Genomic DNA, 461,373 nt, shown 5'->3' with positions numbered 1-461,373 from the left:
TGTGAAAGTGTTGGATTAGGTGGATTCATAGGAGTTTCTCCAAAATAAGAGATCCCTGGATTATTTTTTCCTGTTTCTTTATTAAAAAGCCCTGTCCCCTCTCCATATGGCATAGACGCGTGACCACAACAACGTAATTTTGGTTTTTCACCTTCTTTGAGTGTTATCTTAGGGAGTTTACCTTGTTCTTTAAGTTTAGGAATATCATAAACTATCCCATTATGAACATGTCCCCAATACCAAGCATCTGGAATACGTCCATCTAATGCATTAACAACTACCTGTTCCCATAATGATCCTTCATTAGATTTTGAATCTGTTAAAGCTGAACCATCATATTCTATTGGATTGTGGTGTGTCAATACCATAAATTGCTTTCCTGCTGCTCTTGCAGTTTGTTCTTTGTCTTGAAGAAATTGGACTTGATCTTGACCTCCATGTTTATTAAAAATCGCACCATCCATATACAAAAAGCTTTCATCATAGAAAGCAGAATCCAGTCCTACAATAACCCAATCTCCTATCTCTAAAGAAAAATAAGTACTTCCTTTTTGAAGTTCAAATTTGGAATTATGAATCGTTTCTTTATACAACCCATTGGCACCATCATACATCTCATGATTACTATTCATTGTGAAAAGCTTACCATTAAAATGAGATGGTAACATACCTAAAAGATTTTTACGTTCTTCTCTTCTTGTCCCCGCATAATACACATCCCCTAAGTGGATGATATAATCAGGTACTTTATCAAGAGCCATAATGCCATCAATAACTAGTTGTGCGGGGCATTCATGTACCTGACCGTCTTTATAAGTTCCTGTACCCCAATCCCCAATAATAGCTACTCTTGCTCCATCAGGAGAACTACTATTAAATGTTGTAATACATGGTTGCTTTATAAAATCATGAACCCCTTTAGGATGAAGGTATTTATACCATACATAATATACGAGGACTACAGTCCACATAGGGTCCAATTGGCAATATTTAGCAAAAGCATATAACGTTCCGTCACCCGCGACATAACCGTCCCAGATTGGGTGTGATTCTATGCTACCCTCTTTAATAGTACTTTGAGGTAGTCCAAAATCTCGTAATATTGTTGTTAACTTTTTAGGAATACTATAATTCAACATATAAAGAGATAACATGTTCTCCATATTATGAGAATATGTTCCTGTTTTATAATTATCACTTGTAAAGAAAGTTTCGCATTCTTTTAAATAGTTCCAGAAATCAGAAATATTTGTTCCGCTTGCTAAGCTTTTCTGTCCTTGTTCCCCTGTTAATTTTGAGATAAGGTCCTCAAAAACTTCATCATGTTGGTCGTCATAAAGTGTAGCGTCCATAAGTATTGATTTTTAGATCCCTAAATATCAATAATCTAAAAGAAAAAATTATAGGTGTAAATACGTGATTTAAGAAATAGAATTCTATTTTAAAATTGTATAAAATAAATATGTAAAAGAAAAGCGAACCGAAGTCCGCTAAATCTATAATTTGAATATGATTCTTTTAATAACAAATATAACATGCTCCCCATTCCCATGAGTGCCCAAAAAAGTTGCATTGCGCTTGTGTATAATTTGTTATCCTTCCTCCTGTACCTCCACATATGTTAGGTATAAAAGGTCCTAAACCTCCAGTAGTCGCTTGTAATTCAGATGTGCTTAAAACGACACCTAAACTTGAAATAGTTTTTAACATAATACATTGATTTTATGGTTAATATCACTCTCAAGTTAATTAAAATAATTGATAATCAATATGTTACGTGTTTACCGTACATGTAGTTATTACTATAATCACATGGCATTAGAACATTCCTAAAAAATCAATGATTCCTTTAGCGAGTTAGTATGTAGCTAGGTGTAGCTTTCGCGAAAGCGTAATACCACTTTTACTCTCCTCGTGATCAAACGTAATCATACCATTGATAGTCACTTCCTTTAAAACACCTGGAGAAAACTGACGATCACCAATATAAAATTTTGGTAACACAAGGTCATCTGTGTAGGTTTCTTTAAGATAGGCTCTAAAAACATACCAGTCTGGATCTGATTCTTTAATAAAAGGATGTAATTGAGGGTAAAATAGTTGGCGCTCAATACGTAAATTACGATTTGCGTCTACAGCATAGGATACAATTCCTGCAACTTTCGTACCCGCCATCTCTATATTATCTGAGTGTGGAAGTACGTTATTCTCTATACTCCAATGTATTGTATTCTTTTCTCCAAGTTGCCAACGAGTATCTTCTTGAGCTGTGACAGTTAGTACACATAAAAAGAATAGCGCATAAAGGGATGTTTTCATTTATCTAGAAATCTGTATTAATATATCAAATCAAATGAGCATACACCTATTTGATAGGTTGAAAGTAAAGATATGCTTCTTGTCTACCAAAAAATGACAAATTATACTTTTATCTTAGCTAAATAAAGTAGTTTGGAATGGTAGTAACTCAAGATGTTCTATTTCTATTTGAAAAAATAAAATTATTGATCTTTACATACATCTATGTATAGTAGATTTGTTTACTTTTTAAAGTATTCATTAAAACACAAATTAGTATGCCATTAAAGTTATTTAAAGAGTTTAAAGAGTTTGCTGTAAAAGGAAATATGATGGACATTGCCATCGGTGTGATTATAGGTGCTGCATTTAATAAAGTAATAGACGTCCTTGTAAAAGAAGTATTACTCCCTCCACTTTCTTTATTAACCGATGCTGTGAATTTTGAAGATAAAAAATGGATTTTACGCGATGAGGTTATTCAGAATGACGTTGTTACCACATCTGGTGTTGCCATAAGTTATGGTAAACTTATAGAAGTAACTGTCGATTTTTTAATTATAGGATTCACAGTCTTCATCATTGTCAAGTTAATGAATAAGTTAAAAAACAGAGCGCAAGACACAGATGATCTGGAAGTTAAAACCCCAAAAGACATAGAACTTCTTAATAAAATCAGTACTTTATTAGAGCAACAAAACGAATTAATGAATTCTAAAAAACAGGAGAAATAGTGCCTTCATTTTTGTACTTTTAAATCAAAAATTGCACTTGTAAAACAAAACTCATGATTTCTAAACATTTTATTACTCCACGTTGTCTATTTTTATGCACTTCCCTTCTATTTTTAGGTATTTCTTGCAAAACAGATACTACTAAAAAAGAAACTGAAAAACCAGAAGTTGTAGCTACCGTAAACCCAACAGAAACTGCGCTTAAAAGTTCGCTTACACTCTATGCCTCCTTTGATAAAGGACCCAATGCCGATTTTGCACTAGGTGATGCACAGTTATATTCTGTCCCATCTCGTAAAGCAAGAGATTCTGCTCAAGTTGGAATACATAAACCTGGCGTCTCCATAGCAAAAGGAGAAGGTCGTTATGGGGATGGACTTCTATATACAGAAGATAGTAAAGGTTATATATACTATCCAAGTAAGAATAACATTGTATACAATACAGAAAATTGGGGAGGCGCTATCTCTTTTTGGTTAAGTCTTGATCCTGCAACAGACCTTGATCCTGGGTATTGCGACCCTATTCAAATTACAGATGTAAGCTACAATGATGCCGCGATATGGGTAGATTTTACCAAGGAAAATCCGCGAGATTTTAGATTAGGTGTTATAGGAGATCGCGATAGCTGGAATCCTACACCGGAAGGCCCTGATAATGAAAATCCTAATTTTATAGCACAATTGCGTCCTGTGTCAAATCCTCCATTTGCAAAAGGGACGTGGACACATATCCTAATTAATTTTACAAATCTGAATACAGATCAAGGGAAGGCAGCTTTCTATATGAATGGAGAATTAAAAGGTATTAGAAAAGAGATTAAAGATCCGTTTACGTGGGATTTAGAAAAATCAAATATTTATTTAGGGCTAGGATATATCGGTCTTATGGATGAGCTATCCATCTATAATAAGCATTTGTCACAAGAAGAGATAACGACCTTATATACACTAGAAAACGGTGTGCACGATTTATTAGATTAATTTTCTAAGTACGCTTTCGCGAAAGCGTACTCCTACAGTATCAATATTATTAAACCATACCGCCATGCGATTAAAATATGCTTTTCTATGTCTCACTTTTCTAACGATTGTTTCCTGTAAAACAGAACCTGAAAAGACTGAAGAACAAAAACGTTGGGAATCTCACGTAGCCAATACGACAATTATAAGAGATGATTTTGGAGTACCCCATATCTATGGTAAAACGGATGCAGATGCTGTGTTTGGGCTACTATATGCTCAGAGTGAAGATGATTTTAATCGTGTAGAGCAAAACTATATTTGGGCAACAGGTCGTCTTGCCGAGGTTGATGGCAAAGAAGCTATTTATAGCGATGTCCGAGCTCGTTTATTTATGACGCAAGAAGAAGCCATTGCAAACTATGAACGTAGCCCTGAATGGCTTAAAAAACTTTGTATTGCTTTTGCCGATGGTATTAACTATTACTTAAAAATGCATCCAGAAGTGACGCCTAGACTACTTACTCATTTTGAACCTTGGATGCCCATGTATTTTAGTGAAGGATCTATAGGTGGTGATATAGAACGCGTTTCTACTAGAAAGCTAGAAGCAATGTATGGCTCAGGTATGGAAGTTCCACTAGAAACAGAGCTTGCTATACAAAGGGAACAGGAAATGCAGGAACCACAAGGGTCTAATGGTATTGCCATTTCGGGAGCATTGACACAATCTGGAAACCCATTATTACTTATTAATCCTCATACTTCGTTTTATTTTAGAGGTGAAGTACATGTGGTGAGTGAAGAAGGGCTCAATGCATATGGCGCCGTGACTTGGGGGCAGTTTTTTGTCTATCAAGGTTTTAATGAAAAAACAGGATGGATGCATACTTCTACGTATACAGATGTTATTGATGAATTTGTAGAAACGATAGAAAAAGATGTAAATGGAAAATTAGTGTATCGATATGGAGATGAGCATAGGCCTGTTATGCAATACGATATGACAATACCCTATAAAGATGGTGATGTAATGAAGGAAGTTATACTTCCAGCCTATCGTACGCATCACGGTCCTATTACTCAAATAAAAGATGGCAAATGGGTGGCTTCTGCTCTTATGTGGGAACCAGTAAAAGCCCTAGAGCAATCATATATTCGTAGCAAACAAGATGGGTATAAAGGGTTTAGAGAAATGATGGATATCCGTACCAACTCTTCAAATAATACCGTGTATGCAGATGCCGAAGGAAATATTGCATACTTTCATGGAAATTACATTCCAAAACGTGATGAATCCTTTGATTATACAAAACCAGTAGATGGAAGTAATCCAAAAACTGATTGGCAAGGATTACATACTGTAGATGAAGCTATCCAACTTTTAAATCCTGAAAACGGATGGTTACAAAACTGTAATTCGACGCCATTCACAGCCGCATTAGAATACAGTCCTAAAAAGGAAGATTACCCAGGATATATGTCTATAGATAGGGAGAATTTTAGAGGAGTACACGCGATCGATCTTTTAAAGAAAGGAGAAAACTATACCCTAGATAGCCTTATAGAGTTAGGGTATGATTCTTATTTACCTGGATTTGCCGTTTTGATTCCTGGACTTGTAGAAGCTTATGATAAGAACAAGGGCTCTAAAGAAATGGGGGTTATTATAGACGAACTTAAAAACTGGGATTATCGAACCTCAAAAGAGTCTAAGGCAATGACACTTGCTCATTATTATGGTACCGAATATCTTAAGACAGGAAAACGTCCTAAAAACAGCCTAACACCTATGCAACTCCTCGCCTATTTTGGTCAGGAATCTCCGCTAGAAGAACGTATAGCGATATTTCAAAAAGTGATTGACCGTTTAGAGGGTGATTTTGGAACAGCGCTTATTGCATGGGGAGAAGTTCATCGTTTCCAACGTATTAATGGTGACATCAAACAGCCATTTAATGATGACTTACCTAGTACAGCCGTGGGTCTTGCTTCTGGTCGTTGGGGTGCGCTAGCTGCTTATGGGGAGCGTTATACCAACAATACAAAGAAAATGTATGGTACTCGAGGTAATAGTTTTGTAGCTGTGGTAGAGTTTGGTGATAAAGTAAAAGCAAAAACAAGTCTTGCAGGAGGGCAAAGTGGTGATCCAGATTCTCCGCATTTTGATGATCAAATACAACCGTATGTAGATGCACAATTTAAAGAAGTAGCCTACTATAAAGAGGATGTATTAAAGCGTGCTAAAAAAACATATCATCCAGGAGAGGAGTAACAGCTCATTATCTTCCTCTTCGTATTAACGAGAAGTGACCTCTAAAGGTACGTCCGTCTGTAAAGGTAACTAGATACCAATACCCGTTTGATGGTAGAAGGTTGCCTTGATAAACACCATCCCAACCAGTATCCATACGTTGTCTTGAAAATAACACTTTCCCGAAACGATCAAAGATGATAAACTGCTCTGTGGGATTCAATGTGTTATTGGCGCCATCTACCTTCCAAGTATCATGGATTCCATCTCCATTTGGCGTAAAGAATTTTGGAAAACCTATAACCGCAACTTCCTCACTTACAATACCACATCCATTTCTATCGCGTACATATACTGTATGAAATCCTGGTGTTACATTAGTAAACTCGGGTAATTCTACAAAAGGGCCAAAAATAGAATCAAGCGCATAATCATAATCTCCTTCGCCAGAAACAGCTATCGTAATCGTATTATTTTGCACGCCATCTGTTACAATGACTTCATCTATTGTCGCAATGTTAGAGGGTTGCACTGTAATACTTCGTGTAGCAGTACAGCCTGTCGAAGCGGTTACAGTTACAGTATATACTCCCACCTCATTGATATTTAAAAAGGGGGTTATTGTTCCTATAGATGCGCCATTAAATTGCCAGCTATAACTAAACCCATTTGTATTTCCTTGCACATCACTATCGATCTGTATTGTGTTTGGAAAGTCATTGAGACAATACATTAATGATTCGTTTTCGCCTACTTCTGGAGTCCGTAAGACTTCTAGATCGACAGTGGCAATCGCATAACAATTGGTATTGCTAGTGACTCTTACAAAAAGAGTTTGTGCATTCACGCTCGTATTTGTAAAAGAAGATGGAAGACTATTGGTCTCCGTAAGAGCGTCATTCATCGATTCATAATACTGTACAATAGCGTCTGTAGCTAATTGGTTATTAAAAGAAGCAGTGATACTATTTAAATCAAAACTAGAAAATCCATCTATAGTGTCATCATCATCACACGTACTTACAGCATCTATCTGTAATGTAGTCACTGTTGTCACAATAGAGATAGTTACAGTGGCTATATTAAAACATCCAGCTTGGTTTTCTACTCTAGCATACACCGTTTCTCCAGAACTCTGATAGGCAGAAGCTGTGGTTATTGGAGATACATCAAGCATTGCATTAGACATCGTAGTAAAAAAGTCTGTTATAATAAGAGAGGTATCATTTCCAGTGACATCATCGGTACTATTAAAAAGATTAAATAGTACAATCCCATCTTGATTAACATCACACTGTTCCAGTATAGCATCAAAAACTGTAGGCGTCGCTCCTACTTCAATGATGACTTCTCCAAAAGCTTCACATCCATTTTGTAAAGTAATGATGACTTCATACAACCCAGCTTGATCCACCATGAGTGTTGGATTTGTTTCTCCAGCAAGTAGCGTTTGATCTCTAAACCACATATAATCGGTTGCAGTAAGCTCTGTAGCATCTAGAAGGATCGTATCGTTCTCACAAAGTGCATTCCCTGTGCTTAATAATCTATTAGGCCCTAAATCTGTAGAAAGTTGAAAACTTCCAGCTTCTAAAAACACGGCAGAGTCAAATCTAAAGTTCTGTTCATCGGCGATGACAAGTTTTACCTGATACACCGTATTTGGAAGAATTTCTGCAGTTGCCTCGATCACCTTTGTTTGTCCGTTAAAGTTTATAGGAACATTTGCTCCATTAAAACTCTCAAAGAAAAATTCGTTTTGAGCTTGACATCCATTAGGTATTTCTGGATGTACTGTCGTTACTTTTACTGGTGTTTGTGTATCAGGAACAACTGCTATGTTCTCATATTGTTGCTCACCTAAAGGGCGAATTAGAAAACCAAAAAGATCTGAAAATTGACACGTATTTGGGTTCCCTTCTTGATATTCTTCTGAAGCAAAAATATACCTAAAACTTACTTCTGATGCCGAAGAAGTAAACTCAAACTCAAGTATAGTTGCATTTGTGGTATTGGGTTCGTTTAAGATCGTTTCTAAATCTATATCTCCTATCCATCCAGGTGCATCATCATCACTTAGATTTGTATTAGGGCCTTGAGTGTTTTGTAATCTACCCGTACTTAATACGATTCCTTCTTCAAAAGGGAATGTCGTCCCTGTAGCATCAAAATATCCGTAACTCTCGTCATTCCCACCAAAATCACCACCCACAACGTTTGTAACTGTAATATTATCAATACAATTACTATTAATAAGAACATCTTCTATTAATTCTTGAGGAGTAAAACTCTGACTATCTACTTGGATACTTTGTCCGTAGATAAAAAGAGGAGTTAGAAAAAGGAAATATAAAATTAAGTGTTTCATTCTTTATAATAGCCTTGCAAAAATACATAATCAATGGTATGATATAATGCTTCAATTTATATTTAATGTTAAAATAAAGATTAGTTGCATATGTTATACGCTTTCGCGAAAGCGAAATAGAAACAATTCCCTATGATTCCTACAACTAATACATCTGATAATCTACTTAATTGAAAATATATGCCAGCGTTATAAAGGTTATCAACTTTATCTCAAATAAATCGTTTAGGGTGGTATATTGCAGGATATCTAAACATAGTACCTCTTGCACCCAAACAATCTCCATAGCGCATTATACGACTTTACAGCATTACAGGAATGTACTCCAGAATTAAGTGAATACGTTTTTGTAAATAAACATCAAGTAAAAACAATTGATTTTTCTGATGCAGCAGCAGTAATCGCATTAAACAAAGCATTACTTTGTCATCATTATAACATCAAAAGATGGAATCTACCTGAAGATGCTCTCTGCCCTCCTATTCCTGGTCGTGTAGATTATATACATCACTTAGCAGATCTTATATTAAACAAGAAAGTGGTTCATGGGCTTGACATAGGTGTTGGAGCAAATTGTATTTATCCTATCCTTGGGTCTCAAATTTATAAATGGAATATGGTTGGGGCAGATATTAGTGAAGATTCTGTTATCATGGCTAGACAAAATGCAACAGGAACGGTAACCGATATTGATATAAGACATCAAACGGATCCTGCATATCTATTTAAAAATATAATACAAGAAGGAGAATACTTTGATTTTACGATGTGTAACCCACCATTCTATAGTTCGGAGAAAGAGGCTCTAAAAGCTAATATGAATAAGAACAAAAACTTACAGCTCAAAACAACTGCAACTCGTAATTTTGGTGGACTAGCAAATGAATTATGGTGTAATGGCGGAGAGGCATTGTTTATAAAGAGAATGATTAAACAAAGTGTCCCTTTTAAGAAGCAAGTAGGTGTTTTTACAACATTAGTATCTAGAAATGAACACCTCCCAAAACTAATTAAACTACTTACTAAACTTAAAGCTTCACATGCTATTATAGAGATGCAGCTAGGAAATAAGAAAAGTCGAATTCTAACTTGGAAATTTAATTCCTAGAATTGATATACAAATAGCAATGTAATTTGATAGCTATATATGAATAATTTAATATACTAATTTTGTGAACCAACATTAATTAAATATATTTATATCAAGCATTTACAAACTATATTATAAGATAATATTTGATTCCAAAAACATTAAATAGCGCTCTTTTTAAAACAAATAACTATGTACTCGATGCACTAGATGCAAACTATTATGACAATGTACGTTTTGCTGTATTTAATAGAGATCAACATACGTGTCATTATTGTAAGTTCAAGGCATCTAAATTTCAAAAAATAGTAGCTATCAATGGAGCGGTTACAGATTTTGATAGTTTAATTACTACATGTATTTTTTGTCAGCAATGCTTTTCTTTAAATAGTATTAAAGACATGGGATCTGGCATTTTAATTTGGCTTCCAGAATTTGACCAAATAGAACTTAATCAATTAGCACGAATTTTATATGTAAATAGTGATTACTCTAATGATATAGGAGAAAAAGCAACATATATTATTAATCAATTTCATGAACGAAGTCAAGAATGTAAGTCTGTTATTGGTACTAATAATATTGACGATTTGGTTAAATTAATATCTGAAAAAAGTGACGATACTAATTTTCAAAAACAGCTTGAAAATGTTAGAATTTTTCCGTTAAATAGAAGAATAAAAAAAGAAGGTCCTATAGAATATAATGTATTTCCAAAAATAGTATCATACTGGAAAAAAATATTTCTCGATGTCGATGATACTACAATTCACAACGAGTTATTATTAAGAGTCGAAAGTCTATTTTTTACAGAAGACGGCTTTGCTAATTATCTTGATAACAAGACAATAAAAAATGAAGAGGGTCTAGACAAAAATGAAACTAATAATTCTGAATCATCAACTCACGCTAATTTAGCTGGGAAACTACTTGTTGATGCTGCTAGTTTTTTTATGACTTTAGGAAAAGAAAATGAAGAAATTAAAACAGAAATGATTGAAAATTCTAGTGTTTTTAAACACATGGCAGCTCTAATAGTGAATCAACCTAATGGTATCATTAATGGTAAATCCCATGCTGAGTTAGCGTCAAAATTACTAGAAGATGCAGCAACTTTCTTTGAAACTTTGGCTAAAGAAAATAAGCCCATTAGAGATCAAATGCTAGAAAATGCTAGTGTTTTTAAACAAATTGCCAAATTAGTATTACTTGATCCTAATAGTATATTAGCATAAATTAAGGGGTATACTTATTTATTAAATAGGTTGTTCAATCTTTACAGGAAGATCAGCTGCAACTGGTTCATCATCTACCATACTTACAACTCCAGACTCGTGTATTTTAAATTGAGCCTCAAACAATGCACTTGAATAATAAATCAACACTTTGGTAGCATATTCATTATTTACATCTTTTTCAGAGATTACCTTTTCATAGATTAGATTACTAATAATTTTATTTACATTCTCATTTTCAGGTAAAAACGGATCATTTAAGTCATCTAAAACATAAAAAGGTCCTTCGTCACCTCTAACGAAAAAACAAAAGAATTTTAAATAGTCCATTGCATTTGACGAATCCAACTGAATAGGAATTTCTGAATTCAAAGCATGTATTGCTGGTGATGTCCCATCCAGACGATGTAGCATCTTCCCATCTTGTAAAATAAAATACATATTTAGATTTTTAGTTTTCCAATGGTTATCTGACAATTTTATTAATAAGGCATTTTTGTACCATGATAAGCAGGTGAAATGTACACTAGTCGTATCTAAAATATCAAAGGTATAATCGAGATTATCTATGTTTAATTTTGCATCTAAAAATTCAATTAAGTTTGTATTTCCTTTAAACCAAGTATAATTTGATATGTTTCCTCTGGAAATCATCAATGCAATTTTATGCTTTTCGGGCAAATACGTTGAACTAATTGATTCATCTAAATGTTTATCGTATTTGGAGTCATCAATTTGATCAGTGAGATTTATACCATTAGTCGCTTTTTGTGAATTTATATTTTTAATGAATGAACTTGTATTTGATACTTCTATAGTATTTGACGTAGTCAGTACTTGTTTCTCTTTAATCTCTGGGAGATGCTCCCCTTCTGCTATTAATTTTTCTCTAAATATTCTTTCGGCATTATTCATGATTTTTATTTTCCCCTGATAAATATCGATCAATTTTTTTCTCTCTGACTCATTTAATCTATCGAAACAGGAGGTAGAATCAAATAAATAATTAGCAATATGAAACTGTCTATTTTTAACTGCTAAATACAATAAATTATTTTCAAAAAGAGTATCACGATCTATATCTGCCCCAGAATCAATTAATACTTTGATTATATCTAATTGTCCTGTTTGGACAGCTGCTTGAAGCGGGGTAAAATCGTTGGATTTTAGTTTAGATGGCTCAACAAAAGCGCCTTTATTAATCAATAGTGTTATTATATCTAAGTGGCCGTGATATGCTGCATAATGAATTGGTGTCCAACCTGATTTATCCTTTTCATTAAGTAAATCATTTTCAATATTTTCTAATAATGATGTTGCTATTTCTAAATTTCCAGAAAAACTGACGTAATGCAAAGGTGTAAGTCCATTTATATCCTTATACGTAAGATCATTCTCTTTTGAATTCATTAGAATTTCAAATGATACAAGATCATCATTCTCTATTGTTTTTTGCAACAAAGACACTTCATTTTTATTTACCTGTAGTATGATACTATTATCTTTTTCAAGTAAGAGATTTAATTTCTTATGAGCTTTTTTATTTATAATAGAAAAAGCTACCGACTCTCCTTTTAAATCCTTACGATTGATATTGATATTATTATTAAGTAAATAGACAAACTGATCATAACTACCATTTTTTGCTATATAACCAATAAGTGATTGTTTATTAGTTTTACAACTATTGATATTAATTTTTTTATTTATAAATAAGTTGGCAATCTCAAATTGTTCAAGTTCTATTGCTAAAAAGAATGCAGAATTTCCATTATGATTTTCTTTCAACATAATTGCATCCCCATCCTTAATATTCTCTAGTAATAACTTTGTCATTAGCACATCGTCATTTACTACAGCAAGATGAAGGCAGGTTTCGCCATCAGAAGTTAAAGCATCTATTGCTGCTCCTGAATTTAATAGTAACTCAGTTATATCTTTATATCTATAGAAAATCGATAAATGTAGTGCTGTCCACCCTTTATTAATCCAATGTTCATCATGCTCATTAAAATCTTTTTCCCAAGGATTTAAACGTAACTTTTCTTTTTCCTCTTCATTTTCAACCTCTACCTCATTGTTAGTATTTGCAATTGGTACATTAATGTTGACTCCATGAGCGATTAACAATTTTAATATACTAGTATGCCCTTTATAAGTCGCGTACTGAAAAGGGTATAAACCATTGTCAATACTAAAATCAGTCTTTGCTCCATACTTTAATAATATCTCTACAACGTGACTGTATTTACCTCTTATGGCTAAGAAAAGTGAGCGATAAATAATATTTGTATACTGATTAATGTAGTCACTATTTTTTTTAAGAAGTAACTTAACAATTTCTACATGTCCATGGCTGGAGGCTTCTATTAGTGGAGTATAGCTGGTTTGATTTTTTCTTTCAATAAGATCACAATTGTCGAGAATATATTTTACGATATCAATATGCCCTATTCTAGCAGCTAGCATTAATGTTGAGATATCACCTGCACCTACAACATTTACAGTATCCATGAAATTACTATATAACTTCACAAGTTCTGTATGTCCACGAGTGGCTGCTGCTTGTACAGGATACCATCCATCAACATCTTTGGTATTAGCATCTACACCATTTTCTAATAGAATCTTAGTCATGGCATATCTGTTTAAAAACGCAGCAACAAATAGTGACGACCTTTTTTTAAGAGGTTCAATAAGCTCAATTAATGTATCATCAGATTGTATCCACTTTTTAACAAGGTCAATAGCATTACTAGATACGGCTGCCTGAAAATGAAATGGTTCTGATTTCTCTAAACCATTAATTTTTTCTCTAGGAGAATTAAGGAAATTTAAAACCTCAATAAGAAATTCTCTTAGTTGAATATTTAAAGGTTCAGCTTTTTGATGGTGTGTTGTAGGTGCTAAAAGACTAGACCAAGCATATAAAACTTCAGGAGCTTTTATTATGATCTTTTCTTTATACTTATTTATAACTTCATGCTCATTATTTGTGTTCTTATTAAGTTCCCATTCCTTTAAAATACTTATACCATGTATTTCTTCTGTTAAACATTCAACATACTTTAGTCTATTAACCTCTTTTAATTTCCATTCTTTGGCTTCTTTCCAATATTCTAATACAGATTCGTGAACAAGTCTAATAGTATTCTTGCCCTTATTAATAGATATTAATCGATTTTTAATTAAGTTTTTGACTAAAATTTGGGTACCTAGATCTTCTGGTATTGTAATCGTTGCTAGGTCTAATTGATTTTTTTTACTAGATACATACTTTACTAATCTTCTTAAAAGATTAGTAAGTGTCTCCCCTTCAACAAATGCTGGACCAGCATTCCTTTTGGTTCTAGTAATGGCTTTTTCTCCTTGCTCATTAATAATATTTGAAAGATTAACAAGATCTCCATATTTTTCATCAGTGAGATAACGTAGTCCTTCTGATTCATTTTGGTAAGTCTCTGTAAGTTTTTGGTCTTTAGACTTATAAAGCCCATCTGTTAATATTTTATTCCGCTTAATTTTCTTACCATCATTTTGAGTCCATCGTTCATATATCTTTGTAATCGACAGTGACAAATGCGGCAGTATTTCAGTATGGAAATCATGACCTCCAGAAGCTATTAATTCTTCAATAGAGTTGTCTAATTTATTTTCTAAACTCACATGAACTTTTAAATTGACATTTTCAAATGACTTTTTGAAAATTGTAATAGCTCTTGCACTTGGAAAAAAGATTTCTTTCTTCATGTCATACCTTACTTCGGTATCCCATCTTTTTAACTCATCAGAAGAATTTTCTAATTGATTTACACGAGTGGATGGTATGGTATAAATTGTAGCAACAAATCCTGTTTTACAAGCTGTTAAGATAAAATCAAGAAATGATTTCCATAATAAACGCCCTTCATCTGTTTCTAAAATTTCTAATAACTCTTCAAATTGGTCAAGCCCAAAAACAATCTTAAATTTATTATGTCCCTTTAGATTTTTATTTAAAGTTAGTAACCAATGCTTTAGAGTATCAATCGCATTTTGTGCTACTAGTGATTGGTCAAGTTTTTCTAAAAGATGTTTCTTAAGTTTTGTTTTAGTTATGAGCTCTAATCGTAGATGTAATAAGTTAAAAAATTCAATCAATGGATTTTTAGATTCAGTCAACTTTTCATCAGTTACTAGTTCTAATGGTCTAATCACATAATGAATCCAATTTTTATCAGATTTTAAGATTCCACCAATAATTCCTGCACGCATCAAAGAAGATTTACCAGAACCACTAACACCAGATATTTGTAAAAGTGCTGGGCCATCTTTGTTGATTAGCCTTTTTTCTATATTCTTAATGAAAGTATTAATAGTTTCATCTCTTCCGAAAAATATATTATGATCTTCAACATCATAATATTCTAAATGCTTAAATGGATTTTTATATGAACTAAATAGTTGTGGTTTATTTGATATAACACCAACTGTTTCATCTAGAAAATGCTCATCTTGGTCATTTTTGGATGTTTGGTTTGTAGATTCACCAAGAAGTTTTTGATCTTGCTCATCACTTGGTAAATTAATTGTTTGAGAATTTTTAAATCCATCAACTATAAATTTTAAATCTTTAGTTATGTCAATTAATTTTTCATTAACATTACTGTCATGAGATTTCCTTTCTACATGTCGTTTTTGATCAATTAACTCCTTAATATAAATAAAAGCGTTAGTGTGACTGGCTAGATGAAATTTAAATCTTTCTGCAAATATTTCTAATTCCTCATACTTAATTAACTCAGAGTCACTAAAATTTTGGGCAACTAATTGAGGATTATTAAAATGATTTTTGAGTTGTCTTCTTATAGATTCCCGAGTATTCTTATTTGGAGACCACTCAATTAATGTTATTTCAAAGGCATCTTCTATTTGCTTTTTAATATTAGCTTTTGGCTTAATAGCACCATATATAATACTGGATGCTAAATTCAAAATTATGGTAGCAAAGAATGGTTCCAATTACTATTTTTATTTTGATTAAATATAATTAATTTAAATGAAAAATATTATAAACAACTGGATATTAGGTAGAATAAGTATAGTTCTATATTATATATAACCATAATATTATAATTTTTAAAAATCATACTATCATAGGTTTCATTTCACATTGTTTTTTAAATTAAAAGATGTATACTTCGACTTGGACGTATTTTAATTATTTATGATAAACGCTACTCATCATCATTACAAACTTTATAAACCTTACGGTTATATAAGCCAGATGCTTAGTAATGATGAACGGCAAGCTCGTAAAAAAAAGTTTTTGAGTTCATTATACAATTTCCCGAAAGGGATCATGGCCATAGGCAGACTTGATGAAAAATCTGAAGGATTGCTTTTAGTCACGACCGATGGTAAATTAAGTGATACGATTAATAGATCAGGAATAGAGAAAGAATACTATGCACAAGTTGATGGGGCAATAACGACAGAAGCCATAGATATTTTATGCAAAGGTGTAGAAATTGGTTTTAATGGAAAAAAATATACCACAAAGCCATGTATAGTCTCACAGTTAACTACATCACCTAATCTACCAGATCGTTCAAAAAAACTTAGAGATGATCGTCACGGTCCTACTACGTGGATACGGGTTATTCTTAAAGAAGGCAAATTTAGACAAGTCCGTAAAATGACATCTGCTGTAGGTTTTCCTACACTTAGGCTTGTAAGGGTACGCATAGGAAATTTAAAATTAGAAACATTGCAACCCGCTGAGGTAGAAGTGGTATCTGAGTCTATCATTCATTCACAAGTTCTCACAACTAATTCTTTGTAATGGTCTCATTATCTATTACTGAGATCTGACCTCTATATCGAATTGCATCTCTTTTAGTACTACTTACAAAAATAGATGCGCTACCAGAGCTATAGACTGTCAAGCTAATATCATATTGTTCTGAAGAACTATTTGCCTTAAACGTAATTACAGAAGAACGTTTATCATCATTATGAACTATTTTATACGATGAGATTTTTCCTTTATGTTTTATTCCTGCTGGTTGATTAAAACCTCCAGAGATTCTAACTACTCCAAAATAAGGTAAATGCATATCTATCTCATTTGTAGTCTTAAAAGTAATATACCCAGGATTGTTTACTAAGTTTACCTGTGTTCCACTGCGAGGATACATCCATACTGCATCAAAAAAATAGGCTCCGCCATCTAGCAATAGTTTTGTCTCTTCATATGCTTTAATAGCTTTTTCGAGTTTGAGTGCTTTACGTTCTGACCGTGTCTGCGACCAAGATACTTGAGTAAAAGAAAAAAGAAATAAGAATACTAGGATACCAGTTCTCATAATAATAACAATTAATAGTTCTTTTGTATATAATCAAAAACCATTCCTTAGTCTTAAGAATCACATACTACTTATAATTTATAGCTACAATATACGATTTGTGAATTTTCACAAGTTGTGTACTCCCTAATGACTCTTTTATATGTTTTAATGTATTATATGCAATAATCATATTACTATAAGATGGACTGCAACATAGTTTTTAATCCTTCGATATAACAAATCTCATAATACTATACCTTTTTTAATTATTCTTCCCATCCGTTTATACGAATAGGAAGTCCTTGGAGGGATGAATACATGACTTAACAATGGCATCCTTGCCACTTATTGGATTCTAGGATCTCCTATACTAGTAACAGTATGGACAGGAGTTGTGATCTTGATTTATACGCTTTCGCGAAAGCATATATACACACTTTTAAAATAAAACTGTAACACTTTAGTTTAAACACAGTCTCTATAATAAATCAACAACAAACATCAATCATAAAATTAACAGTCATGAGATCTAAGTCAATCATCGTTTTTATCCTAGCTATCTTTATTGGAACAAATGCAATCGCTCAACTGCGAGTAAAGCTATCCAGCGATATAATAACAAAGTCATTTGATTTTTCAAACTACACTAAACTTGACGTAGCTAGTGACTTTAAAGTGAATGTTAACTTATCACAAGGAAATGAAGACATTACAGTAAAAGCAAATAGTAATTTAATGCAGTACGTAACTGTGTATAAAGAGGGAAATACATTATTTTTAAGACTTAATAAAAATACGTGGTTTAAAGGAAAAATGGTTCTCGATGTAGCTATATCTACAGCCATGATTACAGATTATACTGCCTCATCTGATGCTGTTGTAATGCTCCAAACACCACTTACCACAGATACGGCACGTATAGACTGTAAAGGAGATGCTATTTTTGAAGGTGTACTCAATGTAGATACTTTAATCGTTCGTGCAAAATCTGATGCACAAGTTAAAGTATCAGGTTCTGCAAAAACAATGAAAGCAGATTTAAAATCAGATAGTGAGTTTAAAAACAAAGACTTTACAGTAAACGACCTAACAATTTCTTTAAATGGAGATAGTCAAGCTATTGTTACAGTAACTAATACGCTGAATGCTACAGCAAATGGAGATAGTGAGTTACGCTATGCTGGTAATCCTTCAAAAGTACAACAGAGATCTAGAGGGGATTCTGATATCACAGCGATAAAGTAAAACATTTCAAAATCATAGAGAAAGCCTTGTAATCAAACAATTACAAGGCTTTTTTTTATATAACAATATATCATTACTCACCAGCTGTAAGCACATACTGAAGAAACTCAATGCCCATTTGTTCTCCAAAGCTAGAGTTTGTAAATAACACAGCGCCCCATTTACTATCTGGAGTAAAGAAGAATAAAGAGGTAAATTCTTGATCATTATTCCCTCCGTGTCCGTATACATTTCCAAAAGGAAAAGCCCCTATATAGAACCCTAGAGTTACATGAGAAATTCCCATCGCTTTATTGGGATTATCATCGGGTAATTCGGTTTGTTTCTTAAATAACTCTTCATAGCCTTTACTAGATAATCCTTCTTTATTCATCCAAGCAATCATAAGTTTTGCCCAATCTTTTGCTTCAGAATTAACACCATAAGCTGCTCCAAATTCATTATCTCCTTGATTACTTACCGGAAGCCAAGCACCATTTTTAAATGCCTGTGCCTTATTCTTTTGATTCTTGCGATTAGGAATATAACGAGTTACTTCAAGACCAAGTGGTTTTGCAACTTGTTTATGAAATCTCTTTTGTAATCCTACAGCATCGGTTTTTAATAGTTTTTGAAGTACTAAAGCTAAGTATTGATAGCCTTCTCCAGAATATTGGAACTGAGTTCCTGGATCAAAATCAATGGTAAGACCTGTCCTTCCGTCTTGATCACGCCAATTTGGAAATCCAGTTTTATGCGACAAAACCATACGTGCGGTGATCATCTTATAACGTTCATCATGGGCAATGTCTTCATATGGTAAATATGTATATAAAGGCGTATCTAAGTCTAGAACCCCTTTCTCTACAAGTTGCATCACAAAAAATGAGAAAAGAGGTTTTGATAATGAGGCACCTTCAAAAATAGTTTTTGTGGTCATAGGCGTATCTGGAGCGCTATAACCTTTTACTGTATGATATACGACCTTCCCATCATTGATGATTGCTAGGGAGATTCCAGGTGTATTTGTAGTTTCCATTTGCGTATCAAAAAAGGCATTGATGGAAGCGGTAGAAATTGTTGTACCAACGGGCGTTTTAACAACCTGTGCTTGTGTAGAAAAGCTTACAAGCAATAGGATGGTACATTTAATAAGGATGTGCATGTCTGTTGTTTTTTGATTAATACGCTGTAAAAATCAATAAGTAGGCACATATATAAAAGTAGAAAAAGATGAACTGGGTTTAAATTAAGACGAAGGAGTTTTGTACATATACAAACACGCTATCGATCTAACCAGATTCTAAAGTTTGCAGTCGTACCAGAGCTAGTCATTACTTTTTCTTTGACTCCCTGTACATTAAGTAATAATCTATTCTTAAAATGATTCTCCATCTCAAGAATGTAATTGAGTTGTACCAACTGACTTCTATTAATTCGGAAGAATTTTGAAGGATCTAGTGTTGCATATATACTTCCTATATTTTGTGAGTATAAGTGCGTTTTTCCTTCACAATCTATGAGTTTACAAAAATCACCTTCGGCTACTACTACTGCAATTTTTTCAGTTTCTAATAAGTGAATTCCTTTTTTACTTTTAATCACAAATCTTTTTTTATAAACACTTGATATACTTTTTATTTCGTCTTTTATCTCACTAAAAACTTTAACATCAGGAACGTTATTCTTTTCAGTATTAAACAGTGTTTTATATTTCAGAAATGCTTGTGTAATATCTTCTTGATTATAAGGTTTTAAAATATATGCAATACCGTTACTTTTAAACGCTTTAAAAAGATATTCATCATATGCCGAACAGAAAATAATAGGAGTCTTTATGGTCACATTTTCAAAAATTTCAAACGAGACACCATCTAATAATTGAATATCAGAAATGATGAGATCATACGTATGAGTTTCTAAAAAATGAGTAGCTTCTGTAATTGACCTTGCCCAGTCATAGGTGAAGTCATCATTAAAATGATGATTCATATGTGCCCTTAATTTCTCAAAGGCAGGGATTTCGTCTTCTATGATAAGGAGGTACATTATAAGGTGTTTGTTAAGTTTACAAGCGGTAAGCGTACTTCAAAGTGAGTAGCAGTTTCAACAATAGAAATTGTCTTATCTAGTAATAACTCGTAACGCTCTTTTAAGTTTTTAAGTCCTGTGCCTAGGGATTCGACAGTGTTCTTGGTGGTAGCACTTTTAGAATTGGTAAGCACTACAGCTGTTTCAGTGATTTTAAGGACTGTATTCACAGGAGATCCGTCTATAATTTTATTATGCTTTACTACATTTTCTATAATGGTTTGAAGTGCTCCTGATGGGATATACGCTTTCGCGAAAGCGTACTCCTCCTCCACCTCAAAGGTATACGCATTTCCAAATCGAGTCTTAATTAAATAGAAATAATCGTTTGCCATAGCAAGTTCTTCTGTGAGTGTAACAATATCATCCTCTCTAGTTGTTATAAGGTATCGATATAATGATGATAAACGAGCGATATACTCTTTTGCCATTTTTGGGTCTGAATCTATAAGAGCATCGACCGTATTTAGGTTATTAAATAAAAAATGCGGACTTAACTGCGATCGTAATAGCTTGAGTTCATTATCTTTTTGTTGTGCAGTTACTGTAGCTAATGATGCTTGATTCTCAAAATACTTCTTAATCATAATTACTAGAAAAGGCATAGCAAGATCTGAAGAAGAATAATAAAAACTGTGTATGATTATATAACCAACCGATGGCAAATCACTCCAAGTACGGCCAGAACCTAGGTAATCACGTAGCAAATCAATAAACCCTGTAAGGATAAGCGCTCCAATGCTTAGGAGTATAAATAATGCATACTGTTGTCTTTCTACAAAAAACTTTTGTGCGATCCAACGTATCATAAATAAAGCTGCAAGCGTTTTAAGTATGATAATAGGGACATCAAATACAATTTGACCTAATGAATAGTTTTCTGTGTAAAATTTCAAAACCAACCATATCAACATTAACACAGAGAAAATGACAATAAGTTTGTAGTCAGATTTATTAAACTTGAGTGAAATCATACTATAAAAGTAAAGTAATGTTTTTCACTTTTATGCATATCAATATGTGTAAAACGATGAATCGGGTTAAAAAAACGTTTAAAGATCTTACGTATGGTAATTCCGATATTAATTTCTAGTATCAAAAACACCCGTATACCATATTTCAATACCGTCTTCGCTTTTAATTTTTAATTTAGGTTTTTTATCATAGCTGATCACTGTTGTAAAGGAATAACGAACATTATTTACTAAACCTTGATAGGTAGCTGTCATTGTTTGTTCTTTATCAGATGCTATAACATTATAGTTTTTTATATCAAAATCTTTAAATAATCGTATTCTTTCTCCTATAGCTTTATACCAAACGATTTCATCAAGTTCGCCTTCATTGCCTCTAACATATAAAATTCCAGCAGCAAAATCACTCACTTTTATATTTGAAGATACTATCTTGCGAATTGCAAAGCCAAATTGCCCAATCTCCATCGCTTTTTTAGAAGCTTCAAATTTGGATTTCTTTTTTTCGAGTTTTATTTCTTTTTTGGATTTCTTTTTTTCTTGAGCTATACTTGAGTTTACAAGAAAAATTGCTACACATAATAAGAGTATATATTTTTTCATAATAGAAGATAAGTTACCTATGATAAGCAATTAAAAATAGATGATTTATAGATGAAAAAAGTAATTACCGATAAATTTACACTAATCGTTATTGTCTTATAAGTAATAAGTATACAGAAAACACTAAAACGAAAGCTTAGCCACAATCTCTTCATTGTCTGCCTTAACAAGTCTAATAATTTGCGTTTCTTTTGTTTCCTTATTGGTTCCAAAATATTTAAATACCGTTACTTTCATAAAAGTTGGTGTCTCTACTTTTTGATAACGAGATCCATAGTACTTTACTTTTATATAATAATCCCCTTTGACAGCATTTTGCACAGTATATTCCTCTGGTCCAAAACCTTGTGTCATATCTTGAGACATCTTCCCTCCTATTGCTGTTCTATTATGACTGTAATAACATTCTTCTAGATTTGGATCGATTATATGCAAATCAATATCAGTATCATTATGATTCCAATCTACGACAACACGTATATCCATTGGACTTGCATCTTTATAATGCGTAGGAATACTGTCTAGTTTTAAATCATTTTTATATTCTCCAATAAGATGCTTTATTTCATTTTCTGAAATAGTTTTTACGCCTTCAAAAATACGTCGCTGATTGTTTTTATAAATACTTCCGTCTACTATAGACATTAATAAATCTAGTGCTTCTTGACATTTTCCTATGTTTTCATAGGCAAGCGCAAGATCTCTATAGGATTGAGAATCTTCTGGTCGTAATTCTAAAATACGTTGAAAAACAAAAGCAGCAATTTCATGAGCATCTTCTAACTGCATTTGATATCCAAATACTTTAAGAAGCTCGTAATTATCTCCATCTATCTCTGGAATATTAGATACAATACGCCTTGCATATACTTGATGATTAAAAGAATCTTTAAAGAAGTTGGCTACATCTATAAAATAAGCAGGGACATCTTTATAAGAGATTCGTTGGATCAAATAGTATTCATACGCCTTTTCTACATTTTTAATCTCTCTTAATTCTTTGAGATATGGAGTGGTAATACGTCTATCTTTTACAATTAGTTTTCCGCTATACTTTGTATATCTTGGAGTTACATCTACTGGTGTGGTAGGAGTTTGACCATTATCTGGAATCGTTACTGTTATAGGTAAATTATAGATAACACTTACTTTTTTTCCATCTTGCATTCCTGGTTTCATTTTAGGAAGCAATTGTATGACACGTGTTGCTTCATCTTCCAGTGCTTGATTAGGTGCTCTAACTCTTATGTTTTTTACAGCTCCTTTTTTATTTATTTCAAATTGCACATAAATACGTGCTATGCCTGGAAGTAATTCTTGTTCATTTGCATACACAGACTCTCTAAAATTTTCTCGTACAAAACTCCCAATCTTCTCTTTGACACATTCTTTCTTGGAAATAACATCTTCACACCCAGGATACATAGGTGGTTCTCCTATAGTAGCAAAAGGAACAGCTCCATTAGACAAAGCCAAATCTAGCGCCGAACTTTCTACTTCTCTATAGCCATGATCAACATCTTCATCATCTATACCTAGTCCATCATATCTAGCTGCATTAGGAGAAGCAGAAAATTGATATGAAATACTTTCTTCAACCATTTCCTCTACCTCAACTATTTCTATAGTCTCTGGAATAGGCGGTGGAGCTAAATTATTCATTTCGCTATTTCTAAATGTAGATGATCTTTCTGCTCTTGCAGACTCAACAGCCCGTCTTAGCATTTTTTTACGTTCTGACTCTTTATCCTTAGAGGCTTCCACTTGTGCAAGAATACGATTATACGCTTCTAGTAATTCTGCTGGAGGTGTAATTTTGTAACGCACATAGTCCATGACATCATCTAGTACTATTAAAGAAGTATAATCTGTCACTAGTTGGTATGAGGTTCCTAAGGTCGTTATTGCCTCTTTATTATCCTTTGAATCTTCAGCAAGTACATCTAACTTCTTTTTTGCCCATAGTCGTTTTATGATATCGCTTTTCGCGAAAGCGTCATCAACCTCAATAGAAATTTCTTTTGAAACCTTATTATTATACCCAAATTGCAAGGTGATACGATCACCACTGTTCACTCCTTTTGCCGCAATAGAAAAATCATTGCTAACTACTTGAGGTGTTTTAGGATAGATTTCTGCCGTTTTATTTGAAGTTGTATACCCTAAAAATTTAAAAGATTGTTCTGAGAGTACTTTTAGCGCTTCATTTGTTGTTGTCGTTGTGAGATCTATATATCCTCCTTGCGTATCATTTGCAAGTTTTCGTAACGCTGGGTGATTTGATTTTACAACACTATTGATTGTAAAAGCAGGTACACTACTGTACATATCTAGTTCGCTAAGCGTATACATCCCATCTGTAGACAACAATGTTACTCCACTACGCACAGACCTTGATGATAGGATAGAATAATCGGTTCCTCCGTCATAAGTCGTATTTTCTAAGATATGTTGTAATGTGTCCCAATTCCCATTTTTAATCACAAATGACTTTTCTATCTGGATCGTATTGCTATAGGTAACTAGATGAACTTTTACAGAACCTAATTGTTTAAAATAAGTATTAAGTAGTGCTATTTCTTTATCAAGATCTCGTTCTTTCATACTAAGAGATGTATCCCAAAATAAAGTAACTTCATCTGGCTGTATACGTTGTCTCTTTTCTATATCAATAGCGGTATACATATATACATATTCTTGATCTCGTAACTGTTTTGCCTTTGTCTCTATTGGGATCTGTATACGTATGGATGTATTAGGCGTAAAATGCTCTTTATGTAATGTGCTTTTATAATTACGTTGCCAAGGCGTAAATCCAAGCCCTTTTATAGCACCTTTTTCTATAACAGGCTTTGTCGCCTGATCTAATACAGTAATTGATAAGTCAAAATTTTCTAACTCGTTTTGAAAAGCTAATGGTAAATCGTAATAATGTTTTCCTTCTGTAAGTTTTAGTTCTTGCTCATATGCAAGTACAATACGTTTATGGCCTTTTGCAGGGATAGGGTAAATACGTGCTTTATAGTTATTACCCGTTCCTTTTTCTAGTAATGCAGGATCTACTCTTCTTCGCACTACAGCTTCAAAAGCAATACGTCCTAATTCTTTATCTACTACGACAGCTTCTCTTAACTTCCCATTAATATCTAGTGCAAAACGAGAAACAGAAAACCCATCCCCTAATGGAAAATCAAGCTCTCCTTCTAGAATGGAAGTAGTTGGGTTGTAAAACAACATGTCATAAGTGGTCGTTGCAATATTTCCAGTAACAACAACATCAACCTTTAAAGAAGAGAGTCCTAAGGGTTTATTATCGACTTTGACAACAGGGATTTTTTGGGCATACGAAATCGTACAAAGGCATATGAGCCATAACAAAACAGCGTTTTTCATAATTGATGGTTTTAAAAATGAAGTCTTGGAAGGTTGATTGCGATTAAATCAAGTATTATGCCAATTCATTTTTGATCTATTCTGGTAGGGTATATAACGTAGGTTTTGTAATTCCTATTTCTTTAAAATGTTCTTTATTCATTTCAAAGTGAGATAATGTAGCATCATTCAGGTATTCTTCAAGGGTTTCCATTCCCAATAATGCTCTGCGTTCGTTTACATTCGCACGGTCTTCTAAATCTTTAATATACGCTTGTCCCAGTTCATTAAAATCACGCTGTGTCCCATATAACTGAGGTCTTCCTGTATTTACACGCACACGATCCGTAAGTAATCCAACATGAGCTGGATTTGCATTGGTTACTTCTACTTGTTTTTTCAAGAGTTTTAAAACGTGTTCCTGCCATACAGGGTCAAAATCTGAATGTTGTACCATCACCCAAAAGTTAGACTCACCTTCTTCTCCCACCCTATTATATCCTAGATATCCTATAGAGTCAACTATCTTTTTAAGAAATTTTTGATGTGATCTATTCACACTATCACGAAGTATCATCCAGGTATCCCAATCTCCTTCATGTTTTCCTTGCGGAATTCCCGCATACAATTGATCCACTTCGGTCATTTTACTAAGCCTTGTGGCTAATTCTTTATCAAAAGCGACAACTTCTTTAGGTGTTGGTGTATGTTTAGCTTCTTTACAAGCAGCTAGACATATAAATCCAATAAGTAGTAATAACGGTCTCATAAACTCTTATTTTGTAGCTACGGCCCATTTTGTCTTAAAGTTACTAGTTTCCATTTTTTCAAGCTGTTCTTCTATTTGTGTATCAGTCATACCTGCATCTTTCATAAACGAAATGGTATTCTCATCTCGTAACATTTTTTGTCTAAGAACTCCTGTAGTGCCTACAATGGCAACCCAACCATGAGGCTTATTATTTACAAGAAACATGGATGGATCTAGATTTAGCTCTGGTTGAACCGCAGAGGATCCTTGTCCATAAATAGATGGGATTTGTGCAAATACATGACCTTGATGTATCGAAATAAAACCAGCGTCAGACCAATGCTCTAATACATACGTACTTTCATCTGTTGGATTGAGCAATTCCATTTCCCAGCCTACACGTATTGGGTTTCCGTTTCGTACAAGTTGTATCAATGTTTCTAGATCTCCTGAACTACGATTTCCATCTTTATCTGCTTCATAAATAACGGTATATGCACTTTGAATGTCACTCTTTAATGTTTTAGTTTCTTGAGCTTCAATGTTATTAAAGCACAATGCTAGCATAAAATAGATAATTTTTCTCATGATTGGTGGTTTAGTTATCACGAAAATATCTAACTCTCCCAGAGCGTCTTGCCAATGTTATGATAAATATGTCTCAAGGATTTGTTAAATGGATTTCTTCCACTTTTAATCTATACCCCTTTAGTCATTCACATATGTAGTTAAAAGATAGATAAACACTTAACATTTCTTTCACGCAAGTGTATGTGCATTTTAACTACTTTTATCTTAAAACCAACAACATGAGAAAGACACTATTAACTATGGCATTAGGGCTGTTGCTAACACCTCTATTTGCTAGCACTTCGAACACAGATGGGTTTATCACAGGAAATCCTGAAATAAGTTCTATAAACGCTATGACATTTGGCCCAGAAGGGATTCTCTTTATTGGAGATAGTAATGGCGCACAAATTGTGGCTATAGACATGAGTACTGCTTCAAAAGCTAACAATGAAAAATTACGTATTCCTGATATAGAATTATTACTAAGCGAACTTCTAGGATCCGATAGCGATCAAATACAAATTATAGATATGGTTGTAAATCCTGCCAATGAAAACATATATATTGGCGCACAACATAGTTCTGGAAAATCACTACTCTTTTTGGTCAATAATAATTCATTAGAAATGGTACCGTTACATTCGGTTTCTTATACAAAGACAGCTGTTTCTAATGTAGTTGCTTCAGATGCAAAAGACAGACGCGGAAGACCTTTACGTAAATGGACAATCTCTGATCTAAAGTATGACAATGGACAAGTTATGTTATCTGGCCTGAGTAATGCCGAATTTGCATCTACTTTTAGATCTATTCCGTTTCCTTTTACTCAAAAACAAAATGAAAGCTCACTAGAGATCTATCACGCAGCACATGGTCAATATGAGACTGCCTCGCCCATTAAAGCGTTTACAACAACTCAAATTAATAATAAGCCGCACCTTATCGCGAGTTACACCTGTACTCCGCTTGTTATATTCCCAATAAGTGAATTAAAACCAGGAGCACATACTAAAGGTCGCACCGTAGCCGAATTAGGAAACTGGAACACACCGCTAGATATTATAGAAATGGAAAAAGAAGGCGCTCGTTATATCTTAATGGCAAATACAAATAGAGCTTTAATGAAAATTAAAGTAGCAGATATTGAGTCTTTTGGAGATTCATTAACAACTCCTGTAAGCGAACGTGCAGATACAGCTGGTGTTGATTTTATTAATTTACCATTTGTAAATGTGCAACAATTAGATAAGCTTAATGATACTGAATTTGTATTTATTCAGCGAGAAGCATCAGGAAAGTTAGCATTAAAAACGAGTAATAATCGCTGGTTATAATAGGGCTTTTTATAGATGTACATCACTTTTGTAAAAAGAATCACATTTAGTATACTACTTTTAATAAAAACCTTGGAGATGACTGCTCAATCTCCAAGGTTTTCTTTTACAAGTGATGCCATTATATTAGAAATATCTGAAAATAAAAAAGCGCCAATTTTTAAAGTATATAAGGGGTTATACACTTCTGAAGGTCAAATTTATGGAAAGAAGGCAATACTAGGAAGCTTTACTCAAAACACAACAAACGTTCATTTTATTCCGTTACTTCCTTTTCAAAAAAATAGCAATTATACGATTGTTTACAAGAACCAATTGTATTCATTCATCATACCGCTTGCCCCTTCTTACAATCATTTACAGGTTGAAACTTTGTATCCCAATACAACGGTAGTACCATCCAACTTTTTAAAATGGTACATACGATTCTCAAAACCAGTAAACCCTTCAAAAATATACGAACATATTCACCTTATAAATAATCATACAAATACAGAAGTAAATAGAGCCTTACTACCTCTTGAAACTCCATTACTATCTAATGACGGCACACTACTTACCTTATGGATCGAACCTGGACGACAAAAAAGAGATCTCGGTCCCAATAAACGGCTAGGTGAAGTGCTTATACCAGAAACATCGTATACCTTGATCATTGATAAAGATCTAAAAGATCATCAAGGAATTCCTATGAAAATGGAGTATAAACATGCATTTACTGTGAGTACATCAGATAGAGTAAAACCAACAATTACTTCTTGGAAACTACACCTTCCCTCATCAAAAACAAAAGAAGAATTACACATAGATTTTCAAGAGTTATTGGATTTTGGTAGTCTACAAAACACCATAAGCATTATAGATGGATCTGGAAATATTATTGCCGGAGAATTCACAATAAAAACAAATCAAAAAAATGCATATTTCAAACCTTTAAGTAATTGGAAAAAAGGAAATTATACTATTTTATATAAACCAATTATTGAAGATATTTCTGGTAATAATTTGGAACGTTTATTTGATAGAGATATTACTATAAAAGCAACTCCTCCATTACTAAAACACTCTTTTATTATAAAATAAGGTACTTCTATTTTTGCAGTTCTTTATCAAGCCATTGTACATAATCTATTGCAGCTTGAAGTATATCATTATCACCTCCATTGGTATCATTAACTACGATGGTGCAATTATATACTGGAAAATGTATATAAACTGTTCCCCAAAAGCCAGAATGAAGATACCCTACGATTCCTGATTTTCTTCCTATGATACTATCTATACCTAATCGGTATTCTGGTAGTGATTTTCCTTGTTTTGTAAATTCTTTAGTAAGTAACATTACTTCTAGTGTCCCTTCTTTCTCAAATACTTGATTATTAAAGAGTGCCTGTATAAAAACGCCTACATCTCTGGTTGTAGAAGCAAGTCCGCCACCGCCATATAAATCTACAGAATTATCCCAAGTAGATGCATCAACATCTCCCATATATCGTTTTACGTGTGGCAATAACCCTGCAGGCTCTTCTTCAAGACTCTCTAACCAAGTAGATGACATGCCGAGTTCTTCAAATTTTAAAAGAATACGAAGACCTTCGGCGAGGCCTGTATTCATTAGTTTTTCTATAGTTTCTCCTAAAAGAATATACCCAGTATCACTATAATGATATGTAGTTCCAGGAAGACCTTGTGGCTTTCCATGATCCATTGCAAATTGCAATTGCTCGGTGCGAGTCCATCGCCTTGAGGGATCTTTACTCGCCTCTGCTATATAGTCTGGACCACCTTCGGCATAATCAAAAAGCCCACTCGTATGCATCATACACTGTCGTAACGTGATCTTTTCAGGGGTATATCCACCATTTTTTAAAATAGAGATATGCTCTTTTGAAATATAGTTGGTAATCGGATCATCTATAGACAAGAGTCCTTTTTCGCGTAAGCGTAATACAGCAACAGCAACAAACGTCTTTGTAAGACTTGCAATACGAAAAGGTTGTGTAGCTTGTAATGGAGTATCTTTTTCTACACTATCAAATCCAGCAGCTCCCGAAAAATCAAAGTCTAGTTTTGGAGAAAGCACTGTTAAGGATACCCCTACTGTAGTCGCATCAGGTCGTGACACTTCTTTTTGCAACATGCTTGTAAAATTTACAGCTGGATCACTGTGGTAGTTAACAGCTGTTTTCTTTGTAGAGACACAGCTTACAAAGAAAAACAGGCAACATATGATTGTATATTTAATACTCATTATAATTGTTTTTTGCAAAGATTACGCTTTCGCGAAAGCTACCATTGTAAAAATTCGTCAAGAATATTGAGGTCGCACTTGAATAAAGGCTGGCGTTTGTAATAATTGCGCAGGTGTAAATGAAGTGTATCGCTTTATTTCTTTAATAAAATGACTTTGATCATAGTATCCATATGTGTGGACATAATGTTGCCAGTCTGCATTTTGAGTAATATACAACTCTCGTACTGCTTGTTTATACCGTTGTAAAGATTGATATCGCTTAGGTGTTAAACCAGCATCTCTTTTAAAATGTCGCTCTAACGTAGAATATGAATACTTAGTTACATCCATAATTGTTTTCAAATCACAGGTAGGGCTTATTTCTTGTGCCATTTCTATCATAAACCCTTCACGCTCTTTTTTATAATGTGTGATAAACCATTGATCTAATTGATCTGCTATTTCTGTAGATGATATTGTTTTTAGGTATGTTCTAAAGCTTTCCATCTTAGTTCCAAAAATATCATCTGTAAAAGCGATAGAATCTTTCATTAAATCATCAGAACTAACATCTAAGAATGGTTTTAACGAAGAAAGCCCTCTAGATTTAAACTTTATAATAATGCAAGAAGTAAGATGTGTTAAGTCCATCACTACTTCTTTATGTATAAAACTAAAGAGCTGACTCTTATCAGATCGATAGCGTTTACCCATATAATCTATGGTATAGTATCCTCCTAAAACAATAAGCATATCGGGCGTTATCCCTGGATATGCGTACATATGACTGTTACCATATGACAATTGTGCTATATCCTGTACAATCCAATAGTGATCGATATGACGTTGTAACTCTGGGATTTTAGGTTCAAAAAGCATGAAGATGATTTAGTATACTATGATAGACGCAGTTTACACGATTTTGTGACAACATATTAGGTAATAATTAAAAAGTAATTTCCCATACAATTATTCTATCAAGCCATTTTTTATGCCAATCTAAAAAGTTTTTATTTTCAGCATAATGAGCTCTAAAATAAGATGGAAGCAAAATATTATACCTCTCTTCAATCATCGTAACTTCAACTTCAGTTGCTGGCTTAGATAAGAAGTAATTATGCGCTTTTGCTTCAAACATCAGATAATCTGAATCTTTCTTTCTTGCTTGAAACAATTTATCCTTAATTCTATGAATTTGTTTTTCGAAATTCATTTAGACTGGTGTTATATTTTAGCTTGGTAAGTATATAAATCAAAATATCTCCCTTCTAAAGCAATGAGTTCTTCGTGAGTTCCTTGCTCTGCGATACGTCCTGATTCTATCACCAGAATTTGATCTGCTTTTTTAATCGTACTCAAACGGTGTGCAATAACAATGGTGGTTCGGTCTTTTACAAGCTCTGCAAGTGATTTTTGGATCAAAGCTTCGCTTTCTGTGTCTAGATTTGAAGTCGCCTCATCTAGAATAATAATCTTAGGATTAGCTAGAATAGCTCTAGCAATGGCTATACGTTGTCGTTGTCCTCCAGAAAGTTTAACTCCTCTTTCCCCTATTAATGTATCAAGACCATCATCAAAACGATCTGTAAACTCATCTACATACCCAGCTTTTACAGCACGTTGTAATTGCTCCTCACTCGCATCAGGTCTAGGAAATAAAATATTTTCTCGTATGGTTCCCTCAAATAAGAACTCGTCTTGTAAAACAACACCTAAATGCTTTCTAAAGCTACTTAGCCTTACTTTAGATATATCTTGACCATCTATAGAAATGGTTCCAGAATCTGAATTTAAAAATGTAGCACTAAGACCCGCAATCGTAGACTTCCCAGAGCCTGAACTTCCTACAAGTGCAATTACAGAACCTGCAGATGCTTCAAAACTCACATTGTGAATCACTTCTTTACCTTCTTCATAAGCAAAAGAAACATTGTCAAAAACTAGATTTCCTTTAAAATCATCTAGTACTACAGTACGGTCACCTAGTTCATCCTCCGGAGTCATATTCATAAGTTCCTCGGTACGATCTAATCCAGCCAGAGCCTCTGTGAGTTGACTCCCTATATTACTCATCTGTACAATAGGTGCTATCATAAAACCTAGCAGAAGTGTAAATAATAAAAAGTCACCTGTTGTCATTTCGCTTTGAATCATATAGTATCCGCCTATTCCCATAATTCCTACAGAAGCAAGCCCTAATAAAAAGGTAGAAGAACTTGTCATAAGCGCAGTAGCCGTTAAACTCTTTTTTACATTTTGGAACAAAAGATCAACGCCCTTTTCAAAGGATTTATTTTCTTGATCTTCGGCATTAAACCCTTTTATCACTCGAACACCAGCAAGCGTTTCTGTTAGTCTTCCCTTTACCTCTGCATTAATTTTTCCTCTATTTCTAAAAATAGGACGGATGTACTTAAATGCTTTCAATGCTACAAAACCAAATATAGCTACAGGAAGAAATACAAATAATGTCATCCAAGCATTGATTTGAATAAGGTAAACCAACGATATTACAGCCGTAATAGTACCACCTACCAATTGAACCAATCCTGTACCTATAAGATTACGTACACCCTCTACATCACTCATAATACGAGATACCAAAGCTCCAGATTTTGTATTATCAAAAAAACTAATAGGTAATGACAATACTTTTTTCTGCACCTGCGCTCGTAATTCTGATATCACATATTGTGCTTGTACGCTCAAAATACGTGTAAGTAAAAAGGAAGTGATTGCTTGTATTAATAATGCAAAACCTACAATCCATAAAAGTCCATATAATCCTTCCATATCTTTATTGGGAACGACATCATCTAATAATTCTTTAGACATTAGTGGCAATACAAATCCGGCTAATCTCCCTATTGTAATTAGAATCAATCCAATAAAAACCAACTTACGGCGTGGCCAAATAATAGTTTTAAAGGCTTTGCCCATTGTAACCTTAGGTTTCTTTTTGGTATCTGTATCTTTTGGTGTGGTATGTTGGAATTCTCTCATGAGGGTGGCTACGTATTAAACACTATTCAAAGATACTTGAAATTGATGTGTATATGCTCTTAAAAAGAGAGGCATCTCCTATTCGTTTTATGAATACAAAACTAATAAGCAACCAAAAAGTTGCATATTAATTTATTTATTGTAATTTAGCAACTCATTAGTTGCATTAATCAAAAAACAATACTCATGAAAGACATCATTTCAAAAGAACAGTTATTTAACCATCCCATCCAGAAAGTGTGGGATGCTATTACAGATCAAGATCAGATCTCAACTTGGTTTATTCCTGCCGTTTTTAAAGCAGAAAAAGGAAGCCAATACACCTTTAACGCATCAGGAGGCGAATGTTCACCAATAAGCGGCGAAATACTCGAAGCAACTCCATATACGCTTATATATTCGTGGATTGTAGCAGAAAACCCTAAGAATACTATTGTAAAATGGGTATTAGAAGAAGTAGATGGCGGCACAAAACTATATTTAGAGCATTCAGGAATTTCAAATTATGAGGGGGAAACTGCTGTCGAGATGTTTGGAAGTTTTAATGGCGGTTGGGACAACTGTTTAAAAGGACTTACCGGTTATTTAAAAGACATCGTACATGCAGGATAATGTCACAAAAATATTAAAAGCGATTTCTGACCCCACAAGGCGTGAATTATTTCACGCCTTAGTGATCGCTGCTACTGCATTGCCTATCACTCAGGTCTCTGCTCAATTTAATATGACTAGACAAGGGGTTACAAAACATCTTAAAACATTAGAAAATGCAGGCTTGATTTGTATAGAAACCTCAGGACGAGAACGCTTTTGTAAGGCAGAAACAAAACCATTACAGGAAGTAAAAGATTGGTTAAGTTTCTATGAGCAATTCTGGGATACAAAACTAGATCAACTAGGTGCATTTTTGGATCAGAAAGGATAGCAAACGTATTATATATCTTTGGTAAGTTTATACACAATGTTTGTAGGAACAATGTCGTCTTTTATATCTGTAAGAGAAAAAGTGCGTTGTTCTAATAACCTTCTAGAAGGTTTGTTTTCTCTATGTGTATGAGCTACGATCATATGTAGATCTAAGGTATTAAAGCCAAAATCTACTACCCTTTCTAGTGCTTCCCCCATAAATCCTTTCCCTTGATATTCTGGGTGAAGGTCATACCCTACTTCAGCAGTTTTTCTGTCTTCAGAAAAGTGCCATAATGATATCGCTCCTATGTATTGTTCGGGGAATTCTTTTAATGCAAGCACCCAATAAATAGCTGTGCTAGTATCTCTATCTTTTAAGCGATCCTTAATAAATACATCTATATCTGCCAGCGTTTTTGGTGCTTCCCTAAATATGTATTTATTAAGTGCTGGATCAGTACGCATAAAGAATAATGTCTCTCTATCTACAGTAGCTGGAGCTCTTAATAACATTCTTTCTGTACGTAGAGATTCGTATGAACTAAAACTTATTTCTTGCATAAAAGTAAAATAAGACACAATATAGAGAACTTACAGTAGATAACTTTTTACTTTTGTAGAATATAGACGCATTCTTATGAAAAAAACAAGTCACTGGTTGTATGATCTTTTAATAAGCAAAGGGCTTTCTGATACGATGGCTATGTATATCAATGTTATTGCATTGTGCATTTTACTTGTACTCGCTCTATTAATTGTAGATATGCTTTCGCGAAAAATATTACGCAAAGTTTCTAGTGCCATTGCAGTTGCTTCTAAAACTCGTCTCGATGATTTATTTATAGATAATAGAGTCCCAAGACGTGTAGGTCATTTAATTCCTTTTACGATTGCTTATCTAACGGTTCCTTATATATTTCAAGACTTCCCTGAAATACAGAAAGTAGCCATTATATTCTTACAGTTACTCGCTATCGTACTAATCTTACGTATAGCACGTGCTTTTCTCAATTCGCTAAAAAGTTATTTTAAGACCAAACCCAGATTAAAAGATAAACCTATAGACAGCTATATCCAAGTGTTTATGATTTTTGCTTGGTTTGTCGGAGTTTTTTTAGCATTAGCGGTAATTACAAAAATCAACATATTAACATTTCTCGCTGGTTTAGGAACGATCTCCGCTGTAATCATCTTAGTTTTTAGAGATACAATACTAGGTTTTGTAGCCAGTATACAAGTTGCAACAAATGATATTGTACGTATAGGTGATTGGATTACTTTTGAAAAATATGGCGCCGATGGAGATGTGGTTGAAATCAACCTTGCAACAGTGAAGGTTCAGAATTTTGACAAAACCATTACGACCATTCCAACCTATGCTCTTATATCAGATAGTTTTAAGAACTGGAGAGGAATGAATGACTCAGATGGAAGGCGTATCAAAAGAGCTTTGTACATCAAGCAAGACAGCATAAAATTTTTAACTCCTGAAGACATTCAAAAACTCAAGAAAATAACACTTATATCTCAGTACATAACACATCAACAAGAAAAAATAGAATCATCAAATGCATCATTAGGAATTGTAGATGATGTTATTAATGGGCGTAACCTTACTAATATTGGGGTTTTTAGAAAATACATGGAAACCTATGTAGAACATCATACTGCTATTAATAAAGATATGATGATTATGACACGTCAACTAGCACCTACATCTCAAGGGATTCCGCTAGAGGTGTATTGTTTTAGTAGTGATAAAAGATGGCAGAATTATGAATACATAATGGCCGATATTTTTGACCATTTCTTAGCTTCTATATCTTATTTTGACTTAACGCTTTTTGAATTACCAAGCACTGGTGTTTATATCGCTGAAAAATAATATACATTATTCACAATCTACAGAAAGTGTAATCCCATCTAGTGTTTTCCAGATAGTATGATTATATTCTTTTGGAGAGAATGTAAAAAGTACTGTATATTTCTCTTTTTCAGAACAATAGTCAGAAACAGCCTTTATATTAAGCTCTTGGATATCTTTTGAAAAGAAGGCATCAAAAATCTTCGCTTTCCCTACAAAAGAATTGTTTTCATCGCTATCTTTTACAAAAACGACATTTGCTTTTGGGAGATCTGTCAGTCCGTTTCCTTTGCCTACTAATTCCATAAGGCCATTAAAGTATGCTTCTATGTCGTCTTCTATAACATCTGCAGTAATTTTAGGGTCTTCATTTAGATACCACAAGAATGTATACGTCCAAAACTCTTCGCTATCAGGATTTGACCATCCTTTTGCAAATCGTACTTCCTCCACTCCATTATACTCTAAAGATGGTGCAAAAGCAATGGGAAACTCCAAACGTTCACTTCGCCATGGTTCATCTATAGTAAGAAGTAATTCTTCGTTTTGAGCATAACTAGTATGTATTGTAAAAAGAATAGAAAAAATAAAGAGGAATTTCATAAATATGAGTTGGATATTGATGGTATACGCTTTCGCGAAAGCGTAAAAAATAGAACGTAAAGGGATTATTAATCTTTTACAATAATAACAGTAGCTTTTACACCTGTAGCAAGGTTCCAGGTATTTGAAGAGATTACTTGTCTATTATCATCATACATTACAAATTGAGCAGTATTAGGTCCTGAGGTACCTTGATTTAATGCAGTAATATCTATTTTATTAAACCCTTTTTTAAGGTCTATATAAAATCCTTGGAAATCACCAGATAAGTGAATATTAGGGTGTATGATCGTATCGTTTACAGCAACACTTACTCTATCTCCGTCTACATATTCATGATCTCTATACAAGAAACGGACAAACTTTGAACCACTATTAAATTCACCAAAAAATTGATCATTATAATACTCAGGTTTTAATCCTGCATCATTCGAAAAGTTGTTCTTATTATTTAATTTATTCTCTAAATCGGTATAATCTTTCTTAGCAAATTGCTCTCCTTCCATAAATCGCACTTCACGTTTTTTGTTTCCTCCTTCGGGTTTTCCTAAACGTACTTTACTCTTTACAGATAAGGTCTCTGAAGAAATGCTAGAAGAAGCATTCTCTGGAGATACTAAGATGGGTTTTTCTGTTTTATTATTTTGAGTACCATCTATCTTAATAGATTTACGAGGTGCATCTATTTGTCCATATCCCATAGATGAACATAATACTACCAATAATAGTAATGTATTTTTAAAATAAGATATAGGTTGTGTAGTTTTCAAAATATTTTTTTGATAGGTAAATATAATAAATGCGTATTAATAATCATTCGCACTTAACATATGCATTAACAAGTTTTATACCAAATATGGTTACAAATACGATATTGATATAATCTTTAGGTCGTATAACTAACGAACTCTTAACAGTTCTCTTTAAAATAAAAAAGAGATAACAGACGTTATGCTAGCATCAATCAAATCGAACATTTATGAAACTCAATGCTTTTTACACCCTATTATGTCTTGTATTCCTTACCATTTCTTGTAGTACTCGTGATGATGATGGTAATTCTTCAAGCGGTATAGAATGTCTTAATCTAGGGACACAAGAATTAACTTTAAATATTGAAGATGCTTTTACAACGCTTCCTTCAAAAGTGTCTGTCTTCTTTAGAGTAACAGATAATGAAGGAAATGGAGTGCCTGGTTTAAATCCATCAAATTTTAGAATTTTTGAACAAGGTCGTAATGATGCATGTTTTAATGAAATCTCAAGTTCTGAGTCTTCGGCAGAAATATCTCCAAATTCTCAAATTTTTATAAATAATACAATTTTAGTCTTGGATTTAAGTAATAGCGTCTTAAGTGCCAATTTGCAAGAATTAAAAGATGCATCTATTAGTTTTATAACAAATGTAGTACCATCTATACCTACAAACTCCTTTCAAATGGGGATATACTGGTTTGACGGAGAAGATGTATTACACGAATTACAATCACCTACATCTAGTGCAACTGTATTAGAAGACGCGATTAATAGCATCACTACTGATATAAGTAATGATCCGTCTACAGATTTATTTGGCGCTGTTATAAAATCTACGCAAGTAGCCGAAGATTTAATAACAAATGCAACAGCTCAGGATGTTTTTGGAGCAGCATCTATTGTCATATTTACAGATGGTACAGATCAAGCAGCTCGTTTTACACAACAAGAAGCGCAAGCAGCTGTAAATAATGCTAGTGAGAATATATCATTCTTTACTATTGGTCTTGGCGATGAGATAGATGAAAATACACTATCTCAGATCGGAACTTCAGGAAGTGTATTTGCTACCGATAGCTCTGAGTTAGAAACCGTCTTTAATCAAGTGTCAAATAATGTTGCAAATCAAGCCAATAGCTTTTACTTATTTGAATATTGTAGCCCAAAGCGTGATGGTAGCGGTATGAATAATCTAGTGATACAAGCCCTATCAAATGATAGAACGGGTGTTGTCGAAGCCTCTTTTGACGCAACTGGCTTTGGTAGTGGATGTCAATAAACACACTCTTGATTGTGTATTTTGTCGAAAATTAATCGCATTTCATCAGTTTTGTTTTTAAAAAAAGTATTTTCATCAAATCTAAAAGATAACATCTGTAGATTTATAGTATGCTAGTTGCTCAGTCTAATTTAAAATATGAACTCGAAGATGTTTACATCTTATCTACGGGTATATTCTATTTTTTTGAGGATTTTATCATCTCTGAAATTAATGAAGGGATACATTTTGACTGGGACGCAGCTCAAGACATTATAGAGCTTGCATTAAATCATTATGGAAGCGGTTCAAGAATATCATACATCTCAAATAGAATACACTCTTACTCTATAGAAGCAAAAGACTGGTTGAAGTTTTTTAAATCTAGACATACGCTTAGATCATTTGCTGTGGTTACATATTCAAAAAGTGGACTTATCAATGTTATGATGGAAAAAATCTTCTTTCAATCAAAAATCAAAACATTTGAAAATTTGTATGATGCTACAGAATGGGTAACTAAAAATAAACCGACCATAAGAACTGAATCAATGGTATGTTAATTATTTACTATTCTTATAAATCGTAACTGACTGCACAGAACAGTTTAATAACATGTAGTTTGTCGAATTAATTACACACTTTAACTATTCCTTACCTACACTCTTACAAAATATAACTTACACAAATTGGATAGTTGTATTTTTCTTATATGAAAATACAAGACCAAAAATTGTTATCACAATTTGAGGAATTATACATTCTTCAATGCGGTAAGTTTTATTTCTACAAAGATTTTATTGTCTCCGAAATTAATGAAGGAGAGTATATTACTTGGGAAAGTGCAAAAGAGCTTATTGATTTAGCATTAGGTCATTACGGTAAAGAAATACAAGTTTCATTGATTTCTAATAGATACAATACCTATGAAATTAATTATGAAGATTGGGAAACGTTTTATAAGGAAGGTTTTCAATTGAAAGCATTAGCAATTGTGACCTACGACAAAAGCGGATTAATGAATTTTATGATCGAAAAGAAAAAGTTTCGACATAAGATTCGTAATTTTTATTCATTAGATAATGCCATAAAATGGATTAGTTCCTTAGAATGAGTTGGAATAACTAATCTAAAAGTGGAGAATGATAGTAATCTACACTTTTTATGGCTAAACGTTTCTGATGTGCTTTAAGACGCTTTTGGTACGATTCCCAACTTCTATTTTTCTCCTGAGTCCAACCTAACTCTGCATGTCCTATAAGTCTTGGGAAAACTAAAAATTCAATCGCATCCATATTTACAACTGTTTCTGTCCATAATGGAGATTCAATTCCTAGTATTTGTGAAGTAGGCACATCTTTAAGTAATCCTTTTGGACTCCATATATAGGCACTATCTATAGGAGAAAGGCCTGCCCATGTGAGTCCAATCTTAGTATCTTTAGTATACTTCATATCTAGATATGTCCTTGGTGCTGGTGATAATACAACTTTTGCTCCTTGTTTTGCTCCTAGTGTCGCTATTTCTGCATTTGTCCAATGTTGTATAATGGTCTCATCAGAAATTCCTGCACTTTGAATATCCTCCCAACCCATCACATTTTTTCCATACTTTTTTACAATAGCTTGCGCCTTAGTTAAAAACAAATTGTAATCTTCTTTTGACGTTACATGTGATTCATCACCACCCAAATGAATGTAATCTCCATAAGTAAGTGCTGAGATCTCTCGTATAACATCATCAAGAAATGTATAAGTAATTTCTTTATCAACGCAAAGCGTACTAAAACCGACTTTCGTTCCTGTATAAAGTTCTCTAGCAACTCCATCACAATTAAGTTCTGGGTATGATGCTAAAGCTGCATTTGTATGTCCTGGTATATCTATTTCTGGAATGATGGTGATATGATGCAGTTTTGCATAAGCTACAATATCACGATATTGTTCTTGAGTATAAAAACCACCTTTACCACCTCCTACGGCACTACTCCCCCCTATTTGGGTAAGCTTTGGCCAAGATTTAATCTCTATACGCCATCCTTGATCATCAGTAAGGTGTAAGTGTAATTTATTAATCTTATAACTAGTCAATAAATCAATATATCTTTTTACATCGTCTACACTAAAAAAATGTCTTGCTACATCTAGCATTGCACCTCTATACTCAAATGCTGGGGCATCATTTATAGTTATTCCTGGAACTGCCCATACAACATTAGGGGTTATAGTTTTTGATGCAATCTCGTCTGGTAATAATTGAAAAAGAGTTTGTAATCCCATATACAATCCATCACCACTCTTTGCTTTTACAACAATACGGTCTCTAGTAACTTGAAGAAGATATCCTTCCTGAGAACTAATCCCTTTCATATTCTTATCTAATACAAAATGAATACTATTCTCATCCAGTGTATTTTCATTTTTAGTCTCTAGTGTTAATCCACTTGCTTGCTGTAAACGATTAAAAAACTGTAGTGCTATTGCCTTACTTTCATTTAGAGTCCCTGCATAAATAGTTGTCGTTTCATCTATAAGAAAACCTTGATCAGAAGTAGATAGTTCTTGAGGGTATGGAAGCAACGCTCTTTCAGAAATAGCTACAAAAACTTCTGGTTTTTCTGGTGCACATCCTATAAAGATGCAAAATATTAATATTCCAAAAACTAATATGTTTTTATTCATAGTAAAAGGTATTATCAAGTATCAATCTAATCTATAATAACCACATTTAAGGTAAGCCCCTTCTGGAAAACCTATAGGGTGGTCACTGTCGTGAAATGTTTTTTCTATATGCTTAAACCCTCGTTGTGCTTTTACAATTCCTTGTTCCGAAATATCAAAAAATTGCTGTGCTGTAATTCTAGATGAGCATGATGCCAACACAAGAATTCCTTGTCTAGAAACTAGTTGTGCTCCTAGAACAGCAAGTCTACTATAACTATGCTTTGCACTATTAATTTCCTTAGCACTTTTTGCAAAACTAGGTGGGTCTATAATTACAATATCAAATTTTTCTTTAGCATCTATAAGCTGTTGTAAACCTAAGAATGCATCTATAGCCATTGTTTTATGAACTCCTGTATTTGGGTTAAGTTGACCATTTTGTACTGCAACCTCTAAAGCTTGCGCACTTATATCAAGGCTTATTACTTCTGTAGCTCCCCCAGCCAGTGCATGCACTGAAAAACCTCCTGCATAGCTAAATACATCAAGAATCTTTTTTCCTCGTGACAGTTCTCCTACACGTTTTCTATTATGCCTATGATCAAGAAAATATCCAGTTTTATGACCGTGTATTACATTTGCCGAAAACCGAATTCCATGTTCTTTAAAATAAACAACTTCACTAGAAAGCACACCCGTTATTACTTGTCCATCAGTAATCCCAAAAGCATTTGATCGTTGCAAATTACGACTCAATCGCATCACCAACGTTTTGCATCCTGATACCTGCAAAAGCTCAGGCAATATCATTTCTAAGTATGGGAACCAAATAGCAGTGTATAATTTTACAACAAGAACATCTTTATATACATCTGCTATAAAACCAGGAAATCCATCATTTTCTCCAAAGATGAAACGATAACTATCTGTATCTGTTTTAAGTAGACTACTACGTTTAGAAAAAGCAAGTTTAATTTTTTCTTTAAAAAATGGAACTCCTAATGTTACAGGAGAGGCGCTCAGTACTTTAATACGGATAGGAGAATCCAAATCATATAATCCAATAGCAAATACTTTATCTTTACGTTGATCAAAAAGGATGACTATGTCCCCTGTTTTTCCATCTTTGTTTTGCTTGGCAATACTATCTTCAAAAACCCACGGATGTCCTTGTTTTACAAGTTTTTCAGCTTTAAGTTTTAATTTAACAGCAAGACGCTGTGTAGTAATGTTTGGAAATTTGATCATCAAAGTACCCTGTCTATCTTATATCGCAAAATAAAGAAATACAATTACTTTTTTATAAATTTATGCATATAATCATTTCCATCTTCAAATATAACTTGAACAAAGTAAACTCCCATTTTTAGAGAAGACACATCTATTGAATAATTTTGATCTATATCACTAGTTTCAAAAATACTTGTGCCCAGTAATGAAAATACATTTATTTTTTTAATAATTAATTCCTTAGAATTAATATGTAATACATCTTCTACTGGGTTAGGATAAATTTTAGTAGTTCTTTTTGTAAGTTCATCTACAGAAAGAAAATAATTGCCGTGTACAGCAATATTACCTTCGGGAGTAACTATAGTTAGCGTTTTATTACCATTTGATTCACTAATTATTTCATAATTAAACTCTCTTTCAAAACCAAGTAATATGGTCCCGAGATATTTGTTTTCGAGTTCACAATCAGAAAAACAATCGCCTAGAGTAACCCCGCCTTCTTGAACTACAAAACTATTTTCATTAAATATGGTTGGCGGAGAAAATTCAGCAAAATAATTAAATCCATTAACGGTTGCAAAAACATCAAACTCATTTGAAGAATTATTAAATACAATACTTGGATAGGGAGCATTTAAAATGGTCGTCGTTTCTCCATCAATAACCATATAATGTAATATCCACTCATTATTTAGCAAATCTTCTTCTTGAGAAAACCCAATCAAAGACACTAGTAACAATAATATAAAGAAGATGTTTTTTTTCATAAACGTATATTCATAAAGATAATAAATTATACTTGAAACATGCTGATTTCTATTATTTTAACTTAATGAGTACTTCGATTATAATAACATTACTTATTTGAATACATTTAATAATTTAAATGTATTCAAAGTAAATTTCAGGTTTAATCTTCAATCATCTATCGCTTATAATTATATTAATATACGCTTTCGCGAAAGCGTATACACCTTCTTTATCATTTTTTGTACATTAACCCTATGAGAGCAGCTATTTTTTTATTGAGTATTACCTTTTGTATGACCCCAATTTTTTCTCAAGAATCACCACTGGTAAACATTGAAACATATGGGGGGACATATGCATACGATGTAAAATATGCAACTGATGATAATTTTTTAAAAACAACCGTATATGATTGTGTACAATGTTTACTTCTTCCTGAAATAGCAGAAGCTATTGCAGCAGCAAATCATGATTTTTGTGAGCTAGGGTATAAAATTCAGTTTTATGATTGTTATAGACCGCTTTCTGTACAAAAGAAGATGTGGGCTATCTATCCTAATCCATCTTATGTAGGAAATCCATATAAGAGTGGTTCTATACACAATAGAGGTGCTGCCATAGATATGACTATTGTAAAGCTAGACGGTACGGTCCTAGATATGGGAAGTGATTATGATCATTTTGGAAAAGAGGCACATATGGATCATCCACATAGTGATACAGTAAAAGCTAATCGAAAAATACTATGGGATGTTATGAAAAAAAATGGTTTCTCTCCTATTCGTACTGAGTGGTGGCATTTTAATTATGAAGCAAAAAATTATGGATTAAAAGTCCTTGATATTGATTTTGACTGTGAAGAATAATGCATAAAAAAGCTCTTTAACCCAAAAAGTTAAAGAGCTTTTTTAAATATAGTTTTATTATATATTACTTAGGATCTAATAAAGCGTCAATTCTAGCAATAACATCTTGGTAATGATACTTAGTAATCTTTGTAATGTTCCCATTTCTAGCGCTTCTAAGGATAGAACGTAATGTTGTAAGTTCTCCTCTTACTAAGGATTTAATATCAGATGTGCTTGTATTATATATAAATGTACTTTCAAAATTTGATCTTCTTGGTCTTCTCTTAGGTCCTTCATCTGTCATTAGAAATTCCATCCTAGCTAAATAGGATTTTTGTAGATTCCTTCTATAAATATCTACACTTTGTCCTCTAGAAGCTTCTGACCATAATCCTTTACGTAATTCTGAAAGCATATCATAAGCACTATAATATTCTTCATTAACAGTTTCTGCATCTATTAGTCTTCCTATACGATCAAAACTTAAAAGTCCGTTGAGATAACGTGATTGCACATTACGCATGCGTTCAAAATATCCAGCATGATCTATATTTTGTAAAATGGACTTATCTGCAAGCCAATCTTGGGTTTTAAATAAGTTATCTTGTAACCACACCATAGATGCTTTTTGAGCATTTTTATCTAAATGTGTATATACAATTCCCTCTTGGTCTGGATTTTTTAAATTTTCATATACCCCTCCAATATTTGTCACTACATGACCTACGTATCTACTATATACACCTAATAGTTCTCCATAGAGTTCTTCTAGATCTTGATAATTGTTTGTTTGATCAGAAGTCCATTCTGGAAGGTGTTGTGCTACGTATTTTAAATTTTTAATTCCATAGGTACTAGCTTTGATAGGATCATCACCTATCCCTTCGGTTTGTGATTGCGGATCAAAACGACTTGATTGACGTCCAAATTTAAATATAGGATCATTTGCTTTTTCTAAAATCCACTGATTTAAAATTCTTGTCTCTCCTTCTGGAGAAGTTGCATTAGGAATCCATCGATACCCCCAATTTGTAGCATAGTGATCATAAGGTCCCATTTGACGGACAAATCGTATGTTTTGATCTCCAGGTTGTGCGATGTAATTATATCTAGCATAATCCATTAAACTTGATGCAATACCGTTTTTTTGAGTAAAATTACCATCACGATATGACTCTACATCATAAGCATAACTTGCTGCCATATTATGAGGGAATCCTAAGGCATGCCCAACTTCATGAGCAATTACCATACGCATCATCTCTCCTATTTCTTCGTCTGGAGTATTTAACGTACGAGCACTAGGGTTTGCGGCTCCTGTTTCTAATAAATATCGATTTCTATAACTGCGTAAATGATTATGATACCATATAATGTCACTTTCTATAATTTCTCCACTTCGAGGATCAGATACACTTGGTCCTACAGCATTACGGGTTGTACTTGCTACATATCGTACTACAGAATATCTAATATCTTCAGGGCTAAACTCTGGGTCTTCTTCAAATGTAGGAGCATCCTTTGCTATAATAGCATTTTTAAAACCAGCAGTTTCAAAAGGCTTTTGCCAATCTTCAATTCCTTGTTTTATATATTTCTGTAAATTTTCTGGTGTTCCAGGGTCTAGATAATAAACAATAGGCTTTATAGGCTCTACAAGTTCTCCTCTTGCATATGCTTCTGGGTCTTTTGGTTCTAATTTCCAACGACGTATATATGTTTTCTCATCAGCCTTTAAAGCATCACTACCATAATCAAATTGACTTACTGTAAAGAAACCAACTCTTGAATCGGCTATTCTAGGTTGCATCGGTTCTTCAGGTAAAAGAATCATAGATTGATTCATTTGAAGACTTATAGATTCTGCACTACGTTCTGAAGGAGGCTCGGCAGCATCATATGTAAAATCTTGTTTTACTTCTATATTTAAAGGAAAACTTTTAACACTATTAATAAAACTACGAGAAGCATCTAATCTTTTTACTTTGTATTGTTTACGTAAAAATGAAGGTAATCCACTTATTGCTTTTACATCGGTTCCAAAAAGTTTAGACACATCTATAACTACCGATGTAGAATCTTCATTAAATGCCTTTATATCAAATGCATATAAGGTAGGCTCATAATTGTTAACTCGTACAGAATTACTAATTGCTTTGGTACTATCTGCTATGTTTCTAAATGATTTTATTTTAAGTAAAATCTTATTTTGGTAACGTTGCCAATGTACAACTTGTTCATTTGTTTTTGTACCTGCATTAAAAAAACCTCCTCCTAAACCATTAGGGATTTGAGCAATACGACTTACCCATAACATATCCTTTTCTAATAAAGAAAAGGGGATTTCATATAAGTATGATTTTTTAACACGATGAACCTGGAAAAGACCACTATCAGTTACTGCTTCTTTGGTAACTACTTCTTTATACTCTTTAATCGCATCTTTGTCCTTTTTCTTTTCAGGTTTTGCGACTACTTCTGGTGTTCCCTTTTTCTTCTTCTTTCTTTTTTGAGCATGCATGTTTCCTGTAAAACAAAATGCTAATAACAAGGATAGTACTAAAATTCTTCTCATTGAATTAGTGATTGATATAATGGTATTAAGTATCCTCCAAAATAAGAATAACAAAATACTTTACACTAACTTACTTCAATATTAACATTTCAATATTTATTTTAAAGCTATAACTAGTTCGAAAATAAATATTGTGAGTCCTTAATGTACTCGTTTAATTCCTTAATGGTATGCTTTCGCGAAAGCGTACTATGAACAGATAGAATTTTATTGTTTTGTAAATTTAAATCGATACAATACTGGAATTCCTGGCATATTTCCATTATTATCTAATGTTCCATCCCATCCTTCAAATCCTATATCAATATCTAAAAAGAATACAGTATCATCATCCAAGTCAATCATTCCAAAACTAGTATCATTAGGTCCTGATAAAATATGAGGTGCAGATTCTCTACAGAATAGATTTACTGATTGGTAAATTTTTGGATACACATTCTCTCCAGCTATTGTAAATTCTAGTCCTTCACCAACAATGCCTGTTGTTCTAGTATTAGGAAGATTACCTGCAGCTATTGAAACAATACCTTGGTTTGAAATATTAAAATCAAATTGATTAGCACCATTTGTTACTTCATAAGAATAAATACCCGTAAATAAATCATTTGGAATAACCTCTAATACATTAATCTCATATCGAAGTGGAGATTTAAAAAAACAAGCATCTGTAAGTATAGATGCACTATTATTTACTGTACTAAATGTACGACCATCTGTAAGGTGAATCTCCATACGTAAACCAAATTGGTCACCTGGTTCAATAAGCAGTGTATTTATAGAAAGTGCGTTTATTGCTTCTTGATAAGTCACACGAACGGTCGTTCGAGGCAAAGCATGTGGGCCAATTTCAAATTCACTAGATGGAATATCTCTTAGCATAATTTCTTGTATACTATTATCATTACCTCCATCTGTATGGTCTCTAAATTCTACATATAATCTAACAAAATCAAGAAGAGCTCCTTCTTCAAGGTCTTGTTCTTCTATTTCGACTTCAAAAGCGCTTTCAAAATCATTGTGTATAAAGTCTTTACTTACCTTATTAATATTACGCAATACAGCTCCACGCTCTATTCCTTCAAAAACAACGTCTATTGCTTTATCATCACTACTACAGGAAATTGCAACAAGTAAGATGAACAGGTATATATATCGAGATAACTTCATAAAATTTATATTTAAAAATTATTGTTTAGAAAACTTAAATGTATATAATGTAGGAATGCCTACTGCCGTATTATCATCTTCTAGTGTCCCATCCCATCCTTCGAATCCTACATCGAGATCTAGAAAAAATAAGGAGTCATCATTTAGATCAATCATTCCAAAATTAGTATCATTAGGTCCTGATAAAATATGAGGACCAGACTCTATACAAAAAAGATTAACCGATTGATAAATTTTGGGGTACACATTATTCCCAGCTACTGTAAATTCTAGTCCTTCACCTATGATACTAGTTTTTCTAACATTAGGAAGATCTCCTACGGTTATTGAAACAATACCTTGATTTGAAATAGCAGCATTAGAACTATTCGTATCTGTGATTACTTCATAAGAGTATATGCCTGTAAATAAATCATCTGAAATAACTTCTATTACATTAATTTCATAACGAAGTGGAGATTTAAAAAAGCAAGCGTCTGTGAGAATGGATGCAGTAGTGTCCATAGTATCAAAAGTACGATCATCTGTAAGATGAATTTCCATACGCAAACTAAATTGATCACCTGGCTCAATAAGCAGTGTGTTTATAGAAAGAGCATCTACTACATCTTGATAAGTGACACGAACGGTTGTTCGAGGCAAAGCATCTGGTCCAATTACAAATTCACTAGATGGAATATCTCTTAGCATAATTTCTTGTACACTATTATCATTACTACCACTTGTGTGATCCCTAAACGCTACATATAAACGAACAAAATCAAGAAGAGCCCCATCTTCAAGGTCTTGTTCTTCTATTTCTATATCAAAAGCGCTTTCAAAATTATTGTGTATAAAGTCTTTACTTACCTTATTAATATTGCGCAATACAGCCCCCCTTTCTGTCTCCTCTACTAAAGCATCTATAGCCTTATCATCATTACTGCAAGAAATTATAGAAAAAAATAGTAGCATATATGCAATCCTATGTAGTTTCATATAACACATACTTTTTAGATTACTGTTTAGAAAAACGAATTTTAGATGGAACATTTTCAAAATTACACTTCGCATCAAAACCTTCAAAAGCCTCTAGAAAGTATAACTCAAAAACAGAATCATCATTAGGATCTATAGTAGCAGGAATTACATCTGGACCAATAAGAACTCTATCTGACACATCATCAAGTGTGCATCCAAATCTAATCTTCTGATATCTAGTAACCACGGTTATATCACATACTACACTAAATTCAATTTCTATAACGGTTCCAGAAGATCCATTTACTTCAAAAACTCTAACATTATTAGAATGTCCGTTTGTTACAGTTACCAAACCATCTTCTCCAAAAGTAGGTCCAAAAAAACCATCCTGAATACTTGTAAATTGATATATTCCAGTAAATTGGTCTGATAAAATTGGTTCTACTATATTGATCAAATATGTAAATGGTGATTTAAAGAAACCACTAGTATTTACAACAGTTCCTCCAGAATTGGTAATGTTAAAGGTTAATCCATCTGATAAATTGAGATCTAAATCCAAACGAAATTGATCCTTACAAGCCGTTTGATCAATACTTAGTCCTGTTGCACTTAATAATTCTGCAAACGTATAATCTAGTGTTATACCTGGTAATCCAAGTCCATTTGAGGTAAAACTTGACGCTGGTATTGTTTCTAACAAAACTCTTGATGTAGTTATTGAGTTTCCAGCTGGAGTATTATCTATAAATGAAACAAAAACATCTACTGTATTTAGTAATCCTCCTTCTTCTATATCTTGTTCTTCTAGATTAATACTAAAAATACTTTCTGGATCATTTACTACAAACTCACCATTATTAAAATTTAGCGTTCGTAAGATTGCTCCTCTATCTACTTCTTCTAGGACAGTTTCAATAGCTTTATCTTCTTCATTACAGGAAATACATAGAATAACACTCAGGAGTATAAAAGTAATTTTTTTCATAGGATATAGGTTTAGTTAGCTAATTGTATTTTAATAGATTTAGTTTTCAAAAACATTATCTATAGACAACTCGTAAAATAAGAACCGTCATTAGTTTTGTATTATATATTTTCTTTATATGCTTTCGCGAAAGCGTACTATTGTTTAGAAAACCTATACGTAACCGTAATAGGTTCATCTGATAAATCCCCTCCTACCCAACCATCATACCCAATGACAAAGTCAGCTTCAAAAACAGAATCATCTTGAAGATTTAAAAGTCCAAAACTATTTTCTTGAGGGCCCCAAAAAACTACATTAAAAGGAGGAGTACATAGAAACCTATATTCCTCTTGATAAATATCTGGTATTATAAAATCACCAGCAACCACAAAATCTAAAACCTGAGAACGTCTTTGGTTAGCATAATCTCCATTAGTAATGGTAGTAACCCCAGATCCACCTATTAATCCACTATTTGATGAAGCAATAACTTCATAACTGTATATCCCTGTAAATAAAGCATCTTCAATAGGGTTAATTACATTGATTTGATAATAAAATGGAGAGTTTTCACAATGTTTAGAAAATATATTAGGACTTCTATTTGCATATCCTATAACCCTTTCATCCTTTAAGTGCATATCTGGACGAATAAAAAATTGATCACCAAGGGAGACATCATTTATAGTAAGTCCAAGCGCGTCAAGTGCTTCCTGAAAACTATAATTTAATAATGTGTGAGGTCTATCAAACTCTCCGATATAAAATTCTGATCTCGGTATATCCTGTAAAATAACTTCATTTCTACTATTAACTCCATTTGAAGTATTACTCTTAAAACTAATATAAACTCTTATAAAATCGAAAAATTCACCTCTTTCTTGGTCATTTGCCATTACCTCTACAGAAAATGTACTTTCTAAGTCTGTAATTACAAAATTGTCATTGCCTAATTCTGTGTTTATAAGTAAAGCTCCATTAGGTGCATTGAAAAGAATATCTATAGGCTTTTCATCTGAACTACAACTTACGTATGTGAACAGTATAATCGATAATATGATAACTATTTTTTTCATGTTTTTTTTTAATTAGTGTATACCTAATTATCTGTAATTATATAAAAGGTTGCTTCTTAAATGAAAAATACTTTTTTATAAAGTGGTCGCATTTTATTGCTTTGAAAATCGATATCTTGACGGAGCAGTTCCAAAGCCACAATTACCATCAAAACCTAAATATCCTTCTACAAACCACAACTCAAATACGGTATCATCATTGGAATTTGCCATACCATTTACGGTATCTGGCCCTAGCAATGCAGGAGCCGAATTTTGTATACAATAGCCCTCTGGAGAAGAGAGTTGATTCTTCCCCATAACAATTTGATCATCTACTACGGTAAATTCCCAACGTCTAGGTAGTTCTATACTTACATGATGCAAGGCATGACGCGCTCTAAACTCTCTTGTGTTTTCAGAATGCCCTTTTATGACTTCTACAATACTACCATTTGGAAATGGTTGACCATTAATATCTACAAATGTTTGTCCGAAAGGGCTATCAAGTATAGATTCCATAAGATACATCCCTGTAAATAAGTCTTCAGGGATAGGTTCTATAATATTAATAGTATAACAAAATGGAGAGCTAAAAAATGTATTAAATGCAAGAATAATAGAGCTCGCATTTGTGGCATTAAAAACACGGCCATCTGTAAGTTTTAAATCTAAACTTATTAAAAACTGATCCTTAACAGATATCTCTGCTGCTGTTAGACCCGTAATAGTTAAGAGTTCTTCAAATGTATATTCTAATGAAGTTCTAGGTAATCCTTCTAGTGTAGGACCAGTTACCCATTCATCAGCTGGAATGGTTTGTACTAAAGTATTAGACGTTGAGTTATTTCCATTTGTGGGTGTATTATCTCTAAATTGAACTAAAACGTCTAATGTCTCTAACAGACCGCCATCTTCAATATCCATTTCTTCTACTTCAATACTAAATGTGCTTTGTGTATTACTAATATCAAAATCAGCATTATGTATAGCTACTGTACGTATAACTGCCCCTCGTTCTACCTCTTCTGTAACAACTTCAATTGCTTTTTCATCATTACTACAAGAAAATAACCCCACAAAAAAGAGGTATAAAAAGTATTTATTTTTCATTCGATTGGTTGTTTCATTAAAAGTATACTTATATAAAACAATAAGCGTATATGCCGATAATAATTAACTTGCAATCAAGTGAATATTACTCCTTTTATTGTTTTGAAAATCTAACTTCAGATGGAGTCAATGGCCAATTACAAAAACCATCATTTCCTTCAAAAGCTTCTAGAAATCGTAAATTAAAAACAGTGTCATCATTAGGGTTTGCTGTATTATTTAAATTGATATCTGGTCCTAATAAAACATGAACATCTCCTTCTACTTCAGAACTACATACAATAGATGATCTAACATATCTCGTTAAAATAATTTGATCACAAGCAATTGTGAATTCTACTTCAGAACGCACCAATACTCCTCCAGTAACAGTTTGCTGTTGGTCTCTAAAAATCTCAAAACTACGCGCATTTGGTCTTGAAGTACTTATCTCTAGAATAGCAGGAGTAATAATTGTAGGTCCACCAAATCCATCTTCTATACTAGTATAACTATAGTTACCAGTAAATGACTCATCATCTATACCATCTACAACATAGATATCATAGGTAAATGGGGAACTCAAAGCGCCTGCAAAACTTATAATAGGCCCAATACTATTAGCATGGGTAAAACTTCTATTGTCAGTCAAATTGAGTTGTAAATCAATTATAAATCTATCTGTGCAGGTAACTTGTGAAGTACTAAACCCAAAAGCATCTAATAATTCTTGAGTAGTCACCGTAACATCAGTAATAGGTAATCCATTAATCCCTTCTGTAAAATCTTGATCTGTTAATACTCTAAAGTTTTGAGCACTTCTTGAATCATCACCATTCTCGGGAGTGTTATCTACAAAAGATATAAAAACCTCAACATCAGAAAATAACGATGTCTCCTGACCATCTTGATACTCTAGAGTAAATTGTATAGAACGTTGAAGAGCAGAAGTATCAAAAGTTAAATTTTCTACAGATTGTGTTCTTAATATAGCTCCTACTTGTGCTTGTTCAAAAACAATGTCTACTGCTTTTTCGTCATCATTACAAGAAATAAACCCCAACAATAAGAGAAGAACTAAATATATATTTTTCATAGCGCAAATTCTTTTCTTAGAAATATAACCAAATAAGATAACAAAAACAGAGGCACATACTTTAAACACATGCCAAAACTTCCTCTTCTTTTACTGCTTTGAAAGTTTAATTCTTGAAGGTGCTGTCCCAAAACCACAATTGCCATCAAATCCTAAATACCCTTCTACAAACCATAATTCAAAAACAGTATCATCATTTGGATCTATTGTAGCATTTACACTATCTGGACCTAATAAAATGGCTGGATCTATACCGCAAAACCCTATTTTACTAGATAGCAAATCTTTACTAAAAACAGTTTCATCACACACAATCGTAAATCGAAAAATACGCGGAAACTCTTCTTCTATAGATAGTCGATGACGTAAACGCATCTCACGTACATTAGTAGAGTGTCCTTTATAAACTTCTACAAGTTGAGTCTCTCCAAAGGTTTCTCCCAAAGGCCCGTCTAGCACGCTTTCTAATAAGTAAGTCCCTGTAAATAAGTCTTCAGGTATAGGCTCTATAACATTAATCGTATAACAAAAAGGAGAACTCCAAAAATCATCTGCTGCAAGAATTTTAGAACTCGACTGCCCTGTTGTAAATGATCTCCCATCGGTTAATTTCTGATTGATTCTTACCTCAAATTGATCTTTACAAGACATATCTGCCATAGTTAGACCAAACACACTTAAAGCTTCTTCAAAAGAAACACTAAGAGGACTTACTGGTTTTCCAAATTGTCCTATCTCAAAAACATCTCTTTCTAATGTCTTTAATAAAACCTCATTAGATGGTAATGCTCCATCTTTCTTATAGGTAAGGTAAACTTCTATAGCATCTAGCAATGATCCATTTTGTTCATCATGTGCCTCAAGTTCTACTCTAAAAATATCAGAAGGATTATTAATAGAGAAATCTGCATTTACCGTTTCTGTAGTACGAACATATGCACCAATCTCTCTTCCTTCGGTTGCTACTTCAATTGTTTTTTCATCATTAGAGCACGATACAATAAGTGCAGAAATAAACAGATACAGTATACAAGTGCGTGGTTGGTTATATAACATAATTATTGTTTTGAAAATTTTACAATGGCTTCATGAGATCCAAAACCGCATCCACCATCAAAACCTAAATATCCTTCTAATACATGCATTGTAAAAACAGTATCGTCAGAAGAATTAGCAAGCCCATTGGTCTCTGATGGTCCAAGAAGAATTATCGGATCTCGAGAAGTACAAGCAGAACGGTAACTACTGAATTGATTTTTTTGAAAAATAATCTCGTCGCAAGCAACAGTAAATTCAAACGTTCTAAAACGTTCTCCTCCTCTATGCCCATTTGCATAAAAACCATCAAATACACGAGTATTGGTGCTATGCCCTTTTCTTATTTCAAACAAAGCAATAATTGCAGAAAAGTCTTCTTCTAGCTCTGTAAATACAGGAACATCTAATCGCGCACTATTGACAAGACTCTCCATATCATATACCCCTGTAAAAACATCTTCTGCTATAGGTTCGACTACATTAATCGTATAACAAAAAGGAGAACTAAAAAATGTATCAAATGCTATAATATTAGAACTACTATCACCAAAAGAAAAAGAACGTCCATCTGTTAATTTAAGATCTAATCTTACAAGAAATTGATCTTTACAAGCTATTAAGCTCTCTGCAACGCCCGTTGCATCTATTGCTTCTTGATATGAGATACTAAGATTTGTAGTAGGAAAACCATTAGCTCCTATAGTAAAATCAGATTTTGTAAAAGTTTTATGTAAGACCTCTTGTGTTGAGGCATTTCCCGAAGTAAGTGTATTATCTAGGAATCGAATATACACATCGACTTCTTCAAGTAAATTCCCATCTTCTAAATCTTGTTCTTCTATATCAACATTAAATGTAGACGTAAGATCTCCTGGATGGAACTCTGCATAATTTACGGCAAGTGTACGTATGACTGCTCCGTGTTCAATATCATTTAAGACAATTTCTATTGGTTTCTCGTCAGAGGAGCAATTAACACACAGAAAAGCGATTATTAATAAGTATAAGTGTTTCATTGGTTGGTTTTAGATATGACCAATGTAAAAACTACTCTTTTATAAATCGTTGCAACCGATAAAGGTTACCTTTTTATAAATTAATCCCCGTTAGAAGGTAACCTGTCTTTCACATACTCAATTTCTGACTTACCGTGTGGTTTTGCTTTCCCATCTTCATCAAGTCCTACCATAACAATACGTTCTATAGTAATAATAACTTCTCGAGTCATTTTATTACGTACCTCGCAACGTAATGTTAATGAAGCCGTTCCAAACTTTGCGACTTCCAGTCCAATCTCTATAATGTCCCCTTTTTTTGCGCTTGCGCGAAAATCAATCTCACTCATATACTTTGTAACTGTACGGGGGTTTTCCAATTGAATAATCGCATACAAAGCTGCCTCTTCATCTATCCATTCTAAAAGACGTCCACCAAAAAGAGTTCCATTAGGGTTTAAGTCTTCTGGTTTGATCCATTTTCTAGTATGAAAATTCATAGTATTACTTTTAAGTTTGATACAAATTTAATCTACTATTGATCAGTAACACCTACAATACCATATCAAATTCTTATAGTGTTATATACGCTTTCGCGAAAGCGGACTTATACAAGATACCAAAGTACTGTAGAAACGACTAATCCGACCAATGCTATTAACGTAGTCATGACCGTCCAAGAACGAAATGTCTCCTTTTCTGTTAATCCAAGGTATTGTTTTACAAGCCAAAAGCCGCTATCATTTACATGAGAAAACACTGTCGCCCCAGAAGCAATAGCAATCACCAAAACAGCAAGCTGTGGAGCACTTGTATCCGAAAGACCTAATAAAGGAGCTGTAATCCCTGCTGCCGTAATCATAGCCACCGTAGCCGATCCCTGTAATACTCTCACAATAGCTGCTACTACAAATCCAAAAACAACGGGAGGAAAAAAGTCTCCACTTAATGCTTCGGCTATCATTTTACCCGCACCGGTATCTATAAGTATTTGTTTGAAAGCACCACCAGCTCCTGTGAGTAGTATAATAACCCCAGCTGGATATAATGACTTTGTAGAGATATCTAGTAATTGTTGTTTGGTAAATCCTTTCTGAATACCTAAAAAATACCAAGCAACCATATTTGCAATAATAAGTGCTACAAAAGGATGTCCCAATAACCCAGCAGTATACGTAACCCATTCTGGAAGTGTTCCTTCTCCAAAAAGCGGACTCCCAAGTACTGTATTACACACAATTAAGAAAATAGGAATTGCTATAATAAGTAAAATCGTCCCCGCCGAAGGAGCATTTTCAGGAATATCTGTCGTCGTTACCATATCTTCTGGAGTCAGGATATGCATTGTTTTTGACAATCGTTTTGCAAGTAATGGTCCAGCAATAATAGCAGCTGGTAATCCAGCTAAAAACCCAAAAATGATAACATATCCTAGATCTGCACCAAGAATATCGGCTACAGCTATAGGTCCTGGCGTAGGAGGAATAAAAGTATGTGTAATAGCAAGTCCTGCTAATAACGGAATTGCATATAAGAGTAACGATTTTCCTGTTTGTTTTTGCAAGGCATAGATTAACGGTACTAGAATAATAAAGGCTACATCAAAAAACACGGGAATCGCTACAAAGAATCCAGTAAGCATCACTGCCCAAGGTGCTCTTTGTACTCCAAATAGTTTTAACATAGATTGTGCTAATTGCTGCGCACCTCCAGATCGTTCTAAAATAGCTCCAAATAATGCCCCTAGCCCTACCACAGTAGCAACAAAACCGAGAGTTCCTCCCATACCATTCTTAACACTCTCCAAGATTATTTTAGGCTCCATTCCAGCGATAACACCCACAACAATACAGGTAATTAATAAAGCAATAAACGCTTGAAGTTTTAACCGAAGGATTAAAAACAATAAGACGCTTATCCCTATGAATACTGCTGCTAGTAACTGTATGTCCATCGTAAATATCTAAAATTAGTTATAAGAAATTTACTCCCAAATAGTATGAAAGCTTCCTTCTTTATCTTTTCGTTCATAGGTATGTGCACCAAAAAAATCACGCTGTGCTTGTATCATATTTGCTGCCGAATTTCCTTGAACAAGGGCATTAAAATAATTGATTGCAGCATTAAAAACGGGTATTGCAGCACCAGCTCCCACAGCTTGTTGCACCAATAGTTTTAATGTTGTTTGTCCTTTTACTATTTGTGGTATTACACTTTCGTGAAATAATATATTGTCATCAAAATCTTTTAATACATAAATCAATTGCTCCATCAGTTTAGAACGTATAATACATCCGTTGGTCCAGATACGAGCAATCTCAGAAAGATGTAAATTCCAATCATAATGAGAAGATGCTTTACGCAAGGTCTCAAATCCTATAGCATGATTGATAACTCTTGCCGTTTGATATGCTTGTCTTATCGTTTCTATATTTAACTCTATAATCTTTTTATGTTGGGTTTTATATAATTTCTCTCCTTTAAGACGTTGGTCTTTCTCTGATGATATAATCCTTGCAAGTACCGCTTGGGCAATCGTATCAAAGGGAGCACCTATTTCTAGTGCTGCAGTTGTGCTCCAACTACCGGTACCCTTTTGTTTTGCCTTATCTAAAATCAGATCTATGAGTGGTTGCCCATCTTCTGTTTTACGAACAATTTTTGAAGATATCTCCAGTAAATAACTATTCTCGCTTCCTGAATTCCAAGTATCAAAAATAGTTGCTATTTCTTCTAAAGAAAGATTGCAATATGAACGCATGATATCATATATTTCGGCTATAAGCTGCATCTCTGCATATTCTATTCCGTTATGAATCATTTTTACAAAGTGTCCAGAACCTCCTGACCCCACTTTTGCACAGCAGGCATTTCCTTTACGATCTCGTGCAGCAATGGCTTCTAAAAAAGAGCCTACTTCTGTGTATCCTATATCTGTCCCTCCAGGCATAATGGAAGGTCCTTTAAGTGCTCCTTCTTCCCCACCAGAAACTCCTACTCCAAGAAAATGAATTCCTTTTTCTTTTAATTCTTTTACGCGACGTTCTGTATCTATATAATGACTATTCCCTCCATCCATAATCACATCTCCATCAGACAGGTGTGGTAGTAATGCTTCTACAACAGCATCGACTGCTGGGCCAGCATTGACCATCAAAAATATTTTTCGCGGAAGCGTAAGAGAAGTAACAAATGTTTCGATATTGTCAAACCCTTTACAATTTTTTAACTCTGGAAATGTATTTACAAAATCTGCAGCAACATTTTCTTCTATACCTTCAACGTGTCTATTATACACTGATAAACGTATATCATGATTTGCAAAATTTCGCGAAAGCGACTTCCCCATAACTCCAAGTCCTATAAGTCCTAATTGAGGTTTATTCTCTTCTTTAATTGCGTTCATAATTGACTGTAATATCATCTCTTCACTTTGCAAAGCATCGCAAATAATACCTTTTTGAGGCACTTCTAAAGTATCATATTGAGATTGTAATAAGGTAGGATTAAAAAAATGTGCAGCACGAGCAGATAATCGTTCTTGTACGGCATCAAAACTAGCCGAAAGGTAAATGAGTTCTACTTTTGTATGATCTACTAATAATCGTAAACGATATGCTTCTTTAAGTGCAGAACAAGCAAGTACAGCTCCTGTGACTTCCCATTGTGTGTAGTTAGACACAATCGTATCTAGCCATGGCCATCTATCATCATCTTGTAAAGCAATACCAGATGCCATTTTATCTTTATTTGCTTTTGGATGAAAGTCATCTGCATCATAAAAAGGAATATCTAGATGTCTTGCTAAGGCCTTTCCTATAGTAGTTTTTCCAACTCCCGAAACTCCCATAATAATATAGATCATAGGCTTAAAATAAAGTCGGTGTATTAGGTGAAGGTTTTGATAAAGTCTCAGGAATTTTTAAGTCTAATTGTAATGCCTTGTTGAGTTTCTTTATAAAATAAGCAGATAATAAAGGGGATTCTAACTCTACATTCTGATGAATAAAGAAATGTATATTAGTTAATCCTTGATCTATCCATTTTTGAAGCCTAACAATCCAGTCATCTAAGCGTGTATAATCACTTTCATGATTTGCACCTACAAATCGTATAAAGGCTTCATTATTTGTTAATCGCATATGCATAATGTCACGTCTACCAGCCGTGTCCACAAGTACATTTGTCATATTATTTTCTTCAAGCAAATGATATAAACGATCTGCAGTTTGTGGATCATTAAACCAATCTGTATGTCTAAACTCTAATGCAATAGGGACATGGGAAGGCCAATGATTTACAAAATTATCTACGCGATCAAAATTTTTAGGTTGGAAGTTATTATGCATTTGTAAAAAAATAGTACCTAACTTTTCTTTTAATGCTAATGTATGATCAAGGTATTCTGGTATGAATTGTTCTGAGTCTATAAGGCGTTTTAAATGACTTATATTATTTGTGATTTTTGGAAAAAATTTGAATCCATTTGGCGTTTTATCATACCACTTCTCATATTGTGCCTTTGGAAACAATCTATAAAAGGTTGCATTGAGCTCTATACAATTAAACTGACTGGAATAATACCCTAATTCATCTTTAGTCCCACGAGGGTAAAAGTTTTTTAAATCTTGCTTATTCCATTTGGCACACCCTACATATACTTGTAAAGGAGAGCTTTCTTTAGAACTCCGTAAGACTCTTTCTGTATCTATATGATCTTGAGGTAACTCAAAATCTATTGCTGAGGGATCATCAACTTTTCCAAATTTCATATCATGCTATTCTTAAATTATAAAGATAAAAGAATAGGACTTTAAACATAAAATTATAACAGGAAATCTACGATAACGTTAGCGTAAAAATTTTCCAAGATTATATAATAACATCAGATATAGAAATACGATTTCATAAAAATCAAAAAAATATACAAAAAGATGTAACAAAAACAGCACTATATAGTCTTATGGCTAGACATCAAACTTTAATTACACAAATTATACTTTTATGAAAACGATTAAACTATTAGTTGCTGTTCTATTTTTTGCAGTTGCTATCCCTACGCAAGCACAAACTGCAGAAGAAATTGTTGCAAACTATTTTGAGAATACCGGTGGTGAAGAAGCATGGGGCAATTTAGAAGGACTGCAAATAAATGCTGTAGTAAATCAAGGAATAGAAATTCCTGTTACTATTATTGAGATGAAAGATGGTCGTCAAATGATCAAAATAAACTTACAAGGTCAAGAAATTACACAATTAGCTTTTGACGGTGAAGTAGCTTGGACGACAAATTTCCAAACACAACAAGCAGAAAAAGTAGATTCTGAATCTACAGAGAACTTTAAAATATTAGCAGGAAAAAGCTTCCCTACACCATTCTTAGACTATAAAACAAGAGGACACAAAATCGAACTTTTAGGAGAAGAAATCATTGATGGAACAAATACATTTAAGGTTCAGATTACTATGGACCCTGTAAAAATTGACGGAGAGATGGTAGAAAATAAAGCTACTTATTACTTTGAGACTGAAAACTTTGTTCCAATTCAAACATCAACAGAAGTACAACAAGGGCCTACAAAAGGACAAATCTCAAAAGATACGTATAGTGATTATACAGAAGTATTAGGAGAAGGACAGGAAGAAGGAGAAGGATTATACTTTGCATTTGCAAGAACTGTTTTTGGAGGACAAGCTATTGAAATTAAAAGTATAGAGCTGAACCCAAAAGTAACAGACGAAATGTTTGCTTTTCCAACACAGGAATAATATATAAAGATATATAAAACCTCAGTCGTAAAGATTGAGGTTTTTTTATTTCGCTTTAAGCGAAAAGGATAACCAAAATTAATCAATCAGAATTCTCATGAAAACTAAAAACATTTTTTTAGGATGCCTCTTTGCATCCTTTACTTTCCTAGGAAGTGCCCAAGAGATCGTTCTTAAGGGAAAAGAATTATTTGGAGATATTACTGCCAGACAGATTGGACCAGCTCTTATGAGTGGTCGTATCATCGATATGGAAGTACATCCAACTAATGCTCAAATTATATATACTGGTACTGCTGGTGGTGGTGTATGGAAGTCTAATGACGGAGGAGCTACCTATGCTCCTATTTTTGAAGAACATATCCAATCTATAGGACAAGTTGCTATAGATCCAAATGATCCAGATAAAACCATTTGGGTTGGAACTGGAGAAATCTGGACACGTAACTCTGTTTCTATAGGTGATGGTTTATACCGATCTAAAGATGGAGGTGTCAACTGGGATAAAATGGGATTTGATAAATCAGAACGTATTTCTGGTATCGAAATACACCCAGAAAATAGTGATGTTGTCTATGTAGCCGTTTTAGGAGCTTTGTGGAGTGATAGTACAGAACGTGGAATCTATAAAACTACAGACGGAGGAAAGACTTGGAATAACATCTTATATATAGATGAAAAAACAGGAGCTGCCGATTTTATGATGGATCCAAATAACCCAGATGTATTATATGCATCTATGTGGGACCACAGACGTACTGCATGGGATTTTAACTCAGGAGGTACTGGTAGTGGACTTCACAAATCTACAGATGGAGGAAAAACATGGAATAAAATACATAATGGATTTCCAGAAGGAATGTTAGGTCGTATTGGTATTGCTGTTGCACCATCTGACTCTAATCGTATATATGCTGTTATAGAATCAGAAAAGGACAAAGGGTTATACCGCTCTACCGATGCAGGTGCCAATTGGGAAAAAACAAATGGTGATTTTGCATTGACAGTACGCCCATTTTACTTCTCTAGAATTGTAGTAGATCCAAAAGATCCAGATGTAGTAGTAAAAGGTGGTTTAAGTGGTTCTATCTCTAAAGATGGAGGAGAAACTTTTGTTGCCTTAGGTAATATGCACTCAGATATCCACGATATCGTTTTTGATATTAATAATTCTGATATGATGCACGTAGGTACCGATGGAGGAATTTACCGTTCTTGGAATCAAGGGACAACTATGGAAATTGTAAGTAACTTACCATTATCTCAGTTTTATCATATAAGTGTAGATGATGCCGAGCCTTATAGAATTTACGGAGGTTTACAAGACAATGGTTCTTGGTATGGTCCTTCTTCTTCTCCTGGAGGTATAGAAGCTCGTGATTGGGTACGTGTAGGTGTAGGTGATGGTTTTAGAGTATTAAAACACCCTACAAAAGAAGTATTATATTCTGAAATGCAAGGTGCAGACAATGTATGGCGTTATGATATGGAACGTAACTATACAAAAAATGTAAAGCCACTTGCTGTAACTGGATATGATGATTTACGTTTTAATTGGAATGCTCCAATGACCGTAAGTGCACACCAACCAGATCGTTTTTATATGGGAAGTCAATATGTACACGTAAGTGAAGATATGGGAGATACTTGGAATATTATCTCACCAGACTTAACTACAAATGATCCAGCAAAACAACCTACAAAATCTGGAGGATTGTCTAATGATACTTCTGGAGCAGAGAAGCATACAACTATCTTTACGATAGCTGAATCTCCTATGGATGAAAAAGTATTATGGGTAGGAACAGATGATGGTAATGTGCAAATAACTAGAGATGGTGGAAAAAATTGGTCTAATGTAACAGCAAATATTACGGGGCTTCCTGCAAATACGTGGGTATATCATATTGAAGCAAGTGTACACGGAAAAGGAACAGCATATGCTGTGTTTGATGGACATGCGCGTGGTGATATGAAACCATATGTATATAAAACAAAAGATTATGGAGTTACTTGGACGAGTATTGTAACAGATGATATTCCTTTATTTGCTCGTAACATTCAGGAAGATTATGAAAATGAAGATCTTCTCTTTTTAGGAGCAGAAGACGGATTATATATTACTGTAAACGGTGGAAAAAATTGGTCTCATTTTACCAACAATTTTCCCCACACAGCCATTCACTTTCTTGATCTTCAAAAGAAGACAAATGATTTGGTCGCTGGTACGCACGGACGTGGTGTGATCATCCTTGATGATATTAGTACATTACGACAAGTGACGCAAGATGTATTAACAAAAAAAGTACATTTCTTTGATACCAAGACCGGTACTATGGTAGAAGAAGGTGGTTTTGGTGGAGGAAGTACAGAACTTGAATTTGTAGGAAGAAACCCTGGTACATCTTTACAGTTAAAGTACTATTTAAAGAAACGTCATACGTTTGGGAAAATGTCATTAGAAATACAAGATATGGACGGTAATAAAGTTTCTACTCTATCTCCTGGAAAATCTAAAGGAATTAATATTGTAAACTGGAATTACACATCTAAAGCCCCTAAAAATGCAGCTGGTAAAACATTAAGCTTTGGAGCATTCCAACCATTAAGAGCAAAAGCAGGTACTTATAAAGCTGTTATGAAAAAAGGGAAAGACACGTATGAAACTACGTTTACAATACAGAACGATCCTAAATCTTTTATTACAGCAAAAGAGCGTGAAGCACAATATACGACAGCTACTAGCCTATTTAATATACAAGAAGACCTTGCATATATGGTGTATAAAATGGATGGTATGATTACAAGTGGAGAAAAAGCAATAGAAGCAAATCCAAAAGCAAAAAAGGTAGCACAACCACTTATTGACGAGCTTAACGCATTAAAGAACACATTAGTTATTACTTCTGGTGATAATTATGTAGACTCTGCACCGCCTCAACTTAGAGAAAAATTAGGAACATTATACAGTGATGTTGCTGCAAATTTTGAAGCACCAAGTCAAGCACAATTAGAGAACTTCAAACTACTTTCTGATCGATTTGCTAAAGCAAAAGTTGATTTAGAAAAGATTACAAGTAAGCGTTTATCTAAGTTTACAAAGTATATGGATAAAGCTGGTTTACCAGCAATGGACTTAAAAAGTAAAGAAGACTTTTTAAAGTAAGATTATATGCTACATCATTCATAAAATAGAGTGATTCGCACATAAAAATGCCTTGATGCTCGCGTCAAGGCATTTTTTTATGCATTGTATCAAAAAGAAAATGACTTCCAATAAAATACACTTGTTCAAAGATGTGAATGATCTTATGTGCGCTTTCGCGAAAGCGTACTCATATTTTATATCTTTACCATATGCACACTAAAAAAATATATACTGCCCTTGAAATGGCAATATGGACTCGTTTTGAGACCTTTTTATTCATAGTAATTATCACTGCTTGGGTGGCTGCACATTATTTCTTAGAGATCACTTGGTTAAAAATACCTTGGACTCCACTTGCACTTATAGGTACTGCAGTCGCATTTGTTATAGGATTCCAAAACAATGCAGCATATGGAAGAATTTGGGAAGCTCGCAAAATTTGGGGTGGTATCGTAAATACTTCTAGAACATTAGGAATGTATCTTCAAGATATGATTACAAATGAGCATGCGCAAGTACCTATTAAAGAAGAAGAACTACAAAAAGAAATCAAAACACTCACCTATAGACACATTGCATGGATGACCGCTTTGCGTCACGCAATGCGAATGCCAAAACCATGGGAAACAACTTCAAATCATAGAACAAATAAAGAATGGGATATACTTCCTCCCGAAAAAGAATCAACATTAGATAAAGACATTCTTCCGTATATATCTGAATCGGATATGGCATACATCATGAGTAAAAACAATAAGCAAACTGCCTTATTATATTTACAATCTCATCACCTAAAAGCCCTTAAAGGAAAAGGGATTATCTGGGAGTTTTCATTCTTAGAATTAGAAGGTATTATGCAAGAACTTTTTAATTTACAAGGGAAAAGTGAACGTATTAAGAATTTCCCGTACCCGAGGCAATTTGCAACACTTAATCATTTTTTTATGTGGATTTTTGTTCTCTTATTACCACTCGCTCTTGTTCCTCAATTTGCAGAGATTGGGCAAGAAATTATGGGAAAAAGTCCGTTTATTGGAAAATTATTTGTTTGGTTATCTATTCCTTTTTATGTGATTGTAGCTTGGGTTTTTCATACAATGGAAAGAATAGGAAGAACTGGTGAGAATCCTTTTGAAGGAACTGCAAATGATGTTCCTATCTCAACGATAGCAAGGGGAATTGAAATTGACTTACGCCAAAATCTAGGAGAATCTTTAGAAGATATCCCTGAGCAATTTCCTGTAAAGAATCATACCCAGTTCTAAGTAAGTCATTGTTAAGAATTAACTTGCCAGTAATTGGTCTAATGTCTTACGTACACTATCGCTATTCCAATCGGCTGCGCCTTGTTCTTTGATAACGATTTTTCCTGTTTTATCGATGATATAATTGGTAGGGATACTTCGTTCAAAAAGTTGTTCTGGCGTTTGCATTTGTGGTAATACGGCTGGAATATTAAGTTGTTTTCGCTCTAAGAAACGGCGTACTATATCAGGTTGCTCTTGCGTTATCAATATAAAATCTACTTTATTACCATAGTCTGCATATAGTTTTTCTATGCTTGGTAATTCGGCAATACATGGAGGACACCAAGTAGCCCAATAACTTATAAAGGTTACTTTTCCTTGTCCAATTTTTGCGTTACGAGATAGTCCATCTATAGAAGTTACTTGGTATGTAAAAGGTTCTAGCTGGGTTTGGTTTGCTTTCGCGAAAGCGGAAGGAGAAAATAGCTGAACTTTTAGGCTATTTACTGCTACTTGAATAGGTTTTCTAGTCTGTGGGATAATGAGTAAAGCAATGAGCACTAAAAACAAGATGTTTTTAATAGTTAGTTTTTTCCTTTTCATGATTAATTCATTGTTAAGCTAGTACAAGATACGTATTAATCAATTTGCTTCATACGGATCTCTTTCCCATTAAAATCAAGGATATCTACTGCTTTTAATTCATTTAAAATTGTATTAAGTGTAGGTCTAGATGTTCCTATTAATGTGGCTATATCTTTTTGCGTATATGGGTGATTTATAACGGTATCTCCAGTTTCTGGACAACAATGCCCATAATCATCCTCAAGCTCTTTTATAAATTCTATAACGCGTGTTTTGGTGTCTTTAAATAGCAATACTTCAAGACGTCGTTCTAGTTTTTTGAAACGCAGTCCTAAAAACTTATACACCTTAAGGCTAAAGGATTCATTATCTCTCATTAAATTTTGCATAGTCTCAACAGGAACAGGACAAATAGAGGTATTATGATCTATAGATTGTGCAAACTCATTACAGTTTTCTACACCTAGAATGGCTTTTTCCCCAAAGAGTTCTCCCTTGGTTAAAATAGCTTTAATGACTTCTTCACCATTCTCGCCATAATAGCCAAGCTTTACTTTTCCTTTTTCAATAAGGTATACTTTATTTGCCGTGTCTTCTTCTAAGTAGATGTAATCTCTCTTCTTATATTGAGAGAAGGTATGAGATTTTTTAAAGCGTTTGAATTTATGAGGGCAAAGAATCCCAAATACATTTATATCTTCAAGAAACCAAATTTTAGTCATGTGGAGGGAGTAGTTTCAAAATAGGTCGTAACTTTAGGTATATTCTTACAAAAAAAGCTACCCGTTTGGGTAGCTTTTTTATTGTAAACTATATAATTTGAATTAGGCTGCCCCGTTTTCTCTTTTGATTAAGTTTAACGCACTTCCTTCATTATACCAATCAATTTGAGATTGATTATACGTATGATTTACTTTAATAGTATTTTTTGTTCCATCCGCATGAACGATCTCTATCGTTAATGGCTTTTCTGGAGCAAACTCATTAAGATCTACAAAGTTAAAAGTATCATCTTCTTGAATTAAATCATAATCTGCTTCATTTGCAAACGTTAATCCTAGCATACCTTGTTTCTTAAGGTTTGTCTCATGGATACGTGCAAAACTCTTAACGATTACCGCTGCAACTCCTAAGTGACGTGGTTCCATCGCTGCATGTTCTCTTGAAGACCCTTCTCCATAATTATGATCTCCTACAACAATTGTATGGATTCCAGCAGCTTTATAAGCACGTTGTGTATCTGGCACACCTCCATACTCTCCGTCCAGTTGGCTCTTTACAAAGTTGGTCTTTTTATTATATGCATTTACAGCTCCAATAAGACAGTTATTTGAAATATTATCTAAATGCCCTCTAAAACGTAGCCAAGGTCCTGCCATAGAAATATGATCAGTAGTACATTTTCCAAAAGCTTTAATTAATAATTTTGCTCCATTAATCTCATTTCCGATAGGTGTAAATGGTGTTAATAGTTCTAAACGCTCACTGGTAGGGTTTACAGTAATAACAACGCTACTTCCATCCTCTACTGGTGCAATAAATCCATTGTCTTTTACATCGAATCCTTTTGGTGGTAATTCCCATCCAGTAGGCTCCTCAAACATCACTTCTTGTCCTTCTTCATTGATTAAAGAATCTGTAAGAGGGTTAAAGTCTAGACGTCCTGCTATAGCGATAGCTGCAGTAAGTTCTGGAGAGGCTACAAATGCATGAGTATTTGGATTTCCGTCTGCACGTTTTGCAAAGTTTCTATTAAAAGAGTGTACGATGCTATTTTTTGGTGCATTTTTAGGGTCACTATAACGAGCCCATTGACCGATACAAGGTCCGCAAGCATTGGTAAAGATTCTCGCATCTAAGTTTTCAAAAACTTGTAAGATACCATCTCTCTCTGCTGTATAACGTACTTGCTCAGATCCAGGATTAATTCCTAATTCTGCATTCATTTTAATTCCTTTATCTAATGCTTGTTGTGCAATAGACGATGCTCTGGATAAATCTTCATAAGAAGAGTTTGTACAAGATCCTATAAGCCCCCACTCTACTTGTAATGGCCAATCATTTTTTTGTGCTCTATCTGTCATTGCTGTTCCCACAGATGTAGATATGTCTGGGGTAAATGGTCCATTGAGTAATGGGCCTAATTCAGAAAGATTAATTTCGATTACTTGATCAAAATATTGTTCTGGATTTGCGTACACCTCTGCATCGGCAGTAAGGTGTTCTTTTACTTGGTTTGCAGCATCTGCAACATCTGCTCTCTCGGTCGCTCTTAAATAACGCTCCATAGATTCATCATATCCAAAAGTAGATGTTGTTGCACCTATTTCTGCTCCCATATTACAGATTGTTCCTTTACCAGTACAAGACATTGCCGTAGCTCCAGGTCCGAAGTACTCTACAACCGCTCCAGTTCCTCCTTTTGCAGTAAGGATTTCTGCTACTCTAAGAATAACATCTTTTGGTGCTGTCCATCCACTTAGTTTTCCTGTAAGTTTTACTCCGATAAGTTTTGGAAATTTAAGTTCCCAAGCCATTCCAGCCATCACATCTACAGCATCTGCTCCTCCTACTCCTATTGCGATCATTCCTAGACCACCTGCATTTACAGTATGTGAATCTGTACCGATCATCATTCCTCCTGGGAATGCATAGTTTTCTAAAACTACTTGGTGAATAATACCTGCTCCTGGTTTCCAGAAACCGATTCCGTATTTGTTTGATACTGACTCTAAAAAGTCAAAAACTTCTTTACTTACATCATTAGCACGTAATAAATCTTTACCAGCTCCTTCTTTTGCTTGAATTAAGTGATCACAATGTACTGTTGTAGGTACAGCAACTTTGTGTTTACCTGCTTGCATGAATTGTAACAACGCCATTTGTGCTGTAGCATCTTGACAAGCGATTCTATCTGGTGCAAAATCTACATAATCTTCACCTCTTTCAAATGGTTTTGAAGGGGTTCCTTCCCATAAGTGAGAGTATAAAATCTTTTCAGAAAGGGTTAATGGTCTTCCTACAAGATCACGAGCTGTATCTACACGCTCTGCCATTCTTGCGTAGACTCCCTTGATCATTTCTATATCAAATGCCATATGCTTTGGTGTTATTAGGTTATTTATGGGTTAATAATGTGTGTCTCAATCTCGCGAATTTACAAAATCACAGTGAGAAAGGCAACAGTCAATCTGTCGATAAAGAGATCAAAAACTTATAGCGAAAACAATAAAAATCTCATTAAAAAAAAATCATAATGACAAAAAAAGAGGTCTCAAATTATCGATTATATAAAATTATACAATTTGAGCAGGTCTTACACACAAATAACTTGGACATTTTTCGCTTTCGCGAAAGTAAAATAATGTTAAAAATACGTCAGATTACGATATCGTTATAGGAGAATTATGATATATACGCTTTTGCGAAATCAAAAAAAGCAACCTCTTATTTTAAGTAAGGTGTTGCTTTTGATTCTTTATGACTCTGTATTTTTTTCGCGAAAGCGAGAATACTAGAATAAACTTTTAATAATATCTTCTATACTTAATCCTTCAGCTTCTGCTTTGTAATTTTTAATAAGTCTATGACGTAAAATACCAGTAGCTACCACTTTTACATCTTCGATATCTGGAGAAAATTTTCCATGTACAGCTGCGTGGGTTTTTGCTCCTAAAATTAAATTTTGAGAGGCTCTAGGTCCTGCTCCCCAATCTACGTAATCATTTATGATTTGCGCTGCAGATTCTGTTTTAGGCCTTGTTTTACTTACTAATTGAACGGCATATTCTATCACATTATCTGCTACAGGTATACGACGAATTAATTGTTGAAAATCTATAATCTCTTGTTGAGAAAATAAAGGATTTACTGTTGGTTTATTATCTGTAGTCGTCGCTTTTACGACATCTACTTCTTCTTGAAAAGAGGGGTAATCTAAATTTATGGCAAACATAAATCTATCCAACTGTGCTTCTGGTAAAGGATAGGTTCCTTCTTGTTCTATAGGGTTTTGTGTTGCGAGTACAAAATAAGGTAGGCTTAATGGATATCTAGTACCAGCTACTGTCACAATACGTTCTTGCATTGCTTCTAGAAGTGCTGCTTGAGTTTTAGGAGGTGTACGGTTAATCTCATCTGCCAAGATGATATTAGAGAATACGGGTCCTTTTATAAATTTAAACTTACGCGACTCATCTAAAATCTCAGAACCTAAAATATCACTAGGCATTAGGTCTGGCGTAAACTGAATACGTTTAAAATCTAATCCAAGAGCCGTTGCAATGGTATTTACCATCAATGTTTTTGCAAGACCAGGAACACCTATTAATAAGGCGTGTCCACCTGAAAATATAGATAAAAGAATTTCTTCTATTACTTTATCTTGTCCTACAATTACTTTTGCAATTTCGGCTTTAAGTTGTTTATGTTTTTCTACTAATTGATTTATAGCAGCTACGTCTGACATATTTTTTTATTTTTTCAACCAGTTACTTACATATTCACAGTCACGGTTTGAACCATTTACTTTTATGTATGTTTCCTCTATCTTTTCTTTTTGCCATATTGAGATTGCTTTAATTTGCTTTTCTCTTAAGGCAAGATCTTTAATTTTAATGTAATCTTTAGAGTAGTCGGCTTTATGCTCTTCTAATCTATTTTTTACGGTCATAATTTTAAAACGAGTCTTTCCGGTACGGCTAGGATCATTAAAGACTAATGAAACTTCGCCATCTTTTAAATCATTTACTTTGGTATACAATGTAGGATCTAACTTATTAAGTTCAAAACGCTTGTCTAACGTTACTGGATTAACTAAGACACCTCCGTCATATTTTGTTTCCTTTTCGTCTGAAAATTCACGAGCAGCCTCATCAAAGGTAAGTTCGCCATCTTCAATACGTTTTTTAATACGCTCTATTTTGTCTTTTGCTTCTTCTTCTTGTGCTCTTGATACTTCAGGAATCAATAATATATGTCTGATTTCTAATTTATCACCTCTAATTTTTTCTAAAGTTGCAATATGGAAGCCATATTCAGTTTCAAAAGGCTCACTTACTTCTCCTTCTTGTAGTCCAAAAACAATGTCTCTAAATTCTTTTACAAGAGGTGTTTTTCTATCAATAGTCATCAGTCCACCATCTCCACGAGAAGCTCCATCATCTGTATAGAGTACTGCTTTTGTTGCAAAACTACTTCCATTATCAAGGATATCTGATCTAAACCCTTTAAGACGATCTATAATCTTTTGGCGTTCTTCTTCTGTAGCTTCTGGTTCTACTACAATTTGTGCGATTTCTAACTCTACTCCAAATGTAGGTAGTTCGTCTTCTGGGATACTCTCATAGAATGATTTTATCTCATCTGGTGTTACGTCTACATTAGAAATAATTTTCTCATTCATACTTTCTGAAAGACGTATATCTCTACGAATAGCAAATAACTCAGCCCTTAATTCTGGCTCATTATCTTTTTTATAGTACTCAACTACTTTTTGTCTAGATCCTAATTGTTGAGCAAAACGATCAATAATCTGATCTACTTCTGAATTTATTTGTACATCATTTATTACAATACTATCTTGTATTGCATGATGTGCTAGTAATTTATCTTCTAGTAGTTTACCCATTATCTGACAAGGAGTAATCTCTGCTGTAGATTGTCCTTGACTTTTTATATCAAAAAGGAATTTATCAATATCACTTTCTAATATAAGATAGTCACCTACAACTCCGGCAACACCGTCTACCTTAAATTTGGTAAATGATTTTGTAATACTATCTTGTCCAAATACTGGCTGACACAATAAAATTGCAACTACTATTTTAATTGTAAATTTCAAACTTGTTGTTTTTAATGGCATCATCTTTAATCTCCTTTTCAAGTTGTTTTGTAAGCGTTAACTTTCGTTTATTTCTAATAATTTGATCTATTGTAGGTCGTATGTATGTTAAGGGTGCAATCTCATTACGAGAAAGGGTTTCCTTGACAGCGATCAAATATAATCCTAATGAATCTCGTAGCTGTAAGAAATTGGTTTTTTTTAACAATTTATCGGCATTTGTTGCATTAATAGGTTGAATACCTTCTTGTACAACACTTCTTTTTACCCAAGTAGAATCATTTAAAAAATAATTTTTAAACTGTAATCGTATAGAATCTAATACTATTTTATCTTCTTGTTCAAACGCTATAAATAATTTTTCAACAGGTTTACTATCATTATAATCTGGACCTAAATGAATATATCTAAGTTTAATAAGTTCTTCATTAAGTCTGAAGTTTTGTTTATTTTCATCATAAAACTGTTGTGCTTCTTGGTCAGATACAATACTATCCAATCGTTGTTGGATCAATCTATCTTTATATAGTTTTATGTATAAATCTGTACGATAATCTTGTACTAGCTTTTCAAATTTTTCTTGTTCCTCTTTAGAAACATTAAGTAATGCTCCATCCAAAAGTAATTGATTGGTAGCCCAATCATTAATATAACTGTTTGCAACAGTAGCACTATCTATAGAAAACTCCGTATTATCAAATATTTTTTTAATATCACTTTTATAAAGGTAGGATTCATTTACTCTAGCAACAACATCTTGATCTGATGTTGTTTTATTAAAAAAATCGCATGAAGTTGTAGTTACGCAAATAACAAATATCCATATGTATTTTTGCAAACTCATTATTTTAAGGTGTTAATAAAACGATTCAAGACTGTTTCATTAACGCGTATATCTGCTTTTTCTTTTAGACCTTGTAACCAGTTATGTTCAATTTCTTTTTGAAAATCATTAATTACAATTCCTTTTGTTTCTTCTAAGGTCTTTAATTGTGATGGAATTACCTCTGTAACGTTATACAGTACATAATCATTGTTATAATCATATACTTTGCTTATTCCTTTTGATGGTTTAAAATCACTTACAATATATGTTGTATCTGTAACTGCTACTTTTCTATTTGTAAAGAGAACATGTACTTTTTGATCTGTATTTATTGTCTTTTCAATCTCTTCTCTAGTTTTTCCTTTTTGTAACAGTTTTTTGATTCTTGAAAGTGTTCCTTTTTTTGAAGCTGTAATCATCATCATATTTACAGTTTCAGGTACTCTATATACCTCTTTATGTTCTTGGAAATATTTTTTAAGACCAACAGTGTCTGTTTTTGCTACATTCCATACTTTAGTTTCTAGGAGTTCAAAAAGTAATAAGCCTTCTCTATACTCTCTCATCAATGCATTAAATTCTGGGTCGGCTTCTTCTAAATGATCTTCATGATATTGTTTGATCATTTTATTTGTCCAAATAAACGTTTGATCTTTTACAAATGCATCTTTAGTTGCATACCCACTGGTTCTTTGAAACCTTTCTAAGTACTCTCCTAGGCTTTTATAAGAAAATACTGTATCCTTTATTTTAAAGGCTACTTCATTTTCTTCATTTTTTTGTGGAGTGTATTTCCATTTTTTGGTAGAAAAATCGGCATCAGGAATACGAGATATAAAATACGCTTGAAGGTTACTATTTTCTTTAACATTATAATAGGTACGCAATTTTGATTGTAAAGTATCTGATATTTGTTTGGATCTATTATCCCTCTTTACTTTTTCTTCTAAAGCATTACGTTCTTCTTCATAAGAACCTATAGGGTACTTTTTAATAAGTTTTGCTATATGCCATCCAAATTCAGATTTAAATGGCTTTGTATAATCATTCTGATTTTTGATGTTAAATACTTTATTTTCAAAAATCTTACTACTTAATTGTCCAGATTCAAAACGATCTAAAATGCCACCTTTTACAGCAGATCTTTTATCATCACTATGAGTTTGAGCTAATTTTTCAAAAGATGTTCCTTGTTCTAGTAAAGCATAAATCTCTTGAATACGCTTTTCTGGGTTTAATGTGGTGTCAGTTTGTTTTAGCGCAAGCATAATATGAGCTACTTGTATAGCTCCCCTAGCTTGGCGCTTATCTGTAGTTTGTACAATATGGTATCCAAATCTTGTTTTAAAAGGTTTTGATACTTGACCAGGTATTGTTAAAAACGCTGCAGATTCAAATGCATATACCATTTTAAATGCTTTAAACCAACCTAATTCTCCCCCATTAGAAGCAGCAGATGGATCTTCACTATACGTTTTTGCAATTTTTTGAAAATCTTCCCCAGCTTCTATACGATCACGAGCTTGAATTATTTTAGTATATGCTTTTAATGTATCAGACGGACTTGCATCTGGAGTAACTTTTACAAGGATATGACGGGCTTTTACTTCTGTAGTTGTGCGATCATATGCTTCCTTTACAAGAGATTCTGTAACCTCTACATCTGTCAAATAATTCTTAATCAGTTGTGTTCTATAACCACTTAATTCCTTAATATATGCTGGTTTCTTGTGAAGATCAAGTGCATAAGCTTCTTGAACTTTAAGTTTATACTCTTTGAATAATTCTAGATAAGATCTAGGATCTTTTTGAGAATCATCTTGAACTAGGCTTATATTCTTAAGATAGACTGCTTTAAACTCATCAACAGTAACATCTTGCCCATTGATTATCAAAAGAACATCAGTAGTCTCTTGTGCGTGACATAGCGAAAAACTTGCGAGTAATAGAAAAACATGTAGGTACTTTATCATAACGTGTATAAGAGGTTTGCAAAAATAACAAATCTATAATGCTACGCAAGGTTGATACTACCTTAACTTTCTATCATTCATACTAAAAAATACTTGCTGAGTATTTTTTCTGTATTTTACAGATAAATTATAATACAATGCCCCGTTATCAATTTTTCAAAAAATTACGTTTAAGTTCCTTTAGATCCAAAGCGATTTTTTCTTTCTTAGCTTTCCTTGGGTCATTAACGGTATGGATTGGTTCTTATTTCTATATACATAGAAAAGATACTGCCGCCGAAAAAATATCTATCTCAATTCTAGACGTATCAAAACAATTTAATGCTAGCGTAAACAACTATAATACATTTATTTACACCGATTATAGAGATCCCGATTTCTATAATAAGTCAGAAGCTACTTCTTTATATCTATACCTTTCTAACCTTCGCTCTATGCCTGAGCAATTAAAAAAGATGGAGCTGGAAGCGTCAGATGTACGGATTCCAATTGCCTTAGATTCAATAATCAATCATTTTAAAGAATTGCGGAGAGAAGTTCTTACGCTCGTTACCAAAATGGAACGTAGAGGATATAAAAATTTTGGTATAGAAGGTAGAATGCAAGAAAAGGCACAATTATTAACAACACATCCTTCTATTGATAAGATTTCAATATTAGAACTTCGCACGCTTGAAAAAGATTTTTTACTACGGGGAGATATTCAATATTTTAATGATTTTAACTACCTATCAAATCAATTACTTGAAAATAACACATTAAAAGACAGTACGCGCATCCTCCTAAGAGGGTATCTAGAGGACTTCCGTAGCTTCGTTGCTCTTAATAATGAAATAGGGCATTATTCTGAAGTGGGGTTGCACAAGAAGATTAAATCAATACACAGCATCATACATAAAGATTTATCGGATATCAGTACGGTTACAAATAAAGAGATTGAATCTAAAAAAATAACACAATTTATTACAACATCTATTATAAGTGTTCTATTGGCATTTATACTTGTATTACTTATCCTCTTTTTATCAAAAAATCTAACAAAAGGAGTAAAAACACTAAACGAAAATATAACTCAATTTATAAGTAGTGATTTTGAAGATAGTCAAGAGATACACTATGATCATACAATTTTAGAAATAGAATCTTTATTTGCGAGTTATCAAAAACTAAAAGAAACACTTATTCAGAATATAAAAGATCTAGAAATAACTGCAAAAATAGCAACAGATAATGCCAATTATAAGACGCAGTTTCTATCAAAAATGAGTCATGAAATGCGTACACCTCTTAATGGTATCCAAGGAATGTTACAGCTTTTAAAATCTGAAACATTAGAAGAAGAGCAAGGTGATCAAATTAAAATTGCAGAACGGTCTGCAGGACAGTTATCAGACCTAATTGCGATGATTCTAGATCACTCAAAATTAGAAACCGGCACACTCCGTATAGAAGAGAAGTCAGTAAATCTTGAAGATGATATTGCATTGCTCATGCGTATTTTTGAGTATCAAGCAAAAGACAAAAATTTAGATTTTGAATATATCAATCAAGGGAATACAACTTATAAAGTATATATAGATACGCTTCGTATACAACAGATACTCATTAACTTAATGAAAAATGCCATTAAGTTTACCCAAGTAGGAAAAATTACAATCTTAGTAGAAGAAGGTCTTATTACTGATGAAAAACAACACCTGCGTTTTATAGTATCTGACACAGGTATAGGTATGGATGAAAATGACTTTGAAAGATTGCTAGAATCTTTTGAACAAGCAGACAATTCTAAAAACAGAAAATTTGATGGCGCTGGTCTAGGATTATCACTATCAAATCGTCTATTAGAATTAATGGGGAGCAAACTACAGGTAGAAAGCAAACTTGGTGTAGGTACTACATTTTATTTTGATCTTGCCCTTAGAAAAGCTGAGTATAAAATTAGAACTGATGTTACAAAAAAAATAGATGTTGCTATCTCAAATAATCCAGAGAATACACATGCTTTAATTGTAGAGGATAATTTGATTAATCAAAAAGTAATCGAAAAACTATTATCAAAATTAAATATCACCTGTGATCTTGCCATCAATGGAAAAATAGGTGTTGAATTATTTAAAAAGAATACCTATGACCTCATCTTAATGGATATAAACATGCCAATTATGGATGGTATAGAAGCGACTCGATTAATAAAATCCTTAGACAAATATACTATTCAGAAACCACCGGTGATAGCTGTTACAACTGGCACTAGTAAGCAAGACGATGCTTCCTTTATCAAAAATAACGGATTAGATGAATTTTTAGGAAAACCTATAGATTTTGATACGTTAAAATCTATAATACAAAAATATAGATAAGAAGCTATTACATATTTCTTCTATACTGTCCTCCTACTTCAAATAACGCGCTTGTGATTTGTCCTAATGAGCATACTTTTGTAGCTTCCATAAGGTGCTCAAAAATATTTTCATTTTCTATCGCTGCATCTTGAATCTTTGAAAGTTCAGCATCAATCTTATCTGCTTTCTCTTTTTGTAAATGTTCAAGCATCGTGATTTGATATTGTTTTTCTTCTTCTGTAGCTCTAATTACTTCGGCTGGTCGTACGGTAGGACTTCCTTTACTACTTAAGAATGTATTTACACCTATGATCGGGAATTCACCTGTATGTTTAAGCGTTTCATAATACAAACTTTCTTCTTGAATCTTACTACGTTGATACATGGTTTCCATAGCGCCTAGAACACCACCACGTTCTGTAATACGATCAAATTCTAAAAGCACTGCTTCTTCTACAAGATCTGTAAGCTCTTCTGTGATAAATGACCCTTGGATTGGGTTTTCATTTTTAGCAAGGCCTAATTCTTTATTGATAATAAGTTGGATTGCCATGGCACGACGCACGCTTTCTTCTGTAGGCGTTGTAATAGCTTCGTCATAGGCATTTGTATGCAATGAATTACAGTTATCGTATATGGCATATAGTGCCTGTAATGTCGTACGAATATCATTAAAGTCTATCTCTTGTGCATGCAAACTACGTCCAGATGTCTGGATATGGTATTTAAGCATTTGTGCACGAGAATTTGCATGGTATTTATTCTTCATGGCCTTTGCCCAGATCTTTCTAGCAACACGTCCTATGACAGCGTATTCTGGATCAATTCCATTTGAGAAAAAGAAAGAAAGGTTGGGTCCAAATTTATTGATATCCATCCCACGACTTAAATAATACTCTACATATGTAAATCCGTTAGCAAGTGTTAATGCTAATTGTGTAATTGGATTTGCTCCTGCTTCGGCAATATGATATCCAGAAATCGATACTGAATAGAAATTACGTACTTTTTGTTCTATAAAATACTCTTGTACATCTCCCATTAATCGCAGTGCAAACTCCGTAGAAAAGATACACGTATTTTGTGCTTGATCTTCCTTAAGAATATCTGCTTGAACTGTTCCTCTTACTTGTGCAAGGGTCTCTGCTTTAATCGTAGCATACACATCTGCTGGTAATACTTGATCTCCAGTAGCTCCAAGAAGCATTAATCCTAATCCATCATTACCTTCTGGTAAATCTCCTTGATAACTTGGTCTCGTCTTCCCTTTATAAATAGCATCAATTTTTGCCTGAACTTCTGCCTCTAAATTGTGTTCTTTTATATATTTCTCGCAATTTTGATCTATTGCAGCATTCATAAAAAATCCTAATAACATAGGAGCTGGCCCATTAATGGTCATACTCACAGAAGTCATAGGATGACTTAAATCAAAACCAGAATATAACTTCTTTGCGTCATCAAGACAACAAATACTTACTCCTGCATTTCCAATCTTTCCATAGATATCTGGACGATGTCCTGGATCATTTCCGTAAAGGGTTACACTATCAAAAGCAGTACTTAAGCGCTTAGCTGGCATACCTAAACTCACATAGTGAAAACGTTTATTGGTACGCTCTGGTCCTCCTTCTCCTGCAAACATACGTGTAGGATCTTCTCCAGTACGTTTAAAAGGATAAAGTCCTGCTGTGTATGGGAATTCTCCAGGTACATTTTCTTGTAATACCCAACTTAAAACATCTCCCCAAGCACTGTATTTTGGCAATGCAACTTTAGGGATTTGTGTGTGTGATAAAGACTCGGTATGTGTCTCTATTTTAATTTCCTTGTCTCTTACTTTAAACGTATAAACAGGGTTTTTGTAACGATTTACTTTCTCATCCCAACCAGTAATTACTTCCCAATTATAAGGATCCAAATCTAGTTTTACACGGTCAAACTGAGCTACTAATAATTTAACTAAGTCTGCATCATTTTCGAGCGAACTATTATCAATATCCAATCCTGATTTATCAAGCGCAGGTTTTGAGTCTACAATACTCTCTATGGTTTTATAAATTCCATAAAGACGTTGTGCTGTTTCTTGTTGCGCTTTCGCGAAAGCGTCATATCCCCTATTACTTTCTGCAATCTCACTTAGATAACGTGTACGAGCTGGAGGAATTACAAAAATCTTCTCGCTCATCTCTTTACTAATCTCAAAGGTAGATTCAAGATTTGCATCGTTTACCTCGTTTACCTTCTCCATAATCTTCTTATAGAGGGTATTCATTCCAGGGTCATTAAATTGTGAAGCGATCGTTCCATAGACAGGAAGATCATCTTGGTGCGTATCCCATAAATTATGGTTACGCATATATTGTTTTTTTACATCGCGTAATGCATCTAGAGAACCTCGCTTGTCAAATTTATTGATCGCCACAAGGTCTGCAAAATCAAGCATGTCGATTTTTTCTAGTTGTGTGGCTGCTCCAAATTCAGGAGTCATTACATATAAAGACGTATCTGAGTGTTCTAGAATTTCTGTATCCGATTGTCCAATACCAGAGGTTTCAAGAATAATAAGATCATACTCAGCTGCTTTTAGTACCTCAATAGCTTCGGATACATATTTTGAAAGTGCTAGATTACTCTGACGTGTTGCCAAAGAACGCATATATACTCTTGGTGAGTTAATCGCATTCATACGTATACGGTCTCCCAATAAGGCTCCTCCTGTTTTACGTTTTGAAGGGTCTACAGAGATCAATCCTATTGTCTTTTTTGGAAAATCAACAAGAAAACGACGTACAAGCTCATCTACCAATGATGATTTTCCTGATCCACCTGTTCCTGTAATTCCAAGTACTGGTGTTAATGAAGTTTTATTTTTCTCGTGTATAATTTCTAGAGTTTCGGCAGCAACTTCTGGGAAGTTCTCTGCAGCAGAAATCACTCTTGCAATGGATCTTGAATCCTTTTTTGTCAAATGGTCTATTTCGCCATTTAGTGCATCACCTATTGGAAAATCAGATTGCTGTACAAGGTCATTAATCATTCCTTGTAATCCTAACTCACGACCATCATCTGGAGAATAGATACGAGTAATCCCATAATCCATGAGCTCTTTAATCTCTTCTGGAAGGATTACTCCTCCTCCTCCTCCGAAGATTTTGATATGTCCTCCTCCTTTTTCTTGAAGAAGGTCATACATGTATTTAAAATACTCATTGTGACCTCCTTGATATGATGTTAATGCAATAGCATTTGCATCTTCTTGAATCGCGGTATTTACCACTTCTTCTACACTTCGATCATGGCCTAAATGGATTACCTCTACTCCTGTACTCTGTATAATACGACGCATAATGTTTATGGCGGCATCATGCCCGTCAAAAAGAGAGGCTGCAGTAACGATACGAACTTTGTATTTTGGAGTATATGGTGTAGCTTGTTTCATCTTCAAAAAAAGGGTGTTTTAAGGATGCAAATTTACGTAATATTCAATAAAAACGGGTATTTATTTATAATCATATAATATACAGCTACAATCCAAAAATCTCTCCTTGTCTTGCAAACCGATATCCTTCTTTCTCTAGTGCTAGACGTTTTACATCCTGTTTGTCTAATGCAGGGTTAGAATGATTAAAGTGTATGAAAATTACTTTTGACTTTATAGCGGCATCTTCCTCTTTAAAAAGTGCTACTGTTTCGTCTATAAATGGATGCGGAACTTCACTCATAGGTCTTGGGATTTCTCCTTCAGAAAAGAAAGTAGCATCCAGGAATGCATAATCAACTTTCTTAACCTCTTCTATAATCGATGTCGTCCATTTGGACCATTTGTTAATGTCTGGAATAAATAATGCTGTTTTTTCTGGTCCTTCGATACGATATCCTACTGTTTCTGAATACTCATCTCTATGTGGCACAAGGAATGGAGTAATCTTTAGCTTTCGCGAAAGCGTAATACTACTATCTGCAAGCATAGGAACTATTTTTATATTTTCTATGCCTACCAATTGGCTCCAAGGACCATTTGTAGAAAGAAAGGTATTCATCTTGGGCATTGCATATACAGGAATAGCATCTGCTCCCATAGCTTCTCGTCCAAAATGCATGAGCCCTGTATAATGACCTATATGCGCATGTGTGAGAAAGACTCCGTCTATAATCGTATTTGTTATAAGTTCTTTATGGAGCATATCCAATTGCTCAGGCATATCGGGAGTTGCATCAAAAAGGTACTTCTTCTTCTGTTCTGTATCAATAAGACCTAAGCTTACCACCAGTTCTTTTTTACGGTCACCATTTGCTACGTCATTATATTCTTGTGAATTATTGATATGTGGCATCCCACCATCTTGAGCAATTCCCAAAACTTTTAGGTACACATCTGTATTTGGAATCGGTTCTAATTGTTTTTCTGGTTTTATATTGGTTTGCGTGCATCCAAAAAACAAAAGCAATACGGGTATTATCAAAATTCTTAAATTCATATCTTTACCAAAATATTCAAAGATACCCAAATGAAAAAATTTATCATCCTTTGCCTAGCCATTAGTTTAAGCTCTTGTGCAGAGTTGCAACAAGTCGTTAATAGTCTTCCTCAAGATGGTGGGAGTGTACTCTCACAAGCTCAAATAGGGAATGGACTTAAAGAAGCCTTACAGTTTGGAATAGACAAACAAGTATCAAAATTAACAGCAAAAGATGGTTTTTATAAGAATCAACTTACTAAAATATTACTTCCTGAAGAACTTAGAAAAGTAGACAAAACATTAAGAGACATTGGTTTAAGCAGTCTTGCAGATGAAGGTCTTAAGGTACTAAATAGAGCTGCTGAAGATGCCGTAAAAGAAGCAACTCCTATATTTATAAATGCAGTAACAGAAATCACTTTTGCAGACGCAAAAAACATATTACTAGGTAGTAATGATGCCGCTACACAATACTTGACTTCAAAAACACAACAAGCCTTATATGCTAAGTTTAATCCTGTGATTAAAAACTCTTTTGGAAAAGTAGGCGCCGATCAGATTTGGGAAAATCTAATTACTCGTTACAATAACATTCCGCTTACAAATAATGTAAATCCTGATCTTACAGATTATGTGACACAAGAAGCATTAAAAGGAGTGTATAAAATGATTGCTGTAGAAGAAAAGGAAATACGCTCAAAATATTCTTCGAGAACTACCGATTTATTAAGGCGTGTTTTTGCGCTACAAGATTAAATTATAAAGTATCATTGTTAATAAACAAAAGCCATATTGTAAAGACAATATGGCTTTTTTCGTGTAACTACTTATCTATAAGTTATATAAAAAAATGATTTTAAAAAAGATAGTTATAATGTACAAGTATATAATTATAAACTTTTAAACATCTAAATATCAATTTTTTACGTAAATTTAATATAACCCAAAGTATTAATTTTTTACACAAACCAATCATGACCACCCCTTCAAAACATATGAGGCTTAAGGAGTATTTGGAGCGAAAACACAAACGACTTACAGAAGAGGCATACAATGTAAAATATACCGATTCAAGCTTAAGTGATGTTCTTACATATGAGGCATTACAACTTGATCAGAAATTAAAATTTTTACAGTTCTAATTCCTTTCTCAAATCTGAGAAATAATCAAACGCCCCAAGTAATCTACTGCCGTACCAAGAGAAATATTCTCCATCTACAAGGACGACTTTTGCTTGTGTATAAGACGCTACTTCTTTCATGTGCTTTTGAGCAAAAGGAAAAGGTTCTGATGATAAAAAGACATAGTCTACATTTGTAAGCTGTTCTAGCTGGACTTCTGGATAACGTCCATCCATACTCTCAAATATATTTTTAAAACGACATTGGTCAAGTAAGTATGTAATAAAGGTATCATTACCAGCAACCATCCATGGGTCTTTCCAAATAAAATAGGCTACCTTTTTATAAGGTATTTCAGCAATTAACGTAGTAAAGTTGTGATACTTCTTCTGAATATTTGTAATTAATATATCAGTACGGTTTGTAATGTCAAAAATAGCTCCATACATATCAATAAGCGAAAGCGAATCTTCTAGATTTTTAATATCTGATACGTGTACAGGAGCAATAGCTTCCATATCTTTTACAATCTGTTCTGTATTTTCTTCCTTATTACACAAGATAATATCTGGCTTTACTGCCATTACTTTATCTATATGCACCTGTTTGGTCCCTCCTACTACATGCTTCTCTTTTATAAGACCTACTGGATGTACACAAAACTTAGTAAGTCCAACAATATGATCTCGTAATCCTAGGTCTACTAGTAGTTCTGTTTGACTAGGAACTAAAGACACAATACGTATAGGTACTTTAGAAAATTGAAGTACTCTTTCTAATTGATCTTTATATTCCATATGAGAAAATTAAAATGCAGCTTGTAGAATTTCTTGCATAGCTTTTTGCATGTCTTTTGCTGCACCACGTGCTGCAGAAGCAAAATCTTCTCCTTGAGATTTATAGATAATTCCTCTTGAAGAGTTTACCAGAAGGCCAACGTCTTTGGTCATTCCATATGTACATACCTCTGATAAGCTGCCACCTTGTGCACCAACACCAGGTACTAAAAGAAATGCTTCAGGAATAATAGCGCGTATATCTGTCAAGTATGTAGCTTTTGTAGCTCCTACAACATACATCAAACGATCACTATTTTTGTATGTTTTAGAAGTCTCTAGTACTTTCTTATACAACTCTGTACCATCTACTAATTGTGTCTGAAAATCAAAAGCACCTTTATTAGACGTAAGTGCCAATACAATAGTATGCTTATCTTCAAAATCAAGAAAAGGTTCTACAGAATCACGTCCCATATATGGAGCTATGGTCACTGAATCAAAATTAAGTGATTCAAAAAATGCTTTTGCATATCGAGTCGATGTATTTCCAATATCACCTCGTTTTGCATCAGCAATGGTAAACTGTTCTGGATAGTTGTCATTAAGATAATGAATGGTCTTTTCTAAAGATTTCCATCCTTTTATCCCATAAGCTTCATAAAAAGCAATATTAGGTTTATATCCTACACATAGATCATGAGTTGCATCTATAATCGCCTTGTTAAAAGCAAAAATAGGATCCTCTTCTTCTAGTAAATGTTTAGGAATTTTATCTAGATCAGTATCTAATCCTACAACAAGAAAGGATTGTTTCTTACGAATTTGAGTAATCAGTTCTTGAGTTGTCATTATTATAATTCTCCTTCGTTTGCTTTTAATTTTTCTGTATTAGAAACGAGTTGTAACTCATCTAATATTTTCTGAATATCTCCATTTACAATATTTTGAAGATCATACAGGGTTAATCCTATGCGGTGATCTGTCACACGTCCTTGCGAGTAATTATACGTTCTAATTTTTGCACTACGATCTCCACTACTTACTTGAGAGTTACGCTTTGCAGCATCTTCTTCTTGTTTTTTTGCAAGTTCTTGATCGTATAAACGAGAACGAAGTACCTTAAAAGCCTTTTCTTTATTCTTATGCTGTGACTTTTGATCTTGACACTGTGCCACTAATCCTGTTGGGATGTGTGTTAAACGTACTGCTGAGTAAGTAGTGTTTACAGATTGTCCTCCAGGTCCTGAAGAACAGAAAAAGTCCACACGTACATCTTTAGGTTCTATTTGCACATCAAACTCTTCGGCTTCTGGAAGTACCATCACCGTAGCTGCACTGGTATGTACACGGCCTTGAGTTTCTGTTTGAGGCACACGTTGTACACGATGTACTCCTGCTTCAAATTTTAAGATTCCATATACATCTTCTCCAGTAACTTCAAACTGAATTTCCTTAAATCCTCCCGAAGTCCCTTCTGAGTAATCTACAGTACTATGATTCCAGCCTTGTCTACTATCTATATACTTTGTATACATTCTGTATAAATCACCAGCAAAAATACTCGCTTCATCTCCTCCTGTTCCTGCACGTATTTCTACAACGACATTCTTAGCGTCTTCTGGATCTTTAGGAATAAGCATCATTCTGATTTTCTCTTCAAGCTCTGGAATTGCTGTTTTTGCTTCATCCATTTGCATCTTGGCCATTTCTACCATTTCTGCATCGCTCCCATCTGCAAGAATCTCTTCTGCCTCTGTAAGATTATCAGTATACTCTATATATTTTACACGCTCATCCATAAGCGCTCTTAAATCTTTATACTCTTTATTAAGTTGTACATACCGTTTTTGATCTGTAATAATATCTGGTTGAATGATCAAGTCACTCACCTCGTCAAAACGTTGTTTTACTATCTGTAATTTTTCTAACATAATTGCCTTCTGCTTGAGGCGAATTTACGATTTTCAATTGATATTTTCTTTGCGTATCATTGCTTTTGTTAACAATAGATTGTTTGTTTTCTATTTTAGAATTCTAAACATTTACAAAATTACATTTTCTATAAAAACACAAGATAAAATAGCATTTGGAGGTGGATGTCACTGGTGTACTGAAGCAGTCTTTCAAACAATAAAAGGTGTACTTCGTGTCGAGCAAGGATTTATTACTTCAAAAGCGCCTTATGATTCATTCTCAGAAGGGGTTATTGTTCATTATGATACCACAATAATAAGCCTTGAACAACTTCTTGAGGTACATCTTCATACACATAAAGCAACAAGTAATCACAGTTTTAGAACCAAATACAGATCGGCTATGTATTGGTTTAAGGAGGAGCAAGAGTCCGCTTTCGCGAAAGCGATACCCACCCTACAACCTCAATTTCCAGAGCCTATTATTACCAAAGCACTCCCCTTGGTTACATTTAAACTGAATGATGAATCTTTTTTAGATTATTTTAAAAGAAATCCTGATGCTCCTTTTTGTACAAGATACATTCATCCTAAGTTAGAAAAACTGCAAAAGAAGTATACCTCTTGGGTGAAAATTTAAAATGTCCATCTAGAACCCAAATCAATTTTATGCAATTCACTATATTGTAAATCAAATATTTACAATATATTTCATAAATATACAATATGAAGCTTATACCGAAAGAAGTTGCTATAAAAGAGATAATGATTGATCAATATAATCCAAGATTTGTAAATGCAAAAAAAGTTAGTCAACAAGAACTAATAGAGTTTATGCTAGAGTCTAGATCTTCTAAAGAATTATTGCGGAGTTTACAAGAAGATATCAAATGGGTAAACAGAATTGTTATTCAAAAAATTGAAACACACGAAAAATCTGATCAAATAAACAAAAAAGATGATCATCAATATGTAACAATTGAAGGAAACACTAGGCTTGCATGTTTGAAATCTGGAAAAATAAATGATTATCTAGATGAAACTAAAATTCCTATTTTATTAGCTCATAAAGAAGACGGTGAATCAATTGAAAGTTTTAATAAGCAAGTTAGAATAACACAAGGAATAGCTAACGTTACTGTTGTTAAAGAGTGGAAACCAATATCAAAAGCTAAACATTTATCAATTTTATATGAAGACATTAAGGGTACAAAAAAACCTGCTGAACTTTATAAACAAATCTCTAATGAATTAGGAATAGGAGTTAAAGAAGTTAGAGATTCAATTATCAGGTATAGAATTTATTGTAAAATATCGGAAATTTCAGAAACAATAGCTGAAGCAAACTGGGGGTATCTAGAAGCTTTTGATAAAAATATTCTCACTAGATCTTCAATAGGATTAGCAAGTGACACTAATGAGTTTTTAGATATTGAAAATACTGAAGAAAATTATTCTGAAATACTTGCAAATATCCCGGACTTGATTAATAATGCTATACGTAGTGGTATAAACACTAAGTTATTTAGAGATATAATGCATGAAATAATAAAAGAAAATGATACATCAGAAAAACTAAATGATATCATAAATGATTTATTAAGTGATGAAAATGATATAACGCTTATATCTAAAAAGAAAAAAACAGAAGTTTCAGATAAAGACTATTGGAATAAAGAGTTAGATGAAATTTTAAATAAAGTTTCTAATTTCCCCAATATGGCTGAATGGGCATCTGAATTATCAGGTAAACTAAAGTCTATAAAGTCCAAAATAAAGAAGCATATTAATGTCCTTGAATCATAGTGAAAATAAAAAAGATTAAATCCATTGTTAATTTAATAATAACTTGTTCTTGGAATGGAAAGAAGCGCATTGACGATTTGATAATAGAGGATATTTTATATAGTTCAAAATTAAGTGTTGATGAAGATGTTTTAATAAATGAGTTGGGAGACCCTAGAACTAGTTCTTATAATAAGTTGATAAGAGAAATTCAGAGTACTATTTCCTATAACAATACTTTTAGTAAAATTGAAATTTTTGAGGAATATGATGGATTCTACATTCAAAAGCGACATAATAATACTATAATTGATAAAAAATATGATGAAGTAATTAGTTTTATTAATAGCTTTAATAATGAAAAAAAGAATAAAGGTGTTATTTATGAAAAATTTTGCAAACTTTTTCTTGAAGATTTAGGGATAAGCTGCGAATCTACTGCTATTTCAAATGATAAAGGCATTGATATAAAAGGGAGTTACAAAACTAATTTTAAGGATGATATTACTAATTTAATATTTAATGAAGAAATATATTTACTTGTTCAAGTAAAATATTTTGCAACAGCTATTGATACCCCTGTAATTAGAAAATTAGTTGGAGATTCTTTATTTATTAGATTTGATGAACTAGAATATTTAGATATAAAACACAATGCTATTCACCTTATAGTTTTTAGTCACAATGGATTTACAAATCCGGCAAAGAAATTTGCAGATAAAAATAAAGTTCGTGTTTTTGATTCAGTACAAATTGCGCATATTATTTCAGATAAACCTGAGAAGGATTGGAAATGTTTAAAATTTATTTTTTAGGATTCATAAACAATCGTTTTCTTTGAACAGTTAACTTTTCTCCATTAACAAATTCAAACTCAATATCCTTATTCTCCTTCTTCAACTGACCTTGATATTTATTAAGAGAACAAAAGTCTGTAAATACTTTACCGTTTATCGCTTTAATTTGATCACCTCGTCGTACTCCGCGTTTCCATGCTTCACTTCCTTCTCGGATAAGAAACACAACCATTTTTCCATCTTTGATAACCGCAGCACAATCATAACTCCAAGAGTCATCCTTAATAGAACTATCAGAAACATATAGCTCGTCGTTTTTTAAACTTAAAAACAAGCGTTTATCTTTCCATAGGCTATTCCCAATTTTTGTCGTTTGTTTCCCATAATCTACCGCTGGTGTAATAGTAACCTCTCCTGATTTTATTTCTGGAAGTAATACTGTTGTAGATTCTGTCTTTGTTAATGTTCCATTAAAATCGTAAAAACCACTATAAAACTTGGTTTTTGGATATTCATCTAGATGAATAAATCGATACTGACTCTTCTTGACATCAGAATCTCGAGCGCCCGTATCCAATAAAAACTGGATTTTCTTACCATTCATTTCCATAAAAACTGATGGTCGGGTATTTTTATAATCAAAATCCAAGGCATGCATTTCTTTTACTTCGTCTGGATAAAAATCAGAAGGGGACATAATAAGTATCTTCTTTTTAAAATCGATTGTCCAATTAAAATGTTGGGTGATATCAACCCCTAACACACCATCTATATTATAACAAGAAAAGATGTCACTGTCGTTTGTTCGTAAGATTCTATGTTTTTTAATCTCTCTACTACCTAGATTAATTATACCACTTTTGTAATAACGTAATTTGGTTTTAGAGCCATTAGACGAGGTAAGATTTATTTTCTTTGAGGTAGATTTTAATTCGTCTTTTGCCCAAGAGAAAGCGAGTGTAACTTGAGCTCCTGTATCAAACGCAAATTGTTTTTCTACACCATTAAATGTCATGGGAATGATGATGATTCCTAAATCATTTCTAAAAGGAATGGTGTCTTGAACTACGGTAGACTGTTGTGCTTGAAGCGTTAGAGAAATACAACATAAGATCAGAAAGATGATTGCTTTTTTCATAGGTGTTTTGATAGTCTACAGTTAATAGACCAGAAAATGATGTAAGTGTTACAATGAGTCATTTACAAAATAAAGAAAATAAGAATACCATTTTTATGGTCTTCATGCTATTAGGCTCTATTATACTAGTAATATGCATATTACATTTATGAATATATATGTTAAAATACATTGCCTATGAAATAAATTGTAAGAATATTCTTATATTTAAGATATTACTAACTTTCAAATACTACAAATATGTTTACAAAAATTAAAAGAATCAAAGGAGTCAAGTCATTAAGTAAGGTTGAACAAAAAGCAATAACTGGAGGATTTTGGGGTGGTTGTGAACAAGGAATATGTGGAGATGATAATGATTGTGCTTGCGGTGTTTGTCAATTTTTCACCGAAACACCCTTCCCAGTAGGCACATGTCTTTTTTAATTTGTAATTCAAATAGGTCGTATTCACATGTCTAATAACTATCTAAAATTACATTATGTGAATCTTTCTAATTAGGCTAACTATTATTAAATAAAAAATCCTTTAAAGCTAATTTTAAAGGATTTTTTATTTTTAGACATTATATGATTTCCTATTATATAGAAAATAAATTAGTACTCAAACTCCCCTTTATCACTTGTTATGGTAAGTTTCTTCCCTTCATCACTCGCTTCTACTCTTCCCACAATCTGAGCAGGTACATCAAAAGACTCAGAAATAGCTATCAACTCCTTCGCAATCGTTTCATTACAATAAATCTCCATACGGTGTCCCATATTAAAGACTTGATACATTTCTTTCCAATCAGTACCGCTTTCTTTTTGAATAAGGTCAAATAAAGGTGGAACATCAAAAAGGTTGTCTTTGATAATATGTAAATCTTCTACAAAGTGTAGAATCTTCGTTTGTGCGCCTCCACTACAATGCACCATTCCGTGGATATCGGTAGCATCGTACTTAGAGAGTATTGTTTTTATAATTGGCGCATACGTTCGTGTAGGAGAAAGTACGAGTTTCCCTGCATTAACAGGGCTATTTTCAACAGTGTCTGTTAATTTTTTTGATCCGCTATATACAAGATCACTTGGTACAGCAGCATCAAAGCTTTCTGGGAATTTTTGAGCTAAATAATTATCAAATACATCGTGTCTTGCCGATGTTAAACCATTACTTCCCATCCCTCCATTATACTCTGTTTCATAGGTTGCTTGTCCAAAAGAGGCAAGCCCTACAATCACATCACCAGGTTTGATATTTGCATTATCTATCACATCACTACGCTTCATACGTGCCGTTACAGTAGAGTCTACAATAATAGTACGAACAAGATCACCTACATCTGCCGTCTCTCCTCCTGTAGAGTGTATCGTTACTCCAAAAGATTTTAGATCCTCGAGTAATTCTTCGGTTCCATTAATAATCGCCGAAATTACCTCACCTGGAATTACATTTTTATTTCGTCCTATGGTAGATGAAAGCATGATCCTATCGGTAGCTCCTACACAAAGTAAGTCGTCTACATTCATAATCAAAGCATCTTGTGCAATTCCTTTCCAAACAGATAGATCACCTGTTTCTTTCCAATACATATATGCTAACGCCGATTTTGTTCCAGCTCCATCTGCATGCATAACTAAACAATAATCATCATCTCCCGTCAAGGAATCTGGTACAATTTTACAGAAGGCTTTAGGAAATAATCCTTTGTCTACGTTTTTAATCGCATTGTGTACATCTTCTTTTCCAGCAGATACGCCTCGTAGCGCATAACGTTTTGAAATATCTTGGCTCATAGGTTGTTTTCGAAGTAGCAAAAATAAGTATAATTCGTAGATTTTTGAGGTATACGCTTTCGCGAAAGCGTATAAAGTTATACATAATGAATGAAATTTCTTACTCCATTATCACAACACCACGTGTTATGAATAGATTATCGATTATTACATCTAAAAACAAATTATAAAACTATCTTTTTATGTACTTTGTAGTACTTGATATCTCCCCCATAAGTACAGACAAAAGCAAATCATTTGAAACTAACTTGTTTAATCAAAATAGTAACGATACTATTTTTAGTATTTATTACGGGAAATATATACAGCCAATCCAATAGTGATGTATTAGGTCATGGGTTTGATATACGATATATAGACCCACTAGATTGGGGTAATTCTTCAAAGGGAAAAGCGATTATACAAGGGGCAGCTATACGCACTACAAACAAACAACATTTTCCTGAAAACTACTTATTTGTTACAAACTCTCAAGAATTTGAAACAAAAGTCTTAGAAACAGATACTGTAAACTATCCTTATATAGCACACAATAGCAAAGCACATTATAAATTGTATGATACTCCAGAAAGTACTGCTGTGCTTATGGTATATACCAAAAAGAAAATTGGGACAGAGACTGCATTACTTCCAACAAAAAATATCCAACTGGATAGTGCATTTATAGAAGATTTTAATAGACTAGGGCGCGATATCACTCCCAATGGTTTTATTGCTAGATACGGAACCCATATTGCTCAAGAAGTAGCCTATGGAGGTGTATTTATATTACAAAACTCTATTGCAAAAAATGATTTTATTTACTCTCCATATGATAAAGATGATTTTAAAGAAAAAGTAATCGCAGATATTACTCAAAAGCAATTAGACTTGGAGGATAACGATCCTTATATAAATGCAAAAAAAGGAAGGTCTTATAGTATAGGTGGTGATGCAAATAAGACTTGGTTTACTTCATGGGAGCAAACAGTGTCTCAAAAAACACAATACCCTATTGAAGTAAGAATGACTCCTACGGTAGAAATTTTACGATCATTGCCTTTACCAAACGTAGAAAATAAATCTGAAAAGATTCAACTACTTGATAGTATCACAGCTATTGCAATTCAAAGTGCGCGTAAGCTAGTAAGTAAAAAAGAAGATAATTCCTTTTTTAAAAAATACTCGCTTAGATTCAAACAAGAAATCACAAGTTTTGTAAAAAAGAGTATGGGTCCTGTAAAAACAGATGGTAATGATTATACGGGTGATATCTTTTTTGGAGGTTTTTCTAAAGACGAAGCGCTCTTACATACAAAACCACTTATAGAACAAGGAGGACTACGCTTAGAAACACTTATTACTGATGAAGTCGTCACCCTAGATAAGAATGTGATTGTTACAATCAAACCCGAAGATATTACCTATGGATATATGAGTGTCTGGGATGATACGAAGAAGTTATTCAAAAGTAAGGATCGTAAAAGATTACGAGTAGCAGGTTCTGAAGAAGCAAAAACGTATTATAAAGATGCTCTTTTAAACAGAGTTCAAAAAACAATAACCCTTACCTCTGTAGATGATCATATATATGAGGTTGTATATACTATGGAACTTGTAAGAGAAACCGATCTTCTCAAAAACACAAATACACAATACAATTACGTCATAGATTCTGAATTGGTTGCTGCTGCTACGACAGGAAATATGAAAAGGCTCGAAGAACTTTTTTTAAGGAATGCAAATTTGAGTTCGCAAGGTCTCATAGAAGCGATTATCGTAAACAAACAACCTACAACTATTCTTAACTACATTTTAGATCAAGGAGTTGTAGCGACTACAAGAGATCTTGATATTTTATTTGAACGAGATAATTTTAATCCAGAATATGCGCTTATACTTTTAGAAAGGGGTGCTATTCCAAAAAATAACATGATTTATAAGGCGGTTGCTTATAAAACCGCTCCTGTCATTTATGCTCTTTTTAGAGAGGGCGCGCAACCTCGTAATAATGATCTTGCATTTGCATTACGACTACGCTACTACCCTACTGTAAAAGCGTTAATGAATGAAGAATACGATGTTTTTGAAGCTGGCAAAGACGAATTATTACTCGCTATAGAAAATGATGATACAGAACTAGCTTCACAATTTATAGCTATGGGTGCCACAGCAGATGCCTCTATGTTATCAAAAGCAACAGAAACAGATAATATTCAACTCAAAAATGCCATCATCTCTGTTACAGAAGCAACTAACGAATCCCTAGAAGTAGCAGCTTCAATAAATGATACTTCTCTTTTTGAATACTTTATCGATAAAGAGGCAAAAATCAATACCAATACAGCAGTCAATGTAGCTATTGACAATGAGAATATAGCAATCCTAGATATGGGATTAAAAAATGGAGGAGAACCATCAAAAGCTTTAGAATATGCTATAGAGAAAGACAACAAACCCGCTATTGAAGTTGCTTTAAAAAATAAAGCGATCCCAGAGCCTGCATTTTCATATGCTATAAAAAGAGAAGATATTCAACTCTTTAATGACGTACTTACGACATATGGAGGATCGTACGAGGTAGCATTACAAGAATCTGTAAAAGATGACAACTTAGAATTCACAAAATTGGTGTTATCAAAAAAGACAGAGATAGCTACTACAAATAGTGTTGTTCCAATTGCCATAGAAAATGAAAACTTAGAAATGGTGACACTATTAATTAATAACGATGGAGATCCAAGTGAGGGCATAGAAACTGCTGTAAGAGTAGAAAACATACCTATTGTACAATATTTAATATCTAAAGGAGCAGAAACAATAGACCCAAAATTAATTGAAAATGCTGTAAAAGGAGAAAATCTTGAATTATCAAAAGTACTTATAGAAGAAGGAAATGCAGATGTAAATAATGCCATTGAAGTAGCTGCCGAAACAGCAAACATTGATATTACATCTTATTTACTTGACAAAGGAGCAACCGCGGATGAGGCTCTTAAGAATGCCATGGAAACAAAAAATGAAGAGATCATTCTTATGCTTCTTGAAAAGAGCACTTCTATAGATAAGAAATCTTTATCCATAGCTACAAGAAAAGGAAATTTAAATGTTGTAAAATACCTTTCGGAGAAAAAAGAGTTTGATGTACAAGAAGGATTGCTTGATGCTATTTATTATAAGCAAGATGATATATTAGACTATCTAATAGTATCAGGCGCAAAACCCTCTACTGAATTGTTAAGGAATGCTATTTCTGTAAACTATATCTATGGTATACAAAAGCTTATTAATGAAGGTGTAGACGTAAATCACATCTATGATACTAATGAAACTCCCCTACTCTTATGCATACAAGAAATAAGTGCTATAGATCTACACATTATTGATTTCCTAATTAAGCAAGGGGCATCTATAAATGCTACTAATAGTTATGGAGAAACCGCGCTACATTTAGCGATACAAAGTGGTGTTGAGTATATAAAAGTCATAGAACTTCTAATAGACAATAACGCCGATCTAAAAGCAAAAACATTGAAAGAGTCTACTCCTTTAGAATACGCTACGGATAAAGAAATAAAATCTCTTATAAAAAAACGCCTCAGAAGATAAAAGGGGAACAATATCTTACAATCAAATCAATTACTAAAAAAGTATATACCCTTTAGATATATAAAACACTAAGGCTTCTTATTAATAAAGAAGCCTTAGTGTTATTTTAAAATGTGTGCATGATAGTATTTTACTCCCAATCTGGCATTTCAGATGCCGTAAATAATTGATCATCATCTGGGTTGTTACCTCCTAATTCAAATAAAAATATAGACGGTATCGCACCAGTATTACTATCAACTCTTGTAAAAATAATATCACCTTCTGAAGGGGAAAATCTAGGGTCTAAATCATTCTCGCCTGTTACTACATCTGTTGCAAGCATTTGACTTACATCGTTTACAACATCATACATAAACATTCTACTAGAAAAAATTCTGTATTGTGAATTCTCAGATCCAGATGTGTCTCTAGAATAAAGAATACTGTCACCATTTGCACTTATTTGTGCTCCTCCAGCAGCACCAGGAAATCCTTCTAAAACGACAGTTTCTTCAAGGCCCGTAGATACTCGTATGGTAAAAATCCTAGCATCATATCCGGTAACATTATTTGTTTTTAAAAGTATTACATCTTCATTAAATTCTTGGATATCTACTTCAGAAATAAATGAGCCGTCAGTGGTTTGAAAAATAGATGTTAATCCAGTCCCATCTGAATTGATACTATATAATGTATTAAAAAAAGGGTAGATAATACGATCACCATTAGGTGACCAAGTAAAGTCAAGTTCATCCTGTCTAAATCCAGATACTGGTATCGTAGAAGTAACCTGTTGTACATTTTCACCTGTTAAATCCATCGTAAAAATATGCGTATCACCTCCTACAGTTCTTAAGAAAGCAATACGCTGAGCTTCATTGTTTCTTCTAGGTCTAAAACTATTAGTTGCACTATCCGTAAGTTGAAATAGGTTAACATCTACTTGAGAATTACCCTCATCATCTGCTCCTGCCCCTGAGAATATAACACTATTACCTCCTTCTTTCTTCACAAAAAGGAAAGGGTTTGAGGGAAAAGATAATGTTGAAAATTCACTTATTATAGATGAAACAGGGCTATTTACACCATCATCTACGGTAACTTGCCAAAAATATGTTGCCCCTAAATTAAGATCAGATACAGTAAATGTAGTATCCTGTTCGACAGTAAAGTTTTGAATTTCATTTGTAAATGCATTTCTCAGTTCTAAATCATAGGTAAGTGATTCTGAATTTGAAATTGAACTATTCCATACAAACTCTACTTCTGTTTCTATATCATCAGTCCCATCAATTGGAGATACTAATACTGGTGCAGAAGGAGGGTCATTTACTTCAGAAGATCTATCCAGTTCAAATGCTACTGTTGCTATTTCATCAGAAATAACAGCTGCACCTTCAAAAGCAGTATCAAACCCTTCTAATTCTGCCATCACAGAATAATTATCTATGGTAATATTCAATAGTGAAAAGGAACCATTTTCATCTGTAAAAACTGTACTAGAAGATGGATTTGTCGTTATTTTAACATTAAACAATGGCATATTATCTTCACTTGAGATAACAGTACCCGTTAAACCTCCTGTTTGCTCTTCATCAATTGTATCTTCGCTACAACTTACTATAAAAACAAATACTAGTAGTATACTAAACCTATATATAAAATTATTTATCTTCATTATTAATATCTTCTATAGTTTCGTCTTTGGACTTATTTTTCCAATTGAAATTATAATTAACACCTATACCAAAATTAAAGTAAAAGTCATCTCTTTTTCCATTGACTCTGAAATCTAATTCATCACTTAATACAACATTATGTTCTGCAAAAAGTTTAATTCCCACTCTTGGATTCAATTTGTATTGAACTCCAGCTCCGTATTGTAATTTAAAAAATGCTCTTCCAATTAATGTTTGTTCATCAACTACCTCTCTAACATCTACAACGACGCCAGGTCCTGCAAAAATAAAAGGAGCAAAATCATCTTCTGGTAATAAATTAAAAACACCATTTAAACCTACGCTTGCAAATATATTTGAATATTGTTCACCATTGTTTAATTCAAAAATAGCTCCGTCAATTCCAAAATCAAAAAATCGATTGATGTTATGTTGATAGGTCGCAGCCCCATAAAATCCGAGTTTTTTGGTAGCAAAATCACCATCTATAAGATTAGCCCCTCCGGATAAGGTTAAAGAATGTTTATAATCCCTATCCACAAAAAGTCTATTATATAAAGCTTTTGATTCTTCAAATTCTTTTTCTTCTAAGTAATCAGCTACAAGTTGATCATTCACAGCTTTTCCTTCTTTAGCGCTCCATAATTGATCCTGAACACCTTCAATAATAAGATCATGAACTGCTCTTTCTATAGCATCTTTTACAGCAATTTGTACAGGCTCACTTTGAGTAATTCCAGTTTCCACTTCTAATAAGCGTTGGAATTTTACAAATCTAAAAAAGTTACCACTTAAAGATTGAGATAATATTGTTTTAGAAACATATATAGTTTTTAAAATCTCACCACTAGTTGTAGAAACAGCTCTTAAGTATACTGTAATCCTATCTTGTCTATATTGAGAAGAAGCACCAAGTCCAAAATATCTTGCACCTACTCCTCCAGTAACAATGTTAGTATCATAAGATATAATACCTCCTTCTAATATAAGTCCTGCGTAAAGTAAAGGAGGAAGTGGTGGAGTATTCGGATCTAAATTCTTAATATATTCTTGTTTCGTATTCCTTATAATATTACGCTCTGTTGTAAGGTTACTAAGGTTCTCTCTCTCAATAGGCTTAAACCATCCAGAATCTTCTAAGGCCTTTATTAAAATTGTAGTACTTCCCTGAGTAACAGCAGTACTAAAAGTACTTCCATTTTCAACAGGCTTGAACTGACCCGTTTGATCACTAAAATTATATACTGCTACTTCTAACTTTTGAGCAGCATCCGGAAGATCTAATAGTTTGTTAGTTGATTTAGAAAATTCGCCTACTCGTGAAGGCTCTTGAAATAATGGTTGATTAAAATAAGACCCGCAGGAATTAAATATAACTAACGAGAATGCTAAAATTAGCTTTTTAAAATGACGCATATTATAATACTAAGCACTTACTTAATTAGGAACTATGACTTGTGTTTCTTCTCCGTTTGTAGTATCCAAGATATTTATAACAAGTCCTTCTGAACTTTCAAATACTTCAACTGCCAACGTGCCAAATGTAAACGTACCAGGTTCTGTCAAATCCCCGATAGAATCTAATTGCTGTTGAGTTAAAGTTCGTGATATTTGGCTTAAAATTTGATTGTTTAAATTATTCCCAAACCTCTCTAAATCAGATAATTGATCTGTTGAATTTTGAGGAGCAGTAAATCCATTTTGTGCTTGAGCAGAGCTTAATAACTGTTGATAGTTAAATGTATCTCCTCCAAAAAAAGGATTAATAGGCTTATACACAAATTGTTGTGCACTTAAGGAAGTCATAACAAAGGAAATAAGTAAGGTAATGACTGTAGTTTTCATATTAATAACGTATAAATTGTTCATTCTGCTGTTCTAATCTATTGATGTAAGATAACACTCTTTGAAGAGATATTCTAACCATATTGGTAAGAAATTCTTTTCTTGGTTGTGCAAAAAATTGCCAAACCAATCTTCCTTCAATTTCAACGGTTATCAGTGTATTTCTTCTTCTTCCCGGAACTTCTTTTATTAGAATATTTCTTGGAGATCGTATCTGCCTGTTAAAATACTCACTATAAAACATCCTAAAAAAATCACGCCCCGATTTTGTTAAGGTTTTTTGTATAACCAATCCGTCTATTTCATAACCATCTTGAGCTACTGCTTCATCTCTTGATGCTGATTTTGGAGTGGTCTTATCTAAATTTATATTTGTTTTACCTCCTTGTTCAAGAACAATTCTGTCTTTTCCAATAGGCTTATTATCTTTATCATATATTAGTAATACTAATATAATTTTATCATCAACACTATAATTTACGGTAAGTGAAGAAAGTACTTTTTTTTCATCTCCTTTTAAAAAGAATAGATCCGATTGATTTGTTTTAACAACATTACTATCTTTATCTGTCCTAAAAACAGAATAGTCATATTTTAGATTATAATCTGTTGGGGTTTTATTACTAGCAGCTGCGTGAAAAGTGTAAAACTCACTATTACGTTCGATTAATATTTTTGCCTGAATTTCTTTATTAAAAAACTGACTGTAACTTATCGCTGTATTAACAAGAAAGATTATTATAAATACAATTACCCTCTTCAATACGTTAGCATATGTATAACTAATCAATCTCATAGAACAAGCATATCATTAAAGGCATTCAGTAATTACTGAAAACTTCGTATAATAATTGTAGGAGAAGCTTCTGTTTGTACAAATCGTAACGACCTAGTTATTGAATTTGTCCCGAAACGTTCAAATGTTAAATTATTACCATCTTGAATTAAATCCAAAGAAACATCAGCTGTAGGATTATTTACAAAATCTCGTATCAAATTAAAATCACCTTGTTGAGTTATAGTGGCAATAGCTGTATTTGCTCTATAATCTAAAGCTGTAAAATTTGAATTTCCTCTTTGAGTTAGCTGAATTTCACTTGATGAAGTATTTGAATTAATAGAAGCGATGTTTAGTTCTCCTATCTGAGCTAGAAAAATACTATTCCCAGTTATTTGCTGGTTTCTTGGATTAACAGATGTATCAAAACCAAGATTCAAAAGTATTTGAGAACTAATAGTTTCATTTGTTAATGAAGATGTATCACCACTCACGTCTTGATCTTCAGAATCATCTTCAAACGTTTGACCTAAAACAGTCATATTCCAAAACAACATAACCGCAAGTCCTAGTAGTATATATTTATATTTTCCCATCGCTCTAATTTAAAATAAAAAAAACGTACTCACTATTATTTCATAGTGAATTTTAACCATTTGCCTAAACCTATTAAATTCATTTTTTATCAAAATGAATTTAATACAGATGTAAATTGATACTATGTATAATAATAAATAGCAGGTATAAATAATAGTTTCATACCTGCTATTCTAAATATTTTTTAGTCTTCGTATAACGGAGCTAATGAAAATGTTCCAACAGAATGTGGAGCAGTTACACTCCATGGACTTACATGAATGAATCCATTTTGATTACCATTTCCTGTTGGTCCTTCTTGAAGGATATCTGCTTGATTTCCTCCTACTCCCGGAGCAAACACACCTTCGTTTTGACGAATCGTGTAACTCTGCCCAGATCTTTGTGTAAGAAGCGCTGCGTTGTCTTGACCATGTTGTAATGTCTGACCGTAGTTAGCAGTACCCTCTTGGAAAGTGTTTGAGTTGTTATGAACTCCTCCTTGAGATGTTACTGCTGTGTTGTCAGTTCCCCATTGATCTTGTAAAGATCCATGACTAGAACCACTTTGATTTACAGAAGCAGCATTCCCGTTCCCCATTTGAATTTGTTTAGATACATTATCATTACCACCTCCAAAAAGATTTTGACTAACAAAAGCTGAGTTATTATCACCTGTTTGCATCTGCCCTGCATTATTAGATCCTTCTCCAGTACTTGTCTGACCTATGAAAGCATCATTTCCATCTCCAGATTGATTCTGAAAAGCTACACCATCTTCAGAAGGTCCAAAATTAGAACCATCAAAAATGTTTACTTCACTATCAAAATTATTTACTAATACCGCGTTATTAAATGAAGGTGTAGATACTGAGATAGTACTACTAGCCTGACCCTGATTTATTTGGCCTCTATTACCAACAGATCCATTTGCGCTTTGAATTTGTTCAGCTTTATTACGAGCACCTACCTGAGTAGTTAACGCTACATTACGAGCATCACTTCCTGCAGCATTATCTTGATCTACACGAGATTCATTATCCTCCCCAGATTGGTTTACAATCGCAAATTGCCCCTGACTATCTTCTGGGCCTGCGTTTTGACCTATCTCAGAAATGTTTCCTGTACCATTTTGTACTGTAGAAGCATCACTATTATCATAGGTTTGTAAAGTATAAGCAGAGTTATCTTGACCATCTTGCTCTATCGCAGCGTCATTGTTTTCTGCATTATCTCCAGTTCCTTGCATAATATGAGCTCTGTTTCCTAAAGATTCCTCTCCTCCATCATTGTTTTGATCAATCATCGAGTTATTAAAATCTCCTTCTTGAACTGAAGTTGCTTGGTTATTATAACCCGTTTGCTCTACTTCTGCAAGGTTTAACTGGCCACTTAAGGCTTCATTTCCATTAACATCTCCAGTTTGCATAACCCTTGCTAAGTTACCAACACCATCTTGATTAGTTAATGCAGATTGCTCAGTTCCGGCTTGACGTACTTGAACTGCATTATTAGATCCATTCTGAATAGACTCTCCTGTATTTGCTCCTGCTGCCGATCCTGGGATTTGTGCAACCTGAACTGCTTTACGAGCGCCAGTATCTTGAGCCATTGCAACAGTTGCAATAGCCAAAGCAAAAACGCTTACTATTAATTTTTTCATGATTTTGATATATAATTGGTTAATAAATACATTTTATAAAAATTAATCTTCATACAAAGGATTTAAAATAAACGCCCCTACAGTATGCGGCGCTGTAACACCCTGTGGATTTACGTGTATAAAAGAGTTTTGACTCCCTGTTCCAAAAGGTCCTTCTTGAAGAATATCTGCTTGATTCCCTCCTGTACCTGCTCCAAATACACCTTCGTTTTGACGAATCGTATAACTTTGACCATCACGTTGAGTTATTAATGACACATTGTTTCTTCCGTGTTGAACAGTTTGCGCATAACTTCCATCTCCTTCTTGGAATACATTTAAACTATTATGATTTCCTCTTTGAGTAGAGATTGAAGTATTATCTGCCCCCCACTGACTCTGAAGTGCCATATGATTATTTCCATTTTGCACTAAACCAACCGAGTTACTAGATCCAGATTGCTCTTGTCTACCAATATTACCACTTCCGTTCGCACTTCCAAATGCATTTTGAATCATTGTTGCTGCATTATTCTCTCCATCTTGGATTTGAGCACCATTGTTAGAATCATTTGTAGAAGCATACTGCCCTAGGAACGCTTGATTTCCACCACCAGTTTGGTGTTGAAAAGCAACGCCATTATCGGAATCTCCAATATTATTACTTCCTCCAGTTATTGATGAATCAAAACTAACAGTGTCAAAGTAAATTTGCTCAGATAAAGGAATTTGAAATAATTGATTCCCTGGGCCTTGGCTAATTTGAGCTAGATTTCCAGAAGATCCATCTGCATTTTGTATTTGTTCTGCTTTATTATTATTTCCTGCTTGTGTGGTATAAGCAACATTACGAGCATCACTAGCTCCAATATTATCTTGAGAAACACGAGATTCATTATCTTCTCCACTTTGCGAAACAATTGCAAATTGCCCTTGACTATCTTCTGGTCCTGCATTTTGATTAATTTCAGAAGTATTTCCTACCCCATTTTGAATAGTCCAAGCATCACTGTTATCATACGTTTGTAATGTATAAGCAGAGTTATCTTGACCATCTTGCTCTATAGCAGCATCATTATTCTCTGCTTGATTTGCAGTCCCCTGCATAATTTGAGCTCTATTTCCTAATGATTCTTCCCCGCCATCATTATTCTGTCTCGTATATGCATTATTAAAATCTCCTTGTTGAACGGTAGTAGATTCGTTATTAGATCCATCCTGATCTACTTCAGCTAAGTTTAACTGACCACTTAAGGATTGATTACCGTTAACATTACCAGTTTGCATGAGCCTAGCTAAGTTGCTATCTCCGTTTTGATTTGTTAATGCTGATTGCTCTGTACCAGCTTGACGTACTTGAACTGCATTGTTTGTTCCGTTCTGAATAGATTCCCCTGTATTTGCTCCTACTGCAGATCCAGGAATCTGTGCTACTTGCACTGCCTTCTGAGCCCCTGTGTCTTGTGCATAAGCAGAAATGCTAAATGCCAACACGACAGCGCTAATTAATATTTTTTTCATAATAAAAAGGTTTAGTTAATTAAAATATTTGAATGGCTAATAAATACTATTATAAAAAACACACTATCACCTATATAAGGAATTATGTGTTGTCTATTAATTGTTAAAAGTTAAATCAGAAAAATTGTGTTTTGAGGGAGAATTTAAAATACACAACTGATTTATAGTCATCAATGAAGCTTCTAAGACAAACGTTATCTATTAATTAAGATTTTCCTACATAAACCACTGAAAATCAGATTTGAAAATATTTTATTTAAAATAATAAATGTCATTTTTAAATCGTAAAATCTGATTTTCAGTTTTATAGTTTATGATACTTATAAGCTACTTGTAGTTTCAATACTAACTATGCATTAATATATTATACTAGATACTATATTAATAACTAGATTAGTCTTCGTATAAAGGAGCTAAAGTAAACCCTTCAACATTATGAGGTGCTGTTACACCTGCTGGGTTGAAATGAGTAAATCCTCTTTGTACACCAGTTCCAAGTGGTCCTTCTTGAAGAATATCCGCTTGATTACCTCCATTTTCTCCAAATTGATTTTGGTTTTGGAAGATGCTATAACTCTGACCATCTCTCTGAGTAAGGAAAGCTACGTTGAAATTACCGTGTTGTAATGTTCTTCCGTAACTACCATTTCCTTCTTGTAAGACATCTGAATAATTATGAGTACCTCTTTGAGCAGATACTATTGTATTATCGTTTCCTTCTTGAGTATGTACGGCAACATGTTCTCTATCATTTTGAACAACTGTTGCTGCATTATTATTTCCAACTTGTGTTTGGCTTGATACATTATCATAACCAGCATCTGGTGTAAGGTTTTGAATTGATTGAGCTATGTTACCATCTCCATTTTGAGATTGTGCAGCATTATTACCATCTCCAAACTGAACAATTACAGCATCATTCTCACCGCCAGTTTGCGTTTGAAACGCAACACCATTAGTAGCCGTTAGACCAGCTCCATCGTCATCACCAGCAAGAGAAGTATCAAAATCACTTACAGTATCATATAAGTCAACCTGACCTGTTGAATACGTTGGAAGAACTCCAGTAAATCCTTGTAAAATACCAGCAGTATTACCTCCAGCACTACCTGAAGAAACTTGAATTTGCTCAGCAGCATTTCCTTCACCTCCTTGACGAGTAAAAGCTGTATTACGGTCTTGGTCACCATCTGCTCCTGATTGATTTATACGAGACTCATTATTTTCACCGAGTTGATCTACAATTGCAAAATGTCCATCACTATCTTCTGGACCAGCATTTTGACTAATTTCAGAAGTATTCCCTACTCCATTTTGAATCGTCCACGCATCACTATTATCATAAGTCTGCAATGTATATGCAGAGTTATCTTGACCATCTTGCTCTATAGCAGCGTCATTATTCTCTGCTTGATTAGCAGTCCCTTGCATAATTTGAGCTCTATTCCCTACTGATTCTTCACCAGCGTCATTATTCTGCTTCGTATATGCATTGTTAAAATCTCCTTGCTGTACCGTTGTAGATTCGTTATTAAATCCATCCTGATCTACTTCAGCTAAGTTTAATTGACCGCTTAAGGCTTGATTACCATTAACGTTACCAGTTTGCATGAGTCGAGCCAAGTTACGATCCCCATTTTGATTTGTTAATGCAGATTGTTCTGTACCAGCTTGGCGGACTTGAACAGCATTGTTTGTCCCATTTTGAATGGATTCCCCCGTGTTTGCACCTGCTGCAGAACCTGGAATTTGTGCTACTTGCACAGCTTTTTGAGCTCCTGTGTCTTGTGCATAAACTGCAACACTAAATGTTAGTACAACAGCACTTACTAATAATTTTTTCATGATTTGTTTTTAATTAAATATTTTTTTTAACTGCTGTTAAGTCCTTTAAATGTGACACTCGTATCCTTATTGCATAGAATATCCATGACAACAAAAGTATTTTGTGCTAAAATTAAAAATGAAATGAGGTATGTATTTATGGGGGAGAAATGCTAAATACGATACTAATTTATATAAATATGATTAGCTCACAAATAGGATTCACAACTTTTCGATCAAAGGAACAGTACGTTTTTTAGTATAAATGATTAAAAAGCTACTAAACACTAGCGTTAACCTTCATGAAAAAATATATCTTGTTTTTTTATGACAGAAATGCTTGTATTCTTTTTCCTACACAGCATTACGTGTTACACTCAATTTAAAAAACAAAAGTAATAAAGAAGTATTCGAATAATAATTTAAAATCTTAGAAAAAAGACATTAACAGACTGTATATCAGGTAAAGATATCATTTAAAATTAAATAACACCTGTTAGTTTTACGATAATTTAAGAAAGATTTAAAAATACAAATATATTAACAAGGTAACGTCTAATTAATAAATAATAACTCTCTATATTTTGGTAATGGCCATAATTCATCTTCTATAAGTAATTCCAATTTATCACAGTGACGTCTTATTTTATTTATATACGGTAACACCTTCTTACAATACGACTTAGATTTAAGGACTAACTTCATTTGATTTGCCTTTTTACGAGCTTCAGTCATATCAGTTATATATTCATGTAACGCATCTATATGTGCCGAGATCTCTTTAATAATAGTCATCTGTTCTTTTGCTAATAACAAATAATCATCTCCATAAATATCTTTTAACCCTTTTACATTTGTAATAAGAACGTTTTGGTATCTCAATGCGGTAGGGATAATATGATTACGAGCAACATCACCCAAGACTCTGCTTTCTATTTGTATCCTTTTTATATACTCTTCAATTTCTATTTCATAACGGGCCTGTATTTCTACAGCATTCATAATACCTAGAGACTCAAACAAAGCAATTGCTCTAGACGAAATCTTCTCTTCTAAAGCATCTGGTGTATTTCTATTATGACTTAATCCCCTCTTTTTTGCTTCTTTCTCCCAAGTTTCTCCGTAACCATCTCCCTCAAAGCGAATATGTTTACTCTCTTTTATATACTCTCTAAGTGTATTAAAAATAGCATCATCCTTCTTCATAGAACTCTCATTAATAAGTATGTCTACTTCTTTTTTAAATGATTTTAATTGATTTGCGACGATAGCATTAAGGACTGTCATAGGATGCGCACAGTTTGCAGTTGCCCCTACAGCTCTAAACTCAAATTTATTCCCCGTAAATGCAAAAGGAGACGTTCTATTGCGATCTGTATTATCCAATAATATTTCAGGAATCTTACCTACAACATTAAGTTTTAAATCTGTCTTTTCTTGTGGAGACAATTTACCATCAGTCACTTTTTCTAATTCATCAAGCACTTGCGTTAATTGCGATCCTATAAATACAGAGAGAATCCCTGGAGGTGCTTCATTTGCACCAAGTCTATGATCATTACCAGCACTCGCTATAGAAGCTCTTAACAATTCTTCGTACACTTGTACCGCTTTTATTGTATTAATAAAGAATGTAAGAAATTGCAAATTCTTCATAGGTGTACTCCCTGGACTCAATAAATTAACACCTGTATCTGTAGCCAGTGACCAATTATTATGTTTTCCGCTTCCATTAACACCTTCAAACGGTTTTTCATGAAATAACACTTTAAAATAGTGACGTTCTGCCACTTTCTCCATAATATCCATAAGTAGAGAATTATGATCTACAGCTAGATTTGCTTCTTCAAAAATGGGTGCTATCTCAAATTGATTAGGAGCTACTTCATTATGTCGTGTTTTAATAGGAATACCCAATACCAAACATTCTTGTTCTAAATCTTTTAAATAAGTAAGTACTCGCGTAGGAATAGATCCAAAATAATGATCATCTAATTGTTGTCCTTTTGCCGAGGCATGACCTAATAATGTTCTTCCTGTTAATGTAATATCAGGTCGTGCTGCTGCCAATGCACTATCGATAAGAAAGAATTCTTGCTCCCATCCTAATGTTGCCTGTACTTTACTTACATTCTTATCAAAATAACGAGCTACATCTGTAGCTGCCGTATCAATCTCTTGAAGCGCTTTGAGTAAAGGAGTCTTATAATCTAATGCTTCTCCAGTATATGCGACAAAAACAGTAGGTATACATAATGTTGTATCATAAATAAATGCTGGAGATGTAGGGTCCCAAGCAGTATATCCTCTAGCTTCAAATGTATTACGTATTCCTCCATTTGGAAAACTAGAAGCATCCGGTTCTTGTTGTACAAGTTGAGCTCCATCAAATTTTTCGATGACATGTCCATCGGTTGTAATTTCAAAAAAAGCATCATGCTTCTCAGCTGTAGCACCTGTAAGAGGCTGAAACCAATGCGTATAATGAGTTGCCCCTTTATCCAACGCCCAAGTCTTCATACCTGTAGCAACTGCATCTGCAGTAATACGATCTATTTTATGTCCTTTATCTATGGCATGTACTACATTCTCAAAAGCAGATTTTGGAAGGTGTTGACGCATTGACTGTTCTCCAAATACATTCATATTATATGAAGAAGAACGACGACCTTCTTCTTTTGGAATATCTACAGAACGATGTTGTACATCATGTAACGCTTGAAATCGAAGTATTGGCATAACTATTATTGTTTTAAAGATAAACTACATCTTATTATGCAAATATACGATATTTACTAAAAAAGAGCATTTTTATAAAAGACCCCCTAATTTTTAGGGGGTGTTAATAAATAATATATAATTTTTAATAAATACCCCCATTTTAAATATGCATCTTGAATCAAAAATGTATATTTGCATCGTAATTTAAAAACAAATACGCCGTTATGAGCAAGTCCAAATTAGAGTATATCTGGTTAGATGGTTACAAACCAACTCAAAACATGAGAAGTAAAACTAAAGTAGTAAATGACTTTAGTGGTAAATTAGAAGATTGTCCAATCTGGTCTTTTGACGGATCTTCTACAAAACAAGCATCTGGCGGAGCATCAGATTGCTTATTAAAACCTGTAGCTATTTATCCTGATCCTCAACGTAATGATGGATTTCTTGTCATGACAGAAGTTCTTAATGCAGACGGTACAGCACACGAGTCAAACCATAGAGCAAACATAGATGATGACGATAACGATTTCTGGTTTGGATTTGAGCAAGAGTATTTTATTATGGATACTGCAACTCAATTACCTTTAGGTTTTCCTGTAGGTGGATATCCTGGACCTCAAGGAATGTATTACTGTTCTGTAGGTGGTAGAAATACACACGGACGCGATTTTGTAGAAGAGCACGCAGATCTTTGTATTGCTGCTGGTCTTAATTTTGAAGGAATTAACCAAGAAGTTGCTTCTGGACAATGGGAATTTCAATTATTTGCAAAAGGTGCAAAAATTGCTGGAGATGAAATTTGGATAGCTCGATATCTTTTAGATCGTCTTACAGAACAATACGGCTGGTATATAGAATATCACCCAAAACCAGTAAAAGGAGATTGGAATGGATCTGGAATGCATGCCAACTTCTCAAACACAACATTACGTACTTGTGGTTCACAAGAAACGTATGAAAAAATATGTGAAGCCTTCCGCCCAGTTACAGCAGAGCACATCGCTGTATATGGAGCTTATAACGACCAACGTTTAACAGGTCTTCACGAGACGGCATCTATTCATGATTTCAGTTACGGAGTATCAGATCGTGGAGCTTCTATTCGTATTCCTATTATCACTGTAGAGCACGGATGGAAAGGATGGTTAGAAGATCGTCGTCCTGCTTCAAACGGAGATCCATATAAAATTGCAGGCCGTATCATAAAAACGGTAAAAAGTGCAAATGTTTAATTGTTAGTTAACCATTATAAAAGCCTCATCGGTATAACTACTGACGAGGCTTTTTTTTATGTTTATGTATACGCTTTCGCGAAAGCGTATAAAGGACAATAACTCTTTAAGATCAAGTTGCTTCTTCAAAATGAGTTCCCACTTCTCTAAAAACAACTCTTCCATTGTTCTATTATTAGGGACATTAAATCTAAATAATCAAACACCCTTAATCAATCATTTATTTTTAAGAATGCAATTTTTAAAAATAAAATGCACACTACTATAAAAACGTAAGCCCTATAAAGACGATATATGCAACAAATAGTAATAATCCTTTATACCTAGAAAACTGTAAACGTTTAGGGACAAAAGCAAGTGGCAAAAGAATAGCTGCAAAACCAATCATCCAGAAGATATTAGTAGATAGTATAGCGTCATCTACAACAGAAATAGGTTTAACTATAGCTGTAAGTCCTAGTACAGAAGCAATATTAAAAATATTAGACCCAATCAGGTTTCCTAATGAAATAGCTTTCTCTTTTTTAAGCGCAGCTATAACAGAGGCTGCCAGTTCTGGCACACTAGTCCCTATAGCAATTACTGTTACAGAGATCACATAATCACTCACTCCTACTGCTTCTGCAAGTTGTGTAGCTCCCTTAACAAGCCACTCTGAACCAAAATACAAAGCAGTTCCTCCAATAGCCAACCATACAACTATTTTAAAATACGAGCTCTGAGCAAGTCCATCATCCACTCCATCTCCATCTACTTCCTTCTTTTTACGAGCTCTTCGTATAAGCACAAAAAGATAAATCACAAGGCAAGTTACAAGCCCAATGCCTTCTATTTGTGTAAGTTGCTTATCATTACTTAGCAAGAAATATAACGCAAAAGAAAATAACAACATCACTGGCCAATTAAATCGGTAAAAATCACGATCTACAGCCAAAGAAGAAATAATAGCAGTGATTCCTAATACCAATCCAATATTTGCAATATTAGACCCTATAACATTACCAAGAGCGATATCAGACAATCCATCATAAGCAGCTTGTAAACTTACTAGTAATTCTGGCGCAGAAGTAGCAAAAGAAACCACTGTAAGACCAATGACCATTTTTGACAACTTAAGCTTAAAAGATAATCCTACTGAAGAGCGTACCAAAAACTCACCTCCTACGACCAATAATAACAATCCAATAAGGACATAAAATATACTCATACAATAAATTTGGTGACGAAGATAATAAATAGAGAAGTCATCTTGTCTTTTTTTATAGAAGCAAAAAAATAATCAATGAATTCACGACAATAGGTATGACAATATAGACAAGGGAACACTTTTTGCTTTGTCTATTACATATAAAACAGTACATTAGTTATTCATATGGAACTGACCCAAGAGTACATAGAAGCCGAGAAGAAAGAACTGACTCGCCAGTATAAAAAATTACTGCGTATAAGCTATCAAACATTAACTGCTGAGGATAAAAAGATGATCCGAAAAGCTTTTGATATTGCAGTAGATGCGCATAAAGACCAACGTCGTAAATCAGGCGAGGCATATATTTTTCATCCACTAGCTGTAGCACAAATTGTTGCAAGTGAGATAGGACTAGATGCTACCTCTATTGCCTCTGCTCTATTGCATGATGTTGTTGAAGATACTGACTACACACTAGCCGATATCGAACGTATTTTTGGAGAAACTGTAGCGCGTATTGTAGATGGGCTTACTAAAATTTCTAACCTTAAGAAAGATAGAGATGTCTCTTTACAGGCAGAGAATTTTAGGAAAATGCTATTAACCATTAATGAAGACCCAAGAGTAATTATCATTAAAATCGCAGATCGTTTGCATAACATGCAAACGATGGATGCTATGAGACCTGATAAACAGGTAAAAATATCAAGTGAGACATTATATATATATGCACCTCTAGCTCACAGAATGGGGCTTTATAACATCAAAACAGAATTAGAAGATTTAAGTCTTAAATACACAGAAGCAGATGTGTATAAGGATATTAAAGACAAAATAAAAGAAAGTAAAGAAGAGCAAGATAAATACATTCGTGATTTTAAAAAAGTAATAGATGACTCTCTAACCCTTGAAGGACTTGATTACGAGATCAAAGGGCGTCCAAAATCTATCTATAGCATACGTCGTAAAATCATGAATCAAGGTATAAACTTTGAAGAGATTTACGACAAATTTGCCATTAGAATTATATACAAAAGTGATGTTGCTAATGAGAAGTTTTTGGCTTGGAAAATATACTCTATTGTTACAGATCACTTTAGACCTAATCCAACGCGATTAAGAGATTGGATTTCCTCTCCTAAATCTACTGGATATGAAGCACTTCACATCACAGTAATGGGACTTAAAGGAAGATGGGTAGAAGTTCAAATCAGATCTGAACGTATGAATGAAATTGCAGAGAAAGGATATGCAGCTCATTTTAAATACAAGCAAGGTGATGATGGTGATCATGGTCTGGACGAATGGATCAACAAACTACAAGAAGCTTTAGAAAATCCTGACACAAATGCAGTTGATTTTGTAGAGAACTTTAAACTTAACTTGTATAATAAAGAAATCTTTGTATTTACGCCACAAGGAGAACTTAAATCATTACCAAAAGGAGCAACTCCTTTAGATTTTGCATTTAGCGTACATACAGAAGTAGGATTGCATACTAGAGGCGCTAGAGTAAATGGAAAGCTAGTCCCACTAAGCCATGAACTAAAAAGTGGTGATCAAGTAGAAATCATAACATCAGATCAAGCAAAACCAACAAATAACTGGCTTGACTATGCTACTACTGCGAGAGCAAGAGCAAAAATAAAATCTTCATTAAAAGACGAGAAAAAAGAAACCGCTTCTGAAGGGAAAGTAGTGCTTTCGCGAAAGCTAAAATCTCAAAAAATTCAACTCAATGAAAGAACAATTAATGAACTTGTTTCTTATTTCAAATTAAATACAAGTTTAGATCTTTTTTACAGAGTAGGAATAGGAACCATTGATAATAAAATGATCAAAGAGTTTGCTACTCAACGTAGTAATGCGTTTGTAAGCTTTTTTAAAAATAAAATTAGAAAACCTAATGCCTTAGAAGATGTAGACAGAGATGAGATTACAAATAAATATGACGACCTTGTTTTTGGTCCTGATGAACAACAACTAGACTATAAATTTTCCGTTTGCTGTAATCCTATTCCTGGCGATCCAGTATTTGGATTCACTACAATTAACGAAGGAATAAAAGTTCATAAAAACAATTGTCCAAATGCCATATCATTGCGTAGTAAATATGCCTATCGTATAATTCCTGCAAAATGGATAGATTCTAGTGCAGAAGGTCACAAAGTAGATATTAGACTTACTGGTATTGATGCATTTGGTCTCGTAAATGAAGTTACCAAAGAGATTTCAGACCATATGCATGTAAATATCAAAGGAATAAGCTTTACTACAAACGGAGGTATCTTTAACGGAAATATCACTGTAATTGTTCAAAATAAAGAGCACCTTAAAAAGTTAATGGAGAATCTTAAAAAAATCAATGGAATAGACAAAGTCACTCGCGTATAATTCCGTAACTTTACATCTTTAATAGCACTATGAGTGTAAATACTACAATAAATAAAGATCAAGAAGTTGTAAAGAACGTTTTTACAGCATATCTAGAAGAGAAAGGACATCGTAAAACCCCTGAGCGCTTTGCTATACTTCAGGAAATATATAATAACGATGAGCACTTTGATATAGAGTCTCTCTATATTAACATGAAAAATAAAAATTATCGTGTAAGTCGTGCTACCCTATACAATACAATAGAACTTTTATTAGAATGTGGTCTGGTACGAAAACATCAGTTTGGAAACACACAGGCTCAATATGAAAAATCATATTTTGATAAACAACACGATCACGTGATTTTATCAAGCGGTGAAGTCATAGAGTTTTGCGACCCACGTATACAAGCAATTAAAAAAACAATAGAAGAAGTTTTTGATATCACGATAGACAAACACTCTCTTTATTTTTACGGAAAGAAAAACACCTCTAACTAACAATATACGAATGGCAGTAGACTTACTACTAGGCCTCCAATGGGGCGACGAAGGAAAAGGAAAAATCGTAGACGTACTTACAAAAAATTACAACATCATAGCTAGATTCCAAGGAGGTCCAAATGCTGGACATACTTTAGAATTTGATGGTATCAAACACGTTTTAAGAACAATTCCATCTGGTATTTTTCATAAAACAGCGATGAATGTCATAGGAAACGGTGTTGTAATAGACCCTGTTGTTTTTGTAAAAGAATTGGAAGGACTAGATCAATTTGATATTGATTATAAAAAAACATTAATCATATCACGTAAAGCGCATTTAATACTCCCTACACATAGACTATTAGACGCTGCTAGTGAAGCAAGCAAAGGGAAAGCCAAAATAGGATCTACCCTAAAAGGTATTGGACCTACCTATATGGACAAAACAGGTAGAAATGGTATACGAGTAGGAGATCTAGAACTGGCAAATTGGAAAACAAAATATCGTAACCTAGCTGACAAGCATGAGGCTATGATTTCATTTTATGATGTAGATATACAGTATGATCTACAAGAAATGGAAGTTGAGTTTTTTGATGCTATCACAAGACTTAAAGAACTTACTTTTATAGATAGTGAAGAGTACCTAAATCAAGCTGTAAAAGAAGGTAAGACAATTCTAGCAGAAGGAGCACAAGGATCCTTATTAGACATAGATTTTGGAACGTATCCTTTTGTCACATCTTCAAATACTACTGCTGCCGGAGCATGTACAGGCTTAGGTATTGCGCCAAATAGAATTGGTGAAGTATTTGGAATTTTCAAAGCCTACACTACCCGTGTAGGGTCAGGGCCATTCCCTACTGAATTATTTGATGAAGTAGGTGCCGAAATGGCTGAAGTAGGCCGTGAGTTTGGAGCCGTAACAGGTCGTCCTCGTCGTTGTGGATGGTTAGATTTAGTTGCACTAAAATATACGTGTGAAGTAAATGGAGTTACACAACTTAACATGATGAAAGGTGATGTCCTTTCTGGATTTAGTACTTTAAAAGTATGTACCGCATACAAATACAAAGGAGAGACAATCACACATCTACCATACAACATAGAACCAGAAAACGTAACACCTATATATTCTGAATTCCCTTGTTGGAAAGAAGATTTAACAAAAATGAGAGACGTTAGTCAGTTTCCAAAAGAATTAAATGACTATATCGCCTTTTTAGAAAAAGAACTAGAAATTCCTATCAAAATTGTTTCTGTAGGACCAGATCGCACACAAACAATTGCAAGATAATATCAAACTCTAGTAATAAAGTTAGAACCCGCAACATAAAATGATTGCGGGTTTTTTATATAAAAACGTCTTTTGACACTTCATTAACGCTTTCAGAAGTCAATTTGCTTATTTTTGCTACACATGCAAACTATTAAATACATACTCTCCGTTGTCTTGGTTTTTTCCGCTTTCGCGAAAGCGTATACACAAGAACGCAAAGAGATTAATATAACATCTGATGTTTCTCGTATAAACGAAGCAGAATATCCAGGTGCTTTTATCATGAATAAAACGACCAATCAAGTCTATATTATTCATGAAGGAATCGAAATGTGGTGCGACCTCGCTTTTCACTACAAAGAAGAAAACTTTGTAAAAGCATTAGGTAATGTTAAAATAAAGCAAGGAGATTCTGTCTCTATGCGTAGTCATTATGCAGAATATAATGGAGATACCAAATTTGCATTTGCAGCTGGTAATGTATGGCTTAAAAAAGATACTACCGTTGTAACCACAGATACTATGTATTTTGATCGTATTAAGCAGCAATCTTATTATCGGACTGGAGGTGTTGTGACTTCACCTAACAGCGAGATTACAAGTCGTATAGGTCGTTATTACTTAGAAGAAGATAAAATTTCCTTTATAAGCAATGTTGTCGTTACAAATCCAGAGTATGTAATAAACAGTGAGCAACTTGACTTTTATAGTGAGACTGAACACGCATATTTATATGGACCAACTACAATCACTAGCGAAGCCTCAAAAGTTTATTGCGAACGAGGGTTTTATGACACTAAAAACGATTATGGATATTTTGTAAAAAACTCACGTATAGATTACGACAATAGACAGGTCTATGGAGATAGTCTCTATTTTGACAGGACAACAAACTTTGCCAGTGCTACAAATAACATTCGCGTAAAAGACACCTTAAATAAAAGCCTTATCAAAGGGCATTATGCCGAAGTATACAGAGATAAAGATTCTGTATTCATAACTCAAAGAGCTGTTGCTATTACTGAGCAAGAAGGAGACTCTATCTATGTACACGGTGATAAATTAATTGTCACTGGGAAACCAGAAAATAGAATTGTACGAGGGTATTACAATGTCCGCATGTTTAAAAGCGATATGAGCGGAAAATGCGACTCCATACATATCAATCAGAAGACAGGACTTACGCAAATGATACGAAGGCCAGTTTTATGGAATGAAGCAAATCAGATTACAGGAGATAGTATTCATCTTGTTAATAATGTAGTTACAGAGAAACTAGATTCGCTTAAGGTATTTGATAATTCATTTATCGTCCAGAAAGATTCAATAAGTGGATATAATCAAGTAAAGGGGCAAAAGTTATATGGTTTTTTTAATAAGGAAAATCAGCTAGACTCTGTTAATATTTTAAATAATGCAGAGAGTATCGTTTATATGCGTCAAGAAAATGGAGAGCTACAGGGTATTGACAAAAGTAAATCGGCATCTATTACTATTCTTTTTCGAGACAAAGTGATAGATGAAACCATAAAGCATAAAAAAATTAGTGGTAATATTTGGCCAGAATCTCAATTTTTACAACAGCAACAAACTTTTGACGGTTTTGAATGGCGTGGTGAAGAGCGTTTGTTAAGCAAAGAAGATATTTTTAGAGGAGAACCACCTTTTATACTAACAAAAATACAAGGAATCCCTTTACCAATAATAGATAGTGACTTTTTTGAAGAAGATGAAGACGGAGAACGAAAGATCCCTAGCGCTTCTACATTGATTAATAATGAGCTATCAAATCGAGAAGAAGACAAACCTAAAGTAGGTACTGAAGAAGAAGACGAAGCTGCAAAAAAGAAAAGAGAATATTTAATTAATAGAAATAAGGCAACTTCTTCTTCTAAAGAAGATAAAACTCCAAAAACTTTAAACCCTCTTAAAAAGAAAAAAGGAGGAGGATAATTTTCTAGATACATTATAATGAAGTCTGACTTTCTAAAATACCAAGCACAAACTACACCTCATCCGTTAAGCTTTGAAGTAGACTATGCTAATGGAAGTTATATTTATGATAAAAACGGAAAAAAATACTTAGATTTTGTAGCAGGAGTATCTGCGTGTAGTTTAGGACATCAACATCCTAGAGTAAAAGAAGCAGTACAACAACAACTAGATAGGTACCTCCACGTGATGGTATATGGAGAATATGTACAAGAAATTCCAGTACTCTTATCAAAATTACTTGCCACTCACCTACCCGAACCTTTAGATACCACCTATTTAGTAAATAGTGGCACTGAAGCTATAGATGGAGCTATAAAACTTGCTAGAAGGGTTACAGGTCGTACAGAGATTATTGCTGCTAAGAATGCTTATCACGGGAATTCATATGGAGCATTAAGCTTAATGAGCATGGAGGAACGAATCGCCCCTTTTAGACCCGTTATAGGTGATATATCATTTATAGAATTTAATTCTGATCAATATCTCGAGCGTATTACAAACAAAACCGCAGCCGTTGTTCTAGAAACTATACAAGGTGGCGCTGGTTTTATAGTACCACAGAACAATTTTCTAAAAAAAGTAAAAAAACACTGTCTGACAGTAGGAGCTTTATTAATTCTTGATGAAATCCAACCTGGCTTTGGACGTACAGGAAAACTTTTTGGATTTGAGCATTATGATGTCATTCCAGATATTGTTGTTATGGGCAAAGGAATGGGAGGTGGTATGCCTATAGGAGCTTTTACCGCTTCACAAGAGCACATGCACTTGCTATCAAATAATCCAAAACTAGGACATATTACAACATTTGGAGGACATCCTGTGATTGCAGCTGCAGCATTTGCTACTTTAAAAGAACTTACAGAAACTTCGTTAATAGAAGATACTCTTAAAAAAGAAAAGCTCATCAGAAGTTTATTAGTACATCCATTAATTAAGGAAGTAAGAGGTAAAGGACTTATGCTTGCTCTTTTAATGCCAACTTCAGAAATCACATCTGAAGTAATTTTAAAATGTCAAGAAGAAGGATTGATATTGTTTTGGTTATTATTTGAAGAGAAAGCTATTCGTATTACTCCGCCTCTTACCATATCTAATGAAGAAATACGAGAAGGTTGCTTATTACTATTAAAAATACTAGATACTATACAAGTATAATAATACAAACTCCCCATGTAAAGAATAAAAAAAGGCGTTTCAATTAAGAAACGCCTTTTCATTTGGTGGTTATGAAGTATAAACAATCTTAGTTGTTTATTAAACGGAATTCAGTTCTTCTGTTTACAGAATGCTGACGCTCTGTACAAGAAACACCATCTGCACATCTGTTTTTAAGCTTACGCTCTCCAAATCCATTTGCTACAAGTAAACTATTATTAATCCCTTTAGAAATTAAGTAATTAGTTACTGCTTGAGCACGACGCTCAGAAAGATCTTGGTTAGATGAGTTATTACCTCTAGAATCAGTATGTGAAGCAATTTCTAATTTTACTCCAGGATTCTGAGCTAATAATGGTAATAAACGAGTATCAATAATGTTCTTAGCTGTAGAAGTAAGAGTTGCACTGTTTAAATTCCAATTAATTGGAAGTGCTTGGTACTCAACAAGAGCACATTCTACTTCTCTCCAAGTAGTTAATCCTCCTTTTTGCTTAAGAACTTCTTTAGATACTGTAGTGTAAGTAGCTGGCACAACTTCTTCTGTTGTAGATGCTTCTTTTACAAGTACTGTTTTTGTAATTGTAGAAAATTCAGCTGGAATTTCTTCCTCTACTACACGTGCTGTTTGATCAACAACTCTTTTAGTATATGTAGCATCGGCAGATCTACCAGGAGTAGATTGTACAGCTGCATCTGCAGCTAACGTACGGATAGATACCGTTTGATATTCTGCTGGGTATCCTTTATAACACCAGTAACGACAATCGTCTGGGTTACTAGAAGCACAATCAGGAGCTGGAGCACCTAATTCCCACTGCGCATATGCAGATTTAGTTTCGATAGTTTCAGATCCATTAGAAAAAGAAGCAGGAACAATTCTTAAAGAAGAAGCTGTTGTGCTTTTTACATATGATACTGTCTCTGTTTTATATGTAGCTGGAATCACCTTAAGACGCTTAGAAGCTTCTTTAACCATAACTCTTTCTGTTTGCGTCTCATATTGAGCAGGAACTACTTTTAATACTTTATAAGCTGGCGTCTTTTGAACTTGCACAGTTTGATTCTCATAAATATCAGGAGTAGTACAGCGTACATAACATTTTCCTGGTTCTGGGTTTGATGGTAAGTCTTGAGCTTGTACAGAAGCAAGAGTAAGACCAAAAACAGAACATAATAATAAAATTTTCTTCATAATAATTGATAGTTTAAAGTTAATGTGTTGGAAATCATACTTAAAAGTACAAAAATATATGTTTCGTATTAACATGTCCTTTAACATAATTTAAGAAACCTTTAACACGGCTAAAAAACACAAAAACATCGTTAAACAACACAATCAATGTGAATTTTAACTAGTAAAATTACATTTTGCATCAAACTATCAAGAAAAAAAATTATTCATACCCCTTCAAAAACATCAAAAAAGACTCATGTTGTTCTTTAGAATAGTCTAAGTGAGTTACTATTCTTAATTTACCTTGCCCCATATCACTTATACTTATTTGATTGTCAGATAATTGATTTACAAACTGTTGTTTTAAAGGGCTATCGTTTAGCTTGAAAATCACGATATTAGTATCTACAGGAGATACATAGTCAACAAAGCTTAATTGTTCTAATTGTAATCCTAATTCTTTTGCTCTCTGATGATCTATACTCATCCTATCCATATGATGATCTAAAGCATAAATACCAGCGGCTGCCATATATCCTACCTGACGCATGCCACCTCCAAGTATTTTACGTACTCGTATTGCTTTATCCATAAATTGTTGCTTTCCTACTAATACAGATCCCATAGGCGCACCTAGTCCCTTTGACAAACAAACCGAAATCGTATCAAAAACATGCCCATACTCTTTTGGGTTTTCATTATTTGCTACCATTGCATTCCAAAGGCGAGCCCCATCTAAATGAAAACCTAAATTATGATGATCACATACTGCTTTAATTTTATGAATTTCTTCAAAATCATAACAAGCCCCCCCACCTTTATTCGTTGTATTTTCAAGACAGACTAATGTTGTGAGCGGACTATGATAAAAATCAGGTGGATTAATTGCTTCCTCTACTTGAGAAGCTGTAATCATTCCTCTATCTCCTGTTAATAGTTTACAAGAAACACCACTATTAAAAGAGACTCCTCCTCCTTCATAATTATATACATGAGCATAAGCATCTGCTATCAATTGTTCTCCTGGATGCGTATGAATCTTTATTGCTGCTTGATTTGTCATACTTCCGGTTGGAAAATACAAAGCGCTGTCCATTCCAAACATATCTGCAATACGTCGTTCTAATTCGTTTACAGATGGATCTTCTTTATATACATCATCTCCTACATCTGCCTTCATCATAAAATCCAGCATTTCTGGTGTTGGTTTTGTAAGCGTGTCTGATCGTAAATCTATTTTCATATAAGTGAAGTAAAAGGTATTTTAAATGTTTATGTATTATAGTATATATCGCTTGCTATTAAAAACATCCTATTGGAGAGCCATCTGGGATTTTTGGAGAAGGTAATGCCTTAAACATTTCAGGCTTATTTAATGCTTTTTCAATTTGATCATTGATATTTATGTCGTGTATATCAGAACTATTTAAAGATGACTTTACAACAGATCGTAATACATATTTAGTCGTTGCTTTAGTCTGAGCAATTGATTTTGGATGCACATAAAGGTTAATAAGGTGTTTTATTACATTATAGTTAATTGTATTTTGAACTTCTTTTTGATATGCATTTTTCTCTTTATTTTTTAAAGTTCCTTCAACTAATTCTTCCAACATTTCTTGCAATCCAAGTTGTTTTGTATCTAACGCTTTTTGCTGTACTAAACGATTAGCTCGTTCAGGATGTAATAACAAAGCAAGTGTCATATCACTTGCAGTTGCTGCAGCTCCTAAAGCATCAAAAGCAACGCCTGTATTACTTTTAAAACTCTCTCTAGAACGATTATAACCGTGAGCCCTAGGTGGAAATAACGCAAGCTTATTTTTTGGTATAGCAAGCTCATCTGCTGTAAGCGTTTGAAGTACTGTAGCAAGAGCCTTCTCTTGTTGTTTTACATCTAATACTTCAGAGACTTTGAGATACTCGTCTCCTTTTACAGCATAGTTATAATCTAGACCGCCTATCATTTTTACAGTAGCCTCTGTTTGATAACGATGATAGAAATATAAAGGAACAAAAACATCCTCAAGCACAGAATATGGTTCATTTGTACGTATGTTATCAATAGAGAAGTTAGCGATTGCTTGTTTACGTAATGCTAATAAATTTTCTAACTCTTCATTTGCATTTGTTCCATTATCCCAAAGATGTGCTTTATAATGCGCTCCTCCTTGCGCTCTAGCATCACTATCTGTTATATAACGAAGCCCATTCTTTTCTGCAGTTTCAAGAATAGAATTAAGGTATCTCTTCTCTTCTATACCAGTTGGTACAATTCCATAACTATAAGCAACTGTAACTTTATCCCATTCACCAATGCCAGTCGCATATGCATTTGAGAAGTCTACTTCCCCATTACGTAAACTCAATGTAGGATGTGGATAATCCATAACACTAGCTCTTTCATTAGGACTAGCGGCAAAATTATGTGCAAACCCGATAGTATGTCCTACTTCATGAGCGCTCAATTGTCGTATACGTGCGAGTGCCATATTAAGCATAGGTTGATAATTATCATCTCTTTGCGCAAAAGGCTTATTCATAAGGGCTTGTGCAATTAAGAAATCTTGTCGTATTCTCAAACTTCCTAAACTTACATGTCCTTTTATGATCTCACCTGTTCGTGGATCTGTAACACTAGCTCCATAACTCCATCCTCTTGTACTACGATGAACCCATTGTATTACATTATATCTTAAATCCATCGGGTCTGCATCAGCAGGTAGAATTTTAACCTGAAACGCATCTTTAAAACCTATAGATTCATAAGCCTGATTCCACCATTGTGCACCTTCTAATAATGCAGAACGTATAGGCTCTGGTGTCCCTGGATCTAAATAATAAATAATAGGTTCTACAGCCTCACTTATCGTTGCTTCAGGATTTTTTTTCTCTAATCGATGTCTATTTGCATATCGCTTACGAATAGGTTCTTGTACTGGTGTTGCATAGTCCAAAAATGTAGTCGATATATTTCCTGCTCTAGGATCAAAAACTCTAGGCGTATATCCATCATCTGGTAATTCTACAAAAGAATAATGTTGTATTACAGATACAGAAGAAGCATCTGGAGCAACTGTTCTAAGTTTTTGTCCTGTAGGTTGCCCTTTAAAGGTTAATAACGCTTCAAATTCTGTGTTTTTAGGAAAACTCTTGGTACGCTCCATAGATAAAGCACTACGACTAATATCTATTTTATAAGCACCTTCTTTTTGAAATTTTAATCGATTTGCAACACCATGAGAATCTTGCATTAAAAATGGCGTAAAGTCAATAACATAAGTATTCCCTTTTGTTTCTAGAATAGGAAATCCATAAAGTACAGAAGTAGCAAAAGCTTCCTCTATAGAAGCACGCTCTAACACATTTGCGGTATTTGCTCTATAATTTTGATTAGGTTGTACAAGCAATAATTTATTACCTGCTTTTTTAAAATACACAATCGCAGACCCTCCTAATTGCCCTCTATCAAGACCTATATCATTAGATCCCAACCCTGTACGCAATGAGTGTACATAGAGAAACTTATTATCTATCTTATCTACTTCAACGTATAATTTATCTACACTTTCATCATAATGAGTTTTAAAATATCCCTCTTGAGTTTTCAATCCCGTTTTAGAATCTAGAAATTGAGCCTGTACTATTGAAACTAAAAAAAGTGCCGTAATTGATAAAATTGTAGTTTTTCTCATATCTCCTATTTTGTAGAGAACTAATATAGGGGTTTGTACGCTTTCGCGAAAGCGAAAAAAGAAAATATCCCTCTTGATTTTAGAGTATTTATCATACCAACCTCAGACTATTAAAAGTTCTTGATTTTCAAGGGTAATTATTATAATAAAAATAAAAGCAACTTGATAATTGAATAGTATTTACATAAATAACTGCTTTGAAATAGTAACTATTTCAAAGCAGTTATTTATGTTTCTATTTTAGAATTATAAAAACAGTATGTTTTAATAATTCTTAATTGCGAGGGATAATTACCAATCCTAGTAATTGATCTGCCACAGCAATATGAGTAGCATCTGCGGCAACTCCAGAAGGTGTATTAAGATTCCCCAGAGATTCTATTACATTTCCAGAATCAGGGTCGATAACATCTACTTGATCATTTGTTACTCCTACGACAAATAAAGATTCACCATCTGTTCCTATATTGATAGGATCGTATGGCAATGAGAATGGTGATAATAAGTTTCCACTTGCTACATCCACAACTTCTATTCCTTGTGCTGCAAAATGTGCTACATAAAGACGTCCATCTAGAAATTCACTTTCAACCGGGAAATTTGCAGGACCAAATGGAGCTCCAAAAGGTCCAGGGAATGATCCTTGAGTTAGCACAGTTCTAGCTGGAGTACTTTGCAATTCTGCAGCACCATTAAAAACGACTGGCTGAATCGCCCAGTTAGCAACATTCCCTATATCTTCACTATAAAAAGCAGTTACCTCTCCTGCCCCAGTTATTGCAACATGTACATCTGGTGCTCCAGTTTCTTGATCGACAATTGGAATACCATTTGTCGTAAGTTCTAAATAAGGTGCTTCAAAAGAATATCTAAAAACTCGCGTATTGAGAACCCCGCCAGAAATTACTAAACTACAACCTGCCGCAGAAATTCCAGAAAAAGGACCGCCATCTGCAGTTCCTGTAGCTACTTGTAGCGGAGCCATAGGATCTTCTAGTGTAAACATGCGTACAGTAGCTCCCGATTGTGTAAAAATAGCACCTCTTGAATCAGCAGTTATATCATCGGCTGCAGAAGATAACATAGTTACAGCTCCTGTAGCTAACTCTGCAATTTGAATTTGTGTATCACAAGCTGCATATGCATACCCATCTACAATAACAACATTGGTACATCCATCTGCTCCTCGTATAAGTTCCTTTATAACTATTTGATTTTGGGAATCGTCATTTTGATCTTGAGACGACGTGTCTATTGTTGTATTAGACAGAAGTAGTTCTTCATCTGCAGTATCAGAAGTACAAGAAATAACAAATGTTGTAATAACAAGAAGAAAAATGTAGGATTTACTTTTAAGAGACATACTATTGTTTTATAAATTAATTATCAAGTTTGATATGTCGTTTATATTTATAAAAATTACACAGTATGAATAATTTATCGCATCCTAATACTATTCACACTTATAAAATTGCAATAAGAAAACGTATCATTTATAGTATCGTATCTTAAATATTATCATTATCAATAAGGCCATTTTAAATTGATAATATACCACTCATAAAATGCTATTTACACTTTACATATTAAATAATGTATATATTAATTACTAGTATGTATGGCTTTCTTTTAAAAAGAACTTATTTTTGAAACCTACTTAACAACCATTATGATCACAACCGAACAATTAAAATCACTCCAAGAGCGTGTAGAAAGCTTAAGGAGATATCTTTGACATCGATCGTAAGCAGATTGAAATTTCTAACGAAGAAGAAAAAACATTTGACCCTAATTTTTGGAATAACGCAAAAGAAGCAGAGATCTTCATGAAGGCTCTTCGATCTAAGAAAAAGTGGGTACAAGGATACACAACTGCAAAAGCACAAACCGATGACCTTGAAGTACTTTTTGAGTTTGCAAAAGAAGGAGATGCTACCGAAGAAGAAGTACAGCTTCAATATGATAAAACAATAGAACACCTAGAAGAGATAGAATTTCGTAATATGCTATCTGAAGAGGGAGATGAAATGAGTGCCGTATTACAGATTACTGCTGGTGCCGGTGGTACAGAAAGCTGTGATTGGGCTAGTATGCTTATGCGTATGTATCTTATGTGGTCAGAACGACAAGGGTATAAAGTAAAAGAACTTAACTTTCAAGAAGGAGATGTAGCAGGAATAAAAACAGTTACCATAGAAATAGATGGAGAGTTTGCTTTTGGATGGTTAAAAGGAGAAAATGGCGTACACCGTTTAGTACGTATATCACCATTTGATAGCAATGCAAAGCGTCACACATCTTTTGCTTCTATATATGTATACCCACTTGTAGATGACAGTATAGAAATAGATATAAACCCTGCAGATTATGAAATTGTAACTGCCAGATCATCTGGTGCTGGAGGACAAAATGTAAATAAAGTAGAGACCAAAGTACAATTAACCCACTTCCCTAGTGGAATAAAAATTTCATGTTCAGATAGTAGATCACAACATGATAATAGAGCCACAGCATTACAAATGCTACGCTCCCAACTATACGAAATAGAACTTCGTAAACGAATGGAAGCACGTCAAGATATAGAAGCAAGTAAGAAAAAAATAGAATGGGGCTCACAAATTAGATCCTACGTATTAGATGATAGACGTGTAAAAGATCATCGCACTAATTATGAGTATAGACAACCAGAGAAAGTACTAGATGGAGAAATCGATGCATTTTTAAAGAGTTATCTTATGATGATGGGGCAAGAAGAAGAAAGTGATCAACTATAACTATTTAAAAATAAGATTTCCGCTTTCGCGAAAAGCAAATTAAAATGAAAAAAATAACAACTGTCATATTTGATTTAGGAGGTGTCCTTATAGATTGGAGTCCAGAATATGTTTATCTCAAAGAATTTAGAGGAGATCGCGCAAAAATGGATTGGTTTTTAGAACACATTTGTGCCTGGGACTGGAATGTCAATCAAGACGCTGGATATCCTATTGCAAAAGCAACAGAAGAGCGCATAGCATTATTTCCAGAATACAAAGAATTAATTACCATGTATTATGGTCGTTGGGAAGAAATGCTTGGATACGCACATAAAGACACTCTCACTATTCTTAAAAAATTAATAGACAATCCTGATTACCGCATACTAGCACTCACCAATTGGAGTGGAGAAACTTGGCCAAAAGCTATTGCAAAATTCCCTTGGTTACAATGGTTTGAAGGAATTCTAGTTTCAGGAGATGAGCAAATGCGTAAACCATTTTCAGAAATATACAATCTTATGCTTAATCGATATAGTATCAAGGCAGAAGAAGCTGTTTTTATAGACGACAGTCTTGCAAACATACACGGTTGTGAAGCCGTTGGAATAAAAGGAATTCACTTTAAAAATGCAGAAATATTAGAAATACAGCTTAGAACATTAGGAATTGAGTTATAAAAATTAAAAATTGCGCTCTTGTTTTAAATTAAATAGCAAAGCCAAAGCTAATCAAAATATGATCAGAATATACCACCACCCAAAATGCTCAAAAAGTAGAGAAGGACTAGCCATTCTTGAAGCATCTGGAAAAAAATTTCTAGTAGTAAAATACATAGAAGATCCTTTATCTACAAGTGCATTAGAGCGACTTATAGGTCTCTTAGATATCAAACCAATTGAACTTGTAAGAACAGATGAAACTATCTGGAAAGAAAGCTACAAAGGCAAAGAATTATCAGATAATGAGATCATAAAGGCATTATCTATACATCCAAGATTAATGCAAAGACCCATCGTTGTTAATGGAAAAAAGGCAATTATTGGCCGTCCACCTTTGAATATTAAATCTATTTTGTAAATTAGACACCGTAAATTAAATTCTATCTAAAATAAATATTACTAATATTATGAAAAAAATAATCGCAATAATTGCTCTTTGTTTTTTAGGATTAGGAGTAGCACAGGCGCAAGTTTCGACAAAAGCACCTTCTGCTAAATCTGCCTTACAATCAGGAGCTATTGAAATGCTTACTCAGAAACTTAATCTTTCTCCACAACAAGTTGCTTCTGTAACTAAAATAATGGGAGTATTTGCTCAATCTAGAAAGACAATTTCTGAATCTACAGGAATGACAGCTGCTGCAAAAGCTGAAAAACTTAAAAAAGTAAATGATAGAGAAGATTTAAATATGAAAAACATACTTAATGAAACTCAATATGCAAAGTTTACTGAGCTATCTGGAGAACTACGTAAAGGATAAGCTTTTTAAAACTATAATATTTTAACGCTAGCTTAACAGCTAGCGTTTTTTTTATGTCATAATTTCGACAAAAATATTATAGAAAGTGAAGTCATTTATTAATCTTATAATCGTGTTATTTATAACACAGATTATACATGCACAACAACCTCAAGGAAAAGAAATCACGCTAACAGGAAAAGTACAAGACAAAGAAGGAGCTATTCCTTTAGAGTATGCTACTATTACGTTAATAAATAAACGTAATCCAAAAGCAATTAACGGAGGTATCACTACTATAGATGGCACTTTCTCTATTACGACACTAGCTGGAGAATACGATATTAAAATAGAGTATATCTCATTTCAACCTGTGGTTTTAAAATCTCAAAAATTATTTAAAGACACTTCGCTAGGTACAATTAACTTAGAAATAGACGCTGCCACACTAGAGGAAGTAACCGTCATTGCCGAAAAAACAACTGTCGAGTATAAATTAGATAAACAAATTTATAATATAGGTAAAGATCTTACAGTAAGAGGAGCCTCTGTCTCTGATGTGTTAGACAATGTTCCATCTGTAACCGTAGATGTAGAAGGCAATGTAGCATTAAGAGGTAATAGTGATGTGCGTATTCTTATTAATGGAAAACCATCAGGTCTTATAGGCCTTAGTGGTACAGATGCTTTGAGACAGCTTCCTGCAGAATCTATAGAACGCGTAGAGGTAATCACCTCTCCTTCTGCACGATATGATGCAGAAGGAAGCGCTGGAATCCTTAATATTATTCTTAGACGTAGTAAATTACAAGGTTTAAATGGAGCCGTTACTGCAAACATAGGCAACTTTGATACTAGAGGTATTTCTGGAAATGTTAACTATAGAACTGGAGATTTTAATATTTTCGCTACAGGTGGTTATAACATCAGAGGTTCTGAGGGTAACACTTTTACTAGTCGAATCGAAGAAGATGGTTCTTTAATTGAAGATAGAGAATTTAGTAGAGAACGTGGTGGACTAACTGCAAACTTTGGTGTTGAGTACTATATAGATGACAATACGAGTATTACAGCTTCTGCTGTAGTTAGAGACAGTGACAATGAGAATAAATCCCTAAACAATATCACACAAACCTCTGGAGATAATGTCTTTTTATCACAACGTTTTGCTCCAGAAACAGAAGAAGATCTAACTTCACAATTCAGTTTAAATTTTGATAAAAAATGGGAAAATGACGGAAATCTTTCTATAGAATTTCAATACGAAAATTCAAAAGAAACAGAATTTGTAGATATTAGAAATAGTTCACTAAATACAGGTATTCCTACTGAGTTAGAAACTAATGAAACAATAGAAGATCAAAAACGTTTTTTTGCACAAGTAGATTTCGTACAACCATTAGGCGATAATGCTCGTTTTGAAGCAGGTTACCGAGGGAATATAAGAGATTTAGATACTGATTTTATTGTATTTGACAATATCATTGATGAAGATAATGTAAATGGAGAATTGCTGTTAAATTCAGATCTTACCAATAGTTTAATCTTCAAAGAAAACATTCATGCGCTATACACACAATACGGAAGTAAAATAAATAAGTTTAATTTCTTATTAGGTTTACGTATGGAGTATACTGATATTGAAATTGACCAGCAGACAGTTAGTGATTTTAATAGTAGAGATTTTACTAATTTCTTCCCTACGGTAAATTTAAATTATGAGTTAAATAAAAAGGAAACTGTTAGTCTTGGATACAATAGACGTATCAGAAGGCCTCGTGGTTTCTTTTTAAACCCATTCCCTTCTAGAACAAGTGCCACCACATTTTTTCAAGGAAATCCGAACCTTAATCCAAGTTTATCAAATGGTGTTGATCTAGGATATCTTAATAAAATAAGTAAATCACTTACACTTAATGGTTCTATATTCTTCAGACGCACCGAAGACACTTTCCAATTTGTTTTCTTAGAGACAGGAGAAACAACTATAGTAAATGGTGAAGAAGAAGCTGTTTTAACGAGAACACCTGTTAATCTCTCAAGGAATGATAGAATTGGAGCAGAAGCAACACTCACTTACTCACCCACAAAAAAGTGGAGAATAAATGCAAATGTAAATGTGTTTAACTCTGAAACTTCTGGTGAATTTGAGGGTATTGATTTTGGGGCTAGTAACTTTACGTGGACCGCTAGACTTAATAATAAGTATACACTACCGTGGCGTATTGATTGGCAAACACGTATTAATTACCGTGGTCCATCCGTAAATGCTCAGAGTGAAAATGAAGGAATCTTTTCTGCAGACTTTGCTTTTAGTAAAGATTTATTCAAAGAAAGGGCTTCTTTAGCACTTAACATCAGAGATGTTTTTAATTCTCGAGTTCGTAGATCTACAGTAAACTTTCCTTTTCCTGGAGAAAGTGAGTTTCAATTTAGAGAACGTTCTATCAATTTATCATTTACCTATCGTTTTAATCAAAAGAAAAAACGTCAACGCTCAGGTGGATTTAGCGGTGGTGAAGAAGATTTTGAAGGGTAATCTATACATTTAGAACTAAAAATCATTAAATATGGACTTAAGAATTGCACATATACATTTAGCAAATAAATGGGTGAGAATAGATGGAATTAGTCCAGATCTAAAAAAAGTGCTATCAGGTTTTAAAGGAGATAACTTATTTGGTTATATGTATATTGATCATACAGCTGGCCTTACACTTGAAGCAGTCAAATTGTTTACTCTTGAAAATGAAGAAATAATCTATCAAGAATCTCCACCTGATAAACAAACTAGAGTTATAAGTCGCTTAGATGCTGTTATTACTTCTTCAGAAATTCGCATTTTACCAGAAGAAAAGATTGAAACTCTTCAATTAGAATTACCATTCCCTTTAGATTCTTATAAAAGAGACGATCTTGAAGATTTTAGAAAGGAAGAAGCGTTTCATGAATTTAGAGGGGAAGGATTCCCTGATGACATACAAGTTTTATTTCCTCCTACGGAAAAACTAAAACCAGAATTAGTTTGGGGTAGAGTTGAGAAATATGAAAATAATAAAATCACATTTCAGCTCCTCAACCAGCCACATCAAAACTTTGGGTTAAACATACATAATACAGCGACAGCAACAGTACAAAATATAGAAAACAAGACCTATGTCGTTTGTAAATTAGATTTAGAAAGACCCCCTTCTACACAATTAAAAGAAAAGAAGTGGTGGAAATTCTGGTAACAATTAGTACTATTTTTTCTCAACAAATAGAATAAATAAAAACTTTTGCAGTTTAAAAAACTACATTAGATTTACAACTTCAACTATTTTATATAAAACGCACCCATTGCTAGCTATATTAAAAAAAGAAATCAATTCATTTTTTGCTTCCCCAATAGGGTATTTAGTGATTGGATTATTTCTAACAGTAACTGGTTTATTTCTTTGGATTTTTGATGGGGAATTTAATATTCCCAATTCAGGATTTGCAGATCTTGCTCCCTTTTTTCAGTTAGCTCCTTGGATTTTTACATTTTTAATTCCAGCTATTACTATGCGTAGTTTTAGTGATGAGCAAAAATCCGGAACATTAGAGTTATTATTAACAAAGCCTATCTCCACTTTACAACTTGTATTAGGAAAATACTTTGGAGCGTGTGTTCTTATCATTATAGCCATCATCCCAACGTTAATATATATTATTGCCATACATCAACTAGGAAACCCGGTAGGTAATCTTGATGTAGGAGTTACTATAGGATCTTATATAGGATTATGCATGCTTGCAGCTTGTTTTACCGCGATGGGTATTTTTGCCTCTACTTTATCAGATAATCAGATTGTGGCATTTATCATCGCAGTACTTTTCTCTTTTGTATTCTATTTTGGATTTGAAGGTCTCGCTAGTTACTTAACTGGCAGTTCTAGTACGTTTGTTTCAAACCTAGGAATGCAAGCTCATTATGATAGTATAAGTAGAGGAGTTATAGATACTAGAGATATTATCTATTTTATAAGTCTTATTGCATTTTTTATATATCTAACCAAAAGTAAATTACAAAAGACGAGATAGTCCACTTTCGTGAAAATTTTAAAAAACATACCAGCGCTTGTTATTGCCATTATAGGATTGATCCTTATCAATTACCTTGGTTCATTTTTCCATAAGCGTTATGATCTCACGCAAGACAAACGTTATACATTGAGTGATCCTGCAAAAGCAATCATAGATCAAGTCAAGAGCCCTTTAGTCGTAGATGTGTTCTTAGAAGGTGAATTTCCTGCAGAGTTTAAAAAACTTCAAAACGAAACTAAATATTTACTAGAAGAAATCTCAAATTACAATTCTAATGTATCATTTGTCATTTCTGACCCTACAAAAGATGCTGAAGATCCAAATGTAGTATACCAGCAATTTGCTAGTTTTGGGATGACTCCCCTACCGTTTAAAGTAAAACGTAATGGCAAAGAAGCCTCTCAAACTATTTTACCTTGGGCTACAGCAAATCATAACGGCAAAGCAGTTCCTATATCTCTTATCAAAAATATAGCAGGTGCATCTCCAGAAAAATTTGTGTATGCCTCTATACAGAATTTAGAATATACCTTTATAGATGGCTTTAATCGTCTACTAAATGCAAAAACCAAACGTATTGCTGTTCTTAAGGATAATGGTGAATTACCAGATGCAAAGATTGCAGATATGTTTCAGAAATTAGGAGAGACCTATAGTATTGCTCCTTTTCCTATGGATGCAGTTGCTAGTGATCCAGAAAAAACGCTTCAAGCTTTACAAAATACGTTTGACCTTGTTGTTGTAGCAAAACCAACCAAAGCATTTACTGACGCTCAAAAATTTGTCTTAGATCAATATATTCTCAATGGTGGTAATTCTTTATGGCTTATTGATGCAGTAGCCATGGAAAATGATAGTTTACGTAATAACGATGGTAGAACCCTCTCCTTTCCTAGAAATTTAAATCTTAACGATTTCTTTTTTAAATATGGGGTCCGTATCAATCCTGTTCTTGTAAAAGATTTATATTCGGCACCTATAAGTCTTGCATCAGGAGATGGCAGTCAGACCAAATACCAAGAACTTCCTTGGTTTTATCAACCCGTTACTCCTTCATTCAACACACATCCTATTAATACAAATATTGAACGACCAATATTATTTAGATATGCAAACCAAATAGAGGTACTTAACAATACCTCTTCTGTTACAAAAACTGTATTACTCACCTCTAGTATCCTTACAAAACTAGAAGGAGTGCCTAAAGAGATCTCACTAGATGAAATTGCTATAGAGCCCAATGAGGCAGATTATCAGGCTGGACCACAACCTCTAGCGGTATTACTTGAAGGAAATTTTGAATCTGCATTTAAAAATCGAGTACAGCCCTTTAAAATGGATAAAGTACGCTTTCGCGAAAGCGCAACAAATCCTGCAAAAATGGTCATCATAGCAGACGGAGACCTTATATCAAATGATCTCGACCCTAAAGGAAATCCATTAGAATTAGGTTTTGATTATTTTACAAGAAAACAATACGGAAATAAAGAGTTCTTACTTAATACTGTCAATTATCTCCTAGATGACAATGGGCTTATTAACATCCGAAGTAAAGAGATTGCATTACCATTTCTAGATACTCCCAAAGTAGCCGAAACAATTAACAAGTGGCAAGCCTTAACCATAGGGCTTCCTCTGGTTTTACTATCCCTTTTTGGAATCATATTTTATGCACTTCGCAAACGTAAATATGCGAGATAGCTGTTGATAAGTTTCTTTTATATACCGTAGCATTTAAAATATATTTGTAGGTAGCTATTTCTGTTTGGAAATAGAATATCCAATAACTCAAATTTTGCAATAGCAAATCCAATATCTACTATGAAATTTATAGTCTCTAGTTCATACTTACTCAAACAATTACAAGTTTTAGGAGGTGTTATCAATAATAGTAACACACTCCCTATATTAGATAATTTCCTTTTTGAATTAGATGGAAACTCACTGACCGTTTCTGCATCAGATTTAGAAACAACAATGATGGCAAAGCTAGAAGTTGAGTCTGAAGACAACGGCACTATTGCCCTTCCAGCTAGATTACTCCTAGATACATTAAAAACATTTCCTGAGCAACCGCTTACATTTACACAAGAAGAAAATAATACTGTAGAGATAAGCTCTAACCATGGTAAATATGCACTTGCATATGCAGATGGAGCCGAATTTCCTAACGCGGTTTCTCTAGAAGATCCAAGTATTGTAAAAATACCGAGTAATGTACTCGCAACTGCTATAAGCAATACCATATTTGCAAGTGGCAATGATGATTTACGTCCCGTAATGAGTGGTGTCTTTTTTCAATTTGCAACCGATGGACTTACATTTGTAGCAACAGACGCTCATAAACTTGTAAAGTATAGCCGCACAGATGTAACAGCTTCTCAAACAGCAGAATTTATTATGCCTAAAAAACCTCTTAATTTATTAAAGAGCATTTTAGGGTCAAACGATGAAGAAATCACTGTTGCATACAACGATTCAAATGCTAGGTACACTTTTGAGAATGTAGAATTAATCTGTCGTCTTATCGATGGAAAATATCCTAACTACGAGGCTGTAATTCCTAAAGAAAATCCAAATAGATTGACAATAGATCGTAATCAATTTTTAAACTCAGTACGTCGTGTTTCTATTTTCTCAAATAAAACGACCCATCAAATCCGTTTAAAAATCGCAGGAGCAGAACTTAATATCTCTGCAGAAGATATCGATTATAGTAATAAAGCAGAAGAACGTCTTACTTGCGATTACCAAGGAGATGATATGCAAATTGGTTTTAACTCACGTTTCTTAACAGAAATGCTCAATAATATGAATGCCAACGATGTTTCTTTAGAAATGTCGTTACCTAACAGAGCAGGTATCCTAACTCCTATAGACGGCTTAGACGAAGGAGAAAGTGTTACCATGCTGGTAATGCCAGTAATGCTCAATAACTAGATTAAGTGTTAATTACTAAAAAGAGCGACCTCCTTGCGGAGTCGCTCTTTTTTTTGGTAATTATCTAACTCTAAATATCCCATTAATTTTAAGTATTTTAGCGCTACAAAAAACTATGTTAATGAAACACCTTTTTTTTATCCTCTGTTGTGCAACTGTCATTCTATCATGTAAAGAATCAAAAAAGACAGTTTCTGACCCCCAAAAACCTGTTTATATAGATATCACATCTCTAGAAGGTGACGACAACAAAGTACTTCCTAAGTATCTTGAAACCATTACTGAAGACGAACTTAAAGAAATGCTTTATGTATATGCAAGTGATGAAATGGAAGGAAGAGATACTGGGGAACCTGGACAGAAAAAAGCAGTAGAGTATTTACGTAATTATTATAAAGAAAATAATATTGCTTCTGGAACCCCAGATGGGAACTATTTTCAAAAAGTTCCTAAAGATTTTTTTAGAAGCAACAGTGTATTTAATGACTCAGAAAATGTACTTGCCTTTATTAAAGGCTCTGAAAAACCGGAAGAGGTACTTGTAATTTCTGCTCACTTAGACCACGTAGGGAAAGATTCAAAAGGAAACATCTATAATGGTGCAGATGATGATGGCTCTGGTACTATTGCATTATTAGAAATAGCAGACGCCTTCCAACAAGCAATCAAAGATGGATACCCGCCTAAACGCTCTATTCTTTTTCTTCATGTAACTGGAGAGGAAAAAGGACTGTATGGATCAAAATATTATGCAGAAAATCCTGTATATCCACTAGCAAATACTATTGCAGATCTTAATATAGATATGATAGGTCGTAATGACTTTGAGCACCCTAATGATAATGATTATGTATACCTTATTGGTTCTGATAAATTAAGTACCGATTTACATAATATATCTGCAGCGGTAAATATGAAGTATTTCAACATGAATCTAGACTATCGTTACAATGCTGAAAATGAACCTAACCGTTTTTACTATCGTTCTGATCATTATAACTTCGCAAAGCACAATGTACCAATCATCTTTTATTTTAATGGAGTACATGAAGACTATCATAAGATTACCGACACACCTGATAAAATCAATTACCCATTGTACCAAAGACGTGTAAAACTTGTGTTTGCTACTGCTTGGGAACTTGTAAACCGTAAAGATCGTCCCGTAGTTGATAAAGCGGTTCCAAGACCGTAAAAATACTTACCATCCATATATAAAAAAGCTTCGTAAAAATTTACGAAGCTTTTTTTATAAAACTATTGGTAATATGATCATATTGATTATCTTTGCAATCGCTAATTAAAATGGTGGTTGTAGCTCAGTTGGTTAGAGCATTGGTTTGTGGTACCAAGGGTCGTGGGTTCGAGCCCCATCTTCCACCCAAATAGCAAAAGCTTCTCAGAAATGAGAAGCTTTTTTTGTTAATAGCAATCTATAATTTGCTAGATAAATGAGAATAACACTAAGAATCACAAAACTTTACCTATTCTTTTTTATCTATTTCTTATACAACCCCTCAAAAACCTTTCAATTTTTATATTTTCGCTATTATAATTCAAGGCTCTATGCATAAAAGAATTCTAGTACTATTTGTACTATTTCTTATTTACTCCTCTATAAAGGCTCAAGAAGCTCCAAAAAAGCCTTTTGATATAGATATTAATTACTTCTATGGAAATACTTTAAACCATAGTAAAGATATAGCACACCTTATTACAGAGCATCCTAAAGGGCTTATCCTGAGCTATAATCGTAAAACATACGGGTTAAACGAATGGGAACGCAGGTATAATTACCCAGATTGGGGATTTTCATTTGTATATCAAGATTTTGGTAATGAAATTGTAGGAAAGAACTATGGTGTATATGGACATTACAATTTTTATTTCCTAAAAAGAAAATTAATGTTCAGAATAGGCCAAGGAATTGCTTACAACACAAATCCATTTGATATAAACTCTAATAAGAAAAATAATGCCTTTGGATCACAACTTTTAAGCGCGACTTACCTCCTATTAAATTATAAACAACAATTATTTGATCAATTACATATACAAGGTGGGTTTACAATTACTCATTTTTCTAATGGAAATGTAAGAGCTCCAAATTCCAGCCTTAATACTCTTGCTGCAAACATAGGACTCACATATACTCTAAAAGATCAAGAAATACCAGATTATATCCCATATAAAAAGACAAAGTATTCAGAACCTATAAAATTTAATTTTGTACTACGTGGTGGAGCTAATGAAAGTGATAGATTAGGACTAGGGCAACACCCATTTTTTATAGCATCCATATTTGCAGATAAACGCATCTCAAATAAAAGCACATTACAAATTGGAGTAGATGCTTTTTTTGCTAGATTTTTAAAAGAACAAATCGAATTTGAAGCTATTGCATTCCCTCAATTAGGAACACAAGGCGATGAAGACTGGAAACGTATAGGCTTATTTATAGGTCATGAGCTTCGTCTTGGCCGCATTGCATTTGTCAGTCAGTTAGGATACTATGTGTATTACCCTTATGATTTTGAAGGACGTATCTATGAACGCATAGGACTTAAACGCTATTTCGGGAAGCATTTTTTTGGAACCGTATCTGTAAAAGCACATGGAGCTAAGGCAGAAGCTGTTGAATTTGGAATAGGATATCGATTATGAAACATTATCTATCTATATATATGAAGACGTTTTTTTTGCTTTCGCGAAAGCATATCATTGCAACACTTTTATTAACTACAATATGTATTAGTTGTGATTCTGAAAATGCAAATGATTGCCTTCAAGTAGACGGGGATGACATTATACGAACCATAGAGCTTCCTTTTTTTGATAGAGTACGTACAGAAAATGATATGCGCCTTGAGATTACACAAGGTGAGACGCAAAATATTACTATAGAAACAAAGGAAAACCTTTTTAATGATTTGGTTTTTAAGGTAGAGGATGACACATTTATAATGCAAAACAAAAATGGATGTAATGTCTTTAGAAATTTTGGACAAACGCTTGTACGCATTACTGTTCCCAATCTTACTTTTATAAAAAATAGCGCTACTTATGAGATACGAAGTAATGGCACGCTATCTTTTCCTACAGTACGATTAGAAAGTGTCACAACACCAGGAATAGATAGTGCAAATAAATCTGGAGATTTCTTTCTTGACTTTCAATCAGAAAGTATACTCGTTGTTGCAAATGGTATGAGTGACTTTCATATCACAGGAATGACAGAAGATCTAAATATTATCTTTTCTGATGAATTTCCAAAATTTTATGGAGAGGACTTTATTGCCCAAAATGTTATTGTAACTCATACTGGAGCTGCTCCCATGATTGTTAATCCTCAAGAAAGCATTACAGGTACTATACGAGCAACTGGAGACGTTATTTCAAAAAACACACCTCCTATTATCGATGTAGAAGAATTATTTACTGGACGCCTTTTATTTGATGATTAATGGGCTATGTATAAAAAAGTGTGTATGAGTTAAAGTATTTTATTCACAAATAACACACTACAACGACTCAAAACAACATTTCATCGATAAAAAGCTAAACTCAGACCTACAATTACTGTTAATTTAGTACTAGTATTTGTATATTTACTGAGATTAATTTTTAAAAATCAACAAAACATGGTAAAAGCAAAATATCAAACTGTACTTGACTTAGGGGAAAAGTTAGGGATTAAAGATGGAGATGTAAAAGAAGACAATGGTGTTTTACACATTAGTGGTGTAGCTGCAAATCAATATCACAAAAATCAAATATGGGACGCTATTAAAAGTGCAGGAGGAGAAAGCCCAGCAGATATCGTAGCAAATATTAATGTTGAAGATACAACTGTTTATGCTCGTCATACAGTTTCTAGCGGAGAGACATTAGGTAAAATAGCAAAGCATTATTACGGTGATGCAATGAAGTACACATCAATATTTGAAGCAAATACAGATATTCTTAAAAACCCAGATGTGATCCATCCAGATCAAGAACTTATTATTCCAAACTTATAAAATATAAATTCTATTTTATAACATAAGAAAATCCCCATTTAGGGGATTTTCTTATTTTTAGATTAAACTAAACATTTTAAATATATAGTTGATTTCTAGGTATTTAAAATGATTTAATTAAACAAAGAGTTTATCAACTATTTTTAGATATCATTCTCTTTACCTTTTGATGTTTTGCCATCCATAATTCTAAATTCTCTTTATGCTTATTGATGTTTTTATGCACTTCTTTTACTAGTGGATTATCATCTGCTACGTGCTGAAAAAAGCCTAAGTTATTTTCTAATTGATTAATTTCTGCTTTAATTTCTTGCACTTTTTTAGAGATATAGAATCGTTCTTTTTCTAAAGCGCTTATGTCATTATCTCCTATCATAGATTGCATACGATTTTCGTATCTAATCATTTCAGATTCTTTTTTATCAATATCTAATTGACCAAAAAGATTATCAAGTTCTTTATTAAATAGTTCGTCTATTTTCTTTTTTGAGTATGGAACTCTTCCTATAGATTTCCAATTTGAAATATGCTCTTGAATCAAAGCGAGGTTTGCAGTATGATCTCCTTCTAGTTTTAATCCTTTTATTTCTTCTAAAAGCGCTTGCTTTTTAACATAAGCTTCCTCTTCTCCAGCATTTGCTTGTTTTTTAGAATCATGCAAACGATCAAAAAAGTGATTACAAGCATCTTTAAACTTCTTCCATATCCTATCGCTGTCTTTACGAGGGACGTGCCCAATTTTTTTCCAATCTGCTTGGACTTTCTTCATCACTTCTATTGTAGCAGAAAAATCCTCGTTATCCTTATTATCTTCTGCAATCTTAATCAGTTCTAATTTCTTATTAAGATTATCAAATTGCTCTTTCTTTTGTAATTTATAAAATGCGTTCTTCTTGTGATTGAATTCTCTTACTACATTTTTAAAAGTAGCCCAAACTTCTTCATTAGCATCATTTGGAACGCGTCCAGACTTAAAGAAAGCTTCTCTTAAAACTTCTACTTCCTTTACCTTGGATTGTACATCTTGATGAGAAATTACGTCTTGTGACTTTATTTCTTCAAGTTTTACGATAAGTTCACGCTTAACTTCTAGATTTTTTACCCAAGAAGCTTCTACTTCCTTTTGTTGGATATCTCTAGCATCATGAATTTTCTTTGTAGCTGCACTAAATTTATCCCAAATTTCATCACTATATTCCTTTGCAACTGGACCTATCTCCTCTTTCCACATACGATGCAGTAACTGTAGCTCCTTAAATGCTCTATTAATTTTAGGTTCTTGGGCTAGTTCTTCTGCTCGTTCTATAAGTTGTAATTTTTTTGCAAGATTATCTTTGAAGTGCTTATCCCTAAATTCACGATTTAAGTGCAATAGTTCATAAAAATTATCAATATGATGATAATAATTATTCCATACTAGATTATAACGATCTCTTGGAATGTCTCCTGCATTATGCCAGCGCTCTTGAATGTCTTTAAATTTGTTAAACGTAGATTGAACGCTTTCTGTTCCTCCTAGTTCCTCCCTTAGCTTCTTAACTTCTTCTATAAGTTGTTGTCTGTAAGCTAAGTTTGCTTTTTGATCTTTTTGTTTATTCTGATAATAGTTAGCGCGTTTATGACGGTATGTATAATATGCCTCACTAAATGCCTTTTTAAGAGGTGAGAAATGTCTAAAATCTATCACATTTCCTCCTTCTTCTAAAAATGCAGTTTTTGCAACTTCTTGCTCTTCATCAAACTTTGTATCAATAGCACTTTTTATATCATCTACATGCCCTTTTATAAGTTGTACTTTTTCTCCTGCAAGTAATGTTTGGAATTCTTCTAATAATTCCTCCTTTGTAAGTGTGGTGTAATCTTTCTTAGGTATTTCTTTAGGTTCAGTAACAACTGCTTCTTTAGAAGGCTTTTCTTCTTTAGATGCTTTAGCTTCTTCTCCAGCAGTTTCTTTACTACTTAATTCTTCATCTATCTCAGCTACTTCAGGTGTTTCTTTAGATTCGGCAACGATCTCTTCTTTAGAAGGGTTTTCCTCTTTAGATACTGTAGTTTCTTCTCCAGCTGTTTCTGCAACGCTTAGTTCTTCATCTATCTCTGCCTCTACTGCTTCTTCTGTAGGTAGTTCTTCTGCATTTGCCTCTGCTGCAAGAGCTTCGACTTCTTCTTCAAGACCTTTTTCTACTTGAGGTGTTGTTTCTTCTATAGCTTCGGTCTTTTTAATTTCTCCTTCTGTTTCTTGAGATTGTTTTTCTTCTGACATTTGTTTCAATGTTAAGGTTCATCTTTTAATAGGCTAAAGATACTAATACCTCTCCTATAATTATAATATCCCGTAGGGATTATGAGTAGATGTGTTAAAAAATAAGAAAAGTATTAATGTTTACTCCAAATATCCCAAGCCGCCTCTGCCTGCAACTCAAGCATCCGTAATCCTGATATGATCATAGCTCCTTGTTCATTTGCTTTTTCTAAAAAAAGTGTTTTCTCTGGATTATAAATAAGATCATACACTATATGACTAGAATTTAAATGATTATACGGAATCTCAGGACATAACTGTGTGTTTGGAAAAGTTCCTAAAGGAGTACAGTTTACTATAATTGTACTTGTAGTTATATGTGTTATATCAAGATCTGCATAAGACACACTTCCTTTCTCACTGCTTCTAGAGACATATACAATTTGGAAACCTAATGTCTCTAGTGCATATGCTACTCCTTTTGATGCGCCGCCTGTCCCTAAAATTATAGCTTGTTTTGATAAGGATTCTTTATCTATTTTTGATAATACATCTCCACAAAATTCTAAAAGTGATTCTCTAAAACCAATATGATCTGTATTATATCCTACTAATTCCCCATCCTTTGTACGCTTTATTGTGTTAACAGCTCCAATAGCTAATGCAGCTGCATCTAACCTATCCAAAAATGGTATAATACTTTGTTTATAAGGAATTGTAACATTGTATCCTTTAATTTTAGGGTTAGACAGATACTCTTCAACATCTTGTATCGTTTTGGAATCAAAGTTTACATAAGAAGCATTTATGTTTTCTTTTTCAAATTTTGACGCAAAATAACGCCTAGAAAATGAATACGCTATATCACGACCTATAAGACCATATTTATCCATGTGATCTTGTTTTTTCTCCATATTTACCCAATGCTACAACTATAAAAATTCCAATAATAATAAAGAACAATGCTAGTGTATTTTCTAGTGTAACTTCTGAAGGTAAAAAACGATTATAATTATCTAAAACTGGATTACCATTAATATCCAATAACCGTACTCCTTCTACAACTTTATACACTTCCTTCTTCCAAGGCCATACAACACCTAGAGAGCCTGTGATAAAGCCTAAAATAACAGCATTTGTTGCGCTTTTAAAGTTTTTAAGTAAGTATCCTAAAAAATGAGAAAGTGTTACTAAACCAGTCAGAGAACCTGCTGAAAACACTAATAATACTTTTAATAATCTCATTTGCTCTGCATCATCTATAAAACTAAAATCCAATGTGATAATATCTACCAGAGTAGTATACAATGCATTTACAGAATCTACCAATAACAATACATAATTTCCTAAAAGAATTAGAATAAAAGATCCTGAAAGCCCTGGTAAAGTCATTCCAGAAACCCCTATAATACCACAGAAGAACACAAAAATTAGATTATCATTTTCTTGTGCAGGTTCTAGAAGACTAATACTAACTCCTGCAATTACACCTAATAACATTAACATTATGGTACGTCTACTCCAATCTTCAAAATCTTTTCCTATGTAATAAATAGAGCCTAATATCATACCAAAAAACGCACTCCAAACCAACAATGGATAATGCTGTAGCGCTAAATCCAATACTAAGGAAACACTAAAATAACTGATAAGCATTCCCAGAATAAGTAATCCTAAAAATTTACCATTAATGTATTGCCAAAAACTTTTAAATCTCCCTCTAAGGAGAAATTGTAATGCTTTTCCATTAAATCTTTGAAGGGATGCTATAAATTCTTCATAAAACCCAGCCACAAATGCAACAACACCACCAGATACACCAGGTACTTTATTTGCTGCCCCCATAGCAAGTCCTTTAAGAACAAGCCAAAATTTATCAGAAAATGTACGTGTTTTAGTTTGCATCTACCTTCCTACTTACTGCTAATCGTTCAAGTAAAAAGATTACCAAAAATCCTATAATCGCAAAAATTATTGCATACATCACTAGAGATTCTCCTTCAAAAGAAGATGGCAGAATACTTTTTTCTAATAATGGTACTTCTTCACCATGCCTATCTATTCGAGTAGAAAGTATTTTTTTCCAAGGCCATATCTTATTAAGAGAACCTATCATAAAGCCCGTTAACACTGCTAGTATTAATTCTTTCTTGTGAGCAAACATCCATTTCAAGGCTTTAGAAAATAGTTTCAACCCTATTATACAGCCTAACCCAAATAAGAAAAGCTTTATAAAACTCTTCTTAAATAAGTCCCAATCTTGAGCAAAAATACTTTCTTGAAAATCTGTTATTGTTCCTATAATCATACCATAAGAGCCTAGTAATACTAATATAAAAGAGCCAGAAACACCTGGTAATATCATTGCTATGATTGCTATACAGCCAGATAAGAAAAAGAAGTACAATGCAGTTGGCGCTTGTGTAGGTGTTGCTATAGTTATATAATATGCAACTACAATTCCAATTATAGTTGCTAGTATTATAGAAAAGTTCCATTTGGTAATTTGTCTTCCTACATAAATAATGCTAGCAATTACAAGTCCAAAGAAAAATGACCATACAATAATTGGATGATTTTCTAGTAAATATGAAATTAGTTTTGCTAAAGATAAAATACTTATAAAAACTCCTGCAAATAAGCTTATGAGAAATCGCAGATTATACTGAAGAAACATTGCTTTAAACCCTTCAGATTTCAACACCTTAAAAATCCCAAAATCTAATCGATCTATAGTTTCTATAAGCTCTTCATAAATCCCAGATATAAATGCTATAGTACCACCAGAGACACCTGGGACTACATCTGCAGCACCCATTGCCATTCCTTTAAGCATTACAATAAAATAAGAAAAAGCAGATTTTGACATACGTATTCGTTAGATGTAAGCTAAAATACTAGGTTTGTTTAAGAAGACCTACAGAATCTAAAAAAAATAACAAGTATCTAGCTATTATACTTTGCCAAAAGTTCTTTTACTTCTTTTTTAGAAAAAGGATATGGAAACAGTTCTTCCAAAATTATAGAGAATTCAGGTTCTACTAGCAATGCACTTTTTAAGAAATAACGGCCTTGAATATCATTCCCTTTTATATAATTAAGTCCTGACAAACGGAATAAGATTTCGGCATTTTCTGGATAAAACTCTAATGCTTGTGTAAGAATTGTAATGGCTGTATCTATTTCTTCTAGATATAATAATATATCTGCATGGGTAAGCCATGTGTCTAACTCATAATTTCCTAATTCTAGCGTACGCCTGTATCCACGTTCGGCTTCCTCATAAAAGTTTAAACGATGATTGATCTTTGCATATCGCTTCCAGTACAATACATTTTCTGTATCTATATGTATCGCTTTATTTATATAGTATAATGCATTTTGAAAATCTAACCGCTTGCTATAAAAATCTGTAATAGCTATCCAACCATTATCTAGTAATGGATCTTCATGCACACATCTTTTGTAGTGTTTTAAGGCTAGTTCATCACTTCCTAGTTTATCGTAACACTTCCCCATACGTAATAACGCAAATGATGTGGGATCATCTAGCTCTAAAGTGATTTGATAATTTTCTAATGCTTCATTATACTTCCCTAATTTCTCTAGGACTTTTCCTTTCTCTAGATAAGCACCTATAAAACGATCATCACTTATAACTGCAAAGTCAAATGCAGAGAGTGCTTTTTCATATAGTTTTAAGTCAAAATACTGCTTACCTACCTGATGCCAAGCAACTTCACAATATGGATTTTTATTTAAAAACATATTGAGGTAGTCTATTGCTTCTTCTCGTTGTTCTAAGAAATCAAAACAGTATATAATATTATAAAGAGCACTATAGTCTGTTTCATCCAGTTCTAAGCACTTCATAAAATTATATTTTGCATTTTGAAAGTCATCTATAAATAGATATTCCATACCTATTAAAGAATATACATCTGATGGATCTTCTGTAAGATCTATGGCCATTTCTAATAGATTAATAGCCTTTCTATGCTCGTCTTGTTTACTAAATATATTTGCTTTTTGAATATAAATCTCTTCATTATTGGGTTCTAGTTCATACAACTCGTTTAGAATTGAATTTGCTTCTTCAAACTTATTTTCAAAGATGAATATCTCTGCTTTATATAATTTAAGATGAACCGATGACGGATGTTGTTCTAGACCTAATTTTACGGCTTTTCTTGCAAGCGCTATCTTTCCTTCTTCTATATAATAATTTGCAATGGCTTCAAACTCCTCAGAGTCAAAGAAAGACACATTGTTTGTCTTTAACATAGACTCAAAACGTGTAAGCGATAAATTTTCTTCTTCTTCAGGATTATAATTCATACACAGTTATTTATGTATTAGTATAAATTTAACAATGTTTTACTCCCTTCTTCTTCTTCACACCAAGAGTTGTCAACATAGTAATGAACATTCAATAATTAAGCCGAAAAAAGAAAACAGGAAAAGACCGCAGCAGTTTTGCAAATTTTGTCAGGATTCTTACTCTTTATACAACTCAGCCTCTATTCTTGACAGTTGGGTGTGTTTTGTTCGCTTTCGCGAAAGCGTATATATACTTTTACCCTGTCAATCAATACTAACACTATAAAAACAACATTATGAAAACTATTCTTTACATTATCGCATTCACTCTTTCAAGTTTCACATTTGCTCAAAATACAGAAGGTGTAACGGTTACTATAGAAATTGAAAATCTTTTAAATAATGATGGTAAAGTATCTGCCGCATTATATAATGAAGCAACATTTATGAAGGCTGCTCCTATAGATGCAGTAGAAGCAAAACCAGAAAACAAAACAATTACACTCACATTTACAAATGTACAGCCAGGTACTTACGGTGTCATTACACTTCATGACATTAATGAAAATGGTCGTATGGATTTTGAAGCAAGTGGAATGCCTAAAGAGCCTTACGGAGTTTCTGGTGAAGGGGTTAGTTTTGGACCTCCAGCATGGGGAGATGCAAAATTTGAAGTTGGAGCAGACGATATTTCATTAAAAATCAATATGTAAATTCATCCCTACTTTTTGATTTACAATAAGGCCTCATATACATCATATATGGGGCTTTATTTATATAAGAAAAAACTAATTACAGCTACATATATATAGATTTTGTCAATAGCTTTGTATTTTTGTACTTCAAAGATAACGTCTATGACTATTACGCAATTAAAATATGTACTAGCAGTTGCTGAGCATAAAAACTTCACAAAAGCTGCAGAAAAGACTTTTGTAACACAGCCTACATTAAGTATGCAAATACAAAAAATAGAAGAAGAACTTGATATTTTGATCTTTGACCGTACAAAGAAACCTATAGAACTTACTGAAATTGGTCATAAAATAGTAGCACAGGCAAGAAATATTGTTAACGAAGCAAATCGCATAAATGATATTGTAGATCAAGAAAAAGGGTTTATAGGGGGTGAATTTAAGCTGGGAATTATTCCAACAGTAATGCCAACATTACTCCCTATGTTTTTGCGCAACTTTATAAATAAATATCCAAAAGTAAAACTTAAAATAGAAGAGTTAAATACAGAAACTATTATAGAGCGACTTGAAGATGGACATCTTGATGCAGCAATTGCGGCTACTCCTTTACAAAATGAAAACATTAAAGAGCGCCCATTATATTATGAACCTTTTGTTGCTTATGTAACACAAAATCATCGCCTTTTTAAGAAAAAGAGTTTAGAGATTACAGATCTAGATCTTACCGATATGCTCTTATTAGAGGATGGTCATTGTTTTAGAGACGGGGTTATTAATTTATGCAAAGCTATAGCAGATCAACAAGGTGATCATTTTTCTTTAGAGAGTGGTAGTTTTGAAACACTTGTTAGGCTTGCAAATGAAGATTTAGGAATGACATTACTTCCATATCTACATACTATGGATTATAAAGGTCAAGAAGCTGATTTTCTTAAGAAGTTTAAAGAACCCTCACCAGCTAGAGAAGTGAGTCTCATTTATCATAAAAGTGAATTAAAAATGCAAATTATAGAAGCATTACGTAGTACTATTGCTAGTGTTATAAAGGGAGCTATTACTTTTCAAAATGTTCAGATTATAAGTCCACTTGGGACTAAGTAAATACATTCATATACTATAAAAAGCCTTGTTTCCAAGGCTTTTTATTATGGGTTTAAATAAATTAAACATTGATTAAGGTTTGGATTTTCCTTAACAAGGTTGTCAATCCAAATACGAAGTTCCTCTATTTCATAAGGAAGTAATCGTTTAACTGCTTTTTGTAGTTCTTTACAAAATAATACACTATCAAAACTTACTTTATTAAGAATCGTCTTAGTGTATTCAAACATTGCTCTCGCCATATTCGAAACTTAAGGGTTTTAGGTTAGATCTAATAAAAAGTAGTTTACTGTATAGGCAGGATGTTTTTATATCCTTAAATATAAGGATTTTGTTTCACATTTATAGATATTCTATATAGTTTAACACCATTTTTAGATACTAAAAAATCAATCACTTTTTTATACTCCCTGTATTAAAAACGATTATCTCCATCTAACAGGTCTCCTATCCCACCTAAAATTGAGCCTTCGCCTCTAGACTTGCCTCCACCAGAAGGTGCTAATGCAAGAACTCTATTTGCCAACCTACTAAATGGTAAAGATTGTATATAAACGGTTCCTGGCCCCTCTAAAGTGGCAAAAAATAAACCTTCACCTCCAAAAATTGTATTTTTTATTCCTCCTACAAATTCAATATCATAATGTACAGTATGATCAAAACCTATAATACATCCTGTATCTACTTTTAATCGTTCTCCTAAGGCGAGTTCTTTTTTTAATGTAGTTCCACCTGCATGTACAAAAGCAACTCCATCACCTTCTAATTTCTGCATGATAAACCCCTCTCCTCCAAAAAGACCTCTTCCTAATTTTTTTGTAAACTCAATTCCTATAGATACTCCTTTTGCAGCACATAAAAATGCATCTTTCTGACATATGAATTTTCCTCCTATTGTAGCTAGATCTATTGGGATAATTTTACCTGGGTATGGGGAAGCAAAACTCACTTTTTTCTTTCCTATCACATCATTATAAAATGCTGTCATAAAAAGGCTTTCTCCTGTAAGTAATCGTTTTCCTGCTCCAAAAATTTTACCCATGATTGAATTATCTTTTTTAGACCCATCCCCAAAAATGGTGTCCATACGTATTCCATCCTCCATCATCATAAAACTTCCAGCTTCTGCGATAACTCCTTCTTGTGGATCAAGCTCTATTTCTACATATTGCATTTCCTCCCCTATAATCTCATAATCTATTTCGTGTGCTTTCATTATTTATAGTTTATATCTTAATTAACTTATTATACTAGATAAGTAAAAAGAGGCTGAGTTTTGTTACAAAATTGTTGATATAATTTTAGCTGCAAAATTGATTTTTTAATAAAAGTAAAACATAACCATCTAATAAACAGTTGTCTAAAATAGATATTTAACCATTTTTACGGGAAAAGCATACTTTTCATGTATTATTCCTACAGGCGTAGTGTTTGATTATCAAATAAGTAGCTCTATGAAATAGTAATAAAAAGCACTACCAACTTACTAAATATGACAACTACATTCGATTTTTGAAACCAGACAACTAAAAATCAAGCTATCCTCTTGTGTATTTAAAACAATAATCTCTTGATCTTCAGCCATATAAAAACAATAAAATAAGCATCAAACAAAAGGTACTTTATTTTGATATCGTAAAAAAATTGACTAGGTTTATTTAAGTAATAAAAAATGTCATGAAGTTATCACCTACCAAAGGGTATTTATTGATCGCAGAACCATCTATTATAGGTGATGTTTCTTTTAATAGGTCTGTTGTATTACTTGCCGATCATAATGACAATGGTACTGTTGGTTTTATTATGAATAAACCATTAGAACAAAAGCTTCAAGATTTTATTCCAATTCTTACAACTAGCGATATTCCAGTTTTTAATGGAGGTCCTGTAGAACAGGATAATATTTATTTTATTCATACCGTACCGCATCTCATTAAAGGGAGTACGGAGATTGCTTCTGGGATTTTTTGGGGTGGTGATTTTGAAACTGCAATTCATCTTATTGAAGATAAAAAAATCAAGCCAAAAGAAGTTCAGTTTTTCTTAGGGTATTCTGGGTGGGATTCACAACAACTCAATCAAGAACTCCAAGAAAAATCTTGGGTAGTTGTTGAGAATAATTATAAAGAAGATATTATAACAAAATGCTGTCCGATGCTATGGAGAGAAAAGATAATAGAACTAGGAGGTGATTATTTAATATGGTCTAATGCTCCTGAACATCCACATTACAATTAGCCCAATCTCGCTTTTACATTTAATTTTTTAAGGAGTTCACTTGCAACTGTATGCGCGTATACTTTCTTACGGTACTTTGTAATAGGTTGTATTCCTTTAATTGTATTTGTTATAAAAAGTTCATCTGCTTTTTGTAATTCAAATGGAGAAATAGATGCCTCTTCAAAAGTATATTCTTCCATCAATGGAAGAATATTCAATAATTGTTTGCGTATAATCCCTCTTAAACAACCATCATCAAGGGGTGGTGTTTTAATATGATTGCCTTTTACAAGAAATAAGTTTCCTTGTAATGCTTCTACAACGTTCTTTTTATTATTAATTAAAAGACAGTTATCATATCCATTATCTTCTGCAAAAATACTACCGGTTACATGGAGTAACTTATTAGTTGTTTTAAGTGTTGATAATATATCTGCGTTTACATAATGATCTTTATATAACTCCACTTCATAAGGTTCTTCATTCAGTGTGTAAAATGGAGTCTGTAATGCTTTTGCGTAGCTATAAAACCCAACGCCTCTCTCATCTGGTAAGTAGGTGCCATTTCCTCTCCTATATACTGTAATACGTATGCGAGCAGGCTGATCTATAAGTTCATTTGCACGTAAAGTATCAAGTAATTGTTCTTCTAAGTATTCTGGAGTAAATTCCATAGGGATTTCCATACGAAGGATACGCATAGAAGCCATTAATCTAAAGTAATGATCTTCCCAAAAAAGAATTTTTCCGTGGACTGCTTTTAGTGTTTCAAAAACACCATCTCCATATAACAAGCCTCGATTCATAGGGTCTAAGTGAATCTTACCATCTTGTACTAATGTGCCGTTATCATTTATCATAAAAAAATCCCGCCATTCTTATGAATGGCGGGACAAATATACTATTTAGCCTAGAATTTAGACAGATCCTATGACTTGTTTTAATTGAGAAATTTGATTATCCCAAAACATCTTTCCTTCATCTATTTCATCATCTTCTGCAAAGTCTGTAATAATAAGAGATACGTCTTTTGTGATTTCATCTACCTGAATACGCAATTCAAAGAAGTAATCTTCTCCGTCTTCTTCATCTTCTAGCCACCTAAACCTAATACGTTCATTACTTTTCTTATTTACAAGTTTTGCTTGTTCTTCAGTTCCATCCCATATAAAAGTATATAACTCACCACGGGAATTTACGTTATCAGCAAACCACTCGCTCATTCCTGAGGGTGTTGCCATATATTGGTACAATAGAGCTGGTGATGCGTGAACCACAAATTCTATCTCATATTTTATTTTATCACTCATAGGTGTTCATTGTTAGCATTGCCCAATATATTGAAAGATATTGTGAGAACAAATAAATAGTTTTGATTTTATTTTAAAATATCTGTTTGTTGTACGCTTAATTGTTTTTATATTTGCACCCGCTTAACGAGAGAATATAATATTTTTACTTTAGATAAGCATTTATGGCGAGGTAGCTCAGTTGGTTAGAGCGTCGGATTCATAACCCGGAGGTCACGAGTTCAATTCTCGTTCTCGCTACTTAAAAATGAGGCAGTTACATTTAAAATGTAGCTGCTTTTTTATTTCATGTACAACATATGTACAACAATTTGAGGTTATTTCCTGATTTTACTGTTGATACCTTTCCACCAAGCAAGTGGTTTTTTTGTTATCATTATTTTCTTGATTCTCCCGAATTATTATCTTCCTCGCAATTGAATAAGCCATAAGCCACTGTAAATCAAACTAAATGCATTAGATTTACAACAAATACATTAAGATATACACGCTTAATCTTTTAAGAAGTTTAAATAATTATAACGATTTATGGTAAATAGAGGTTCTGAATGGAGAAAATGGAACTTTCACGTTCATACGAAAGGAACTAATAAAAATATTACCCAATCTGACCTTCTATATACTTGTTAGCCATAACTAAGATGTAGAAAATTTAAATATGTTTTAACATTCAAATTAAAAACTAATTAAATATTGGAATTATGAAAAAAACTATGCTTTTCCTGTTAGTGGGCTTCTACTGGTTCAATCTAAATGCGCAGGTTAATTTAGAAGATGGTTTAGTTGCTTTTTATCCATTCAAAGGAAATTCAATCGATGAAAGCACTAATAACAACAATGGTAGTGTTATGGGAGCTTCATTAGTAAATGACAGGTTTGGTAACAGTAATAGTGCTTATAACTTTGATGGTGATGATTATATATTTGTAAATGATTCGCCAAGTCTAAGAATTGTTGATTTTTCAATATCCCTATGGTGTAAATTTGACAATACTAATGGATTACAATTAATGATAGACAAGCACTTAGGTACTGGTGCTTTAGATTCTTATGAAGTATGGTTCCAATCTAACAAAGTGTGGGGCACAATTTCTGATTTTGATGGCTTTGACAATTTTGTTGATACACCATTAAACCCTGATTTAGGAGTTTGGTATCATATTGTATATACTTTCGATGACTTAAACAACACTCAGTCTATATATGTTAATTCTGTTTTAGGCTCAAATATTGTGGCAAATAAGTCTATTTCTTATGACAATGAACCACTCTTAATAGGTGCTAGTAACGACCAACAAGTTCCTAAGTTTTTCTTTAAAGGTGATTTAGATGATATAAGAATATACGACAGAGTCATCAATCAGGATGAAATAGACACTTTGTATTCAGAAACATTGTCTATTAAAGAATTTGAAACAGATCTTTTCTCAATTTATCCTAATCCGACATCCGATTTAATTAAAATTAATTCAAATCAAATTATTGAAGAAATAATTCTTTATTCGTTAAATGGTGAAATTTTACTTCAAGAAAGCATCAATACAATTGATTACGAGATTAATACGGCTAACTTAGCTAGTGGAAGTTATATAATATCTGCAAAAATGAACATTGACAACAAATTGACATTTCATCAAAAAATATTCATTAAGAAATAATAATAAAAATATTTGCAAATATTTCCATAAACCTGCAAGGTATTATAGACCCTCTCTATTGAATAAATGAGAAGGTCTATAAAATTTTAAATCATATATTAATAATACCCGAACTAGTTAGTTCTTGATCAATTTTCTCCAAGAGAGTGTCTTTTTATTGTCATTACTCGCCTTATTCTTCTTGAAATTATCATTCGCGCCTTTCTTCGCTGCAACTAAATTAGGTGTTGTTTGACTAGTTTGTGTTTCAAAAACAATAACGCCCTCTAAAACTTGCGCCCAACAATGAAGATTAAATGAAGTTGGCGTACGCATCCCACACTCCCATTTACTGACCAAACGATCAGCAACACCTAGTTTATGGTTTACGTCTTCTTGGGTCATTCCTAGCTCCTTTCTCCTAACAATCATTGGACGGACAACATTTTTCAAAAAATCGTTCCGTGTACATTTCTTAAAGTTTGACTTATCAGCGTTCATACTATGCTCCTTTTTGTTGAACGAGGTTCTTTTACAAACCTTCTGATTAATCAAACACGCACAAGGGTTGCTTAACTATGCACTTAAAAAACACACAGATATTCAAGATTTTAAAAGACTGTGCGTAGAAGTATTCAAAAATTTATCTATACCCCACTTTCAGCCTAAATTGAGAAAAGGAAAATATATGCTCAAAACCAGTAAAAATAATTCCGTAATATTTATTGATCCTGACCAAGAAATCGAGGTGATTGCTAACCTTCTATTACAAATGAATGCTTTTGCATCTATTAAAACAGCAGAATTAGCAACGACCTTAGACAAAACAACTCAATACAGAATGCGCAAAGTAGGTCATTTCCCTAAACTTTATTCGATAACACAGCTTGGTCAAAGGAAAGCTTATAGGTTACAGGACTTGAAAAACTGGCTTGAAAGCCCTGCTTGTTATGATCACAAGAATTGTGATTAATAACAGGGGATTGTACAGGTTTCATGATGTGATCTTTTAACTCTTCAAAAATCGGAATGCTCTCAATGTTTGCGCTATTGATTATAAATCGTACAGCTTCATTGAGAGCTTCCATTGCCCTTTTCTTTTCTGCTCCGTAAGTATATTGATCGTAAACGTCCGTTACATCACTTCTAACGTGATTAAGACACATCTTTACTAAGTCTTGTCGCCCGAATAGCCCTGCTATTATTGTTGCACCTGTACGCCTTAAATCGTGCGGTACAAAAGGCGTTTCTATCCCAAATTTATCAAAATGCCGTTTTATCGGTTGGCATAAAGTCCGATTATGAAGTGGTTTTAAATCTGTTATAATCTTGCCACACCGTGAATAACTCCCTGCTGATCCAAAGACAATTCCTTTTCCATCTGAATATTGACGTACTTCATCAAGAACTTTTAACGCCTCATCACCAAGATAAACACGGTGTAAATGACCATTTTTAGTTTTTGGTAATGTCCATATCCGTTCGTCAAAATCTATATCTACCCATTTCATCTGGCGCACCTCACCTCCACGCGCAACAGTTACAAGCATAAATCTCAACGCTAACCGTGTGACTGGTGACATTTTGATATGATCTAAGCCATACCAAAACAGATAAATCTCTTTAGGGGAAAGATGCCTACTACGTTTATTCTTTTTAATGCGAAGTTTAATATCAAGACAAGGATTGTCTCTACGGCGCATTAAACCCATATCAGCGGCAAAATTGAACAATCGTCTTACATAGCTATAAAGGTGGGTTGCTGTACTTGGTGCTTCTCTTTTGGCGATAATCCTGTGGAATATTTGCGAGAGGTCTTTAGGTTCAACCTCTGTTATTTTAGTATTTCCCAATAAGGGGAGTAAATCTTTATCAAGAGCTTTCTTTTCTGAAAGGTAGCTTTGTTTATTTGTTTTTTTACAATATTCTAAATAAAGCTCTACCAACCCCGAAACAGTCAACTCATCTAGCTTTTCCTTTTTTTCTTGTTGCTGTTCAAGAAGTGGATCAATACCCATTTCAACTTTATCGTTAGCCACATTATAAAGCTTAATAGCTTTACTTAAAGAAATTCTAGGATATCTCCCAAGAGTTAAGGTTTTTTGGCACTTATTAAAACGATAGTTATAAAACCACGTTTTTGTTCCTTTAGGTGAAACTCGTATACCGAAACCAGATAAACTATGACACCAATAGCGTTGATTTTTGTTGTCCGCTTTTAAATGTCGGATAGTGACATCAGTAAACTTAATTGAGTTCTCTTTTTTTACATCAAATTTTACATCAAATTTGGTGTTATTGCCTGCATTTGAATGAAACATTATACAATCTGTCCTTTTCTAAAAAAACAAGTAGCTAATGCTTGATTACTCATAAAATGAGTTGAGAAAAACGCACAAAAAACGTCTGTAAGGCTTATAGATCAATATTTTCAATTAAGGGCTAGACAAGCTTTGAAAAAATGAGTATACACCTATCTGTTCATTTTAATGACATTCCCTGATAGCTCAGTTGGTAGAGCAAATGACTGTTAATCGAGATTTTTTCGTCATTCTTAATGCTCTAACCTCTTGAAATAACAATGTATTTTATAGCACTTACTACTTGTAGGGTTGTTTTTACATCAATATTTTCATCATTCTAACATAGCAATCTAATACTGTAAAATAATATTATTTCTTTATTCTTTTAGACATAGTTTCTAAGATCGTTTAACGGTCAGTGAAATTTGTGATCGTGTGTAATGCCAACATATGGGCATAAGTTTAACCGCCCTACATACGGTAAAGGTGTAAGCTTGGAGCATTTGTTAAATGTCATCCATAGGGTAAATGCCCTTTTAAAAAATAGGTAAATACCTCTATTTTTTTATAAGTTGGTTTTGTAATTTAATAAACAATTCAAAATAAATAATTATGAAACATCAAATTATAATTCTAGTATTTTTCATTGTTTATGGAACTTGCTATTCACAAAATTTTGAAATGAATTATTGTATCCAAGGTATTTCAGTTAATTTTCTTAATGAGAAAGATGCAAAATTAGCTTTTAAAAATCATATTGGAGAAAATAATTACATCAGCATTACTATTAATCATAAAAACCACGTTGATTTTAATGGGGAAATTTATTCTCTTGAAGGTGATCTTTTAAAAGTTATAGAAGAAGATACTAATCTACCAAAGAGCATTTCTGTCTACATTGGAGTACAAAAATCAGCTCACTTTGATACGCTTATGCAAATAGTTTGTTCTTTAAAAAATCTCAATTCTTTTTCTATCACAGAATTAAGATTATATCATTATGATTAAAATCAATATTTTCATCATTCTAGCACTCTATATTCAAAATGAATTAAAACGCAATTTTATAAAATTCAAAATACGGAAATCCGTAAAGATATGTCAAAAAGAGCAACTAAATTTATATAATTAAACTAACCGAAAATGAGGAAAATTGTAATATTAGGAGGATTAATTATTCTCTCATTATCCAGTTGTAAAGGCATTGAAACTGTTTTAAGTCCTAATAAGTATGAATTTAGTAAAAATGCTACTGCAGGAACTATCAATTCAAAGTTTCTTCCAATTAAAGATAATAATTCCAAAACTGATAATGCGGTAATAGGCTATGCCTCATTATCAGCACACTTTTTCGATGCCTCTAAGAGAATAGGAATATCTACGTTTGATATAAATAGATCAATTGATCCTCCTGAAAACGGTAAACCTGAAAAAGATAATGGAGTTGTGTTTAGACCTAGATATCTTGCAGAAGAACAACCAGATATTGCATATGAAATAGCAAATACATTTGCTACTCAACTAAGTGGTTCTACAGGTGATAATTTAGAAGCTAACATCGCATTAGCATCTAGTTACTTGCAAACCGTTAGTAAATTAACAAATAAATCTCAAACTTTAAATTTACTTCGTACCATTGGTTACAGAATGAATGAGAGTGCATTTAATGGTGATTTAGAAAATGAAAAATATGATAGAATTTTTAGTGAAGTAATTTGTTTAACCAAAGATTTGCAAATAGCCGAATTTGATATCGAACAAAAAAAATCAGAATATCAATATAAGTCATATGAAGAATTCAACAAGCTTCTTTTTACTATCAAAGAATTAGATGTTGATAACAAATTAGTTGAAGAGCTTATTAAAAATTTTATTACTCAAAATGGGCATAATGAAAATGGAATATCTAAAGAAGAATTAGAAAACCTAATAAAAGAGACAAATTCTTTACTAGAAAAAATTAGTTCTAAAAAGAAAGAAGAATAGATTATGGTAAAATTAGAACAATTAAGGAATACATTAAACAATGCCATAGAAAATGAAACCAAACTTAAAATAATAAGATTGCAAGGTATCTTTAACTGCATACTCTTAGAAAAGAAAAAGGTAGGTAACCAAATTGAAGAGATAAAAGTGAAGATTTTAAAAAATAACAGTGATGATTACCCTGAAGATTTTGAGTTAAACATAAGTTTAAGTGATGGAGGAATAATAGAAGTCCAAGTATTAAGTTGATAAACGTGTTAACAACTGTAATTCAATTAATTAATAACAAACACTATAATTAATAAATTTGATTATAAGGAAAAATGCTTAAAATATGGATGCAAAATTAATAGTAGCAAGGCTCAAACAAGCAAATTATAAGTACTCAGAGGGTAAAACAATAAAAGAGTTACTTAGGCAATTACCCCTATCTGAACAAATATCTATTAGAAATGGACTAATAGGAGAAAAAACCAAAGCCGACAATTCTGATATTATTGATGTTATAAATGACATAATAAATGTACTTGGTTCAAATCGGTAATATAACAGATTATATCTTTGAAGGTATAGCTATCATAATTTCCATAATAGCACTTGGAGTCACAATATACGATCGAAAAAAAGCTCAGAAAGCAATCAAACTTTCAGAGAGAGCGATCAAACTTTCGGAAGGAAATATTGAATTATCTATACGTAGTTCAATTAGTGAAGGAAGAAAAAGGATGAATGAGGCTATGAAAGATGTTCTGTATTTTAAATTGGATTATCCTAAAGAAGACACCAAAATAATAGAAAAATTATTTTATTCCGCTTTGGAAGATCTCATAAATCAATATGAAAGAGCTTGTATGCTATATCTTGACGATAAAATTGATAAAGAACGCTTTAAAATTGAGTATTCGAAAGAAATTAGAAATTTAGTTGAAAATGGAAACTATAAAGAAAAGTATTTCCCCTCTCATACATCTTCATATAAAGCTGTACTTAATGTATACGGGTCTTGGGAAGATACAGAAAAAAAGTTACCATATTCTATTCCTTGAATACACATCCCCTCACAATTTTGCGAATGTTTGACTTATATAAATTTCACCTTCAAAATCAGTTCTCAAATTATTGAAAAGCCTTTCCCTATCATCCGTATAGATCATAATATCCTCTCTAGCTCTTGATGCAGAAACATAGAATTGTTCAAGGCTTGTAGCGGAGAATGTTTCTGATGGTTGAGCAATAATGACATTATCTACTGTTTTGCCTTGTGAGCTATAAGACGTGGAACAATAAGCGTAATCAAAATTTCCAAAACGCTTATCAAGAATAAAGCTTGTCTTTTTAAAACGTGAATACTTCACCGCCTTGATATGTCCTTTTGATGTAAAACCTTCAACCTTCAAAGTCGTTCCGTTATTAAGGCGAGTGCCTTTATAATCAAAACTATTCTTATTAATCCGTATGGTATCTTTTACTGATAGATCAATAGCGCGAGATTGGTATAAATCAAAATCCTTAGTACGATTAATATCAAGTATATGAATATTCCCCTGTTCGTCTTGAATGAGAATATCTTGATTTACGATATCAACCACCGTCAAAACAGAGCCCTTTTTAATGCCTTTCATATTTTGATGAGTTTGGATTGTTTGTCCTATCTCATAGGAACGGTAATCGTTCTTTTCGGATTGTGTTAAGTATAAGCTATCATAGACCGTGAATTTCTTATTTCTTTTACTCAGATAGGAATTTGTTTTTAGCCCCTCTCTAATGGCTAGATTAAGCTTTTTAGTATTGGCTCTTGTTGGCGTAATAACCAATGTTAATTTCTTATCCTTCCTAGCCTTTAAATAGTTTCTTACAATAGCTTTATCTATATCCTCACTTGGTAATTCCTGAATAGCACCAAACTGATTAAGTCTCTCAAACCCTGATGTGATATTCCCTTTAGCTATATCTTCAATAGCTTGCCTATATTCTTCATGCTTTTGACGAAAGATCGTTGTTACCTTTGCATCGGGTATGCCTGCAATTGTGGTGAGTGTTTCAATGGCATCACCGCGCTGAATGCTCTTATGTTGATTTGGGTCACCAGAAAGGATAACACGCGCGTTATTATCATTAGCAATCGTCAACACCTTGACCATATCTTTTGCACCAATAAGCCCTGCCTCATCAATCAAGATAACCTGGTCTTTTATTTTTGATTGTACATTCTCGTTGCTTGTTAATTGAGCGAGTGTATCGGCGTTGCTAAATCCCTCATCTCTTAAAACATTGCATGAAGCTTCTGCAGTTGGCGCAAAAAGAAACACTTGCTTATCACCTTTTTCAATAGACGGCACAAGTGTTTTAAGTAAGGTTGTTTTTCCTGTTCCTGCCCCACCCTTAATAATTGTGAGTTGGTTTTTTGATTGTAAGACATGTAAAACGGCATCTGATTGCTGGGAATTTAGGTGTTTTGTCGAGACTTGCTTTAAATCTTTTCCTAATGGTTGAACTGTACCTATTCCCTGCCTTGCCAAGCGTACCATTTGCTTTTCTTCCTCTAAGACAAGCTTTGTTGTACAAAAACAAGTATGCTCCTTGTTCATTCTAAAGACTTGATCATTGTTTAATAAGGATAAATCGATACTATTAAGAGATACCCAACGGTTATCAATAGCAAAGTGATACGCTTTGGCTAAAACTTGCCTTTCTTGAACAAGTGATTTACGTTCCAAAAGATGATTAAGAGCAAAAGTAACTGATCTACTAGGCGTAAGAGATACATCGGTGGTTATAGCCTCTTCACTTTCTGCTCTAATATCATTATCGACCAATTGTTTTTGCCAGAGTTTTTGCAATTGTTCCATCGTTAGGTTTTTATCTTTTCCTAAACGGGTTTGACTACCCAATTGATCAAGGGATTTGGCATCAGTAATCCCTTTTTCTTTTGCAACTTGTCCAATATGGTTAGTCCGCTTTGAAAAATGATGAATAGCCTTTTGTGGAATAATGGCTAGTTCAAAGGCTGTACGGGTTTTTCGTATGCCGTACCCCATTAAGCTGTAGGCATCGGCTAGACGCTTTAAAAAGCGTGCTTGGTAATATGGCATTGATCGCTTGATTTCAACAAACTGCCCTGCTTTAAAACGGTTTTCAGTACTATCAAACGTAATGTTATGAGTATAGACGTGGCAGTGGATGTGACAGTCAGGTGGCGCATCTTTTGTTGGGCGTGCGGTAAGATGCGTAAATCCGCACCAAATCATTTCACCAGTACGGCGATCACGATTTCGATTATTAATCCGAATACGTGTCAACATATCGTTTTCAATTTCGTGTATTGTCAAATCAACAGAGCGTTCAAACGTCTCTAATATATCTTGATTAAGTGTCAAACCGTAAAGAACCGATACTGACTTAGGGCAATGAAAACTTATGTCATACCCAACACGGCGATCTTTTAACGTTCGAGGTGTTAGAGGTTGGTTTGTGACGGGATGGATATTATCACAAAAGCTATTGAAGGTTTCTTTTGTGATAGGCATTCCCGCCAAACCTATTCGTTTGGCAATTTTACCATCAAAAACACCATTGACCTCTTGATCTTGGATATAATAATCTGCCTTTGAAAGGCCTTTAGTATAGTAGGCTTTAGCTTGAACAACATTTTTACTTAAATGCATTCTGATCATCACACACTCCTTGGTTGGAGGTGTGGTTTAGTAGTTAGTTAGAGGAATTGGTACGCACTTTAAAAAAAAATAAAAAAACTGTAACTTTATTTAAATTATATAGTCTTATCTGCAAATAGTAGATTTGCACCAGAATATTAGAAATAAAACATGTATAAAAATAATTTTGTAATTTAACCTATTAGTTATGGAATAAAAAAGCCCCAGTTAGCTAAACTGAGGCTTATAAAGGGATTAATAATAAAGTATTATTCTTGTTTGGTATTCTTTAAGACCTCGACAATCTTGATTACCAATAAAATAGTACTTACTACTTCTCCCCAATTCAGAAATATAAATGTAATTGCTTCCATAATTATTGTATTAAATTAAACCTTAAGTTACTAAGGGCAAAGACCAGTACTGTGTACTGGTTTTTGTTTGGAACAAATGCCCTATTAATTATATGCTGTGAATATTTCTGAATTTCACTGTATAATCAACCTAATACAATAAGTAAATTTCTGAACTTAATTGAGATTTAGGAACAAGTCCCTTAGATTTCAATTTCGGTAAAAAATAAATCTTTTAATTTTGTGTATGTTCAATTTCGGTAAAAAAAACGAATTAGAACACTCCTTCTTAAAAGAACTCACTATATGAGTCCCAAAAGTTGTAAAATGTTACACCAGATACTTAAAAATCAATTTAAGTGTATGAAAATCAATTACTTAAACTAAAACATCTAATTTTCAAGTGAGTTTATATCCCCTTCAAAAATAGCCTTAAAAGCTCCCACTACTCCATTTGATCCTGCTTCTAGTTCAATTACTTATCAAACTACAAACACATATAGATCTCTAAATATCTATGCTTTACCTTCGAAAATTCAAATTCCATTAGTAATTCAGGTTTTCGTATCAATAAAGACATCATTATCATTTTATGAACTCACATAATTAAATCAGACATCTCCCCTATTTTTAAAATAGGATGGTTTCAAAATCTTATCCTAAGAGATTTTTAGTGAATCTGGTTTTCTTTTTCAGCTTCTTCTTTTTGAATTTGTGCCTTACGTGAGCTTAAAATACTCATGTTGACAGCACAATCTAGAAGTTCCTTATCTATAACCTCAAGCATTTTATTAAGGCTTTCAATTCTTTGGTCTAATTTGGTGATTTTGTCTTTCTCATTTTCTATCATTAATCAACTCCTTACTTAGAAAGAGATTATCATACAGTAATAATTATGTCAACAATTTATCGTTCTCTACTCCTATCTTTTTCTTGTTCTTTTTCCCTAATATATTCTTTTTCCTTTTGCTTCTCCATGACAGATTTATCTAACTCTTTTTTAAGATCTTTTTTAAGATCATTTAAATGTTTAGCTCTATCCTTAAAATGATTAAAATCGCGATCAATCAAATGAAGTTTATCAGGACCATAGTCTTTATGCTTTTCATAAGCTTTTTCTCTTTGCTCCTTCATTCTCTCATAGTCCTTATTTACGGCTTCAAGATGATCTTTTAAATGCTGAATATCTTTATTGTGTTCTTTTCCCATTTCCTGAAATTTAGTTATCGCCCGTATTCTCTTTTATTTTTTTCTTGTCGCTCTCGTTCTTTGCGTGCTTGTTTCTCTTTATCGCTCAACGACCTTGAGCGTGTAATACCATCATTATTATCTGTAAACTCACTTTTTTTTCGTTCCCATTCCTTCTCTTTAAAATCTTGTTTCAACTTATCAAACTTTGCCGAAGATTTGCCGATTTCATCACGGGTTAGCATGTCAAAAGCATTTTCAGCGATTGCTTTTTTAACTTGTTTCAAATCAAAACTTCTAGTGACTTTCTTTGTCTTTTCTTTGGTTTTACTTTTTTTAAACTCTTCTACCTTTTGTAAATCCTTTAAAATCGGTTTTAAGTGTTGCTCGATGTCTTTTTTCTTGGTCGCAGTATATCGCATTAAAGAATGTATTTCTTGTCTCTCGCTAACCATTACAACGCCACGATTACCAATTGCCAAATCAAAGCCGGCTTTCTTTAAAGCGTGTTGAAATTCTTTCGGGTCTTGGTGGGTTTCATAGAGTTTCTTAATCCGTGCTTTCAGTTGTTTAGGCGTATAGCCATCACGAATGGTTTGTTGACGTTCATTCATCTGTTCCCAATTCTCACTAAAGCCATCTTTTAATCGCTTATGTCCAAATTGTTTTTCAAGATCACGACCTAGTTTCTTATGAATGTAATAGTCATTCTTGGTATCAATCACTTTACCTTTTTCAACATCTGTTCTTTGCCAAACAACGTGCATATGAGAACGTCCACCCTTTTCGTGATAAACAACGGCGCGCGGTTGATCTTTTAGCCCCAGGCGTTTTTCCATTTCGTCAACGGAATGCTTCCAAAATTCGGGTGTCATTGCTTCATCTTTGGCAGGATTGATTTGGGCGTGATATAATCCTGTTTTGGCTTTGGTGATCTTAGAGGCAAGCTCCATATCCTTTAAAGCTTCTGATAGGTCTTGTGTGGCTGTTCCTTTGACTTCAACGATAACAATGCGCTCATTATCATTTTTGAGTAAATGAGTGGCTAGGCTTGCGCTACCTGATCGTTTACCACCTTTACAGATCATATCCCAATGCGTTGCGGAGATCTGTCCGAATAGACTTAACCTCATCAATGAGAGATTGCCCAATGGCTTGATCGGTTGGATTACCACCATTGTAATGTTTGGCGATTTGATTAAGGTTACCCCCGATTTTACCCCAAGATGATAAAAGCTGAACAAGGAGCTTGGTATCAAGACCAGATTTAAGAGGTTTTGATTTGAGGGCGGTTTTGCGGAAATAATCGGCGCCATTCAAGCCTGATTGTTTGCATCTAGTAAGAAATTCTTGCTTTTCTTGGGCAGTCAAGCGGAATTGAACGAGGTCATTTCGTTGTCGCTTTTCACTTCTCTTTTTCTTTTGCATTTAAAAACGAATTAGTTTTTAGGGGAGGATTAAACGGACGGGGCTTGTCCTTCCTTTACAAGGGTGGCGGTATTACCGTCCCATACCTTGCATACGCTCATCTATTCAAATTATTACTCATCTAAAGATACGAGAGTTTTTGGAAAATAAGCGCTTAAATTTCTTAAAAAGAAGCTCTAACCAACAATATAATAGCAAATTACAAATTTATCCGCGCACTTTATAGTATTAGTTTTGGTAGTATTTGGGGCTAACGCGCTTCGCTTGTTTTATTAATAAACCGTTGACATTTATACATTAATATGTATAATACGAATCGAGTTTATTTGAGGTATTCAAAATGACGGTAGAAGTGGCACAAGCAGAAGTGGATTATAACCACCCTAATCCTTTGGTGATGTTCTCAATGCGCCAGAAAGCAAAAGACGATTTCACAAAAGAGGAAATCGAAGAAGCTTTTGCAGGATATACCAATACTGGCATTAACGAATTGCTAGAAATGTATTTTGAACTTAGAACCGCAGAACCTGATAAGTACCCCTTCTCTAACGACCTAACTATGAGTACCGTGGTTGCTATAAAAAGTAAAAATACGATGGCTCGGCATTATGCCAGAATAAATGCTGGCTTAAACGAAACTGAAGCTCACGTTATTGAAAACGCACGTATTGCACGAGAAAAAAGCGAGTTTTACAAAACGTATGATAGTGGAAAGCACTATCAATCAAGAGTAAAAGACAAAGAAGTAAAAATGCCTTTGGAATGGTTTTTACTTGAAGAAATGGAACGAGAAATAATAGCAAATGGACGTTTACAATCAAAATATTTGAAAACGTATTTTGAAGAAAAGTATTATCACCCAGTAACTAAACCTACCTACGGTTCACAAATTGATGAAAACAAAAATGGAATGGGTATCAGTTCATTAAATCCTGAAGATTACGGGCTAAAAAAAGGAAGTGATTTAACTGACCCTAACTTTTGTTTTGCTGAGAATTATCAAGATATCTCACTAGGAAGATGGGTCACGAATGGTATTAAAAAAGCTGTAAAATTCATTCAAACTCTATAACTACCCCTTAATATATTTAAAAATCTAGTTTTCAGTTATTTATGTGTATTTTTTGTATTTTACTATCAAAATTCAAAAAATGAAATCTACACATCTTAGAAGTAAAAACACATTTAATTCTTCAAATGTAGTGCTATCTCTTGTCCTCATAAGTTTTCTTTTTATGACATCATTTTTTTTGATTATTTCTGACGGTTTTCGAATAGGTATAGGTACGATACTTGGAGGTTTTATATTACTTATATTTTTCGTTTTTTCAGCTAGTTATTATGTTGGATACAGAAGAATTACAAAATTTCATAGATATGCTAATAATTTTGAAGATAATGACAAATGGCTCCCTAAACATTTTGGAATTGATGCTGATAAAATAACAACTCTTAATAACATAGTACAATTAGGCATCAACAAGGTTACCGAAGAGACTGAAACTGAAATACTACTCAATAACATAAAAGAAGAACTTGAATACCTTAATGAAAATAAAAGAATAGCAGAACAAAAGTTAGGCGAATGGAAGTTAATTCCAAGAGCTTCCAATGAAAAATTCTTTAGTTATAAAACAAGAAGATATCTTGGAGGACGTACTGCCATCTATTCACAAAGCAATTTTACAGAAATAGAACAAGATTTTAATAAACATATTAATGAGCACAATGAAGCTATTTTTGAAGCAAATAAAATTCATATTCAGCTTTTAGAAAGAGGCGGTCAACTCAAAAGGCGTATTCGCGATTTTTCAACAATTGATGGGTTGAATACATCGAAAGGGTTCTATCTAGGGCAGGACGATCAAGAACAACCATATTTCTTTGAAAACAATACACATATTTTAACAGTAGCGCAGTCTGGTGCAGGTAAAAATACAAGTCTTATAATGCCTAATTTACTTATGGGGCGCTTTGATGGGACAAAAATTATTCTTGATCTTAAAGGAGAGAATGCCGCTGTATGTTCTCATTGGCGTGGAAAAGAAAACAAAGGGAACAGCTATATTCTTAATCCTTGGCAAGTTTTTGATATGCCTTCTGTTACTTATAATCCTTTTTGTTTACTAGACCCATTTGAAGATGATTTTTATAGTGATTGTACAGCTTTTGCCGATGTCATTATTCCTGTAAAGGAAAACCAATCAGATACAGGCGAACACTTTGATGAGTTGGCACGTGACTTTATTGCATCATTTTTAATGTATCTAGCGATCAAAAACTATCCTGAAACCCCTACTCCTATTACGCTTTATGACCAAATTATCCGTGCAACTGCCTCTGTAAAAGAATTAGGGTTTATCATAACAGATATGGAAGGAATTCCACACCCTGACGAAAACATTAAACGTGCATTAGAACTCTCAGCTATTACTTTTAAAGGATTAATAAGCACGGGTGAAAACAATGAGTTACGTGGTGTTAAAACGACAATTTCACGCGCTTTAAAAGCATTTAAAGGCAAGCAACTTTATAATGCTGTACAATCTGACAAAGACGCTTCACAAGATTTACTCAATAAATTATTCCATAGTGGCGAAAATAATGACCTATACATCTCTTTTCCTCAAAGTGAAATGAATGATGCCAAACTATGGTTGCGCCTTGTCTTGGCTTCTTTTATTCGTGACAACACTAAAAACAAACCTAGTAAACCTGTCTTATTTGTTCTTGATGAATTCCCCCAATTAGGAGCATTTAATCTTGTTAGAAAAGGTATCGCCTTTTTACGTACTTATGGTGTTCAATTTTGGATTATATGCCAAAACCTTGATCAACTGACCACACATTACGGACAAGAAGGTAAAAAGGAAATTGTTGAAAATTGTACAATATCACAATTTTTCAATGTCAAAGATGATACAGCTAAATATGTATCAGAAAAGCTAGATAAATTTTCAAGAATAGTAGAAAATTACAATACACATGAGTATAAAAGTAATTTCGAGAGATTGAGGAAAACACGCGCTGAAGTAGAACAGGAAAAAGATACTTTCACTTTCATTGGGCAGAACGAAGCACTTTTACTACAACGTGTTCCATACTATGAAATGAAAAGCATAAAAGATAAAGCAGCACCTAACCCCCTCCATTACGACATAGAAACATATCAAGAATATGTTTCACAGAATAAGTAAAAGACAAAAGCCATCTTTTACAATGGCTTTTATCTAAACTCATCTAATATTCATTGCCTAACATTGCGGTAAGCACACGTCTTGTTTTAGTAGAATCACTTGGCTCTGGAGAACCATATTCGTAATTAAGATCGTAATAGTCTATTTTCCACAAGATGGTATGAGCATTTTGTTTAAACCGCCCCATATCGTGTTCTTTATAGGGGTCATTATCAGGATTGAAATTATCAAATTTCCTGATTTTCATTGTCGCCACAAGACGGTCACCTAAAGGCAAGTTATTAAACCCTTCTGTAACACAGTATTGCCCTTTTACCTCTTTATTGTTTGATGTGTTACTACCGAAATTTTGACGAAATAGATCATTTTGCTCTGCTATGAGCTTCGCTTTATCTTTTGCCATCGTTTCCCTTTCGTTGACGTTTTTGATTTAACACGAATAACGAAAAGCGGTTGATAACAATACGCACTTAAATACAGAGCAAAAAACTATCGCCCTCTACCTTTTGAACGATTGTCGCGTTGTTGTTCTTTTTGAAGCTTTTGAGCTTTCTCTAACTCTTGATCTTTTTGATATTGCTTCATCCCTGCCTTAATAACAGATAAACGGCTTTTATTGACTTGCAAACGATCAAGAGCTTGCGCGTTTAGTTTTTCAAGTATATCGGATTTTAGCCCTGTCTCTTTTGCCAGTTCATATCCTTGATTATATATTTTCAAATATTCCTTATCGACAGTTAGGTATTCTTCCATAGCTTAAAAAGTTTCACGGGCGTTAGTTTCTAAATAATCATTGATAGAATTGCGATCATAGAGGATCACGCGCGGTTGTGGTTGCGAAAATCTGATTTTCCCTTCATCACGAAGTTTCTGCAGAGTTGTTTTTGATGAAATATTGAGCAAAGACATAGCCGTTTCGCCATCAACCCATTTCCAAGTTTCAGTCTTGTTTTGTTGTCCGATATGGTCAACAACCTTATTAAATAAGGCATAAAAAGCATCTTCTTCAATACAAATAACTTCCATATTTTAAAGATAGGGAAAATTTATAATGATCTGATAATCAATAAAAATTAATGTTTAGTCAATCATATCAGGCATCAAACCAAAAAACCTTTGCCCTCTATATCCACCATCACTTGGAGTATTAACGATAATCTCGAAGATATTAACTTCAAAAGAATTGCCTGTAGTACTAAGTGGTGCAAGAATTTCATCTTTGCTTCCGAAAAAACTAAGTACATAGTTCCCATCTTCATTGCCAGAGAAAACTGATTGGTCAACTAGGCTAGTTATTGTGCTAATGCCATTAAGAATACTAATTTCGTCAGAAAAATCACTAAAAGTGATTGACCCATTTGTTAATATTTCGTTTGTCTGACCGTGAATGTCGTTATTAGTATCAATTGATGTAAAGCCTTGGTTGATTGTTACAGTAGCATTTGCTGGATGTTCATCATCAGGAATATCAATAGCATACGTAATATAAATGAACTTTGTTGTATTACTTGCGCCAGCTATGTTAGCAATTTGACCTGCGCTTGATGCTGTTCCGTTTACATCTTGATTAATAAGTGAGTAAAAAATTCTGTCTTGCTCTATTCCTGTCATAGCCTCAGTTTCTTGCCTATTGATCGTTGGCAGACGATTACCAGTTGTTGATGTTCTAATTTGACCCTCATCACCAGGAAACCTAACATTTGTAACTCCTGCTGTTTGTACACGTAAGATACCGTCGTTTCCTTGATTATCGTTTGTATCATCTGTCATATCATTTTGTTCTTCTTGTTCAGGTTCTGTTTCATCATTAGAACCATCAGACGAACAGGCATTAAAAAGAAGGGATGAAAAGGCAAAGATGAGTATTAAAAATCTTGTTTGAATTTTATAAATTATTTTCATTTCATTTTTGTTTTAAGTGAATAATTAAACTGTTGCGATTTGGGATCGCTTGACAATGAAATGATGTTTAAGGGTCTCGGATATAGTATGTCTGTACTCTCATTTTACGGCAAAAAAACAGCGTGAACTTAGAGTGTCTTCGTTTATAGAGGTACTGGTATACCCGTAACCAAAAGACAACAACTAAGCCCACGCATACCGTGGGCATTAGCGCCTTGTCTTTCACTATGGTTACTTAAAATTACCAGTTTTCTATAAACAGTGAAAATCGTTAGCTAATGCTTATTTTATATTTTTTTAGATGTTTATTTTTCTATAAATGTATTTTTAGATGTTTGTTTGAATCTAAAGTAGGTAATCAAATCTTGAAGCCAAAATATTTTTACAGTTTTATCGTAAGCACCATCATCAATAATGTTGCAGAATATATCAAATAAGATGTGAATAGTTGCATAGTGTTTCAAAATGGTTTCAGTCCATTATCTGCAAAGGAAAAGTAATCATCATCAGTTAAGATGATATGATCTAAAACTTTTAGATCAAGGTATTTTCCCCCAAGTTCCAGTTTTTCTGTCAAAGCAATATCACTTTTACTAGCCTTTAGATTTCCTGACGGATGATTATGCCCTAAGATGATCGCACAAGCACGGGCTTTTAATGCACTTGCAAAGACAAGTTTTGGATCAACGAGCGTGCCAGATACACCGCCCTGTGATAATGGCACAATCCCCATACATTGATTATTACGATCAAGCAATAAAATTTTAAACTCTTCAAACAAATTAATCGTTAGATCATTCCAGTTTTCACGAAACAGATTATAAGCGCTTTGAGAACTCGAAATTTTCGGACGATCAACTGCCCTCACTTTGCGTTTATATGTAAGAGAGATTTCACTAATATTTGATTTGAATTTGCTTGTCATGCGAAGACGATGACAGAAAAATCAAATTAAAATACGCACAAATTTTAATATATTTTTCAAAGACTAGTTATTTTTTGTACATTTGACTAGTTATTTTTAATATTTTAACTAGTTAAAAAAATAAAATTGAGTAGATACATAATATATTGTTTGATTTTTATTATAGTAATTCTTCTTTTCTTAATACAACGATCGTATTTAAAAAGGAAAGAGAAGTTAAAGATTATTAAAGAAATATATCAAACTGAAAGAAGAATTAGTAAAAAGGTTCATGATGAGATATCAAATGATATATACACCATTATGTATAAACTACAAAATATTGAAAATAGCTCAAATAACTTTTCTGGTTTACTTGAAGGCTTAGAAGATTTATATGCTAAAACAAGAGATATTTCTAGAGAATATAGCACATATAATACTAAGATAAAATTTAAAGAGCAGATAATTGATATAATTTGTTCTATAATTAATACAAAAAAAATAAAAATAATTACAAAAATTCCTGATTTAGAAAATACGGAAATAGAGCCTCACATAAAGATAAATATATATAGAATAATACAAGAATTAATGATAAATGTTTCTAAACATTCTAATGCTACTATATTAACAATAATGATAACATATAAAGATAAAAACTTAAAAATACAAGTTCACGATAATGGATTAGGGTTTAATTCCGAAAAACAAAGTAAAGGTATAGGATTAATTAATATTGAAAACAGAGTTAAAAACTTAAATGGTCAGATTATGATAGATTCTATAAAAGGAATTGAGACTAGCACTTTAATTAATATACCAATAAAAATTTAATCAATGACGAAGATATTATTAGCAGATGATCATCCCCTCATAATGGAAGGGATTTCTAATTCTCTATCGAAAAGAAGTGATTTCGAAATTGTAGGCAAAGTATATACTGGCCAAGAAATTTTAAAATTTTTGGAGTCCAAGAAAGTAGATATTATTATTTCAGATGTACAGATGCCATATTTGAATGGTATAGATGCCTACAAAATAATAAAACAAGAATATCCAGATGTAAAATTTATAGTACTTACCATGCATAATTCTATAGATGGGATTAAATACGCTATAAGAACTGGTATTTCTGGTTTTATAATTAAAACTGGAAGAATGCTTAAAGAGGATATAATTAATGCCATTGATGAGGTTTCAAATGGTTATGAATATTACTGTAAAGAAACTATTAAACTTATAATATCTGAGATTAGGGGTGTAAAAGAATATAAAAATGAGATTAACTTAACTAATAGAGAAAGTCAGATACTAAAGTTAATTGGTAAAGGATTTAAATCAAATGATATAGCTAATCAACTTAAAATCTCAAAATATACAGTAGAAACATATAAAAGAAATATCGTAGATAAAGTTGGGCTGAAAAGCGCAAAAGAACTTCTAAAATATGCACTTCAGAATACTAACTAAGATTTGAAAGATAGCTTCGAAATATTACTCAATTCAAAATATGCTATTGTTAGTATAATTACAATTGTACTAACAAGTCTTGCATATATATGTAAAGTAATATGGAGTATAATAAAACAAAAAATTATAATTAAGTATCTAATAAAAAACAACGATAGTATTCAAAAATTTGATCTTGGAAAAGATGGGTCAATCTCAATTATTAAAAAGGAAGAATCAGGTAAGAAAGTAAATTCAATTCCTAGAGATTATTATTCTATAAAAGATATCTAAAGAATAAGAACTGTGAAAAACTCAAAGAACAAAATAGACCCTGATTTCTCTAAGAGCATTGGAGCAATTCTAAATACTTTATACAAATTCTCTAAGAAGGCATCTTTTCAAATTGGATTTGGAACTCTAACATTAGGCCTAATATTTCTTTACTTAGATAAACAGCCACTTATTATAAAAACTATAATTGGATTTGGAGGTTTTTTCATTTCTGCAAGAATAGGTCAAATATTAGATCAATTTATAAAATCTAAACTTAAAAATTAATAACCTTATCCAATGCCTCATCGGTTTCTTGGTGCATAAAGTTCTGTTGATAATTGACCGTTGTTGTAATCGAAGAATGACGATACAGTTTTTGAAGCATTTGAATTGGGATTTTATCCCCTGATATGTTCCCAAAACTATGGCGCGCGATATGCATTGAAAGTTTTTTATCAATCTCTAGCTTTTCTCCTATTAGCTCTAAACGCCTATTAAAATTACGTGTAATCGTTTTAACACGTGTTGTTAGGTACTTCTGATCACTAAAATCAACGGTTTTAAGATCAGAAAAAACTAAATCTGATCGTTTTACTCTCTCTTGTGCATACCTCTCTAAAATCGCTTGTGCTTTATTTGGCACTTTTAGCGAGACAAGTTTCTTATTCTTACCCATTCGGTAATATAAACGCCCATCTTTAAAATCTGACCACCTTAATTTTAAGACATCCCCTACTCTAATACCTGCAAAATAAAAGCTGAACAACCAAACATTCAAAGCGTGCTGTTGCGCAGGTGTAATCTCTTTTATGTTTTCTAGCAGTTTAATTTCTTCCCTATTCAATCCTATCTTTTCACTCTCTGGTATTTTGATTTGCACCTGACCACGACCAAAAGGATATAAGTTACGATCAACAATAGATTTTGAGATTGCCAGATTATAAATCGTGCGTATCAAGATCATATAATTAACCACCGTTCTTTCAGAGCGTTTTAAATCAAAAGAAAGATGATTTTTAAATTTCTCTAATAAGTCTTGATCGAGGTCTTTAAAATCTAGCGCAGATTTACCCAAATAGGTTTTAAAGATATTTAGCCGTCCTCTATCGTTATTCTCTTGATGGAATTTCTGTCTTTTATTCAAAGCGCCAAGGTACATATCCGCGACATTGAAGAAATTCGTATTACGATCATTAACAATCATCGTCTTTATATTCTTGACTGTTTTCTCGCTGTCATTGGTTTCAACATCGAGAGCGATGTTATGAGCTTCTGAAAGCTTTTTAAGAAGAAAGTTATTGAGGCGTTTTGAGTTTTTATGCGAGGTCTTTGCTAACCCTTTTTCTGCATCCCAATCTTTCTCTTGGATGTATTCGCCTGTAAAAATAAATCTTGCTTTACGGTCTTTTGTAATCCTTAAAGTAATAGGATAACTTCCATCTTTCTTTTGATAATTCTTACGAAGTATTATTTTTACTGTAGCCATAATGATCTGATTTGCTACTCAAAGATAAAAAGAAAGGGTCAATTCTATGTACAACATATGTACAACATTTAGTGGTTTTTAATGGTTTTTATTAACAACTATTGAAACGAATAATTTTTAAAAACCTGATTACCAAGTATTAAAAAACACACTAAAACAAACGTCATAGAATTCATAACCCGGAGGTCACGAGTTCAATTCTCGTTCTCGCTACTTAAAAATCAGACAGTTACATTAATTTGTGACTGTCTTTTTTATTCTTCTAAAACATATCTAAAACAATGTTTCTGAGTACGCTTTCGCGAAAGCGTTATTAGTTTTAGTAAATGAGTTATTCAAGTAAGTTACCACTATACAGCCTATTGCAAAACAATTAAAATCAATTTCAAAAAATAACAATAGAAGAATAATCAAAGGGTTCATCACCTAACTAATAGTTACGCCTTCTCCACTTTCCTAAAAACAAAGTAAAATAGGACCGCTCCAATTCCCATAATAGGCATTGCGATCATTCCGATATACAAACCAAGCTTTACATGATCATATATCGTATCTCCTAAGAATTCTGTGCTCAGGACGAGTAAGCGCATGGGAATAAAGGAAAGTGCTATGACCATCGCCAAATATTTTGGGTGTGTATGCTTAGTTAGCATAGAATGAATAATTGGGGCGATACATACTTCTGCAATACTTAGTAATATAAGTGCGCCAAAAAAGACCACTAAATACGTACTATCTATAGATTCTGGTATTAAAGTAAGCAACCCAAAAGAAAGTGCTGCTGCAAAAAAACCAATAGCTATTTTTAAAAATCGATTTTGATAAGAACGCATCCACAATAAAATAGCAATGATGGAAATAGGATATATCCCTATGGAACTCACACTTGACCATAAACCATCAGGAAGTGAATCATTGTACTGTGCCTTTACCTGTAGTTGGATATCTGACATCGCATATCCAGATACACTATAAAGTGCCCAAAAAATACCTATAAAAAGAAAAGCTAACGCTATTTTGGCAATTCTATTCCAAATTGAATTTTCAAAGACAGATTGTTCGGGAAGCTTTGCTTCTTTAGTAATAACAATAAGAAGCGTTGATAGAAGCGCCAACACTCCTGCTAATGCAAATCCGTAAGAATACCCATACATCTCTCCAATAAACCCTATGGATAATATTCCCAAAAAAACTCCTAAACTAACAGCAAGATAGAGTATCGTAAATCCTGAATCTAAAAGTTTAGTTTTAGTTAAATATTGTTTTCCAAAAAATGCAATAAGATTAGGCGTATAAAACCCACCTCCCAATACTGTTAATACAATTCCTACATATAAACCTGTAGTTGTTGGTATACAAAGACTAAAAGCACCTAATGCCTGTAAGCAACCGCCTATAATAACTCCACGTTTACTACCAAATACAAGATCGCCTAAAATGGAGCCTAACAATGGACTCAATACAATACTACTTGTGAAAATGCCATAAATATAAAGTGCTTCGCTTCGTTCCATAGTAAACGTTTCACTAATCATATATAAAACAATAAGCGCACGCAGCCCATAATAAGAAGCACGCTCAAATAATCGAGCTAATGAAATAGTTAAGGTTTCTGAAGCATGAGTAGCGGTAATTGATGTCTGCATAAAAGAAATAATGTTAGTATTGCTAAAACTACGTTTATTTTTGAAATTTTGCGTTTCAACTTTTTATTTATCCACTTTCTTAATAGGACTCACAGATGTCTATAAACCATCAGAAAGTATAGCTTTGATATATAAGTGTAGTTCACTCATTGAAAGATGGTATTCACTCAATAAGTATTTTTAAAGGATCATTGAATTCATATATTTACAAAATCATAAATACATTACCTATGAACAAACTAATACTCATTTTCTTATTCATATCTTTTTCTGTTTTTGGACAAGACATCAATGAAGGTTTACTTCTTCATTACACTTTTAATAATACATATCTTGATACTACTGAAAATGGATATGATGCCACTAATTTTGGAACGACTTTTACTGAAGATCGATTTGGAAATGCAAATGGAGCTTTACTCTTTGATGGAATCAATGATTATATCAATTTACCAAATATAGAAGCATTAAAACCAGACCTCCCTGTTTCTTTTTCTTTTTGGATACGTTACGATAGTGAAAATCCAAATGATAGAGATGTTTTCAATACTTCTTTTGAAGAAGATGTAAATACTGGAATTTATTTTAACTCTCAACAATCTACGGGGAATTTTGCTATAAGTTATGGAGATGGCGCCGATAGCTACACCCCTAGCTCTAGAAGAACATATGTAAGCAACACCCAGATAAATACTGGATTTTGGCATCATATTGCTATTACAGTAAGTTCACAAAATGATATGAAAATTTATATTGATTGTAATGAATTAGGAGGTGAATATTCTGGTTCTGGAGGAGAGTTACAGTATTCGAGTTCTCCTGGAACCATTGGAAGACATGATAGACAATTAGTAGTTCCTGCAAATTATTTTAAAGGAGCTATAGATAATTTTAGATATTGGAATAGAGAACTAAGTCAAGACGATATTACTTTTTTATGTGAGGAGACTTTAGACATAGAAGAAGTAGCAAGTGTATCTAAAGAAACAACTATATATCCAAACCCTACAGATGGCATCATTCATTTTAAATCTAAAAACAGTAGTTATGATACCGTGTTATTATATAATAATTTAGGACAAACTGTTTTAAAAGCAGCCTATCAAACAACTTTAGATCTCAGTACATTACCTAAAGGAATCTATTATATACATCTTATTGAAAATAAGATTCCGATTGAAATTAAAAAGGTAATTATTAAATAAGCAGGTATTTTTCTAGAAAATATACATTTATAAATTGGTACTACCGATAAGAATTTAAATGCTCAAAAACATATAATACTTGGCTTAAGAGATGCAAAAGTTTATCATATGGAGCAAAAATAAATGTGTAATAACCGTTACGTTATGATCAACCTATGATGTTATGATCATACAGGTATACTTGAGAATAAGGAAGTATACGCTTTCGCGAAAGCGTATAAAAGTTAAACCATAAAAACAATGTTACATATCTAAGATATACAACTATCTATATTGTTATTAAAAGCAATAAGTTGGTATACAATTTCTTGATTTTTGGCTATTAAATAAAGTTGTGTTAATTTGTAGCAACTATATTTACACCAATAACTAATAAAAAATCAATAATGAAAAAACAACTAATCACAATTTTAGCATTACTTTTTGTATCACTATCATTTTCTCAAAAAATGAAAGTGGTAAGCGGAAACTTTGATTTTATTAAAGATCAGAAACAAATAAATGTTGAATTTGTATATGATAATGTAACAGTTCACAAGAAGAAACTCTCTAATGATGAGTACGTAAAAGAACGTACTGCCGATCTAGAAGAAAAAGGAAGAGGAAAAGGGAAAGCTTGGGCAAAAAAATGGATTGCAAGTAGAGAACTTATTTATGCTCCAAAATTCTTAGAGCTCATGAATAGGGATCTCTTAGAGAAAAAGGGAATTTCTTTTGAAGAAGATCTTCCTGATGCAAAGTATACTCTTATTGTAGAGGCCGTTTGGTTCTATCCAGGATACAATATTGGTATTTCGAGACAACCTGCAAAAGTATCTACACTACTTAAATTTGTAGAAACAGCAAATAGAGATAATGTCGTATTAGAGATCACTGGTAAAAATGCACCTGGTAATAGATTTGGAGGAACCTTTAGTAACGAAGATCGTCTAGGTGAAGGGTATGCAAAAACAGGAAAAACATTGTCCAAAATGATTATGAAAAAAGCGTTTTAAGCTTTATACTATATAATAGTGCCCATAATTAATTGGTACAAAAAATTCTTTATCTACGGTTGGTTTTAGTTATAAAACCAACCGTATTTTTTTTATATTTAGATGTGATTAGACTTTGATCAAAATGAATCAAAAAAAGCAAAATACTTAAACAAAAAAACACTTTGAAAATTAATTTCCCTAAACTATTCAGACGACTATTCCGTATAATCGCTGTGTTAGTCGTTTTATATAGTCTTACATTGGTGTTTTTCTACTTCAAGCAAGAAAAATTCTTTTTTAATCCTAAACATTTAGAGCCTGATTATATTTTTCAATTTGAAGAACCCTTTGAAGAGCTCGAAATTGCTGTAGAAGAAGATGTTTATTTAAATGCTTTACATTTTAAAGCAACAAATCCTAAAGGCATTATATTATATTTTCACGGAAATGCAGGTGCGATACATGACTGGGGGAAACGAGCCCCTTTATACTTAGAAAACGAGTATGACGTACTCTTTGTAGATTACAGAGGATATGGTAAAAGTGATGGGAATTATAAAAATGAAGATCAATTATTTTCTGATGTACAGAAGGTATACGATTATGTAAAGAGCAAATATGATGAGCGTCAAATTACTGTTTTAGGGTATTCCTTAGGATCTGGTTTGGCAGCATACGTAGCTTCACAAAATAACCCCAAGCAACTTATCTTAAATGCACCCTATTATTCTTGGAAAACACTTGTTGCAGATGAGATCGCCCCTCCTATTCCAACATATCTTATAAAATATGATATCAAAACGTATGCATACTTAGCAACAGTGCAATGTCCAATACAAATTTTTCATGGCACTAAGGATTTCTTGATTCGGCCTAATAGTAATTCGGAGAAATTAAAAGAATTGTATCCTGATAAAATTGATTTAACCCTTATCATAGACGCTGTACATAATGATATCCATATTACAAAACAGTACTATGACGCACTAAAAGAATTGTTGTAATAGATAACAAAGTACCAAATCAAAAGATGATCATCTACTTATAATTAGTCTATATACGCTTTCGCGAAAGCGTATAAAACACATTTACAACAAAAAAGAGTATTACAAATTCGTTTCTAGTTATGTGTTATAAACAGACTCCCCTACTTCATTTGCTTAAATAGTTTTCGAACACCAAATTTGAGAATAGTAATAGCAGCAAGCATACCAGATAACATGGCACCTGCAACACCAACAATCGTAATATCCTGCCCCACCAGTCGTAGGCCTTTAATTTTTGTTTCTGGACGTAAAAAAGGCAATCTAAAACGTTTTGGTGAATGCTCTAAGCCATAAATCTCCCCATGTTGATACTTAGTAAAATGCTTGGTAGATAATGGTGTTGAGATTTCTGTTTCGATAACGTGCCCTTTAATTTGTGGAAATAATTCATAAAGTTTCTTAAGCATTTGCTTTTCCAATTCTTGCTTGAGTTCGCTATATTCTTTACCTCGTTTCATCCAAGGAGCTTCTTCATACTTTTTAAACCAGTCATAACGTCCTACTGTAATTGCTTGAATGGTGGCCTTATTAGGATGCGTATCTGCCCAATTTGGGTCTTTTGCAGAAGGAAATGAGACATATGCAAAATTTAATGGAGCACTTTCAATAGTTGCTTGATCGATAATGTGATCGATATCATCATGTTTAAAATACCATACATTGTTTTTTGGTAAATCCAACGCTTTATCAGAAATGTCTAAGCCTACATATAAACAAATATGTCCCGTAGAGGGTTTTATCTCATCTAAGGTAAACTGACATCGCTGACGATCCTTAGACGATAGTAAATGATTAAATGTATTGTTTACCCCAATATTACTAATAACGCTTTTACAAGAAATGAATCGATCGTTGATCTTTATTCCTTGAACTTTATTTTTTAAAACAACAATCTCATCTACTTTTGAATTAATATAGACTTCCCCTCCATATGCTGTAAGATGATCAATAGTCGTTGTAGCAAGTGTATCTGCACCTCCTATAGGATAGTATCCACCTTCCATAAAATGAGCAATAACCATTGCGTGTGCCGCAAAACTACTACGTTTTGGAGCAAGGCCATAATTACCGCATTGAGCACACAAAACAGCTATTAAACGCTTGTTATTTGTTAAGGAACTAACAACTTCAAATGTTGTTTTTTGTGAATATTTCCAAAATAACCTTTTAATTAATTTTCCTATAGTTAGGCTTAAAATAGGTTTAAATGTCTTCTCAAAGAAAAAAGCATTTCCATATTTATTGGAGGTTTCTATACGCTTAAGGTAGGTATTTATAGCTTTGGACTCATCTGGAAAATAGCTAATTAACTGTGCTCGCATATTTTCTTTTCCAGCCTTAAATTCATACACCTTATCTGCAATATGAACAACGTCATACACATCACCCATAGATGCCCAACGTACTTTATTATCGGTGATAAAATCAAACAGTCTTTTTAGAGAACTCCCAGTTCCTACATTACCTATGTAATGAACGCCAACATCCCAATTAAATCCTTTTTTTCGTTTAAAACTATGTGTAAAACCTCCTGGAACATAGTGTTGTTCAAAAACAACTACTTTTTTTCCAGCTCTGGCAAGCCAAGTAGCAACTGTTAACCCTCCTATCCCAGAACCAATGATGATATGATCTACTCCTGAAAAGTTAGCATCTGGAGTTAGCTTTTTATAGTTCTTTATAGACATAAACAACTATGAATAAAAATAGTACTAAAACAAGGGTTTCTAAAAAGAAGCATTGGTTGTTTTTCTTTTATCTATAATCATTATAGGTTTCCTACTTAATTTAGGGAACTGAAGTTTTTGAATTGCTTTCCCATCAAGAAACTCAATTTCGGGAAGTACTCTTAATTTTGCTCTAAAATGATCTTTTATACTTTGCAATAAAACATCGTTAGGGTTTTGTGTCGCAATTTTTATAAGGATTTCATCTGTGCCTATAGCATTATGATAAATCTCAATGACATAGCTTTTTATCTCATCAAAATCATTTAAAAGATTATTCATTGCTGGAGGATACAACGTTGTGCCTTTATACTTTATCATTTGTTTTTTTCTACCTAGTACAGGACCTAAGCGTGTTGTATTTCTACCACAATCACAAGGATCTGCATAGCTTTTAAGCATATCTCCAGTCTTAAATCGAAGTAAAGGCATTGCCTCTACACCTAACGTAGTAATGGTAAGCTCTCCTACTTCGCCTGTAGCAACAGGATGATCATTATCATCTAAGATTTCGGTGATGATTAGTTCTGGATGTTGATGTCCTCCTTTCTGAGATTCACATTCTGTAAATGCAGTATTCATTTCTGTCGAAGCATAGGTAGAGTATAACTGAATATCCCATTGTGATTTAATTTTTTCGGCAAGGATATTAGGAGAAAAATCTTGATTTCGTATAGGTTCTCCAATACATATAGCTCCTTTTATACCTGAGTTATTAAAATCTATATCGTGTGATTTTGCGTACTCTATAAGCTTTAATAAAAACGAAGGAACAGCGATTAAATAAGTAGGTTTAAATTTTAAAATAGAATCCCATTGTAATTCAGGAACACCATTACCTACTCGAATAATTCCGGCTCCCAATTTTCTTGCTCCTAAAAAATAGGCTAACCCAGCCATAAAACGTCTATCTAACGTCACCATTACTTGTAGCACATCATTTTGTTGCATACCAGCACAAGCAAAAGAAATAGCTTCGTTATGTGCTAGACGATCCAAGTCATTATCTGTAAGTGCAAATGTAACTGGCTCTCCTAAAGTACCAGATGTTGTTACATAATCTATAATCTTCTCTCTAGAAACACACAAAAATTCATTATTATGTTCTTGTAAGTCTTCCTTAGAGGTTGTTGGTATCTTGGTTAAATCTTCTAGTGTTTTAATAGCATCTATAGAAATAGCATGTTTTTTAAATAAACGTTTATAATATGCAGAATGCGTGTTTAAATAAATAAGAAGTGTTTTTAATTTACTTTCTTGAAATATTCTTATTTCTGCCGAAGTTGCTTTTTCTATTTCAGGAATCATTTGTTTAATCTCCTTTTTAATTTTTTAATATACATATTAATGGTCTCTTGCTCAGGAACTGTAGTAATTTCTTTTGTAGATGCCATTTCAAAAGCATGAAGAGCCGCTGTATAATATTTTTTTTGATAATAGTACTTCCCAACTAAATAGTAGGGCTCCCAATATTCTGGGTTGGCATGTTGTATATCCTTTAGAAGCGCAGGTTCTATAGCTTGTTCTTTTTCAATTTTTGCATCAACTTTTTGTTTTAACATCCTATACCTCTCGTAGTTACGATATGCATCTGTATACTGAAAAGGGTCTTTTTCTATATTTAATGATGTTGTAGCAAGTGTTTCTTTTGAATTACTAGAAGCAGTTTTAAAGACCTCATTTAGATCATAAGCAACAAACTCACCTAACTGATATGGATTAGAAGATACCCAAACTAGACGCTGCTCTGGCTTAAATATAATGCTATGATGGGCTAATAACTGATTGAGAGCTTTCTCATTTCCATACCCAATTTCTTTATTTTGCAATCCTTCTTTATTTCTTAGTATAGCTGCTGCTGTTTCTGGTGTTAACTTCTCTTCTTGTAGTAAAAGCTCTTCCATACGTTGGTATCTATATAGAGAATGACTTTCTGCTTTGTGTTTGATATTATTCTCATCTTCAGAATAAGCGTCACTTTGAAAGTGATTAGAACATATTAATTGATTAGAATTTGAAACTTCATATACACCAAAGTTCTTTGGAGACACTTCTATAAGAATTGCTTTTTTATCATGAGCACTTCCAACAAAAATAGATTCTGACACGAAGACGCTACGCTTCTTAGCAATAGCAATGGCTTCGTCTATAGTCGTAGCATATTGTAATATCTCGCGAGTTAAAATAGATACGGGCGTTTTTGCAATTAATGGGACTTTAGATTTTCCTGCATTAATCGTTACTGTCAGACCATGTTCATTCATTCCAGAAACAACGCCTATCATACCTCCCCAAGTCACAGACATAAACTTATGCCCTTCGGTTGGGCTTACAAATGCAATAATTTTTTCTTTTGCAAAATCATCACTTGCATAAAAATCAAAATTTCTACCAATAATTAAACTTCCATCTTCTGTTTTATCTCCCCAAGCAGCAAAAGAGGTGCAACCTACTAATGCCAAATCTTGAAATGCGTGACCAATATCGTGCGCTCCGTGTAGGTATAATATTCTCAGATAATTATCTGCAATATGACTATAGGTATCTGCTGCATATTCAGAAAGGCCGTAAATCTCTGCTTTATACTCTTCTGGAATATGCAAGTACATTTTTCTATTATACCAGGCTAATACCTTCCGTAAAAAATATTGCTTTGTTTTTGAAGGGACTAAATCATTTACTTTTGATAAAAAAGCATGTTCTTGCTTTTTAAATAATTCTTGTGTTAGTAGTCCCGTATTTAATCCTATTTGGTATGGGTTCCCTTCTACATACAGTTCCCATAATCCTTGCTTATTTTTTTTGAGATTATTGTTTCCTGCAGTAAACGTAGAATCATTGACTTGTTCTCTGTTCAAAACAGACACTTCATATGCAGCTACATCTGGAACATCTTTTAGGGATTTAGAAACTCCACAAGAACTTAGTATGAATATAAGTACTAAAAGGTAGAGATACTTTATTTTTATATGCTGTTTAAAGTTCATTTTACAATTTATCTTGAACTGCTATGATTTGATTGTTTCTACTTGATAGGTGATATATTCTATTTATAAAGATTCTTTTTTTGCTTTCGCGAAAGCGTACTAAGTCACATATAAATAGGAATAGTCATTATCATTCTTAATTTTTATTATGCTCTAAAATTTTATTTAATAAATAATCTTTTCCTAAAACTTCAGAACATGTGATTACTGCGCCGATTGTTACGCCTAAAATGCCGTGCATATTTAGGCTTTGCCCTGTAAACAGTAAGTTTTTTATTCTTGTTTTTGGTGATATAAAAGAATGCATTGGTTTATTGACATCCTTTACATAACCATACATTGCACCATCGGTATTACCTATATAATCCCTGTAAGACAATGGTGTAGATGTATAAAATGTCTCTATACAATCTCTAATATTAGGAAATTTCTTTTCTAATTCAATAATAATTTTTTCAGCTTTTTCGGTTTTAAACTGTTCATAGCTTTGACCTCTTTCATTTTTATGAGCTACAGTATTAAAGCTATCTACCCAAGGGGCTACTTCATCATAATTCATATAAGTCATCACTGCGATGTTATCACCATATTCGCCTTGATTTTTTTTAACGCCCATAGACATCATATACCCTTCTGGCCAACTTTCTTCTGTATAGTTTAAGGTGTCCCAAACATTATTATAATCTTTGAAATGATAAAAATTTTTATTTTGATATTTAAATGAATTTGGTTTCAAAACGATATATAAACTAAATGCAGCGGGAGTTGTTTCTATTTGAGAAATACGATTGGAATATGATTTTCTAAACTTGCCATCACCTACCATTTTTAATGTTTGTTTAGGGTCTATATTAGAAATGAATAAATCCCCATGAACTTCGATATCATTCTTAATAACTGCAGCTGTAATGATACCATCTTCAAAGTTAAAACGACTCACCTCACTATGTTTATACGTGTCTCCGCCAAGCTCTCTTAAACGTTTCATTAAGACTTTGGTAATTTGACTTCCGCCATTTTTACATCGATATGAACTTTCTATGTATGTATTTGTAGATAGCGCATGAACATAAAAAGGAGTGCGTTCACCGTCACCTGCATATAAATAGTTAGTTCCTGCTAGTACAGCTTGTAATTTTTTATTTGTCGTTAATGTCTCTATATATTTTTTTGCTTGAAGCTGAAAAACAGATACATTATCATAATAAGGACTCCCCTTTTTTAAATTATATAATGGGAATTCATTACACGTTTCTCTCAACTTATCACAGTAAGCGATTATTGCAGACTCTTCTTCAGGGAAATCTTTAATTAATACTTTTATAAAGTTTTCATATCCTTGTGCATGATTGTACTCCTTGTCGTCATTATCAAAAGAGATGATATCAAAACCGTCTTCATCTAATTTTTTAAACTCAAGGTCATCCATAATATCAATGTATTTAAAATATTGATATAAGTTTTGACCTTCAGAAAGCCCACCGATATAGTGTACTCCTGTATCAAAAATTGTTTTATTTCTTACGAAGGTTTGTAAGTTACCTCCATATTGATTGTTTTTTTCAAGAACACAAACGCTTTTACCTTCTTTTGCTAGGATAATTGCAGACACCAAACCTCCTAAACCACTCCCAATTATCACAACATCATAATGTGCCTTCATATATGTATTTATCTTTTTAATATAATAGTGTCTTCACTTTTGTAATATATGCTAAAACCAGAATTATTCATTGTTTCTGAGTATAATTCGATACTCTTTTTTAATAAAATTATAAGAGTAGTATCTGTATCACTTACTATATGGCTTAATTGATTTTGATGTATTTTACTTGAATTAATAATCAAGACAGTTGCTTTATTTTTTAATGCATCATCAATAGAGGCTTCTGTTTTAACGGCCTTATATTTATTTGCGAGATAGCTATTTTGAAGAATAGCCCTAGTCATATCATTCTCTATATAGGATACTATTTTTCTATCAATCCCGCTTAAGGTTAATAAGATATCTAATTGCCCATCATCGTCAGAGATATGAGTAATGTTATCATTAGGACCAATAGCTTTTAAAACTTCTTTATATGTAGTATTATATCTCTTTAAATCTTTCTTTACTCTTGCATATACTGCATTTCCTTTATGCTGATATTCTTCTAAAACATCATTGTAAAAATAAGAGGGGTGTTCTATCTCTTGGCTTAATGCGTAATATTCTTGTTTAAAATGTGCACTAATGCTTTTTGTCCGTTCTTTATAAACCTCTCCAAAGGTTTTTTCTTTAAGAGAAATTCGTTTTAATATTTTTACTGTAACCTTTCCATTTCTAATGAGAAAACTACCTTTAGGGTTTACTTCTGAATTCCCATGAATTAGAATTGGAAGAATATCTAGATTAAGTTGTTCTGCAAGAAAAAATGCTCCTTTATGGAAACGTTTTATTTTACTAGTCAGAGCTCTTGTGCCTTCTGGAAACACCATTAATGAATAGCCTTGATTCACTTTAGTTTGTAGATGCGATACTCCATTTTCAATACCGCTAGAGACTGGATAAAATCCAGCAATTTGAGCTATTTTCCCAAAAACGGGAGAATTATATACCCAATCATTAACTAAGAAAACAATTTTTGGGTCTAACATTCCTATTGCCAAAATATCTAAGAAAGAAGTGTGATTTGAAATAATAACTGCTGGGTTCCTAAATGTCTCATTATTTAAATTTATAACCTTCTTTTTTACAAAAGGATTTGAATAAAGCACCGATTTCATAAACTTTGAAATCACTTTATGAAACCACTTCATCTTAATTTTTTTATTTATAGGAATAATTTTCAAGAGAGATATACTAAATAAAGAAAGGAAGATGCCTCCAAACCCAAAATATGCAAAAGACAATATAGAAGAAATTAATAATCTAAAACTAACTGGTTTTTTTGTCTTAGCACCAATAAATAGTTTAAACAATATAGGTTGAATTGTAAATGAAATAATAACCGCAGATAAAATCCCAATAATAGATACCAAAGCAATAGAGTACAATGCAGGATGCTTTGCAAAGATCAAAACACCAATCCCTAAAATTGTAGTAATCATCGATAAAATAATGGAAGCTTTATAAGTTGGTAGTATTCTTTCTCCCGTTCTATATTGGTGCAATAAACCATTTGTAATAAAAATGCTATAATCAATCCCTAAACCAAAAATAAAAGTGGAGATTATAATACTAAAAATATTAAACTCTAGATGTAATAATCCCATCACTCCTATGGTTAACAACCAAGTTAGTATAATTGGGATACTGGTAACCAAGGTTAAAGAAAAACTCTTATAGAAAAGAATTAAAATAAGTAATACTACTCCGAGAGAAAACAGTATTAATTTATTAAAGTCATTTTTTAGATCACCTAAAAATGCTTCATTCATTTGTTGCCTATCTATAACTAGAACTTGTTTGTTATCATTAAAAACAGAAATTAACTCTTGTAGGTTTTCTTCTTTAACCTTAACTAAACTTGTTATCGTATTAAAGCCATTTTTGGAACTAATATAATCTTCTGTAGGGATGTTACTTAAAACTTGATAATCTTCAATTTGGAGTGATTTAAAGTCTTTATCCATAAGACTATAAAAGGCATTAAAAGAAGACGGTTTAAATCCTAATTTACTCCCACTTTCTATTAAATTACCCTTAGTTGCATTACTGGTTTTGGTATTCCAAAAGGAATTCCATTTTTTAATCTTTTTATTTTGAGTTTCTTTAGATTGTATCACTGCTCCAATAGAACTAAAGTCTATTACAAGACCATCTGCCTTGAGTTTTTGAAGTTTCGAATAGATCGCATCATTGAGTATTGCTACTTCTTCTATAGAAGAACTGTATGCTGCTAAATACACCGATTTTGAAGCCGTATTTATTAACCCATCTAGTCTTTCTTGAGACGCCTTTAAATGTTGGGGTTCATAATTTAGTTTACTTATATCCTTATTAAAAGTAACTGTATTATAGGTAAACAAACTAATACCAAATGCTATAATAAGAAAAATCCCTATCCACTTCTTTTTATGAAATTGATAACTTGCTAGTCTATCTATAAATGTATTCCGTTGTTTTACTTTTGTAACATTTTTATATGCTAATGGGATAAACAATAATGCAAATACAGAAGCACTCAATACACTTATAGATGCAAAGATTCCTAAATCTTGAAGTGCTCTAGAACTTAAAAACAATAAACATAAAAAAGCCAAAGAAGTTGTCAAACTACTCATCAATATAGGCTTTGTGATATCTTTATATAATGTTTTTATATCATTGTTACTACGTATATGAGTTAGTATATGCAGTGAATAATCCAAGGTAATCCCTAGCAATATAGAACCGATTCCTAATGAAATAGCAGAGATTTCACCTCTAATTAGATACAATAAAGCAACGGCAAATAATCCGCCAAATACGGTAGGGATAAATAAAATAATTGGGATGCTTACCTTTTTATAAAAGAGAATTAAGATGATCAATAAGATACTCATTGCGATACTTACCGTAAGTTGGATGTCATCTTTAATTTGTCTTGCATTTTCGACAGCAATTAAAACACCTCCAAAATACTCACTGCTTGCTTTACTTTGAAATTTAGAATTGAGTTGCTCATTAATTTTATATAAATCCTCAACAAATTTGGCGTTTTTTGAAGTTTCGCTAGAGCCTAAAGTCGGTGTTATAAATAATAAAATATGATTTTTATCTTCACTTAATAAAAAGCCATTATGTATCGTAAAATCATTACCAAAGTTAAGTTCTTGTAATTTTGTTATTCCAAGAAAAGAAAGTCCTAATGGATCTTTTAATATAGTTTCTCTTGCAATAAATCCAGATGGAGAAATTAAAGTTTTATAATTACTAGCGACAATAGCATCTATACTATCTTTTTGAATTCTATTTGTAATCGTCTCGTAGTCATCATCATCCAAAAATAGAGACATATTATTATACACAAAGTCTATCGTTGCTTGAATATCGTCTTCTTCTATTTTTCCTTGAATCTTTGTAAAATACTCACCTGAGTTTTTATGAAGACTATCAATAAGTTGAGTAGCATAATCTGTAATATCATCCGTACTTCCATTAGATTCTCGTTTGATATTAACTATGATTTTATCAGCAAAGTTTACAGTCTTTAAAACTTTTCCAATATCTGATGTTTTCTCATTAGTAGGTATGAGTTTTGTGATATCTTCTTCAAATTTGATTCTAGATGCCGTAAAAATTAATGTAAGCAAGAATAAAAATAGAATACCAAGACTTACTACCTTTTTAGCTGTAATCTTTTGATATATCTTATAAAATAGTTGCTCCATTATTTAGCATAATTTTTACCAAATACAAGAAAAAGGAAATAACTTAAAAATCCTAAGGTAACAGCAGAAATAACCCCTAAAGAAAGGCTACCAACAATATAAATCTTAAGGTGTTTAAATACCTCAAGTTTTCCAAACATATCTTCCATGGTATAGTTCAGGTCTGTTCCAAAAAAAAACTGTCCAATTTTTAAACTACAATAGACTATAAAGGGAATAAAAGGCGGTAAACTTACATTAGAGAATGTAAAAGATAATGTTTTATTTAATTTAAAAAATATAGCTAATGTGATTACAATCAATGTATGAAAACCCCAAAATGGAGATACTCCCACAAAAACACCCAAAGCTACTGATAATGCTTTTTTTTTAGGAGGATCTTGACTTCCTAGAAAATCTTCAAAAAAGAATCTTTTAATGCTTTTTTTTTTAAATTTTCTAAAAAAATCACGAGGTTTAATAAATAAAAACGTGACGATAACTAACCATGTATTTAAGATACTTATTCTTGTGAAATCTTTAAAAGGTCTAAAATGAGAAACTCTTTCTTCTTCTTGATAAAGGATTTGTATAGGTATATTTTTTACACGGACACCACTCCAAGCAGCTTTAACAATGACTTCGATTTCTAACTCAAATTTAGTAGTATATAACGTAAGCTTTTTAATTTCTTTTAAAGGGTATAATCTAAATCCAGATTGGGTGTCTTCTAATTTAATACCTGTTTCTACATTAAACCAAAAATTAGAAAAAGTATTTCCAAAACTACTTTTTTTAGGAATACCATCTTGATTCATGTTTCGAGAACCAATAAATAGTACATTTTTATCTTCATCTTGCTCTAAAGCATTAACAAAAACAGGGATATCTTCAGGAAAATGTTGTCCATCAGAATCTATACTAATAGCAAAATGATATCCTAAATTCTCTGCATGATCAAAACCAACACGTAACGCATTTCCCTTCCCTCTATTATTTTCTATATGTATTTGTTGAAGATCGGTATACGACTCTAGAATTTGTGACGTGGTATCTGTAGCTCCATCATTAACTATAATTACCTGAGTCGTATAATCAAGTACTCTATCAATAACAGACTTTAAGGTAGCATCATTATTGTATGTTGGGATTAACACACAAATTTTTAAATCAATAATTTTTTGGCTGATTAAGTCGTCGCTCACTTCATAGAAACCTTAAAGAATTACTAAATCGAAAATACTATTTTTTCTTGATTAGAAAGGAATTTTGATCAGTAAATAATTAATTTAATTTGATGTGATTAACAACAAACAAAAGGTGGGTATTTTTACTCTTTTACAATCAATTTCTCATTATCAGTAAAGCCTTTCGATTGTAGGATATATTCTTTAATATAATTCTTTAAAGCAGTAGATCTAATGTTCTTATACTGTTTTAAAACAAACAATTTATCTTCCTCTATATTCTTTTTATATTTTAAAATTTTAGGCGTGTTTTCTTGAATTGTTAATCTAAGGAAACGTGCCTCTATATTATTTGGGCTTTTCTTGATAGCGTATTCTATATAAGAAACACCATCTACAAATAATTCTTTTTTACTCCTAATATCGGGCTCTAACTTAGCCAATAAGGTAATTGAAAGACCTTTGTAAGCGATCAGATTGGCAGAATCTTCCTTAGTAACAGAAGCAACTAAATTGTTAAAAGCCTTTATTTTGGTTTTATCTTCTACAGCTTCTTTATAAGAATCTCTAATTGTATCTATATCTGTTGATAAAAAACAAATGCTTACAACAAGTATGGATACAATTAGAGATTTCATATAATATGTTACTTAGCAATAAAATTAGTAGTTAGTTTTAAAGCTATAGTATCTCCAAACTTAGAGATATTTTTTACTTTATACCCACCTCCCTCTACTTCGGTAATAGCCATTTCTAGTTCTAATTCTGGGGTGTTATTTGGATTTATGATTGCCATAAATTTAACATTACCAGCAGATTGCATAAATAGCTTTTTATCTACTACTTTCTCTGTAATATCTTTAATAATCTGCATCATACAAACTCCAGGCATTACTGGATTTCCAGGAAAATGTCCTTTAAAAATCGTATGATCTTTGTTTACAGTAATAATCGCTGTAGCTATAGTATCTACAACTTCAAGGGTATTGATTTTATAGAAATCATTTAATACATCACTCACTTAAAAATCGAATTTATAGGTTGCTCCAATTTGAATTACTTTATTAAGTAAGACTTCATCTATTGGAGATGAATTATTTACATTAGAACCAAATATATCTATAATACCTAGATTATACCTTGCTTCAACACTAAGATCAAATGGAAAATTATAACCAACTCCCCCAAAAATTAAAATATCAAATCCTTCTAGAGAACTAAAAGAATTGTCAAGATTATCATCAACTTTAATATTTATAGCTGGTCCGGCAATAAAATGTAGTCCTAAACCTTTGAAAGGGGAAAACTTATTTGCTACAGCTAGAGAGATATATTGTATTTCTATATCTAACTCTCCTGGAAACTTTGAATCTGCTCCTTGCCTAGTGTAATTTAGTTCTGGTTGCAATGCATAAAAATTTGCAAAATTAAATTCTGCAAACACTCCAATGTAAAAATCTGTTTTATCATCAAAGTTTGTATTAGTAATATTAGACAAATTTACACCAGCTCTAACACCAGGTTTAATAGTTATTTGAGAGAAAGCTGTTGTAGCCATGATAACAAACATTGTTGTTAAAAATACTTTTTTCATTCAATTATAAAATTTAAGATTAGTTATTTAGTATAGTATGTTATTCATTTAAAAGTCAAATTTATAAGTAGCTCCAATCTGAATTACTTCATTAACTCGAGGTCCATTATCATTATCAACAAAATTCTCATCAAAATTGCCTTCAAGGCCAATGTTATATCTTGCTTCAACACTTAGATTAAAAGGAAAGCTATATCCAATTCCTCCAAAAACTAAAACATCAAAACGATTAAAAAACTCAAAACCAGTAAAAGAATTATTCAAGTTATCTCCAACTTTAATATTTATAGCTGGTCCGGCAATGAAGTGCAATTTTAAAACTTTAAAAGGAGAGAATTTATTAGCCACAGCTAGAGAGAGATATTGTATCTCTATATCTGATTGTCCAAGGGAGTTTGAATTTGCTCCCTGTCTAGTGTAGTTTAACTCTGGTTGTAAAGCGTAAAAACTTGTAAAATTAATCTCTGTAAATACTCCAATATAAAAATCTGTATTAGTGTCAAAATTTGAATTTGAACTTGTAACATTAGAAAAATTCACACCTGCTCTAACTCCTGGTTTAATAGTTATCTGAGAGAAAGCTGTTGTAGCCATGATAACAAACAATACTGTTAAAAATACTTTTCCCATTTAATTAAAAGTTTTAAGATTGATTTTCTATTTAATTTACCACTCGCTTAAAAGTCAAATTTATAAGTAGCCCCAATTTGAATTACTTCATTAACATCACTACTTAAAAAAGATGTAGAAAATTGAGTATCAATAATATCTACAAAACCAATATTATACCTTGCTTCAATACCAAGGTTAAATGGGAATTCATAACCAATTCCTCCAAAAATTAAAATATCATAATTTTTTAAAGAACTAAAAGTACCATCAAAATCGTTAACGTTGTCTCCGACTCTAAGACTCACAGCTGGTCCGCCAGTAAAATATAAACCTACCCCAGCCTTTTTAAAAGGAGAAAACTTATTCACAAGAGCAAAAGAGAGATATTGTATTTCTATATCTGATACTCCAGGAAGATTAGGGGATGCTCCTTGCCGAGAGTAGTTTAACTCTGGTCTTAATGCGAAAAAACTTGCAAAATTAATTTCTGCAAAACCTCCAATATAAAAATCTGTTTTAGCATCAAATTCTGAAGAACTAAATCTAGAAAAATTAACACCTGCCCTAACACCAGGTTCAATAGTTATTTGCGAAAATACGGATGTACTAAGTACTATAAACGCTAAAGTTAAAAATGATTTCTTCATTTAATTAAAAGTTTTAAGATTGATTTCCAGCTTGATAGCTGTGTGCAAAATACTGATTTTATTAGAAATCATACCATTCACATCTGAAAACAGAAAACGGATTTTTTCTTTTCCATTTCTTGTATACACAATTTTATCTTCCAGTTTTGTTTTAGAATAATAATATGTTCTTTTACCTAATACAGTTTCATAAATTATTCCATCTTCACTTTCATATGATGCAATGACAGGGAATTTTTCTTGAATTAAAACTTGAAAATCTCTTTTTAAAATATTTATTAAAATTGATTTATCAATATCATCAATTATATAGTTTACTGTAAAAACATTATTTAAAAATGAAAAGTCAAAAATAGTCTTCCCCATTTCTGTTGTAAAGACAATACGATGATTTGATTCCCCAAGTTTTTTAACAATAAATAGACCACTTAATGTATTACCATAGACTTCAATATTTGCCTTATACACATAATCTTTTGCCTCACTAGAAAAATAAGGAAGAGAAATTTCTTTTTCTGAAGTATCTCTTTCTTGAAAATTATTTTTTTTAGGATAGGAAGCACAAGCTGTAAAAAGCAAGCACAGACAACTAATGAGCAAATACCGCATCGGCTATAGGAGTATTTACAGTTCTATTACTAAATATAATTCTAGTATAATCATCTGTAGGTTCTATCATTTTTAATTCAATAACTTCTCCTTCTGCATTAAATGTAATATGAAATGCCTTAATGTATTTTGAGAATTTCTCATCTTTAGAAACAGAGTGTACTACACTGTTTGATGTATCTTTAAAATAAGTGATGGTAAATTGATCCTCATCAAACATATCGCCTTTTATACTATTGACAATAAGACCGTTAAGCTGTTTAAATAAATCACTAGAACCAACATCTAAGTCGCTCTTATTCCCCTCATTATTAATAAACAAGGTCTTATCTTTAAATAAAACAGAATAATTAAAAGGTTCTGTATACTCCCATTTTACAATATCTGGAGATTTAAACACTAATTTTCCAGACGTCTCAATATCATTTGCCAAGAAATCTAAATGTTTATACTGTATAAAATCACTCTGCAATGTATGTATCGTAGCCGCTTGAGACTTCACCTTTAACTTTAAATCTTCTGCTTCAGCCTGGCTCATCTTAACTTGCGCACTAGCTAGAGTTCCAATTAAAAAGAAGATATAAATAATATTACGCATATGCTTTTATTTTAAATAAGGAATCTACAGTAATAGATTCTATGTCCTGTTTCTGTAAAAATAACAATAACTGTTCCAATATGATGATTGTTTTAGAACTTGTATCATGTAGCAAAACAACATCTCCCTTAGATAGGTTTTTTGTTATCCGATGTAATACTACATCTGGTGACCTTGAAGTTGTATCTAAAGAACGAACATTCCACCCTATAGATTGTAATTTTAGAACACTTAGTGCTTTTTTAATTCTTGGATTTGTAACCCCAAAAGCTGGTCTGTAAAGTTGCATTATCTTACCAGATGTTTCTTTAACAATCTCATTTGTCATTGCTAATTCTTCAATCACCTTTTCTGTTTTAAAAAAACCAAAATTAGTTGAATGAGAATACGTATGATTCCCTACAGTATGTCCTTCTTTAATAATTTGATTAAAAATATTAGGGTGTTTTTTGACCTGTTCTCCAATGCAAAAGAAAGTAGCCTTTGCATTATATTTTTTTAAAAGTTCCAAAACTAAAGGTGTGTATTCTGGATGTGGCCCATCATCAAAAGTAATTGCTATCTTTCTCTCTTTCAAATCCATATCATGATTAAGAGATGAAACATGATAATTCCACTTTACTATAAATGATCCAGCGACTGTTATAAATAACCAAATAACGAATAACAAGATATATGCCCACAAGAAATGTTCTAATAAGATACTTATCGCAAGTAAAATAATTGAGATAAGAACTGCAGCTATATTTACAGACCTAAAATTTAACATTCTCTTCTGTGTAGATGATTAAAAATACAAGATACTGATAAACGGTCTTTTTTTGCTTTCGCGAAAGCAAAATGAACTTTAAACAACCAGTGCATTCTAAAACAATAGTCAGTTTTTATCATGTACTTAATCTTTACCCAATAATACGAAACTGTGATTTTCTCCTCGATACTGATTGTATAATAAAACAGTTTTATAGCTTGAAGATGGGGCAGTATTTAGTTGTACCTCATTAGGTAGTTGTTGTGTTTTCAGAATTTTTGCAGCTAGCCAAATGCCAAAAGAAGATGCGGTATTAAACTCGCCACATAAGTGTTTATAATATGCTTTCGGAGTAGTATTGAATGCATTAGAACTTAACGTATCGTATATATGATCATAATCTATATCTCCGTTATTTCCTAAAATCAACAAATCAAGATCTTTAATTTGGAGATTATTAGCCTCTAAAAATGAAATAGCGCTCTGTTCTAATGTATCTTCAGGAAGTGTGTTAATAATTTTGACATCTAACACTTTAGCATAACTAGATGTTTGTTTTTTGTTAGAAAGCACAAAAAAATTAGCTCCTTCTCCAAAAACAGCTCCTTTAGTTTTAGATGCTAATAGTTTATTAGAATTTATTTCCTCTGCTTTAATATGCTTAACTATACGATGTATTTTTACCGTATAATCGGCAAGTTCATCTACACCTCCAATTAAGATATTATTTGCCTCATCTAACTGGAGTTGTAACGTTGCATCTAATAATGCTGACTCAAACGAAACGCTTGAATGCACATAGGTAAAATTATAACCTTTACAACCTAATTCTAAAGCAATCTGTCCTCCCACCGTATTATGAGTAGACTGAATAAAAGGTGTAGGTGTTAAGTACAACTCTTCATTTTCTATAATAGCTTTTAAGAATTTTTCCGAATCACGTAATCCACCCATCCCTGTTCCAGTAATAATAGCATCTACATTTTCTAGGTCAGCTTCATTAAGAGCGATTTTAGCAGCTACAATACTCATCTTTATTCCTTTGGCCATTCTTCTTGATGCCGAAGGAGGAATAAAGTCTTTGTAATTGGGATTGACTGCAGGAATAACAGTATCATTATAGGTTATAACTTCATCTAGAAAATCTGAATTATCATACGTCTTTTGAGCCGAAATTGAACAAACGCTATTTATATATACATTTTTCATTAGGTTTCTTTTGAAAAGATAACTGTTGAACAATTACCTCCAAAACCAAATGAATTAGACATAACATTGGTTAAGGGTTTGTTTTTAGATTCAAGTTGTGGCGTAATACTAAATTCCTTCATCTGAGTTTTGAAATTCAGATTCGGAAAAATCACATTATTTTGTAATGCCAATATAGAATACACAGCTTCTATAGCTCCTGCAGCGGCTAAGGTATGTCCTGTATATGCTTTTGTTGAGCTAAAGTCTGGTACATCCTCTCCAAAGACTCTTAAGATAGCACGCCCTTCTGATAAGTCGTTATTTCCAGTAGCAGTACCGTGCGCATTAATATAATCTATCTCTTTTGCTTTTAATCCCGCCATGGCAAGTGCTTGATTCATTGCCAAGGTAGCCCCATCACCATGTTCTGATGATGCAGTTTGGTGATGCGCATCATTTGCATTTGCGTATCCTTTTACATATGCTAACACCTTTTTATTTTCTGCTTGTACTACAGCATCAGACTCTAATACCAAAAATGCAGCAGCTTCTCCTAAGTTTAATCCTTTTCTGTTATCATCAAAAGGAGTATTATAGGTATCTGATAAAATCATTAACGTTTTAAAACCATTTATGGTAAATTTAGATAAACAATCAGCTCCTCCAACTACAACACGATCTAACTGTCCCGATTTGATTAATCGTGCTCCAAACATAATCGCATTCGCCGCAGAAGAACATGCAGTACTTATAGTAGTTACTAGACTTTGTTCAATCCCTAATTGTTCTGCAATTTTTTGAGTAGAATCTCCAGCGTGATGCCCTTTAATATACTTTTGAGTAGAGGCATCTGTAAGGTAGGCATAATAGTTTTGTTCTGTCTTATCCATTCCTCCAACGCTTGTGGACGAAATTAAACCTGTTTTATAAAGGTTTGCATCTTTAATTCCTGCACTAGCAAAAGCTTGTTTTGCAGCAATTGCTCCCAATAAGGCTGTTCTAGAATAGTTATTTGATTCTGGTAAGTTAAGTTGTAATTCTAATGCTTTATTTGTTAAACTAATTTCTCCAACCATAATATCGTTCTGATGTATGGTTTCTATTTTAGAAATACGTGTAATTCCTTTTTTCTCTTCTATAAGTGACTGGTAATTATCATCTACATTGTTTCCAATAGAAGAAATGATTCCCATACCAGTTATAGCTACCCCTCTACTCAATCTCTATTATTTAGTTCTGTGTTCAGAAATATAATTTGCCATTACTTCAATAGACTCAAAAATGGCACGTCCTTCTTTAGGATCTGTTAATTTAATCCCATAATTTTTATCTAACATTACAATAATCTCTAATGCATCTATAGAATCTAAAGCTAAACCATCTCCAAATAGTTTGTCATCATCAGCAATATCTTCTATTGCAACATCCTCTAGGTTTAGTTGTTCTATAATGTGTTGTTTAAGTTCTAATTTTAAAGCATTCATATTAACTATTGTATAATTTTAGTAAGTTTTGGTTATTGTGTAATGTAATTCCTGTTTTAGTAACTAAGTATAAAAATCCTTCATAGTGTTCTCCATCTAATTCAACCCAACCGCAGAGTACACTATTTGCTTTGTTATTAGCTAATAAACTAGTAGCGTAATTTAATAAATGTTGTGCATTAAAGCTGTCAAATATAAAAAAACTATTTTCAGAATAGAGCTTATATTTTATGCAAATTTCTCCTATGCATATATTTGGCAAAGTATATACAAATACAGAAGGGCTAGGATAATAGTTTTCAGTATCCTGTATAGACTCTTGATATTTTCTATCGGTATCCAAACTGGACGCTTTATTTGAAAATACAATTGCTATATCATTCTCTTGCGTTACATCTAACTTTTCGTTCTTTAGTAATACATCAGCTGTTAAAAATGCAAGCTTGCTTAGAGCATCCATTTTAAAGAACTTTGAATAATTAGTATCTAATGATTTGTAGGCCGTTTTTATAAAATCTGAAAAAATCTCTGCTTCATTCTCAAATACAAGGTTACCGTTTAAAGAGATTTTATTATTCTTTATACTGCAAAATGACTTTATGTAATAGGATGAATTCATTATTTTTTCCCAAAAACAAATACGGTATGATATTCTCCTAATGCAATATCCTCTCTTATTTCTAAACCAGCTGCAAGAGCAATATCTTTCACTTCTTCTGCTTTATACATTTTACTATTTCCATTTGCTAAAACTGTAAAGTATAATGATGTCGCTTCTAAAATAAACTTAGCATTATCAAATCGTTGCCTATCTGTATAGGTTTCTATAATAAACAACTCTGTGTTTTCATCCATAGAATCTACACAAGTCTTTAGAATTTTAAAAATCTCTTCTTTGGAGAAGCAATCTAGAAACTGAGATAACCAAATAAGATCTGCTCCTGTTGGAATTTTTGGATTGTCTTTAAGCCAATTTATTTCATGACTAGTAACCCTATCACTAAATCCTTCTTTTTCTATATTGGCAATTGCCTTGTTTAATTGACCAGGCAAATCAATCATTTTTATATTTATGTCACTATTGTAATTGCAGCACTTTATGGTAAATTTTCCTGTATTTGCACCAATATCAAAAATTTGCTTTGGTTTTTTCCTAAAAACTAATTCTAAAGCATCACTAAAAATATGATCCGAATAGTGATGGTCAAACTCAAACCATGAATTTTGAATTTCAGAAGGCAATTGTGACAATCCTTCATAAATAGTATCCCAATTACCAAGTTCTTTTAAACCTTCAGGCTTGCCCGTTTTAATAGATTCATTTAAATGATACAACCCTTTATAGCAAACATCATTGGTGAAGTTTATATTAGCATTAACCGTTTCATTATAATTTAAGAAATAGCCTGTGGTGGTTAATACATATTTGTTTTCAGCATCTTTACTAACAATATTTGAACTTTCTGCGATTTCCAATAAAACACTTATACCGTATGTGCTTATAGATAGTTCTTTGGAAATTTCATCTATTGTAATTCCTCCTGCTTTTCTTTTACTAAAGATAAGATCAAAAATGCCAAGTTTTCTTAACGAAATGGTTGCTTGAAACACAAAAGGAGCAAAAGCAATTTTTTGCGCTTCTTGAATGGCATCTATAGCCCTTAATGAGGTGTTTTCCATATTATTTTAAGATGTTACTTTTTTAAATATTGCAGCAGTATTACAGCCTCCAAAACCTGAAGCTGTTTTAAGAAAAATATTCATTTCTTTTTGTGCTGTATTTGTAATTATATTAATGGGTTTTGAAACACCTAAAGATTCAAAACCTAAAGATGCGTATAATGTATTATCTTTTAAAGAATGCATTCCAACAATAGTTTCTAATAATCCTGAAGCACCTAGAGTATGTCCTAAATAACCTTTTAAACTATTTACAGGAACCTCTTGTAATCCAAGCCTATTAAATGCAATTGCCTCCATCTCATCATTAAATGGAGTCGCTGTTCCGTGTGCAGAAATATAATCGATACTCGTATGAGGTATATTTGCTTCTTTTAAAGCAGAGTTCACACTTCTAACGAGTCCTTCTCCTGTTCTAGATGGTCCCGAAATATGATTAGCATCATTACAAGAACCTTCTCCTAACATATTAACAGCTTCATCTACTAGATCAGTTTTACTATTTGTTACTAAAACACTTGCGGCAACTTCTCCAATATTAATCCCAGATCTATTTTTTGAATAAGGTCGACATGGTCGATTGCTTAACGCTTGAAAAGAGTTAAAGCCTGATAAAATAAATTTTGTGACAATATCGCCACTAACAATAAATATATCATCATACATCCCCTGATTAATATAACGTTTGGCGACAGCAATAGCTAAAACTCCAGACACACAGGCATTAGAGATAATAACTGGTTCATTCTCAAATCCAAAAAACGATTTAATTGTTTTACCCAACTCACTTAAATAAGCACGTTCTTTTGTAAATGAACTATGCTCATCTAATGCATCTATATTCCCTTTTGTAGTAGAGATAATTATACCTACCCTTTTTGTTAAAGGAATTCTTGAAGGTGCAATGATATTTTTTAATGACAAAATCATCATTTTTTCTAACCTAGTAAAATCATGTTCGATACCTAGATTAGAAAATTCTTTATTTAATATTTCAGTATTTATTATAGAGGAACAAATAGGTTCTCCAAGTAAGTCTTTATCATCAATTAATTGCAATCCAGAAACCTTATTATAGATATTATCTACAACAGTTTTACTATCAAAACCAAGTGATGAAATTATATTGTTATGTGATAAGTAAACGTTACTCATTTAAAAGACCTACTTTTTGTTTCCAATCTTTAAAAAAGTCTGGAATTGTTAAAGATAAATCACCTTCTCCTATTTTATCTACAAAAACCTGAACAGTTTCACCTGTACACACAAGTACATCTTCTTGATTAAAAATTTCGTACTTAAAAATCATTTTAGCAGCTAGACTATCTACATATATCGTTTTTATGGTAGCCACATCTCCATAACGTAATGGAAACTTATGCTCACTGCTTGACTTTACAATGGGAGTTGCATATCCATATTCTTTTTGATCCAGATAAGAGATACCGTGATGCCTCCCAAAAGCTTCTCTTCCATCTTCAAAATATTGTATATAATTACCATGCCATACAATACCTAAAGGATCGGTTTCGACAAAACGAATCCGGACTTTATTAATAAAACTTATTTCACCTTTATTTTTAGACTGCATTTTTATTTTTATTATAAGCTATAGCAATAGATGTGGTTATTATAAAAAACAACAATAATAATGTTATTTCAGGGATAATATCTATTAAGTTAGAATTTCTTAAAAATACATCGTAAAATGCATTTAATGCCCAATTCATTGGAGAAATATTAGATACTACCTGCATAAATTCTGGCATCACAAAAACGGGCACCCAAACACCGCCTATAGCCGCTAGAATAACAACAAATGTTGCTCCGAATGGAGCCGCTTGTTCTTGAGTTTTTGCAATGGTTCCCAATAGTAAACCTAACCCTATCGCCGCTAAGCCTGCAAAAATAGTAACTATAAATAATAGTGGTAATCTTCCAGTTACGTCCAATACAGGTAATCCAATTATTGGAAACAAATAAACCCCAGTAAGTACCATGAGTATAAATTGAATGATACAAACAAACAAATAAACGATTGTTTTCCCCCCAAGAACAGTGGTATATGGCAAAGGATTTGTTCTTAACCTAACAAATGTCCCTTGGTTTTTTTCTTTTACAATGTTTGTAGACAGTGGTACAATAATAAAAAATATAGCAAAAAGAGTCCAAGCAGGAACATTGTGCTGTACAGAGTTTGGAATAGTGTTTCCAGTATTGTTATTTGGTAGAATCTCTGTAAAACTTATAAAACTTTTGGTATCAAAAATCACTTCTGTAGGATCGTCCGATATCTCTTTTTGAAAAGCAGCATAAATAGATTGAGTTTCAATTTTAGATATGATTTTATCAATTCCATTTTTCACAGAATTCTTAAAGGCAAACTGTGTCGCTGGATCAAAATATAATTTGACTTCTTTTTTTGAGAAAATTTCTTTAGAAACATCAGTACTATCACTTAGTCCAATTTTCTCAAAAATGGTAGTGACATTTTGATTTATTTTTTTTTCTAAATCTGAAGATAGCTTTTCAGGAACAACTATTGCTAATTGATATTTACCCTTAGAAACAAGATTTTCTGCTTCCTCTTCGCTATTTATTTTTATAATTTTAAATGAATTGGTATCTTCTAATCCTGCAATCATAATCTCAGAAACACTCCCTTTATCATTATCCACAAGGAGAATTTCAATTTTAACGGGAACTACTGTTTTAAATGTACTATCCTGAATTAATGTAATTGTAACTATTAACACTAAAGGCATTATAAATAATATTGCAATTCCACCAATGTCTCTGGAAAGTAATAGTATTTCTTTATATATGGAAGCAATTAACTTATGCATAATCCCTTAGCATTTTTCCAGTTAAAGCTAAAAATACATCTTCTAGGTTATTAGCATTTTCTTGATGGGTAATTAATTCTTTTGGAGAACCCTTTGCTATTATTTTCCCATGATCAATGATGGCTACTTTAGTGCAAAACGTCTCTGCTTCATTTAAATGATGAGAAGTATAGATGATGGTAGTTCCCTTTTGATTCAGAGATTGTAAATAATCAATAATTACATTTTTTGATTGAACATCTACTCCTACGGTTGGTTCATCTAAAAACAATATCTTAGGTTCATGTAAAATACTTGCAATTAAATTAACCCTACGCTTCATTCCTCCGGAGAACGTACCAATCTTTTTATTTAAAAATTTAGTAAGCCCTAACGTCTCGATAGCCAAATTAATTTTAGTTTTTAAATCATTCCCTTTTAAACCATACATGCTTCCAAAGTACATTAAGTTTTCAAAAGCAGTTAAGGTTGGATATAAAGCATATTCTTGAGGAACGATACCAATCATCTTTTTTAATTCATTCTTATTCTTTTTATAATTAAGACCATTAATGGTAAAGGTTCCTGATGTAGGCTTAATTAATGATGATAATAATGAAATCAACGTTGTTTTCCCAGCCCCATTTGGTCCAATTAATCCAAAAATTTCTTTCTCATCAATACATAGATCTAACTCTAGTACTGAGAAGAAATCAGCATTCTTGTATTTTTTAGATAATTGTTCAATCTGGATCATATCGTTGAGTACGCAAAAACTAACTGTCTTATTTTGAAATATTAATGGTTATAGTTTGGTACGCTTTCGCGAAAGCGTATTAAGATTCTTTATTATTTTTTATCAGATACAGGGTTCATATGATTACACAGCCTTTTTTAATTTTTTAAAAAAAACTTCTTCTTTACTTGCAATAGCTTCTAATTGAGAAGCTATATCATTATAGGCATCATCTTTGGCTTTTCGGTTTTTATAAATACGAGAAGCATCTAAAGCAAAGTCACGCCATAAGTCGCCTATAGCTGTCATTTCTGTAGATAAATCTGCTAAAGTTTCATTATTTAATATTTTACTAGACTCTTGTAAAAAAGCAGCATAAATGTACCTAAATCCTCCGCCACCAGTGCCAATCTCTTCTTGCATTCTAACAATTTGTCCTAAGTAATGATTTGCAACTTTAATTCCTTTTTTCTTAGGCCATTTACGAATTAATTTGGCTGTTAATCTAATCCCTCTAACTCCTAAAATTGGCATTGGAGCTAACATATCTCTACAGGTATGCTTTATACCTTTAATGATCGCTTTTTCCAAATTTAAAGTTTCAGGGAAATCAGTAGGATAATACATATGGCCTTTAGGTGCAAAAGCGCCTTTTGCAAAACGAACCTTCTCCAATTCTTTATCTGTTAAAGTTGTAACAGTCTCCATAACTGGATCACTAATCAAATAAGAATCATCATTTTTACCATAAACAATTAAATTATGTGCATTAAAATGAAAACGATATTCGTCTGGAAAATACACTAGATTATAAACACCTACTTGTAAACCAACAGGATTATTATTTTTTATATTTTGATCTAATCTGATCTTTGCTTGTTCAGGTGATTTAAATTTTTCTTTTTTAATTTTCACTCCAACACGCTTGGCATATCGCTTAAAAATTTGACCAGGCATTATCCTATATGTAACAACTGGTGCGTGATTAACTTTTAAAAAAGGAAGATAACAATAAAGTAATCCAGACCCTATACCAAAAACCATAGGTTCGCTTACATTGAATCCATTAAATTTCATCAAGTTCGATACAACTCCATTTTCACAATGAGCTGTTTGGTTATGTGTGAATTTACTTTGTATCATCAATATGCTTTAATTGTTCAATAGAAATTTCAAAAACATCTGCATATCGTTTTAAAATTTTGTTTGATAACTTATTAAATTTTTTCAATTTAAAATGATTCTTTACTTGCCATTTGAAAAGCTTTACATAACTAGCTAAAATAGACACGTCCATTCTATGAACCTCCATATAATATTCAATAGGACTAGCTTCATTATTTAACACTCTCTTTTTAGCAAGTGCAACACGCTCATCAATATCTTGTAAAGCATTGTTTAGAGCTATTGTTTTGGGTTGCCACCCCGAACTCTTTGTTGTAACATATTCACCATCTTCATTAACTGCATAGCAAAGCTCTTTGTGATTCTTAGATGCTAAAGCACTCTTGTCCTGTGGAGTGTCATTTTTCTTCATAGAATTGTTTTAATTCTTGAATAATTAGATTGATCTCACAATATAATAATTTAGTAGTTCCTAAATAAGTATTACATTCTAAAGAGCATATGGTATAGTTATCTGTATCAAATCTAGATTTTAAATTGGCTTTAGTTATAATAGTATCTCCCACGAAAGGGCAAGAAAAAATTTCAACTTTTTTTATTGCACTTATAAATCCAATCAATGTTGTCCCCTCACCTTTTATGTCATCATCTTCAAAAAAACTACTTCCAACTATTGAAGAGCAAGTTTGTGCAGCATTTTCTGTTAATCCAATTTCATTTAAAAAATTATTCTCATTAAAAATACAATCTTCATTAACTTTAAAAGAGGTAGACACAAAATTTTCATCCAGATCAAGAATTTTATCTATCATTAAGAATGGCGCGCGATGCGGCAAAAAATCAGATACATCTATTTTATCAAGATCAATCATTAACTAGCAATAACCGTTTTCATTAGACTAGATGCGATTTTCACCTTCTCTACATTAAATACATTAATCTCAACTAATGTTACTCCCATAAACTCTTGCAAAATATGTGCTTCTGTTTGAATCACATCATGTAATTCAGGAAGTTTATATAGCTCCATTTTCTTTATAGATCCAATATATCCAGTTGGTGCTGTTTCGCCTCTTAAAAAGTAATCATATCCAGTATGCAAAGCCACTGTCTGCGCCATATTTTCTATCAAACCTGGTTCAGAAAATACGTGATTATTAAAAAAAATATTAGTTTCTAAGATTTTAAAAGAAGATATCAAATTAGTTTCCGAAAAACCCAACAGTGTATCTACCATTACAAATGGAAATTTCTGTGGGATTAAGTCTTTAATATCTGTAATAGGCTCCTCAAATAAGATCATACTAACAAACGGTTAAATGAGCATGTGTATAGGAAAAACGTCCACTCTCAGGAACTGTTAACATTATTTTATCTCCTTTCTTTAATATACCCGACATTAATAGCTCTTCAAGCATTAAATAAATAGATGCAGAACCAACATTTCCAACCTTATCTAAGTTTGTAAACCAGTTTCCTTCAGGGATTTTTAAACCTTTTTCTCGAAGTCCTTTTTTTAGCTTTTCAGCGAAATATTGAGAAGAAATATGAGGTAAAAAATAATCAATATCAGAAGGATCTTTATCGTGTTTCTGAAAAACCATCTCCATACTCTCTACACCTTTAGTAATAATGTGTGCATCCAAAATCTTAACATCTTGCTTAACAGAAAATATAGACTTTTCTAACCATTCTTTAGAATTATATTCTGTCCAAGACTTTATCGTTCCGTCTTCTAGCTTCTCTCCGCCAGAATACATACAAGTTTCTAATTCGTGAGCAAAAGAGTACCCTTCAATCCAATCTATTTTTAAAGAGATTCCTTTTTCATTTTTTTTATTCTCTAATAATAATGCACCAGCACCGTCAGATAACATCCAACGCAAAAATTCTTTTTTAAAAGCTATTATTGGCTCTTTCTCTAACGCATCAATCATACTGGCTTCTTCTTCAAACATTCCTGCCAACATTCTTGTAGATGATCTCTCTGAACCAGTACAAACTGCATTATTGGAATTTTCAGATTTTACAGATAAAAATCCAAACTTTAATGCGCTCATACCTGAACCACAAATACCTGAAGCTGAGTTTATCTCTAAATTTCTATTTGCTAATAATCCATGGACCATTGCAGCATGCGATGGCAGTAATTGATCTGGTGAAGAAGTACCACAACACAATAATTCCATATTGCTTTGAGTAAATTCATCATCAAATAACTTTACAATTGCTTCTTGAGTTAGTTTTGCATTGGTATGCGTGATATCTCCATCACTATTAATTGCATAATAACGTTGCTTTATACCATTATTTCGTAATACAATCCTTTTTGCTCTAGAAGGTTTTCCATTAATTTTACCTAGGACTTCTTCCATTTTATCATTACTAATAGGGTCATTGGGTAAAATCTTAGAAATTCTTGTTATGTAAACGTCCTTCATTTAAACTTGTTAACTATTTTATTCTCACGGATGAGTAATATTCCTTGTCTTTTTTAATAGTATTAAATAGGGGGATATATGTAAGCAAAAATAGCAAAAAAACTAAGGGAGCAATGATCCAAATAGCAAATAATAAATAATAACCAAAGATAGTTACCCAAAGGCTCCTTTTTTTATTTTCTACAGTTCCTTTTGAGTAAATGAAATTTGCCCATTTTTTAAATAAAACATTCCCTCTTTTATCTGTTAAAACTAAAAAAGGGCTTACCAATACTGCTTTCGCTTTAACTAAGCTCTCTTGAAGACTATCAAGTTTATTGTTTGATAAATGATTTAATATAATCTTTCCGAATTTTGAAGACTCATCAATATCTTTTTGGGATACACCTGGTTTAGGAAATATACCTAAATATCTTTTCTTTTTTCCTGTAAGCATCCATTGTACTATCGTAATTACACTTATATGATTTATGTGTCTATCTACCAAAACAATATTACCAACTAATTTTGCATTACAACTTTTAAATATCTTTTTGATCTTTTCATGCGCCATTACCCACATATTTCTACAACCAATGACTGTTACAATAGGAGTATCTGCAATTAATTCCTTTGCTTCCGGTGAACTTAAAAATGAATTTACAGGAATTGAAGGGCTTAAATACCAAACGGTATATCCTAGAATTATTAAATCAAATTCTTGATTTAATAATTCTAGAGGAATGGGTTCTATCTTTGAAGGAATTTGAAGAAAAGATTCAGGAAATGCATTTAAGAAATCTTTCTTTTTCCACGGAAAAGGGAAAGGCATTTCCATTTTAATTTGATAATAAACAACTTGAATGTCTTCAGACTCGGAAATAGGATCTACTATAGTATTAACAATTTCAGTCAACTGTCCAGATTGCGAATAATGAATTACCAATACTTTCTTCATCTTACTTTTTGTTTACTGACCAGAAATCAAAATAATTAAACCATTGTAAGGGATATTCCTTAAGCATAGATTCTAAATTTTTAGCAAATTCTTCTAAAAGTGCCCCAGCATCTCTATGTTTTGTATGCGCAGTTCTAGCATATAAATGATAATGTTTTGTACTTTCTTTTAAAACATATACAAAAAGTACAGGAACCTTTAGTCTAGAAGCAATGACAAACGGGCCCGCTGGAAATTTGGCGTCTTTACCTAAAAATTCTTGAGTAAGGTATTTTGAATCTTTTATATAGCGATCACCAGTAATGCATACAATTTCATTATTAGTTAATGCTGCATTAATCTCAAAAATATGAGATAAGTCATCTTTAATAAGTATAATTTTAATTTTAGGCTTTTTTGTAACACTTGCAAGGTATTCTCTAATAGCTGTATGTTCTACATCTGTTGTTAATAAATGTATAGAAGTGTCAGTTTCTAATTCCCCAAAGAAGTGTTCTGCGATCTCAAAATTGCCTAAGTGAGCACTTATTAAAATACCACCTTTTTTTTCTTTTAAAACTTCTTTTATACGTTCTACTCCATCAAAATTATAAGTGAACTTAGACTTAAGGTTTGAAGAAATAGCAACTTTATCAATAATTGTTTGCCCAAAGACGAAATAGCTTTTATAGATACTTACTAAGGCTTTAAATTTAGGATAGTGTAATCGTTTATGGAAATAATAATAGGTAGCTTTTGTACTCCCTTTAGAGAAAAAGCAAAAATATGCAGCAACAAAATATAGAACAAAATAAGCCGAAGATAATCCTAAGTTCTTCATGCAAAATATAAATATTTTGTATCCTAGAACTGTACCTCTGGATTTTCCATTCCATTCAGTAGCCATAAATGCAAAAGCTTAAATAAAAATTACTTTAGTTTGTTTTCTATAAGGTCATAGAAATCCTGAAGCGTTACAACATCGATAAAATCGTCTCCTACTAATTTAATTCCAAAACTTGAATCTATTGATACAACGAGATCTACAAAATCTAAACTATCTAATTCTAAGGTTTCTTTTAAATTTGCTGTGGGTGAAATATCATCCGGTTCAACTTCAAATTCATCTATAAGAAAGTCGTTTATTTTTTCAATAATAACTTCTTTATTCATCTTCTACTTTATTTTTTTTATTATTAGTGCTGAATTCGTTCCCCCAAATCCAAAAGAATTCGACAAAAATACATCAATTTTTTCATCTAATGTTTTACTTACCAAATTTAATTTAGAAGCATCCTCATCAGGTTCTTGTAAATTTATATTTGGAGCAATAAAATCATTCTGCATCATGAGCATAGAATAAATAACTTCACTTGCTCCTGCCATCCAACATTCATGCCCTGTCATAGACTTAGTTGAGCTTACATAAGGCCCTTTCTCTCCAAAAACTTTATATATAGCTTTCGCTTCATTTGCATCTCCAACTGGTGTAGAAGTAGCATGTGCATTAACATAATTAATTTCACTTGTAGCTATATTTGCTTCTTTTATTGCTTTTAGCATTGCCCGTGAAGGTCCATCTACATTAGGAGTAGATATATGTTCTCCATTTGAAGAAAAACCATATCCAATTATCTCACCTAAAATTGTAGCTCCTCTTTTTTGGGCAGATTCATAACTTTCTACTATAAGTGATGCACCACCACCGCTAGGAACCAAACCATCTCTATTTTTATCAAATGGACGAGATGCTTTTTCTGGATGTTCATTATTTACAGCAAAAACTCCTAAACCATCAAAACTTCCCATGGCAAACTTATTAATTTCTTGCGCACCGCCACAAATAATACAGTCTTGCAGTCCGCTTTTTATAAGTTGGTATGCCATCCCAATGGAATGAGAACCACTAGCACAAGCCGCACTTATTGTGAAATTAACACCTTTAAGTTTAAATATAGTCGAAAGATTCATTGTTACCGTAGAATTCATCGCTTGAAATATAGCGCCAGAACCTACTAAACCTGTATCTTTCTTATCTCTAATTTTATCAATAGAATTAATAACCGCTTTTGCAGTACTATCATTACCATATAGTATTCCTACTTCGTTAGCGTCTAAAAAGTCTTGATCAATTTTTGCATTTTCTAATGCTTCAACAGTTGCTACATATGCATAAGCACCTTCTTCTCCTAAACTTAATCGTTGCCTTCTTGTAAGTTGTTTTTTTAAATCAGGCTCATTTACCATTCCTGTTAATGGAGAACGGTAACCAAACGGTATTCTCTCCTCATCAACAATAATACCTGACTTACCATTGTATAATGATTCTTTAACCATTTCTAAATTTTCCCCAATACAAGAATAAATTCCCATTCCTGTAATAACAACTCTATTCATTTTATAAGAATAATTTATGAGTAAATACCTCCATTAATATTTATCACTTCCCCTGTAATATAAGAAGCTTTATTTGAAGCTAAAAAAGAAACGACATGAGCAACCTCTTCTGCTTCGCCAAAACGATTTGCAGGAATCATCTTTTTCAATTCCTTTTCATCAAGGCTATCTGTCATATCCGTTTTTATAAAACCAGGAGCAACTGCATTTACTGTAATATTTCTTTTTGCTATCTCTTGGGACAATGCCTTAGTAGCTGCTATAACAGCACCTTTAGCTGCAGAATAATTGGTTTGTCCAGGCGTTCCTTTAAGTCCAGAAAGTGAAACTATATTTATTATTCTACCATATCTATTTACTAATAATTTCTGAATTAAATGATTAGTAACATTAAAGAAACCATTGAGTGATGTGTTAATTACATCCTGCCAATCGGCTTGAGACATCCACATAAACAAATTATCTTTTATAACACCTGCATTATTTATGATCACCTCTATTAAGGCATCTTCATTGTTTTTGTGCCAAGTATCAAGTGTTGCCTTCACATCAGTTTCATCGGCAACATTAAATTGTAATAACTCTCCAGTACTCCCGATACTTTCAATTTCTTGTAAAGTCTCTAAAGCTGAATCTTTATTACTTCTATAATTTATTAAAATGTGATAATCACTGTCTTTTGCTAATTGAATACATATTGCTTTTCCTATACCTCTTGAACCACCTGTTACAAGGGCATACTTTTTTTTCTCTTTTTTATCTTTACTCATTCTAATGCGTTGTATCCATAAAAAGTTCTACATTTTGATACCATTTACCTCCTAAAGGTTTTCCTTGTGTATCTATATACCCCCATTTTTTGCCATACTTTACTCTAGCCAAACCATTACGGAATCCTTTTAGAGGATTTTTTTTGAATAGAGATAAACTTGCAGATGTGATTTGATACTCAGCTGGTATAATTATTTTACCAGATTTGTCTATAAATCCCCAAAACTTTTTTTCTTTAACAGGAGCTAATCCGTCTTCAGAGAATGTTTCTGCATCTCTAAAATTAAAAGCTACAACTTCTTCTCCTTTGGTATTAATATACCCCCATCGATCTCCATTAAAAACAGGAGCTAAACCGTTACTAAACCTTCTTACTTTTTCATAAGTCGGAGTAATAACCCATTCTGCTTTACTATTAATAAATCCTATTCTCTTATTGCTACGAGCATATGTTAGATCTGAATCATCATTAAAATCCCAAATCTTATCAACGCCAGCCATAGTGTTAAATGTCCCATTAGATACAACTCCAAAGGTCTCTCCTTTTTTTGCCCAAACACCTTTACTATTATAATTTCCTAGTTCTGTATACTCTAATGGAATAATTACCTCTCCGGTTTTACTTATCATTCCCCAATTATCTCCATTTCGTACTCTAGCATGACCAGAAACAAATGGTTTTATAACATCGTATGTTGGATCTATAACAAGCTTACCATCTGTACCTAAAAGACCTAATTTCTTTTCTAATCTAAAAAAAGCAACACCATCTTCACTAAAGTCATAATATTTTTCTTGAACAGGTGTGCTTAAAATAGCACCAGAACTATCTATATAATTCCATTGACCATCGTCAAGAACTAATGCAAATCCAGAACTAAATGCCTTTACCTTATCATATTGAGGCTGTATAGCCCATTCACCAGAGGTATTAATAAACCCCCATTTTTTACCTTGAAGCACAGCAGCTAAATGTCCAGAGAAGTTTTTTGCATTTTTAAATTGCGGTTCAATAGTATATTCTCCAGAGGTATTAATGTAACCAAATAAATCATTATCTCTTACTAAAGCTAATTCTTGAGCAAAAATTAATGACGCGTTAAAAAATAAAATAAAGAATAAAAGATAGTTAGTTTTCATAATATTACTTTTTCTCATTGTTCATAATATAGTCTTTCACCTTATTAACATAAGGATACATAATGACATCTTCTGTAAATATAGGAACTATATCTCTTATTTCATTATACATTTTCTTTGTCTTTGAAGAGATTTTATCTTGTGCTTTAAGATATTCTATAGCTTGAATAATAGTGATCATTTCTATAGCGACTACTTCAAATGCATTCTCAATAACCTTTTTGGTAATCAATGCAGCATTCGTTCCCATACTTACAATATCCTGATTATCGTTATTGTTAGGGATACTATGCACATACATTGGATTTGAGAGTGTTTGATTTTCTGCAGTAGTTGATGTTGCTGTAAACTGCACTCCTTGCATCCCAAAGTTTAATCCTAACTTTCCTAAATTCACAAAAGGAGGAAGTATATTATTAAGAGCTGGATTTAACAGATAGTTTAATTGTCTTTCTGCTAGCATACTCATTTTTGTAACTACAATTTTTAGTTTATCCATCTCTAAGGACACATAATCTCCATGGAAGTTTCCTCCATGATACACATGTTTATTTTTAACATCTACAATTGGATTATCATTTGCAGAATTAACTTCTTCTATTAAAATAGTTTCAACGCTATTTAATGTATCTAATACTGGTCCCAATATTTGAGGTACACAACGTAAAGAATAATACTCTTGCACTTTGTCTTTAAAAATAGAGATACTCTCCGTATCACTTTCATATAAATGATGTTCTCTCTTTTTTATGAGTTTACTATCTTGAATATGTTCGCGCATTTCTTTTGCAATAAGGCGCTGTCCAATATGTTTTTTAGATTGGTTTAATTCATAAGACAAATGATCATCATAAGCCTCTACAATTTCATTTATTGCCGAAGAGCAAGAAACCATCCAATCTAGTAATCGTCTAGCATTAATTGTATTTACAATTCCTATACCTGTCATCACAGAAGTTCCATTTATTAAGGCTAATCCTTCACGTAATTCGACAGAAATTGGTTCCAAACTATGTTCTTCAAAAACATCCTTTGTTGCCCTGCGTTCATTCTTATAAAAAACCTCACCTTCTCCTATTAAAACAAGAGCTAAATGCGCTAACTGTACTAAATCCCCACTAGCTCCAACACCCCCATGTTCATAAATCAATGGAGTAATATCTTTATTAATCATAGAAGTCATTAACTCAATAACACTTTTATGAACCCCAGAATTACCAAGAGATAATGTATTCAACCTAGCTAGCATAGCTGCTTTTACATACTTTGTTGGAATTACATTTCCAGAACCCGATGCGTGACTTCTAATTAAGTTGTATTGCAATTGTAGTTGCTCAGACTTCTTTATTTTGTACTGAGCCATGGGACCAAACCCTGTATTTACTCCATAAATAACTTTATTTTCAGAAAATTCCTTTAAAAAGTTAAAACTGGCTTCAACAGTTTCTAGAACCGTATTTTCTATACTTATAGAATTATCTTCAAATATTATTTTGTAGAAATCTTCAATTTCTAACCTCCCATTAAGTTTTAACATCTATATTTTTTGAATATATTTAACGAATAAGTTTTAATAACAGAAACAAAGTAGTTATTTTGGTGTGTAAATTTAAAATAATAAATGAACCTATAACTATATAATTATAATAATCTATGAGTGATGTACATGTTGATGTTTTAATTATAGGGGCAGGTCCATCTGGATGTGTCGCAGCATCCTATTTACACAATAAAAACCTCAAAATCAAGGTTGTAGAAAAAAACAGGTTTCCGAGATTTGTTATAGGAGAAAGCCTTCTTCCAAGAAGTATGCATCATTTTGAAGAAGTTGGGCTTATAGATTGCTTAAAGGAATACGGGTTTGAACGAAAAAGTGGGGCTAGATTTATAAAAGGAGAAGACAAGTGTGATTTTGATTTCAGTAATAAACATACTGATGGTTGGGATTGGACTTGGCAAGTACCAAGAGCAGATTTTGATAACGTACTCGCAAATGAACTTATAAAAAGAAATGTCGATATCCTATTTGAACATACCGTCATAGATATCATTTTTAGCCCTGATGGAACATCAGAAACTATCATAGAAAACACTAACAAAGAAACCTCATCTATAAAAGCAAAATATATTATAGATTCTAGCGGCTTTGGTAGAGTAATACCAAGGTTATTAGATTTAGAAAAACCTTCTGAAGCACCAAATCATTCATCCATTTTTACACATGTAAAAGATATAAAAAGACCTCCTGGAAGGGAAGGGACCATTATAACTTTTGATGTAATTGATACGCAAACATGGTTATGGGTTATTCCATTTTCAAATGGAGTAACAAGTATTGGCTATGTAGGCCCTACAGAATATCTAGACTCATTTAAAGGAGATAAAACAGAGAAGTTAACTCAATTACTAAAACTATCTGATCATTATTATGAACGATTTAGAGATCTAGATTTTTCATTTGAACCCATTCATATCAAAAACTATTCAAAATCCGTAAAACAACTTTACGGAAAAGGATATGTGTTAACTGGAAATAGTGCCGAGTTTCTAGATCCAGTTTTCTCATCAGGCGTGGCTTTTGCAACAGAATCTGCCTTACTAGCTGCAAAACTTATACATAGAGAACTAAATAATAGTCCTGTAGATTGGGAAGATGAATATTCAAATCATATAAAAAAAGGAGTCAATGTATTCTCAACTTATGTAAAGGAATGGTACACTGGTAATTTACAAGATTTATTTTTTCATCAGCCAGAAAACAAAGAAATCAAAAAACAGATTTGCTCTGTCCTTGCTGGCTATGTATGGGATGAAACCAATCCATTTGTAAAAAAACACGATAAAATCATAAAAAACTTAGCACATCTTATTAGGTTAGAAAAAGCATAAGATATACGCTTTCGCGAAAGCGCACTTATTCAAATCCCAAAAAGAAGAAACAACCGTTCATACAACAATAATGAGCCTAAGCAAGTGTTATATTCTTGGTAAATCTTGTGCATCTTTTAATGGCAAATGCGAACTTCCCATTAAAAAAGCATCTACATGATGTGCAGCTTGACGACCTTCTGAAATTGCCCAAACAATCAAAGACTGTCCGCGCCTCATATCTCCCGCCGCAAAAACACCAGAAACATTGGTTGCATAATCTTTTGTCGTTGCTTTGATATTTGTTCTAAAATCCATTTCTAACCCAAATTGTTCTGCCACTGTTTTTTCAGCACCTGTAAATCCTAACGCAAGCAACGCCAAATCGCAATCCCATTGCTTTTCGGTATTAGGGATTTCTTTTAACACTGGACGCTCCCCTTCTTTAAAAATCCACTCGACATCCACTGTTTTTAAAGCAACTACATGTCCATTTTTATCTCCTATAAATTCTTTGGTAGAAATACTAAAAAAGCGGGTTACTCCTTCCTGATGTGAAGATGTTGTTCTTAGTCTCATAGGCCAATAAGGCCAAGGTTGATGTGCAGGACGTCCCACTGATGGTTTATCAAGAATTTCAAAATTTACTACAGATGTAGCTCCATGACGATTTGAAGTTCCTATACAGTCTGACCCTGTATCTCCTCCGCCTATAACAATCACATGTTTTCCTTTTGCATGTACTGGCACCTTAAAATCAGTGAGACCATCTACACGTTGATTATTTTGTTTTAAAAAATCCATGGCTTGATACACCCCTTTTAAATCTGCTCCAGGAATTGGGATTTCTCTCCGTATTGTAGCGCCACAACACAATACAATCGCATCAAAATCTTCTTTAAGTTGATCTGCATGTACATCAATTCCAACATGGATATTGGTTTTAAACACAATTCCTTCCTCTTCTAAGATCTTAATACGCCTATCTATGATATGCTTTTCCAATTTAAAATCTGGAATACCATACCGCAATAACCCTCCTACTTTCTTATCTCGTTCAAAAACAGTGACTAGATGTCCTGCCTTATTTAATTGTTGTGCAGTGGCTAATCCTGCAGGTCCTGAGCCTATAACTGCTACAGTCTTATTGGTTCTTACTTGTGGTGGTTTTGGGGTTATCCACGCTTTCGCGAAAGCGGTCTCTACAATATTCTTTTCTATATTCTCAATAGTAACAGGATCTTCATGAATTCCTAACACACAAGCTTCCTCACAAGGTGCTGGACATAAACGACCTGTGAATTCTGGAAAATTATTAGTGCTATGTAAAATAGCTGCAGCTTCTTCCCATTTTCCATGATAGACTTTATCATTAAAATCTGGTATATAGTTCCCTAAAGGACAACCACTATGACAAAACGGAACTCCGCAATCCATACAACGAGCTCCTTGATCTTGTAATTTTGATGGTTTCAAAGGGATTGTAAATTCCTTGTAATTTTTTATACGCTCTTTTGGCGATTGATATGTTTCTTCTTGGCGCTCAAACTCTAAAAATCCTGCTATTTTTCCCATATCTTATGCTGTTTGTAATTGTTGCTCGGTGTCTAATTGTATCAAAGCCAATCTGTACTCTTCTGGCAATACTTTTTTGAACTTTGGTATGTAATCTTGCCAGTCATTTAATATGCGAGATGCTAGCGGGCTTGAAGTTGCCTTATAATGATTATGTATTAATTGTTTTAATTCTAAGGCATCACCGTCTGATGTAATAGGATCAATATTTAAATCTGCACTATTACAATTCTGTACACATGTATTTTCTTCATCCAGAACGTAGGCTATTCCCCCACTCATTCCTGCTCCGAAATTCCTCCCTACACTACCAAGTATCACAGCAATACCGCCAGTCATATATTCACATCCATGGTCCCCAATACCTTCTACAACGGCTTTTGCACCCGAGTTTCTTACACAGAAACGTTCTCCAGCTTTTCCATTAATATACACCTCTCCACCTGTTGCTCCATACAGTGTCACATTACCTGTAATGACATTTTCTTCTGGAATAATGGTACACGTATCAGGTACTTTTATAATTAACTTTGCTCCTGATAATCCTTTTCCTAAATAATCATTGGTATTTCCATGAACTACCATGGTCAATCCTTTGGTAGCAAAAGCGCCAAAACTCTGTCCAGCAGCTCCAATAAAATCTATATGAATTGTATCATCTGGAAGTCCTTGAGCTCCATAAATTTTAGAAATCTCATTACTTACGACGGCTCCTACTGCTCTATCTATATTTGTAATATCTAGTTGCAATTTTGTTTTCTGTCTTCTAAATAGTGCTTGATGCCCTTGTTTAATGATTTTAAAATCTAAGTGTGTTTCTAAATTGTGATCTTGCTGTTCTGTATTATACAGTTTTACAGTATCCGGAACATCTACTTTATGAAGTATTGGAGTTACATCAATTCCTGATGCTTTATAATGATCTATCGCTTTATTATGGTTCAATTTTTGGACTTGTCCAACCATATCTTGTATGGTTTTAAAACCTAATTGTGCCATAATTTCTCGTAATTCTTGTGCGACGAAATACATATAGTTTACCACATGCTCTGGTCTTCCTTTAAATTTTTTACGCAATTCTGGATTTTGTGTTGCTATACCAACAGGGCAAGTATTAAGGTGACATGCTCGCATCATAATGCATCCAGAAGCTACCAAAGGAGCTGTTGCAAAGCCAAACTCTTCTGCACCTAACAAACAAGCTATAGCCACATCCCTACCCGTTTTAAGCTGCCCATCACATTCCAATACAACTCGATTACGTAAATTATTCATCACCAGTGTTTGCTGTGCCTCTGCTAAACCTAATTCCCAAGGTAAACCAGCATGCTTTAAAGATGTTAAAGGTGTAGCTCCCGTCCCTCCATCAAAACCAGAAATTAAAATAACATCTGCCTTTGCCTTTACTACGCCAGCTGCTACTGTTCCAACACCTATCTCTGAAACTAACTTTACATTAATACGTGCTTCTCTATTTGCCGATTTTACATCATATATTAATTGTGACAAATCCTCTATAGAATAAATGTCATGATGTGGTGGTGGGGAAATTAAGCCAACATAAGGAGTGGAGTTTCTTGTTTTAGCAATCTGATGGTTCACTTTTGAACCAGGGAGTTGACCACCCTCTCCTGGTTTTGCTCCTTGAGCTATTTTAATTTGAATTTCGCTAGCACTCGTTAGATAATTAGATGTTACTCCAAATCGTCCAGAAGCCACTTGTTTAATCGCAGAATTTTTCCAGTCGCCTTGCGAACTTTTATAAAAACGTTCTTGATCTTCTCCTCCTTCACCAGAATTACTCTTCCCTCCGATCCTATTCATCGCCACAGCTAGATTCTCATGAGCTTCTTTGCTTATAGATCCATAAGACATAGCACCTGTTTTAAATCGTTTTACAATTTCTGTCCAAGGTTCTACTTCATCAATAGGAATAGGGTCAAATTGATCAAATTCAAATAATCCTCTAATGGTCATCAAACTCTTAGATTGATTATTTATTAAATCTGAATATTCTTTAAAGGTTGACGCTTTATTTGTTCTAACAGATTCTTGAAGTTTAGCCACTGTCAACGGATTGAACATATGCTTTTCTTGTCCACGTCTCCATCTATAATCACCTCCTATTTCAATAGGTTCATGTTCTGTATAAGGATGAAATGCTTTTTTATGGCGTTTTACAATTTCTTGTTCTATCTCTCGCAAACCAACCCCTTGAATTCGTGTAGGGGTATTAGGAAAATACTTTTCGGCTGTTTTTGTATTAACCCCTACACATTCAAATAATTGAGACCCTCTGTATGAATTTAATGTTGAGATCCCTATTTTATTCATCACTTTTAAAACCCCTTTACCTATTGCTTTGTTGTAATTTTTTATAGCGGCTAGATATTCTAAGTCAGTAATATCATTATTCTTTATTTGTTCCTGAACAATCTCATTTACGATATACGGGTTTACGGCACTTGCCCCAAAACCAAATAACAACGCAAAATGATGCACTTCTCTTGGCTCTGCAGATTCTATAATCAAACTAATTTTAGAGCGTTTACTTAGTTTATGCAACGCGTGGTTTACATAAGAACACGCTAAGAGTGCAGGAATTGGTGCATGATTTTCGTCAACATATCTATCTGACAGGATAATAATATTTGCACCCTCATCGATTGCTTTTGAAGCTTTTTTCACTAAATCCTCAAGGGCATTTTCTAACTCATTCAATCCCTTATTTACTTCATATAATATAGAAATAGAAGCTACTTTAAAGTTAGGATTTGTATCATAGTTTCTAATTTTATCTAAATCGTGTTTTGAAATAACTGGATTTTGAATTTTTAGCTTTTTGCAAGGTGCTGCATTACAATCAAAAATATTAGTATCACTTCCTAAGGTGAGACTTATATCTGTAATCAACTCTTCTCGAATACCGTCTAAAGGTGGATTGGTAACTTGTGCAAAGATTTGCTTGAAGTAGTTATATATTAATTGAGGTCGCTCAGACAAAATAGCAATAGGCGTATCATTCCCCATAGAACCAATAGGTTCTTTGGCGTTTTGTGCCATCGGTTTAATAATCGTATTAAAGTCTTCTTGCGTATAGCCAAAAACAACTTTACGTTTTTTTAAATTAATTTCATCATAAAGAATAGGTCCTTTCTTGGCAGAGATATCTTTTAAATGTATTAAGTTTTCATCAAGCCATTCTTTGTATGGAAGATTTGTTGCAATCTTCTCTTTTATTTCTTCATCATTTACAATACGACCTTCATTCATGTCTACCAAAAACATTTTCCCAGGTTCTAGCCTTCCGTGGAATTCAACATTTTCTGGTTTGATATCTACAACACCTGTTTCTGAAGACATAATCACGTTTCCGTTTTTTGTCACAGTATACCTCGAAGGGCGTAATCCGTTTCTATCTAAAACGGCTCCTATAAAATTACCATCTGTAAAAGGAATCGATGCTGGTCCGTCCCACGGTTCCATAAGACATGAATTGTACTCATAAAACGCTTTTTTAGTGTCAGACATGTTTGGATTTTTCTCCCAAGCTTCTGGAACTAACATCATCATCACTTCTGGCAAGGAACGTCCTGTCATTAATAATAACTCTACTACCATATCTAACGTAGCTGAATCCGACTTTCCCTTTAGAATAGTAGGAATGATTTTTTTTATATCATCTCCAAACAATTCACTCTCCATCACTTCTTCTCTTGAAAACATACGTGACACATTCCCTCTTAATGTATTAATCTCTCCATTATGGCAGATATATCTAAAAGGTTGCGCTAGATCCCAAGTCGGAAATGTATTGGTAGAAAAACGTTGATGTACCAATGCTAGTCTAGTATCCAGTACCGAATTAAATAAATCCAAATAATATTCATTAATATCCTCAGGTTTTAAGAGTCCTTTATAAATGATAATCTTAGTAGAGAGACTTGGTACATAAAAAAATGATGATTCTGATAGTTTAGAATCATAAATAGTATGCTCTGTAATTTTTCGCGCTGCAAATAGTTTTAAATTAAAATCAAAGTCCGATTGACTCTCATCAGTTTTACCAATAAAGATTTGTTTTACAAAAGGTTCTGTGGTTTTTGCAATCTCACCTAATACATCACTATTTACAGGAACATCTCTCCAACCAATAAGATGTAAATCTTGTTTTTTTATTTCATTTTCAAAAGCAGTAATACAATAATTCCTTTGATTTTCTTTTTGAGGAAGAAATACATTACTTACTGCATACATTCCAGCTTCAGGAAGTTCGAATTCACAAAATATCTTAAAGAATTTATGTGGAATATCTATTAATATTCCAGCTCCATCTCCAGTTTTACCATCAGAACTTACGGCGCCACGATGTTCTAGTTTTACTAAAATTTCCAGAGCTTTATGAATAATGTCATTAGAGCGTTTTCCTGTAAGACTACAGATAAATCCTGCACCACAATTATCGTGTTCAAACTCTGGTAAGTAAAGTCCTTGTTTCTTTAACATAATTAGAAAATTTTTTAAGCTTTTATAGCTTAAGTAAACATCTAATATAGAAGGCATAATGGTACCAAAAAAGAAGAGGAAACATTTTTGGAGAATTCAAAATCTAAGCGAGTCAGAATGCATTTTGTATAATTTTTGGCATCATATTTTACCAATTAAGCAATGAAAAATATTCAATAAAAATGTCAATTTACTACGAAAACGTTTTCGTAAAAACACATCTATTAAAAATAATTCATCAAAATTATCATTTCCTATTAATTCTTCAATAAACATCATTACATATTTAATAAAAAAAAATTAATTTATTTATACACCCCCTAAAAAAATAGGGGTTAATAATAGATATTGATAAAAATAATATTTCATACCCCATTTTTCACAGGGTTATTTTTCTTTTTATATAGATTTGATTCATCAATCAATCAAAAATAGAATTATTATGAAATCAAAATTACTATGGAGTATGACCTTATTTACATCTTGTCTTTTGGCACAAGAACCTATTGAAGAAAACAAAGAAAAAATACAAATTAAAGGAAGTGTCGATACTTATTTTAGAACTAATCTAACAGGTCCAAATATTGCCTTTGAAGAAGATGACGAAATTTTCTTCTTAAACCCCGGAACTTCATTTGCCGATAGAAGTGGTTTTAGTGTAGGGATGGCAAATGCAATCATCTCCTATGAAGGAAAGAAGGTGGGATTTGTTGCAGACCTAGTTTTTGGACCAAGAGGTGAAGACGCTGTTTTTTTATCGGTTGGTTCAAGTAACATTGTGAATCAGCTGTATATCTATTTCGCTTTAAGCGAAAAAATAACACTTACTCTAGGAAACTTTAATACGTTTTTAGGATATGAAGTTATTTCTCCTGTAGACAATTTTAATTACAGTACTTCCTATATGTTTTCTAATGGTCCTTTCTCACATACAGGGCTTAAAGCAGATATTGCATTATCAAAAGATCTTTCCTTAATGCTTGCTGTTCTAAACAGTACTGATTTTACCGAAATCAATATAGATGGCAGCTATACTTTAGGAACTCAATTAGGGTATAAAGATCAATTCTTAAACGTTATATACGGGAATCAAACAGGAGGTTCAGGAACGACATTTCAAGTAGATTATACAGGAGGCGCCCCACTAAATAAAACATTCTTTCTAGGAGTAAACGCCACGTATAGCGATACCGATGGAAATGGTTTTTATGGAGCCGCTGTATACCCACAATATACCGTATCAGAAAAACTAGCAATAGGGTTACGTGGGGAATATTTCGGTCTTTTTGAAGAAAACATAGATGATGAGACTGTATTTGCAGCAACATTATCTGCAAATTATAAGATAGGTGGTCTAACTATTATTCCTGAAGTAAGACTCGATTCTTGGTCTGAAGAAATATACGTGGATCAAGATTTAAATCCCACGAAGAATTTGGCATCTTTTCTAGTTGCCGCAGTTTATACATTTAATTAATTACAATCACATACAATGAAAAAAGTAGAAGCAATTATTAGAAAATCAATGTTTTCTAAAGTCAAAAAAGCACTACACGAAGTAGGTGTCAATTTCTTTTCATACTGGGATGTCACAGGGCTAGGGAATGAAAAGGAAGGTCATGTATATCGGGGTGTCTCATATAGCACTAGTGATATACAAAGACGCTACATCTCTATTGTAGTAAATGATGATTTTGAAGAGGTAACAATCAAAGCCATTTTAGAAGCTGGGGCTACTGGAGAAGTCGGTGATGGAAAAATATTTGTATCACAAATAGACGAAGTGTACAGAATACGTACAGGAGAAAAGGGAGGAAATACATTAAAATAACAGTTTGAACGACATGGAAATACTTACTATAAATAATGTATGGATGATGATCTGTACAGCACTCGTTTTTTTTATGCATTTAGGTTTTGCATTTTTAGAAATTGGATTAACAAGGCAAAAAAATACTATCAATATTTTATTTAAAAATATATTCATCATTACTGTTGGGCTCTTATTATATTGTTTGGTTGGTTTTAATTTAATGTACCCAGGAGATTTTAATGGTTTTTTAGGATTTGCAGGTTTTGGGCTAGAATCTCCACTTCTTGCAGATGGAACATTAGATCTTGCATATAATGAAGGATACACCTATTGGACCGATTTCTTATTTCAAGGAATGTTTGCTGCAACAGCAGCCACTATTGTTTCTGGTGCCGTTGCCGAACGTATGAAAATAGGTCCTTTCTTAATTTTTACAATTATATATGTAGGATTTATTTATCCTATAGTAGGCTCTTGGAAATGGGGAGGTGGTTTTTTACAAACCTTAGAAACTCCTTTTTATGATTTTGCAGGCTCAACACTAGTGCATTCTGTAGGAGGTTGGGCTGCGGTGGTTGCGGTATATTTATTAGGTTCTAGGATTGGTAAATTTAAAGAAGGTAAAATACAAGCGATTCCTGGACATAATATTCCACTAGCGACTGCTGGAGTATTAATTCTTTGGTTAGGTTGGTTTGGTTTTAATGGTGGTTCTGTATTATCTGCAGATCCATCTGCCACCTCATTAACACTCGTAACAACATGTCTAGCTGCAGCAGCTGGAGGTGTTATTTCAGCTTTTATTTCTATGCTTAAATTTAAGAACTTAGATTTAACTATGTTTTTAAATGGTATTCTAGGTGGACTTGTCGCTATTACTGCAGGAGCAGATCAAATGAGCCCTACAGATGCTATCATTATTGGTGCAGTTGCTGGTGCTATCATTGTCTTTGCAGTCTCCTTAATAGATAGATTAAAACTGGATGATCCTGTAGGCGCAATCGCTGTACACTTAGTATGTGGTATATGGGGTACACTTGCCGTTGGTCTTTTTGGAAACCTTGCTGGTTGGACACAATTTATAAGTCAATTAATTGGTGTAGTATCTTATGCAATAGTTTGCATTGTATCCTCATTTTTAATTATTTTTACACTGAAAAAAACAATAGGTATTCGAGTTTCTGAAGAAGAAGAACTTGAAGGATTAGATGCTCACGAACATGGAATGGATGCCTATCCAGATTTTAGATTAAACGAACATTAAAACTGAATTATACAATAACAAATTTAGTGTAACCTGAAACAACTTCATTAAGAGGTTTTTAATACAGGATTTTGCATTAGATTTATTTACCTGAATAACCTACTAAAAAGAAAGCCTCTAGCGTATTGTCTAGAGGCTTTTATATTTGAGAGATCTATTTTTTGCTTTCAAGTCACAGAGTGACAAAGAAGTTTATACTGAGCTAGATCGAAGTGCGAAAGCGTACTATGTGACTTTATGCAGAATTACGACTCGCATTAATATTACCAAACAAGGAACGAGTAACAATCTTTTCAAAAATCTTAATCTGTTCTTCATCACGCACAGGCTCTTTTTGAAGTTCTTGAATTTTCTTTAACGCATACTGCTGAATCGTTAATAACGGCAACACAATAGACTCTCTTACAGCAATAGAAGCCTTCCCTGCTGGTTCTTCTTCCATAAGTTTTGTATATCCTGCTAGTTTTAAGATAAGACGCTTGGATGTATTGTATTCTGTATAAATAGTATCCCAGAATTCACCGTACTCAGGATCATTAGCCATATATTTTGTCAAATCAAAAAATGACTTGGATAAAGACATCATACTATTTTCTATCAGCGTTTTAAAGAAACTTGATGTTTTAAACAGGTGTTGTACTTTTTCAAATTCTCCTGTATCCTCATAATGTTTTAGTGCAGTACCTATTCCAAAAAAGCCTGGTACATTTTGTTTTAACTGACTCCAAGATCCTACAAAAGGGATTGCTCTTAAATCTTCAAATACCAATCCATCTGCCTTACCTCTTTTAGAAGGGCGGCTTCCTATATTTGTTTTTGCATAATACTTAAGCGTACTCATATGTTCTAAATATGAAATAAACTTTGGGTGTGCTTTAAAGTCACTATATGCCATATAACTTAGATCTGCTAAGTGACTCATCACTTCTCTATTTTCTGGCATCATTTTTAAATCGGCATCACTTAAACTGTTATACACTCCAGAACTAATTAATTGTTCTAGATTATATTGAGATGATTCTAAGGTTCCAAAATTAGAACTAATTGTCTGCCCTTGAATGGTTAATTGCACTTCCTTATCCTCTATAGTTGGGCCAAGCGATGCATAAAAATTATGCGTCTTCCCTCCTCCTCTTGCTGGTGGACCACCACGGCCATCAAAGAAGATAACAGTAACGTCATATTTTCGTGAGATGGTAGTCAGACGTTCTTTTGCTTTATAAATCGCCCAGTTTGCCATTAAATACCCTCCATCTTTTGTCCCATCACTAAAGCCTAGCATAATCGTTTGTTTATTCCCTCGTGATTTTAAATGCGCTGCATATGCTGGATTTGTATATAAATCCTCCATAACCTCTGGCGCATTTTCTAAATCTGTTATCGTTTCAAAAAGCGGTCCTATATCTACCGTCAATGCATCATGAAATGCTACCAAATTAAGCATCGCAAATAGTTGCATCACATGCAAAGTCGTTTGATTATTACTTATGATATATCGATTTGCAGCCTGCTCACCATTAGTCTCCTGAATGGTCTTAATAGCCTGCATCGTATGCAATGCTTTTAATGTCTCTTCATCTTTTATTAAAGATAGATCTACTCTACCATTAACGTTAGAAAGTATTTTTATCTGTTCTTTTTCTGATAAGTCATAATAATTTTTTGGAAAGATCTCGCTTCCACTTTTTATGACTGCTTGTACCATATCATTAAAAAACTGATCATGTTTACGACTGTCTTGTCGGATATCTAACGTAGAAAAATGAAAACCAAAAAGATGTATCTTATTGAGAAGACTATTTACTTCTCCTAAATATAATGACTGGTGTTTATCTATAATAACATCCTTAATGGCTTTTAATTCTGACGTTAAAAAATCTAATGTAAGGTTAGATGTCGTATTAGTAATACAGTTATACAATTCTCTTTCTAAACCTATAATACGTTCATCAACTCCATCAAAAGATAATTTTCTTCTAAGCTTACGTACATCTCTATAATAGTTTTTAATAATAGTTTCTCGTAATCTCGCAGCAACTTTTAATGTTATTTCTGGTGTTACAAATGGATTTCCATCTCGATCACCTCCTGGCCAAAAACCAATATTTATGATGTTATTATCTATATGTTTATCATCAAAAATATTTTGTTGTATATAATCATAAATTGTTCCAAATGAGGTGTAAAAAACATTCTCTAAATACCAAATTAAACTAACTGCCTCATCATAAGGTGTAGGTTTTTTATGTTTAAAAAAAGGAGTCTTTCCTAATTGAGCTAGGAGGTCATTAATTCTTAATAAATCGTTTGTTCGTATAGCATCTGTTAAGTCTGTAATTATTCCTAAGACAGCTCCTGGATAAAATTGTGTAGGATGTGCTGTAAGTACAATACGCACTTTAAATTCTTCCAGATAACCTCTAAGTATCTCTAGTTTATTCTCTGCCGAAACAGTTTCCTTTAAACTTCGTAGTGTCCCAATACCGTCCATATTATTTACAACAGGAAAAGCCGCATCTTCTATAGCATCAAACAACACTACTTGTCTCTCGATATACTGAATAAATCGAAACAATAAATTAATTTGACTTTTAGAGGACCTTCTCCCTTGATATTTTTCAAAAAAAGAATGAACAATCGTTGTTGGATCTTCTCCATTTTCAAAACCTTTCTTACAAGTCTCATGGAATAGTGGTAATAGCGCACCCGTTTTTGTAATGGTATCAAAAGGTAAGGTCATAAATATACTATTGTATATCTGATATTTAGAAAGTACATTTTGATTAAATCGAGTAATTTTAGGTTGCGTAGGCATGAGTTCTTATTTTTAATCTAATAATAAAAGTATCAAATGATACTCAATATACCTGTACCTAGATTCATTTTTACGAATACTCTTAAAATTAGGTCATAGAATCACAAAACCATAAAAAGTACCTAACAAATAGAATAATTTGATATTTAAAATATCTAATCTTCTAGAAGACTGATGATGTTTTATATGCTTTCGCGAAAGCGTATAAAAAGAAATACCTATATCTACAAAAAGCATGAGAATACCTTTTATGGAGTATTACGGAAGAATTGTCAACACTTCAGGAATAATTACCTAACTCTCAATATTTTTAAAATACATTTTTGTACTCCTGTTACAATGTGTATTAATTAAAAACAGATATGTCCTATAATTACCAAATATAGTCTCAAAACTATAAGACTATTCATGTCGCTATTTAATAAGTTTGTGTCGACTTTGTTTAATCTAGATTCCACCCATACGTATGAAATTCTTAGGTAGTATAGAAGAATATCTCCAACTAGAAACGATAGATAATACTACTTGTGATATCTTAAAAGAACCTATAGAGAGTAGCTTATGTATCCTTTGGTTTGAAGAAGATAATAATCAACTTACTATAGATGGTAAACAATGTTTATTTAATAAGCACGAAATTGTTTTCTTAACCGAGTTCCATAAAATAATCCCGACACGTATAGGGATCACTAGGTTTTTACGATTCAATAGACCATTTTATTGTATTCTTGATCACGATACTGAAGTGGGATGTAAAGGCATCTTATTTTTTGGAGCATCACAATTACCAATCATTAAAATACCTGATAATGAAATAGACAAATTTGAAACGCTCTGGAAAATGTTTATCATAGAGATGAATTCTAATGATAGTCTACAAATAGAAATGTTACAAATGATGCTCAAAAGGTATCTCATCCTATGCGCACGAGTTTATAAAACGCAAGAAAACTATCCATCTGGAAAAACAAACTCAGATATTGTAAGAGAATTTAGTTTTCTTGTAGAGTTACACTTTAAAACAAAACATACAGTAACCGAATATGCCGAATTACTTTTTAAATCCCCAAAGACACTCTCTAATATCTTTTCAAAAATTGGATTTAAAACACCATTACAATACATTCAAGATAGAAAAATGCTGGAAGCAAAACGACTATTACATTACTCTTCTTCTTCTATTAAGGAAATTGCTTTTGAAATAGGATTTGATGATATTCAAGCATTTAGCCGATTTTTTAAAAAACATGAAGGAATCTCTCCTTCTGAGTTTAAACAACATACCTCGAGGGAATAATTGCCAACTTTTAAGGAATAGTTACCTAACTCCTGCCTTCTTTTAGATCACATCTTTGTACCATCAAAATGAAGTACAATAACAAAACTAAAAGACAATGAAAAAATTAATCACCGCACTAGTAGCTGTATTTGTTAGTTTACAAATGTATGCACAATTACCAGATCCTGGATTTACTGTAAACGATCGTACAGCGATTGTAATTACAGATCCTCAAAATGATTTCTTAAGCCCTGATGGAGTTACTTGGGGAGTTGTAGGAGAAAGTGTCACAAAAAATGGCACTGTAAAAAACTTAGAAGAACTTTTTAAAATAGCAAAGCAAAAAAACATTAAAGTATTTGTATCTCCACATTATTACTTCAAGCATGATCATGATTGGAAAATAGAAGGAGCTCTTGAAGCATTGATGCATAAAATAAACATGTTTGATAGATCACATACACTTAAGACAGATGGTTTTGAAGGATCTGGAGCAGACTGGTTAGATCGCTACAAGAAATATATAGATGGAGATAATGTAATAGTAACGAGCCCGCATAAAGTATACGGACCAGAGTCTAATGACCTCGCATTACAGTTACGTAAACATGGATATGAGAATATAATTCTAGCAGGAATGTCTTCAAACTTATGTACAGAATCACATATGAGAGACTTAGTAGAGTCTGGTTTTAGAGTCGCTGTAGTATCTGATGCAACTGCTGGCGCAATTCTTCCTGGATTAAATGCATATGAAGCATCACTTGTCAATTTTAAAATGATTGCAAGTCACGTATATACTACAGAAGAAATTTGCAAAGAAATTAGACAATCTAAATAAGGAGTTTTGTAATATCTTCTTAAGACGAACCAACTTTTAATAGTTTGATTTTGGAAAGCTATTTGACTTAAACCGTCAGGTAGCTTTTTTTAATTTATACCATAGTTATAATTACCTCAACATATACTATGTATACTCGTTTTATAATATAGCTACGCTTTCGCGAAAGCGTACTCAGAAATATCATTTTCTTAAGAATCTATAGTTTACCATCAAAACATACCTGTGATTTTTAAAGATCAGTACGTAAAGCATTCCTCAAAATACTCACGGGATGTAAAGCTGTACGCTGTGTACCATCTTTTATTTGATGCCTACAGCTAGTTCCGCTAGCAGCTACTATGATCTTAGCATTTGCTTTACGTATGGCTGGAAATAATGTTTGTTCTCCTATTTGCATACTGATATCATAATGTTCTTTTTCATACCCGAAACTACCAGCCATACCACAACATCCTGAAGGGATAATCGTTGGTGTGTAATTTTCTGGTAGGTTTAAGATTTCAAAAGTATGTGAGATAGATGATAATGTCTTTTGATGGCAATGTCCATGTATCTTAAGTTTCTTTTCTTCTACAGAAAATTGTTGGGAGGTAATATGCCCTTTTTTGATTTCCTGAGCGAGAAATTCTTCGATTCCATAAGCATGTTTTGCCAGATGTTTTGCTCCAGTTACATCATCGGCTAGTCGGAGATATTCATCTCTAAAGCTAAGAATCGCCGAAGGTTCTATTCCTACGAGTACCGTGGTTTCTGAAATTTTGTTTTTAAAATATGACACATTGGTATTTGCTAGCGCCTTTGCTTGTTTTAAAAACCCTTTAGAAATATACGTACGTCCACTTTCAAATCCTTGTACGATGGTCACCTCATAACCTAAACCAACTAACAATTCGTGCGCATCATTTCCTATACTACCATCAAGGTATTGCGTAAATTCATCTATATAAAGTATTACTTTTTTACTAGTTTTTGTTTCCGCTTTCGCGAAAGCGGACTCAACCTTAAACACATTAAGTTTTGGTAAAGAACGCTTTGGTGCAATACCAATCATGTTCTTTGTGATTCCTTCTGTAATTTTGACAATCCCATTATACAGCCAAGGTACTCTTGCTCCTAAACGATTCATGCGCGTTGCATGTGCAAAGAGCTTGGTGCGCAACGAGCTACCGTGTTCTTTTTGATATTGGTATTCAAACTCTGCTTTTAAGGTGGCTACGTCTACATTGCTAGGGCATTCACTCGCACAGGCTTTACAGCTTATACATAAATCAAAAACGTCTTTAAGTTCTTCATGATCAAAGGCATTTTCTTTTTGTGAAGTCGTTAAAAACTCGCGCAACGCATTTGCTCTAGCTCTAGTAGTATCTTTCTCATTTCGAGTTGCTCTATAACTGGGGCACATAGCACCTCCCGCACTTGGTAGTTTACGACAATCACCACTTCCGTTACACTTTTCTGTAGCTTTAAGGATTCCTTCTTGATCTGAGAAATTAAACAGCGTCTTTATTACGGGTTTTTGTCGATCTATTTCATAGCGTAAATTCTGATCCATAGGGAGTGGATCTATAATCTTTCCTGCATTAAAAATTGCTTGAGAGTCAAAGGTGTGTTTAATTTTCTTTATAAGTTCATAATTAGCATCTCCTATCATATATGCTATAAACTCTGATCTCACAATACCATCTCCATGCTCACCACTCATAGAACCTTGGTACTTCTTTACTAAGGTTGCTACTTCTGTTGTTATTTTTCTAAATAGTGATACATCCTGAGATTTTTTAAGGTTTAAAATAGGGCGTAAATGTAATTCTCCTGCTCCGGCGTGTGCATAATACACAGCTTCTTGCTCATAGGCTTCCATTATAGCGGTGAATTCTTTTATATATGAGGCTAAATCTTCTAATGCTACCGCGGTATCTTCTATACAAGCTACTGCCTTACGATCACCTATCATATTACCTAATAGCCCTAGTCCAGCCTTACGCAACTCCATTGCTTGATCTATTTGTTTTCCTTCAAGAATAGGGTATGCATATGAAAGCCCTGAGGTTTCTATATCTTGTATCAATGCTTTTGCTTGAGATCGTGCACCTTCTAGGGAACTATCACGTACTTCTAGTGTAAGAATAGCAGCAGGATCTCCTTCTATAAAAAATCGATTCTTACGTTGTGTTCTATTATCCTTTGTACAATCCAAAATCACCTTATCCATCATCTCACAGGTATACAAATCGTGTTTCATGGCAAGTGATACTGCTTGCAAACAATCAGTAAGAGTTTCAAAATGAGCGGCCACTAAAACTCCATGTGCAGGCTGCAAGGAGTCTAACTGAAGTGTGATTTCTGTAGTAAAGGCTAATGTGCCTTCGCTTCCTGAAAGCAAGGTGCACATATTGATAGGTTCACCTTGGGCAGTAAAAGGATGTTGATTTATAAGGGCATCTATCGCATAGCCTGTATTACGTCTATGGATTTCTGGTTTTGGAAATTGAGATCGTATTTGATCTTGAACTTCTAACGGTTTCAACGCTTCTAGAATGGTTTTGTAAATGGTTCCCTCGAGGGTTTGTAATTGGCATTTTTCGCGAAAGCGTACTTCAGAAAGTGATTCAAAAGTAACTTCGTTACCATCACTTAGTACTGTTTTTAAACGGGCTACTTTGTCTCGTGTAACACCATATTTAATAGAAGTCGTTCCAGATGAGTTATTTCCTACCATTCCTCCTATCATACATCGGTTTGCTGTTGAAGTATTAGGACCAAAGAATAATTTGTGAGGTTTTAAAAATTGATTTAGCTCATCTCGTATGACACCTGGTTGTACCGTTACTTGTCGTTTTTCTACATCTAGATGGATAATCTTCGTAAAGTGTTTTGATACATCTACAATAATACCATCGCCTACACATTGTCCAGCAAGGGAGGTTCCAGCTGTACGCGGAACGAGTGTTGTATTATTTTCTTTTGCAAAAAGAACCAAACGCTGTATATCACTCGTATCTTTTGGGTATACCACAGCTTGGGGAATTTTTCTATATACAGAAGCATCGGTAGCATATATATGTTTATGCAGCGTGTCTGTGTGAAGTTCTCCAGAAAGTTGACTTGATAATTGTTTAAAGGGCATATCCATTAAATCAAAAATACATCAAAATTTTATGGATAATCATACGTTATACAAACTAGACTACTAATATCAATTTAAAATTTAATTTATGAAGAAGATGCTTTTTAGTATACTACTATTTTTAGGGGTTATTGCCTCCATACAAGCACAAGAGATCGCAACCAATGCTATCGGAATACGTGTAGGTGATAATGATGGTTTTGGGACAGAAGTAAATTATCAACGCGCCATAGGAGACAATAATCGCGTTGAATTAGGATTAGGGTGGCGTAGTGCGACCAATTTTAATGCGGTACGACTTACTGGCTTGTATCAATGGGTATGGAATCTTACTGGTGATTTTAATTGGTATGTCGGTGCAGGAGTTGCCGCGGGAGTGTTTGACTTTGATGATCAATTTAATAATAGAAATCTTAATGAGTTTTTCTTAAATGCCGTTGGAGATATAGGTATAGAATACAATTTTGATTTTCCATTATTACTCTCCTTAGACTTTAGACCAGAGATAGGTGCTATTAATGATATAGATGATGGTTTAGAATTTGATATTGCTCTAGGTATTCGATATCAATTTTAGATACTATAATAATTAGTAAATAAAAAAGCCGAGATGTTTATCTCGGCTTTTTTTATGTCATTAAGATCAATCAATAAACGGATCACTAAAGCGATTGTCATTTTCTATTTCAAAATCAGAAAGGGTGATTATAAATGCTTCTAAAGCATTTTTTTCTGCATCTGATAAATTTAATTGGAGTGGATTATTGGTATTAGGAATTTCTAAACGATTATCTAATGCAGGTCCAGCTTGAACACCTGTACTATAATGATCCATAACTTCTGATAAGCTTGCAAAGCGACCATCGTGCATAAAATGAGTAGATAAGGCAGCACTTTTAAGAGATGGCGCTTTAAAAATAATAGTCTCACCAGCATCAAGTCCGTTACTTCTAGAATTTTGATTTAAAGCAAATGTAGGTGGCTGATGACAAGCAGCACATCCCACACCTCCTTGTTGTGGTGGGTTTAAAAATAATACTTTACCTGCATTTTCTTCATCCGTATAATTAGGGAAGTTTTGTCCGATTCCATTACCAGGAGCATTAACGTTATATACTTGTGCAAATCCATCATCAAACTCACTACTTGAAGATACCATAGCTCTTATAAATTGTGCTAGTGCTAGCTGTATTCTATTTTCTGTAATGGTGGCATCTCCATAAACAATGGTAAATAGTTCTGGATAATATTCAAGGGCATCAAGTTTTGTGATTACAGCATCAAAACCTCCATGTGCTGCATCAAACCCCATCTCTACTTCATTTTGAATAGGTTGAGTCGTTTGTTCCTCAAGTGTTTCTGCTCGTTTGTCCCAAAAAAAATTTTCTCCTAGATAATATTGTGCATTAAGTAATCGCATTGCATGCGCTCCTGTTAAACCTCCTTCAAATCCAGTACTAAATCTATTTGGGTCATCAAATCCTCGTGTCTGATCGTGACATGTAGCACAAGAAACAGTGTTATTAATGCTTAAATTTTCATCATAAAATAATACACGCCCTAATGCGGCTCCTTCATTTGTAATGGGGTTATTTGCAGGAGTGTTTGTCGCAGTAGCAACATCATCAAAATGATCAGGTAAATTTATGGGAGTATACGTATCTAGATTGTCAAAATCTAACGTTATATACTCTTGGTATGTAGTGGTTGTCACTACATTTGGTGTGGTATCATCTTGCGATATCGCCGTATCATTATCATCTGAGCAAGAAAGAATACTTAAAACAAGGAAAGCAATTAGGGTAATTCTCATAAAGTGATGTTTAGTTATATAATATATGACTAAACAGACTGAGAATGGTTTAATGCTTTATCAACTTTTTATACATTATTATTAACGAGCACCTTACTATAAAGTTCTTCATAAAGAGGCACTACATTTTTTATATCAAACTTAGCCGATTCTTTTTTGGCATTACGTTTAAATGTATTTAATATAGCATCATCTTGTAAAATACGTATGGCATTTTGAGCCATATCTGCAATATTTCCTACATTAGACAAGTAACCGGTTACTCCATCTATATTTACTTCTGGAATACCACCCGCATTACTAGACACAACTGGTACTTCATTTACCATAGCTTCTAGTGCTGCAAGTCCAAAACTCTCTGCTTCTGAAGGCAATAAAAACAGATCAGAAAAGCATAAGATTTTATCGATTTCATTACTATTTCCTAAGAAACGGACCTTATCTTGAATTCCCAACTCTTTAACCAATTTCTCCGCACCTTCTCTTTCTGGACCCTCTCCTACCATTAATAACTTAGCAGGCAACTCTAATTGAACTCTATGAAAGACTTCAATCACATCTTCTATACGTTTTACTTTTCTAAAATTACTGATATGTGTAATGATACGTTCATCATCATTTGCCATAAGTTCTCGTTGGCAATCTGTAAAACCACCACTCGCTGTACTTAAATCAATAAAGTTAGGCACTACATCTATTTCTCTAGAAATATCAAAGAGACGTAATGTATCTCTTTTTAAACTTTCTGATACAGAAGTCACAATATCACTATTATTAATACTAAAACTAACAGCTGGGCGATAAAAAGGGTGGCTTCCTACAAGTGTAATATCAGTACCGTGTAATGTCGTTACCATAGGAAGATAGATCCCATCCTGTTTAAGCATTTCTTTTGCCATATATCCTGCATATGCATGCGGAATCGCATAATGCACGTGTAAAATATCGATCTTATACTTTTTTACGATTCTCACCAACTTACTTGATAAAGCAAGTTCATAAGGTTGATAATGAAACAATGGGTAATCTGGCACATTTACCTCGTGAAAATGAATTTTCTCATTAAGTAACGCAAGTCGTACGGGTTGTTTATAAGTAACAAAATGTATTTCGTGTCCTCTTTTTGAGAGCGCTATCCCTAATTCTGTAGCAACAACGCCACTTCCTCCAAAGGTTGGATAGCAAACTATAGCAATTTTCATGTAATTTTCGTTTTTTTTGCTTTCGCGAAAGCGTACTATTCTACAATAGATTCATAAATCGCTTCTTGTATTCTTGTACGTAATCCCGACGTGACTAATTTACGATTTTCCATAGTAGGAAACGTACGATTAGACAGAAATACATAGACAATTTCCTGATCGGGATCTGCCCACGTATAAGTCCCTGTAAATCCACTATGTCCAAAACTATTCATAGAGACACAACCACAGGTTGGGCCACTACCAGATAATTGTGGTTTATCAAATCCTACACCTCTACGTACATTCTTATTACAATATGTACAGGTATTAAACTCTTCTATCGTTTCTTTTGAGATATAGCGTTTCCCGCCATAATATCCATTTTGGAGATACATTTGCATAAGTTTTGCAACATCATTTGCATTGCTAAATAACCCCGCATGACCTCCTATATTACTCTGCATAGCAGCTCCCATATCATGAACATATCCTTGCACGCGTTGATTACGCCAATAGGTATCATTTTCTGAAGGTACTATCGAATTTTTCGAAAACTTATCTAATGGTTTATATCCCGTACGATTTGTACCTAATGACTGGTAAATTCTTTCAGAAGTCAATTTATCTAAATTTTTACCATAATAATCCTCTAAGTATTTCTTTACTAAATAATAAGGCAAGTCACTGTACTTATAGGATAATCGATCTCTTAGATCACTTTCTCCAATACGTTGAATTATAGAATCTTGATAATCACTACGCAAATACAACTCATCGGCTATTTTAATATTAAAACCTGAAGAATATGCTTTGCGATAATACTCTTGGGATGGCTTTTTTGTTACCGAATCTAGTGTGGCTATATAAAAAGGAATCCATGCTTTAAAACGCGCATAATGTGATAATGCTTTACGTAAAGTAATATTGGATTTATTGGTTCCTTTTAATTCTGGAATTAATTCTCCTAAGGTATCATCAAGTGAGATAGAGCCTTGACTTCGCAATTCCATAAGCAAGGGTAACGAAGCTAGTATTTTTGTCATAGAAGCCACATCATAAACGTCTTCTGGGCGTACTTTTCGTTTTTTATTATAGGTATGATATCCGAAACTCTTATTATAGATTACCTTTCCTTTTCTTGCGATAAGTACTTGCGCTCCTGGCATCATCGCTTTTGTAATTCCTGATCGTACTAACGCATCTATTTTCTTATTTAAACTATCAGAACTCATCCCTACTTCTTCTGGAATACCATAAGAAAGTCTTCGTAGAGTTCCAGATTCAAACCCCGTACCTGCTTTTACTTCCTTTAAAGAAACTGGTAATTTCCCTTTGCTAGGAATTGCTCCAAAAATAAGTTGTGCGCTTTTCTCTTGAGCAATTTTACTATTTTGGTAACTATGTATAATTCCTTCTATGTTTGTGGTAGATAACAAGTCTAACATGGCATATGGTCTTACAAAGAGATCAAGAACTACATCATTTGTTCTTGCAATTTCATACAACCAAGTTTTCTCTTTATCAGAAAAAGCATATGATTTCCATGGATTTGCATTAGACCTATGAAAGCCAACTACTACATAATTATAGGACGCTAGTTTTTTAATAAGTTCATCTAATGTCTTTGCTTTTACATGATCTATATCACCATACTTACGCATAGCACTTAAAAAATATTTTCCAGAATCGTCTCCTAAAGAAACATAAGCTATCTTTTTATCTTCTAAATTTTTTACAGGAAGAATCTCTTTTGTATTTTTTGTAATCGTAAGTGCATTTTCTATAGCTGTACTATATACAATATCATCAAGATTTGTATTAAGATCTTCTATAAGGTTTTCTGTTTCAATAGGCTTGTACTTTGATAAACCTACCTTATACTTTGCATATAATATCTTTTTTACAGAATGCGCTAGTCGTTCTTCTGTAATATCGTTTTCTTCTAAAGCTTTTTTTATTTTTAAAGCTGCCGATGGAACATCATTACTAATCAATAAAATATCATTTCCTGCTTTAAAAGCGGCTAGATCAATATCCCCAGGTTCTTTAAAATTAGACGCTCCTTTCATATTAAGCGCATCTGTAAATATCAATCCGTGAAAGCTTAAACTATCTTTAAGGATATTTGTTACTACTGTTGGAGATATTGACGTAGGATATCCTGCTTCTGGAACTAGATTTGGCACATTAAGATGCGCAACCATTACACTTGCAATACCAGCCTCTATAATAGGTTTATAAGGGTACATCTCTATATTCTTAAGACGTTCTAATGTGAAGTCTAATGTAGGTAGTGTCTTGTGACTGTCTTGATCTGTATCTCCATGACCTGGAAAATGCTTTGCACTTCCCAAAATCCCTGCACTTTGCATCCCTTCTAAAAATGCAATTGATTTTTCGGTAACATTGATTTTATCTTCTCCAAAAGAGCGATTCCCAATAATAGGATTTGCTGGATTTACATTGATATCTACAACAGGTCCAAAATTAATATGCACACCTAATCGTTTACAATGTTCTCCTATACGTGTCCCCACATCTTTTACAATACGGTTATCTTGTATGGCTCCTAAAGTCATATTCCAAGGAAATGCATAGGTACTATCTAATCGCATAGCAAGTCCCCACTCTGCATCCATACCAATAAGCAGTGGTGTTTTTGAAGCCTCCTGAAATTCATTATTTAGTTTTGCTTGTCGTATAGGCCCGCCTTTTGAAAAGATAATACCACCTATATGTTGCTCTTTAATAAGCGCTCTTATTTTATCAACTTTTGCTTTAGGGTCACTAGAAAAAACGTCTACCATAAATAACTGACCAATACGCTCCTCTACTGTCATAGAAGTGTATACACTGTCAACCCACTTACGCTGAGATTCTATATCATTTGTATACAAAGGATATGTTTGCTGACTTATAGCCAAAAATGGGAGGTATATAAAAAAAAGTATAAAAAGAGATTTCCTAAACTGCATAAATCAATAACTATTTTATAAAAGAATAATTGTAATAACTACTTCTTAAAATTACAAATATCATGCCATCGAGAAGTAAGCTGGGTATTACGAATTTAATAAGATTGATTACGCTTTCGCGAAAGCGTATAAAAAGTTAACAAAATATTATTAACTGTCTTCTATTTATCCATACAATACAAGTAGAAAGACTATCTAAAAGAAGTTAAAGCTTATAGGGAATTACTAGTTTATTAGCCTTTTGAGCTATCTTAGTAAAAAAAAAGCGATGAGATATATAATTACCATATTCTTATGTTTGCTCAGTTGCGCGAGTATTTCTGCTCAAGAACCAGCATTTTTCTATGCAACAATGACTGTTCATCATGCAGAAGAACTTTCTAAAGATGCGCCTAACGAAATTGAAATCATAGCAACCTATCGCAATGAAGCTGCGGTTAGATTAACACCCACAGGAAGTCACAAATTACACGATAGAATACTTACACACGGACCAGGTTACATACATAGAAATTCTGAAGAAGATGCCATTTCTGCCATTCGGAAATCTAACAATAGATCTGAAAGTAATACACGTGCAACTGCAAATTTCTCTATTACAGAAGATGTTGTTGTGATTCCTACACTTGATCTTATTCAAACTCAAAATATCGAAGATCATATTATCGAACTAGAAAATTATGGTACTAGACATCATAGCAGTTCAACAGGAACACAAGCTGCAATAGATTTAAAAGAAAAATGGGAAGCAATGGCTTTGTTTTATAATAGAACAGATGTAAGCGTTCGGCTTTTTGATCATACCAATACAGGAATGCCTTCTGTTATTTTAACCATCGAAGGAGCTGAGTTTCCTGATGAATATGTTATTGTGGGTGGTCATCTAGATTCTACATCCAATCAAAATAGCACAAACAATGCTCCTGGTGCAGATGATGATGCATCTGGCATTGCTACGATTACAGAAGCCACAAGAGCTCTTTTTGAAATAGGCTTTGTTCCTAAAAGAACTATTGAAGTTATGGCTTACGCTGCCGAAGAAATCGGTCTGGTAGGGTCTAATGAAATCGCTAGTGAATATGCTGCAAATAACATAGATGTTATTGCTGTATCTCAATTTGATATGACGTTACTTAATGGATCATCAAATGATGTTTCTTTTATTACAGATTTTACAAATAGCGATTTAACCAGTTATATGATGAGTCTTCTCGATCATTATAATACAGAAGCTCCGCATCAAGTCACCTATAGTACTTCTGTATGTAATTATGGGTGTTCTGATCATGCAAGTTGGACAGAACAAGGATATATGGCCGCTTTTCCATTTGAAGCAAATTTTGGTCAACATAATAATCAAATACATACAACAGGAGATACTTTTAGCCTTACCAATACGGCATCTCACGCTACGAAATTTGCAAAACTATGTGCAGAATTTTTAATAGAGGTCGCAAAGAATGATAATACTGCACTATCTACAGATGATATAATAGCATCTTCTATTTTTGTAACAATTGCTGACAATATTCTTACCTACGACCTTTCATCTACGACAAAGGATATTATAGGTATTCGTCTATATTCTATAGAAGGGAAAGAAGTGGCAAACGTATCAAATATATCTAAACAGGATCAAATAAGGATAGCACCGCTGTCTACTGGCGTTTATATTGCATCATTTATCTCTCAAGATAACACCAATATTACCAAGAAGTTAATCGTTAAATAACAATTATTTTTTTAAGAAACGGCTATGCCAACTCTCTATAGCGGGTACTTCCCAATGGTTTTGATATTCATCAAGATTGGTCACTAAGTTATTAAACACAATTGTTTTCTTGCCTACTGCTCCATCTTTTACCATTTTCTTGAAGTCAATTAAGGTTTTATAATGAATACGTTCGTTTTGATAATAAGTCACATTCATTTTATCAAGTAAATCAATTTTTAAATCTTCTTGAATAGATTGGATAAAACGTACTTGACTATCTATTGAGCATCCACTAGCTGAAGCTTGCGATTGATCTAGTGCTATGACTATAAATCGGTTATATTTTACTTCAAAGCCAGCTTTAAGACTCGTTCCGTGTGCAGTCCAAGCTGTAAGGAAAGAACTGAGATCTTTTTGCAGAGTATCAACCTGCTCATCGGTAAACTTTACATTACTTTGGTAAATCCAAATACGTGATTCTAAAGGAAGTGTACTAAAATCTGCTAGCATATACTGGCTTTCTATTTTAAAATAGACTGAATGAATCGTATCTAAAATAACGATACAAAAGTCTGATTATGACAATTAAGATAATAAGTCCTCCAGGAATAGAAATAAAATTAATAATTGAAAGTTTTCTTTTTTTACTCCTGGATTCCATAGGTAAGGGTTATAGTTCTTCTGCAGAAGCAATCATCTCTGCGATATCCATTACTTCTATACTATCTTCTTTTTCTTTGTTTTTAATACCATCTGTCATCATTGTATTACAAAATGGGCATCCTGCTGCAATGATATCTGGTTTTACTTCTAGTGCTTGTTCTGTACGTTCTACATTAACATCTTTGGTTCCTGATTCTGGTTCCTTAAACATTTGTGCTCCTCCAGCCCCACAACAAAGACCATTGGTTTTACATTTACGCATTTCTACAAGTTCTACGTCTAGTTTACGTAATAAATCACGAGGTGCTTCGTACACTCCATTTGCACGTCCTAAATAACAAGGATCATGAAAAGTAATACGTTTTCCCTTGAACTTCCCTCCTTCTACGGTAAGACGTCCGTCTTCAAGTAATGACTTTAAAAATTGTGTATGATGTACGACTTCATAATTTCCTCCTAAGGATGGATATTCGTTTTTAATCGTATTAAAGCAATGAGGACAGGCAGTTACTATTTTCTTGATTTCATATCCGTTCAGAACTTCAATGTTAGTCACTGCTTGCATCTGAAAGAGGAACTCATTCCCTGCTCTTTTTGCGGGGTCACCTGTACAGCTTTCTTCTGCTCCTAATACTGCAAAATCTACATTTGCTTTATTTAGTATACGGGCAAATGCTTTGGTTATTTTTTTTGCTCTATCGTCAAAACTACCAGCACAACCTACCCAAAATAACACTTCGGGTTGTTTTCCTTGTGCCATATATTCGGCCATTGTTGGTACTCTTAATGGTTCACTCATAGTTTGTGTTTCTGCTTTCGCGCCTGCCTACCGGTAGGCAGGAAAGCGAAATTATTACCTTCTTAATCTTTAAAAACCTGAATAGTTACTTCCTTATCTACTAACTCTGTAAACTTTCCTTTATAACGTGTCGCTTTTACCAAATGGTTATCTATCCAGTGGTAATTTCCTCCTCTAGGTTTTCCCATCAATAGGCTATGGTACTTAAATCCGTGTTTCTTAAGCCAAATTTCTGTATATCCTCTGTGTTCTTCTGTACGTGATGTAAAAAAACAAATAATATGTCCTTTATCATACCAGTTATTTAATGTTATTAAAGCATCTGGGTATACTTGAGCAGTAAGCATACGCTCAGGCTCTTCATTAGGAATATCGTCACAAATAGTACCGTCTATATCTATAAGATAATTTTTTACTCCATCTGGAAGTACGGGACTTACGTGTTCTCCACCCTCTAATTTTTCATTTAGTAGTTTATCTACTTCTTCCTGTTTCATTACACTAATTTGTTTTCTTATTAAACTTATTCTGACTTTTCTTAAGAAATAGTCTAGATAAGTTTGTTGTAAAATTACTATTTAATACTTTATTAAAAACTATTTTTTTTTGGCACTATTATATTTATTTTTTTAAAAGTCGTGTCATTAATTTTTTCAAAATCCTTTTTACTTATCCTTATATAATGTGCAATTTGACGTACTCCATTTTTCTTATACAATGAATTATCAATATCTGCTTGAGTTCTTCTAAGCGCTTCTTTTCGTAATGCTAACATTTGTTTTTGCGAACAATAATGACATTTATTTTTCTGAGCAACTATAGAATCTACTTGTTTTTGAGCATTGTAATAAACACGGGTATACACTTTGAATTGTAAACTATCTTTTCTCCAACTAGTTTGAGCGCTTACCATTGTATGGAAGCATAAAAAAAAAGACAATATGACAATATACTTAGCTTTCATTTATCCAATTTGCTCTATCCATTTGGTTAAATGGCCAAGGAGCTCCGTTATTTTCTATATTAGTCATTGCATTATTAAGGTCACTTGGTGCTGAACTCTCTTCCATCACCATATAACGTCGCATATCCATAATAATACTCAATGGATCAATTCCTATTGGGCAAGCTTCTGTACATGCATTACAGGTTGTACAAGCCCATAATTCTTCTTTACTAATATGATCATCTAATAATTGTTTTCCATCCGGTTGGAATGTCCCATTCGCATCTATGTTTTTACTCACCGTTTCTAATCGATCGCGAGTATCCATCATAATTTTACGAGGAGACAATTTTTTACCTGTTTGATTTGCTGGACATTCACTTGTACAACGCCCACATTCTGTACAGCTATAAGAATTCATTAATTGTACCCAGTTTAAATCAAGAACATCACTCGCTCCAAATTTTTCTGGATCACCTTCATCCTCGGCTGGGGCAGCAAATGGATCTGCATTTGGATCCATCATAAGCATTACTTCCTTTGTTACTGCATCAAGATTGTCAAGCTCTCCTTTGGGCTTTAACTTAGCATACCACGTATTTGGAAATGCTAGTAAAATATGTAAATGTTTAGAATAATATAGGTAATTTAAGAATACTAAAATCCCAATAATATGAATCCACCAAGCACTTCTTTCAAGAACAATTAATGATGATTCTGTCATTCCTTCAAATAAAGGTGCTATATATTGACTTATAGGGTATGCACCTACAGATGCATAATGCTCTGCTCCCAAGGCTTGTAATTGTACATCTGCTGCATTCATTAATAAGAATAGAGACATTAATACCATTTCAAAATACAGGATCAGGTTTCCATCCATCTTTGGCCATCCGGTCATCTCAGGATTTAAGAATCGTTTAATACGTATTACATTACGACGTATCCAGAAAATAACAACAGCAACAAAAACAAGGAAAGCAAGTATCTCAAAACTTCCAATTAAGAAATTATAAAAACCTCCTAAAAATCCAAAAATGCGGTGTGTCCCAAAAAGTCCATCTATAATGATTTCTAAGACTTCAATATTTATGATAATGAATCCTAAGTATACAACAACATGTAAGATACCAGAGATAGGTCGCTTTACCATTTTATACTGACCTAAGGCAATCTTTGCCATATTACGCCAGCGCAATGATTTATTATCTGATCTATCAATATCTTTTCCAAGCTTGATATTACGATATAACTTCTTTATGTTTTTTAGAAAAAAACCAATCCCTAGAACTAGGATTATTAAAAATAGAATATTAGGTATGTATTGCATAAATCGTCAGTTAGCATCTCACCTAACGTAACGAATCTTTAGGTGGATTGTACTCTTTTGCTTTTTTACCAAAAACAGATAAATGTACATATCGCTTAGGATTTAATCTCAAATCCTGGAGCAATAACTCCATCTGCTTTGTGGTGCGCTCCAAATTTACGTAAACTTGATCGTCTTGCAAAAGCTTTCCAACCGTTCCTTCACCAGATTTAAGATTATTTGCGATTCCTTCAAAATCTTTAACCAAATTTTCAAAATTTGATACTAAAGCCCCTATCTCAACACGAGAAAGTGTATCAGATAACTTTGCAAAGTTGGATGACATCTCTTCTAAATTGGTAAAAGTACCATCTAATTTGTCTTTATTCTCTGTCAAAAGTCCATTTATAGATCGCGAAGCTGTTTTTAACTCACTTGCCATAATAGTAAAGTTATTGATCGCATCCTTAAGATTTGTACGTGTTTCTTTATCTAGTACATTATTTACAGATTTTACTAGAGAATCTGTATCCATAAGAGCCGACTCTATAACAGCTTGTAATGGTTCTAATCGTTCTGAAACAAGCTCTACAATACCATTTTCAATTTCTGAAGCCAATATATCTCCATCTTTTGCAGGCTCTCCTTCATAACTAGGAACAATGGCTAAGCTTTTACCACTTATAAAACCAATCCCATATACCCTCGCTATACTCTTATTAGAAAATTCAAAATCACTTACAACACTAAAGTGTACTTTAAGCACTCCTCTTTTATCTGCAAATTTGATAGATATTACTTTTCCAACGGTGAGACCGTTAATTGTAACATTTGCACCAGGAGTAAGCCCTTCTACATTATCGTATAGGGCATAAAAACTTCTATTCTTATCTAGTAAATTTTGTCCTTTCAGATAGTTATAGCCTACTATAACTATCACGAGTGCTACGATTGCCAGTATTCCCGTTCTGACTTCTTTAGAAATTTTGAACATAAATAGTTTTATACAAGAGACAAATGTAGGAATTTAAAAAGAATCGCAAGTTTATGAGAGCGTTAATTTAACACTTGCTTTAACGGAACTTGAATATTATTTTCTTCAAAAGAAACAATAAATGCGGTTGTATACCCTTTCTTTTTTGCTTCTTCTAATTTTCTCTTTATCTCTGTATAATTAGAAGTAGCACCGTAATAATATTTAAAAACCTTTCCTTTTTTTAATCGAGAGATCTCTTTAAGGCCTTTAAAATTATAAGGTTTTGTTTTTAACTTTCGTTTACTTGCTGCTAGTTGTACTTTAAAAGTAACACCAGTTACAATCTTATCAGGTTGCGCCTCTTCTACTTCTGGAACTATCACTTCCTGATCTGCAATTGTTTCATTTGTAAGATAACTAAACACTTTTTCTTTATACTCACCTACTGCACCTGCTATTGCTCTTGCTAAAGCTAGTTGCCCTTTTTGGGAGTTTAAATACTTTCTTTCATTTGTATTTGTAATAAAGCCTGTCTCTATAAGTACACTAGGCATTACAGTTTGATGTAGTACAATAAACCCCGCTTGTTTTACACTTCTATCCTTACGTTTTAGTTTTTTTCTAAAATTATCTTGTACCAATGAAGCAAGAAAAACACTTTGATCTAAGAACTCTTCTTGCATTAGCCCTAATCCAATAGCAGATTCTGGTGAGTTCAAGTCATATTGCGCATAAGTCTCTTCATAGTTTTCTTCTAGAAAAACAACAGCGTTTTCTGCTTTGGCTACATTGAGATTCGTAGCATTACGATGTAAACCAAGCACATATGTTTCTGCGCCGTATGCTTGTGAGGTATGTGCATTACAGTGTACAGAAATAAATAAATCAGCTTCGGCTTTATTTGCAATGCGTCCTCTTTCGTGTAAATCAATAAACACATCTTTCTTACGAGTGTATATAACCTCTATATCTTTGTTTTTGGCTAACTCTTTTCCGAGTGCAAGTACAATTTTAAGGGCAATATCTTTTTCTGGAGATCCAACTTTAGACGGTTTTCCATGATCTTTACCTCCATGACCTGCATCAAGGACGACCTTAAACTTTTTTGAAGGTGGTTTTTGTGTTAAAGAAGTCGCATTTACATTAACAAAACTCAAGAGTAGCGTTAAATAAATACTAAATGAAATCAAATTACGCATCCTTTTTATCAAAATCTAATCTTTTAAGCGTTAGTTAGTACTATTATTAAACAAATACATAGTAACTAACGTAAATTGTTTATAGGTTATTTTCAAAATTACAAGAATTGGATTTCAACCCAAAAAATATACGTAATTTTGGCACTTTAAATGATGCTCGTTACACAAAAATAGGATTAATCGCATTGCAAACAAAAACTGTACACCTTTCTTTACTCATTTGGCTCTTCTTGCTCTGCCCTTTTTTTATAAAAGCTCAGGAACTACCATCCAAGAATAATGCCATACCGGCATCTAAGCAAGATACCAGTGCTACAAAGGCTATTGAGGAAAATATAAGTACGCTTTCGCGAAAGCAAACCCCACAAGACACCTCACTAACTGTTAGAGATAGTGTACGTACCGATTCTGTCAAAATAAAAAAAGAGCCTCTTACCGATAAAGTAGACTATAAAGCCACCGATTATGAACGTATAAGTCAAAGGCTAAAGAAAATATATCTATACAATGAAGCCGAAGTTATTTATGAGGACATTCAAATAAATGCAGGAGAAATTATTTTAGATTATGAAAATAACACAGTTTTTGCAAAAGGAATTATAGATACAAGTGGGACTTATACACAGATCCCTATTTTTAAGCAAGCAGGGAATGAAGTCGTTCCTGATTCTATAAAATTTAATTTTGACTCAGAAAAAGCATTAATTTATGGTTCTAGAGTTGAAGGAGCTGGGGGACAAGAAGTAAATCTAAAAGCAGAAGTAAGTAAGCGTGTAAATGATTCTGTTGTTTTTATGCGTAATGTAAAGATCACCACAAGTAAAAACTTAGATGATCCAGAATATTATTTTTACGCTCGTAAAGTAAAGTTTGTCCCTGGACAAAAGCTTGTGACTGGACTTACCAATATGTATATCGCAGATGTTCCTACACCAATAGGGCTTCCATTTGCTTTCTTTCCTTTAGATAAGCAAAAGAGTGTATCTGGTTTTATTATTCCTAGTCCTGGAGAAACTAGACAAAGAGGATACTTTCTTCAAAATGGAGGTTATTATTTTGCGTTAAGTGATTATTATGACCTTGCACTTACAGGAGATTATTATACAAATGGTAGTTATGCATTCCGAGGAGATTCTGACTACAGACTACGTTATAAGTTTAATGGTAGAGTGAGTTTTAATTTTGAGAAAATACTTGCTAGTGAACGTGGATTACCTGATTTTTCGGAAAGAAACACCTACAATATACGATGGAATCATACTCAGGATACAAAATCGAGTCCTAACAGTCGTTTTTCTGCATCTGTGAATTTAGGAAGTAGTGATTTCTTCCAGCAATCTCTAAATCAAAGTAATACTGGAAACTTCTTAACAAATAACTTTAGCTCTTCTGTGTCTTATTCTCGTACGTTTACTGGAAAAACACCTATTAATTTAACAGTAGCAGCTACACATTCTCAGAACTCACAAACGGAGCAAATAAACTTAACGCTCCCATCTGCACAATTAAATGTAGATCGTATTTTTCCGTTTGCTCCAAAAACAGGATCCAAAAAAGGAATTTTTCAAAATATAAACTTCAACTATTCTTTACGTGCAAATAATAGTTACGTAACTACCGATAGTCTCTTTTTTACACAAGAAATGTTTAGAGATGGACGCTCTAGTATTCAACAAACGATCCCGATCTCTACTAACTTTAAAGTTTTTAAATATATCAGTGCAACTGTAGGTGCAAATTATACGGAAAACACTGTTTTTAAAACAATAGATCAATCATTTGATATAGAAAACAGAGAAGTTGTAAGAGATACTATAAATGGCCTTGCATCATATAGAACTTATGGTACAAGTGCTAGTTTAGGGACAACTATTTATGGAACTTTCCCATTTAAAGAAGGTGGTAAAATACAATCTATCCGTCATGTTGTACGACCAACCGTAGGAATAAGTTTTACTCCTGCATTTGATCAATTTTTTGATAGTTATCAGCGTACAGATCCTAATGATCCAACGTCTACAGATCTTACAGAAACAGTAGAGTTTTCTCGTTTTGAAGGGAGTTTACTAGGAGCTCCTAGTAACAGAAAAAGTGCTTCAGTATCTCTTGGTATAAGTAATGTTATAGAAGCAAAAGTCAAAGATAAAGATACGACCGCCAAAGAAGATTATAAAAAAATTGCTCTTCTTAGAAACCTAAACCTCAGAACCTCCTATAATTTAACAGCAGATAGTCTTAGACTTGCTCCTATTAACGTTAGTGGTGCTATTCCTATTATAGATAGTAAGCTTGAAATTAACTTTAGTGCATCTTTAGATATATATGCTCTTAATAGTAACAATAGACGTATTAATACGCTTAATATTAACAACGGAGGAAGTCTTTTTAGAGTGACTGGAGCTAGAGCAAACTTTGGATATCGTTTTTCAAGTAGAGATTTTGAAAAAGGTAATGACAAGAATACAGATCGTTCTCAAAACCAAACGTTTGCTGGAGGAGGAAGACCTGATGATTTATTTGGAGGAGGTGTAGATATAACTGGAAATAGTAATAGTACAGGTGAAAATGATGAAGATCAAGAAGAACAAGAAATTGAATTTTATAATTTTAAGATTCCTTGGAATTTACGAGTCTCATATGAGGTAAGTTATACAAATAATGCGCGTCAAAACGATATTGGATCGCACTCTATCGTTTTTAGCGGTGATATAGAGTTAGGAAAACGATGGACTGTAGGAGGGTCTTCTGGATACGATCTAGCAAATCCTGGGTTTACATTCACATCTTTACAATTTGGTAGAGATTTGGAGAGTTGGAATTTACGTTTTAATTGGGTACCATTCAGCACTCGTTCATCATGGAATTTCTTTATTGGAATCACAGGAAATCTCTTTAGTGATATTAAATACGACAAACGTCGTGCCCCAGACGAACGTCTGTAATTTTAGTATCTTTATTAGATAATATTATATAACATAAAAAGATTGCTTTCGCGAAAACATAAATCATGAAAAAAATAATTTCTACACCTAATGCTCCAGCTCCTATAGGGCCTTATAATCAAGCCGTTCTTTCTGGAAATACATTATACACTTCTGGGCAAATTGCTATTGATCCAAAAACAGGAAAACTATTTGAAGGTCCTATTAAAGAAGAAACAAAACTTGTTATGGAAAATCTAAAAGCAGTTTTAGAGGCAGGCGGTATGACGTTTGAAGATGTAGTAAAGACTTCTATTTTTGTAAATAAAATGAATGATTTTACTGCTGTTAACGAAATATATGGAACTTATTTTGACGAGGCAACTGCCCCAGCCAGAGAAACAGTAGAGGTTGCAAACCTTCCTAAATATGTCAATGTAGAAATCTCTGCAATAGCGATTAAATAATAATAAATATTCAAAGTATAAAAATATAAAACCCCACTTTTTATAGTGGGGTTTTATTTTTAACACCTATTATAAACACATAATAATGTATTTATCTTTTTTATTACAACTAATAAAGAATATGATCTTTATGATGTAATACAAGTCCATCAATAGGACGTTTTAATATTTTCCCTTTAATAAGTCCGTACTCATTTAGAAGAGTTGATAATTCTTTTTCTAGATAAAAAGCAATAGAACCTACAAAATGTATAGGCACTTCTTTTGCCTCTGGATATTGAAAAATTTGATTTTCTATAAACAAGGAAAGCCCTTTTCTAATAAGGGATTGACAATAAACGTGATCTTTGTTTTCTATCAAAAAACGAGCAAATGTTGCTAAATAAGTATTTGGATTAGGATTCTTATAAAGATGATTTTTGATTGTCTCTGAACTTAAATCATGGCTATTACTAAAAATTGTTGCAAGGTCCTCTGGTATAATATTAAACTTATAATCTCTTAATAACTGTCTTCCAAAATAATTTCCACTTGCGTCATCCATAAGAACATACCCCAGCGAAACCACTTTTTGTTCAATCTCGCTTCCGTTAAAATAACTACAATTAGATCCTGTTCCTAAAATACAGACAATTGCTTTCTCATTTTCTTCAGTAGTAGCATATAATGCAGCATATGTATCCTCCTTAATGACAACTTCTTGAGCTTCTTTAAAAAACTCTTTAAAAACTTCATCTATAAGCTTACGAGGTTTATTTACACCGCAGCCAGCTCCATAGAAATAAAGACGGGCTACCTCATTTCTGTGCTTATATAGCTCAAAATTATTTACTATACGCTCTGTTAATATTTCTTGTGATAATACTTGAGGATTTAACCCTAACGTCTGCGTTTGGAATAAAATAGTACCCTCATCACTGAGTGCAATCCAATCCGTTTTGGTAGATCCGCTATCAACTACTAAAATCATACAATAATGCTATGAGTTATATAAATTATCGTACGCTTATAAATATCCTAGATATAAGCGTACAATAATTTATTTATTTTAAAGTCCGTTTACTTTTTCTGCTAAGTCTACAAGTTTGTTTGAATATCCAAATTCATTATCATACCAAGATACAAGCTTAAAAAATGTAGGGCTTAATTCTAGGGATGCTCCTGCATCAAATATGCTGGTGCGATCATCACTTACAAAATCTTGAGAGACAACCCCTTCTTCTGTGTATCCTATAATTCCTTTTAAATCACCTTGAGCTATATTTTTAAATGCAATTTTAATATCTTCAAGAGACGTTTCTTTTTCTGTGCGTACAGTTAAATCTACTACAGAAACATCTGCTGTTGGAACTCTAAATGCCATTCCTGTTAATTTCCCATCTACAGCAGGTATTACTTTTCCTACCGCTTTTGCAGCTCCAGTTGTAGCGGGAATAATATTATTAATTGCAGACCTTCCTAAACGATAATTTTTACGAGAAGGGCCATCTACAGTAAGTTGTGTTGAAGTACTTGCATGAATGGTTGTCATCAATCCTTCTTTAAGTCCCCAATTATCATTAACTACTTTTGCTATAGGTGCTAAGCAATTTGTAGTACAAGATGCATTTGACACAATGGTATCATCTGCTGTAAGTTTTTCATCATTAACTCCCATAACAAACATAGGAGCATCTTTTGATGGTGCAGAGATAACTACTTTTTTTGCGCCGGCTTGTAAATGATAATCTGCAGTATCTAATGTCGTAAAGATCCCTGTACACTCAGCTACAACAGTTGCTCCAACTTCATCCCATTTTAGGTTTTTAGGGTCACGTTCTGCTGTAATACGTATTGTCTTTCCGTCTACAACAAGATTGCCATCTTTCACAGAAACATCGCCATCAAAACGACCGTGAACAGAATCATATTTTAATAGATATGCCAGATGCTCTACATCTAGTAAATCGTTTATCGCAACTACATCTACATTATCACGCTTTACAGTCGCTCTAAAAACGATACGACCTATACGGCCAAATCCATTAATTCCCAATTTCAAATTTCCCATTTTTAAATATTAAATTATGTGGTCATGATATCTGACACACGTATAAGTTCTTTATTAATTTTTGAATTTCCTTTGATTGCCTTCTCAAGAGGAGTTAATTCCATTCTATCATGTATAGTTCCTACCATATAATTACTCTTACCTTCCATAAGAGATTCTACAGCTTTCACACCCATTCTACTAGCTAGTACTCGATCAAAGCAGGTAGGTGATCCTCCTCGTTGCATATGTCCTAATACAGATACACGCACATCGTACTCTTCTAGATTTTGATCTACATAGTCTTTAAGTTCAAAGACACTTTTTCCTATTTTATCACCTTCGGCAACAACAACGATGCTTGATGTTTTTCCACTTATTTTACTTCGCTCAAGAGATTCTACAAGCCTATCAATACCCATATCTTCTTCAGGGATAAGAATTTCTTCTGCTCCTGCTCCTACTCCTGCATTAAGGGCTATATGTCCAACGTCACGTCCCATGACCTCAACAAAGAAAAGTCGATCATGTGAATGTGCTGTATCTCTTATTTTATCGATTGCTTCTACAGCGGTATTTAATGCTGTATCATATCCTAATGTTCGATCTGTACCGTTTATATCATTATCTATTGTTCCAGGGATTCCCATTACAGGAAAACCATATTCTGTATTAAATACTAGACCTCCGGTAAAGGTTCCATCTCCTCCTATAAGAACAATAGCATCTATATTTGCTTCCTTAAGATTTTTATACGCAATTTCACGACCTTCTTTAGTCATAAATCGTTTACTCCTTGCCGATTTAAGGAAGGTTCCTCCTTTATTTATAACTCCACGTACACTACGAGCATCTAACTCTATAAAATCGGCATCAATAAGTCCTTCATATCCCTTATAAATACCTACGCAAGAGATTTTATGATAGGCACAAGTACGTGCTACAGATCTAATAGCTGCATTCATTCCTGGAGAATCTCCACCAGAAGTTAAAACTGCAATTTTCTTAATATTTTGGCTCATATTGTAACAAATAAAAAATAAATTTAGGAAACTTACCTTACATTATTAGAGTATTTCGCGCTGATTTATGAGTATTTACAATCTCAAACGTTTTCGTTTAACAACTTTTTTAAAATCCGATAGGATTCGGATAAAAAAAGTGATGAAAAAGGGAGGTTTTTGCTTTCGCGAAAGCGTAATTTTTAAAAAAACAAGAATAAAAAAGGGTATCTATTTTAGAAATCTACTAAAATATAATGTAGAAAATGGAATCTTAAAAACTTAAAGAGGTGATTTAATTTTTAAAAGAAACACCATCTGGAGCAATTTTTTCAGTCTTGGTTTGTTGTTGTTCTAAATCTTCAAATGCTTCTTTGGATTTTCCTTTAAATATCTTATGAATAAGTTCTCTAAAAGAATTAAAATCGACTGCATATGATAAACCAGCTCCTTGTGTATATCCTTCGGTCTCTCCTATAAACTGAATATCTGTTTGTCTATTAAAAACTTTTGCTCTTAATGCTCCATTCTCGCTCAATAAGAAATCTATCTCTACATCTCCAACTATAACACTCTCACTTATCCCTCCTGTAGGTACTCCTACTTTTCCATTTATAAGTACGCGATTTGTAATTTGGGTAGATAATGTAATACCCACACGTCCTGCAGCTTGAGAATTTGGAGTGTTATCGGCTTGTACTAAATCTAAGTTGACATCAAAAATACTATCGTCATCATTAAATATAATATCAGATAATACAGAAGAGGTGGTTTCTAGTAAATTATTAACGGCAAATGCTGTAGATACCGAAGCGTCACTTAAGAAAACACCTTGAGATACTAATGAGATAGCATTAAGCTCTCTTGCGTTCTTATCACTAAGGCGATATTCTAACTCAGATACAACTGTGGTACCTGCTCCTGGGAATTCTATATCAAAGGTGATATCTGGCTGTAATAGTTCTCCTTCTAGATTGATAACAACATCCACTGGAATCTTACGGTTTACCGATGGGTTTTCAAGAAGGATACTAGGGTTAGCTTCTGCTCTATAAACGGCACTTATGTCCAGTAATGCACCTGCTGGATCTCCTTCCCAACGTATATTACCATCTGGCCTAAATTTAAATTCTTTTTGGAAAAGCCCTTTGTATTTAAAATTAAAGGTCCCTTCATAGGCAATAAAATCTCCATACATATCAAACTTACCATTGGTGTCTAATTGTATTAATAAGGTTCCTCCTCCTCTACCTTTTAAAGTACTTCCATTCTCTTTGTCTACAACAATTTCTATAAGTGCATCGGCATCTACATCTAAGTCAAAATTTACAGAGAGTCCTTTAATTTCTGTAATTTCTGAAACGACACCATTAATACGAGCTTCTTTCTCTTCTGGACTTAGAAAGTGAATATAAGAGCTATCTCCTATTGATTCTGAATCATCAATAGGTACATTAAATACTGTACCTTCTTCGGTTTCTGCTAAGACATCTATGACCATATTATCTACAGGCCCCTTAAGTGTGGCTTCGCCGCTTATAAAAGCAGTACCATAATATAATGACTCAAGGTCTTCTTGCGTGTCTAATACTACTAACCTATCTGTTGTAATTCCTAAATCTAGCTTCCAATCACCAAAAGCAGAGTGAGAGATATTCCCATTTAATCTACCTAGTGTTTGATAAGTAACATCTTCTAACTGAATATTATTAAAAATAAACTGTTGCTTATTAAGTGTGACACTAGAAGCGCCTTTAAAATTATAATCAGTATTGAGGTATGGAATTTTAAGTCCTCCTTCTCTTATTGTTAGATTTCCATTAATATCTGGATTTTTATAATCTCCAGTAACTTTTGCACTACCATCTACCAAACCGCGTATTCTAGTAATAACTCCTTCACCTAAAGGATCAAAAGGTGCTAAATTAAAATTACGTAACCCTACATCTAAATCTATAGTAGCATCTGTTCCTTCTCCAACATTAATGGTTCCTGTTGCAATTAGTGGGGAACCATTATCATTTTCAAGCTTTGTTTTTACATCGTATTGAGATAATGAAGAATCCCCTATTACATTAAGGTCTAATTTTCCTAATATATATTTATTAATAGTAAACTGATCTATCGCTACTGTAGAGTTAGGATAATAGGCTCCACTTTTTTGTAGTATATCAAGCTTACCATTTACCCTTCCCTCCAAACGTAGACTATCTATTGCTGGAGTTATTTTTTGTAAATCAACATTTGTAAATTGAGCTTTAATATCTTTATGTGTACTATCTCGTATAAAACCTCTCAAGTCTATACGCTCATCTTTATGACTTAATACAATTGTTTCTATATCTATATCCTTAAAATTGTTATCAAAAACAATTCTATTTTTTTGATTATTCTCTTCGTTTATATACCAAGTATTCTCTTTAAATACGACTTCTGATTTTCTAAACCCTACTACAGAATTTCCATCTTCATTTATGGTATGAAATAACGATAAATCATAAGTATCATCATTGCGTTTCCCTCCAGAAAACTGAGTTTTCATAAACAATGTATCCTTTAGAGTTACATTAATAAGATTAAAATCTGAAACTGCATAAAATCCTGCATCTACACTATCGGCAGCAATATAAGTGTTAAATAAAGGGTTTTTATTATCTACTTTAACCTCTATGGCTTGTGCCATATTTCCAAAAGCTTCTATCCTTGGTGACTTAAAGGTGAGTTTAAACTCAGAATCATCTGCAATTACACTTCCTTTTATAATGGTTTCTGGTTCAAACTCTATTTCTGGAATAAAGACTTCTACAATCTTATTATTAATAGTAAAATCAAAATCCATAAACTGATTTTCAGTTAGAATTTCGGGTTGATAATTTGCATATAGACTTCCAATTGCATTTTTAAACAAAGGCACTACTTCATTAAACTTAAATACACCACTTACCGACCCATCTATAATATCTGATGAATTGATTGCTATAGTGCGTATTTTTTTGTCATCAAAAGCAGAAGTAACATCAAAATCTTTAAAATAATAAGTATCATTTTTATTTTGATATACTGCATCAGAAAAAGATAATCTCCCAAAAGCATCTTCTATTCCAGTACCCTTCATATCCATAATAACATTTCCTTTAAGTACAGAAACACTATCATTTACAAAATTCAATTTAGAAAGGTTTGCATATTCAATCTCTGCTTCAAAATCATAGCTATTTATAACCTTAGAGATATCTATTAAGCCATCTACCTTTGCTTTAAGATTTGTATCATTTATAAAGAACTCTCCATTAAAGACGGGAGTTTTCAAATCCCCAAAAACAGTAATGTTATTATATTCATATTCATTATAGGTAATGTTATATACAATACCAGAAAGCTTTGTGTCTAAGTATTCCTGAATAAATCCTTTCCCATTTACATCAAGGTCTAAAGATGTTCTTCCTACTCTAGGGTCATTAATAAATTTTCCCAGATTAAAATTTTCAAGATTTACATTACCAGCGTAGGTCGCTATATCTGTATTCTGAAAATCGGTAAGTAAGACATCTACATATCCATTTCCTAATGCTGTAGTTACGACTCCTTCTGTATCAATAGTCGTATCAGTAACTGTATTAAATCCTATAAGCTCAACAACGCCTAACTTTGCTACACGAGAAGGCAGTCCAGATAGCACTTCTGGCAATAATGCTTTAAGATCAAAATAGGTAGTTTGTACTTGCTTGTAATTTCCTTCTATTTTGAAGCTACCTCCATCAATAAGGTTTGTAAACTGAATATCTCCATCTATTCTTGAATTTTGCAATCCTGAAACTATAAGGTCACTTCCTTTAAAATTATTAAGAACACCGTCTATATTCCCTATTAAAGAGAACGTTTTATCCTTTGCAAAGCCATTATAAAATGGATAAATATCGTTTGTTGATATATTCGCTTTCGCGAAAGCGGCCTTCACATCAACCTTATTTATAAAGTCAGACATTTTATCGCCTGATGTATCTAAATCAATAGTTCCTTCAAGTTCTGAATCATCTGTCTTAAGAGCAAAATCATGCAAATACATGGCATCAGAATCATAATGAAAATCTCCTTCTAATGCAGCTATATAATATCCTCTTTTAGCCTTAAAGGCTAGATGGTCAATATGTGTATCTACAACATCATCTACTAGTTTAAAATCTTTCAATCGAGCTTCTAGTCCTGAATAATTTAATACAATAGAATCTTCTAAATCTTGATCTATATACTTAAAAGTAGCATCTTCTAAAGATATCTTTGAAGATGTCATTACAAATGGAGGTGCATTTGGATCTGGAACTTTAGGAGCAAACTTTTTTGAAAATATAGAAATGTTATCATTCTCTTCTCCTGAATAATACTTAAGATAAAATTTTGCACCGTCTAGGTCAATACTTCCTAATTCCAAATTCCCATCTGTTATTTTTTTTGCGCTTAATATACTTGTAGCAATAGAACGTGCATAAATCAATGTATCCTGATGATGATCTTCTATATATACATCTTTAAGATTTACATCACCATTCCATTTAAGACCTAATTTGGCTACGTGAATTGATGTTCCATATTTTGAATTTACTTTATTAGTTACAATCTGTGCCATTTTAGATTGTACGGCAGGGATAGAGAATATGAGTATCAAAAGGATAAACAAAAGCAATAAGATTCCTATTGTACGAAGTGCTATTTTTTTAAATTTCTTGATACCGGTTATTGTTTTAACTTTGTTGTCTTATTACAAGATGTGTGCCTTAAATGAATACTACCTCAACAAACTGTTATTTACTTGCGATAGAATCCTCATGTGATGATACTGCTGCTGCTATATTGCTCAACGATAAAGTACTCTCCAATGTTGTTGCGACACAGGAAATACACGAACAATATGGTGGTGTTGTTCCTGAACTTGCATCAAGAGCACATCAACAAAATATCGTTCCAGTTGTTACAGCGGCTTTACGTCAAGCAAATATCGACAAAAATGAACTAAATGCCATAGCATTTACAAGCGGACCTGGACTATTAGGTTCTCTTCTTGTAGGAACCTCATTTGCAAAGTCTCTAGCACTTGGATTAAACATTCCTCTTATTGATGTAAATCATATGCAAGCACATATTCTCGCTCATTTTATAGATGAGGAAGGATATGATAAACCTACCTTTCCTTTTCTGGCTATGACCATTTCTGGAGGGCACACTCAGATTGTACGAGTAGATGACTACTTTCGGATGTCTGTTATTGGAGAAACTATAGATGATGCAGTAGGCGAAGCATTTGATAAAAGTGCAAAATTATTAGGATTACCATATCCTGGAGGCCCGTTAATAGATCAATGGGCTGCAAAAGGTAACCCAAAAGCATTTCCATTTACAAAGCCTAGAGTAGACGGACTTAACTTTAGTTTTAGTGGCTTGAAAACACAAATCATGTATTTTGTTCAAAAACAAGTACAACAAAATCCAGATTTTGTATCGCAACACCTTGCAGATGTATGTGCCTCTATACAGTATACTATTGTTGGAATTCTTATGGACAAACTAAAGAAAGCTGTAAAACAAACAGGAATTAACCAAATTGCTATAGGAGGTGGTGTTTCTGCAAATAAAGGAATACGAGAAGCACTAACTCAAGCCGAGAAAAATCTAGGATGGAAAACGTTTTTACCAAAATTTGAATACACTACAGATAATGCTGGTATGATCGGTATTGTAGGGTACTTAAAATATTCTCAAGAGCTTAAAGACAAGAACAATTATATAGATACTGGGATTCATGCACAATCTCGTCTTAAACTATAAGTATGCAATTATTTTATAGCGCTACCATCTCAGAAGATTCTAATCAGTATACATTTCCGCGTGAAGAAAGCAAACACATTATAAGGGTATTGCGTAAAAAAATTGGAGATCAAGTACATATTACAAATGGGAAAGGGTTCTTATTTGAGGGAAGCATTGTAGATGCCAATCCTAATAAATGTACAATTCAATTAGACACTTCTAAGTATCAAGATCCAAGAGGATACAAACTTCATATAGCAATTGCTCCCACAAAACTTAATGATCGCTATGAGTGGTTTCTAGAAAAGGCAACAGAAATAGGGATTACTGAGATTACTCCAATTATCTGTGATCATAGTGAGCGTAAACAAATTAAGGAAGAACGTTTTCAAAAAATAATACAAAGTGCTATGAAGCAATCATTGCAAGTGCATCTTCCTATACTACATCCTATTACTCTTTTAAAAGATTTTTTAAAAACAGAACAGCTTGAGTCAACAACTTCTTGTATTGCTCATTGTGAAGAAAGCTTAAAACTATCGCTTACCAAAGAGATTACATCTTCTAAAGATATCTTAATTCTTATAGGGCCTGAGGGTGACTTTTCTCCTGAAGAAATACAAACAGCCGTCTCCAAAGGATATAAAGAAATAACCCTTGGAACTAGTAGACTTCGAACAGAAACAGCCGGTATTGTAGCTTGTCATAGCATTTCTTTTATACATCAATAAAGCTATTTAGAAAGGGAATACACAAAAACCACATTCAAAAAGCATACTTTTCTTACAAATCATAGCCATTTTATTTTGTCAATATTATTTATAGTTGTTTATTTACAGCCTTAAAATCTTACAAAAGACATAAGGCCCAACTTACTGGAAGTAAATCATCTAGATGAAATTAAGAAATTTTATCAATTTTGTTGTGCCATATATCCCAGCTTTTATAAGCCTTTTGGGATGTATCTTCATTATATGGGGTCTAGAAAATTGGATTCCCAAAGACACACTCGCTTTAGATAAAATAGATACGATTTTAGGTATTATATGTATTACGAGTATTTTTCTTGTTATTGTTCTTTTTATATTTATCCTTAACAAAACAAATCAACTTCGTTTTAGCAGTAATACACTGAGCACAGAAATTAATACACTTACCCAAAAAATACATCATTTCAGAAATATTGTAGATATCCTTGTACGTTCTGAAGTATGGACAACTGGTCTTAAGGAATATATAGATAAAGAATTTGGTGATTTGAACTACTTTACCATGAAGGAATTTTACAAAGGTAGATCAAAGCTCGCTTTAGAATATATAGAAGAAAACAATCGTTATGGTGATTCTGAAAACTTATATTTAGAAGCAAAATCTCTTTTACTTAACGACCCATCAAATAGCAAAGTAGAAACCTTTTCTAACCCTCGTACCTATTCTCCCCGTATCCTTAAAAAGTGGGTAGAACATAAATGTGGATCAGGAATCTGGTATTACTTTGGTTATAAATATGCATCATATAAAGATGAACTTGATGTAAATCGCATTTTCGAACGTCATCAAGAAAAAATTTTAAGTTATGCCGTACAATTAGATACACATCGTTATCAAGATATGGGATTTAGTGAAGATTTACTTTCTAAACTAGGAGAGCAAATGTCTGAAGAAATTATACCAAGACTCTTTAGTATTACTATGCAATCCCAACAACGTGTTCCTCGTATTATTAACTTTACGTTTATATTGCTTGCATTACTTACAGTATTTGGAATTTTCTTACCTATAGGAACCTTATTATTTCAATTACCACTACTTTATAGTTTTATATCTATAGGGCTTGTTTGTAGTATCTTATTATTTATGACGCTTTCCATTTATCCATTTGTCATAAAAGAGATAAATACAGGGCGATAAATATTCTGGGATAAATACAATCACCTTTCTAATGTGCTGGTAAATAAGTAAATTTGTGGTTTTGCAAATTTATGACACAAACTGACGAAATCATTGAAGTTTATGGGGCTAGAGTTCATAATCTCAAGAACATTGATGTATTAATTCCTAGAGAAAAACTTGTTGTGATTACTGGGCTTTCTGGAAGTGGTAAAAGCTCTCTTGCTTTTGACACCATTTATGCCGAAGGTCAACGTCGTTATATAGAGACTTTCTCTGCCTATGCACGTCAGTTTTTAGGTGGTCTCGAACGTCCAGACGTAGATAAAATACAAGGACTCTCACCTGTTATTGCTATCGAACAAAAAACAACCAGTAAAAGTCCTAGATCTACCGTAGGGACTATTACAGAAATCTATGACTTCCTAAGACTACTCTATGCAAGAGCTAGCGATGCCTACAGTTATAATACTGGTGAAAAAATGGTGAGCTATACAGATGATCAGATTAAAGATCTTATCACAAAAAGTTTTGAAGACAAACGCATTAATATTCTTGCCCCAATTGTACGTTCTCGTAAAGGACATTATAGAGAACTTTTTGAGCAAATAGCAAAACAAGGTTTTGTAAAAGTCCGAGTAGATGGAGAAGTAAGAGACATTGTAAAAGGGATGAAGATTGATCGTTACAAAACTCACGATATAGAGATTGTTATAGATCGGCTTGTGATAAAGACGACAGATGATGATGATGATAAACGCTTGCGCGAAAGCATAAACACAGCCATGTACCATGGTGATGATGTACTTATGATCCTTGATCAAGATACAGATGAAGTTCGCTATTTTAGTAGAAATCTGATGTGTCCATCTACAGGAATATCTTATCCAAATCCAGAACCTAACAACTTTTCATTTAACTCCCCAAAAGGAGCATGCCCAAAATGCAATGGTATTGGAGAATTATATGAAGTAAATGCAGATAAAATTATTCCTGATAAGACAAAGTCTATTCAAAATGGAGGCCTAGAACCACACGGTCCTCATAAGAATAATTGGATATTTAAACAATTACAACTCATTGCAGATAGATTTAAATTTAAACTAACCGATCCTATAGAAAAGATTCCCGCTGAAGCCTTAGAGTTTATTTTTTATGGAGGAAATGAGAAGTTTTCTGTACAATCCAAGGATCTTGGCGTTACTAGAGACTATAAAATAGATTTTGAAGGTGTTGCAAATTTTATAGAAAACACCTTTAACTCAAGTGAATCTACCTCTCTTAAACGTTGGGCAAAAGGATATATGGATAAAATACGATGTCCACAATGCGAGGGTTCAAGATTACGTAAAGAATCTTTATTCTTTAAGGTAGAAAATCAGAGCATTTCTGAGCTTGCCCATATGGACATCTTAGAGTTACAAAATTGGTTTGAACAATTAGAATCTAAGCTCTCAGAAAAACAACTTAAAATAGCCTCAGAAGTTATAAAAGAAATAAAGACTAGAATCCAATTCCTAGTCGATGTAGGACTTACCTACTTATCATTACATCGTAGTTCAAAATCATTATCTGGTGGAGAAGCACAACGTATTCGTCTGGCAACTCAAATAGGATCACAGCTTGTTGGAGTACTCTATATTCTAGACGAACCAAGTATCGGATTACATCAACGAGATAATGAGAAACTTATTAACTCTTTAATCTCTCTTCGAGATATTGGAAACTCTGTTATTGTGGTAGAGCATGACAAAGACATGATAGAACGTGCAGATCACGTAATAGATATAGGTCCAAGAGCTGGTAAATACGGAGGAGAAATTATAAGCCAAGGAACCCCTAAAGAATTACTAACTCATAGTACGCTCACTGCACAATATCTTAATGGAGAAAAAGAAATCTCAGTTCCTAAGCAACGTAGAGAAGGAAATGGCAAAACTATTGAGTTAAAAGGCGCCACAGGAAATAACCTTAAGAAAGTAAACATAAGTATCCCTTTAGGAAAAATGGTGGCTGTTACAGGTGTCTCTGGTAGTGGAAAATCTACATTAATTAATGAGACATTATATCCTATTATGAATGCTCATTATTTTAATGGAGTAAAAAAACCAATGCCTTATAAAAGCATCAAAGGACTAGAGCATTGTGATAAAGTAATTGATATTAATCAGACACCTATAGGAAGAACACCACGTTCCAATCCTGCTACTTATACAGGAGCTTTCAGTGAGATCCGTTCTTTATTTGCAAAAACTCCTGAAGCCCTAATTCGAGGTTATAAACCTGGACGTTTTAGTTTTAATGTTACTGGTGGTCGTTGTGAGACATGTAAAGGCGGCGGCTTACGTGTGATCGAAATGAACTTCCTTCCCGATGTATATGTAGAGTGTGAAACCTGTCAAGGGAAACGTTTTAATAGAGAAACTCTAGAAATACGATATAAAGGAAAAACCATCTCTGATGTTTTAGAAATGACCATCAGAGAAGCTACCGATTTCTTTGAGCATATTCCAAAAATTTACAGAAAGCTTAAAACTATTAAAGATGTAGGCCTAGGATATATTACCTTAGGACAGCAATCTACAACACTCTCTGGAGGAGAAGCACAACGTATAAAACTAGCATCCGAACTTAGTAAGCGAGATACTGGAAATACATTTTATATTTTAGATGAACCTACAACAGGATTACATTTTGAAGACATTCGTGTATTAATGGAAGTGCTTAATAAACTCGTTAATAAAGGAAATACGATATTGATCATAGAACATAATCTAGATGTTGTAAAAATGGCAGATTATATTATCGATATAGGATATGAAGGTGGAAAAGGTGGAGGCGAAGTTGTCGCAAAAGGAACGCCAGAACAATTAGTAAAAAACAAAAAGAGCTATACTGCTCAATTTTTAAAAAAGGAAATAAATCCATGATAACTGTATATTACAGGTATCATAATATGTAATACTATGCAAGAAAACAATAGACCAAAAGGTTGGAATGAGATAAAGACAAACGATTCATGGGCGATATTTAAAATCGTAGGAGAGTTTGTAAATGGATTTGAAAAAATGAGCCAGATAGGACCATGTGTGTCTGTTTTTGGAAGTGCTCGTACAAAAGAGAACGACCCATATTATAAACTAGCTGTAGATGTCTCTAAAAAAATAGCCGAAAACGGATACGGTGTCATCACTGGAGGTGGTCCTGGAATCATGGAAGCTGGAAATAAAGGAGCTCACCTTGCTGGAGGAACTTCAGTAGGACTTAATATAGAACTCCCTTTTGAACAACATGACAATCCATATATAGATAGTGATAAGAGTTTAGATTTTGATTACTTCTTTGTGCGTAAAGTAATGTTTGTAAAATATTCTCAAGGATTTGTAGTAATGCCTGGAGGATTTGGAACACTTGACGAACTCTTTGAGGCAATTACCTTAATACAAACCCATAAAATTCAAAAATTCCCTATCATCTTAGTGGGTACTGAGTTTTGGAGTGGACTTTTAGAATGGGTAAAAACAACATTATTAGATAAGTTTGGAAATATAAGCGCCAAGGATATTGATCTTATTCATCTAGTAGATACTCCAGATCAAGTGATAGAGGTATTAAATGATTTCTATGCTAAATATGAGTTAAGTCCTAACTTTTAATCTATAGTAGATTAACTATTATTTATGAAATAAATAAATCAGTTTGGCTTAAAAATTGCGGAGTTATAGAGTATATTTCTTTTGTCTGCATTAATATATAATTCAGACAAAAGGATACTCATAAAGTATCCTTTTGTAAATATTAATCGTTATCACGCTTAAAACACATATCTTTAAAAAAAAACTTCTAACGCTATCCTATCTAATGATATCAAAAATATACTTGAAATTACACACAGATAGTATCATACGTAAACCATTTGAAATTATAATCCTTTCTTGAAAAATCTCCTTAATGCCCTTTTATGTTGGTGCTTAGTATGCACTGTTGCAATTGCACAAAATACCATAGGAATAAATGCACATTTATTACCTGAGGAAGATATTATTGAGATTACACAAAGTATTACCTATCAAAACACAAGTCAAGATACTTTACAAACAATATATCTTAATGACTGGGCTCATAGTTTTTCTTCAAAAGAAACACCTCTTGCAGTACGATTTGCACAAGATTTCGAAAAGAAATTTCATCTTGCCAAAGAAAAAGAACGTGGTTATACGGATATTACATCTATATATGATGGCGCTACATATTTACAATATAAAAGACTGGAAAAGGCACAAGACGTTATAGAAGTGGCTCTTAAAAAACCCATACCTCCCAAAGGTTCCTATACACTTAAACTTATATATAAAGTAAAATTACCCTATGCTCGCTTTACGAGGTATGGAGTTACAAAAAACAAAGATTATAATCTTAGATACTGGTATATTACACCTGCGATATATGATGGTACCTGGCAATATTATAGTAATAAGAACTTAGTAGATCGTTATTACCCTAATAGTGATATCAGAATTACCTTCTCTTTTCCAACAGAATATACAATTATAACAGATTTTGAAACCCGCATAGAAAATACGTCCTATAACACAAAAGAAAAAATTGCCATTCTCAACGGGAAAGACCGCATCAACCCAAGGGTTTACCTCACTAAAAATTCAATTTTTCAAAAAATCGAAACCGATTTTTTAACCTTACATTCTGATATAGATGACAGACTGGTTGGCGCTCCAATAAAAGCCTTAATTATAGACCGTATCGCTGGGTTTATGAAGAAAAATTTAGGAGAATATCCACATGAAACACTACTTGTCACAGAACTAGATTATAAAGAAAATCAAGTATATGGTCTTAACCAACTACCTAACTTTATACGTCCTTTTCCAGATGGTTTTCAGTATGAAATTAAGCTTGTAAAGACCATTATTAGTAAATATATAGACAATACACTTCTCGTTAATCCTAGGACAGATAGGTGGCTTATTGATGGCATGAAGGTATACCTTATGCAACAGTATATCGATACCTACTATCCAGATTTAAAAGTAGTAGGAAGCCTAGATAAATACTGGTTAGTAAGACAATTTTATATCTCTAAGTTGGAGTTTAATGATCAGTACAACCTCTTATATATGAATATTGCGAGGCTCAATCTAGATCAACCTTTATCCAAGCCATATGACTCGCTCATCAAATACAATGTACAGATCGCAAATGCTTATAAAAGTGGGACAGGTCTTAGGTATCTAGAAGACTTTATAGGGAATGGTGCTATAAAGAATACCATAAAAGAGTTTTACAGCAATTATAATCTACAACAAGGCGTTAGTTCAAAAGACTTTGAAAAACTCATTCGCAGTAATAGTGAGAAAAATTTAGATTGGTTTTTTGATGAATACATCACGACAAGACGTAAACTAGATTTTAAAATAAAGAATTCAAAAAGAGAAGGAGACTCTTTAATTGTAACGATAAAAAACAAAAGAGACAACCCTGCTCCTATCTCTGTATATGGGCTGAAAGACGGAGAAGTCGTTTCAAAAACGTGGGTAGAAAATATAGATAAGACAAAAACAGTTGCTCTCCTCGCCGATAGTATTGATAAAGTCGTCTTAAACTATGATGAGATCATCCCTGAATATAATTTAAGAGATAGTTATCATAAACCAAATGGCTTTCTAGGTATTAATAAACCACTTCAACTTAAGTTTTTACAAGATTTTGAAAACCCAAGTAAGAATCAAGCTTTTATTATCCCTACAGCAGAGTTCAATATATATGATGGACTAAGCCCAGGACTTAAGTTATATAACAACACTATTTTACGAAAGAACTTTAGGTACAAACTAGAGCCACAATTTGGTCTGCGTTCAAAAGCATTAATCGGAAAAGCTTCTCTCTCATACACACACTTTCTTGAGGACAGTAAATTATTTAGTATTCGGTATGGCCTATCTGGAAACAGGTCTTCTTTTGGTCCCGATTTATTCTTTGAACGATTTATACCTTTTGTAAATTTTAGCTTCAAACCAAAAGATTATAGAGCAAATAGAGGCTCAAACCTCTCTGCACGATTTATTCGTGTACAACGTGATGAAGACTTTAGACAAGAATCACAAGATCCTGATTACTCCGTATTTAATTTACGTTTTACTCACAGTGATCGCGCTATTATAAATACGGTAAGTTATAATGCAGATTTACAAGTTGCCAGAGATTTTACTAAACTATCGGCTACCTTTTTTTACAGACATTTATACCTCAATAATCGTCAAATAAACTTACGCTTTTATGCTGGTGCCTTTTTAAGAAACAAAACAAGAGACAGCGGAGACTTCTTTAGTTTTGCATTAGATAGGCCTACAGATTATTTATTTGACTTTAATTATTATGGAAGATCAGAAAGTAGTGGTATCTTCAGTCAGCAATTTATCTTTGCAGAAGGAGGTTTTAAATCAAATTTAGAACCAGCATTTGCAAATGAATGGATCACAACAATAAATGCAAGTACAACCATCTGGAAATACATTTATGCTTATGGTGATGTTGGTCTTGTAAAAAACAGATCACAAACACTAGAACCTGTGTATGACACTGGGATTCAAGTAAGCCTTTTGGATGATTATTTTGAATTATTTTTCCCTGTATATTCCAATTTAGGTTGGGAAGTTGGTCAGCCTAACTATGACCAGAAAATTCGATTTATTGTCTCTTTAGACATTGATACCATCATTCGACTTTTCAAACGCAGGTGGTATTAAAACAGATTACATTAGAGTAAGACAATTCAATAGTTGATACTTAATCAGGAATAAACATTATGCAAATAAGGATATTTTTGTGTACGCTTTCGCGAAAGCGTATTTAACCTATTCAACCTTATTGATTTCTTAACAAAAAGTCAAATATTTGCATTTTATTGAAATATTCGCAAATAAAATGCGACAATACCGAACTATATTCAATTTGTTAACGCAAAATCGGTTTGCTTTTGAGGTCTATTTTTCTTAATTTTGCACTCCTTTCACAACAACTCTCTATGGCAACAACTAAGACTCAAAATACGAAGTTATCTTTTGAAGATTTTAAAGAATCAGTTATTTCTGATTATAAAATAGCAGTTACGAGTCGTGAATGTAGTTTGTTAGGAAGACGTGAAGTACTTACTGGGAAAGCAAAATTTGGCATCTTTGGAGACGGTAAAGAGTTACCACAATTAGCATGGGCACGTGCTTTTAAAAACGGTGATTTTAGATCTGGATACTATAGAGATCAAACCTTTATGATGGCCATAGACCATCTATCTATAGAGCAGTTTTTTGCTGGATTATATGCTCATACAGATATTGATTTTGATCCTATGAGTGCTGGAAAGCAAATGGGAGGTCACTTTGCAACTCATAGTCTGGATGAAAACGGAGATTGGAAAAACTTACTTACGCAAAAAAATTCTAGTGCAGACATTTCTCCTACTGCTGGGCAAATGCCACGATTATTAGGACTAGCACAAGCTTCAAAAGTGTATCGTAATGTTGCTGGAACAGAAAAAGAAAACTTTTCTGATAATGGAAATGAAGTTGCTTGGGGAACGATAGGAAATGCAAGTACAAGTGAAGGTTTATTTTTTGAAACTATAAATGCTGCAGGAGTTTTACAAGTACCCATGGTCATTAATGTTTGGGATGATGAGTACGGAATCTCAGTACACGCAAGACACCAAACAACAAAAGAAAATATATCAGAAATCTTAAGTGGATTTCAACGTACAGAAGAACAAAATGGATACGAGATTATCCGAGTAAACGGCTGGGACTATCCTGCACTTATAGAAGCTTATGAACGTGCTGGAAAAATTGCACGTGAAGAGCACGTACCTGTACTTGTACACGTATTACAACTTACTCAACCACAAGGACACTCTACCTCTGGTTCTCACGAGCGTTATAAAGATGAAGAAAGACTTGCTTGGGAAAGAGCAAATGATTGTAATGTGAAGTTTAAAGAATGGATCATTGCACAAGGACTAGCAACCGAAGAAGAACTTGACCTTCTTGATAAGGAAATTAAGAAAGAAGTAAGAGACGGTAAAAAAGCTGCTTGGAGTGCTTTTTCATACCCAACACAAACCGAGCAACAAAAAGTACTCGCCATTCTAGCAGACGTTATTAGTGAGTCTTCTAATGGAAGTTTTATACAACCACTTCACACGAAGTTATCGGAGATTAAAGAGCCTCTTAAAAGTGATATATTAAGTACTGCACGTAAAGCATTACAATATACCATAGGAGAATCGTCTTCTGCCAAAGAAACACTTCAAGATTGGATTACCTCATATATAGAAAAAACACAACCAGATTACAGTGCTCATTTATATAGTGAGACAGACTCTAATGCAACAAACATTGTCGAAGTACTTCCTGAATTTGAGGCAGAAAGTAATCTTGTAGACGGTCGTGTGATCTTACGAGAAAACTTTGATGCTATATTTAATAGTCACCCTAATGCACTTGTTTTTGGAGAAGATGCGGGAGCTATTGGGGATGTAAATCAAGGACTTGAAGGATTACAAGAAAAATACGGAGAATTACGCGTTGCAGATACAGGAATACGTGAAGCTACCATTATAGGTCAAGGTATCGGGATGGCTATGAGAGGCCTACGCCCTATTGCAGAAATACAATACCTAGATTATTTATTATATGCTATCCAGATCTTAAGTGATGACTTAGCAACACTACGTTACCGCTCACACGGAAAACAAAAAGCACCACTTATTGTACGTACTAGAGGGCATAGACTTGAAGGGATCTGGCATAGTGGATCACAAATGGCTGCCGCTATTCATTTATTAAGAGGTATGTACATCCTTACTCCTCGTAATATGACTAAAGCTGCTGGTTTTTATAACACACTCCTAGAAAGTGACGAACCAGGACTCATTATAGAATGTCTTAATGGATATCGCCTTAAAGAAGAAATGCCAACCAACTTAAGCAATATCAAAACACCGATAGGTGTTGTCGAAACTGTAAAAGAAGGTTCTGATATTACATTACTTTCTTATGGAAGTACTTTACGTATTGTACAGGACGTTGCAAAACAACTCCTAACAGTAGGAATTAATGCAGAGGTAATTGACGCACAATCGTTACTTCCTTTTGACTTGAATCACGACGTAGTAAAGAGTGTTCAGAAAACCAACAAAATCTTAGTCATTGACGAAGATATGCCTGGTGGAGCAAGTGCCTATTTATTACAACAGGTATTAGATGATCAAAATGCATATCAATACTTAGACAGTAAGCCACAAACACTTACTGCAAAAGCGCATAGACCAGCATATGGTACCGATGGAGATTACTTCTCCAAGCCATCTGCCGAAGATATTTTTGAAAAGGTATATGAGATGATGCACGAGGTAGATCCAGAAACGTATCCCGCTTTTAGATAATCTCATATTAAATGTTTTTTATATTTTTTGCTTAAAGCGAAAATAGATTCTTGATGTTTTCTAGCGATCAAATATTCTAGTTAAAAACGAATATAACAACGGAATAAAATAGAGACTTATAAATGTACCTATTAGCATCCCTCCTATCACTGTAAGTGCTAGCGGGCGTTGCAATATACTTCCTAAACTTTGTAAGAATAAAAAAGGGAATAATGCCAATATGGTGGTTAATGACGTCATCAAAATAGGCTTAAACCTCATTGTTCCTCCGCGTTTTATAGCTTCATCTACAGTATACCCTTCTTTTCGTAAAAGATTAATAGTATGTAATTTTAATATACTATCATTAATAATGATACCGCTCATCACCACAATACCTATAGCGGCCATAATATTAATAGTCCCTCCAAAAAGCCATAACATACATAATGCACCACCTATATCTATAGGAATCTCTAAAAGAATAATAAAAGGTTGCCATAGCGATTCAAATTGAGCCGCCATAATAAAATAAAGTAATAATACAGCAATAAAAATAACTATATAAAGCTCTTTACTTAACGTTTTTATGTCAAACCAATTCCCTGAAAATCTAATGTTGTACGGGCTTGTTCTAAACTGATTATACAGTAAATCAACTTCATCGTCTATTGCATTTTGAGTATCTAGTGTATAGGGTAGGAATTCTCCACTTCTATCTGCCTGGATACTTTTGTACTGAGCTATATTTTGAATTTTAATCACATTTTTTACGGGGATCAATTCTTTATCTACATTTTCTACAAATAATGATGCCAGTATTTTCTCTAGATCAACAGGATTATAACTTAGTTTTATAGGGATAAATTTTTGAGCAGTTTTTAAATCATCTATAACATATTCACCAAGTGCAGTTTTTAATTCATTAATAAGACTCTGATAATTAATATTGTAAAGTGCAATATTCTCAAATAATACTTGGATAATTATAGTTTCCTTTAATGAGACTTTACTACTTGTTTTTGTATCAAATAATTGATCTATTTCTGGTAGTTCTTCTACAAGTGGGACTTCTAAGCCATTCTTTGCATAGACATGCGCCTTAAGTGCTGTTTGATCAGATCCAAAAGTATACTCAAAAATAGTTTTTGGGGGAGAGAAATACGCTTTCGCGAAAGCGTACTTAGACTTAATACTATTTGTAATTGTATGCTGAATATGTATCAAATCAGACGAAGTTGCAGCTTCGATATACACATCGGCTTCAGAAAAACCTTTTATTTGTTCTCGTTGTAACAAAAATTGCTGCTCGCCTATTAAACTGTAATGATTTATAATACCTTGAGTCGAAATGACAATGTCTTGGATTCTTCGCTTGTTTTCTTTTAATGTTATATTATCATTCCAATCGATAGTCAATATAGTTTCCCTTTGATCCAAATCTGGGAGTTGAGAATATGGAAGTATGTTCAAAAAAAGAATAGCCAACCCCGTTCCTAAACCTGCAATAGTATACACAATCCACTTTTGTTTGAAAAAGAAATAATACCCTCTTTCATATAATATCTCTAGTTGCTGTGTTTTTAAACTACCTCGAAACCAGTTTTCAATCTTATATTTTTTGGTATGTAATCTTAAGTATATAACAGGAATAATAAGAATCGAAACTAATAAAGAAGAAACCAGTCCTATACTAACAGCTAATGCTTGATCATAAAACAAGGCACCTGTAATACCACTTAAAAAAAGCAACGGAATAAAAACAGAACAGGTTGTTAATACAGAGCTAATAAGAGGTGTAATTATTTCATTTGTGCCATGAGTACAAGCATCAAATAAAGAAAATCCTGCTTTGATTTTTTGAGTAATATTATCAATGACTATAATAGCATTATCAATCATCATTCCCACACCAAGGATAAGACCTGATAGCGATATTATATTAATTGAAAGTCCAAAAACATACATTAATAACACACTTATAATGAGTGATAGTGGTATACTCAATCCAATAATAATAGGAGACTTAAAATCTCTTAAAAAAAAGAACATCATTAAAATAGCCAGACTACTTCCTATCCATAAACTAGATTTTAAATTATCTATGGATACCTTAAGTAGTTTGGTTTGATCCTGGTTTGTGTGAAATACTAAATCTGGATAATCTGTAGTCAATGATTTGGTGAGAGCCTCCAAATCTTCTTGTAGCTTATACACCTTTGCATCTGCCTGTTTTATAATAGATAATACAAGAACACGCTCTCCATTTAAAAATACACTCCCCCGTTGTTTCCTAGGTTGTAATTTAACCTTTGCTATATCTTTAAGCTGAAACAAACGTCCAGATACAGTAATATATATATCCTCTATATCTTTTTGTGTGCGTAGCGGATTTGAAAATTTAAAATTATATTGATAAATTCCATTCTGAATTATGAGGTTTCCCAGTTCAAAATTATTTTGTCGTATCGTATTTGTAATTAACTCGTTTGTTATATTTAAAGATATGATTGCGTCTCTATTTGGAGTAATTATTAACTCTCCTTCTATTTGACCACTCATATCTGCAAGAGCAATATCTGGCAATTGTTCTATCCTTTTTTTTAAAACAGTTTCTGTAAACTCACTTAACTGTAAAAAACGCTCATCAGTATATGGTTCCTTTAATCCAACAGTTAGATTTATTATTGGTATATCAGAAGTAGCTGCTTTAATCACTTTAGGCCTTTCCAAATTTCTAGGAAGAAAGTTAAGAGTAGCATCAACCTTTTCATTCGTTTCTATAAAAGCAAAATCGGTATTAACACCATAATCAAAAACAAGAGTAATGGTTCCTGAGCCATCCCGAGCCTCACTAGAAATGTCCTTAAGTCTAGATATTTGAAGTAATTGATTTCGTAAAGGTCTTATAACATTAGTTTCTAATTCCCTTGCAGTATTATTAGGATAACTCACCTGAATTGTAATTTTCGGAATTGGAATATCTGGCATTAATGCAGTAGGAATTTTAAAAATAGCAACCGTGCCTAGCAACAAAAAAGCAAGTGATGCCATAAAAACAGCTACAGGTCGTTGTAAAAGAAACCGTATCATCTCCTTACCTATTTTCTATTATTAATCTACTACTCACACTAGCACCATGAGAAAGGTTAAGATTACCAGCAACTATAATTGTATCTCCTATTTGGACTCCATCTTTTAACGCATAATGCGTACTATTTTCTCCAGTAATAGTTACATAATTCCATTTTGCTAATCCTTTATCTACAGTAAACACCAACTCTCTATTAGAGCGTAGTACTAAGGCTTGTTTTGGTATAACAACGACATCTTGAATAGGAGAATTAATTAATACTTTAACATTCATGCCATCAAGTAATCTAGAGTCTTTTGATGTAATTAAAGCCTTAATGGCGATCAACCCATTTTTATCTATAAATGGATTAATTTCACTTATTTTTCCAGTATAAGATATACTTGTATTGACAAAAGGGTGGATACTAACTTCTTGATCTAATGATATTGCATTAAATTCTCCTTCCAAAACACTAAAGACTACTTCCATATTTGTATCAGAAATTAAAGTGCAAAAAACGTCACTAGAGGTAATATAATTTCCAGTTTTTGATTCAAGATTAGCCACCACTCCAGAGAAGGGAGCTCTTAAAATAGTTTGATTGTATACTAATTGGGAATTTTCGAGGGTATTGGACGCTTCCTGAATGCCACTTTTAAATTTTATGTTTGTAAGAATTTTAGCATTGATGTCTGCTTCTTCTTTATTACTAACACCAAAATTAATTTTTTCTTCTTCTAGTTGACTTCCAGCTTTATCTAGAGCTATCTGAGCTTTATCTACCGCATTTTTGAGTAACTCATTATCTAGGTAGGCTAAAATTTCTCCTTTTTGAACTCTTTGACCATTTCTTACATTAATATGAGCAATGCGATTTCCTGTTTTAAATCGAAGTTCTCCTTTTTTTAAGGCTTCTGTTTTGCCATTAGCAATGATCTGCTGGTTAAAATTTTGATCTTGGATAACTCGAGTAGATACTTGAATAGTAGACGCACTATTAGAAATCGGATTAATTTCTTCAATGGTAGGGCTCTCCTTCTTGCAATTGCAACATAAAAGAGTAATAAAAATATAGGTTATGATTCTTTTCATGGCTTAACTAATTTCATAATTAACATTACAACTCTTTACACTAAACATAGGGAGATACAATAAGATTCCTATTAAAGAAAAAAAGAGCCCTCCAATGGTGCCTACCCCTAAAGCAAACCAAAACACCTCATGTTGTCCATCCTTTATAAAAGGAATAAAACCAAGGATCGTTGAAAGAATAGTTAAGAGAATAGGAAATATTTTTTGTTTGAATGCTTGAATATAGTTTTGTAATGATTGTGTAGTATTCTCACTTTTCATTAATCTATTAAAATCATTTACAATAAAAATGGAAGCATTCACAGTAATACCGCTTAGTAATACAAGGCTGGCTAAACCTCCCTGATCAAAGTTAAAACCAAACAAATAAAATGTAAGAAAAACACCTATAAAGGATATAGGAATAACACTAAGTATAATAAAGGGTTGTTTAAAGCTTTCAAATAAAATGGCGCAAATTGTATAGATAATCCCCAACACCAATATTAATAGCCAGACATATTGGTTGTCTTCTTTGTCCTGTAATAGAAGCCTACTTGAAATATCACGTTCAAAAGAAAACCCTAAAGGTAATTGCCTGTTTACTTGATGCAAAGTTTTAGTCAGAAATTTGTTTCCAAGCTTTGGCGAACCTGTATATTGAAACTTTACTATACGCAAATACTCTTGATTCTCTTTGTCTATACTCTCTTCTTCTCTTTCTTTTTTTATGAAAGCCATTTCTTTTAATGAACTAGGAGATGATAAACTATCCAACGGACTATTTTTAATATGCCAAATATCAAATAGTTTTGCTTCTTCTGCTTCAAATCGCACAGGAGAAGACAACCCATTAATTGTAAGATTAATGGATTGTTGTTTTTGTAGGGTTACATTTCTTAATTCATTGACCAAAAGTTGTGGAGACAAGTTCTTTAAAGCGAGTTGTTCTTTATTTAAAGTAAAACGATATTCATAATTTGGTGTTCGTCCCCATGAGTTATTATCAGTGATTTGTACTTTTTGTACTCGCAGATGCTTTTCTAATGAAGTTTTTAAACTATCTGCCCAACTATTTAATTGATCATAATTATACCCTTTAGCTAAAACACTAAAGTTCACCGGGTCATTCAAACCTCCTCCATTATCAAACCCTTTACCAACTCCATAAATATTCCAATCTATCCCTCCAAAATCTAATGCCTTTCTAATTAACCTCGATTTTAAAACAAAAGGAAAACTAGAAGTAGCATAACTATCTTTAAATGTAATTTCAACACGTGCAAAATCTTCACTTGTAACTTGGGTAGTATATTGTTTTATTTCAGAAAACGTGTTTAAATAATTCTCAAGCCCGATAAAAACATCATTCATTTGGTGTACTGTAACTCCCTTTTCCATAGCAGCAGTAATAAATAGTCTTGTTTCATCATTGCGTCTATAGTTAGCATTTTCAAAAACATAATGAGAGAATAATCTAAAACTACCTCCTAAATATGTGTCTAGGTATGGGCGAACTTCTTTTCTATACCATGGGTTCCCTATTGTAGCATTATAGGTCTTTTCATACCAAGTATCATTCTTTTCTAAGGTTTGAGGAAGTAAAAACATTGGAATCCCAAAAACAAATACGATAAGCACAATAGCCCATTTCTTAAAACGGAGACAATACTTCAACAAACGCTCATAATTATAATAAAACCACTCTTTTCTTTTTTTCGCTTTAAGCGAAATAGTACGCTCTTTTAATTCTATTTTTTCCAGAAGAGCTGGAATAAGATATAAAGCAATACAAAGAGAAATCCCGAGATTGATAATGATTACTTTGGCAAAATCAATCAGATTTACTTTATATGTTTCATCCAAGAAGTTAATAATACTAAGTGCTCCTATAGTTGTAAGTGTAGATGCTAGTATAGGAATAAACACTTTTTTATTCTTTTGATGTTTAAGATGATCTATCATGACAATTGTATTATCTATGATAAGACCAAGAGATATTGTCATACCTGCTAGCGAATACAATTGGATTTCAACGGCAAAAAAGTAATAACACAAAAAAGCAATACCAATGGTAGCAACTAGCCCTAAAACGCTTATTAACAGGTATTTAAAATCTCCACTTATGATAAGGATAAATAACAATAGTATAAGGATTGTATAAAAACTCCGCTCATATATCTTACGTAATTCATTTTGGAGGTATACTGTCGTGTCCTGTGTTTTAACAATATCAACCCCCTTAGGCATCGTTTTTTTAATTTGATCAATACTCTTTTGAACTTCATTCTTAAGTGCTATTGTATTTGCTTTTTTAACAGCATACAGCGCCATCGTGATGGCATTTTTTCCATTAATACGATAATAGTTTGTAGCTTCTTGTTCTTGCTCTTTTATAGACGTTATTGCATCTAAATGTATGATACGTCCCCCTACCTTTTTAACTGGAATATGCCAGTTTAAAGAAGATTCATCTGGATATATAGCTATGGTAATAAATTGATCTTGATAGTGTAACTCACCTAACGAAGTACGCTCATAAGTTTGTTGCAAAGCAGTGATCAAATCTTGTTTGGTTACTCCCAATGTTTGCAACTCATTTTGTTTATAGGTAATTAAAAACTCTTTAGGTTGAGCCCCATAAACTCGTACCTGATCTATAGTAGAGATTCCTCCTATAATAGGTTCTATTTGCGTTTTGACAAGGTCTTGAATCTCAAATGGAGCTAATGGAGCATGAATGCTATAGGACATAAATGCGCGAGCTTCATTATCATCTGGTCTATTTATACGTATCCTAGGGTAACTCACTCGATCGGGCAACTGCTTATACAATTGCCGAATAATAGTAGCTGTTTCAAAACGTGCAATATCAAGATCTGTATGCTTATCAAAATTGAGAGTGATATAACCGTTATTCTTAGAAGAACGAGAGGATTGTTTTTCAAGCCCTCTTAATGTAGCAAATCCTCCTTCTAAAACAGAAGTAATATCTCGTTCTAAAGTATATGGAGAAGCATTAGGCCAACTATAACTTACTGTTATTGAAGGTAAGGTATTACTAGGATTCAATTTTACAGACAATTTTGAGATCACAAAAAAACCTAGCGCTGTACATATCCCAGTAATAATAATTATTTTAAATGATGATATTTTATAGACAGAACTCATTTGTTATCCAAAAAGATTTTCTTAATTAAAAAATAACATCTTAATATGCTTTTACTGGTATTCAAAGAGGGTGCGCTTTCGCGAAAGCATACCTCAACTTCAGTATATTAAACACGTAAATGATCTAGTATGAACTAAAAGAAAAATAAGTAATCAAAAAAATGAATCAATAAAAGTTGTTAGAGTTGAAATTTTACAACATTTCCACGAGTACGATCAAAGGATAATAAACTAGAATCATTTACACATAGTGTTGTATACCAACCATCACCTAAGCCCAACATGTTAAGTATTCTTAGTGTCCCATCCTTATTGATTTTTATTTCTAACACTTTATTAGAACTTGGACCTTGTTCATTTTGTAATGTCAACAAAACATATAATGTGTCTAAAAATAAATAAGCATCTGTAGCAAGTATATAATAACTATTATCCTCTGTAGGATTCCTTTTTAATACATCCAGATGTTCTTGAACTAGCGGTAGATTACCGTAATCCATCTTAGATAGTACGTTTTTATTGAGATCATAAAATACGATTGTAGGCAAATTGTCAGACACGGTAATAATGCCATTAGAATGCATAAGCACATGGTTGTAATTTTTGATCAAAGTCTGGCTTAAGTTTGGAAAATCGTAAATCTCTCCAAAAGAAAGGATTTCATCGTCAGACTTATAATGACTTACACTATTTAATGACTCTGGATTTGAAAAATAAAAAGTGTTATCTAATGTTCCAAACCGTAACGGAGTTCCTGAACTAAGAATTATTTGTGGATTTATCGTTTCGACATGCTCATTCTCTTTAAATACTTCTACCGTCTGTTTACCATCATTAATAACGTACACAAAGTCATCCGAAACTTTGATACTACTCGCACCATTGAATTCTCCAGGTCCTTCTCCACCTGTACCTGCCGTGTTTTTAAGTGTTAAGTCTTCATCAAGAATTAGTATTTCGTTTCTTGAATAGTCTGTTAGATAAAATTGATTATGCTTAAAGTCAATAGAGCGAATATCAGAAATAAAGGAGTCATCAGAAAGCCTACTAAGTTCTGTTTCTATGGCTAGCGTAATAGTATCAAATTCTGCTTTAGTATTAGAAGTAGAACAAGAATAATACAAAAATAAAAACCCGGATAATAACACTAATTTTAATTTCATGAGAAGTTGAGATGTTTAGATTAAACAATTCTAGAAGTAGTTTATACAAAGCATGCACTACGTTTGCAGTCAAGTCAATGAGATTTGTAGTACTATGATTTGTTATGATAATAGATCAAACCAAATGAATTCCACAAGTGAACTAATTTGTATTAAAATTCATTTGGGTTAATCTATTTTTTAAAAATTAAATGATTCTTGTAAATCTTAACTTATAAAATGATTAACAAGGATCAACTGGAACTGCATCAGCTTTACACACCTGCGCTACACCATCACAAGTTACTGAGTTAGGGGTTGATGTACAGGACTGTTTACCCGTGCACTCAAGTTTGGTACCATCTGGGCAATGAGTAAATGCATAACATGACCATTCAACTGGTACAGCCTCCTCTGCATCTACTTCAACATGTTGTTGAAGAGACATAAGTGTAAAACTTCCTAAAAATAATGCTGCGCCAAAAACAAGGCTTAAAACTCTATTCTTCATAATATAAAAGTGTATAATATACCTACTCTAGTAAGGCTTTTCGGTTTCCGCCCTTATGCAACCTGATCAGATAATTCAAGTTAAATGTATCCAAATACTAGAGTATTTACAAAGCAAAACACTTACCATAAGTAGTTGTTTTGCATATAGTTACAATTTAATTAGCATGTAATATCATTTTTTAAGTAATGTAAATTGCAATTATTTTCAAGCAAATGAGATACTATAATTAAGATGAGAAACCATCATATCAATTAAATAAATCCATTCTCTTTTGCTTTTAGAATTAACTCGCGATCTCCCTCATGATCTACATCAAAATTAACTTTTAGTAAACGTTTGCGTTTTTCAATACCTGCCTTAGAAAATGGTAAGATCATTAATAGATCTTTCATGCGCGCTCCGTTAGACAACTCATGAAGTAATCTAATATCATATTGATCTAAAGTAAGATCGCTGTGCATCTTTTTCCGTAAAAGATTAATGATTTTTTGACTGTAAAATGTCTGTTGATCTAGCACCAATTTTAAGGCATTAACTAAATCATCAAAAGTGATATCATTCTTAACTAAAAAACCATCTGGATTTATGCTTTTTAAGATATTACTCAACCGTAAATTGCTCAATAGTGATGTAATTACAATAATCTTAGCATCTGGTAATGACTTCCTTATTTTTATCCCTAAGTCTTCTCCAGACATGATATTATTCTCAATATCTTTAGGTACTTGAATATCTAAAAAAACAATATCAATTTCTTTCTTTGCAAATGCATTTTTAATCTTTTGATATGCAGAAATACACGTTTTTGATATCTCAATAGAAAAATTGGTGTTTCCCAATTCTTTCATCACTTGCGTTATGGCATTTTTATATACATCAATAATAAGTTGATGATCCTCAATTATTAAAATATTAACAGCCCTCTTCATATCTCATAAAATGCTACTATCGTCATTTTTAATCTAAATGGAGGTATTATAAAGTACAATGGAAAGATTAATTCATTCTCAAAAACGTCACTTAATACCTGATAGTCATATACTTATTATTATAAAGGTCTATATATTTTTTGGATACTTGAGGGTGTTATATGTCGTCATTTATGAATGAAGGGGTGGTAATAATAATGATTATTGATTAATACAATGCTTTGCTATAAAAACATGTATAACTATTTATTTATCAATAGTTAACCTTAAAAAATTATAAGATATATTCTTAAACACCACATGGTATTTCCAAAATGCGTAGTATAGAGTGTGTGCCTTTAATAGATTGTAGATATTATCACATCAACGCACCTCTTACTCTGGATATTCTATACGTAGGTGGTAGATATTATTAAGTTTTCTCTTTAAGACTTTTTTCACCTGTTGGATTTCTTTAAAAGTGATATCTGCATTGAGGTACTGCCCATCATCCATTTGCTTTTTTATGATCTTTTCTACAAAAGAGTCGATAAGCATAGATGTAGGATTCTTCAAGCTTTTACTCGCTGCCTCTACACTATCTGCCATCATCAGGATAGCTGTTTCTTTACTAAAGGGCAATGGTCCTGGATATTGAAAATCACTAGCGTTTGCATCTTCATGCACTTCCTTTTCTTTCATAAAAAAGTAATGTACTGTGCTAGTTCCGTGATGAGTACGTATAAAATCAATTACACGATCTGGAAGTTTATTTTTACGTGCAATCTCAATACCATCTATCACATGATCAATAATTATACGAGCACTTTCTTTAGGAGAAAGCTCATCGTGTACATTAATTCCTGTAGCTTGATTTTCGGTGAAGTCGGTTGGGTTATTCATTTTCCCTATATCGTGATACAATGCTCCTACTCTTACAAGCATCGCATTTGCCCCTATCTCATTGGCAGCAGCCTCACTTAAGTTGGCTACATTTAGACTATGGTGAAAAGTTCCTGGTGCATCATCTGCCAGTTGTTTTAATAACTTAGAATTGGTATCAGAAAGTTCAAGCAAAGACACATCACTTACAAGTCCAAAAATCTTCTCATAAATATAAATAAGAGGTTGTACAAATAAAGTAGCAAGACCTGCTAGGATAAACATCCCCAAATTTTCCCACTCCAACGTATTAACACCACCTTGGTGAATGCTATTAAAAGCAAAATAAGCAATGATATAAATCAAAGTGATCTGACCTACGGAGATAAAAAGATTGGCTCTTTTGTAGAGTTCTTTCACACTTAAAATAGTCACAATACCCGCAATTACTTGTAAGAAGAAATATTCAAAACTATCAGGTACAATAAACCCAAGTAATAAAATCGTAATCACGTGTGTAAACAATCCTAATCGAGCATCAAAAAATGCTTTAAGAATCAATGGCAGAATACACAACGGTACTACATACACATAGGCAGCATTATACTTTACTACAGCTGTAGTAAGCAATACCATTAGAAGTACATTAAAAAAGATAAAAGTGATCCTCGTATTATTCTCATATACTTTAGGGCGATAATTACGTATAAACAACAACAACATGACAAGTGCCAGAACAACCAGAACAATGTAGCCTACTACAATCCAATTATACCGTGAGTCGCTATAGTTTTGTGTTTCATATTTCGCTTTAAGCGAAATCATTTTCTGTAACGCTTCCCCTTCTACAGGTTCTCCTCTAGCAATAATCCGGCTTCCTTGTGTCACAACACCACGTGTGGGAGAGAGTACAGATAACTCCTCCTCTATCGTATTCTCGGTAAGGGTTGGATTGTATTGTGTATTGGGTAAAATACTATCATAATACAACTGTAAGAAAAGATTCTTATGTTCAGGAAAACGACTATCGTCTAGTTGACGTTGTAATAAAGAAGGCACGTCACTTGCAATATGTATTTGACTAAGATTGATTTGTGTAACCTCGCTCCCTTTCTTTAAGTATGCCAATCGGTTATTTTCAAAAGCAGGTTTTTCCTGTATGATTCCGCTTTTATACACATCTTCAAGAAGAGTACGCCCAAAAGACTTTAGTCTGAATTTTGATTCGTTTGTAAATAAAGAATCTATAAAAACAGCATCAAAAGAAGTATTGTATCTCGCTATCGCGTCTGACACGACATTTTGATCAAAGTCAAAATATAAATACGCTTGTGCTCGTATATCTGCCCGTTCTTTTTCTAAAGCCTCTTCACTTTTTAAAATGGCAAAATCCTCATCGGCATATAAGTTTTCATATCCCCACGGAAATCCTTTCTGAAAATCATATTGAAATTTCCCACTTTTAGGCAAAAAATAAACAATAAGGACCGCACTTACTGCAAGGAGAAGTAACTTATAAAGTAAATCTTGATTCTTATAAAACGCTTTTGTAAATCTAGCCATTGTTGTATTCTAACAAAGCTAAATTAGTGAAATTTTACTCGGCGCTTTGATACTATTTTCGCTTAAAGCGAAAACCTACTCAGACGTCTTATATTCTGTACAGCCGAAGCAATTCTCAAAGCAACTAGAACATACATATATAAAAGGATGCTGTATAGAAAATGCAGAAAAATCCAGAACCTACAGGATAGCAATTCTTTATTTTATAATCTGCTGTAAGGTACGCCTCAAAACCCTAACGAACTTCCTAACAAAGTATGTTATTAAAACAAGCCAAATATCATGAACAAATATGCTAAATTTTAGTACTTTCGCGTTGTGATTATTTGACATCATAAACACTATTTTATATGAGTAAAAATGTAGTTATTGTTGCTGCCGTACGTACACCCATCGGAAGCTTTTTAGGAAGTCTTTCATCTGTATCGGCAAGTAAACTAGGAACTGTTGCTATTAAAGGGGCAATGGATAAAGTACAATTAGACCCCTCATCTGTAGATGAAGTATTGATGGGTAATGTTATACAAGCTGGTGTAGGACAAGCACCAGCAAGACAAGCTGCTATCGGAGCTGGGATTCCAGACACGGTACCTTGTACAACTGTAAATAAAGTATGTGCCTCAGGAATGAAAGCAGTGATGCTAGGAGCACAATCTATTATGCTAGGAGATAACGATATTGTTATTGCTGGTGGAATGGAAAATATGAGTCGTATCCCACATTATGTAAACTTACGTAACGGTCATAAGTTTGGACCACAAACGATGATAGACGGGATGCAAAAAGACGGCCTTGTAGATGCCTATGATGGCAATGCAATGGGAGTTTGTGCAGATAAGTGTGCTGTAGGTCATGAGTTTTCTAGAGAAGATCAAGATGCCTTTGCGATTCAATCGTATGAGCGTAGTGCTGCAGCTTGGGAAGCAGGAAAATTTGATAATGAAGTTGTACCAGTTGCGGTACCACAACGTCGTGGAGATGATGTAATCGTTGCAAAAGACGAAGAATATGGAAACGTACGTATGGAAAAAATTCCTGCGCTACGTCCTGCTTTTACAAAAGACGGAACCGTTACTGCTGCAAATGCATCTACCATTAATGATGGTGCTGGAGCGGTTGTCTTAATGAGTGAAGAAAAAGCAAAAGAATTAAACCTTGAGCCACTTTGTGTGATCAAAGGATTTGCAGATGCTGCACACGAACCAGAATGGTTTACTACAGCGCCTTCAAAAGCATTACCAAAAGCACTTGCAAAAGCTGGTGTTACACAAGACGATGTAGATTTCTTTGAGCTTAACGAAGCCTTCTCTGTAGTAGGTCTTGCAAATATGAAGATCCTAGGTCTGACTGATAAAAATGTAAACGTAAACGGAGGAGCCGTATCATTAGGACATCCATTAGGATGTAGTGGTGTGCGTATCTTGATCACGCTTATCAATGTACTAAAACAAAATAACGGAAAGTTAGGAGCTGCAGCCATTTGTAATGGTGGTGGTGGTGCCTCTGCTATGGTTATAGAAAACGTTTAATTGTAGTACGATCTAACCTTTTTTTATGCAATACGGAATATGTCATTTAAGTAGTATCCCCATGCGATCAGAACCTTCTGATCCAAGTGAGATGGTTAATCAACTACTTTTTGGTGAGATTTTTAAGGTTCCTGAAAAACGGAAAACTTGGAGTCGCATCCGCCTTGCTCATGACAATTATGTCGGTTGGATAGATAACAAACAATATAGAGAGATTAGTGAGGAGGAGTACGCTTTCGCGAAAGCGCAAACCCCTATTCTTATTTCTGATCCTGTACAATTTGTCTCAAACGCGCATGGCCAGTTACAAACGGTCTTGCAAGGAGGTTCCCTTCACGCAATTCACTTGCTAGAGAGTACCTATGATGGGCCATCCCTATCTGGAAAGAAAGATAAAAACTTGCTTATAGATACAGCGTTACAATACCTGAATACTCCCTATTTATGGGGAGGTCGTACCCCATTTGGGATTGATTGTTCTGGATTTACACAAATGGTCTATCGCCTTAATGGGCATAGGCTTCTACGCGATGCATCTGATCAAGCAACACAAGGAGAAGCGTTAAGCTTTATAGAAGAGAGCGAACCTGGTGATCTTGCCTTTTTTGACAATGATGAAGGAACGATTGTTCATGTAGGTCTTATCATGGAAGACAACTATATCATACATGCCCACGGCGAAGTACGTGTAGATAGACTCGATCATTCTGGAATTTATAACGTACATCAAAAGAAACATACGCATAAACTACGTGTGATTAAAAAGGTGGTGTAATCTTATCTCAATACTATTTAAAAATCTCCAATACTTTATTGTATTGGAGATTTTTTTGTTTGTAATTGCCAAGTTGAGCTTGTTGAAATCTTTTTTTTATAACGATTTCAAAATACTATTAAGTTGAGTAGTTTTGACAAGTTCAGTTTGATATTTATCAATCTTATGCAACTAATAAACTTAATTTAGAAAAAACTAGATAACCTATATCATTCTTCTAAACTTTCAATCAATTCATCAATTCTATTAATTCTTGGTATAATTTCGTTTTTTACTCTTCTTTTACTTAAATAATATTCATAAACTCCTACTCCGACCAAAGCCATAAATGCGATGACTGCAAAATAACGCGCTAAAGGTTTCTCCCAAAGACTAACAAAAAACAAAATAAGTATTGGGTAAATAGTCAAAATTGCCCAATTTAATGAGGTTTCAAGCAATCTCTTTTGTGCAAGAAGGTAAACTCTAGTTTTTTCCAGATAGTGCAGATAATTTTCTTCTAGGTCGCTCGGTTTGATTTTTTTTATGGTTGACATTCGGACTCCTACATATATTGACCAAACGATTATGAGTACTGATGCAATTTTCACGGAAGTATAAGGAGCCCAATAAGCAATGGCTATAAATATCGGAATCGTTATCAATGCAGAAATAACATTTACTTGCTCTATATATTTCCACCAACGGTGTAAACGTCCTAAACTTGATTGCAATTCTATCATTAATTTAGATTTCTCAAATTTTAATCGTTCCTGATTACTGGACGATTGCCAGATATTAATTAATTCCTCTTCTATCATAATAGTTTATTTATACAGTTTAATAATTTAGATTTTATTCGTTTAACCTTTACGGCTACATTATTTTCAGACACTCCTAGAATATTAGAAATTTCTCGATAGGGTAATCCTTCTAAGTATAGTGCAACTATCGCCTTATCTCCTTCATTTAATTTTTTGACACATGCTCTTAGACTCATTAGTTTTTCATTTTCGTCTCCTCTCCTTTCTTCCGACCCAAAATTTTCTATAGTCATACTATCTAGCCTAATGAATCTATGTTGGTTTTTAGTGTATTTGGATTTGAAACGAAGGCAAATGTTTAAGGCAATTCGAAACATCCAAGTACTAAGAGATGAATCCCCTTTAAATGTGGCCATCGACCTCCAAACATGAACCAAAACCTCTTGAAAGAGATCTTTGGCATCTTCATGATCATTAGAATAAATCGAGCAAATTCGATATAGTTTATCCTTATTTTCTTCTAAGGCATTAAGAAATACTAGTTCACGTTCGTTTTTCATTATTAAGGCTTGTCTCTACTATTTTAGTTACAGGTGTATCATAAATATGACACTTTAGTATACTATTTTTTTAAATTCTTTTCTAGTTCTGTGTATACTCGTAAAATCCTATGGACTTTCCTCTAACTCATTTTCTTTTACTAATTTAGGCCTAACCTATATAATAATATAAACATGCTAATAGACATTCATCCCAAATTACCAATGCGTGATAAAAAAATTACGAAAGAATTTTACATAAATAAATTAGGGTTTAAAGAATTTGGGAGTACTGACTTTGAAGGTTATTTGATGATAGAAAAGGACCGAATTCAAATTCACTTTTTTGAATTTAAAGAACTAAATCCAAAAGAGAACTATGGAATGGTCTATATTAGGGTAGAGAATATTGACGATTTTTATCAATCATTATTAGATAAAAAAACACCTATACATCCTAATGGATCACTAGAGATTAAACCTTGGGGACAAAAGGAATTTTCTGTGCTTGATCCAGATAGTAATCTATTGACATTCGGACAAAGTATTATGGATTAAAAAACGGGCTGTTAATGATGTTATACAGAATTACTTATTTTCATATTGTTTATCCCTTTTTTATTAAGTTAGTTGCATAAAATGTTCAAAATAGTTTGAAAAACATTGAGTTAAAAAATATAATTGAGGAAGTATTTAAAAAAGAGAAGAAAAATAAATTCACTTTTTTGACTGGAGCTGGAATATCATCAGATAGCGGAATTCCAACTTACAGAGGTTCTGATGGGATTTGGGTTAAAGGAACGAAGTTTCACAAACCTGAAAAATTTGGGACTTTTGAATATTTCTATAAAAACCCTGAAGAAGTTTGGCAATACACCCTTTTTAGAAAACGAATGTTAGAAAATGCCAAACCAAATCAAAGCCATAAAATAATTGCTGATATTGAAAATGACCTGAAAGACCGATTTCAATTAATAACTCAAAATGTTGATAATCTTCACAGACGTGCTGGAAGCGAAAGATTATTTGAAATACACGGCAACTATCGTGAAGTAAAATGCTCTGCATCATGTAGCGAAATAAGACCTATGCCACCCGAATTAAAAGGCAAAGAACTCACAGAGGATCTATCACAAGAGGAAATAGACGCTTTAAAATGCCCAACTTGTGGTGCTTGGATGCGCGCAAATATTTTATGGTTTGATGAATATTATGATGAGAAAACCAATAAAGTTGATAGCTCATTAAGAATTGCTAAAAATACTGGAGTATTATTTATAATTGGAACTTCTGGTGCTACTAGTTTACCCATGCGAATAGCGAAAACGGCATTACAGTTTGGAGGATATATTGTCGATATTAATTTAGAAGACAATTTATTTTCTGATCACTTATCAACTAAAAAGAACAAACTTATTTTACGTGGAAAAAGTATTGATTTTTTACCTGAGATTAGACATCTAATAAAAAATTGCGTAGATCAACATATATAAAAATAATTATAAGATTGTAAATCTGAATACGTATTAATTTAGGAGATTAGCACCATTTATATACTATACTCCAATATCATATTGACAAACATTTAAAATGTGATCAACATCTTAATATCCTCTTTTTTCTATACTTTAGTTCTTAATAATGAACGATAAAGATTATTTTTCTCATTTATATGAAATAGCGAGTCACCTTAACAAGGAATATTCTCTAGATTCTGCACTTCGTAAATCTTTAGAAAAGACCGTAGAAATTCTAGATGTAGAAACAGGTTGGTTTTGGCTTACGGAACCAAACAATAAATCGGTATACCTAGCCGCCTCCCATAATTTACCACCTGCATTAAGTCAATACCCTGAGAGATTATCAGGTTGGTGTTATTGCATACAGCAATACTTATCAAACGATATTGATCAAGCAGTAAATATTAGCGAAATAGCATGCTCCCGACTAAAAGATATTAGTACTGGCACGAAAGGATTGAAATTTCATGCAACTATCCCTATAACAATAAACGGTCAAAAGGTAGGGCTCATGAATTTATTAAGTAAAGAAACACGGCAATTAGAAAAAAAGGAACTTACCATTTTAAACACCATTAGTGAATTGATAGGGACTGCTATTCAGCGCACCAGATTACAACAATCGTATTCTCATAGTAAAGCCTCTTCTAGAACAACTATTCAAAATGTATTAAAGCGAGTTTTCTATCCGCAAATGGATGCGATAATATCAAATCTAAATGAAAGCCAAAATGGTAACAAAAACAAAGTAAATGAAGCACTAGAAAAAGCGAAAGACTTACAAGATCAACTTTCGCTATTACTCAAAGAAACTGAGGAGAATGAAATGGTGGATTTTAAGAAAAAAGAATTGCAATATCCAGAACCGCCACTTACCAAGCGTGAATTAGAAGTATTAAATCTGGTAAAAAAAGGGTTTACTAATAACCAAATTGGCAAACAATTATTCATAACCGAACGCACTGTTAAATTTCATGTTACTGCTATCCTATCAAAACTTGATGCAGGAACTCGTACCGAAGCTGTAGATATTAGTTTAAAAAAAGGACTGATTCAAATTTTATAACTAAAACCTGTACCATAGTACAGTTCATATTCTGTACTTAAGTCTGTTTTATATACTATTTACTATTGTGATATTTGTTTAAATACTAAAAACAACATATTATGAGAACACAGAATATATATTTAGAACATGCCAATATTACGGTTAATGATTTACAAAAAGCAATTCATTTTTTTCAAACTGCTTTTCCTCATTTCAAGATACGTGGAGGCGGTGGTGATGGCTATGAAACAAGAAAGTGGGTTCATCTAGGAGATGAGGATACATATATAGCTATTAATCAAGCTAGGCAGAATGATATAAAAGTGGACAATAATTACGATAGCATTGGGATAAATCACCTTGGATTTGTAGTGCAGGATGTGGAAGAAATAACTAATAACTTACTGAGTAACGGCTACAAAAGAGATTACCCAAAACAGATTGAGCAATTTAGGATTAGAGATTATTTTACTGATGCAGACGGAAATCAATATGAATTTATACAATACCTAAGTGACGTAGTAAATGAAAAAAACAGCTATTAAAAACCTCTTGCGTGAAGATCTCGTAATAGTGAATATTAAAAAATATCCAAGCGATAATCTATTGGAGTTTTTTTTTGGTCAATGGGATTCTATCTTAACAGTAATCTACTTTTTCATGTTTAGAAAAAAAAATCAATTAATAATAACACCAAATCGAATTCTGTTTTTAATTAGACAAAAAGTAGTTAACGATATTAAAATTATAAAAGATTCGAGATTTCACTTTGATTTTAAAAGACCCAAAATTGAAATTTTGAATCAAGGATTACCAGATCAAGTAATTATTTTGGAAAAAATGAATTTATCGGATTCTGAAAAAAATAGAATCCTATCTAAACTCAAGAAATCAAAATTAGTATTAGAGTAAACGCTATATCTTTTTAGTATCTTAGTACAGATACAACTTACCACGTACAAATGCACTAACGATAATTGAAAACTATGAAAAAAATAGTTATTCTAATACTATGCAGTTTTACACTATTGAACTGCTCTACTGAAAAAAAAACAGAACGTGCTCCAAATATAATTTACTTTCTAGCTGATGATCTCGGTTATGGTGAAGTAGGTGTTTATGGTCAAACCATTATTAAAACACCAAACATTGATGCACTTGCAAATAATGGTATGATGTTTACTCAACATTATTCTGGAGCACCCGTCTGCGCACCTGCACGTTATGTTTTTTTAACAGGAAAACATACTGGTCACGCATTTATAAGAGGCAATGATGAATGGAGTGAACGTGGTGATGTTTGGGACTATGAGAAAGCTTTTCTTGATCCAGGTTTAGAAGGCCAAAGACCTATTCCAGAAAATACGGTCACATTGGGGGATCAATTAAAGAAGGCTGGATATAAAACAAGTATTTTAGGCAAATGGGGATTAGGCGCACCAAAAACTGATGGAATACCAAACCTTCAAGGATTTGATTTCTTTTATGGATATAATTGTCAAAGACAAGCCCATAACCTATACCCAGCTCACCTTTGGGAAAATACAGATAAAGTATTATTAAATAATGAATTAGTCGCTCCAAGGACTAAATTAGATTCTCTAGCTGATCCGTATAATGATGAAAGCTATTCAAAATTTAATCAAGAAGAATATGCACCTCAAAAAATACAACAAAAGGCCTTATCCTTTATAGAAAAAAACAAAGATGATCCTTTCTTTATGTATTATGCATCACCTCTACCTCACCTACCCTTACAGGCACCTAAAGAATACGTAGATAGATACAGGAAAATTTTAGGAGACGAAGAACCATATATTGGAGATGATAGTTATTTTCCAAATAGATATCCCAGAGCTACATACGCTGCAATGATTAGCTACTTAGATGACCAATTAGGAGAAATTGTTGAATTACTTAAGGAAAAAGGAATTTATGAAAATACAATAATCATCTTCTCTAGTGATAATGGTCCTACATATTTAGGAGGTGTTGATTTTGAATATTTTGAGAGTTCAAAGCCTTTTTCAAACGGTTATGGACGGACAAAAGGTTTTGTATATGAAGGAGGAATTCGTATTCCCTTAATAGCTAGTTGGCCTAATCATATCAAACCTGGTACGAAAAGCAATCATATTTCAGCATTTTATGATCTAATGCCTACCATATGTGATATTGCAGGTATTGCGCCTCCTAGTAACATTGATGGGGTTAGTTTTAAACCTACACTACTTGATCAAAATCAAAAAGAACATGAATTTTTATATTGGGAATTCCCAAGTTACAATGGTCAGCAAGCTGTTAGAATTGGTAAATGGAAGGGAATTCGAAAAAATATTTTTGATGGAAATTTAGCTGTTGAATTATATGACCTTGAATTAGATCCAACAGAAAAAACAGATGTATCCAGTCAATACCCCGAAATTGTTGAGGAGGTAAAAAAAATAATGCTTGACGAACATGAACCAGCTGAAAATGAAAAGTTTAAGTTCAAAGAGTTAGGAGACTTATAACATCTACAATATACACATGTAACCTAGTCTATCTTTTATTAGTCTTACTATAAATTCTTTACATCTTAGAACACATGAGAATAAACAACATCAACTTTTTTTTACTTATAACAGTATCTCTATGCATACTAGGATGTAAACAAAAACAGGAAGACAATAATGAACCACAAGTAGCAGAAAAAATTGATGCAATCCTTGGTGGATTGCATAAGGAAGGGAAGTTTAATGGAAACGTTTTAGTCATTAAAGACGATCATAAACTCTATGACAAATCATTTGGCTATGCTAACAGTTCAAAAACTCAACGGTTATCAAGTGATTTTAGATTTGGCGTAGGATCCATCTATAAAGAATTTCCTGCCGTTGTTATTATGCAACTTGCAGAAGAAGGTAAACTTACCATCGATGATACGATACAAATGTATCTCCCAAATTTTCCTAGCTGGTCTAGAACTATAACCATTAAGAATTTATTACAGTATTCAAGTGGGTTACCCAGAATCGATTTTGGAAAATACTTTTCGGCAAATGAATTAATTAGTGATACAGATATAATACAAGATCTGATGAATATTCAGGAATTAGAATTTCAACCTGGTACTGATTATATCTATTCAAATAATAACCCATTTCTATTAATAAAAATCATTGAAAACGTAAGTGGTCAGAAGTTCAATGAATATGTACAAGAAAAACTATTTACTCCCCTTCATATGAAGAATACTGTATTTAAAGAAAGATACCCCTATGAAGATATTACAACTATGGCAGTACCTTTTAATACTGATCTTGAACAAGATAATTACAAAATAAGTGCGCCAAACTTATTATTAAGTACTACTACTGAAGATTTACATTATTGGATAAAAGCATTACATTCTTATACTATTATTAAAAAAGAGTCCTTACTTTTCCTAACAGAAACAGCCCAGATAGAAGATAGAGATATGCAAGCTCCTCTTGGTAATTCTCTAGTAAATAATCGTCAAATAAAGGAACACACACATCACGGTTCTATGGGAAATTATGAAGGTCTCATACAACATTTTAATTCAGAAAACCTATCTATCATCATCTTAACAAATCAAAAAAACAGTAATGTTTTTGATATTTCTGAAAGGATAAAAAAAATCATTAACATTGATTTAATAAAGCAATAACTGCAATACATTACAATAAATGCATTTCTTAACATAGTATACAAAACATCATAGATTTAAAAAACAATGAATACGCATCCGTTATTAAAATATTTTACTAAAGAAAGTTATTAATGCCAAACAATCTACATGCAATCTGTCCTTTCATAGAAACCCTAACTAAATATTACATAAAAATTTAAAAAAATAAAATCTATTAAACTATTGGTTTATTTATTGGTCTAATTTTCTGTATACTCTATATAAGGAATGAAAAAAGACATAAAAAAAATTAGTTTATTAATAATTGTAGCATCAATCATTTTATTTGGGTGCGATAATGATGAAACTACTATTACAGAAGAGGCCGATACTGAAGAGAGTGTAACACCTCCTTCTACTGCACCAAATATTTTACTGATAATTGCAGATGACATGGGGAAAGATGCCACAGTAGGATTTTCAGAAGGAAATATTAAACCTAATACCCCAAACATAAATAACATAAAAAACTCAGGAATTACATTCAATAATTGTTGGGTATACCCTACTTGTTCTCCAACCAGAGCTTCCATCATTACAGGAAAATACGGATATCGAACTGGTGTAAAATGGGCTGGTGATGAACTTAGTAATTCAGAAACTACAATACAGCGATACATTGATCAACAAACCAATGATGCATATGAAACAGCTATTATTGGGAAATGGCATTTATCAGGAAATGGAATGGTTTCTAATCCTGAATTATTTGGAATCGATTACTATACTGGATTAAGCGGAGGTGCTGTTCAAAGTTATTATCAATGGCCACTCACAAATGATGAACAACAAACAATAGAGACCAGTTATATTACTGAAAAGTTTACAGATTTATCTATAGACTGGGTAACCGCTCAAGACAAACCTTGGTTTCTATGGTTAGCATATACGGCACCACATACCCCATTTCATGCGCCTCCAGTTGAAATGCATTCTCAAGGTAACTTACCAGACTTCGTAGATGGGATGGATGAGTTACCTTATTATTTAGCCGCGATTGAAGCAATGGATTATCAAATTGGACGTCTTTTGGAAAGTATTCCTGAAGATGAGCTAGAAAATACTGTGATCATATTTATAGGGGATAATGGAACTCCTAATCAAGTAGCGCAATTTCCATATTCAAATTTTTCTGCAAAAGGGTCTTTATATCAAGGTGGTGTTAACACTCCTTTATTTGTTTCTGGAAAAGGGGTAAATAGGATTGGTGATACTGATAATAACCTAATTACTAGTACCGACTTATATGCTACAATAGCAGAAATAACAGGGGTTTCTATTACAGAAATTAACGATAGTAAAAGTTTTATGCCACTATTTTCGGAAACTACTACACTTCGAGATTATCAATATGTTGAAAAAAATGATGGAACTAACGATCTATGGGCTATAAGTAATGGACATTATAAATTACTTATCAATGCCAATGGGAATGAAGAGATGTATGATATAATTATCGATCCATATGAAAACAATGATCTACTAGAAGAAACGCTAAGTATAGATCAATTAGAAGCCAAAGCAGATTTAGAAAGTGAACTAATACAAATAAGAAATTAAAACAAAGCCCTATTAAGGAATTATAAAGCGGGACTCTATGTACAGGCACTTAATAGATATGAATATAATCTTGATCTAAAGCACAATAGTTTCTTTGTTCATTTCCCGTAGTATTATTTCGCTTTAAGCGAAAAGAAAATCATCTATAAACTAAAAAAGCTCAACAATTGTTGAGCTTTTTTAGTTTATAGAGAAAGTGGTATTAATTCCCTCCTTCTAGTATTTCCATTTTTGCCTTCATAGTATCTGCTTTTGAAGTTTCCCCCAATTGTTGGTAGATACCATATAATGTGCGAGCTAGTTCTATAGAACGGGCTATTTCTTTTTCATCAGAGCTACGGTATTCTAGTGCTTTCTCAAGAAAAGGAGCTGCATCAGTATATAAACTTTGACGTTTTTCTTTTAATGCATCATACTTATCATAATCAGCACGAGATGTTCCTAAGCTATTCATTTCATCTACAATAGATTTTTCTCCACTAAGAATAATAGCACCTATATTATTATATGCAGCTGCATATTTAGGATTAAGCATTATTGCTTTCTCATAATACTTTCTAGCATCTTCTTTATTTCCTAGTTGATCTGCTCCTACTCCTAAGTTATAATATAGTTCAGGGTTATTAGGATCTTTTTCAAGTACTTGAGAAATTACTTCTTGGTACTTATCCATACGCTTCATCTTTAAGTAGATATCTGCCTCAGAACGTAGTAATACAAGATCATCTGGGTTTTCTGCTCTAGCTGAAGCCATTGCTTCTAAAGCCTTCTCATTTTTCCCTTGTGTCATGTAGATAAGCGCTATATTTTTAGCAATTTCACCTCTTTTAGACTCACTATTTTTCTCAATAGGGTTGATATGAGATTTTGCTAATACCAAAAGATCTCTCTCTTGTTTTGAAGGCACCTGTACTTCTTCACTAGTAGCAACTTCTGTAGCATAATACAATGTTTCAATACCTGTGAAATTAAGGTCTGTTAACTGGTTGTAATACTTTAATGCTGTGTCATAATCTTTTCCATTTACAGAATTTGATGCTGCATAATAGAGATAAATGGTATCATTTTTACTAAAATTATAAGCATCTGCAAGCTTTGTTGAAGCACTTGTATAATTCTGCGTGTTTTGATCTTCTATAGCAGAGTTTATCATTGCAACAACAACATTAGAGACTCCAGATTCTGCCTCTGAGCTATATTTTGTGTCTTTAAGCATATTAAAAGCTGCTGCTGCAACCTTTAGATCTTCTGCATTCTTATTATTTACACCTAGAAAAGCTTTTGCTTTTGCAAGTAAAAAATTGGTCTTTGTCTTTTCGTCCATAGATCCTATTAAAGCTTCTGCAGCTCCAACAAGGTTCTTTGCTTCACCATAGTTTCCATTTTTCAATGCTTTTTCTACGGCTTTAACTTCTTTCTTTTGAGCAAATGCTGAAACGCCAAAAGCAAGGATTATTACAAATAAAAATTTAGTCTTCATTATCTATTTATTTAGTATTAAGGGGTTATAAAATTAATTAAAATTTATTCAACCCCATTTATTTATTCTTCTTCTTCAGAAGTATTTGTATTTGAGGGTGAATCTGCCTGATCTTCAGTTGCTTGCGATACTTCTCCTTCTACACCTTCTGCATCATCGATATCCTCATCAATATCATCTTCTTCATGTTTTACCTTTGCTACTGCTGCTATAGAATCGTTTCCTTTTAAGTTAATAAGCTTAACACCTTGTGTGGCTCTACCCATTACTCTCAAGTCTGCGACTTCCATACGAATCGCTATACCAGATTTATTAATGATCATTAAATCATCTTCATCTGTTACGTTCTTTATGGCTACTAGTTCTCCTGTTTTATCAGTTACAGAAATGGTTTTTACTCCTTTACCTCCACGATTTGTAATTCTATAATCTTCAAGACTACTACGTTTACCATATCCTTTTTCTGAGACAACAAGAATATTACTTTCTATGTCATTTACAGATACCATTCCTACGACTTCATCATTTTCATTTGCAAGAGTTATGCCACGAACACCAGAAGCGCCTCTACCCATAGGTCTTGTCTTGCTTTCTTCAAAGCGTATTGCCTTACCAGACTTAACTGCCAACATCACTTGACTTTCGCCATTTGTTAGTTTTGCCTCTAGTAATTCATCACCTTCCTTAATCGTAATTGCGTTTATACCATTTGTTCTAGGGCGAGAATATTGCTCAAGAGATGTTTTCTTCACTTGACCTTTTTTAGTCGCCATAATAATATAGTTACTATTTACGTACTCTTCGTCCTTAAGGTCATTTGTAGTTACAAATGCTTTTACCTTATCATCTTGTTCTATATTAATAAGGTTTTGAATAGCTCTCCCTTTTGAAGTCTTACTTCCTTCAGGAATTTCAAAAACACGCATCCAGAAACATTTTCCTTTTTGTGTAAAGAATAGCATGTACTGATGATTTGTTCCTACAAATAGGTGTTCTAGGAAATCTTCATTACGAGTTGTAGATGCTTTTTGCCCTACGCCTCCTCTATTTTGTGTTTTGTATTCTGTAAGTGACGTACGTTTTATATAACCCGCATGAGATATGGTAATTACCACTTTTTCATCTGGGATAAGATCTGTAATACTTACATCACCTCCTGCATATTCTATTACAGAACGACGCTCATCTCCATATTTTCTTTGTACTTCTAGAAGCTCATCTTTGATGATAGTCATACGACGTTCCTTATTTGCTAAGATGTCTTTAAGATCTTCTATAGTCTTCATAATCTCTTCAAACTCTGCACGTAACTTGTCTTGTTCTAGACCTGTTAACTGGCGTAATCGCATCTCTACAATAGCTTTTGCTTGTATTTCAGAGAGTTTGAAACGTTCTATAAGGTTTGCTCTTGCTTCATCTGCATTTGAACTTCCTCTTATGATTGCAATTACTTCATCAATATTATCGGATGCAATAATTAATCCTTCAAGGATATGTGCTCTATCTTCTGCTTTTTTAAGTTCGTATTTTGTTCTACGTACAACTACTTCATGACGGTGCTCCACAAAATGATGGATCATGTCTTTAAGGTTAAGCATCTCTGGTCGTCCATTTACTAGTGCAATGTTATTTACACTAAAAGAAGATTGTAATGCTGTATACTTATAAAGCGTGTTTAATACAATATTAGGAATACCATCTCTTTTTAAAACATAAACGATACGCATTCCGTTTCTATCGGATTCATCACGTATAGCAGAAATACCATCAAACTTTTTATCGTTGATCATATCTGCCGTTTTCTTGATCATATCGGCCTTATTTACCTGATATGGTATTTCAGTAACGATAATACACTCACGTCCTTTTACTTCTTCTATAGTCGCTTTAGCACGCATTACAACACGTCCTCTTCCTGTTTTAAAAGCCTCTCTTACACCTTCATACCCATAAATAGTTCCTCCAGTAGGGAAATCAGGAGCTTTTATGTGTTCCATAAGCTCATCGATTTCTATATCGTTATTCTCGATATAAGCAACCGTACCATTTACAACTTCTGTTAAGTTATGAGGAGGCATATTTGTAGCCATTCCTACTGCAATACCTGATGCTCCATTAATAAGTAATCCAGGTACTCGTGTAGGTAATACTTTAGGTTCATATAGCGTATCATCAAAGTTAAGTTGATGATCTACAGTATCTTTATCAATGTCTGCAAGCATATCCTCAGATATCTTGCGCATACGTGCTTCGGTATAACGCATTGCTGCTGGACTATCTCCATCTACAGATCCAAAATTCCCTTGCCCATCAACAAGCATATAACGTAAACTCCATTCTTGAGCCATACGCACCATGGCGTCGTATACAGATGTATCTCCGTGTGGGTGATACTTTCCAAGTACTTCCCCTACGATTCTTGCAGATTTCTTATGAGCTCCTGTTGCACGTATACCTAATTCGTGCATACCAAAAAGTACTCTACGGTGCACAGGTTTAAGACCATCTCTTACATCAGGTAAGGCGCGTGACACAATGACCGACATCGAATAATCGATGTACGCTGATTTCATTTCGTCTTCAATATTAATTGAGATCAGTTTTTCTCCTCCTGCCATATATAAATTGATTAAATTTTTATCACAATTTTACTAGCTAGCAATATACCGAATTTAACGGGGTTTTATAGGTATATGCTTTCGCGAAAGCGGACTATTTATTAACAATATTTAACAAGGCATTTTTAATAACTACAACACAATACACTTGGCAAACTGTCAGTTATTTTGTCTATTAGCTACTAAGTAATTCAAGCGGAACGGTTTTTGAGCTAGATTCCTTAAATTTACAATGAACGAAAAGGAGATATAAATTATGGATGATAATTTTTCACCTAGAGTAAAAGACGTGATTGCCTACAGTAAAGAAGAAGCTTTACGATTAGGGCACGACTTTATAGGAACAGAACATTTGTTGCTGGGGCTGTTGAGAGATGGCAGTGGTAAAGCTATTAATATATTAAGCGCGCTACATATAGACTTAGATCATTTACGACGTAAAGTCGAGATTTTAAGTCCTGCAAATCCCAATAGTACACCTCAAGGCAATGACAAAAAGAATTTACACCTAACAAGGCAAGCTGAGCGCGCTCTTAAAACAACGTTTTTAGAAGCAAAACTCTTTCAAAGCTCGTCTATTAATACTGCACATTTATTGTTGTGTATACTTCGTAACGAAAACGACCCTACCACAAAGCTCTTAAATAGACTTAAGGTAGATTATGATAATGTAAAAGACCAATTTAAACTTATGATGGCAAACGAAGAGGACGATTTTATTGAACCTATAAAGTCAGAATTTAGTGATGAACAGGAATCAAGTAATGAAGGAGATAAAGAAAATCCATTTGGAAACCCTTCTGCTTCAAAAGGAAGCAAAAAAAGCAAGACTCCTGTTCTAGATAATTTTGGACGTGACCTCACGGTTATGGCAGAAGAAGGAAAACTAGATCCTGTTGTAGGAAGAACAAAAGAAATAGAGCGTGTTTCTCAAATTTTGAGTAGACGTAAAAAGAATAATCCATTACTTATTGGAGAACCTGGAGTAGGTAAATCTGCTATTGCAGAAGGACTTGCACTACGTATTGTACAACGTAAAGTATCACGTATTCTTTTTGACAAAAGAGTAGTAACTCTTGATCTTGCAAGCTTAGTTGCCGGTACGAAGTATAGAGGTCAGTTTGAAGAGCGTATGAAAGCTGTGATGAATGAACTCGAGAAGAATGATGATATTATTCTTTTTATAGATGAAATTCATACCATCGTAGGCGCTGGTGGTGCTACAGGATCACTAGATGCTTCTAATATGTTTAAACCTGCTCTCGCTCGAGGTGAAATACAATGTGTAGGAGCTACAACGCTAGATGAATTTAGACAACACATAGAAAAAGACGGTGCCTTAGAACGTCGTTTCCAAAAAGTAATTGTCGAACCTACAACTGTAGAGGAAACCATAGAGATTCTTCAGAATATTAAAGAAAAGTATGAAGAACATCATAATGTAAGTTATACAGATGATGCTATCGAAGCATGTGTGAAGCTTACAAATAGATATATGACAGATCGATTCCTTCCAGACAAAGCGATAGATGCATTGGATGAAGCTGGTTCTCGCGTTCATATCACAAATATTGATGTTCCTAAAAAAATATTAGACTTAGAACGTAAACTTGAAGAAGTACGCGAACTTAAAACGACTGTTGTTAAAAAACAGAAGTATGAAGAAGCGGCTAAGCTACGTGATGATGAAAAAAATCTTGAAAAAGAACTTACAATAGCTCAAGAACGATGGGAAGAAGAATCAAAACTTCACAAAGAAGTTGTATCTGAAGATAATGTTGCCGATGTAGTGAGTATGATGACTGGAATTCCTGTAAATCGTATTGCACAAACAGAAAGTAACAAGCTTGCTGATCTTCCTGCTACTATTAAGAATAATGTCATAGGACAAGATGAAGCTGTTGCAAAGGTTGCAAAAGCAATTCAACGTAATCGCGCAGGACTTAAGGATCCTAATAAACCAATAGGTTCTTTTATTTTCTTAGGGCAAACTGGTGTTGGAAAAACACAACTGGCAAAAGTACTTGCAAAAGAGCTTTTTGACAATGAAGACTCTCTTATACGTATTGATATGAGTGAGTATATGGAGAAGTTTGCAATATCAAGACTTGTAGGAGCACCTCCAGGATATGTAGGATATGAAGAAGGAGGACAACTTACAGAAAAAGTACGTAGAAAACCATATGCAGTCGTCTTACTAGATGAGATAGAAAAAGCACATCCAGATGTTTTTAATATGTTATTACAAGTACTTGACGATGGATACTTAACAGATTCTTTAGGACGTAAAATCGATTTTAGAAATACCATTATTATTATGACTTCAAATATTGGAGCTCGTAAACTTAAGGACTTTGGTCAAGGAGTTGGTTTTGGTACTTCTGCACGTAAAACACAAGCAGATGATAATGCAAAAAGCGTTATTCAAAATGCGTTGAAAAAAGCATTTGCTCCTGAGTTTTTAAATCGTGTAGATGATGTTGTGGTATTTAATACGCTAGAAAGAGAACATATCCATAAAATTATAGATATAGAATTAGCAAAATTATTTAACCGTATCCAAGATCTTGGATATAACTTAAGCTTGACAGATAAGGCTAAAGATTATATAAGTGATAAAGGATTTGATAAAGATTATGGTGCTAGACCTTTAAAACGCGCTATTCAAAAATATATCGAAGATGCGCTGGCAGAAGAAATTATAACTGCAAAGCTTACTGAAGGAGATGCTATTCTAATGGACTTGGATGAAAAAAGTAATGAGTTAACCATTACTATAGAAAAAGCGACTACAACAGAATCTGAATAGTGTTATGAAATTATCAAAAGCACAAAAAATAGGAATAGGTATACTTACATGTATGCCTATTCTTTGTTTGATAGGGTACTTAGTTTCCTTCTTTAGTATCTTCATTGGTACTTTTAGTGAAATAGCAAATGACCCATCAAGTTCTGCTCCACCAGAAGCTTTCTTTTCTGGATTTGCAATTGCCTTTGTGTTTTTATTTTTAATGATAATTACGGGACTTGCTTCACTCATTATACATATCATACACATCACAAAAAACCAAAAACTTAAACAACAAGATAACGGTCAACTCATCTGGATACTTATTATCATTTTTGCAAATAGTATAGGCGGTATTATCTATTATTTTATGGAAATTTTACCCGAACCAAAACAACCTCTGGTTCCTATAAAAGAATAACACATTCTTTTATAATGATTACAACACTACTCTTCAAAATATAATTATTGCTATTCAATACTAGAATGACGATCTTTATTGTTTAAAGCAACCTCCCTCATGCTACACCAATACGATTTAGAAATATGTAAAATTTCTATTTACGAGAATTATGTGATCAATCAAATTAAAGAAGGAATTCATCTTGAAGTCCTGCATGTTGAATCACTGAGTATACTTATAAATAAACATATTAAAAACCGTCCTTTTATTTATATCTCAAATCGTATAAATTCATATTCATTTGACCCCCTAGTACATGATAGTATCAATAAAATTGAAAACTTAATAGCCCTAGTCATTATCACAAATGATAAGACAAAACAAGGTATTGTTCAATTTGAAAAACAGTTTTCTAATAAAACATTAATGATTTACGAACATCTTGATGAAGCTATATCTTGGGCTAAAGATTTTTTTGATAAAAAAAATATACAGTAATTAGGACCTATAGTAGAGAAAATAAAGTAAAGTCATACGTACAACTAGAATCTTAGTGTTATACACCAAAAGAATCATGGAAAATTTCTCTTCTACACACCTTCAATTTTAATGAATTCACCTCATATAAAATCAAAATTCATAAAGTTAAATAGTTCACATAATTCATGATTTCTGTATAATATTTATACCACAAACTAACAGTCATTAGTTTTTTTTAACCCTATACACTTGATTATTAATCCAGTGAAAAATTGATTTGATTTTTACATTTTTTTGCCCGAGATTAGCTTTAAAATAAGTTATTAACCCCCCTAATCAATAACCAACTTTGAGCATAATTGAAACTGATTTTGACTTTGGAAAAGTCAAAATACAAAATGACATCGTGATAGCAGAAATGAACGAAGGCATCACTTTTGACATTAATTATAATACAGAATTTCTTAAATTTTGTAAAAATCATTTTAAGGAAAAAGCATACGGATATATCTCACATAGAATCCATTCTTATTCTGTAAATCCAACTGTATATTTAGATACTGCAAAAAACTCCAATATGAGAGCTATTGCTATCGTATCTTCTGATCCTATTAGTAAAGGAAATGCAGAAATCGAAAAACAATTTTTTGAATACCCTTTTGAAGTATTTAGTACATTAGAACAAGCTGTTCAATGGATGAACAAAATATTATACTAACTAAATAACATTTCTGGATCTACTTGTATCGTATTCATAAACTCTTTTGTTTTATGAATATCTGTTGAGAATATTCTATCTACTGTTGCAAAAGGAACTTCCTTTCTATAAGCAGTTATCATAGACTCTAAGAAGCTAGACGTTTTTGTAGGCGCTCTAAAGTGTAATGCCTGTGATGCATTTAAGAGCTCTATCGCTAGAATTGTTTCTATATTTTCTACAACTCTATACAATTTGGTTGCAGCATTTGCACCCATACTTACATGGTCTTCTTGTCCATTAGAAGATACTATAGAATCTACACTAGCTGGTGTTGCAAGTTGTTTATTTTGACTTACAATACTTGCTGCTGTATACTGAGGTATCATCATACCACTATGCAGTCCAGGATTGTCCACCAAAAAAGGAGGTAAATCTCTAAGTCCGCTTATGAGTTGATAGGTACGACGCTCACTAATACTTCCTAGTTCTGCCATGGCAATAGCAAGGAAATCCAATGAGAGTGCTAGTGGTTGTCCATGAAAATTACCACCACTTATGATCTTATCATCTTCTGCAAAAATGTTAGGATTATCTGTAACACTATTCATTTCTGTCTTAAATGTCTTAGAAGCATATCGGATGACATCTTTAGTCGCTCCGTGTACTTGAGGTATACATCTAAAAGAGTATGGATCTTGTACGTTTTCTTTTTCAGTTTGTGCAATTTCGCTATCAGCAAGAAACTCTTGAATACGTTCGGCAGTTTTAATTTGTCCTCGATGCGGTCGTACATAATGCACTAATGGATCAAAAGGAGATAGATTACAATTAAATGCATCTATAGATATCGCGCCTATCATATCAGCTAGATAGGATAGTTTATGACATTTTAATAACGCATGCAATCCGTAAGCAACCATAAATTGGGTTCCGTTAAGTAAAGCCAATCCTTCTTTAGATTGAAGCGTTATAGGTGTTAAATTGTGTTTTTCTAATATAGCTTTCGCGAAAGCGGTCTCATCCCCATCCCAAACATGTCCTTCTCCTATTAAGGGTAATGATAAATGTGCTAATGGTGCAAGATCTCCACTAGCCCCTAAAGACCCTTGTGTATATACTACAGGTAGAATATTTAAATTATAAAAATCAATAAGTCGCTCTACGGTATTGATATGTACCCCACTATGACCATAGCTTAATGATTGTACTTTAAGCAAAATCATAAGTTTTACAATGGACTTAGGTACATACTCTCCTGTTCCACATGCGTGGGATCGCATTAAGTTCTCTTGTAATTGCGTAAGATTCTCATTTTTTATAGCCACATTACACAGACTCCCAAAGCCAGTATTAATCCCATAAAAAGGTTTTGAATTCCCTTCTATCTTAGCATCTAGATAAGCTCTTGAAGTATTAATATTATTACGGCTTTCTTCGCTTAAGGCTATTAATTTATCCTCTTGTAGTATCGTAGAAATTGTAGCCAGATCTAAGATTGCACTACTGATGTAATGAGTATCTCGCATATGTTAGTTTTGATTTTTAAAAAGCATTGCAATTACGTAAAAATAAATAGTATTTACTAACCTTTATGTAAAGTTAGTTTGAATACTACATGTACATCATAGTAAGTCTTCTTTTAATTTGCTAAATTACATTGACATAAAAAAAGAGATTGCTTAAAAAAGCAATCTCTTTTTTTATAAATATTCTTTATTTCTATTTTTCTCCCACTACTTTCTTAGAGTAACGTTTCCAAAGTTTTGTTTGATGACTTTCAAGGCTGATATCTCTCCCTTGAATAAAAGCTCTAGATAATTGATTCCCTCTCATATCAAGTGCATTCCCATCACTTATAAATAAAGTCGCATCTTTTCCTACTTCAAGTGTCCCTGCTGTTGTATTTAATCCAAGGATTTTTGCTGGGTTTTCTGTAATAAGCTTTAATGCATCTGCATCACTCATTCCAAACTGTGTTACTTGTCCAGCATAAAAAGGAAGATTACGTACTTGCCAGTATTCTCCATCATATCCTAGGGCTACAAGAACACCTGCATCTGTGAGCAGTTTAGGTAATTTATAAGGCAAATCATAATCGTGATCATCCATTGCTGGTAAGTCTTGAACTCGTTGTAAAATCACAGGAATATTATTTGCTTTTAGATCACTAGCAACTTTATCGGCTTGGTATCCTCCTACGAGTACTACATGTTGGATATTCATTTCATTTTTAAAAGCAATGACATCGCGTATTTGACGTTCATCATTTGCTGCTATAAATAACCGCTGACTTCCGTCAAACACTCCTTTCATTGCTTCAAAAGGAAGGTTGGTATCTGAACCTCCTTTTGAATATGCTCTAGCATTATGAATAAATGTTTTTAACTCATTAATATCCTTTACATAATTTTTGTTTGCTTTAAACCCAGGATCTTCTCCTAACCACCATCTTCCTCTAGTCATACTAGATGGCCAGTTTACATAAATACCGTCATCTGCTTTTACAGCGGCATCTTCCCAGTTCCACGCATCTAGTTGTACTACAGATGATGTTCCTGAGATTCTTCCACCTAATGGGCGTATTTGCGCCATAAGGACTCCATTAGGTCTCATACTCTCTACAACTTTAGATTCTGCGTTATACGCTATTAAAGAACGTATGTGAGGAATCATATCCCCTATCTCATCATCATCATTTGATGGGCGAACTGCGCCTACTTCTACAAGTCCTAAGGTTGTATTGGTCGCTATAAATCCAGGATATATATGTTTTCCCTGCGCATTTATAACAGTACCTCTCTGCCCTACTTTAGACGTTGTTGCATCTGCACATACACTGATTTTTCCATCTTCTATAATAACTATAGAATTCTCAATAACAGCTCCATTTCCTATATGTGCTGTAGCTCCTACAATAGTATATACTTCTGTTTGAGCGGGTGCTGGTGTTTGTTGTGCTATTCCTACCGAAGCGATCAATACGAACGCTATAGTCATATATTTTCTTAGTGTTCTCATATTAATGGATCGTTTCTGTTGTGTCACAATGTAAACGCTGCTTTTCTTTTCTCTTTGCAGGTTGCGTTTTTAAACCTTTCTTTTTCTCTGCAAGCATCATTGCAGTAAGGGTACTCTTCTCTTGTTGTACATCTGCTCTTAATTGAGCATCTCTATCAATATCAAAGTAAACAGTTCCTTCTATAATTGTTTTTTCTGCTTTTGCCTTGATCGATAATGGATGGTCAGACCAAAGAACAACATCTCCATCTTTTCCTTCTTTAATACTTCCTGTACGGTCATCCATATGTAACAACTTAGCAGGGTTTAATGTAATCATCTTTAAAGCATCTTCTTCTGAGACGCCACCATATTTTACAATCTTAGCAGCTTCTTGATTTAAACGACGAGACATCTCACCATCATCACTATTGATAGCAACAACAACTCCTGCATTATGCATAATCGCTGCATTGTATGGAATTGCATCATTTACTTCATACTTATAAGCCCACCAATCTGAAAAGGTAGATCCTCCTACCCCATGAGCAGCCATCTTATCTGCTACCTTATACCCTTCTAGGATATGCGTAAACGTGTTAATTCTAAAATTAAAACGATCTGCAACCTTCATAAGCATATTGATCTCACTCTGTACATACGAGTGACAAGAGATATAACGTTCTCCATTTAAGATATCGACTACCGTCTCCATCTCTTCGTCCATACGGTATGACTTCCCACTTTTCTTAAGAGCCTCGTATTCCTTTGCTCTTGTAAAGTAATCTACAAATACTTGCTCAACCCCCATACGTGTTTGAGGAAAACGGCTAAAACTTGGCCAGTTAGACTGCTTTACATTTTCTCCTAAAGCAAATTTGATAAACTTCTTATCCTTAAGTAACATTGCATCTATAGATGCCCCCCACTTTAATTTCATGACTGCAGACTGCCCACCAATAGGGTTTGCAGACCCGTGTAATAATTGGATAGACGTTACCCCACCAGCTAGGTTGCGATAGATATCACTATCATCTGGATTAATCACATCAGACATACGTACCTCTGCAGTAGAGTTATGTCCAGCTTCATTAATAGCAAAAGCACCTATATGTGAATGCTCATCTATAATTCCTGCCGTTACGTGTTTTCCTGTTCCGTCAATAACCAAGGCACGACTCGCCGAAAGATTCTTTCCAATCTTACTTATTTTTCCGTCCTTAATAAGAACATCTGTATTGGTAAGTACTCCTTGCGCCTCGTTAGTCCAAACCGTTGCATTTGTAATTAAGATATCTTGTTGACGTAAAGGTGCTTTTGAACCAAAAGCAATATTTGGATACGTCAATGGCATCACTACAGGAGCATCGGCTTTATCTTTCTTTTTATCTTCTTTTTCTTTTTCTTCAGATGGCGTTCGTGTCGCAGTAACCGACTGTTCGTTTCCATTAGGCAATACCGCCTTTCCGTTAAAACGATTATTGGTTACTTGACCTACAAGTCGTACAAATGAATCATCACTACTAGGGAATGTTAAGTTCATCCATCCGTCGGCATATTTTCCTTCACTCTTTACATCCTCATCTCCATTCTTAAGTGTGAATCCTGCTTTCTTTGTTGAGTTCTTTACTTCAAGAGTATATGATGTATTCCCAATACGCATCGCATACGTACCATCGATATCGGCAACATTCATATCCTTCACAACGGTCTTCTCACCCTGTATCCAGTGCTCATATAAAGCCGTTTTTGAATCAAAAATCTCTCCCGAAGTAATCATAAAGTTTGCCCAACTTCCGCTTTTCAAACTTCCAATCTCATTACTCTTTCCAAGTAATTGTGCAGGAACAGTTGTAAGCGCTGCAAGTGCTTTCTCTTTAGAAAGACCATGCTTAATCGCTTTCATCAATTTCCCTTTAAACTCTTTTGGAGATTTTAGTTTAAACGTCGTAAGTGCAAAAGGAATCCCATTCTCCTCAAAAAGTTTAGGATTTGTAGGTGCTTGATTCCAGTGACGCATATCTCCTAAATCTATATAAGAAGCCGCAAATGGGTTTTCTACATCATACGCATCTGGGAAATCCAGTGGTAAAATAAACGTTCTATTCAAGTTCTTAATCTCACTGATACGCTTATACTCATCTCCAGATCCTACGATCATATAGTTAAGACCAAACTGATCTCCTATTCCATCGATACGTATCGCATCATATACATCATCACCTTCAAAAATTTGAGGTAACGATTTATTTTCTGTCAGTGCCTCTAGAGAAAGGTCGGTTGTGGTTACATTTCCTTTTTCGTACCAATCTAAATCATACTGTAACTGACGTACTAATGACATCGCTCCCATCTTTGATGTAGGATACGATTGCCCAGACGTTCTACTCTTATCAAAAGAGAAATGCTGTGTAAGATTATTATCTAAAACCCTATTGGCTGTATTCCCACTAGAATTTAGTGCAATTAATGCGCCCGTACCTCTTGCAATTCCATCATGTTGATGTGTTGCTACCACAGCAAAACCAGCATCTATAAATGCCTTTGCATTTTTTGAACTATACTCAAAATCATCGATTCCGTTTACTTCTGGACGGATATGATCATTCCAATAATACCCTTCACGTGTATTATCATATTGAGATCCTCGACCACCGCCACCAGCACGTTTTGGCTTTTCTATTCCAAAACCAGTATACATATCTATAAAAGAAGGGTAGATATGTTTTCCGTCTAAGTCAATAGTAATGGCATTACTAGGAATGGCAACAGACTTTCCGACACGTACTACTTTCCCATCTTGAACAACGAGCGTTCCGTTTTTGATAGTTTCTGTAGGAGATGTGTGAATGGTTGCATTTGTAAAGACTGTGTAATTTTCATTTTTAGATTTTACACCGCCATTGGCAGGAAAATAGTCTTGTCCGTACGCAACAAAGCAACAGAAGACCAATCCTGCTAAAAGGATTTTTTTTAGAAACATAGTATTAGTGATTATTTAGCTTTTAAAGATACGTCCTACCCTATCGGTAAACCCTGTTCATTAAGAGTTTTTTAACATCCATTAACATCATATGGATGTCGGGAAGGATTTGTTATAGTTTACAAGTAATGCCACCATATAACTATAACTTTTCATTCCAGCTGGTTGGTTATTTGCTTTGAGATAACTACTGTAAAACAATTTAAACACAGGCTCTAACGGGTTATCCATACCATCCCAAAATTCACGAGACAATCTATAATTTGCAAAAATTCCTGGGCGAATCTGATCCCTTAATTGTTCTCCTAGCTCGCTATCGCGGCGAAAAACATCATTAATACAATACCGTAGTGCAAAGATGCTTCCCGAATATTGAAAATGTAGATTCTCATTGTTTAGCGTCGAAAGAACCCCTATAAAGTTGGCTTCATTCTCCTTAGCATACCCTAATTGATGTGCCTGCTCATGACAACTTATCACAGGATGCCTATAATCTGGTACAAGCCCATTAATATGTGCTTCGTTTGTAATCGGATTTAAATACCCACTATACCCCATCACAGAAAGCGGATAACTCAACAAAGACGTCTTGATGCTTTTTGGTGGATAATCCAGTTTTGGAAATTGCTTTCTCAACGCATCATACCCCACAAGCGTTTGCGAGAAAATCTCAGAACGAGACAATGGCATCTCGACAGCCATCGTATCATTAATAGCTAGTTGATCATACAATGCATTACTCTTTGCAATGAGTTTTTCGGTTAAAGCTACCAATTCTTCAGTGGTGTACTCAGCATCTATAGAAAGGGATTCATGCAAAGGCAGTCTGTAATAATTCATGCCCCAAAGCAAATGAAAAGCCCCATATACAATAGACGCCAAAGCCAGTGTACGAATGGCAAACAATTTGAAGGTCTTAAAACGGGATTTGAACAGGAGTACGATTTCGCGCAAAGCGATAAAAATCAACACGGCATACATCACATCGCCAAAAGAGAATGGCAACCATCCAAAGACATATCTAAATCCTTTTGAGATCACTGGATACAATCCATTACTATAATAATCTTCTATAAAATTGGGAAAAAGTGCCAGAATACGAACAATCCCCATCTGGACAAATAAGAAGAGACCCATGATAAGGAGCTTGCGGTTTTGTTTCATTGTGATAAAAGTAAGGAAAGTGTTGTTAAGAGAAAAGAATATGGAGGAGAGAATATGGGGGAGAGAAAATAGAATATAGAGAATAGAATATAGAAGATTTGAGAGTTTAGATGCTGGGTGTTGGAAAGTAAAAAATAGCGTATTACTCTAAATTAGAGTGTTACTCTATTTCTTGACGATTCCTTTTTTATGCTCCTGTCTGCCGACGAGGCAGGTTCGCGAAATACAATAACAAAGAAGTGTATGCTGAGTGTTACACTGAGCTTGTTGAAGTAACGTGTATCACAGCCATTTTTAACGGTTAGAAACACAACTGTATTTTTATTTAATATCTATATATGAGGGTGTTATGCTTTTTAATGGTATTTTAGGTGGGTTTATATAGTAGTTCTCTGCAAGCGGAAAAAAGCTAGCCGACAAATTACACATTTGGTTTTTACCAACGCTTAAAGTCAACACTAAAAAAACCAAAAGAGGTGTTTTTTTTGCCAACACTCGAGTGAAATTGTGGAAATCCGTAAAGAAGTAAACTGAAAATGAAATAGATTACAGAATTGTTTGAAAAAAGAAAAATATCAACTTTTTTCTAATACTCTAAACCGAATTGAAATGCTAAAAAAAATCACGTTAAAAGGAGAACAGAAAAAAGTATTATTCCTACCACCAACAAACCCAATTCAGATAAAGGGAGTTGCGGGAAGTGGAAAAACCACAGTTGCACTTTACCGAGCAAAACATCTTCTTGAAACACAAGCTAATTTATTTCAAGAAACAAAAATTGTCATTTTCACTTATAACAAAACTCTTGCAGCATATATTAATGCTCTTAAACCTTTTGTAAGTGGTGGCTATCAAAAAGATAGTGATGAAATTAAACCAAAGACAAATGATGGATTAAATGTTCGTATTGTAAACTTTCATTCTTGGGCTTTTTCTTTTTTAGAGCAAAATGGTATAACAATGAGAGAAACGGAATATGAAAACGGTAGACAAAATACAATATGGAAAACTGTACTTGGATTTAGACAAACAAAAATAGTTAATAGATGTCGAATTCGATATTTGTCAAATTCGTTTGCGAATAAACCAACAGAATTTTTTGAAGATGAAATTGCTTGGATTAAGGGCAAACTATTTAAAAGTAAATCAGAATATATTGAGGCAAAACGAACAGGTAGAGGAACTTCAGATAGAGTAACAAAAGACGATAAAGAAATTATTTGGCAAATCTATACTGACTATAATATGGAATTAGAGAAAATAAATAAAATGGATTATGATGACTATGCATCAAAAGTCATAGAAATCATTGAAGGGAAATCTGATTTTATTCCACCATTTACTCATATAATAATAGATGAAGCACAAGATTTGAGTAAGGCACAAGTACTCGCTATCTCTAAATTAGTTTCACCTGAAACAAATAGTATTTCATTAATTGCAGACGCAGCTCAGAGAATTTACAAAAGTGGCTTTACCTGGTCAGAAGTAGGAATTGAGGTTAGAGGTGGTAGAACAATTTCATTTAAGAAAAACTATAGAAATACAGTTCAAATTGCAAAAGCAGCTAATTCTTTGTTAGATAAAGAAACAGATAGAGAAGATTTTACTGAAATTGAATTTTCAGTTAGAAATGGAAAGAAACCAAAACTAGGAATCTTTTCCGATACAGATGAACAACTACAAGAATTGCTTACGCAATTAGATTTATTAAAAGAAAAAAAACAATTATCAAGTACTATAATTTTGAATAGAACACATTATGGAGTTCAAGAAATAGACGCTTTCCTTAAAGAAAATAATTATCCAACAGAACTAATAAAAGATAACAACTATGTAGACTATGATAGTGATAGTATCAAAATTTGTACAATGTCTTCAATAAAAGGGCTCGAATTTAATAGTGTCTTTATATTGGACTTAAATGATTATATCATTCCCTCGCCTATTGGATTTATTGATTCCGATGACGACTATCACATTTCTACAGAAAGACGACTTCTTTACACTTGTATGACAAGGGCAGAGAATAACCTATATCTATTCTGTAGTGATGATTCTGAACCATCTAGATATTTAAATGAGATTGATTCTAAATTACTCAAACAAATAAGTAATAGTAGAAAACTTAAAAACTTTAATAATGATGATTTACCATTTTAAAAAATAAAAATGAGTTTAAAACCGAATCATATAGAATTTCAAAATGAAATTAAACAAAGAAAAATTGAGTGTTTAATTCACTTTACACCAACTATTAATTTGTTCAGCATTTTAGAAAACAATAAATTAATGAGTAGAGCCAACTTGGAAAGTTTAGATATTGAGCAATTTGATATTTTAGATTATGTACAATTTACTGATGATGTAAGGTATGATGATAAAAATTATATCAACCTTTCTCTTTCTGGTCCAAATACATTCTTGTTTTCAAGATTTAGAAAAAAAACCAAAGACGATCTTACAATTAATTGGTGTATAATTAAAATAGATCCAAAACACATTTACGATAACGAAACTCTTTTTTCGATTACTAACGCAGCATCAAGCGCAGCTAAAAAACAATATGGAATTTCAGGAGATTTGGATAAATTTAAAATGTTGTTCACTAAACAACTTAACATAAATACTTATAATGGCGTTCGCACTATTTCCAGAAATTCAGCTCACTCAAAATACCCAACTGATGTCCAAGCAGAAATACTAGTTAAAAATAAAATTTCATCAGATAGTATATTGGCTGTTTGTTTCGAGTCAGAAGAAGAAATGGCTGAAGCCAAAGCAGCAATGTCTTCTTTTGACACAAGTAATTTTATCGTTGACAAAGAAATATTTTTACCAAATCGTTCAATATGAAAGCAGAAACAAAATATAAAGGCAGCTTAAAACTTGCAGCAATTGGAGATGCTTTAGGTTGGATGACTGAATTCGAGAAAAATCCAGACACACTAAAAACAAAGTTCGGAACTGATTACATCAATTCTTTTCACAATTGGGAAAAGAATGTTGGAGGTAGATTTCACGGCTACATAGATAAACTAAATTCAGGTTCATATTCTGATGATACCCAATTATTACTTTCTGTTGCTCGTTCAATTAATAAAGATGGTTTTGTAGACCAAGAATATTTTGCGAAAAAAGAGTTACCAAATTGGCTGCTTTATTCGAGAGGAGCAGGAAGAACTATTAAAAATGCTGCTCAAAAAATTGAAAGAAAATCTGCTCAATGGAATAATAATTTTTTCACATTTAAAGCAGGGAAAATAACAATCGACTATCGAGAAAGTGGAGCAAATGGTGCAGCAATGAGAATACTTCCCATTGCTTTAGCTAATTTTGGAGAACCTGATAAAATCAAAGAAGAAATTTTCGGGAACAGTATAATAACTCATGGACATCCTAGAGCAATTTTAGGGGCAATGTTATACGGATATTCGGTTGACACTATTTTAAGATTTAATCCAGAAAATTTTAATTACAAAAACTTCTTAACTGAAATAGGAAAAGATATTCATCAAAAATTTTCCATAGACTTTTTAGATAATCCTAAATTAAAAAGTTGGGAAACTGAATGGAATAAAACATCTAAACAACCATTTAGATTATTATTCAAATCAATTATTGATGAAACCCAAGAGTATTTAAGAACCACATACAAGCTAATTACTAATAACTCATCGGATTTTGAGGCCTTAACTAAACTTGGCTGTTACAAGAAAGAGACAAAAGGTTCAGGTACTTCTACTGTAATTGCAGGTATTTATTTGACATGTAAGTATTCAAACGAGCCTTTAAAAGGAATTGAGCTGGCTGTAAATTCTATTGGAACAGATACAGATAGTATTGCAGCATTTGCAGGCGGTTTAACTGGAGCATTACACGGACAATCAATTATACCTGCAAAATGGAAAAAAGTACAAGACTTCGATTACATTGATGCTATTTCAATTCGCTTACTTGAAATTTCAGAAAGTCGAGCAGAATCTAAAGAGACATTAAAAAACAAAAAACTTAAATCAATTTCAGATATTGAGAACGACAGCTATAAAGTTGAAGACAAGGTCTATATTGAGACTTTAGGAAATGGAACAATTAAAGCTATTGACAGACAAAAGACATTAACGAGAGGTAAATACAATCTCATTTTGGATGTGCAATTTGAGGTTGGACAATTTTGTCGATTTGCGAAATTATTAAGTATCGAAAAAGAAAACAAATCTAAATTATTTACCGAGAATTTAGAAAATAAAGTAAACTTATGGAATGGACTTAATTTGGATTATGAATCTAAAGAACGGATTGAAAAGTTTATGGAATCATTAAACGAAACGGATAAAAAGGAATTTAAGGAAATAATAAAGCTAATAGAAAAAAGAGTCCAACGCTAAAAGTCATACACATTTGCAATTCGCTTCAACCAACACGCAAGTCTAAAATTGCAAAAGAGCATGTCTTTGCCAACACCAGCAAGTTTTCGAAAAAACACAGCAGGCAACAACGTGTGTAAAACATAGGCATTCTGAGAAGTTTTAAATATTTATAAAGGTCTCAAATTTTTAATTTGATTATATTTAAAAAAAGAGAATATAAACATATAAATTAAAAATTCGGCTCGTGCTAAATCCGAAAAGTTAGCTTCTTTTTGTACGGAAGACCGCTATGTATTATTTACCAATATCAATTAAAACAGAATTACTATGAAGAAAGGTCTATTAATAGGTATTAATGATTATAAATTCGCTCCATTACGCTATTGTGTGAAGGATGCAATCAAAATGAAGGAGGTTTTATCCTACAATTTTGATAAATCCAAGAACTTTGATTGCAGATTAATGGTGTCCTCTGATACTAATCAAATAACACGTAAGTCATTCAGAAAAGCAGTTAGGGATTTATTTACAACTAAATGTGAAATAGCCTTATTATATTATTCAGGGCATGGTCTAAGTAATGAGTTTGGTAATTTCTTTGTTACTCAAGATGGGAGTAATTTTGACTATGGAATATCTTTTGAGGAGGTAATTACTCTAGCAAATAAGTCAAAAACCAATAATATTGTAATAATTCTTGATTGCTGCTATTCTGGAACCTTTGGAAACTTTCATTCAGTTAATGATAATCATATTTTTCTTAGACAAGGTGTATCAATATTAAGTGCAACTCTTCCTGATCAGTATGCAAAAGAAAACCATGATGGCGGGTTATTTACAACTTTGATGTACGATGCTCTCAGTGGAAATGCAGCAGATTTAAATGGCAATATTACCCTTTTAGACATCTTCTCATATGCTAGTGAATTATTAACTCCTTGGAAACAAAAACCAGTATTAAAAAGTCATCTATCAAATTTATTTAGTTTAAGAAATAGCGGCCCTAAACTAACGCTAAAGAAGTTTAAGTCAACTTCTGGCTCTAATGTTTCAAAGGAAATTGACAGTCTAGTTGATTCTATTAATGATCTTAAAGTAAGTAAAATGAGCATTTCAAAGTTAAAAATTGAAATGGAAGAATTTGTAAATAAGATTATTGGAGAAAAAAAAGAAAAAAAAGTATTCATCAGCTATTCTCATAAGGATCAAAAGTGGTTAGAAAGAATACAGATACATCTTAAACCCGCTATTAGAGAAGGAATAGTTGAAATATGGGATGATACTAAAATTGAAAGTGGTCAGAATTGGAAATCGAAAATCGATGATGCTCTAAAAACGTCAAATATTGCAATTCTATTAATAAGTGCCGATTTTTTAGCTTCAGATTTCATTGTTGAAAATGAATTACCTCCACTATTAAGTAGTGCGCAAAACAAAGGAACTGTGATTCTACCAATAATTGTAGGGCATTGCAGATTTAAAGAAGATATAAACTTATCAAGCTTCCAAGCTGTGAACAATCCAGACAAACCAATTGAAGCACTTTCTAAATCTGAGCAAGAGGCGATATTCTACAAATTAAGTATTGAGATAGAAAAAAAATTAATAACGCCACATAATAACTTGTAGAGTTAATTACTCATTCCGTGTGTACTCAGAAAATTCGTAGTATTTTCCTCTAGCAGGTTTTCTTTTACTAATTTAGATCTAGCCAACGAGACCAGACACAAACATGTTAGCAACAATAGCTCAATAAAGAAAATAAGGATTCAAATCAAAACTGCTACTAAGCAACAAAATCTAGACGGACTTCACTCAAATAAGTTAGAACGTTCCAATCTATGCAATCATAAGGCAATCGTTTTCTAATCTGTATATCATTTTAAAGAGAATCAAACGTAAGACGTGTATAAGGTATTCGAGGTTTTACTTTGCGATATAAATCGCTTATTGTGATCTCGCAATACAATTTTATTAGTATTTTTAATAGAACTTTTATACAAATGCATCATCTTCCTTACGACACAAAGTAATACTAGATTAAGATAGTTGCTACACATACTAAGAAGTATAAAACTTGATATCATGAATAAAAATAAATTATGAAGATTCCATTTTTATTTCTGTGTATCTGTTTTTGCTTTTCTACTCAAGCGCAAACAACATTTACAAAAGGAATTGTTCATGACTCTATTCCTGTTTCAGGAACAAATGGGGAGACATTTGCGCTTTACTTACCTGAAAAATATAACGAAGCTGCCTTAAATTCTATTGTTTTTATTTTTGAGCCCGCAGCAAGAGCCGCTATTGGTATTCAACCATTTATTAACGCCTCTGAAAAATATGGCCATATTCTAGTTTGTTCTAACAACACAAGGAATGGATCGTATGGGCGTAATTTTAATATCACCGACAATTTATTCGATCATATTTATACTAATTTTAATATTAAGCAAGATGAAATGTATCTCTCAGGGTTTTCTGGAGGTTCTCGTTTAGCTTCAGCAATAGCAACATTGACTAACAAGTTTACAGGAGTGATCGCTTGTGGTGCTGGATTTTCAGGTACCCCTATCCATATACCTACAACACAAGAGTATGCCTATATAGGCCTTTGTGGTGATAGAGATATGAATTACAGAGAAATGTTGAAAAACAAAGAGTACCTCGATTCCAAAAATTTTAAAAGCACCCTTATAACGTATGATGGAGATCACTCATGGCCTCCTTCAGAACAAATCTCTCGTGCATTTGACTGGTTACATCTTCAAAAATTAAAAAAAACGAATCCTGTAGCCTCTGAAAAAGTGTTGACTTTATATCAATCTGATTATACTAGAGTTGAGCAGTTCAAAATGAACGGAGCACTTTTATATGCCTCTGAACAGTATGAACGTATGTTAAAAAGTTATAAGGGATTCGTCTCTGTAGATAGTTTGGCTACACAACATAGAGAACTGTTAAACGCTAAGCCTTATAAAAAACAATCAGCATCGTTTGATAATAGTTTAAAAATGGAGGAAAAGCTGTCAGTTAAATTCATTACCCAAATCACAAAAGATTTTATAAACCCAAACAAAATAGATTTTGGGTGGTGGGAGAGAGAATTTAAGAAGCTAAACAAGAAAAAAGGTGTTGACATGCAAAAAATGATATACCGTTTAAAATTCGATCTTTATGTAAGGGGTTATTCTAGAAAAAAGGCCTTGCAATATAATTCTAATGAAGAACAAGTAGCCATTATTGAACGTTTTTTGAAGTTACTATATCCAAAATAGAATACTATAGCTTGTGTGAAAATGCATTAAAACACATTTTACAAAAACACGTTGGTAGTAATTAAAAAAAACAGAAACCAAAATGAATAGAACATATAGAAAAGGAGCTATTGGAGCTTTAACTGACGAATACGAAAAAGCTCTGAACGAATTAAAAGACTTGCTCTTACAGATTCCTGATGCTGAATTCCAAAAAGTATATAATAAAAAAACTGACGTTGACTTTCGATCAGTAAGGAATATAGTTTTGCATATGATTAATTCAGGATATGTTTATGCGAATCATATTAGAAAAAGGTTTGGGAATAATTATGTTGTCTCAAAAATAGAAATTGAAAAAACTGAACAAGGAATATCTGAACTTGAAAAAATGTTTGAATACACTGTTGAAACTTTTGAAGACAAATGGCATTTGACATATAACGAATTAATGAATACTATAATCAAAACTTCTTGGACAACTTATGATTTAGAAGCTATTACTGAGCACGCAATCGTTCATATTTTAAGACATAGACTTCAAATTGAAAAAATGATTATAAAATACGGAATAATATAGTATTTATGAAAATAAAAACTACTGCCAACACTGCATATAGCAAATAAGGCAATCCGTTATTTACGAAAGTTCAAAGCGAATTACCAACACCGCCAAATCGTTTGATTTGGCTTTATAAAGAAAAAGATAAAACAAAATAGAAAGTTTTGGCTAAGTACTTAATCGAAAGTTTACTACTTTTAATTCCCTTACGAACCATAGCCGGAACGTTAGTCACAATTAAAATAAATCATGAGTATATTTAAAAAATTATTTGGAAACAAAAACAAAGAAAATTCCGTTGTTAATCATGAATCAGGAAGTGATTTAAGAGAAGAACTATCCATTATTCAAGAAAGACCTGATGGTAATATCGAATTAGAAAACGATATAAGAAAACAATTGATTAATGATGAAAAAAAAATAATGCTTGCTCAAGTTAAAACTTTCATGACAAGTCATCAAGGAGCGGATGCTGAAAATGCATTTAGGACTGCTGGAATTATGGATGATAGCTTAAAAGAAGAGGTTCTTAAACAATACACTTGGCATTACTTGGACGATATAGACGAGAACCTACAATGTACAATGCAACTGGTATTAACGGAGGTATTGGAAAAAACAAAACCTTTTACTGATAGCAGAGATATTTATGAGAAACTTTTGGGAGTTAAATACAAGGGTTTTGATGAATAAAAGTAACTAACACGGTGTATAAAACATAATTAATATTATAACATAAGAATTGGAAGTAGAATTTACCATTTCAGAACAAAAAATTGGAGAAAGTAATTTTAAATTTATTCTAAATAAGAAATTATTAGATAATGAACTTCGGATTGATTTTGACTATTGCTGGTTAATAAGTCTTCAAATATTTGAAAGAAATGAAGAACAATTACCATCAGAAAAAGAAGAAGAAATTCTTATGTCCTTGTTTCAAAAAATAATTGTCGAAATAATAGATGATAGTGAAATAAGAATTGTTGGAACTATGTCTGGTGAAGTCTTTGAAATATTTTTTTACGGTAAAGAATCTGATACTTCTAAAATTGGAGGTTGTATCGTTGAAATGAAAAATGGATTAGAGGATAGAGAAGGTCGTTTTATTCAATGGAGTGGAAAAAAAGATAAGAAATGGAAAACTGTTTCTAGAATTTATAATCACTTCTTTAAAACATAAAACTATCAATAACAATAACGTTCTCAACAAGTACGAATGAACAAACTACTACCCTACTTACTTTTCTTTTCTTCAGTAATTTGCATTGCTCAAAACAAAGATTTCGTTTTTGAACTAAAGCATCATCCGAACTCTGAATACTTATCTGAATTCAAAAAATCCACAAAATTCAAAATAGAAAAAAAAGCAGATAAAGAAACACTGAAATATTTTGATTCCGTTGGAGTAAAAAGATTTCAAAAAGGGAACAAAAAAGAAACTTATAGCGTTTTAACAAAAACAAAAGAACAGAAAGGGAATCAAACTATTCCAATAGAAATATTGGCTTATGATTTTAACTTTAAAGGAACTTTAAACAAAGAAAAAGTTGACGAAACATTTAAAATCAAATCACTTCAAGTCAAAGGCTATGTGAATTTAGAAAACAACCTTACTATTAATGAGCTTTTAATTGACAATAAACCAAGTAAAAAGGAGAATGAGTTTATTAGAAATATAGAAAATAGGGAAATCGGAATTGATTTTCCTGAACATAAAATCGGAATTGGAGAAACTGTTTCGTTTGAATATACAATGTACTATAAAGCCCCACTTGAGGGAGATGATTTCTATAACGTAAATTGTATAGCAACATTAATCAAAGTTAAAAAAGGCATAGCTCATTTTAAAATTTCATCTGACCAGCAAACTGAAAATCGAGATTATACATTGACCGTAAAGGGAATTTTAAAATTTGACATAAAAAATAACTTTACTAATTATATCTGTTTAGATAGTACATTACATATCAACGAAGTTATTGACAATGAAACTATATTTGAGCATAATTACTCAGAGAAAAATAAAATTACAACGGAATTGAAAAACACTAGTTGGTAACAACGTGTAGATTTAATTGCTTAGTTCAAATCTACTTGGGAAATTCTTTTTGAATTTTCTCTGACTCGTGGATGTTTACTAAATTAGTTGCTTAACCATACACAAACACGTTAGTTTCAATTTAAAATCGCAAAAAATGAAGGTTACAGCTGAAAAAAATGAAAAAGTTGCTAATATGATCTTTGCATCTATTTATCCTCTTTACTGGAATAGATTAGAAAAACATGGTAAAACAAAAGAAGAGTTCCATCAAGTAATAGAGTGGCTAACTGGTTTTGACGAAGATAAATTACAAACACTTATTGCAGAGAAAGTAACGTTTAGAACGTTCTTTGAAAAAGCAAAAATCCATCCCAATGCACACATGATTAAAGGTGTTGTTTGTGGTTATCGAATTGAAGAAATAGAAGATGAATTTGAAGTATATAAACAATGTAGACGTATGGAAAAGTTGATTGATGAATTAGCAAAAGGTCGTAAAATGGAGAAAATTTTACGAGAAGAAAAAAAATAAAAACTGGTACAAACTAGATCTATAGTGCATATTCTGAGGATACAAATCAAACACAGAATATTATAGTGTATTTCTCGACTACATAAAAACTGACCGAATTAATAAAATTAATGACTTTAGGGATTAAATGATTCAAGCCAAACATTGTGATTTATGCGAAAATAGGATTGCTAATCTAGAAAAAGGATTGACTTGTAAATTAACTAATAGAAAACCTGACTTTAATAACATATGTTCTGTAATTAGACTTGATGAAAAATTTCAAGAAAAATTAGAAATTGCAAATCTGGAATTAGAAATAATACATAGAAATAAAAAATCAACTCATTTGACTTTTTATACTACTATAATTATTGGTTTTTCATTAATAATTGGCGGATATTTATTTTCTAGTTGGACTATACACAACCTTTATCTATGGGAGGTAAAAATTGGAATAATTGTATCTGGATTTGCATTTCTTGGAGCTGCTTACTCTAAACTGAATAGTTTTAGGCGAAAAGATAATAAAGCGCAATTGGACAAAATTAAAATCGATGAAATTCTAAAGAAATATGGAATTAAATATTATCCAAACATTGATTTTAAAGAAAAAAATCACGGAATTCAAGAAGTGATTATACATTTAGAATTTAAGAATTGGGCAAAAAAAAAACACCACAACATCGTATAAAATTAATTGCTAACTTTCACCTATTTACGAAAGCTCTCGCGGACTTTCTATCAATGATTTATTTACTAATTTAGTTCTAACAAACACAACTAACCATACACAAACACGTTAGTGACGTATTTCTCAACGTTATGTAAACAAACGAAACAAACAGAATAATGACATCGAATTTCATAAAAATAATTGAATGTTTTAATATCACAGGATTTGGAATCTTGACTGAATTACAACATCATGAAAATGGAATTCCGCCGAATACGGAAATTGTCGAACCAGAAACTGGAGAATCTTGGATTATTAAAAGACGAGTCCTTTCTGGAATACTTCTGATGACGGGTTTAGAAACTACATTTGATTGCGAAACAGAATCTGAACATATAAGCAACAGATATAAAAATGCTAAAGAACGAGAAATTGCGATAGAAAAGGAATTGGGAAAAAGAAAAAATGGAATTTATTGGTATTTACTTAAACCTATCAATAAAAAGCAAAAAGTAAAACCCGAAATTGGAACTGAATTAAAAATAAAAACGACACCACAACACCGCATATAATTCATTGCTAGTTCTAGACTACCCTTCGACACGCTCAGGACATCGCTTACGAAAACACTCACAGATTTTCTATTCGGTTTCTATTTGCTAATTTAGTTACTTAAACACGCAACGGAATTACACACAAGATCGTTAGCTCTCATTTAAATCACCCTGAAAACAAAATGATTTTACCAAAAAATGATTTTCTAAAAGCAAGAGATTTTATTTTGACAAATGCAAGAATGATTGAAAGGCGTTTATTTGAATTTCATTTTGCAAACGGAGATAGAAATGGTGTTTTTCATGCCGTTTATGCTTATCGAAATCCTGATGGCGGATTTGGACATGGAATGGAACCAGATACAGCATCACCAGAAAGTCAACCTCTATTCAGTATTATGGCACTTGAAACGCTCGATGAAGTTGGATATCTGACCAAAGAAATAATTCTAAATGACTTTATGCCATATTTTGAGAGCATAACAACAGAAAAAGGTGGAATTCCGTGGATGTTTAGACCCAAAAGTACTTATCCATGTGAAGAACATTTTAAAACAGTAAAAGAGTGGAGTGCTTTAAGCACTACTGCACCACTACTCGGAATTTTAGAAAAATATGAGATTGACATTCCTTGGATGAAAAAAGCAGAACAGTTTGTTTGGAGTGAGTTTGAGCGAATAAAAGATAAACATATTTTTTGCTACTTATGTGTGCCAAGATGGCTCACTTTTTTAAAGTATACTAAAAGTCAGGATAAAGCTAAAAAGACTATCAATAACTTTAAAAAATGGATATTGAACAATGAAATAATTTGTGAAGATAAATCTGATGAAGGTTGGGGACTTTACGGAAAACCACATAGTTTAAATTATGCAACATCATCAGAAAGTATTCTATTCTCATTATTTACCAAAGAGACTATTGAATCTGACTTGAAAGAATTAATCAATAGGCAGAAAAGTGATGGACGTTGGGATACGTGGTACGGAATTAGCCCAGGAACAAAATTAGAATGGGCAGGTATCCAAACATTATGGGCATTAAAAACTCTAAAAAATTATAATAAAATTGGAACATAAACAAAAAACCACGCACAACAATGTATAAAATTAATTGTTGGTTCTAGTCTACTCACGAAAATCCTCGCGAACTTTCTATTAGGTATACATTTGTTAACTTCAGCGTTTAAAACGCACAACCAAACTATACACAAACACATTAACAAACATTAAAGAATGAGTAAATTAAAAGGTGATAAAGACTCTAGTAATCATTAAAAATAGACTTCTTGCAAAAGAGAACTCACATAACAAAAAAGGAAATATTCTTAGATCTTTATTATCAAGTCAATGCTAGATAAAACAATTTTAACCATAGGAATTTTAGCTCATGTAGATGCAGGGAAGACGTCAATTACCGAGTGTTTGTTGCATCATTCAGGTACCACAAAATCTCTGGGTAGTGTAGATAAAGGTTCGGCTATTACAGATGGTCTAGCTATGGAAAAAGACAGAGGAATTTCTATTAAAGCATCATCTGTAAATTTTTCTTGGAAGAACTGTCTATTCCAGTTGGTAGATACGCCAGGTCATATTGATTTTTCTGCAGAAGTGGATCGGTCTCTTTCCATATTGGATGGGGTCATACTCGTGGTTTCTGCAAAGGAAGGCGTTCAAGCCCATACCCTTAACCTATGGGAGAGTTTGATGGAAAGAAAACTACCCGTCATCGTTTTCTTTAATAAAATAGATAGAGCTGGTGTAGATATAGAACAGGTTTTTTTAGAATTTGAAAAAGATGTAGACGCTAAGCTTTTCGCTCTGAACTATCCAGATCTATCTGATCCAAACAATCCTAAATTAGTATCGTTTACAAATTGTGGTAATCATATTGACTCTACGATCCTTGATAGAACCATGGAGAATCTAGCAGAGTGTGACGAGACTTTTCTCGAGCAATATCTTGAAGGAGAAACTTCAGATCTAGAACACATTTTAGAGAAAGGAAAACAACATATAAAAACTGGAGCGTTATATGGTTCGCTCTTTGGCAGTGCCAAGTTAGGTGAAGGTATAGAGGAATTATTACACAGTATGTCAACATTAATACCGCAACCAAAAGACTACTTCACAACTGCAGTTGCAAAGGTTTTTAAAGTAATGTTCCATGAAAAGAAAGGAAGGTTAGCTTACATAAAATCGTATGGAAGCGTGCTAAAAAGTAAAGACGTCATTCGATCTCAACAGCTAGAAAAAGATATTAAAATTAATCAAATCTTTAAACCACATCTTGGAGATTTAGTCCAAGTTTCTGAATTACATTCTGGAGAAATAGGGGTTGTTACCACTTCTGATCAGATACTTTCTGGAGATATTTTAGGCTCTGAAAATCTTCATGATCCATATTCAAAAATTAGTGAAGCTGTACTTGGTGTGCAAGTAATCGCAAAGGAAGAAAAGGAGTATCAAAAACTGGGAGAAGCTTTAGAGATTCTCCATATTGAAGACCCAACATTAGAGTTTAAATGGTTCAAAGAAGAAAAAGAGTTTCACTTAAAAATTTTGGGTCCAATTCAAACAGAGGTTCTAAAAGAAAATTTAGCCCAGAGATGGGAGGTTGAAGCAGAATTTCACAAACCTAAAGTGATTTATAAAGAAACACCATCTACCTCAGCAGAAGGCTATGTACGCTACTGGATGCCAAAACCATGTTGGGCGATTATGACATTCTTGATAGAGCCAGCACCACTGGGTAGTGGCGTTTCATTTACTTCAAACGTAAGAACGAGTGACATAAGTAATAAGTATCTTAATGAAGTCAAGCGAGCTATTCCTTGGTCTCTGAGACAAGGGATTCATGGCTATGAGGTTACTGATGTATCTATTACACTTGTAGAAGGTTCTGAACATAATGTTCATTCAAATCCTGGAGATTTTTTATTGGCAACTCCCATGGGTGTACTCAGAGGGTTAGAAAATGCTGGAACAGATCTTTTAGAGCCTATGTATGCTTTTGAAATCAAAGCCAATCAGGATGTATTAGGATCTATTTCTAGTGATTTAAACCAGATGAATGCTCAGATAAACACACCTGTTTTTGATCATGATTCTTTTATCTTAGGAGGAAGAGTTTCAGTAGCCGTTGCTATGAATTATGCTGTAAAATTTAATGCTACGACTTCTGGGAAAGGACGTCTTAAACTAACGCTGGATGGCTATCAAAAAACGACCACTACTGAGGATAAAATCAGGAGTTACAAAGGCGTCTCACCGCTAGATGAATCTCAATGGATACTGCATATGCGCGGCGCTTTTAAAGCAGATGAACGGTGATCTAATTAGTAAGACAATAAGAAAGAAAGAAAACAAACAAAACCATAACACATTTAGCAAGATTTGTCAATTCGAAAGCAAGAATAGTCAAGAGTATGTGGACTATGAAAAATATATTTGCATCATTAATAATCAATAAAAAATGAACAGAAATGAATGTAAATATTGAAATTAAAGAAACACCCGAATTGAATCTTGCAGGAGTAACACACATTGGAATACACGGTGTTGAAAATGCCTTTGAAAAGCTTATAAAATGGGCAAATTCAAAAGACTTATTGAAGGACCCAGAAGCAAAAATGGGTAGAGTTTTCTATGATAGTATTAAAGTAACAGCACCAGATAAAGTCCGAATGAGTGTTTTTTTGAAAACTGATACCTCTTTTGAAGTTGATGGCGAAATCAATAAGTTAACTATTAACAAAGGGAAATGTATCGTTGGTCATTTTGAAATAACACCAAACGATTTTGAAAAATCTTGGACGAACCTCTATATTTGGATGAATGAAAATGGATATAAAAAAAGTGTAGAAAATCCATTTGAAATTTATCACAATGATTATAGGGAACATCCAGAAAATAAATTCATAGTAGATTTATATATCCCAATAGAATAAAAATGTTGTACAAGACCTTATAAAATTAATCGCTAGCCCTCTCCTACTTACAAAATATTCATAAATTTTTTACTCAGTTTGTACTTGCTGTGTTACTTATTCTTTCAAGATTAAAAACGATACTGCATGTTGTATACGCCGTACCTACGGCAGGCAGGCTTTTCGCGAAAGCGGAAAAAACAACACACATCAAGAAAATATAATTTTAAATTCCTATCCAATAACTACGGATTAAAAGCTAATAACTAAAAATTAATAGCTATTAGCTAATACCTAAAAACCTTATATTCGTAATACAAATCATACTGTATGCAACCCTATCACATTCTACTACTTATTGCTGGTTATTTTGGTGTTTTGATGCTCATTAGCTATCTCACAGGAAAAAGTGGTTCTAATGCAGATTTCTTTAAGGCAGGAAAACAATCTCCTTGGTATCTTGTTGCATTTGGTATGATTGGAGCGTCGCTCTCTGGAGTGACCTTTATCTCTGTTCCTGGATGGATTGAAGCATCAAGTTTTAGTTATTTTCAAGTAGTACTTGGATATACGGTAGGATATGCGGTGATTGGCCTTGTACTACTCCCACTCTATTACAAACTAAATCTAACCTCTATTTATACCTATCTGGAAGGTAGATTTGGAAATTCATCTTATAAAACAGGAGCTTCATTCTTTTTATTAAGTCGTATTGTAGGAGCTAGTTTTAGACTCTACCTAGTCGCAAATGTATTGCAATTATTAGTCTTTGATAAGATGTCATTTTTTGGTCGTGAAGGTGTTCCTTTCTGGGTAACAGTGACCATTACCATATTACTTATTTGGTTATATACTTTTAAAGCAGGAATCAAAACAATTGTATGGACAGATACCCTACAAACACTGTTTATGCTTATTGCAGTAGGTGTTGCTATCTATTTTGTATCTGATGAGATGGGGCTTTCTGGAGGAAATATCATGTCCTTTGTAGCAGATAGTGATTTGTCACAGATTTTCTTTTTTGAAGATTGGAAAAGTGGAGATCACTTTGTAAAACAGTTTCTATCTGGAGCTTTCATAGCCATTGTAATGACAGGTCTTGATCAAGATATGATGCAAAAGAATTTGACGTGTCGTAACCTTAAGGATGCTCAAAAAAATATATTCTGGTTTACCATTGTGCTTACTATTGTAAATATGGTATTCTTAGTTCTAGGGGTATTGCTTACAGTCTATGCTGCTCAACATGGTATCGATGCACATAAAGATCAGCTCTTTCCTACGATTGCCGTAGAAAGTGGCCTTGGGATTGGACTTGCTATTGTCTTCTTATTAGGGCTTATTGCAGCAGCTTATTCGAGTGCAGATAGTGCACTTACATCACTTACGACTTCTTTTAGTATAGACATCCTAGACATCGAAAAGAAATACGATCAAGAAAAACAAGTACGTATCCGTAAACGTATTCACATCCTAATGTCTATTGTTTTGATACTCGTCATTATCGTTTTTAAATACGTAATCGCAGACGATAGTGTCATTGCACGCCTATTTAAATTTGCAGGATTCACCTATGGCCCATTATTAGGACTATATGCTTTTGGGTTATTTACTACTTGGAAAATAAAAGACAAATTTGTGCCTATTATTGCTATATGCTCTGTCTTATTATCTATTCTTATCAATTTAAGTGCTCAAATATATACATATTACTCTGATGCACTTTATACCAACACTACTAATAGACTGACTTGGAATAAGGCTGGAGAGTTAGCCAAAGAATTATATTATGAAGTTGGATTTGAAATATTAATCATAAATGGATTACTCACATTTATAGGCTTAGTATTGATTCGTACCCAAAAGGACTAAGGTACACGCCACTTCAAAATCTATATTATTTTCTTTAAGTATTCTATAAAGTTCAGGATTTTCTGTCCCTGGATTAAAAATAACACGTTTAGGATTCAGCGAAATTAAGTACGGAATATATTGGTCTTGACGCTTTGGGTTGAGATAAAGTGTAACAGTATCAAATTTATTTTTATGGGTTTCCGCTTTCGCGAAAGCGTCATTAAAAGTGATCACTTCTTCTCCAGCAACTTCTCCAGAACGTAGACCTATAGCGAGAACAGGATGGTTATACTTTTTTAAACGATGTACGGCAAGGTGGGAATATCTGCTAGGTTTAAGGGAGACTCCTAGAACTACGGTAGGCTTTATAATCATAAAACAAAGTTAAAAAATAAAAACGGTGTAACACTCCTCGAAATAATTCGTCTATAGAATAAGAAGTTAACTTACCTGTTAGATACCTTTTAATTCGTTTTGATGGTTAGTGTTAATTAAAAGAAGTATCTAATAAAAATCCCAGGGTTCCGGATCCTGGGATTTTGTTTTTTTATAGAAAATAATATATTTATAAACACATTATACTTAAGGAGTTATTATAAAATATTAATCCCTTAAATATCAATAACTTTGTTAGTATAAAAATATATTACATTTTATAGAAATGCGCAACATCTTAAAAATTTGTTTATTCTTCTGCATGACTAATATAATTGGTCATAATGCGAGTGCGCAAGATAATTCCGTTGCTAAAGACAGTGTTTTATTAGAAAGTTTAACACAAGGGATGGAGGCCTTTTTTACAGATCCTTATAATTACAAACAACGTTTTATTGAGGCTGAAGTTGTAGTAGACAGACTGATTAAAGAAAAACCAGAAAGCGTTTATTTTAAAACTAAAAAAGTAGACATTACTAATTACCATACGTACTTTTTAAGAAGAGAGCTTAAAGATGAAGACTACTTAAACAAAATGTATGATAATATTAGTTTAAGACAACATATTGGTGATAGTTGTGGCTTGAGTATTTCTTATAGAAAACTTGGTGTCTTTTGGCGTACCAAAAAAAAATATAAAGAAGCGTTGTCATTTGTTAAGAAAGCTCAAATTCAGTCTTTACATTGTGGAGATTCTTTACAGATGTTATTGAATGATTTGGCAGAGATTAAGATCATTAGATTTACAAATAAACAATTTGATTTTGATAGTGCATACGCACACTTTATTAGTCGAGCTACACTATTGAACCAATCTAGAGGAATCGCAGCTTCTCATCAAAATTATGCTGGTTATCTTATAAGAAATAAAAGACATAGTGAAGGAAAGATTCACTTAGATATAGCAGAACGAGTTAGTGAAAAAGATAATGATCTTATTCGATTAAAAGCGATATATGCTTCTAGTGGTAATTATTATAGAAAAATAAAAGAGTATGATAAATCCATCGCATTATATAAAAAAAGTATTGCCATAAATCAAAAAATTAAAGATAGTTTTTCTTTGTCTAGCACGTTTTTAGGTATTAGTAATAGCTACTCAGCAAAAAAAGAGTATGAACAATCTTTAGAGTATTATATTAAATATAAACGTATTCAAGCAAGGTTAAAAGAAATTGAGAACTCAAAATTAATATCTGGAATTGCATCAGAATTGAATTATAAGAGACAAAAGTCTATAGATAGTATTGCTTTTATACAAAAAGCAACTGCAATCAAAATGAATGCAGAGCAAAAATCACAGCGTAAGTTTTGGATTGTGGTTTGTAGTTTATTAGTACTGCTTTTGGTTTCAATTATTGGGTATTTTAAATACAAATTAAGAAGTAAAAAAACAGAAACTAAAAATAGTTTACTTAAACAAGAGGTCTCATTAAAATCTAATGAAGTGACTAATTTGTTAGTAGAGACTGTAGAACATATTCAGACTAAAGAAGTGCTGTCTAAAAACTTAAAACGTTTATCTACTCAAGAAGAAGGCGTTAGTTTAAAAGGAATTTTAACCGATTTAAAAGTTGAAAATCTAGCAGATTCTAAGCGATTATTTATCAAAGAAAACATAAGTAAATTACAATCGGACTTTATACATAAGTTAAAAATAAAGCATCCAAACTTAACAAAAACAGATATTGAAGTTGCAACTTTTATTCGTTTAGGGTTAAGTAGAAAACAAATTGCATCATTAAGAAATACGACTGTACACGCATCAAAATCTTCGCGTTACAGACTTAACAAAAAGCTTCATATAGAAGACGGACAAGATACCGTAAAATATTTAAAATCAATATAATGGATATTTAGTTACTTATGAATCATAAGTAGCTATTATCAGATATGATTCTATTTATGCATCCCTATTTGCATCCCCTCTTTTTTTAGATTATTGGAGTCAATATTTTATGTTTGTTTTATACATGAGTGAATATTAAATACTTTCTGAAAATATATTTCAAGAAATATATACGGTATTTAATCTAGCATATGTATTGATAATGTAAAATTAAGAACCCCAAATTCTAATGAAACAGATACTACAACTTATATGCTTATGCGTATGTACCATAAGTTTTGCTCAAAAAACCACAAATTTCGGAAACATACCTTTAACTAAAGTTAAAGAAAACTTCAAAAAAAGCACAGACCAAAGTATTTTCTTTTCCGAATTAAAACCAACCTCAGGTGTTGAATTTCGTTTAATAAAAACGGAAACAGATAAGTTAGGGATGATACATAGGACGTATCAACAATATTATAATGGGATTAAAGTTCATTTTGGGGTATTGAAAGTCCATGAAAAAAATGGAGTGAGAAAAAACTTTAGTGGTGCCTATTTTAATCCTTCTGGATTAAGAACAAGCACAAATATGTCTTCCTTTCAAGTACAAAGTATAGCGAAACAATTTATGAGGTCTAACGATGTTTTTTGGTTAGATAGTGAAGGAATTTCAAAATCCAATGCCCCTAACCCAGAACTTTTGATTCTTCCTAATCGAAGAACAGCTACATTACATGTTGCCTATGCTATAGGAGTTGGAGTCTCTACACCGTCATTAAAAATGGGAATATTATATGTAGATGCTCAAACTGGAGCAGTACTAAAATTTAAAAATCAAGTTTTTACTTGTTTTGAAAATAAAGAAAGTGGTCATGATGAAAATCATAGCAATAACAAAAATAAGTATACTACACCTGTTGTGTCAGGAACAGGAGCTACCGTATATTCTGGTTCTCAATCTATAGAAACAACATTAGACGGTAGTGATTATATATTGTATGATCAAACAAGAGCAAATACAGGAAGTAGTCATAATACAGGAATAGCAACAAAAAACGGAATAGCAACTGTAAATATAAATCACTCAGCAACGTTAACAGATTATAGTAATGCAAGTGTTGTTACAGAGTTTACAGATGGTAATAACAATTGGACAGCGGCAAACTTAAATAGTGACGAAGACCAGTATGCACTAGATGCTCATTGGGGCGCACAAGTAGTATACGATTATTTTAACGCAGAACATAGTAAAGAGAGTTATGATGGTAACGACTCGGCAATAGTGTCTTACGTGCATTATGGTACAGATTATACAAATGCTGCTTGGGTATCTTTTACCAATAATAGAGGTTTTATGATCTACGGTGACGGAGGTGGGTCTTTTACACCATTAACTTCTCTAGACGTAGCAGCACATGAAATTGCGCATGGTATAACAAATAATACAGCACAGCTAGATTATGAGCTAGAATCTGGAGCTTTAAATGAAGGTTTTTCAGATATCTGGGCAATGGTTATAGAAAACCACGCAAATAATAATCTAGGAACTTCAAAAGATATTGCTTTAATAAATGATGAAAATGGAGGCGGAACACTTCGTTCTATGTCTAACCCCAATGCTTATAGTTTACCAGATACCTATGGCGGGACATATTGGTACGATGTAAGTGGATGTATACCGGATGTTAATACAAATGATTATTGTGGCGTACATACCAATAGTGGTGTGTTAAGCTATTGGTTTTGGTTACTATCGCAAGGCGGAAGTGGGACAAATGATATAGGAGATGTTTTTTCCGTGACTGCTATAGGGATGGATGATGCTGCGGCGATAGCATATAGAATGCAAAATACCTATTTAACGAGTACTTCGGATTACGCAGATGCAAGAACATATGCTATTCAAGCAACGATAGATTTATTTGGGGATTTTTGCACTGATCAAGAAGAATCAGTAACCAATGCTTTTTATGCTGTTGGTGTTGGAAGTGAATGGAGTGCTAATGGACAATCACCAACAATAACAACAGATATTGTAGATCAAACAGTTTGTGTAGGAATTGATCAAGTACAAATAACTGCTGCTGCTACAGACTGGACTAATAAAAGATGGCAAGTATATAATGCAGGATCATGGGATAACCTTAGTAATGGTGGATATTATGCAAATACATATTCAAATACAATGAGAATAAATAATCCTGATGTTTCCTTAAATGGTGCTCAATATCGTGTCTATTATGAAAATAATTGTGGTAAAACACATTCATCAGTAATGACTTTAACTGTATTCGAAAACCCAGTTGCAACTGTAGATACTTTAACCGATGAGACTTGTAGTGGTAATAATGATGGTTCAATGACAATTTCATTTGACGATGATAGTAATCAAACAAACATTGAATTTAGTATAGATGGTGGTGTTACCTATCCGCATAATTATTCAGATGACTCAGGTACACAAAACATAGCGGATTTAAGCGCTGCAACTTATAATGTGTGGGTAAGATGGGGAGATGATGATTGCCCGGTAGAATTAGGAGACTACACTATTAATACAATTACTTGTATTGATTATACAGCAATTCCTGATGCTAATTTTGAAGCAAAATTAGACCAATTAGGATATGATGATATTTCTGGAGATGGACAAGTACCTACAGCAGCAATAGAAGTTGTAACAAATTTATTTGTGAATAATTCAAGTATTACTGATTTAACAGGAATTGAAGCTTTTACAGCATTAGAAATCTTAAACTGTAATACCAACTCAATAACAAGTTTAGATTTAAGTTCAAACACCAACTTAAACAATCTTAACTGTTCAAGTAATTCTTTAACTTCTTTAGACTTAAGTGCTAATTTAATGTTAACAACATTGTATTGTAGTGCTAATGATATTAGTACTATAAACGTAACGGGTAACAGCTTGTTAGAAAAATTAGATGTTATAGGTAATTTGCTTACTAGTATAGATGTAACTAATAATTTGGTTCTGGATGATTTAGATCTTTCAAGTAATTCTTTAGAAGCTATAGATCTAAGTAATAATACAGTTATAACTGGTTTAAGTTTATTTGGAAATGATATACTTAATGTTGATTTAAGTAATAATACATTACTAGAATTTCTTGACCTTGGAGATAACCCAATGTCAAGTATCGATATCAGTAATAATCTAGCATTATTAGAATTATACACCTATAATTCTAGCCTTACAGGTAGTTTAGATTTAAGTAATCATACATTATTAACAGATGTTGATTTAACGAATTCTAATTTTTTAAACTTAGATATACGTAATGGAAATAACACCAATATCCTAAGTTTTACAGCAATAGGAAATAGTAATTTAACGTGTATACAGGTTGATGATTTAAATAATGATTATAGCTTGTGGATCAAAGAAGCAAACACAAACTTTTCAGACACAAATTATTGTGATTATACTGCCATACCAAACGCAAACTTTGAAGCTAAATTAGAAGCACTAGGTTACGATGATATTTCTGCAGACGGACAAGTGCCAACGGCACTTATAGAAGTCGTTACAAGCTTAGATATTCGTAATTCAAGTATAACTGATCTTACAGGTTTAGAAGATTTTACAGCTTTAGTAACGTTACTTTGTAGAGCAAATGGTATAAGTACTATAGATGTTAGCCAAAATCTATTGTTAGAAACGCTTACTGCAAATAATAATAGTATTGGTACTATTGATTTGTCTAATAATACAGTATTAAAATCAGTAAATCTTGGTGGCAATGGATTATCAACATTAGATGTTTCTAGTAACACAGTATTAGAATCCTTAAGCTTACAATCTAGTAGCGGTTTAACAACGATAGATATTTCAAACAATACTCTTTTAAAAAGTTTAAAAACGTATAATTCCAATATAGCTACATTAGATATTAGCAATAATACAGCTTTAGAAACATTACAAGTATACAGTTCGCCCATAGCTACTATAGATGTAACCAATAACCCAGATTTAATAGATTTTCGAATTCATAATACGAATGTTACAACATTAGATCTTAGTAATAATCCAGATATAGAGCAACTAAGAGTAAATGATACAGACATTGAATCATTAGATTTAAGTAATCAGATTGCACTGCAAAAACTATATGCCAACGATATGAACTTAAGTTTCTTAAATGTTCAAAATGGGAATAATGGAAATATAACAGTGTTTAAGTTAACAGATAACCCTTCATTAAGCTGTATACTAGTAGATAATGCAGCTGACAGTACGATAGATTGGGATGAAGTAGATGCAGGTGTAACGTTTAGTGATACTTATTGTAGATACACAGCTATTCCAGATGCTAACTTTGAAGCTCATTTAGAATCCCTAGGCTATGATGATATTTCTAGTGATGGACAAGTCCCAACAGCATTGATAGAAGTCGTCACTTCTTTAACAGCCCAATTTGAGGATATAGTTGACTTTACAGGTATTGAAGATTTTATTGCGCTTGAAAGCCTTGCCGTTTCATATAATTCATTCACAGATTTAGATGTAAGTAATAATACAAATCTTACGTTTCTAAATTGTGGGTATAGTTTATTAACAAACCTAGATGTAAGCAACAACATATTGTTAGAAACATTATGGGTGAATAGCACAAATCTTAGTGCTTTAGATCTTAGTCTAAATACCAGTCTTACTTCTTTAACTGCGAGTGCTATAAGTAATTTGACAACATTAAATATGCAAAATGGTAACAATACTAATGTTACCCATTTTACGACAGGAGGAAATAGCAATTTACCTTGTGTGTTAGTAGATGATTTAGTTAATGATTACAGTTCATGGGTTAAAGATGTTGCCACGAGTTTTAGTGATACTTATTGCAGATATACGACAATACCAGATGCCAATTTTGAAGCTGCTTTAGAAGCATTAGGGTACGATGATATTTCTACAGATGGACAAGTACCTACTGCATTAATAGAGGAAGTTACTAGTTTAGATGTGAGTTCTTCGAGTATTGCTAATCTAACAGGAATTGAGGGTTTTATTGCCTTAACAGATTTAAATGCGAGTGATAATGCTTTAATCAGTGTAGATGTAAGTACTAATACAATGCTAACTTCATTATCTCTACACTCTAATTCGTTGACAAGTATAGATGTTACAAACAATACACTATTAACATCACTTTCGGTAAGCTTTAACGAATTAACAACTATAGATATAACTAATAATGTTTTATTAGAAAGTTTTTATTGTAACAGCAATGATATTACTGCTATAGATGTGAGTTTAAATACGAATATTAAGTTTACAAATTTTTCAGACAACCTATTTACACAATTAGACTTTAGTGGAAATAGCTTATTAAGCTTTTCATCATTTAACAATAATATGCTTGAAAGTTTAAATGTACAAAATGGAACAAATGAGAGTCTGGTCTTATATATTTCAGCTTCAGGAAATCCAAATCTTACCTGTGTTTTAGTAGATAATGTTGATTACAGTACAACCAGTTGGACAGATATAGATGTACAAACAAGTTATAATGAAACATCGTGTTTTGTATCTATAACACCAAAAGTATTTTTACAAGGAGCAATCACAAATCCAAATACAGGAGAAGAAAGCCTCATGCGTGATGATTTACGTATCGCAGATGTACTACCAACAACCAGCCCATATACTGATGCGCTCACATGTGATATTACCGTTTTTGACACTACAGGAAACGATGCTATTGTAGACTGGGTTTGGATAGAATTACGCGATGCTACAGACAACACCACTGTACTAGCCTCAACATCTGCTTTGCTACAACGTGATGGCGATGTAGTAGCTATAGATGGTACTTCTGCTGTGTCTATAGATATTGCAGCAGCAGATTATTATGTGGTGATCAATCACCGTAATCATTTAGGAATACGTACCGCTAATACCATAGCACTCTCAGCAACATCAACAGTAGTAAATCTTAGTACTGATGTCACATCGGTTACTGGGGAAACGCTTGCATTAAAAGATATGGGAGATGGAATCTACGCGATGTATGCCGGAGATGTCGTCTCTGATGGAAGTGTCTTAAATACTGATATTACAGAAGCCTTATCAACTTCAGGTGAAATCAATGTATACACCAATGCAGATGCCGATATGGATGGAAATATCCTCAATACAGATATCTCTATATTAATTCAGTTAAATGCTGGAAAAATTCAACAATTTTAATCTATTAATATATATACGCTTTCGCGAAAGCGTATACAACCCCAAATCACTAACACAATGACCATGAAACAGATCATACTTATACTATGTGCGATATGCACATTTCTTACCACCCAAGCTCAAAACATCGAGCTATCCTTTGCCAATCCAACCGTCACCAATGATGGCATGAATGACTTCTATGAAGTAGATATCATCATTACTAGTGATGTAACCTATACTCAAGGATCAGGACAGTTCTTCTTAGATTATGACGCTGCCGCTTTTGGAACACTCATCAATGGTGCTGGAGGAATTACCTATGAACGTCCAGATACATCTATTCTTGGTGGACAAACCACCGTAGATGTAGGAGGAACCATCATCCCATTAGGAGTTCATTACAATTCATTCTTTGTCAATGATGCCACGACTTCTAAAGTATCTTTCATTTGGCAACAAAATGGAAGTGGTGGAATGATAGGAACGAATATCCCAGCCAATACTCCTGTTGTATTAGTTCACGTAAAAATGCAATTCTTAGACGGAGTAACTACGGTCGCTACTGATCTTTGTTTTGATGCTACAAACCCTTTTGATGATCAATTCTTTACTGCTTGTGGACCTTTTGATCCACTCGTAGGATTCACCTTTGTAAATGCCGATTGTATTAATGAAGCTGGAACGCAAATTACAGATTACACTCCTGATTGTTCGGGATCTACTTTACCAGTACTTGTATGTACTGGAGGAACTACTACCTATACCATTGCGGGTGGATGGGATAATGGAACACCAGATGCAACCATGACTGCTGTCATTGCAGAAGATTATAGTACAGCTACTATGGGGTTAGGTGATATCAATGCTTGTGAGCTTACAATAGATGCCATGGCAACCCTTACCGTAACCGATGGAAACTTCATCAATATTCAAAATGATATTACTGTCAATGGAACACTCACTGTAGATCATCAAGGAAGTGTTGTACAAGTAGAGGAAGGTGCCGTTACGACAAACAATGGTGCCATCACAGTAACAAAAACAACACCTAGCATCGCCGCACGTAATTATATAGCAATGAGTAGTCCAATGAGTGCAGAAACAAGAGATGGCGTATATGCAAACTCCCGTGCTGTATTTAATATCATCCCGAGCAACTTTGTCCCTTTTACGATTGACTTTGATACTTTCCCAGAATTTGAGTTTGCAGAAAACTTCCTAGATGATGACAATGATTTCCTATCACAATCCTTAGGAAGTGATCCGTTACCAACGCCAGGAATTGGACAATTGGTATTCCCATCGCCTGCTCACAATTCTCCAGATGCAACATATCAATTAGATTACACACAAGGAACACTAAACTCTGGAACGATTTCTATTCCTATCAATTACAATGGACCTGCGACTATTAATAATTATAATCTCTTAGGAAATCCATATGCGTCGGCTATTGATGTAGAGGCTTTTATTGCTGCTAATGATGCGGTAAATCAAGTATACTACTGGGAACATCTTACTGATCCATCGGCTGGATTGCCAGGGTTTGGAACCAGTAACTTCTCTATGAATGATATCTCTGTACGCAATGCCATAATGGGTATCGTTGCTGTTAATGGAGGAACAGCGCCTGGACAGTTTATGGCATCTGGACAAGGGTTTGGAATCAAAGCAGATCAAGCACAGGCTATGGCAAATACACCAGTGGTATTTACAAATAGTATCCGTGTGACTGGAAATAATGATGATTTTAGAACCCAAACAACAGCTATAGATAAACTGTGGTTAAACTTAACAACAATTGCTTTTGAAGGAGCCGTATCACAAACCGCTATTGGGTTTACTTCTCAGGCTTCATCTGGATTTGATGCAGGATATGATAGTCCGAGATTAGGAACCTTTCTTTCATTATTCTCTACCTTGGAAACAGGAGAAGAACTTGCTATTCAAGGAAGAGAAGCTTTTGATACTACCATGGAAATCCTACTTGGGTTTGCAACAACAGTAGAAGAGAATACAACCTACACCATCAGTATAGACCATCTGGAAGGAATAGGGATAGAAAATACACCTGTATTCCTGATTGACCATCTATTAGGAACAAGCACTGATTTAAAAGAAACACCATATACCTTTACGTCTCATAGAGGTATGCACACAGAACGTTTTACAGTCGTATTTGAAGAACGTGATGCATTAGGAATAGATGACGAAGGTAGCTTTCGCGAAAGCGTAACCCTCTACCCTAACCCTGCTACAGATCAAGTAACACTTTCATATTTAGGAACTAAGACACTTCAAAATGCAGTGATCACAGATCTAAATGGAAAAATAATGATGAGGGTAGATTTAGATACGTTTAATAGATCAAAAACAATTGCAATTAAAGGACTTGCAAGTGGAATGTACTTTATACAAATAAATTCACAGAAGAATACCATTGTGAAAAAGTTTTTAGTGAGATAATCCCCTTTGTATAAGTAGAGGTTGATAGTTCGACGATTAAGGAGTTGAATATCGATGTTTCGAGGAGTTCTTAATATAACAAGGACTCCTTTTTTATGAAAAATAGTTTCGCTTGTTACTTGACATAAAAATAAATGTAGGTTTTTTTTAAATACGATCAAATATAATAAGGTGATGTTTCTTTCGATTTTATCATAGTCAATTTCTTGATTCTATAAATAACTAAAAATATATGCTTTAGGTTCCAGATTCTAGGGTTTTGTTTTTAACCTATTTTATAACATAGTTTTATGATATATATACAGATCGGGTTAAATAATTGTTAATCCTCATATTGAAATAAAACTTTAAGCAAATAACAGCGTCTATATAAGTAATAGACAAAGATTTCAAAAAAGAGATTTTATAAATTAATTAGAGATGGTCAGACGCCTTTTAATTCGTTTTGATGGTTAGTGTTAATTAGAGGCAATGTCTACCGCAAAATCCCAGAGTTTTTGCTCTGGGATTTCATCTCTAAAAAATTGATTAAAAGATAGTTAATACTCTTTATAGGTTAAATAATTGTTAATCTCCAATAAAACTGAAATTATGGCAATAAAATTGCGTCTATAAGTATATACAATCAAAAAATACAGAAAAGGATTTTTATAAATTATTTGAATTAGCCTTCTTACTTATAAAAACAACTCTTAATATACTTGATTGAATTAAGCTAAATATAAAAGCTCTCTGTCACTAGAGAGCTTTATTCTTTTATATTGTTTACACTTTTTCTACTTTTTTATAAAGGCTAGGTAATTGCCACTTAAAAATGACGGCTAGAATACGTATGATCATAATAACTAGTCCAGCTAAAACCATAGATAACGTTTGAGAAATCTCAAATTGAGTTAGAAATAGATAGACTGTAGCGCCAAGAATACAGGCTGTTGCATAGATTTCTTTATGAAAAATAATAGGAATATCATTACACAAAATATCTCGTAGTACACCTCCAAAACATGCAGATACAGTTCCCAAAATCACACAGATAATTGGATCAAGACCAAACGTTAGACTTATCTGTACTCCTGTAACAGTATATAATCCTATCCCTATCGTGTCAAATAGGAATAAAGAACGTCTAAAATATCTAAGTTTATTTCTAAATATCACTGCAAAAATAACAGTACCAAGAATCACATACGGAAATACTTGATCCTGCATCCAAGTTACTGGTGTCTTTCCTATAAGGAGATCTCTCAACGTACCTCCACCTATAGAAGTTATTAAAGCAATAATAAGAATTCCAAAAGCATCCATACGTTTGTGCATGGCCGTAAGTACTCCCGAAATAGCAAAAGCAATCGTTCCTAAAATATCAATAAGGGTAATGATTTCCATTATTGTTGTGTATAGTAATTATAATCTGAGATCACTTGTTCTACAAATTTAATGTTTGTCTCTTCTGGAGTTACTCCCATTTTTAATTGTAATCGTTCTGCAAGTTTTACAATCACATTATGATTACTATGACGTTTTGCATCACTAAATAATGTTTTAATCTTCTGTACATCCTGATCATTAAACACTGTAACTTGAGGGTAAACTGGTACATAATTTTCTGGTATCTTCACTAGTAATGTATCTACTAGTCGCACTCTTTTTTTCTCGCTTATGAGGGTTGTCCCAGCTGCCATATCACCTAATCGCTGCCCTTTATCACTCATTAAAATACTAACAACAGCCACTCCTCCACTTGTCAAACTAATATCTATAATACGCATAATCCATCTTACAAAATAACTACCAAACCCCGGTTTTGATCCATCTAATTTTACAACTCGTAATTTCATCGCCGATTTCCCTGGAGTTTTTCCATTCCAAAATGTCTCAAAAAATAAATGATATAAAAAAGAAGGCAACCCTATAACCAAGAAAAATACCCATATATCACGATCATTCGTTCCGTCAGAGGCAAAAGCTCCTAAAAGAAATAAAGATAGAATCCAATAACTAAAGAGAATAAGCGCATCTATTAAATATGCAAGTAATCGTTCTCCTATTCCTGCAACATTTTGATAAATACTTACATTTTGAGCGGTTTCTATTTGAAAATTATCCATTTATTCTCTTTCTTTACTTTCTAATTTTTTTATTAAATGCGCGAAGCGGCTTTTGTTAAGCAAAATAAGGATAAATGGTTGAAGTTTGAAAATGTTATCACTAACAAAAGTCAAATACATCCCGATGAACTTTCTAGTCTCTACATTGAAGTAACGGATCATCTCAGTTATGCCCAAACATTTTACCCCCAAAGTAAGACTTTAGAGTATCTTAACCACATTGCCTCTCAATCACATCAAATCATTTATAAAACTAAGAAAGAATCGAGTAAACGATTTATTACTTTTTTTACAGAAGAGTTTCCTCTTTTGATGTATCAATATCAAAAACAGCTTCTTATTGCTTTTCTAACGTTCTTATTATTTACAATCATAGGCGCCTATAGTGCTGCACATGACGGTACATTTGTTCGATCTATACTAGGTGACGGTTATGTAAATATGACATTAGATAATATAGATCAAGGAGACCCTATGCGGGTTTATAAAGAACAGGGAGAACTCAATATGTTTTTAGGAATAACCATCAATAATATACGAGTAGCACTATACGCCTTTATTTATGGAATCCTTTTTTCTATAGGATCTCTATATATCATTATGCAAAATGCAATTATGTTAGGTAGTTTTCAATACTTTTTCTTTGAGCAAGGATTAGGATGGGAATCCGTACGCACGATATGGATTCACGGAACCATAGAGATCTCTGTTATTATTATAGCTGGATGTGCAGGTATGGTTGTAGGTAATAGCATTTTATTCCCTGGCACATATACACGATTGGTTTCTTTTAAAAGAGGTGTAAAAAATGGACTAAAAATAGTAATCAGTACAATTCCTTTTTTCATAATTGCAGGATTTTTAGAAGGTTTTGTAACGCGCCATACAGAAATGCCCGATTGGTTAGCCATACTCATTATAGGAGGATCGCTTATACTTATCATTTTTTATTATGTAATCTATCCAAGACAACAGCATAAAAAAGAACTACTAAAACACATGAATACGCCAGAAATTCCAACATTTTAAATGATACAATCCAACTATATAGAATTAAAAAAAAAGAGAGAGATAGGAGAAATTCTATCAGACACTTTTACATTTTTAAGAAGTAATTTTAAAGTCATCTTTAAAGTACTCGCAAAAACAACTGGAATACCTTTTATAATACTTATCGTTGCGATTGTATATTATAATACAACATCGTCAGAATTAGTAGACGTAATAAGTGGTATAGGCGCTCCAAATTTTGATATTGTCCAATTTATCATCTCTTTTATCATTTTAATGATTGCTGCAATGACATATAACGGACTCTTATATGGATCTATTTCTGAATACATAAAGGAATATAATAACACTACTGGAAATCCAAACATAGAGACTGTTCTTCAAAAAATAAAAACCAACACAAGTAAATTTATAGGATTAGCCTTTGCAAATCTAGTCTATGTCATTTTAGGGCCTGTCTTATTAATGATACTTGGGATTTTCTTAATAGGTTCGGGATCAGCGGCTATTATTTTTGGAGTTCTTATTTTTATTTTTGCAATCGTTCTTATGGTATATTTATATACTAAATATACAGTGATTTTTCCCTCTATTACTAATGCAAATACAAGCATATCAAATAGTTTTACCATTAGTGGAAAACTCATCAAAAATGAATGGTGGATTACTTTTGTAACACTTATTGTTTTAGGAATAATTATAGGAGTGATTAGTTTTGTTTTTCAACTACCAGCCGTTATTTACGATGTATCTAAAGAATTTACAGGATCTAATACATTTTCTGTTTCAGATGATTCGATAGATTGGGTTTTCGTGATACTAACTACTATATCTAATGCTATTTCATATATCCTTTATCTTATTTTAGCTATAGCATCAAATTTCATTTATTTTAATCTCAATGAGCGCAAAAATCAATCAGGTTCCTTAGAAAGGATAGATACTATAGGTGAATCTGATGATGCAAATGATAATTTTATTAAGAGGTTCTAATGAAGCGTCGTATTTTATGCCTTATTGTTTTAATTATTTCGCTTTGCGCGAAAAATGCCCATGCGGTTTCATCATCTATTGAAACCGTTAAGCAAGATAGTATCATAGTACAACAAGAACTCCAAAAAGATACCTCTACCCTTTCTCCTGTTACTCTAGATCAAGATCAAATACGAGAATACAAAAATGATGAAGAGTTTAATTATGTAGAAGCCTTACCTGAAGATAATTGGTGGACACGTTTTAAACAATGGGCATACAATACTTGGAATAGTTTTATTAGATGGATATTCGGTAGTGATGAAGTTACTGGTTTTACAGCTGTTTTACTTAAATTACTCCCGTATATATTTGTTATTGGATTGCTCTTCTTATTAGTATGGGTATTTTCAAAAATGGACACTGGAGATTTATTGCTAGAGAAAAAACAAACTGCGCAAGCATTTATGTCTGATGATGAAGAATTGATCAAGCATGAAGACATACAATTGCTTATTAATAAAGCAATTGATTCTGGTAATTATAGACTTGCCATACGATTTTATTACTTATTATCTCTTCAAAAAATGAGTGGTAAAGAGCTCATTGAATGGCAAGTACAAAAAACAAATCACGAATATATTTATGAAGTAGAAGATGTAGGTATACGCAACCAATTTAGACTTGTCACAGATATTTATGATTATATATGGTATGGGAATTTTGAAGTAGATAAGCAATCGTTTGAAAAAGCACAATCTACTTTCGTAACATTAACAAACAAATTATGAGCAATAAATTTAAAATACTTGCTGGTGTTTTGTTGACGTTAATAGCGGTATTGATTTATCTTGAATCCAATCAAGAAGATCCAATAAATTGGTATTCCAGTTACTCCAAGTCAGATAAAATTCCTTATGGTACTTTTGTGCTTTATAATACCCTTAAAGAAACAAGGACAGAAGATAACTTTAAAGAAATATCACGTCCTCCCTATGAATTTTTAGCAGATAGTAATCATCAAAGAGGTACCTATTTTTTTAATAATGACTTTATCAATTTTGATGAAGCAGAATCGTTACAACTCTTAGATTGGGTCTCTCGTGGTAACACTCTATACGTAGGAGCCAGCGGAATAGGAGAAACAATTTTAGATACCTTATCATTAGAAATAGAAGCCTTGTATCAATTGGATAATCTAGAACGAGAACCTCATATGGAACTTGTCCATCCCGAACTTAAAAAAGAGCATCCATACACATTAGATCTAGACATACAAACTTTTTATTTTAAAGAGGTAGATACCATAAACACCATTGTTTTAGGTGAATATGATTATATAAAAAATAAAGATTCTCTTACGTTAAGAGAGCCTAAAGTACATTTTATAAAACAAGCCTTTGGAGAAGGAACCATCATTATACATCTTATGTCTGATGTTTTTGTCAATTACTTTATGCTACATAATTCAAATTATGTGTATACAGAAGCTGCTTTAAAGTACATTCCAGAAAACGAAACTATTTTTTGGGATAATCATTATAAAAATGGAAAAACTATACAGACATCTCCTCTTTATATGTTGTTTAAGAACCGATATCTTAAATGGGCCTATTATATGTTACTCATAGGTGTCGTACTATGGGTATTTTTTGAGGGGAAACGAAAACAAAGAGCAATCCCTATCATAAAACCACTTCCTAATCAAACATTAGCTTTTACAAAAACCATTGCAGGAATGTATCTTGAAAAGCAAGATCATAAAAGCATTGCATTACATCAAATTAATCATTTTATGGAGTACATCCGTAATGAATACTCCATAGAAACAGCAGATAGAGGTTTAGATTTTATTGAACGGCTTGCCTCAAAATCAGATAATACACAAGAGGACACAAAACGATTAATGGATTATATTACATCCATTAATCAGAAGTATCCTATTACACAAGAAGAATTATTAAAACTAAATAAGCTCATAGAGGCTTTTAAAACTAAATAATATGGACGATTTAATAGGATCTGGAGTACCAGAAGATGGAAAAGAAAACAATCCATTACCACAAGATCTACCTTCGGCGACTCCAGAAGAGATAATACAAGATACTGCAAACTCTGATGAAAAGCTTACGTTTACAAATCGTATCCCATTAGAAGAACTCCGTGGTGCAGCAAATCAGATACGTGAAGAACTAGCAAAAATTATAATAGGACAATCAGAATTTATTGAACTTCTTATTGTTGCCTTACTTTCTGATGGTCATGTACTTATAGAAGGGGTTCCTGGAATTGCAAAAACGATCACTGCAAAACTCTTTGCAAAAACACTCGATACACAATTTAGTCGTTTACAATTTACACCAGACCTTATGCCTAGTGATGTATTAGGTACTTCTATACTCAATATGAAAAGTAGTGAGTTTGAATTTAAAAAAGGACCTATTTTCTCTAACATTGTGCTTATAGATGAGATCAATCGTGCACCTGCAAAAACGCAAGCTGCGCTTTTTGAAGTGATGGAAGAACGTCAGATTACCATTGATGGTACACGCTATCCTATGAACCCTCCATTTATGGTGCTTGCTACTCAAAACCCCGTAGAACAAGAAGGAACCTATGCATTACCCGAAGCACAGTTAGATCGTTTCTTATTCAAAATAAAAGTAGACTATCCGTCTTTAAGTCAAGAAGTAGATATCTTAAAGAGTCACCATAATCGCAAAGGCATTATTTCAAAGGATACAATCAAAGCAGTACTAAACCCTGCAAAACTAACCTCCTTTAGAGCACAAACTCAAGAAGTAATTATAGAAGAAAAAATACTTAATTATATCGCAGAGATTGTTGTAAAATCACGTACGCATCCACACTTATACCTTGGAGGGTCTCCACGTGCTTCTCTTGCCATTATGAATGCGTCTAAAGCCTTTGCTGCTATTTCTGGACGTGATTTTGTTATCCCAGAAGATGTAAAACGCTCTGTAGTTCCAGTAATGCGTCATCGTATTATCTTATCTCCCGAAAGAGAAATGGAAGGGATGACGACAGAACAAGTTATTGAGATGATTGTACAATCTATAGAAATCCCTAGGTAGATTGGTAGTCATCCGTTTTATAAAGTCCTTGTTTATAAGCAATAGAATCTTCTATGTGTTAACATTCATTGCAGTGGTGTACCTTCTTTCTTATTGGTTTCATTCACTGTTTCCGTTGGCAGGGTTACTATTATTTGGACTTGCAGTACTTTTCTTTTTGGATTGTTTAGTCTTATTTCGCGGAAGCGAACGCATCATAGCACAACGATTATTACCAGAAAAATTTTCAAATAGTGATCCAAATGAATTACCCGTTATTATTCAAAATAAATATGGTTTTGCAGTAGATGTTGATATTATAGATGAGATTCCTGTACAGTTTCAAAAAAGAGATTTTATAAAAACACTTCATATACCTACAAAAGAATCTAAAGAATACACCTATAACTTGCGTCCTGTTGAGCGTGGAGAATACACTTTTGGATTTCTAAATCTTTATGTAAGTAGTCGTATCGGACTTGTAAAACGACGGTATCGTTTTGAGAAAGATCAGATGGTAAAAGTATATCCTTCATTTGTACAGATGAAGAAATATGCCTTCCTAGCTCTTGACAATAGACTCTCACTTCACGGGATGAAAAAAATACGTCGTATAGGACATACAATGGAATTTGAACAAATTAAAGAGTATGTACTAGGCGATGATGCACGTACGATTAACTGGAAAGCAACCGCAAAAAGAGCGAGCTTAATGGTCAATCAATTTCAGGATGAAAAATCACAACCTATCTACACCATCATCGATGCAAGTCGTGTCATGAAAATGCCTTTTAAAGATTTGTCCTTACTTGATTATGCTATTAATAGCACCCTCGCTTTTTCTAACATTGCACTCAAGAAAAAAGATAAAGTAGGACTACTCACTTTTGCCGAGAATATCAAAAATCATGTCCCTGCAAGTAGCAAAAAAACACAACTCAATACGATTCTAGAAGTACTTTATAATATAAATACAAAGTTTTTAGATAGTGATTTTAGTAGATTATATGGACAAATAAAACGTAAAATAACACACCGTAGTTTATTACTTTTATATACTAATTTTGAGCATATTTCTGCATTAGAACGGCAGTTGGTATACTTAAAGGCGCTTTCGCGAAAGCATGTCCTTGTGGTTATCTTTTTTCAGAATACAGAATTGGACGAACTTATCCATTCAAAAGCAAAAGATCTTCCATCTGTATACCATAAGACCATTGCACAAAAATCTGACTACGATAAAAAAGTCATGATAAAAACATTAAAAAAACACGGTATTCAAACCATCCTCACCAAACCCGAAGACCTCACTGTCAATACGATTAACAAATATCTTGAGATCAAAGCAAAAGGGCTTATATAACCCTTATCATCACGAGTTTTCTAAAATTATTTTACATTTATAACGCAACCTTTCTTCATAAATCTAGATAATTAGGTATACACTAATTAAAAACAGATTATGAAAAAATCCATTCTAAGCATACTTACACTTCTTGCAATTTTAACCTCTATATACAGTTGTCAAAGTGATGATGATACGACACCTACTCCTACTCCAGAAACTGAAGAAGTAGATGAAAGTAGTAATCTAGAAACTATCATTGAAGAAATTTTAAATACAAACCCTGATGGATGGAAAATAGCATCTGCAAGCCTATCTAACAATACAGTATCCAATTTAGATATTACAAATTTGTACAACGTACAAGACGATCGTTTTGAATTCTCTGCGGCTTCTACATTTGGAATGAATTTGAAATGGCTAGAGGCATATCAAATCAATACTAATGCTATAGATCAAGAAACGGTAAAGACAGATAATTACATAAGATCTTCAGACATTATACTTACTTCTATAAGCATAGGTAGCCCATATCTATTTACAAATGCTCAAGGAAATATAATAATTACATATGATTCAGACACCTCAACACTTACCGGGGAAATACAATCGCAAAACGAATCAGAAACACTAATAATTACGTTTACAGCTGTAACTGCATCAGATTTTCAGGACATTGAAACACCACAAAACTTTAATTTGGTATTTAGTGCAGATACATCACAACCCGTTATTGGGCTAAACTACTCATATGCTACAAATAGTCTATTTGCAATGGCACATAATTTTGATGTCCTATCTGTATATAAGTATGACGAAAACAATCTAGTTACCTCAAGCATAAGTACAACAGATAGTACTATCGGAAGTGATCAATTTGAATTTATAAATGGTAAGCTTACATGGGTTTCAAATTTTAGCAGTGCAGAGATAGATTATAATCTTACACAAGTTATTACGGGTAATGGTATAGATTTTACACCAGACAATCAACATAGAATTACAGCAGAAAACGATACAATTTATGCTGTAGGTGGTTATGGAGGTTATTTATCAGATCAAATTACTGTCTTATCACCATCTGATGCTAGTTTCTTAGAGTTAGGAAATATGCCTTCAGAAAGAGCACTAGCAGATGTTACTGTTGTAGACAGTGATCTCTATATCTTTGGAGGCTTCTATATAGACCCAACTGGAAACTTCTCGTATTATGATTCTATTTTAAAACATGATCTTGCTACTGGGGATCTTTTAGAGACTATTCCTCTAGGTGTTACTTTAATAGATAGCTATGTCTCTCGTAAGGGTGAACTTATCTATGTAGCTGGTCGTATATTATTAACTAATTCTAGCAATGGAGGCATTGGGGAAACTAGAAGATACTTTGGGGTATACAATACAGCTACAGAAACCCTTCAAGAAATTGATATTGATAATCTGCTACCTACTGATCGTAGAATAAGAGGTTTCGCCATTTCAGAAAACGCCATGTATTTTGCTTTTGATGAAGTAAATACAAGTACTGGATTCTGGACAATAGATGTTTACCAAGCATCTATTAACTAATTAATAACCATATCACAATAACACATATCAATCATGAAAAAATCCATTCTAAGCATACTTACACTTCTTGCAATTTTAACCTCTATATACAGTTGTCAAAGTGATGACGATGTTGAAGGGACGTTTCCCCCACCAACTGAGGAAACTGCAGATATAGAGGCAATCATTGAACGACTTACGGGAGGTAGTACAAAAACTTGGAAAATAGAAGAAGGCTTTGTCGTTTTAAACGATGGAGGTAATGCTGGTTTTGTAGATGAATACAATGTACAGGATGATGAATTTAGATTTACACTAGACAACGGAAATGTTTCGTTAGTTTGGAAAAAAGGATTTGGTATGAATATCAATGTAGATACATTTGAAGAATTCTTTTCTGACAAAAATGAAGCTTCTGTTACCTACCAAGTAACTATAGATCCTGATACAGGAGTCTTAAGTCTTAATCAAAGTGGCATTACATTACAACTAGCAGAAAATGTAGATGTAGGCACAATCAATCTCATACAAACTGATGGACAAACAGATTTAAGTATTAGTCTTTCTCCTAAAACCGCTGCAGATTATATACAGGTAGCTAATACACTTTCAAGTCCTCAAGAATTATTTAGTTTTAATACTGGGATTGCTAGAGTAGGTTTTAAAGTATCCCAATCACAAAATAGTCTTTATCTTACAAATAGAAATGACCTGGTACAAAGTCAACAACTAGCATTTAAATATAATTTAGGAAACAATACATTAACTTCCATTGATTTTTTATTACCCGATTTTGCTACTAAAAATATTGAATTTATAGAAGGAAACGTTTTAAGTCTAGGAGGCGCTAGATTTCAAACATTAGATTATGAATTAACAGGCGTACAATCGTTTATTGAAATAGATCCATTCACGACACTTATATTTAATGGGACAGCCTCACTAGATGATACCGTTTATAGTTTTGGAAATTCAAGTAGTAGTGATCTAATTTCAACATGGAATACCGGAGATGCAAGTATGCAAGCACTAGCTACAATAGGTGCTCCGTCGGATATTGCTTTTATGGATGGTGAAATTATTGATCAGATATTATACATATTTGGAGGTTGGGATTCAGATTTCCCTGGATCAAACACCCTATATACATATGATATAAATACAGGAGATCAAAACCAAATACAACTGCCTGTTGTCATCCAACAAGCTTTTACATCTACAGTAGAAAACCTTATATATGTCCTAGGAGTAGAACCATTCAGTACCGCTCAAAATAGAGTTTTTGGAGCATATAATACACTAGATGGCAGTTTTCAAGAAATAAACACAGATAGTTTGGATGCTATTTTAGCAAATAAAATTATAGAACAATTTCAAGTTACTGGTGATAAAGCATATTTTGTAATTTCTGAAAATTTAGGAGCGCCTAATGGTTTTACGAATAGAGTGTATGAAGCAACTTTAAATTAAACCCTATGAAAACAATAAAAATCATTTTAGGAATTCTTTTAGCTATCAGTATTTACTCATGCTCAGGAGATGACAACGATCGCTTTAAACCTGTTGTTGCAGAAGACCTCGAGTTCTTTCAGGACGGAGAGGTAGAGATGCTTTTTGACAATGCGGGTCCAGATGGTATCACTATGGTATTTATAGGAGAAGGATACATCAAAGAAGATTTAGGAAAAATATATGGGACTTATAGAACAGATGCCGAGCGTTACTTTGACTATTTATTTAGTATAGAACCCTTTGCAAGTTATCAAGAACATTTTAATGCAGCTATTATTTATACAGAATCACAATCACGTACAATTCCGCATGAAGCAACTACAGACAGTACTGCATTAGGGGCGTATACGTATCTAGGATGGACAGGCAGAAACTTTTATAGTGCATCATCAGACAAAATTGATTTTTACAAAAACAAACTCCCATCTGGGTACCAAACCAACAGTAATACCCTTATTGTTCTTAACGAGCGCGCTGGCGGAAATGCCTGTTATGCATGTGATATTGCATTTTCAGGGAGTTCATCAGAAACCACCATGGTCCATGAAATTGGACACTCCTTTGGAGCATTAGGAGATGAGTACGAATTACCAAATCAAAGCAATCCACCTAATGCAACTTTTTCACCTAATCTAGATGTGACAGATGATCTCACTCAAATTAAATGGAATCATTTTATCAATCGACCGGGGTATGAAAATGTAAGAGCTTTTGAAGGAGGAGGATATGTATCTACAGGAGTGTGGAGGCCTCAAATAGAAAGTATAATGAGAGGAGGAAGCTCCATATTAGCAGATCGTTTTAACGCTCCAAGTAGAGAAGCCATTGTAAAAAGAATTTATGAAATACGAGGATTATCATACGATCTTGAAACATTTTTAGCAAATGATAATCATACAAGAACCGCCATTCCTACTTCAAGAAAAACAGGCCCTCTACCAGTAGGATGTTTACATTAAAGTATCATACAAAACAAAAGAGGTGTTTGTTTCCTAAACTTGACAATACGAAGATGAAAAGATAATCCTCTACCATTTTTACATATTTGAATTTGCCATGAAGAAGAAAAAAGGATGTGCTTTTTAGCGCATCCTTTTTATTACATGATATTGTTGTAGTACCCTATAGGTTTCTTTATCTTTGCCCCCTTATAAAAAACTACATCATATGTCGTTGTCACCATTACAAGCCATTTCACCTATTGATGGTCGTTATGCATCAAAAACCGAATCGCTTGTACCTTTCTTTTCTGAAGAAGCACTTATAAAATATCGAGTAAAAGTAGAGATAGAATACTTTATCGCATTATGTGAACTACCACTTCCCCAATTAGAAAGTGTAGACAAACATTCTTATATCGCTTTGCGCGAAATTTACTCTGACTTCACTACCCAAGATGCGCAAGCCATTAAAGACATTGAGAAAGTAACCAACCATGATGTAAAAGCTGTCGAATACTTTATCAAAGAAAAATTTGACGCTTTAAACCTAGAAGCCTATAAAGAATTTATCCATTTTGGATTAACCTCTCAAGACATTAATAATACAGCCATCCCTATGAGTTTAAAGGATGCTGTAAACCAAACATACATTCCACAATTACTAGAAGTTGTAGATCATTTACGACAACTAGTAGATGAATGGTCATCTATCACTTTACTAGCACGTACTCACGGACAACCTGCTTCTCCTACCCGATTAGGAAAAGAGATCGAAGTATTTGTTGTACGTATAGAAGAACAACTCAATCTATTAAATGATATCCCAAGTGCCGCAAAATTTGGCGGTGCAACAGGAAATTTCAATGCACATAAAGTAGCCTACCCGATGGTAGACTGGAAGAAATTTGGACATGACTTTGTACACGATACCTTAAAGTTACATCACTCCTTCCCTACTACACAGATAGAGCATTACGATCATATGGCGGCACTTTTTGATGGTTTAAAACGCATCAATACCATTATCATCGATTTAAATCGTGATTTCTGGACCTACATCTCTATGGACTACTTTAAGCAGAAAATCAAAGCAGGAGAAGTAGGATCTAGTGCAATGCCACATAAAGTAAACCCTATTGATTTTGAAAACAGTGAAGGAAACTTAGGCATTGCAAATGCAATTTATGCACACCTTGCCGCAAAACTTCCTATCTCTCGTTTACAACGTGACCTTACTGACAGTACCGTACTACGTAACATCGGAGTACCTATAGGACACACCCTTATAGGATTACAATCTACCTTAAAAGGATTAAACAAACTTTTATTAAACGATAAGAAAATCGCAGCCGACCTTGAAAACAACTGGGCTGTCGTAGCCGAAGCTATTCAAACGATCTTACGTCGCGAGGCATACCCAAATCCGTATGAGGCGTTAAAAGAATTGACACGTGTTAATGAACGTATCACTCAAGAATCTATTGCTACGTTTATAGACACCTTAGAAGTAAGTGAGACTATCAAAGGAGAATTAAAAGCGATCACACCAGATAATTATACTGGGATATAATGAGACTTTTAAAACTAATATGGGATTTTAGAGGCCCTGCCGCAGCAAAAACTGCCATCCACCACGAAATACATTTGAAGGAGTTCGCTTTCGCGAAAGCGTTAACAACACAAATCACTGGTGTATCGGACCTTAGCGAACTTCACAGTATTGCATATCTCGTAGTTCAAGAAGACGAAATGAAGCCCGTAAGAGACGCTTTAAAACCCCACAGAGGACAAGTATACACTGAAAAATAATAGTTCGGCACAGATATTGGTTTCTATCTCATATATTTGCACTCGCGATGCTAAAAAACTAATAAAACACATACAATGAAGAAAATGATACTTATTGCATTTGTTGCCCTATTTTCGGTGACGACATATGCTCAAACAACAAAAGTCGGAACAGTAGACGCTGACTACATCTTATCAAAAATGCCTGAATTAACAGGAGCGCAAGAAGCACTTAAAGTATACAATCTAGATCTTGAAAAACAATTAAAGGAAAAACTAGATACGTATGATACGGTGTATAAAGCAGCAGAAGCTGGATTTGAAGCAATGACAGATGCTGAGAAAACAGCAAAACAAGAAGAACTTGCTGGTATGGAAACTGACATTACAAAATTCCGTAACAACGGAACACAACTTGTACAGTTAAAGCAAAATGAAGTCTTACAACCACTTTACAAAAAGATAGGTGATGTTGTAAGTGTTGTTGCAAAAGAATTAACATATACGCAAATCCTTAATATTGGAAACAATAATAACCTAGCGTATGTTGATCCCGCACACGATATTACTTTAAAAGTACTTGCAAAAATGGGAATCACTGTAGAGTAGTTTCTAAACAAGATATTATATAAAAAAAGCCATTCCTAGGAATGGCTTTTTTTATGTTTATAATGTATTCATTTTCGCTTTAAGCGAAAACAACAAATCATCATACGTTATATGTATACTTGATTGTTTTTCAAAATAGAGTAGTACTCTAAATTAGAGTGTTACTCTATTTTTACTATGCAATCAACAATCGGGAACTTCGGTACGATTCGCTAACAGCAAATCACTCAGTCACCCCTAGTCTAAAGAATAACAAGCTTTTATATTCTATCAGCGAGCATCGCGAGCGATCTATATTCTATACTCTTATTTCTCTAAAATCTGCTTAATATTTGGCTTAAAGTAATTAGGACCTTTGAGCACCTTCCCATCTTCACGAAAGATCGGTTTCCCATCAGCACCGAGTTTACTCATATTGCTACGTTGTATCTCATTAAAGACTTCTTCTATCTTGTCTTGCATTCCGTGCTCAATGATGGTACCGCATAAGATATAGAGCATATCACCAAGGGCATCGGCTACTTCGACAAGATCACCTGCGTCGGCAGCTTCTAGGTATTCTTCGTTTTCTTCTTTCATTAAGTTAAAACGAAGCATGTTCTTTTCTTTGGTAAGTTGTGCCGTAGGAGTTTCTTCTATTCCTAATCCAAAAGCACTATGAAATGCGTGTACGGCTGCTATTTTGTTTTTCATATTCATGCCCGCGAAGACGGGTATCTATTTTTACACCCACACTACGACTATGCTAAGCATAAACTCTGACGGGTATCTTAATTAATAATTCGTTCGTTAGTATACGACATATATCGTATTTTTGAAGTCTCTAAAATACCACAAAATGTTTAGTACTGGTCAGCTTATTTTTGTCATCTTTTTTGTTGTTGTCTTTGTAGGCTTTATTGCCTACTCGTATCGTAAAGATGCTACCCTTCATAAAAAACAGTACAAAGGATCTAAATGGGTTTTACTTGGTTTTATAGGATTTGTCGCTTTACTCTTCCTTATTAAGTTCACACTCAAAGGATAACGTTTACCGTTCATTATTGCTTCTTATCGATTTTATTTTTTGTGCTTGTACATTTCATGTAGCTTGTTGGGAGGATATACCCATTGGTGGGTATGTTTTAAGGTTGAAGAATCATTCATCTTTGAAAATACTAAAAGTAACTAATAAGCACGATCATATGAAGCATTTACATTTTATTCCAAAAAAGAACATTCCAGTATCTCTACCACCAGATGAAAATAGTAGTGATAGAAATACAATGAAAGTATTTATCCCTGTTAATGTTGACCATAATTCGACAAACATATCTGTTAAATATAGAAAAGCTTATTCTAATATATATTTAATTCAAATAATTATTAATTGTAATGTTAATGGTGGGTATCCGAAAAATATAAAATTCTGTTGCATTAATATTAAAAATGCCTATTTCAGAACACAAAATGATATAAACATGATTATGATAAACGCAAAAATTAAAAATGACTCTAGAATTCATGGAGGGAATCCAGCAAAATTTAAATTACACGATTATCCTGAATGGAATATTGACCCTATAACATTTCATATTGATGAAAACAAAAAACTTTTTCTGGAAGATAATTCTATAGATTCACAAGATACTTATATAGAAGAAGATCCTAATCTTGTTCTATATTCTTCTAAATTTGATAGTTGCACAATACCGCCTAAAGGATAAACTATTAAATATATAACATAGAAATACAAAATACCATATAGGTATTTTGTATTTTCAAATAAATCCATAACGATTATTAAACTATTAAGATTTATATATTGCTTAATTATTTTCTTCAATACTAATCAAGTAGTATCTCAAGAAGAAGAGGATCAACTACTCTTACAAGCAGATTCTCTATTTAAAAAGAAAAAATACACTAGGGCAAAAAAGATCGCCTTAAATTTTCATTATAAAGAACCATTAAATATTGAACCTATTATTTTCTTAGGGAAAATTTATGCTCGAGAATTTAATAAAGACTCTAGCATCTTTTGGCTTAGTAAAGCAAATTATCTTTTAAAAAATAACATCTCAAAAAGACACAAATTTCAAATTCTTTTATGGACGGGTTACAGTTATGATGTTAATAAAGAAACTACACAGGCTTTAAAAAATTATTTAGGTGCAGATTCTTTATCACATTTTATTAAGGACTCATACGAATTAGAAGTTTTATATCAACGTACTCTACTAATTTACAGTCAATATGATTACTCTGAATATTCAAATCATTTGATAAAAGAATATGAAAAAATAAAAGATTCTTTAAAAAACCCAATCTTTTCAAATAGCTTTCACAACACTTTAGGTAGGTATTATCATTTTAAAAAAAATGGAAAGGAATCTCTATTTCATTGGAATAAAAGTGTTTTAATTTCTAAAAAATTAAATGATTCCAATATGTTAGATAATGCATATTTCCATATGGGAATAGTATATGCTGAACATATTAAAAATCAAGATTCTGCTCGGTTTTTTTATAATAAAGCACTAAAGACTTGTAATTGCCCAAAATCAGGGTTGTATCAACGTACACTAAATTATAATATATCTAGAACATATAAATATGAAAATGACTATGAAAATCAAAAAGCATTTTTGTTTAAGACTCTAAAAGGCTTTTCTGTTTCTAGAAAATTACATATAAAAAATAATGTGTCAAGAGATTTATATGAAATATTTAAGTCTAACAAAAACATAGATTCTGCATTATACTATTTAGAATTACATAAACTATACAAAGATAGTTTAGTCTTACTAGACAATGAAAAAGGAATTAATGAAATTCAAACAAAGTATTATGTTGCAGATAAAGAGAACCAAATCCTTAAGGAGCAAACAAAAAACAAACGTTCACAAACAATAACTTATAGTTTTGGAGGTTTCCTGTTCTTAGGCTCCATCATAGCTTTTCTCGTCTATCGTAACACCAAACGCAAACAACGCATTGCAGAGCAAGATCGCGAACTCCAAATCCAGAAAACAGAAAAAGTTCTTAAAGAAAAAGAAATAGAAACCATTAATGCGATGGTCTCTGGACAAGAAAAAGAACGATTACGACTCGCTGGTGAGTTGCACGACAATCTAGGAAATACCCTTGCAACGGTACGTATGCAAGTAGAAAACCTAGAACGTAATCTTGATAAAGTAGATGATCCCAAATCCTTATTGCAAAAAACCAATGTGCTGGTCAATGAAGCCTATGACAAAGTTCGCTCCATCTCTCACGAACGTAATAGCGGGGTCATGGCAAAAGACGGACTCTTACCTGCTATTCAAAAATTGGCACGTACGGTTTCTAATCCTAATAGTCTTACTATAGAGGTACAAGACTTTGGGTTAGAAAACAGAATTCCCAACGAACTTGAAATTACCATCTTTAGAATCATACAAGAACTTGTGACCAATATTGTCAAGCACGCACAAGCCACAGAAGCTACTATCTCCCTCACCCAACACGACAACGAACTCAACATCATGGTAGAAGACAACGGCAAAGGTTTTAAAGCAACTAAACTCCAAAAAAAAGATGGTATGGGACTCGGTAGCATAGAACGCCGCGTAGAACACTTAGAAGGCTCTGTAGAAATAGATAGTGCTATAGGACATGGTACCAGCGTGAGTATTGATATTCCTTTGTAAACAGAACTAGATCTTATAAAACTTAAATGCTAGGCGATTGAGTGATTCTCATAGAGAATCGTATCGAATACTCTGTTCATAAAAACATGTCACGCTGAGCCTGTCGAAGTACATCAGACTTATCACATTCTCTCCCCTTTTACTACGCTTTATAAATCACAAACATCTTCCTACAAATTATTTACACATATGTCATTTCACCCTCCATTTTACGGGAACCCGTAACATAACATGTTGTTTTTCAGCAAATGCTAACAGAATATACCCAGTAATGGGTATAACAAAACATTGAATAAAACTTCAGTTTTGTTAAAAATATTTAACCATGAAAAAATATACTCATAATTATGATGGTGATGTTATTGAATTTAAAATCATTGAACATAAAGCGAAAGTTCAATTTATAAAAGAGGTTAATATTGAAAAACTCTATTATAAAGGCAGTAGCGAAAAAATAAGTTGTCGAAGACTATTCAAAAAGAATAATACTTACGAAGTTGATTTAATCAAAGGGTTGAAATTAAATGATCCAATAATTGATTCTGAGAAAGAGTTAGTCAAATCTAAAAATAGAACTTACGAACGAAAAGGAGAAATCTATTTTGGAAGTAGTTCTGTAATAATTTTAACTGATTATGCTTATTCAAAAGAGGAAATTCAAAAAAAAATAAATATTGAAGTAGGAATAGGAGAATGTAAAGATGGTTATGCAAATTTTCACCTCATAACATATGATAATGATAAAATTGCAGAAGATCAACAAAAAATATTATCGAATCTATCTTGGGTGAGTATTGCAGAATTAAATTTTTCAACAATTGAAAAGGCTCCTCAATTATTTGAATATTTTAATCCAAAATTTTATAACAAAATTGCCCCTGATCTTGGTGAACAAAAAGCGTATGACACTATAAAAGTAAATGAAACTCATAAGCAAGGGTATATAGGTAAGAAAAATATCAAAGTAGGAATCTTAGATTCTGGAGTAGATTTAACACATATTGATTTAAGAGAAGCAATAATAAAAAAATATTCCTGGGATTTTATAAATGAAGATAGTAAACCCAATCCATCAAACTATGATCCACATGGAACACATTGTGCAGGCCTAGCTGTTGGGAACAAGATCGGTAAATATGGTGTTGACGGTGTTGCTACAGGCTGTGGTTTGGCAGCATACAGGATTGGATTTTCTGATTATGATGAAAATGATATAAATAGAATAAGATTTAACATAGATTTATTTAAAATTATAAAAGCACTACTAATTGCTGGGTTTGAGGATAAAACTGATGTAATAAATTGTTCTTGGACTTTTAAATCTCCATTCAAAACTTTAAGAGCTGCTATAGAAGAAGTTGCAACAAAAGGTAGAGAAGGGTTAGGTACACCTATTGTTTTCTCTGCAGGTAATAAACAATGTACACAACAATTTCCTTCAAATTTAGATTCTGTGATAACTGTAGCAGCACTCGATATTGATAATATGCCAAAAAAGAAAAAAGAATGTAATTCATCAGATTGGGGTTCTAATTATGGGACTAAAGTAGATATTGCTGCTCCAGGAACAAACTTAATAACTACAGATATAATGTATGTATATGGAGCCAATAGAGAAACTAAACCTGGAGGAGGGAATAATTACTTTTTAAATTTTAGTGGTACTTCTGCATCTGCGCCATTGGTAACAGGGTGTATCGCTTTAATGCTATGTCAAAACCCAAATCTGAAAGCAGAAGAAATTAAAAGTATTATAATGAAAGAAGGTATTTACACCCCATTCCCTTCAACACCAGACAATCATTATGGAGTAGGCATTTTAAATGTTTATAACTGTGTAAATGAAGCAATAAAATTAAATAATAATCAAAAATAAAAAATGTATTATGGAAAACTTAACTAGTAATTTAAGACTAACTGTAAAAGATAACAACAGGTTTCAATTATTATATGTTGGACAATCCTATAGCACTTTATATGCACTTTTTGGGAGGTTTATAGTTATACCAGATAGCGATTATAACCCAAGAAAAGTAAGGTTACAAAGCTTTGAGATCAGAATAGTAAATTACAAAGGACCATTTAACTTAGGTATTGATGATTTTGAGATCAAAATCAATAAAAAAATTCAAAATGAAGGAAGTATTATAGAAGAAAAAGGAATATTTATAAAAGTAAACGTAAAAATAGATTTTGATAACTCAAAGGGTTCATATATAAAAAATGCTGAGAAAATCATTGAAGAATATGGTTCTTTCCCAGTTATAGAAAACGATTCATATCTTATCATTGATAGAACCTTGGTAGGGCTTAATAATCAAGTAGCTGTTCTGGAAGATACAGATATTGAAATAGAGAATACTATTAAATATGGGATTTTTGATGAAGAATTTTATTATCGTAATGGAAAAAGACACGTTAAAACTAGAAAGAATGGAGATTTTAAAATAATTATGGGACCAGAATATGACGAAGATTTAGATATTATTAATTTAGATGCGGGAGGAGGTTTATGTAAATCTTCGATAGCAAAAATTAGTGTCTATGACAATCCATAAAATTATTGAGCTACTACTTTTCTTTGTTGTTATATTAAATTCAGTAATCCTCTTAGGGCAAGAGACTATTTCTGAAAGGGTTACTGAAAATTTAATATCTGGAGATTCAATTACAGTCATAAATGAATCAAAAAAGATGAATGACCTACAACAACAAAAAAAAATTATATTATTAAATCAACTAATTAATAATCAAGGACAAAAACCTACGGAAGATTCTATTTCTTTTTATCAAACAATATATAAGACAAATGATACATTAACTATTCTAGGAAGTTGTATTAATGCATATTATCATCTGTTAAATAATAAAAGAAATGTACCATGTATACACCAATTAGAAAATGCACTTCAAATAGCTAAGGATTCTAATAATATTGATTTTCAAAAACTTGCATTACTTGGTTATTTAAAATTATATTCTAGAGAAAATACGTTAACAAGAAAATCTTTTAAAGAATACTTAAAAGAATATGAAAAATTAAATACAACTTTAAGTGACATTGCTTGGTCAAAATATTACAACAATTTATTTGAAGGAATGACTATAAAAGAAGATAGAGCAATTTTCCATCAATCTTGCAAGGATCTAATTAAGTTTATTTCTAAAAATGAATCCAAATTAAAAGATCATATAAAAATTAGATATTATGAAAATATTGGAGCATACTATAGAACTATAGGAACATTAGACAGTGCAAAATATTTTTTAAATAAAGTAATCGAATATAAAGACTCTCCTTTTACCTATCAAAGCAAGCTTAATGCTTTCTTAGATTTAGGTGCCACTTTTTCAAAAGAAGGTTTGTTCAATAAAGCTAATTTTTATTTTAAAAATGCAAATCAATATTATAATAGATCAGATAGTATATCATCTCAGGAATTATTAGATAGGTTTAAAGCAATTTATTATCATGAACCTAAAGCAATTGCATTAAATGAATCAAAAAATAATTATGCAATCGCTTATAAATTAATGTATAATTCTTTTTTAAATCGTAGATTATACAACTATGATAAAAATAACTTAGTTGTAAGTGAATTAAATCAGCAATTAAGAACCGCAGAAAAAGAAAAAACAATAGCAGAGCAAGAAACTAAAAATAACGAACTTATATTAGATAAAGTAAAAGCAGATGCAAAAACAAAACAAATAACTATAATCCTAACCTCCACCCTCCTCCTCGGCTCCATCATCGCCTTCCTCGTCTACCGCAACACCAAACGAAAACAACGCATTGCAGAGCAAGATCGCGAACTCCAAATCCAAAAGACAGAAACCATTCTTAAAGAAAAAGAACTAGAAACCATTAATGCCATGGTATCTGGACAAGAAAAAGAACGCCTGCGACTCGCAGGCGAATTGCATGATAATCTAGGCAGTACCCTTGCTACCGTACGGATGCAAGTTGAGAATCTAGAGCGTAATCTCGATAAGGTAGATGACCCAAAAGCATTACTTCAAAAAACCAATGACTTGGTGAATGAAGCCTATGAGAAAGTAAGATCCATCTCTCATAAGAGTAACAGTGGCGTGATGGCAAAAGATGGACTCTTACCTGCGATAGAAAAACTTTCTCGTACTGTTTCTACGACAAATACTCTTACCATTGATGTGCAAGACTTTGGATTGGAAAACAGAATTCCCAACGAGTTAGAGATTACCATCTTTAGAATCATACAAGAACTCGTGACAAACATTGTTAAACACGCACAAGCATCAGAAGCGACCATTTCATTAACCCAACATGACAACGAACTCAACATCATGGTAGAAGACAACGGCAAAGGCTTTATAGTAGGAAAGTTGGAAGAAAAGGATGGCATGGGACTTGGCAACATAGAACGCCGTGTAGAACACTTAGAAGGAAGCATAGAAGTAGACAGCACTCTAGGAAGAGGAACCAGTATCAGTATTGATATTCCTTTACAAGAATAAAGTTATATTTATAATATAACTGCATTCAAAATTTGCTAAAAGTAAATTGCACAGCACTGAGCCTATCGAAGTGTATCAAAATAAGCAAGATTAAAATACGACAGTAAATAATGCAATAACCTAACAACGAGTAATGAAATCAGCTTTTAATAGGTTACATTTCATAATCAATACTATTAAACTCATAAACAACTAAACCTATAAACACAAAAAAATGATCACAATTGCCATTGCAGAAGACCACCAATCGCTTATAGACGGGATCCAACTCCTATTAAAATATGAGGAAGGAATCTCCATTATAGGCACTGCAAATGACGGAAAAGGCTTATTAGATATTGTACGTCTCAAACAGCCTAAAGTGGTCATTACAGACATTAGGATGCCTAAACTAGATGGCATTGAGGCTACCAAGGTCATCTCAAAAGAGTTTCCGCATATCAAGGTGATTGCCTTCTCTATGTTTGATGAAGACCGAGCCGTTATCCAAATGCGAGACGCAGGCGCCAAGGGATATGTATTAAAGAATAGTCCGTTGGAGGAGTTATTAAAGGCCATTTATGCCGTGATGGAAGGAAATCCATATTATGACATAGGAATTGATCATACCTTGTTTGATAACGCTTCCGCGAAAGTAAAAACCCCAAAATCCAATCTTTCCAAAAGTGAGCGAGAAATCTTAAAGCTCATCGCTCAAAATAAAACCTCATCAGAAATTGCAGACATCCGATTTACAGCGGTCTCTACCGTAGAAAAACATCGTAAAAATATGATGCGTAAACTAGGACTTAGTGGTAAAGGAGAACTTCTTAAATATGCTATTCAGAGCAAATATGATTTCTAAAGAGCTATATCTCTTATAACATTTCATAACAATATCTCTATAACCTAGTATACTGTATACGTAGGCTCTAATAGTATTCTTTAAGATATATAGGGTACTGTCTATTCTTCAGGCACAGTTGTTAACTTTTTGTTAACGAATCATATCTTTTTACTTATATTGTTACGCATAACCATCAATATAATTACGGTTTATGCATAATCATCTAATGTTGGATATTTTTTTAAAGGTCGTAATTATATACTTTTAACAAGTAAAAAACAACAAAACAATGAAAAAAACCATTCTAGCAGTATCAATCATTTTAGTATCCATCTGTAGTAGTTTTGCCCAAACTCGTGACTTTGACGGGCTTTGGAAAGGCGTTATGGAAAAAGAAAATGGAGAACAATACACACTTACCCTATTTATTGAAGATAACAACGTATATGGTGTAGCAGAAGATGAAGATGGTGATTTAGTAAAAGACAGGCAATTTGAAGTACAAACGAGTAAAGGGTATGGAGAACAATTAAATTTTTTCTGGATTAACAAAGGGGGAGTTTGGACAGAAACACAAATGTTTTCTATCTCTTGGTCTTCAGAAACTGAACTTTCTGTATATCATATGAGGCATGTCTCAAACAAATCTGATGAGAAAGACGGAAATACCGATTGGGGCTATTTTGCAAAAGGAACCCTAGAATAAAAAGAATTATTACGTATTTAAAAAGCGAAATGTCTACATATGATATCTCGCTTTTTTTACAAGTAAATTATTACAAATACCTGATAACGGGTATTTTATCTACTACATGTTCTGGTTAAATTTATACTATGAACATAACCCAAGAGATTATTACACATATTGAACGCGCATGCCTACAACATCAAAAATTAAACATTCATCAAACACTAAAAATCATCATTGCCTATCGAACCATTTCTAAAAATCCTAAATTAATTGATAAAATCATTCATCTTATCAAAGTATATAGTAAACAAGAAAATTATTCTAGTGCCTTATCATCTCGACAAAATCAAATCTTTAATTTGATTGGTCTTGACTTTTCTTCAAAAGAGATTGCAGAGATGCTTTCTATAAGTGAAGCCACTGTAAGTACGCATCGTAAAAATATTAATAAGAAGTTACATCTTTCAGGTGCTGGTACATTACAACGAACAGCATATCAATATATACAAGGGAAAGAAATAGTATAAATCCTTAGTAATGGGGATATAAGATTAATAGATTAGATGTAGCTTTATATATTAAAATTACATTGTCGTTATGAAAGCTAAAGTATCTATTAATATTCAAATACCATTTATCATCATAACACTTGACCTTTCTTTTCTAATAAGCAAACGATAACTCTAATCATCTATATAAAGTATCACATAGAAATTATTTGTTATATGTAAGTATTTCAATAAAATAGTATACACAAAAAAAGAGTGTTCCATATAGTATGAAACACTCTTTTTTTATGACTATTAATTAGTATTAAGCTACAAATAATGGCTTATCACCCATCATTTCATTTACTTTTCCTGCGATTGCTTCTAGTGCAGCATCATCTTCATGATTTATAATAGCTTCATCTATAAAGTTAACGATGGTTTGCATATCGTTTTCTTTAAGTCCACGTGTTGTAACTGCTGCAGTTCCTATACGAATACCTGAAGTCACAAACGGTGATTTATCATCAAATGGCACCATATTTTTATTTACTGTAATATCTGCTTTTCCAAGAACAGCTTCAGCAGCTTTCCCTGTAATATCTTTATTACGTAAATCAATAAGCATCATATGGTTATCTGTTCCTCCAGAAATGATATCATATCCTTTGGCAACAAAAGCAGCTGCCATTACTTGTGCATTCTTTTGTACTTGTACCATATAATGTAAGAATTCATCAGTAAGTGCTTCTCCAAAAGCAATGGCTTTTGCAGCAATGATATGCTCTAAAGGTCCTCCTTGATTTCCTGGGAAAATCCCACTATTTAATAATGAAGACATCATACGAGGTTTCCCACTCTTAAGCGTTAGTCCAAATGGGTTTTCAAAATCTTTCCCCATTAAGATAAGACCTCCTCTTGGTCCGCGAAGGGTTTTATGTGTTGTTGTTGTCACTATATGACAATGTGGTATTGGATCTGAGATAATTCCTTTGGCGATAAGACCAGCAGGGTGCGCAATATCTGCAAATAAGATGGCATTTATACTGTCTGCAATTTCGCGAAAGCGTGCATAATCTATTTCACGAGAATAAGCACTCGCTCCGGCAAGGATCATTTTTGGCTTTTCGCGCAAAGCGATCTCTTGAATTTTATCATAATCTAGACGCCCTGTCTCCTTCTCTACTCCGTAAAAAATAGGATTGTATAATTTTCCTGAAAAGTTTACTGGAGATCCATGTGTTAAGTGTCCTCCGTGAGACAAATCAAATCCTAAAAAAGTATCTCCTGGCTTTAAACACGCATGGAAAACAGCCGTGTTTGCCTGAGATCCAGAATGCGGTTGCACGTTTGCATATTCGGCTCCAAAAAGTTCTTTGGCACGCTCTATAGCAATAGTTTCCACCACGTCTACTACCTCACAGCCACCATAATAGCGTTTACCAGGATATCCCTCGGCGTATTTATTGGTAAGTACAGAACCAGCAGCTTCCATTACTTGGTCACTTACAAAGTTTTCTGAAGCAATTAATTCTAATCCGTCTATCTGACGTTCTTTTTCTTCTTGAATCAAATCAAAAATAGCAGTATCTCGTTGCATAGTATGTCGTATGTTAAAAAGAGATGTAAAAATAGCATAAACTGTTTATTGCACTACTATAAAATCCTATATTTGAATAGTAAATTTTACGAACCTCTTATTTAGAACTATATATGCCACTATCTGCAAACGATCCCACAAGAAAAACTTGGCTAAATATATCCAAGAACACTGATTTTCCAATCCAAAATATTCCTTTTGGTGTATTCCTTACTCGTGATGATGTCATTACTATCGGTACACGTATCGGAGATTATGCTATCGATCTAGGTGCATTACATCAACTTGGTTATTTTAAAGATATCCCACTTACAGATGATATCTTTTTACAAGACACGCTTAATGACTTTATTGCCGATGGCCGTAAGACCTGGCGATTGGTACGTAATCGTATCTCTGAAATTTTTGAAGAAAGTAATACCGCTTTGCGCGAAAACGAAAAACACCGTGCTACCGTTATTTTTGATATGAGCGAAATCGAAATGCAATTGCCTGTACAAATAGGTGATTACACAGATTTTTACTCGAGTATAGAACATGCGACCAATGTAGGAACCATGTTTAGAGGAAAAGAAAATGCTTTAATGCCTAACTGGTTACATCTTCCTGTTGCCTATCACGGAAGAAGTTCGTCGGTGATTCCATCTGGAATTCCAGTACATAGACCACAAGGTCAGAAATTGCCAAATGGAGCTACAGAGCCTATTTTTGGCCCTTCTCGCTTGGTTGATTTTGAATTAGAAATGGCATTTATTACAACAGCAGCAAACCATCTAGGAGAATCTATAGATGTGACCTGTGCCGAAGAACATATTTTTGGACTTGTCCTATTTAATGATTGGAGTGCTCGTGATATTCAGAAATGGGAGTACGTACCACTAGGGCCTTTCCTTGCAAAGAATTTTGCCTCTTCTATCTCTCCATGGATTGTAACACTAGATGCATTAGAACCATATAGAGTAGAAGGTCCAAAACCGCAAAGAGAACTCCTTCCTTATTTACAGTCTGAAGGTAAAAAGAGTTTTGATATCAAATTGGAAGTTGCCTTGCAACCAGAAGGAATGAAAGAAACGATCGTTTCTAAATCCAATTTTAAATATATGTATTGGAATATGAGTCAGCAACTGGCGCATCATACTGTAAATGGATGTCCAGTAAATGCAGGTGATATGATGGGAAGTGGTACCCTTTCTGGTCCTACACCAGATTCTTATGGGTCCATGCTAGAATTATCTTGGAGAGGAGAAAAACCTGTACAATTAAAAGAAGGTGGTGATCGCAAGTTTATAGAAGATCATGATACCGTAATCATACGTGGTCATTGTACTGCAAAAGACACCCCTCGTATCGGTTTTGGTGAAGTTTCTACAAAGCTATTACCTGTATTCCAACCGAAGACAAAGTAAGTACCTTAAACAGATTTATATTCCCAAAACCGTAATGGGTGGTTGTCCTCATAAAAACGTAATTTTTTTCTTACGTTTTTATGAGGACTTTCCGTTTCATATACTCTCTAAAACGATTACCTGTATTCCAACCGAAGACAAAGTAGATAGAATAATGACTTCACCAAAACCTATTGGTGGTTATCATAAAAAAAGAGTACATTTTTTCTAGTACTCTTTTTTTATGATTTTCCGTTTCATTTCACTACAAAATTATTACCTGTATTCCAACCGAAGACAAAGTAAGTATCTAAACAGATTTATATACCCAAAAACCGTAATGGGTGGTTGTCCTCATAAAAACGTAATTTTTCGTGCGTTTTTATGAGGACTTTCCGTTTTAAGTAATCTCTAAAGTTACTTCCTGTATTCCAATCGAAGACGAAGATTGAATAACTGTCATTCCGAACGAGGCACGAGGAAGAATCTCATCCTGAGCGACAAAAAATATGAGATTTCTCCTATCGTCAAAATCACTAGCCTGACAGACTTATAATAATAGAGATATAAGTATACACACTAATTTTTATCAAAAAACCTCAATTCACACTATACAATCCATAACTAACACTATTTGTTCCAATCTACAAGTAACATAGTATTAGAATTGTAAAATTCTGTACTTTTAAAGTATGGATAAAATTGCTCAAATAAGCAATCATTTTATTGAAGAAAACACACATTTTCCAGAATTAATAACTGAATTACAACAGGTGTTTTCATCACAAAAAACGATTGTTCCTATGCGTCATCATCATGACTTTCCTAATCCTACAACTGGAGCAGACACAACACTATTATTAATGCCGGCTTGGAATCCTAGCGAAGATGCAGGTGTAAAAATAGTAACGGTAAATCCTGAAAATTCACAATTTGATTTACCATCTATTCAGGGTACCTATATTTATCTTGATGCTACAAAAGGAACTATCAAAGCTATTTTAGAAGCAAAGAGTTTAACGGCAAAACGCACAGCAGCAGCTTCTGCCCTAGCGGCATCCTATTTATCCAGAGAAGATGCCTCCTCATTACTGATGATTGGCACTGGAGCACTCTCTATAAATTTAATAAAAGCACATGCGTCTATACGCCCTATAACAGAGGTGTATATCTGGGGGCGCAACTTTGATAAAGCAAAAGCACTCGCTATAGCATTAAAAGACAAAGATTTTACAGTTACTCCTATACACTCCATCGAAGAAAAAATAAAAGATGTATCTATTATCTCCTGTGCTACCTTATCAAAAGCGCCTTTAGTTTTGGGTAAGTACTTACAACCTGGACAACATATAGATTTAGTTGGTGCTTACAAAAAAGATATGCGTGAAGCCGATAATGAAACTCTCACAAAATCTTCTATTTTTATAGATACCTACCAAGGAGGATTAAAGGAAAGTGGAGACATTGTAATTCCCTTACAACAAAGAGTTATTCAAGAAAGTGACATTAAAGCAGATTTATTTGAACTCTGCTCTCAAGTTAAAAAAGGAAGAACTTCTAAAGAAGAAATTACGGTATTTAAATCTGTAGGTCATGCGTTAGAAGATCTTGCCGCAGCCAATTATTATTATAAAAAATATACGAATGCCTAAGACTACCTATCAGAATATTTTAAAAAACAAAACATATACGCCTCCCAAAGATTGGTTGCAAATTAAAACCATCGATATGCATACTGGTGGCGAGCCGCTACGCGTCATTGTTGATGGATTTCCAGAATTAAAAGGAGATTCCGTCTTAGCGTATCGTAGATATTGTAAAGAAAATCACGATGATTTACGTACCGCATTGATGTTTGAACCTCGTGGACATGCAGATATGTATGGATGTATCTTGACACCTCCTAATGATGATGAAGGTGATTTTGGGATCATCTTTCTTCATAATGAAGGGTATTCTACTATGTGTGGTCATGCTATTATCGCTATCTCTACCCTTGCTATAGAGATGAACTGGATAACTATTACAGAAGGCGATAATGAATTAAAAATCGATGCTCCTTGCGGACGCATTACGTCGTATGCACATGTGAAAAATGGAAAAGTAATTGGTATTCGTTTTTATTGTGTACCAAGTTTTGTAGTCAGTTTAGATAGTACTGTTGATGTTCCTGGATTAGGAATGGTTACTTATGATCTCGCTTATGGAGGGGCTTTTTATGCCTATGTAGATATGGCAAAAAACAAATTCGATTTTGACCTAACTCCTGACTCGTACAGACAATTAATTACTAAAGGAATGGACATTAAACATGCCGTGATGAAGGAAGATGCTGGCATTTTACATCCCTATGAAAAAGATTTGAGCTTTTTATATGGAACTATTTTTATAGATAACACAAAACAACTCTCAGGAAATGATAGCAGAAATGTCTGCATTTTTGCCGAAGGTGAAGTAGACCGTTCTCCTACAGGTTCTGGGGTTTCTGGCAGAATGGCAATTCATAAAAAGCGTAATGAGATTACCAATGGAGAAACAATGACTATTGAGAGTATTACAGATTCGGTTTTTAAGGGTTCTGTGATTTCTGAAGAAGAGTATGGCCCATTTACCGCCGTCATACCACAAGTAGAAGGCACGGCACATATTACAGGTATGCAAACCTTTGTGATCGATCCGGAGGACCCTATGAGAAATGGGTTTATTTTGCGGTAAGTCATAAAAGAAATTGGTAATGATTCTTTTTACGCTTTCGCGAAAGCGTATATAGGAAAACAACAAGTGTACATAAACATACGTAACAAAGAAGATGATTAGACATACACTACTTATTATTTTATTAAGCACTCTGATAGGTTGTTCTCAAACTGAGAAACAAATTCCAAAACCAAGTTTTGATCATTTAGTGCTGAGTCAAAATATCTTAGATTACCAAATCTCTCCAAAGGATTCATTAGACAAATCTGGACTTATGTTTTCTGATCAAGGAGCTTGGTTTGCGTATAGCCTTCCCAAAACAAAGAAAAACATGCTCGGCTTTTCAGGTCCATTTTTAATGACACAACAAAATGGCATTTGGAGTAGTCCTTTATTATCTCGTTTAATCTTATTTACAAATGAACATCAGTTCAAATTACCATCTTCAGAAGAAGACTCTATAACACAAATCAGTTATTCGAGTCATCTTGAACGACATATTTGGAACAAAGGTGTTGATATAAAACAAGAACTAGTGTTTCTTTCTGGACATACTACCCTGCAACGTACAACAGTATATAATAAAGGGAAACATCCCGTTGAATTTGGACCAAATTTTAATGGAGGTGTTTCTGATATTGGCATTGAGCTTTCTAAAGAAAATAATACAATTAAACTCGTTTCAGAAAAATCTCCTGCTGTTGGATATATACAGACAAAGAATGATGTTGGAAATATATATCTTTCTGAAGATAAGCATACGTATGCTATTTCAATAACTCCAATAAAGCTACAACCAGGAGAATCTACAGAAATTACTATCTCACAAAGTTTTATTTTTCCTGAATATTCTTGGGAAGAAGAACAACAGAAGATAAGCTCCGTAGATTTTGATTCTCTTTTACATCACCGTAAAACAGAAAAAGAACATCAGTTAGCTTCTTTAATTGAAAATAGAAAAAAAGAATTTAAAGAAGAAAAATATGCTGAAGTACTAGCAAAAGCACATCTTACGTTACAAAACAATTGGCGTATTCCTGCGGGAGAAATAGCTTATGAAGGGTTATTTCCTAGTTATCATTACACATGGTTTAATGGTTTTTGGTCTTGGGATTCTTGGAAACACGCCGTTGGGCTTTCCTATTACAATATAGACTTAGCAAAAGAGCAAGTCAAATTAATGTTTGAGTTTCAGGACGAGGATGGTTTTGTCGCCGATTGCGTGTACCGAGACACAACTATTGAAGCCCATAATTATCGTGATACCAAACCTCCCCTTTCGGCTTGGGCAGTTGCAAAAATCTACAAAAAAGATAAAGATTTAGATTTTGTAAAATACATGTATCCAAAACTGAAAAAGTACCATCAATGGTGGTATGACAAACGTGATCATGACAGAGATGGAATGTGTGAGTATGGTTCTACAGATGGGAGTTTAATTGCTGCAAAATGGGAAAGCGGAATGGATAATGCTATTCGTTTTGATGATTCAAAAATCCTTAAGAATGGTGAAGGCGCTTACTCTATAGATCAAGAAAGCGTAGATTTAAATGCGTATTTATATGCAGAGAAGCAGTTTTTAGTGATTTTGGCGAAAGCCTTACAAAAGACTGAGGATGCAAATCAATATGAAAAAGAGGCATCTTTACTAAAAATAAGAATTCAAAAACAGTTTTATGATGAGAATGATGGCTGGTTTTATGATACATCTCTGGATGGAAGTACCTTTATTAAAGGTGAAGGGAGTGAAGGATGGACGGCGCTTTGGGCGCATGCTGCAACTCAAGAACAAGCCGAAGTGGTAAAGGATAAGATGATGGATTCGACTAAATTTTATACTAGAGTTCCTTTTCAAACCATGAGTGCAGATCACTCAAAATTTGACCCATTAAAAGGCTACTGGCGTGGCCCTAATTGGTTAGATCAAGCCTATTTTGGTGTTAAAGGATTACGTAACTACGGATTTGATGAAGAAGCAAATAAAGCAACTGTCCAAATTATCAAAGGAGCAAAAGGTGTTTTGGATAAAGGAGACGCAATTAGAGAAAACTATCATCCGTTAACAGGAGAAGGTTTACACGCATACAATTTTAGTTGGAGTGCAGCACATCTTATCATGTTATTACAAAACAATTAAATCCTATGAAAATAAGACATTCATTAATTAACGATTTGAAATACATAATGGATATTATCCATTATGCACAACGGTATTTAGCATCTTTAAATATTGACCAATGGCAAGATGGCTATCCAGACGAAACTCAAATTAAAAAAGATATCGAAAATAAAAAGAGTTATGTAGTAGAAAATAAAGAACAGCAAATTATTGCAACTTTTATGTTTACTACTACAGGAGAACCAACTTATACTACAATTAACGGGAAATGGCTCACTAATACCAATGCAACTTATGGTGTTATACATCGCATTGCTGTTGCCGAAAACTGCACCAACAAAGGAATGGCGACAACAATTATTACCCATTGCGAAAACCAATTACAAAAACAATCTATTGCTTCAATGCGAATAGACACACATCTTGATAATTTAGGTATGCAACACATCTTAAAAAAAATAAATTATAGTTATTGTGGTATTATCACATTAACAAGCAATGCTATTAGATTAGCATATGAAAAAATCTTTTAAATAAAAATAACAAATGAGATTTCTCCAATTCTACATATTATTTTTCTTTAGTTACATTGCTATTGCTCAGCAAAATAATCCAATTAATGGTTACAAGAATTATATAGAAAATGAACAGATCATCGGAGAACATAAACTAGAGGCACATGCTTCTTTCTCTTCTTTTTCCTCAGAAGAAGATGCCCGTGATAATCAACCTCAGTATTATCAATCTTTAGATGGTATTTGGAAATTTAATTGGGTAAGAAACCCTAAGGATAGACCTACTCGTTTTATGGACCCAAAAACAGATATCACACAATGGGATGATATAAAGGTGCCTTCTAATTGGGAAGTCGAAGGTTATGGAGTTCCCATATATGTAAATCATCAATATGAATTTGCAGATTATAAAGCGATGATTGCTGATGATATGGAGTTGGTAGATACTTATTATCCAAAAGACCCAGGAAATGTTCCTGATACTTACAACCCTGTAGGCTCCTATCGTAAAGAATTTACAATTGATAAGAGTTGGGATAAAAAAGAATTATTTCTTCATATAGGCGCTATGAAAGCTGGTGGTTTTGTGTGGCTTAATGGGAAATATATTGGATACTCTCAAGGTAGTAAATTGCCCACAGAATTTGATATCACTCAAGCAGCTAGAACTGGTAAAAATACACTCGCCATACAGATTTTCAGATGGACAGATGGTTCATATTTAGAATGTCAAGATTTTTGGAGAATTAGCGGTATAGAACGTTCTGTATTTATATATGCCCAGCCTACATTAAGGATTCAGGATTTTGAGATAACTTCAGTTTTAGATGATGGATATAAGAATGGGCTATTTGACCTTTCTGTTACCTTAGAAAATCATGTGACAAAAAACCAAAAAGGTTCACTTTCATATAAAATTCTTGATGCAGACAAATATCAGGTTGCTTCGGGAGAAAAAAACATAGCTATATCGCAATCCGAAAAACAAGTATTTTCTTTCTCTGAAGAGATTCTAGAAGTAAAACAATGGAGTGCAGAACATCCAAATCTATACACACTAGTTTTAGAACTAAAAGACAAGAATAAAAACATCTTAGAGTTTACAAAAAGACACATAGGATTTCGCTCTGTTCAAATTAAAAATGGATTGCTCCTCGTTAATGGGCAACGCATCACTTTAAAAGGGGTAAATACACAAGAAACTGATCCTGAAACAGGTCATGTCATGTCTGAAGCACTCATTTTAAAAGACATTAAATTATGGAAAGAGAATAACATTAACGCTGTAAGGCTAAGTCATTATCCAAGAGGTAGACGGTTTTATGAGCTTTGTGACATCTATGGATTGTACGTAGTAGACGAAGCAAATATTGAATCTCACGGAATGTACTATGGAAAATACTCATTAGCAAAACAAGCCAATTGGGAAAAAGCGCATGTAGATAGGATGTTACGTATGGTACAACGAGATAGGAATCATCCCTCCGTTATTATATGGTCTATGGGAAATGAAGCTGGAAATGGTGTTAACTTTTTTAAAGGCTATGATGTTATCAAAATGAATGACAATACCAAGCGTCCAGTACAATATGAACGTCCATATAAAGATTATGATGGCAGTTTGTATGATATGGATACCAATACAGATATCATTGTACCACAATACCCTTCTCCAGCTAATTTTGAAGAAATAGGTAGATCAAAAACAGATCGTCCATATATCCCTAGTGAATATGCGCACGCTATGGGAAATAGTACAGGTAATTTTCAGGATTACTGGGACATTATTGAGCAATATGATAATTTACAAGGTGGATTTATTTGGGATTGGGTAGATCAATCCATTTGGAAAACCAATGAAAAAGGAGAACGTTATTATGCCTATGGTGGGGATTATGGTGAAAACATGCCTACTGACAATACATTTTTAAATAACGGAATTGTATTTCCTGACAGAACACCGCAACCTGCTTTATACGAAGTAAAGAAAGCGCACGAATTTATCAATTTTAAACACAAAGGCATTAATAAACATCAAGAGTTACGTGTACTGATTGAAAATGGGTATGATTTTACAAATTTAGATCAGTTTAACTTCTCTGCAGAGATTAAAGCCAACGGCATTGTTTTAAAAACAATTGTTATTGATCCAATTTCTGTAGAAACTCATACAGGAAAACTAATAAGAATTCCTTTAAAAGATCTCAATATTAAAGAGAATACGGAGTATTTTATTGAAATCTCTGCTACAACAAAAACCAAATGGGGTATCCTTCCTAAAGGTTTTGAGGTAGCACATGAACAAATTCCTTTGACTTCTATATTTAAAAAGGTTCCAGTTGATTTATATCCTGCAAAGCAAGGACTCGCTTTAAAAGAGGAAAATGGGAAGGTTATTATTTTTAATGAAGACATGCAGGTCATTTTTTCAAAACAAACAGGGCAAATCACTTCTTATACATTACAAGAGAAAGAAATTTTTAAAGAAGGGAAAGCCCCTACTCCAAATTTTTGGAGAGGAGTTACTGATAATGATTTTGGAAGTGCCATGCATAAAAATAATATTGCGTGGAAAGAAGCTTCTCTACATTATACTGTGCGTAATATTCATTATAAACTAGATGAATATGCAAATGCTATTGTAACTATAGATTATCTGCTTCCAAGGGTTGAGACTACATTTCAATCTATTTATACTATTTCTGGCAATGGGATTATTCATATAAAAAACACCTTAACTCCATCCAATTATAAAGGAGATATTCCAAGAATCGGTATGCGAATGCAATTAGAAAAAAAATATAAAAACCTTACCTATTATGGTCGTGGTCCTTGGGAGAATTATCAAGATAGAAATTCATCTGCTTTTGTAGATGTATATACTTCAAAAGTAAAAGATCAATATGTCCCATATATTAGACCTCAAGACAATGGATATAAGACAGATACAAGGTGGATAGCCATGTCCGACACTCAAAAAAATGGAGTCTTATTTATTGCCGGAAGTTCTAATTTGCTAAGTTTTAGTGCTCTTCATATGGAAAATGAAGATTTTGATACAACAGATGGATTAGATTATAAAAACTCTAACAAGAGTAAGCATACAATAGATATTACAGAAAAAGATTTAGTACAACTTAATATTGATTTAGGACAACGTGGAGTGGCTGGTGATGATAGTTGGTATTCTAAACCACAAAAAGAGTATCAATATACATCTGCAAAGAAATATAAGTACAGTTTTTATATCATTCCATTTGATAATAAAACCGTTAATGATTTCACTTATTTAAGTCAATTATATCATAATAAAGAATAAGTATAACAATGAATTATACGACTATAAAAATGACAGTTCTTGAAGCCGAAAATATTCTTTTCAAGCTTTTCAACATTAAAGGAACTGCTACTGAATTACCTGGTGAAGTTGATTTTAATTTTAAAATTAAAGTTGGCAATGAAGATCGTTATATTCTAAAGATATCGCGTCCTGATGAAGATGAAAAGTATTTAGATTTTCAGCAAAAACTATTACAGTATGTTGCCAAGAATGATTCCAATATCACAACCCCAAAAGTAGTCTTAGACACCAATAACAATGCTATTTCTGAAATAAAAGATCATCAAGGTAACTTCCGAAAAGTGAGATTACTTACTTGGGTTTCTGGTAGGGTTTGGAGTAGTGTCAACCCGCAATTAGATAATCTACGTTTTAGTCTAGGAGAGCAATGTGGTTTACTTACGAGAGCTTTACAAGGTTTTGATCATCCTGAAGCACATCGTAATTTTGTTTGGGATATAGCACAATCATTATGGACCATAAATCATTTTGATTTGTTCTCTTCTGAAGAAAAAGAGATTCTTTCATGTTTTCAACGACAATTTAAAGACTATCAACCTACATATACACAACTCCGAAAAAGTATTGTACATAATGATGCAAATGATAACAATGTAATTGTCTCCGATGACTTAACAGTACCACAAGTAAAAGCTGCTATAGATTATGGCGACGCTATCCATACACAAATTATAAATGATGTCGCTATTACCTGTGCCTATGCTATCATGCATCACAATGATCCGCTAGCAGCAGCATTACCCATTATTAAAGGATATCATTTGTCGTTTAAATTACAAGAAGAAGAACTTGTTCATTTATTTACTGCCATTGCCATGCGATTGGTTATTACGGTAACCAAATCAGCTATTAATAAAATTAAAGAACCTAATAATAAGTACTTGTTAATTAGTGAAAAACCAGCTTGGGAAGTTCTTAAAAAATGGCATCAGATACATCCAGAGTTTGCATTATTTTCATTTAGAAATGCATGTGGATATCAGGCACATCCTAATCAGAAAGAATTTGAAAAATGGGCTTCTAAAAATCAGTTTACCTTATCTGATCTATTTCCAAGTATTCATAAAACAGAAGTATATCCTTTAGATTTAAGCATTTCTAGCAAATGGATTGGACATCAACATGATTTTAATGATTTAGATCTATTCCAATTTAAGTTAGATCAACTTCAAAAAGAAATGCCTACTAAGATTATTGCTGGTGGTTATTTAGAACCGCGTCCAATTTATACCTCAACCGAATACGACACTATTGGAAACTATGGGCGCGAAAGCAGAACCATACATTTAGGTGTTGATTATTGGCTTCCTGAACATACAGCTGTTCATGCACTTTTTGATGGCCAAGTTGTTATTGCCGCAAATGATGCTGGTGATAAAGAGTATGGAGGACTTATTGTATTAAAGCATCAAATAGATACATTGATTTTTTATACGTTATACGGTCACTTAACAGTTGCAGGTGCTTTAAATCATACTGTTGGAGATACCCTCCAAAAAGGAGCTAAAATTGCTGAGCTAGGAAATCATCCGGAAAATGGAAATTGGGCACCACATTTACATTTTCAGATATTACTTTCTTTATTTGATTATACAAAAGACTACCCTGGAGTAGCATATTACAGACAAATAGATGTTTGGAAAAGTATTTGTCCTAATCCGAATTTATTATTCAAGTCTGAAGCATTATCGCAATTAAAAACGATAAAAAACGATACTTTAATTTCATATAGAAAACAACATCTAGGTAAGAGCTTAAGTCTACAATATAATACGCCTATAAAAATGGTTCGAGGTTCAGGACAATACCTAATGGATCAATATGGACAAAAATATTTAGATACTGTAAATAATGTAGCACATGTAGGTCACGAGCATTATAATGTGGTAAAAGCTGGTCAGGAACAAATGGCACTTATTAATACCAATTCTCGTTATTTACATGAGAATATTAATGCTTTAGCAAAGGAACTCATAGAAACACTCCCTCCAGAACTATCTGTATTACATTTTGTAAATTCTGGAAGTGAGGCTAATGAATTAGCCATTCGTATGGTTAAAGCTCATACTGGATCACGGGATATTATTGCAAGTGAAGTAGGTTATCATGGAAATTCTAATATGTGTATCGATATCTCTTCTTATAAATTTGACGGAAAAGGCGGGAAAGGTGCTCCTGAGCATACACATATTTTCCCATTACCAGATACTTTTAGAGGAAAATACACAGGCAACGATGCTGCTCAAAAATATGCTGGAGAAGTTCAATCTCAAATAGAAAACATTCAAGATAAAGGAAGAACAGTAGGTGCCTTTATCATAGAACCTATTATTTCTTGTGGAGGGCAAATAGAACTCCCTAAAGGTTTTTTGGCGAAAGCCTATACATATATTAGAAACGCAGGTGGGCTTTGTATTTCTGATGAAGTTCAAACAGGTTGTGGACGTATGGGAAAAACATTTTGGGGGTTTCAATTACATGGTGTTATTCCAGACATTGTAACTATTGGAAAGCCTCTAGGAAATGGACATCCAATTGCTGCTGTAGCCTGTACTCAAGAAGTTGCAGATACATTTGCCAATGGTATGGAATACTTTAACACCTTTGGAGGAAATCCAGTTTCTTGTGCTATTGCAACTAAAGTATTACAGACTGTAAAACAAGAAAAACTACAAGAAAATGCCTTAGAAGTAGGAAACTACTTAAAATCAGAATTAACTTCATTAGCAAAGAAGTTTCCTATCATTGGTGATGTACGAGGGCAGGGTTTATTTCTAGGTGTTGAATTAGTAGATACCCATAAAAACCCTTTAGCACCTCAAACTGATTATTTGGCAAACCGAATGAAAGATTACGGTATTTTAATGAGTACAGATGGTCCTGACCATAATGTGCTTAAAATTAAACCGCCTATGGTATTTACTAAAGAAAACGCTGAAGAACTAGTCTCCTATTTAGGATTGATTTTTAATGAAGATTTTATGCAACTTTAATGTATTATGATGAAAAATAAGTATCTGATTTTACTATTTTTAATTTCTATATGGGGATGTAAACAAACTCCATTACCCGAGGTCGCTACACAAACATATCATTATAACCATCAAATATTTGAGGAAAATAAATTACCTCCAAGAGCCAGTTACTTTGGTTTTGAATCAGCAGTTATTTTAGAAAAAGAAAACTCTAAACGTTTTTTAAATTTAAATGGCGATTGGACATTTCATTGGACTAAAAATCCACAAGAAAGACCAACAACATTTCAAAATACAACCTATGATGATAGTAAATGGACTCAGATCGCTGTGCCTGCAAATTGGGAAGTAGTTGGTTTTGGACAACCTATTTATCTAGATGAGCGCTATCCATTTACAACAACTTGGCCGGATACTCCAAAAGAGTATAATCCTGTAGGTACCTATCGTAAGGAGATAACCATACATAAAGATTTTTTATCTGAGGACATTATTCTCCATTTTGCTGGCGCGAAATCTGCCATGTATGTATATCTTAATGGACAGTATGTAGGATATTCTCAAGGAAGTAAAACACCCGCAGAATTTAATATTACACCCTATTTAAAAGAAGGTAAAAATCTAATTGCATTACAATTATTTCGTTGGAGTGATGCTAGCTATGTAGAGAGCCAAGATATGTTACGTATGAGTGGTATTGAGCGAGATGTATATTTATATACACAACCTAAAGTTGCTGTTTCTGACTATCACGCAAAAACAACACTTGATGACACGTATAAAAATGGTGTTTTTGATGGAGTTATTTCTATTTCTAATACATCTGAAATATCAACCTCAAGAAAGGTTTCTATTGCTATCTTAGATGGAGATACTACGCTTTTTAATTTTTCTAAAACTATTGATATACAAGGAAAATCTTTTGAAGAGATACATACAGAAAAAATCATAGATTCCATAAAACAATGGTCTGCAGAGTTACCCAACTTGTATCAATTAAAGATTACTTTGGAAGATGAAACCAACCCAAACAACAATCAATATATCACGAAGAATATCGGTTTTAAGCGTGTTGAAATTAAAAACGCACAAATACTTATTAATGGCAAGCCTATTTATTTTAGAGGGGTAGATCGTCATGAAACAGATCCATATACTGGACATGTCGTTTCTAAAGAATCCATGCTAAAGGATATCACGTTAATGAAACAAAATAACATCAATGCGGTACGTTCTGCACACTACCCCAATGATCCTTATTGGTTAGACTTATGTGATCTATATGGTTTGTATGTTATTGACGAAGCCAATATAGAAAGCCATCCATTAGCCATAGATGAAAAAACACAAATAGGAAATGAAATGAGTTGGTTACCAGCTCATATGGCACGTACACAACGTATGTATTACAGAGACAGAAATCATCCGTCTATTTATTCTTGGTCTTTAGGGAATGAAGCTGGAGAAGGTGATGTTTTTAGGGCCACCTATACTTGGCTAAAAAAACAAGATACCAATAGAATTGTTCAGTATGAACCTGCAGGCAAAGATGACTATACAGATATTTATTGTCCGATGTATCCAAAACCTGAGTATTTAATCAATCACGGAAAGTCAAATTCGGACAAGCCATCTGTTATGATTGAATATAGTCATGCCATGGGAAATTCTGTAGGGAATTTACAGGACTATTGGGACATTATTGAGAAATACCCTAACCTACAAGGTGGATATATTTGGGATTGGGTAGATCAAAGTTTAGAATATAAAGATGAAAACGGAAACCCGTATCTAGCCTATGGACATGATTATCATCCAGATCTACCAACTGATGGGAATTTTTTAAATAACGGTTTGGTAGATCCTTATCGCAATCCTCATCCACATGTATCTGAAGTAAAAAAGGTATACGAGCCTGCACAGTTTGATTATATAGGAAATGGAAAAATAAAACTGACTAATAAAAACTTCTTCTCTGATTTTTCTGATAAAACAGTTTCTTGGCAGTTATTAGAAAATGGGACTGTTATTAAAAATGCTAATAATATCCCTATATCATTGCAACCACAAGAAAGTACAACGCTTACTTTAGAAGAGTTGCCAAAGACATTTTCTGCTACGGATGAATATATTTTACAGGTAAGTTTAGTTCAGAAAGAGGCAACAAATCTTCTTCCTAAGAATCACGAAGTGGCTTGGGATGAGTTTGTTTTACAAAAAGGGAAATCAGTAAAAACGATTACTACTACAGGATCTATTCTTGCAATTACTTCAGATAGTAATTCATATACAATTCAAAATGAGAACATACAATTAAAAATTGATGCAGCTTCTGGAGAAATTAGTTCTTGGATGTTTAAAGACAAAGAGATTACCAAGCATCCAATTCGCCCTAATTTCTGGCGACCACCTACCGATAATGATTTAGGAAATGGCATGGATACGTGGGCTAAGATTTGGCAAGAAGCAAGCTATACATATACTTCAGAGCTAATCTCAACACCCATTAATATTAATGATAACGTTGTTTTTCAAGTAGCATACACAACTCCAAATAAAGAAGCTAGTGTTAGTGTCTGGTACCGCTTTCGCGAAAGCGGACAATTAACCATTGACTATTCATTTACACCTAGTACAAATGAGCTACCGAATGTCCCTAGACTTGGCATGTATCTTACGTTATCTAATGACTTTGCAGATATGTCTTGGTATGGAAAAGGACCTCAAGAGAGTTATTGGGATCGAAAAACGGGACAAAAAACAGGCATTTATTCAGGGAAAATTAACGATCAATTTGAACGTTATTCTCGTCCACAAGAAACAGGAAATAAAACTGATGTGCGTTGGGTAGAAATCACATCAAATGATATGACATTAAAAGCAAGCAGCACACAAATATTAAATACGAGCGTTTGGCCATTTGCTATGACTGAACTAGATTTTAATAGCGAAGATGCTGGAAAATCTGCATCAGGATTAGTCCCTGTTACTAAGAAACACGGTGCAGATATTAAAAAAGGAAATACCATACAATGGAATATTGATTATTTACAAATGGGGCTTGGAGGTGATACTTCTTGGGGACGGTTAGTCCATCCAGAATATACTATCCCTGCTCATAAAAACTATACATACTCATTTACTATTCAACCAACTTTAAACTTAAAATTATGAAGCAATTACTCTTAATAATGATATCCTTATTCTTTATTAATTGTCAAGCTCAAACCACAGAGCAAGACGATAAAAAAGCGATTCGAGCTATTATGCAAGCACAACAAGAAGCGTGGTCTCAGAACGATTTGGAAGGCTTTATGAAAGGATATTGGAAAAGCGATTCTCTAAAGTTTTATGGGAGTCGAGGACTCACTAAAGGATGGGAACAAACACTCGCCAATTATAAAAAAGGATATCCAACCAAAGATCATAGTGGTACACTTACATTTACGATAGAAGATATTTCAAAAATAGAAGCTCATAGTTATTGGGTTATGGGGCAATATCATTTAAAACGGAAGGTTGGAGATGCAAATGGCAATTTTCTAATCATCTTTAAACGTATAGATGGCGAGTGGAAAATCGTCGCAGATATGTCTTCATAAACAATAAATTTAAGTTTCTCTATCTCTTTAAAATATTAAAAAATGAATAAAATTAAATTCAATTTTTCAATACTAGTTTTTTCACTACTCATTATTGGGTGTAAGACGCAGCAGCAGCCTATTGTTGTCATTAAAAAAGCATCAACTTTTGAAAAGTTAGCACAAATAAAAAACATTGTGAAAATTGAAAAGAATGCGCCAGTTAGTCATTTTGACGAGAATTATGAACTATGGTTTGAACAGCCTATTGATTATTCCGATCTATCAAAAGGAACATTTAGACAGAAAGTATTATTAGGTTTTGAGAATGATACATTACCTGTATTTGTTGAGTTACAAGGGTATGGTATTTATACAGAAAAATCTGGCGAACTTGCAAATCACTATAAAGCCAATCAATTAACGATAGAGCATCGTTATTTTAATAATTCTCGCCCTGAGAATATAGCTTGGAATACACTCACTATAGAAAATGCAGCTAGAGATCAAGCAAATATCATAAGTGCTATAAGAGAAGTCATATACCCTACTTCAAAATTTATCACAACGGGAATATCAAAAGGGTGTCAAACAACAATGGCACATCGCAAATTTTTTCCAGAAAATGTAGATGCTTGCGTATGTTATGTAGGGCCTCTTAATTATGAAAGGGAAGATCCAAGAGTCTATGAATTTTTAAACAATGTAGGTACACAGCAGGAACGAGACAGCGTTTTTAATTTTCAAGAATTATGTTTTGAAAATCGATCTGCACTTAAAAAAATCTTAGAAGACACTGCAAAAGAAAGAGGTATGTCTTGGGAGTTTGGAATAGAAAAAGCAATCGATTATACCATTTTAGAATATTCCTTTGCGTTCTGGCAATGGGGTACAGACAGCAAGAATATTCCATCCAAAGATGCAACACCGCAAGAAATATATAAACACTTGATTGATGTCGTAGGCTATGGTTTTTTTGAAACAAAGGCGGTAGATGACCTACAACCCTACTTCTGGGCAGCATTAACACAACAAGGCATTTATGGATATCAAACAGCTCCTTTTAAAAAATATATAGGAACCGATGAAGTGTACAAATTTGAATGGGCTTTTCCTGAAGGAGTTTATAAAGAATATGATACACGTCCAATGCAAGAAATAAAATCATTTTTAGATAGCACTGCAGAAAGAATGCTCTTTATTTATGGAGAATACGATGCTTGGAGTTCTACTGCTGTAGAGCTTAATAAAGGGGCTAATAAACGTGAGTTATATAAATTTGTAAAACCAAAAGGAGATCATACTACGCGTATAAAAAATTTCAATAAAGAAAAACAACAAACAATTTACGATATCATTGATAGTTGGGTGAAATAATTCAACTATCCATGATTCATGATTGCTTCTATTGCTTCTATTTCAATAGGTATTGCTTCTGTTAGATTACGATTGCCTTCATTTGTGATCAGGTAATCATTTTCTAATCGGCAACCTACCCCCTCTTCTGGTATGTAAATCCCTGGCTCACAGGTTAGTACCATTCCTTCTTCTAACGGTCGAGAATATAATCCTACGTCATGTACATCTAGCCCAATATGATGAGCTGTACCATGCATAAAGTATTTTTTATACAATGGTTTTTCTGGATCTTGACTAGCAACCTCATCTGCGTTTAGTAAACCTAATTTTATTAATTGAATTTCTACCAAGCTTGCCATTTGCTTTTCATATTCAGAAGGGAGAACGCCTGGTTTTAATAGTTTACTTCCTTCTTTTAAGCAATGTAATACCGAAATATATATTTCCTTTTGTCTTTCAGAAAATGTTCCATTTACAGGAAAACAACGTGTTGTATCACTATTATAATTTGCGTAACAGACACCAAAATCTAATAATACCATATCTCCATCCTGACAAACAGCATCATTGGTGTTATAATGTAAAGCACAAGCATTTTTTCCTGAAGCAACAATAGGTTTAAAGGCATGACGAGATGCTCCAGATTTTATTAGGTTATATGCTAGTTCTGCTTCTAATTCGTACTCATTAATACTAGGCTTGCAGTTTTTTAATACACGTGTAAAAGAAGTTGCACTAATAGCAACTGCTTTTTCCATCAATGCAACCTCTATTTCTGATTTTACTGGACGTAATGCTCTTGTTATTTTTGCTACTCTATGATATTGGTGTAAAGGATATTTTTCTTTACACCATAAGATCATTCGATCTTGTTGGGTTTGTTGTTCTTTTGTTACTCGTTTAATATGCTCATTATGTCCTAGATAAAATCCATCGGCTTCAAAAGCCATGAGCTGTAGTATTTTTTCAAAATCATGCAACCACTCTACTCGTTTAACTCCTGAAATTTCTGAAGCCTGCTCTTTTGTTAGTTTTTCACCGTCCCAAATCTTAATCTGCTCATTGGTTTCTTTTACAAAGAGAATTTCTCTGTTTTCTTTTTTATATGCATCAGGATATACAATCAGAATTGTTTCTTCTTGATCAATACCAGAGAGGTAAAACAAATCAGCATTTTGAGCAAACCCCATAACGTCATCTGCATTGGTATGCTTAACATCATTGGAAGTGAGAATAGCGATGGTATTTTGCTTCATTTCTAAAGCAAAACGATTTCTATTATCTATAAATAATTGATTTTTAATTTTCTCGTAACGCATATTATAATTTTCTATCTAGCAAAAAGGAGTTCTCTACGTATTTTTAAACAAACAACGTATTATTAATACTTAATCGCAGCTACAATGGTATGGCCTTTTAATTTATCTTTTCCAGATAAGAACTCTAGTTCGATTAAAAAGTTACATTGTACTACTTCTCCACCCAAGGCTTCTATAAGTTGTACAACAGCTGCTGCTGTGCCTCCTGTGGCAAGTACATCATCATGCAATAATACTTTATCTCCAGGTTGTATGGCATCTTCGTGAATTTCTAATGTGTCGGTACCATATTCTAACGCATAACTTTGTGATACTGTTTTATAAGGTAGTTTTCCAGGCTTGCGCACAGGAACAAACCCTGCGTTTAATTTTTCGGCGAGAATACCCCCAAAAAAGAAGCCTCTAGACTCCACCCCTACTACTTTATCTATGTGTACATCACCTACTAGTTCTAAAAGTTCTTGGGCAGCTTTCGCGAAAGCGTTATGATCTCCTAATAAAGGAGTAATGTCTTTAAAAATAATTCCTTTTGTCGGAAAATCCTGTATATCACGTATGTAGTTTGTAAGTTTCATTTTTTTATAAAAAAGTGTTTGTTGGCAAGATAAAAAGAAATATATTTGCACCCCGAAACAAACAAATAAATATTTTTTGTTTTGGAATAATAAAGGCCTCGTGGCGCAACTGAATAGCGCACTTGATTACGGCTCAAGAGGTTACAGGTTTGAATCCTGTCGAGGTCACAATATACTACGAAACCCCCTGTAAAAACAGGGGGTTTTTATTTTAGTTGATATTATCGTTGATATTTTACTCTTATTATAAAAGAGAAATCAATTAATATTTAAAATAATAAACCCTCGCATATAGCGAGGGTTTATGTTACCAGATCCCTAATTCTGGTAACTCCCTAATCAAACTCAGCTAATTAATATTTTCTTCAGTTAAAGTCCCTGTAAATATGTCACAGGGACTTTCAGTAATCAAAGCAGTTTTATGATACCGATAACCAACTGTCTTTTGATTGCACTGGAGGTTGTGTGTCTCTATTATTTGCTGTTTTAGGCTCTTTGGGATTAAATGTCTTATGACTCTCTATATTGTATCTTATTTTATCAAGATCAATTCTAGTGTATCTATTCTTATCAAAGTATAGGTAATTGTCTTTAAAAGATTCCCCTTTACATCCCATAACAATGATATCTCCATCAAAACTAAGAGAGGCACCCCCTTTTACTTTTCCGTCAACCGTTTGTTGAACAATAAAGACAAATATCTTCCCATTAAAACGCTTTCTAAAATCAAGATCAAGATCAAGCTTACCCAAAATTGCAATCAATTTCTGCCAACTGTCAAAAATGATCACATCATGCAATTCTATCCAATCATAAAGGACCTGTTTATTAGGGATATCTGAAGTTGTTCTAATCCTAGATTTCCTACTTTCTTCAATGTACTTATCTTCTTTATCTGTAGCTAGATTACTTTCTTGGTGTTCTTCTAGTGAAGCAAAAAGAACATCATCATTTAACGCAAAGTCATTGATCCATTTATATGCACTTGTAGTTTTGCCAGTTCCTTTGGGTGTACTTAAAATTACAACAACACTCTCTTTATTCTTACGTTCTACATTACCTAAAAATTTACCCGTTTCCCCTGCTATCTCCCAAAGTGGGGACTTTTGAGGTTTTTCACTCATAGATCGTAAACCCTCAATATTATTACTTATAATAGTTTTGTTTTTTTTAATGAATTGTGTTTTCTCTCCTTTTAGCCCTAGTTGTAATTGTTTAGATTTATTTTTTGTAGGAGTAGGTTTCTGAATATTTTTTTTAGGTTTGACTTTCAAATATGCCGGTACACCTTCTTTGTCTCTATACAAGATATAATCTGTAGCAGCTTGTGCTTTACTAGAAGCTCTAAAAAAGTAGCGGTTGTCTTTTTTAAGTTTCCCTACAAGCCTCTTATTCCATCCAGCCAGATAGGAAGCGCTATTATTAATCACAGAAAACAAAATACCACTCTCAGCACACAAGAACACAGCGCCCATCTCGGCAATTAATTCTTCAAAAGCATATTCTTTTTTAGTACTTTTTACTCCTGTAAATCTATTTAATCTTGAAGTATGCCCCGTACTATGTATCAGCTCATGAAATAAGGTTGCATAGTATTCTTGCTCACTCTTAAAAGCTTCTATAGGAGTCATCCGGACGTGATCAAAAGAAGGGTAATATGCTGGTTGATTTCCTTGAAAAAGAATCTCAGGAACATTAGGCATTTTCTTTATAATGTTTTCAGCAATCTGGATCCGTTCCTTTGTAGGGAGTTTAGGGTTTTTGTTTTCTTTAAACGCGTCCCATTTTATACCAGTAACATCGGCTCCATGAAAAACATTGTAATATTTTAAAATAGGAATATAACTATTGGCCAATCTTTCAATAGAAGATGTCTTTATTTTGGCTTGATTCTTTTTAAGCCATGATAAGTATTTCTTTTTGTCATAAGTACTAATAGAAAGTTTTTTACCTCCAGGTAATTCCTCAGTATGCGTATATAGCTTAGTAAAGTAAAATACACGTATTCCTTTACTATCTTTTTTAAGAGTTCCTTTGTGTTTTTTAATTTGATTAAACGTAAGAAAATAAGGATTAGTCAAATCTCTAGGCACTAATTTTCGTTTTCCTTTTTCTAAGACAATTTTAAAATTTGTAAACCAATAATTAATCCCTCGATATGGTTTTTTGCTATCATAGTTTACAGCTTGTTTCCCATCCCAAATGGTAATCCCTTTATCCCAACTACGCTGCCATGGTAAATGACCTGAAACCTCTATAGTTTCAATAATGATCTTTGTAATATACTCATATATCTCATCTGGAGAAACCCCTTTTGCAAGTCCTATCTCTTCATTATCCAAATAATAAGGGACATAAGACAAACCATAAAAATCATTTGGATCATCATTTGGAAGTAATGAAGTGTTAAACCCTTTAAGTCCTGAACTAATATTTGTTTTATGTTCTCTATAATCTTTAGGTTTTTTCTTAAAAGAAATTAGATGTTTTTCTGGTATTTCTTCGCTTGTTTCATCTTCAAAACATATAACATATACATAATTGTGGATGGCTGATGTTGCGTACTCCGTCACTTTACCCCTTTTCCCTTTAACATGACCTTTATAATCTTGTGTTAACCATACAAAACCTCCTTTTTTGTGAAGCCTTCTAAGTACATATACAATCCTACCTCCTTTTAAAAATTTATATCCAGGTTTAAGTCTACCACAATCATTAAGTGCTTTTTTTAAAAGATCATTTTGGGAAGGACCAGCAAGTCCTTGGGGTCTGATCTCGATCTCTACTTCATCATCACCCATAATAGAAGCTGTGTATGCTGCCCTTCTAGCTTCATCATAGGCTTGATCTTTATATAAACGACCAGAAAGAGTTTCTAAATATTCCTTAGTTACTGTCGCTCCATTAAGTCCATAAAATTCATCTCTGGTAGTCATAATAATATATCTCTGTTACTGTTTCAATTATCTCATTGGAGTCATAAGCAAAATCACAAACAACAAAATTGCTAGTAATAAACAAATGATCATCTTAACTATATTGATATGATGATTTGTTTTTGACATTAAGCTATTCTTGATTCTATTGTTGCAAAACGCTTATTGATAAGTTTATAAAAAAGAAAAAGAGCTGTTATAAATACCAATAAGATCCCTATCATACCTGCCCATATAAAAGAGGTGTTTACCTTCTCTGTTTTTTCTGAGTCTTTACTTTTTATTTGCTCTTCTAAATTCTCTACTATGGTAATAATTGAGTTATCACGCTCTACGTTTTCCTGCTCGATGCGTTCAAACATTTCAGCAAGTCTACAGTCTACATCTACACTACCATCTTGTTTGTAAATAACAGTTTTAGTAAGACCTCCTTCTTTAATTTCTTGTACTAATTCTTTTATCGCTCCAGTATCATCACGTTCACGATCTTTTTCAGGAATAATTTGTGTACGTATATTACCTCCTTCTACCTTACGCTCTGTGATTGTTTTAGACTCATTTACTTTATCTACTTTGGTATCTGTATTAGTTTGTTTTTCAGTTTCTATTTTTGATTTTACAGCGCGTTTAGTAATGTCACAACTTTGTAAGAATACTATTGTTATAAAAAGCAAAGCCGTTTTTATTATAGAAAAAGTATTTTTCATGAAGCCATTTTTAATATTGGATAACCATTTCCGTCTGTTGGTAGTTTCTTTAATTCGCTAGCTTTAAAACCAAACGTTTTTTGAAAATGTGGCAAATCATACCGTTTACCTTTACTATTTATTAAGCCCCACTTCCATCCATATTGGCTTGCTATTTTAGCAACTTCTAACCAATCAGAAACGCCGTCATGATCTCCATCAAAAACAGTGTCCCAACTGGCCGTTTCAAAGCTACCATTACGATCTTTATCTATAAGTAGCACAATATCAAATGCAAGTCCATAATTATGATAAGAGTAGCCCCCTTTTACCCAAGTAACCTTTCTTCCTGGTGTAGATCTACCCTTTGCATAAAGTTCATTTTGTCTATTATGGGTTCTTAATGTATCTGAAAAACGTAATTTAACATATGGAGATGTTAAGGCATTAGACATCTGGTCATACATGCATTCTACTTCTCCTCTTACGATAGGATGCATTAAAGCGATACGTTTAATTGTTTTTTCGTCTTTCATCTCAAAAGCTTTTATATCGTTAATGACTTGTTTTATATGTATTAAATTCCTTTTGGAGATTTGTATACTTTTCTTTCCACATCTTTAATTCTTCTTTAATGGCTTCTTGGGAATTCTGGAGGGTTTTTAATTCATCTTTTAAAAAATCATGTCGTTCCTCCTGATCTTCTACCCATTTTGCATAGGATTCTTGCATCGCTGTTAGCGCAGATGCTCCAGCTTTATCTTGTCCTATTTTCCTGTTTTTTTTACCTGCAAAAAAGGCAACCACAGGGGCTATAATCGTTATGATAATTGCTTGCCAGTTATCTGTTAAAAAGTTTTTCATAGATGATTGTAGATATTAAGGAAGGGAGGCTTTTTATAAAAGTGGTCACAGGTTATCAAATATTGAAAGTAATGGATTTGCTAAAACTTTACTTCCTCTATCATTAGGATGGCCCCCATCTGATGTAAAAGTGATTCCAGATTGACCGCTTGCTATAGTCGCGTTTCGAATATTACCATTGAATATTGCATTTGCTGCATCAAACCATCTCTGTGCACAATTAACTATACCTACTTCTGGATGAATACGTAAAACCCAATCATATGCCTCATTGAACTCATCTAAAGCGGTCACCATTTTTCCATCTGATTGCTCTACTAGTTTTAATGTTCCATCTTCGTTTATCCCTCCAAAATTGACAGCTATTGTAGATGTGAACATTATAATTTCTGGATTATATCCAAAGAATTGCGATCTAGTTTTTATTGACAGATCATAATCTGATCTAAATACATAGTGATCAGTTAATCTTTCAAATTGCCCTGTTAATTGTCCACCTCCAGCAGCAGCACCATCATTATGTATTGGCAATTCAAACAATAGCAAATCAGGTTTATACCTATGAACTTCATTATCTGCTACCCTTGGAAGTCCAACGGTAGTTGTTGCATCACTATTCCATCCACCACGAGCTGAGTTAATATAAGTGATCATATACTGACGCTCTGACCACTCAACTCCCCAAAACATAAATCTACCTGATGTTTGTGCAGTTATAGATACATTCTTAATCGAATTACGACTGTCAATTAACCCACTTTTACAGCGCATTTTAAGACGTTTCTGATAGTGAGTGTTTGATTTTGTTGTAATATTACGAGACACCATTTCTCCAGTACTAGCTAGCGGAACATTTATATCACTTAATACTGGCGTACTTTCCCTCATGGAAAACACAAAATTATTAGCTTCCTTCCAGGTATCATCTATTTCATCATAAGCCTCCATAAAATCATTACCCTGAGTAAGTGTTATGATGTTATCAGACACACCTATACTATCTGTTCTTAATATAAAATTAAATTGCCAAGCACCAACTGGCACATCAAAAGACACGCTAGCACCTGTTGATGCAGAATATCGTGTGAAGCCTTCCCTCGCTATAGAGTCATCCCATTCAGCTACATTATATGCTGTTTGAAAGCTACCTGTCTCCGTGAAAAAGTCTGGAAAGTCATAACGGCGATATTGCTGGTACCAACCCCTAGACATCTTATCCCATAAAAGAGAAGGCATATTATTAGAGTGCATTAATGGTGGTCTTGAAGTTGCATTAAGATGATCTGTACAATGTATAGTTCTTGATGTTAGACTAGTCCCCGTCCCTAAAACAACTATATCTTTGATGTTTTTGGTATTCCAAAGATTTCTAAAAATTGGCGCTTTTTCAGTTAAAATATTGGTCTTTTGCCCTCCCTCTGTAAATTGGTACCATGATTCTGCATTAAGAGTTGCCGATATACCAACTGCTTGAGTAGTAGGCAGTAATTCTTCTTTTACTAACGGTCTTAATAAAAAAGGTTGATAGGCTGTTGCTACTTCTCCTTTTTCCAATTTCGCAACCCCCTGTAATGATGTTGCTAATGGACTATCATTTAATTTACGAAGATTTAATCCCACATACTGTATTCCCAATCCTGTAGGAACTTGAAATACTTGTCCAGATCCTGTAGGTGGAGGAGAAAAAATAATATTTTGAAGACTTGTTGTATCTCCAAAATTTGCAAAATACCCTCCTTGAAATCCATTTTCATTTGAAAAAATAGCTTCTCCAGAAACTGCATAAAAACAACCTTCTTGAACCTTAATATACCCCGAAAAAGCAATACCTAGTATATCTCCTGTAAAAAGACCAGTTCCCGTACTGTATCTCTCTAAGTAATTTATATCTGATGGGTTTATAAGATTGTGAGAGATATCTTCTATTAAATAATCTCTTTTTAATGCAGGAGTTTCAAAAGAACTATTTTTTACTACAGTAGTAATTGTGAATGCTTCATATGTAGTAGCTATTGGACCCAATTCCAATAATATAGTATCATTATACGTATCTACATTGGCGTTAGTAATGTTGGCTACAATATGAGTAATTCCTACTAATGGGATTGTAAAAGTACCATTTATGGCAGGTATGGTTATTCCTCCTGTTGTATCTGTCGAGTTGGGAAATCCTCCTATTCCCGTAACTCCTGGATCTATACCCGAAAGTGTGTATGTTTGCCCACCAACTACAGGTGTAGGACCTAAAACCCTCCATAGGGGGTTATTGGATAATGCTTGGCTTGATGGTGAATATACCTGCCCAGATATGATTTTGTTTTTATCAGCAATGTTTTTTCCTATAACTTCTTTAGTGAATTCACCTATGCTTGGAAATTTACGCTCAAACTGATTTATATTACCCGCTGCAATTCTTTTCCAATGCCCTGCATCAACTCCATTTGTAGATGATATGACAAATAAAACATCTTCAATTGGAGGGTTTTCGCTATAGAATGTATTAGCTTCAGCGAGAGATTGAAACGGTTGTTCTCCGTTATTGGCAGCTTGTTGACTAGCAACAATATCACTAGCAGTACCATTGTATGTGCCTTTATCAAGCTTACTTGAGATATCAGCAGCTATACCCTCTGGACCTTGAATTCCTTGTGGACCTTGTTCTCCTTGAATTCCTTGTGGACCCTGTGGTCCAACCGTTACACCTACTATATTTGGATCATAATCTGGCATACTTTTTCTTCTTTTTAAATTTAAACCAAGTCAATAAGGCAATAGAAATACCTGAGACAATCAATAAAGGTTTTATATTATTTGATTTCTTTCCTGTAGTGGGGTTATATCCAGATTGAGTAAGGATATATTCTACATAATGCTGTGTTTCTTTAAATGGGGGTACCCCCTTATACTTTATTACATTCCCTGGTCCTGCATTATAACCAGCTAGGGCGTGATCCCAACGTCCAAAACGCTTATAAAGGCTTTGCATATAACGCCCCCACCCATCTATACTACTATCTACATCATATGGATCTACTTTATAATCTTGTGCAGCCGCAGGAATGAATTGAGCAATACCAATAGCGCCAGCCGATGACACTACATCAGTCTTATAACGGCTTTCTTGCCATAATTGCCAAACCCCTATTTCAACAGGTATGCCATATTGCATAGCCTTTGCGCGGATTTTATCCGTAAAAAATAGGTAGCGGTTATCTGTAGGTAATGCCATGATTACATTTTAATTTTACGCTTAGGTGATTTTTTAGGAGTTGCTACTTTAATAATACCTAATGCAGCAACTGCTAATACTGGGTATATCCACCATTGGCTTTTTGGTTTCGACTTTGGAGGTGGCGTCGGTTTTGGTTTTGGCTTTGTGGCTATAATTATTACTTCATCTAGTGAAGTTGTCTCAGATATAAGTGTTACTACTGGTTCTATATCCTTAAATGCAATACTCTCAGTGCCAAATCCAATATGAGAAAAAGTAAGAATCTGAGTTATAAAAACTGCTTTTACAGTTGCCCTACCATTACTATCCGTAATAGTGCCTTGACCATTTGAAAAAAGAATATTTACATTGGGTAGAGGGTGACCAAATTCATCTAGTACAATTATGTCTTTTTTTAGGAATGGAAGTGTGGTTAATCTAAACATAATTATCTTTTTTAAGCAAATACAAGACCCGCACTTTCTACACGAGACTTTATTTTATTATACAAACTTCTATCAGTAACAGGGTGAATCTCTTTAATTAACCAATAGATTAAATTTCTTAGCTCGTAGCTATCAAAATTTGAAAAAACACCTGTAGGAGGAGAGTTGTAACCGTTATAATCTTTTAATCCGAATTTTGATGCAACCCTTTTAAAATCATCTCCATTTTTAAGTTTATCAAACACCGCCTCTACAAGCTTTTCATTTGTTCCATAAAACGGAGCCTTATCATTCATTGCATCTAGTAATTGTGATGCAAAATTTGTAGCCATATCGCTCGAAATCGTAGGGTTTTTTATTCTTAAATCAAGCCCTATTTGATCTTCAATATTTGGATCTCCATCAAAAAAACTATCAACTCTTTTTATAAGCTTATTACCTAAGTATATAACACCAATCAATAAAGCAATACCTCCAACTATATATCCTGTTTCTTTAGGGTTTTCTATAGCGGTTTTTCCAACTTTTTTTGCTTGCTCTTTTGCTTTAACAGCAAGCTGATTTGCTTTTAATTTCGCTTTATCTGTTAGTTTCTTTGCTTTTTCCTTTTGTGCTATTGTTAGTGTTACCATCTCTTATAATGCTATTTTTTTAAGCATAGCCCATTTGTCATTCAAATAACCTTTTGCTTTTTCACTACCAGCAAGCTGACTAAGTCGTGTAAGTTCTTTATCACTTAATTTGTTTATGATTAACATTGCATCTACTCGTAACTCTTCGCTTACTATGTCTGTACCTTCGATTGTAATTGTCTGTGCCATTTTTATGTTGTTTTAGGTGGGAAATGTTTTTGTAAATCTTCTTTTAATGCTGTGTTATTATTAAGTATTGCTTTAGCTACATTAAAGCCATAAATAGCAGCTTCTTCTGTAGTAGTTTCCTGTGCAAAAAAATTAATTACACTATTTTTAAGATTACTATTTGTTTGTGCTTGCGCTAGTCCAGGAGTAGCAGCTTTATTTTTTTGAATAGCTTCCGCAATGGAAGCTATAATAGTTCCAAATCCTTCGGGGTTATCTGTGATTTTATCAATTGCCGATTCGAACGCACCAGGTTTACCTTCTATACCTAATGAAAAACGCATATTCTCGCGTTCTAAAGTTTTATTTTCTTTTTCTAAATTTTCACACTTACGTTCTAATCTTGCACATTCTGCCTCTATTTTTGGTAATTGCGCCTGTGCAGTATGCATACTCATAATTTGAGGCATACTTAACCCCATTTGCCCCATAAGTCCCAAGTTCGAAGTAGGAACATGTGATACAATAGCTGGTGGGCTTATAGTATTTTGATTAAGATTTTGTGGAGTGTTTGCACTTTCGCGGTTATCTACCAAATCATATGAATGCAATTCTTGTCTATTTACAAATGCACCTGCTTTTTTTTGTAGTTTCTGAATATAAATTTTATCAATCTCTGGATACTTCGTTTTTACGTGTTCCAACAAATTCATAATATTACCTTCATGTTCATCTAGTAATCGAGCATTACTATATTTGCATTTATTGATAGGGAGACTAGGAGCAAAATACAATTGTATAAGATTGGACTTTTGCTCATTGAGCCACAGTATATAATCTTCTATTTTCGGTTTCATAATTTCTAGCATTCTTCTGAAATATAATGTGACACCTCATATACACATCTTAATTCTTTTTTTAGTCCTTTTTTAGACTTATCAAAAACAATAGATACTGTGTCATTTAGTACATTCCCATTACCTCCGAATCTTACCGTAGAAAGAGGTTTAAGAGGCAAACCCATTACAGTTACATCACAAGTACCTGTGTTTACAAACTGGCACTCATCCCAACTATTTAATCTAAATTGTTCATCATCATTAGCGATTAAAATGTCAGCTATTTTTGAGCTCCTTGCCATATTGATTTTGTTTAATAATTTTACTGAAGCGGACTTAACAAGACTTGTTTATCCATATCACAAATACAAGTTCTACAACAAGATCAGTTGTAGCTACTATATTTGTAGTAGATATCATTACATCAAGGCGAGAACCTCCATTATCAGCTATTTCAAATGCCCGTTGTTCAAAAGAACCAATTCCACCATCAAGCCAGGTAATATCCATTGTCTTAAGGATAGTATCACCATTACGATCTATACGAACTCGCACCAATCCATCTTGTGCAGGCCTATGTACTCCTCCTACAAATAGGCGATCTCCTTTAGGTAAGTCATCCATGTTTACAGATATTTGATTACTTCCTACGGGAATTGTAGCAATGACTGATCGTTGTTCTCTTTTATAATTTAATTGATCCATCGATATTTTGTATTAAAAAAACCGCCTAACCTAAACTAGGCTAGGCGGTTTTAGATTTATATAAAAAAGTGTGGTTTATTTTGATTTAAGACGTGTGATTTGACCACCTATCATAATTTCAAAAAAGTGGTTTGATGAAGCAGCAACAGCACCTTCAGCAAGTACAAGATCTTCTGGAAATTCAATTTCTATTTCAAAACGCTGTCCATTTACAAAATAAATAAAGCCAGGTAATGGTTTATAGTACTCCTCAGGAGATTGTTTTATACCTCTAGCTGTTAAATCAGCAATAGGCAGACGTAAAATCTCACGATTACTCTGACGTATAATTAGTGTTCCATTACGTAGTGTACCAGGTAGCGCAGTTGAGTAATTAAGAGATCCTGGGTTTGCATCAACAGCAGCAGCACTATATCCTACTCTTATTCCATTGGCTACAAAAACTTCATCTGTATCAAATTTTCGATTTTGAATGTTAACGACCCCTTTTACAAAATCTGTTTTTGATTCTAAAAGAGGGTATGTACTAGACGCTCCCGTAATGTTTTGACGTATGTGTAAAGTGTGTGGAACTAAACGAACACGATCACCAATGATGTCTTGATTTAATGTTCCTTGAAAATTTCCTTGAGTCGCATTTTCTTTAATAAAACCAGACGCATCAAGCATTAATTGTGGTGTATTATTCATGATAATATTTTTATTTATTATTAATTTTATTGTTCAAAGTGTAGTTAATAGATATTTTCTAGTACATTCCTACGGCTGGGTTCCCTTCTAGTTCGTAGTACTCTTGGCTCTCATTATATGCCATGTTTAAGGCGGTGGAATCCTGTCCATAATCCATATAGTCTGTATAATGACCTCCACAGCTATCATCTGGACAGGCAAGGCCTAATGATCCGTACAATAGTTTTTCGCTCATTGTAAATCCTTGTTTACTTGGTAATGCTTTTACACCCGAGAGTTTTACTACGGCACCATAAGCCTCACGAGCTACCATTCCCACCCCTGCATACTTACCTACAGAGAGTAAACCTCCATCATCTGGAAGTACGATTGCTCCAAGGGCACCAACTGATGCTCCGCCTATTTGTCCTACCATTTTGTATTCTTGTGGTACAACTGCACCAGCAGCGCCACTTACCATAAAACCTGCTATAAGACCTGCAACTTTTAAAGCTGTTCCTACAACATTTTTTTGATTAATTTTATCAGTTTTCATATTTATTTATTATGGGTTAAAAAATTACTTAATTGTGGTTTTTAAAAGGTTACTTTTTCTTTTTGGCTGTCATAGCCTTACTTATTCCAACTACAGTTGCTAACGCTAGTAGACCTTTTAGAATAGTGTTTGATTTCTTTTTTGGAAGATCAATCACTATTGTAGGCATTGCTGGTTTTGTAGTCTGTACCGTTGGTTTAGTTACTGGTTTTGTGACTTGCCCAGTTGGTCTTGGCTTCACTATTGGTTTATTATTTTCTGGTCTAAATGGAGGTGTTTGAAAATCAGGTAAAGCAGTAATAGGTATAACTGGTCTTATAATGTCTGTAATAGGTTTGGTAGGCTTTATACCTCCATCATGTGGTGAATCCCCTGGATTAATTACTGGAGGTAGTACTATTGTATTTACAGGTTTACTGCTAAAAAAAGGTACTTCTATTGTATATGATTTACCATTCCAGTTTATTATATCTGGACCATTTAATATAGCTCTAGTACTTACAGGGGTAGTCCCAACATATATTTTACCTCCTACACTCGCTAGTGCATTTACATACAAATCTTTATACTCTATTATAGCATCTTTAATGACAATCGATTTTGCATAATTAAGGTCCTCTCCTTTGGCTTTAACTTGATAGTACTTAACAAGGTTTTGCATCTCATTAAGATTGTTGTTAACTAACTTGATTGTATCAATATGTAATAATTGACTTCGAGTCTTTTTGCCTTGAAAAATCAAAAGCTTACGTTCAAACCATTTATTAAATCTTTGTTTTGCCCAGCTATCTAACTGATTATCTATCGCTGGTGAAAATTCTGTTTGGGAAGAGAACTTATCTTGTTGATCTGGTATTGCTTGAATGGCAATACCTATTATTATCCCTACAGGTCCTCCAATAACAGCAGCAGCAGCTCCAGCAATCTTTTTCCAATTTCTACAAAACCAACCGCATTTTTTGCCAAGTCCTAATTGATATTTATATGTATCCATTCTTATTTTTTGTTTTTCTGTGATTTATATGCTGCATAGGCTACTCCAGCTATTAAAAGCCCCCCTACTACTTTACCTACGCCTGCTTTTTGAGGTGGATTTGGTTTTGGCCCTTGATTTGTTGGTTTTGATGGGGTTGATGGTCTTGGTTTTGTTGGAGGTGTTGGTTTTGGTTTTGTTGGAGGTGTTGTAGAAGTTGTTGGCCTTGTAGGAGTTGTTGGCATTGATGTAGTTGTTGGCCTTGGTGTAGTTATTGGCCTTGGTGCTGGATCAGAAAAATTACGGATAGCATATACCTTCGCAATAATTGTTTCATCTAAACGAAATGTACCTCCCCCTTGTCCTGACTTATTTTTTAAACGGTGTTCTCCTGGTACTTGTCTTGTCCCTGTTTCTACTAACTCTTTACCTTGCCCTGCGAGAGTACCCCCTATTGCACCTAACATTACTTTTTTAAACGCTATTAAAAGCTGCTCTGCTAACTGGCCACCATCACGAGTACATTCTACAAACTTATCTCTTTGTAGTACCTGCATTGCTAATATGTATATGTCTAAATCAAGCATATATTTATTTATATTAGCTACCGATGGATTATTTTTAATCCCTGAATTTTCTAATATAAAAGGCATATCTATCTCATGATTAGACTTTGCCTCTGCTGGACTGAGAGAAGATCCAAAACAGCTAAAATCCCAGCCGTTCGCAAACACAGCTCCAAAAGTTCTATTATACCATGCTGAGTCTTGTATTTTCTCTGCAACTTCTTCTATCGTTTCTTCGTTAGTGTTTCCACTTGATGAATCTGTTCCTGCTAGTCCTATATGATTAAGTTTCATAAACTCGTCTTTTTTTTCTAAAAAATAAACTTCACTATTGTTTGATACTGTGCCATCTAGCACATAATAATATCCTGTTATATCACGATCATTTTGATCTACAGGAACAACTACATATACATGCGTCCATTTTTCTGGATGAAAACTCGGTTGCCGTACTTGACGTATCGCATGGGGTACCCCCATTTGTGACAAAAGGCAAGAAGCAAACACCGAAAATGTTTTACAATCGGACGATGGTGTGTTACGGGTTGCCCATGCACATGCTGGAGACTTTATAACCTGTAATGCTCCATCTGCCTTATATGCAATGTTGCTGTGTAAAAAATGGTGTATACTCGCTATAGTTGCGGGTAGGGTACTTTTTTTAAGTATTGGAGCAAGACGTTTTACGTGATTGCTATACGCTGTCACCCATGATTGCATCATAGTTACGGTATGAAAAGTATCGCCCGTACCTAGTGATCTCTCTTTACAATCACTTTTAGGAATGTATCTATCATAGGGGGAGGGATTCTTTTTTACCATCATTTACGGTTCATTATGTATCAGAACATGTAATTATGAGTGTAAATATGAGGGTTACTATAGAGGGGGGGGCTACTTTGCGAAGCGAAGCGGACACTATTGGTCACTATTTACCCTTTGCGCTAGTTTAGAAAAGAAAAAAAATGAAGAAACACATAATTACCTAAGAATCATTATTAAACGATTTGTCAAATATTCCCTAATTTTGGAGTATGTGCTACGCTTTGTCCCTATCAAAGAAAGAACATCAATTGTCGGATTTTCATACTCAAACAGATTTGTTTGTAGATCCGCCATTGGTGTATGAGCCCACTTTTCATAATAATGGGTTTAATCATGAGAATGTCTTTATCATTCCTCAAGAAAATGCAAATAAGATCGTTCCTGCTAGATGGGGATTAATTCCTTATGAAGAGCTTATCTCTGGAGACGGTAAACCCATTAAATTTGACAACTTAAATACTAGAGATGATAAAGTATTTACTTTTAAATCCTGGAGCGATTCTATATTTAAAAATCGATGCCTTATACTCGCTGATGGTTTCTTTGAACCGCATAGAAGAGGCGAACAAAGCTATCCCGTATATTGTTATTTAGAAGGACATAAATTATTTGCATTTGCTGGGATTTACACTGAAAATGAAGACGAACTATACACGGCCTCCATTATCACAGTAAAAGGTAATAACCAATTCCAAGAAATACACAACAATAAGTTAAACTATAAAAAAAAGCTTGATGCTAGAATGCCATTAGTACTAGATGATCCCTTTCACTGGCTTAGAAATGATCTTGATAAAAATGCTATCACAGAACTCATGATGTTTGGCTCTATAAAAGAGGATTTTAAAGCTCATACCGTAACTAGAGAATTGTATGCTCAAGGAAAATCATTTACCTATAATCCCAAAGCAATAGAACCAATTATTTACTCAGATTTGTTTGGAGAGATTGAATTTTGAGTATTAATTTAATCTCATAATTATTTGACCCACAAAAGCATATAATAATTATTTTGTACTTTTTGGTGAAATTTGGCTCTGTATTAATCTAAAATTAGAGCTTTTTAACACTTTAAATTTCATTTATAAAATTCGTTAGCAATAAGTAAAACATAACAATATGGAGAAAGTCATCAAAAGTGTTTTATTTTTTCTAATCAAACTAATTATTATAACACCAATTCTATTATTGGTTACATTTCTCATCCTTATATTTTATCTAATTATTGGAGTCATAATAGTCCCTGTGCAAGTTATAAGATATATAGGATTAACTACTTTAGCTGCAATTCAATCAGCATTTGCAAATAAAGATTATACTAATGTCTTTTTAGATGCTTTATTCGAGTTTTGTAAAAAGTATTTATTGTTTTTCGGGCAAATCTTTTATATTCCTATGGCAATTTGGATTCCTGCAGACGAAAATCCTTCAAAATTAGCCGATATATTAGAATATGAATGGAAAGTACTATCAAAAAACTGGATCTGGACTGTATTAACTTATTTAGCACTTATAATTTCGTTTACAATAACGTTTTCTTCTTTTGGCCTTAAGGCATTGGACTATTCAAATCTAAAAAAAGTTGAAAAGAAAGAGAAAGAGAAAGAGAAAGAGAAAATTTACAATGATTTAAATGAAGTGGCAAAAAAAGATAATTCTGATAGTAAAACAAATCAATCTTTAATTGATTCTATTTCTTATAAAAACTCTAAGAAATTAAAGAAGATTACTGAAAATAATGAGAAACAAATTGATAGTCTGAATAATGTCATAGGAATAATAACAAAATATAAATCAGATGATTTAAGAAAAATTAAAAATCTTCAAAATAAAATTAAATCTTTAAAGTTTGAAAATCAAAACATTAAAAATAGTACTAAAATTATTAATCCTTACTCAATTACAGTTAATCAAATGCTTGGTAAATGGGAAGTTGTAAATGAAAATGCAACGTGGACTATCAGTCAGAATGGTAAAGTGTATAGAGTTTATAACAAAAACATTAAAACCAATTTTACTTGGAATATTAATGATGGAATTTTGCGCCTAGGAAATAATAATAACTGGCTGATAAAATCATATATCAATAACAAAATAGAATTGTACCATTTAGAGAGCGGGAGAACTCGAACTATTCGAAAAATATAAAAGTTAGGCTCTGTATTTCTACAACATTTTTTTGTATTGTTCTTAATTTTTATTTAAGCAGCTTTACTAGGGTTTAGCATAATGAATACGGCTATAGGTTTGGATTCATCCCAAACTCTATACAAATCATATCGATACTTTTTACATATACTGATTGTTGCACCTGTTAGACCTTGAAATAATGTTTGTGCTTGTTGTATCATATCCTACTGTAATTTTGAATTATTAATATGTTTATCCAATAGCATACTAAATGCTTTTGATGCAGTTTGACTTACTACCCCATTGCCATATTGGCGAAGAAGCTCTGTTCGAAAGTCGTACCCATTAACTGTGCAGTCCACTCCGGGTTCAACCGCTCGTTTTGCTTCCCATTCGTATTGCTGTTGTCCGGGGTAAGCTGGCCATTGATTGCTAACTTTGATAAACTTTCTTGTTGCGTATTCTTTGCTGCTTTCTCCGTTTCGCTTGCTTGAGGAGTTGGCCAGTTTTTTACTTGTTTCTCTAAATCTGATTGTATCTTCTTTCCTTCTGCAGTTTTGTAATAAGTTCCCATCCAAACCCAATCTTCTTTCTCTTTGCGCTTGCAACTCATCGATGTAGGTGTTATCCATTGCGAGGATGAAGACTCTTTTTCTTTGATGAGGAGCGCCAACTTCTTCCGCTGTAAACAATCCCGCTTCAACGCTATAACCCAAATTTTGTAAGCTTGCCAAAACATAGGGGAAAGTTCCTGATAAGTGTCCTGCGACATTTTCAAAGAAGCACCAAAAAGGGTTAATGGCGTCGATGCATTGCTCAATATGCGGGTAAAGAAATCTGTCATCGTTCCAAAGCTCTCTTTTTCCGGCAAGGGATTCTCCTTGACACGGATAACCTCCAACGATTCCATGTACTTTGTTATGAAACGGTTTTGGATCGAAGGTTTTAAGATTCGTCCAAATAGGTGCTTTATCCACCACACCCGATTCCATCGCTGATACCAGGTTGAAGTTTTGAAAGGCTTCGATCTCCACATAAGCGATAGTCCTTGTGGGAATGATTGAAGAAATTCCTTTTTCGAGACCTCCGTATCCGTAGCAAAAAGATAATATTCGCTGTTCGTTTGTATGTTCTTTGGTACTATCCACATTTTTCAATTACTACTATTTATTTGAGTTGTTGCAAAAAATGCAACAACTGGATTACTACAGTTAATTGTTTTCTATCATCCATTGATAGCCTTTAGTAAATCCTTCCATCATACCATCGATATAGTTTTCATGTTCTTTTGATATTTTACCGCATTGCCTTTTGCAACTATCCTCAATAGACGTTCGCATATTATCTAAATCTAAATTTGTTGGCGTTTTCATATTCTACAGGTTTTGTTGATTAATGCCTTCTATTTTCATAGCTTTTAAAGTCAAGTCTATCTTAACACTAGAGACTAATACTATTTCAGTTCCACATCCACCATCTTCATCATTACAGGAAACTATCTCAGTCTCTCTAAATGATTTTACTTCATGTGAATGGTACTTATTAATGAATTTGCAATGAGGACATTCAAATTCTACTTTGCTAAATGTATGTTTCATGTCGTTTGTGTTACGTAGGATCTACACCTACAGTTAAAATTGTTTTCAATACCTTTATATTTAATATAATCATCTAATAATGAACATATTTAAAAGGTTATTCGTTTTTTTAGGTTTCTTTTTCATGTCTACTTCTAGAGAAATAAATGAAGATTTAGATTATGGAATGCAAAAAACATCTGGAGAAGACCCACCTCCTTCTGAAGAAATGGAAAATGAACCAGATCCTAATTAATAGAAAACACTTCTTTGTTAACTACAGATTTAATGTTTTTGTAAACACATCAATATCTCCTTTTAATTCAGGAGAAATCTCATGTGTTGAATTAGTATCACAATGTTCTTCTAAAACTCTCTCTAAAAGTTTTTTTGCTTCTTCTAAAAAAATATCATCGTACATAATTCTACATTTTTTGTTAATATCTATTTTCTAGTTGCTTTTCCTTTTTACTTAATTTTATATTCAAAACTCTTACTCATGTACGATTACATCATTTATCAATTCGATATTCAAGAAGTCCAAAAGACTCAAGATTGGATTGACACATACGGAAAAAAAGGTTACAAAATCATCAACATACATTACTACGATGATCTAGCTCGGTATACTTTAGAAAGAGCGAGAGAGAATGATAGACCTTTTCACAGTAATAGATAAGCTATATTTTATACTAAAGTATTAATCAAGTTCTGGTTTGTCTGTATCTTCAAATAACCAAGTAAGTGTATCAAAGATTGATTGCTCCCAAGTATTCAATCCTCCATCGTCTATTCGACCATAAAGTGTGTCTAACATTTCTTTTGCTTCCTGTTCTTTTTCTGCTGTTATCATATCGTTTTTGTGTTTAACGTAGTAAATCGATTACTACAGTTTAAATGTTAATTGCGGATTTACCGTAACTAATTGATTATTATTTGCTTTATCTTTTATCATTATTAATCTTAAATATTCTAATTATGTTAAAAAACTTTTCTACTTTAGGTACTGTTCTTACTAAAAATCAACAACGCTCTATTAATGGAGGAGCTGACACTTGTACATATATTGGTGGACATACTTTCGAAGGTCAGTATGGGACCTATCGTTTGAATACATATGATTGTGTGTCTGAGAATGGAGAACACTATAGGGCTACTGTTCACATTATCTTAAACTAAATTATAGAGGGTTATTTTACCATCTTTTTTTGTTATATTTTAATTCAGTTGTCAACTATAAATTGACAACTGCTTTTTTTAGGCGTAATCAAAAAGACTACTCTATTTATGAAATTTACTTTTTGGTTTTTCTATGGCAAGGAACCACTCTGAAATTCTCTTGCTTTAAATAATTTTCACATAATTCTAATGTGTTTGCTTCTGCAACTAATTCCAGTCTTTTATCTGGAGTTAACTTATACACTATAAATCCTGTTTCAATATCTTTCATCGTTTACTACAGTTATTTTAAATTACCCCTTATATATAGCAACAATTCGTATTGCTAAAAATCAGTAATAATCTTGATGTTATTTCATTTAAAAAAAAACTAGCTTTACTCTTTATAAATTTTATACCGATAATAATATGATGGCAGGATGTCCAATTACAGGCGATTAAAAATTTCAAACAAATTAGAGACGGATTATATCAATCCGCTGTTATCCATGTGATTTTGTTAGACATTATCAATTTGGATCTTTCCCAAAAATTTAGCAACTACAAGTTAATATTGCTTGTAGCATTATTAATTAAAGCAGTTTTTGAACCTCCATAATTAATATCTACAGTATTTCAGGTTCTAATTCTATTTCTCTTACTGGAAATGGTCGCGTCCACTGACTTCTTCTCATTCCTTCTTTTTTAAGTAGAAATTCAACTGTAGGATGCTTCATTTCCATAGTCTTCATATCCATAATCTTAGCAGATCCCCAACGCCAATCAAGTATATCATACTCATCTGGCTCTACTGCCTTTTTACTACTGAATAATCCACCACTAAATGTTCGCTTAGTGCCTACCATATCAATGTATTTTTGAGGCATTTCGATTGTTTCTTCCATATTTATTGATTTTGTGATTACTACAGTAATTTATTAAGGTCGTTCACTACTGTATTCAATTCAGAGACTACAGCATTACAACTTGGTGTATTATAATTTGATAATTCTTTAGATCGTAACTTATACATTTCAATGAGTAATTTTAGGTTTTCTTCCATCGTTAACTACTGTATTTATAATGCTTTAATAGTGATCTTTTTTTCTTCGCAATCATTATCTGGTTCACCATACCTTAATACTGCAATAGCTCCATTTAACAATATTTCATTTTCTAAAATATCTTTTACACCAGCATATAAAATATCAGTTGAAGGGCCATACATATAAATGGTACCTTCTTTTAATTCTAGGTCAATAGCATGTCCATCAAACTCTCCAATATCTTTATCAATGATTCTATCCCTAAGTTTATCCTCTAGTTTGTGTAAGTCTGTAATGTCATTTAATTCTGTACTAAAATTCACTAATAATGCTTGTTCTTTTACCATAATATTAATTTGTTATTTCGATTCTTTTAAGTAGAGTATCGATACCTACTCTTGCTGATTACAAGATTCCTCCATCCAACATTCATCACAAATGTCAAAGCCAATTACTATTTCATTTTGAGTTTTTCCACAAGAAGAACATTCATTTTCTGGTAATCTATTATTATCTAGTTTCATATCGTTGTTATTAAAAGTCACTCTTTATTAAATTCTATCTTACTATTCTTAATTCTATTATTATTTCCTTTATTCTTATGATGTAATGATCTATCAACACCTTCATGATCCAGACATTTATAAACTGTATTAGGAGCTATCTTCATTGCTTTACAAATCTGAGATAAAGATGTTGTTGGATTTTTCCACATTATTGCTACTACTGGGGCTTTTTCTTTTATTCTGGCACTTAATCCCTTTGGACGGCCTCCAAACTTTCCTCTCCTTCTAGCGGACTCTAATCCTGCTCGTACTTTTTCATTACTTTGTTTTCTCATAAATTGACCGATGATTGCAAAAACATAAAAGATTAATTCTCCTTCTGGAGTCTCAACAGATTCAGTATTTATTGCTGGGTTTGTTATGTCTTGGAAATGAATTCCATTCTCACCAAAATGTTCTATAAGAGTTATCAAATACTTAACACTTCTTCCTAATCTTGTTAAGTCATAAAAAATCACTTTATCTCCTTTTCTAAGTTTACTAAGTAATTTTTCTAATTCCTTACGATCATTTTTTGCTCCACTATCTTCATCTGCATAAATGTTATTTTTTTCTATTCCCAATAACTCAAATCTATCAATCTGAATATCTAATTTTTGAGATTCGCTACTAATTCTTGCATATCCAAATACCATATTCTTTACTTTAGTTTCGTGTATTAGTTTTATATAATTTGTTATTCTAACTGGAAGAAATAAAATACCTCTACCCCCATTTACATTAAAAACTCTGTTGTATATCCTACAGGATAACCTATTTGTTCTATAAGTTGTTCAAAAACAGTACGGTCTATTACATTAACATATACACTTTTCCCTTGCTCTCTTAGGATTTCGTTTACGTACCTTCTTATTGTCTTACGTGGAAAAAGAGGGTACATACGTTTTAATTCAACTTTACTTGGCGTGCTAGGTAGTGGTAGTAATGTAGTACTCGATTTTTCGTATTTATCCTTTAAGCCCATTGGTCTGTTGTGTATTGTTTTTTTATTTCTATACCTACGGTAGTAGATATCTATCTTTATCATCATTACTTAAGAGAGAATCTATTTGTATATACAATCTAGTCGCAGATGCTTTCTCTTTAGGGTGTATGCTATTATTCATGAGATATAGCAAAGAATCTCTAAGCGTAATCGCATCATGGGGGTCTAATTTTAGAGTACTTATTAAAGGGGGCTCTCTTAGGTTAAAATATTTTTTCAACTTGTGATGATAACACCATAATAAAGAATATTGCATGTGGTATATTGCAGTATTATTTGCTATTAATAAATTACCTACGGTATGTAGATATAATTCTATAGCAATACCATGTATACCCCTATCCTCATGCGTTACCTTTATAATGATTCTATTCATAATTTTACTTTACCACAGAGGTTTCCATCTTTATAAAACATAAGTACCTGAGTTGCAATACACAGTTTATGGTTACGTAAACTATACTCCATTTTTTCCATAATTATTTTATCGTTATACCTATTATACTTAAGACGACTATACCATACAGGATTATAGTAGGTCCCATTTCTATGTACTTTAAATTCCTGATATCCATTTTTAAGACAAATGACCATTTTAATCTTACTGCAATTTCTACAGCTTATACTATTTCCGAGACCACAGGTACACTTCTTTGATGATTTTCTTTCTTGACTAGGCATTTGCTTGATATTCTATACGTTCTAATTCTTTAAGGAGTAATTGATTGATATTTTGATATACAGATTTATCAAGATTCTCTACAGCATACCTATGTAATGTACCTAGGTCACATTCACCATAGATATAAGCTCTTATTTTTTCTCTAGCTTTTTGAATATCTGTTTTATTTCGGCTATCCTTTACAGCTTCAAGTTTTCTGATAGCTTTACTTTTAATCTTGTTATCATCTTTCTTAAAATGTATATAGGCATACTGGAAGCTGTTGTTTTCTTTAAAGGTGCGCTGCGGATCAAAGTAATTACTTGGATAAGATGGTTTCCAATCGGGGTGTGCTTTCGCGAAAGCGTAAATCTCTTTTAAAACTGTCCTAATTTTCAACCACTTTAAGGCGGTATGATGCTTGGCTAATGGCTTTCCTGTAAACGAAACAAACATGTCTGTTTTCCATTTTTTATATGCATTAACCCAGGTACCAGGATGCACGTTATCCAAAGACTGCATAAGAGCATTACAGGATCTAAATACATCTTGAATAGCCAATTCTATAAAATCATCAGGGTGTAGTGCTCCCTTTTTTGCTTCTGATGCAATGGTCCCTTCATGCAGTGGGGTATATTCATAATATTTACCTTGACTAAGATCCTTAGCCAATTGAGCTGGAGTATCTATTGTAGTGGCCAAAGCTGTCGAATGCGGATTTTTTGTGCGGCCCTTGGTGATTTTTTTTTGTAGTTCTCCAGAATTTTTAACACCCTGCATTTTGGGTGGTCTTGTAGAAGACAACGCAGTTGACTGCCGTATTGGAGCGTTAGCGGAAATTCCTTTATCTCTATACTTATTATTAACTAATGAGGGTCTACTAGAGACATTATTATACCCAACTTTCTTGGCTTCATAATTCGTAAGAGTCTGATTATCAGTAATAATCTTTTTTGTTTTGAAATTGTCTGAAACGTGCAAAATTTCAGGGTTTACATGCACTGTAACTGGTTTTCTATGTCCATGGTTCTCGTACCCTATTAAGATTTTTGCTTTCATTAGACGGTCTCTATGATGCCTTAACGTGTTCTTTGAAAAGTCTAATATTTTACAACCGTCCCTTTCCAATTCTTGCAATTTATTAGGGTACACCTCTAGTTTAGGTAGGGGTAGGTATATACTACGCCCCATAAGCTTAGTATATTTACGTTGAAGTGTAAGTTGCCGCTGGTATTCATACAGCAAAGCCATCATAAGTTTTTCTGTTACTGGCTTGAGAGGTTCCTTTACATGTTTTTGGCGTAACCACTCCCCCCCCTTTTCTTGATTATATTCTAATACCATGATATTATAATCATCTGGATCTAAATGAGCATGATCATGTTGCCATTTTCTTTCTTCCGCTTTTTGTATAAATGGTATATTTTGCCCTTTTCTAAAGGAGATCACATTGGTATTATAGGCATCTATTGGAGTGTTAAAAACTGAAGCTTCTGTATTATACTCTTGCATCTTTACCCTATATGCTTTCATCGTTTTTGTGAGATCACTATCGTGTCCAAAAACAGTGAGTACTGGTAATGCATAAAGTACTGTCCCTTCTGGCCACTCAGACCGAACCATTGGTCTAGTTTTTCTGGTTGTATTTTGAGATACAATACCATGTTGGTCTTTAGTGGGGATTAATAGATCACTTACCTTTTTTACGGTGCCGTATTTCCTGACGTTACCTGATTCTTTCATAGTTATTTTTTAATTTATACTATTACCTGGATAGAGTTTTAAAGATTTCTTTCTATAATTACCACTATCCAGGCTGCACATCTCTGCACTTGGGTATTTTTAAACTATCGAGCTTAGGGTGTCTAATTTTATAGGGAGTGAAAAATTTATTTTGAAGATCTTGAGAATAATAACGCTTTCGCGAAAGCGGTTTCATATCCAAAAAAAGAGTAATAAAGGAGGGACTATTTAAGACATATAGCATCTGTACATTTGCTTTTGTATCCTCACATAACGTTAAATCTGAAAGGACACAACTTGTAAACTCTATTTTGTTACATTCCATAAATGCCATTACAGAACTATACTTTATATAGATCACTATAGTACCCCCTATAAAAATGATAGTAGGTACTATTATGTATATCATATTATACATCATATCCTAGCTTAATTAATTTTAGTGGTATAAAAAAAGCCTCCAGTAAACAACACATTTCGGGGGTGAAAGGCGCGTTTTGTAAATTGGCAATCTTATTTTGTGAATAAGACTGTGCGCTTTGTGTCGTACTGGAAGCTAAAAGAGTGTTCATTGCTCTATAATTATGATTGTAATGCGTGTACTTGTGCGTCAGAATAGATCCTTATATGAGTTGCAGTACCTTCTTGTTTAAGCTCTCTTTGTTTTTTAGTAACTTGTTTAAGAGTAAAGGTTTGAACACCTTCGAGGCTTTCATCAAAAGAGCCTGTTTCCTGTAAATACGTGTCGTAAACAACGTTTTCTAAAATAAAATTTCCTTGTGCCATAATGATGTATTTAAAAAAACAGGTGACAGACAGTAATCAACACTTTTACTAACCAAACTATTTATAAAGAATCTGTCACCTGCAAAAAATGTATGTATATCAACCTTAAATATTTCTCTTATTATTAAATTCTATCAAATCAAGTCTTGTAATTTCATAGCTTTTACCATTTGCTTTTGCTTTAAGCTTAATACCTCTTACCCCTTCCTTTATCCAATTAATAATGGTAGCTGTTGTTTTCCTCATTTCTTTAGCAACTTGTGAAGTAGTAAGGATTTCCCTTTTCTGTTGTTGTTCTGTAAAAACACGAATAGCAGTTTCTGATGCACTTTTGCTTATGGAAGCAACAAAACTTTCTAAATACTCCTGATCCATAATAGTTACATTATTTACTTTAGTTATATGCATAGCTATAGAGGGTTTACTTCTATAGATTTTTTAACTTCAATAAGTGATAGTGTATGCTCTTTAAGAATTTTTAACACAATACTTTGAGCAAATATTGGAAACTCCCCAGATCCAAACCAATGGTTTTTTACAGTATTGATACCTCGTTTACATTTGGCAGCTACAAGTTTTTGGATTTTTCCTCTAGTACCATTTTTATCAAGAGTATTATAAAGAGTCATGATTTGCTCATTTATAGGTATCCCTTCTTTTTGTGCCGTAGTTGGATCTTGAAACAAAGAAAGATTGTTCTTATGGGTATGCTCAATTACATTAGGGATAGTTTCCATATATTTGTCATTATCTGTTGTTGATACAAATATATTACAGTTTTTACATATTTTGCAATATAAAAATGAAATTTATGTAATATTTATAATCATTCTAAATAATTATAGAAACTCACTTAATTCAAATATTATATAATTTAGCTTCCCTATGCTGGCCAAAGAAATAATAAATAGATTATTAGAAGATAGCAATAAAAATTCTTCGCAATTTGCTGATTTCATAGGAGTTAGCACTCCAACTATTACTCGTATACTTAATGAAGAAACATTAAAGATATCTAGGAATTTAGCTAATAAAATATGTGATAAATTTCCTGACGAAGATGTTTTTAAACTTACTAATGCTTCTGAAAAAAATGTAAATAGTGTAAAAGAATTAAAAGTCAAAGTAGGCGTACATGAAGTATCTGCAGATGAGTTTATGATTGCTTTTGCAGAAAATTTTGAAGAAGGGGTACTATTAAAAGAACATAAAACTTTTAAGCTTATAGTAGGTAACGAAATCAAGCAAGGTATTATTGACTATTTAACTGACGATAGAACTAAGGCATAAAAAATCTGCTGTTATAAGCAGGTATCTAAACAATTACTATTTACTAAAGTTATTAGAAGAATACAGGATTAAATCCTTTATTTAAATCTGTAGTGGTAAACCTTATTTTAAGATGATTGGAAGATCTAGCTTTTTCTATATTAGATATTTTTTCATCTAACGAATTTCCTTGCTCTTTAAGGCGTTTCTCAATACGATCAATAGCAGTTTTAGCATCATCCTTGCGAATAATCCCTAAATCTCTCCATTTCTCTATTTTCTTTCTACTATCTCCCATTATACTACATTAGATATCAATTTCATCTACAAATTCATCAAACTCTTCAAAATATTTTTTATGTTCAGTATCTGGAACATGACTTGGAGCTATAGAATTAGCCCAATGATACATTTTTGAAAAACCTACTTTAAGTTTTTCTTCTAAGGGAGTGTAATATTTATTAGTTAAATATGCAAAAACAGTTAGCCCAATCGCAATTCCAGAAAGAAGTGAATAGTATTGTGCATTTGTAAAATCCTTTATAGCGATGAAAGTATAAGCTATATAAAAAAGACCAATACAAGTAACTAGATATGCTTTTATTCTATGAGCTGGCTTCAATTCCTGATTGACTTGTTTTATATCAATAAGCATACTAATACCAATAAAGAAAGCAAAGAGAGCCCATCCAATAGAATCAAGGAAAGAAGCCATCCATCTCCAATGAAGAACGCCTTCTTGCCCGACTCTTGCAAATAAGTGTAGAAAAGGCGAAAAACACGCCAATACTACAAATACGATACTGCTAGTTGTTCTCCTGGTTATCAGGGATGCCATTACAATTTGTATCGTTTGGCGGACAGTTTTCGTTCGGGTCTGTTGCGAGTTCTTGTTGTTCTTCATTGCTTATTTCAGGTTCGCATGATGTGATCATTGACATTGTAAATAATGCTAGTACTGAAGTAATAATAAACTTTTTCATTGTTTGGTGTATTAAAGGTTAATCCTTCAATTTACCGTATAAAAAGCCTACATATAATCAGTTAGCATCTATTTTATAAATATATTATTAACATGATTTTTCTCGGAAATTTCCCCCTAACCGAGCTATATCCCTCTATATAATTGTAAGAGGGGAACTAATATATATTAATTTTAACAATTAGCTACCCGTAATATTACGGTTTTCCCGCATATTTTAGGGAAATTGACAATTTTAACATTTTTTAAACAATAGTTTTACGGGAACCCGTAAAAAGTTCGATTTTTATTCTATTTTTTTTTACGTAGGTTTGAAATAACTAAAAATCAACGAATTATGAAATTACTGAATGATGAAGAGAAAATTATTGAATTAACTTCAAACAAGCTTTTATTGACAAATAAAAGAATGATAAAATATGGGGATAAGTACGCAAGTATTCCACACAGTCATATAAGTATGATTAAATTAGATTTTAATCATAACCCTAATTTAATATCAAATGTTATTCTTTTTACAATAATTGCGTTTGTACTATATGTAGCATTTCCAATAATTGCCTTTCTTCCATTTATTTTACCTGTATATTATTTGTTTCAATACTTCAATAGTAGACACTATAGTATAAAAATATGCTCAACTGGAGGAGGAATTATTGAATCAAAAATATCTGGATCACAAAAAAAGACTGTACTCGATTTCATATATAGAGTAGAGGAAATTATTCAGTAGCAACTAATTTTTATAATACTCATCATATAGTGTAAGGAGTTTTTCTGCATGTTCAGTAGGGGTCACTTTTATGTAGGATAAAAATGTTTCTTCTTTAGAATGGCCCGTTATCTTCATGATAGATAATGTCGGGAAATTCATTTTATACAAATTGGTAGCAAAGGATCTTCTACAGGTATGAGAGCTTATTAGCTTATACTTTGGATATCTACCTGGTACTTTTCTCTTATTTTTCATTACAGATCCAGCAACAACCTGTTTTATACCAACGGCGCGACATACTGTTTTTATGTGTTTATTGTAATGTACATCTTGCATCTTTGTAGGCATCCCTCTTTTATTAATAATCTCTTTTATATGATGATGCAATGGGATCACTACTTTAATGCCAGTACTATCTTTTGTTTTCTTAGGCTGCACTTCTATGAATTTTTCAGTAATATCTATAGGTGGTAAATCCATTAAGTCCCCTACCCTCAAACCTACCCAACAACCAATTACACACCAATCCCTTGTTTTTTGATAGGTTTTATTAAAGGAGAAATCATGTTTTAAAAGTGTCTCAATTTCAAAATGATTAAGGTATACACTTTTAGACTCTTCTTTAATTACAGAAAATGTTTTCTTCTTGTAATCCTGATGTACCTTATAGTTATATTCACTCTCTGCAAGACCCAAAAAAACAATCATATTCTTTATAATATCACCAGTATAATTAACGCTATATTTCTTTTCATCTTGAAGGAATACTCGTAAATCATCATATATAGATATGGTAAATCCAGTTATAGGCACTCTTCTGTTTTTAAAAGATTCGTAATCCTTCAACCTATTATTGGCCGTTTTGTATTGTTTTATCTTAGTAGAAGCATATTTCCTCTTGGTATTTCGATTTATAAGTTCCGGAGCTTTTAATATAAAATCATCTACAAAATCAGTTAAATATTTGAATTTTGAAATAGTATGATTCCCTTTAAATTCAAGATCAAATCGTTCTTTTAAAACAATCTTTGTTATAGGAATTTCATGTATTTCTAAAGTGTCTAATGTTTTAATAAGAAAGTCCGAATATCTTTGAAGTTTCTTAGATAAGACACTTAAATCAGTTCTTCCTCTTTTTGATTTAGGGACTTTGGCATCAAAATTCCAATCTGTAGGTTTTACTTTTTGACTAGTAGAATACTTGAATTGTCTCTCTTTTGGATCAATAAAATAAGTCAATATAATAAGTGTATCTTTATCAGACTTAGGTTCTTTGAGATTGAAGTACATTCACATAATTGTTTACACAAATATAACATAGTTGATATTATCGTTGATACTTTTACTATTTATTATTTTATAATATTATAAAAACAGAAGTAAACAACACTGTAAAACCAATAGTTAACAGCTTTGTTTACTGCATTCGTTCAAAATGAGGCTAAATATACAGTCATCCTGTCGAGGTCACAACATAAGTCTAAACCCCCTGTAAAAACAGGGGGTTTTTATTTTAGTGATGTTACCTTCTGATGTGTTTGGAGAGATTGAGTTTAAACAATCTACAATATTCTGACCCCCTACTATTTAAAATTTCGACTATTAGCTATTTATATTTTATTTTTAAAACATGAATAGGCTTAAGATTTTTCAGATTATAGCCTCTTTAATTACAATCGCAAATTTTATATACTCTTTTTTGATTCGAAGATGAGTGTACAAATAGATGTGGATTTTTTTTTTATATATCACAATTAATAATAATAATTTTTACTAAAGCATTATTAGAAATAAATACAGAGTTATAAAACACAATTATTGTTAGAAGTTACTCGCTTAATCGATTTAAGTTAATCTAAATCGAATTCTACAATTATTTATTATCTTAATGTCTTATTAATCTTAAAAAATTGATTTATGTTAGAAAAATTTGAAAAATTCGAAATCCAAAAACCTCAAGTAATTTATGGAGGAAGTCATGGCAACGGCACAGGTATACCTCCTGATGGTTTTTTAAGATAAACTCAAGCGAGTTTTGGCTCGCTTTTCTTCCTCCCTTGTTTTTCAAATCCTACTATTTATATCTTTTTATCTTTAAATCTCAATTCTCCTGTTTCGATTTTGATAGCCGTTTTTGCTAAAATGGTGAAGACAAAAGCTCCTAATGCCCATATGCCTATGGTAACCCCTACTTCTATACCTGTAGGTAGATATTCGACTATTTTGCCATAAGGCCCAGGTATAAATCCTGGAACTATAAGACCAAATCCTTTTTCTATCCATATAGCAACAAATAGGATAAAACAACAAAAATATAGCACTTTTAGATTATTGCGTAGCTTCCCAAAGGTGAGCATAATCGTTGCAATTACATTCAAAGGAATTGCTGTCCAAATCCACGGTAGTAGCGCATCTTTACCATGAAGTCCAAAGAAAAGATAATAAGCGCTTTCACTATGATGCGTAGGTGCGTAAAACTCTTTAAATAATTCAGAAACTAGCATAATCAAATTTATTTGAGCGGCGACCGTTACGATCATGGCAATTTTCTTGATTGTTTTGTCTGGTATTTTAAAAGCAGTAAAAGAACGAATCACTGCTAAAACTAGAATAATTAAAGCTGGACCTGCGGCAAATGCAGAAGCAAGGAATCGAGGACCTAATAAGGCATTATTCCAAAATGGTCTTGCTTGTAATCCTTGATATAAAAATGCCGTTACTAAGTGAATTCCTACTGCCCAAAAAACAGATAATACAGCACCTGGAACATAGATATTTTTTTTTGCTTCCTTACCTTGATAATGTCTAAAAAGTATATAAAAAGGGATACTGATATTAATAAAGAGATATCCGTTTAATACAATAACATCCCAAGTTAACATTGAATTAGGGAAGTTAAAAACCCCTATCCCAGGAAGCATATGCCACAATACAGAAGGCCCTCCCATATCAGCCACTACAAAGGCCAAACACATAATCAAAGCTGCAACAGCAAGCCCTTCTCCAATGAGTACAGCTTGTTTAAAATCTATATCCTTTAACACATAAGTAGGCATTACAAGCATTACCGCAGCGGCAGCTACACCTACTAAAAATGTGAAATTTGAAATATAAAGCCCCCAACTAACACGGTCAGACATTCCCGTGACACTAAGACCTTCTTCTAGCTGAATGGAATAACAATACATCCCAATAAGCATCACAAGGGCTAAAAATCCCATCCAAATATGATACTTTTTAGATCCTTTAGTAATCGTATCTAAACTATCAATCACTAAACTTTTAAAAACTTTAAATCGTCTCATTATATATCGTTTTAAACCAACGCTGTGATTTATATCCTTTTTATTAAAACTTTATTTTACCCATTAATCCATAAAGTACCAGAACTTTGGCTCGGTGCCTAAGTCCTCTTTAAGTCTAAAAACCTTTTTGTTTTCTAAAACCCACCTAATGGTACTATTTGGATCTAAAAGATTACCAAAAATTCTAGCACCCGTAGGGCAAGCTTCAACACAAGCTGGGTTTTTTCCTTTTCGTGAGCGTTGCACACAAAAAGTACACTTCTCCATCACTCCTTTTTTACGCATTCTATTCCCTAAGTAATGTTGGTTTTTGTTGATTTCATTTTCTGGAACCTCTGGCTTACTCCAGTTAAATCTTCTTCCGTCATAAGGACAGGCTGCCATACAATAACGACATCCTACACACCAATCATAATCTATCACAACGAGTCCATCATCTTCTCTCCAAGTAGCTTGTACGGGACATACCTCTACACAAGGAGGATTATCACAATGAAAACACTGAGTCCCCATATAAAAATGACCTTCAGCGGGGACTTCGTGATAATAATTATCATCTGCATTATCAAACTTAAATCCTTCACCATCTTTCATTTCATGAATACGGATATACTGCATTTGAGATTTTCTGTCTTGGTTATTCTCTTCTATACAGGCACTCACACAATTCATATATCCTTGACATTTCGAAATATTAAAAGCATAACCAAAAAGCACATCCTCTACTGCGTTTTCTGAAGTCATATTAATATTCTTATTCGTTCTAAGTTCATAAGAGCGCATAAGTCTATCGACCGTTTTCTTTTTTTCTTCATCGGTCATGAGCTTATAATTCCCTTTAAATTGCTCTTCCCAATCAATTTGTGCTTTTTCTTTGGAATCCTCTCCAGAAGAAATACTACAAGAAGTAGAGATGGCGCCAGCACCTATGAGTAAACTAGCTGTTAGTTTTTTAAAAGCAGTTCTTCTGTCCATTTTAACATCAAAAACCTGTTCAAATCCATCTTTATGTCTTTCTTCTCCAATAGACGCGTGTATAGCTGCTTCATAAAAATCCTTTTCGCTGAGCTCTTCTTTAGTAGAATTACAACTTCCTTCAGATTTACCACATCCGCAAGAACCAGATGTTTCTCTTTTTTTGTTGAGACCTAGGTCTAGAGAATACCATTTTTTATTATCGCTCATCTTTTCTTTTTTAGTGATCTAAATCGTCCTTACGTTCTAATGCTTTCTGAATATTAAATTGTACAGGCCATCTGGTTTCAAAACCTGGGTTATGTGGATTATGACAATTCACACACGTCATCGAAGCCCTTGGAGGAGCCCATCCAGCTACTTTTTTCCCATGCGCACCTCCTTTCCAGTCTTCAAACTGATTAGAATGACATTGTGCACAAAGTTTATAACTAAGGTTAAAATCTACTTGTTGCCCTGTTATGGTATTAAGACTATTCATATCTTCTCCATTATGGCAAGTAGCACAATTCATCGTACCTAAACCTGCATGATTTAATTGTATATCCCAATGTGCTTTTTGTCCTAGTCCACTTTTCATTTCTGATAATGGTTTGCTATGACATTCTATACATGCAAATGATTTAATCTGCCCTTTTCGTTCTGGAATTAAGAACGTGTGTACGCCTTCTGTAATTTCAATTAAGTCTGTGTCGGCTAGTAACTCTTCTGATGTAAGCGTGCCGTGATAGGGCTTTTGCTCTGCTTCTATTTTTTCGGTAATCGAGTGATATTCCCCTTCCTTTTTGCAAGAACTCAGAGAAATAGTTAGAATCACAAGAAAGCAATATGTTATGTGTTTATTTTTCATTGATCTTATCAAATTGTCTTAGAAAAGTGCTCACGTCTACTTTGTGTAGCTCGGTATTTTTAGGTAGGTGACATTGTCTACAGTTTATTCGTTCTGGATGAGTTACTCTGATTTCTTCAGGAGCACTTGGTCCTGCGTGACAAGAAATACAGCTTTCTCTCATTTGTAATTGATGCGGTATCATAGGAGGGCTTCCAGGCATAGCATTGTTTATTCCTTCTCCTATACTGGGTGGGTCCGCTTTCGCGAAAGCGAACTCAGTAAATGTATTATTTGTGTTTTTTGTAACGTGACACTGACGACAATTTACCATCTCAGGATGCGGAGTAATGGGCGCATATGCATTAAATTTTTCTACAAATCCTCCATATTGATGACATTGTATACACGTGTTTCCCCCATAACTACGCTCCTTAGCAACTGGATGCGGAATACTTGGTGGCGCACCTGGATAAGCTCTATTGTCATAATAATCCTTAAGTGTTCGCTGATGGTTTTCATCTACAGGCATATTTGAATAATCCAGATCCGTATTATCAAATCGTTTAAAAACTCCGGATTCTGAAGGGATAAAATTACCTGTAGGAGTATCTATAACTGGAATATATGCATCTTCTAACCCTTTTTGATAGCTAAAGTTCCATATAACAATAAATGTTATAAACATGACAATAAAGAGTGATATGATTACTAGTCTCTTTCTCATACCTTTTCTACTTTAACAGCACATTTTTTATAATCAGGCTCTTTAGAGATCGGGCAGAAAGCATCTAGAGTTACATCATTAATCAACATATTCTCATCAAAGAAAGGAACAAACACTTGTCCTTTGGTAGGAAGTCCTCTTTCGTTGATGGATGCTGGTAGTGTACAAGAACCCCTTCGTGATGTCACTTTTATATTTTCCCCATTTCTAATTCCTAGAGATTTAGCATCATCTGGATGAAACTCTACATATGCATTAGGCATTGCTTGATGTAATACTGGTATTCTTCGTGTCATAGATCCCGTATGCCAGTGTTCTATAACACGCCCAGTATTTAACCAGAATGGGTATTCTTGATCTGGTTTTTCTGGCGCTTCTTCAAAAGGGCGTTGCCAGATCACTGCTTTTCCATCTGGTTTTCCATAAAAATGAAACGCTTCACCGTTAGAACACGCTGGATCATATTTTGCATTAAAACGCCATTGAGTTGACTTTCCATTTACGTACGGCCAAATTGCGCCAGATTCTTTTTTGAGAACTTCCAGTGGAGCCATTCCGTGTTTTGCACCTTCATGAAATTGACGGTACTCATTATAAATTTCTTCTACATGATTTTCTTCACTATAAGGAAACAAATCACCATATCCCATACGTTTTGCAACCTCGATAAACATCCAAGCGTCCGGTTTTGTTTCACCAGGACCATCAATCATTTTATCCCAATGCTGTGTTCTACGTTCAGAATTACCATATAATCCACTTTTTTCAATATGCCAAGAAGCTGGAAGGATAACATCCGCCACATCAGAAGTAGGTGTCGGAAATACATCTGATACCACAACAAAACATGATTCTTTTTCCATCCCTGGACGATAGCGACTAGTCTTAGGTAATGAAACCAACGGATTGGTAGCTTGTGTCCATATAAATTTTATCTCTCCACGATCAACAGCTCTAAACATTTCTGTAGCGTGATACGTTGGTTTAGAAGGAATACGTTCATAAGGAACTTTCCATATTTTTGCAGCTAATTTTCTATGTTTTTCATTGGTTACAACTCCCTTAGGAAGCTTATGGGTAAAGGTGCCTACTTCACGAGCAGTACCACACGCAGATGGTTGACCTGTTAAAGAAAAAGGGCCATTTCCTGGTTGTGAAATTTTCCCTGTCAGTAAATGAATATTATATACTAGATTATTCATCCAGGTTCCTCGTGTATGTTGATTCATTCCCATACACCAATAAGAAACTACCTTTTTATTTGGGTCACCATAAATAGATGCCAAATATTTAATGTCTTTTACAGAGACCTTAGAATATTTAGAGACTTTCTCTGGGCTATACTCTTTTAGGAACTCTTTATAGGATTCAAAATCTATTTTTTCTGGTTTATCAGTAAACTTATAATTGTCTTCTAAGCCATATCCCATATTAGTAACTCCTTTACTAAAACTACAATGCTTCTCAACAAACGATTTGTTCACCCATCCATTCTTTATAATCTCATAACAAATTGCATTTGCAACAGCAAGATCTGTTTGTGGCTCAAATAAGATAGATCTGTCTGAAGCTGTACTTGAACGTGTTGTTCTTGTAGCAAAATCAATAATTTTTGCGCCACGTCTTGTCTTTTGTTCTAGCATTCTTGAGAATAATACCGGATGCATTTCTGCCATGTTATTCCCCCAAGTAATGAAGTAATCTGCGTAATCTATATCCTCATAACAACCCATAGGCTCATCTGCGCCAAAAGTGGTTAAGAACCCCGTAACTGCACTAGCCATACAAAGACGAGCATTACAATCTAGATTATTTGTACCAATGGCTCCTTTCATAAATTTAGAAGCAACATACCCCTCAGGTATTGTAGATTGCCCAGAAGTATACATAGCTACAGCATCTTTACCATGTGTTGCTATAGTATCCTTCATTTTAGTTGCGACAATATCTAAAGCTTCATCAAGAGGCGTTTTAACGTAACGACCATTTTTCTTTACTAAAGCATGCGTAAGCCTATCTTTAGATTGTATACACATAATCTGATGGTATCCTTTTACACACAATAAACCCTTATTTACAGAAGAATTTGGATCTCCTTTAACCGCCACTGCTTTTCCATTTTCAGTACCTACGAGTATGCCACATCCTACGCCACAGAATCGACAAGGACCCTTTTTCCAATCCAAATTTGCATCTTTAGGAATTCTTTCTTCTTGTTCACTTGCAAATAAAATCCCTGGAAACATAGACGCCGCAGCTGTCATTGCAGATAGCATTGCCATTTTTCTTATAAAATTCCTTCTATTTGTTACAGATGTATACATAGACATATTTAATTTTGAGGTGTATTAAAACCAGAAACTAGAGATAATAATTTGAGGCTACTTATGCTTTCAATTTTTTCTTTTAAAATCTCTTCTTCCTTATCATTAGAAGTATCGGTAACTAATGCTAAAACATCTTGATTTTTTGCAGGAATAACTTCGCAATGATCAAGACTTTTTAAGGCAATCATCAGTTCTTCTTTTTTCCCAATGACTGAGTGAGCTAGATAACTTTTTATTGGCATCTTTTCGATTTTTAGTTATTAAGGAGATTAATAATATTCTAAAATTCATTAACAAGTCCTTAACAAGTTACCAAATTTCGCTCAACTCTAATTAAGAAAAGATGACAAAAGTCATCTAACATATAAAAAAGTAAGCGTTATATTTGTGTGTACACAACGCTTTAGTTAACACCTATTTATAATTATGGATGTAAGATGATTCATAAACCAGCAAAAGAAAGTAAACTATTTATGAATCATACATTTAGATAAAGCATAGGGTAACGTATTAATATATGATAGATGTAAAAACAGCTCGAGATTTAGTTTTATTACATAGTGCAAAGCCTTCTGAGGTTTTAGAAGTAATTATTAAAGATGCATTGGATTTTGTTTTGGCCGAGGATGTGATTTCAAAAATTGAGATGCCTCCATATAGACAATCTGCAATGGATGGTTATGCTATTAACGGTTTTGATGACACACCTTATACTGTAGTTGGTGAGATAAAAGCTGGAGATGATGATAACCCGAACTTAAATATTGGGGATGCAGTACGAATATTTACAGGAGCTCCTGTACCAGATACGGCAAATACTGTGATAATGCAGGAGAAGGTAATCGTACATGGAAGTAAGATCATTCTAGAAGAATCTATACAACCAAATAAAAATATTAGACCAAAAGGAGAACAAATCAAAATTGGAGATCTTGCTTTGGCAAAAGGCACTACTATAAAAGGAGCGCATGTTGGTTTTTTAGCAAGTTTAGGTATTACAAAAATTCAGGTTTATAAAAAACCATCTATAGCCATCGTGGTTACGGGAAACGAACTTGTAAATCCTGGAGATGTATTACCTTATGGTAAAGTGTATGAATCCAATGGTAGCATGTTAACAGCAGTGTTAAGCGAATTAGGGTATAAAAACACCTCTGTTGTAACTGTGGAAGATGATTATGAAAAGACAAAAAAAGCATTAAATGATGTAATACAAAATTATGATGTAGTTATAGTTACTGGAGGCGTTTCTGTAGGTGACTATGACTTTGTAGGAAGAGCGTTAAAAGATATAGGCGTAGAAGAGATTTTTTATAAAGTAAAGCAAAAACCGGGAAAACCTTTGTTTTTTGGTAAAAAGGATCAAGTTTCCATATTTGGGCTTCCAGGGAATCCTGCTGCAGCGCTAAGTTGTTTTTATGTCTACGTATATCCACTTTTAAAAAAGAGCGAAGGAGCATGCAACACAAGCTTTCCAAATGTTTTAATGCCTTTGCTAACAGATTATACGGTAAAAGGAGATCGCGCTCAATTTTTAAAAGCAAGAATGCAAAATGATGGTGTCGAAATTTTAGATGGACAGAGTTCTGCAATGATTAGAGCTTTTGGAGATGCAAATGCACTGGTTTTTTTACCTGAGAATACAAAACAAGTACATAAAGGACAAAATGTAAAAACAATACTATTGTCTGTTAAATAAGTTGTTGATTATGAGCGATTATAAAATTAGAAGTAGGATTTGGATTGAAGTTGGGGATACTATGTTATTAGGTGAAGGAAGAGTAAAGTTATTAAAAGCAATCGAAGCACATGGTTCCTTATCTAAAGCAGCAAAATCAATAGGAATGTCTTATAAAAAGGCATGGACACTTGTTGATACAGTAAATAAATCTGCAAAAGAAGCAGTAGTAACAAAAACTATAGGCGGACAGCAAGGAGGTGGTACAGTCGTTACCCCTTATGGAAAACAACTTGTAGAAGCCTTTGAAAATATAAATAAAAACTGTTGGGAATTTTTAGACCAACAACTTAAAGCGCTAGATGCTATATGATGTCAGATCTTCCATATTTTTGGGTCTTCCTTTGTATCCTTCCTGTAATTGCATTTTTGTATGCAGGTGTAGGACATGGTGGGGCTAGTGGATATCTTGCATTAATGTCTCTGTTTTCTATAGCACCAGAAACTATGAAGCCTACAGCTTTGCTATTAAATTTATTTGTAGCAGGAACAGCTTTTTATTTTTACTACAAAGAAGGCTATTTTAATAAACGACTCTTTTTAAGTTTTGCTGTGGCTTCAATTCCTATGGCATTTTTAGGAGGAATGATAGAAGTTGACACTCGTATTTACAAAATAATACTTGGCGTATTGTTAATTTTTGCCATATTAAAAATGCTAAACATATTCGGTAAAGAGAGTGATATTATTTATAAAGTCAAAATTTGGCAAGGACTCCTCGTTGGAGGCTTAATAGGTTTCTTTTCTGGACTTATAGGTATAGGTGGTGGAATTATTTTAAGCCCAATTATTCTATTGCTACATTGGGGTAAAATGAAGGAAGCTGCAGCAGTATCTGCGCTATTCATTTGGGTAAACTCCGCTGCTGGATTAGCAGGGCAATTTAGTACTGGAATCACTTTAAATAGTCAATCATTTTTAATGGTAGCCCTTGCAATAATAGGTGGTTTATTAGGTAGCTATTATGGGAGTAAAAAAATGTCAAACAAAGGTGTAAGATATATGCTAGTCGTAGTATTAATTGCTGCATCAATAAAGTTGATTTTGATATAATGACACATAAAGCAAACATAACAGGAATCATACTTTCAGGAGGGAAAAGCTCTCGAATGGGAACTGATAAAGGTTTTGTTACTTGGAGAGACAAACTATTTGTTCAGCACAGTATTGATGCTCTAAAGCCTATAGTACACGAAATAATCATTGTAAGTGATTATCCTAAATATGATACACTGGGATATAAACGAGTAGAAGATAGTATTCCTGAAGCTGGACCATTATCAGGATTGTACAGTGGTTTAAAAGAAAGTAATACAGAACTTAATCTTGTATTGAGTTGTGATGTCCCACTTATTACGTCTGATATATTAGAAGAATTAATAGCTAGATATCGCAAAGGAACAACAGCAGTAGTCTGTGAAGTAAGTACTAATATTATGCCTTTAGTAGCGCTATATAATAAAAACTGTTACAAAGTTTGTGAGTCATTATTACAGTCTGGTGAACGAAGAATGATGCGCCTGATTGAAAAGTTGGATAACACAAGCTATTTAGTCTTAAATGACAAACAAAGTGAATGTGTGAAGAATATTAATAGTCTTGATGACTTAAAAGAGCTAAACAATGCAAATTGAAGTAAAATATTTTGGTATGCTCGCAGAGATTACACGTTGTAATTCTGAAGAGCTTGATGTTTCAATTGAGAAAATTTCTGAGTTAAAAACAGTATTGTTAGATAAATACCCAGACTTCAGGAATAAGGATTTTAGAATAGCCCAAAATCAAGCGATAGTTTCAGAAGAGGCTATCCTTACTGGTCAAGAAATAGCAATTTTACCTCCTTTTGCAGGAGGCTAATAATAAAGACAACATTGAGTAGATATAACAGACATATTATTTTAAATGAAATTGGAGAAATAGGCCAAGACAAAATACATGCTGCAAAGGTATTAATGATTGGAGCTGGAGGCCTTGGATGCCCTATACTTCAATATTTGGTAGCCGCAGGTGTTGGTACAATTGGTATTGTAGATTTTGATACTGTTGATGAATCAAATTTACAACGTCAGGTTTTATTTAACACCGCTTCTATTGGGCTTAATAAAGCAATAATTGCTAAAGAAAGATTATTGCAACTCAATCCAACGATCACCATTCATTCTTATCCAGAAAGATTAGATTCAGAAAACGTTATAACTATTTTTGAACACTATGATATTATAGTAGATGGGACTGATGATTTTTCAACACGTTACCTTATTAGTGATGCGGCTATTATTTTAGATAAACCATTAGTATATGGTGCGATTTATAAGTTTGAAGGTCAAGTCACTGTCTTTAATTATCAAAAAGGGCCTAGTTATCGATGCTTATTTCCAGACCCTCCAAAAAAAGATACAATACCTAATTGTTCAGAAATTGGAGTTTTAGGCGTATTACCTGGTATTATTGGAACTATGCAGGCAAATGAAGTTCTTAAAATCATATTGGGCATTGGTAGTCCTCTTTCAGGAAAGTTATATTGCTTTAATGCACTTACAAATCAGTCAAGAACTATCGGGATTACTCGTAATCAAGAAGAAATAGATAAAGTACAAGCGCAGGGATATCATTTTGAAGTTATAGATGATAGTTCCTTCTGTACACCTTCCATCCCTGAAATTACAATAGAAGATACCATAAATGAAGACATTCAATATATAGATGTCCGAGAAGTATCCGAACAACCTCGTATCACTTTGGATGGGATATTAGAAATTCCATTAAAAGATTTAATAAGCCAACGTGATTTAATTTCAAAAAATAAAAAAACAATTGTTTTCTGTCAATCAGGAGTACGCAGTGCTCGTGCAGTTGCATTGTTAAAAGAACATAATATTACGAATTGCTTTAGTTTGAAAGGTGGGGTTTCCGCTTTCGCGAAAGCGTTATTAAAATGAAGATAAAAGATGAAAACAACCTATAAGAACGTATTTAAGCAAGGGCCAATTTCTTCCGAATTTATTGGAACCTCTATAGCTAAACATCAATCCAAAACCCAAATAGGTGCTCACAACATTTTTTTAGGGCAAGTACGTGCAGATCAAATAGATGGCAAAGAAGTTATTGCCATTGATTATACCGCTTATGAAGAGATGGCTACTAAGAAATTTCATGAAATACGTGAGGCTACTTTTGAAAAATTTAATTTGACTTGTATGCATATCTACCATAGCTTAGGAGTTGTAAAAACTGGTGAAATCTGCCTTTTTGTATTTGTATCTTCACCAAGGCGAAAGGAAGTGTTTAAGGCTCTAGAATATGTCGTAGAAGCAATAAAATCAGAAGCACCAGTTTTTGGAAAAGAAATATTTGAAGATCAAACACATCAATGGAAAGTTAATAATTGATTATTTCTTAATGACTATTTATTATTAAATTTCTATGAAAGAAGAACTTAAAAAGAGAACTAAACTATTTGCACATAACTGTATAAAGGTTACTGAATTATTGCCAAATACTTACGTTTCGAATCATATCAAAAAACAATTGATTAGATGTGTAACTTCTGTAGCAGCAAATTATAGAGCAGCTTGTGTTGCACAATCAAAACCTAGTTTTATTGCAAAACTAAGTATTGTGATTGAAGAGGTAGATGAGGCTAATTTTTGGATAGAATTTTCAATAGATGAAGACTTAATTTCAAAGGATAGAATAACACACGTGTTAAAAGAATCAAGTGAATTAACTTCTATTTTTATAGCCTCTAGAAAGACCTTAAATACCAAATAATCAATAATAAATAGTAAATCTTAAAATGGTAGATATAACGCATAAAAATAATACATTGAGAACAGCAGTTGCCCAAGCAATTGTAAAGGTGAGTCGCCAAGAAACTATTGATGCTATTAATAATAAAACAGTGCCTAAAGGCGATGTTTTTGCTATGAGTAAAGCCGCTGGGCTATTAGGTGTTAAGAAAACTTCAGATTTACTTCCTGATTGTCATCCATTACCTATTGAATATACAGCTATTGAGTATGTAATAGATGGCTTAGAAATTAAAGTATTAATAACTGTAAAAACTATTTATAAAACAGGTGTTGAAGTAGAAGCTATGCATGGTGCTAGTATCGTTGCTTTAAATATGTATGACATGCTAAAACCTATTGATAAAGGGATTGAGATACATCACATTAAATTAATAGAGAAAAAGGGCGGAAAATCGAGCTTTAAAGATAAATTTAGACGCGATTTAAAAGCGGCTGTTATTGTTTGTTCAGATTCTATTTCTGAAGGGAAAAAAGAAGACAAAGCTGGAAAAGCTATCATTGCAAAACTAGAAGCTTGCGAGGTAGCAATACATGATTATAGTATCATCCCAGATGAGAAGGCTATCATTCAAGAAAAAGCAAAACACTATCAAGAGCAAGGTGTAGATTTAATTATCTACACAGGAGGAACTGGTTTATCGCAGCGAGATGTAACACCAGAGGCACTAAAACCTCTTTTAGATCGTACTATTCCTGGTGTTGAAGAAGCCATAAGAAAATATGGTCAAGATCGTATGCCATATGCAATGCTATCTAGAAGTGTTGCCGGGACTATTAAAAATTCATTGGTTCTTGCCTTGCCAGGATCTACAAATGGAGCTCGCGAGTCTATGGATGCTATTTTCCCCTCATTACTTCACGTTTTTAGAATTTTAAAAGGAGCGAGACACGATTAATATGAAAGAAGTAGGTAATATACTAACCGATTCATTTGGCAGAGAACACAACTATTTGCGTATATCGCTTACAGAACGATGTAATCTACGCTGCACCTATTGTATGCCTGCCAATGGTATACAGCTTTCTCCTAAGGAACATATTATGACTTATGAGGAAATTTATACCATTGCAAAAGAGTTTGTGACTCACGGGGTAACAAAGATTAGACTAACCGGAGGAGAACCATTGATACGAAAAGATGTATTGTTAATACTTGAAAAATTAGCTCAACTTCCTGTAGAATTGGCAATAACTACCAATGGAGTGATTGTAGATAAGTTTATAAAACAATTCAAAGAATACGGAATTCAGAAAATTAATGTAAGTTTAGATTCCTTAAACATTGACAAGAATAAAGGTATTACGCGTAGAGATTATTTCGCGAAAGTGTATCATAACATACAATTGCTAGTAAAAGAAGGTTTTGAGGTAAAAGTAAATTGCGTCTTAATGAAAGGCTTTAATGATAATGAAATTATCGATTTTATTGAGCTTACTAAACATCAACCTCTTCAGATTCGATTTATAGAGTTTATGCCTTTTGATGGGAATGAATGGAATATGGAAAAATTAGTGTCCCTTGAGGAAATACTGCAAGAAGTATATTCGCATTATGATACTAATCATTTTATAAGACTTCATGATTTACCAAATGATACTGCTAAGAATTACAAAATAAAAGAGTATCAAGGTTCTTTTGCTGTGATTAGTTCTGTTACAAATCCATTTTGTGATAGTTGTAATAGAATACGACTTACTGCAAATGGCCAGCTTAAGAACTGTTTGTTTTCAACTTCGGAATCTGATATTCTTACTCCTTTAAGAAATGGAGAAGCTATCGCTCCAATTATAGAGAAGGTACTACTTTCTAAAAAGAAAGTAAGAAATGGAATGAATACTATTGAAAAATTTAAAAACTTGAAAATTCATAGCAAAAATCGCAGTATGATTGCGATAGGTGGTTGAAAAATTGATATCTTGAGGATATTTTTTAATTTAATACCTTCAAAACAAATCAAAAATGAACGATTTAGAAATTGCAAATCAAGTAGAACTAAAGCATATCAGTCAAATTGCTGCAAAATTAGGGTTATCAGATGACGATATTGAAATGTATGGAAAATATAAAGCCAAACTCCCACAATCAAAAATTGACTTAGATAAAGTTCAACAAAGTAATTTAGTTTTAGTTACAGCAATTTCACCAACACCTGCAGGTGAAGGAAAGACTACAATGTCTATCGGTTTATCAGAAGGGTTAAATCGATTAGGAAAACAAACAACTGTAGTGTTACGAGAACCTTCATTAGGTCCTGTATTTGGAATAAAAGGAGGAGCAACAGGAGGAGGTTATTCGCAAGTATTACCAATGGAAGATATCAATCTGCATTTCACAGGCGATTTCTCAGCGATTGAAAAGGCACATAATTTACTCTCTGCAGTCATTGATAATAATATTCAAAGTAAAACCAATTCCTTAGGTCTCGATGCTCGAACGGTAGTGTGGAAACGTGTGATGGATATGAATGATCGCGCATTGCGTAATATCGTTGTAGGCTTAGGTGGCACAGGATCTGGAATACCTAGACAAACAGGGTTTGATATTACAGCAGCTTCTGAGATTATGGCTATTTTATGTCTAGCTGAAGATCTAGAAGATTTAAAACGTCGTATTGGTAATATTTTTATAGGATATACTTTTGGTAAAATAAGCGAAAGAAAAGCCATATATGCTAAAGATTTAAATGTACAAGGAGCAATGGCAGCCTTATTAAAAGATGCTATTAAACCAAATTTAGTACAAACCATAGAAGGGAATCCAGCAATTATTCATGGAGGACCTTTTGCAAATATTGCTCAAGGAACCAATTCTGTAATTGCAACACGTTTAGGAATGTCTTTATCAGACTATACGGTTACGGAAGCAGGATTTGGAGCCGATTTAGGTGCTGAAAAATTCTTAGATATTAAATGTCAAAGCGCAGGTATTTCACCAAAAGCAGTAGTACTTACAACGACCATTCGTGCGTTAAAATATCACGGTGGTGCCGATTTAAAAGAACTCACAACACCAAATGTAGAAGCATTACGTCAAGGCTTACCAAATCTTGAAAAACATTTAGAAAACGTACAACAGTTTAATATTACACCAGTGATTGCGATTAATCGTTTTATATCTGATAGTGATGATGAAATTGCATTAATTAAAGCATTTGCAGATGAAAAAGGAGTAAAAGTAGCACTAGCAGAAGGATGGGCTAAAGGAGGTGAAGGTACTTTAGAATTGGCACAACATGTAATTGATATTGTAGAGGCTAGTAATTCTAAATTCACACCTATGTATAGTTGGGATATGTCCGTTACTGATAAGATTGAAGCTGTTGCTAAAAAAGTATATGGTGCAAGTCGTGTGGAGTATGCAGCAAAAGCAAAAGCAAATTTAAGAACCATTGCCAATTTAGGGTTAGAAGGTTTACCCGTATGTATTGCAAAAACGCAAAAATCATTGTCAGATAACCCAAAACTAATTGGGCGACCTAAAGATTTTACAATCACCGTACGCGAGATAGAAATTGCTGCAGGCGCAGGTTTTTTAGTGCCCATTACTGGCGATATGATGCGCATGCCTGGATTACCAGCGCATCCTGCATCAGAACGTATTAATATTGATAATGACGGTAATATTTCGGGCTTATTTTAAAAATTAGTTAGAGAATAGAAAATGGCAACACGCAATTATGAAGGCAAAAAATTTGAAGTTGGAGCATCCAAAAACATAATGGATGCACTCACTATTGAAGAAGCCTTGCAGATTAATATAAACGACACCCCTTTTACGGTTTCAATGCGAACACCTGGGGAAGATGTGAGTTTGGTGCGTGGTTTGTTACACTCTGAAGATATTATAAAGAATACGAATTTTCATCCAGATATTGTTTTAAAAAGAGAAAATGAAGATGGAATTGTAACAATTGTGAATTTAAGCATTCCTGAAGATCAATTAGGTAAAGGATATACCAATAGCCGAAGTCTATTATCAGTATCTTCTTGTGGTATTTGTGGAAAAACTGAATTGGGTGATTTATCGTTTATGGGAACTACCATTAATGATACTCAGAAGATTGATATCAATTTAATCCATCAACTATTTAATAAAATGAATGCCTATCAATTTGATTTTAGACAATCGGGAGGTACACATGCGGCGGCGGCATTTTCAATGGAAGGCAAGCTGCTCTGTGCAATGGAAGATATCGGACGACATAATGCTGTTGATAAAGTGATTGGGAAACTTATCAAAACAGAACAATTTGACCAAGCAAAAGTAATGACGGTAAGTGGTCGTATTTCGTATGAAATCATTATTAAATGCTTTAAAGCGAAAATTCCCTTTTTGGCTGCGGTTTCGGCGCCATCATCTTTAGCGGTAGATTATGCTAAAGAATTAGGAATTACATTGTTTGCGTTTTGTAGAGATACAAGAGCTACCTGCTATTCCAATCCGCAACGCATTAAAACAGCTAATACTTTGGGTATAGCTATAAATGATGATAAAAGAAAAAAAATATTATAATTGAATTAAAGATTGAATAATTTAATCTCGATTATCGAGTAAAGAAAACACCAAAGCTAGTTAAAAGAATATGTCAGATAATTTAAGTGAATTACTAGGAAGAAAAGGAATCCATGAAAGCCTGTTTGATAAAATGGGAAAACTGGCACAACCAACTGGTGCCCCAGATGATCAAGAATTGGATGTGTTAGCCAAAGAGTTTTTGGTAGGTACAGCCAATACTTATGGTACAGCATCGTTTTACGATTTCTTAAAACCTGAAAATAAAGGCAAAAAAGTATATGTCTGTAACGGAACAGCATGTGAATGTGCTGGTACGCAAAAGGCTTTAGGAGAAACACTTCAAAACCATTTTGATGCAGATGAAATTGGACATATGACCTGTTTAGGGCGTTGTCACGAAAACACTGCATTTCATTATAAAGGAAAGAATTATTCGGGCGAAGCCATAAACAATATAGATACCATTCTCAGTTCAGATAACGAATTGAATCAAGACACATACAATGTTAAGGCAAATGGTCGCGAAATCTTAATAGAAGCATTTACAGATATTGATACGTATTACAAACCTTTTTTAGATGTACTAAACAGAGACTCTGCTGAAACATTGGAAGAAATTAAAACTTCTAATATTAGAGGTCGTGGTGGTGCTGGATTCCCAATGGGACTAAAATTGCAATTCTGTAGAAATGTAGAAAATGAAACCAAATTCATTATTTGTAATGCCGATGAAGGTGATCCAGGCGCATATTCAGATAGATATTTATTAGAAAAACGTCCACATTCTGTACTATTTGGAATGCTAATTTCTGGCTATGTCACACACGCTAATTACGGAGTGGTGTATATAAGAGCTGAATATCCTGAAGCTGCAAGCATTGTTCAAGATGCTATTGATGCACTTCGTAATAAAGGATTAATAGGAGATAATATTGACGGTAGCGGATTTAATTTCGATTTTAAAATCATACAAGCACAAGGTTCATATATCTGTGGTGAAGAAACTGCATTGATTAATTCAATCGAAGGGCAACGCCCAGAAGTGCGTGTACGTCCACCATTTCCAGCACAAAAAGGTTTGTTTAATAAACCTACTACAGTTAATAATGTAGAAACCTTGGCAGCGTTACATTATATAATCGAACACGGTGGTGCACATTGGAAAGGAATTGGTACCGATCGTTCTTCTGGAACAAAACTAGTATGTTTAGATAGTTTCTTTAATAATCCTGGCATGTATGAAGTAGAAATGGGAACACCACTTTCAGAAGTGGTAAACGATTTAGGAGGTGGTTTTAAAACTGGGGTAAAAGCATTACAAATAGGTGGTCCACTTGGTGGATTAGTACCTGTTTCAAAAATAGACGATTTAACTTTAGATTTTGAATCGTTTTCAAAGGAAGGATTTTTACTCGGTCATGCTTCCATAATTTGCGTACCTGATAACTATCCAATAATGAAATTCATTGAACACTTGTTTGATTTTGCATCTTATGAAAGTTGTGGGAAATGTTTTCCTTGCCGATTAGGGACCAAACGTGGACAAGAATTGTCAACCAAAGCATTGCAATCAGATTATAAAATAGATAGAAAATTATTTGACGATTTATTAACCACTCTAGAAGAGGGCTCACTATGTGCTCACGGAGGTGGAATTCCATTACCAGTACGAAACGCGTTGCAGTATTTTAATACCGAATTAAAACAATACTTCAACTAAAAATATAAAGAGATGAAAGATCCAATCATAAGCTCTAAAGCTAATAATTTTACTGGTGTCAGTAAAAAAACAGCGTATATAGATAATCAAGCATTCGAAATTGTTGAAGGAGAAACAATGTTGTCTTTTGTAAGACGCTATAAAGAGAAAAACTTGATACCTACCTTATGTGATGCACCTAATTTAGATCCGTTTGGATCTTGCCGTGTATGTAGTGTTGAAGTTGCTTTAGAAAAAGATGGTCCTTTAAAGACAATGGCGTCTTGCCACTCGCCAGTTACTGAAGGGCAATATATTTATACAAGTTCGGAAACTGTAAAAGCCTTGCGTAAAAATATTGTAGAGTTGGTATTAACAGACCATCCATTAGATTGTTTAACCTGTGAAGTAAATGGAAATTGTGAATTACAAACTGTAGCAGCACAAGTAGGGATTCGTGAAGTACGTTATCCTGAAGGTGAGAATCATTTAGACAAAACCAAAGATTTAAGTCATCCTTATATGACTTCAGATTTGTCTAAATGTATTAATTGTTACCGTTGTGTTCGCGCATGTGATGAAGTACAAGGCCAGTTTGTATTAAGTATGTCTGGACGAGGATTTGATTCTAGTATTATAAAAGGTTTAGATCAATCATTTAATGATTCAGATTGTGTGAGTTGTGGTGCTTGTTCGCAAGCATGTCCAACTTCTGCAATTTCAGATATATTTCAATCCAAAGCTATTACAGCAACCGATACAACTAGAACTATTTGCACTTATTGTGGGGTAGGTTGTAATTTAGACATATCTACTGCTAATGGCGAAATAATAAGTATTCAAGCACCTTACGATGCTGAAGTCAATCAAGGACATACTTGTTTAAAAGGACGTTATGCGTTTAAATTCTATGATCATCCAGAGCGTTTAAATTCTCCAATGATTAAACGTAATGGCGAATTTGAAGAAGTAACTTGGAATGAAGTATATGAATATATTTCAGGTAAATTAAATAACTATAAGACTGAATTTGGTCCAGATTCTATTGCAGGGATTTCATCTTCAAGATGCACCAATGAAGAGAATTATTTGATGCAAAAATTCTTCAGAGCTGTTATTAATACTAATAATATTGATGGTTGTGCACGTGTATGTCACTCGCCAACAGCATTAGGGATGCAACGTACGTATGGTACTGGAGCGGCAACAAACTCCATTGATGATTTAAAAGATACTAATTGTATTATGGTGATTGGTGCAAACCCTACAGATGCGCATCCAGTTACTGGAGCTAAACTGAAGCAGTTTGCAATGAAATCAGATAATGTATCTATTGTTATTGATCCACGTCGTACTGAATTAGCAAAATATGCAACACATCATTTGGCATTACGCCCAGGAACTAATGTTGCTGTGTTAAATATGATGATGTATTATATTATTACAGAAGGTTATGCTGATGCATCTTTTATTGAAAACCGTACCGAAGGTTTTGAAGACTTTAAAAAAGAGATTCTGAATATAGACATTGATAAACTGGAAGCTATTTCTGGTGTTAATCGCGAAGACATAAAAGCTGCAGCGACAGCTTATGCAACAGCTCCAAACGCAATGTCTTTTCATGGATTAGGAGTAACAGAGCATTCTCAAGGTACTTTTACGGTGATGCAAATTGCTGATCTTGCTTTACTTACTGGAAATATTGGACGCCGTGGCGTAGGTGTGAATCCGTTACGAGGTCAAAATAATGTACAAGGAAGTGCCGATATGGGAGTGCAACCACATCAAGGGGCAGGCTATTTAGATGTGACCAATGATGACGTGAATAAAAAATATAATGAATTTTATGGTGTTGATGTGCCTAAGCATATTGGTTATAAAATCCCTGAAATGTTTGATGCAGCTTTAGAAGGTAAATTAAAAGCAATATGGATTATTGGAGAAGATGTAGTACAGACAGATCCAAATACAAAGAAAGTTATTAAAGCATTAAATGCTACTGATTTGGTCATTGTTCAAGAGTTGTTTATGACCGAAACTGCAAAACAAGCCGATGTCATTTTACCTGGAGCATCATTCCTAGAAAAAAGTGGAACCTTTACCAATGGAGAACGTCGAGTACAAGCTGTACGACAAGTTGTTGAACCAGTAGAGGGTACAAAACCTGATGGACAAATAATAGTTGATATTATGAACCGTATGGGATATGCACAACCTGATTATACACCAGATGGTATGTTAGAAGAAATTTCTCAGATTGTACCATTCTTTGCTGGTATTTCTTGGGAACGCCTAGGAGAAAATGGTTTACAATGGCCTGTTGCACCAGATGGGACTGATACGCAAATTTTACATACAAAAGAATTTAAACGCGGAAAAGGCTATTTTGAATTTAATCCTTGGCGTGAAACCGAAGAAATTAACGAACACGGAAAAGACTACCCATATATTCTAACCACCAATCGTGAATTAGAGCATTACAACTGTGGGGCGATGACCCGTCGTACTGCGAATGAGCAAATTTTACAAGACGATTATTTAATGATTAATCCTGAAGATGCTACAGAACATTTAATTAATGAAGGGGATTATGTATGTTTAGAATCACCTCGAGGAAAAGTAGATGTGAAAGCACGTATTACAGATGAAGTGAAGCAAGGAATTTTAAGTACCACGTTCCATTTTCCTGAAATAATGATTAATAATCTTACAGGCGATATTCACGATTCTGAAGCCATGTGTCCAGAATATAAGGTAGTAGCAGTTAGAATAAGAAAAAGTAAAGGAAAGTTTAAAAGAGATTTAGTAAACAAATAATAGCTTCTAAAGCTATTTTGTTTACTATACTCTATAATACTAAAAACTAGTCTTGACTAAAATCACTATAAATTTTAATACATACTTCTTTGTTTTTAAGCATTTTACTATATATTAACATTTAAAATTATAATCATACTATTGGTTTCAATAATTGTAAATGAGTGAAAAAATAAAATTAAAAAAGATAGTACTTTGGGTTTTGTTTACAATTGGTACACTATTTTCCTTAAGCCTATTCATTTCAAAGTATCAAGAACAACTTTCTCTACCCGACCATGAGGGCAAACCTATAGTAGTTATGTTTGGCGACTCTCATACTTACCATGGAGATTGGAAACGTAACATTAATCAATATAATCCTATAAAACTTGGTTGGGGAGGATATACAAGTGATAAACTCGTTGAAAAAACTTCTAAAGCAGTTTCTTTTAAACCAAAATACGTATTCATACTATGTGGTGGAAATGATATCTCTTATCGCTCTTCTACACTTGAAAACACGTTGAATAATTTAAAATTAATAGCAGATACACTAAAGAATAATAACATTACACCCGTGTTTCAAAAACTTATGTATCAACATAATAATCCTGAATTTAACGCAAGTGTTGATTCCTTAAATAAAGCACTCACAGATTACTGCTATAAAGAACAAATAGATATTATCGATATAGGAAAGAAGATGTATGATGATACAGGGCTTAAAGCCAGTTTAACATCTGACAACCTTCATCTTAATAAAAAAGGATATATTATTTGGTACAAAGTGATTAACGACTATTTAGAAAATCACTAAATAAACCATATAAAATTATACAAAAGATCTTTTTATAAAGAGTACGCTTTCGCGAAAGCGTATAAAAAATGCAATCATATATTTAACAAGCAAATCCTTAGTAAAAATATCTTCTTAAAAGTGAAGACCTTTTCATTAAAGACTGAATATACGCATATGAATTATCTGCCAAAGTATAAACAAAAAGAAGGGTATTACTACTATTTTGATAAGAGCTTTATATATAACCTCAATGAAAATAAGTACACTTGATCCCGCACTACTACAACAAGAAGGTAAATACATTTTAAGGGGTATTAAAAGAATTGAGAGAAAGAGAACTACCTCAACCTGTAATAGTACCTATAAATGATCATATAAAAGATGTAAATCACTTACGACTTCAATGAGTAGTATATCAAAAGTATTATTGACTGTCCTTATTTAGGTTTGCAGTAAATAGGTTTGGATTTATAATGAGTCGTACCCAACCCCAATTATTTGTATTATCATGAGGCCTTCCTCCTTTTATTAAACTCATACTTTCAGATGCAAACATATGTGAGTATCCCACATTTAGCTTTACAAATTTCATTAAGTTTTGAGTATATACTAAATCTATTTCTGTACCTAGATATTTGTCTTCATCACCTGTTAAATCTGCATTTGCTCCAAAATAATGTGCTTTTACCAGGAGGTTAGATTTCTCTCCAGTTGTAAAAACAGCTTTTGCATATATATCATTAAGTCCTACATTATTAGCGTGATTACCTACAAAGAAATAATCCATAAATCCATTAAATTTATGATTGGTTCCATAGAGAGGGAAGAAAGATTTATTCTTACTATCACCATCTTGATCTGTGCCACTTAAAATCTCCATACCTAAACCGTATACTATTTTCCCTTGCTTATAGGTCGCTACAAGCGACACTTGATATGCTGCTAAATCTGTTGTAGGGTTTACTTCTCCAAATTGATAATAGGCACTACCTGCCATTTTTATGTTTTGTATAGGGAATGTAAAATAAGTTCCTGTTGTTTGTCTATATGAAACGCCATCTGGAATATCATTATCTACGCCTCTGAAATCTTGAAACCCTGTATTTAAGAATAAGAAACTAGCAGTACTTTTCTCCCATGACTTTTTAAGATACGCGTATTGCATTGCTTTATAGGTAAAGAATCCTTGAATACCAAAACCATTACCTTCATTACGAGGTCTTTCCTGACTGAAAGCTCCTCCTACATCGATCATAATGTTACCTTTCTTATATTTTATAATTGCTGCATCGTGAAAACGGCCTTGCATAGCCCAATCTAAGCCTCCAAAAATACGCTGATCATCATATGAAATCACTTGTCTTCCTAATTTTGTAGACCAATTTTCATTAAAATTGATTTGAGCATACGCCTGAAATAACGAGAAAGAATCATTACCATCTATAGCGAGTATCTGACGAGTATCCCCCCAAGTACTTACATCCTGCACAGCTACAAATAATTGCAATTTTTCTGCTTTATAACCTATATTTAACCGAGTACGTTGTTGAACAAAAGCTGCTGGTTCTGTATCATCTGGAAACAGATTATTATAGCCGTGTCTATATTCAAAACGCGCTCTTACATCTGCATCTATGTTTAACGTTTGTGCTGTTACATCTATAGTAATAAAAATGAGTAATACGCATAGTAATCCTAAAATTCTTTGATTGGTCATAATAGTTGATTTTAAATATCTTAAGACAAAGATTAACTATTTAACAATTAATAAAGATGACTTTTATCACTTGTGTTAAATAATCATATCCAAGATAGTTAAATTACTGGATTCCAACCCAATGCTATAGCTACCTGTTTATTTTCTTTACTTATAGATCTAATCATATATGGTCTATCTGCGCCTACATCTTGTATTGTACTTTCTAAAGGTTTTCCATCTATAAGTACAGTACCCTTAAAGTTATTTTTAGGCTGATACCCTAAACCGTATCTATTATCTACAACTAGCAATAGCATTAGCATTTTTTCAGGACTTGTCGTACTACAGTAAATACCCAATTCATCCCATAGATATACACTATTGTTAGTATGCTTTATTGCTTCAATACGTGTAGCATCTCCTAAAATCTCTTTGAGAGTAGTATAATTGGTTGGAAAATTAATCGTAGTAGTATTAATACTGACTTCATTTAGATTGCAATGTACAGTGATTGTAGCTATTTTTTTCCTTCTTTTATTTGGATCTCTGAAGTCAAATATTCCCATAAAGCATTTAGTTTATTAACTATTCTTAATTTTAAAAATAACTAAAATATATCAGGTTAAGTTTAGTTATACATACAACTTCCAAAACGCTGAAAAGAGGCTCTATCAAGTTCTTCTCTAAATTCTGGATATGCAATCTTAATAAGGACTTTTGTTTCAAAGTACGATTTATGAAATTGTTGAAGTTAAAAAGTTCATCTCATTAAAGAAATATTTTTTGGTATTTAAAGCGTGTATTATGTATTATTTGTCTGTTTTCATTTATTTAGTACTATTGTATAGATTTCAAAATGTGTTCTTAAAATATAAACAACATCTATAGATATGAAATTTAACATTGTGATTGTATGTTTCTTGACTTTAGGTCTACAATCTAGTATAATGTATTCGCAGCAAGTGATCTCAGAGCAAGCAATGGCTATAGATGATTCTTTATCTATTGCAGTCATAAGTATATATACAAACCCAGATATACAAGAAGTAACTACAATTTCATATAAGAATACTATATATGAATTAGATATTAATACAGAAAAACCCATTACTGAGGTAAAGCATACGTTGATACAAAACGAAGGAAAAAAGTATACGTTATATGTTACAGAACTTCCACTATTTCAGTTTCATACAGAGAAAACTATTGTAAATGAACCTAAACGGATGACTAGCGTATCTTATATAGATAAACATATTGCAATTACAACACATGCCGGAATAGAGCTCAGAGGAAGCAGTTCTTTAGTCTTTCAAAAGAAGACCTATGATTTTAATCTTTATGAAGATGAGAAAGGGACTTTTAATCAACATCTTGCCATGGATGAAATGCGTACCGATGATGATTGGATTCTTGATGCGCTTTATAATGAACCCATAAGATTACGGTCCTATCTTTCTTTTAATATTTGGAATCACATTCATAAACCATATTACTTGGATAGAGAACCTAAGGCTAAGGCAGGTATTGAGGCACATTTTACAGAAGTTTTTATAAATAATTCTTATAAAGGTCTGTATCTTCTTACAGAACAGGTTGATCGTAAACTACTTAAAATAAAAAAAGAACAAGGAGATACGATACGAGGAGAGCTTTTTCAAGGCGCACGATATCTAGGCGCTTCATCTTTTGATTCATTACCTGAGAAAAAGAATTATTTACTTTCATGGGGAGGGTATGACATTAAGTATCCTGTACCAACAAATACGCCTTGGGACTCTCTATATGAATTTACTGACTTTGTTCTACATAGTGATGATTTGGATTTTGAAAAAGAGATCGCTTCCAGATTTAATATCGATAACCTTATTGATTATTTTCTATTTATAAACACATTAAGAGCACCCGATAATTTAGGTAAAAATATTTATATAGCTAGGTATGATATTGAGGAACCCTATTTTTATGTGCCTTGGGACTTAGATGGAACTTTCGGGACAATTTATAGCGGTAAACGTGTAGAAACTACAGATGTTTTTTTAACAAACGGATTGTTACGTAGATTACTTTTAGTCAATCCTAATAATTTTATCTCAAGATTAAAAAAGCGATGGCTAGTGCTTAGAAAAGATATCTTACATACTATTTCCATTACATCAAGACAACGCATGGCATATGAAAGACTTTACAAAAACTTGCTTTATGAAAGAGAAGGGATAAGATGGGGAAGAATGGACAATACTTCAGAGGAATTAGAGTACATGCAGGAATGGACTAAAAAAAGACTTTTATTTTTAGATCAATATTTTGCAGGATTATAAATGAGACGCATAAAACCTATGTTATTGTATAGGTTTTACTTGAAAGGAAATCAAAATCAAAAGACTAAAAAGGATGTTTCTTTTATATGCTTTCGCGAAAGCGTATAATTGTCATTAACAAGACAAAATGAAGAATTTGAAAAGTATGTAATCATCTTTCTTTGTAACTTCCAGAATCTATGAAAATCAATATTAAAAAAATAAAGAAACTCATTACTCAAATTGAAGGGCTCATTGAAACTTTAAACAATGAAACACAGCAATCTGTAACGCTTCTAGAAAACGTACATCCTACTTATAAAAAAAGTGCTCAGAATTTACTTCATTATACAGCATTTAGAAAAATAGATGAGAGAAATCTCCAACGAAAACTAGGAGTCTTAGGGCTAACTCGTTTTGGTCATGCTGAGGAACATATTTTAGGTAGTTTACTACAAGTACGATTTATATTATATCGGATTATTAATGAATCCGAATTAGCGCTTGGAAAATCAGCACTATCTATCAAAAAAGGAAGGAAAATACTTCGTGAACATAGTGACGTTCTCTTTGGTGTCCGTTCTAAAACAAGGAGAGTAAAAATAATGGTCACACAACCTACAGAAGCTGCCTATAATTATGATATGGTGCTAGCAATGGTTCAAAATGGAATGGACTGTGCAAGGGTTAATTGTGCTCATGATAACAAAGAAGTTTGGGAAGGTATTATCCAGAACATACGAAAAGCGGCTTTAGCTCTAAATAAAGATGTAAAAATAGCTATGGACCTTGCTGGACCTAAAATACGTACTGGTAAAATTGAACCAGGCCCTAAGGTTCGGAAATTTAGTCCTAAACGTGATGAACTAGGTGCAATTTTAAGACCTGCAATCATACACATCGTTACAGCATTTACTCGAGACACCTCTCCCAACAGCATAGTAATAGAAAAAGATGACTATAATCAATTAACTATCGGTGAAGAACTCAAAGGAAAGGATAGCCGAAACAAAAGTAGAAAGATTACGGTTGTCCAGATTTTAGAAAATAGCATTGTAGCTCATTGCAATAAAACGATGTACATAGATACAAATACCGTTTTACGATCTAAGAATAAAAAAATAGGAACTATTCTTGTAAATGATGTCTATCCTGTGCCACAACATCTTCTTTTAAAACAACATGATACTTTAATAATTACTAAAGCCCCAGTACTTGGTGCATCTGCGGTTTATACTACAGAAGGAAATCTTGAAAAACCAGCGCATATATCGTGTCAACTCCCTCAGATTTTTGAAGCAGTAGAAGAAGGAAAGAAGATCCTTTTTGATGACGGAAAAATTGAAGGTATTATTGAGAAAGTATCTTCAGATACATTTGAGGTTCGTATTACACGAGCTGCAGAAAATGGTTCAAAATTAAAGGCTGAAAAAGGAATCAATTTTCCCGATTCTAACCTTGGAATTAGTGGCCTGACTAAAAAAGATATTCTAGACCTTGAGTTTGTCACTACACATGCAGATATCGTCAATTTTTCTTTTGTAAATTCTAAACAAGATGTACAAGAATTACTAACCCAACTCGATAGACTAAATGCTATTAACAAACTTGACATTGTCTTAAAAATAGAAACACGTATTGCTTTTGACAATCTGGTTGAAATCTTACTAGAAGCCATGAGAGTCGAACATATAGGTGTCATGATTGCACGTGGTGACTTAGCAGTAGAGACAGGATGGGAGATGATTGGAAAAGTCCAACAAGAAATTTTATCTATTTGTAGTGCGGCTCATATTCCTGTGGTATGGGCAACACAAGTATTGGAAAATCTAGCAAAAACGGGATTACCATCCCGCTCTGAAATTACCGATGCAGTAACTTCACTTAGAGCTGAGTGCGTTATGCTAAACAAAGGACCATATATACAAGAAGCGGTTCGGCTATTAAATACATTACTATCTGATATGGAACGTTTTCAGGATAAAAGTCAAACAATGCTCCCAAAAATGGAGAAAATTTTAAAAACAAAATAATAATTCGAAAATCAAAACTGTTCTCCAAAGACAGAATATATATCTATAAATCATGTCCTAAAGTGTAACAAAAAGGCGATTATAGCTACTATTTAGATAAGAACTTTATATATAACCTCCATGGAAATAAGTACACTTAATACTGCAACCCTATTACAGAAAGACAAAAAACTGGAAAAGAAGGTAAATGCATTCCGAGGGTTATTAAAAGAATTAAGAGAAAGAGAATTACCAGAGTCTGTTATCATCTCTATTAATGATCATATAAAAGAAGTAAATGCACTTACATCTTCTAAGAAAGCTTTTTCAAAAAAGATTACAAAAAAGAAATCTTGTATTATTAATCTACTACATAAAGAACTTAAACTTGTTCCGAAAAACTATTATCGCAACCTCTGGATGGTACTAGGTATGTCTGCTTTTGGGTTGCCTTTGGGTGTTGTTTTTGGTACAATTATAGATAATATGGGGTTATTGGGCCTTGGAATGCCTATAGGCATGGGGATAGGTATTGCATTAGGAACTATGATGGACCAAAAGGCTCAGAAAAACAACAAACAACTTGATTTTGCCGGTTAATTAAATATCACTTTTTTCTTTTAAAATACGGTACTCCTATCCTACTACTTTAAAGTGATAGGTGATTTATTATACTTTATTATTGATACGGAAATATTCGTTCCTGATTCAAATCATTTCATCTTATACTCCATTTGTACGACTTCATACCAATAATCTCTTACTTGGTTCCATTTCTTCTATCTTATTAAAGATTTTAGGTTCTCTTTGTTATAGAATTACTTCACTTTTAATAAGTTATTAATTCTATAAATCATTTTATATAATATCTAATTAATCTTTAAAGTCAACATTATTATGAACACAAAAAAAACAACGCTAGACCGACCAACATTGACACTTCCAGGATTTTATAATATTCCAGAAGCAACATTTTCTCTTCAAAGTAATTCAACCACTGCGAGTGGTTCTACGGGAGTTCCTATTCAAGTTTCCTTCAGTAATAACCGTCCAAAGAAACCTTTACAACCTCTCGTACAAGCAGATTATATTATAAAGACAAATCCAGAAAAAAATCACACTATGCTTATTAATGTATCCGCCCTTGTATTTATAAATACAGAAGCAAAATCTATTATTGATAAGGATGGGATACAAGTACTCTGGAACAATGATCCAGACGATCTACAGTTTAAAATAGCATATAATGCCCCTGAAATTGCTGCTTGTAACTTTTATGCATATCAGGTTAACTTTAGTGTATCCTATCCGGTGTCAAAAACAATATCTGATGGCGTTGTAACAATTACAACTTGTTTAGTAAACGAAGACCCTACTACGTCAAGAGGGACAAAAACAACGGTTCAACCTACAACAGGTGTAAACCCAAAGTATAATTAAAAGTGCATTTTAGTAGTTTTTTAAACAAAATGTATTTGTACAAATGTTATTACGGTTACTCTTGAAAGCAAAAGTAAATTCGGTTATGAAAATAAAAAAATAACAATCAGTTAGTTAGAGACGTTATTTTTTATTACCATTGAAGCAAAGGAATCTATTCCTTTGCTTTTTTGCATTCTAAATTTAATTATTTAAAAAGAGTATATGAATGGTAAACGTAACATAATATTTCTTTCTATTCTCCTAACCATTCCTCTAGTACTTTTTTCTCAACAAATAATTGAAACGACTCCATTTGATTTAGAATTAAAAAATAAAAGTTCCAAATATACTCATGAAGTGCATTTTTATAAAGCACAAACTTTTTTCTTTGAGAGAACTTGGGATTCTACATTAGTGTACACCATGAAGCAACTCAGTTCTTCTAAAAACAATACAGAACTCATTGATTATTGTCATTTTTTAAGAGGTTTTAGTTTTAAATATAAAAAACTATTTAAGGAAGCCGAAAAAGAGTTTTCTAATGTTTCATCAAACTTTGAATTTTCCCCTCATATAAAAATGATTTTAGGAGAAATTGCGTTGGAGCAACAGGATTTCCAAAAGGCTATTCATTATTTTAAACAAATAGAAACATACACCACAGACCAGCTCTTAGGTCTTGAAAAGAGTAATATAGATCATAATTTAGGGATCTGTTATTTACATCTTGAGCAGTATGGTCTAGCCGAAACATACCTTCTTGAAAGTGTGACACTATACGAACAACAAAAAGACACCATTGAATTAATAAGAGCGTATGGCAATATTGCCAATTTATACTATAATCAATATAAAGACAAACAAGCGATTCCATATTTTGAAACAGCCTATCAACTGTCTGAAAAAACAAAACACTACAACTCAAAAATGAACGCTACATACAATATGTATATCGTCGAAAAAAATCGTAACAATCCAGATGCTGCATATTCATATATAGAAAAATATGATGTATTAAAAGATACATTTAATGATCAAAATCAAGTATGGAAGTTAGCAAAACAAGAAGAAAAGTTTGCTGTACAACAAAAACAAAAAGAGGTTAGTCTATTAGAAGCAGAAAATAAGGTAAAAGAAGCTCAAAAAGACGGCCTTTTGTATTCGGCTATTATATTGTTAATATTGTTAGGAACGAGTTTCTACTTTTATAGAGAAAAAGTAAGAACCAATAAAGTGATCGTCACACAAAAAGAAAATTTAAACGAATTAAATGCAACTAAAGACAAATTATTCTCTATTGTAAGTCACGATTTACGTTCTTCTGTACAAGCTTTAAAAACAAGTAACAAAACGCTATCAAATACCCTAGAAGCAAAGGATTTTGACAAAGTAAACACCTTATTACAGACCAATAGTGGGATTGTAAACGGAGCCTATAACCTATTAGACAATTTATTAAACTGGGCACTATTACAAACTAAACAATCCTACTTTGAAATAGCACCTCAACGACTGTCATTTATTGTCGAGCATGTTGCTCATAATTACCAGGCATTATTTCTTGAAAAGAATATTCATTTTGAAAATACCATCTCAAAAAATGATAAAGTCTTTGCAGATCAAGAATCTTTAAAAATTATTTTACGGAATATCTTAGATAATGCAATAAAGTTTTCTAGTACAAATGGAAGTATTAAGGTCTATACACAACATACTCAAGAAGGCTATTGTGACTTGATTATAGAAGATACTGGAATGGGGATGAGTGAAGCAACAAGACAAAATCTTCTTCAAGAGAATATCGTTACTTCAGAAAAGGAGCATAAAGATATTATAGGATCTGGATTAGGGTTACAATTATGCAAATCAATGATTCAAAAAAACAATGGCAAATTCTTTATAGAGAGTGTATTAGGAAAAGGCACAAAAATGATTGTATCTTTATCTGAAACTCCATCGCATGGATAATATCAATGTACTCATTATAGAAGATACCCCATCAGAAAGTGAACAATTAATAACAACTCTCCAAGAAAATAATTACACAGTAGCGGGACTAGCTACAAACCTAAAAGAGGCTTTATCATTATTCTATAATTCTCAAAAGATTGATATTGTTATCATAGACATTTTCTTAAACGGCGTTCCTGATGGTATCGCTTTCGCGGAAGCAATAAATACAGCACCCAATGCATCAAAACCTTTTGTGTTTCTAACGAGCTCTACAGATCGTCAGATATTTCAAAGAGCCAAACTAACTCAGCCTTTTAGCTATTTAATGAAGCCTTTTAACGAGCTAGAAATCTTATATGCGATAGAAATGGCTGTCGAAAAATTCTATGAACAACAAGATGTTTTTTTAAGTGAAGAAGAAAATACAATTATAAGCTCAGAATACTTATTTATTAAGAAAGGGAAATCATTAAAAAAAGTACAAATTGCCGATATCATTTATATCGAAGTAGAGGAAAAATATTGCAACATTATTACAGAAAAAGAGAAATTTGTCATTCTTATATCGCTTACAAAAATCTTAAAATTACTAGACCCAACTATTTTTTGCAGAACCCATAGAAACTATATCGCTAATCTTAAGAAAATAGAAGAAATCATCCCATCGGATAATCTCATTTTATTATCTGGAAATCACAAAGTAACCCTTAGTGATACCTATAAAGACATTATAAAAAGAGTACGTACTTTAAAGTAATCAAGATCTTATACTTCTATTCTACTTATTATATCATTTTTATAACTTCTATCATCTCGTATAACTATTAATAGTACTATTTTTATAATAATTCTATATAGTGTCTTTTAAAATATTTTTTATGCAATTTGAATTTCCCAAAACCATTATCGAGATTAGTTCGGCTATTCTTATTCTTGTCGCCTTTGAATTAATGAATCGTAAAAGTATAAAAGGGTTTTCTACCATGGCAGTAGGTCAAATACTAGCAGCCATGGTTTGTATCATGACATCGCTATGGTTTCTAGCTATTATGCACAGTATTAATTTCTTATTAATGGTACGAGGGTATAGAAAATGGAAATCACAGAAGAAAGAAGAACAAACTCTCTAATCATATTAGTTAATTTAGTAATAATTATACTACATTGTATACTAAAGATTAATTCTATTTTTGATTATATATCAAGCTTTATATTATAAATTCTCTTTTTTAATCATATATTAATTGGTCTCATTCCTCTATGAGAAATTCAATTAATATTAGTTATAAACTATCAATAGTTGAATAAAACAATTCTTCAATTTTTATAGTAAATTTTAAAATTATTTTTTCTATAAACATCTCATAAACAGCATTTTAAATAATTACCATAATACTAATATTAATTAATTATTTTTATTATAACTCTTCAAGTTTTTATTTCAAAAATGCTTCTTTTCAATATTGTTTATACGAAAAAACCATAAATTACAAGTGAATTATTTTATTGATTATTAAATAATTGGAATACTTTTTTTATTAAATTTATAGTTATTCCCCCTTGCCCCTATCGTAAAACACTTAAAAATGAAAACACTATTTTTTCTTTTAGTGTGTGGTAGTGTATTTTCTCAGCAAGGAAATATAGGCATAGGGACTACCGTACCGCAACAAAAACTGCATATTGCATCTTCTTCTGGAACAATACGTATTGATGGATTAAATTCTATAAACAATAGCTTCAATGAAGGAGATACTAATGGAGACTTAGACCTTTCTAATGATATTTTTCCTTTATATGTAAATAATACAGGAACATTTGATTTATCATTTACTCCTTTTCATATTAGTGAAGAAGCAGATGAGCTAGATGATACTACATTAACTACAAATACTATTTTATTACTTGATACTGATACAGATGGTATAGAGTCAACTGAGATTACCTCTTATTCTATTACTGTTCTTAGAGCAACTATTTTAGAAGTAAAGTATAACATAAGTTTTGCAATATACAACGACACATCGAAAGCAATTATTTCAGATAATTTAGCTAGAAGAGTAAATACTTATTTTACTATAACTGGACAAACTCGAATTTATGGATCTGCTACAAAAAATTATAGTAGTGGATCTATAAATAGTAGTCCTGGTATATTATATACTAATTGCACAGCCTATATCTCCCTTCCAGCTGCAGGAACGTATGACCTAAAATTAATAGGAGCTGTCTCTTCAGATACTAAAGGAAATGGAGGTGGTCCAATTTCTCAAAATACATATGTAGAGTTTGCCATTGGAAATGATTCTTTATTTTTAAAACTGCATTAAAAATTAATAATTATGAAAAAAGGAATCTCTTTATTTTTAATGTTAGTATGTCTAAATGCATTTTGTCAAGTAGGTATAGGAACTACAAATCCTCAAGAAACTTTACATATAGCTGGCACAAATAGTACTATAAGAATAGAAAGTCTTAGTACTACAAATAATTCATTTAATAGTGGAAATCGTTTATCGCCAGTTTATATAAATGGCCTAGGAAATCTTGTCTTAGGGCCTACCGGTACAACTGGACCTATAGAGCCATTAAACTTTCTAATTGATGTTCCAAATTTTATTCCAGATGACCCTTATACATTAGGGCTTAATACTGGAACAGCTATAAATAATGATAATTTAGGAACTAGTTATGCAGAAGGACAAGTTACTTCTGTATCGATAAATGTTCCTAGAAATGCTATTATTGAAATAAAATATGGTGTTACTTTACTTATCTCTGGAACTGATCTTTCTACTGGTGCTATCACTTATCCTACATTTACAGAAGCTGTAACTATTGGAAGTTTCTTTATAGTAGATATAGATAGTGATGGGTTAAACACAACAGAATTATCCAAACAATATGGGCAAATAGCGCAATATTTTGAAACTAGTAATGGAGGTATTATTGGATACCCATATATGAATGGTCAAGGATACTTAACACTTCCTGCTGGTACTCACCAAATATATTTTTATGGCACTGTAACAGATAATGCGACGAGTTATACTAGTGTTGGATTTGGAGGAGCTACTGATTATTTAAAAATAAGAGTTTATAATTAAATACATATGAAAACACTATTACTTTTTTTTGCAGGAATTATGTTCTCTATATATACAACTGCACAAGTTGGTATTAATACTACAAACCCGGAAGAAGAATTACATATTTCTGGTGTTAACACAAACATATTAATAGAAGGGTTATCAATAACTAATAATATAAATAATTTAGGAGTCGGTAAAACAACTAAAGTTTATGTAGATACCAATGGAGATTTAGTTTTAGGTACGGCTACGCAAAAACTTGAAATGCTAGTTGATTCTGAAAATTACCTAAATGATGTAGAAAATCCGACAAATCTTATTAATCAAACAGGAAATGCATTTGGATATGATCTCGCAGGGGTTCCATCAGATCTAACGGCTGCTCAGTTTACATTAACAGGTGATGCTATTGTAGAAATTAATTACTCGTTATCATGGTCTGTATACGATGCAACCTCAAATCCTACAAAAAGACTTGATGATACTAGAGCAAGAGTTATACAAACTGGAGTATATTTTAGATTAGTAACAGATCCTTCAGATCCGCTTTCTGGAGTAGCTGTGGTTAATGATCTTGATGGTAACCCAATAAATGGAGGCCCTTGGTGTATTGATGTAAATGCCTCAGGGACTGTATGCCAAGAAACAGGAGGACTTCTAGCAATCAATGGACAGTTTTATAATAATGCAGATAATACAAATGGAGCTTATCAAAATTTTCAGAATACTGGATCCGATTATGTTAAGTTAGGTCCGGGTACTTATATTGCTTTATTTGCGGGTCAAATGGCAGTAGGTACTACTAATGGTGCTGGCGCTGCAAAGCTATTTTTAGGTTCTGGAGAAGATGACTTACAGATTATTGCACATTATTACTAAAAACACATAAATACTATCCCATAATCTTTACTAGTAATTCTTTGAGTAAATCTGGTGTTGCAAAAGCACTGGCACCTACTCCTTTACTTTTTACATCTGCTTCACGTAATAAAGCAATGGCAGCACTTACACGCTTCATAGGATAATGACGTGCAGCTGTCGTATACTCTCCAGCAAAGTAAGGATTTATACCTAAGGCTTTGGCTACAGTACCTTTATCCTTTTGAGGTAATCCATGGTATTTTAAAAGATTAGAGAAAAAACCAAATAAAGAAGATATGGTAAGTACTAATGGATTATCCTTAGGGTTTTGAGTAAAGTATAAACTAATACGTTGTGCTTTTACAATATCACGCTCCCCTACCGCCTTACGCAATTCAAAATTATTGAAGTCTTTACTAATTCCTATATTTTCTTCAATAGCTTCTGGAGTGATCTCACTTCCTTTAGGAAGAATAAGCATCAATTTATTAATCTCATTACGAACCTTACTGAGGTCGGTCCCTAAGTATTCTACTAGGATATGTGCTGCTTTAGGATTGATTTTATAACCTTCTTTTGCGAGAACATCTCGCAACCACTCTCCTACTTGATTCTCATATAATTTTTTACTTTCATAATGAATACCACTTTTCTTAAGTGCTTTTGCCAGTCCCTTTCTTTTATCAAGTTTCTTATACTTGTAACAAACGACAAGCACTGTAGAAGGTTGTGGATTTTCTACATAGGAAGCTAGTTTATCAATAGTACGAGAAAGCTCTTGTGCTTCCTTTACAATTACTACTTGACGATCTGCCATCATAGGATATCGTTTTGCATTCCCTACAATATCATCTATCGTCACATCACGTCCATACAATATCATCTGGTTAAACCCTTTTTCGGATTCTTCTAATACATTGGCTTCTATATAATCGGCAATCAAGTCTATAAAATAAGGTTCTTCCCCACTTAAAAAGTAAATAGGCTGTATCTCTCCTTTTTGAAGATCTGATAGTATTTTTTTTGCGTTTTGCACTAGTGGATTTTTGCTCTAGAAATAGTAATTTGCACGCATGCAAGCATTAGAATTTCCAGCATATGACTTTCGACTCAAAAATAGCGAAAACAAACCGTATATTTTTGACCCGATTCGTAAAAAATTTGTACATCTTACTCCGGAAGAATGGGTACGGCAACATGTATTACTATTTCTTATTCAAACAAAGGGGTATCCTGCAAGCTTGATTAATGTAGAAAAAGAAATTAAAATTTATAATACTAAAAAACGATATGATATTGTCGTTTTCAATTCCGATGGGGGTATTTTCTTGGTTGTCGAGTGTAAAAGACCAACCGTAAAAATCACACAAACCACGTTTGATCAGATTGCTCGTTATAATTTACAGTTAAAAGGAGAATTATTAATGGTTACTAATGGCCTTACGCATTACTATTGTGTAATGGATCTTGAGAAAGAACGCTACCAGTTTTTAAGAGAATTACCTAAATATATTATAAAATGATGTATTGTATGCTTTCGCGAAAGCGTAAAACCCTTTTATTTGCAAAGTGAATATAGCAATTGTCATACTTAATTGGAACGGACGTGAATTACTAGAGCGTTTTTTAGGAAGTGTTGTAGAACATAGTGCACATCTGGCGACTATTTATGTAGCAGATAATGCCTCTACAGATACTTCTGTAACTTATTGTAAAGAACAGTTTCCTGACAGAGTTACTATTATTCAGAATACGGAAAATGGTGGTTATGCCAAAGGGTATAATGATGCGTTACGTCATGTAGATGCAGATGTATATGTACTACTTAATAGTGATGTACAGGTAGAAAAAGGATGGCTAGAACCTATGATTTCTGTTTTTGAAACTTCACCTACCATAGCGGCGGCGCAACCTAAGATTAAAGATCTAAAACGTCCAACTTATTTTGAATACGCAGGTGCAGCCGGTGGATATATAGATGCGCTTGGATATCCATATTGTAGAGGACGTATTTTTGACGCTTGTGAAGAAGATACTGGGCAGTATAATGATACAGTTGATGTACAATGGGCAAGTGGAGCATGCCTTTTTATCCGATCTGAGCGCTATTGGGAAGTAGATGGCCTGGACGAAGACTTCTTTGCACATCAAGAAGAAATAGATTTATGTTGGCGCATAAAAAATAAAGGACACCGTATTGTTGCTGTAGGTGATAGTGAAGTCTTTCATTTAGGTGGTGCAACACTTGCGGCTGCAAATCCAAAGAAAACGTTTTATAATTTTAGAAACACTTTGTTTGCGCTTGTAAAAAATAGTGCAGGGTCAAAATACATACTGCGTATCTTATATCGTCTTGTTCTAGATGGTATTGCTGGGGTCAAATTCTTATTAGAAGGGAAACCCAAACATGTATGGGCTATCATAAAAGCGCACTTTAGTTTTTATGGCCATTTTCCTAGCTTACTTAAAAAGAGAAACACGTTACAACAGAGTGATGATTATTATCAAATAAGAGCTATCGTTTTTCATTATTTCATAAAAAAGAAGAAGACATACCGCGATATTTTATAAAAACGATAAAAAACTGTTAATCGCTATTTTAACATTTTCGTTTTTGGTATTTTTGAATATAATTTGAAATAGTCCAGAATATGAAACATATAGTATTAGCAAGTTGTGCGTGTTTATTATTACTCGCATCTTGTGTCTCAAAAAAAGAATATGCCGCTCTTGAGGCAAGACAACAAGAAACACAGGATTTATTAAACTCTGCTACCGTAAAGCTGAATTCTTGTTTAGAAGATAAAGCGAGTGCAACAACACGTGTTGCTTCTCTTGAAGAACGCCTTGCCGAATTAAGAAGAGATAAAGATGAACTTATCCAAAGTTCAAAAGATTTAACAATGCTTACGCAACAAGGAGCAACAAATCTTGAGAAGTCTTTGGAGAGTCTTAAAGAAAAAGATTTAAAAATCAATAGACTTCAAGATGCACTTACCAAAAAGGATAGTGTAACCCTAGCATTAGTAACTAGCCTTAAGAAAGAAGTAGGTCTAGATGATCAAGATATTGAGATCAATGTTGAGAAAGGTGTTGTATTTATATCACTTTCTGATAAAGTACTCTTTAAAACAGGAAGTTATAAAATCACAAACAGAGCCAAAGAGATTCTTGGTAAAGTAGCAACTGTTATTAACGGTAAGCCAGATTTTGAAGCGCTTGTAGAAGGTCATACGGATAATGTACCTTATAAGAGTGGTGTATTACTTGACAATTGGGATTTAAGTGCAAAACGAGCTACGGCTATTGTACGTGCCCTTGTTGAACTTGGAGCAAACCCTGCACAATTAATTGCAGCAGGTAGAAGTGAGTTTGTACCATTGGTACCTAATGATACTGCAGAAAACAAATCGACTAATAGAAGAACAAAAATTTATGTACTTCCAAAAATCGATCAATTCTATACGATGATAGAAGAAGAAATGAAAAACTTAGAAACCGAAGGAGGCGAATAAGAATTCTTTAAAATATGCATACTTTAAAAGCGGCTACCAAATGGTAGCCGCTTTTTTGTGGAATACAGTTTCATATCTCTAGAAAAGACAATGGCGATCCCTCTTAAAATAATATGTTATAGTATCATATTCCTATTTTAATCTCGTGTTAAAGCCTTCTGTGAATTTTCTCAATAATACCTCATTTTATCGTTAAAATACACAAAAATCAAGTTTAAATGCAAATTTTAACATTTATACCCCTATTAGTTTCTAAATTTTATCTAGATTAGCGCAACCCAAAATCATAATACTAATATATAGTAACCTCAACTTACTACTTTGACAAATAATAACTACCTACTTAAACTATGAAAAAAACTACTCTAAGACGCGCGACTCTTGTTTGTGCGTTATCGTTATGTGCTATTACCGGTCTTTTTGCACAAAATGAGCATGATCATGGCAACCATGATGAATTCTCTGGTAAGCGCATTTTATTGAAGAACCCAACAAAAGATCAATTAGTGAATGTTGCCGAGCTTGGTTTAGACCTCCATTGTGGAGCAAAGCCAATTGGTAATGATTTAAGATTAGATGTTTATGGAAATGCTTTAGAAGAAATAAGCGCATTAGGTCTTAATTATGAAATAGTAGAAGAAGATCTTTCTACCTTCTATGCTAGAAGAGGTCAAGAAAGATTACCGTTAGCTATACAACAGTTAGAAGCATTAAAAGTAAACTCGCAAGGACAGAATAGATCTTTTAGTGAATTAGAAGCAAGTATTGATAACCCTATTCAGTATGATGAGTGTGCTGAATTTAACTGGGTCCCTCAAAATTTCCAATTAGGGTCTATGGGAGGATGTCTTACGGTTGATGAGGCGTTAGCCGAGTTAGATAGAATGAAATTATTATTTCCAGACCTTATATCTACAAAAGCATCTGCTTCTGCTGGAGGAATGCAAACAAATGGAAATACAACAGGAAGTGGTACAACTTCTTCTGGTATTCCTATAGATTTTGATCCTCAAGATATTTTTTATGTGAGAATTTCTGATAATCCAGAAACAGATGAAGCAAATGAACCTGAATCTTTAATTACTGGAATGATACATGCGCGTGAGGCAAGTAGTCTTATGAACATTATTTATTATATGTGGTATATATTAGAAAATTATGATCAAGATCCTGTCATTAAAAATATGATTGATAATCAGGAACTTTATTTTGTTCCTATTATTAATCCTGATGGTTTAAGGTGGAACGAAATTGTTCAAGATGGAAATTCTGGAGGTGGACAACGTAAAAATTTACGCGACGGAGTAAATGATAATGGAAGTGTAAGTAATGGAAATGTTTTAAGAGGTATTGATTTAAATAGAAACTCTGATTACTATTGGGGATTTGATGAAGTAGGATCTAGTAGCTTAACAAATAGAGACACATATAGAGGAGACTCCCCTGGTTCTGAAAATGAGATTATGATTATGCAAGAATTTGTAGATGATCATTCATTTGAAACCGCAATCAATCATCATGCGGGATTAAACTCGATTGTTACAACTTCTTATAATGGAGATCCAAGTGCATCATCAGGAAGAGAAGATGAGTTTCAAAATCTTATGCAAAATGTAACACGTTACAATAGATATGTACACGGTTCTGCCCCTAATACATTAACAAATGCCAATGGTGATATTAATGATTGGATGTTTGGAGGTCCCGTAGTAAATTACAATCCAATAGGCCCACTTACAAGTAATCCATCTACAGGTTCAGGACAAGGAATTATAACATTTAGCCCTGAAAACGGAGATGAGTTTTGGCCAGATCCAACTGAATTTGTAACTATAGCTCAGAGAGCAGTACGTATTAACCTCATTACATCACTTACTGCGGGTCGTTTTGCAAAATTATACGATCATACTGAAAGTAATATTGATGCAATGAGTGGGCAATTAGATTTTGCTATTGAACATATAGGACAAACCTATGATAATGTTCCAAATAGGACTACTAATTTTACATTACAAGTAGAAGCTGTTTCTGATAACATTGTAATTACAACACCTAGTGCTACAGCATTAGATAACATGGATGTATTAGAACAACGTTCAGTAAGTGCTAGTTATACATTAGATGCAGGCATACAAGCCAATGACCCTATTCAATATAAGGTAACACTAAGCAATGATATTCATACTATCTATGAAGCAACTTTTATAAAATATTATTCCCCAACTGTCATTATAACTGCAGACGGTATTTCAAACTGGAGCACAACAAGTTGGTCTGAGACTACAGATGGCTTTAATGGAAGTACAAATGCCATTACATCTACAGCCACATCATATGGAAATAGTAATGAAACTTTTGTTACACTTACAAACCCAATTAATCTAAGTAGCGTTAGTTCTGCTGTTATTCATTATAATGCTGTATGGGATATCGAACGTAATTTTGATCTTGCACAATTGGAAGCCAGTACAGATGGAGGTACCACTTGGGTTGCCCTATGTGGAAGACATACACGACCTGCAGCAACAAGAGCTACAAGTTTTCACTTAACAAAGTCAAGTGATGAAGAAAACTTCCAATCACTAAATGGTGCTCACATTTATGATGGAGATATGTATGTAGATACTACAGATGACAGTGTTGATAATCCTACTGCAAAATGGGTATTAGAAGAAGTGTTTATAGATGCTACAAATAATCCAAGTATTACGGGCAATAGTAGTGTACAGTTTAGATTTAAATTTGCTTCGGACACTTCTAATAGACAAGATGGTTATAATGTAGAGTTTAGAGGTTTTAAATTTGATAATTTTGAAATTGTCAATACTAGTATTGATGATAGAACTTGTATAAATGGAGCCATTGATACATTCCCATACAGAGAAAGTTTTGAAAATGGAACGGGTACTTTCTTCCAAGCTGGTGGTGATGATGGAGATTGGACAATAAATCTTGCTACACAAGGAACTCCTTCTGGTTCTACAGGGCCACCAAGTGGTGTACAATCTATACACGAACAAAATTACGTATATACAGAAGCCTCTACAGATGGTTTAGGCTTTGATGCAACTGTTATATTACAAAGTAATTGTATTGATTTTACAAGTGAGTATAATGACATCGACTTTGCCTTCAACTATCATAGGTTTGGATCTGATTTCGGGGTTAACAATGGAACTCTTGACGTACAAATAAGTGATGATCAAGGTGACACTTGGACTAATATTGTTCCACAAATTTCTGGCGCATCCGTAAACGCTTGGCAAGAAGTTACTGAAGATCTAACCGCTTTTTCTGGAAAAGTAGTCATTATACGATTTATAGCAGTAACTGGAGATGGATTTAGAAGTGATTTAGCACTTGACAACATTCGTATTACTGCTACTAAACAAGATTATATACATAGATTAGTTGGAGGTGTACCAACTTGGAGTCCAACAGATCCTAGTGGAGTGTCTGGAGTTAATGACGATATTCTTGTTTTATCTGGAAGTCCAACACTTACAGGAAATACAACTGCAAATGATATCTTAATTAATGAAGGTGCTACCTTAAATATAGGCTCAAATACATTAACTTCTACAGGAGATATTACTAATAATGGAACTTTATCAGCAAGTAACGCAACAATTATTGCTCAAGGTACATTTTCACAAACATTTTCAGGAAATGCATTTGAAACAGCTCAATTAACCGTAAATGCAGCTAGTACTTCATTAACATTGGATACCGATGTAGATATAAATCAATTATTAACGTTGTCTAATGGAGAATTAGTAACCAATGATAATCTCACATTATCAAGTAGTGCTACACAATCTGCTATGATAGATCAGATAACTTCTGGAACTATTACTGGTAATGTAACGATAGAACGTTTTGTTCCTGCAAGAAGAGCTTTCCGTTTTGTGACGAGTCCAGTAACGACGACCACTACAATACGTGAAAACTGGCAAGAAAATGGATCTTCCGATCCAGATTTTGGAACTCATATTACAGGATCTACTAGTGGTCAAAATGGATTTGACACTACACCTTCAGGAAATCCATCATTATTTACATATGACAATAGTGCAGTAACACCAGCCCTTACTCCTATAGATAATACAGATATGAATACACTTACTGCTGGTGATGCGTATCTTTTATTTGTACGTGGAGATCGTACGATAGATGTTACTTCTAATAGTGCTGTTCCTACAGATACAAGATTAAGAGCTAGCGGAGCTATTGTAACGGGTACATCTTCTATAACAGGTGGAGATTTAAATCATACAGCTGGAGGTTTTAACCTTGTAGGGAATCCATATCAAGCAACTGTAGATATGAATGATATTGTAGCAAATGCTACAAACGTAAACACAAACCAATATTATGTTTGGGATGCTACATTAGGAGCTCGTGGAGCATACGTAACCGTTCTCTTAACAGGAACAGGATCTACCAACGGTGCTGGATCAGAAGCAAACCACTTCTTCCAACCATGGCAATCTGCATTTGTTACTACAGCCGCAACTGTAGGAGATAACTCTACTACTGTTACTTTTAATGAAAGTGATAAAATGGTGGGAGAAGACACAAACATTTTCTTTACAGAAGAAAATCCGATCATAGATAACGCTCATATTATAGGGCAATTATTTAGAACAGAAGATTTTAATGCTGGAGGGAAACTACAAGACAACTTTGTTATCTTATTTTCTCCAGACTTTAGTAATGATATCACATTAACCGATGCAGCAAAATTCTTTAATATCGATGAGAATATGGCGGTTTCTAATGGAGATGATGTATTAAGTGTAGAGCGTAGAGCGCTACCAACAATAGATGAAGAGATTCAACTATTTAACAATGCATATAGAACCGATGCGTATACACTACGTGTACAGCAAGCGGGTCTTACTGATGTAACATCATACCTTGAAGATACATTTACTGGTGAGATTTATGAATTAGAAGAAGGTGATAACTTTATAGAATTTACGGTAGATACAGCTATTGAAGCTAGTATTGATAGTGAGCGATTCAAAATCATATTTGAACAAAGCGCACTTTCAACAGAAGATACTTTTATAGATGATATCTCAATGTTCCCTAACCCACTAGATGGAGATCAAGTTCAGATTACATCAACTTTATTACAAGGGCAAGAGGTTTCTATAAAGATTAATAACGTATTAGGCCAGATCATTTATAGTGAAGAACGTAGTTTTAATGGAAATACTCTTGAGATTTCTTCATTATCTACACTAACAAATGGAATGTACTTTGTAACTATTACTACAGAAACTGGTAGTATTACTAAACGCCTAATCAAAAAATAAAAGACTTATGAAAAATAAATATAATATTAAACGCCTTTGCTTTCTAGTATGTATCATAAGTACGCTTAGTATTGCGACAACTCAAGCACAAATCATATTTCCAGATGACGTAAATGATGAGTCGCCTGCTGCTCCTATAGACGGTTTTATAGGCTTAGGTATTGCAGCTGGAGCATACTTTGGAATCCGTAAGAAGATGGCTAGTAAAAAATAGATTATATAACGAATCTATCAAACTTAATAAAAAGGGAGTTCATAATGGATTCCCTTTTTTTACGCTTTCGCGAAAGCGTAAACCACAAAACCTCCAAAACACATTAACTATTCTTCATTAACATCTCCAAAACATCGATGAAATACACAAATCATAGGCAAAAAACACAATTTTAACATTTTTTCTATTGTAGGATTAAGAAATTTAGTAAATTAGCAGTCCCAATATCACTATAAAGTTCCCAAAACTTTATAGTAGCAAAACCTACAAAATGAAAAAAATTACTTTCAATAGTACTTTATGTGCTTTTTGTGTTTTAATCACGTTATTTCTAATTCAACCTGTTTTTTCGACAACATCTATTACAGATACCCCAAATTCTATCGACGATGATGCTTTTGTGTGTACTGGATTTGTCATAAATGCATTTCCATATACAGAAAGCTTTGAAGCCGGTTTAGGAAATTGGACCCAAGACGCTGGAGATGGCGGAGATTGGACTAGACGCTCTGGTTTTACACCTACTGGAGCTGGTGGTTTTGGAACTGGCCCAAGTCAAGCTAGTAATGGAACGTTCTATTATTATACAGAATCTTCTACAGGAACAAACCCAGGACCAAATGCTACCACTATTTTAACAAGTCCATGTCTTGACCTTACAGGAGAGACACAAGCTTTCTTTTCTTTTGATTACCATATGTATGGTTCTTCTATGGGTACTCTTAATGTAGAAGTAAGTAATGATTCAGGAGGAATTTGGACTAATATCTTTACAAGAACTGCACAACAACAAAATGCAGAAACAAGTCCGTGGCGTAAAGAAGTAATAGATCTTAGTGCATTTGCAGGACAAACTATTAATGTGCGTATGAGTGGTACAACAGGTGTTGTTGCTGCTCGTAGTGATATGGCCATAGATAATATAGTCGTTACTAATGAACCTCAATATTGTGGATCTGCTGCTATTTACAATCCTTCTTGTATTAGAAGAGTTGCTTTAAACAGTATTGATAACAATACACCTTTAGAAACTATAAGTTATTCTGATTTTACAGCAATTTCAACAGATTTAACTATAGGAGATAGTCATAATTTAACAGTACAAATAAATACAAATGGTGGTTTTACATTCTTTGGATATGCATGGATCGATTGGAATCAAGATTATATATTTGATGATGCTACCGAGCGATATGACTTAGGAACAGTTGCTAATACTACAAATGGAGCTTTTGTAAATGGTGGAAATTCTTTTATAAATTTTACAGTTCCTGCAGGAGCTGCACTTGGGCAGACTAGAATGCGTGTTTCTAGTAGATTTAATGGATACCCTACTAGTTCTTGTGATGAAGATAATAACTTTTTTGGAGAGGTAGAAGATTATACTATTAATGTACTAGCATCTACAGCTACTGGACCTGAAATGAATGTTGTTGGGTTAGGTAGTACAATACCAGATGGGGATATCACACCAAGTACAACAGATGATACTGATTTTGGAACAGTAAATACTGGTGGGTCTGACGTACATACATTTACAATAGCAAATACAGGTACGACTACATTATCATTAACAGATGCATCTCCGTATGCTATTATAAGTGGTTCTCCATATTTTTCTGTAACATCAATACCAAGTAACTCTATAAATGCTGGAAACAGTACAACATTTCAAGTTACGTTTGATGCTTCAGTTGTAGGAACACATACAGCGACAGTAACGATTGCAAATGATGATGTTGATGAAAATCCATATACATTTACTCTTACCGGAGTTACAGCAGATCCTTCTTATTGTGCCTCTTCTGGAAATGCTACTTTTCAAGACGTGATAAGACGTGTAAATTTTAATACTATAGATAATAATACGCCTATTGAGAATAATGCTTACAGTGATTTTACGGCAATATCTACAAATGTTACATTAGGTACTACTCACAATCTTACTGTTCAAATAAATACAGATGGAGCTTTTACATATGAAGTTGGTGTTTGGATTGACTGGAATCAAGATTTTGATTTTGATGATACAGGAGAGTTTTTTAATTTGGGTACCGAAAATGGTGTTACAAATGGAGCTACAAGTAACTCACCACTTGCTATTACAATACCATTAACGGCCACTGTAGGATCTACTAGAATGCGTGTAGCATCTCAAAATGGAAGTACATTAGATCCTTGTGGGGTAGGTTTCTTTGGAGAGGTAGAAGATTATACACTTAATATCATCTCTCTTGTACCTCAACCAGAAATGGATATTACGGGTCTAGGCACTTCTATCCCTGATGGAGATATCACACCAAATACATTAGACGATACTGATTTTGGAAGTGTTGTTGTCGGGAATAACAATCCAAATACTTTTACGATAGAAAACACGGGTAATTTAGATCTTAATCTTACAGGAGCTTCTCCTTATGTTGTAATTTCTGGAGCAAATGCTGCTGAGTTTTCTGTAACCACAATCCCTGCAAATACAATTGCAAGTGGCAATACGACTACGTTTGCAATTACATATACACCAACTGTAGGGGGAACACATAATGCAACTGTATCTATTGCAAATGATGATAGTGATGAAAATCCATATACATTTGATATTACTGGATCTGGTGTAGGACCAGAACCAGAAATATCACTTACAGGTATGGGTAATAATATTTTAGATGGAGATATTACTCCTACGACAGTAGACGGAACAGATTTTGGTTTTTTATTACCTGGAAGTTCTATTTTTAGTGATTTTATCATAAGTAATTCTGGAACTGCCAATCTATTATTAACAGACCCATCTCCATATCTAACGATAACAGGTGCTGGTGCTACACAATTTACATTAACAACAATTCCATCTATTTCATCAATACCAACCAGTGGTGGCTCTACTACGTTTAGAATTACGTATAACCCTGCAGCTGTAGGAACTCATAATGCAACAGTAACTATTCCAAATAATGATAATAATGAGAACCCATATACCTTTGACATTCTAGGACAAGCATCTGCTGCTCTTATTCCAGAAATAGACATTACGGGGCTTACAAATGCTATTGTTGATGGAGATGTAACTCCTTCTACTACAGACGGAACAAGTTTTGGAACTATAGACGTAGGTACTACAAACATCAATGATTTTGTCATAACAAATAGTGGTTCAGGATTACTTACTCTAACAGGAGCTTCTCCTTATGTTACTATTACTGGGACAGACGCAGCACAGTTTTCTATAACATCTATACCTGATAATACAATTAATGCTAGTGCGAATACTACATTTCAAATAAGCTATGCACCTTCTGCCGCAGGAACGCACAATGCGACTATTACTATTGTTAATGATGATAGTAATGAAGGTATATATACATTTGATATACAGGGAATTGCTATTATAAATACAGATCCAACATTCACGGTATATTATGAAAATTTTGATACTGATGATGGTAACTGGACAGCTTCAAATCCAGGTGGAAATAGTGTATGGACCTATGGTACTAATGCAGTAGAAACGGGTACAGAAGGTAATTACTGGTACACTAATAATTATAATGATTATGCTAATAATTCTAATACTGTAGTAACAAGTCCTATTATTGACCTTACTAATTATAATAACCTTAAAGTTCAGATAGATATACGTCATGATACCTCTCTTGATACAAATGATGGTTTTAATATGGAATATTCTACTAATGGTGGAACTTCTTGGACAATACTAGGAGCTTACTCGGCTACCCCAGTAGATTTCTGGTATAATACAGATAATGTAAGTGCTCTTGGATCTGGTGTAGATGGTTGGGCAGGACTTAATTCTGACACAGGTTCTTCTGCTACACAATCATCATTTGTACTGGCGCAAATTAACTTACCAGCTACATTAGATAATAATTCTCAAGCACAATTTAGACTAACCTTTGCATCAAATGGTTCTACTACGGATGATGGTGTGAATTTTGATAATGTACTCATTTTAGGAGACCCAATTACGCCATTTGCAGATCCTGCTATTGGACCTGGAGATGTTACTTCTAACCTTAAATTATGGCTTAAGTCAAATGTAGGGATTATAGAAACAGATGGTAATGCGGTTACGACATGGGACGATGAGGCCTTTGATAATGATGCAAAAGCGGCAAACAACACAGCGCCTACCTATTATGATAATAGTACAGAAAATATTAATCATAACCCAGTATTAAATTTTGATACTACAAATGATACACAACTTAAAGGAAAAGGAGGACTCTTTACCGATGAGTATTGGATTGTTATGCAAGCAGATGGTAATATCAATAGTACTTCTTCATTAGAAGGTGTTCTATCTGGAAGAGTCACTCCAGAAGATTTTGCTGAAGATGGTACAGGTTTCTGGATCAATCCAGGATCAATCCGATTTAATGGAGTCGATAATATTGTAAGTCATATGATAGGCTCAACTCCTCAAAGTTTAGCTACGCTTTCTGATGAAAGTTATGGTAGAGCTTATACCAGTTCTACAGATAGTTATGATAACGAAGTTATTATCTTTAATGTAAAATATGACCCTATATTAGATCAATCTGAAATTTACAAGAATGGTATTCGTATAGATAATTATGCTGGACGTACCTTCAATCAAACGACAGGTGTGTCTGATGGAGACCTTCCTTATGGTACTGTAGACAACTCTATATATGTATTAGGAGTAGGACGTATCACAATTACTGGAACTCCATTTGACTCTCATTTTAATGGTAAAATTACTGAGGTTATTAGTTATGCCTCTCCAAATTCTATTACAGATCAATTAAAAATACAATCGTACTTAGCTATTAAAAATGGAATTACAAACCATGATATTAATAGTGCTACAGCTACTGATTTAGGAGATGAAAATTATGTAGATTCTGATAATAATGTAGTTTGGGATGTAATAACACATACTGGTTTTAACTATGATATTGCCGGTATAGGTAGAGATGATAATTCTGGATTGAATCAAAAACAGTCTACTAGTATTAACCCTGGGTCTATAGTGACTATGGGTCTTACAGATATTTACGATACAAATAATGATAATATCGCTTCTAATGCGAATACATTCTCAGATAAGAATTTCTTATTATGGGGGAATGATAATGATCCTCTAGCTGCCGCCGCTCCTATTGTAGTAGATATGAGTGCTGGTATTACTGGTCTTAACACTATAGTAGATTTTACATCTATAGAACGTACTTGGAAAGTTGTAGAAACTGGCACTGTAGGAAGCGTAAAGGTATCTGTACCTGAAGTTTCATTAGCCTCTACTCTATCACCTCCTGGAGATTACTTGATGTTTGTTTCTGACACACCTACCTTTAGTCCTACTTCTGAATATCGTATTATGAGTCTTAATGGTATAAACCTAGAAGCCGAATATGATTTTAATGGTGTAAAATATATCACTTTTGGTTATGCTCCAGAATATGTTTTCCAACGTTCTATCTCTTTTGATGGAATTCAAGACTACCTAGATGTAGGAGATGAAGATGACCTTGAGCTTGATGGTGCCTTTACGATCTCTGCTTGGATTAAAAGAATAGACAGAGACTATACAATCGTTTCAAAACGTGATGCAGCCTTTACAGAAGGATATGACGTTACTCTTTTACCTAACCAGAGAATAGAAATGTCTTGGATTAATGGGTCTGGGACTCAGGATATTCAATCTTTTACTCAAATTACTGAAGATGAATGGCACCAGTTTGCCTTTACTTATGATGGATCTTCTATTGCAAGAGTATATATAGATGGAGTATTAGATAATACAGTGCCTGGATTAAGTGCACCTGTAGGTACTTCTCAATCTTTTGTAGTAGCGGCTGCCGATGGTTTAAATCCAGCAGACTTCTATGAAGGGACAATAGATGAATTACGTGTATGGAACATTGCTCTTTCCCAAGATCAAGTTCGCTATATCATGAATCAAGAGATAGAAGAAAATCCAACGCTGAATACCGTAACTGGTAGAATTATACCAACGGGTATTTCTAAAGATGAATTTGTAGCAACAGATTGGGATGAAGTAGCAGCATACTTCCCTATGAACATCTATACGTTTACAAATGTAAAGGATGAATCTAATAACAATCTTATTGCTGCGATTAGAAACTTAGATACGGTAGATTTTCAAACAGCTCCTCTTCCATATGTATCTCAAGTAGATGGAGATTGGGCAGATCAAGCAACTTGGGAAAATGGAACTGGGTTTCAAGTACCTAATAGCCCATCTATTGTAGATAATACCGTAAACGTAGCGTGGAACATCGTACAGACAAGTCACAATGTAGATACATTTGCAAATAATACAGTACTTGCCTTAGAAGTTCAAGCCAATGAATTGTCTATAGAAAATGACAGTAAAATAGAAGTATCTCACTACCTTAAACTTGATGGCTTACTAGATCTTGTAGGTGAGTCTCAACTTGTACAAACAGAAAATAGTGATCTTGATGTAACAAGTACTGGTACTTTAGAAAGAGATCAACAAGGAACTTCTGACACCTATTCATATAATATCTGGTCAGCGCCTGTAAGTCTTGTTAATGGCACACAAATTAATGTGAGTTATTCTATAGGTAATGTAATGAATGATGGTACAGACCCTGACAACCCTGCAGTAATGAATTTTAGTGGAGGATTTAATGGTGCTCCTACAACTCCTATAACAGTTAGTTCTTATTGGATGTTTAAATATAGTAATGGCATTGAACAATTTCAATTCATAGGGCCATTTGGAAGTGTTGACGTAGGAGAAGGATATACGATGAAAGGTCCTGGTACTGGAGCTATTCTTGACCCTCAAAACTATGTGTTTGCTGGAAAACCAAATAACAGTACAGATTTACAAGATATCAATATTCCTGCTCTTGCAGACAGAGATTATATTGTAGGTAATCCATTCCCATCAGCATTAGATGCAGATGATTTTATAAATGACAACCCAATCCTTAATGGTACCCTATATTTTTGGGAACATTTTGGAGGAGGAAATCACATCACCAAAGACTACCAAGCTGGATATGCATTATATACACTTTCTGGAGGAACTCCTGCCGTAAGTCATCCAGATGTGGCTCAAATAGGTGGAGGAACTAAAACCCCTGGACGTTATATTGCTGTAGGACAAGGATTCTTTGTTGCTGCAGATAGTGATGGAGACATAAATTTTAGTAATACACAACGTAACTTTGTTAAAGAAACTGGTGATTCTATCTTCCTATTTGGAGAAGATATTGAACAGGGTGATCAACAAAGTGTTGCTCAAAATACGCAAGAAAATATACCAACAGAACAGCCAGATGATACCGCATTTGATGCGCCAGATATGCGTGAGAAATATAGAATAGGTTTTGACTCTCCTAGTCTATACCACAGACAACTTCTTCTTACTGTAGATGAGAATACAACTTTTGGTAATGATAGAGCATATGATGGAAAAATTGAATTTGGCCCTGAACAAGATATGACTTGGGATTTGGAAGACGAGAAGTTTGTAATCCTTGGAGTTCCAAATGTTACAGATGTAAGTCAGTTCCCTCTTGTAGTAATACTACCACAAGCTGGTCCTATTACCATTGGAATAGACGCTCTTGAAAATGTTGATACAGAAACAACAACAGTATACCTTAAAGATCGTGTTCAAGATACAGTAACAAATTTACTTGAAGGTGATTATGAAACTTCGCTTGAAGCTGGAGAACATTATAACCGTTACCTCATTGTGTTTAGAAAAGACAACAACAACGAAGAAACGGAAGAAGAGGAAGAAACAGAAGAAGAGGAAGAGGAGGAAGAAGATACTACTGGTGATTGGGAAGAGGAAGAAGAAGGAGAAACAAACGGTGACTGGGAAGAAGAGGAAGAGGAAGGCACTTTTGAAGAAGATGAACAAGA

Annotated in this window: 394 protein-coding genes and 3 tRNA genes (1 of these 397 only partly in view); 184 read left to right on the top strand and 213 right to left on the bottom strand. The window is 33.3% G+C overall.

All coding sequences use genetic code 11. From position 1 onward, the window contains the following. The 3 genes from ABJD27_RS18205 to ABJD27_RS18195 form a co-directional block, all read right to left on the bottom strand. Positions 1–1,352, bottom strand: partial view of a metallophosphoesterase gene (locus ABJD27_RS18205; RefSeq protein ID WP_348164972.1) — the 5' portion only. It extends 139 nt beyond the left edge of the window; only the first 1,352 of its 1,491 coding nucleotides appear in the window; the start codon lies at positions 1,350–1,352; the stop codon falls past the left edge of the window. A gap of 166 nt (positions 1,353–1,518) precedes the next feature. After that, positions 1,519–1,710: a hypothetical protein gene (locus tag ABJD27_RS18200; protein WP_348164969.1), complete on the bottom strand. Its 192-nt coding sequence runs from the start codon at positions 1,708–1,710 to the stop codon at positions 1,519–1,521. Between the two features lie 147 nt (positions 1,711–1,857). Beyond that, positions 1,858–2,319 (bottom strand): hypothetical protein, encoded by a 462-nt coding sequence (locus tag ABJD27_RS18195; RefSeq protein WP_348164966.1) that lies wholly within the window; start codon positions 2,317–2,319, stop codon positions 1,858–1,860. A gap of 257 nt (positions 2,320–2,576) precedes the next feature. Between ABJD27_RS18195 and mscL the strand changes: the two genes are divergently transcribed. The 3 genes from mscL (at position 2,577) to ABJD27_RS18180 (ending at position 6,269) form a co-directional block, all read left to right on the top strand. After that, positions 2,577–3,032, top strand: coding sequence for a large conductance mechanosensitive channel protein MscL (gene mscL, locus ABJD27_RS18190; protein ID WP_348164963.1), 456 nt, complete (start codon positions 2,577–2,579; stop codon positions 3,030–3,032). Positions 3,033–3,085: 53 nt separating this feature from the next. Next, on the top strand, positions 3,086–4,015 hold the full coding sequence (locus tag ABJD27_RS18185) for a LamG-like jellyroll fold domain-containing protein (RefSeq protein ID WP_348164960.1): 930 nt from the start codon (positions 3,086–3,088) through the stop codon (positions 4,013–4,015). Between the two features lie 64 nt (positions 4,016–4,079). Then, the gene (locus ABJD27_RS18180; RefSeq protein WP_348164957.1) at positions 4,080–6,269 is read left to right on the top strand and encodes an acylase; all 2,190 of its coding nucleotides are present in this window, start codon (positions 4,080–4,082) and stop codon (positions 6,267–6,269) included. A gap of 7 nt (positions 6,270–6,276) precedes the next feature. Here the strand turns inward: ABJD27_RS18180 and ABJD27_RS18175 are convergent, their stop codons facing one another. Continuing rightward, positions 6,277–8,616, bottom strand: a complete 2,340-nt coding sequence (locus tag ABJD27_RS18175; protein WP_348164954.1) for a choice-of-anchor L domain-containing protein — start codon at positions 8,614–8,616, stop codon at positions 6,277–6,279. A 265-nt stretch (positions 8,617–8,881) separates the two neighbouring features. On the opposite strand from ABJD27_RS18175, the gene rlmF reads away from it, so the two are divergent. Together rlmF and ABJD27_RS18165 are read left to right on the top strand one after the other, a co-directional pair. Next, the gene (gene rlmF / locus ABJD27_RS18170) at positions 8,882–9,724 is read left to right on the top strand and encodes a 23S rRNA (adenine(1618)-N(6))-methyltransferase RlmF (protein ID WP_348164951.1); all 843 of its coding nucleotides are present in this window, start codon (positions 8,882–8,884) and stop codon (positions 9,722–9,724) included. A gap of 128 nt (positions 9,725–9,852) precedes the next feature. After that, positions 9,853–10,941, top strand: coding sequence for a hypothetical protein (locus ABJD27_RS18165; RefSeq protein WP_348164948.1), 1,089 nt, complete (start codon positions 9,853–9,855; stop codon positions 10,939–10,941). Positions 10,942–10,962: 21 nt separating this feature from the next. Here ABJD27_RS18165 and ABJD27_RS18160 read toward each other — a convergent pair whose 3' ends face one another. Beyond that, complete coding sequence (locus tag ABJD27_RS18160; RefSeq protein WP_348164945.1) at positions 10,963–15,942, bottom strand: ankyrin repeat domain-containing protein; 4,980 nt, start codon at positions 15,940–15,942, stop codon at positions 10,963–10,965. A 205-nt stretch (positions 15,943–16,147) separates the two neighbouring features. On the opposite strand from ABJD27_RS18160, the gene ABJD27_RS18155 reads away from it, so the two are divergent. After that, a complete protein-coding gene (locus tag ABJD27_RS18155; protein WP_348164942.1) occupies positions 16,148–16,765 on the top strand; it encodes a pseudouridine synthase in 618 nt (205 codons plus the stop codon). Here the strand turns inward: ABJD27_RS18155 and ABJD27_RS18150 are convergent. Then, the gene (locus ABJD27_RS18150) at positions 16,752–17,288 is read right to left on the bottom strand and encodes a DUF4251 domain-containing protein (protein WP_348164939.1); all 537 of its coding nucleotides are present in this window, start codon (positions 17,286–17,288) and stop codon (positions 16,752–16,754) included. The two genes, ABJD27_RS18155 and ABJD27_RS18150, sit on opposite strands and share 14 nt — an antisense overlap. A gap of 504 nt (positions 17,289–17,792) precedes the next feature. Here ABJD27_RS18150 and ABJD27_RS18145 point away from each other — a divergent pair. Continuing rightward, positions 17,793–18,515, top strand: a complete 723-nt coding sequence (locus ABJD27_RS18145) for a head GIN domain-containing protein (RefSeq protein WP_348164937.1) — start codon at positions 17,793–17,795, stop codon at positions 18,513–18,515. Between the two features lie 73 nt (positions 18,516–18,588). On the opposite strand, the gene ABJD27_RS18140 is transcribed toward ABJD27_RS18145, so the two are convergent. The 7 genes from ABJD27_RS18140 to ABJD27_RS18110 form a co-directional block, all read right to left on the bottom strand. Further along, positions 18,589–19,659 carry a serine hydrolase domain-containing protein gene (locus ABJD27_RS18140; protein WP_348164934.1) on the bottom strand — a complete coding sequence of 357 codons (1,071 nt, stop codon included), beginning with the start codon at positions 19,657–19,659 and terminating at the stop codon, positions 18,589–18,591. Positions 19,660–19,778: 119 nt separating this feature from the next. Further along, positions 19,779–20,543, bottom strand: a complete 765-nt coding sequence (locus ABJD27_RS18135; RefSeq protein ID WP_348164931.1) for a LytTR family DNA-binding domain-containing protein — start codon at positions 20,541–20,543, stop codon at positions 19,779–19,781. Further along, on the bottom strand, positions 20,543–21,481 hold the full coding sequence (locus ABJD27_RS18130) for a histidine kinase (protein ID WP_348164928.1): 939 nt from the start codon (positions 21,479–21,481) through the stop codon (positions 20,543–20,545). The genes ABJD27_RS18135 and ABJD27_RS18130 overlap by 1 nt, the downstream gene beginning before the upstream one ends. Positions 21,482–21,667: 186 nt before the next feature. Further along, positions 21,668–22,162 carry a hypothetical protein gene (locus ABJD27_RS18125; RefSeq protein ID WP_348164925.1) on the bottom strand — a complete coding sequence of 165 codons (495 nt, stop codon included), beginning with the start codon at positions 22,160–22,162 and terminating at the stop codon, positions 21,668–21,670. Between the two features lie 123 nt (positions 22,163–22,285). Then, positions 22,286–25,555: a VIT domain-containing protein gene (locus ABJD27_RS18120; RefSeq protein ID WP_348164922.1), complete on the bottom strand. Its 3,270-nt coding sequence runs from the start codon at positions 25,553–25,555 to the stop codon at positions 22,286–22,288. Positions 25,556–25,631: 76 nt separating this feature from the next. Next, positions 25,632–26,303, bottom strand: coding sequence for a DUF6624 domain-containing protein (locus tag ABJD27_RS18115; protein WP_348164920.1), 672 nt, complete (start codon positions 26,301–26,303; stop codon positions 25,632–25,634). Positions 26,304–26,309: 6 nt separating this feature from the next. Further along, complete coding sequence (locus ABJD27_RS18110; protein WP_348164917.1) at positions 26,310–26,873, bottom strand: hypothetical protein; 564 nt, start codon at positions 26,871–26,873, stop codon at positions 26,310–26,312. Between the two features lie 221 nt (positions 26,874–27,094). Between ABJD27_RS18110 and ABJD27_RS18105 the strand changes: the two genes are divergently transcribed. Then, a complete protein-coding gene (locus tag ABJD27_RS18105) occupies positions 27,095–28,192 on the top strand; it encodes a hypothetical protein (protein ID WP_348164914.1) in 1,098 nt (365 codons plus the stop codon). A gap of 78 nt (positions 28,193–28,270) precedes the next feature. Next, positions 28,271–29,275, top strand: coding sequence for a hypothetical protein (locus tag ABJD27_RS18100; RefSeq protein ID WP_348164911.1), 1,005 nt, complete (start codon positions 28,271–28,273; stop codon positions 29,273–29,275). A gap of 7 nt (positions 29,276–29,282) precedes the next feature. On the opposite strand, the gene ABJD27_RS18095 is transcribed toward ABJD27_RS18100, so the two are convergent. The 4 genes from ABJD27_RS18095 to ABJD27_RS18080 all read right to left on the bottom strand — a co-directional run bounded on the left by ABJD27_RS18095 (position 29,283) and on the right by ABJD27_RS18080 (position 33,428). Then, a complete protein-coding gene (locus ABJD27_RS18095; RefSeq protein ID WP_348164909.1) occupies positions 29,283–30,443 on the bottom strand; it encodes a serine hydrolase domain-containing protein in 1,161 nt (386 codons plus the stop codon). 57 nt (positions 30,444–30,500) lie between these two features. Next, positions 30,501–31,304, bottom strand: a complete 804-nt coding sequence (locus ABJD27_RS18090; protein ID WP_348164906.1) for an AraC family transcriptional regulator — start codon at positions 31,302–31,304, stop codon at positions 30,501–30,503. 67 nt (positions 31,305–31,371) lie between these two features. Next, positions 31,372–31,638, bottom strand: coding sequence for a hypothetical protein (locus ABJD27_RS18085; RefSeq protein ID WP_348164903.1), 267 nt, complete (start codon positions 31,636–31,638; stop codon positions 31,372–31,374). An 11-nt stretch (positions 31,639–31,649) separates the two neighbouring features. After that, the gene (locus ABJD27_RS18080) at positions 31,650–33,428 is read right to left on the bottom strand and encodes an ABC transporter ATP-binding protein (protein ID WP_348164900.1); all 1,779 of its coding nucleotides are present in this window, start codon (positions 33,426–33,428) and stop codon (positions 31,650–31,652) included. Positions 33,429–33,614: 186 nt separating this feature from the next. On the opposite strand from ABJD27_RS18080, the gene ABJD27_RS18075 reads away from it, so the two are divergent. Together ABJD27_RS18075 and ABJD27_RS18070 are read left to right on the top strand one after the other, a co-directional pair. Beyond that, on the top strand, positions 33,615–34,040 hold the full coding sequence (locus tag ABJD27_RS18075) for an SRPBCC domain-containing protein (RefSeq protein WP_348164897.1): 426 nt from the start codon (positions 33,615–33,617) through the stop codon (positions 34,038–34,040). Further along, positions 34,030–34,353, top strand: a complete 324-nt coding sequence (locus ABJD27_RS18070) for a metalloregulator ArsR/SmtB family transcription factor (protein ID WP_348164894.1) — start codon at positions 34,030–34,032, stop codon at positions 34,351–34,353. The genes ABJD27_RS18075 and ABJD27_RS18070 overlap by 11 nt, the downstream gene beginning before the upstream one ends. A gap of 8 nt (positions 34,354–34,361) precedes the next feature. On the opposite strand, the gene ABJD27_RS18065 is transcribed toward ABJD27_RS18070, so the two are convergent. Beyond that, complete coding sequence (locus tag ABJD27_RS18065) at positions 34,362–34,898, bottom strand: GNAT family N-acetyltransferase (RefSeq protein WP_348164891.1); 537 nt, start codon at positions 34,896–34,898, stop codon at positions 34,362–34,364. 76 nt (positions 34,899–34,974) lie between these two features. Between ABJD27_RS18065 and ABJD27_RS18060 the strand changes: the two genes are divergently transcribed. Next, the gene (locus ABJD27_RS18060; protein ID WP_348164888.1) at positions 34,975–36,222 is read left to right on the top strand and encodes a mechanosensitive ion channel domain-containing protein; all 1,248 of its coding nucleotides are present in this window, start codon (positions 34,975–34,977) and stop codon (positions 36,220–36,222) included. 6 nt (positions 36,223–36,228) lie between these two features. On the opposite strand, the gene ABJD27_RS18055 is transcribed toward ABJD27_RS18060, so the two are convergent. Together ABJD27_RS18055 and ABJD27_RS18050 are read right to left on the bottom strand one after the other, a co-directional pair. After that, entirely contained in the window at positions 36,229–36,804 is a 576-nt protein-coding gene (locus tag ABJD27_RS18055) for a hypothetical protein (RefSeq protein WP_348164885.1), read from the bottom strand. A gap of 68 nt (positions 36,805–36,872) precedes the next feature. Next, positions 36,873–37,574 (bottom strand): hypothetical protein, encoded by a 702-nt coding sequence (locus tag ABJD27_RS18050; protein ID WP_348164883.1) that lies wholly within the window; start codon positions 37,572–37,574, stop codon positions 36,873–36,875. A gap of 209 nt (positions 37,575–37,783) precedes the next feature. On the opposite strand from ABJD27_RS18050, the gene ABJD27_RS18045 reads away from it, so the two are divergent. The 3 genes from ABJD27_RS18045 (at position 37,784) to ABJD27_RS18035 (ending at position 39,932) form a co-directional block, all read left to right on the top strand. Then, a complete protein-coding gene (locus ABJD27_RS18045) occupies positions 37,784–38,839 on the top strand; it encodes a VWA domain-containing protein (RefSeq protein ID WP_348164880.1) in 1,056 nt (351 codons plus the stop codon). Between the two features lie 110 nt (positions 38,840–38,949). After that, the gene (locus ABJD27_RS18040) at positions 38,950–39,381 is read left to right on the top strand and encodes a hypothetical protein (protein WP_348164878.1); all 432 of its coding nucleotides are present in this window, start codon (positions 38,950–38,952) and stop codon (positions 39,379–39,381) included. Between the two features lie 149 nt (positions 39,382–39,530). After that, positions 39,531–39,932, top strand: a complete 402-nt coding sequence (locus tag ABJD27_RS18035; protein ID WP_348164875.1) for a hypothetical protein — start codon at positions 39,531–39,533, stop codon at positions 39,930–39,932. A 10-nt stretch (positions 39,933–39,942) separates the two neighbouring features. Here ABJD27_RS18035 and ABJD27_RS18030 read toward each other — a convergent pair whose 3' ends face one another. From ABJD27_RS18030 to ABJD27_RS18020, 3 genes are read right to left on the bottom strand one after another with little or no spacing between them, the layout of a single operon-like run. Next, on the bottom strand, positions 39,943–41,499 hold the full coding sequence (locus tag ABJD27_RS18030) for a family 20 glycosylhydrolase (RefSeq protein ID WP_348164872.1): 1,557 nt from the start codon (positions 41,497–41,499) through the stop codon (positions 39,943–39,945). A gap of 21 nt (positions 41,500–41,520) precedes the next feature. Beyond that, on the bottom strand, positions 41,521–42,729 hold the full coding sequence (locus tag ABJD27_RS18025) for a class I SAM-dependent rRNA methyltransferase (protein WP_348164869.1): 1,209 nt from the start codon (positions 42,727–42,729) through the stop codon (positions 41,521–41,523). 44 nt (positions 42,730–42,773) lie between these two features. Further along, positions 42,774–43,481 carry a T9SS type A sorting domain-containing protein gene (locus ABJD27_RS18020; protein WP_348164866.1) on the bottom strand — a complete coding sequence of 236 codons (708 nt, stop codon included), beginning with the start codon at positions 43,479–43,481 and terminating at the stop codon, positions 42,774–42,776. A 276-nt stretch (positions 43,482–43,757) separates the two neighbouring features. Between ABJD27_RS18020 and ABJD27_RS18015 the strand changes: the two genes are divergently transcribed. Further along, complete coding sequence (locus tag ABJD27_RS18015) at positions 43,758–44,330, top strand: M15 family metallopeptidase (protein WP_348164863.1); 573 nt, start codon at positions 43,758–43,760, stop codon at positions 44,328–44,330. A 64-nt stretch (positions 44,331–44,394) separates the two neighbouring features. Here ABJD27_RS18015 and ABJD27_RS18010 read toward each other — a convergent pair whose 3' ends face one another. From ABJD27_RS18010 to ABJD27_RS17950, 13 genes are all read right to left on the bottom strand, one after another. Next, the gene (locus tag ABJD27_RS18010; RefSeq protein WP_348164860.1) at positions 44,395–46,887 is read right to left on the bottom strand and encodes a zinc-dependent metalloprotease; all 2,493 of its coding nucleotides are present in this window, start codon (positions 46,885–46,887) and stop codon (positions 44,395–44,397) included. Between the two features lie 207 nt (positions 46,888–47,094). Next, positions 47,095–48,054, bottom strand: a complete 960-nt coding sequence (locus ABJD27_RS18005; RefSeq protein ID WP_348164857.1) for a hypothetical protein — start codon at positions 48,052–48,054, stop codon at positions 47,095–47,097. An 18-nt stretch (positions 48,055–48,072) separates the two neighbouring features. Next, complete coding sequence (locus tag ABJD27_RS18000; RefSeq protein ID WP_348164854.1) at positions 48,073–49,032, bottom strand: hypothetical protein; 960 nt, start codon at positions 49,030–49,032, stop codon at positions 48,073–48,075. Positions 49,033–49,051: 19 nt separating this feature from the next. Continuing rightward, positions 49,052–50,005, bottom strand: coding sequence for a hypothetical protein (locus tag ABJD27_RS17995; protein WP_348164851.1), 954 nt, complete (start codon positions 50,003–50,005; stop codon positions 49,052–49,054). Between the two features lie 137 nt (positions 50,006–50,142). Then, positions 50,143–51,063, bottom strand: a complete 921-nt coding sequence (locus ABJD27_RS17990; RefSeq protein ID WP_348164848.1) for a hypothetical protein — start codon at positions 51,061–51,063, stop codon at positions 50,143–50,145. Between the two features lie 93 nt (positions 51,064–51,156). Next, positions 51,157–52,155: a hypothetical protein gene (locus ABJD27_RS17985; protein WP_348164845.1), complete on the bottom strand. Its 999-nt coding sequence runs from the start codon at positions 52,153–52,155 to the stop codon at positions 51,157–51,159. 94 nt (positions 52,156–52,249) lie between these two features. Beyond that, positions 52,250–53,230 (bottom strand): hypothetical protein, encoded by a 981-nt coding sequence (locus ABJD27_RS17980; RefSeq protein ID WP_348164842.1) that lies wholly within the window; start codon positions 53,228–53,230, stop codon positions 52,250–52,252. A 90-nt stretch (positions 53,231–53,320) separates the two neighbouring features. Then, entirely contained in the window at positions 53,321–54,286 is a 966-nt protein-coding gene (locus ABJD27_RS17975) for a hypothetical protein (RefSeq protein ID WP_348164839.1), read from the bottom strand. A gap of 2 nt (positions 54,287–54,288) precedes the next feature. Further along, a complete protein-coding gene (locus ABJD27_RS17970) occupies positions 54,289–55,284 on the bottom strand; it encodes a hypothetical protein (RefSeq protein WP_348164837.1) in 996 nt (331 codons plus the stop codon). A gap of 80 nt (positions 55,285–55,364) precedes the next feature. Then, positions 55,365–55,763, bottom strand: a complete 399-nt coding sequence (locus ABJD27_RS17965; RefSeq protein ID WP_348164834.1) for a hotdog domain-containing protein — start codon at positions 55,761–55,763, stop codon at positions 55,365–55,367. Between the two features lie 107 nt (positions 55,764–55,870). Next, a complete protein-coding gene (locus tag ABJD27_RS17960) occupies positions 55,871–57,217 on the bottom strand; it encodes a gluconate:H+ symporter (protein WP_348164831.1) in 1,347 nt (448 codons plus the stop codon). 30 nt (positions 57,218–57,247) lie between these two features. Then, on the bottom strand, positions 57,248–59,128 hold the full coding sequence (gene gndA, locus ABJD27_RS17955; protein ID WP_348164828.1) for an NADP-dependent phosphogluconate dehydrogenase: 1,881 nt from the start codon (positions 59,126–59,128) through the stop codon (positions 57,248–57,250). A 4-nt stretch (positions 59,129–59,132) separates the two neighbouring features. Then, on the bottom strand, positions 59,133–60,035 hold the full coding sequence (locus ABJD27_RS17950; protein ID WP_348164826.1) for a DUF72 domain-containing protein: 903 nt from the start codon (positions 60,033–60,035) through the stop codon (positions 59,133–59,135). A gap of 232 nt (positions 60,036–60,267) precedes the next feature. Between ABJD27_RS17950 and ABJD27_RS17945 the strand changes: the two genes are divergently transcribed. The 3 genes from ABJD27_RS17945 (at position 60,268) to ABJD27_RS17935 (ending at position 65,445) form a co-directional block, all read left to right on the top strand. Then, entirely contained in the window at positions 60,268–61,032 is a 765-nt protein-coding gene (locus ABJD27_RS17945; RefSeq protein WP_348164823.1) for an outer membrane lipoprotein-sorting protein, read from the top strand. Positions 61,033–61,129: 97 nt separating this feature from the next. Further along, positions 61,130–64,198, top strand: a complete 3,069-nt coding sequence (locus ABJD27_RS17940) for a hypothetical protein (protein WP_348202081.1) — start codon at positions 61,130–61,132, stop codon at positions 64,196–64,198. 191 nt (positions 64,199–64,389) lie between these two features. After that, on the top strand, positions 64,390–65,445 hold the full coding sequence (locus ABJD27_RS17935; protein WP_348164817.1) for a bestrophin family ion channel: 1,056 nt from the start codon (positions 64,390–64,392) through the stop codon (positions 65,443–65,445). An 18-nt stretch (positions 65,446–65,463) separates the two neighbouring features. Here ABJD27_RS17935 and ABJD27_RS17930 read toward each other — a convergent pair whose 3' ends face one another. The 7 genes from ABJD27_RS17930 to ABJD27_RS17900 all read right to left on the bottom strand — a co-directional run bounded on the left by ABJD27_RS17930 (position 65,464) and on the right by ABJD27_RS17900 (position 74,653). Beyond that, on the bottom strand, positions 65,464–66,030 hold the full coding sequence (locus ABJD27_RS17930) for a TlpA family protein disulfide reductase (protein ID WP_348164814.1): 567 nt from the start codon (positions 66,028–66,030) through the stop codon (positions 65,464–65,466). Positions 66,031–66,065: 35 nt separating this feature from the next. Next, positions 66,066–66,734 carry a Crp/Fnr family transcriptional regulator gene (locus tag ABJD27_RS17925; RefSeq protein ID WP_348164811.1) on the bottom strand — a complete coding sequence of 223 codons (669 nt, stop codon included), beginning with the start codon at positions 66,732–66,734 and terminating at the stop codon, positions 66,066–66,068. A 102-nt stretch (positions 66,735–66,836) separates the two neighbouring features. Then, positions 66,837–69,110 carry an aconitate hydratase gene (locus tag ABJD27_RS17920; RefSeq protein WP_348202080.1) on the bottom strand — a complete coding sequence of 758 codons (2,274 nt, stop codon included), beginning with the start codon at positions 69,108–69,110 and terminating at the stop codon, positions 66,837–66,839. A gap of 416 nt (positions 69,111–69,526) precedes the next feature. Continuing rightward, complete coding sequence (locus ABJD27_RS17915) at positions 69,527–70,480, bottom strand: MoxR family ATPase (protein WP_348166619.1); 954 nt, start codon at positions 70,478–70,480, stop codon at positions 69,527–69,529. Positions 70,481–70,486: 6 nt separating this feature from the next. Then, on the bottom strand, positions 70,487–71,854 hold the full coding sequence (locus tag ABJD27_RS17910) for a peptidylprolyl isomerase (RefSeq protein ID WP_348166616.1): 1,368 nt from the start codon (positions 71,852–71,854) through the stop codon (positions 70,487–70,489). Continuing rightward, a complete protein-coding gene (locus tag ABJD27_RS17905) occupies positions 71,838–72,698 on the bottom strand; it encodes a peptidyl-prolyl cis-trans isomerase (protein ID WP_348166613.1) in 861 nt (286 codons plus the stop codon). The genes ABJD27_RS17910 and ABJD27_RS17905 overlap by 17 nt, the downstream gene beginning before the upstream one ends. Further along, positions 72,698–74,653, bottom strand: a complete 1,956-nt coding sequence (locus tag ABJD27_RS17900; protein ID WP_348166610.1) for a peptidylprolyl isomerase — start codon at positions 74,651–74,653, stop codon at positions 72,698–72,700. The genes ABJD27_RS17905 and ABJD27_RS17900 overlap by 1 nt, the downstream gene beginning before the upstream one ends. Before the next feature lie 137 nt (positions 74,654–74,790). Between ABJD27_RS17900 and ABJD27_RS17895 the strand changes: the two genes are divergently transcribed. Next, complete coding sequence (locus tag ABJD27_RS17895) at positions 74,791–77,013, top strand: ATP-binding protein (protein WP_348166607.1); 2,223 nt, start codon at positions 74,791–74,793, stop codon at positions 77,011–77,013. Between the two features lie 7 nt (positions 77,014–77,020). Here ABJD27_RS17895 and ABJD27_RS17890 read toward each other — a convergent pair whose 3' ends face one another. Both ABJD27_RS17890 and ABJD27_RS17885 read right to left on the bottom strand, forming a co-directional pair. Further along, positions 77,021–80,437, bottom strand: coding sequence for a methylmalonyl-CoA mutase family protein (locus ABJD27_RS17890; RefSeq protein WP_348166604.1), 3,417 nt, complete (start codon positions 80,435–80,437; stop codon positions 77,021–77,023). A gap of 85 nt (positions 80,438–80,522) precedes the next feature. Beyond that, positions 80,523–81,476 carry an MBL fold metallo-hydrolase gene (locus tag ABJD27_RS17885; RefSeq protein ID WP_348166601.1) on the bottom strand — a complete coding sequence of 318 codons (954 nt, stop codon included), beginning with the start codon at positions 81,474–81,476 and terminating at the stop codon, positions 80,523–80,525. 30 nt (positions 81,477–81,506) lie between these two features. On the opposite strand from ABJD27_RS17885, the gene ABJD27_RS17880 reads away from it, so the two are divergent. Continuing rightward, complete coding sequence (locus ABJD27_RS17880) at positions 81,507–82,214, top strand: DUF4197 domain-containing protein (RefSeq protein WP_348166598.1); 708 nt, start codon at positions 81,507–81,509, stop codon at positions 82,212–82,214. A 218-nt stretch (positions 82,215–82,432) separates the two neighbouring features. Next, the gene (locus ABJD27_RS17875; RefSeq protein ID WP_348166595.1) at positions 82,433–82,600 is read left to right on the top strand and encodes a Lacal_2735 family protein; all 168 of its coding nucleotides are present in this window, start codon (positions 82,433–82,435) and stop codon (positions 82,598–82,600) included. Here the strand turns inward: ABJD27_RS17875 and ABJD27_RS17870 are convergent. The 3 genes from ABJD27_RS17870 to prfA are packed head-to-tail and all read right to left on the bottom strand — an operon-like array spanning position 82,589 to position 85,290. After that, positions 82,589–83,377: a helical backbone metal receptor gene (locus ABJD27_RS17870; RefSeq protein WP_348166593.1), complete on the bottom strand. Its 789-nt coding sequence runs from the start codon at positions 83,375–83,377 to the stop codon at positions 82,589–82,591. The two genes, ABJD27_RS17875 and ABJD27_RS17870, sit on opposite strands and share 12 nt — an antisense overlap. Before the next feature lie 9 nt (positions 83,378–83,386). Further along, positions 83,387–84,208, bottom strand: coding sequence for an orotidine-5'-phosphate decarboxylase (pyrF, locus tag ABJD27_RS17865; protein ID WP_348166590.1), 822 nt, complete (start codon positions 84,206–84,208; stop codon positions 83,387–83,389). Positions 84,209–84,210: 2 nt separating this feature from the next. Beyond that, positions 84,211–85,290: a peptide chain release factor 1 gene (prfA, locus tag ABJD27_RS17860; protein ID WP_348166588.1), complete on the bottom strand. Its 1,080-nt coding sequence runs from the start codon at positions 85,288–85,290 to the stop codon at positions 84,211–84,213. 13 nt (positions 85,291–85,303) lie between these two features. Between prfA and ABJD27_RS17855 the strand changes: the two genes are divergently transcribed. The 3 genes from ABJD27_RS17855 to ABJD27_RS17845 all read left to right on the top strand — a co-directional run bounded on the left by ABJD27_RS17855 (position 85,304) and on the right by ABJD27_RS17845 (position 87,872). Beyond that, positions 85,304–85,912, top strand: coding sequence for a peptide-methionine (S)-S-oxide reductase (locus ABJD27_RS17855; RefSeq protein WP_348166585.1), 609 nt, complete (start codon positions 85,304–85,306; stop codon positions 85,910–85,912). 86 nt (positions 85,913–85,998) lie between these two features. Continuing rightward, positions 85,999–87,078 (top strand): hypothetical protein, encoded by a 1,080-nt coding sequence (locus tag ABJD27_RS17850; protein ID WP_348166582.1) that lies wholly within the window; start codon positions 85,999–86,001, stop codon positions 87,076–87,078. Beyond that, positions 87,078–87,872, top strand: coding sequence for a restriction endonuclease (locus ABJD27_RS17845; RefSeq protein WP_348166580.1), 795 nt, complete (start codon positions 87,078–87,080; stop codon positions 87,870–87,872). The genes ABJD27_RS17850 and ABJD27_RS17845 overlap by 1 nt, the downstream gene beginning before the upstream one ends. On the opposite strand, the gene ABJD27_RS17840 is transcribed toward ABJD27_RS17845, so the two are convergent. Next, positions 87,862–88,992: an aspartyl protease family protein gene (locus ABJD27_RS17840; RefSeq protein WP_348166578.1), complete on the bottom strand. Its 1,131-nt coding sequence runs from the start codon at positions 88,990–88,992 to the stop codon at positions 87,862–87,864. The two genes, ABJD27_RS17845 and ABJD27_RS17840, sit on opposite strands and share 11 nt — an antisense overlap. A 240-nt stretch (positions 88,993–89,232) precedes the next feature. On the opposite strand from ABJD27_RS17840, the gene ABJD27_RS17835 reads away from it, so the two are divergent. Further along, positions 89,233–89,418: a hypothetical protein gene (locus ABJD27_RS17835; protein ID WP_348166576.1), complete on the top strand. Its 186-nt coding sequence runs from the start codon at positions 89,233–89,235 to the stop codon at positions 89,416–89,418. A 170-nt stretch (positions 89,419–89,588) separates the two neighbouring features. On the opposite strand, the gene ABJD27_RS17830 is transcribed toward ABJD27_RS17835, so the two are convergent. Beyond that, complete coding sequence (locus ABJD27_RS17830; RefSeq protein ID WP_348166574.1) at positions 89,589–90,770, bottom strand: AIR synthase related protein; 1,182 nt, start codon at positions 90,768–90,770, stop codon at positions 89,589–89,591. 237 nt (positions 90,771–91,007) lie between these two features. Here ABJD27_RS17830 and ABJD27_RS17825 point away from each other — a divergent pair, with 237 nt between their 5' ends. Further along, entirely contained in the window at positions 91,008–94,358 is a 3,351-nt protein-coding gene (locus ABJD27_RS17825; RefSeq protein ID WP_348166572.1) for an ankyrin repeat domain-containing protein, read from the top strand. Positions 94,359–94,488: 130 nt separating this feature from the next. On the opposite strand, the gene ABJD27_RS17820 is transcribed toward ABJD27_RS17825, so the two are convergent. From ABJD27_RS17820 to ABJD27_RS17780, 9 genes are all read right to left on the bottom strand, one after another. Continuing rightward, a complete protein-coding gene (locus ABJD27_RS17820; protein ID WP_348166570.1) occupies positions 94,489–96,018 on the bottom strand; it encodes a carboxypeptidase regulatory-like domain-containing protein in 1,530 nt (509 codons plus the stop codon). After that, a complete protein-coding gene (locus ABJD27_RS17815) occupies positions 96,005–97,435 on the bottom strand; it encodes a CsgG/HfaB family protein (RefSeq protein ID WP_348166567.1) in 1,431 nt (476 codons plus the stop codon). The genes ABJD27_RS17820 and ABJD27_RS17815 overlap by 14 nt, the downstream gene beginning before the upstream one ends. 21 nt (positions 97,436–97,456) lie before the next feature. Next, positions 97,457–97,864, bottom strand: a complete 408-nt coding sequence (locus tag ABJD27_RS17810) for a curli assembly protein CsgF (protein ID WP_348166564.1) — start codon at positions 97,862–97,864, stop codon at positions 97,457–97,459. A gap of 1 nt (position 97,865) precedes the next feature. Then, positions 97,866–98,660 (bottom strand): CsgE family curli-type amyloid fiber assembly protein, encoded by a 795-nt coding sequence (locus tag ABJD27_RS17805; protein ID WP_348166561.1) that lies wholly within the window; start codon positions 98,658–98,660, stop codon positions 97,866–97,868. A gap of 32 nt (positions 98,661–98,692) precedes the next feature. Further along, positions 98,693–99,238 (bottom strand): hypothetical protein, encoded by a 546-nt coding sequence (locus ABJD27_RS17800; protein ID WP_348166558.1) that lies wholly within the window; start codon positions 99,236–99,238, stop codon positions 98,693–98,695. A gap of 185 nt (positions 99,239–99,423) precedes the next feature. Then, positions 99,424–100,881: a hypothetical protein gene (locus ABJD27_RS17795; protein ID WP_348166555.1), complete on the bottom strand. Its 1,458-nt coding sequence runs from the start codon at positions 100,879–100,881 to the stop codon at positions 99,424–99,426. Positions 100,882–100,923: 42 nt separating this feature from the next. Next, positions 100,924–102,381: a curlin gene (locus ABJD27_RS17790; protein WP_348166552.1), complete on the bottom strand. Its 1,458-nt coding sequence runs from the start codon at positions 102,379–102,381 to the stop codon at positions 100,924–100,926. 393 nt (positions 102,382–102,774) lie between these two features. After that, positions 102,775–104,226 carry a hypothetical protein gene (locus tag ABJD27_RS17785; protein ID WP_348166549.1) on the bottom strand — a complete coding sequence of 484 codons (1,452 nt, stop codon included), beginning with the start codon at positions 104,224–104,226 and terminating at the stop codon, positions 102,775–102,777. 534 nt (positions 104,227–104,760) lie between these two features. Then, positions 104,761–106,944 carry a glutamine synthetase III gene (locus ABJD27_RS17780; RefSeq protein WP_348166546.1) on the bottom strand — a complete coding sequence of 728 codons (2,184 nt, stop codon included), beginning with the start codon at positions 106,942–106,944 and terminating at the stop codon, positions 104,761–104,763. Positions 106,945–107,150: 206 nt separating this feature from the next. Between ABJD27_RS17780 and ABJD27_RS17775 the strand changes: the two genes are divergently transcribed. After that, complete coding sequence (locus ABJD27_RS17775) at positions 107,151–108,161, top strand: glutamine synthetase beta-grasp domain-containing protein (protein WP_348166543.1); 1,011 nt, start codon at positions 107,151–107,153, stop codon at positions 108,159–108,161. A gap of 262 nt (positions 108,162–108,423) precedes the next feature. Here the strand turns inward: ABJD27_RS17775 and ABJD27_RS17770 are convergent, their stop codons facing one another. Further along, on the bottom strand, positions 108,424–109,368 hold the full coding sequence (locus tag ABJD27_RS17770) for a calcium/sodium antiporter (RefSeq protein WP_348166540.1): 945 nt from the start codon (positions 109,366–109,368) through the stop codon (positions 108,424–108,426). Positions 109,369–109,539: 171 nt separating this feature from the next. Here ABJD27_RS17770 and ABJD27_RS17765 point away from each other — a divergent pair, with 171 nt between their 5' ends. From ABJD27_RS17765 to ABJD27_RS17745, 5 genes are all read left to right on the top strand, one after another. Continuing rightward, a complete protein-coding gene (locus tag ABJD27_RS17765) occupies positions 109,540–111,744 on the top strand; it encodes a RelA/SpoT family protein (protein ID WP_348166627.1) in 2,205 nt (734 codons plus the stop codon). Between the two features lie 29 nt (positions 111,745–111,773). Beyond that, the gene (locus ABJD27_RS17760; RefSeq protein WP_348166537.1) at positions 111,774–112,226 is read left to right on the top strand and encodes a transcriptional repressor; all 453 of its coding nucleotides are present in this window, start codon (positions 111,774–111,776) and stop codon (positions 112,224–112,226) included. 10 nt (positions 112,227–112,236) lie between these two features. Beyond that, the gene (locus tag ABJD27_RS17755; RefSeq protein ID WP_348166534.1) at positions 112,237–113,508 is read left to right on the top strand and encodes an adenylosuccinate synthase; all 1,272 of its coding nucleotides are present in this window, start codon (positions 112,237–112,239) and stop codon (positions 113,506–113,508) included. 123 nt (positions 113,509–113,631) lie between these two features. Then, the gene (locus tag ABJD27_RS17750; protein WP_348166531.1) at positions 113,632–115,443 is read left to right on the top strand and encodes an OstA-like protein; all 1,812 of its coding nucleotides are present in this window, start codon (positions 113,632–113,634) and stop codon (positions 115,441–115,443) included. Between the two features lie 18 nt (positions 115,444–115,461). Continuing rightward, positions 115,462–116,643 carry an aspartate aminotransferase family protein gene (locus tag ABJD27_RS17745; RefSeq protein WP_348166528.1) on the top strand — a complete coding sequence of 394 codons (1,182 nt, stop codon included), beginning with the start codon at positions 115,462–115,464 and terminating at the stop codon, positions 116,641–116,643. An 88-nt stretch (positions 116,644–116,731) separates the two neighbouring features. Here ABJD27_RS17745 and ABJD27_RS17740 read toward each other — a convergent pair whose 3' ends face one another. From ABJD27_RS17740 to ABJD27_RS17725, 4 genes are all read right to left on the bottom strand, one after another. Next, entirely contained in the window at positions 116,732–117,838 is a 1,107-nt protein-coding gene (locus ABJD27_RS17740) for an OmpA family protein (RefSeq protein WP_348166525.1), read from the bottom strand. 202 nt (positions 117,839–118,040) lie between these two features. Beyond that, the gene (locus ABJD27_RS17735) at positions 118,041–119,063 is read right to left on the bottom strand and encodes a GntG family PLP-dependent aldolase (RefSeq protein ID WP_348166522.1); all 1,023 of its coding nucleotides are present in this window, start codon (positions 119,061–119,063) and stop codon (positions 118,041–118,043) included. 58 nt (positions 119,064–119,121) lie between these two features. Further along, positions 119,122–121,515 carry a zinc-dependent metalloprotease gene (locus tag ABJD27_RS17730; RefSeq protein WP_348166519.1) on the bottom strand — a complete coding sequence of 798 codons (2,394 nt, stop codon included), beginning with the start codon at positions 121,513–121,515 and terminating at the stop codon, positions 119,122–119,124. A 274-nt stretch (positions 121,516–121,789) separates the two neighbouring features. Further along, complete coding sequence (locus tag ABJD27_RS17725; protein WP_348166516.1) at positions 121,790–122,878, bottom strand: hypothetical protein; 1,089 nt, start codon at positions 122,876–122,878, stop codon at positions 121,790–121,792. Positions 122,879–123,184: 306 nt separating this feature from the next. Between ABJD27_RS17725 and prfB the strand changes: the two genes are divergently transcribed. The 14 genes from prfB (at position 123,185) to ABJD27_RS17655 (ending at position 136,760) form a co-directional block, all read left to right on the top strand. After that, positions 123,185–124,289, top strand: a protein-coding gene (prfB, locus tag ABJD27_RS17720) for a peptide chain release factor 2 (protein WP_348166513.1) whose coding sequence is annotated in 2 segments (ribosomal slippage) — positions 123,185–123,247 and positions 123,249–124,289 — 1,104 coding nt in all. Because the reading frame shifts where the segments join, the coding sequence is not laid out codon by codon here. Between the two features lie 44 nt (positions 124,290–124,333). After that, positions 124,334–124,951, top strand: coding sequence for an HAD family phosphatase (locus ABJD27_RS17715; RefSeq protein WP_348166510.1), 618 nt, complete (start codon positions 124,334–124,336; stop codon positions 124,949–124,951). Positions 124,952–125,009: 58 nt separating this feature from the next. After that, positions 125,010–125,351 (top strand): arsenate reductase (glutaredoxin), encoded by a 342-nt coding sequence (gene arsC / locus ABJD27_RS17710; RefSeq protein WP_348166507.1) that lies wholly within the window; start codon positions 125,010–125,012, stop codon positions 125,349–125,351. 49 nt (positions 125,352–125,400) lie between these two features. Beyond that, positions 125,401–125,754 (top strand): hypothetical protein, encoded by a 354-nt coding sequence (locus ABJD27_RS17705; RefSeq protein WP_348166504.1) that lies wholly within the window; start codon positions 125,401–125,403, stop codon positions 125,752–125,754. Positions 125,755–125,839: 85 nt separating this feature from the next. Next, on the top strand, positions 125,840–128,272 hold the full coding sequence (locus tag ABJD27_RS17700) for a TonB-dependent receptor (protein ID WP_348166501.1): 2,433 nt from the start codon (positions 125,840–125,842) through the stop codon (positions 128,270–128,272). Between the two features lie 31 nt (positions 128,273–128,303). Continuing rightward, entirely contained in the window at positions 128,304–128,966 is a 663-nt protein-coding gene (locus tag ABJD27_RS17695) for a hypothetical protein (protein WP_348166499.1), read from the top strand. A gap of 106 nt (positions 128,967–129,072) precedes the next feature. Beyond that, positions 129,073–129,798, top strand: coding sequence for a gliding motility-associated ABC transporter permease subunit GldF (gene gldF, locus ABJD27_RS17690; RefSeq protein ID WP_348166497.1), 726 nt, complete (start codon positions 129,073–129,075; stop codon positions 129,796–129,798). Positions 129,799–129,807: 9 nt separating this feature from the next. Beyond that, complete coding sequence (gene gldG / locus ABJD27_RS17685) at positions 129,808–131,502, top strand: gliding motility-associated ABC transporter substrate-binding protein GldG (RefSeq protein ID WP_348166494.1); 1,695 nt, start codon at positions 129,808–129,810, stop codon at positions 131,500–131,502. A gap of 120 nt (positions 131,503–131,622) precedes the next feature. Beyond that, the gene (dnaN, locus tag ABJD27_RS17680) at positions 131,623–132,741 is read left to right on the top strand and encodes a DNA polymerase III subunit beta (protein ID WP_348166491.1); all 1,119 of its coding nucleotides are present in this window, start codon (positions 131,623–131,625) and stop codon (positions 132,739–132,741) included. Positions 132,742–132,856: 115 nt separating this feature from the next. Next, the gene (locus tag ABJD27_RS17675) at positions 132,857–133,936 is read left to right on the top strand and encodes a M28 family metallopeptidase (RefSeq protein ID WP_348166488.1); all 1,080 of its coding nucleotides are present in this window, start codon (positions 132,857–132,859) and stop codon (positions 133,934–133,936) included. Between the two features lie 112 nt (positions 133,937–134,048). Then, a tRNA-His gene (locus ABJD27_RS17670) sits at positions 134,049–134,124 on the top strand. Positions 134,125–134,307: 183 nt separating this feature from the next. Further along, on the top strand, positions 134,308–135,405 hold the full coding sequence (locus ABJD27_RS17665; RefSeq protein ID WP_348166485.1) for an acyloxyacyl hydrolase: 1,098 nt from the start codon (positions 134,308–134,310) through the stop codon (positions 135,403–135,405). A gap of 20 nt (positions 135,406–135,425) precedes the next feature. After that, the gene (locus tag ABJD27_RS17660; RefSeq protein ID WP_348166482.1) at positions 135,426–136,205 is read left to right on the top strand and encodes a head GIN domain-containing protein; all 780 of its coding nucleotides are present in this window, start codon (positions 135,426–135,428) and stop codon (positions 136,203–136,205) included. A 177-nt stretch (positions 136,206–136,382) separates the two neighbouring features. Then, a complete protein-coding gene (locus tag ABJD27_RS17655) occupies positions 136,383–136,760 on the top strand; it encodes a LysM peptidoglycan-binding domain-containing protein (RefSeq protein ID WP_348166479.1) in 378 nt (125 codons plus the stop codon). Positions 136,761–136,893: 133 nt separating this feature from the next. Here the strand turns inward: ABJD27_RS17655 and ABJD27_RS17650 are convergent, their stop codons facing one another. From ABJD27_RS17650 to ABJD27_RS17630, 5 genes are all read right to left on the bottom strand, one after another. After that, positions 136,894–139,023, bottom strand: coding sequence for a DUF349 domain-containing protein (locus ABJD27_RS17650; RefSeq protein ID WP_348166476.1), 2,130 nt, complete (start codon positions 139,021–139,023; stop codon positions 136,894–136,896). Between the two features lie 113 nt (positions 139,024–139,136). Then, positions 139,137–139,895 (bottom strand): shikimate dehydrogenase, encoded by a 759-nt coding sequence (locus ABJD27_RS17645; RefSeq protein ID WP_348202079.1) that lies wholly within the window; start codon positions 139,893–139,895, stop codon positions 139,137–139,139. Then, a complete protein-coding gene (locus ABJD27_RS17640; RefSeq protein ID WP_348166470.1) occupies positions 139,888–140,907 on the bottom strand; it encodes a DUF368 domain-containing protein in 1,020 nt (339 codons plus the stop codon). Before ABJD27_RS17640 ends, ABJD27_RS17645 begins: the two co-directional genes overlap by 8 nt. Further along, the gene (locus tag ABJD27_RS17635; protein WP_348166467.1) at positions 140,897–141,871 is read right to left on the bottom strand and encodes a DUF368 domain-containing protein; all 975 of its coding nucleotides are present in this window, start codon (positions 141,869–141,871) and stop codon (positions 140,897–140,899) included. Before ABJD27_RS17635 ends, ABJD27_RS17640 begins: the two co-directional genes overlap by 11 nt. 77 nt (positions 141,872–141,948) lie before the next feature. Continuing rightward, complete coding sequence (locus ABJD27_RS17630) at positions 141,949–143,340, bottom strand: tetratricopeptide repeat protein (RefSeq protein ID WP_348166465.1); 1,392 nt, start codon at positions 143,338–143,340, stop codon at positions 141,949–141,951. Between the two features lie 278 nt (positions 143,341–143,618). On the opposite strand from ABJD27_RS17630, the gene ABJD27_RS17625 reads away from it, so the two are divergent. Beyond that, positions 143,619–144,035: a DUF2141 domain-containing protein gene (locus ABJD27_RS17625; protein ID WP_348166462.1), complete on the top strand. Its 417-nt coding sequence runs from the start codon at positions 143,619–143,621 to the stop codon at positions 144,033–144,035. A 144-nt stretch (positions 144,036–144,179) separates the two neighbouring features. Beyond that, positions 144,180–145,121: a LysR substrate-binding domain-containing protein gene (locus ABJD27_RS17620; RefSeq protein WP_348166459.1), complete on the top strand. Its 942-nt coding sequence runs from the start codon at positions 144,180–144,182 to the stop codon at positions 145,119–145,121. 44 nt (positions 145,122–145,165) lie between these two features. Here the strand turns inward: ABJD27_RS17620 and ABJD27_RS17615 are convergent, their stop codons facing one another. Next, complete coding sequence (locus ABJD27_RS17615) at positions 145,166–145,363, bottom strand: hypothetical protein (RefSeq protein WP_348166456.1); 198 nt, start codon at positions 145,361–145,363, stop codon at positions 145,166–145,168. A 173-nt stretch (positions 145,364–145,536) separates the two neighbouring features. Then, the gene (locus tag ABJD27_RS17610; RefSeq protein WP_348166453.1) at positions 145,537–146,337 is read right to left on the bottom strand and encodes a TIGR00266 family protein; all 801 of its coding nucleotides are present in this window, start codon (positions 146,335–146,337) and stop codon (positions 145,537–145,539) included. Between the two features lie 461 nt (positions 146,338–146,798). Here ABJD27_RS17610 and ABJD27_RS17605 point away from each other — a divergent pair, with 461 nt between their 5' ends. Beyond that, positions 146,799–147,359 carry a YqgE/AlgH family protein gene (locus ABJD27_RS17605; protein ID WP_348166450.1) on the top strand — a complete coding sequence of 187 codons (561 nt, stop codon included), beginning with the start codon at positions 146,799–146,801 and terminating at the stop codon, positions 147,357–147,359. On the opposite strand, the gene ABJD27_RS17600 is transcribed toward ABJD27_RS17605, so the two are convergent. Together ABJD27_RS17600 and ABJD27_RS17595 are read right to left on the bottom strand one after the other, a co-directional pair. Further along, a complete protein-coding gene (locus ABJD27_RS17600) occupies positions 147,356–148,201 on the bottom strand; it encodes an aminotransferase class IV (protein WP_348166447.1) in 846 nt (281 codons plus the stop codon). The two genes, ABJD27_RS17605 and ABJD27_RS17600, sit on opposite strands and share 4 nt — an antisense overlap. A 57-nt stretch (positions 148,202–148,258) precedes the next feature. Beyond that, entirely contained in the window at positions 148,259–148,651 is a 393-nt protein-coding gene (locus ABJD27_RS17595) for an START-like domain-containing protein (protein WP_348166444.1), read from the bottom strand. A gap of 166 nt (positions 148,652–148,817) precedes the next feature. Here ABJD27_RS17595 and ABJD27_RS17590 point away from each other — a divergent pair. After that, a tRNA-Met gene (locus ABJD27_RS17590) sits at positions 148,818–148,891 on the top strand. Between the two features lie 461 nt (positions 148,892–149,352). Then, positions 149,353–150,309 carry a LamG-like jellyroll fold domain-containing protein gene (locus ABJD27_RS17585; RefSeq protein WP_348166441.1) on the top strand — a complete coding sequence of 319 codons (957 nt, stop codon included), beginning with the start codon at positions 149,353–149,355 and terminating at the stop codon, positions 150,307–150,309. A gap of 117 nt (positions 150,310–150,426) precedes the next feature. On the opposite strand, the gene ABJD27_RS17580 is transcribed toward ABJD27_RS17585, so the two are convergent. Beyond that, on the bottom strand, positions 150,427–150,720 hold the full coding sequence (locus tag ABJD27_RS17580) for a helix-turn-helix transcriptional regulator (RefSeq protein ID WP_348166438.1): 294 nt from the start codon (positions 150,718–150,720) through the stop codon (positions 150,427–150,429). Between the two features lie 431 nt (positions 150,721–151,151). Further along, positions 151,152–152,609, bottom strand: coding sequence for a tyrosine-type recombinase/integrase (locus tag ABJD27_RS17575; protein ID WP_348166436.1), 1,458 nt, complete (start codon positions 152,607–152,609; stop codon positions 151,152–151,154). Between the two features lie 594 nt (positions 152,610–153,203). On the opposite strand from ABJD27_RS17575, the gene ABJD27_RS17570 reads away from it, so the two are divergent. The 5 genes from ABJD27_RS17570 to ABJD27_RS17550 all read left to right on the top strand — a co-directional run bounded on the left by ABJD27_RS17570 (position 153,204) and on the right by ABJD27_RS17550 (position 155,623). Then, positions 153,204–153,599: a hypothetical protein gene (locus ABJD27_RS17570; protein WP_348166433.1), complete on the top strand. Its 396-nt coding sequence runs from the start codon at positions 153,204–153,206 to the stop codon at positions 153,597–153,599. Between the two features lie 135 nt (positions 153,600–153,734). Further along, the gene (locus ABJD27_RS17565) at positions 153,735–154,577 is read left to right on the top strand and encodes a hypothetical protein (RefSeq protein ID WP_348166430.1); all 843 of its coding nucleotides are present in this window, start codon (positions 153,735–153,737) and stop codon (positions 154,575–154,577) included. Between the two features lie 3 nt (positions 154,578–154,580). Further along, a complete protein-coding gene (locus ABJD27_RS17560) occupies positions 154,581–154,826 on the top strand; it encodes a hypothetical protein (protein ID WP_348166427.1) in 246 nt (81 codons plus the stop codon). Between the two features lie 85 nt (positions 154,827–154,911). Continuing rightward, positions 154,912–155,121 carry a hypothetical protein gene (locus ABJD27_RS17555; protein ID WP_348166424.1) on the top strand — a complete coding sequence of 70 codons (210 nt, stop codon included), beginning with the start codon at positions 154,912–154,914 and terminating at the stop codon, positions 155,119–155,121. Next, positions 155,105–155,623 carry a hypothetical protein gene (locus ABJD27_RS17550; RefSeq protein WP_348202078.1) on the top strand — a complete coding sequence of 173 codons (519 nt, stop codon included), beginning with the start codon at positions 155,105–155,107 and terminating at the stop codon, positions 155,621–155,623. The genes ABJD27_RS17555 and ABJD27_RS17550 overlap by 17 nt, the downstream gene beginning before the upstream one ends. A 12-nt stretch (positions 155,624–155,635) precedes the next feature. Here ABJD27_RS17550 and mobF read toward each other — a convergent pair whose 3' ends face one another. The 5 genes from mobF to ABJD27_RS17525 form a co-directional block, all read right to left on the bottom strand. Next, complete coding sequence (mobF, locus tag ABJD27_RS17545) at positions 155,636–158,251, bottom strand: MobF family relaxase (protein WP_348166418.1); 2,616 nt, start codon at positions 158,249–158,251, stop codon at positions 155,636–155,638. 1,002 nt (positions 158,252–159,253) lie between these two features. Then, positions 159,254–159,433 (bottom strand): hypothetical protein, encoded by a 180-nt coding sequence (locus tag ABJD27_RS17540; protein ID WP_348166415.1) that lies wholly within the window; start codon positions 159,431–159,433, stop codon positions 159,254–159,256. A 56-nt stretch (positions 159,434–159,489) separates the two neighbouring features. After that, on the bottom strand, positions 159,490–159,792 hold the full coding sequence (locus ABJD27_RS17535) for a hypothetical protein (protein WP_348166412.1): 303 nt from the start codon (positions 159,790–159,792) through the stop codon (positions 159,490–159,492). Positions 159,793–159,806: 14 nt separating this feature from the next. Then, the gene (locus tag ABJD27_RS17530) at positions 159,807–160,859 is read right to left on the bottom strand and encodes a relaxase/mobilization nuclease domain-containing protein (RefSeq protein WP_348166409.1); all 1,053 of its coding nucleotides are present in this window, start codon (positions 160,857–160,859) and stop codon (positions 159,807–159,809) included. Next, positions 160,849–161,199: a hypothetical protein gene (locus ABJD27_RS17525; protein WP_348166406.1), complete on the bottom strand. Its 351-nt coding sequence runs from the start codon at positions 161,197–161,199 to the stop codon at positions 160,849–160,851. The genes ABJD27_RS17530 and ABJD27_RS17525 overlap by 11 nt, the downstream gene beginning before the upstream one ends. A gap of 352 nt (positions 161,200–161,551) precedes the next feature. On the opposite strand from ABJD27_RS17525, the gene ABJD27_RS17520 reads away from it, so the two are divergent. Next, positions 161,552–162,271, top strand: coding sequence for a hypothetical protein (locus tag ABJD27_RS17520; protein ID WP_348202077.1), 720 nt, complete (start codon positions 161,552–161,554; stop codon positions 162,269–162,271). Between the two features lie 79 nt (positions 162,272–162,350). Further along, a complete protein-coding gene (locus tag ABJD27_RS17515) occupies positions 162,351–164,396 on the top strand; it encodes a type IV secretory system conjugative DNA transfer family protein (protein WP_348166400.1) in 2,046 nt (681 codons plus the stop codon). Between the two features lie 43 nt (positions 164,397–164,439). Here ABJD27_RS17515 and ABJD27_RS17510 read toward each other — a convergent pair whose 3' ends face one another. The 5 genes from ABJD27_RS17510 to ABJD27_RS17490 form a co-directional block, all read right to left on the bottom strand. Then, positions 164,440–164,799: a DUF3768 domain-containing protein gene (locus ABJD27_RS17510; protein ID WP_348166397.1), complete on the bottom strand. Its 360-nt coding sequence runs from the start codon at positions 164,797–164,799 to the stop codon at positions 164,440–164,442. 86 nt (positions 164,800–164,885) lie between these two features. Next, a complete protein-coding gene (locus ABJD27_RS17505) occupies positions 164,886–165,149 on the bottom strand; it encodes a hypothetical protein (protein ID WP_348166395.1) in 264 nt (87 codons plus the stop codon). Between the two features lie 3 nt (positions 165,150–165,152). Continuing rightward, entirely contained in the window at positions 165,153–165,422 is a 270-nt protein-coding gene (locus ABJD27_RS17500) for a helix-turn-helix domain-containing protein (RefSeq protein WP_348166392.1), read from the bottom strand. Between the two features lie 54 nt (positions 165,423–165,476). Beyond that, positions 165,477–166,166, bottom strand: coding sequence for a hypothetical protein (locus tag ABJD27_RS17495; protein WP_348166389.1), 690 nt, complete (start codon positions 166,164–166,166; stop codon positions 165,477–165,479). 592 nt (positions 166,167–166,758) lie between these two features. Beyond that, positions 166,759–167,223 carry a JAB domain-containing protein gene (locus ABJD27_RS17490; RefSeq protein ID WP_348166386.1) on the bottom strand — a complete coding sequence of 155 codons (465 nt, stop codon included), beginning with the start codon at positions 167,221–167,223 and terminating at the stop codon, positions 166,759–166,761. 126 nt (positions 167,224–167,349) lie between these two features. Between ABJD27_RS17490 and ABJD27_RS17485 the strand changes: the two genes are divergently transcribed. Together ABJD27_RS17485 and ABJD27_RS17480 are read left to right on the top strand one after the other, a co-directional pair. Continuing rightward, complete coding sequence (locus tag ABJD27_RS17485) at positions 167,350–168,039, top strand: ATP-binding protein (RefSeq protein WP_348166383.1); 690 nt, start codon at positions 167,350–167,352, stop codon at positions 168,037–168,039. A 3-nt stretch (positions 168,040–168,042) separates the two neighbouring features. Further along, entirely contained in the window at positions 168,043–168,675 is a 633-nt protein-coding gene (locus tag ABJD27_RS17480; RefSeq protein WP_348166380.1) for a response regulator transcription factor, read from the top strand. A gap of 529 nt (positions 168,676–169,204) precedes the next feature. On the opposite strand, the gene ABJD27_RS17475 is transcribed toward ABJD27_RS17480, so the two are convergent. Both ABJD27_RS17475 and ABJD27_RS17470 read right to left on the bottom strand, forming a co-directional pair. Next, positions 169,205–170,416: a site-specific integrase gene (locus ABJD27_RS17475; RefSeq protein ID WP_348166374.1), complete on the bottom strand. Its 1,212-nt coding sequence runs from the start codon at positions 170,414–170,416 to the stop codon at positions 169,205–169,207. A 437-nt stretch (positions 170,417–170,853) separates the two neighbouring features. Further along, a complete protein-coding gene (locus ABJD27_RS17470; RefSeq protein WP_348166371.1) occupies positions 170,854–172,062 on the bottom strand; it encodes an MFS transporter in 1,209 nt (402 codons plus the stop codon). 230 nt (positions 172,063–172,292) lie between these two features. On the opposite strand from ABJD27_RS17470, the gene ABJD27_RS17465 reads away from it, so the two are divergent. The 3 genes from ABJD27_RS17465 (at position 172,293) to ABJD27_RS17455 (ending at position 175,248) form a co-directional block, all read left to right on the top strand. Further along, entirely contained in the window at positions 172,293–173,267 is a 975-nt protein-coding gene (locus ABJD27_RS17465) for a LamG-like jellyroll fold domain-containing protein (RefSeq protein WP_348166369.1), read from the top strand. A 386-nt stretch (positions 173,268–173,653) separates the two neighbouring features. After that, a complete protein-coding gene (locus ABJD27_RS17460) occupies positions 173,654–174,262 on the top strand; it encodes a hypothetical protein (protein WP_348166366.1) in 609 nt (202 codons plus the stop codon). Positions 174,263–174,426: 164 nt separating this feature from the next. Continuing rightward, positions 174,427–175,248 carry an alpha/beta fold hydrolase gene (locus ABJD27_RS17455; RefSeq protein WP_348166363.1) on the top strand — a complete coding sequence of 274 codons (822 nt, stop codon included), beginning with the start codon at positions 174,427–174,429 and terminating at the stop codon, positions 175,246–175,248. A gap of 143 nt (positions 175,249–175,391) precedes the next feature. Here the strand turns inward: ABJD27_RS17455 and ABJD27_RS17450 are convergent, their stop codons facing one another. The 36 genes from ABJD27_RS17450 to ABJD27_RS17275 form a co-directional block, all read right to left on the bottom strand. Beyond that, positions 175,392–176,978, bottom strand: a complete 1,587-nt coding sequence (locus ABJD27_RS17450) for an NAD(P)/FAD-dependent oxidoreductase (RefSeq protein WP_348166360.1) — start codon at positions 176,976–176,978, stop codon at positions 175,392–175,394. A gap of 39 nt (positions 176,979–177,017) precedes the next feature. After that, complete coding sequence (locus ABJD27_RS17445; protein ID WP_348166357.1) at positions 177,018–178,325, bottom strand: AMP-binding protein; 1,308 nt, start codon at positions 178,323–178,325, stop codon at positions 177,018–177,020. After that, entirely contained in the window at positions 178,322–180,004 is a 1,683-nt protein-coding gene (locus ABJD27_RS17440; protein WP_348166354.1) for a C45 family peptidase, read from the bottom strand. The genes ABJD27_RS17445 and ABJD27_RS17440 overlap by 4 nt, the downstream gene beginning before the upstream one ends. A gap of 136 nt (positions 180,005–180,140) precedes the next feature. Further along, positions 180,141–181,667 carry an NAD(P)/FAD-dependent oxidoreductase gene (locus ABJD27_RS17435; RefSeq protein ID WP_348166351.1) on the bottom strand — a complete coding sequence of 509 codons (1,527 nt, stop codon included), beginning with the start codon at positions 181,665–181,667 and terminating at the stop codon, positions 180,141–180,143. Positions 181,668–181,675: 8 nt separating this feature from the next. Continuing rightward, the gene (locus ABJD27_RS17430; RefSeq protein WP_348166348.1) at positions 181,676–185,359 is read right to left on the bottom strand and encodes a 1-acyl-sn-glycerol-3-phosphate acyltransferase; all 3,684 of its coding nucleotides are present in this window, start codon (positions 185,357–185,359) and stop codon (positions 181,676–181,678) included. Beyond that, positions 185,359–186,495, bottom strand: a complete 1,137-nt coding sequence (locus ABJD27_RS17425) for a DUF2062 domain-containing protein (RefSeq protein ID WP_348166345.1) — start codon at positions 186,493–186,495, stop codon at positions 185,359–185,361. Before ABJD27_RS17425 ends, ABJD27_RS17430 begins: the two co-directional genes overlap by 1 nt. Positions 186,496–186,668: 173 nt before the next feature. Further along, a complete protein-coding gene (locus ABJD27_RS17420; RefSeq protein WP_348166342.1) occupies positions 186,669–187,163 on the bottom strand; it encodes a hypothetical protein in 495 nt (164 codons plus the stop codon). A gap of 8 nt (positions 187,164–187,171) precedes the next feature. Further along, positions 187,172–187,546 (bottom strand): 3-hydroxyacyl-ACP dehydratase, encoded by a 375-nt coding sequence (locus ABJD27_RS17415; RefSeq protein WP_348166339.1) that lies wholly within the window; start codon positions 187,544–187,546, stop codon positions 187,172–187,174. Further along, positions 187,547–188,119 carry a porin family protein gene (locus ABJD27_RS17410; protein ID WP_348166336.1) on the bottom strand — a complete coding sequence of 191 codons (573 nt, stop codon included), beginning with the start codon at positions 188,117–188,119 and terminating at the stop codon, positions 187,547–187,549. A 48-nt stretch (positions 188,120–188,167) separates the two neighbouring features. Further along, entirely contained in the window at positions 188,168–188,749 is a 582-nt protein-coding gene (locus tag ABJD27_RS17405; RefSeq protein WP_348166333.1) for a porin family protein, read from the bottom strand. 47 nt (positions 188,750–188,796) lie between these two features. Beyond that, the gene (locus ABJD27_RS17400; protein ID WP_348166330.1) at positions 188,797–189,378 is read right to left on the bottom strand and encodes a porin family protein; all 582 of its coding nucleotides are present in this window, start codon (positions 189,376–189,378) and stop codon (positions 188,797–188,799) included. Then, positions 189,379–189,957, bottom strand: a complete 579-nt coding sequence (locus ABJD27_RS17395; protein WP_348166327.1) for a hypothetical protein — start codon at positions 189,955–189,957, stop codon at positions 189,379–189,381. A 10-nt stretch (positions 189,958–189,967) separates the two neighbouring features. After that, positions 189,968–190,585 (bottom strand): outer membrane lipoprotein carrier protein LolA, encoded by a 618-nt coding sequence (locus ABJD27_RS17390; RefSeq protein ID WP_348166324.1) that lies wholly within the window; start codon positions 190,583–190,585, stop codon positions 189,968–189,970. Beyond that, the gene (locus ABJD27_RS17385; RefSeq protein WP_348166321.1) at positions 190,578–191,354 is read right to left on the bottom strand and encodes a polysaccharide deacetylase family protein; all 777 of its coding nucleotides are present in this window, start codon (positions 191,352–191,354) and stop codon (positions 190,578–190,580) included. Before ABJD27_RS17385 ends, ABJD27_RS17390 begins: the two co-directional genes overlap by 8 nt. Continuing rightward, positions 191,348–191,476 (bottom strand): hypothetical protein, encoded by a 129-nt coding sequence (locus ABJD27_RS17380; protein WP_348202076.1) that lies wholly within the window; start codon positions 191,474–191,476, stop codon positions 191,348–191,350. The genes ABJD27_RS17385 and ABJD27_RS17380 overlap by 7 nt, the downstream gene beginning before the upstream one ends. A gap of 4 nt (positions 191,477–191,480) precedes the next feature. After that, positions 191,481–192,545 carry a beta-ketoacyl synthase N-terminal-like domain-containing protein gene (locus ABJD27_RS17375; RefSeq protein ID WP_348166318.1) on the bottom strand — a complete coding sequence of 355 codons (1,065 nt, stop codon included), beginning with the start codon at positions 192,543–192,545 and terminating at the stop codon, positions 191,481–191,483. Further along, positions 192,545–193,747, bottom strand: a complete 1,203-nt coding sequence (locus ABJD27_RS17370; RefSeq protein ID WP_348166315.1) for a beta-ketoacyl-[acyl-carrier-protein] synthase family protein — start codon at positions 193,745–193,747, stop codon at positions 192,545–192,547. The genes ABJD27_RS17375 and ABJD27_RS17370 overlap by 1 nt, the downstream gene beginning before the upstream one ends. A gap of 6 nt (positions 193,748–193,753) precedes the next feature. After that, positions 193,754–194,011, bottom strand: coding sequence for a phosphopantetheine-binding protein (locus ABJD27_RS17365; RefSeq protein WP_348166312.1), 258 nt, complete (start codon positions 194,009–194,011; stop codon positions 193,754–193,756). Position 194,012: 1 nt separating this feature from the next. Then, positions 194,013–194,630 (bottom strand): 3-oxoacyl-ACP synthase, encoded by a 618-nt coding sequence (locus ABJD27_RS17360; RefSeq protein ID WP_348166309.1) that lies wholly within the window; start codon positions 194,628–194,630, stop codon positions 194,013–194,015. Next, entirely contained in the window at positions 194,630–195,691 is a 1,062-nt protein-coding gene (locus ABJD27_RS17355; RefSeq protein ID WP_348166306.1) for a methyltransferase, read from the bottom strand. Before ABJD27_RS17355 ends, ABJD27_RS17360 begins: the two co-directional genes overlap by 1 nt. Positions 195,692–195,697: 6 nt before the next feature. After that, positions 195,698–196,846 carry a beta-ketoacyl synthase N-terminal-like domain-containing protein gene (locus tag ABJD27_RS17350; protein ID WP_348166303.1) on the bottom strand — a complete coding sequence of 383 codons (1,149 nt, stop codon included), beginning with the start codon at positions 196,844–196,846 and terminating at the stop codon, positions 195,698–195,700. Further along, positions 196,839–197,282, bottom strand: coding sequence for a thioesterase family protein (locus tag ABJD27_RS17345; protein WP_348166300.1), 444 nt, complete (start codon positions 197,280–197,282; stop codon positions 196,839–196,841). Before ABJD27_RS17345 ends, ABJD27_RS17350 begins: the two co-directional genes overlap by 8 nt. Then, positions 197,272–198,537: an ABC transporter permease gene (locus ABJD27_RS17340; RefSeq protein ID WP_348166297.1), complete on the bottom strand. Its 1,266-nt coding sequence runs from the start codon at positions 198,535–198,537 to the stop codon at positions 197,272–197,274. The genes ABJD27_RS17345 and ABJD27_RS17340 overlap by 11 nt, the downstream gene beginning before the upstream one ends. Next, entirely contained in the window at positions 198,530–199,273 is a 744-nt protein-coding gene (locus ABJD27_RS17335) for an ABC transporter ATP-binding protein (RefSeq protein ID WP_348166294.1), read from the bottom strand. The genes ABJD27_RS17340 and ABJD27_RS17335 overlap by 8 nt, the downstream gene beginning before the upstream one ends. Before the next feature lie 123 nt (positions 199,274–199,396). Further along, a complete protein-coding gene (locus ABJD27_RS17330) occupies positions 199,397–200,392 on the bottom strand; it encodes a BtrH N-terminal domain-containing protein (RefSeq protein WP_348166624.1) in 996 nt (331 codons plus the stop codon). Next, a complete protein-coding gene (locus ABJD27_RS17325) occupies positions 200,382–200,789 on the bottom strand; it encodes a hypothetical protein (protein WP_348166291.1) in 408 nt (135 codons plus the stop codon). Before ABJD27_RS17325 ends, ABJD27_RS17330 begins: the two co-directional genes overlap by 11 nt. Next, complete coding sequence (locus ABJD27_RS17320) at positions 200,776–201,249, bottom strand: ABC transporter permease (RefSeq protein WP_348166288.1); 474 nt, start codon at positions 201,247–201,249, stop codon at positions 200,776–200,778. The genes ABJD27_RS17325 and ABJD27_RS17320 overlap by 14 nt, the downstream gene beginning before the upstream one ends. Then, a complete protein-coding gene (locus ABJD27_RS17315; protein ID WP_348166285.1) occupies positions 201,249–201,680 on the bottom strand; it encodes a hypothetical protein in 432 nt (143 codons plus the stop codon). Before ABJD27_RS17315 ends, ABJD27_RS17320 begins: the two co-directional genes overlap by 1 nt. Before the next feature lies 1 nt (position 201,681). Next, on the bottom strand, positions 201,682–202,818 hold the full coding sequence (locus ABJD27_RS17310) for a beta-ketoacyl-ACP synthase III (protein WP_348166282.1): 1,137 nt from the start codon (positions 202,816–202,818) through the stop codon (positions 201,682–201,684). A 13-nt stretch (positions 202,819–202,831) separates the two neighbouring features. Beyond that, positions 202,832–203,755, bottom strand: coding sequence for a dialkylrecorsinol condensing enzyme DarA (locus tag ABJD27_RS17305; RefSeq protein WP_348166279.1), 924 nt, complete (start codon positions 203,753–203,755; stop codon positions 202,832–202,834). Between the two features lies 1 nt (position 203,756). Then, the gene (locus ABJD27_RS17300) at positions 203,757–204,641 is read right to left on the bottom strand and encodes a lipid A biosynthesis acyltransferase (RefSeq protein ID WP_348166276.1); all 885 of its coding nucleotides are present in this window, start codon (positions 204,639–204,641) and stop codon (positions 203,757–203,759) included. A 23-nt stretch (positions 204,642–204,664) separates the two neighbouring features. After that, the gene (locus ABJD27_RS17295) at positions 204,665–204,907 is read right to left on the bottom strand and encodes an acyl carrier protein (RefSeq protein ID WP_348166273.1); all 243 of its coding nucleotides are present in this window, start codon (positions 204,905–204,907) and stop codon (positions 204,665–204,667) included. A 3-nt stretch (positions 204,908–204,910) separates the two neighbouring features. Then, entirely contained in the window at positions 204,911–206,131 is a 1,221-nt protein-coding gene (locus ABJD27_RS17290; protein ID WP_348166271.1) for a beta-ketoacyl-[acyl-carrier-protein] synthase family protein, read from the bottom strand. 14 nt (positions 206,132–206,145) lie between these two features. Next, a complete protein-coding gene (gene fabG, locus ABJD27_RS17285; RefSeq protein ID WP_348166268.1) occupies positions 206,146–206,901 on the bottom strand; it encodes a 3-oxoacyl-ACP reductase FabG in 756 nt (251 codons plus the stop codon). Position 206,902: 1 nt separating this feature from the next. After that, entirely contained in the window at positions 206,903–208,042 is a 1,140-nt protein-coding gene (locus tag ABJD27_RS17280; protein WP_348166265.1) for a WG repeat-containing protein, read from the bottom strand. A gap of 4 nt (positions 208,043–208,046) precedes the next feature. Next, entirely contained in the window at positions 208,047–209,579 is a 1,533-nt protein-coding gene (locus ABJD27_RS17275) for an aromatic amino acid ammonia-lyase (protein WP_348166262.1), read from the bottom strand. Between the two features lie 116 nt (positions 209,580–209,695). Here ABJD27_RS17275 and ABJD27_RS17270 point away from each other — a divergent pair, with 116 nt between their 5' ends. Next, the gene (locus tag ABJD27_RS17270) at positions 209,696–210,931 is read left to right on the top strand and encodes an NAD(P)/FAD-dependent oxidoreductase (protein ID WP_348166259.1); all 1,236 of its coding nucleotides are present in this window, start codon (positions 209,696–209,698) and stop codon (positions 210,929–210,931) included. 87 nt (positions 210,932–211,018) lie between these two features. Here the strand turns inward: ABJD27_RS17270 and ABJD27_RS17265 are convergent, their stop codons facing one another. Next, positions 211,019–212,485, bottom strand: a complete 1,467-nt coding sequence (locus tag ABJD27_RS17265; RefSeq protein ID WP_348166256.1) for a glutamate synthase subunit beta — start codon at positions 212,483–212,485, stop codon at positions 211,019–211,021. Positions 212,486–212,488: 3 nt separating this feature from the next. Further along, entirely contained in the window at positions 212,489–216,991 is a 4,503-nt protein-coding gene (gene gltB / locus ABJD27_RS17260) for a glutamate synthase large subunit (RefSeq protein ID WP_348202075.1), read from the bottom strand. Positions 216,992–217,433: 442 nt separating this feature from the next. On the opposite strand from gltB, the gene ABJD27_RS17255 reads away from it, so the two are divergent. The 3 genes from ABJD27_RS17255 to amt are packed head-to-tail and all read left to right on the top strand — an operon-like array spanning position 217,434 to position 220,068. Next, positions 217,434–218,468: a porin gene (locus tag ABJD27_RS17255; RefSeq protein ID WP_348168421.1), complete on the top strand. Its 1,035-nt coding sequence runs from the start codon at positions 217,434–217,436 to the stop codon at positions 218,466–218,468. 15 nt (positions 218,469–218,483) lie between these two features. After that, entirely contained in the window at positions 218,484–218,822 is a 339-nt protein-coding gene (locus ABJD27_RS17250) for a P-II family nitrogen regulator (protein WP_348168424.1), read from the top strand. 13 nt (positions 218,823–218,835) lie between these two features. Beyond that, the gene (gene amt, locus ABJD27_RS17245; RefSeq protein WP_348168427.1) at positions 218,836–220,068 is read left to right on the top strand and encodes an ammonium transporter; all 1,233 of its coding nucleotides are present in this window, start codon (positions 218,836–218,838) and stop codon (positions 220,066–220,068) included. 235 nt (positions 220,069–220,303) lie between these two features. On the opposite strand, the gene ABJD27_RS17240 is transcribed toward amt, so the two are convergent. Both ABJD27_RS17240 and ABJD27_RS17235 read right to left on the bottom strand, forming a co-directional pair. Further along, positions 220,304–222,883 carry a phosphoenolpyruvate carboxylase gene (locus ABJD27_RS17240; RefSeq protein ID WP_348168430.1) on the bottom strand — a complete coding sequence of 860 codons (2,580 nt, stop codon included), beginning with the start codon at positions 222,881–222,883 and terminating at the stop codon, positions 220,304–220,306. 93 nt (positions 222,884–222,976) lie between these two features. Continuing rightward, positions 222,977–223,120, bottom strand: coding sequence for a hypothetical protein (locus ABJD27_RS17235; RefSeq protein ID WP_348168433.1), 144 nt, complete (start codon positions 223,118–223,120; stop codon positions 222,977–222,979). Between the two features lie 229 nt (positions 223,121–223,349). On the opposite strand from ABJD27_RS17235, the gene ABJD27_RS17230 reads away from it, so the two are divergent. Beyond that, a complete protein-coding gene (locus ABJD27_RS17230) occupies positions 223,350–224,180 on the top strand; it encodes a helix-turn-helix transcriptional regulator (protein WP_348168436.1) in 831 nt (276 codons plus the stop codon). A 97-nt stretch (positions 224,181–224,277) separates the two neighbouring features. After that, positions 224,278–225,003, top strand: a complete 726-nt coding sequence (locus ABJD27_RS17225) for a cysteine hydrolase (RefSeq protein WP_348168439.1) — start codon at positions 224,278–224,280, stop codon at positions 225,001–225,003. 232 nt (positions 225,004–225,235) lie between these two features. On the opposite strand, the gene ABJD27_RS17220 is transcribed toward ABJD27_RS17225, so the two are convergent. After that, positions 225,236–228,139 (bottom strand): FAD-linked oxidase C-terminal domain-containing protein, encoded by a 2,904-nt coding sequence (locus tag ABJD27_RS17220; RefSeq protein ID WP_348168442.1) that lies wholly within the window; start codon positions 228,137–228,139, stop codon positions 225,236–225,238. An 82-nt stretch (positions 228,140–228,221) separates the two neighbouring features. Here ABJD27_RS17220 and ABJD27_RS17215 point away from each other — a divergent pair, with 82 nt between their 5' ends. After that, positions 228,222–228,710, top strand: a complete 489-nt coding sequence (locus ABJD27_RS17215) for a hypothetical protein (protein WP_348168445.1) — start codon at positions 228,222–228,224, stop codon at positions 228,708–228,710. Between the two features lie 66 nt (positions 228,711–228,776). Here ABJD27_RS17215 and ABJD27_RS17210 read toward each other — a convergent pair whose 3' ends face one another. The 3 genes from ABJD27_RS17210 to ABJD27_RS17200 all read right to left on the bottom strand — a co-directional run bounded on the left by ABJD27_RS17210 (position 228,777) and on the right by ABJD27_RS17200 (position 234,105). Further along, positions 228,777–229,946, bottom strand: coding sequence for a cytochrome c peroxidase (locus tag ABJD27_RS17210; protein WP_348168448.1), 1,170 nt, complete (start codon positions 229,944–229,946; stop codon positions 228,777–228,779). A gap of 68 nt (positions 229,947–230,014) precedes the next feature. Further along, complete coding sequence (bshA, locus tag ABJD27_RS17205; protein ID WP_348168451.1) at positions 230,015–231,148, bottom strand: N-acetyl-alpha-D-glucosaminyl L-malate synthase BshA; 1,134 nt, start codon at positions 231,146–231,148, stop codon at positions 230,015–230,017. Positions 231,149–231,183: 35 nt separating this feature from the next. After that, positions 231,184–234,105 carry a glycoside hydrolase family 3 N-terminal domain-containing protein gene (locus tag ABJD27_RS17200; RefSeq protein ID WP_348168454.1) on the bottom strand — a complete coding sequence of 974 codons (2,922 nt, stop codon included), beginning with the start codon at positions 234,103–234,105 and terminating at the stop codon, positions 231,184–231,186. Between the two features lie 268 nt (positions 234,106–234,373). On the opposite strand from ABJD27_RS17200, the gene ABJD27_RS17195 reads away from it, so the two are divergent. Beyond that, complete coding sequence (locus tag ABJD27_RS17195) at positions 234,374–235,837, top strand: M20/M25/M40 family metallo-hydrolase (protein WP_348168457.1); 1,464 nt, start codon at positions 234,374–234,376, stop codon at positions 235,835–235,837. A gap of 3 nt (positions 235,838–235,840) precedes the next feature. On the opposite strand, the gene ABJD27_RS17190 is transcribed toward ABJD27_RS17195, so the two are convergent. From ABJD27_RS17190 to ABJD27_RS17160, 7 genes are all read right to left on the bottom strand, one after another. Beyond that, entirely contained in the window at positions 235,841–236,329 is a 489-nt protein-coding gene (locus ABJD27_RS17190) for an ABC transporter ATPase (RefSeq protein WP_348168460.1), read from the bottom strand. A 160-nt stretch (positions 236,330–236,489) separates the two neighbouring features. After that, positions 236,490–237,281: a (Fe-S)-binding protein gene (locus ABJD27_RS17185; protein ID WP_348168463.1), complete on the bottom strand. Its 792-nt coding sequence runs from the start codon at positions 237,279–237,281 to the stop codon at positions 236,490–236,492. A gap of 62 nt (positions 237,282–237,343) precedes the next feature. After that, complete coding sequence (locus ABJD27_RS17180; RefSeq protein WP_348168466.1) at positions 237,344–237,778, bottom strand: phosphoheptose isomerase; 435 nt, start codon at positions 237,776–237,778, stop codon at positions 237,344–237,346. 92 nt (positions 237,779–237,870) lie between these two features. Further along, positions 237,871–238,245 carry a hypothetical protein gene (locus tag ABJD27_RS17175; RefSeq protein WP_348168469.1) on the bottom strand — a complete coding sequence of 125 codons (375 nt, stop codon included), beginning with the start codon at positions 238,243–238,245 and terminating at the stop codon, positions 237,871–237,873. Then, on the bottom strand, positions 238,235–239,557 hold the full coding sequence (locus ABJD27_RS17170) for a (Fe-S)-binding protein (RefSeq protein WP_348168472.1): 1,323 nt from the start codon (positions 239,555–239,557) through the stop codon (positions 238,235–238,237). The genes ABJD27_RS17175 and ABJD27_RS17170 overlap by 11 nt, the downstream gene beginning before the upstream one ends. A gap of 22 nt (positions 239,558–239,579) precedes the next feature. Further along, the gene (locus ABJD27_RS17165) at positions 239,580–240,530 is read right to left on the bottom strand and encodes an MlaD family protein (RefSeq protein WP_348168475.1); all 951 of its coding nucleotides are present in this window, start codon (positions 240,528–240,530) and stop codon (positions 239,580–239,582) included. Between the two features lie 62 nt (positions 240,531–240,592). Next, positions 240,593–241,669, bottom strand: coding sequence for an N-acetylmuramoyl-L-alanine amidase (locus ABJD27_RS17160; RefSeq protein ID WP_348168478.1), 1,077 nt, complete (start codon positions 241,667–241,669; stop codon positions 240,593–240,595). Positions 241,670–241,818: 149 nt separating this feature from the next. Here ABJD27_RS17160 and ABJD27_RS17155 point away from each other — a divergent pair, with 149 nt between their 5' ends. Together ABJD27_RS17155 and ABJD27_RS17150 are read left to right on the top strand one after the other, a co-directional pair. Beyond that, complete coding sequence (locus ABJD27_RS17155; protein WP_348168481.1) at positions 241,819–244,653, top strand: putative LPS assembly protein LptD; 2,835 nt, start codon at positions 241,819–241,821, stop codon at positions 244,651–244,653. Between the two features lie 65 nt (positions 244,654–244,718). After that, positions 244,719–245,099, top strand: coding sequence for a RidA family protein (locus ABJD27_RS17150; protein WP_348168484.1), 381 nt, complete (start codon positions 244,719–244,721; stop codon positions 245,097–245,099). Between the two features lie 109 nt (positions 245,100–245,208). Here ABJD27_RS17150 and ABJD27_RS17145 read toward each other — a convergent pair whose 3' ends face one another. From ABJD27_RS17145 to ABJD27_RS17130, 4 genes are all read right to left on the bottom strand, one after another. Next, a complete protein-coding gene (locus ABJD27_RS17145; protein ID WP_348168487.1) occupies positions 245,209–246,069 on the bottom strand; it encodes a BadF/BadG/BcrA/BcrD ATPase family protein in 861 nt (286 codons plus the stop codon). 78 nt (positions 246,070–246,147) lie between these two features. Continuing rightward, entirely contained in the window at positions 246,148–247,149 is a 1,002-nt protein-coding gene (gap, locus tag ABJD27_RS17140; RefSeq protein ID WP_348168490.1) for a type I glyceraldehyde-3-phosphate dehydrogenase, read from the bottom strand. 14 nt (positions 247,150–247,163) lie between these two features. Further along, positions 247,164–248,150, bottom strand: coding sequence for a 6-phosphofructokinase (gene pfkA / locus ABJD27_RS17135; protein ID WP_348168493.1), 987 nt, complete (start codon positions 248,148–248,150; stop codon positions 247,164–247,166). 274 nt (positions 248,151–248,424) lie between these two features. Further along, positions 248,425–252,792, bottom strand: a complete 4,368-nt coding sequence (locus tag ABJD27_RS17130; RefSeq protein WP_348168496.1) for a translocation/assembly module TamB domain-containing protein — start codon at positions 252,790–252,792, stop codon at positions 248,425–248,427. A 113-nt stretch (positions 252,793–252,905) separates the two neighbouring features. On the opposite strand from ABJD27_RS17130, the gene tsaD reads away from it, so the two are divergent. The 7 genes from tsaD to ABJD27_RS17095 all read left to right on the top strand — a co-directional run bounded on the left by tsaD (position 252,906) and on the right by ABJD27_RS17095 (position 265,275). Beyond that, a complete protein-coding gene (tsaD, locus tag ABJD27_RS17125; protein ID WP_348168499.1) occupies positions 252,906–253,949 on the top strand; it encodes a tRNA (adenosine(37)-N6)-threonylcarbamoyltransferase complex transferase subunit TsaD in 1,044 nt (347 codons plus the stop codon). A 2-nt stretch (positions 253,950–253,951) separates the two neighbouring features. Continuing rightward, positions 253,952–254,662: a 16S rRNA (uracil(1498)-N(3))-methyltransferase gene (locus ABJD27_RS17120; protein ID WP_348168502.1), complete on the top strand. Its 711-nt coding sequence runs from the start codon at positions 253,952–253,954 to the stop codon at positions 254,660–254,662. 163 nt (positions 254,663–254,825) lie between these two features. Continuing rightward, positions 254,826–255,842 carry a hypothetical protein gene (locus tag ABJD27_RS17115; RefSeq protein WP_348168504.1) on the top strand — a complete coding sequence of 339 codons (1,017 nt, stop codon included), beginning with the start codon at positions 254,826–254,828 and terminating at the stop codon, positions 255,840–255,842. 71 nt (positions 255,843–255,913) lie between these two features. Next, entirely contained in the window at positions 255,914–258,751 is a 2,838-nt protein-coding gene (gene uvrA, locus ABJD27_RS17110; RefSeq protein ID WP_348168507.1) for an excinuclease ABC subunit UvrA, read from the top strand. Between the two features lie 36 nt (positions 258,752–258,787). Then, entirely contained in the window at positions 258,788–259,477 is a 690-nt protein-coding gene (locus ABJD27_RS17105) for a TIGR00730 family Rossman fold protein (RefSeq protein ID WP_348168510.1), read from the top strand. A gap of 279 nt (positions 259,478–259,756) precedes the next feature. After that, positions 259,757–262,585 carry a metalloprotease gene (locus tag ABJD27_RS17100; RefSeq protein ID WP_348202074.1) on the top strand — a complete coding sequence of 943 codons (2,829 nt, stop codon included), beginning with the start codon at positions 259,757–259,759 and terminating at the stop codon, positions 262,583–262,585. Positions 262,586–262,863: 278 nt separating this feature from the next. Further along, positions 262,864–265,275: a thiamine pyrophosphate-dependent enzyme gene (locus ABJD27_RS17095; RefSeq protein WP_348161915.1), complete on the top strand. Its 2,412-nt coding sequence runs from the start codon at positions 262,864–262,866 to the stop codon at positions 265,273–265,275. A 60-nt stretch (positions 265,276–265,335) separates the two neighbouring features. Here ABJD27_RS17095 and ABJD27_RS17090 read toward each other — a convergent pair whose 3' ends face one another. The 7 genes from ABJD27_RS17090 to ABJD27_RS17060 all read right to left on the bottom strand — a co-directional run bounded on the left by ABJD27_RS17090 (position 265,336) and on the right by ABJD27_RS17060 (position 277,581). Further along, on the bottom strand, positions 265,336–268,347 hold the full coding sequence (locus ABJD27_RS17090) for an efflux RND transporter permease subunit (protein ID WP_348161917.1): 3,012 nt from the start codon (positions 268,345–268,347) through the stop codon (positions 265,336–265,338). A 4-nt stretch (positions 268,348–268,351) separates the two neighbouring features. Further along, positions 268,352–269,422 (bottom strand): efflux RND transporter periplasmic adaptor subunit, encoded by a 1,071-nt coding sequence (locus ABJD27_RS17085; RefSeq protein ID WP_348161919.1) that lies wholly within the window; start codon positions 269,420–269,422, stop codon positions 268,352–268,354. Between the two features lie 3 nt (positions 269,423–269,425). After that, the gene (locus ABJD27_RS17080) at positions 269,426–272,572 is read right to left on the bottom strand and encodes an efflux RND transporter permease subunit (RefSeq protein ID WP_348161921.1); all 3,147 of its coding nucleotides are present in this window, start codon (positions 272,570–272,572) and stop codon (positions 269,426–269,428) included. Between the two features lie 179 nt (positions 272,573–272,751). Further along, positions 272,752–273,735, bottom strand: coding sequence for a hypothetical protein (locus tag ABJD27_RS17075; RefSeq protein ID WP_348161923.1), 984 nt, complete (start codon positions 273,733–273,735; stop codon positions 272,752–272,754). A gap of 223 nt (positions 273,736–273,958) precedes the next feature. Continuing rightward, positions 273,959–274,225, bottom strand: coding sequence for a hypothetical protein (locus tag ABJD27_RS17070; protein ID WP_348161925.1), 267 nt, complete (start codon positions 274,223–274,225; stop codon positions 273,959–273,961). Between the two features lie 254 nt (positions 274,226–274,479). After that, a complete protein-coding gene (locus tag ABJD27_RS17065; RefSeq protein ID WP_348161927.1) occupies positions 274,480–275,157 on the bottom strand; it encodes a DNA-binding response regulator in 678 nt (225 codons plus the stop codon). A 375-nt stretch (positions 275,158–275,532) separates the two neighbouring features. After that, the gene (locus tag ABJD27_RS17060) at positions 275,533–277,581 is read right to left on the bottom strand and encodes an HDIG domain-containing metalloprotein (RefSeq protein ID WP_348161929.1); all 2,049 of its coding nucleotides are present in this window, start codon (positions 277,579–277,581) and stop codon (positions 275,533–275,535) included. A gap of 350 nt (positions 277,582–277,931) precedes the next feature. On the opposite strand from ABJD27_RS17060, the gene ABJD27_RS17055 reads away from it, so the two are divergent. Together ABJD27_RS17055 and ABJD27_RS17050 are read left to right on the top strand one after the other, a co-directional pair. After that, positions 277,932–279,110: an acetyl-CoA C-acyltransferase gene (locus ABJD27_RS17055; RefSeq protein ID WP_348161931.1), complete on the top strand. Its 1,179-nt coding sequence runs from the start codon at positions 277,932–277,934 to the stop codon at positions 279,108–279,110. A 25-nt stretch (positions 279,111–279,135) separates the two neighbouring features. Continuing rightward, complete coding sequence (locus tag ABJD27_RS17050; RefSeq protein ID WP_348161933.1) at positions 279,136–279,885, top strand: C40 family peptidase; 750 nt, start codon at positions 279,136–279,138, stop codon at positions 279,883–279,885. Positions 279,886–280,094: 209 nt separating this feature from the next. Here ABJD27_RS17050 and ABJD27_RS17045 read toward each other — a convergent pair whose 3' ends face one another. Together ABJD27_RS17045 and ABJD27_RS17040 are read right to left on the bottom strand one after the other, a co-directional pair. Continuing rightward, positions 280,095–280,685, bottom strand: coding sequence for a hypothetical protein (locus ABJD27_RS17045; protein WP_348161935.1), 591 nt, complete (start codon positions 280,683–280,685; stop codon positions 280,095–280,097). Then, a complete protein-coding gene (locus tag ABJD27_RS17040; protein WP_348161937.1) occupies positions 280,682–281,188 on the bottom strand; it encodes a sigma-70 family RNA polymerase sigma factor in 507 nt (168 codons plus the stop codon). Before ABJD27_RS17040 ends, ABJD27_RS17045 begins: the two co-directional genes overlap by 4 nt. 174 nt (positions 281,189–281,362) lie before the next feature. Here ABJD27_RS17040 and ABJD27_RS17035 point away from each other — a divergent pair, with 174 nt between their 5' ends. The 8 genes from ABJD27_RS17035 to ABJD27_RS17000 all read left to right on the top strand — a co-directional run bounded on the left by ABJD27_RS17035 (position 281,363) and on the right by ABJD27_RS17000 (position 288,989). Then, positions 281,363–281,725: a VOC family protein gene (locus ABJD27_RS17035; protein WP_348161939.1), complete on the top strand. Its 363-nt coding sequence runs from the start codon at positions 281,363–281,365 to the stop codon at positions 281,723–281,725. A gap of 95 nt (positions 281,726–281,820) precedes the next feature. After that, positions 281,821–282,660 carry a Sir2 family NAD-dependent protein deacetylase gene (locus tag ABJD27_RS17030; RefSeq protein WP_348161941.1) on the top strand — a complete coding sequence of 280 codons (840 nt, stop codon included), beginning with the start codon at positions 281,821–281,823 and terminating at the stop codon, positions 282,658–282,660. 148 nt (positions 282,661–282,808) lie between these two features. Continuing rightward, positions 282,809–283,753 (top strand): LuxR C-terminal-related transcriptional regulator, encoded by a 945-nt coding sequence (locus ABJD27_RS17025; RefSeq protein ID WP_348161943.1) that lies wholly within the window; start codon positions 282,809–282,811, stop codon positions 283,751–283,753. A gap of 101 nt (positions 283,754–283,854) precedes the next feature. Next, positions 283,855–284,280 carry a VOC family protein gene (locus ABJD27_RS17020; RefSeq protein ID WP_348161945.1) on the top strand — a complete coding sequence of 142 codons (426 nt, stop codon included), beginning with the start codon at positions 283,855–283,857 and terminating at the stop codon, positions 284,278–284,280. After that, entirely contained in the window at positions 284,261–284,647 is a 387-nt protein-coding gene (locus ABJD27_RS17015; RefSeq protein WP_348161947.1) for a hypothetical protein, read from the top strand. The genes ABJD27_RS17020 and ABJD27_RS17015 overlap by 20 nt, the downstream gene beginning before the upstream one ends. Positions 284,648–284,721: 74 nt before the next feature. Beyond that, on the top strand, positions 284,722–286,248 hold the full coding sequence (locus ABJD27_RS17010; RefSeq protein WP_348161949.1) for an arylsulfatase: 1,527 nt from the start codon (positions 284,722–284,724) through the stop codon (positions 286,246–286,248). A gap of 74 nt (positions 286,249–286,322) precedes the next feature. Next, positions 286,323–287,408 (top strand): serine hydrolase domain-containing protein, encoded by a 1,086-nt coding sequence (locus tag ABJD27_RS17005; protein ID WP_348161951.1) that lies wholly within the window; start codon positions 286,323–286,325, stop codon positions 287,406–287,408. A 249-nt stretch (positions 287,409–287,657) separates the two neighbouring features. Beyond that, positions 287,658–288,989, top strand: coding sequence for a sulfatase-like hydrolase/transferase (locus ABJD27_RS17000; RefSeq protein WP_348161953.1), 1,332 nt, complete (start codon positions 287,658–287,660; stop codon positions 288,987–288,989). A gap of 202 nt (positions 288,990–289,191) precedes the next feature. On the opposite strand, the gene ABJD27_RS16995 is transcribed toward ABJD27_RS17000, so the two are convergent. After that, positions 289,192–290,469 (bottom strand): tetratricopeptide repeat protein, encoded by a 1,278-nt coding sequence (locus tag ABJD27_RS16995; RefSeq protein ID WP_348161955.1) that lies wholly within the window; start codon positions 290,467–290,469, stop codon positions 289,192–289,194. A gap of 62 nt (positions 290,470–290,531) precedes the next feature. Next, complete coding sequence (gyrA, locus tag ABJD27_RS16990) at positions 290,532–293,087, bottom strand: DNA gyrase subunit A (RefSeq protein ID WP_348161957.1); 2,556 nt, start codon at positions 293,085–293,087, stop codon at positions 290,532–290,534. A 256-nt stretch (positions 293,088–293,343) separates the two neighbouring features. Between gyrA and ABJD27_RS16985 the strand changes: the two genes are divergently transcribed. From ABJD27_RS16985 to ABJD27_RS16970, 4 genes are all read left to right on the top strand, one after another. After that, entirely contained in the window at positions 293,344–295,896 is a 2,553-nt protein-coding gene (locus ABJD27_RS16985) for an ATP-dependent Clp protease ATP-binding subunit (RefSeq protein WP_348161959.1), read from the top strand. A 4-nt stretch (positions 295,897–295,900) separates the two neighbouring features. Next, entirely contained in the window at positions 295,901–296,296 is a 396-nt protein-coding gene (locus ABJD27_RS16980; protein WP_348161961.1) for a PLDc N-terminal domain-containing protein, read from the top strand. A 99-nt stretch (positions 296,297–296,395) separates the two neighbouring features. Next, a complete protein-coding gene (locus ABJD27_RS16975) occupies positions 296,396–296,776 on the top strand; it encodes a hypothetical protein (protein ID WP_348161963.1) in 381 nt (126 codons plus the stop codon). Positions 296,777–297,107: 331 nt separating this feature from the next. Then, entirely contained in the window at positions 297,108–297,476 is a 369-nt protein-coding gene (locus ABJD27_RS16970; protein ID WP_348161965.1) for a hypothetical protein, read from the top strand. On the opposite strand, the gene hutH is transcribed toward ABJD27_RS16970, so the two are convergent. From hutH to ABJD27_RS16950, 4 genes are all read right to left on the bottom strand, one after another. Further along, on the bottom strand, positions 297,473–298,984 hold the full coding sequence (hutH, locus tag ABJD27_RS16965) for a histidine ammonia-lyase (protein ID WP_348161967.1): 1,512 nt from the start codon (positions 298,982–298,984) through the stop codon (positions 297,473–297,475). The genes ABJD27_RS16970 and hutH overlap by 4 nt on opposite strands. A gap of 193 nt (positions 298,985–299,177) precedes the next feature. After that, complete coding sequence (locus tag ABJD27_RS16960; protein ID WP_348161969.1) at positions 299,178–300,476, bottom strand: amidohydrolase family protein; 1,299 nt, start codon at positions 300,474–300,476, stop codon at positions 299,178–299,180. A 1-nt stretch (position 300,477) separates the two neighbouring features. Beyond that, complete coding sequence (locus tag ABJD27_RS16955) at positions 300,478–303,438, bottom strand: amidohydrolase family protein (RefSeq protein ID WP_348161971.1); 2,961 nt, start codon at positions 303,436–303,438, stop codon at positions 300,478–300,480. Between the two features lie 87 nt (positions 303,439–303,525). Beyond that, a complete protein-coding gene (locus ABJD27_RS16950; protein ID WP_348161973.1) occupies positions 303,526–304,575 on the bottom strand; it encodes a DUF3810 domain-containing protein in 1,050 nt (349 codons plus the stop codon). Between the two features lie 585 nt (positions 304,576–305,160). Between ABJD27_RS16950 and ABJD27_RS16945 the strand changes: the two genes are divergently transcribed. From ABJD27_RS16945 to ABJD27_RS16870, 16 genes are all read left to right on the top strand, one after another. Beyond that, positions 305,161–306,765: a 3'-5' exonuclease gene (locus ABJD27_RS16945; protein WP_348161975.1), complete on the top strand. Its 1,605-nt coding sequence runs from the start codon at positions 305,161–305,163 to the stop codon at positions 306,763–306,765. A 9-nt stretch (positions 306,766–306,774) separates the two neighbouring features. Then, positions 306,775–307,458 (top strand): DarT ssDNA thymidine ADP-ribosyltransferase family protein, encoded by a 684-nt coding sequence (locus ABJD27_RS16940; RefSeq protein WP_348161977.1) that lies wholly within the window; start codon positions 306,775–306,777, stop codon positions 307,456–307,458. Next, positions 307,455–308,990, top strand: a complete 1,536-nt coding sequence (locus ABJD27_RS16935) for an ADP-ribosylglycohydrolase family protein (RefSeq protein ID WP_348161979.1) — start codon at positions 307,455–307,457, stop codon at positions 308,988–308,990. The genes ABJD27_RS16940 and ABJD27_RS16935 overlap by 4 nt, the downstream gene beginning before the upstream one ends. A 309-nt stretch (positions 308,991–309,299) precedes the next feature. Next, positions 309,300–310,601, top strand: a complete 1,302-nt coding sequence (locus ABJD27_RS16930) for a caspase family protein (protein WP_348161981.1) — start codon at positions 309,300–309,302, stop codon at positions 310,599–310,601. 473 nt (positions 310,602–311,074) lie between these two features. After that, complete coding sequence (locus tag ABJD27_RS16925; RefSeq protein WP_348161983.1) at positions 311,075–312,250, top strand: hypothetical protein; 1,176 nt, start codon at positions 311,075–311,077, stop codon at positions 312,248–312,250. Positions 312,251–312,332: 82 nt separating this feature from the next. After that, positions 312,333–312,809, top strand: coding sequence for a DinB family protein (locus ABJD27_RS16920; protein ID WP_348161985.1), 477 nt, complete (start codon positions 312,333–312,335; stop codon positions 312,807–312,809). Between the two features lie 231 nt (positions 312,810–313,040). Beyond that, complete coding sequence (locus tag ABJD27_RS16915; RefSeq protein ID WP_348161986.1) at positions 313,041–313,484, top strand: hypothetical protein; 444 nt, start codon at positions 313,041–313,043, stop codon at positions 313,482–313,484. Positions 313,485–313,533: 49 nt separating this feature from the next. After that, positions 313,534–313,971, top strand: coding sequence for a hypothetical protein (locus ABJD27_RS16910; protein WP_348161987.1), 438 nt, complete (start codon positions 313,534–313,536; stop codon positions 313,969–313,971). Positions 313,972–314,007: 36 nt separating this feature from the next. Further along, positions 314,008–314,850: a hypothetical protein gene (locus ABJD27_RS16905; RefSeq protein WP_348161989.1), complete on the top strand. Its 843-nt coding sequence runs from the start codon at positions 314,008–314,010 to the stop codon at positions 314,848–314,850. 136 nt (positions 314,851–314,986) lie between these two features. Next, a complete protein-coding gene (locus ABJD27_RS16900; RefSeq protein WP_348161991.1) occupies positions 314,987–315,364 on the top strand; it encodes a DUF2200 domain-containing protein in 378 nt (125 codons plus the stop codon). Between the two features lie 127 nt (positions 315,365–315,491). Continuing rightward, positions 315,492–316,037: a hypothetical protein gene (locus ABJD27_RS16895; RefSeq protein WP_348161993.1), complete on the top strand. Its 546-nt coding sequence runs from the start codon at positions 315,492–315,494 to the stop codon at positions 316,035–316,037. A gap of 158 nt (positions 316,038–316,195) precedes the next feature. Continuing rightward, positions 316,196–316,591 (top strand): hypothetical protein, encoded by a 396-nt coding sequence (locus tag ABJD27_RS16890; protein ID WP_348161995.1) that lies wholly within the window; start codon positions 316,196–316,198, stop codon positions 316,589–316,591. A 164-nt stretch (positions 316,592–316,755) separates the two neighbouring features. Beyond that, positions 316,756–317,652: a hypothetical protein gene (locus ABJD27_RS16885; protein WP_348161997.1), complete on the top strand. Its 897-nt coding sequence runs from the start codon at positions 316,756–316,758 to the stop codon at positions 317,650–317,652. Positions 317,653–317,922: 270 nt separating this feature from the next. Further along, positions 317,923–319,905 (top strand): translation factor GTPase family protein, encoded by a 1,983-nt coding sequence (locus ABJD27_RS16880; protein WP_348161999.1) that lies wholly within the window; start codon positions 317,923–317,925, stop codon positions 319,903–319,905. Positions 319,906–320,057: 152 nt separating this feature from the next. Then, positions 320,058–320,522 (top strand): GyrI-like domain-containing protein, encoded by a 465-nt coding sequence (locus ABJD27_RS16875; RefSeq protein ID WP_348162001.1) that lies wholly within the window; start codon positions 320,058–320,060, stop codon positions 320,520–320,522. 309 nt (positions 320,523–320,831) lie between these two features. Beyond that, on the top strand, positions 320,832–322,373 hold the full coding sequence (locus tag ABJD27_RS16870; protein WP_348162003.1) for a sodium:solute symporter: 1,542 nt from the start codon (positions 320,832–320,834) through the stop codon (positions 322,371–322,373). Here ABJD27_RS16870 and ABJD27_RS16865 read toward each other — a convergent pair. Further along, the gene (locus tag ABJD27_RS16865; protein WP_348162011.1) at positions 322,344–322,727 is read right to left on the bottom strand and encodes a CoA-binding protein; all 384 of its coding nucleotides are present in this window, start codon (positions 322,725–322,727) and stop codon (positions 322,344–322,346) included. The genes ABJD27_RS16870 and ABJD27_RS16865 overlap by 30 nt on opposite strands. Positions 322,728–323,052: 325 nt before the next feature. Between ABJD27_RS16865 and ABJD27_RS16860 the strand changes: the two genes are divergently transcribed. From ABJD27_RS16860 to ABJD27_RS16850, 3 genes are all read left to right on the top strand, one after another. Continuing rightward, positions 323,053–324,639 carry a tetratricopeptide repeat protein gene (locus ABJD27_RS16860; protein ID WP_348202073.1) on the top strand — a complete coding sequence of 529 codons (1,587 nt, stop codon included), beginning with the start codon at positions 323,053–323,055 and terminating at the stop codon, positions 324,637–324,639. Between the two features lie 229 nt (positions 324,640–324,868). Further along, positions 324,869–330,835, top strand: a complete 5,967-nt coding sequence (locus tag ABJD27_RS16855) for a M4 family metallopeptidase (RefSeq protein ID WP_348162007.1) — start codon at positions 324,869–324,871, stop codon at positions 330,833–330,835. Between the two features lie 63 nt (positions 330,836–330,898). Further along, positions 330,899–333,283 carry a T9SS type A sorting domain-containing protein gene (locus ABJD27_RS16850; RefSeq protein ID WP_348202072.1) on the top strand — a complete coding sequence of 795 codons (2,385 nt, stop codon included), beginning with the start codon at positions 330,899–330,901 and terminating at the stop codon, positions 333,281–333,283. 765 nt (positions 333,284–334,048) lie between these two features. Here the strand turns inward: ABJD27_RS16850 and ABJD27_RS16845 are convergent. Beyond that, positions 334,049–334,669, bottom strand: coding sequence for a trimeric intracellular cation channel family protein (locus ABJD27_RS16845; RefSeq protein WP_348173540.1), 621 nt, complete (start codon positions 334,667–334,669; stop codon positions 334,049–334,051). Continuing rightward, on the bottom strand, positions 334,669–335,391 hold the full coding sequence (locus tag ABJD27_RS16840; protein ID WP_348173542.1) for an RDD family protein: 723 nt from the start codon (positions 335,389–335,391) through the stop codon (positions 334,669–334,671). The genes ABJD27_RS16845 and ABJD27_RS16840 overlap by 1 nt, the downstream gene beginning before the upstream one ends. A 36-nt stretch (positions 335,392–335,427) precedes the next feature. Here ABJD27_RS16840 and ABJD27_RS16835 point away from each other — a divergent pair, with 36 nt between their 5' ends. The 12 genes from ABJD27_RS16835 to ABJD27_RS16780 all read left to right on the top strand — a co-directional run bounded on the left by ABJD27_RS16835 (position 335,428) and on the right by ABJD27_RS16780 (position 348,188). Further along, complete coding sequence (locus ABJD27_RS16835; protein WP_348173544.1) at positions 335,428–336,420, top strand: stage II sporulation protein M; 993 nt, start codon at positions 335,428–335,430, stop codon at positions 336,418–336,420. Continuing rightward, entirely contained in the window at positions 336,421–337,395 is a 975-nt protein-coding gene (locus ABJD27_RS16830) for a hypothetical protein (protein ID WP_348173546.1), read from the top strand. It begins immediately after the preceding gene. After that, positions 337,395–338,165, top strand: coding sequence for a DUF4129 domain-containing protein (locus ABJD27_RS16825; RefSeq protein ID WP_348173548.1), 771 nt, complete (start codon positions 337,395–337,397; stop codon positions 338,163–338,165). Before ABJD27_RS16830 ends, ABJD27_RS16825 begins: the two co-directional genes overlap by 1 nt. Next, entirely contained in the window at positions 338,162–339,376 is a 1,215-nt protein-coding gene (locus tag ABJD27_RS16820) for a DUF4350 domain-containing protein (protein ID WP_348173550.1), read from the top strand. The genes ABJD27_RS16825 and ABJD27_RS16820 overlap by 4 nt, the downstream gene beginning before the upstream one ends. Before the next feature lies 1 nt (position 339,377). Continuing rightward, positions 339,378–340,469, top strand: a complete 1,092-nt coding sequence (locus ABJD27_RS16815; protein ID WP_348173552.1) for a MoxR family ATPase — start codon at positions 339,378–339,380, stop codon at positions 340,467–340,469. Between the two features lie 55 nt (positions 340,470–340,524). After that, positions 340,525–341,811, top strand: coding sequence for a DUF58 domain-containing protein (locus tag ABJD27_RS16810; protein WP_348173554.1), 1,287 nt, complete (start codon positions 340,525–340,527; stop codon positions 341,809–341,811). Between the two features lie 99 nt (positions 341,812–341,910). Next, on the top strand, positions 341,911–343,359 hold the full coding sequence (locus ABJD27_RS16805) for a hypothetical protein (RefSeq protein ID WP_348173556.1): 1,449 nt from the start codon (positions 341,911–341,913) through the stop codon (positions 343,357–343,359). A gap of 33 nt (positions 343,360–343,392) precedes the next feature. Continuing rightward, complete coding sequence (locus ABJD27_RS16800) at positions 343,393–344,808, top strand: hypothetical protein (protein WP_348173558.1); 1,416 nt, start codon at positions 343,393–343,395, stop codon at positions 344,806–344,808. Positions 344,809–344,813: 5 nt separating this feature from the next. Beyond that, the gene (locus ABJD27_RS16795) at positions 344,814–345,809 is read left to right on the top strand and encodes a M64 family metallopeptidase (RefSeq protein ID WP_348173560.1); all 996 of its coding nucleotides are present in this window, start codon (positions 344,814–344,816) and stop codon (positions 345,807–345,809) included. Positions 345,810–346,017: 208 nt separating this feature from the next. After that, on the top strand, positions 346,018–347,361 hold the full coding sequence (gene purB / locus ABJD27_RS16790) for an adenylosuccinate lyase (RefSeq protein WP_348173562.1): 1,344 nt from the start codon (positions 346,018–346,020) through the stop codon (positions 347,359–347,361). Next, the gene (locus tag ABJD27_RS16785) at positions 347,361–347,600 is read left to right on the top strand and encodes a hypothetical protein (protein ID WP_348173563.1); all 240 of its coding nucleotides are present in this window, start codon (positions 347,361–347,363) and stop codon (positions 347,598–347,600) included. Before purB ends, ABJD27_RS16785 begins: the two co-directional genes overlap by 1 nt. A 75-nt stretch (positions 347,601–347,675) precedes the next feature. Beyond that, positions 347,676–348,188: an OmpH family outer membrane protein gene (locus ABJD27_RS16780; protein ID WP_348173565.1), complete on the top strand. Its 513-nt coding sequence runs from the start codon at positions 347,676–347,678 to the stop codon at positions 348,186–348,188. A 306-nt stretch (positions 348,189–348,494) separates the two neighbouring features. Here the strand turns inward: ABJD27_RS16780 and ABJD27_RS16775 are convergent, their stop codons facing one another. Next, on the bottom strand, positions 348,495–348,881 hold the full coding sequence (locus ABJD27_RS16775; protein ID WP_348173567.1) for a nucleoside triphosphate pyrophosphohydrolase family protein: 387 nt from the start codon (positions 348,879–348,881) through the stop codon (positions 348,495–348,497). A 145-nt stretch (positions 348,882–349,026) separates the two neighbouring features. Between ABJD27_RS16775 and ABJD27_RS16770 the strand changes: the two genes are divergently transcribed. The 9 genes from ABJD27_RS16770 to ABJD27_RS16730 all read left to right on the top strand — a co-directional run bounded on the left by ABJD27_RS16770 (position 349,027) and on the right by ABJD27_RS16730 (position 358,400). Next, the gene (locus ABJD27_RS16770; RefSeq protein WP_348173569.1) at positions 349,027–349,215 is read left to right on the top strand and encodes a hypothetical protein; all 189 of its coding nucleotides are present in this window, start codon (positions 349,027–349,029) and stop codon (positions 349,213–349,215) included. Positions 349,216–349,372: 157 nt separating this feature from the next. Next, on the top strand, positions 349,373–349,894 hold the full coding sequence (locus tag ABJD27_RS16765; RefSeq protein ID WP_348202071.1) for a hypothetical protein: 522 nt from the start codon (positions 349,373–349,375) through the stop codon (positions 349,892–349,894). A 555-nt stretch (positions 349,895–350,449) separates the two neighbouring features. Continuing rightward, positions 350,450–351,859, top strand: a complete 1,410-nt coding sequence (locus ABJD27_RS16760) for a sensor histidine kinase (protein WP_348173573.1) — start codon at positions 350,450–350,452, stop codon at positions 351,857–351,859. Between the two features lie 325 nt (positions 351,860–352,184). After that, positions 352,185–353,735, top strand: coding sequence for a S8 family serine peptidase (locus ABJD27_RS16755; RefSeq protein ID WP_348173575.1), 1,551 nt, complete (start codon positions 352,185–352,187; stop codon positions 353,733–353,735). 10 nt (positions 353,736–353,745) lie between these two features. Further along, complete coding sequence (locus ABJD27_RS16750; RefSeq protein ID WP_348173577.1) at positions 353,746–354,417, top strand: hypothetical protein; 672 nt, start codon at positions 353,746–353,748, stop codon at positions 354,415–354,417. Continuing rightward, positions 354,404–356,356, top strand: a complete 1,953-nt coding sequence (locus tag ABJD27_RS16745) for a sensor histidine kinase (RefSeq protein ID WP_348173579.1) — start codon at positions 354,404–354,406, stop codon at positions 356,354–356,356. Before ABJD27_RS16750 ends, ABJD27_RS16745 begins: the two co-directional genes overlap by 14 nt. 214 nt (positions 356,357–356,570) lie before the next feature. Beyond that, positions 356,571–357,200 (top strand): response regulator transcription factor, encoded by a 630-nt coding sequence (locus ABJD27_RS16740; RefSeq protein ID WP_348173581.1) that lies wholly within the window; start codon positions 356,571–356,573, stop codon positions 357,198–357,200. A 271-nt stretch (positions 357,201–357,471) separates the two neighbouring features. After that, the gene (locus ABJD27_RS16735; protein WP_348173583.1) at positions 357,472–357,888 is read left to right on the top strand and encodes a hypothetical protein; all 417 of its coding nucleotides are present in this window, start codon (positions 357,472–357,474) and stop codon (positions 357,886–357,888) included. Positions 357,889–358,016: 128 nt separating this feature from the next. Continuing rightward, positions 358,017–358,400 (top strand): LuxR C-terminal-related transcriptional regulator, encoded by a 384-nt coding sequence (locus tag ABJD27_RS16730; protein ID WP_348173585.1) that lies wholly within the window; start codon positions 358,017–358,019, stop codon positions 358,398–358,400. Positions 358,401–358,686: 286 nt separating this feature from the next. Here ABJD27_RS16730 and glyA read toward each other — a convergent pair whose 3' ends face one another. Beyond that, a complete protein-coding gene (gene glyA / locus ABJD27_RS16725) occupies positions 358,687–359,961 on the bottom strand; it encodes a serine hydroxymethyltransferase (RefSeq protein ID WP_348173586.1) in 1,275 nt (424 codons plus the stop codon). A gap of 113 nt (positions 359,962–360,074) precedes the next feature. On the opposite strand from glyA, the gene fahA reads away from it, so the two are divergent. The 10 genes from fahA (at position 360,075) to ABJD27_RS16675 (ending at position 377,971) form a co-directional block, all read left to right on the top strand. Further along, positions 360,075–361,367, top strand: coding sequence for a fumarylacetoacetase (gene fahA / locus ABJD27_RS16720; protein WP_348173588.1), 1,293 nt, complete (start codon positions 360,075–360,077; stop codon positions 361,365–361,367). 671 nt (positions 361,368–362,038) lie between these two features. Then, the gene (locus tag ABJD27_RS16715) at positions 362,039–362,998 is read left to right on the top strand and encodes an ornithine cyclodeaminase family protein (protein WP_348173590.1); all 960 of its coding nucleotides are present in this window, start codon (positions 362,039–362,041) and stop codon (positions 362,996–362,998) included. Continuing rightward, complete coding sequence (locus ABJD27_RS16710) at positions 362,991–364,061, top strand: proline racemase family protein (protein ID WP_348173591.1); 1,071 nt, start codon at positions 362,991–362,993, stop codon at positions 364,059–364,061. The genes ABJD27_RS16715 and ABJD27_RS16710 overlap by 8 nt, the downstream gene beginning before the upstream one ends. A 94-nt stretch (positions 364,062–364,155) precedes the next feature. Then, positions 364,156–366,180, top strand: a complete 2,025-nt coding sequence (locus tag ABJD27_RS16705) for a trehalase family glycosidase (RefSeq protein ID WP_348173593.1) — start codon at positions 364,156–364,158, stop codon at positions 366,178–366,180. Between the two features lie 47 nt (positions 366,181–366,227). After that, the gene (locus tag ABJD27_RS16700) at positions 366,228–366,695 is read left to right on the top strand and encodes a GNAT family N-acetyltransferase (protein ID WP_348173595.1); all 468 of its coding nucleotides are present in this window, start codon (positions 366,228–366,230) and stop codon (positions 366,693–366,695) included. Between the two features lie 13 nt (positions 366,696–366,708). Beyond that, entirely contained in the window at positions 366,709–369,996 is a 3,288-nt protein-coding gene (locus ABJD27_RS16695; protein ID WP_348173597.1) for a glycoside hydrolase family 2 TIM barrel-domain containing protein, read from the top strand. Positions 369,997–370,004: 8 nt separating this feature from the next. Then, positions 370,005–373,031: an aminotransferase class III-fold pyridoxal phosphate-dependent enzyme gene (locus tag ABJD27_RS16690; RefSeq protein ID WP_348173599.1), complete on the top strand. Its 3,027-nt coding sequence runs from the start codon at positions 370,005–370,007 to the stop codon at positions 373,029–373,031. Between the two features lie 6 nt (positions 373,032–373,037). Beyond that, on the top strand, positions 373,038–376,187 hold the full coding sequence (locus ABJD27_RS16685) for a glycoside hydrolase family 2 TIM barrel-domain containing protein (protein ID WP_348173600.1): 3,150 nt from the start codon (positions 373,038–373,040) through the stop codon (positions 376,185–376,187). Further along, positions 376,184–376,615, top strand: a complete 432-nt coding sequence (locus tag ABJD27_RS16680) for a nuclear transport factor 2 family protein (RefSeq protein WP_348173602.1) — start codon at positions 376,184–376,186, stop codon at positions 376,613–376,615. The genes ABJD27_RS16685 and ABJD27_RS16680 overlap by 4 nt, the downstream gene beginning before the upstream one ends. 42 nt (positions 376,616–376,657) lie before the next feature. Next, positions 376,658–377,971: a S28 family serine protease gene (locus ABJD27_RS16675; protein WP_348173604.1), complete on the top strand. Its 1,314-nt coding sequence runs from the start codon at positions 376,658–376,660 to the stop codon at positions 377,969–377,971. Between the two features lie 5 nt (positions 377,972–377,976). Here the strand turns inward: ABJD27_RS16675 and ABJD27_RS16670 are convergent, their stop codons facing one another. Both ABJD27_RS16670 and ABJD27_RS16665 read right to left on the bottom strand, forming a co-directional pair. Then, complete coding sequence (locus ABJD27_RS16670) at positions 377,977–379,272, bottom strand: aminopeptidase P family protein (protein WP_348173606.1); 1,296 nt, start codon at positions 379,270–379,272, stop codon at positions 377,977–377,979. Between the two features lie 62 nt (positions 379,273–379,334). Then, positions 379,335–379,847 carry an adenine phosphoribosyltransferase gene (locus ABJD27_RS16665; RefSeq protein ID WP_348173608.1) on the bottom strand — a complete coding sequence of 171 codons (513 nt, stop codon included), beginning with the start codon at positions 379,845–379,847 and terminating at the stop codon, positions 379,335–379,337. Between the two features lie 94 nt (positions 379,848–379,941). On the opposite strand from ABJD27_RS16665, the gene ABJD27_RS16660 reads away from it, so the two are divergent. After that, positions 379,942–380,015, top strand: a tRNA-Arg gene (locus ABJD27_RS16660). A gap of 251 nt (positions 380,016–380,266) precedes the next feature. Here the strand turns inward: ABJD27_RS16660 and ABJD27_RS16655 are convergent. The 16 genes from ABJD27_RS16655 to ABJD27_RS16580 all read right to left on the bottom strand — a co-directional run bounded on the left by ABJD27_RS16655 (position 380,267) and on the right by ABJD27_RS16580 (position 393,923). Further along, complete coding sequence (locus ABJD27_RS16655) at positions 380,267–382,783, bottom strand: zincin-like metallopeptidase domain-containing protein (RefSeq protein WP_348173610.1); 2,517 nt, start codon at positions 382,781–382,783, stop codon at positions 380,267–380,269. A gap of 128 nt (positions 382,784–382,911) precedes the next feature. Continuing rightward, positions 382,912–383,490, bottom strand: a complete 579-nt coding sequence (locus ABJD27_RS16650; RefSeq protein WP_348173612.1) for a hypothetical protein — start codon at positions 383,488–383,490, stop codon at positions 382,912–382,914. After that, the gene (locus ABJD27_RS16645; protein ID WP_348173614.1) at positions 383,487–384,005 is read right to left on the bottom strand and encodes a M15 family metallopeptidase; all 519 of its coding nucleotides are present in this window, start codon (positions 384,003–384,005) and stop codon (positions 383,487–383,489) included. The genes ABJD27_RS16650 and ABJD27_RS16645 overlap by 4 nt, the downstream gene beginning before the upstream one ends. A 19-nt stretch (positions 384,006–384,024) precedes the next feature. Next, complete coding sequence (locus ABJD27_RS16640) at positions 384,025–384,333, bottom strand: hypothetical protein (RefSeq protein WP_348173616.1); 309 nt, start codon at positions 384,331–384,333, stop codon at positions 384,025–384,027. 45 nt (positions 384,334–384,378) lie between these two features. Beyond that, positions 384,379–387,063 (bottom strand): hypothetical protein, encoded by a 2,685-nt coding sequence (locus ABJD27_RS16635; RefSeq protein WP_348173618.1) that lies wholly within the window; start codon positions 387,061–387,063, stop codon positions 384,379–384,381. Continuing rightward, positions 387,050–387,562, bottom strand: coding sequence for a lytic transglycosylase domain-containing protein (locus ABJD27_RS16630; RefSeq protein WP_348173620.1), 513 nt, complete (start codon positions 387,560–387,562; stop codon positions 387,050–387,052). Before ABJD27_RS16630 ends, ABJD27_RS16635 begins: the two co-directional genes overlap by 14 nt. Positions 387,563–387,564: 2 nt before the next feature. Then, positions 387,565–387,990 (bottom strand): hypothetical protein, encoded by a 426-nt coding sequence (locus ABJD27_RS16625; protein WP_348173622.1) that lies wholly within the window; start codon positions 387,988–387,990, stop codon positions 387,565–387,567. Positions 387,991–388,001: 11 nt separating this feature from the next. Beyond that, a complete protein-coding gene (locus tag ABJD27_RS16620; protein ID WP_348173624.1) occupies positions 388,002–388,622 on the bottom strand; it encodes a hypothetical protein in 621 nt (206 codons plus the stop codon). Between the two features lie 3 nt (positions 388,623–388,625). Further along, entirely contained in the window at positions 388,626–388,811 is a 186-nt protein-coding gene (locus ABJD27_RS16615; RefSeq protein WP_348173626.1) for a hypothetical protein, read from the bottom strand. A gap of 2 nt (positions 388,812–388,813) precedes the next feature. Continuing rightward, entirely contained in the window at positions 388,814–389,647 is an 834-nt protein-coding gene (locus ABJD27_RS16610; RefSeq protein ID WP_348173628.1) for a hypothetical protein, read from the bottom strand. A 5-nt stretch (positions 389,648–389,652) separates the two neighbouring features. Continuing rightward, positions 389,653–389,931 carry a hypothetical protein gene (locus ABJD27_RS16605; protein ID WP_348173630.1) on the bottom strand — a complete coding sequence of 93 codons (279 nt, stop codon included), beginning with the start codon at positions 389,929–389,931 and terminating at the stop codon, positions 389,653–389,655. 34 nt (positions 389,932–389,965) lie between these two features. Beyond that, complete coding sequence (locus ABJD27_RS16600; protein WP_348173632.1) at positions 389,966–390,334, bottom strand: hypothetical protein; 369 nt, start codon at positions 390,332–390,334, stop codon at positions 389,966–389,968. A 75-nt stretch (positions 390,335–390,409) separates the two neighbouring features. Continuing rightward, positions 390,410–391,024, bottom strand: coding sequence for a hypothetical protein (locus ABJD27_RS16595; protein ID WP_348173634.1), 615 nt, complete (start codon positions 391,022–391,024; stop codon positions 390,410–390,412). Between the two features lie 58 nt (positions 391,025–391,082). Further along, complete coding sequence (locus tag ABJD27_RS16590; RefSeq protein WP_348173636.1) at positions 391,083–391,559, bottom strand: hypothetical protein; 477 nt, start codon at positions 391,557–391,559, stop codon at positions 391,083–391,085. Between the two features lie 49 nt (positions 391,560–391,608). Next, positions 391,609–392,553, bottom strand: coding sequence for a hypothetical protein (locus tag ABJD27_RS16585; RefSeq protein WP_348173638.1), 945 nt, complete (start codon positions 392,551–392,553; stop codon positions 391,609–391,611). Between the two features lie 2 nt (positions 392,554–392,555). After that, positions 392,556–393,923, bottom strand: a complete 1,368-nt coding sequence (locus ABJD27_RS16580) for a hypothetical protein (protein ID WP_348173640.1) — start codon at positions 393,921–393,923, stop codon at positions 392,556–392,558. A gap of 221 nt (positions 393,924–394,144) precedes the next feature. On the opposite strand from ABJD27_RS16580, the gene ABJD27_RS16575 reads away from it, so the two are divergent. Beyond that, a complete protein-coding gene (locus ABJD27_RS16575) occupies positions 394,145–394,882 on the top strand; it encodes an SOS response-associated peptidase family protein (protein ID WP_348173642.1) in 738 nt (245 codons plus the stop codon). A 160-nt stretch (positions 394,883–395,042) separates the two neighbouring features. Further along, positions 395,043–396,071, top strand: a complete 1,029-nt coding sequence (locus tag ABJD27_RS16570) for a hypothetical protein (RefSeq protein ID WP_348173644.1) — start codon at positions 395,043–395,045, stop codon at positions 396,069–396,071. Between the two features lie 53 nt (positions 396,072–396,124). Here the strand turns inward: ABJD27_RS16570 and ABJD27_RS16565 are convergent, their stop codons facing one another. From ABJD27_RS16565 to ABJD27_RS16550, 4 genes are all read right to left on the bottom strand, one after another. Next, positions 396,125–396,274 carry a DUF1643 domain-containing protein gene (locus tag ABJD27_RS16565; RefSeq protein WP_348173646.1) on the bottom strand — a complete coding sequence of 50 codons (150 nt, stop codon included), beginning with the start codon at positions 396,272–396,274 and terminating at the stop codon, positions 396,125–396,127. A 3-nt stretch (positions 396,275–396,277) separates the two neighbouring features. Then, the gene (locus ABJD27_RS16560) at positions 396,278–397,201 is read right to left on the bottom strand and encodes a DNA cytosine methyltransferase (RefSeq protein ID WP_348173648.1); all 924 of its coding nucleotides are present in this window, start codon (positions 397,199–397,201) and stop codon (positions 396,278–396,280) included. Positions 397,202–397,264: 63 nt separating this feature from the next. Next, positions 397,265–397,426, bottom strand: coding sequence for a hypothetical protein (locus ABJD27_RS16555; RefSeq protein WP_348173650.1), 162 nt, complete (start codon positions 397,424–397,426; stop codon positions 397,265–397,267). A gap of 3 nt (positions 397,427–397,429) precedes the next feature. Further along, a complete protein-coding gene (locus ABJD27_RS16550) occupies positions 397,430–397,651 on the bottom strand; it encodes a hypothetical protein (RefSeq protein ID WP_348173651.1) in 222 nt (73 codons plus the stop codon). Between the two features lie 79 nt (positions 397,652–397,730). On the opposite strand from ABJD27_RS16550, the gene ABJD27_RS16545 reads away from it, so the two are divergent. After that, positions 397,731–397,886 carry a hypothetical protein gene (locus ABJD27_RS16545; RefSeq protein ID WP_348173653.1) on the top strand — a complete coding sequence of 52 codons (156 nt, stop codon included), beginning with the start codon at positions 397,731–397,733 and terminating at the stop codon, positions 397,884–397,886. A gap of 21 nt (positions 397,887–397,907) precedes the next feature. On the opposite strand, the gene ABJD27_RS16540 is transcribed toward ABJD27_RS16545, so the two are convergent. Continuing rightward, positions 397,908–398,051: a hypothetical protein gene (locus ABJD27_RS16540; protein ID WP_348173655.1), complete on the bottom strand. Its 144-nt coding sequence runs from the start codon at positions 398,049–398,051 to the stop codon at positions 397,908–397,910. Between the two features lie 78 nt (positions 398,052–398,129). Between ABJD27_RS16540 and ABJD27_RS16535 the strand changes: the two genes are divergently transcribed. Next, positions 398,130–398,309, top strand: a complete 180-nt coding sequence (locus ABJD27_RS16535) for a hypothetical protein (RefSeq protein WP_348173657.1) — start codon at positions 398,130–398,132, stop codon at positions 398,307–398,309. A gap of 21 nt (positions 398,310–398,330) precedes the next feature. On the opposite strand, the gene ABJD27_RS16530 is transcribed toward ABJD27_RS16535, so the two are convergent. After that, complete coding sequence (locus tag ABJD27_RS16530) at positions 398,331–398,483, bottom strand: hypothetical protein (protein WP_348173659.1); 153 nt, start codon at positions 398,481–398,483, stop codon at positions 398,331–398,333. Between the two features lie 125 nt (positions 398,484–398,608). Here ABJD27_RS16530 and ABJD27_RS16525 point away from each other — a divergent pair, with 125 nt between their 5' ends. Next, on the top strand, positions 398,609–398,809 hold the full coding sequence (locus ABJD27_RS16525) for a hypothetical protein (RefSeq protein WP_348173661.1): 201 nt from the start codon (positions 398,609–398,611) through the stop codon (positions 398,807–398,809). A gap of 115 nt (positions 398,810–398,924) precedes the next feature. Here the strand turns inward: ABJD27_RS16525 and ABJD27_RS16520 are convergent, their stop codons facing one another. The 14 genes from ABJD27_RS16520 to ABJD27_RS16455 form a co-directional block, all read right to left on the bottom strand. Next, the gene (locus tag ABJD27_RS16520) at positions 398,925–399,080 is read right to left on the bottom strand and encodes a hypothetical protein (protein WP_348173663.1); all 156 of its coding nucleotides are present in this window, start codon (positions 399,078–399,080) and stop codon (positions 398,925–398,927) included. A gap of 334 nt (positions 399,081–399,414) precedes the next feature. Then, positions 399,415–399,693, bottom strand: a complete 279-nt coding sequence (locus ABJD27_RS16515) for a hypothetical protein (protein WP_348173665.1) — start codon at positions 399,691–399,693, stop codon at positions 399,415–399,417. 20 nt (positions 399,694–399,713) lie between these two features. Then, on the bottom strand, positions 399,714–399,851 hold the full coding sequence (locus ABJD27_RS16510; protein ID WP_348173667.1) for a hypothetical protein: 138 nt from the start codon (positions 399,849–399,851) through the stop codon (positions 399,714–399,716). Positions 399,852–399,866: 15 nt separating this feature from the next. Then, positions 399,867–400,181: a hypothetical protein gene (locus tag ABJD27_RS16505; protein WP_348173669.1), complete on the bottom strand. Its 315-nt coding sequence runs from the start codon at positions 400,179–400,181 to the stop codon at positions 399,867–399,869. A 45-nt stretch (positions 400,182–400,226) separates the two neighbouring features. Next, a complete protein-coding gene (locus ABJD27_RS16500) occupies positions 400,227–400,358 on the bottom strand; it encodes a hypothetical protein (protein WP_348173671.1) in 132 nt (43 codons plus the stop codon). Between the two features lie 17 nt (positions 400,359–400,375). Next, on the bottom strand, positions 400,376–401,035 hold the full coding sequence (locus tag ABJD27_RS16495) for a recombinase family protein (RefSeq protein WP_348173673.1): 660 nt from the start codon (positions 401,033–401,035) through the stop codon (positions 400,376–400,378). A gap of 80 nt (positions 401,036–401,115) precedes the next feature. Continuing rightward, on the bottom strand, positions 401,116–401,364 hold the full coding sequence (locus ABJD27_RS16490) for a hypothetical protein (RefSeq protein WP_348173674.1): 249 nt from the start codon (positions 401,362–401,364) through the stop codon (positions 401,116–401,118). A gap of 34 nt (positions 401,365–401,398) precedes the next feature. Then, positions 401,399–401,761, bottom strand: coding sequence for a hypothetical protein (locus tag ABJD27_RS16485; RefSeq protein WP_348173676.1), 363 nt, complete (start codon positions 401,759–401,761; stop codon positions 401,399–401,401). Then, positions 401,758–402,066: a hypothetical protein gene (locus ABJD27_RS16480; RefSeq protein WP_348173678.1), complete on the bottom strand. Its 309-nt coding sequence runs from the start codon at positions 402,064–402,066 to the stop codon at positions 401,758–401,760. The genes ABJD27_RS16485 and ABJD27_RS16480 overlap by 4 nt, the downstream gene beginning before the upstream one ends. Next, positions 402,059–403,789, bottom strand: coding sequence for a hypothetical protein (locus tag ABJD27_RS16475; protein ID WP_348173679.1), 1,731 nt, complete (start codon positions 403,787–403,789; stop codon positions 402,059–402,061). The genes ABJD27_RS16480 and ABJD27_RS16475 overlap by 8 nt, the downstream gene beginning before the upstream one ends. Before the next feature lie 64 nt (positions 403,790–403,853). Further along, positions 403,854–404,198, bottom strand: coding sequence for a hypothetical protein (locus tag ABJD27_RS16470; protein WP_348173681.1), 345 nt, complete (start codon positions 404,196–404,198; stop codon positions 403,854–403,856). A 173-nt stretch (positions 404,199–404,371) separates the two neighbouring features. Then, complete coding sequence (locus ABJD27_RS16465) at positions 404,372–404,575, bottom strand: hypothetical protein (RefSeq protein ID WP_348173683.1); 204 nt, start codon at positions 404,573–404,575, stop codon at positions 404,372–404,374. Positions 404,576–404,680: 105 nt separating this feature from the next. Further along, a complete protein-coding gene (locus ABJD27_RS16460) occupies positions 404,681–404,983 on the bottom strand; it encodes a hypothetical protein (RefSeq protein WP_348173685.1) in 303 nt (100 codons plus the stop codon). Positions 404,984–404,985: 2 nt separating this feature from the next. Further along, positions 404,986–405,312, bottom strand: a complete 327-nt coding sequence (locus ABJD27_RS16455; protein ID WP_348173687.1) for a hypothetical protein — start codon at positions 405,310–405,312, stop codon at positions 404,986–404,988. A 148-nt stretch (positions 405,313–405,460) separates the two neighbouring features. On the opposite strand from ABJD27_RS16455, the gene ABJD27_RS16450 reads away from it, so the two are divergent. Next, positions 405,461–405,865, top strand: a complete 405-nt coding sequence (locus tag ABJD27_RS16450; protein WP_348173689.1) for a helix-turn-helix transcriptional regulator — start codon at positions 405,461–405,463, stop codon at positions 405,863–405,865. Between the two features lie 52 nt (positions 405,866–405,917). Here the strand turns inward: ABJD27_RS16450 and ABJD27_RS16445 are convergent, their stop codons facing one another. Genes ABJD27_RS16445 through ABJD27_RS16435 form a run of 3 tightly spaced genes read right to left on the bottom strand, consistent with a single transcriptional unit; the run spans position 405,918 to position 406,827 of the window. Then, the gene (locus ABJD27_RS16445) at positions 405,918–406,142 is read right to left on the bottom strand and encodes a hypothetical protein (protein ID WP_348173691.1); all 225 of its coding nucleotides are present in this window, start codon (positions 406,140–406,142) and stop codon (positions 405,918–405,920) included. Positions 406,143–406,151: 9 nt separating this feature from the next. Beyond that, positions 406,152–406,682, bottom strand: a complete 531-nt coding sequence (locus tag ABJD27_RS16440; protein WP_348173693.1) for a hypothetical protein — start codon at positions 406,680–406,682, stop codon at positions 406,152–406,154. Then, positions 406,651–406,827, bottom strand: coding sequence for a hypothetical protein (locus ABJD27_RS16435; protein WP_348202070.1), 177 nt, complete (start codon positions 406,825–406,827; stop codon positions 406,651–406,653). The genes ABJD27_RS16440 and ABJD27_RS16435 overlap by 32 nt, the downstream gene beginning before the upstream one ends. A 336-nt stretch (positions 406,828–407,163) precedes the next feature. Here ABJD27_RS16435 and ABJD27_RS16430 point away from each other — a divergent pair, with 336 nt between their 5' ends. Beyond that, complete coding sequence (locus ABJD27_RS16430; RefSeq protein ID WP_348173697.1) at positions 407,164–407,559, top strand: hypothetical protein; 396 nt, start codon at positions 407,164–407,166, stop codon at positions 407,557–407,559. A gap of 3 nt (positions 407,560–407,562) precedes the next feature. On the opposite strand, the gene ABJD27_RS16425 is transcribed toward ABJD27_RS16430, so the two are convergent. From ABJD27_RS16425 to ABJD27_RS16395, 7 genes are all read right to left on the bottom strand, one after another. Next, positions 407,563–408,831, bottom strand: a complete 1,269-nt coding sequence (locus tag ABJD27_RS16425; RefSeq protein WP_348173699.1) for a tyrosine-type recombinase/integrase — start codon at positions 408,829–408,831, stop codon at positions 407,563–407,565. A gap of 788 nt (positions 408,832–409,619) precedes the next feature. Further along, a complete protein-coding gene (gene dsrP, locus ABJD27_RS16420) occupies positions 409,620–410,846 on the bottom strand; it encodes a sulfate reduction electron transfer complex DsrMKJOP subunit DsrP (RefSeq protein WP_348173701.1) in 1,227 nt (408 codons plus the stop codon). Positions 410,847–410,909: 63 nt separating this feature from the next. After that, positions 410,910–412,031 (bottom strand): 4Fe-4S dicluster domain-containing protein, encoded by a 1,122-nt coding sequence (locus ABJD27_RS16415; RefSeq protein ID WP_348173703.1) that lies wholly within the window; start codon positions 412,029–412,031, stop codon positions 410,910–410,912. A 10-nt stretch (positions 412,032–412,041) separates the two neighbouring features. Beyond that, entirely contained in the window at positions 412,042–412,671 is a 630-nt protein-coding gene (locus tag ABJD27_RS16410) for a cytochrome C (protein ID WP_348173705.1), read from the bottom strand. Further along, positions 412,661–413,377, bottom strand: coding sequence for a cytochrome c3 family protein (locus ABJD27_RS16405; protein WP_348173707.1), 717 nt, complete (start codon positions 413,375–413,377; stop codon positions 412,661–412,663). The genes ABJD27_RS16410 and ABJD27_RS16405 overlap by 11 nt, the downstream gene beginning before the upstream one ends. After that, positions 413,374–415,701 carry a molybdopterin-dependent oxidoreductase gene (locus ABJD27_RS16400; protein ID WP_348173709.1) on the bottom strand — a complete coding sequence of 776 codons (2,328 nt, stop codon included), beginning with the start codon at positions 415,699–415,701 and terminating at the stop codon, positions 413,374–413,376. The genes ABJD27_RS16405 and ABJD27_RS16400 overlap by 4 nt, the downstream gene beginning before the upstream one ends. Before the next feature lie 8 nt (positions 415,702–415,709). Beyond that, a complete protein-coding gene (locus ABJD27_RS16395; protein ID WP_348173711.1) occupies positions 415,710–415,946 on the bottom strand; it encodes a hypothetical protein in 237 nt (78 codons plus the stop codon). A gap of 275 nt (positions 415,947–416,221) precedes the next feature. Between ABJD27_RS16395 and glp the strand changes: the two genes are divergently transcribed. The 15 genes from glp to ABJD27_RS16320 all read left to right on the top strand — a co-directional run bounded on the left by glp (position 416,222) and on the right by ABJD27_RS16320 (position 431,085). Then, positions 416,222–417,403 carry a gephyrin-like molybdotransferase Glp gene (gene glp / locus ABJD27_RS16390; RefSeq protein ID WP_348173713.1) on the top strand — a complete coding sequence of 394 codons (1,182 nt, stop codon included), beginning with the start codon at positions 416,222–416,224 and terminating at the stop codon, positions 417,401–417,403. A gap of 10 nt (positions 417,404–417,413) precedes the next feature. Next, positions 417,414–417,755: a molybdenum transporter gene (locus ABJD27_RS16385; RefSeq protein ID WP_348173715.1), complete on the top strand. Its 342-nt coding sequence runs from the start codon at positions 417,414–417,416 to the stop codon at positions 417,753–417,755. Next, entirely contained in the window at positions 417,752–418,495 is a 744-nt protein-coding gene (locus tag ABJD27_RS16380) for a sulfite exporter TauE/SafE family protein (protein WP_348173717.1), read from the top strand. Before ABJD27_RS16385 ends, ABJD27_RS16380 begins: the two co-directional genes overlap by 4 nt. Next, positions 418,495–419,076, top strand: coding sequence for a molybdenum cofactor guanylyltransferase (locus ABJD27_RS16375; protein WP_348173719.1), 582 nt, complete (start codon positions 418,495–418,497; stop codon positions 419,074–419,076). Before ABJD27_RS16380 ends, ABJD27_RS16375 begins: the two co-directional genes overlap by 1 nt. Beyond that, positions 419,066–419,299 (top strand): MoaD/ThiS family protein, encoded by a 234-nt coding sequence (locus ABJD27_RS16370; RefSeq protein ID WP_348173721.1) that lies wholly within the window; start codon positions 419,066–419,068, stop codon positions 419,297–419,299. Before ABJD27_RS16375 ends, ABJD27_RS16370 begins: the two co-directional genes overlap by 11 nt. A gap of 14 nt (positions 419,300–419,313) precedes the next feature. Next, a complete protein-coding gene (moeB, locus tag ABJD27_RS16365) occupies positions 419,314–420,381 on the top strand; it encodes a molybdopterin-synthase adenylyltransferase MoeB (RefSeq protein ID WP_348173723.1) in 1,068 nt (355 codons plus the stop codon). A gap of 9 nt (positions 420,382–420,390) precedes the next feature. Then, complete coding sequence (locus ABJD27_RS16360; protein WP_348173725.1) at positions 420,391–420,831, top strand: molybdenum cofactor biosynthesis protein MoaE; 441 nt, start codon at positions 420,391–420,393, stop codon at positions 420,829–420,831. A gap of 34 nt (positions 420,832–420,865) precedes the next feature. Continuing rightward, positions 420,866–421,213, top strand: a complete 348-nt coding sequence (locus ABJD27_RS16355) for a four helix bundle protein (RefSeq protein WP_348173727.1) — start codon at positions 420,866–420,868, stop codon at positions 421,211–421,213. A 25-nt stretch (positions 421,214–421,238) separates the two neighbouring features. Then, positions 421,239–422,150 (top strand): bifunctional molybdenum cofactor biosynthesis protein MoaC/MoaB, encoded by a 912-nt coding sequence (moaCB, locus tag ABJD27_RS16350; RefSeq protein WP_348173729.1) that lies wholly within the window; start codon positions 421,239–421,241, stop codon positions 422,148–422,150. Between the two features lies 1 nt (position 422,151). Continuing rightward, entirely contained in the window at positions 422,152–423,159 is a 1,008-nt protein-coding gene (moaA, locus tag ABJD27_RS16345; RefSeq protein ID WP_348173731.1) for a GTP 3',8-cyclase MoaA, read from the top strand. A gap of 55 nt (positions 423,160–423,214) precedes the next feature. Beyond that, positions 423,215–424,894, top strand: coding sequence for a formate--tetrahydrofolate ligase (locus tag ABJD27_RS16340; protein WP_348173733.1), 1,680 nt, complete (start codon positions 423,215–423,217; stop codon positions 424,892–424,894). A gap of 21 nt (positions 424,895–424,915) precedes the next feature. Continuing rightward, positions 424,916–425,767, top strand: a complete 852-nt coding sequence (gene fdhD / locus ABJD27_RS16335) for a formate dehydrogenase accessory sulfurtransferase FdhD (protein WP_348173735.1) — start codon at positions 424,916–424,918, stop codon at positions 425,765–425,767. Between the two features lie 70 nt (positions 425,768–425,837). Further along, complete coding sequence (locus ABJD27_RS16330; protein WP_348173737.1) at positions 425,838–427,490, top strand: NADH-ubiquinone oxidoreductase-F iron-sulfur binding region domain-containing protein; 1,653 nt, start codon at positions 425,838–425,840, stop codon at positions 427,488–427,490. Between the two features lie 12 nt (positions 427,491–427,502). Then, a complete protein-coding gene (gene fdhF / locus ABJD27_RS16325; protein ID WP_348173739.1) occupies positions 427,503–430,286 on the top strand; it encodes a formate dehydrogenase subunit alpha in 2,784 nt (927 codons plus the stop codon). 160 nt (positions 430,287–430,446) lie between these two features. Then, the gene (locus ABJD27_RS16320; RefSeq protein ID WP_348173741.1) at positions 430,447–431,085 is read left to right on the top strand and encodes a GDSL-type esterase/lipase family protein; all 639 of its coding nucleotides are present in this window, start codon (positions 430,447–430,449) and stop codon (positions 431,083–431,085) included. A gap of 406 nt (positions 431,086–431,491) precedes the next feature. Here the strand turns inward: ABJD27_RS16320 and ABJD27_RS16315 are convergent, their stop codons facing one another. Together ABJD27_RS16315 and ABJD27_RS16310 are read right to left on the bottom strand one after the other, a co-directional pair. Beyond that, the gene (locus ABJD27_RS16315) at positions 431,492–432,784 is read right to left on the bottom strand and encodes a hypothetical protein (protein ID WP_348173743.1); all 1,293 of its coding nucleotides are present in this window, start codon (positions 432,782–432,784) and stop codon (positions 431,492–431,494) included. 98 nt (positions 432,785–432,882) lie between these two features. Beyond that, positions 432,883–433,332 carry a hypothetical protein gene (locus ABJD27_RS16310; RefSeq protein ID WP_348173745.1) on the bottom strand — a complete coding sequence of 150 codons (450 nt, stop codon included), beginning with the start codon at positions 433,330–433,332 and terminating at the stop codon, positions 432,883–432,885. A 324-nt stretch (positions 433,333–433,656) separates the two neighbouring features. Here ABJD27_RS16310 and ABJD27_RS16305 point away from each other — a divergent pair, with 324 nt between their 5' ends. The 10 genes from ABJD27_RS16305 to ABJD27_RS16260 all read left to right on the top strand — a co-directional run bounded on the left by ABJD27_RS16305 (position 433,657) and on the right by ABJD27_RS16260 (position 444,424). Further along, positions 433,657–435,087 (top strand): CotH kinase family protein, encoded by a 1,431-nt coding sequence (locus ABJD27_RS16305; RefSeq protein ID WP_348173747.1) that lies wholly within the window; start codon positions 433,657–433,659, stop codon positions 435,085–435,087. 179 nt (positions 435,088–435,266) lie between these two features. Further along, a complete protein-coding gene (locus ABJD27_RS16300; protein WP_348173749.1) occupies positions 435,267–437,099 on the top strand; it encodes a pyruvate kinase in 1,833 nt (610 codons plus the stop codon). Between the two features lie 120 nt (positions 437,100–437,219). Further along, positions 437,220–437,678 (top strand): hypothetical protein, encoded by a 459-nt coding sequence (locus ABJD27_RS16295; protein WP_348173751.1) that lies wholly within the window; start codon positions 437,220–437,222, stop codon positions 437,676–437,678. A gap of 297 nt (positions 437,679–437,975) precedes the next feature. Continuing rightward, positions 437,976–438,518, top strand: a complete 543-nt coding sequence (locus tag ABJD27_RS16290) for a hypothetical protein (RefSeq protein WP_348173753.1) — start codon at positions 437,976–437,978, stop codon at positions 438,516–438,518. 204 nt (positions 438,519–438,722) lie between these two features. Beyond that, positions 438,723–440,468, top strand: a complete 1,746-nt coding sequence (locus ABJD27_RS16285; protein ID WP_348173755.1) for a tetratricopeptide repeat-containing sensor histidine kinase — start codon at positions 438,723–438,725, stop codon at positions 440,466–440,468. Continuing rightward, positions 440,461–441,210, top strand: a complete 750-nt coding sequence (locus ABJD27_RS16280) for a response regulator transcription factor (protein WP_348173757.1) — start codon at positions 440,461–440,463, stop codon at positions 441,208–441,210. Before ABJD27_RS16285 ends, ABJD27_RS16280 begins: the two co-directional genes overlap by 8 nt. Positions 441,211–441,331: 121 nt before the next feature. Next, the gene (locus ABJD27_RS16275; RefSeq protein ID WP_348173758.1) at positions 441,332–441,583 is read left to right on the top strand and encodes a hypothetical protein; all 252 of its coding nucleotides are present in this window, start codon (positions 441,332–441,334) and stop codon (positions 441,581–441,583) included. 456 nt (positions 441,584–442,039) lie between these two features. Continuing rightward, on the top strand, positions 442,040–442,783 hold the full coding sequence (locus ABJD27_RS16270) for a hypothetical protein (RefSeq protein WP_348173760.1): 744 nt from the start codon (positions 442,040–442,042) through the stop codon (positions 442,781–442,783). A 12-nt stretch (positions 442,784–442,795) separates the two neighbouring features. After that, a complete protein-coding gene (locus ABJD27_RS16265) occupies positions 442,796–443,560 on the top strand; it encodes a hypothetical protein (RefSeq protein ID WP_348173762.1) in 765 nt (254 codons plus the stop codon). 6 nt (positions 443,561–443,566) lie between these two features. Next, the gene (locus tag ABJD27_RS16260) at positions 443,567–444,424 is read left to right on the top strand and encodes a hypothetical protein (RefSeq protein ID WP_348173764.1); all 858 of its coding nucleotides are present in this window, start codon (positions 443,567–443,569) and stop codon (positions 444,422–444,424) included. A gap of 13 nt (positions 444,425–444,437) precedes the next feature. Here ABJD27_RS16260 and holA read toward each other — a convergent pair whose 3' ends face one another. Beyond that, complete coding sequence (holA, locus tag ABJD27_RS16255) at positions 444,438–445,442, bottom strand: DNA polymerase III subunit delta (RefSeq protein WP_348173766.1); 1,005 nt, start codon at positions 445,440–445,442, stop codon at positions 444,438–444,440. A gap of 37 nt (positions 445,443–445,479) precedes the next feature. On the opposite strand from holA, the gene ABJD27_RS16250 reads away from it, so the two are divergent. From ABJD27_RS16250 to ABJD27_RS16225, 6 genes are all read left to right on the top strand, one after another. Beyond that, positions 445,480–445,929, top strand: a complete 450-nt coding sequence (locus ABJD27_RS16250) for a type I restriction enzyme HsdR N-terminal domain-containing protein (RefSeq protein WP_348173768.1) — start codon at positions 445,480–445,482, stop codon at positions 445,927–445,929. A gap of 46 nt (positions 445,930–445,975) precedes the next feature. Beyond that, entirely contained in the window at positions 445,976–446,977 is a 1,002-nt protein-coding gene (locus ABJD27_RS16245; protein ID WP_348173770.1) for a glycosyltransferase family 2 protein, read from the top strand. Between the two features lie 80 nt (positions 446,978–447,057). Continuing rightward, positions 447,058–447,921 (top strand): OmpA family protein, encoded by an 864-nt coding sequence (locus ABJD27_RS16240; RefSeq protein ID WP_348173772.1) that lies wholly within the window; start codon positions 447,058–447,060, stop codon positions 447,919–447,921. Positions 447,922–448,271: 350 nt separating this feature from the next. Next, positions 448,272–453,245: a M14 family zinc carboxypeptidase gene (locus ABJD27_RS16235; protein ID WP_348173774.1), complete on the top strand. Its 4,974-nt coding sequence runs from the start codon at positions 448,272–448,274 to the stop codon at positions 453,243–453,245. A gap of 7 nt (positions 453,246–453,252) precedes the next feature. Further along, positions 453,253–453,459, top strand: coding sequence for a hypothetical protein (locus ABJD27_RS16230; RefSeq protein WP_348173776.1), 207 nt, complete (start codon positions 453,253–453,255; stop codon positions 453,457–453,459). Positions 453,460–453,730: 271 nt separating this feature from the next. Next, positions 453,731–461,373: choice-of-anchor D domain-containing protein (locus ABJD27_RS16225; protein ID WP_348202069.1), on the top strand; the 7,643-nt coding region annotated here is incomplete at its 3' end.

The sequence above is a fragment of the Dokdonia sp. genome, from assembly GCF_039945015.1.
Classification (GTDB): Bacteria; Bacteroidota; Bacteroidia; order Flavobacteriales; family Flavobacteriaceae; genus Dokdonia.
Note: the sequence above shows the minus strand (reverse complement) of the source record. Positions and strands in the feature narration are given on the sequence as shown.

What these genes read in the sequence shown, in the direction of transcription:
- ABJD27_RS18200 (WP_348164969.1), bottom strand. Translation starts at nt 1,710, where the DNA reads ATGTTAAAAACTATTTCAAGTTTAGGTGTCGTTTTAAGCACATCTGAA.
- ABJD27_RS18195 (WP_348164966.1), bottom strand. Translation starts at nt 2,319, where the DNA reads ATGAAAACATCCCTTTATGCGCTATTCTTTTTATGTGTACTAACTGTC.
- mscL (WP_348164963.1), top strand. Translation starts at nt 2,577, where the DNA reads ATGCCATTAAAGTTATTTAAAGAGTTTAAAGAGTTTGCTGTAAAAGGA.
- ABJD27_RS18185 (WP_348164960.1), top strand. Translation starts at nt 3,086, where the DNA reads ATGATTTCTAAACATTTTATTACTCCACGTTGTCTATTTTTATGCACT.
- ABJD27_RS18180 (WP_348164957.1), top strand. Translation starts at nt 4,080, where the DNA reads ATGCGATTAAAATATGCTTTTCTATGTCTCACTTTTCTAACGATTGTT.
- ABJD27_RS18175 (WP_348164954.1), bottom strand. Translation starts at nt 8,616, where the DNA reads ATGAAACACTTAATTTTATATTTCCTTTTTCTAACTCCTCTTTTTATC.
- ABJD27_RS18155 (WP_348164942.1), top strand. Translation starts at nt 16,148, where the DNA reads ATGATAAACGCTACTCATCATCATTACAAACTTTATAAACCTTACGGT.
- ABJD27_RS18150 (WP_348164939.1), bottom strand. Translation starts at nt 17,288, where the DNA reads ATGAGAACTGGTATCCTAGTATTCTTATTTCTTTTTTCTTTTACTCAA.
- ABJD27_RS18145 (WP_348164937.1), top strand. Translation starts at nt 17,793, where the DNA reads ATGAGATCTAAGTCAATCATCGTTTTTATCCTAGCTATCTTTATTGGA.
- ABJD27_RS18140 (WP_348164934.1), bottom strand. Translation starts at nt 19,659, where the DNA reads ATGCACATCCTTATTAAATGTACCATCCTATTGCTTGTAAGCTTTTCT.
- ABJD27_RS18135 (WP_348164931.1), bottom strand. Translation starts at nt 20,543, where the DNA reads ATGTACCTCCTTATCATAGAAGACGAAATCCCTGCCTTTGAGAAATTA.
- ABJD27_RS18125 (WP_348164925.1), bottom strand. Translation starts at nt 22,162, where the DNA reads ATGAAAAAATATATACTCTTATTATGTGTAGCAATTTTTCTTGTAAAC.
- ABJD27_RS18120 (WP_348164922.1), bottom strand. Translation starts at nt 25,555, where the DNA reads ATGAAAAACGCTGTTTTGTTATGGCTCATATGCCTTTGTACGATTTCG.
- ABJD27_RS18115 (WP_348164920.1), bottom strand. Translation starts at nt 26,303, where the DNA reads ATGAGACCGTTATTACTACTTATTGGATTTATATGTCTAGCTGCTTGT.
- ABJD27_RS18110 (WP_348164917.1), bottom strand. Translation starts at nt 26,873, where the DNA reads ATGAGAAAAATTATCTATTTTATGCTAGCATTGTGCTTTAATAACATT.
- ABJD27_RS18105 (WP_348164914.1), top strand. Translation starts at nt 27,095, where the DNA reads ATGAGAAAGACACTATTAACTATGGCATTAGGGCTGTTGCTAACACCT.
- ABJD27_RS18100 (WP_348164911.1), top strand. Translation starts at nt 28,271, where the DNA reads ATGACTGCTCAATCTCCAAGGTTTTCTTTTACAAGTGATGCCATTATA.
- ABJD27_RS18095 (WP_348164909.1), bottom strand. Translation starts at nt 30,443, where the DNA reads ATGAGTATTAAATATACAATCATATGTTGCCTGTTTTTCTTTGTAAGC.
- ABJD27_RS18090 (WP_348164906.1), bottom strand. Translation starts at nt 31,304, where the DNA reads ATGCTTTTTGAACCTAAAATCCCAGAGTTACAACGTCATATCGATCAC.
- ABJD27_RS18085 (WP_348164903.1), bottom strand. Translation starts at nt 31,638, where the DNA reads ATGAATTTCGAAAAACAAATTCATAGAATTAAGGATAAATTGTTTCAA.
- ABJD27_RS18080 (WP_348164900.1), bottom strand. Translation starts at nt 33,428, where the DNA reads ATGAGAGAATTCCAACATACCACACCAAAAGATACAGATACCAAAAAG.
- ABJD27_RS18075 (WP_348164897.1), top strand. Translation starts at nt 33,615, where the DNA reads ATGAAAGACATCATTTCAAAAGAACAGTTATTTAACCATCCCATCCAG.
- ABJD27_RS18070 (WP_348164894.1), top strand. Translation starts at nt 34,030, where the DNA reads ATGCAGGATAATGTCACAAAAATATTAAAAGCGATTTCTGACCCCACA.
- ABJD27_RS18065 (WP_348164891.1), bottom strand. Translation starts at nt 34,898, where the DNA reads ATGCAAGAAATAAGTTTTAGTTCATACGAATCTCTACGTACAGAAAGA.
- ABJD27_RS18060 (WP_348164888.1), top strand. Translation starts at nt 34,975, where the DNA reads ATGAAAAAAACAAGTCACTGGTTGTATGATCTTTTAATAAGCAAAGGG.
- ABJD27_RS18055 (WP_348164885.1), bottom strand. Translation starts at nt 36,804, where the DNA reads ATGAAATTCCTCTTTATTTTTTCTATTCTTTTTACAATACATACTAGT.
- ABJD27_RS18045 (WP_348164880.1), top strand. Translation starts at nt 37,784, where the DNA reads ATGAAACTCAATGCTTTTTACACCCTATTATGTCTTGTATTCCTTACC.
- ABJD27_RS18040 (WP_348164878.1), top strand. Translation starts at nt 38,950, where the DNA reads ATGCTAGTTGCTCAGTCTAATTTAAAATATGAACTCGAAGATGTTTAC.
- ABJD27_RS18035 (WP_348164875.1), top strand. Translation starts at nt 39,531, where the DNA reads ATGAAAATACAAGACCAAAAATTGTTATCACAATTTGAGGAATTATAC.
- ABJD27_RS18030 (WP_348164872.1), bottom strand. Translation starts at nt 41,499, where the DNA reads ATGAATAAAAACATATTAGTTTTTGGAATATTAATATTTTGCATCTTT.
- ABJD27_RS18025 (WP_348164869.1), bottom strand. Translation starts at nt 42,729, where the DNA reads ATGATCAAATTTCCAAACATTACTACACAGCGTCTTGCTGTTAAATTA.
- ABJD27_RS18020 (WP_348164866.1), bottom strand. Translation starts at nt 43,481, where the DNA reads ATGAAAAAAAACATCTTCTTTATATTATTGTTACTAGTGTCTTTGATT.
- ABJD27_RS18015 (WP_348164863.1), top strand. Translation starts at nt 43,758, where the DNA reads ATGACCCCAATTTTTTCTCAAGAATCACCACTGGTAAACATTGAAACA.
- ABJD27_RS18010 (WP_348164860.1), bottom strand. Translation starts at nt 46,887, where the DNA reads ATGAGAAGAATTTTAGTACTATCCTTGTTATTAGCATTTTGTTTTACA.
- ABJD27_RS18005 (WP_348164857.1), bottom strand. Translation starts at nt 48,054, where the DNA reads ATGAAGTTATCTCGATATATATACCTGTTCATCTTACTTGTTGCAATT.
- ABJD27_RS18000 (WP_348164854.1), bottom strand. Translation starts at nt 49,032, where the DNA reads ATGAAACTACATAGGATTGCATATATGCTACTATTTTTTTCTATAATT.
- ABJD27_RS17995 (WP_348164851.1), bottom strand. Translation starts at nt 50,005, where the DNA reads ATGAAAAAAATTACTTTTATACTCCTGAGTGTTATTCTATGTATTTCC.
- ABJD27_RS17990 (WP_348164848.1), bottom strand. Translation starts at nt 51,063, where the DNA reads ATGAAAAAAATAGTTATCATATTATCGATTATACTGTTCACATACGTA.
- ABJD27_RS17985 (WP_348164845.1), bottom strand. Translation starts at nt 52,155, where the DNA reads ATGAAAAATAAATACTTTTTATACCTCTTTTTTGTGGGGTTATTTTCT.
- ABJD27_RS17980 (WP_348164842.1), bottom strand. Translation starts at nt 53,230, where the DNA reads ATGAAAAATATATATTTAGTTCTTCTCTTATTGTTGGGGTTTATTTCT.
- ABJD27_RS17975 (WP_348164839.1), bottom strand. Translation starts at nt 54,286, where the DNA reads ATGTTATATAACCAACCACGCACTTGTATACTGTATCTGTTTATTTCT.
- ABJD27_RS17970 (WP_348164837.1), bottom strand. Translation starts at nt 55,284, where the DNA reads ATGAAACACTTATACTTATTAATAATCGCTTTTCTGTGTGTTAATTGC.
- ABJD27_RS17965 (WP_348164834.1), bottom strand. Translation starts at nt 55,763, where the DNA reads ATGAATTTTCATACTAGAAAATGGATCAAACCAGAAGACTTAAACCCT.
- ABJD27_RS17960 (WP_348164831.1), bottom strand. Translation starts at nt 57,217, where the DNA reads ATGGACATACAGTTACTAGCAGCAGTATTCATAGGGATAAGCGTCTTA.
- gndA (WP_348164828.1), bottom strand. Translation starts at nt 59,128, where the DNA reads ATGATCTATATTATTATGGGAGTTTCGGGAGTTGGAAAAACTACTATA.
- ABJD27_RS17950 (WP_348164826.1), bottom strand. Translation starts at nt 60,035, where the DNA reads ATGAAATTTGGAAAAGTTGATGATCCCTCAGCAATAGATTTTGAGTTA.
- ABJD27_RS17945 (WP_348164823.1), top strand. Translation starts at nt 60,268, where the DNA reads ATGAAAACGATTAAACTATTAGTTGCTGTTCTATTTTTTGCAGTTGCT.
- ABJD27_RS17940 (WP_348202081.1), top strand. Translation starts at nt 61,130, where the DNA reads ATGAAAACTAAAAACATTTTTTTAGGATGCCTCTTTGCATCCTTTACT.
- ABJD27_RS17935 (WP_348164817.1), top strand. Translation starts at nt 64,390, where the DNA reads ATGCACACTAAAAAAATATATACTGCCCTTGAAATGGCAATATGGACT.
- ABJD27_RS17930 (WP_348164814.1), bottom strand. Translation starts at nt 66,030, where the DNA reads ATGAAAAGGAAAAAACTAACTATTAAAAACATCTTGTTTTTAGTGCTC.
- ABJD27_RS17925 (WP_348164811.1), bottom strand. Translation starts at nt 66,734, where the DNA reads ATGACTAAAATTTGGTTTCTTGAAGATATAAATGTATTTGGGATTCTT.
- ABJD27_RS17920 (WP_348202080.1), bottom strand. Translation starts at nt 69,110, where the DNA reads ATGGCATTTGATATAGAAATGATCAAGGGAGTCTACGCAAGAATGGCA.
- ABJD27_RS17915 (WP_348166619.1), bottom strand. Translation starts at nt 70,480, where the DNA reads ATGTCAGACGTAGCTGCTATAAATCAATTAGTAGAAAAACATAAACAA.
- ABJD27_RS17905 (WP_348166613.1), bottom strand. Translation starts at nt 72,698, where the DNA reads ATGAGTTTGCAAAAATACATATGGATATTTGTTATTTGCGTAACTACA.
- ABJD27_RS17900 (WP_348166610.1), bottom strand. Translation starts at nt 74,653, where the DNA reads ATGATAAAGTACCTACATGTTTTTCTATTACTCGCAAGTTTTTCGCTA.
- ABJD27_RS17895 (WP_348166607.1), top strand. Translation starts at nt 74,791, where the DNA reads ATGCCCCGTTATCAATTTTTCAAAAAATTACGTTTAAGTTCCTTTAGA.
- ABJD27_RS17890 (WP_348166604.1), bottom strand. Translation starts at nt 80,437, where the DNA reads ATGAAACAAGCTACACCATATACTCCAAAATACAAAGTTCGTATCGTT.
- ABJD27_RS17885 (WP_348166601.1), bottom strand. Translation starts at nt 81,476, where the DNA reads ATGAATTTAAGAATTTTGATAATACCCGTATTGCTTTTGTTTTTTGGA.
- ABJD27_RS17880 (WP_348166598.1), top strand. Translation starts at nt 81,507, where the DNA reads ATGAAAAAATTTATCATCCTTTGCCTAGCCATTAGTTTAAGCTCTTGT.
- ABJD27_RS17875 (WP_348166595.1), top strand. Translation starts at nt 82,433, where the DNA reads ATGACCACCCCTTCAAAACATATGAGGCTTAAGGAGTATTTGGAGCGA.
- ABJD27_RS17870 (WP_348166593.1), bottom strand. Translation starts at nt 83,377, where the DNA reads ATGGAATATAAAGATCAATTAGAAAGAGTACTTCAATTTTCTAAAGTA.
- pyrF (WP_348166590.1), bottom strand. Translation starts at nt 84,208, where the DNA reads ATGACAACTCAAGAACTGATTACTCAAATTCGTAAGAAACAATCCTTT.
- prfA (WP_348166588.1), bottom strand. Translation starts at nt 85,290, where the DNA reads ATGTTAGAAAAATTACAGATAGTAAAACAACGTTTTGACGAGGTGAGT.
- ABJD27_RS17850 (WP_348166582.1), top strand. Translation starts at nt 85,999, where the DNA reads ATGAAGCTTATACCGAAAGAAGTTGCTATAAAAGAGATAATGATTGAT.
- ABJD27_RS17840 (WP_348166578.1), bottom strand. Translation starts at nt 88,992, where the DNA reads ATGAAAAAAGCAATCATCTTTCTGATCTTATGTTGTATTTCTCTAACG.
- ABJD27_RS17835 (WP_348166576.1), top strand. Translation starts at nt 89,233, where the DNA reads ATGTTTACAAAAATTAAAAGAATCAAAGGAGTCAAGTCATTAAGTAAG.
- ABJD27_RS17830 (WP_348166574.1), bottom strand. Translation starts at nt 90,770, where the DNA reads ATGAGCCAAGATATTTCAAAACGTTATGCGCTACGAGGCGTATCTGCT.
- ABJD27_RS17820 (WP_348166570.1), bottom strand. Translation starts at nt 96,018, where the DNA reads ATGAAGATAAATAATTTTATATATAGGTTTAGTATACTACTAGTATTT.
- ABJD27_RS17815 (WP_348166567.1), bottom strand. Translation starts at nt 97,435, where the DNA reads ATGCGTCATTTTAAAAAGCTAATTTTAGCATTCTCGTTAGTTATATTT.
- ABJD27_RS17810 (WP_348166564.1), bottom strand. Translation starts at nt 97,864, where the DNA reads ATGAAAACTACAGTCATTACCTTACTTATTTCCTTTGTTATGACTTCC.
- ABJD27_RS17805 (WP_348166561.1), bottom strand. Translation starts at nt 98,660, where the DNA reads ATGAGATTGATTAGTTATACATATGCTAACGTATTGAAGAGGGTAATT.
- ABJD27_RS17800 (WP_348166558.1), bottom strand. Translation starts at nt 99,238, where the DNA reads ATGGGAAAATATAAATATATACTACTAGGACTTGCGGTTATGTTGTTT.
- ABJD27_RS17795 (WP_348166555.1), bottom strand. Translation starts at nt 100,881, where the DNA reads ATGAAAAAATTAATAGTAAGCGTTTTTGCTTTGGCTATTGCAACTGTT.
- ABJD27_RS17790 (WP_348166552.1), bottom strand. Translation starts at nt 102,381, where the DNA reads ATGAAAAAAATATTAATTAGCGCTGTCGTGTTGGCATTTAGCATTTCT.
- ABJD27_RS17785 (WP_348166549.1), bottom strand. Translation starts at nt 104,226, where the DNA reads ATGAAAAAATTATTAGTAAGTGCTGTTGTACTAACATTTAGTGTTGCA.
- ABJD27_RS17780 (WP_348166546.1), bottom strand. Translation starts at nt 106,944, where the DNA reads ATGCCAATACTTCGATTTCAAGCGTTACATGATGTACAACATCGTTCT.
- ABJD27_RS17775 (WP_348166543.1), top strand. Translation starts at nt 107,151, where the DNA reads ATGAGCAAGTCCAAATTAGAGTATATCTGGTTAGATGGTTACAAACCA.
- ABJD27_RS17770 (WP_348166540.1), bottom strand. Translation starts at nt 109,368, where the DNA reads ATGAGTATATTTTATGTCCTTATTGGATTGTTATTATTGGTCGTAGGA.
- ABJD27_RS17760 (WP_348166537.1), top strand. Translation starts at nt 111,774, where the DNA reads ATGAGTGTAAATACTACAATAAATAAAGATCAAGAAGTTGTAAAGAAC.
- ABJD27_RS17755 (WP_348166534.1), top strand. Translation starts at nt 112,237, where the DNA reads ATGGCAGTAGACTTACTACTAGGCCTCCAATGGGGCGACGAAGGAAAA.
- ABJD27_RS17750 (WP_348166531.1), top strand. Translation starts at nt 113,632, where the DNA reads ATGCAAACTATTAAATACATACTCTCCGTTGTCTTGGTTTTTTCCGCT.
- ABJD27_RS17745 (WP_348166528.1), top strand. Translation starts at nt 115,462, where the DNA reads ATGAAGTCTGACTTTCTAAAATACCAAGCACAAACTACACCTCATCCG.
- ABJD27_RS17740 (WP_348166525.1), bottom strand. Translation starts at nt 117,838, where the DNA reads ATGAAGAAAATTTTATTATTATGTTCTGTTTTTGGTCTTACTCTTGCT.
- ABJD27_RS17735 (WP_348166522.1), bottom strand. Translation starts at nt 119,063, where the DNA reads ATGAAAATAGATTTACGATCAGACACGCTTACAAAACCAACACCAGAA.
- ABJD27_RS17730 (WP_348166519.1), bottom strand. Translation starts at nt 121,515, where the DNA reads ATGAGAAAAACTACAATTTTATCAATTACGGCACTTTTTTTAGTTTCA.
- ABJD27_RS17725 (WP_348166516.1), bottom strand. Translation starts at nt 122,878, where the DNA reads ATGTCTCTTAAAAGTAAATCCTACATTTTTCTTCTTGTTATTACAACA.
- ABJD27_RS17715 (WP_348166510.1), top strand. Translation starts at nt 124,334, where the DNA reads ATGAAAAAAATAACAACTGTCATATTTGATTTAGGAGGTGTCCTTATA.
- arsC (WP_348166507.1), top strand. Translation starts at nt 125,010, where the DNA reads ATGATCAGAATATACCACCACCCAAAATGCTCAAAAAGTAGAGAAGGA.
- ABJD27_RS17705 (WP_348166504.1), top strand. Translation starts at nt 125,401, where the DNA reads ATGAAAAAAATAATCGCAATAATTGCTCTTTGTTTTTTAGGATTAGGA.
- ABJD27_RS17695 (WP_348166499.1), top strand. Translation starts at nt 128,304, where the DNA reads ATGGACTTAAGAATTGCACATATACATTTAGCAAATAAATGGGTGAGA.
- dnaN (WP_348166491.1), top strand. Translation starts at nt 131,623, where the DNA reads ATGAAATTTATAGTCTCTAGTTCATACTTACTCAAACAATTACAAGTT.
- ABJD27_RS17675 (WP_348166488.1), top strand. Translation starts at nt 132,857, where the DNA reads ATGTTAATGAAACACCTTTTTTTTATCCTCTGTTGTGCAACTGTCATT.
- ABJD27_RS17665 (WP_348166485.1), top strand. Translation starts at nt 134,308, where the DNA reads ATGCATAAAAGAATTCTAGTACTATTTGTACTATTTCTTATTTACTCC.
- ABJD27_RS17660 (WP_348166482.1), top strand. Translation starts at nt 135,426, where the DNA reads ATGAAGACGTTTTTTTTGCTTTCGCGAAAGCATATCATTGCAACACTT.
- ABJD27_RS17655 (WP_348166479.1), top strand. Translation starts at nt 136,383, where the DNA reads ATGGTAAAAGCAAAATATCAAACTGTACTTGACTTAGGGGAAAAGTTA.
- ABJD27_RS17650 (WP_348166476.1), bottom strand. Translation starts at nt 139,023, where the DNA reads ATGTCAGAAGAAAAACAATCTCAAGAAACAGAAGGAGAAATTAAAAAG.
- ABJD27_RS17645 (WP_348202079.1), bottom strand. Translation starts at nt 139,895, where the DNA reads ATGGATAAATATGGTCTTATAGGTCGTGATATAGCGTATTCATTTTCT.
- ABJD27_RS17640 (WP_348166470.1), bottom strand. Translation starts at nt 140,907, where the DNA reads ATGCAAACTAAAACACGTACATTTTCTGATAAATTTTGGCTTGTTCTT.
- ABJD27_RS17635 (WP_348166467.1), bottom strand. Translation starts at nt 141,871, where the DNA reads ATGTCAAAATCTGCTTTTTCTTATTTTATTGTAATGCTTAAAGGAATG.
- ABJD27_RS17630 (WP_348166465.1), bottom strand. Translation starts at nt 143,340, where the DNA reads ATGAATTATAATCCTGAAGAAGAAGAAAATTTATCGCTTACACGTTTT.
- ABJD27_RS17625 (WP_348166462.1), top strand. Translation starts at nt 143,619, where the DNA reads ATGAAAACTATTCTTTACATTATCGCATTCACTCTTTCAAGTTTCACA.
- ABJD27_RS17620 (WP_348166459.1), top strand. Translation starts at nt 144,180, where the DNA reads ATGACTATTACGCAATTAAAATATGTACTAGCAGTTGCTGAGCATAAA.
- ABJD27_RS17615 (WP_348166456.1), bottom strand. Translation starts at nt 145,363, where the DNA reads ATGGCGAGAGCAATGTTTGAATACACTAAGACGATTCTTAATAAAGTA.
- ABJD27_RS17610 (WP_348166453.1), bottom strand. Translation starts at nt 146,337, where the DNA reads ATGAAAGCACACGAAATAGATTATGAGATTATAGGGGAGGAAATGCAA.
- ABJD27_RS17605 (WP_348166450.1), top strand. Translation starts at nt 146,799, where the DNA reads ATGAAGTTATCACCTACCAAAGGGTATTTATTGATCGCAGAACCATCT.
- ABJD27_RS17600 (WP_348166447.1), bottom strand. Translation starts at nt 148,201, where the DNA reads ATGATAAATGATAACGGCACATTAGTACAAGATGGTAAGATTCACTTA.
- ABJD27_RS17595 (WP_348166444.1), bottom strand. Translation starts at nt 148,651, where the DNA reads ATGAGTGATAAAATAAAATATGAGATAGAATTTGTGGTTCACGCATCA.
- ABJD27_RS17585 (WP_348166441.1), top strand. Translation starts at nt 149,353, where the DNA reads ATGAAAAAAACTATGCTTTTCCTGTTAGTGGGCTTCTACTGGTTCAAT.
- ABJD27_RS17580 (WP_348166438.1), bottom strand. Translation starts at nt 150,720, where the DNA reads ATGATTGTTAGGAGAAAGGAGCTAGGAATGACCCAAGAAGACGTAAAC.
- ABJD27_RS17575 (WP_348166436.1), bottom strand. Translation starts at nt 152,609, where the DNA reads ATGTTTCATTCAAATGCAGGCAATAACACCAAATTTGATGTAAAATTT.
- ABJD27_RS17570 (WP_348166433.1), top strand. Translation starts at nt 153,204, where the DNA reads ATGAAACATCAAATTATAATTCTAGTATTTTTCATTGTTTATGGAACT.
- ABJD27_RS17565 (WP_348166430.1), top strand. Translation starts at nt 153,735, where the DNA reads ATGAGGAAAATTGTAATATTAGGAGGATTAATTATTCTCTCATTATCC.
- ABJD27_RS17560 (WP_348166427.1), top strand. Translation starts at nt 154,581, where the DNA reads ATGGTAAAATTAGAACAATTAAGGAATACATTAAACAATGCCATAGAA.
- ABJD27_RS17555 (WP_348166424.1), top strand. Translation starts at nt 154,912, where the DNA reads ATGGATGCAAAATTAATAGTAGCAAGGCTCAAACAAGCAAATTATAAG.
- mobF (WP_348166418.1), bottom strand. Translation starts at nt 158,251, where the DNA reads ATGATCAGAATGCATTTAAGTAAAAATGTTGTTCAAGCTAAAGCCTAC.
- ABJD27_RS17540 (WP_348166415.1), bottom strand. Translation starts at nt 159,433, where the DNA reads ATGATAGAAAATGAGAAAGACAAAATCACCAAATTAGACCAAAGAATT.
- ABJD27_RS17535 (WP_348166412.1), bottom strand. Translation starts at nt 159,792, where the DNA reads ATGGGAAAAGAACACAATAAAGATATTCAGCATTTAAAAGATCATCTT.
- ABJD27_RS17530 (WP_348166409.1), bottom strand. Translation starts at nt 160,859, where the DNA reads ATGATCTGTAAAGGTGGTAAACGATCAGGTAGCGCAAGCCTAGCCACT.
- ABJD27_RS17525 (WP_348166406.1), bottom strand. Translation starts at nt 161,199, where the DNA reads ATGCAAAAGAAAAAGAGAAGTGAAAAGCGACAACGAAATGACCTCGTT.
- ABJD27_RS17515 (WP_348166400.1), top strand. Translation starts at nt 162,351, where the DNA reads ATGAAATCTACACATCTTAGAAGTAAAAACACATTTAATTCTTCAAAT.
- ABJD27_RS17510 (WP_348166397.1), bottom strand. Translation starts at nt 164,799, where the DNA reads ATGGCAAAAGATAAAGCGAAGCTCATAGCAGAGCAAAATGATCTATTT.
- ABJD27_RS17505 (WP_348166395.1), bottom strand. Translation starts at nt 165,149, where the DNA reads ATGGAAGAATACCTAACTGTCGATAAGGAATATTTGAAAATATATAAT.
- ABJD27_RS17500 (WP_348166392.1), bottom strand. Translation starts at nt 165,422, where the DNA reads ATGGAAGTTATTTGTATTGAAGAAGATGCTTTTTATGCCTTATTTAAT.
- ABJD27_RS17495 (WP_348166389.1), bottom strand. Translation starts at nt 166,166, where the DNA reads ATGACAGATGATACAAACGATAATCAAGGAAACGACGGTATCTTACGT.
- ABJD27_RS17490 (WP_348166386.1), bottom strand. Translation starts at nt 167,223, where the DNA reads ATGACAAGCAAATTCAAATCAAATATTAGTGAAATCTCTCTTACATAT.
- ABJD27_RS17480 (WP_348166380.1), top strand. Translation starts at nt 168,043, where the DNA reads ATGACGAAGATATTATTAGCAGATGATCATCCCCTCATAATGGAAGGG.
- ABJD27_RS17475 (WP_348166374.1), bottom strand. Translation starts at nt 170,416, where the DNA reads ATGGCTACAGTAAAAATAATACTTCGTAAGAATTATCAAAAGAAAGAT.
- ABJD27_RS17470 (WP_348166371.1), bottom strand. Translation starts at nt 172,062, where the DNA reads ATGCAGACATCAATTACCGCTACTCATGCTTCAGAAACCTTAACTATT.
- ABJD27_RS17465 (WP_348166369.1), top strand. Translation starts at nt 172,293, where the DNA reads ATGAACAAACTAATACTCATTTTCTTATTCATATCTTTTTCTGTTTTT.
- ABJD27_RS17460 (WP_348166366.1), top strand. Translation starts at nt 173,654, where the DNA reads ATGAAAAAACAACTAATCACAATTTTAGCATTACTTTTTGTATCACTA.
- ABJD27_RS17450 (WP_348166360.1), bottom strand. Translation starts at nt 176,978, where the DNA reads ATGTCTATAAAGAACTATAAAAAGCTAACTCCAGATGCTAACTTTTCA.
- ABJD27_RS17445 (WP_348166357.1), bottom strand. Translation starts at nt 178,325, where the DNA reads ATGATTCCTGAAATAGAAAAAGCAACTTCGGCAGAAATAAGAATATTT.
- ABJD27_RS17440 (WP_348166354.1), bottom strand. Translation starts at nt 180,004, where the DNA reads ATGAACTTTAAACAGCATATAAAAATAAAGTATCTCTACCTTTTAGTA.
- ABJD27_RS17435 (WP_348166351.1), bottom strand. Translation starts at nt 181,667, where the DNA reads ATGAAGGCACATTATGATGTTGTGATAATTGGGAGTGGTTTAGGAGGT.
- ABJD27_RS17430 (WP_348166348.1), bottom strand. Translation starts at nt 185,359, where the DNA reads ATGGAGCAACTATTTTATAAGATATATCAAAAGATTACAGCTAAAAAG.
- ABJD27_RS17420 (WP_348166342.1), bottom strand. Translation starts at nt 187,163, where the DNA reads ATGAAATCTCTAATTGTATCCATACTTGTTGTAAGCATTTGTTTTTTA.
- ABJD27_RS17410 (WP_348166336.1), bottom strand. Translation starts at nt 188,119, where the DNA reads ATGAAAAAAGTATTTTTAACAACAATGTTTGTTATCATGGCTACAACA.
- ABJD27_RS17405 (WP_348166333.1), bottom strand. Translation starts at nt 188,749, where the DNA reads ATGGGAAAAGTATTTTTAACAGTATTGTTTGTTATCATGGCTACAACA.
- ABJD27_RS17400 (WP_348166330.1), bottom strand. Translation starts at nt 189,378, where the DNA reads ATGAAGAAATCATTTTTAACTTTAGCGTTTATAGTACTTAGTACATCC.
- ABJD27_RS17390 (WP_348166324.1), bottom strand. Translation starts at nt 190,585, where the DNA reads ATGCGTAATATTATTTATATCTTCTTTTTAATTGGAACTCTAGCTAGT.
- ABJD27_RS17385 (WP_348166321.1), bottom strand. Translation starts at nt 191,354, where the DNA reads ATGTTAAATTTTAGGTCTGTAAATATAGCTGCAGTTCTTATCTCAATT.
- ABJD27_RS17380 (WP_348202076.1), bottom strand. Translation starts at nt 191,476, where the DNA reads ATGATAAAAACTGACTATTGTTTTAGAATGCACTGGTTGTTTAAAGTT.
- ABJD27_RS17375 (WP_348166318.1), bottom strand. Translation starts at nt 192,545, where the DNA reads ATGAAAAATGTATATATAAATAGCGTTTGTTCAATTTCGGCTCAAAAG.
- ABJD27_RS17365 (WP_348166312.1), bottom strand. Translation starts at nt 194,011, where the DNA reads ATGAATGCTTTAAAATTAGAACTTAAACAACACATTATAGAACAACTA.
- ABJD27_RS17360 (WP_348166309.1), bottom strand. Translation starts at nt 194,630, where the DNA reads ATGAATTCATCCTATTACATAAAGTCATTTTGCAGTATAAAGAATAAT.
- ABJD27_RS17355 (WP_348166306.1), bottom strand. Translation starts at nt 195,691, where the DNA reads ATGGAAAACACCTCATTAAGGGCTATAGATGCCATTCAAGAAGCGCAA.
- ABJD27_RS17350 (WP_348166303.1), bottom strand. Translation starts at nt 196,846, where the DNA reads ATGAGTAACGTTTACTTATCACATAACAATATAATTTCATCACTTGGT.
- ABJD27_RS17345 (WP_348166300.1), bottom strand. Translation starts at nt 197,282, where the DNA reads ATGCAGTCTAAAAATAAAGGTGAAATAAGTTTTATTAATAAAGTCCGG.
- ABJD27_RS17340 (WP_348166297.1), bottom strand. Translation starts at nt 198,537, where the DNA reads ATGCATAAGTTAATTGCTTCCATATATAAAGAAATACTATTACTTTCC.
- ABJD27_RS17335 (WP_348166294.1), bottom strand. Translation starts at nt 199,273, where the DNA reads ATGATCCAGATTGAACAATTATCTAAAAAATACAAGAATGCTGATTTC.
- ABJD27_RS17325 (WP_348166291.1), bottom strand. Translation starts at nt 200,789, where the DNA reads ATGAAGAAAAATGACACTCCACAGGACAAGAGTGCTTTAGCATCTAAG.
- ABJD27_RS17320 (WP_348166288.1), bottom strand. Translation starts at nt 201,249, where the DNA reads ATGATTGATCTTGATAAAATAGATGTATCTGATTTTTTGCCGCATCGC.
- ABJD27_RS17315 (WP_348166285.1), bottom strand. Translation starts at nt 201,680, where the DNA reads ATGATCTTATTTGAGGAGCCTATTACAGATATTAAAGACTTAATCCCA.
- ABJD27_RS17310 (WP_348166282.1), bottom strand. Translation starts at nt 202,818, where the DNA reads ATGAAGGACGTTTACATAACAAGAATTTCTAAGATTTTACCCAATGAC.
- ABJD27_RS17305 (WP_348166279.1), bottom strand. Translation starts at nt 203,755, where the DNA reads ATGAAGAAAGTATTGGTAATTCATTATTCGCAATCTGGACAGTTGACT.
- ABJD27_RS17300 (WP_348166276.1), bottom strand. Translation starts at nt 204,641, where the DNA reads ATGGCTACTGAATGGAATGGAAAATCCAGAGGTACAGTTCTAGGATAC.
- ABJD27_RS17295 (WP_348166273.1), bottom strand. Translation starts at nt 204,907, where the DNA reads ATGAATAAAGAAGTTATTATTGAAAAAATAAACGACTTTCTTATAGAT.
- ABJD27_RS17290 (WP_348166271.1), bottom strand. Translation starts at nt 206,131, where the DNA reads ATGAATAGAGTTGTTATTACAGGAATGGGAATTTATTCTTGTATTGGG.
- fabG (WP_348166268.1), bottom strand. Translation starts at nt 206,901, where the DNA reads ATGAGTAAAGATAAAAAAGAGAAAAAAAAGTATGCCCTTGTAACAGGT.
- ABJD27_RS17280 (WP_348166265.1), bottom strand. Translation starts at nt 208,042, where the DNA reads ATGAAAACTAACTATCTTTTATTCTTTATTTTATTTTTTAACGCGTCA.
- ABJD27_RS17275 (WP_348166262.1), bottom strand. Translation starts at nt 209,579, where the DNA reads ATGTTAAAACTTAATGGGAGGTTAGAAATTGAAGATTTCTACAAAATA.
- ABJD27_RS17270 (WP_348166259.1), top strand. Translation starts at nt 209,696, where the DNA reads ATGAGTGATGTACATGTTGATGTTTTAATTATAGGGGCAGGTCCATCT.
- ABJD27_RS17265 (WP_348166256.1), bottom strand. Translation starts at nt 212,485, where the DNA reads ATGGGAAAAATAGCAGGATTTTTAGAGTTTGAGCGCCAAGAAGAAACA.
- gltB (WP_348202075.1), bottom strand. Translation starts at nt 216,991, where the DNA reads ATGTTAAAGAAACAAGGACTTTACTTACCAGAGTTTGAACACGATAAT.
- ABJD27_RS17255 (WP_348168421.1), top strand. Translation starts at nt 217,434, where the DNA reads ATGAAATCAAAATTACTATGGAGTATGACCTTATTTACATCTTGTCTT.
- ABJD27_RS17250 (WP_348168424.1), top strand. Translation starts at nt 218,484, where the DNA reads ATGAAAAAAGTAGAAGCAATTATTAGAAAATCAATGTTTTCTAAAGTC.
- amt (WP_348168427.1), top strand. Translation starts at nt 218,836, where the DNA reads ATGGAAATACTTACTATAAATAATGTATGGATGATGATCTGTACAGCA.
- ABJD27_RS17240 (WP_348168430.1), bottom strand. Translation starts at nt 222,883, where the DNA reads ATGCCTACGCAACCTAAAATTACTCGATTTAATCAAAATGTACTTTCT.
- ABJD27_RS17235 (WP_348168433.1), bottom strand. Translation starts at nt 223,120, where the DNA reads ATGCTTTTTGTAGATATAGGTATTTCTTTTTATACGCTTTCGCGAAAG.
- ABJD27_RS17230 (WP_348168436.1), top strand. Translation starts at nt 223,350, where the DNA reads ATGAAATTCTTAGGTAGTATAGAAGAATATCTCCAACTAGAAACGATA.
- ABJD27_RS17225 (WP_348168439.1), top strand. Translation starts at nt 224,278, where the DNA reads ATGAAAAAATTAATCACCGCACTAGTAGCTGTATTTGTTAGTTTACAA.
- ABJD27_RS17220 (WP_348168442.1), bottom strand. Translation starts at nt 228,139, where the DNA reads ATGGATATGCCCTTTAAACAATTATCAAGTCAACTTTCTGGAGAACTT.
- ABJD27_RS17215 (WP_348168445.1), top strand. Translation starts at nt 228,222, where the DNA reads ATGAAGAAGATGCTTTTTAGTATACTACTATTTTTAGGGGTTATTGCC.
- ABJD27_RS17210 (WP_348168448.1), bottom strand. Translation starts at nt 229,946, where the DNA reads ATGAGAATTACCCTAATTGCTTTCCTTGTTTTAAGTATTCTTTCTTGC.
- bshA (WP_348168451.1), bottom strand. Translation starts at nt 231,148, where the DNA reads ATGAAAATTGCTATAGTTTGCTATCCAACCTTTGGAGGAAGTGGCGTT.
- ABJD27_RS17200 (WP_348168454.1), bottom strand. Translation starts at nt 234,105, where the DNA reads ATGCAGTTTAGGAAATCTCTTTTTATACTTTTTTTTATATACCTCCCA.
- ABJD27_RS17195 (WP_348168457.1), top strand. Translation starts at nt 234,374, where the DNA reads ATGAGATATATAATTACCATATTCTTATGTTTGCTCAGTTGCGCGAGT.
- ABJD27_RS17190 (WP_348168460.1), bottom strand. Translation starts at nt 236,329, where the DNA reads ATGCTAGCAGATTTTAGTACACTTCCTTTAGAATCACGTATTTGGATT.
- ABJD27_RS17185 (WP_348168463.1), bottom strand. Translation starts at nt 237,281, where the DNA reads ATGAGTGAACCATTAAGAGTACCAACAATGGCCGAATATATGGCACAA.
- ABJD27_RS17180 (WP_348168466.1), bottom strand. Translation starts at nt 237,778, where the DNA reads ATGAAACAGGAAGAAGTAGATAAACTACTAAATGAAAAATTAGAGGGT.
- ABJD27_RS17175 (WP_348168469.1), bottom strand. Translation starts at nt 238,245, where the DNA reads ATGAAAGCTAAGTATATTGTCATATTGTCTTTTTTTTTATGCTTCCAT.
- ABJD27_RS17170 (WP_348168472.1), bottom strand. Translation starts at nt 239,557, where the DNA reads ATGCAATACATACCTAATATTCTATTTTTAATAATCCTAGTTCTAGGG.
- ABJD27_RS17165 (WP_348168475.1), bottom strand. Translation starts at nt 240,530, where the DNA reads ATGTTCAAAATTTCTAAAGAAGTCAGAACGGGAATACTGGCAATCGTA.
- ABJD27_RS17150 (WP_348168484.1), top strand. Translation starts at nt 244,719, where the DNA reads ATGAAAAAAATAATTTCTACACCTAATGCTCCAGCTCCTATAGGGCCT.
- ABJD27_RS17145 (WP_348168487.1), bottom strand. Translation starts at nt 246,069, where the DNA reads ATGATTTTAGTAGTTGATAGCGGATCTACCAAAACGGATTGGATTGCA.
- gap (WP_348168490.1), bottom strand. Translation starts at nt 247,149, where the DNA reads ATGGGAAATTTGAAATTGGGAATTAATGGATTTGGCCGTATAGGTCGT.
- pfkA (WP_348168493.1), bottom strand. Translation starts at nt 248,150, where the DNA reads ATGAGCCAAAATATTAAGAAAATTGCAGTTTTAACTTCTGGTGGAGAT.
- tsaD (WP_348168499.1), top strand. Translation starts at nt 252,906, where the DNA reads ATGAATACTACCTCAACAAACTGTTATTTACTTGCGATAGAATCCTCA.
- ABJD27_RS17120 (WP_348168502.1), top strand. Translation starts at nt 253,952, where the DNA reads ATGCAATTATTTTATAGCGCTACCATCTCAGAAGATTCTAATCAGTAT.
- ABJD27_RS17115 (WP_348168504.1), top strand. Translation starts at nt 254,826, where the DNA reads ATGAAATTAAGAAATTTTATCAATTTTGTTGTGCCATATATCCCAGCT.
- uvrA (WP_348168507.1), top strand. Translation starts at nt 255,914, where the DNA reads ATGACACAAACTGACGAAATCATTGAAGTTTATGGGGCTAGAGTTCAT.
- ABJD27_RS17105 (WP_348168510.1), top strand. Translation starts at nt 258,788, where the DNA reads ATGCAAGAAAACAATAGACCAAAAGGTTGGAATGAGATAAAGACAAAC.
- ABJD27_RS17095 (WP_348161915.1), top strand. Translation starts at nt 262,864, where the DNA reads ATGGCAACAACTAAGACTCAAAATACGAAGTTATCTTTTGAAGATTTT.
- ABJD27_RS17090 (WP_348161917.1), bottom strand. Translation starts at nt 268,347, where the DNA reads ATGATACGGTTTCTTTTACAACGACCTGTAGCTGTTTTTATGGCATCA.
- ABJD27_RS17085 (WP_348161919.1), bottom strand. Translation starts at nt 269,422, where the DNA reads ATGAAAAGAATCATAACCTATATTTTTATTACTCTTTTATGTTGCAAT.
- ABJD27_RS17080 (WP_348161921.1), bottom strand. Translation starts at nt 272,572, where the DNA reads ATGAGTTCTGTCTATAAAATATCATCATTTAAAATAATTATTATTACT.
- ABJD27_RS17075 (WP_348161923.1), bottom strand. Translation starts at nt 273,735, where the DNA reads ATGAAATTAAAATTAGTGTTATTATCCGGGTTTTTATTTTTGTATTAT.
- ABJD27_RS17070 (WP_348161925.1), bottom strand. Translation starts at nt 274,225, where the DNA reads ATGAAGAATAGAGTTTTAAGCCTTGTTTTTGGCGCAGCATTATTTTTA.
- ABJD27_RS17065 (WP_348161927.1), bottom strand. Translation starts at nt 275,157, where the DNA reads ATGAAGAGGGCTGTTAATATTTTAATAATTGAGGATCATCAACTTATT.
- ABJD27_RS17060 (WP_348161929.1), bottom strand. Translation starts at nt 277,581, where the DNA reads ATGGCTAGATTTACAAAAGCGTTTTATAAGAATCAAGATTTACTTTAT.
- ABJD27_RS17055 (WP_348161931.1), top strand. Translation starts at nt 277,932, where the DNA reads ATGAGTAAAAATGTAGTTATTGTTGCTGCCGTACGTACACCCATCGGA.
- ABJD27_RS17050 (WP_348161933.1), top strand. Translation starts at nt 279,136, where the DNA reads ATGCAATACGGAATATGTCATTTAAGTAGTATCCCCATGCGATCAGAA.
- ABJD27_RS17045 (WP_348161935.1), bottom strand. Translation starts at nt 280,685, where the DNA reads ATGATAGAAGAGGAATTAATTAATATCTGGCAATCGTCCAGTAATCAG.
- ABJD27_RS17040 (WP_348161937.1), bottom strand. Translation starts at nt 281,188, where the DNA reads ATGAAAAACGAACGTGAACTAGTATTTCTTAATGCCTTAGAAGAAAAT.
- ABJD27_RS17035 (WP_348161939.1), top strand. Translation starts at nt 281,363, where the DNA reads ATGCTAATAGACATTCATCCCAAATTACCAATGCGTGATAAAAAAATT.
- ABJD27_RS17025 (WP_348161943.1), top strand. Translation starts at nt 282,809, where the DNA reads ATGAACGATAAAGATTATTTTTCTCATTTATATGAAATAGCGAGTCAC.
- ABJD27_RS17020 (WP_348161945.1), top strand. Translation starts at nt 283,855, where the DNA reads ATGAGAACACAGAATATATATTTAGAACATGCCAATATTACGGTTAAT.
- ABJD27_RS17015 (WP_348161947.1), top strand. Translation starts at nt 284,261, where the DNA reads ATGAAAAAAACAGCTATTAAAAACCTCTTGCGTGAAGATCTCGTAATA.
- ABJD27_RS17010 (WP_348161949.1), top strand. Translation starts at nt 284,722, where the DNA reads ATGAAAAAAATAGTTATTCTAATACTATGCAGTTTTACACTATTGAAC.
- ABJD27_RS17005 (WP_348161951.1), top strand. Translation starts at nt 286,323, where the DNA reads ATGAGAATAAACAACATCAACTTTTTTTTACTTATAACAGTATCTCTA.
- ABJD27_RS17000 (WP_348161953.1), top strand. Translation starts at nt 287,658, where the DNA reads ATGAAAAAAGACATAAAAAAAATTAGTTTATTAATAATTGTAGCATCA.
- ABJD27_RS16995 (WP_348161955.1), bottom strand. Translation starts at nt 290,469, where the DNA reads ATGAAGACTAAATTTTTATTTGTAATAATCCTTGCTTTTGGCGTTTCA.
- gyrA (WP_348161957.1), bottom strand. Translation starts at nt 293,087, where the DNA reads ATGGCAGGAGGAGAAAAACTGATCTCAATTAATATTGAAGACGAAATG.
- ABJD27_RS16985 (WP_348161959.1), top strand. Translation starts at nt 293,344, where the DNA reads ATGGATGATAATTTTTCACCTAGAGTAAAAGACGTGATTGCCTACAGT.
- ABJD27_RS16980 (WP_348161961.1), top strand. Translation starts at nt 295,901, where the DNA reads ATGAAATTATCAAAAGCACAAAAAATAGGAATAGGTATACTTACATGT.
- ABJD27_RS16975 (WP_348161963.1), top strand. Translation starts at nt 296,396, where the DNA reads ATGCTACACCAATACGATTTAGAAATATGTAAAATTTCTATTTACGAG.
- hutH (WP_348161967.1), bottom strand. Translation starts at nt 298,984, where the DNA reads ATGCGAGATACTCATTACATCAGTAGTGCAATCTTAGATCTGGCTACA.
- ABJD27_RS16960 (WP_348161969.1), bottom strand. Translation starts at nt 300,476, where the DNA reads ATGAGAACACTAAGAAAATATATGACTATAGCGTTCGTATTGATCGCT.
- ABJD27_RS16955 (WP_348161971.1), bottom strand. Translation starts at nt 303,438, where the DNA reads ATGTTTCTAAAAAAAATCCTTTTAGCAGGATTGGTCTTCTGTTGCTTT.
- ABJD27_RS16950 (WP_348161973.1), bottom strand. Translation starts at nt 304,575, where the DNA reads ATGGGTCTCTTCTTATTTGTCCAGATGGGGATTGTTCGTATTCTGGCA.
- ABJD27_RS16940 (WP_348161977.1), top strand. Translation starts at nt 306,775, where the DNA reads ATGAGTTTAAAACCGAATCATATAGAATTTCAAAATGAAATTAAACAA.
- ABJD27_RS16935 (WP_348161979.1), top strand. Translation starts at nt 307,455, where the DNA reads ATGAAAGCAGAAACAAAATATAAAGGCAGCTTAAAACTTGCAGCAATT.
- ABJD27_RS16930 (WP_348161981.1), top strand. Translation starts at nt 309,300, where the DNA reads ATGAAGAAAGGTCTATTAATAGGTATTAATGATTATAAATTCGCTCCA.
- ABJD27_RS16925 (WP_348161983.1), top strand. Translation starts at nt 311,075, where the DNA reads ATGAAGATTCCATTTTTATTTCTGTGTATCTGTTTTTGCTTTTCTACT.
- ABJD27_RS16920 (WP_348161985.1), top strand. Translation starts at nt 312,333, where the DNA reads ATGAATAGAACATATAGAAAAGGAGCTATTGGAGCTTTAACTGACGAA.
- ABJD27_RS16915 (WP_348161986.1), top strand. Translation starts at nt 313,041, where the DNA reads ATGAGTATATTTAAAAAATTATTTGGAAACAAAAACAAAGAAAATTCC.
- ABJD27_RS16905 (WP_348161989.1), top strand. Translation starts at nt 314,008, where the DNA reads ATGAACAAACTACTACCCTACTTACTTTTCTTTTCTTCAGTAATTTGC.
- ABJD27_RS16900 (WP_348161991.1), top strand. Translation starts at nt 314,987, where the DNA reads ATGAAGGTTACAGCTGAAAAAAATGAAAAAGTTGCTAATATGATCTTT.
- ABJD27_RS16895 (WP_348161993.1), top strand. Translation starts at nt 315,492, where the DNA reads ATGATTCAAGCCAAACATTGTGATTTATGCGAAAATAGGATTGCTAAT.
- ABJD27_RS16890 (WP_348161995.1), top strand. Translation starts at nt 316,196, where the DNA reads ATGACATCGAATTTCATAAAAATAATTGAATGTTTTAATATCACAGGA.
- ABJD27_RS16885 (WP_348161997.1), top strand. Translation starts at nt 316,756, where the DNA reads ATGATTTTACCAAAAAATGATTTTCTAAAAGCAAGAGATTTTATTTTG.
- ABJD27_RS16880 (WP_348161999.1), top strand. Translation starts at nt 317,923, where the DNA reads ATGCTAGATAAAACAATTTTAACCATAGGAATTTTAGCTCATGTAGAT.
- ABJD27_RS16875 (WP_348162001.1), top strand. Translation starts at nt 320,058, where the DNA reads ATGAATGTAAATATTGAAATTAAAGAAACACCCGAATTGAATCTTGCA.
- ABJD27_RS16870 (WP_348162003.1), top strand. Translation starts at nt 320,832, where the DNA reads ATGCAACCCTATCACATTCTACTACTTATTGCTGGTTATTTTGGTGTT.
- ABJD27_RS16860 (WP_348202073.1), top strand. Translation starts at nt 323,053, where the DNA reads ATGACTAATATAATTGGTCATAATGCGAGTGCGCAAGATAATTCCGTT.
- ABJD27_RS16855 (WP_348162007.1), top strand. Translation starts at nt 324,869, where the DNA reads ATGAAACAGATACTACAACTTATATGCTTATGCGTATGTACCATAAGT.
- ABJD27_RS16850 (WP_348202072.1), top strand. Translation starts at nt 330,899, where the DNA reads ATGAAACAGATCATACTTATACTATGTGCGATATGCACATTTCTTACC.
- ABJD27_RS16845 (WP_348173540.1), bottom strand. Translation starts at nt 334,669, where the DNA reads ATGGAAATCATTACCCTTATTGATATTTTAGGAACGATTGCTTTTGCT.
- ABJD27_RS16840 (WP_348173542.1), bottom strand. Translation starts at nt 335,391, where the DNA reads ATGGATAATTTTCAAATAGAAACCGCTCAAAATGTAAGTATTTATCAA.
- ABJD27_RS16835 (WP_348173544.1), top strand. Translation starts at nt 335,428, where the DNA reads ATGCGCGAAGCGGCTTTTGTTAAGCAAAATAAGGATAAATGGTTGAAG.
- ABJD27_RS16830 (WP_348173546.1), top strand. Translation starts at nt 336,421, where the DNA reads ATGATACAATCCAACTATATAGAATTAAAAAAAAAGAGAGAGATAGGA.
- ABJD27_RS16825 (WP_348173548.1), top strand. Translation starts at nt 337,395, where the DNA reads ATGAAGCGTCGTATTTTATGCCTTATTGTTTTAATTATTTCGCTTTGC.
- ABJD27_RS16820 (WP_348173550.1), top strand. Translation starts at nt 338,162, where the DNA reads ATGAGCAATAAATTTAAAATACTTGCTGGTGTTTTGTTGACGTTAATA.
- ABJD27_RS16815 (WP_348173552.1), top strand. Translation starts at nt 339,378, where the DNA reads ATGGACGATTTAATAGGATCTGGAGTACCAGAAGATGGAAAAGAAAAC.
- ABJD27_RS16805 (WP_348173556.1), top strand. Translation starts at nt 341,911, where the DNA reads ATGAAAAAATCCATTCTAAGCATACTTACACTTCTTGCAATTTTAACC.
- ABJD27_RS16800 (WP_348173558.1), top strand. Translation starts at nt 343,393, where the DNA reads ATGAAAAAATCCATTCTAAGCATACTTACACTTCTTGCAATTTTAACC.
- ABJD27_RS16795 (WP_348173560.1), top strand. Translation starts at nt 344,814, where the DNA reads ATGAAAACAATAAAAATCATTTTAGGAATTCTTTTAGCTATCAGTATT.
- purB (WP_348173562.1), top strand. Translation starts at nt 346,018, where the DNA reads ATGTCGTTGTCACCATTACAAGCCATTTCACCTATTGATGGTCGTTAT.
- ABJD27_RS16785 (WP_348173563.1), top strand. Translation starts at nt 347,361, where the DNA reads ATGAGACTTTTAAAACTAATATGGGATTTTAGAGGCCCTGCCGCAGCA.
- ABJD27_RS16780 (WP_348173565.1), top strand. Translation starts at nt 347,676, where the DNA reads ATGAAGAAAATGATACTTATTGCATTTGTTGCCCTATTTTCGGTGACG.
- ABJD27_RS16775 (WP_348173567.1), bottom strand. Translation starts at nt 348,881, where the DNA reads ATGAAAAACAAAATAGCAGCCGTACACGCATTTCATAGTGCTTTTGGA.
- ABJD27_RS16770 (WP_348173569.1), top strand. Translation starts at nt 349,027, where the DNA reads ATGTTTAGTACTGGTCAGCTTATTTTTGTCATCTTTTTTGTTGTTGTC.
- ABJD27_RS16765 (WP_348202071.1), top strand. Translation starts at nt 349,373, where the DNA reads ATGAAGCATTTACATTTTATTCCAAAAAAGAACATTCCAGTATCTCTA.
- ABJD27_RS16755 (WP_348173575.1), top strand. Translation starts at nt 352,185, where the DNA reads ATGAAAAAATATACTCATAATTATGATGGTGATGTTATTGAATTTAAA.
- ABJD27_RS16750 (WP_348173577.1), top strand. Translation starts at nt 353,746, where the DNA reads ATGGAAAACTTAACTAGTAATTTAAGACTAACTGTAAAAGATAACAAC.
- ABJD27_RS16745 (WP_348173579.1), top strand. Translation starts at nt 354,404, where the DNA reads ATGACAATCCATAAAATTATTGAGCTACTACTTTTCTTTGTTGTTATA.
- ABJD27_RS16740 (WP_348173581.1), top strand. Translation starts at nt 356,571, where the DNA reads ATGATCACAATTGCCATTGCAGAAGACCACCAATCGCTTATAGACGGG.
- ABJD27_RS16735 (WP_348173583.1), top strand. Translation starts at nt 357,472, where the DNA reads ATGAAAAAAACCATTCTAGCAGTATCAATCATTTTAGTATCCATCTGT.
- ABJD27_RS16730 (WP_348173585.1), top strand. Translation starts at nt 358,017, where the DNA reads ATGAACATAACCCAAGAGATTATTACACATATTGAACGCGCATGCCTA.
- glyA (WP_348173586.1), bottom strand. Translation starts at nt 359,961, where the DNA reads ATGCAACGAGATACTGCTATTTTTGATTTGATTCAAGAAGAAAAAGAA.
- fahA (WP_348173588.1), top strand. Translation starts at nt 360,075, where the DNA reads ATGCCACTATCTGCAAACGATCCCACAAGAAAAACTTGGCTAAATATA.
- ABJD27_RS16715 (WP_348173590.1), top strand. Translation starts at nt 362,039, where the DNA reads ATGGATAAAATTGCTCAAATAAGCAATCATTTTATTGAAGAAAACACA.
- ABJD27_RS16710 (WP_348173591.1), top strand. Translation starts at nt 362,991, where the DNA reads ATGCCTAAGACTACCTATCAGAATATTTTAAAAAACAAAACATATACG.
- ABJD27_RS16705 (WP_348173593.1), top strand. Translation starts at nt 364,156, where the DNA reads ATGATTAGACATACACTACTTATTATTTTATTAAGCACTCTGATAGGT.
- ABJD27_RS16700 (WP_348173595.1), top strand. Translation starts at nt 366,228, where the DNA reads ATGGATATTATCCATTATGCACAACGGTATTTAGCATCTTTAAATATT.
- ABJD27_RS16695 (WP_348173597.1), top strand. Translation starts at nt 366,709, where the DNA reads ATGAGATTTCTCCAATTCTACATATTATTTTTCTTTAGTTACATTGCT.
- ABJD27_RS16690 (WP_348173599.1), top strand. Translation starts at nt 370,005, where the DNA reads ATGAATTATACGACTATAAAAATGACAGTTCTTGAAGCCGAAAATATT.
- ABJD27_RS16685 (WP_348173600.1), top strand. Translation starts at nt 373,038, where the DNA reads ATGATGAAAAATAAGTATCTGATTTTACTATTTTTAATTTCTATATGG.
- ABJD27_RS16680 (WP_348173602.1), top strand. Translation starts at nt 376,184, where the DNA reads ATGAAGCAATTACTCTTAATAATGATATCCTTATTCTTTATTAATTGT.
- ABJD27_RS16675 (WP_348173604.1), top strand. Translation starts at nt 376,658, where the DNA reads ATGAATAAAATTAAATTCAATTTTTCAATACTAGTTTTTTCACTACTC.
- ABJD27_RS16670 (WP_348173606.1), bottom strand. Translation starts at nt 379,272, where the DNA reads ATGCGTTACGAGAAAATTAAAAATCAATTATTTATAGATAATAGAAAT.
- ABJD27_RS16665 (WP_348173608.1), bottom strand. Translation starts at nt 379,847, where the DNA reads ATGAAACTTACAAACTACATACGTGATATACAGGATTTTCCGACAAAA.
- ABJD27_RS16655 (WP_348173610.1), bottom strand. Translation starts at nt 382,783, where the DNA reads ATGACTACCAGAGATGAATTTTATGGACTTAATGGAGCGACAGTAACT.
- ABJD27_RS16650 (WP_348173612.1), bottom strand. Translation starts at nt 383,490, where the DNA reads ATGAAAAATACTTTTTCTATAATAAAAACGGCTTTGCTTTTTATAACA.
- ABJD27_RS16645 (WP_348173614.1), bottom strand. Translation starts at nt 384,005, where the DNA reads ATGAAAGACGAAAAAACAATTAAACGTATCGCTTTAATGCATCCTATC.
- ABJD27_RS16640 (WP_348173616.1), bottom strand. Translation starts at nt 384,333, where the DNA reads ATGAAAAACTTTTTAACAGATAACTGGCAAGCAATTATCATAACGATT.
- ABJD27_RS16635 (WP_348173618.1), bottom strand. Translation starts at nt 387,063, where the DNA reads ATGCCAGATTATGATCCAAATATAGTAGGTGTAACGGTTGGACCACAG.
- ABJD27_RS16630 (WP_348173620.1), bottom strand. Translation starts at nt 387,562, where the DNA reads ATGGCATTACCTACAGATAACCGCTACCTATTTTTTACGGATAAAATC.
- ABJD27_RS16625 (WP_348173622.1), bottom strand. Translation starts at nt 387,990, where the DNA reads ATGTTTAGATTAACCACACTTCCATTCCTAAAAAAAGACATAATTGTA.
- ABJD27_RS16620 (WP_348173624.1), bottom strand. Translation starts at nt 388,622, where the DNA reads ATGGTAACACTAACAATAGCACAAAAGGAAAAAGCAAAGAAACTAACA.
- ABJD27_RS16615 (WP_348173626.1), bottom strand. Translation starts at nt 388,811, where the DNA reads ATGGCACAGACAATTACAATCGAAGGTACAGACATAGTAAGCGAAGAG.
- ABJD27_RS16610 (WP_348173628.1), bottom strand. Translation starts at nt 389,647, where the DNA reads ATGAAACCGAAAATAGAAGATTATATACTGTGGCTCAATGAGCAAAAG.
- ABJD27_RS16605 (WP_348173630.1), bottom strand. Translation starts at nt 389,931, where the DNA reads ATGGCAAGGAGCTCAAAAATAGCTGACATTTTAATCGCTAATGATGAT.
- ABJD27_RS16600 (WP_348173632.1), bottom strand. Translation starts at nt 390,334, where the DNA reads ATGGATCAATTAAATTATAAAAGAGAACAACGATCAGTCATTGCTACA.
- ABJD27_RS16595 (WP_348173634.1), bottom strand. Translation starts at nt 391,024, where the DNA reads ATGAATAATACACCACAATTAATGCTTGATGCGTCTGGTTTTATTAAA.
- ABJD27_RS16590 (WP_348173636.1), bottom strand. Translation starts at nt 391,559, where the DNA reads ATGAAAACTGATAAAATTAATCAAAAAAATGTTGTAGGAACAGCTTTA.
- ABJD27_RS16585 (WP_348173638.1), bottom strand. Translation starts at nt 392,553, where the DNA reads ATGGATACATATAAATATCAATTAGGACTTGGCAAAAAATGCGGTTGG.
- ABJD27_RS16580 (WP_348173640.1), bottom strand. Translation starts at nt 393,923, where the DNA reads ATGATGGTAAAAAAGAATCCCTCCCCCTATGATAGATACATTCCTAAA.
- ABJD27_RS16570 (WP_348173644.1), top strand. Translation starts at nt 395,043, where the DNA reads ATGGAGAAAGTCATCAAAAGTGTTTTATTTTTTCTAATCAAACTAATT.
- ABJD27_RS16565 (WP_348173646.1), bottom strand. Translation starts at nt 396,274, where the DNA reads ATGATACAACAAGCACAAACATTATTTCAAGGTCTAACAGGTGCAACA.
- ABJD27_RS16555 (WP_348173650.1), bottom strand. Translation starts at nt 397,426, where the DNA reads ATGAAAACGCCAACAAATTTAGATTTAGATAATATGCGAACGTCTATT.
- ABJD27_RS16550 (WP_348173651.1), bottom strand. Translation starts at nt 397,651, where the DNA reads ATGAAACATACATTTAGCAAAGTAGAATTTGAATGTCCTCATTGCAAA.
- ABJD27_RS16545 (WP_348173653.1), top strand. Translation starts at nt 397,731, where the DNA reads ATGAACATATTTAAAAGGTTATTCGTTTTTTTAGGTTTCTTTTTCATG.
- ABJD27_RS16540 (WP_348173655.1), bottom strand. Translation starts at nt 398,051, where the DNA reads ATGTACGATGATATTTTTTTAGAAGAAGCAAAAAAACTTTTAGAGAGA.
- ABJD27_RS16535 (WP_348173657.1), top strand. Translation starts at nt 398,130, where the DNA reads ATGTACGATTACATCATTTATCAATTCGATATTCAAGAAGTCCAAAAG.
- ABJD27_RS16530 (WP_348173659.1), bottom strand. Translation starts at nt 398,483, where the DNA reads ATGATAACAGCAGAAAAAGAACAGGAAGCAAAAGAAATGTTAGACACA.
- ABJD27_RS16525 (WP_348173661.1), top strand. Translation starts at nt 398,609, where the DNA reads ATGTTAAAAAACTTTTCTACTTTAGGTACTGTTCTTACTAAAAATCAA.
- ABJD27_RS16520 (WP_348173663.1), bottom strand. Translation starts at nt 399,080, where the DNA reads ATGAAAGATATTGAAACAGGATTTATAGTGTATAAGTTAACTCCAGAT.
- ABJD27_RS16515 (WP_348173665.1), bottom strand. Translation starts at nt 399,693, where the DNA reads ATGGAAGAAACAATCGAAATGCCTCAAAAATACATTGATATGGTAGGC.
- ABJD27_RS16510 (WP_348173667.1), bottom strand. Translation starts at nt 399,851, where the DNA reads ATGGAAGAAAACCTAAAATTACTCATTGAAATGTATAAGTTACGATCT.
- ABJD27_RS16505 (WP_348173669.1), bottom strand. Translation starts at nt 400,181, where the DNA reads ATGGTAAAAGAACAAGCATTATTAGTGAATTTTAGTACAGAATTAAAT.
- ABJD27_RS16500 (WP_348173671.1), bottom strand. Translation starts at nt 400,358, where the DNA reads ATGAAACTAGATAATAATAGATTACCAGAAAATGAATGTTCTTCTTGT.
- ABJD27_RS16495 (WP_348173673.1), bottom strand. Translation starts at nt 401,035, where the DNA reads ATGGTATTTGGATATGCAAGAATTAGTAGCGAATCTCAAAAATTAGAT.
- ABJD27_RS16490 (WP_348173674.1), bottom strand. Translation starts at nt 401,364, where the DNA reads ATGGGCTTAAAGGATAAATACGAAAAATCGAGTACTACATTACTACCA.
- ABJD27_RS16485 (WP_348173676.1), bottom strand. Translation starts at nt 401,761, where the DNA reads ATGAATAGAATCATTATAAAGGTAACGCATGAGGATAGGGGTATACAT.
- ABJD27_RS16480 (WP_348173678.1), bottom strand. Translation starts at nt 402,066, where the DNA reads ATGCCTAGTCAAGAAAGAAAATCATCAAAGAAGTGTACCTGTGGTCTC.
- ABJD27_RS16475 (WP_348173679.1), bottom strand. Translation starts at nt 403,789, where the DNA reads ATGAAAGAATCAGGTAACGTCAGGAAATACGGCACCGTAAAAAAGGTA.
- ABJD27_RS16470 (WP_348173681.1), bottom strand. Translation starts at nt 404,198, where the DNA reads ATGATATACATAATAGTACCTACTATCATTTTTATAGGGGGTACTATA.
- ABJD27_RS16465 (WP_348173683.1), bottom strand. Translation starts at nt 404,575, where the DNA reads ATGGCACAAGGAAATTTTATTTTAGAAAACGTTGTTTACGACACGTAT.
- ABJD27_RS16460 (WP_348173685.1), bottom strand. Translation starts at nt 404,983, where the DNA reads ATGCATATAACTAAAGTAAATAATGTAACTATTATGGATCAGGAGTAT.
- ABJD27_RS16455 (WP_348173687.1), bottom strand. Translation starts at nt 405,312, where the DNA reads ATGGAAACTATCCCTAATGTAATTGAGCATACCCATAAGAACAATCTT.
- ABJD27_RS16450 (WP_348173689.1), top strand. Translation starts at nt 405,461, where the DNA reads ATGCTGGCCAAAGAAATAATAAATAGATTATTAGAAGATAGCAATAAA.
- ABJD27_RS16445 (WP_348173691.1), bottom strand. Translation starts at nt 406,142, where the DNA reads ATGGGAGATAGTAGAAAGAAAATAGAGAAATGGAGAGATTTAGGGATT.
- ABJD27_RS16440 (WP_348173693.1), bottom strand. Translation starts at nt 406,682, where the DNA reads ATGGCATCCCTGATAACCAGGAGAACAACTAGCAGTATCGTATTTGTA.
- ABJD27_RS16435 (WP_348202070.1), bottom strand. Translation starts at nt 406,827, where the DNA reads ATGAAAAAGTTTATTATTACTTCAGTACTAGCATTATTTACAATGTCA.
- ABJD27_RS16430 (WP_348173697.1), top strand. Translation starts at nt 407,164, where the DNA reads ATGAAATTACTGAATGATGAAGAGAAAATTATTGAATTAACTTCAAAC.
- ABJD27_RS16425 (WP_348173699.1), bottom strand. Translation starts at nt 408,831, where the DNA reads ATGTACTTCAATCTCAAAGAACCTAAGTCTGATAAAGATACACTTATT.
- dsrP (WP_348173701.1), bottom strand. Translation starts at nt 410,846, where the DNA reads ATGAGACGATTTAAAGTTTTTAAAAGTTTAGTGATTGATAGTTTAGAT.
- ABJD27_RS16415 (WP_348173703.1), bottom strand. Translation starts at nt 412,031, where the DNA reads ATGAGCGATAATAAAAAATGGTATTCTCTAGACCTAGGTCTCAACAAA.
- ABJD27_RS16410 (WP_348173705.1), bottom strand. Translation starts at nt 412,671, where the DNA reads ATGAAAAATAAACACATAACATATTGCTTTCTTGTGATTCTAACTATT.
- ABJD27_RS16405 (WP_348173707.1), bottom strand. Translation starts at nt 413,377, where the DNA reads ATGAGAAAGAGACTAGTAATCATATCACTCTTTATTGTCATGTTTATA.
- ABJD27_RS16400 (WP_348173709.1), bottom strand. Translation starts at nt 415,701, where the DNA reads ATGTATACATCTGTAACAAATAGAAGGAATTTTATAAGAAAAATGGCA.
- ABJD27_RS16395 (WP_348173711.1), bottom strand. Translation starts at nt 415,946, where the DNA reads ATGCCAATAAAAAGTTATCTAGCTCACTCAGTCATTGGGAAAAAAGAA.
- glp (WP_348173713.1), top strand. Translation starts at nt 416,222, where the DNA reads ATGATAGATGTAAAAACAGCTCGAGATTTAGTTTTATTACATAGTGCA.
- ABJD27_RS16385 (WP_348173715.1), top strand. Translation starts at nt 417,414, where the DNA reads ATGAGCGATTATAAAATTAGAAGTAGGATTTGGATTGAAGTTGGGGAT.
- ABJD27_RS16380 (WP_348173717.1), top strand. Translation starts at nt 417,752, where the DNA reads ATGATGTCAGATCTTCCATATTTTTGGGTCTTCCTTTGTATCCTTCCT.
- ABJD27_RS16375 (WP_348173719.1), top strand. Translation starts at nt 418,495, where the DNA reads ATGACACATAAAGCAAACATAACAGGAATCATACTTTCAGGAGGGAAA.
- ABJD27_RS16370 (WP_348173721.1), top strand. Translation starts at nt 419,066, where the DNA reads ATGCAAATTGAAGTAAAATATTTTGGTATGCTCGCAGAGATTACACGT.
- ABJD27_RS16360 (WP_348173725.1), top strand. Translation starts at nt 420,391, where the DNA reads ATGAAAACAACCTATAAGAACGTATTTAAGCAAGGGCCAATTTCTTCC.
- ABJD27_RS16355 (WP_348173727.1), top strand. Translation starts at nt 420,866, where the DNA reads ATGAAAGAAGAACTTAAAAAGAGAACTAAACTATTTGCACATAACTGT.
- moaCB (WP_348173729.1), top strand. Translation starts at nt 421,239, where the DNA reads ATGGTAGATATAACGCATAAAAATAATACATTGAGAACAGCAGTTGCC.
- moaA (WP_348173731.1), top strand. Translation starts at nt 422,152, where the DNA reads ATGAAAGAAGTAGGTAATATACTAACCGATTCATTTGGCAGAGAACAC.
- ABJD27_RS16340 (WP_348173733.1), top strand. Translation starts at nt 423,215, where the DNA reads ATGAACGATTTAGAAATTGCAAATCAAGTAGAACTAAAGCATATCAGT.
- fdhD (WP_348173735.1), top strand. Translation starts at nt 424,916, where the DNA reads ATGGCAACACGCAATTATGAAGGCAAAAAATTTGAAGTTGGAGCATCC.
- ABJD27_RS16330 (WP_348173737.1), top strand. Translation starts at nt 425,838, where the DNA reads ATGTCAGATAATTTAAGTGAATTACTAGGAAGAAAAGGAATCCATGAA.
- fdhF (WP_348173739.1), top strand. Translation starts at nt 427,503, where the DNA reads ATGAAAGATCCAATCATAAGCTCTAAAGCTAATAATTTTACTGGTGTC.
- ABJD27_RS16320 (WP_348173741.1), top strand. Translation starts at nt 430,447, where the DNA reads ATGAGTGAAAAAATAAAATTAAAAAAGATAGTACTTTGGGTTTTGTTT.
- ABJD27_RS16315 (WP_348173743.1), bottom strand. Translation starts at nt 432,784, where the DNA reads ATGACCAATCAAAGAATTTTAGGATTACTATGCGTATTACTCATTTTT.
- ABJD27_RS16310 (WP_348173745.1), bottom strand. Translation starts at nt 433,332, where the DNA reads ATGGGAATATTTGACTTCAGAGATCCAAATAAAAGAAGGAAAAAAATA.
- ABJD27_RS16305 (WP_348173747.1), top strand. Translation starts at nt 433,657, where the DNA reads ATGAAATTTAACATTGTGATTGTATGTTTCTTGACTTTAGGTCTACAA.
- ABJD27_RS16300 (WP_348173749.1), top strand. Translation starts at nt 435,267, where the DNA reads ATGAAAATCAATATTAAAAAAATAAAGAAACTCATTACTCAAATTGAA.
- ABJD27_RS16295 (WP_348173751.1), top strand. Translation starts at nt 437,220, where the DNA reads ATGGAAATAAGTACACTTAATACTGCAACCCTATTACAGAAAGACAAA.
- ABJD27_RS16290 (WP_348173753.1), top strand. Translation starts at nt 437,976, where the DNA reads ATGAACACAAAAAAAACAACGCTAGACCGACCAACATTGACACTTCCA.
- ABJD27_RS16285 (WP_348173755.1), top strand. Translation starts at nt 438,723, where the DNA reads ATGAATGGTAAACGTAACATAATATTTCTTTCTATTCTCCTAACCATT.
- ABJD27_RS16280 (WP_348173757.1), top strand. Translation starts at nt 440,461, where the DNA reads ATGGATAATATCAATGTACTCATTATAGAAGATACCCCATCAGAAAGT.
- ABJD27_RS16275 (WP_348173758.1), top strand. Translation starts at nt 441,332, where the DNA reads ATGCAATTTGAATTTCCCAAAACCATTATCGAGATTAGTTCGGCTATT.
- ABJD27_RS16270 (WP_348173760.1), top strand. Translation starts at nt 442,040, where the DNA reads ATGAAAACACTATTTTTTCTTTTAGTGTGTGGTAGTGTATTTTCTCAG.
- ABJD27_RS16265 (WP_348173762.1), top strand. Translation starts at nt 442,796, where the DNA reads ATGAAAAAAGGAATCTCTTTATTTTTAATGTTAGTATGTCTAAATGCA.
- ABJD27_RS16260 (WP_348173764.1), top strand. Translation starts at nt 443,567, where the DNA reads ATGAAAACACTATTACTTTTTTTTGCAGGAATTATGTTCTCTATATAT.
- ABJD27_RS16250 (WP_348173768.1), top strand. Translation starts at nt 445,480, where the DNA reads ATGCAAGCATTAGAATTTCCAGCATATGACTTTCGACTCAAAAATAGC.
- ABJD27_RS16240 (WP_348173772.1), top strand. Translation starts at nt 447,058, where the DNA reads ATGAAACATATAGTATTAGCAAGTTGTGCGTGTTTATTATTACTCGCA.
- ABJD27_RS16235 (WP_348173774.1), top strand. Translation starts at nt 448,272, where the DNA reads ATGAAAAAAACTACTCTAAGACGCGCGACTCTTGTTTGTGCGTTATCG.
- ABJD27_RS16230 (WP_348173776.1), top strand. Translation starts at nt 453,253, where the DNA reads ATGAAAAATAAATATAATATTAAACGCCTTTGCTTTCTAGTATGTATC.